Source organism: Thioalkalivibrio sp. AKL10 (genome assembly GCF_000381845.1).
Taxonomy (GTDB): Bacteria; Pseudomonadota; Gammaproteobacteria; order Ectothiorhodospirales; family Ectothiorhodospiraceae; genus Thioalkalivibrio; species Thioalkalivibrio versutus.
Genome location: NZ_KB907143.1, coordinates 1 through 461373, shown reverse-complemented (window position 1 = coordinate 461373; position 461373 = coordinate 1). Strand labels below are relative to the sequence as shown.

At 65.9% G+C, this 461373-nt stretch carries 428 protein-coding genes, 9 tRNA genes, 5 pseudogenes and 1 riboswitch (1 of these 443 only partly in view); of the genes and pseudogenes, 205 read left to right on the top strand and 237 right to left on the bottom strand.

Translation table 11 applies throughout. The features are described from left to right. The 4 genes in view from G333_RS0107995 to bluB are tightly spaced (at most 10 nt apart) and all read right to left on the bottom strand, a layout consistent with a single transcriptional unit that may run on beyond the window. Positions 1–592, bottom strand: the beginning of a protein-coding gene (locus G333_RS0107995) for a cobyric acid synthase (protein ID WP_019628149.1). The gene continues 893 nt to the left of window position 1, outside the view; 592 of the gene's 1485 nt are visible here — the first part of the coding sequence; it begins with the start codon at positions 590–592; its stop codon lies off the left edge, out of view. Beyond that, on the bottom strand, positions 592–1602 hold the full coding sequence (gene cobD / locus G333_RS0107990; protein WP_019628148.1) for a threonine-phosphate decarboxylase CobD: 1011 nt from the start codon (positions 1600–1602) through the stop codon (positions 592–594). Before cobD ends, G333_RS0107995 begins: the two co-directional genes overlap by 1 nt. A gap of 10 nt (positions 1603–1612) precedes the next feature. Beyond that, complete coding sequence (gene cbiB / locus G333_RS0107985; RefSeq protein ID WP_019628147.1) at positions 1613–2515, bottom strand: adenosylcobinamide-phosphate synthase CbiB; 903 nt, start codon at positions 2513–2515, stop codon at positions 1613–1615. After that, positions 2512–3285, bottom strand: coding sequence for a 5,6-dimethylbenzimidazole synthase (gene bluB, locus G333_RS0107980; protein ID WP_026340926.1), 774 nt, complete (start codon positions 3283–3285; stop codon positions 2512–2514). The genes cbiB and bluB overlap by 4 nt, the downstream gene beginning before the upstream one ends. A 92-nt stretch (positions 3286–3377) precedes the next feature. Further along, positions 3378–3642: riboswitch (cobalamin riboswitch) on the bottom strand. Positions 3643–3862: 220 nt separating this feature from the next. On the opposite strand from bluB, the gene G333_RS0107975 reads away from it, so the two are divergent. The 5 genes from G333_RS0107975 to G333_RS0107955 all read left to right on the top strand — a co-directional run bounded on the left by G333_RS0107975 (position 3863) and on the right by G333_RS0107955 (position 7981). Then, positions 3863–4699, top strand: coding sequence for a cobalamin-binding protein (locus G333_RS0107975; protein WP_019628145.1), 837 nt, complete (start codon positions 3863–3865; stop codon positions 4697–4699). 139 nt (positions 4700–4838) lie between these two features. Further along, the gene (locus G333_RS0107970; RefSeq protein WP_018145607.1) at positions 4839–5810 is read left to right on the top strand and encodes an iron ABC transporter permease; all 972 of its coding nucleotides are present in this window, start codon (positions 4839–4841) and stop codon (positions 5808–5810) included. Next, positions 5810–6676, top strand: a complete 867-nt coding sequence (locus tag G333_RS0107965; RefSeq protein ID WP_019568273.1) for an ABC transporter ATP-binding protein — start codon at positions 5810–5812, stop codon at positions 6674–6676. The genes G333_RS0107970 and G333_RS0107965 overlap by 1 nt, the downstream gene beginning before the upstream one ends. Before the next feature lie 5 nt (positions 6677–6681). Beyond that, the gene (locus G333_RS0107960; RefSeq protein ID WP_019628144.1) at positions 6682–7047 is read left to right on the top strand and encodes a hypothetical protein; all 366 of its coding nucleotides are present in this window, start codon (positions 6682–6684) and stop codon (positions 7045–7047) included. Positions 7048–7132: 85 nt separating this feature from the next. After that, the gene (locus G333_RS0107955) at positions 7133–7981 is read left to right on the top strand and encodes a pirin family protein (protein WP_018951951.1); all 849 of its coding nucleotides are present in this window, start codon (positions 7133–7135) and stop codon (positions 7979–7981) included. A gap of 327 nt (positions 7982–8308) precedes the next feature. On the opposite strand, the gene G333_RS0107950 is transcribed toward G333_RS0107955, so the two are convergent. The 16 genes from G333_RS0107950 to rnhB all read right to left on the bottom strand — a co-directional run bounded on the left by G333_RS0107950 (position 8309) and on the right by rnhB (position 25320). Then, on the bottom strand, positions 8309–8704 hold the full coding sequence (locus G333_RS0107950) for a VOC family protein (protein WP_019568276.1): 396 nt from the start codon (positions 8702–8704) through the stop codon (positions 8309–8311). Beyond that, positions 8701–9201, bottom strand: a complete 501-nt coding sequence (gene ispF, locus G333_RS0107945; RefSeq protein WP_018169848.1) for a 2-C-methyl-D-erythritol 2,4-cyclodiphosphate synthase — start codon at positions 9199–9201, stop codon at positions 8701–8703. Before ispF ends, G333_RS0107950 begins: the two co-directional genes overlap by 4 nt. Further along, positions 9198–9944 (bottom strand): 2-C-methyl-D-erythritol 4-phosphate cytidylyltransferase, encoded by a 747-nt coding sequence (ispD, locus tag G333_RS0107940; protein WP_019628143.1) that lies wholly within the window; start codon positions 9942–9944, stop codon positions 9198–9200. The genes ispF and ispD overlap by 4 nt, the downstream gene beginning before the upstream one ends. Beyond that, positions 9937–10344, bottom strand: coding sequence for a cell division protein FtsB (gene ftsB, locus G333_RS0107935; protein ID WP_018145600.1), 408 nt, complete (start codon positions 10342–10344; stop codon positions 9937–9939). The genes ispD and ftsB overlap by 8 nt, the downstream gene beginning before the upstream one ends. A 190-nt stretch (positions 10345–10534) precedes the next feature. Then, complete coding sequence (eno, locus tag G333_RS0107930) at positions 10535–11812, bottom strand: phosphopyruvate hydratase (protein ID WP_018145599.1); 1278 nt, start codon at positions 11810–11812, stop codon at positions 10535–10537. A gap of 66 nt (positions 11813–11878) precedes the next feature. Beyond that, positions 11879–12721: a 3-deoxy-8-phosphooctulonate synthase gene (kdsA, locus tag G333_RS0107925; RefSeq protein ID WP_018169851.1), complete on the bottom strand. Its 843-nt coding sequence runs from the start codon at positions 12719–12721 to the stop codon at positions 11879–11881. Between the two features lie 61 nt (positions 12722–12782). Further along, entirely contained in the window at positions 12783–14450 is a 1668-nt protein-coding gene (locus tag G333_RS0107920) for a CTP synthase (protein WP_019562555.1), read from the bottom strand. A 106-nt stretch (positions 14451–14556) separates the two neighbouring features. Next, on the bottom strand, positions 14557–16233 hold the full coding sequence (locus G333_RS0107915) for a SpoIIE family protein phosphatase (protein ID WP_019628142.1): 1677 nt from the start codon (positions 16231–16233) through the stop codon (positions 14557–14559). After that, complete coding sequence (locus tag G333_RS0107910; RefSeq protein WP_019562557.1) at positions 16233–17039, bottom strand: GGDEF domain-containing protein; 807 nt, start codon at positions 17037–17039, stop codon at positions 16233–16235. Before G333_RS0107910 ends, G333_RS0107915 begins: the two co-directional genes overlap by 1 nt. A gap of 59 nt (positions 17040–17098) precedes the next feature. Further along, on the bottom strand, positions 17099–17491 hold the full coding sequence (locus tag G333_RS0107905) for a DUF1987 domain-containing protein (protein ID WP_019562558.1): 393 nt from the start codon (positions 17489–17491) through the stop codon (positions 17099–17101). Beyond that, complete coding sequence (locus G333_RS0107900; protein WP_018145593.1) at positions 17491–18081, bottom strand: SiaB family protein kinase; 591 nt, start codon at positions 18079–18081, stop codon at positions 17491–17493. Before G333_RS0107900 ends, G333_RS0107905 begins: the two co-directional genes overlap by 1 nt. Further along, positions 18074–18799: an ABC transporter substrate-binding protein gene (locus G333_RS0107895; RefSeq protein ID WP_018951942.1), complete on the bottom strand. Its 726-nt coding sequence runs from the start codon at positions 18797–18799 to the stop codon at positions 18074–18076. Before G333_RS0107895 ends, G333_RS0107900 begins: the two co-directional genes overlap by 8 nt. 98 nt (positions 18800–18897) lie before the next feature. Next, positions 18898–20094, bottom strand: coding sequence for a tRNA lysidine(34) synthetase TilS (gene tilS, locus G333_RS0107890; RefSeq protein ID WP_026340925.1), 1197 nt, complete (start codon positions 20092–20094; stop codon positions 18898–18900). A 76-nt stretch (positions 20095–20170) separates the two neighbouring features. Beyond that, positions 20171–21136: an acetyl-CoA carboxylase carboxyltransferase subunit alpha gene (locus G333_RS0107885; protein WP_018145590.1), complete on the bottom strand. Its 966-nt coding sequence runs from the start codon at positions 21134–21136 to the stop codon at positions 20171–20173. 105 nt (positions 21137–21241) lie between these two features. Further along, on the bottom strand, positions 21242–24715 hold the full coding sequence (dnaE, locus tag G333_RS0107880; protein WP_019628140.1) for a DNA polymerase III subunit alpha: 3474 nt from the start codon (positions 24713–24715) through the stop codon (positions 21242–21244). Then, positions 24712–25320 carry a ribonuclease HII gene (gene rnhB, locus G333_RS0107875; protein ID WP_019611808.1) on the bottom strand — a complete coding sequence of 203 codons (609 nt, stop codon included), beginning with the start codon at positions 25318–25320 and terminating at the stop codon, positions 24712–24714. Before rnhB ends, dnaE begins: the two co-directional genes overlap by 4 nt. Positions 25321–25439: 119 nt before the next feature. Here rnhB and G333_RS0107870 point away from each other — a divergent pair, with 119 nt between their 5' ends. Genes G333_RS0107870 through lpxB form a run of 3 tightly spaced genes read left to right on the top strand, consistent with a single transcriptional unit; the run spans position 25440 to position 28751 of the window. Further along, entirely contained in the window at positions 25440–26450 is a 1011-nt protein-coding gene (locus tag G333_RS0107870; RefSeq protein WP_019628139.1) for a Gfo/Idh/MocA family protein, read from the top strand. Then, positions 26447–27544, top strand: a complete 1098-nt coding sequence (locus G333_RS0107865; protein WP_019628138.1) for a DegT/DnrJ/EryC1/StrS aminotransferase family protein — start codon at positions 26447–26449, stop codon at positions 27542–27544. The genes G333_RS0107870 and G333_RS0107865 overlap by 4 nt, the downstream gene beginning before the upstream one ends. 40 nt (positions 27545–27584) lie before the next feature. Further along, positions 27585–28751, top strand: a complete 1167-nt coding sequence (gene lpxB / locus G333_RS0107860) for a lipid-A-disaccharide synthase (protein ID WP_019628137.1) — start codon at positions 27585–27587, stop codon at positions 28749–28751. A gap of 67 nt (positions 28752–28818) precedes the next feature. On the opposite strand, the gene lpxA is transcribed toward lpxB, so the two are convergent. The 13 genes from lpxA to rpsB all read right to left on the bottom strand — a co-directional run bounded on the left by lpxA (position 28819) and on the right by rpsB (position 41409). Further along, on the bottom strand, positions 28819–29601 hold the full coding sequence (gene lpxA / locus G333_RS0107855) for an acyl-ACP--UDP-N-acetylglucosamine O-acyltransferase (RefSeq protein WP_018145584.1): 783 nt from the start codon (positions 29599–29601) through the stop codon (positions 28819–28821). After that, on the bottom strand, positions 29598–30092 hold the full coding sequence (fabZ, locus tag G333_RS0107850) for a 3-hydroxyacyl-ACP dehydratase FabZ (RefSeq protein WP_018145583.1): 495 nt from the start codon (positions 30090–30092) through the stop codon (positions 29598–29600). Before fabZ ends, lpxA begins: the two co-directional genes overlap by 4 nt. A 101-nt stretch (positions 30093–30193) precedes the next feature. Continuing rightward, positions 30194–31207: a UDP-3-O-(3-hydroxymyristoyl)glucosamine N-acyltransferase gene (lpxD, locus tag G333_RS0107845; protein WP_019628136.1), complete on the bottom strand. Its 1014-nt coding sequence runs from the start codon at positions 31205–31207 to the stop codon at positions 30194–30196. After that, positions 31185–31700, bottom strand: coding sequence for an OmpH family outer membrane protein (locus tag G333_RS0107840; RefSeq protein ID WP_019628135.1), 516 nt, complete (start codon positions 31698–31700; stop codon positions 31185–31187). The genes lpxD and G333_RS0107840 overlap by 23 nt, the downstream gene beginning before the upstream one ends. Positions 31701–31732: 32 nt before the next feature. Beyond that, positions 31733–34066 carry an outer membrane protein assembly factor BamA gene (gene bamA, locus G333_RS0107835; RefSeq protein ID WP_369791818.1) on the bottom strand — a complete coding sequence of 778 codons (2334 nt, stop codon included), beginning with the start codon at positions 34064–34066 and terminating at the stop codon, positions 31733–31735. A gap of 72 nt (positions 34067–34138) precedes the next feature. Beyond that, complete coding sequence (gene rseP, locus G333_RS0107830) at positions 34139–35500, bottom strand: RIP metalloprotease RseP (protein WP_019628133.1); 1362 nt, start codon at positions 35498–35500, stop codon at positions 34139–34141. Next, complete coding sequence (gene ispC, locus G333_RS0107825) at positions 35497–36699, bottom strand: 1-deoxy-D-xylulose-5-phosphate reductoisomerase (RefSeq protein WP_019628132.1); 1203 nt, start codon at positions 36697–36699, stop codon at positions 35497–35499. The genes rseP and ispC overlap by 4 nt, the downstream gene beginning before the upstream one ends. 21 nt (positions 36700–36720) lie before the next feature. Next, the gene (locus G333_RS0107820; protein ID WP_019628131.1) at positions 36721–37557 is read right to left on the bottom strand and encodes a phosphatidate cytidylyltransferase; all 837 of its coding nucleotides are present in this window, start codon (positions 37555–37557) and stop codon (positions 36721–36723) included. Next, the gene (gene uppS / locus G333_RS0107815) at positions 37550–38299 is read right to left on the bottom strand and encodes a polyprenyl diphosphate synthase (RefSeq protein WP_019628130.1); all 750 of its coding nucleotides are present in this window, start codon (positions 38297–38299) and stop codon (positions 37550–37552) included. Before uppS ends, G333_RS0107820 begins: the two co-directional genes overlap by 8 nt. A 12-nt stretch (positions 38300–38311) precedes the next feature. Beyond that, entirely contained in the window at positions 38312–38869 is a 558-nt protein-coding gene (frr, locus tag G333_RS0107810; RefSeq protein ID WP_018938605.1) for a ribosome recycling factor, read from the bottom strand. Continuing rightward, a complete protein-coding gene (gene pyrH / locus G333_RS0107805; RefSeq protein ID WP_018145574.1) occupies positions 38862–39599 on the bottom strand; it encodes a UMP kinase in 738 nt (245 codons plus the stop codon). Before pyrH ends, frr begins: the two co-directional genes overlap by 8 nt. Positions 39600–39702: 103 nt before the next feature. Continuing rightward, positions 39703–40572 (bottom strand): translation elongation factor Ts, encoded by an 870-nt coding sequence (gene tsf / locus G333_RS0107800; RefSeq protein WP_018938604.1) that lies wholly within the window; start codon positions 40570–40572, stop codon positions 39703–39705. A gap of 60 nt (positions 40573–40632) precedes the next feature. Then, positions 40633–41409, bottom strand: a complete 777-nt coding sequence (gene rpsB, locus G333_RS0107795; RefSeq protein ID WP_019628129.1) for a 30S ribosomal protein S2 — start codon at positions 41407–41409, stop codon at positions 40633–40635. A 244-nt stretch (positions 41410–41653) separates the two neighbouring features. On the opposite strand from rpsB, the gene map reads away from it, so the two are divergent. Both map and glnD read left to right on the top strand, forming a co-directional pair. Further along, a complete protein-coding gene (map, locus tag G333_RS0107790) occupies positions 41654–42439 on the top strand; it encodes a type I methionyl aminopeptidase (RefSeq protein WP_018145571.1) in 786 nt (261 codons plus the stop codon). 58 nt (positions 42440–42497) lie between these two features. Beyond that, positions 42498–45173: a [protein-PII] uridylyltransferase gene (gene glnD / locus G333_RS0107785; RefSeq protein WP_019628128.1), complete on the top strand. Its 2676-nt coding sequence runs from the start codon at positions 42498–42500 to the stop codon at positions 45171–45173. 11 nt (positions 45174–45184) lie between these two features. On the opposite strand, the gene G333_RS0107780 is transcribed toward glnD, so the two are convergent. Together G333_RS0107780 and G333_RS0107775 are read right to left on the bottom strand one after the other, a co-directional pair. Further along, positions 45185–45952, bottom strand: coding sequence for an OmpA family protein (locus G333_RS0107780; protein ID WP_026289504.1), 768 nt, complete (start codon positions 45950–45952; stop codon positions 45185–45187). Then, a complete protein-coding gene (locus tag G333_RS0107775; RefSeq protein WP_019628127.1) occupies positions 45952–47007 on the bottom strand; it encodes a hypothetical protein in 1056 nt (351 codons plus the stop codon). Before G333_RS0107775 ends, G333_RS0107780 begins: the two co-directional genes overlap by 1 nt. Before the next feature lie 339 nt (positions 47008–47346). Between G333_RS0107775 and G333_RS0107770 the strand changes: the two genes are divergently transcribed. The 8 genes from G333_RS0107770 (at position 47347) to hpnC (ending at position 56532) form a co-directional block, all read left to right on the top strand. Next, positions 47347–48246 (top strand): phosphate/phosphite/phosphonate ABC transporter substrate-binding protein, encoded by a 900-nt coding sequence (locus G333_RS0107770; RefSeq protein ID WP_018951930.1) that lies wholly within the window; start codon positions 47347–47349, stop codon positions 48244–48246. Positions 48247–48438: 192 nt separating this feature from the next. Continuing rightward, complete coding sequence (locus G333_RS0107765) at positions 48439–51231, top strand: EAL domain-containing protein (protein WP_018951929.1); 2793 nt, start codon at positions 48439–48441, stop codon at positions 51229–51231. A gap of 108 nt (positions 51232–51339) precedes the next feature. After that, entirely contained in the window at positions 51340–51960 is a 621-nt protein-coding gene (gene wrbA / locus G333_RS0107760) for an NAD(P)H:quinone oxidoreductase (protein WP_018951928.1), read from the top strand. 132 nt (positions 51961–52092) lie between these two features. Next, positions 52093–52485, top strand: a complete 393-nt coding sequence (locus tag G333_RS0107755) for a DoxX family protein (RefSeq protein WP_018951927.1) — start codon at positions 52093–52095, stop codon at positions 52483–52485. An 82-nt stretch (positions 52486–52567) separates the two neighbouring features. Next, positions 52568–53902: a TRZ/ATZ family hydrolase gene (locus tag G333_RS0107750; RefSeq protein WP_018951926.1), complete on the top strand. Its 1335-nt coding sequence runs from the start codon at positions 52568–52570 to the stop codon at positions 53900–53902. 284 nt (positions 53903–54186) lie between these two features. Then, positions 54187–54933 (top strand): bifunctional 2-polyprenyl-6-hydroxyphenol methylase/3-demethylubiquinol 3-O-methyltransferase UbiG, encoded by a 747-nt coding sequence (gene ubiG, locus G333_RS0107745; protein ID WP_018951925.1) that lies wholly within the window; start codon positions 54187–54189, stop codon positions 54931–54933. Continuing rightward, positions 54930–55619, top strand: a complete 690-nt coding sequence (gene gph / locus G333_RS0107740) for a phosphoglycolate phosphatase (RefSeq protein WP_018938593.1) — start codon at positions 54930–54932, stop codon at positions 55617–55619. The genes ubiG and gph overlap by 4 nt, the downstream gene beginning before the upstream one ends. 49 nt (positions 55620–55668) lie before the next feature. After that, positions 55669–56532, top strand: coding sequence for a squalene synthase HpnC (hpnC, locus tag G333_RS0107735; RefSeq protein WP_018938592.1), 864 nt, complete (start codon positions 55669–55671; stop codon positions 56530–56532). A 48-nt stretch (positions 56533–56580) separates the two neighbouring features. Here hpnC and G333_RS0107730 read toward each other — a convergent pair whose 3' ends face one another. Further along, a complete protein-coding gene (locus G333_RS0107730; protein WP_018938591.1) occupies positions 56581–56778 on the bottom strand; it encodes a DUF2283 domain-containing protein in 198 nt (65 codons plus the stop codon). A gap of 301 nt (positions 56779–57079) precedes the next feature. Further along, positions 57080–58468 carry an oxygen-independent coproporphyrinogen III oxidase gene (gene hemN, locus G333_RS0107725; protein ID WP_018938590.1) on the bottom strand — a complete coding sequence of 463 codons (1389 nt, stop codon included), beginning with the start codon at positions 58466–58468 and terminating at the stop codon, positions 57080–57082. 178 nt (positions 58469–58646) lie between these two features. On the opposite strand from hemN, the gene hpnD reads away from it, so the two are divergent. The 3 genes from hpnD to G333_RS0107710 are packed head-to-tail and all read left to right on the top strand — an operon-like array spanning position 58647 to position 61643. Further along, the gene (gene hpnD, locus G333_RS0107720; protein ID WP_018176714.1) at positions 58647–59507 is read left to right on the top strand and encodes a presqualene diphosphate synthase HpnD; all 861 of its coding nucleotides are present in this window, start codon (positions 58647–58649) and stop codon (positions 59505–59507) included. Positions 59508–59511: 4 nt separating this feature from the next. Then, on the top strand, positions 59512–60858 hold the full coding sequence (hpnE, locus tag G333_RS0107715; protein ID WP_019628126.1) for a hydroxysqualene dehydroxylase HpnE: 1347 nt from the start codon (positions 59512–59514) through the stop codon (positions 60856–60858). Continuing rightward, positions 60855–61643, top strand: coding sequence for an SDR family NAD(P)-dependent oxidoreductase (locus G333_RS0107710; RefSeq protein WP_018938588.1), 789 nt, complete (start codon positions 60855–60857; stop codon positions 61641–61643). The genes hpnE and G333_RS0107710 overlap by 4 nt, the downstream gene beginning before the upstream one ends. 12 nt (positions 61644–61655) lie before the next feature. On the opposite strand, the gene G333_RS0107705 is transcribed toward G333_RS0107710, so the two are convergent. From G333_RS0107705 to G333_RS0107695, 3 genes are all read right to left on the bottom strand, one after another. Then, positions 61656–63965 carry a YgiQ family radical SAM protein gene (locus G333_RS0107705; RefSeq protein WP_019628125.1) on the bottom strand — a complete coding sequence of 770 codons (2310 nt, stop codon included), beginning with the start codon at positions 63963–63965 and terminating at the stop codon, positions 61656–61658. 139 nt (positions 63966–64104) lie between these two features. Beyond that, positions 64105–64503, bottom strand: coding sequence for a globin (locus G333_RS0107700; RefSeq protein WP_018938586.1), 399 nt, complete (start codon positions 64501–64503; stop codon positions 64105–64107). Between the two features lie 117 nt (positions 64504–64620). Further along, positions 64621–66183 (bottom strand): glutamate synthase-related protein, encoded by a 1563-nt coding sequence (locus G333_RS0107695; RefSeq protein WP_019628124.1) that lies wholly within the window; start codon positions 66181–66183, stop codon positions 64621–64623. A gap of 120 nt (positions 66184–66303) precedes the next feature. Between G333_RS0107695 and pdxH the strand changes: the two genes are divergently transcribed. The 9 genes from pdxH (at position 66304) to G333_RS0107650 (ending at position 72097) form a co-directional block, all read left to right on the top strand. Beyond that, on the top strand, positions 66304–66948 hold the full coding sequence (gene pdxH, locus G333_RS0107690; protein WP_019562584.1) for a pyridoxamine 5'-phosphate oxidase: 645 nt from the start codon (positions 66304–66306) through the stop codon (positions 66946–66948). 105 nt (positions 66949–67053) lie between these two features. After that, positions 67054–67143: transfer RNA gene (locus G333_RS0107685), tRNA-Ser, on the top strand. A gap of 427 nt (positions 67144–67570) precedes the next feature. Further along, positions 67571–67954, top strand: coding sequence for a VOC family protein (locus G333_RS0107680; protein ID WP_019628123.1), 384 nt, complete (start codon positions 67571–67573; stop codon positions 67952–67954). Positions 67955–67972: 18 nt separating this feature from the next. Next, entirely contained in the window at positions 67973–68329 is a 357-nt protein-coding gene (locus G333_RS0107675) for a YciI family protein (protein WP_019628122.1), read from the top strand. 40 nt (positions 68330–68369) lie between these two features. Beyond that, the gene (locus G333_RS0107670; protein ID WP_019628121.1) at positions 68370–68825 is read left to right on the top strand and encodes an SRPBCC family protein; all 456 of its coding nucleotides are present in this window, start codon (positions 68370–68372) and stop codon (positions 68823–68825) included. Then, positions 68818–69414 (top strand): AAC(3)-I family aminoglycoside N-acetyltransferase, encoded by a 597-nt coding sequence (locus G333_RS14295; protein ID WP_081624514.1) that lies wholly within the window; start codon positions 68818–68820, stop codon positions 69412–69414. Before G333_RS0107670 ends, G333_RS14295 begins: the two co-directional genes overlap by 8 nt. Continuing rightward, on the top strand, positions 69411–70328 hold the full coding sequence (locus tag G333_RS0107660) for a VOC family protein (protein WP_019628119.1): 918 nt from the start codon (positions 69411–69413) through the stop codon (positions 70326–70328). The genes G333_RS14295 and G333_RS0107660 overlap by 4 nt, the downstream gene beginning before the upstream one ends. A gap of 90 nt (positions 70329–70418) precedes the next feature. Next, positions 70419–70784: a DUF1428 domain-containing protein gene (locus G333_RS0107655; RefSeq protein WP_019628118.1), complete on the top strand. Its 366-nt coding sequence runs from the start codon at positions 70419–70421 to the stop codon at positions 70782–70784. 38 nt (positions 70785–70822) lie between these two features. After that, positions 70823–72097: an RNA polymerase sigma factor gene (locus G333_RS0107650; RefSeq protein ID WP_019628117.1), complete on the top strand. Its 1275-nt coding sequence runs from the start codon at positions 70823–70825 to the stop codon at positions 72095–72097. Positions 72098–72127: 30 nt separating this feature from the next. On the opposite strand, the gene G333_RS0107645 is transcribed toward G333_RS0107650, so the two are convergent. Beyond that, positions 72128–72202, bottom strand: a tRNA-Val gene (locus tag G333_RS0107645). 623 nt (positions 72203–72825) lie between these two features. Here G333_RS0107645 and G333_RS0107640 point away from each other — a divergent pair. The 6 genes from G333_RS0107640 to G333_RS0107615 all read left to right on the top strand — a co-directional run bounded on the left by G333_RS0107640 (position 72826) and on the right by G333_RS0107615 (position 78180). Beyond that, a tRNA-Ser gene (locus G333_RS0107640) sits at positions 72826–72915 on the top strand. 305 nt (positions 72916–73220) lie between these two features. Next, complete coding sequence (locus G333_RS0107635; protein WP_018938583.1) at positions 73221–75293, top strand: SulP family inorganic anion transporter; 2073 nt, start codon at positions 73221–73223, stop codon at positions 75291–75293. 122 nt (positions 75294–75415) lie between these two features. Beyond that, entirely contained in the window at positions 75416–76105 is a 690-nt protein-coding gene (locus tag G333_RS0107630; RefSeq protein ID WP_018145549.1) for a Bax inhibitor-1/YccA family protein, read from the top strand. Positions 76106–76208: 103 nt separating this feature from the next. After that, a complete protein-coding gene (locus tag G333_RS0107625; RefSeq protein ID WP_019628116.1) occupies positions 76209–77180 on the top strand; it encodes a D-2-hydroxyacid dehydrogenase in 972 nt (323 codons plus the stop codon). A 5-nt stretch (positions 77181–77185) separates the two neighbouring features. After that, positions 77186–77404 carry a SlyX family protein gene (locus G333_RS0107620; RefSeq protein WP_018145547.1) on the top strand — a complete coding sequence of 73 codons (219 nt, stop codon included), beginning with the start codon at positions 77186–77188 and terminating at the stop codon, positions 77402–77404. A 5-nt stretch (positions 77405–77409) separates the two neighbouring features. Beyond that, complete coding sequence (locus G333_RS0107615; protein WP_019628115.1) at positions 77410–78180, top strand: class I SAM-dependent methyltransferase; 771 nt, start codon at positions 77410–77412, stop codon at positions 78178–78180. Between the two features lie 129 nt (positions 78181–78309). Here G333_RS0107615 and G333_RS0107610 read toward each other — a convergent pair whose 3' ends face one another. After that, positions 78310–78870: a hypothetical protein gene (locus G333_RS0107610; protein WP_018169891.1), complete on the bottom strand. Its 561-nt coding sequence runs from the start codon at positions 78868–78870 to the stop codon at positions 78310–78312. 386 nt (positions 78871–79256) lie between these two features. Between G333_RS0107610 and G333_RS0107605 the strand changes: the two genes are divergently transcribed. From G333_RS0107605 to cyaY, 3 genes are read left to right on the top strand one after another with little or no spacing between them, the layout of a single operon-like run. Then, the gene (locus tag G333_RS0107605; protein WP_018145544.1) at positions 79257–79592 is read left to right on the top strand and encodes a hypothetical protein; all 336 of its coding nucleotides are present in this window, start codon (positions 79257–79259) and stop codon (positions 79590–79592) included. Next, positions 79592–79978: a DUF423 domain-containing protein gene (locus tag G333_RS0107600; RefSeq protein ID WP_018938580.1), complete on the top strand. Its 387-nt coding sequence runs from the start codon at positions 79592–79594 to the stop codon at positions 79976–79978. The genes G333_RS0107605 and G333_RS0107600 overlap by 1 nt, the downstream gene beginning before the upstream one ends. A gap of 52 nt (positions 79979–80030) precedes the next feature. Beyond that, positions 80031–80354, top strand: a complete 324-nt coding sequence (gene cyaY / locus G333_RS0107595; protein WP_018951914.1) for an iron donor protein CyaY — start codon at positions 80031–80033, stop codon at positions 80352–80354. Positions 80355–80375: 21 nt separating this feature from the next. Here cyaY and G333_RS0107590 read toward each other — a convergent pair whose 3' ends face one another. From G333_RS0107590 to crcB, 4 genes are all read right to left on the bottom strand, one after another. Next, the gene (locus tag G333_RS0107590) at positions 80376–80798 is read right to left on the bottom strand and encodes a hypothetical protein (protein WP_019628114.1); all 423 of its coding nucleotides are present in this window, start codon (positions 80796–80798) and stop codon (positions 80376–80378) included. A 29-nt stretch (positions 80799–80827) separates the two neighbouring features. Beyond that, positions 80828–81832, bottom strand: coding sequence for a thioredoxin fold domain-containing protein (locus G333_RS0107585; protein WP_231373033.1), 1005 nt, complete (start codon positions 81830–81832; stop codon positions 80828–80830). A gap of 91 nt (positions 81833–81923) precedes the next feature. Beyond that, positions 81924–83210 carry a serine--tRNA ligase gene (serS, locus tag G333_RS0107580; protein WP_019628112.1) on the bottom strand — a complete coding sequence of 429 codons (1287 nt, stop codon included), beginning with the start codon at positions 83208–83210 and terminating at the stop codon, positions 81924–81926. A gap of 85 nt (positions 83211–83295) precedes the next feature. Next, positions 83296–83706: a fluoride efflux transporter CrcB gene (gene crcB, locus G333_RS0107575; protein WP_018145538.1), complete on the bottom strand. Its 411-nt coding sequence runs from the start codon at positions 83704–83706 to the stop codon at positions 83296–83298. Between the two features lie 81 nt (positions 83707–83787). On the opposite strand from crcB, the gene G333_RS0107570 reads away from it, so the two are divergent. The 8 genes from G333_RS0107570 to G333_RS0107535 all read left to right on the top strand — a co-directional run bounded on the left by G333_RS0107570 (position 83788) and on the right by G333_RS0107535 (position 90997). Further along, on the top strand, positions 83788–85284 hold the full coding sequence (locus G333_RS0107570; RefSeq protein WP_018951911.1) for an FAD-linked oxidase C-terminal domain-containing protein: 1497 nt from the start codon (positions 83788–83790) through the stop codon (positions 85282–85284). Between the two features lie 35 nt (positions 85285–85319). Then, positions 85320–86270, top strand: a complete 951-nt coding sequence (locus tag G333_RS0107565; RefSeq protein ID WP_019628111.1) for a GGDEF domain-containing protein — start codon at positions 85320–85322, stop codon at positions 86268–86270. A 55-nt stretch (positions 86271–86325) separates the two neighbouring features. Next, the gene (locus tag G333_RS0107560; protein WP_019628110.1) at positions 86326–87297 is read left to right on the top strand and encodes a sensor domain-containing diguanylate cyclase; all 972 of its coding nucleotides are present in this window, start codon (positions 86326–86328) and stop codon (positions 87295–87297) included. A 138-nt stretch (positions 87298–87435) separates the two neighbouring features. Then, complete coding sequence (locus G333_RS0107555; RefSeq protein ID WP_018169899.1) at positions 87436–88740, top strand: citrate synthase; 1305 nt, start codon at positions 87436–87438, stop codon at positions 88738–88740. 316 nt (positions 88741–89056) lie between these two features. Next, positions 89057–89260: a DUF2892 domain-containing protein gene (locus tag G333_RS0107550; protein WP_018145533.1), complete on the top strand. Its 204-nt coding sequence runs from the start codon at positions 89057–89059 to the stop codon at positions 89258–89260. A 114-nt stretch (positions 89261–89374) separates the two neighbouring features. Continuing rightward, positions 89375–89578, top strand: coding sequence for a DUF2892 domain-containing protein (locus G333_RS0107545; protein WP_018145532.1), 204 nt, complete (start codon positions 89375–89377; stop codon positions 89576–89578). Between the two features lie 131 nt (positions 89579–89709). Beyond that, on the top strand, positions 89710–90366 hold the full coding sequence (locus G333_RS0107540) for a phosphoribosyltransferase (protein ID WP_019628109.1): 657 nt from the start codon (positions 89710–89712) through the stop codon (positions 90364–90366). After that, the gene (locus tag G333_RS0107535) at positions 90350–90997 is read left to right on the top strand and encodes a dienelactone hydrolase family protein (protein ID WP_018145530.1); all 648 of its coding nucleotides are present in this window, start codon (positions 90350–90352) and stop codon (positions 90995–90997) included. Before G333_RS0107540 ends, G333_RS0107535 begins: the two co-directional genes overlap by 17 nt. Here G333_RS0107535 and G333_RS0107530 read toward each other — a convergent pair. Next, a complete protein-coding gene (locus G333_RS0107530) occupies positions 90987–92042 on the bottom strand; it encodes an NAD(P)-dependent alcohol dehydrogenase (RefSeq protein WP_018145529.1) in 1056 nt (351 codons plus the stop codon). The genes G333_RS0107535 and G333_RS0107530 overlap by 11 nt on opposite strands. Positions 92043–92343: 301 nt before the next feature. Between G333_RS0107530 and G333_RS0107525 the strand changes: the two genes are divergently transcribed. Beyond that, complete coding sequence (locus G333_RS0107525; protein WP_019628108.1) at positions 92344–93114, top strand: hypothetical protein; 771 nt, start codon at positions 92344–92346, stop codon at positions 93112–93114. Between the two features lie 213 nt (positions 93115–93327). Beyond that, positions 93328–93828, top strand: a complete 501-nt coding sequence (locus tag G333_RS0107520; protein WP_018145527.1) for a heme-binding protein — start codon at positions 93328–93330, stop codon at positions 93826–93828. Between the two features lie 70 nt (positions 93829–93898). On the opposite strand, the gene G333_RS0107515 is transcribed toward G333_RS0107520, so the two are convergent. Then, positions 93899–94531, bottom strand: coding sequence for a MarC family protein (locus G333_RS0107515; RefSeq protein ID WP_019628107.1), 633 nt, complete (start codon positions 94529–94531; stop codon positions 93899–93901). Between the two features lie 144 nt (positions 94532–94675). Between G333_RS0107515 and G333_RS0107510 the strand changes: the two genes are divergently transcribed. Next, positions 94676–96793, top strand: coding sequence for a TonB-dependent siderophore receptor (locus G333_RS0107510; protein ID WP_019628106.1), 2118 nt, complete (start codon positions 94676–94678; stop codon positions 96791–96793). Positions 96794–96837: 44 nt separating this feature from the next. Further along, entirely contained in the window at positions 96838–97917 is a 1080-nt protein-coding gene (locus tag G333_RS0107505; RefSeq protein ID WP_018951904.1) for a lipoate--protein ligase, read from the top strand. 103 nt (positions 97918–98020) lie between these two features. Here the strand turns inward: G333_RS0107505 and G333_RS0107500 are convergent, their stop codons facing one another. Next, positions 98021–98374: a metalloregulator ArsR/SmtB family transcription factor gene (locus G333_RS0107500; protein WP_018951903.1), complete on the bottom strand. Its 354-nt coding sequence runs from the start codon at positions 98372–98374 to the stop codon at positions 98021–98023. A 255-nt stretch (positions 98375–98629) separates the two neighbouring features. On the opposite strand from G333_RS0107500, the gene G333_RS0107495 reads away from it, so the two are divergent. After that, positions 98630–100585: a DEAD/DEAH box helicase gene (locus G333_RS0107495; protein ID WP_019628105.1), complete on the top strand. Its 1956-nt coding sequence runs from the start codon at positions 98630–98632 to the stop codon at positions 100583–100585. Positions 100586–100661: 76 nt separating this feature from the next. Here G333_RS0107495 and G333_RS0107490 read toward each other — a convergent pair whose 3' ends face one another. Both G333_RS0107490 and G333_RS0107485 read right to left on the bottom strand, forming a co-directional pair. Then, positions 100662–101183 carry a DUF302 domain-containing protein gene (locus tag G333_RS0107490; protein ID WP_019628104.1) on the bottom strand — a complete coding sequence of 174 codons (522 nt, stop codon included), beginning with the start codon at positions 101181–101183 and terminating at the stop codon, positions 100662–100664. A gap of 182 nt (positions 101184–101365) precedes the next feature. After that, positions 101366–101986, bottom strand: a complete 621-nt coding sequence (locus G333_RS0107485; RefSeq protein WP_019628103.1) for a methyltransferase domain-containing protein — start codon at positions 101984–101986, stop codon at positions 101366–101368. Between the two features lie 72 nt (positions 101987–102058). On the opposite strand from G333_RS0107485, the gene G333_RS0107480 reads away from it, so the two are divergent. Both G333_RS0107480 and G333_RS0107475 read left to right on the top strand, forming a co-directional pair. Next, positions 102059–102766, top strand: a complete 708-nt coding sequence (locus G333_RS0107480; protein WP_018951899.1) for an MBL fold metallo-hydrolase — start codon at positions 102059–102061, stop codon at positions 102764–102766. Positions 102767–103037: 271 nt separating this feature from the next. After that, positions 103038–103538: a PRC-barrel domain-containing protein gene (locus tag G333_RS0107475; RefSeq protein WP_018951898.1), complete on the top strand. Its 501-nt coding sequence runs from the start codon at positions 103038–103040 to the stop codon at positions 103536–103538. A gap of 226 nt (positions 103539–103764) precedes the next feature. On the opposite strand, the gene G333_RS15260 is transcribed toward G333_RS0107475, so the two are convergent. Next, the gene (locus tag G333_RS15260) at positions 103765–103977 is read right to left on the bottom strand and encodes a CsbD family protein (protein ID WP_026304820.1); all 213 of its coding nucleotides are present in this window, start codon (positions 103975–103977) and stop codon (positions 103765–103767) included. Between the two features lie 386 nt (positions 103978–104363). Here G333_RS15260 and G333_RS0107465 point away from each other — a divergent pair, with 386 nt between their 5' ends. The 3 genes from G333_RS0107465 to G333_RS0107455 all read left to right on the top strand — a co-directional run bounded on the left by G333_RS0107465 (position 104364) and on the right by G333_RS0107455 (position 106342). Continuing rightward, on the top strand, positions 104364–104918 hold the full coding sequence (locus G333_RS0107465; protein WP_026340923.1) for an outer membrane beta-barrel protein: 555 nt from the start codon (positions 104364–104366) through the stop codon (positions 104916–104918). Between the two features lie 522 nt (positions 104919–105440). Next, the gene (locus G333_RS0107460; RefSeq protein WP_019628100.1) at positions 105441–105992 is read left to right on the top strand and encodes a hypothetical protein; all 552 of its coding nucleotides are present in this window, start codon (positions 105441–105443) and stop codon (positions 105990–105992) included. Positions 105993–106265: 273 nt separating this feature from the next. Continuing rightward, positions 106266–106342 (top strand) — tRNA-Arg (locus G333_RS0107455). Between the two features lie 528 nt (positions 106343–106870). Here G333_RS0107455 and G333_RS15080 read toward each other — a convergent pair. Continuing rightward, on the bottom strand, positions 106871–107020 hold the full coding sequence (locus tag G333_RS15080; RefSeq protein WP_231373029.1) for a helix-turn-helix transcriptional regulator: 150 nt from the start codon (positions 107018–107020) through the stop codon (positions 106871–106873). A 137-nt stretch (positions 107021–107157) separates the two neighbouring features. Here G333_RS15080 and G333_RS0107450 point away from each other — a divergent pair, with 137 nt between their 5' ends. The 4 genes from G333_RS0107450 to lnt all read left to right on the top strand — a co-directional run bounded on the left by G333_RS0107450 (position 107158) and on the right by lnt (position 111358). Beyond that, on the top strand, positions 107158–108729 hold the full coding sequence (locus G333_RS0107450) for a TolC family protein (RefSeq protein ID WP_019628099.1): 1572 nt from the start codon (positions 107158–107160) through the stop codon (positions 108727–108729). A 161-nt stretch (positions 108730–108890) separates the two neighbouring features. Beyond that, the gene (locus G333_RS0107445) at positions 108891–109292 is read left to right on the top strand and encodes a hypothetical protein (protein ID WP_019628098.1); all 402 of its coding nucleotides are present in this window, start codon (positions 108891–108893) and stop codon (positions 109290–109292) included. 49 nt (positions 109293–109341) lie between these two features. Continuing rightward, a complete protein-coding gene (locus G333_RS0107440) occupies positions 109342–109740 on the top strand; it encodes a hypothetical protein (protein WP_024325725.1) in 399 nt (132 codons plus the stop codon). Between the two features lie 82 nt (positions 109741–109822). After that, on the top strand, positions 109823–111358 hold the full coding sequence (gene lnt / locus G333_RS0107435) for an apolipoprotein N-acyltransferase (RefSeq protein ID WP_026340922.1): 1536 nt from the start codon (positions 109823–109825) through the stop codon (positions 111356–111358). Here the strand turns inward: lnt and G333_RS0107430 are convergent. The 6 genes from G333_RS0107430 to G333_RS0107410 form a co-directional block, all read right to left on the bottom strand. Then, positions 111336–112520 carry an ABC transporter permease gene (locus G333_RS0107430; protein ID WP_019628096.1) on the bottom strand — a complete coding sequence of 395 codons (1185 nt, stop codon included), beginning with the start codon at positions 112518–112520 and terminating at the stop codon, positions 111336–111338. The genes lnt and G333_RS0107430 overlap by 23 nt on opposite strands. 8 nt (positions 112521–112528) lie before the next feature. Further along, complete coding sequence (locus tag G333_RS0107425; protein WP_019628095.1) at positions 112529–113227, bottom strand: ABC transporter ATP-binding protein; 699 nt, start codon at positions 113225–113227, stop codon at positions 112529–112531. Further along, entirely contained in the window at positions 113227–114993 is a 1767-nt protein-coding gene (locus G333_RS0107420) for a PAS domain S-box protein (protein WP_019628094.1), read from the bottom strand. The genes G333_RS0107425 and G333_RS0107420 overlap by 1 nt, the downstream gene beginning before the upstream one ends. Continuing rightward, the gene (locus G333_RS0107415; protein WP_231373028.1) at positions 114990–116483 is read right to left on the bottom strand and encodes a TolC family protein; all 1494 of its coding nucleotides are present in this window, start codon (positions 116481–116483) and stop codon (positions 114990–114992) included. Before G333_RS0107415 ends, G333_RS0107420 begins: the two co-directional genes overlap by 4 nt. Positions 116484–116576: 93 nt before the next feature. Continuing rightward, the gene (locus G333_RS15075) at positions 116577–116858 is read right to left on the bottom strand and encodes a hypothetical protein (protein ID WP_155985608.1); all 282 of its coding nucleotides are present in this window, start codon (positions 116856–116858) and stop codon (positions 116577–116579) included. Between the two features lie 144 nt (positions 116859–117002). After that, the gene (locus tag G333_RS0107410; RefSeq protein WP_019628093.1) at positions 117003–117329 is read right to left on the bottom strand and encodes a hypothetical protein; all 327 of its coding nucleotides are present in this window, start codon (positions 117327–117329) and stop codon (positions 117003–117005) included. A gap of 775 nt (positions 117330–118104) precedes the next feature. Between G333_RS0107410 and G333_RS0107405 the strand changes: the two genes are divergently transcribed. After that, entirely contained in the window at positions 118105–118512 is a 408-nt protein-coding gene (locus G333_RS0107405; protein ID WP_019568756.1) for an ATP-binding protein, read from the top strand. 32 nt (positions 118513–118544) lie between these two features. Next, the gene (locus G333_RS0107400) at positions 118545–118886 is read left to right on the top strand and encodes an STAS domain-containing protein (protein ID WP_019568755.1); all 342 of its coding nucleotides are present in this window, start codon (positions 118545–118547) and stop codon (positions 118884–118886) included. 29 nt (positions 118887–118915) lie between these two features. Here the strand turns inward: G333_RS0107400 and G333_RS0107395 are convergent, their stop codons facing one another. Together G333_RS0107395 and G333_RS0107390 are read right to left on the bottom strand one after the other, a co-directional pair. After that, a complete protein-coding gene (locus tag G333_RS0107395) occupies positions 118916–120877 on the bottom strand; it encodes a SpoIIE family protein phosphatase (protein WP_018951883.1) in 1962 nt (653 codons plus the stop codon). Then, complete coding sequence (locus tag G333_RS0107390; protein WP_018951882.1) at positions 120861–121814, bottom strand: ABC transporter substrate-binding protein; 954 nt, start codon at positions 121812–121814, stop codon at positions 120861–120863. Before G333_RS0107390 ends, G333_RS0107395 begins: the two co-directional genes overlap by 17 nt. A gap of 178 nt (positions 121815–121992) precedes the next feature. Here G333_RS0107390 and G333_RS0107385 point away from each other — a divergent pair, with 178 nt between their 5' ends. Beyond that, complete coding sequence (locus tag G333_RS0107385) at positions 121993–124194, top strand: TRIC cation channel family protein (RefSeq protein ID WP_019628091.1); 2202 nt, start codon at positions 121993–121995, stop codon at positions 124192–124194. 295 nt (positions 124195–124489) lie between these two features. Here the strand turns inward: G333_RS0107385 and G333_RS0107380 are convergent, their stop codons facing one another. Beyond that, positions 124490–124756 carry a hypothetical protein gene (locus G333_RS0107380; protein WP_018951972.1) on the bottom strand — a complete coding sequence of 89 codons (267 nt, stop codon included), beginning with the start codon at positions 124754–124756 and terminating at the stop codon, positions 124490–124492. 646 nt (positions 124757–125402) lie between these two features. On the opposite strand from G333_RS0107380, the gene G333_RS0107375 reads away from it, so the two are divergent. The 4 genes from G333_RS0107375 to G333_RS0107360 all read left to right on the top strand — a co-directional run bounded on the left by G333_RS0107375 (position 125403) and on the right by G333_RS0107360 (position 137446). Then, entirely contained in the window at positions 125403–134045 is an 8643-nt protein-coding gene (locus tag G333_RS0107375; protein ID WP_019628090.1) for a GH36-type glycosyl hydrolase domain-containing protein, read from the top strand. Between the two features lie 408 nt (positions 134046–134453). Further along, entirely contained in the window at positions 134454–136223 is a 1770-nt protein-coding gene (locus G333_RS0107370) for an EAL domain-containing protein (protein ID WP_019628089.1), read from the top strand. 638 nt (positions 136224–136861) lie between these two features. Then, positions 136862–137020, top strand: coding sequence for a DUF3309 family protein (locus tag G333_RS14710; protein WP_018145506.1), 159 nt, complete (start codon positions 136862–136864; stop codon positions 137018–137020). Between the two features lie 111 nt (positions 137021–137131). Beyond that, positions 137132–137446 (top strand): BON domain-containing protein, encoded by a 315-nt coding sequence (locus tag G333_RS0107360; protein ID WP_018951975.1) that lies wholly within the window; start codon positions 137132–137134, stop codon positions 137444–137446. Between the two features lie 120 nt (positions 137447–137566). Here G333_RS0107360 and G333_RS0107355 read toward each other — a convergent pair whose 3' ends face one another. The 4 genes from G333_RS0107355 to G333_RS0107340 form a co-directional block, all read right to left on the bottom strand. Next, a complete protein-coding gene (locus tag G333_RS0107355) occupies positions 137567–140113 on the bottom strand; it encodes a chemotaxis protein CheB (protein WP_026340921.1) in 2547 nt (848 codons plus the stop codon). Positions 140114–140135: 22 nt separating this feature from the next. Beyond that, positions 140136–140744, bottom strand: a complete 609-nt coding sequence (locus tag G333_RS0107350; protein ID WP_018951977.1) for a PAS domain S-box protein — start codon at positions 140742–140744, stop codon at positions 140136–140138. A 136-nt stretch (positions 140745–140880) separates the two neighbouring features. Further along, positions 140881–141057: a CsbD family protein gene (locus G333_RS0107345; protein WP_018951978.1), complete on the bottom strand. Its 177-nt coding sequence runs from the start codon at positions 141055–141057 to the stop codon at positions 140881–140883. A 730-nt stretch (positions 141058–141787) separates the two neighbouring features. Then, positions 141788–142828 carry a fatty acid desaturase gene (locus G333_RS0107340; RefSeq protein ID WP_019628087.1) on the bottom strand — a complete coding sequence of 347 codons (1041 nt, stop codon included), beginning with the start codon at positions 142826–142828 and terminating at the stop codon, positions 141788–141790. 685 nt (positions 142829–143513) lie between these two features. Between G333_RS0107340 and G333_RS0107335 the strand changes: the two genes are divergently transcribed. The 3 genes from G333_RS0107335 to G333_RS0107325 all read left to right on the top strand — a co-directional run bounded on the left by G333_RS0107335 (position 143514) and on the right by G333_RS0107325 (position 145549). Next, positions 143514–144167 carry a Crp/Fnr family transcriptional regulator gene (locus G333_RS0107335; RefSeq protein WP_019628086.1) on the top strand — a complete coding sequence of 218 codons (654 nt, stop codon included), beginning with the start codon at positions 143514–143516 and terminating at the stop codon, positions 144165–144167. 324 nt (positions 144168–144491) lie between these two features. After that, the gene (locus tag G333_RS0107330; RefSeq protein ID WP_018176668.1) at positions 144492–144812 is read left to right on the top strand and encodes a rhodanese-like domain-containing protein; all 321 of its coding nucleotides are present in this window, start codon (positions 144492–144494) and stop codon (positions 144810–144812) included. Positions 144813–144817: 5 nt separating this feature from the next. Beyond that, positions 144818–145549: a glycosyltransferase gene (locus G333_RS0107325; RefSeq protein ID WP_019628085.1), complete on the top strand. Its 732-nt coding sequence runs from the start codon at positions 144818–144820 to the stop codon at positions 145547–145549. 121 nt (positions 145550–145670) lie between these two features. Here the strand turns inward: G333_RS0107325 and G333_RS0107320 are convergent, their stop codons facing one another. The 4 genes from G333_RS0107320 to G333_RS0107305 all read right to left on the bottom strand — a co-directional run bounded on the left by G333_RS0107320 (position 145671) and on the right by G333_RS0107305 (position 148037). After that, positions 145671–145958: a CC/Se motif family (seleno)protein gene (locus G333_RS0107320; protein ID WP_019628084.1), complete on the bottom strand. Its 288-nt coding sequence runs from the start codon at positions 145956–145958 to the stop codon at positions 145671–145673. Continuing rightward, positions 145955–147046: an ACR3 family arsenite efflux transporter gene (gene arsB / locus G333_RS0107315; protein ID WP_019628083.1), complete on the bottom strand. Its 1092-nt coding sequence runs from the start codon at positions 147044–147046 to the stop codon at positions 145955–145957. Before arsB ends, G333_RS0107320 begins: the two co-directional genes overlap by 4 nt. 30 nt (positions 147047–147076) lie before the next feature. Then, positions 147077–147547 (bottom strand): ArsI/CadI family heavy metal resistance metalloenzyme, encoded by a 471-nt coding sequence (locus G333_RS0107310; RefSeq protein WP_018951985.1) that lies wholly within the window; start codon positions 147545–147547, stop codon positions 147077–147079. A gap of 112 nt (positions 147548–147659) precedes the next feature. Next, positions 147660–148037 (bottom strand): helix-turn-helix transcriptional regulator, encoded by a 378-nt coding sequence (locus G333_RS0107305; RefSeq protein ID WP_018951986.1) that lies wholly within the window; start codon positions 148035–148037, stop codon positions 147660–147662. A 233-nt stretch (positions 148038–148270) separates the two neighbouring features. Between G333_RS0107305 and dapC the strand changes: the two genes are divergently transcribed. From dapC to G333_RS0107285, 4 genes are read left to right on the top strand one after another with little or no spacing between them, the layout of a single operon-like run. Beyond that, complete coding sequence (gene dapC / locus G333_RS0107300; protein ID WP_019628082.1) at positions 148271–149464, top strand: succinyldiaminopimelate transaminase; 1194 nt, start codon at positions 148271–148273, stop codon at positions 149462–149464. Between the two features lie 45 nt (positions 149465–149509). Next, positions 149510–150331 carry a 2,3,4,5-tetrahydropyridine-2,6-dicarboxylate N-succinyltransferase gene (dapD, locus tag G333_RS0107295; protein ID WP_018145491.1) on the top strand — a complete coding sequence of 274 codons (822 nt, stop codon included), beginning with the start codon at positions 149510–149512 and terminating at the stop codon, positions 150329–150331. After that, the gene (locus tag G333_RS0107290) at positions 150324–150677 is read left to right on the top strand and encodes an ArsC family reductase (protein WP_018169941.1); all 354 of its coding nucleotides are present in this window, start codon (positions 150324–150326) and stop codon (positions 150675–150677) included. The genes dapD and G333_RS0107290 overlap by 8 nt, the downstream gene beginning before the upstream one ends. 13 nt (positions 150678–150690) lie before the next feature. Beyond that, positions 150691–151218, top strand: coding sequence for a DUF2062 domain-containing protein (locus G333_RS0107285; protein WP_019628081.1), 528 nt, complete (start codon positions 150691–150693; stop codon positions 151216–151218). 7 nt (positions 151219–151225) lie between these two features. On the opposite strand, the gene G333_RS0107280 is transcribed toward G333_RS0107285, so the two are convergent. From G333_RS0107280 to G333_RS0107270, 3 genes are read right to left on the bottom strand one after another with little or no spacing between them, the layout of a single operon-like run. Further along, complete coding sequence (locus G333_RS0107280) at positions 151226–151447, bottom strand: hypothetical protein (RefSeq protein WP_019628080.1); 222 nt, start codon at positions 151445–151447, stop codon at positions 151226–151228. Next, complete coding sequence (locus tag G333_RS0107275) at positions 151435–152217, bottom strand: type III pantothenate kinase (RefSeq protein ID WP_019628079.1); 783 nt, start codon at positions 152215–152217, stop codon at positions 151435–151437. Before G333_RS0107275 ends, G333_RS0107280 begins: the two co-directional genes overlap by 13 nt. Continuing rightward, positions 152210–153016, bottom strand: coding sequence for a biotin--[acetyl-CoA-carboxylase] ligase (locus G333_RS0107270; RefSeq protein WP_026340920.1), 807 nt, complete (start codon positions 153014–153016; stop codon positions 152210–152212). The genes G333_RS0107275 and G333_RS0107270 overlap by 8 nt, the downstream gene beginning before the upstream one ends. A gap of 113 nt (positions 153017–153129) precedes the next feature. On the opposite strand from G333_RS0107270, the gene G333_RS0107265 reads away from it, so the two are divergent. Continuing rightward, positions 153130–153873, top strand: coding sequence for a lytic transglycosylase domain-containing protein (locus tag G333_RS0107265; protein ID WP_018951991.1), 744 nt, complete (start codon positions 153130–153132; stop codon positions 153871–153873). A gap of 6 nt (positions 153874–153879) precedes the next feature. On the opposite strand, the gene G333_RS0107260 is transcribed toward G333_RS0107265, so the two are convergent. Together G333_RS0107260 and G333_RS0107255 are read right to left on the bottom strand one after the other, a co-directional pair. Beyond that, on the bottom strand, positions 153880–154200 hold the full coding sequence (locus G333_RS0107260) for a DUF2007 domain-containing protein (protein ID WP_077276935.1): 321 nt from the start codon (positions 154198–154200) through the stop codon (positions 153880–153882). Positions 154201–154249: 49 nt separating this feature from the next. Next, on the bottom strand, positions 154250–154867 hold the full coding sequence (locus tag G333_RS0107255) for a hypothetical protein (RefSeq protein ID WP_018145483.1): 618 nt from the start codon (positions 154865–154867) through the stop codon (positions 154250–154252). A gap of 200 nt (positions 154868–155067) precedes the next feature. Between G333_RS0107255 and ppk1 the strand changes: the two genes are divergently transcribed. Next, positions 155068–157152, top strand: coding sequence for a polyphosphate kinase 1 (gene ppk1 / locus G333_RS0107250; RefSeq protein WP_019628077.1), 2085 nt, complete (start codon positions 155068–155070; stop codon positions 157150–157152). 506 nt (positions 157153–157658) lie between these two features. Here ppk1 and G333_RS0107245 read toward each other — a convergent pair. The 4 genes from G333_RS0107245 to egtD all read right to left on the bottom strand — a co-directional run bounded on the left by G333_RS0107245 (position 157659) and on the right by egtD (position 161035). After that, positions 157659–157931: a hypothetical protein gene (locus G333_RS0107245; RefSeq protein ID WP_019628076.1), complete on the bottom strand. Its 273-nt coding sequence runs from the start codon at positions 157929–157931 to the stop codon at positions 157659–157661. 61 nt (positions 157932–157992) lie between these two features. Beyond that, entirely contained in the window at positions 157993–159492 is a 1500-nt protein-coding gene (gene ppx, locus G333_RS0107240; protein WP_019628075.1) for an exopolyphosphatase, read from the bottom strand. A 2-nt stretch (positions 159493–159494) separates the two neighbouring features. Then, positions 159495–160007, bottom strand: a complete 513-nt coding sequence (locus G333_RS0107235) for a histidine phosphatase family protein (protein ID WP_018145479.1) — start codon at positions 160005–160007, stop codon at positions 159495–159497. 5 nt (positions 160008–160012) lie between these two features. Then, positions 160013–161035, bottom strand: coding sequence for an L-histidine N(alpha)-methyltransferase (gene egtD / locus G333_RS0107230; protein WP_019628074.1), 1023 nt, complete (start codon positions 161033–161035; stop codon positions 160013–160015). A 71-nt stretch (positions 161036–161106) separates the two neighbouring features. Here egtD and egtC point away from each other — a divergent pair, with 71 nt between their 5' ends. From egtC to G333_RS0107215, 3 genes are read left to right on the top strand one after another with little or no spacing between them, the layout of a single operon-like run. Beyond that, on the top strand, positions 161107–161889 hold the full coding sequence (gene egtC, locus G333_RS0107225; RefSeq protein ID WP_018938513.1) for an ergothioneine biosynthesis protein EgtC: 783 nt from the start codon (positions 161107–161109) through the stop codon (positions 161887–161889). 15 nt (positions 161890–161904) lie between these two features. Then, positions 161905–163095 carry an SUMF1/EgtB/PvdO family nonheme iron enzyme gene (locus G333_RS0107220; RefSeq protein ID WP_019628073.1) on the top strand — a complete coding sequence of 397 codons (1191 nt, stop codon included), beginning with the start codon at positions 161905–161907 and terminating at the stop codon, positions 163093–163095. 12 nt (positions 163096–163107) lie between these two features. Further along, positions 163108–163857 carry an SIMPL domain-containing protein gene (locus tag G333_RS0107215; protein ID WP_026340919.1) on the top strand — a complete coding sequence of 250 codons (750 nt, stop codon included), beginning with the start codon at positions 163108–163110 and terminating at the stop codon, positions 163855–163857. Between the two features lie 452 nt (positions 163858–164309). Here the strand turns inward: G333_RS0107215 and G333_RS0107210 are convergent, their stop codons facing one another. The 14 genes from G333_RS0107210 to G333_RS0107145 form a co-directional block, all read right to left on the bottom strand. Then, complete coding sequence (locus G333_RS0107210; RefSeq protein ID WP_019628071.1) at positions 164310–164999, bottom strand: hypothetical protein; 690 nt, start codon at positions 164997–164999, stop codon at positions 164310–164312. 77 nt (positions 165000–165076) lie between these two features. Continuing rightward, entirely contained in the window at positions 165077–166297 is a 1221-nt protein-coding gene (gene flgL / locus G333_RS0107205; RefSeq protein ID WP_019628070.1) for a flagellar hook-associated protein FlgL, read from the bottom strand. A 21-nt stretch (positions 166298–166318) separates the two neighbouring features. After that, complete coding sequence (gene flgK, locus G333_RS0107200) at positions 166319–168196, bottom strand: flagellar hook-associated protein FlgK (RefSeq protein WP_019628069.1); 1878 nt, start codon at positions 168194–168196, stop codon at positions 166319–166321. 62 nt (positions 168197–168258) lie between these two features. Beyond that, positions 168259–169299: a flagellar assembly peptidoglycan hydrolase FlgJ gene (gene flgJ, locus G333_RS0107195; RefSeq protein ID WP_019628068.1), complete on the bottom strand. Its 1041-nt coding sequence runs from the start codon at positions 169297–169299 to the stop codon at positions 168259–168261. Beyond that, positions 169299–170516, bottom strand: coding sequence for a flagellar basal body P-ring protein FlgI (locus G333_RS0107190; RefSeq protein WP_018938519.1), 1218 nt, complete (start codon positions 170514–170516; stop codon positions 169299–169301). Before G333_RS0107190 ends, flgJ begins: the two co-directional genes overlap by 1 nt. 27 nt (positions 170517–170543) lie before the next feature. Next, positions 170544–171242 (bottom strand): flagellar basal body L-ring protein FlgH, encoded by a 699-nt coding sequence (gene flgH / locus G333_RS0107185; protein WP_018145469.1) that lies wholly within the window; start codon positions 171240–171242, stop codon positions 170544–170546. Positions 171243–171246: 4 nt separating this feature from the next. Beyond that, complete coding sequence (flgG, locus tag G333_RS0107180) at positions 171247–172035, bottom strand: flagellar basal-body rod protein FlgG (RefSeq protein ID WP_018145468.1); 789 nt, start codon at positions 172033–172035, stop codon at positions 171247–171249. A 34-nt stretch (positions 172036–172069) separates the two neighbouring features. Next, entirely contained in the window at positions 172070–172810 is a 741-nt protein-coding gene (flgF, locus tag G333_RS0107175; protein ID WP_019628067.1) for a flagellar basal-body rod protein FlgF, read from the bottom strand. Positions 172811–172842: 32 nt separating this feature from the next. Then, a complete protein-coding gene (flgE, locus tag G333_RS0107170; protein WP_019563560.1) occupies positions 172843–174078 on the bottom strand; it encodes a flagellar hook protein FlgE in 1236 nt (411 codons plus the stop codon). A 43-nt stretch (positions 174079–174121) separates the two neighbouring features. Further along, entirely contained in the window at positions 174122–174796 is a 675-nt protein-coding gene (locus G333_RS0107165; protein ID WP_018938521.1) for a flagellar hook assembly protein FlgD, read from the bottom strand. Positions 174797–174806: 10 nt separating this feature from the next. Continuing rightward, positions 174807–175226 (bottom strand): flagellar basal body rod protein FlgC, encoded by a 420-nt coding sequence (flgC, locus tag G333_RS0107160; RefSeq protein WP_018145464.1) that lies wholly within the window; start codon positions 175224–175226, stop codon positions 174807–174809. Between the two features lie 32 nt (positions 175227–175258). Next, a complete protein-coding gene (flgB, locus tag G333_RS0107155) occupies positions 175259–175666 on the bottom strand; it encodes a flagellar basal body rod protein FlgB (protein WP_019628066.1) in 408 nt (135 codons plus the stop codon). 216 nt (positions 175667–175882) lie between these two features. Then, positions 175883–176698, bottom strand: a complete 816-nt coding sequence (locus G333_RS0107150) for a protein-glutamate O-methyltransferase CheR (protein ID WP_019628065.1) — start codon at positions 176696–176698, stop codon at positions 175883–175885. Between the two features lie 204 nt (positions 176699–176902). Beyond that, positions 176903–177841, bottom strand: coding sequence for a chemotaxis protein CheV (locus tag G333_RS0107145; RefSeq protein ID WP_019628064.1), 939 nt, complete (start codon positions 177839–177841; stop codon positions 176903–176905). Between the two features lie 522 nt (positions 177842–178363). On the opposite strand from G333_RS0107145, the gene flgA reads away from it, so the two are divergent. The 4 genes from flgA (at position 178364) to G333_RS0107125 (ending at position 180795) form a co-directional block, all read left to right on the top strand. Further along, positions 178364–179041: a flagellar basal body P-ring formation chaperone FlgA gene (gene flgA / locus G333_RS0107140; RefSeq protein WP_018952005.1), complete on the top strand. Its 678-nt coding sequence runs from the start codon at positions 178364–178366 to the stop codon at positions 179039–179041. A gap of 139 nt (positions 179042–179180) precedes the next feature. After that, on the top strand, positions 179181–179495 hold the full coding sequence (gene flgM, locus G333_RS0107135) for a flagellar biosynthesis anti-sigma factor FlgM (RefSeq protein ID WP_018938525.1): 315 nt from the start codon (positions 179181–179183) through the stop codon (positions 179493–179495). A gap of 15 nt (positions 179496–179510) precedes the next feature. Next, on the top strand, positions 179511–179996 hold the full coding sequence (locus G333_RS0107130; RefSeq protein ID WP_018938526.1) for a flagella synthesis protein FlgN: 486 nt from the start codon (positions 179511–179513) through the stop codon (positions 179994–179996). An 82-nt stretch (positions 179997–180078) separates the two neighbouring features. After that, a complete protein-coding gene (locus tag G333_RS0107125) occupies positions 180079–180795 on the top strand; it encodes a flagellar brake protein (protein ID WP_019628063.1) in 717 nt (238 codons plus the stop codon). A gap of 83 nt (positions 180796–180878) precedes the next feature. On the opposite strand, the gene G333_RS0107120 is transcribed toward G333_RS0107125, so the two are convergent. The 11 genes from G333_RS0107120 to G333_RS0107070 all read right to left on the bottom strand — a co-directional run bounded on the left by G333_RS0107120 (position 180879) and on the right by G333_RS0107070 (position 190571). Continuing rightward, positions 180879–180955: transfer RNA gene (locus tag G333_RS0107120), tRNA-Pro, on the bottom strand. A 253-nt stretch (positions 180956–181208) separates the two neighbouring features. Then, complete coding sequence (locus tag G333_RS0107115; RefSeq protein ID WP_018140933.1) at positions 181209–181565, bottom strand: MerR family transcriptional regulator; 357 nt, start codon at positions 181563–181565, stop codon at positions 181209–181211. After that, positions 181549–181848 carry an integration host factor subunit alpha gene (locus G333_RS0107110; RefSeq protein WP_018140932.1) on the bottom strand — a complete coding sequence of 100 codons (300 nt, stop codon included), beginning with the start codon at positions 181846–181848 and terminating at the stop codon, positions 181549–181551. Before G333_RS0107110 ends, G333_RS0107115 begins: the two co-directional genes overlap by 17 nt. A 3-nt stretch (positions 181849–181851) precedes the next feature. After that, on the bottom strand, positions 181852–184212 hold the full coding sequence (gene pheT / locus G333_RS0107105; protein ID WP_019628062.1) for a phenylalanine--tRNA ligase subunit beta: 2361 nt from the start codon (positions 184210–184212) through the stop codon (positions 181852–181854). After that, entirely contained in the window at positions 184212–185240 is a 1029-nt protein-coding gene (pheS, locus tag G333_RS0107100; RefSeq protein WP_018169970.1) for a phenylalanine--tRNA ligase subunit alpha, read from the bottom strand. The genes pheT and pheS overlap by 1 nt, the downstream gene beginning before the upstream one ends. Positions 185241–185429: 189 nt before the next feature. Then, entirely contained in the window at positions 185430–185789 is a 360-nt protein-coding gene (gene rplT, locus G333_RS0107095) for a 50S ribosomal protein L20 (protein WP_018145454.1), read from the bottom strand. Positions 185790–185809: 20 nt separating this feature from the next. Continuing rightward, positions 185810–186007 carry a 50S ribosomal protein L35 gene (gene rpmI, locus G333_RS0107090; RefSeq protein ID WP_017942014.1) on the bottom strand — a complete coding sequence of 66 codons (198 nt, stop codon included), beginning with the start codon at positions 186005–186007 and terminating at the stop codon, positions 185810–185812. Between the two features lie 102 nt (positions 186008–186109). Continuing rightward, positions 186110–186628, bottom strand: coding sequence for a translation initiation factor IF-3 (infC, locus tag G333_RS0107085; protein WP_077276933.1), 519 nt, complete (start codon positions 186626–186628; stop codon positions 186110–186112). A 22-nt stretch (positions 186629–186650) separates the two neighbouring features. Continuing rightward, positions 186651–188567: a threonine--tRNA ligase gene (gene thrS / locus G333_RS0107080; RefSeq protein ID WP_018952008.1), complete on the bottom strand. Its 1917-nt coding sequence runs from the start codon at positions 188565–188567 to the stop codon at positions 186651–186653. A 150-nt stretch (positions 188568–188717) separates the two neighbouring features. Next, positions 188718–189704 carry an MBL fold metallo-hydrolase gene (locus G333_RS0107075; RefSeq protein ID WP_018938530.1) on the bottom strand — a complete coding sequence of 329 codons (987 nt, stop codon included), beginning with the start codon at positions 189702–189704 and terminating at the stop codon, positions 188718–188720. A 162-nt stretch (positions 189705–189866) separates the two neighbouring features. After that, positions 189867–190571 (bottom strand): TVP38/TMEM64 family protein, encoded by a 705-nt coding sequence (locus tag G333_RS0107070; protein ID WP_019563553.1) that lies wholly within the window; start codon positions 190569–190571, stop codon positions 189867–189869. Between the two features lie 60 nt (positions 190572–190631). Between G333_RS0107070 and G333_RS0107065 the strand changes: the two genes are divergently transcribed. Next, positions 190632–191618, top strand: coding sequence for a serine/threonine protein kinase (locus tag G333_RS0107065; RefSeq protein WP_018176638.1), 987 nt, complete (start codon positions 190632–190634; stop codon positions 191616–191618). A 231-nt stretch (positions 191619–191849) separates the two neighbouring features. Here G333_RS0107065 and G333_RS0107055 read toward each other — a convergent pair whose 3' ends face one another. The 4 genes from G333_RS0107055 to G333_RS0107040 all read right to left on the bottom strand — a co-directional run bounded on the left by G333_RS0107055 (position 191850) and on the right by G333_RS0107040 (position 194478). Next, positions 191850–192620, bottom strand: a complete 771-nt coding sequence (locus G333_RS0107055) for a DUF2063 domain-containing protein (RefSeq protein WP_019628060.1) — start codon at positions 192618–192620, stop codon at positions 191850–191852. Further along, the gene (locus G333_RS0107050) at positions 192613–193497 is read right to left on the bottom strand and encodes a DUF692 domain-containing protein (RefSeq protein ID WP_019628059.1); all 885 of its coding nucleotides are present in this window, start codon (positions 193495–193497) and stop codon (positions 192613–192615) included. The genes G333_RS0107055 and G333_RS0107050 overlap by 8 nt, the downstream gene beginning before the upstream one ends. Then, entirely contained in the window at positions 193487–193783 is a 297-nt protein-coding gene (locus tag G333_RS0107045) for a hypothetical protein (protein ID WP_018169979.1), read from the bottom strand. Before G333_RS0107045 ends, G333_RS0107050 begins: the two co-directional genes overlap by 11 nt. A 74-nt stretch (positions 193784–193857) precedes the next feature. Continuing rightward, positions 193858–194478 carry a DoxX family protein gene (locus G333_RS0107040; protein ID WP_038038102.1) on the bottom strand — a complete coding sequence of 207 codons (621 nt, stop codon included), beginning with the start codon at positions 194476–194478 and terminating at the stop codon, positions 193858–193860. A 191-nt stretch (positions 194479–194669) separates the two neighbouring features. Here G333_RS0107040 and G333_RS0107035 point away from each other — a divergent pair, with 191 nt between their 5' ends. Then, positions 194670–195602 (top strand): AraC family transcriptional regulator, encoded by a 933-nt coding sequence (locus G333_RS0107035; RefSeq protein WP_019628057.1) that lies wholly within the window; start codon positions 194670–194672, stop codon positions 195600–195602. A 16-nt stretch (positions 195603–195618) separates the two neighbouring features. Here G333_RS0107035 and G333_RS0107030 read toward each other — a convergent pair whose 3' ends face one another. The 7 genes from G333_RS0107030 to sdhC all read right to left on the bottom strand — a co-directional run bounded on the left by G333_RS0107030 (position 195619) and on the right by sdhC (position 200649). Then, a complete protein-coding gene (locus tag G333_RS0107030; protein ID WP_019628056.1) occupies positions 195619–196476 on the bottom strand; it encodes a NifU family protein in 858 nt (285 codons plus the stop codon). A gap of 52 nt (positions 196477–196528) precedes the next feature. Further along, complete coding sequence (locus G333_RS0107025) at positions 196529–196783, bottom strand: succinate dehydrogenase assembly factor 2 (protein WP_018938539.1); 255 nt, start codon at positions 196781–196783, stop codon at positions 196529–196531. A gap of 136 nt (positions 196784–196919) precedes the next feature. Beyond that, on the bottom strand, positions 196920–197621 hold the full coding sequence (locus tag G333_RS0107020) for a succinate dehydrogenase iron-sulfur subunit (RefSeq protein ID WP_018169984.1): 702 nt from the start codon (positions 197619–197621) through the stop codon (positions 196920–196922). A gap of 57 nt (positions 197622–197678) precedes the next feature. Continuing rightward, on the bottom strand, positions 197679–198041 hold the full coding sequence (locus tag G333_RS0107015) for a TraR/DksA C4-type zinc finger protein (RefSeq protein ID WP_018145439.1): 363 nt from the start codon (positions 198039–198041) through the stop codon (positions 197679–197681). Positions 198042–198147: 106 nt separating this feature from the next. Further along, positions 198148–199923, bottom strand: a complete 1776-nt coding sequence (sdhA, locus tag G333_RS0107010) for a succinate dehydrogenase flavoprotein subunit (protein WP_018952016.1) — start codon at positions 199921–199923, stop codon at positions 198148–198150. A gap of 10 nt (positions 199924–199933) precedes the next feature. Further along, positions 199934–200272 (bottom strand): succinate dehydrogenase, hydrophobic membrane anchor protein, encoded by a 339-nt coding sequence (sdhD, locus tag G333_RS0107005; RefSeq protein ID WP_019628055.1) that lies wholly within the window; start codon positions 200270–200272, stop codon positions 199934–199936. Further along, a complete protein-coding gene (gene sdhC, locus G333_RS0107000; protein WP_019628054.1) occupies positions 200269–200649 on the bottom strand; it encodes a succinate dehydrogenase, cytochrome b556 subunit in 381 nt (126 codons plus the stop codon). The genes sdhD and sdhC overlap by 4 nt, the downstream gene beginning before the upstream one ends. Before the next feature lie 177 nt (positions 200650–200826). On the opposite strand from sdhC, the gene G333_RS0106995 reads away from it, so the two are divergent. Together G333_RS0106995 and G333_RS15175 are read left to right on the top strand one after the other, a co-directional pair. Beyond that, positions 200827–201873, top strand: a complete 1047-nt coding sequence (locus G333_RS0106995) for a folate-binding protein YgfZ (RefSeq protein WP_019628053.1) — start codon at positions 200827–200829, stop codon at positions 201871–201873. Positions 201874–201876: 3 nt separating this feature from the next. Further along, on the top strand, positions 201877–202041 hold the full coding sequence (locus tag G333_RS15175) for a hypothetical protein (protein WP_018140916.1): 165 nt from the start codon (positions 201877–201879) through the stop codon (positions 202039–202041). A gap of 63 nt (positions 202042–202104) precedes the next feature. On the opposite strand, the gene G333_RS0106985 is transcribed toward G333_RS15175, so the two are convergent. From G333_RS0106985 to G333_RS0106970, 4 genes are read right to left on the bottom strand one after another with little or no spacing between them, the layout of a single operon-like run. Then, complete coding sequence (locus G333_RS0106985) at positions 202105–203538, bottom strand: FAD-dependent oxidoreductase (protein ID WP_019628052.1); 1434 nt, start codon at positions 203536–203538, stop codon at positions 202105–202107. Then, positions 203538–203918 (bottom strand): DUF302 domain-containing protein, encoded by a 381-nt coding sequence (locus G333_RS0106980; protein WP_019563543.1) that lies wholly within the window; start codon positions 203916–203918, stop codon positions 203538–203540. The genes G333_RS0106985 and G333_RS0106980 overlap by 1 nt, the downstream gene beginning before the upstream one ends. Positions 203919–203973: 55 nt before the next feature. After that, positions 203974–205113 carry an acyl-CoA dehydrogenase family protein gene (locus G333_RS0106975; protein ID WP_019628051.1) on the bottom strand — a complete coding sequence of 380 codons (1140 nt, stop codon included), beginning with the start codon at positions 205111–205113 and terminating at the stop codon, positions 203974–203976. 34 nt (positions 205114–205147) lie between these two features. Then, complete coding sequence (locus tag G333_RS0106970) at positions 205148–205696, bottom strand: OsmC family protein (protein ID WP_018145431.1); 549 nt, start codon at positions 205694–205696, stop codon at positions 205148–205150. 416 nt (positions 205697–206112) lie between these two features. Here G333_RS0106970 and G333_RS0106965 point away from each other — a divergent pair, with 416 nt between their 5' ends. From G333_RS0106965 to G333_RS0106925, 9 genes are all read left to right on the top strand, one after another. Beyond that, positions 206113–206967, top strand: coding sequence for an ABC transporter ATP-binding protein (locus G333_RS0106965; protein WP_026289509.1), 855 nt, complete (start codon positions 206113–206115; stop codon positions 206965–206967). A 44-nt stretch (positions 206968–207011) separates the two neighbouring features. After that, complete coding sequence (locus G333_RS0106960) at positions 207012–208295, top strand: ABC transporter substrate-binding protein (RefSeq protein ID WP_018952023.1); 1284 nt, start codon at positions 207012–207014, stop codon at positions 208293–208295. Next, the gene (locus tag G333_RS0106955) at positions 208292–209131 is read left to right on the top strand and encodes an ABC transporter permease (protein ID WP_018145428.1); all 840 of its coding nucleotides are present in this window, start codon (positions 208292–208294) and stop codon (positions 209129–209131) included. Before G333_RS0106960 ends, G333_RS0106955 begins: the two co-directional genes overlap by 4 nt. Before the next feature lie 197 nt (positions 209132–209328). After that, entirely contained in the window at positions 209329–210978 is a 1650-nt protein-coding gene (locus G333_RS0106950; RefSeq protein WP_019628050.1) for a sigma-54-dependent Fis family transcriptional regulator, read from the top strand. Between the two features lie 188 nt (positions 210979–211166). Next, positions 211167–212621 (top strand): CmpA/NrtA family ABC transporter substrate-binding protein, encoded by a 1455-nt coding sequence (locus G333_RS0106945; protein ID WP_019628049.1) that lies wholly within the window; start codon positions 211167–211169, stop codon positions 212619–212621. A 3-nt stretch (positions 212622–212624) separates the two neighbouring features. After that, positions 212625–213473 (top strand): nitrate ABC transporter permease, encoded by an 849-nt coding sequence (gene ntrB / locus G333_RS0106940; RefSeq protein WP_018176619.1) that lies wholly within the window; start codon positions 212625–212627, stop codon positions 213471–213473. A gap of 29 nt (positions 213474–213502) precedes the next feature. Continuing rightward, positions 213503–214414, top strand: a complete 912-nt coding sequence (locus G333_RS0106935) for an ABC transporter ATP-binding protein (RefSeq protein ID WP_018952026.1) — start codon at positions 213503–213505, stop codon at positions 214412–214414. A gap of 36 nt (positions 214415–214450) precedes the next feature. Continuing rightward, positions 214451–214897, top strand: coding sequence for a cyanase (gene cynS / locus G333_RS0106930; protein WP_018145423.1), 447 nt, complete (start codon positions 214451–214453; stop codon positions 214895–214897). 126 nt (positions 214898–215023) lie between these two features. Continuing rightward, positions 215024–217489: a bifunctional diguanylate cyclase/phosphodiesterase gene (locus tag G333_RS0106925; RefSeq protein ID WP_019628048.1), complete on the top strand. Its 2466-nt coding sequence runs from the start codon at positions 215024–215026 to the stop codon at positions 217487–217489. 47 nt (positions 217490–217536) lie between these two features. Here the strand turns inward: G333_RS0106925 and G333_RS0106920 are convergent. Continuing rightward, a tRNA-Ala gene (locus G333_RS0106920) sits at positions 217537–217612 on the bottom strand. Between the two features lie 251 nt (positions 217613–217863). Between G333_RS0106920 and G333_RS0106915 the strand changes: the two genes are divergently transcribed. From G333_RS0106915 to G333_RS0106865, 11 genes are all read left to right on the top strand, one after another. Beyond that, on the top strand, positions 217864–218649 hold the full coding sequence (locus G333_RS0106915; RefSeq protein ID WP_018176571.1) for a 3',5'-cyclic-nucleotide phosphodiesterase: 786 nt from the start codon (positions 217864–217866) through the stop codon (positions 218647–218649). A 162-nt stretch (positions 218650–218811) separates the two neighbouring features. Then, positions 218812–219501, top strand: a complete 690-nt coding sequence (gene phoB, locus G333_RS0106910) for a phosphate regulon transcriptional regulator PhoB (RefSeq protein ID WP_018145420.1) — start codon at positions 218812–218814, stop codon at positions 219499–219501. Between the two features lie 15 nt (positions 219502–219516). Then, positions 219517–220839 carry a phosphate regulon sensor histidine kinase PhoR gene (phoR, locus tag G333_RS0106905; protein ID WP_019628047.1) on the top strand — a complete coding sequence of 441 codons (1323 nt, stop codon included), beginning with the start codon at positions 219517–219519 and terminating at the stop codon, positions 220837–220839. A 299-nt stretch (positions 220840–221138) separates the two neighbouring features. Then, entirely contained in the window at positions 221139–222113 is a 975-nt protein-coding gene (locus G333_RS0106900; RefSeq protein WP_018145418.1) for a PstS family phosphate ABC transporter substrate-binding protein, read from the top strand. 212 nt (positions 222114–222325) lie between these two features. Next, complete coding sequence (locus G333_RS0106895; RefSeq protein ID WP_019628046.1) at positions 222326–224596, top strand: ABC transporter permease subunit; 2271 nt, start codon at positions 222326–222328, stop codon at positions 224594–224596. 27 nt (positions 224597–224623) lie between these two features. Beyond that, positions 224624–226291: a phosphate ABC transporter permease PstA gene (gene pstA / locus G333_RS0106890; RefSeq protein WP_018170006.1), complete on the top strand. Its 1668-nt coding sequence runs from the start codon at positions 224624–224626 to the stop codon at positions 226289–226291. A gap of 201 nt (positions 226292–226492) precedes the next feature. Further along, on the top strand, positions 226493–227323 hold the full coding sequence (gene pstB / locus G333_RS0106885; RefSeq protein ID WP_018170007.1) for a phosphate ABC transporter ATP-binding protein PstB: 831 nt from the start codon (positions 226493–226495) through the stop codon (positions 227321–227323). Between the two features lie 286 nt (positions 227324–227609). After that, positions 227610–228332: a phosphate signaling complex protein PhoU gene (gene phoU / locus G333_RS0106880; protein WP_018145414.1), complete on the top strand. Its 723-nt coding sequence runs from the start codon at positions 227610–227612 to the stop codon at positions 228330–228332. A gap of 99 nt (positions 228333–228431) precedes the next feature. After that, positions 228432–229037: a hypothetical protein gene (locus G333_RS0106875; RefSeq protein WP_019628045.1), complete on the top strand. Its 606-nt coding sequence runs from the start codon at positions 228432–228434 to the stop codon at positions 229035–229037. A 721-nt stretch (positions 229038–229758) separates the two neighbouring features. Continuing rightward, positions 229759–230196, top strand: a complete 438-nt coding sequence (locus tag G333_RS0106870; protein ID WP_018145412.1) for a glutathione S-transferase N-terminal domain-containing protein — start codon at positions 229759–229761, stop codon at positions 230194–230196. Between the two features lie 29 nt (positions 230197–230225). Next, positions 230226–231059: an amidohydrolase family protein gene (locus tag G333_RS0106865; RefSeq protein ID WP_018938041.1), complete on the top strand. Its 834-nt coding sequence runs from the start codon at positions 230226–230228 to the stop codon at positions 231057–231059. A 670-nt stretch (positions 231060–231729) separates the two neighbouring features. Here the strand turns inward: G333_RS0106865 and G333_RS0106860 are convergent. Both G333_RS0106860 and G333_RS0106855 read right to left on the bottom strand, forming a co-directional pair. Next, entirely contained in the window at positions 231730–233640 is a 1911-nt protein-coding gene (locus G333_RS0106860; RefSeq protein ID WP_019628044.1) for a methyl-accepting chemotaxis protein, read from the bottom strand. 161 nt (positions 233641–233801) lie between these two features. Further along, positions 233802–235310 (bottom strand): DASS family sodium-coupled anion symporter, encoded by a 1509-nt coding sequence (locus tag G333_RS0106855; protein ID WP_019568780.1) that lies wholly within the window; start codon positions 235308–235310, stop codon positions 233802–233804. Positions 235311–235471: 161 nt separating this feature from the next. Here G333_RS0106855 and G333_RS0106850 point away from each other — a divergent pair, with 161 nt between their 5' ends. From G333_RS0106850 to argF, 3 genes are all read left to right on the top strand, one after another. Then, positions 235472–236053: a superoxide dismutase gene (locus G333_RS0106850; protein ID WP_019628043.1), complete on the top strand. Its 582-nt coding sequence runs from the start codon at positions 235472–235474 to the stop codon at positions 236051–236053. 103 nt (positions 236054–236156) lie between these two features. Beyond that, complete coding sequence (locus G333_RS0106845) at positions 236157–237353, top strand: acetylornithine transaminase (protein WP_019568781.1); 1197 nt, start codon at positions 236157–236159, stop codon at positions 237351–237353. Continuing rightward, on the top strand, positions 237350–238267 hold the full coding sequence (gene argF, locus G333_RS0106840) for an ornithine carbamoyltransferase (protein ID WP_018145406.1): 918 nt from the start codon (positions 237350–237352) through the stop codon (positions 238265–238267). Before G333_RS0106845 ends, argF begins: the two co-directional genes overlap by 4 nt. Positions 238268–238531: 264 nt before the next feature. Here the strand turns inward: argF and G333_RS0106835 are convergent, their stop codons facing one another. After that, positions 238532–239176, bottom strand: a complete 645-nt coding sequence (locus G333_RS0106835) for a sulfite oxidase heme-binding subunit YedZ (RefSeq protein WP_026340917.1) — start codon at positions 239174–239176, stop codon at positions 238532–238534. Between the two features lie 12 nt (positions 239177–239188). Beyond that, positions 239189–240163, bottom strand: coding sequence for a protein-methionine-sulfoxide reductase catalytic subunit MsrP (gene msrP / locus G333_RS0106830; RefSeq protein WP_019628041.1), 975 nt, complete (start codon positions 240161–240163; stop codon positions 239189–239191). A gap of 216 nt (positions 240164–240379) precedes the next feature. Here msrP and G333_RS0106825 point away from each other — a divergent pair, with 216 nt between their 5' ends. Next, positions 240380–240580 (top strand): PA3496 family putative envelope integrity protein, encoded by a 201-nt coding sequence (locus G333_RS0106825; RefSeq protein WP_018145403.1) that lies wholly within the window; start codon positions 240380–240382, stop codon positions 240578–240580. 143 nt (positions 240581–240723) lie between these two features. On the opposite strand, the gene G333_RS14700 is transcribed toward G333_RS0106825, so the two are convergent. The 4 genes from G333_RS14700 to G333_RS0106805 all read right to left on the bottom strand — a co-directional run bounded on the left by G333_RS14700 (position 240724) and on the right by G333_RS0106805 (position 245959). Further along, complete coding sequence (locus tag G333_RS14700; protein ID WP_081624512.1) at positions 240724–241269, bottom strand: transposase; 546 nt, start codon at positions 241267–241269, stop codon at positions 240724–240726. A gap of 171 nt (positions 241270–241440) precedes the next feature. Continuing rightward, positions 241441–242577, bottom strand: coding sequence for a lipocalin-like domain-containing protein (locus G333_RS0106815; protein ID WP_019628040.1), 1137 nt, complete (start codon positions 242575–242577; stop codon positions 241441–241443). Positions 242578–242687: 110 nt separating this feature from the next. Then, positions 242688–245246, bottom strand: coding sequence for an ABC transporter permease (locus G333_RS0106810; protein WP_019628039.1), 2559 nt, complete (start codon positions 245244–245246; stop codon positions 242688–242690). Further along, a complete protein-coding gene (locus tag G333_RS0106805; RefSeq protein ID WP_019628038.1) occupies positions 245243–245959 on the bottom strand; it encodes an ABC transporter ATP-binding protein in 717 nt (238 codons plus the stop codon). The genes G333_RS0106810 and G333_RS0106805 overlap by 4 nt, the downstream gene beginning before the upstream one ends. 464 nt (positions 245960–246423) lie before the next feature. Between G333_RS0106805 and mgtE (G333_RS0106800) the strand changes: the two genes are divergently transcribed. The 8 genes from mgtE (G333_RS0106800) to G333_RS0106765 all read left to right on the top strand — a co-directional run bounded on the left by mgtE (G333_RS0106800) (position 246424) and on the right by G333_RS0106765 (position 253226). After that, positions 246424–247782: a magnesium transporter gene (gene mgtE / locus G333_RS0106800; protein ID WP_019628037.1), complete on the top strand. Its 1359-nt coding sequence runs from the start codon at positions 246424–246426 to the stop codon at positions 247780–247782. Positions 247783–247792: 10 nt separating this feature from the next. Beyond that, the gene (gene mgtE / locus G333_RS0106795) at positions 247793–249151 is read left to right on the top strand and encodes a magnesium transporter (RefSeq protein WP_019628036.1); all 1359 of its coding nucleotides are present in this window, start codon (positions 247793–247795) and stop codon (positions 249149–249151) included. Positions 249152–249504: 353 nt separating this feature from the next. Beyond that, positions 249505–249984: a pilin gene (locus tag G333_RS0106790; protein ID WP_019628035.1), complete on the top strand. Its 480-nt coding sequence runs from the start codon at positions 249505–249507 to the stop codon at positions 249982–249984. 213 nt (positions 249985–250197) lie between these two features. Further along, positions 250198–250707: a pilin gene (locus tag G333_RS0106785; RefSeq protein ID WP_038038095.1), complete on the top strand. Its 510-nt coding sequence runs from the start codon at positions 250198–250200 to the stop codon at positions 250705–250707. A gap of 337 nt (positions 250708–251044) precedes the next feature. Beyond that, positions 251045–251287, top strand: coding sequence for a type II toxin-antitoxin system Phd/YefM family antitoxin (locus G333_RS0106780; RefSeq protein WP_026340914.1), 243 nt, complete (start codon positions 251045–251047; stop codon positions 251285–251287). A 164-nt stretch (positions 251288–251451) separates the two neighbouring features. Then, positions 251452–252606: a transposase gene (locus tag G333_RS0106775; RefSeq protein WP_019628032.1), complete on the top strand. Its 1155-nt coding sequence runs from the start codon at positions 251452–251454 to the stop codon at positions 252604–252606. A gap of 64 nt (positions 252607–252670) precedes the next feature. Beyond that, positions 252671–252949, top strand: a complete 279-nt coding sequence (locus G333_RS0106770; protein ID WP_019562923.1) for a BrnT family toxin — start codon at positions 252671–252673, stop codon at positions 252947–252949. A gap of 13 nt (positions 252950–252962) precedes the next feature. Further along, the gene (locus tag G333_RS0106765; protein ID WP_019562924.1) at positions 252963–253226 is read left to right on the top strand and encodes a BrnA antitoxin family protein; all 264 of its coding nucleotides are present in this window, start codon (positions 252963–252965) and stop codon (positions 253224–253226) included. Between the two features lie 114 nt (positions 253227–253340). Here the strand turns inward: G333_RS0106765 and G333_RS15170 are convergent, their stop codons facing one another. From G333_RS15170 to G333_RS0106695, 14 genes are all read right to left on the bottom strand, one after another. Then, positions 253341–253493 (bottom strand): hypothetical protein, encoded by a 153-nt coding sequence (locus G333_RS15170; RefSeq protein ID WP_019628031.1) that lies wholly within the window; start codon positions 253491–253493, stop codon positions 253341–253343. A 309-nt stretch (positions 253494–253802) separates the two neighbouring features. Beyond that, the gene (locus G333_RS0106755) at positions 253803–256247 is read right to left on the bottom strand and encodes an EAL domain-containing protein (protein ID WP_019628030.1); all 2445 of its coding nucleotides are present in this window, start codon (positions 256245–256247) and stop codon (positions 253803–253805) included. Positions 256248–256516: 269 nt separating this feature from the next. Further along, entirely contained in the window at positions 256517–257611 is a 1095-nt protein-coding gene (locus G333_RS0106750; RefSeq protein ID WP_019628029.1) for a diguanylate cyclase, read from the bottom strand. Positions 257612–258129: 518 nt separating this feature from the next. Continuing rightward, a tRNA-Cys gene (locus G333_RS0106745) sits at positions 258130–258203 on the bottom strand. A gap of 91 nt (positions 258204–258294) precedes the next feature. Further along, positions 258295–258370 (bottom strand) — tRNA-Gly (locus G333_RS0106740). A 42-nt stretch (positions 258371–258412) separates the two neighbouring features. Further along, on the bottom strand, positions 258413–259762 hold the full coding sequence (locus G333_RS0106735) for a sensor domain-containing diguanylate cyclase (RefSeq protein ID WP_019628028.1): 1350 nt from the start codon (positions 259760–259762) through the stop codon (positions 258413–258415). A gap of 75 nt (positions 259763–259837) precedes the next feature. Then, positions 259838–260389: a CDP-diacylglycerol--glycerol-3-phosphate 3-phosphatidyltransferase gene (gene pgsA, locus G333_RS0106730; protein ID WP_019628027.1), complete on the bottom strand. Its 552-nt coding sequence runs from the start codon at positions 260387–260389 to the stop codon at positions 259838–259840. A 9-nt stretch (positions 260390–260398) separates the two neighbouring features. Continuing rightward, complete coding sequence (uvrC, locus tag G333_RS0106725; protein ID WP_019628026.1) at positions 260399–262225, bottom strand: excinuclease ABC subunit UvrC; 1827 nt, start codon at positions 262223–262225, stop codon at positions 260399–260401. Positions 262226–262434: 209 nt separating this feature from the next. After that, positions 262435–263070: a uracil-DNA glycosylase gene (locus G333_RS0106720; protein ID WP_018950840.1), complete on the bottom strand. Its 636-nt coding sequence runs from the start codon at positions 263068–263070 to the stop codon at positions 262435–262437. Next, complete coding sequence (locus G333_RS0106715) at positions 263060–263536, bottom strand: CYTH domain-containing protein (protein ID WP_019628025.1); 477 nt, start codon at positions 263534–263536, stop codon at positions 263060–263062. Before G333_RS0106715 ends, G333_RS0106720 begins: the two co-directional genes overlap by 11 nt. Positions 263537–263633: 97 nt before the next feature. Further along, the gene (locus tag G333_RS0106710; protein ID WP_018144161.1) at positions 263634–264596 is read right to left on the bottom strand and encodes a beta-ketoacyl-ACP synthase III; all 963 of its coding nucleotides are present in this window, start codon (positions 264594–264596) and stop codon (positions 263634–263636) included. After that, positions 264593–265621 (bottom strand): phosphate acyltransferase PlsX, encoded by a 1029-nt coding sequence (gene plsX, locus G333_RS0106705; protein ID WP_018144162.1) that lies wholly within the window; start codon positions 265619–265621, stop codon positions 264593–264595. The genes G333_RS0106710 and plsX overlap by 4 nt, the downstream gene beginning before the upstream one ends. A gap of 99 nt (positions 265622–265720) precedes the next feature. After that, the gene (gene rpmF / locus G333_RS0106700; RefSeq protein WP_018144163.1) at positions 265721–265918 is read right to left on the bottom strand and encodes a 50S ribosomal protein L32; all 198 of its coding nucleotides are present in this window, start codon (positions 265916–265918) and stop codon (positions 265721–265723) included. 110 nt (positions 265919–266028) lie between these two features. Then, positions 266029–266550 carry a DUF177 domain-containing protein gene (locus G333_RS0106695; RefSeq protein ID WP_018175778.1) on the bottom strand — a complete coding sequence of 174 codons (522 nt, stop codon included), beginning with the start codon at positions 266548–266550 and terminating at the stop codon, positions 266029–266031. 130 nt (positions 266551–266680) lie between these two features. On the opposite strand from G333_RS0106695, the gene G333_RS0106690 reads away from it, so the two are divergent. The 3 genes from G333_RS0106690 to G333_RS0106680 are packed head-to-tail and all read left to right on the top strand — an operon-like array spanning position 266681 to position 270550. Further along, the gene (locus G333_RS0106690) at positions 266681–268099 is read left to right on the top strand and encodes an acetyl-CoA carboxylase biotin carboxylase subunit (RefSeq protein WP_019628024.1); all 1419 of its coding nucleotides are present in this window, start codon (positions 266681–266683) and stop codon (positions 268097–268099) included. Positions 268100–268119: 20 nt separating this feature from the next. Next, positions 268120–269955, top strand: coding sequence for a sodium-extruding oxaloacetate decarboxylase subunit alpha (gene oadA, locus G333_RS0106685; RefSeq protein WP_018950838.1), 1836 nt, complete (start codon positions 268120–268122; stop codon positions 269953–269955). Then, a complete protein-coding gene (locus G333_RS0106680) occupies positions 269948–270550 on the top strand; it encodes a nucleoside triphosphate pyrophosphatase (protein WP_018175776.1) in 603 nt (200 codons plus the stop codon). Before oadA ends, G333_RS0106680 begins: the two co-directional genes overlap by 8 nt. 40 nt (positions 270551–270590) lie before the next feature. On the opposite strand, the gene G333_RS0106675 is transcribed toward G333_RS0106680, so the two are convergent. Next, positions 270591–271193: a bifunctional 2-polyprenyl-6-hydroxyphenol methylase/3-demethylubiquinol 3-O-methyltransferase UbiG gene (locus G333_RS0106675; RefSeq protein ID WP_018950837.1), complete on the bottom strand. Its 603-nt coding sequence runs from the start codon at positions 271191–271193 to the stop codon at positions 270591–270593. A gap of 152 nt (positions 271194–271345) precedes the next feature. Between G333_RS0106675 and G333_RS0106670 the strand changes: the two genes are divergently transcribed. From G333_RS0106670 to G333_RS0106660, 3 genes are all read left to right on the top strand, one after another. Then, positions 271346–272188, top strand: a complete 843-nt coding sequence (locus G333_RS0106670; RefSeq protein WP_018649964.1) for an ion transporter — start codon at positions 271346–271348, stop codon at positions 272186–272188. Between the two features lie 90 nt (positions 272189–272278). Continuing rightward, the gene (locus G333_RS14695; protein ID WP_081624511.1) at positions 272279–272506 is read left to right on the top strand and encodes a type II toxin-antitoxin system Phd/YefM family antitoxin; all 228 of its coding nucleotides are present in this window, start codon (positions 272279–272281) and stop codon (positions 272504–272506) included. Continuing rightward, positions 272490–272933 carry a type II toxin-antitoxin system VapC family toxin gene (locus G333_RS0106660; protein WP_019628022.1) on the top strand — a complete coding sequence of 148 codons (444 nt, stop codon included), beginning with the start codon at positions 272490–272492 and terminating at the stop codon, positions 272931–272933. The genes G333_RS14695 and G333_RS0106660 overlap by 17 nt, the downstream gene beginning before the upstream one ends. 151 nt (positions 272934–273084) lie before the next feature. Here the strand turns inward: G333_RS0106660 and G333_RS0106655 are convergent, their stop codons facing one another. Beyond that, positions 273085–274770: a 2-isopropylmalate synthase gene (locus G333_RS0106655; RefSeq protein ID WP_018950835.1), complete on the bottom strand. Its 1686-nt coding sequence runs from the start codon at positions 274768–274770 to the stop codon at positions 273085–273087. A 179-nt stretch (positions 274771–274949) separates the two neighbouring features. Here G333_RS0106655 and G333_RS0106650 point away from each other — a divergent pair, with 179 nt between their 5' ends. From G333_RS0106650 to G333_RS0106635, 4 genes are all read left to right on the top strand, one after another. Continuing rightward, complete coding sequence (locus G333_RS0106650; RefSeq protein WP_018144171.1) at positions 274950–275441, top strand: Lrp/AsnC family transcriptional regulator; 492 nt, start codon at positions 274950–274952, stop codon at positions 275439–275441. A 354-nt stretch (positions 275442–275795) separates the two neighbouring features. Continuing rightward, the gene (lexA, locus tag G333_RS0106645; protein ID WP_019628021.1) at positions 275796–276413 is read left to right on the top strand and encodes a transcriptional repressor LexA; all 618 of its coding nucleotides are present in this window, start codon (positions 275796–275798) and stop codon (positions 276411–276413) included. A 3-nt stretch (positions 276414–276416) separates the two neighbouring features. Then, on the top strand, positions 276417–277049 hold the full coding sequence (gene imuA / locus G333_RS0106640; protein ID WP_019628020.1) for a translesion DNA synthesis-associated protein ImuA: 633 nt from the start codon (positions 276417–276419) through the stop codon (positions 277047–277049). 160 nt (positions 277050–277209) lie between these two features. Next, the gene (locus tag G333_RS0106635; RefSeq protein ID WP_019628019.1) at positions 277210–278643 is read left to right on the top strand and encodes a DNA polymerase Y family protein; all 1434 of its coding nucleotides are present in this window, start codon (positions 277210–277212) and stop codon (positions 278641–278643) included. Between the two features lie 14 nt (positions 278644–278657). Here the strand turns inward: G333_RS0106635 and rnk are convergent, their stop codons facing one another. From rnk to G333_RS0106610, 5 genes are all read right to left on the bottom strand, one after another. Then, on the bottom strand, positions 278658–279068 hold the full coding sequence (gene rnk, locus G333_RS0106630; protein WP_018144175.1) for a nucleoside diphosphate kinase regulator: 411 nt from the start codon (positions 279066–279068) through the stop codon (positions 278658–278660). A gap of 179 nt (positions 279069–279247) precedes the next feature. Continuing rightward, positions 279248–279595 (bottom strand): rhodanese-like domain-containing protein, encoded by a 348-nt coding sequence (locus G333_RS0106625; RefSeq protein ID WP_018170048.1) that lies wholly within the window; start codon positions 279593–279595, stop codon positions 279248–279250. Between the two features lie 49 nt (positions 279596–279644). Continuing rightward, positions 279645–280313 (bottom strand): thioredoxin family protein, encoded by a 669-nt coding sequence (locus G333_RS0106620; protein ID WP_018175769.1) that lies wholly within the window; start codon positions 280311–280313, stop codon positions 279645–279647. Between the two features lie 10 nt (positions 280314–280323). Continuing rightward, positions 280324–280776, bottom strand: coding sequence for a glycine cleavage system protein H (locus G333_RS0106615; RefSeq protein ID WP_018144178.1), 453 nt, complete (start codon positions 280774–280776; stop codon positions 280324–280326). Beyond that, a complete protein-coding gene (locus G333_RS0106610) occupies positions 280776–281174 on the bottom strand; it encodes a hypothetical protein (protein WP_026182008.1) in 399 nt (132 codons plus the stop codon). Before G333_RS0106610 ends, G333_RS0106615 begins: the two co-directional genes overlap by 1 nt. Positions 281175–281229: 55 nt before the next feature. Here G333_RS0106610 and G333_RS0106605 point away from each other — a divergent pair, with 55 nt between their 5' ends. Both G333_RS0106605 and G333_RS0106600 read left to right on the top strand, forming a co-directional pair. Then, positions 281230–281856, top strand: coding sequence for a hemerythrin domain-containing protein (locus G333_RS0106605; RefSeq protein ID WP_018938076.1), 627 nt, complete (start codon positions 281230–281232; stop codon positions 281854–281856). Next, positions 281849–282568, top strand: a complete 720-nt coding sequence (locus G333_RS0106600) for a hemerythrin domain-containing protein (RefSeq protein ID WP_018144181.1) — start codon at positions 281849–281851, stop codon at positions 282566–282568. Before G333_RS0106605 ends, G333_RS0106600 begins: the two co-directional genes overlap by 8 nt. Positions 282569–282613: 45 nt before the next feature. On the opposite strand, the gene G333_RS0106595 is transcribed toward G333_RS0106600, so the two are convergent. From G333_RS0106595 to rluB, 4 genes are all read right to left on the bottom strand, one after another. Then, positions 282614–283597: an MFS transporter gene (locus G333_RS0106595; RefSeq protein WP_019628018.1), complete on the bottom strand. Its 984-nt coding sequence runs from the start codon at positions 283595–283597 to the stop codon at positions 282614–282616. A gap of 33 nt (positions 283598–283630) precedes the next feature. Then, entirely contained in the window at positions 283631–283846 is a 216-nt protein-coding gene (locus G333_RS0106590; protein WP_018144183.1) for a lipopolysaccharide assembly protein LapA domain-containing protein, read from the bottom strand. 79 nt (positions 283847–283925) lie between these two features. After that, complete coding sequence (locus tag G333_RS0106585; protein ID WP_019628017.1) at positions 283926–284567, bottom strand: endonuclease III domain-containing protein; 642 nt, start codon at positions 284565–284567, stop codon at positions 283926–283928. A gap of 5 nt (positions 284568–284572) precedes the next feature. Then, a complete protein-coding gene (gene rluB / locus G333_RS0106580; protein WP_018144185.1) occupies positions 284573–285577 on the bottom strand; it encodes a 23S rRNA pseudouridine(2605) synthase RluB in 1005 nt (334 codons plus the stop codon). 59 nt (positions 285578–285636) lie between these two features. On the opposite strand from rluB, the gene moaB reads away from it, so the two are divergent. Then, on the top strand, positions 285637–286173 hold the full coding sequence (moaB, locus tag G333_RS0106575; RefSeq protein ID WP_018170056.1) for a molybdenum cofactor biosynthesis protein B: 537 nt from the start codon (positions 285637–285639) through the stop codon (positions 286171–286173). A gap of 10 nt (positions 286174–286183) precedes the next feature. Here moaB and G333_RS0106570 read toward each other — a convergent pair whose 3' ends face one another. The 4 genes from G333_RS0106570 to G333_RS0106555 all read right to left on the bottom strand — a co-directional run bounded on the left by G333_RS0106570 (position 286184) and on the right by G333_RS0106555 (position 290083). Continuing rightward, complete coding sequence (locus G333_RS0106570) at positions 286184–286612, bottom strand: DUF488 domain-containing protein (RefSeq protein ID WP_019571723.1); 429 nt, start codon at positions 286610–286612, stop codon at positions 286184–286186. 7 nt (positions 286613–286619) lie between these two features. Beyond that, a complete protein-coding gene (locus tag G333_RS0106565; RefSeq protein WP_019628016.1) occupies positions 286620–288404 on the bottom strand; it encodes an N-acetylglutaminylglutamine amidotransferase in 1785 nt (594 codons plus the stop codon). A gap of 100 nt (positions 288405–288504) precedes the next feature. Next, a complete protein-coding gene (locus G333_RS0106560; RefSeq protein ID WP_255346818.1) occupies positions 288505–289398 on the bottom strand; it encodes a LysR family transcriptional regulator in 894 nt (297 codons plus the stop codon). Between the two features lie 295 nt (positions 289399–289693). After that, entirely contained in the window at positions 289694–290083 is a 390-nt protein-coding gene (locus G333_RS0106555; RefSeq protein WP_018950824.1) for a hypothetical protein, read from the bottom strand. A 47-nt stretch (positions 290084–290130) separates the two neighbouring features. Between G333_RS0106555 and sohB the strand changes: the two genes are divergently transcribed. From sohB to G333_RS0106525, 6 genes are all read left to right on the top strand, one after another. Next, positions 290131–291216 (top strand): protease SohB, encoded by a 1086-nt coding sequence (gene sohB / locus G333_RS0106550; protein ID WP_019612164.1) that lies wholly within the window; start codon positions 290131–290133, stop codon positions 291214–291216. 77 nt (positions 291217–291293) lie between these two features. Then, positions 291294–291797, top strand: coding sequence for a DsrE family protein (locus G333_RS0106545; RefSeq protein ID WP_019628014.1), 504 nt, complete (start codon positions 291294–291296; stop codon positions 291795–291797). 194 nt (positions 291798–291991) lie between these two features. Continuing rightward, positions 291992–292456: a DUF302 domain-containing protein gene (locus G333_RS0106540; RefSeq protein WP_018649946.1), complete on the top strand. Its 465-nt coding sequence runs from the start codon at positions 291992–291994 to the stop codon at positions 292454–292456. A 104-nt stretch (positions 292457–292560) separates the two neighbouring features. Continuing rightward, positions 292561–293064, top strand: coding sequence for an ATP-dependent zinc protease (locus tag G333_RS0106535; protein ID WP_018175756.1), 504 nt, complete (start codon positions 292561–292563; stop codon positions 293062–293064). Beyond that, positions 293061–293966, top strand: coding sequence for a 30S ribosomal protein S6--L-glutamate ligase (gene rimK, locus G333_RS0106530; protein WP_018144195.1), 906 nt, complete (start codon positions 293061–293063; stop codon positions 293964–293966). Before G333_RS0106535 ends, rimK begins: the two co-directional genes overlap by 4 nt. A gap of 97 nt (positions 293967–294063) precedes the next feature. Continuing rightward, a complete protein-coding gene (locus G333_RS0106525) occupies positions 294064–295137 on the top strand; it encodes a succinylglutamate desuccinylase/aspartoacylase family protein (protein ID WP_038038162.1) in 1074 nt (357 codons plus the stop codon). A gap of 55 nt (positions 295138–295192) precedes the next feature. Here the strand turns inward: G333_RS0106525 and G333_RS0106520 are convergent, their stop codons facing one another. Both G333_RS0106520 and G333_RS0106515 read right to left on the bottom strand, forming a co-directional pair. Continuing rightward, entirely contained in the window at positions 295193–295630 is a 438-nt protein-coding gene (locus G333_RS0106520) for a nucleoside deaminase (RefSeq protein WP_018950818.1), read from the bottom strand. Between the two features lie 101 nt (positions 295631–295731). Next, on the bottom strand, positions 295732–296205 hold the full coding sequence (locus G333_RS0106515) for an aminoacyl-tRNA deacylase (RefSeq protein ID WP_019628013.1): 474 nt from the start codon (positions 296203–296205) through the stop codon (positions 295732–295734). Positions 296206–296297: 92 nt separating this feature from the next. On the opposite strand from G333_RS0106515, the gene G333_RS0106510 reads away from it, so the two are divergent. From G333_RS0106510 to G333_RS0106490, 5 genes are all read left to right on the top strand, one after another. Next, complete coding sequence (locus tag G333_RS0106510) at positions 296298–297293, top strand: LLM class flavin-dependent oxidoreductase (RefSeq protein ID WP_019568634.1); 996 nt, start codon at positions 296298–296300, stop codon at positions 297291–297293. Positions 297294–297385: 92 nt separating this feature from the next. Then, on the top strand, positions 297386–297919 hold the full coding sequence (locus G333_RS0106505; RefSeq protein ID WP_018950815.1) for a macro domain-containing protein: 534 nt from the start codon (positions 297386–297388) through the stop codon (positions 297917–297919). A gap of 43 nt (positions 297920–297962) precedes the next feature. Continuing rightward, a complete protein-coding gene (locus G333_RS0106500) occupies positions 297963–298586 on the top strand; it encodes a phosphoribosyltransferase (protein ID WP_019628012.1) in 624 nt (207 codons plus the stop codon). A gap of 148 nt (positions 298587–298734) precedes the next feature. After that, complete coding sequence (gene trpB / locus G333_RS0106495) at positions 298735–299931, top strand: tryptophan synthase subunit beta (protein WP_018950813.1); 1197 nt, start codon at positions 298735–298737, stop codon at positions 299929–299931. A gap of 96 nt (positions 299932–300027) precedes the next feature. Next, on the top strand, positions 300028–300294 hold the full coding sequence (locus G333_RS0106490; protein WP_018938096.1) for a DksA/TraR family C4-type zinc finger protein: 267 nt from the start codon (positions 300028–300030) through the stop codon (positions 300292–300294). Between the two features lie 321 nt (positions 300295–300615). Here G333_RS0106490 and G333_RS0106485 read toward each other — a convergent pair whose 3' ends face one another. Further along, complete coding sequence (locus tag G333_RS0106485) at positions 300616–300921, bottom strand: hypothetical protein (RefSeq protein WP_018950811.1); 306 nt, start codon at positions 300919–300921, stop codon at positions 300616–300618. Positions 300922–301173: 252 nt separating this feature from the next. Here G333_RS0106485 and G333_RS0106480 point away from each other — a divergent pair, with 252 nt between their 5' ends. Together G333_RS0106480 and G333_RS0106475 are read left to right on the top strand one after the other, a co-directional pair. Then, the gene (locus G333_RS0106480; RefSeq protein WP_019628011.1) at positions 301174–302793 is read left to right on the top strand and encodes a BCCT family transporter; all 1620 of its coding nucleotides are present in this window, start codon (positions 301174–301176) and stop codon (positions 302791–302793) included. Between the two features lie 162 nt (positions 302794–302955). Further along, positions 302956–303546 carry a CPBP family intramembrane glutamic endopeptidase gene (locus tag G333_RS0106475; protein ID WP_018950809.1) on the top strand — a complete coding sequence of 197 codons (591 nt, stop codon included), beginning with the start codon at positions 302956–302958 and terminating at the stop codon, positions 303544–303546. Positions 303547–303724: 178 nt separating this feature from the next. Here G333_RS0106475 and G333_RS0106470 read toward each other — a convergent pair whose 3' ends face one another. From G333_RS0106470 to amrS, 7 genes are all read right to left on the bottom strand, one after another. Further along, complete coding sequence (locus G333_RS0106470) at positions 303725–305002, bottom strand: EAL domain-containing protein (RefSeq protein ID WP_019628010.1); 1278 nt, start codon at positions 305000–305002, stop codon at positions 303725–303727. Between the two features lie 75 nt (positions 305003–305077). Continuing rightward, entirely contained in the window at positions 305078–306325 is a 1248-nt protein-coding gene (locus G333_RS0106465; protein WP_019628009.1) for an HD domain-containing phosphohydrolase, read from the bottom strand. A 224-nt stretch (positions 306326–306549) separates the two neighbouring features. After that, positions 306550–308874, bottom strand: a complete 2325-nt coding sequence (locus G333_RS0106460; RefSeq protein ID WP_018938101.1) for an HDOD domain-containing protein — start codon at positions 308872–308874, stop codon at positions 306550–306552. A gap of 156 nt (positions 308875–309030) precedes the next feature. After that, the gene (locus G333_RS0106450; protein ID WP_018144213.1) at positions 309031–309411 is read right to left on the bottom strand and encodes a DUF2237 family protein; all 381 of its coding nucleotides are present in this window, start codon (positions 309409–309411) and stop codon (positions 309031–309033) included. Between the two features lie 82 nt (positions 309412–309493). Beyond that, positions 309494–310525 carry a DUF2235 domain-containing protein gene (locus G333_RS0106445; protein ID WP_019628008.1) on the bottom strand — a complete coding sequence of 344 codons (1032 nt, stop codon included), beginning with the start codon at positions 310523–310525 and terminating at the stop codon, positions 309494–309496. A 79-nt stretch (positions 310526–310604) separates the two neighbouring features. Further along, positions 310605–311129, bottom strand: coding sequence for an Hsp20/alpha crystallin family protein (locus tag G333_RS0106440; protein ID WP_038038160.1), 525 nt, complete (start codon positions 311127–311129; stop codon positions 310605–310607). 35 nt (positions 311130–311164) lie between these two features. Further along, a complete protein-coding gene (amrS, locus tag G333_RS0106435) occupies positions 311165–312310 on the bottom strand; it encodes an AmmeMemoRadiSam system radical SAM enzyme (RefSeq protein ID WP_018950803.1) in 1146 nt (381 codons plus the stop codon). Positions 312311–312397: 87 nt separating this feature from the next. On the opposite strand from amrS, the gene amrB reads away from it, so the two are divergent. From amrB to G333_RS0106415, 4 genes are all read left to right on the top strand, one after another. Then, positions 312398–313198 (top strand): AmmeMemoRadiSam system protein B, encoded by an 801-nt coding sequence (gene amrB / locus G333_RS0106430; RefSeq protein ID WP_018170082.1) that lies wholly within the window; start codon positions 312398–312400, stop codon positions 313196–313198. Then, on the top strand, positions 313195–313773 hold the full coding sequence (amrA, locus tag G333_RS0106425) for an AmmeMemoRadiSam system protein A (RefSeq protein WP_018950801.1): 579 nt from the start codon (positions 313195–313197) through the stop codon (positions 313771–313773). Before amrB ends, amrA begins: the two co-directional genes overlap by 4 nt. Then, positions 313763–314377, top strand: coding sequence for a rhomboid family intramembrane serine protease (locus G333_RS0106420; RefSeq protein ID WP_018175744.1), 615 nt, complete (start codon positions 313763–313765; stop codon positions 314375–314377). The genes amrA and G333_RS0106420 overlap by 11 nt, the downstream gene beginning before the upstream one ends. A 76-nt stretch (positions 314378–314453) precedes the next feature. Next, a complete protein-coding gene (locus G333_RS0106415) occupies positions 314454–315464 on the top strand; it encodes an adenosine deaminase (protein ID WP_018950800.1) in 1011 nt (336 codons plus the stop codon). A gap of 24 nt (positions 315465–315488) precedes the next feature. Here the strand turns inward: G333_RS0106415 and G333_RS0106410 are convergent, their stop codons facing one another. Next, positions 315489–315977 carry a PleD family two-component system response regulator gene (locus G333_RS0106410; protein WP_018144221.1) on the bottom strand — a complete coding sequence of 163 codons (489 nt, stop codon included), beginning with the start codon at positions 315975–315977 and terminating at the stop codon, positions 315489–315491. A 242-nt stretch (positions 315978–316219) separates the two neighbouring features. Between G333_RS0106410 and G333_RS0106405 the strand changes: the two genes are divergently transcribed. After that, complete coding sequence (locus G333_RS0106405; RefSeq protein ID WP_018950799.1) at positions 316220–317584, top strand: diguanylate cyclase; 1365 nt, start codon at positions 316220–316222, stop codon at positions 317582–317584. A 21-nt stretch (positions 317585–317605) separates the two neighbouring features. On the opposite strand, the gene G333_RS0106400 is transcribed toward G333_RS0106405, so the two are convergent. After that, positions 317606–318067 carry a glycine zipper 2TM domain-containing protein gene (locus G333_RS0106400; protein WP_018950798.1) on the bottom strand — a complete coding sequence of 154 codons (462 nt, stop codon included), beginning with the start codon at positions 318065–318067 and terminating at the stop codon, positions 317606–317608. Between the two features lie 134 nt (positions 318068–318201). After that, complete coding sequence (locus tag G333_RS0106395) at positions 318202–319734, bottom strand: AAA family ATPase (protein ID WP_019628006.1); 1533 nt, start codon at positions 319732–319734, stop codon at positions 318202–318204. A 135-nt stretch (positions 319735–319869) separates the two neighbouring features. Here G333_RS0106395 and G333_RS0106390 point away from each other — a divergent pair, with 135 nt between their 5' ends. From G333_RS0106390 to G333_RS0106380, 3 genes are all read left to right on the top strand, one after another. Next, the gene (locus tag G333_RS0106390; RefSeq protein WP_018170088.1) at positions 319870–320574 is read left to right on the top strand and encodes a TVP38/TMEM64 family protein; all 705 of its coding nucleotides are present in this window, start codon (positions 319870–319872) and stop codon (positions 320572–320574) included. Positions 320575–320697: 123 nt separating this feature from the next. Continuing rightward, positions 320698–321441, top strand: a complete 744-nt coding sequence (locus tag G333_RS0106385) for a class I SAM-dependent methyltransferase (RefSeq protein ID WP_018950795.1) — start codon at positions 320698–320700, stop codon at positions 321439–321441. Positions 321442–321579: 138 nt separating this feature from the next. After that, positions 321580–321903 carry a hypothetical protein gene (locus G333_RS0106380; RefSeq protein ID WP_018170090.1) on the top strand — a complete coding sequence of 108 codons (324 nt, stop codon included), beginning with the start codon at positions 321580–321582 and terminating at the stop codon, positions 321901–321903. Positions 321904–321918: 15 nt separating this feature from the next. On the opposite strand, the gene G333_RS0106375 is transcribed toward G333_RS0106380, so the two are convergent. Next, positions 321919–323355 carry a diguanylate cyclase gene (locus G333_RS0106375; RefSeq protein WP_019562964.1) on the bottom strand — a complete coding sequence of 479 codons (1437 nt, stop codon included), beginning with the start codon at positions 323353–323355 and terminating at the stop codon, positions 321919–321921. Positions 323356–323527: 172 nt separating this feature from the next. On the opposite strand from G333_RS0106375, the gene G333_RS0106370 reads away from it, so the two are divergent. Then, positions 323528–324520, top strand: a complete 993-nt coding sequence (locus G333_RS0106370; RefSeq protein ID WP_019562965.1) for an MDR family oxidoreductase — start codon at positions 323528–323530, stop codon at positions 324518–324520. 52 nt (positions 324521–324572) lie between these two features. Then, on the top strand, positions 324573–324929 hold the full coding sequence (locus tag G333_RS0106365; RefSeq protein WP_019628005.1) for a hypothetical protein: 357 nt from the start codon (positions 324573–324575) through the stop codon (positions 324927–324929). A 58-nt stretch (positions 324930–324987) separates the two neighbouring features. Here the strand turns inward: G333_RS0106365 and trxC are convergent, their stop codons facing one another. The 3 genes from trxC to G333_RS0106350 all read right to left on the bottom strand — a co-directional run bounded on the left by trxC (position 324988) and on the right by G333_RS0106350 (position 327288). Beyond that, positions 324988–325422: a thioredoxin TrxC gene (gene trxC, locus G333_RS0106360; RefSeq protein WP_026182010.1), complete on the bottom strand. Its 435-nt coding sequence runs from the start codon at positions 325420–325422 to the stop codon at positions 324988–324990. Positions 325423–325795: 373 nt separating this feature from the next. Continuing rightward, complete coding sequence (locus G333_RS0106355) at positions 325796–326674, bottom strand: cupin-like domain-containing protein (RefSeq protein ID WP_019628004.1); 879 nt, start codon at positions 326672–326674, stop codon at positions 325796–325798. A gap of 38 nt (positions 326675–326712) precedes the next feature. Beyond that, entirely contained in the window at positions 326713–327288 is a 576-nt protein-coding gene (locus G333_RS0106350; protein ID WP_018938120.1) for a hypothetical protein, read from the bottom strand. A 149-nt stretch (positions 327289–327437) separates the two neighbouring features. Here G333_RS0106350 and G333_RS0106345 point away from each other — a divergent pair, with 149 nt between their 5' ends. Continuing rightward, complete coding sequence (locus tag G333_RS0106345) at positions 327438–328364, top strand: patatin-like phospholipase family protein (protein ID WP_019628002.1); 927 nt, start codon at positions 327438–327440, stop codon at positions 328362–328364. 85 nt (positions 328365–328449) lie between these two features. After that, positions 328450–329406: a pentapeptide repeat-containing protein gene (locus tag G333_RS0106340; protein ID WP_019628001.1), complete on the top strand. Its 957-nt coding sequence runs from the start codon at positions 328450–328452 to the stop codon at positions 329404–329406. Here the strand turns inward: G333_RS0106340 and G333_RS0106335 are convergent. Then, on the bottom strand, positions 329386–329565 hold the full coding sequence (locus G333_RS0106335; protein ID WP_019628000.1) for a hypothetical protein: 180 nt from the start codon (positions 329563–329565) through the stop codon (positions 329386–329388). The genes G333_RS0106340 and G333_RS0106335 overlap by 21 nt on opposite strands. A gap of 199 nt (positions 329566–329764) precedes the next feature. Here G333_RS0106335 and G333_RS0106330 point away from each other — a divergent pair, with 199 nt between their 5' ends. The 7 genes from G333_RS0106330 to G333_RS0106300 all read left to right on the top strand — a co-directional run bounded on the left by G333_RS0106330 (position 329765) and on the right by G333_RS0106300 (position 337884). After that, on the top strand, positions 329765–331321 hold the full coding sequence (locus tag G333_RS0106330; RefSeq protein WP_019627999.1) for an EAL domain-containing protein: 1557 nt from the start codon (positions 329765–329767) through the stop codon (positions 331319–331321). 7 nt (positions 331322–331328) lie between these two features. Beyond that, a complete protein-coding gene (locus G333_RS0106325) occupies positions 331329–332108 on the top strand; it encodes a hypothetical protein (RefSeq protein ID WP_019627998.1) in 780 nt (259 codons plus the stop codon). 55 nt (positions 332109–332163) lie between these two features. Beyond that, a complete protein-coding gene (locus G333_RS0106320) occupies positions 332164–333189 on the top strand; it encodes a sensor domain-containing diguanylate cyclase (protein ID WP_019627997.1) in 1026 nt (341 codons plus the stop codon). Between the two features lie 206 nt (positions 333190–333395). Continuing rightward, positions 333396–333779 (top strand): hypothetical protein, encoded by a 384-nt coding sequence (locus G333_RS0106315; protein ID WP_019627996.1) that lies wholly within the window; start codon positions 333396–333398, stop codon positions 333777–333779. 171 nt (positions 333780–333950) lie between these two features. Beyond that, the gene (locus tag G333_RS0106310; protein WP_019627995.1) at positions 333951–336431 is read left to right on the top strand and encodes an EAL domain-containing protein; all 2481 of its coding nucleotides are present in this window, start codon (positions 333951–333953) and stop codon (positions 336429–336431) included. 134 nt (positions 336432–336565) lie between these two features. After that, positions 336566–336850 (top strand): MliC family protein, encoded by a 285-nt coding sequence (locus tag G333_RS0106305; protein WP_018144242.1) that lies wholly within the window; start codon positions 336566–336568, stop codon positions 336848–336850. Continuing rightward, positions 336847–337884, top strand: coding sequence for a phosphotransferase (locus tag G333_RS0106300; RefSeq protein WP_019627994.1), 1038 nt, complete (start codon positions 336847–336849; stop codon positions 337882–337884). Before G333_RS0106305 ends, G333_RS0106300 begins: the two co-directional genes overlap by 4 nt. Positions 337885–338027: 143 nt before the next feature. On the opposite strand, the gene G333_RS0106295 is transcribed toward G333_RS0106300, so the two are convergent. After that, on the bottom strand, positions 338028–338921 hold the full coding sequence (locus tag G333_RS0106295) for a hypothetical protein (RefSeq protein WP_047251398.1): 894 nt from the start codon (positions 338919–338921) through the stop codon (positions 338028–338030). 96 nt (positions 338922–339017) lie between these two features. On the opposite strand from G333_RS0106295, the gene G333_RS0106290 reads away from it, so the two are divergent. The 3 genes from G333_RS0106290 to G333_RS0106280 all read left to right on the top strand — a co-directional run bounded on the left by G333_RS0106290 (position 339018) and on the right by G333_RS0106280 (position 342291). Further along, complete coding sequence (locus G333_RS0106290; RefSeq protein WP_019627992.1) at positions 339018–340322, top strand: PAS domain S-box protein; 1305 nt, start codon at positions 339018–339020, stop codon at positions 340320–340322. A gap of 91 nt (positions 340323–340413) precedes the next feature. Next, positions 340414–341034 carry a peptide-methionine (S)-S-oxide reductase MsrA gene (gene msrA / locus G333_RS0106285; RefSeq protein ID WP_019627991.1) on the top strand — a complete coding sequence of 207 codons (621 nt, stop codon included), beginning with the start codon at positions 340414–340416 and terminating at the stop codon, positions 341032–341034. A gap of 135 nt (positions 341035–341169) precedes the next feature. Beyond that, positions 341170–342291 carry a flagellin gene (locus G333_RS0106280; RefSeq protein ID WP_019627990.1) on the top strand — a complete coding sequence of 374 codons (1122 nt, stop codon included), beginning with the start codon at positions 341170–341172 and terminating at the stop codon, positions 342289–342291. A 25-nt stretch (positions 342292–342316) separates the two neighbouring features. Here G333_RS0106280 and G333_RS0106275 read toward each other — a convergent pair whose 3' ends face one another. Further along, positions 342317–343558 carry an HD-GYP domain-containing protein gene (locus G333_RS0106275; RefSeq protein WP_019627989.1) on the bottom strand — a complete coding sequence of 414 codons (1242 nt, stop codon included), beginning with the start codon at positions 343556–343558 and terminating at the stop codon, positions 342317–342319. A gap of 397 nt (positions 343559–343955) precedes the next feature. On the opposite strand from G333_RS0106275, the gene G333_RS0106265 reads away from it, so the two are divergent. Continuing rightward, positions 343956–345185 carry a bifunctional diguanylate cyclase/phosphodiesterase gene (locus G333_RS0106265; protein ID WP_019627987.1) on the top strand — a complete coding sequence of 410 codons (1230 nt, stop codon included), beginning with the start codon at positions 343956–343958 and terminating at the stop codon, positions 345183–345185. Here G333_RS0106265 and G333_RS0106260 read toward each other — a convergent pair. Beyond that, entirely contained in the window at positions 345179–345871 is a 693-nt protein-coding gene (locus tag G333_RS0106260; RefSeq protein ID WP_018175716.1) for a DUF4197 domain-containing protein, read from the bottom strand. The two genes, G333_RS0106265 and G333_RS0106260, sit on opposite strands and share 7 nt — an antisense overlap. A 107-nt stretch (positions 345872–345978) precedes the next feature. Between G333_RS0106260 and G333_RS0106255 the strand changes: the two genes are divergently transcribed. After that, the gene (locus G333_RS0106255; RefSeq protein ID WP_018950774.1) at positions 345979–347043 is read left to right on the top strand and encodes an alpha/beta fold hydrolase; all 1065 of its coding nucleotides are present in this window, start codon (positions 345979–345981) and stop codon (positions 347041–347043) included. Positions 347044–347071: 28 nt separating this feature from the next. Here the strand turns inward: G333_RS0106255 and G333_RS0106250 are convergent, their stop codons facing one another. Continuing rightward, positions 347072–348049: an OmpA family protein gene (locus tag G333_RS0106250; protein WP_018950773.1), complete on the bottom strand. Its 978-nt coding sequence runs from the start codon at positions 348047–348049 to the stop codon at positions 347072–347074. Positions 348050–348179: 130 nt separating this feature from the next. Between G333_RS0106250 and G333_RS15165 the strand changes: the two genes are divergently transcribed. After that, entirely contained in the window at positions 348180–348323 is a 144-nt protein-coding gene (locus G333_RS15165; RefSeq protein ID WP_018175713.1) for a hypothetical protein, read from the top strand. A gap of 73 nt (positions 348324–348396) precedes the next feature. After that, positions 348397–349092: an MOSC domain-containing protein gene (locus G333_RS0106240; RefSeq protein ID WP_019627986.1), complete on the top strand. Its 696-nt coding sequence runs from the start codon at positions 348397–348399 to the stop codon at positions 349090–349092. A gap of 146 nt (positions 349093–349238) precedes the next feature. On the opposite strand, the gene G333_RS0106235 is transcribed toward G333_RS0106240, so the two are convergent. Beyond that, a complete protein-coding gene (locus G333_RS0106235) occupies positions 349239–349598 on the bottom strand; it encodes a hypothetical protein (RefSeq protein WP_018175711.1) in 360 nt (119 codons plus the stop codon). Between the two features lie 153 nt (positions 349599–349751). On the opposite strand from G333_RS0106235, the gene G333_RS14290 reads away from it, so the two are divergent. Beyond that, positions 349752–350177, top strand: coding sequence for a hypothetical protein (locus tag G333_RS14290; RefSeq protein ID WP_019627985.1), 426 nt, complete (start codon positions 349752–349754; stop codon positions 350175–350177). On the opposite strand, the gene G333_RS0106225 is transcribed toward G333_RS14290, so the two are convergent. Together G333_RS0106225 and G333_RS0106220 are read right to left on the bottom strand one after the other, a co-directional pair. Beyond that, positions 350178–350450, bottom strand: a complete 273-nt coding sequence (locus tag G333_RS0106225; RefSeq protein WP_231291096.1) for a hypothetical protein — start codon at positions 350448–350450, stop codon at positions 350178–350180. Positions 350451–350754: 304 nt separating this feature from the next. Next, a complete protein-coding gene (locus tag G333_RS0106220) occupies positions 350755–353139 on the bottom strand; it encodes an EAL domain-containing protein (protein ID WP_019627984.1) in 2385 nt (794 codons plus the stop codon). Between the two features lie 222 nt (positions 353140–353361). Here G333_RS0106220 and G333_RS15255 point away from each other — a divergent pair. Continuing rightward, positions 353362–353460, top strand: a pseudogene (locus G333_RS15255) (MOSC domain-containing protein); the annotation flags it as partial. 36 nt (positions 353461–353496) lie between these two features. Here the strand turns inward: G333_RS15255 and G333_RS0106215 are convergent. The 3 genes and pseudogenes from G333_RS0106215 to G333_RS15325 form a co-directional block, all read right to left on the bottom strand. Beyond that, positions 353497–355020: an NAD(P)H-dependent oxidoreductase gene (locus G333_RS0106215; protein WP_019627983.1), complete on the bottom strand. Its 1524-nt coding sequence runs from the start codon at positions 355018–355020 to the stop codon at positions 353497–353499. Between the two features lie 411 nt (positions 355021–355431). Continuing rightward, on the bottom strand, positions 355432–356073 hold the full coding sequence (locus tag G333_RS0106210; protein ID WP_019627982.1) for a hypothetical protein: 642 nt from the start codon (positions 356071–356073) through the stop codon (positions 355432–355434). A 167-nt stretch (positions 356074–356240) separates the two neighbouring features. Beyond that, positions 356241–356726 (bottom strand): annotated as a pseudogene (locus G333_RS15325) (EAL domain-containing protein); the annotation flags it as partial. 145 nt (positions 356727–356871) lie between these two features. Here G333_RS15325 and G333_RS0106200 point away from each other — a divergent pair. Beyond that, positions 356872–358404 (top strand): L-lactate permease, encoded by a 1533-nt coding sequence (locus G333_RS0106200; protein ID WP_019627980.1) that lies wholly within the window; start codon positions 356872–356874, stop codon positions 358402–358404. A gap of 70 nt (positions 358405–358474) precedes the next feature. Here G333_RS0106200 and G333_RS0106195 read toward each other — a convergent pair whose 3' ends face one another. Further along, entirely contained in the window at positions 358475–359269 is a 795-nt protein-coding gene (locus tag G333_RS0106195; RefSeq protein WP_019627979.1) for a class III extradiol ring-cleavage dioxygenase, read from the bottom strand. 282 nt (positions 359270–359551) lie between these two features. Between G333_RS0106195 and G333_RS0106190 the strand changes: the two genes are divergently transcribed. From G333_RS0106190 to G333_RS0106180, 3 genes are all read left to right on the top strand, one after another. Then, on the top strand, positions 359552–360025 hold the full coding sequence (locus G333_RS0106190) for an SgcJ/EcaC family oxidoreductase (RefSeq protein ID WP_026304744.1): 474 nt from the start codon (positions 359552–359554) through the stop codon (positions 360023–360025). Positions 360026–360613: 588 nt separating this feature from the next. After that, positions 360614–361009: a sulfur globule family protein gene (locus G333_RS0106185; protein WP_018950763.1), complete on the top strand. Its 396-nt coding sequence runs from the start codon at positions 360614–360616 to the stop codon at positions 361007–361009. 255 nt (positions 361010–361264) lie between these two features. Further along, entirely contained in the window at positions 361265–362503 is a 1239-nt protein-coding gene (locus tag G333_RS0106180) for an MFS transporter (protein WP_019562993.1), read from the top strand. Between the two features lie 4 nt (positions 362504–362507). Here G333_RS0106180 and G333_RS0106175 read toward each other — a convergent pair whose 3' ends face one another. Beyond that, the gene (locus tag G333_RS0106175) at positions 362508–363242 is read right to left on the bottom strand and encodes a DUF72 domain-containing protein (RefSeq protein WP_019627978.1); all 735 of its coding nucleotides are present in this window, start codon (positions 363240–363242) and stop codon (positions 362508–362510) included. A gap of 157 nt (positions 363243–363399) precedes the next feature. Then, positions 363400–363966, bottom strand: a complete 567-nt coding sequence (locus G333_RS0106170) for a DUF99 family protein (RefSeq protein ID WP_018144260.1) — start codon at positions 363964–363966, stop codon at positions 363400–363402. A 222-nt stretch (positions 363967–364188) separates the two neighbouring features. Here G333_RS0106170 and G333_RS0106165 point away from each other — a divergent pair, with 222 nt between their 5' ends. From G333_RS0106165 to G333_RS0106145, 5 genes are all read left to right on the top strand, one after another. Further along, complete coding sequence (locus G333_RS0106165) at positions 364189–364668, top strand: hypothetical protein (protein ID WP_018144261.1); 480 nt, start codon at positions 364189–364191, stop codon at positions 364666–364668. Positions 364669–364826: 158 nt separating this feature from the next. Beyond that, positions 364827–365729: a complex I NDUFA9 subunit family protein gene (locus G333_RS0106160; RefSeq protein WP_019627977.1), complete on the top strand. Its 903-nt coding sequence runs from the start codon at positions 364827–364829 to the stop codon at positions 365727–365729. Positions 365730–366203: 474 nt separating this feature from the next. Beyond that, entirely contained in the window at positions 366204–367055 is an 852-nt protein-coding gene (locus G333_RS0106155) for a hypothetical protein (protein WP_019627976.1), read from the top strand. Beyond that, the gene (locus tag G333_RS0106150) at positions 367052–367246 is read left to right on the top strand and encodes a hypothetical protein (RefSeq protein WP_019627975.1); all 195 of its coding nucleotides are present in this window, start codon (positions 367052–367054) and stop codon (positions 367244–367246) included. The genes G333_RS0106155 and G333_RS0106150 overlap by 4 nt, the downstream gene beginning before the upstream one ends. 138 nt (positions 367247–367384) lie before the next feature. Next, positions 367385–367966: a hypothetical protein gene (locus G333_RS0106145; RefSeq protein ID WP_019627974.1), complete on the top strand. Its 582-nt coding sequence runs from the start codon at positions 367385–367387 to the stop codon at positions 367964–367966. Between the two features lie 177 nt (positions 367967–368143). On the opposite strand, the gene G333_RS0106140 is transcribed toward G333_RS0106145, so the two are convergent. After that, positions 368144–369280: a serine hydrolase gene (locus G333_RS0106140; protein WP_026340909.1), complete on the bottom strand. Its 1137-nt coding sequence runs from the start codon at positions 369278–369280 to the stop codon at positions 368144–368146. 245 nt (positions 369281–369525) lie between these two features. Between G333_RS0106140 and G333_RS14285 the strand changes: the two are divergent. Both G333_RS14285 and G333_RS0106130 read left to right on the top strand, forming a co-directional pair. Then, a pseudogene (locus G333_RS14285) lies at positions 369526–370395 on the top strand (hypothetical protein); the annotation flags it as partial. A 43-nt stretch (positions 370396–370438) separates the two neighbouring features. Next, a complete protein-coding gene (locus G333_RS0106130) occupies positions 370439–370771 on the top strand; it encodes a cupin domain-containing protein (protein WP_019627971.1) in 333 nt (110 codons plus the stop codon). Positions 370772–371072: 301 nt separating this feature from the next. Here the strand turns inward: G333_RS0106130 and G333_RS0106125 are convergent, their stop codons facing one another. The 4 genes from G333_RS0106125 to G333_RS0106110 all read right to left on the bottom strand — a co-directional run bounded on the left by G333_RS0106125 (position 371073) and on the right by G333_RS0106110 (position 374844). Then, positions 371073–372542, bottom strand: coding sequence for an amidohydrolase family protein (locus tag G333_RS0106125; RefSeq protein ID WP_019627970.1), 1470 nt, complete (start codon positions 372540–372542; stop codon positions 371073–371075). Between the two features lie 204 nt (positions 372543–372746). Next, the gene (locus tag G333_RS0106120; protein WP_051074756.1) at positions 372747–373700 is read right to left on the bottom strand and encodes a DMT family transporter; all 954 of its coding nucleotides are present in this window, start codon (positions 373698–373700) and stop codon (positions 372747–372749) included. A 243-nt stretch (positions 373701–373943) separates the two neighbouring features. Next, positions 373944–374264 carry a hypothetical protein gene (locus tag G333_RS0106115; protein ID WP_018950754.1) on the bottom strand — a complete coding sequence of 107 codons (321 nt, stop codon included), beginning with the start codon at positions 374262–374264 and terminating at the stop codon, positions 373944–373946. Between the two features lie 241 nt (positions 374265–374505). Next, on the bottom strand, positions 374506–374844 hold the full coding sequence (locus G333_RS0106110; protein WP_018144270.1) for a hypothetical protein: 339 nt from the start codon (positions 374842–374844) through the stop codon (positions 374506–374508). 527 nt (positions 374845–375371) lie between these two features. On the opposite strand from G333_RS0106110, the gene G333_RS0106105 reads away from it, so the two are divergent. Next, a complete protein-coding gene (locus G333_RS0106105; RefSeq protein ID WP_018938162.1) occupies positions 375372–375845 on the top strand; it encodes an SgcJ/EcaC family oxidoreductase in 474 nt (157 codons plus the stop codon). A gap of 275 nt (positions 375846–376120) precedes the next feature. Here the strand turns inward: G333_RS0106105 and G333_RS0106100 are convergent, their stop codons facing one another. From G333_RS0106100 to G333_RS0106080, 5 genes are all read right to left on the bottom strand, one after another. Then, positions 376121–376507, bottom strand: coding sequence for a hypothetical protein (locus tag G333_RS0106100; protein WP_018947863.1), 387 nt, complete (start codon positions 376505–376507; stop codon positions 376121–376123). Between the two features lie 221 nt (positions 376508–376728). Beyond that, entirely contained in the window at positions 376729–377025 is a 297-nt protein-coding gene (locus tag G333_RS0106095) for a DUF2149 domain-containing protein (RefSeq protein WP_018947862.1), read from the bottom strand. Then, complete coding sequence (locus G333_RS0106090; protein ID WP_018947861.1) at positions 377022–377501, bottom strand: MotA/TolQ/ExbB proton channel family protein; 480 nt, start codon at positions 377499–377501, stop codon at positions 377022–377024. Before G333_RS0106090 ends, G333_RS0106095 begins: the two co-directional genes overlap by 4 nt. Continuing rightward, positions 377498–381469: a cobaltochelatase subunit CobN gene (cobN, locus tag G333_RS0106085; protein ID WP_255346810.1), complete on the bottom strand. Its 3972-nt coding sequence runs from the start codon at positions 381467–381469 to the stop codon at positions 377498–377500. Before cobN ends, G333_RS0106090 begins: the two co-directional genes overlap by 4 nt. Before the next feature lie 2 nt (positions 381470–381471). Beyond that, positions 381472–383406 (bottom strand): TonB-dependent siderophore receptor, encoded by a 1935-nt coding sequence (locus G333_RS0106080; protein ID WP_019627968.1) that lies wholly within the window; start codon positions 383404–383406, stop codon positions 381472–381474. Positions 383407–383757: 351 nt separating this feature from the next. On the opposite strand from G333_RS0106080, the gene G333_RS0106075 reads away from it, so the two are divergent. Further along, a complete protein-coding gene (locus tag G333_RS0106075) occupies positions 383758–384879 on the top strand; it encodes an alpha/beta hydrolase (protein WP_019627967.1) in 1122 nt (373 codons plus the stop codon). Between the two features lie 46 nt (positions 384880–384925). On the opposite strand, the gene G333_RS0106070 is transcribed toward G333_RS0106075, so the two are convergent. Beyond that, the gene (locus G333_RS0106070; protein WP_019627966.1) at positions 384926–386356 is read right to left on the bottom strand and encodes a PLP-dependent aminotransferase family protein; all 1431 of its coding nucleotides are present in this window, start codon (positions 386354–386356) and stop codon (positions 384926–384928) included. 153 nt (positions 386357–386509) lie between these two features. Between G333_RS0106070 and G333_RS0106065 the strand changes: the two genes are divergently transcribed. Then, positions 386510–387280, top strand: a complete 771-nt coding sequence (locus tag G333_RS0106065) for a bifunctional 2-polyprenyl-6-hydroxyphenol methylase/3-demethylubiquinol 3-O-methyltransferase UbiG (RefSeq protein WP_017941043.1) — start codon at positions 386510–386512, stop codon at positions 387278–387280. Between the two features lie 362 nt (positions 387281–387642). Here G333_RS0106065 and G333_RS0106060 read toward each other — a convergent pair whose 3' ends face one another. From G333_RS0106060 to G333_RS0105985, 16 genes and pseudogenes are all read right to left on the bottom strand, one after another. Further along, on the bottom strand, positions 387643–388062 hold the full coding sequence (locus G333_RS0106060) for a CBS domain-containing protein (protein ID WP_017941040.1): 420 nt from the start codon (positions 388060–388062) through the stop codon (positions 387643–387645). 132 nt (positions 388063–388194) lie between these two features. Further along, a complete protein-coding gene (locus tag G333_RS0106055) occupies positions 388195–389319 on the bottom strand; it encodes a site-2 protease family protein (RefSeq protein ID WP_018950749.1) in 1125 nt (374 codons plus the stop codon). Between the two features lie 247 nt (positions 389320–389566). Continuing rightward, on the bottom strand, positions 389567–392254 hold the full coding sequence (locus G333_RS0106050) for an AMP-binding protein (protein ID WP_019627965.1): 2688 nt from the start codon (positions 392252–392254) through the stop codon (positions 389567–389569). Between the two features lie 335 nt (positions 392255–392589). Further along, a pseudogene (locus G333_RS15370) lies at positions 392590–392673 on the bottom strand (antibiotic biosynthesis monooxygenase); the annotation flags it as partial. Between the two features lie 585 nt (positions 392674–393258). Beyond that, positions 393259–395256 carry a S9 family peptidase gene (locus G333_RS0106040; protein WP_019627963.1) on the bottom strand — a complete coding sequence of 666 codons (1998 nt, stop codon included), beginning with the start codon at positions 395254–395256 and terminating at the stop codon, positions 393259–393261. A gap of 482 nt (positions 395257–395738) precedes the next feature. After that, positions 395739–396644 carry a sensor domain-containing diguanylate cyclase gene (locus tag G333_RS0106030; protein ID WP_019627961.1) on the bottom strand — a complete coding sequence of 302 codons (906 nt, stop codon included), beginning with the start codon at positions 396642–396644 and terminating at the stop codon, positions 395739–395741. 240 nt (positions 396645–396884) lie between these two features. Beyond that, entirely contained in the window at positions 396885–397076 is a 192-nt protein-coding gene (locus G333_RS14675; RefSeq protein ID WP_081624509.1) for a DUF2442 domain-containing protein, read from the bottom strand. Between the two features lie 72 nt (positions 397077–397148). Continuing rightward, positions 397149–397424: a BrnA antitoxin family protein gene (locus G333_RS0106025; protein WP_019627960.1), complete on the bottom strand. Its 276-nt coding sequence runs from the start codon at positions 397422–397424 to the stop codon at positions 397149–397151. 60 nt (positions 397425–397484) lie between these two features. Beyond that, positions 397485–397742, bottom strand: coding sequence for a DUF2442 domain-containing protein (locus G333_RS0106020; protein WP_026340908.1), 258 nt, complete (start codon positions 397740–397742; stop codon positions 397485–397487). Beyond that, positions 397714–397959: a DUF4160 domain-containing protein gene (locus G333_RS0106015; RefSeq protein WP_018880060.1), complete on the bottom strand. Its 246-nt coding sequence runs from the start codon at positions 397957–397959 to the stop codon at positions 397714–397716. The genes G333_RS0106020 and G333_RS0106015 overlap by 29 nt, the downstream gene beginning before the upstream one ends. 25 nt (positions 397960–397984) lie before the next feature. After that, positions 397985–399010 (bottom strand): transposase, encoded by a 1026-nt coding sequence (locus G333_RS0106010; RefSeq protein ID WP_019627958.1) that lies wholly within the window; start codon positions 399008–399010, stop codon positions 397985–397987. A gap of 192 nt (positions 399011–399202) precedes the next feature. Further along, positions 399203–399490 (bottom strand): annotated as a pseudogene (locus G333_RS14275) (transposase); the annotation flags it as partial. A gap of 136 nt (positions 399491–399626) precedes the next feature. Next, complete coding sequence (locus G333_RS0106000) at positions 399627–401924, bottom strand: UvrD-helicase domain-containing protein (RefSeq protein ID WP_081624508.1); 2298 nt, start codon at positions 401922–401924, stop codon at positions 399627–399629. Between the two features lies 1 nt (position 401925). Continuing rightward, positions 401926–402780 (bottom strand): hypothetical protein, encoded by an 855-nt coding sequence (locus G333_RS0105995; protein WP_155986113.1) that lies wholly within the window; start codon positions 402778–402780, stop codon positions 401926–401928. A gap of 162 nt (positions 402781–402942) precedes the next feature. Beyond that, complete coding sequence (locus tag G333_RS0105990; RefSeq protein ID WP_019627954.1) at positions 402943–404181, bottom strand: ribonucleotide-diphosphate reductase subunit beta; 1239 nt, start codon at positions 404179–404181, stop codon at positions 402943–402945. A gap of 97 nt (positions 404182–404278) precedes the next feature. After that, a complete protein-coding gene (locus G333_RS0105985) occupies positions 404279–407173 on the bottom strand; it encodes a ribonucleoside-diphosphate reductase subunit alpha (RefSeq protein WP_019627953.1) in 2895 nt (964 codons plus the stop codon). 436 nt (positions 407174–407609) lie between these two features. Between G333_RS0105985 and trxB the strand changes: the two genes are divergently transcribed. The 5 genes from trxB to gloA all read left to right on the top strand — a co-directional run bounded on the left by trxB (position 407610) and on the right by gloA (position 413574). Next, positions 407610–408725: a thioredoxin-disulfide reductase gene (gene trxB / locus G333_RS0105980; RefSeq protein WP_019627952.1), complete on the top strand. Its 1116-nt coding sequence runs from the start codon at positions 407610–407612 to the stop codon at positions 408723–408725. Positions 408726–408729: 4 nt separating this feature from the next. Beyond that, entirely contained in the window at positions 408730–410007 is a 1278-nt protein-coding gene (locus G333_RS0105975; RefSeq protein ID WP_019627951.1) for a GNAT family N-acetyltransferase, read from the top strand. Positions 410008–410454: 447 nt separating this feature from the next. After that, positions 410455–411210 carry a leucyl/phenylalanyl-tRNA--protein transferase gene (aat, locus tag G333_RS0105970; protein ID WP_019627950.1) on the top strand — a complete coding sequence of 252 codons (756 nt, stop codon included), beginning with the start codon at positions 410455–410457 and terminating at the stop codon, positions 411208–411210. Positions 411211–411783: 573 nt separating this feature from the next. After that, positions 411784–412359, top strand: coding sequence for a lysozyme-like domain containing protein (locus G333_RS0105965; RefSeq protein ID WP_231362682.1), 576 nt, complete (start codon positions 411784–411786; stop codon positions 412357–412359). Between the two features lie 714 nt (positions 412360–413073). Further along, the gene (gene gloA, locus G333_RS0105960; RefSeq protein WP_018168649.1) at positions 413074–413574 is read left to right on the top strand and encodes a lactoylglutathione lyase; all 501 of its coding nucleotides are present in this window, start codon (positions 413074–413076) and stop codon (positions 413572–413574) included. Positions 413575–413701: 127 nt separating this feature from the next. On the opposite strand, the gene G333_RS0105955 is transcribed toward gloA, so the two are convergent. From G333_RS0105955 to G333_RS0105935, 5 genes are all read right to left on the bottom strand, one after another. Next, on the bottom strand, positions 413702–414328 hold the full coding sequence (locus G333_RS0105955) for a peroxiredoxin (protein ID WP_017941735.1): 627 nt from the start codon (positions 414326–414328) through the stop codon (positions 413702–413704). Positions 414329–414509: 181 nt separating this feature from the next. Continuing rightward, positions 414510–415166: a hypothetical protein gene (locus G333_RS0105950; protein ID WP_026340907.1), complete on the bottom strand. Its 657-nt coding sequence runs from the start codon at positions 415164–415166 to the stop codon at positions 414510–414512. Between the two features lie 173 nt (positions 415167–415339). Continuing rightward, positions 415340–416821 carry a sigma-54-dependent Fis family transcriptional regulator gene (locus G333_RS0105945; protein ID WP_026340906.1) on the bottom strand — a complete coding sequence of 494 codons (1482 nt, stop codon included), beginning with the start codon at positions 416819–416821 and terminating at the stop codon, positions 415340–415342. 103 nt (positions 416822–416924) lie between these two features. Then, complete coding sequence (gene cydB / locus G333_RS0105940) at positions 416925–417929, bottom strand: cytochrome d ubiquinol oxidase subunit II (protein ID WP_018950732.1); 1005 nt, start codon at positions 417927–417929, stop codon at positions 416925–416927. Between the two features lie 3 nt (positions 417930–417932). Next, positions 417933–419339: a cytochrome ubiquinol oxidase subunit I gene (locus tag G333_RS0105935; protein WP_019627947.1), complete on the bottom strand. Its 1407-nt coding sequence runs from the start codon at positions 419337–419339 to the stop codon at positions 417933–417935. 368 nt (positions 419340–419707) lie between these two features. Between G333_RS0105935 and G333_RS0105930 the strand changes: the two genes are divergently transcribed. The 3 genes from G333_RS0105930 to cydC are packed head-to-tail and all read left to right on the top strand — an operon-like array spanning position 419708 to position 424493. After that, positions 419708–421093 carry an NAD(P)/FAD-dependent oxidoreductase gene (locus G333_RS0105930; RefSeq protein WP_018177056.1) on the top strand — a complete coding sequence of 462 codons (1386 nt, stop codon included), beginning with the start codon at positions 419708–419710 and terminating at the stop codon, positions 421091–421093. A 3-nt stretch (positions 421094–421096) separates the two neighbouring features. Further along, positions 421097–422815, top strand: coding sequence for a thiol reductant ABC exporter subunit CydD (gene cydD / locus G333_RS0105925; RefSeq protein ID WP_026340905.1), 1719 nt, complete (start codon positions 421097–421099; stop codon positions 422813–422815). Continuing rightward, the gene (cydC, locus tag G333_RS0105920) at positions 422808–424493 is read left to right on the top strand and encodes a thiol reductant ABC exporter subunit CydC (protein ID WP_026304851.1); all 1686 of its coding nucleotides are present in this window, start codon (positions 422808–422810) and stop codon (positions 424491–424493) included. Before cydD ends, cydC begins: the two co-directional genes overlap by 8 nt. A 354-nt stretch (positions 424494–424847) precedes the next feature. Here the strand turns inward: cydC and G333_RS0105915 are convergent. From G333_RS0105915 to G333_RS0105870, 10 genes are all read right to left on the bottom strand, one after another. Beyond that, positions 424848–424938: transfer RNA gene (locus G333_RS0105915), tRNA-Ser, on the bottom strand. A 95-nt stretch (positions 424939–425033) separates the two neighbouring features. Then, positions 425034–425288: a carbon storage regulator CsrA gene (gene csrA / locus G333_RS0105910; RefSeq protein ID WP_018144301.1), complete on the bottom strand. Its 255-nt coding sequence runs from the start codon at positions 425286–425288 to the stop codon at positions 425034–425036. Between the two features lie 68 nt (positions 425289–425356). After that, positions 425357–426601 carry an aspartate kinase gene (locus tag G333_RS0105905; RefSeq protein ID WP_018144302.1) on the bottom strand — a complete coding sequence of 415 codons (1245 nt, stop codon included), beginning with the start codon at positions 426599–426601 and terminating at the stop codon, positions 425357–425359. Positions 426602–426882: 281 nt separating this feature from the next. Continuing rightward, positions 426883–429492 (bottom strand): alanine--tRNA ligase, encoded by a 2610-nt coding sequence (gene alaS / locus G333_RS0105900; RefSeq protein ID WP_019627945.1) that lies wholly within the window; start codon positions 429490–429492, stop codon positions 426883–426885. 469 nt (positions 429493–429961) lie between these two features. Beyond that, positions 429962–430252 carry a GIY-YIG nuclease family protein gene (locus G333_RS0105895; RefSeq protein WP_018950725.1) on the bottom strand — a complete coding sequence of 97 codons (291 nt, stop codon included), beginning with the start codon at positions 430250–430252 and terminating at the stop codon, positions 429962–429964. Positions 430253–430591: 339 nt separating this feature from the next. Beyond that, complete coding sequence (locus tag G333_RS0105890; RefSeq protein ID WP_026313031.1) at positions 430592–431071, bottom strand: regulatory protein RecX; 480 nt, start codon at positions 431069–431071, stop codon at positions 430592–430594. Beyond that, complete coding sequence (gene recA / locus G333_RS0105885) at positions 431046–432092, bottom strand: recombinase RecA (protein ID WP_018144305.1); 1047 nt, start codon at positions 432090–432092, stop codon at positions 431046–431048. The genes G333_RS0105890 and recA overlap by 26 nt, the downstream gene beginning before the upstream one ends. 228 nt (positions 432093–432320) lie before the next feature. Next, entirely contained in the window at positions 432321–435641 is a 3321-nt protein-coding gene (locus G333_RS0105880; protein ID WP_026340904.1) for a mechanosensitive ion channel domain-containing protein, read from the bottom strand. A 719-nt stretch (positions 435642–436360) separates the two neighbouring features. Beyond that, entirely contained in the window at positions 436361–436885 is a 525-nt protein-coding gene (locus G333_RS0105875; RefSeq protein ID WP_019627943.1) for a CinA family protein, read from the bottom strand. Between the two features lie 7 nt (positions 436886–436892). Further along, complete coding sequence (locus tag G333_RS0105870) at positions 436893–437195, bottom strand: PilZ domain-containing protein (protein ID WP_018649858.1); 303 nt, start codon at positions 437193–437195, stop codon at positions 436893–436895. Positions 437196–437757: 562 nt separating this feature from the next. Between G333_RS0105870 and mutS the strand changes: the two genes are divergently transcribed. Continuing rightward, complete coding sequence (gene mutS / locus G333_RS0105865) at positions 437758–440355, top strand: DNA mismatch repair protein MutS (protein ID WP_019627942.1); 2598 nt, start codon at positions 437758–437760, stop codon at positions 440353–440355. Positions 440356–440370: 15 nt separating this feature from the next. Here mutS and G333_RS0105860 read toward each other — a convergent pair whose 3' ends face one another. From G333_RS0105860 to G333_RS0105850, 3 genes are read right to left on the bottom strand one after another with little or no spacing between them, the layout of a single operon-like run. Further along, positions 440371–441858, bottom strand: a complete 1488-nt coding sequence (locus G333_RS0105860) for an efflux transporter outer membrane subunit (RefSeq protein ID WP_019627941.1) — start codon at positions 441856–441858, stop codon at positions 440371–440373. Then, positions 441851–444997: an efflux RND transporter permease subunit gene (locus G333_RS0105855; protein ID WP_019627940.1), complete on the bottom strand. Its 3147-nt coding sequence runs from the start codon at positions 444995–444997 to the stop codon at positions 441851–441853. The genes G333_RS0105860 and G333_RS0105855 overlap by 8 nt, the downstream gene beginning before the upstream one ends. Beyond that, positions 444997–446271, bottom strand: coding sequence for an efflux RND transporter periplasmic adaptor subunit (locus G333_RS0105850; protein WP_019627939.1), 1275 nt, complete (start codon positions 446269–446271; stop codon positions 444997–444999). Before G333_RS0105850 ends, G333_RS0105855 begins: the two co-directional genes overlap by 1 nt. A gap of 741 nt (positions 446272–447012) precedes the next feature. Between G333_RS0105850 and fdxA the strand changes: the two genes are divergently transcribed. Beyond that, positions 447013–447336: a ferredoxin FdxA gene (gene fdxA / locus G333_RS0105845; RefSeq protein ID WP_018168634.1), complete on the top strand. Its 324-nt coding sequence runs from the start codon at positions 447013–447015 to the stop codon at positions 447334–447336. Positions 447337–447595: 259 nt separating this feature from the next. Here the strand turns inward: fdxA and G333_RS0105840 are convergent, their stop codons facing one another. Genes G333_RS0105840 through G333_RS0105825 form a run of 4 tightly spaced genes read right to left on the bottom strand, consistent with a single transcriptional unit; the run spans position 447596 to position 450483 of the window. Beyond that, a complete protein-coding gene (locus G333_RS0105840; protein ID WP_019627938.1) occupies positions 447596–448561 on the bottom strand; it encodes an arsenic resistance protein in 966 nt (321 codons plus the stop codon). A gap of 33 nt (positions 448562–448594) precedes the next feature. Next, positions 448595–448984, bottom strand: a complete 390-nt coding sequence (locus G333_RS0105835) for a hypothetical protein (protein WP_018168632.1) — start codon at positions 448982–448984, stop codon at positions 448595–448597. Between the two features lie 56 nt (positions 448985–449040). Beyond that, positions 449041–449931: an EamA family transporter gene (locus G333_RS0105830; RefSeq protein WP_018950717.1), complete on the bottom strand. Its 891-nt coding sequence runs from the start codon at positions 449929–449931 to the stop codon at positions 449041–449043. A 39-nt stretch (positions 449932–449970) separates the two neighbouring features. Then, a complete protein-coding gene (locus G333_RS0105825; protein WP_018950716.1) occupies positions 449971–450483 on the bottom strand; it encodes a hypothetical protein in 513 nt (170 codons plus the stop codon). A 123-nt stretch (positions 450484–450606) separates the two neighbouring features. Between G333_RS0105825 and G333_RS0105820 the strand changes: the two genes are divergently transcribed. From G333_RS0105820 to G333_RS14660, 7 genes are all read left to right on the top strand, one after another. Then, complete coding sequence (locus G333_RS0105820) at positions 450607–451485, top strand: decaprenyl-phosphate phosphoribosyltransferase (RefSeq protein ID WP_018168629.1); 879 nt, start codon at positions 450607–450609, stop codon at positions 451483–451485. Further along, the gene (locus tag G333_RS0105815; RefSeq protein ID WP_019627937.1) at positions 451482–452456 is read left to right on the top strand and encodes a lysylphosphatidylglycerol synthase transmembrane domain-containing protein; all 975 of its coding nucleotides are present in this window, start codon (positions 451482–451484) and stop codon (positions 452454–452456) included. The genes G333_RS0105820 and G333_RS0105815 overlap by 4 nt, the downstream gene beginning before the upstream one ends. Positions 452457–452831: 375 nt before the next feature. Then, the gene (locus G333_RS0105810; RefSeq protein ID WP_019627936.1) at positions 452832–454130 is read left to right on the top strand and encodes an FAD-binding oxidoreductase; all 1299 of its coding nucleotides are present in this window, start codon (positions 452832–452834) and stop codon (positions 454128–454130) included. 5 nt (positions 454131–454135) lie between these two features. After that, positions 454136–454888 (top strand): SDR family oxidoreductase, encoded by a 753-nt coding sequence (locus tag G333_RS0105805; RefSeq protein WP_019627935.1) that lies wholly within the window; start codon positions 454136–454138, stop codon positions 454886–454888. Positions 454889–455174: 286 nt separating this feature from the next. Further along, positions 455175–455855, top strand: coding sequence for an HAD-IB family hydrolase (locus G333_RS0105800; protein ID WP_019627934.1), 681 nt, complete (start codon positions 455175–455177; stop codon positions 455853–455855). Beyond that, the gene (locus G333_RS0105795) at positions 455852–457363 is read left to right on the top strand and encodes a glycosyltransferase family 39 protein (protein WP_019627933.1); all 1512 of its coding nucleotides are present in this window, start codon (positions 455852–455854) and stop codon (positions 457361–457363) included. Before G333_RS0105800 ends, G333_RS0105795 begins: the two co-directional genes overlap by 4 nt. A gap of 149 nt (positions 457364–457512) precedes the next feature. After that, on the top strand, positions 457513–461274 hold the full coding sequence (locus tag G333_RS14660) for an autotransporter domain-containing protein (RefSeq protein WP_019627932.1): 3762 nt from the start codon (positions 457513–457515) through the stop codon (positions 461272–461274). The last annotated feature ends 99 nt before the right edge of the window (positions 461275–461373 follow it).

Below are 461373 nucleotides of genomic sequence, written 5' to 3'. Positions count from 1 at the left end.
AGCGGTTGATCACGAAGCCCTGCACCCGCGCGCGCTCCGTCTCGCTTAAAAGCGCCAGCGTGCCCACCAAGTGCGCGAACACCCCGCCCCGGTCGATATCCGCGACCAGGATCACCGGGCAGTCCACGGCCTCGGCAAAGCCCATGTTGGCAATGTCGCCGGCACGCAGGTTGATCTCGGCTGGCGATCCCGCGCCCTCGACGAGGACGTGGTCGTACTGTGCGGTCAGGCGGCCATGCGATGCCAGCACCGCCTCGCGCGCCACTGGCTTGTAGTCGTGGTAGGCCCGGGCATCCAGATCCGCCGCCGGCCGGCCGTGGATGATGACCTGCGCCCCCTGGTCCGAGCTGGGCTTCAGCAGCACGGGGTTCATGTCGGTGTGCGGGTCCAGGCCGCAGGCCGCCGCCTGCAGGGCCTGGGCGCGCCCGATCTCGCCACCGTCGGCCGTGACCGCGCTGTTCAGCGCCATGTTCTGCGGCTTGAACGGCACCACCGACAGCCCGCGCCGGTGCAGCACGCGCGCCAGCCCCGCCACCAGCACGCTCTTGCCGGCATCCGAGGTCGTGCCCTGCACCATCAGCGACGTGCCCATCAGGATGATGCCCCCAGCGCCTGCTCCAGGCGCTTCCATTCGTGTTCCTGCCCCGGCAGGCCAAAACGAAGGCTGCCCGGCTCATCAAACCGCCGCACGAGGATGCCCTGCGCGCCCAGGTGATCCTGCCAGCCCGCGGGATCGTCCACGCGGCACCACTGAAACAGCGCGGTGCCGCCGGCGGGTTCCAGCCCCTGGTCGCGCAGCAAGTCCGCCAGGCGCTGGCCACGCGCCTGGAGCATGCCGCGTGTCTCGGCCTGCCAGGTCCGATCCGACAGCGCCTGGGTGGCGATCCAGCGGGACGGTCCGGCAAGACCCCACGGGCCCATCCGGGCGGCCAGTCGCGTGCGCAGCGCGTCCTCCGCAATGACAAACCCCACGCGCGCCCCGGCCAGCCCGAAGAACTTGCCCAGCGAGCGCAGCACCACCAGCCCTTCGCGCGGCGCGTCCTTCGCCAGGCTCTCCTCCGGTGTCACGTCCATGAACGCCTCGTCCACGATCAGCCAGCCGCCGCGCGCGGCCAGGGCCGCATGCCACGCCAGCAGGTCCGCGCGGTCGAACCGTTGCCCGGTCGGGTTATTGGGGTTGACCAGCACCAGCACGTCCAGGCCGGGCAATGCGGCCTCGATCGAATCCCCGTTCAGCGGGACGACGTCATGCCCGGCCCCGTGCCAGGCCCGGGCGTGCTCGTTGTAGCTGGGCTCGAGTATGCCCACGCGCGAAGGGCCTTCCCGTAGCGCGGGCAGCAGCTGGATCGCGGCCTGGGAACCGGGCACCGGCAACAGCGCCCCGGTCCCGTAATAGGCGGCGGCTGCGGCCTCCAGGCCGTCGTCCGGTTCCGGCAGGCGCGCCCAGGTCCCTGGCGGCAGCTCACCCGCGTGGTAGCCATGCGGGTTGATGCCCGTGGAGAGATCCAGCCAGTCGGCCTCGGGGATCCCGTAGCGCGCAGCCGCCTGACGGATACCGCCCCCGTGTACCTGGATCAGTGCCTTCGGCTCCGGCGTCTGCATCGATTGGGCCTCAGAACAGGACAACGACAATCACCCCGGCCACAATGAAGGCCATCCAGATGGCCAGCGCACGATCCAGCAGCTCAACCGCCTGGCGAATGCCCGCCGCGTCCGGCATGCGGCCCATCCCCAGACGGGGTCGCCACTCGCGCTGCCCGCCATAGGGCGCCGCTCCGCCCAGGACCACGCCCAGCGCACCCGCCCCTGCGGCCATCACCGGCCCCGCATTCGGGCTCTTCCAGCCGGCGGCCTGCTCGCGCCAGCACTGCAGCGCGTCCCGGCCACGACCGGCCAGGGCATAGCCCAGTGCCGTCAGGCGGGCGGGGATCAGGTTCATGGCATCGTCCAGGCGCGCGGCGGCCCAGCCAAACGAGCGAAACCGGTCATTGCGATAGCCCCACATCGCATCCAGCGTGTTCACCAGGCGATAAGCCACCACGCCCGGCGCGCCAGCCACCAGGAACCAGAAGATCGTGGCGAACAGTGCGTCGTTGCCGTTTTCCAGCACCGACTCGATGGTCGCGCCACTCACCCCACGCTCGTCCAGGGCCGCCGTGTCGCGACTGACCAGCATGCCGACGCCGGTGCGCGCGCCACACAGGTCATCCTTATCCAGGGCCTCGGCCACCACCTCCGCATGCTCGTCCAGGCTGCGCCAGCCAATCGCCAGCGTCAGGATCGCCAGCGTCAGAAGCCAGCCCCAGGCCAACGAGGTGCCCAGTGCGGCCAGCACCACCCAGGGCAGGACCAGCGCCGCGAGAAGGAGCGCTCCGCGTACACGACTCGGCGCATGCCAGCGGGATTCGGCCCAGGCCGCGAGCTGGCCGAATCCGGCCAGCGGATGGAACCGCCGTGGGTCGCCCAACAGTCGGTCCAGGATCAGGGCGCCGATCAGGATCAGAAAGGTACTCATGTGTTGCCACCCCCGGATGGCCCATCCGGACGCGCGGCGGATTCCCGCACAACCGTGGGCAAGCCCAGCTCGCACGGCGCACCCCAGCGATCCTGGAACACCAGGTCTTCCAGCGGTCGCCGGCTGTCCCAGCCTGCGGTCTCCAGCATCGGCCGGTCATAGAAGCGCTCCACATGCCCCAGGCACAGCACCGCGATCGGGTACCCGCCTTCGGGCATGTCCAGCCGATTGGCCAGCCAGTCCGGATCGAACAGGGAGACCCAGCCCATGCCCAGGCCCTCGGCGCGGGCGGCCAGCCACAGGTTCTGGATCGCACAGGCGGCGGAACAGAGGTCCATCTCGGGGAGCGTCCGCCGGCCGAGCACGTAGCGCTCGCGGCCATCGGTCAGGGCCACGACCAGTAACTCGCCCGCCTCGCGGATGCCCTCCAGCTTCAAGCGATGCACCTCCGCCGCGCGCTCGCCACAGGCCTCGGCGGTGCGCGCCTGTTCATCCGCCGCGTGGGCGTGGAGCGCTTCGCGCACCGCCGGGTCGGTAATGCGCAGGAAGCGCCAGGGCTGCATATAGCCCACGCTCGGCGCGCGATGCGCCGCCTCGAGCAGCCGCCGCAACACCGCTGGATCGACCGGGTCCGGCCGAAAATGGCGCATATCCCGGCGTTCCGCGATCACGCGATAGACGGCCGCAAGCTCATCTTGGGAAAATCCCGAACCCCCGGCATCAGCGCCCGGGCAGGAAGGGTTCTCATTGGCGGGTAACTCGGACTGCATCGGCTTACCGTCAGGGGGACACGACGCGGATGCAGAAGGATCGGGGTGTGGCCACAGGGGCCCGCACGTACCGACCCTCGCCCACCGCGCGGTCGCAGAAACATCGTCCAGGCCGGTCTCCGGGCTCGCGAGGCCCCGGCAACCCGGGGCGGCAAGTCGCCTTCCCGGGCCGCGTTCGGCCCAGTGGCTTTCGACTTGTCGAGGTCCGAGCGGCCTGCGGAAGCACCCCTCGAACCCACTCGCTTACCGTTGCGGGGGCAGCGTCGGAATGGGGCTGCGGAGGATCTCGCGCCTGCACCGACTTCCCGTTTAACCCGCGCGATCAGTCGCCCGGGCACCTGGTAGCAAGCCGCCAATCATACGCGGCAAGCCCACTGCCGACCAATTGACGCTCCGAGGCGTCCCAGGCTTGCTGCTATGATGCCCCGCTAGTCCAGCGCCAGGTGGCGGCTCCCCAGCCGGCTCGAAGGCGCTTGAACAACCAATCCAATGCGACTGTAAAATCATGCAATTTTGGACTTCCCGAACTCCACTGCTCGCTTGCCTCCTGGGCCTGCTCTCAACCCCGCTGATCGCAATGGCGGACTCAATCACGGTCACCGACGACGATGACCGCGAGGTCCATCTGGAGCAGCCTGCCGAGCGCATCGTCAGCCTGGCGCCGCACATCACCGAGGTGCTGTTTGCCGTGGGTGCGGGGGACCGCATCGTGGGCGCAACGCAGTACAGCGATTATCCACCCGAGGCGGAGGCCATCCCGCGGATTGGCGGCTACAGCCGGATTGACCTGGAACGGGTACTGGAAAGAGACCCCGATCTGGTGATCGCGTGGAAGAGCGGCAACTCCGCCTCCCAGGTCGAACGCCTGCGCGAACTGGGACTGCCGGTGTACGTATCGGAACCACGCAGCTTCGAGGGTGTGGCCTCGAGCATGCGGCGCATGGCCACGCTCGCCGGCACGCATGACCAGGGCGAGGCCGCGGCAGAGGACTTCCTGGGCCGAATGGACGCGCTCCGCGCCACGTACGGCGACCGGGACCCGATTCGCGTGTTCTATCAGGTGTGGGAGCAACCGTTGATGACGGTCAATGACGACCACCTGATCGCCGAGGCCATCGCCGTCTGTGGCGGCGTGAACGTGTTCGGCAATCTCGACCGCCTGGTGCCACGCATTGGCCGCGAAGCCGTACTGGATGCCGACCCCGAGGTCATCATCGGCGGCGGCATGGGCGAGGACCGCCCCGACTGGGTGGTCGCCTGGGGCCAATGGGAGGATATGACCGCGGTCCAGCGCGACAATCTGTTCTTCATTCCCCCTTCGCTCCTGCAACGCCATACCGGACGCATCGCGGAAGGCACCGCCCTGATGTGCGAAGAACTCGAACGCGCACGCGCACGCCGTCCCGCCCCATGACCATGACGGTCCGCCTCACAGTCTCTCGGAAAGGATATCGCGGGACACCAATGAAGGAGCGTTGTACGTGCGCTGAAGGCAGCGCTCCCGCCGTTCCGGCAACCTACCGCTTCGCCCGCCTGGAGCGGAGGGCTACCGCTTGACCCGTTCGTTCCTCCTGGCCCTGGGCGTGCTGTTGCCCGCGTCTGTGCTCTCCGTTCTGGTGGCACTGGCCTACGGCAGCGTGCAGATTCCGTTCCCTGACCTGCTGAGTGTCTTCTTCGGCGAGGCCTCGCGACTGCACAGCACCCTGGTGCTGGATCTGCGCCTGCCGCGCGCGCTGGCCGCGTTCGCCGCCGGCGGGCTGCTGGGCCTGGCCGGAGCGCTGATGCAGGTCCTGCTACGCAATCCACTGGCCGATCCCTACGTGCTGGGGCTCTCCGGCGGCGCCTCGGTGGGCGCCTTGCTGGCGATGCTAGCGGGGCTGTCCATGTTCTCGGTCTCGGCCGCGGCCTTCGTGGGCGCCCTGCTGTCCACCATTCTGGTGTTCGGCCTGGCCCACGGCACGGGCAGCTGGACCCCGACCCGCCTGCTGCTGACCGGTGTCGTGGTGGCCGCCGGCTGGGGCGCGATGATCAGTTTCATCCTCGCGGTCAGCCCCACCGCGGAGCTCCCGGGCATGCTGTACTGGCTGATGGGCGACGTCTCCCATGCCCGCAACCCCTACCCGGCCTGGGGCGTACTCGTGGTCGTCGCCCTGCTCGCCCTGCCCTTTGGCCGCACCCTGAACGTGCTCGCGCGCGGGCCAATGCAGGCCGCGGCCCTCGGAGTGGCCGTACGCCCGGTGGAATGGACAATCTACGTCGTGGCGGCTCTGATCACCGCGACTGCCGTCACCCAGGTTGGCGCGGTCGGCTTTGTCGGGCTGATCGTGCCGCACATGCTGCGTCTGATCTTTGGCAACGACCAGCGCGTGATCCTGCCGGCCTCGGCCCTGGGCGGGGGCATCCTCCTCACCCTGGCCGACACCCTGGCCCGCACGATCATCGCCCCGGAACAATTGCCGGTGGGCGTCATCACCGCGATGCTGGGTGTCCCGGTGTTCCTGTTCCTGCTCTACCGGAGCCGCTGATGCCGCGTACACATCTCCCAGCCCCCGCGGCGACCCAGCCACACGACACGCCGGGCCTGGGCGCGCGCAGCGTCCACCAGGAACCGGGGCCCAAGACCCTGCTCGCCACGCATGAGCTCGTCATCGACGTGCCCGAGCGGCCGCCCGGTTCGCCGCTGGACCTGACGGTGGATCCGGGCCAGTGCTGGGGCATCCTGGGCCCGAATGGGGCCGGCAAGAGCACCCTCCTGCAGACCCTCGCCGGCCTGCGGGCCGCGCGTGCCGGAACCATCAAGGTCAAGGGACAATCCATTGCGACCCTCGCCCGCGCGGAACTGGCCCGTCGCCTGGGCCTGGTCTTCCAGACCCACCACGACGGCTTTCCCGCCACGGTGCTGGAGACGGCCCTGATCGGACGCCACCCGTATCTGCGGCCCTGGGATATCGAGTCCTCCGAGGACTACGCCCGCGCCCGTGCGGCACTCGCGGCGATGGATCTCGCCGACCTCGAGGACCGCATGGTGGACACCTTGTCCGGCGGGGAACGCCAGCGCCTGGCGATCGCGACCGTGCTGACGCAGGACCCCAGCCTGCTCCTGCTGGACGAGCCCACCAGCCAGCTGGACCTGCATCATCAGGTGGCCGTGCTCAACCGCGTGCAGGCCATCGTCGGTCAGGAAGACCGAGGCGCGGTGTTGGTCCTGCACGACGTCAACCTCGCGGCGCGCTACTGCGATCACTTGCTACTGCTATTCCCTGACGGACAGGCGTGCTGGGGCCCCACGGCCACCATGCTGGTGCCCAGCGCACTGGAGCGCCTGTACAACCAACGCCTGAGCGTGGGCGAGGTGGACGGCCTGCCCGTCTTCCTGCCCCGCAACGAGTAGTGCCCATGGAATTCTTCCGCACCCTGCATTCCGGCCTGGATGCCGAAAACCTGCAGCGAAGCCTCACCGTGTCCGCATTACCCGACGCCAGTGCCGCGATCGATACGCTGATCGCCGACGAGGGCCCTGATGCCGGCGTCGTGTACTGCCTGTGGGGCGAGTTTCGCGTCCATCGGGAAATCATCAACGGTGGCGTTCGCTTTTCCCTGCCGGAATGCCCGAATGGCCTCGCCTGGACGTTGACCACGGGTCATCCGCCCGCCGCGCACGCCGTCATCCTGCACCTGACCATCAATCGCCAGGAGCACGACCCGGACTTCGTCGAGAGCCTCGAGGCGTTTGCCGATTCCTGGGAGCTCCCCGTGCCCTGACAGAACGCTCCATGAAGGGAAACGATGCAATTTTCTTTTCGTTTCATGGTCGGTATGGTGCAGATCTGTTGCGAAGGAGAACGCCATGAACCCGACACCGCCGGACAGCGTGAAGACCTCTCATCCCACCCAGGACGGGGCCGGGGTGAAGATTCGGCGCATCCATGATTTCCGCGGCGGCCTGGATCCCTTCCTGATGCTGGACGAACTGAAGGCCAGCGCGCGCGAGGACTACATCGGCGGCTTCCCCTCGCACCCGCACCGCGGTTTCGAGACGCTGACCTACCTGGTCCACGGCGGCCTGACTCACGAGGACTCCATGGGCAACCAGGGCCGAGTGGAGGCCGGCGAGGCCCAGTGGATGAGCGCCGGCCGCGGTGTGATCCACTCCGAGATGCCGCTGCTGGATGCCGACGGCCTGCACGGCTTCCAGCTTTGGGTAAATCTGCCCGCCGCGCGCAAAATGGACCCGCCGCGCTACCGCGACGTGCGCGCCGACGCGATGCGCCACCTGCCGGAAGACGACGATTCGCTGCGCTTCAAGGCCATTGCCGGCTCCTGGCAGACCAGCGCCGGGGACACCGAAGGCGCGCTTCCGCAGATCGGCGAAGGCGCCGCCATGGCCGATCTCACGCTACCGGCCGGCTACCGCCTGTCGCTTGCGGTGCAACTGGAAGATCGCGTGCTGGCCTACGTGTTCGACGGCGAGCTGACCGGCCTCGGCACGGGCCAACTGGGCGTCTGGCACGGCCACACCCAGGTCCACCTGATCGCGCAGCAGGATGCCCGGGTACTGCTGTTCAAGGGGCGGCCGCTGGGAGAACCGATCGCCCACTACGGCCCGTTCGTGATGAACACCTCCGACGAGATCGAACAGGCCATCAGCGACTACCAGTCCGGCCAGCTCGCCGCCGAACCGGCCAGCATGGACTGAGCTCGAGCCGTCCAACCATCCCGCAAGTTCCTCGCGCGAGCCCCCCTCTCCGTCATTCCGGAAACCGCGCAGCGGTTATCCGGGATCTCACTGCGTGGAACGAGCCCCGACCCGCTGTCTCGCACCCATGCAGAAAACCACGGCTCTTCGGTTCGTTACGGCTGCGGTGAAGGGGCTTTGGGAGCCAAGGTCGCCATGGATGGCGTCGCGGGCCACCCAGCTAGGCTTGGGGCTGGATCCGGTGATCCCACGATCCGTTCCGTGGAGAAGGATGGCCCCGCAACGGGTGCAAGGTCGCTTGTTCGTGGCCGGCCCCCGCGTCCGGGATCAGACGCCTTCCTCGATCAGCTCGATGGTGTTGCCATCGGGATCGCGAACGAATGCGGCCGGGCGTCCGGAACGACTGCGCTCCACGGCAATCCCCGCCCCTTCCAGACGCGCTGCCAGCGCCTCCAGGCCACGGACGCGCAACGCCAGATGACGGTCCTGACCGCAGCGCACCCCGCGCTCGGTCGGATCGGGGTTCGGCACCTGCAACAGATGCAGAGCCTGTCCGCTCCCCAGGTCATACCACAGACCGGGAAAGTCGAGATCCGGGCGTTCCAGTGGCACCAGGCCGAGCTGCTCCCCGTAAAAGGCCGCCGCCACCCGCGTGTCCGCAATCACCAGGCTTGCGTGATGCAAACGCAGGATGCCGGGTTCTACCCCCTTCGCCGAAGTCATACCCGCATCACCCCCGAGGCCGGTTCGAGCAACACAATAGCCTGGGCCGCCACCCCTTCCTTGCGCCCGGTGAAGCCGAGGTGCTCGGTGGTGGTCGCCTTCACGCTGACATCGGCGATATTCAGGGCGGTATCGGCTGCCAGGTTCTCACGCATCGCGCGCACATGCGGTGCAAGCTTGGGCGCCTGCGCGATCACCGTGGTATCGATGTTGACCGGGCGCCAGCCGGCCCCGGCCACTCGTTCGAGCGTCTCCCGCAGCAGGACGCGGCTGTCCGCCCCTCGAAACGCCGGATCGGTATCCGGAAAGTGCAGGCCAATATCCCCCAGCGCCGCGGCGCCCAGCAGGGCGTCACACACCGCGTGGATCAGCACGTCCCCATCCGAGTGGGCCACGAATCCACGCTCGAACGGGATGCGAACGCCACCGAGTACCAAGTGGTCGCCTTCGCCGAAGGCGTGTACGTCGAAGCCCTGGCCAATCCGCAAGCCACTCATGCGCGAAACCCGCCTTCCAGGCGGCCCTGCTGCATCAGATACAGCCGAGCAAGCTCAAGGTCTTCGCTGCGGGTGATCTTGATGTTCATCGGGGAGCCCTCGATCAGCCGGGGTGCCTGGCCCAGGAACTCGATGGCGCTAGCCTCGTCCGTCACCGGATGCCCCTCGGCACGCGCCTGCGCGTTGGCCGTGCGAAGCATGCCCAGCCGGAACATCTGCGGGGTCAGGGCCCGCCAGACCCGTTCGCGATCCAGCGTCCGTTCGACCTTCCCGGCACCATCGCTCCACTTGATGGTATCGGTGCTGGAACTGGCGAGCAGCCCACCCACCGGATCGTCACGCAACTCGTGCAGCAGCCGGTCCACATCCGCTAGCGGCAGACAGGGTCGTGCCGCGTCATGCACCAGTACCCAGTCGTCCTCGTGCGCCCGTTCGGCAAGGAAGTCGAGCCCGTTCTGGACCGAATCCGCGCGTTCCGCCCCTCCGGCCGCACGGAACAGCCGGCCGCCGGCCAGCGGCAGGTCCAGGGCATCAGGGTCGACGTCCGGACCGAGTACCAGAACCACCCCCCGAATCCGCGGGTGTTCGAGAAAGATCGACAGGGTGTGGGAGAGGATCGTGTGCGATCCGAGTGTCAGGTACTGCTTCGGACGGTTGGATCCCATGCGTCGACCGATGCCAGCCGCCGGGATCAACGCCCAGAACGCTGGCTCCCGAGTCGGCACGTGTTCCGCGTCAGCCATCAAAGGGGTCCTCGGGTGGCAGGGTGTCGGTGGCGGGCTCCGCATCCTCCGGGACTTGGGCGTCCGGGCCCGGATCGGTCTCTCCAGCCGGGCCCGGTAGCGGCTCGACCTGCAGCCTCGTGGGCTCGTCCTCGCCCACCACGAAGAAGAAGATCTCGTCCTCGCGGATCATCCCCAGATCGCGGCGCGCTCGCTCCTCGACCGCCGCGGTACCGCCGCGCAAGTCGCGCACCTCGGCCTCCAGGGCCTGGTTGCGTTGTTCCAGCTCGGCATTTGCGGCTTGCTGTTGCGCGACCTGCTCGCGCAGATCGCGCACATCGCGCCAACTCCCCTCGCCCAGCCACAGGGGCCATTGCAGGGCCAGCAGCACGAGGGCCAGACCGATCAACAGGCCGCGCATCACCCGCACTCCGTATGGTTGAACAGAGAAAGCCCTCGCCCGCGCACCGCGACAGACGCGACAACGTGGAGACGAGGGCTTTCGCAAGTGGCCGGCATGCCCGGCATTCTACGAGCCCCGGACGACCGGGGACAGGAACCGCGCCGCAGGCTGAGGACTGCGTGGTGACCAAGGCCGTCCCGGGTCTCGATCAGCGCCCGAAGGTGAACGCCGACATGCCCGGATAGGTCGCCCGCGAACCCAGGTGTTCCTCGATCCGGATCAGCTGGTTGTACTTGGCGACCCGATCGGAACGCGACAGCGAACCGGTCTTGATCTGGCCGGCGCGCGTGGCCACGGCCAGGTCCGCGATGGTCACGTCTTCGGTCTCGCCCGAGCGATGCGAGATCACTGCAGTGTAATTGGCCTTGCGCGCCATCTCGATGGCTTCCAGCGTCTCGGTCACGGTGCCGATCTGGTTGAGCTTGATCAGGATGGAATTCGCAACGCCCTTGTCGATGCCTTCCTGCAGGATCTGGGTATTGGTCACGAACAGGTCGTCACCCACCAGCTGCACGCGATTGCCCAGGCGCTCGGTCAGCGTCTTCCAGCCGTCCCAGTCATCTTCGGCCATCCCGTCCTCGATGGTCAGGATCGGGTACTGGTCCACCCAGTGGGCGAGATACTCGGAGAACTCGTCGGCAGAGAAGGCCTTGCCTTCGGAATCGAGGTGATAGCGCCCGTCACGGTAGAACTCGGAGCTGGCGCAGTCGAGGCCGATCCAGATGTCCTCGCCCGCCTTGAAGCCGGCGTTGTGAACCGCTTCCAGGATCACCTCGATCGCGGCGGAGTTGGACGGCAGGTCGGGCGCAAAACCGCCCTCGTCGCCCACCGCCGTCGCCAGCCCGCGCTTGGACAGCACCTTTTTCAGCGCGTGGAAGACCTCGGCGCCGTAGCGCACGGCCTCGCGTACCGAGTCCGCCCCCACTGGCAGGATCATGAACTCCTGCATGTCCACACTGTTATCGGCGTGGGCACCACCGTTGATGATGTTCATCATCGGTACCGGCAGCAGCGTGGCGTCGTCGCCGCCCAGGGTCTCGAACAGTGGCTGTTCGCGATCCGCGGCCAGGGCATGCGAAGTGGCCATGGAGACGGCCAGTAGGGCATTGGCGCCCAGGCGTGCCTTGTTGTCGGTCCCGTCCAGTTCCAGCATGCGGCGATCGACTGCGGTCTGATCCAGCTCCATCCCACGCAGTGCGTCGCGGATCTCGCCGTTCACGTGGCTGACGGCCTTCAGCACGCCCTTGCCGCCGTAACGCTTTTCGTCGTCGCGCAGTTCCAGGGCCTCGCGGGCCCCTGTGGAAGCACCGGAGGGCACCGCCGCTCGCCCCATGGCGCCGGAATCCAGGACAACATCGGCCTCGACCGTCGGGTTGCCCCGAGAATCGATGATCTCGCGGGCGTGAATCTCCGCAATCTTGGACATGCTCTCTCCTTGAAAATACCCGCCCGGACGGGCCCGTCCGGGACGTTTTATCGATTCTTTCGGTCGTTAACCGAGACCGTACTCCGCCTCTGCAAACGGCTGCGCCTTGGCGGCGGCGTCCAGCGCCTTGAGCGTCTGCAACAGCTCGGCCATCTTCGGCAGCGGCCAGGCGTTGGGACCATCGGACAGGGCCTTCTCGGGATCCGGATGGGTCTCCATGAACAGGCCGGATACGCCAGCGGCCACCGCCGCCCGTGCCAGCACCGGCACGAACTCGCGCTGCCCACCGGAGCAGGCGCCCTGCCCGCCCGGTTGCTGCACCGAGTGCGTCGCATCGAAGACCACGGGGCAGCCGGTCTGACGCATCTGGGCCAGGCCGCGCATATCGGAGATCAGCGTGTTGTAGCCAAACGAGACCCCGCGCTCGCAAACCATGATCTGATCGTTACCGACCTCGCGGGCCTTGTCCACGACATTGCCCATGTCCCAGGGTGCGAGGAACTGGCCCTTCTTGATATTCACCGGCCGGCCCTGGCGCGCAACGTTCTGGATGAAGTTGGTCTGCCGACAAAGGAAGGCCGGGGTCTGCAGCACATCAACAACACTGGCGACTTCGTCCAGCGCGGTGTCCTCGTGGACATCCGTCAGGATCGGCACGCCGATCTCCGACTTCACTTTGTCCAGGATGCGCAGGCCCTCTTCCATGCCCAGCCCGCGGAAGCTCTTCGTCGACGACCGGTTGGCCTTGTCGAACGAGGACTTGTAGATGAACGGAATGCCGAGATCGTCCGCCATCGTTTTCAGCGCGCCGGCCGTCTCCAGGGCCATGGCCTCGGATTCGATGACGCAGGGGCCGGCAATCAGAAAAAAGGGCCGATCAAGGCCGACTTCAAAACCGCAAAGCTGCATGCTCTGTCCTGTCTGGAGGCCATCACCCTCCGGGTGCGGCCACAAAAAAGTGAACGGGCGCCTATTCCGTCAGCGCCGTGGTGGTTTCCGGTTCGCGGGCATCCTGGTAATCCCGGGCGGCACACACAAACGCGGTGAACAGCGGGTGGCCATCCCTTGGGGTCGAGGTAAATTCCGGGTGGAACTGGCAGCCCACAAACCACGGATGGTCGGCCAGCTCCACGGCCTCTACCAGTTCGCCGGATTCCGAGACCCCGGAGAGTCGAAGACCTGCGGCCTCCAGGCGTTCACGATAGGCGTTGTTGAATTCGAAGCGATGACGATGGCGTTCTCCCACCTCTTCGCGACCATAGGCCTCGGCAATGCGTGACCCCGGGGTCAGGCGCGCGCTCTGGGCGCCGAGACGCATAGTGCCACCGAGGTCACTGTCGGCATCGCGCTGTTCGATGCGGCCTTCCTTGTCCTGCCACTCGGTAATCAGCGCGATGACGGGATGCGGCGTGTCGGGGGCGAACTCGGTGCTGTGCGCACCTTCCAGCCCGACCACATCGCGCGCAAACTCGATGACCGCCACTTGCATGCCCAGGCAGATTCCAAGATAGGGCACATCGTTCTCGCGGGCGTAGCGCACCGCGGCAATCTTGCCCTCCACGCCGCGTTCGCCGAAGCCACCCGGAACGAGGATGGCGTCCAGGCCCTCGAGTTCGCGCGCGGCCTCGTTCTCGGCCCCTTCCAGCTTTTCCGAATCGAGATAACGAATCCGGACCCGGGTACCCGCCTGGATGCCCGCGTGGGTCAGGGCTTCGTTCACCGACTTGTACGACTCAGTCAGATCGACGTACTTGCCGATCATGCCGACCGTCACCTCGGACTCCGGGAACTCCATGGCATTGACCACGTGCTTCCAGTCCGAAAGATCGGCCTGCGGGACCTCGATATGGAGTTTGCGCAGCACGATCTCGTCGAGCTTCTGCGAATGCAGCCACAGCGGGATCTTGTAGATGTTGTCTACGTCCACTGCAGAGATGACCGCCTTCTCCTCGACGTTGGTGAACAGCGCGATCTTGCGCCGTTCACCCTCGGGGATCGCCTGCGTGGAGCGGCACAGCAGGATATCCGGCTGGATACCGATGGAGCGCAGTTCCTTGACCGAGTGCTGGGTCGGTTTGGTCTTGATCTCGCCGGCGGCCTCGATATACGGCACCAGCGTCAGATGCATGAACAGGGCGTTGTCATGCCCCAGCTCCACGCCCATCTGACGGATCGCCTCGAGAAACGGCAGGGATTCGATGTCACCGACCGTACCGCCGATCTCGATCAGGGCGATGTCGGCATCGCCGGCCCCCTCGTGGATCGAGCGCTTGATCTCGTCGGTGATGTGCGGGATGACCTGCACCGTGCCGCCGAGATAATCCCCGCGACGCTCCTTGCGGATCACGTTCTCGTAGATCTGCCCGGCGGTGAAATTGTTGCGCCGCGAGGTGCGAATGCGCACGAAGCGCTCGTAGTGCCCGAGATCCAGGTCCGTTTCGGCGCCGTCATCGGTGACGAACACCTCGCCATGCTGAAACGGGCTCATGGTGCCCGGATCCACGTTGATGTACGGATCCAGCTTGAGCAGCGTCACCTTGAGGCCACGCGCCTCCAGGATCGCCCCCAGCGAGGCGGATGCAATACCTTTGCCCAGAGACGAGACCACGCCTCCGGTAATGAAAACAAAACGCGTCATGCGGGAAACCTGGCTGGGAGCTGACAAGCACCCTGCCCCGGTTCGCACACGACAATCCGGGGCAGGCGGAAAACCCCTGAGAGAGTACCAGAGCACCCGCCCCCGCTCAATCGGAAGGTGGGGGCAGTGCCTCGTTTCCAGCCCGGGATGACAACGGCCGGAAGGCCACCAGGGTCATATCGTCACGCCGCGGCTCGCCGTCGCGATAATCTTCCAGCACCCGCACCACGGCATCGATCTTGGCGGCCAGGTCGCGACCACTCTTGTCCGAGAGCACCTGGCGCAACCGCCGCCGACCAAACAATCGCGGCGGCTCTCCACCGACGTGATCGTGCACGCCATCGGTGATCAGGAAGAATTCCGTGCCCGGCTCCACGTCGACCTCGTGGTCCACGGGCTGGGCCGGCTCCAGGCTGCGGTAGCCAAGGCCGCCGCGTACGCCCCGGATCTCCTCGACCTCGCCGCCACGGTCGATCATCAACGGCAGCCCGACCCCGGCAAAGGCCAGCTTGCGGTCCTCCGGTCGATACACGCAGACCGCGGCCTCCAGCCCGTCGTCCGAGTCGGAGTCATAGCCATCCTGACGCAGCCGCGAGCGTACCAGTCGGTCCATCTCGCGCAGGATGGCCGAGGGCTCCAGCAAACGGTGTTCGTGCAGGATGCGATCCAGCGCCGAGGCCACCACCAGGGTAATGAAGGCACCCGGTACACCGTGGCCGGTGCAGTCCGCCACCACCAGGATGCTGTGTCCGTCGATGGCCTCGACCCAGAAGTAGTCGCCACCCACCAGGTGCAGGGGCTCCCAGTAGATCTGCACCTCGTCCATGTGACCATCGAGGGCATGCTTGTCCGGCAGCATGGCAGTCTGGATGCGGCGGGCATAACGGATGCTCTCCACCACCAAGCGATTACTGCGCTCAAGCTCACGGTTGGCCTCGTCCACCTTGGCCAGCGCCCGTTCCGTCTCGGATTTCTCGGCTTCCAACTGCCGGGTGCGTTCCTCGACGCGCCGCTCGAGGTCTGCATTCAGCGCCTTCAGCTCGCCGCGGGCCCCGTCGCGCGCGTCCAGCCCCGCCTGAAAGGCCCGCAGCAAACGATCCAGCGAACGCCCCAGCGCCCCCAGCTCATCGTTCTCGTGATGGCCCAGGCGTGGCATCGGCCAGTGCGCAGGCTGCTCAGGGTCGGTGTCCGCCACCGCACGTGAAATCTTCAACATCGGACGGAGCATCAGCAGATAGAACAGTACAACCACCACCAGAGAGACGATCACCGCCTGGGTCACACTGGTCACGACCCCGGTCTGCAGCCGGTTGACGAAGGCTCGCCCCAATACGCCAGGGTCCAGTTCCACGCGCAGGACGCCCACGCCCTGGATATTTCCGCGGGTATCAGGGTGGCGCAGCTCGCGCTCATGGGTTTGCAGATCGCCGAAGAGCCAGTGTGCCCACTCGCCACCGGTCTGGGTGCGCTCCTGGGCATCTTCCGCAAGGGTGTTGCCAAAGTCGTCGAGGATCTCGACCCGCCGGATCTCGTCGAAAACCAGCAGCCCCTGGACCAGGGAATCGGCCTGGGCAGCGCTCAACTGGAAGGCCGCCTCGGCGGCGGGTGGTTCGACCAGGCGTTGCAGACGGTCGATCTGTTCGCCGGTCTCGGCACGGAAGGCATGCCAGTCCGAGGCAATGACATAGGCGCTGCTGAGAAGGCTCAGCGCCAGCGCCGCCAGCAGCGTGACAACGGCCAGCTTGGCGACAAGGCTACGATTCCGGCGGGTGCCGCCCGCCATCACCCGCGTTCGCCGTGCATTTGCACGATGACACGGTTGCGTCCCTCGTTCTTGGCCCGGTAGAGCAGGTCATCGGCCAGAGCCACCAGCTCGCCGGCATCCGGCCACGGGTTCGTGGTGATGACCAGGCCAATGGAAACTGCCAGCGCGAGCGGTTCGTTCTTCCAGTGCAGCGACGCATTCTCCACTGACGAACGAATGCGCTCGGCCAGTGCGACTGCCTCTTCGGCATCCAGATCCGCCGCCACTACCAGGAACTCTTCCCCACCCATGCGCCCAGCGTACTGTTCCGCCCCAAGCTCGCCCCGCAGGATGTCGGCAAAGCTCTCGAGGGCGAAATCGCCAGCAGCATGGCCGTGGGTGTCGTTCAGCGCCTTGAAGTCGTCGAGATCCAGCATCATCACGGTGAGCGAACGCGATTCCTCGCCAACGCGATCCGCCATGCCCTCCACACAGTCGATCACGCGGCGGCGCGAGAACAGCCCAGTAAGGGCGTCTTCCAGCGCCAGGCGCTCCAGCTCGGCCGTCAGGCGCTCGCGCTCACGCACCTCGTCGGACAATGCATTGTTGAGTTGTGCCAGGTGTTCCGCCTGCTCGCGCAACTGGCGGTTGGCCTCCTGCAGATCCGCCTGCATGCGGTCGCTCATGCGCATCATGCGACGCTGCGCCCGATAGCTCTCGGAATAGGCCTTGGCGAGCACCTTCACGCCATCGCCTACCGCATCCAGCGCCTCGAGCATCTGTTCGGAGCGCTGCATGACGGACTTTTCCTGCTCGAACAGGGAGAAGTCCGCGAGCCTCTCCATTTCCTGGCCCTCCCGTGGCCGGGTAGCAGGATTCATCGGGTCATCTCGGGAGGGGGCCTTCATGTCAGCGGACACATTCGGAAGTCAGCGTGTTCGAAATCTTCGGAGAAGTCTTCGCCGAACTCCTCCATGGTCTCGTCGTCATCGTGGTAACACCAGTTGATCCGTACCTTCAGACCCGACTCGGCGCCGTCTTCCAGGATCTGGAACATGTTCATCAAGGCCTTCGCAGTCGAACTGTTGAAGTAGATCATCTCCACGGTGAACTCCACCTCGTCGCTGGCCCGGTCCTCGACCGCCTGCCGCAACCCCTGAGTCAGCGGACCGTAGAAGTTCGCGGCATCTTCCGGATACGACTCGCCAGACAGCCGGTACTGCCCCGCTGCGAAATCGAAAACGACAGCCGGGGTCCTGTCGGTTGCCTCGTGTTCAATGGTCTCGACGACTGCCATCAGATATAGGCCTTCAGGACAAAATAGGATTGCGCATCGGAGAGATGCTGAAAGTCGAACTGGATGGGCTCGCTTGCGCGGCGTGCGATCTCGATCAGGCCGATGCTGCCGCCCTTGCTGCCTTCGTCCGGTGGTTCCCGCAGCTTTTCCTTGTAAAAGCGGCGCAACTCATCGCTGTCCATGCCCGCGAGCTCACGCAGGCGCACGGCCAGGGTGTCGGCATCCTTGCGCCCGATCACATTGCCGCAAATAACGAAGAAGCGGCCGTTTTCCGACCCGACGGTAATCATCCCGGAGCTCAGCTCGACGGGGGGCTCCGCATCGTGCTCGATACGCTCGGCTGAATAGCGAATCACGTTCTGCACCTGTTCCACGAACACGGAGAAGACGCGGTTCACGGTCTTCGTATCGGTGGACTCCAGTCGGATTTTCTGCCGCAGCGCATCCCCCAGGGCCTTCAGGATGCCCTCGGAAATGTAGCCAGTGAACGAAAAGATGATGCCGCGCCGCGTCATGTTGCGCTGAAAGCCCAGCACCTCCTCGGCGATCAGGGCCGACGATTCCGTCCGGGCCTCGGCTGCGTCAGTCATTGCGCTCTCCATTACTGTCCAGGACATCCTGCACGATGGCCGCATAGCGCCCGTCCGCGCGCATCGCATCCAGTTCCTCCTGCATGCGATCCAGCGGGGCTCGCGCGGTTTCCGGGTGGCAGGCCAGGGACATCACGGTATCGTTGAACGCGAACAGGGACCGGAGTTCCCCGATCCCCTCCTGGCGGGCATACCAGGGGGCCAGATGCTCGCCGCTGACCCATACGTCGATCCGGTTGGCCGCGAGCTTGCGCGCATTCAGCCGGTCATTCGGTGCGGTATCCACGGGGATGCCCCGGCCCTCCACGAAGAGCGCGACGGCATCGTCTCGATAGCCCCCGACGCGGTACCGTTCCAGATCCTCCAGCGACTGCGCATCCACCTTGGCATCTTCAAGCACGAACGCATGCCACTGGTTTTCCACGAGAGGACCGACCCAGGTGAACAGGTCTTCACGTTCGGAGGTGCGCGTGGTGGAAAAGACGCAGGTACCGGGTTCCGACTGAGCCTCGGCATAGGCCCGACTCCACGGCAGCAGGCGGATCTCGGCGTCCACCTGTGCGACATCCAGCAGGGCATCCATCACCCGGATCGAGATCCCGTCCAGCTCGCCGGTTTCCGTCTCGAAATTGAACGGGGGGTAGCTCTCGGTCGTGAGCATCAGCGAATCCGCGGCCAGAGGCGCGGCCAGCAGCATCCCGGCCGCCAGCACCCCCATGCCCGTACGTCGTCCGCACTGTGCCGCGAAACCTGTCACGTACCGCTCACCCGCACCCCTGAATACGACCCAAGAATTGTCCGATTTGGACGGGCGCGTCAACTCCCAGCGTGAACCATCCCGGCCCAGAGCACCGCCACAATCGCTCCATCCAGCTGACGCAAAAGCGGAATCCGGCTGCGTTCCCAGGGGGCGATCCCGCGCTCTTGCATCAGCTTTTTCAGGGACCGGCGCCCGGCGGGGGTCGCGACCACCTCGCCCCCGCTTCGATAGCTAACGGTGAGCGCGGCCTCGCGGTCAACGCCGAGCCGCGGCAGCATCTCCCGGGTCAGGCGGCGTCCGTCTGCCAGAATCAGTTCCGACTGATCGGCTGGCCAGGGCTGTTCGGGCGGCGGACCCGCAGCCTCCTCCTTCGGCCCGGCGTGCAGCTGATCGCGATAACGCCGCATCCATCCGCCATCCCATTCCACGGCGGGGGAGGCCTCGGGGTTGTCCACGAGGACCTGGCGCAGGAATTCGCCCAGGCGGTCGTGGCCGGGCGGACGAAGGCCCTGCTCGCGCAGCCAGTGCCGTAGCAGCCCGCGCTGGGTACTCGAGTCGAGCGCGCGCAGGCCGCGGAGGTCCAGGCTACCGTCCAGCGGGTCTCGCAGCCCTTTCAGTAGCCCGGAAAAGTGCTGACGGCATTGCCCGACCGCCTCCTGCTGCCAGGCGGCAGCGCGCGCCAGCCCGGCCGCGCCATCAAATCGCTCCTGCAACAAGGGCAGCACCGACTGGCGCAGGAAATTGCGGTCGAATCGGGGATCTTGATTGCTGGGATCGTCATACCAGTCGAGGCCCTCCTGCTCCGCCAAGGCGGCCAGTGCCTCGCGGGGCAGGCCCAGCAAGGGTCGCCCCAGCCAGGTCTCGCCCTCGCGGCGCAGCGGCCGCATCGCCTGCAGCCCTTCGGGCCCGCTGCCGCGCAGGGCGGCCAGCAGGAACGTTTCTGCCTGATCGTCCGCATGCTGCGCGGCCAGGATGATGCCCGTAGCGTCCAGCCCTTCGCGCAGCATCGCGTAGCGTGCCTCGCGCGCCGCGGCCTCCACGCCGAGGGCACGGGTGTCGAGTGAGCCGAGGGTACGGAGCCGGAACGGGCAGTTCAGTGCCTGTGCAAAGGCGCGGCAGTGCTCGACCTGCTCGCCGGAGTCCCGACGCAGGCGATGATCCACGTGCATGGCCTCGAGGTTGGGGATACCCAGGCGCACCGCGGCGTGGAGCAGCACGGTCGAATCGAGACCGCCGCTGAAGGCGATGCGCACCTGACGATAGCCGGGATGCGCCTGGAGGAAGTCCCGCAACGCCGCGGCTACAGGATCGAGCGCCCCGGCACCGGGATCAGGAAGCGGCTTCCTGGAAGGCACCGTAATCCATCAGCCGGCGATAGCGCCGCTCCAGGCGCTTGCCCGGGTCCAGCCCTTCCAGGCCGTCCAGGGTTTCCAGAAGCGCGGCGCGCAGACTGGAGGACATGGTGTCGGGGTCGCGGTGGGCACCGCCCAGGGGTTCCGGCACGATGCGGTCCACCAGCCCCAGCTCGCGCAGGCGTTCCGACGTGATGCCCAGGGCCTCAGCGGCCTCCGAGGCCTTTTCCGCGCTCTTCCAGAGGATGGAGGCACAGCCCTCCGGCGAAATCACCGAGTAGGTCGAGTACTGCAGCATCAGGGTGGCGTCGCCCACCCCAATCGCGAGGGCCCCACCGGAGCCGCCTTCGCCGATCACCGTGGCAATGATCGGCGTGTCCAGGCGCGCCATCACTCGCAGGTTGCGCGCGATGGCCTCGCTCTGGCCACGTTCTTCCGCCCCCACGCCCGGGTAGGCACCCGGCGTGTCGATGAAGGTGAGCACGGGCATGCGAAAGCGCTCGGCCATCTCCATCAAGCGCAGGGCCTTGCGGTAGCCCTCCGGGCGCGGCATGCCGAAGTTGCGGTAGACCTTGTCGCGGGTCTGGCGCCCCTTCTGGTGCCCGATCAGCATCACCGGCCGCCCGTCCAGGCGCGCCACGCCGCCCACGATCGCCGGGTCGTCCCCAAAGGCACGGTCGCCGTGCAGTTCCTCGAACTCGTCGAACAAGTCGGGAATGTAGTCAAGAGTGTAGGGTCGCCGCGGATGCCGCGACATCTGCGAGACCTGCCACGGGGTCAGCTTGGCGAAGATGCTCTCGGTCAAAGACCGGCACTTGCCTTCCAGGCGCTGGATCTCTTCCTGGATGTTGACCTCGGCATCGTCGCCGACGTAGCGCAGATCGCGGATCTTCGCTTCCAGTTCGGCAATGGGCTGTTCGAAGTCGAGAAAGTCCGGATTCATGCAGGGTCCCGAAGACTTGGTTGTGGATACCGACGAAGGATGCGAATTGTAACCAATTGCGGCGATCCCCGCTCCAATGCAGGTGCGGCGACGCCTTGTTTCCAGCTATCGGCCGTAGAGCACCTCGGCCTCGCAACCCGGACCCAGGGACTGCTGAATGCCACGCAACAGCCGCTCGTCCGGGCGGATGGTCCACCCCTCCGGCAGGCTGATATCCGCCTCCAGCCCGTCACGGCGATAGCACAGGTGCACACGGCAAGGCCCCTCACGATGCGGCTCCATCAGCCCGCGCAGATGGGCCACCTGCTCGGGAACCACCCCTTCCAGGCACAGGTGCAGCGCGCGGGCCCACTGGACCCGCGCTTCATCCAGGCTGTACACGGTACGGGCCCGCATACGGATCCCGCCAGCATAGTCGTCGAGCGTGACCGTGCCCTCCGCGACCAGCAGGGCATCCGGCTCCAGACGGTCCTTGTAGGTGGTGAAGTCGTCGTTGAACAACACCACCTCGGCCCGCCCGCTGCGGTCGTCCAGGGTGACGATGCCCATGCGCCCGCTCTGCGTGTTGCGCACCCGCACCCCGACGATCAGACCGGCGATGCGCACGGTCTCCTGCTTGCCCCGCCATTTCTGGCCCTGGGGCTCGTCCGGGCGATCCTCCAGCTTGGCCTCCAGCGCCTGCAGCGTGGTGCCGGTCAGACGCAGCAACTCGGCGCGGTAGCGCTCCACCGGGTGGCCGGTCAGATAAAGTCCCAGGGTGTCCTTCTCGCCGCGCAGACGATCGTCGTCCTCCATCTCGGCGAGGGTCGCGCTATCCGGGATCACGGCCGCAGCCGGATCCCCGAACAGGTCCACCACACCCAGATTGGCATTGCGCTCGCTCTGTTCGGCTGCCGCGACCGCCATCGGGATGTCGTTCAGCAGCGTCGCACGGTTGGCGCCGATCCGATCCATCGCGCCGGCGCGCACCAGCGTCTCCAGCACACGCTTGTTCAGCTTGCCGAGATCCACCCGCTGGCACAGGTCCACCAGCCCGTGGAATTCGCCGCCCTCGCCGCGCGCCTTGAGCAGGGTGTCGATGGCCGACTCCCCGACGCCCTTGATCGCGCCCAGGCCGTACACCACGGTCTGTGCGTCGTGGCAGGTAAAGCGGTAGTCCGACTGATTGACGTCCGGCGGCAGGACCTCCAGGCCCATGTTGCGGCATTCCTCGATCAGCCCCACCACCTTGTCGGTGTTGTCCATGTCCGCGGACAGCACCGCCGCCATGAACGGCGCCGGATAATGCGCCTTGAGCCAGGCGGTCTGGTAGGCAACCAGGGCATAGGCCGCGGAGTGCGACTTGTTGAAGCCGTAGCCGGCGAATTTCTCCATCAGGTCGAAAATGTAGGTCGCAACCCCTTCGTCCACCCCGCGCCCCAATGCCCCCTCGAGGAAGATCTCGCGTTGCTTGGCCATCTCCTCGGGCTTCTTCTTGCCCATCGCGCGGCGCAACAGATCCGCACCACCCAGGGTGTAGTTGCCCAGCACCTGGGCGATCTGCATCACCTGCTCCTGGTACAGGATCACGCCGTAGGTGGGCTGGAGAATCGGCTCCAGATCCGGATGCGGGTATTCCACCTGGGCACGACCATGCTTGCGGTCGATGAAGTCGTCCACCATGCCCGACTGCAGCGGGCCCGGGCGGTAGAGGGCCACCAGCGCGATGATCTCTTCGAAGCTGTCCGGCTGCAGGCGGCGGATCAGGTCCTTCATGCCACCGGATTCCAGCTGGAACACGGCGGTGGTCTGGTAGTCCTTCAACAGGCGGAAGGTCTCGGCGTCATCCAGCGGGATGGCGTCGAGATCGACCTGTACCGCGGCATCCATCTTGCGGACGTTGTCCACCGCCCAGTCGATGATGGTGAGCGTGCGCAGGCCGAGGAAGTCGAACTTCACCAGACCGACCGCCTCGACGTCATCCTTGTCGAAGTGGGTCACCAGCGAGCCGCCGTCGTCTTCGCAGTAAAGCGGGGAGAAATCCGTCAGTGCGGACGGCGCAATCACCACCCCGCCGGCATGCTTGCCCGCGTTCCGGGTGAGGCCCTCGAGTTTCTGCGCGAGATCGATGATCGCGCGCACCTCCTCGTCTTCGTCGTACTGCGTCTTGAGGTCCGCGCTCTCGGTCAGGGCCTTTTGCAGGGTCATGCCCAGCTCGAACGGGATCAGCTTGGCAATGCGGTCGACAAAGCCGTAGCCATGACCCAGCACGCGCCCAACGTCGCGCACCACCGCCTTGGCGGCCATGGTGCCGTGGGTGATGATCTGCGAGACCTTGTCGCGCCCGTAGCGCTCGGCGACGTAGTCGATGACGTCGTCGCGGCGCTCCATGCAGAAGTCGACATCGAAGTCGGGCATGGAGACACGTTCAGGGTTGAGAAATCGCTCGAAAAGAAGATCGTAACGCAATGGATCCAGGTCGGTAATACCCAGCGCATAGGCCACCAGAGAGCCCGCACCGGAACCACGCCCCGGGCCCACGGGGATGCCATTGTCCTTGGCCCACTGGATGAAGTCCGCCACGATCAGGAAGTAGCCGGGGAAGCCCATCTGGCAGATCACATCCAGCTCGCGCTGCAAGCGCGCCTCGTAATCCGCCGCCGGCGCGAAGCAGAAGCGCTCCAGGCGCCCTGCCAACCCCTGCGCCGAGGTCTCGCGCAGGTGGTCTTCGACCGTATAGCCCTCGGGAACCGGGAAGTCCGGCAGGACCGACTCGCCCAGGGTCAGGCTCACCGAACAGCGTCGCGCGATCGCCACGCTGTTGGCCAGGGCCTCGGGGATATCCGCGAACCGCTCCGCCATCTCCTCCGGGGTACGCAGGTACTGCGCCTCCGAGTAACGGCGCGGGCGCCGTGGGTCGTCCAGAGTCACGCCGTCATGGATGCAGACGCGCGCCTCGTGGGCCTCGAAGTCCTCGGGCCGCAGGAAGCGAACATCATTGGTGGCCACCACCGGCAGATCGAACGCCTCGGCCGCGGCCAGCGCCTGTTCGATCCAGGCCTCTTCGCCCGGGCGGTCGCTGCGCACCAGTTCCAGATAGAAGCGACCCGGGAAGCGCTGCATCCACGGCTCGAGATCCTCGGCCAATAGCGCGCGCGCGGCCCCCGAACCGTTCACGAATAACCCGTCGATCCCGCCAGACAATGCGATCAGGCCCTCGGCGGCCGCATCCAGCCAGGCGCAGTCCACTCGCGGAATGCCCTTCTCCTGACCCTCCTGCCAGGCGCGCGAGATCAGCCGGGTCAGATTGCGGTAACCCGGGTCGTTCTGCGCCAGCAGGGTCATGCGTGCCAGGCTGCCGTCGGCGCGGGCATCGCGAACCAGAACGTCCGCACCGATGATGGGCTGCACACCCTCTGCGATCGCGGCACGGTAGAACTTCACCAGCCCGAACAGGTTGCAGTGATCGGTTACCGCGACGGCCGGCATCCCGCCCTCGGCCACCGCGTTCACCAGTGGCTTCAGGCGGACCAGCCCGTCGATCAGGGAATACTCCGAGTGCACCCGCAGGTGCACGAAACCGGTATGGCCTTCGCTCATGCCCCCATCTCCTGTTCACGCGCCGCCAGCGCACGCGCGACCGGGCCGAAACTACGGCGGTGTTGCGGGCACGGCCCCAACCGTTCCAGGGCCTCACGATGCGCCACCGTGGGGTAGCCGGAATGGCGATCGAAGCCGTAATCGGGGTAATCGTGATGCAGATCGCGCAACCAGCCGTCGCGCGCCACCTTTGCGACGATGGAGGCGGCGCTGATCGCAGCCACCGACCCATCCCCGCCGACGATCGCCTCGGCAGTCCAGGGGCCCTGCGGTGTGAAGCGCCCGTCCACCAGCAGATGTGCCGGCGCGATGGCGAGCCCGGCCGCCGCCCGCTGCATGGCGAGCAGCGTCGCATGATGGATGTTCAGTTCATCGATCTCCGCCGCCTCGGCCCGGCCCAGCGACCATGCCAGCGCGTCGGCACGGATCTGCACGTCCAGCGACTCGCGGCGTTTCGCGCTGAGCTTCTTGGAGTCGGTCAAGCCGGGGCAGGTGTAGCCTTCCGGCAGGATGACGGCGGCCGCCACCACCGGCCCGGCCAGCGGCCCGCGCCCCACTTCGTCCACGCCGGCGACATAGCGCTGCGCTGCCTCTAAATCGGACATGGAGTCTCCACCACGGTGAACTGCGGGCAATCGCCCGAACGCGAACATGCGCCGCGCCGGGGATCCGTTACAATAGCGCCGAAAATCCTAGCACACCCCCTCCGGATCCGAGCCTACTCATGTCCCAATCTCCGTTACGCTGCGCCGCCATCGGCGTGGGCCATCTTGGCAAATGGCATGCCGCCAAATACGCCGCGCTGCCGGACACCGAACTGGTTGCCGTAGTCGATGCCGATTCCGAAACCGCCAGCCGCGTCGCGGCGGAACATGGCTGCCGCGCGGAGACCGACCATCGCGCCCTGATCGGTCAGGTCGATGCGGTCTCCATCGCCGCGCCGACCACCCTGCACTTCGACATCGCCCGCGACTTCCTCGAGGCCGGTTGTCATGTTCTGGTCGAGAAGCCGATTACCGCCACCCTGGAGCAGGCCGAGACGCTGAACCAGATCGCCGAGCAACAGGGCGTGGTCCTCCAGGTCGGGCACCTGGAACGCTTCAATGCCGCACTACGCCGACTGACCGAGACCCCGCTGCACCCGCGGTTCATCGAGTCGCACCGCCTGGCGCCCTACAAGCCGCGCGCCACCGACGTGTCGGTCGTGCTCGATCTGATGATCCACGACATCGACATCATCCTGTCGCTGGTGGATGCCCCGCTGACCGAGATTCGCGCCTCCGGCGCACGCGTGCTGACCGGCGACATCGACATCGCCAATGCCCGGCTGGAATTCGCGGACGGCTGTGTAGCCAACGTGACCTCCAGTCGCATCAGCACCAAGTCCGAGCGACGCATGCGCATCTTCCAGTCGCATGCCTACGCTTCGGTGGACTTCCAGAACCGCATCCTGTCGCTGAACCACATTGGCGAACCCGATCCGGAGACGGGAGCCCCTGCGATTCACCGCACGGAGAGTGTCTTCGACGAGGCGGATGCTCTGCTGGCCGAGATCCAGGCCTTTGTCGCCGCCGTGCGCGGTCAGGGACCGGTCGTGGTCAGCGGCCGTGACGGCCAGCGGGCCCTGGAGACGGCCAGCCGCATCACCGACCTGGTCTACGAGAACCTGAACATCATGAGCCGGGCCGACGGCCCACACAGCCACCTCGACGCGAACACAGGAGTCAAGCCGTGATCCCGATGGTCGACCTGCAGCGCCAGTACCAGACCCTGCGCCCCGAAATCGATGCCGCGCTACAGGACGTGCTGGCCGGCGCGCGCTTTATCCTCGGCCCCAACGTCCAGGCCCTGGAGCAGGAGCTCGCCGAGTACCTGGGCGTGGAACACGCGATCACCTGTGCCTCCGGCACGGATGCCCTGCATCTGGCGCTGGCCGCGGCCGGCATCGGCCCGGGCGACGAGGTCATCACCACCCCGTTTACCTTCATTGCCACGGCCGAGGCGATCCGCTATGTCGGGGCCGACCCGGTATTCTTGGACATCGACCCACGCACCTTCAACATCGACCCGGACCAGGTCGAGGCGGCCATCACCGAGCGCACCCGCGCGATCCTGCCGGTCCACCTGTTCGGGCAGCCGGCCGACATGCCGCGGCTGCAGGCCATCGCCGAGAAACACAAGGTCATGATCGTCGAAGATTGCGCACAGTCCTTCGGCGCGACGGTCGATGGCGTACAGACCGGCGCGGCCACCGCCTTCGGCTGCTTTTCGTTCTTCCCCAGCAAGAACCTCGGGGCCTTCGGCGACGGCGGTCTGGTGACCACCAACTGCCCGTCTGCCGCCGATACCCTGCGCCGATTGCGCAACCACGGTTCCAGCGTGCGCTACTACCACGACGAGATCGGCTACAACAGCCGGCTGGACGAGATGCAGGCGGCGATCCTGCGGGTGAAGCTGCCGCATATCGACACCTACAACGCCGAACGCCGCCGGGTGGCGGCACGTTATCGCGACGGCCTGGCCGGGCTGCCGGTCGAAGTGCCGTTCGAGGACGGCATCGGGGTCCACGTCTACCACCAGTACACGCTGCTGACCGATCATCGCGACGCGATCATGGAGGCCCTCAAGGCCGCGGACGTGGCCTGCGCGATCTACTACCCGGTACCCCTGCATCAGCAAAAGGCCTTCGCCGATCTCCCGAACCGGCCGGAATCGCTGCCCGTCACCGAAGACGTCGCCGCGCGCTGTCTGTCCCTGCCGGTGTTCCCGGAACTCGAGGATGCGACCATCGACATGATCTGCGGGAAGATCCGCGCCGCCCTCGCGTGACGCCACGCGACATCGCTTCCACAGGGGGCCTCAATCGGTCATGACGCAGCATGTCGTGATCTGCGCCGGCGAAAGCTCCGGTGACGCACTCGGGGCGGGGCTGGTCCACGAACTCTCGGGGCTGGAGCCCGGTCTCCGCTACACGGGCATGGGCGGGACGCAGATGCGCGCCGCAGGGGTCGACACCCTGATCGACGTCTCCGAACTGGCCGTGGTGGGCCTGGTTGATGTGCTGGTCAACTACCCGCGCCTGCGCCGCCTGTTCCGGCGCATGTGCCAGCACCTGGAGACCCAACGCCCGGACCTGCTGGTCCTGGTGGACTACGTGGAGTTCAACCTGCGCCTGGCCGCCCACGCCCGCCGCCTCGGTATCCGCGTGCTGTTCTATGTCAGCCCGCAACTGTGGGCGTGGCGTTCGGGCCGGATCAAGCGCATCCAGCGCAGCGTGGACGCGATGGCGGTACTTTTTCCCTTCGAGACCGACGTCTACGAGAAGGCCGGGGTGCCAGTACGCTATGTCGGAAACCCGCTTGTGGATCGGGTGCAGCCGCCCCAACAGCCGATTCGCGAACAGCTTGGCCTCGCGGCCAACACGCGCCTGGTCGGGCTTCTCCCCGGCAGCCGCAACGGCGAACTGAAGCGCCACTGGCCCATGCTCGTGGACACCGCCCGCCGCCTCCACGTATCGCACCCGGACATCCAGTTCGTGGCCTCCATGGCGCCGGGGGTCACCACGGAACACTTGGGGGCCCTCGCCACCTGTGACGATCTCCCCGTCCATTTCGTGGGCGGCGACACCGCCACCCACTCCCTGATGGCGGGGGCCAATCTATTGCTGATCGCCTCGGGCACGGCAACCCTGGAGGCCGGTCTGCTCCAGGCCCCGATGCTGGTGTTCTACCGCATGGGCACCCTGAGCCACGCCGTCTTCTCGCGTCTCGTGCGGGTCGAGAACATCGCCCTGGTCAACATCGTGGGCGGCGAACGCCTGGTGCCCGAGTACCTGCAACAGCAGGCCACCGCCGAGCGCCTGGCCCGCGACGCCGCGGATCTGCTCGACCGCCCCGCGGCCCTGGAAGCGATGCGCGATCGCCTGGCGCAGGTGCGCGATCGCCTGGGCAATGGTGGAGCCGACCGCCGCGTGGCCGAAATGGCGCAGGAACTCCTGCACCACGGCCAACTAAGCGACAGCGAGAAGCCGATCTAAGGGCGACGGTTCGTTTGGGAAGCAACCCCTTGGGCAGCACGCAGGGTTCTGTCCCGCGGCGACCGCGTCAGTGCGGACGACCGCCGCGCAGAATGCCGCGACGACTGCCGCGCACGAAACCGATCAGATTGCGCACTTCGGGCACCTCGGTCTCCTCGAACATGGCGTCCAGATGACTCTCGCGCCCGGCGCGTCCACGCATCCCCTGGATGAATACCCGGTGCAGCGCCTGAATGGCGTCATTGGAGAAACCGTTGCGCTTGAGGCCAACCTTGTTGATCCCGATCAGCCGCGCATAGTTGCCGCTCGCCAGGCAATACGGCGGGAGGTCACGGTTCAGCGCCGCACCCATGCTGGTGAAGGCGTAGGTGCCCACGCGACAGAACTGATGCACCAGGGTGAACCCACCCAGCGTTGCGTGATCCTGGATCTCCACGTGCCCGGCAAGCGAAGTGGCATTGGAGAAGATGATGCCGTTCCCGATGGTGCAGTCGTGCGCGATGTGGACATACGCCATGATCAGGTTGTCGTGCCCGATGACCGTCTCACCCAGGCCCTTCTCGGTTCCGCGGTGCAGCGTCACCGACTCCCGAATCACATTGCGATCGCCGATGATCAGCCGCGTGGGTTCACCCCGATAGCTGGTGTCCTGTGGCTCCTCCCCGATCGAGGAGAACTGAAAGATTCGGTTTTCCCGCCCAATCTCGGTCGGTCCATTGATCACCACATGCGGGCCCACCCAGGTATCCGCGCCGATCTTCACATTGGCACCGATGACCGAGAACGGCCCGATCGTCACCGAGCTGTCGATCTCAGCACTCGGGTGGACGTCCGCTCGCGGATCGATCACGCCGGGATTTCCTGACCGGAACACATGAGCTGCGCCGTCGCGCACACGTCGTCGCCCACCTTCGCGACCGCGTCGAAGCGCCAGATACCCCGCACCGTACGCTTCAGATCCACCCGCAGGTGGAGTTGATCCCCGGGTACCACCTGGCGCCGGAAGCGTGCCTCGTCGATCCCGACAAACAGGTATAGCTGCTGCTTGTCCTGGTTCTCGTTACGCGCCTCTTCGGTCTTGAACGCAAGCAGGCCGGTGGCCTGTGCCAGGGCCTCGAGGATCAGAACCCCGGGCATCACCGGCTTGATCGGGAAGTGCCCCTGGAAATACGGTTCGTTGATGCTGACGTTCTTGATCCCCGTCAGATAGCTGCCCGCCTCCCACTCCAGCACCCGATCCACCATCAGGAACGGGTAACGATGCGGCAGGTAGCGCATGATCTCCTGGACATTAAAGTCATCCACGCCGGTGTCCTTTCTCTTGATCTTGTTGTGCCGCATCCGGACCGCTGCGCGGGACGTGCAATACGACGCTCGACTCGGCCTCCCCACACGCGGCAAGGCCAGTTACTACCAGGGCCGATTGATCGCCCCTCGCTTGCCTAACGCGCCAGACGGCGCAGTCGGGCCAGCATGCGATTCCACAACCGGGCCTCTTGATGCGGGACTCCAGAGGCGTAGTGACCCGGACGCGTAATGGAGCGCGTGACCAGGGTCATCGCGTGAATGGTGACGTGATCCACGATCGACAGGTGGCCAAGGATCCCGGCACCGCCCCCGATTGCGCAATGCGCGCCGATCCGGGCACTGCCCGCAATCCCCACACAGCCGGCGATGGCTGTATGGTCGCCAATCTCGACGTTATGGGCAACATGAACCAGGTTGTCGATCTTCACACCCCTCCCGATCCGCGTCGCGCGCAACGCCCCGCGATCGATGGTCGTGTTCGCTCCAATTTCCACATCGGAACCGATCACGACATGGCCCAGCTGTTCGATCTTCTCCCAACCGTGGTCGCCCGCGGGGGCGAAGCCAAAGCCATCGGCCCCGATCACGCAACCACTGTGCAGGATGCAGCGATCCCCCACCGCAACGCCTTCAAGCAGGGTCACACGGGGGTGCAGGAAGGTATCGGCCCCCACCATCACCCCCTCGCCCACCACGCAGTGCGCCCCCACGACACTCTGGGGTCCCACCGTAGCCCCCGCGCCGATCACCGACCCAGGCCCCACGAATGCGTCGGGAGCAACCGAGGACTCGGGATCCACAAACGCACCCGGATGGACACCCGCAGCTCGGGCGCGACGTGACCTGCCCAGCCACTGACTCGCTCGGGCATAGCCCAGGTAGACATCATCCAGGTGGATCAGGGTTCGGGAAGCCGTCGATTTCAGCCCCGCGGCCACCGGTACCAGGATGACACCCGCGGCACTCGCTGCCAGGGCCTCGGCATGACGCCCGGCGTCCGTCACAAAACTCAGATCGCAGGGGCCTGCGGTGGCCAGCGGGCTCAACCCGGTGAAGCGGCGTTGATCATCGCCCGTGAGCTGCCCGCCCAGCGCCTCCGCCAGCTCGCGGGCTGAATACCCGCCGTCAGTCTCGCTGCATTGTGGCAAGGATGTCGTCCGTGATGTCGATCCGGTCGCTGGCATACAGCACGTTGCGCTCGGTCAGGATCAGATCAATGTCGCGTTCCCGGGCGAGATCGACGATGGCATCGTTGATCCGTCGCTGCAGTTTGGCCAGCTCCTCGTTGCGGCGTACGTTCAGGTCTTCGCTGAAGCTCTCCTGCGCCCGCCGGAATTCGCGCGAACGTTGCGAGAACTCCCGCTCCAGATCCGCCCGTTCCGATGGGTTCATCAGGTCCCCGTCACGTTCCAGCCGGTCACGCAGCCGCTGCAGCTCCTCGCGCTCCGCCACCAGCTCCGAATCGCGCGGCGAGAACTCGCGCTCCAGTTCGCGCATGGCATCTTCGGCCTGCGGCGAATCCTCGAGAATCCGGTTCATCGTCACGAATGCCACGTTCTGCGCCCCGGCGACCGCGGGTACCACCAGCCATCCGCTGGCGACGAGAACCACCACCGCGAACCAGGCCACCCCGGATCTCATGACGCCTCCCGATGCGCTTGCATCGATCATCCTCAGAAACTGGCACCCAGCAGGAACTGGAAGCGCTGCAGCTCGTCACCCGGCTGATTGTTGAACGGCTCGGCCACGCTGAAGCTCAGCGGCCCCACCGGCGAGAACCAGGTCACCGCCACACCCGCCGATGCCCGCAACTCGCTGGTATCAAAGTCCGACACATCATGGAACACATTCCCCGCGTCCACAAAGGTACTCATGCGGACTCCATCGTTGTCGGCCGCAAACGGCATCGGGAAGAACAATTCCGCGGACAGCGTAGTCCGGAAACGCCCACCGTAGGGATCATCATTGGAATCGCGCGTCGCCACCTGACCATCGCGGATCGGTCGCAGATCGCCCAGCTGATTGTCCTCGTAGCCGCGGACCGAGCGAATGCCCCCGGCAAACAGCCGTTCGTAGAACGGGACGTCATCCCCTCCGTAACCATCCGCGTACGCGAGCCCGGCGGAGAGGCTGAAGGAGTACCGATCGGACAGCCGGAAGATCTCCTGACCCGAATAGGTGAGCTTGTAGAACTCGCGGTCACTGCCCGGAACCGTGACCTCCAGGCCGACCCGATGACGACGGCCTTGCGAAGCGAAGGTCGTGCTGTCCCGAGTGTCGTGAATATAGCTTGTCTCCAGCTTGTAGAGGTTCGCGGAATCGCCAAATTCGTCCAGCTCGTCGATGATCTCGTCCGGGGTTCCGATACGCGTGCCGGAGCGTTCGACTGTCTCGATTTCGATGTTCTCGAAACCCGGGCGCACCTGAATCCGGTCGAACTCCGACAGCGGAATCCCGTAGGTCACGTCGAAACCAAAGCGGTTGGATGAATACCGCGAGATGTTGGCCTCCTCGGCATCGATCTTGCGATAGAACACGGAGAACCCGCGACTCGCGCCGGAGGGGGTGAAGTGCGGATTGGTGACGCTCATCCGGAACAGCTGGTTGACCTTGCTGGTACTCACCTCGGTGGAGAAGCGATTGCCGGTCCCAAGGAAGTTGTCCTGTGTCAGGCTCGCGGTCAGCAGCAGCCCCTGGTTCTGCGAGAACCCGGCGCCCAGCGACAAGGCCCCGGACTGCTGCTCGGTCACGGTGATATTCAGGTCCACTTCGTCATCGGTGCCGGCGACCCGCTCGGTCTCCACGTTCACGCTCTGAACGAACGGCAGCCGCTGGACACGCACCCGGGAACGTTCGACCAATGCCCCGTTGTACCAGGCACTCTCCATCTGCCGCATCTCGCGGCGATATACCCGTTCCTCGGTGTTCTGATTGCCGGTGATCCGGATGTTCCGAACGTAGACGCGCGGACCCGGGTCGACGAAGAACGTGATCGCGACTTCGCGGTTGTCCTCGTCCACGTCGGGCACCGGGTTCACGTTGGCGAACGCGAAACCCTCCCGGGTCAGGCGTTCGCTGATCCGTTCGGCGGACTCGGTCACCTGACTGCGCGAAAACGGCGCATCGATGTCCACGTCAATCAGGCTTTCCAGCTCCTCTCGCGGGATCACGAAATCCCCGGCGAGATCCACACCCGTCACCGTATAGCGATCGCCCTCGTCGACGTTGATGGTGATAAACAAATCCCGCCGGTCCGGCGTCAGCGTCACCTGAGTGGAGTCGATATCGAACTCCAGGAAACCCTGATCCAGATAATGCGAACGGAGCTGTTCCAGATCCCCGGAGAGCTTCTCGCGCGAGTAATTGTCCCGCCGACTGAAAAAGGCCCACCAGCGTGGCACGCCGGACTCGAAACGCCGGGTCAGTTCACGATCCGAGTAGCTCTCGTTGCCCACCACATTGACCTGGCGGATTTTGGCCACCGGCCCTTCGGTAATGTCGATCTCGATGTCCACGCGGTTACGCGGCAGTTCCACGATCTCCACATCGACCTGCACGTTGTAGCGCCCGCGCGCGAAATACTGCTGGCGCAGCTCGCTCTCGATGCGGTCCAGCATCGTGCGGTTGAATACCCGCCCGGAACGCAGGCCGGCCGAATCCAGCGCCTCGCGCAAGCCCTCGTCGGGGATATCCCGGTTACCGGAAAAATTGATCTCGTTGATCGCGGGGCGTTCCGAGACAATCACAACGAGGACGTCCCCGCGCCGGGCGATCTCCACATCGTCGAAGAAGCCGGTCTGGAACAGCTCGCGGATCACCTCCGGACTGCGATTATCGTCGAAGGTATCCCCAACCTGCACGGGCAGATAACTGAGCGCGGTACCGGCGGTGATCCGTTCCAGCCCCTCGATCTCGATATCCTCGATCTCGTAGGCCTGGCCCCAGGCCGTCCCCGCCAGGCCCAGCAAACCGACCAGGGCCATTCCTCTCAAGCTGTTTCGCGCCATGCTCTCCGCCAAAAAATAGGCCGTTCGGTGGGCTGATTGAGGCACCCGGGATGCGCTCCAGCGTGCCTTCGCCTAACCGAACAGTCGTGTCAAATCATTGTACAGGGCCAGCACCATCAGCCCCGCGATCGCCAGCAGACCCACCTGCTGACCGATTATCTGGGTGCGCTCCGACACCGGGCTGCCCTTCACCGCCTCGGCGGCGTAGTACAGCAAATGGCCGCCATCCAGCATCGGGATCGGCAGCAGATTGATGATGCCGAGCGACACGCTCACCAGCCCGAGAAATCCCAGGAACGCCGAAATCCCGATCAATGCCGAGACCCCCGCAAACTCGGCTATGGTAACCGGTCCGCTGATATTTTTAACCGACGCATCCCCGGTGATCATTCGCCACAGGATGCCCAGTGTCAGGACGGTCACATCCCACGTCCGCTCCGCCCCCGAGACAAATGCCGATCCCGGACCCTGGCGCACCAGTACGGCCATGTCCCGTGCCGCCGATTGATCCGTATCCACGCCCGCGCCGATACGGCCAATGGCCACCCCCTCGTGATCCGTCGCCTCCGGCGTCATACGTAGTTCCAGGGTGCGCCCGTCGCGCTCCACGGTGACCCGCAGATCGGCTTCTGGATGCGCACGCACCACCTCGACCCAGCGATTCCAGTCCGCGACCGGCTCGCCGTCCACTGCCAGCACACGATCCCCGACCTCCAGTCCGGCCGCCGCCGCCGGGCTCCCACCCTCGACGGCACCGATCCGCGGTTCCAGCATCGGCCGATAGGGCTGCAACCCCAGCTTGTCGAGGAACTGCCCCTCTGCCAGCAACGCCTGGCGATCCCGCAGATCCACCTCCCGCTCGATCTCTCGACCGTCCGTGCCGCGCAGCAGCAGGGTGACCGCCTCGCCGCGAACCGCATGGTCCAGCAGGCGCAGGTTGGCCTGCTCCCAGTCCGCCACTTCACGATCGCCCACCCGCAGGATCTCCTGCCCCCGCTCGAGGCCCGCCTCGGCGGCCGGCGTATCCGGCGCTACCTCGCCGAGAATGGGCTTGATCCCGCCCACGCCCACCATGAACATCACGGCGTATACCAGGATCGCCAGCAGGAAATTCGCCGCCGGACCGGCCGACACCACGAATGTACGGGCCCCAAGACCTTTCTGGTTGAAGGCGCGCGTGACCTCCTCCTCCGCCACCGGACCCTCGCGCTCGTCGAGCATCTTCACGTAGCCACCCAGCGGCAATGCGGCAATCACGAATTCCGTCCGGTCCCGCCCGAAGTAGCGCTTGAAAATCGGCCGGCCGAAACCCACCGAGAAGCGCAGCACCTTCACCCCCACCAGACGGGCGGCGAGGTAGTGCCCATATTCGTGCACGGTCACCAGTACGCCAATGGCCACCGCAAACGCCAGCAGGCTCGTCAGGAACGTCATGACAGGACGGGTCGTGCGTTCGCGACATACTCGCTCGCGACCTCGCGAGCCCGCCGGTCCGCCCCCAGGACGCGCTCCAGCGAATCGGCCGCCTCGGCCTCGATCGCCTCCAGGGTCGTGGCGATCACCGCCGGGATCTCGCTGAAGGCCAGGCGCTCTCCCAGGAAGGCATCCACCGCCACTTCATTGGCGGCGTTGAGAACCGCGGTGGCCGTCCCTCCACGCTCCAGTGCCGCGTAGGCGAGACCGAGCGCCGGGAAACGCGCGGCTTCCGGCTCGGAGAACTCCAGCTTGCCCATCGTGAGCAGATCCAGCGGTTCAACGCCCGACTCCATACGCTCGGGCCAGGCCAGCGCATGGGCGATCGGTGTGCGCATGTCGGGGTTGCCGAGTTGCGCGAGCACCGACCCGTCATCGTAGGCCACCATCGAATGCACGATGCTCTGCGGGTGAAGTACCACCTGAATCGTCGCGGGCGCCACGGCAAACAGCCAGCAGGCCTCGATCACCTCGAGCCCCTTGTTCATCATCGTCGCCGAGTCCACCGAGATCTTGCGCCCCATATCCCAATTGGGGTGGGCGCAGGCCTCGTCCGGCGTAATCCCGGCAAAGCTGTCCAGCGGACGGTCGCGAAACGGCCCCCCCGATGCGGTGAGCCAGATACGGCGTGCCCCGTGCGGTGTCACCGACTCGGCACAGACGTAGCCATTGGGAAGGCACTGAAAGATCGCGTTGTGCTCGGAATCGATCGGCAACAGACAGGCACCGGAGCGGCGCACGGCATCCATCAGCAAGGCCCCGGACATGACCAGCGCCTCCTTGTTGGCGAGCAGCACCCGTTTGCCCGCCTCGGCCGCGGCCAGCGTCGGCAACAGCCCGGCTGCGCCCACGATCGCCGCCATCACCGCGTCGACCCGGGGCTCCCGGGCGACCTCCGCCAGGGCCTCCGCACCCGCCCGCACCTCGGTACGCGAACCGACCGCCGCCAAAGCCGTGCGCAGGGCCTCGGCGGCGTCGGGATCGACCATCACGGCCACTTCCGGGTGGTGGGCGAGGCACTGCGCGCGCATGCGCTCCACATTGCAATGCGCCGTCAGGGCATACACGCGGAAGCGTTCCGGCTGACGCGCCACGACATCGAGCGTACTCAACCCGATGCTGCCGGTTGATCCGAGAATGGTGATCTGCGTCGTCTTCATGGGTACCTGCGTCCGTTCGCGCTATGCCGCCACCGGCGGGGCCGGAATCAGCGCCAGCCACAACAACCCGGCCAGGAAAACCGGAGCCGCCGCGACCATGCTGTCGAACCGGTCCAGAATACCCCCGTGGCCCGGCAGCAAGGAACCACTATCCTTCTCGCCAGCCTGTCGCTTCAGGATGCTCTCGAACAGGTCCCCCACGACCGAGACCAGCCCGATCAGCACCGACAGTAGCAGGAATACCATCGCGTCCATCGGCTCGAGGCCCCAAACGGCCGCCACCACGATCGCGAAGGCCAGCACCGTCAGTAGCCCGCCAAGCAAGCCCTCGCGGGTCTTCCCCGGACTGATATGCGGCGCCAGCGGGTTGCGCCCGAACGCCTTCCCGGCGAAATACGCCCCGGTGTCAGCCAGGCCAACCAGCACCACCAGATAGACCACCAGCAACGGCGCCAAGGCATGCAGCCAAACCAGGCCCATTCCCGCCGGCACCAACGTCATGATCGCGGCCACCGCAAAGAGGGTCCGACGGGATGCCGGTGCGGCCGTCTCGCGCTCGCGATAAAACGGCAACAGCAACAGGATCACCAGCCACCACAGCAACACCAGACCCAGGATCAGGTAGTGCAACCCCGCAACCGGCGCCAGACCGAGCGCAACCACGGGAACCACCACGGCCGCCACCAGCGCACCGCGTGCCAACGGGTTTTCGAGCCCGACCAGTCCACCCCACTCCCAGGTCGCCAACCCGAGGACCAGCGCGACCAGCGCCAGCACCGCCCAGTTCGGGCCCCAGGCCACCAGGGCCAGCGCCGGCAAACCCAGCGCCGCGGCGGTCAGAATCCGTTGTTTAAGCACTCGGCACCTCCCGCGCACTTGCCTCGGCGGCTCCGGTCACGCAGCCGAAACGCCGCTGGCGACTCGCATACCACGCCAGCCCCTGTCGCAGATCATCGGCTGTGATGTCCGGCCAGAACGTCTCGATGAAGAGCAACTCGGCATACGCCGCCTGCCACAGGAGGAAATTGCTGATGCGGCGTTCGCCGCCGGTGCGGATCAACAGATCGACGTCCGGCATCCCGGCCGTGCTCAAATAGCCGGCGAAAGAAGTCTCGGGATTCGCCCCTTCATCGCCGGCGGCCACCCAGCGGCGGGCCGCCTGCAGGATGTCCCAGCGGCCACCGTATCCCAGCGCCACGACAACCCGCATCGCTTCGTTGGCGGCAGAGGCCTGCTCGGCTTCCGCCATCCGCGTCTGCAGATCCGACGGGAAGCTTGCGCGATCGCCAATAAAGGTGAGCGCGATGCCGCGCTCGATCAGTTCCGGGAGTTCCGCCTCGATGGCGGACACAAACAGATCGAACAGTGCCTCGACCTCTTCGCGCGGGCGGCCCCAGTTCTCGCTGCTAAAGGCGAACAGCGTCAGGGTGCCCACGCCTTGTTCGGCGAAAAACCGCACGGCATGCCGCGTCGCCTCCAGCCCCGCCCGGTGGCCTTCGGAACGACTCAGACCTCGGGCCTCGGCCCACCGCCCGTTGCCGTCCATCACGATGGCCACGTGCGCCGGGAGCGCCTCGCTGGGTGAAGTAGTAACCGGCATCGCCTGCGCCGGTCAGACTTCCATCAACTCGGCTTCCTTGTCCGCAAGCATCGCGTCGACCTTGGTGATGTGGTCGTCGGTCAGCTTCTGGATCTGATCCTGCGCCTTGTGCTCGTCGTCTTCGGACATCTCCTTGTCCTTGACCAGCTGCTTGAAGGCGTTGTTGGCATCCCGCCGGATATTGCGCACGGCCACCCGCGCATGCTCGGCCTCAGCCCGGACGACCTTGACCAGGTCACGGCGGCGTTCCTCGGTCAGCGCCGGCAGCGGAACACGGATCGTCGTCCCCATGCTCGCCGGATTGAGTCCCAGATCCGAAGTCATGATGGCCTTCTCGATCTTGCCTACCATATCCTTCTCGTACGGGACCACGGAGAGCGTGCGTGCGTCCTCGGCATTGATGTTCGCGACCTGGTTGATCGGCACATCCATGCCGTAGTACTCCACATGCACATGTTCGAGCAATGTGGGGTGCGCACGGCCGGTTCGAATCTTCGATAGCTCGTTGCGCAGCGCTTCCAGGCTCTTGTCCATGCGTTCGCGCGCATCTTTCAGGGTGGCGTCACTCATTACGGGCTCCCTCGACCAAGGTGCCGACCGCCTCGCCCATCACGAGCCGTTGCAGGTCGCCCTTGGCAAACATGTTCATTACACGGATCGGCAGGCCATTGTCTCGGCACATCACCAGGGCCGTGGTATCCATTACGCCCAGACGCTGTTCCAGCGCATCGTCGAACGTCAGCCGCTCGTAGCGTCGGGCATCCTTGGTGGTCATCGGATCGGCATCGTAGACCCCGTCGACCTTGGTCGCCTTGATCATGATGTCCGCGTTGATCTCGATCGCTCGGAGGCTCGCCGCGGAATCCGTGGTGAAGAATGGATTGCCAGTACCGGCTGCAAACACCACGATGCGCCCCTTTTCCAGGTGGCGTACCGCACGCCGGCGGATGTAGTCCTCGCACACCTGGTTGATGCGGATCGCCGACATCACCCGGGAAAAACGCCCGGCGCGCTCGATCGCATCCTGCAGCGCCAACGCATTGATCACCGTTGCCAGCATGCCCATGTGGTCGCCGGTCACCCGGTCCATGCCGCCTTGTGCCAGACCCGCACCGCGGAAGATGTTGCCGCCACCGATCACGATGCCGACCTCGACCCCCATGCGGGAGAGCTCCGAGACCTCTTCGGCCACCTGCGCCAGGACATCCGGGTCAACCCCGTAGGATTGCTGACCCATCAGGGCCTCCCCACTCAACTTCAGAAGGATGCGCCGGAACGCGGGCTGGCTGTCCTGACTCATGGGGTTCCTTATCTCGGGCTCGGTTGTTCTCGCTTGCCAGTTTTTTCTGGCCCTTTTATCCGGAAGCGGCCGCATCAAGCGGCCGCCCCGGAGTCCTTCTGGATCAGGCGCCGCGCGCCTGAGCCATTACCTCTTCGGCAAAGTTCTCGGTCTTCTTCTCGATCCCCTCGCCCACCTCGAAACGGATGAAGCCGGAGACCGAAGCACCCTTGCTTTCCAGCAGCTGTGCGACCGTCTGATCGGGATCCTTCACGAACGGCTGGCCCACCAGGGTGATCTCGCCCAGATACTTGCGGATACGCCCCTCGATCATCTTCTCGATGATGTTCTCCGGCTTGCCCGATTCCTCGGCCTGGGCCTTGAAGATCGCACGTTCCTTGTCGAGCATCTCGGTCGGCACCTGACTCTCGTCGATGCACACCGGATGGCTCGCCGCGATATGCATCGCGATATCCTTGGCCAGCTGCTCGTCACCACCGTTGAGGCCAACCAGCACGCCAATCCGGGCACCATGCTGATAGAAACCCAGCGCACCTTCCGCGGTCATGCGTTCGAAACGGCGGACCTGGACGTTCTCGCCGACCTTGGCGATCAGCTGAGTACGCTGCTCTTCCAGGGTCTGACCCTCGACGGTCTCGGTCATCAGGCCTTCCACCGAATCGGCGGCGGTGTTCAGCGCCACATTGGCGCAGGCGCTGGTGAAGGCACGGAAGTTGTCGTCATTGCCGACGAAGTCCGTCTCGCAGTTGATCTCGACGATCACCGCGCGCGAACCGTCGCTGGCAATCTCGACGCGACCTTCGGCCGCGACACGATCCGCCTTCTTGTCGGCCTTGGCCATGCCGGACTTGCGCATTGCCTCGACCGCCGCTTCCAGATCGCCGCCGGTTTCGGTCAGGGCCTTCTTGCATTCCATCATGCCGGCGCCGGTGCGCTCGCGCAGTTCTTTTACTTGTGCAGCAGTAATCTGCATCGTTGCTTGCTCCTGAATCATGCTCGAGCCGGCCGCCAGCGTGGCGACCGGCTCCTGTTATCAAGCGGGGTTGGCGGGCGACGCGGTGTCGGGGGCGTCAGTCGTTGCAGCGGCCGGCTCGGCGGCTTCTGCTTCGCCCATGCCACCCGTGGTCACCGCACCCTTGGCCTCCATGATGGTATCGGCGATCGCAGCCACATAGAGCTGAATCGCACGCATCGCGTCATCGTTGCCCGGGATCACGTAATCCACGCCTACCGGGGAATGGTTGGAATCCACCACGGCGACGACCGGAATGCCGCGCTTCTTCGCCTCGGCCACCGCAATCTTCTCGTAGCCGACGTCGATCACGAACATCGCATCGGGCATGCGGTTCATGTCCTTGATACCGCCCAGGCTGCGATCCAGCTTGTCCTTTTCGCGGCGACGGCTCAGGGCCTCGCGCTTGTTCAGGACCTGGAAGCTGCCATCGGCGTCCATCGTCTCGAGGTCCTTCAGGCGCTTGATCGACTGCTTGACGGTGTTGAAGTTGGTCAGCATGCCGCCCAGCCAGCGGTGGCTCACGTGCGGCATGCCGCAACGGTTTGCCTCTTCGGCCACCACGTCGCGCGCAGAGCGCTTGGTGCCGACGAACATGATCTGGCCACCGTCGGCAGCGATCTTGCCGAGGAAGTTCAACGCATCGTTGAACATCGGCAGGGACTTCTCGAGGTTGATGATATGAATCTTGTTGCGTTCCCCGAAGATGTACGGGGCCATCTTGGGATGCCAGTAACGCGTCTGGTGGCCGAAGTGCACACCGGCCTCCAGCATCTGTCGCATAGTCACGAGGGACATGAGTTTTCTCCTGTAACGGGTTGAGCCTCCACGCATCCCGATCTGAAACCCGAACCGAATCTTCTTCGAGGGCGGGCACCCGACAGATCGTGCCGATGCGTGTGTGGATTAAGGTTTCGGGAGTCGCCCCGCAAAAGGCGGCTTCCGGCCCCGCCGAATTGCCAGCGAGGCGCGCGCTTTATAGCATAGGACACTTACCCGAACCAAACGCCGAGCCCCTCCGGGCGCCGCGGCGGGAGCCCCCATGTCCGTTTCCATCAAGACCCCCGAAGAGATCGAACACATGCGCGTCGCCGGCCGCCTGGCCGCCGAAGTCCTCGAGATGATCGAGCCCCACGTGCAAGCCGGCGTGACCACCGGGGAACTGGACCGGATCTGTCACGACTACATTGTGAACACCCAGGACGCGATCCCGGCCCCACTCAACTATCGCGGCTTCCCAAGGTCGATCTGTACCTCGGTGAACCATCAGGTCTGCCACGGCATCCCTGGGGATCGCAAGCTGAAGAACGGCGATATCCTCAATATCGATATCACCGTAATCAAGGACGGCTTCCACGGCGACACCAGCCGCATGTTCGTGATCGGCAAGGCCGGTATCCAGGCCCAGCGGGTGATCGACGTGGCACGTACCAGCATGTACCTCGGCATCCAGCAGGTTCGCCCGGGCGCAACGCTGGGCGATATCGGCCACGCGATTCAGGTGTACGCCGAGGCACAACGCTGCTCCGTGGTGCGCGAGTTCTGCGGCCACGGGATCGGGCGCGGCTTCCACGAGGATCCGCAGGTCCTGCACTATGGCAAGCCTGGCACCGGCATGACCCTGAGAGAAGGCATGTGCTTTACCATCGAGCCGATGATCAATGCCGGCCGCCGCCACACCCGCATCCTGGCGGATGGCTGGACCGCCGTGACCAAGGATCACAGTCCGTCGGCGCAGTGGGAACACACACTGCTGGTCACCGCCGACGGATACGAGATCCTGACCCTGCGCAAGGACGAAACCCCACCGCAGGAGATCGCGGCCTGATCGAAGGCCATCACGCCTTTTCCCCGCCGATTCGAACCGCCCAACCTACGGAGCTCCAATGAATCCTGCGGGCAGCACCCCCGGCGAACTCGATACTCCGGCCTTCACCCCCGGCTGGGGCGAGGACTACCAGCGGCTGAGCCGCAACCCGGGGAACATCGCCCTGTTCCGGGACCGGCGCCGCGCCATCCTGGAACAGCAATACCAGGGCTTTCGCGACGGCATGCCGATCGCCGAGCTGATCCATGGCCACGCCCGGCGCATCGACGAGCTTCTCAAGCTGATCTGGGCCCAGAAGGGCCTTGCGGATGACGACCAGCTATGCCTGATCGCGGTCGGTGGCTATGGCCGCGGCGAACTGCACCCGGCCTCCGATATCGACATCCAGATCATCCTCGAGGGCGAACATGATCCCGCCCTCTTCGACCGGATCAGCGACTTCGTCACGTTCCTCTGGGACATCGGCATCGAGGTCGGGCACAGCGTGCGCAGTATCGACGACTGCACCCGCGAGGCGCGCGACGACATCACCGTCGCGACCAACCTGATCGAGGCCCGCTACCTGGCCGGCCATCTCAGCCTGTTCAACGACTTCCGCGGCGCCATCGAGCCCGACCGCATCTGGGACTCGCGCAGTTTCTATGCCGCCAAGCTGGCCGAACAACAAGCCCGCCATCGGCGTTTTGGCGAGACCGCCTACCGCCTCGAGCCGAACGTCAAGGAAGGCCCCGGCGGCCTGCGCGACATCCAGATGATCGGCTGGGTCACCAAGCGTCATTACGGCGCCGAGCGCATCGAAGAGCTGGTGTCACTGGGCTTCCTGCGCGAGGGTGAGTTCCGCGAGATGATGGAGGGCCAGAACTTCCTCTGGCGGGTACGCTTTGCCCTGCACATGCTCGCTGGCCGCCGCGAGGACCGCCTGCTTTTCGATCTGCAGCGCCAACTTGCCAACACCTTCGGCTTTGTCGACCAGAACCACAACCGGGCGGTCGAGCAGTTCATGCAGCGCTACTTCCGCACCATCAACGATCTCGAGCGGCTGAACGAACTGCTGCTGCAGCACTTCAACGAGGCCATCCTCGACGATCCGGAAGCCCTGCAGGACCCCATACGCATCCACCAGCGTTTCCAGGTCCGGGGCGGCTACCTCGAGGCGGCGCACGATCAGGTCTTCATGATCTATCCGCCGGCGCTGCTGGAGGTCTTCCGCCTGCTCCAGGAACACCCGGAGATCCAGGGCATCCGCGCCTCCACCATCCGCCTGATCCGGGCCCACCGCCACCTGATCGATGGGCACTTCCGCCGCAATCCGGTGTGCCGCGAGCTCTTCATGGACATCCTGCGCGCCCCGCGCGGGATCACCAGCCAGCTGCGCCGCATGAACCGCTACGGCGTGCTGGGCAATTACCTGCCGGCCTTCGGGCGCATCATCGGACGCATGCAGTACGACCTGTTCCACGCCTACACCGTGGACGAGCACACCCTGAACGTGGTGCGCAACGCGCGGCGCCTGGCGCTGCCCGAGTTCGCGCACGAACAGCCCCTGGCGCACCAGATCTACTCCGGACTGGTGCGCCCCGAACGTCTGGTGCTGGCCGCCCTGTTTCACGACATCGCCAAGGGCCGCGGGGGTGATCATTCCGAGCTGGGGGCCCACGATGCCCTGCATTTCTGCCAGCATCACGGCCTGTCGGACGCGGATGCCGGCCTGGTTGCCTGGCTGGTGCGTTCCCACCTGCTGATGTCGCTGACGGCCCAGCGCAAGGACATCTCCGACCCCGAGGTCGTCATGGGTTTCGCCCGCGAGGTGGTCACCCGCGAACGCCTGGACTTTCTCTATCTGCTGACCATTGCCGATATCCGCGGAACCAATCCAGAGCTGTGGAACAGCTGGAAGGATTCCCTGCTCCAAACCCTTTATCACGCCACCCGCAATGTCCTGGACCGGGGTCTGGATACCCCGCCGGACATGGACGAACAGATCCGGCAAACCCGCACCGAGGCACTCGCGTTAATCGAACAACAAGGCTTCGATACCGATCAGGCTCAGAAGTTGTGGGACGAACTGGACGACGAATACTTCCTGCGCCATTCCGCCGACGAGATCGCCTGGCACGCCCGGGCCCTGCTGCCACTCCCCCCGGACGCCCTCCCCCTGATCCTGGTGCGCCCGAAGACCTCGCGCGGGAGCACGGAGATCTTCGTCTACGCCAGCGACCATCCCCGGATCTTCGCGCGCATCACCAGCGCCCTGACCCAGTTGGGACTGGACATCGTGGACGCACGGATCATCACGACCGCAGCCGGCCGCACGCTGGATACCTTTCTGGTTCTCGAAAGCGGCGGGGGCCAGACGGTGGATGCCGGTTATCGCTCCGAAGAGATCCGCCAGAGCCTCGAACGTGAACTCGAACGCGAAGGGACCATCCCCAACCCGGCCTCACGCCAGCTTCCACGCCGCCTCAAGCACTTCGACGTGGATACGCAGATCGAATTCGAACCCGCTGCGGGCGGCCAGGCAACGCGCATGCGGCTGCGCGCTTTGGACCGACCCGGCCTGCTGTCGACCATCGGGCATGTCCTTGCCGAGCAGGGAATCGACGTGCGCACTGCACGCATCGCCACGGCCGGGGAACAGGTCGAGGACAGTTTCCTCCTCAGCCGCCCCGGCCACGCGGCGCTCGATGACGAGGATCAGGCCCACCTGCGCAAGGCCCTGCTCGGCGCCATCTGACGGCAACCGGGTCAGCGGGCGCGAGCCTCCAGAGGTCGGGGCCCTGCCTCGTCGGACGCCGCCCCCGCGCCCAGCAGGCGCGCCTCGAAATCGGTCAGGACACTGAACTCGACTCGGCGGGATGCCCGACGATCCTCCTCGCCGCGCTCGTCCAGCACCCGGCGTGAAGAGGACAACCCCACGGCCGCGACCCGCGAGCGGAACCAGTCCGCGTCCTGCAAGGGCTCCAGCTGATAAGCATATTCCAGCACCGCGCGCGTGCGGCGCTGGCTAAGATCCATGTTTCCGAAATAGGCCTCCAGCGCATCGTCGCTGCCGGCCCACTCGCTGGAGGTGTGGCCCTCGATCCGCACCTCCCGAATGACCTCGGCGAACGGACGCAACTGTTCCGCGTAGCGCGGCATGAAGTCCTCGAGAATCGCCTCGAAGCGCGGCCGGATGCGTGCCGAACTGCGCTCGAACAGGACCTCCGGCTCGCGAAAGCGCAAGGTCAGGCTGTCGCGGTCCAGTTCCGCGTTCCAGCGCGGCAAATCCTCGCGAAACTCCTCCTCCAGAACCGAATAAATGGCCGCGCGCAAGGCGGCCGCCTCGTTGCGAACCTCGGTATGCACCGCGCTCTCGCGCTCCACCTGAACCATGTGCAGCAGCGCGAGGAACAGGAAGATCATCATCAGCGCGGCCATCAGGTCCGCCACCGCCAGCCAGTGCGAACCCTGGTCGGCCTCGTTTCCCGCGGCCATACCTTGTCGCCGACGGCGGCGCGCCAACCAGGAAAACATCAGTTACGCCCGCCCGCGGAGGCGATGGCGGCGGAACGTTCCCCACCCCAGCGCGTCTCCGCCGCGAGCCCTGCCTGGACGGCATTCTCGATACTCTCGAGCATCGCCTCCAGCCGTGCGTCCATCGCCGGGAAGGCCTCGGTGGCACGATCCCGCAGGGCCGCAATGCTCCCCAGCAGGGCCTCCAGTTCCACCGTCTCGCGCCGCAGACTGGAGAGCGTCGACTCCTGATCCTCCACGTGCCGGGTGATCTGCAAGGCCTGCCCGGTCATGCGCTCCAGGGTCTGCTCGGTCTGTTCGACCCCGGCACGGGCCTGGTCGAAGGCCCGATGCAGGGTGTCCATCTGCTCGCGATACTGATCCTGCCACTCCACCAGGCGAGCGACCGAGTCATCCAGACACCGGAAGTTCTCGCCAAACTGTTCACCCAGGCGATCGTTGAAATCGTGGATCACCCGCTCCAGGGCCTCTACCAGGTGTCCGCTGCTCATCTCGGTGATGCGCTCGGCCATGCCATCGAGCGCACCGGTCAGTTCGCGGTGTTGTTGCTCCAGCCGGGCATCCAGGCGCTGATCGAGGGCCCGCACCGCCTCCACTACGGCGAGCGAGGCATCCCGTTGTTGTGCCGCCAGGTGCGCATTATCCAATGGTGCATCCGACGCACCCTCCGCGGACGGTTCGGGGGATGCCGCCGGTGCGGGTACCATCACCTGAACCATCCGCAACACCGCAGCCAGCAAGATGCCCACGATACTGGTCACAAAGGCCAGCTTGAGCCCCTCCAGCAGGGCCGGGATACTGGCCTCCACCTGTCCAGCGTCAAAATCCAGCAGCCCAATGGCGACCCCGAGGAAGGTGCCGAGAATCCCCACGGTGGTCAGCAGCGCCGGCGCCGCTCCCTGCAGCGCCTCCGCTCGACGCAGGGCCGTCGCCATCAGGGCCACCAGGAACAGCCCGAACAGCAACAACGCGAACAAGCCAATCACGCTTAATGGACTGAGCCCCTGCAACGTGGCCAACAGCGCCTCGGCAATCCTTTCGAATATTCCGGTCATCTCTTCTCCTGTCGTACCATGAGTACGCTCTTGCATCGCCGTCTTCATTCCAAGCAAGAAAGAAGCCAGTGCAGGCAAGGCTGGCACCAGGCCGCACCCGGCGCCCGGCCGACCAATTATTGACGCCCATGGAGCGGAAGCGCGCTGCCCCCCCAGAGAGGCGTCACTTTATTGGCTACCCTGATAACCGGTTTCTGGTTCTGGGAAACATCCGTGCAGTCAGCCAAGCACGGATGCACCCCAACCTCACACCGCGCAATCCACAACCTGTACATAGGCCGGCACACAGACATGTTCAGAGTCCGACTAGGTCGACGACCCTCCCCGGAATTACCCCTCTTGTCCAAGGGCTCCCGGGCCGCAGTGTCCTGCCTGATTCTGATGCTCGTCGCTCTGGCGCCTGCACACGGAACGGAAACACGCCTGCTGGGCATCCAGCCGTTTCTTAGTGCTCCAGCTCTCTTCGAGCGCTACGCGCCGCTGCGCGACTGGCTTGCCGAGCAACTCGGGGTGCCCGTCCGAATCGAGTCGGCACGCACACGCGACGTTTTCCACGGCAGAATTTGGACCGAACGCTACGATCTCGTGTTCACGTCACCGCACGTTGTGCCTTTCTTGATCGAGGAGACGAATTATCGAGCTGTAGCGGCAACCCGGGACCGTTTGGCGATCCTGGTCGCCGTAATACCGGAGGCACGGTTCAACCGCATCGAAGACTTGGCGAACAGCAAAATCGCCGCACCGTTCGAGGAAAGCCTTGCAGCCGCGTTCCTGAACCACATGCTCTCGAACCTTGTTTGGCCGGACGGATCATCACCCCCGACCGTCCGGCACCACCATCACCACAGTGGTGCCATCACCACATTTCTGCGCGGAGAAGCAGAAGCCCTGGTCCTGGTCACGGACGGCGATCTGATCGATGATCAACGTCGTGACGAGAGTGCGCAGACGCTGATGTCGCTGCACGATGGAACGCTCGTTCGAATCATTTCGCAATCACCTAGTTTTCCGGGCATGACCCTCCTGGCCCGCGAAGAAGTGCTTGCAGGTTTACCGGACCTGGAGGACCAGCTGATCCGCATGCAGGACACACCCCATGGCCTGGAAGTACTCCGAGCCATCCGCCACCGAGGATTCGTCGCGATCGAGGAGACCGACTATCGCCCTTTTCGTCAAAGCGCCTTTGGAAGGGAATTACCTTCCCTTGGAGACGCAAAGAACGACCAAGGGAAGCACTAATTTGCGTGACCTTGATGGGCATCCGCCGGCCAGCCCCGGTAGAATGGCAAGTTTTGCATCAATTCCCGTCCCACCATCGAAGACTGGCGCGTACGCGCCCCGGATGCCCTTCATGACTCGCCGCGGCCCGGCTCCAACCTGCTCTGGCCCAATCTCGGCCTGCATCGTCCCACAGGCGCCGGCGCCCCCCGCATGCGTCTGAATTTCGCCTGGCAGATCATCATCGGCACCGTCGCGATCCAGGTCGCGATGGTCGCAGCGCTGATGTTCAGCGGCATCTCCCAGGTGCAGCAGAACCAGTCGCAGATGCTGGAACGCTTTGCCGAGCAACAGGGCCGTCTGCTCTCCAGCGCGTTGACCCCCGGGCTCGCCTATGCGGATCCGGCGATGCTGCAGGACCTGCTCGAACTCGTCGCGGACGACTCCAATGTCCTCTATGCCGTGGTACTCGATGCCCAGGACCAGCCGATGGCGTCGGTGGGCATCTCGCCCGACACCATCCCGGAACGCGCAGACGGCACGCGAACCACGCCCGGGCAGATCGAGATCCTGCGCGACATTGAGCTGGCCGGGCAGCCACTCGGGACTCTGGCGGTGGGCTATTCCACCGATGCGATCGACGCCCTGTCCGCCACCCTCCTGCAGCGCAACGTCCTGCTGGCGCTGGGCGTGCTCGTGTTGTCCATGCTGGCCGCGGTGGTCTTCAGCCTGGTTATTACTCGCCGCCTGCGCCTGCTGAACCAGGGCGGCAAGGCGTTGCAGGGCGGTCGTCTGGACCACCGCATCCCGGTGCGCTCGCACGACGAATTCGGCGACCTCGCGCGCACCTTCAACGATGTCGCCGCCCATCTGGGGTCCACCCAGACCACCCTGGAACAACAGAACCAGCAACTGAACCGCTCGGTCGCACGCCTGGAGTCCATGCTCGGCGGTGCCAACGCGATCTTGTGGGAGGCTGATCCGCGCACCCACGAATGGGAGTTCGTGTCCGGCGACACCCGTCGTCTGCTGGGCTTCCCGGCCCACAACCTGGGCCGGGGCGAGCTGCGCGCCCGGCATATCCACCCGGCCGACCTGCCGCGCGTGCAGAATGCCGCCCGCGAGAGCCGGACCAGCCCGCGCACGGTGGACTACCGCTTCGCCCATCGCGACGGCCAGTGGCTGTGGCTGCGAGACATCCTCTCCTGGGCCCGTGACGCGGACGGCCGGGAGAGCCTGCGCGGCCTGACCCTGGATATCACCACCCACCGACGCACCACCGATGCACTGGCGGAAAGCGAGAACCGCTACCGCGACGTGGTGGACCACATCTCCGAGGTCATCTTCCGTACCGATGCCGAAGGCCACTGGACCCTGCTGAATCCAGCCTGGGAGGCCCTGACGGGGTTCAGCGTGGAAGAGACTCTGGGCCGCCCGCTGTGCGACTTTGTAGCCCCCGAGGACCACGACGACGCCCATAGCTTCTGTGCCACCCTCCTCGAAGGCGGCTCCCATTCCCAATCCGAGGAGATCCGTCTGCGCACCCGCGACGGTGACATCCGCTGGGTCAGCATCTACGCCAGTGCCCGCTTCGATGACCACGACCAGGTGATGGCGACCTTCGGCACGATGACCGACATCTCCGATCGCAAGGAGGCCGAAGACGAGATCCGGCGTCTCGCCTTCTTCGACGGGCTGACCCAACTGCCCAATCGCACCCTGCTGCACGACCGGCTGGGTCAGAGTCTCGCCAATACCGAACGCACCCGCCTGCATGGCGCATTGCTCTTCATCGATCTCGACAACTTCAAGGACATCAACGACACCCTCGGCCATGCAGTCGGCGATGACCTGCTACGCCAGGTCGCCGAACGCATGCTGAACTCCGTGCGCGAGGCGGACACCCTCGCCCGCCTGGGGGGCGACGAGTTCGTCATCATCCTCAACGATCTGCACCCGGACCAGGCACGCGCGGCGACCCAGGCCGAGGCCGTGGGTCGCAAGCTCATCGAGATTCTGCGCGATCCTTTCAAGCTGGCGGGACAGAGGCGGCACGTAACGCCCAGTATCGGTGCCACGCTGTTCAGCGGCCGCAATCTGAGCGTGGAGGAGATCCTCAAGCAGGCGGACCTCGCCATGTACCGGGCCAAGAACGCCGGGCGCAACACCGTGCGCTTCTACGACCCCGAGCTGCACCGCGCCGTCGAGGCCCGATTCGAGCTGGAGAGCGAGCTTCGCCACGCCCTGGATCAGGATGCCTTCAGCGTGCACTACCAGCCACAGGTGAACACGTCGGGCGCGGTCATCGGGGCCGAGATCCTGCTGCGCTGGAAGCACGCCAGCCGCGGGATGATTTCGCCCGCCGAGTTCATCCCCGTGGCCGAACAGACCGGTCTGATCGTCCCGATTGGCCGCAAGGTGCTGCGCGCGGCCTGTGAGCAGCTGGCTGCCTGGAAACACCAGCCCGCCTTTCGGGACCTCACCCTGTCGGTCAACGTCAGCGCGCGCCAATTCCGGCACAAGTACTTCGTGCGCGATCTCGCCCAGACGCTGGAGGCTACCGGCGCCCCGGGGCACCGCCTGAAGCTGGAGCTGACCGAGAGCATGCTGCTCGAAAACGTGGAGACCGTCATTGCCCACATCGAGGAACTTCGGAGCTTCGGCATCGAGTTCTCTCTGGACGACTTCGGGACCGGCTACTCCTCTCTCGCCTACCTCAAGCGACTGCCCCTCGCTCAGCTGAAGATCGATCAATCCTTCGTCCGCGACGTCCTGGACGATCCCAACGATGCCGCGATCGCCCAGATGGTGGTCAACCTGGCTCACACCCTCGACCTGGACGTCATCGCCGAAGGTGTGGAGAACGACCAGCAGCGGGCCTTCCTGTTCGGCCTTGGCTGTCGCCACTTTCAGGGCTACCTGTACGGCCACCCCGACACGCTGGCAGAACTTGAGGCCCTGGTACTGCGCCAGAACGACAACGGAAATCCCGCAGCCCACCCCTAACCGTTCGTATTCTTCGAATGGTTTGAGGCGTTTTTCGCCATTTTCATTCGTATAAATCGGATCTAAGGTGACGGGTATTGCAACCTAGTCAACCGGAGGCGAATCGCCATGAGCACCAAGGTCCTGATCCTGTACTACTCCACCTGGGGCCACATCGAGCAGATGGCCGAAGCTGTGGCCCGCGGCGCCCGCGAGGTACCGGATACCGAAGTCACGATCAAGCGCGTCCCCGAACTGATGCCGGATGACGTGGCCCGCAATGCCGGGGCCAAGCTCGACCAGGCCGCCCCCATCGCCAAGCCCGAAGAACTGGCGGACTACGACGCGATCATCATCGGCACCCCTACCCGCTTCGGCCGGATGGCCGCGCAGATGGCCAACTTCCTCGATCAGACCGGTGCCCTGTGGTTCGGCGACAAGCTGGTCGGAAAGGTCGGGAGCGTGTTCAGCTCCACCGCCTCGCAGCACGGCGGCCAGGAGACCACCCTGATCTCGACCATCGTAAACCTGCTGCACTACGGCATGACCGTGGTTGGTCTACCCTACACGGAGAAGCGCCTGCTCGATGTCAGCGAGGTCTGCGGCGGCACACCCTACGGGGCGACCACACTGGCCGACGGCGACGGCTCGCGCCAGCCGAGCGAAAACGAACTGGGCATGGCCGCCTCGCAGGGGCGTCACGTCGCAGAGGTCGCGCGGGCCCAGCGTCTGGGGCGCGACGCCGGCTGACCTGCCACAGGCACATCCGACAGGGGCCGCACGCCCTGACCGGATGTTGCCTGGGCGCAAACCCGGTCGGGCACAGGCCCGGCCGCACCGACTGGGGACATCGATCCGCAGCATTACAAGGAGAGGATGGAAATGGACAACACGCTAGACGACAGTGGCAAGCTCGTACTCCGCCTGGCCCTCGGGATCATGATCCTGCTGCACGGCATCGCCAAACTGACCGGCGGGATCAGCGGCATCGAAGGCATGGTTACCAACGCGGGACTCCCGGCGATCCTCGCCTATGGCGTCTACATCGGCGAGATCCTCGCCCCGATCCTCGTCATCATCGGGCTGTATTCGCGCATCGGCGCGGTGATTATCGCCATCAACATGGTCTTCGCCATCGCGCTCGCCCATGCTCACGAGGTCTTCCTGCTCACCAGCACCGGCGGCTGGGCCCTCGAGCTGCAGGGGATGTTCCTGTTCGCGGCGATCGCCCTGGCCCTGACCGGTCCGGGCCGGTTCGCGATCAACCGCCTGTAGTCCTCACGGCAACTTGGGGCGGCGCAATGCCGCCCCTTTCAGGTACCATGCGCGACCCTGATCCCCGCGCAGACCGTCCGCCATGAGCAATGCCCAGACGCTGATCCTCGCTGCCCCACAGATCCTCCCGGTAGCCCCCCGCGACACCCTTCTGCAAGACCACGCCCTGATCATCCGCGACGGAACGATCCACGCGATCGAACCGCAAGCCACCGCGCGCGCCAACCATCCTCAAGCGGAATACCGCGATCACCCCGGCCAGATCCTGATCCCCGGCCTGGTGAACGCCCACACCCACTCTGGCATGAGCCTGCTGCGTGGCATCGGCAGCGACCGCCCGCTGATGGAATGGCTCAAGGGATACATCTGGCCCGCCGAGGGCAAGCTGCTCTCCCCCGAATTCGTACGCGCAGGCAGCCGCCTCTCCATAGCCGAAATGCTGCGCGGGGGCACGACATGCTTCAGTGACATGTACCTGTTCGTGGACGATGCGGCCCGGGTGGTCGACGAGACCGGGATCCGCGCCTCGCTGGGCCTCACCGTGTTCGACTTCCCAACGCCCTGGGCAAGCACGGCAGACGAGTACTTCCAGCGCGGTGCGGACGTCGTCGCGAACTGGGGGCACCATGACCGGATCGCCTTCAATGTCGCCCCGCACGCGCCATACACCGTGGGGGATACAAGCCTGGAGCGCGTGGCGGCCCGTGCCCGCGAACTGAACGTGCCCATCCACATGCATGTTCACGAGACGGCCAGCGAGGTCGCCGACGCCCTGCGCGACCAGGGCGAACGGCCATTGGCCCGCCTCGCACGCCTTGGCATGCTGGACCAGCCCTTCATCGCGGTGCACATGACCCAGGTAGACGATACCGATCTGGATCTACTGCGCGAACGCCCGGTCTCCATCGCCCACTGCCCGGAATCCAATCTGAAACTCGCCTCCGGCTTCTGCCCGGTCACGCGGTTACAGGCCGCCGGCATCAACATCGCCCTCGGGACCGACGGGACCGCCTCCAACAACGATCTCGACATGATCGGCGAGATGCGCACCGCCGCACTGCTGGCCAAGGGCGTCAGTGGCGATGCCGCCGCCCTGCCCGCCACCGCCGCGCTGGAAATGGCGACGCTGGGGAGTGCCAAAGCCCTGGGACTCGCGGACCGAATCGGCTCCCTGGAGCCCGGCAAGCAGGCCGATGTGGTCGCAGTAGACCTGCAGACGCTGGAACTGCAACCGGCGCACGACCCCAGTGCACAGATCGTTTACGCCGCCACCCGCGATGCCGTGCGCGATGTCTACGTGGCCGGACGGCCGTTGCTACGCGACCGCGAACTGCTTACGCTGAACTCGCAGGATCTCCACGCCGAAGCCGAGTACTGGCGCATCCGGGTGCTGGAAACCCAGCAGCCCACTGCCTGAGGGAAACACTGATCAATGTACACGCTCGCGTTGGTACCCCAGGTTTTCCAAGACAAGGCGCGGTGCGCAGCCGATAGTTGTTCTACCGGCAAGGGCCGCAACGCAGGATCGGGGAACCTGGGGTGCCAACCCCGAGGGGCTCGGCCGCTCTTGCGCCCGCACGGCGTTGCGGCTCCCTTGTGCAGAATGACTGCACGGCAGTCACCGCGCCTTGTTCGCACGCAACAGCGACTCGAGCGCGAACGTGTACATCAATCAGTGTTTCCCTGAGCGAGACAGACGCCATGAGCCCCGAACCCCTCTCCCAAACTTCTGCGCACGCAAACGTCGATAGCGCCGAGATCCACAAATTCACCCATCGGGCCCACGAATGGTGGGACCCGAAGGGCCCCTTCGCCACGTTGCACGCGATCAACCCGTTGCGCCTCGAATGGATCGACGGCAAGGCCGATCTCGCCGGCAAGAAGGTGCTGGATGTAGGCTGCGGCGCCGGTATCCTCTCCGAGGCAATGGCGGTTCGCGGCGCTCAGGTCACCGCGCTGGACGCCGGCGCCGAACACCTGGAGGTCGCGCGCGAACACGCGGTGGAGGCAGGGCTGGAAATCCACTACCTGCACACTACCGCCGAGGCGCACGCCGAACGTCACGCCGGCGACTACGACGTGGTGACCTGCCTGGAGATGCTGGAACACGTGCCCGATCCGGATGCCGTGATCGATGCCCTTGCAACGCTCGTGCGCCCCGGCGGCTGGCTGTTCCTGTCCACCATCAACCGAACTCCGCGCGCCTTTGCCGAGGCCATCGTGGGGGCCGAATACGTATTGCACATGCTGCCCACCGGCACCCATGAGTACGGACGCTTCCTTCGCCCCTCCGAACTGGGCACCGCCCTGCGCCGCCACGGGTTCGAGGTCACCGCGATGACCGGCCTGACCTATTCGCCCCTGAGCGGGCGGTATCGTCTGGTCGCCCGTACCGACGTGAACTACCTGATGGCCGCCCGCCGCGACGAAGCCGGCACCGACGAATGACCCGCGAACTGGGATCGGTCCTGTTCGACCTCGACGGGACCCTGCTGGACACCGCTCCCGACATGCATGCGGCCCTGGTCACCCTGATGGCCGAACACGACCGTGCGCCGCTGGCGTTCGAGGTCGTGCGTAACTTTGTCTCCCACGGGTCCCGGGCCCTGGTGGATCTCGCCTTCCCGGACGCCGATCCCGCCTTCGCCGAGCATCTCAAGAAGCGCTACCTGGAGATCTACGCCCGCGACCTGTGCCGGACCACCGCCCTGTTTCCCGGACTCGCGGACCTGCTGGACACCTGCGAGGCCCGCGGCTGGCCCGTCGGCGTGGTGACCAACAAGCCGGGCTGGCTGACCGATCCGCTGCTGGAGGCCCTCGGGCTGCATGCGCGCATGGCAGCCGTCGTCAGCGGCGATACCCTGCCCCAGCGCAAACCCGCCCCGGAACCCATGTGGCTGGCCGCACGCCAGACCGGCCTGCCGCCGGAACGCCACTGCTACTGGGGCGATGCAGAACGCGACATCGCGGCCGGACGGGCCGCCGGCATGCCCACCCTGATCGCCAACTGGGGCTACATCGACGCCAACCAGCGTCCGGATCAATGGGGCGCCGATGCCGCCCTGGAACAGCCGAACGACTTCTGGGCCTGGTACGCCGACGGAGCCGCCACGGAGCCCGGGCTTGCGAGCTGAATCCGCCCACCTCGGCGCCCCGCACGCCGGAAACAGGGTCTGAGCACCCATGTCGCCCCGTATCCGTTCGGCCTACCGCCACTGTCGCCAGCGTGCCAAGGCGCATTACGAGAACTTCCCCGTGGCCTCCTGGCTGCTGCCCAGCCGCCTGCGCGGCCCCGTGGCGGCGATCTACTGCTTCGCCCGCGACGCCGACGACCTGGCCGACGAGGACCCGCGCCCGGTCGCCGAGCGGCGCCAGGCACTGCTGGCGATGCAGGAACGCGTGCAGGTCCTGGAAGACCCCGCCGCCGAGCACGAACCCGAATGGATTGCCCTGGCGGACGCCCGCGCCCGCTTCGACCTGCCGGCCGCGCCGTTCGCCGACCTGATCGACGCCTTCCTGCAGGATCTGGAACAACCCCGCTATGCGACCTTCGGCGAGGTCATGGACTACTGCCGCCGCTCGGCCAACCCGGTTGGCCGGCTGATGCTGCACCTGAACGGCAACCCGACCGACGAGATGCTCGGGTACTCGGACGCCATCTGCTCGGCGCTGCAGCTGATCAACTTCTACCAGGACCTGCAGCAGGACCTGCGGGAGAACAACCGCATCTACCTGCCGCAGGAAGAGATGGAACAGTACGGCGTGACCGAGGCGATGCTGGCCACCGGGCAGACCACCTTCCAGCTACGCAACCTGATGCAGTTTCAGTACGCCCGCGCCGACCGCCTGCTGCGCGCCGGGGCGCCGCTGGGCGGGCTGCTGCGCGGACGCATGGGGCTGGAGATCCGGGCGATCATCAACGGCGGGGCACGCATCCTCTGGCGGCTGCGCCAGCAGGATGACGTCTTCGCCCGCCCGCGCCTGCGCACCCGCGACGGCTGGATCATCCTGAGCCACAGCCTCCGACCGCGCCGCCGAAGACCGTAGGGATCGAGCCGCCGAGAACCCCTGGTTAAGCTGAGGGCTTAAAAGGCATCAAGCGGCAATGCCCTCGACCGTAAGGTGCTGGAGGTCAGTTCGTTCGCTTGCGTGCTCAAAGGTAATGGCGCAAACACCACCACTGGCATCGACATCCAGGGTAGTGTGCTCGTCAAGCGAGCGGGTTTCGGCCACGCTATCGCCTCGGAATTCGATATAAAGCGTATCCGTATCCCCGAAGTACTGGAGTTTCATGGCTGGAACCCTCGATCGAAAAAGGCGTTGTGAACGGTTTCTCCATCCGGCAGCAGAACAACGCGAAGGTAGCGTCCTTCAGCCTCCTCGACACGAGCCCATCTGCGGATACGCCCATCGCCTTGGACTTCTTCGCACAACGGTTGGTCGATTGCACTACTGATCCAGTGATCCCGGATCATTCGCCGATCCGGCCTCTCGCGTACAGTCTCGAAGTAACGTGTCGTCTTCACCGGAACGTCCCTGTTACCGGTTGCTATTGTTCAAAGCTTCCGCCGAGAACGGATCGCCGTCAAGCCGCTCACACTACCTTGCTGTAGCGCGGCGCGCCCTCCGTCTTCAGATAGGCGTCGAAGGCCATGGCGACGTTGCGCAGCAGCAACCGCCCGCGCGGCAGGATCTCCAGCCGCTCCGCGCCGATCCGCACCAGTCCATCGGCCTCCATGCCCTGAAGCCGCTCCAGTGCATCCCCAAAGACCTCGCCGAACGCGATCCCGTGGCGCACCTCGATCGCGGCGAAATCGATGCGCGAATGGCACATGAGCTCGGTAATCACGTCCCGGCGCAGCCGATCGTCGGCACTCAGTTCGAGTCCGCGAAACACCGGAAGGCGCCCGGCATCCAGCCGCGCGTAATAGGCATCCAGCTCGCGCAGGTTCTGGCTGTAGGTGGCGCCCACCTTGCCGATGGCCGTCGGACCCAGTGCCACCAGGTCGTACTCCGCCCGTGTGGAATAGCCCTGGAAATTGCGCTGCAGCGTCCCGGCGCGCTGGGCCGTGGCCAGTTCGTCGTCCGGCAGGGCAAAGTGGTCCATGCCGATGTAGACATAGCCGGCATCGGTCAGGCGAGCGATGGTGGTCTCGAGGATCGCCAGCTTCTCCGCGGCGTCCGGCAGATCGGCCTCGCGGATCTGGCGCTGAGTCTTGAACATCTGCGGCAGGTGCGCGTAGTTGTAGATCGCCAGGCGCTCCGGACGCAGCTCCAGCGCGCGTTCCAGCGTGGCGGTATAGGTCTCCACCGTCTGCAGGGGAAGGCCGTAGATCAGGTCCAGGTTGGTGGATTCGAAGCCGTTGGCCCGCGCCTGCTCCACCGCCCGCGCGGTCACCTCGAACGGCTGGATGCGGTTCACCGCCCGCTGCACGTTCGGGTCGAAATCCTGCACCCCGAGGCTGATCCGGTTAAAACCCAGCTCGCCCAGCAGCGGGATGGTGCCGGGCCGCACCGCGCGCGGATCAATCTCGATGGAGAACTCGCGGGCATCGCTTTCGTCCAGGCGGAAGTGCCTCGCCAGCGTCGCCATCACCCGGCGCAGATCGTCATCGCCAAGATAAGTCGGCGTGCCCCCCCCAAAGTGCAGCTGGCCGACAGTGCGTTCCCGGTCGAACAGCTCGCCCTGCAGTTCGGCCTCGCGCTCCAGATACTGCAGGTAGCGCTGAGCGCGCTGGTAATTTCCAGTGATGACCTTGTTGCAGGCGCAGTAGAAGCACACCGTGTCGCAGAACGGCACATGAACATACAGGGACAGCGGCCGCGCCGGGTCCGCCCCGTTGGTGGCCTGCGCCGCCTCGGCATAGGCGCGGTCGTCGAAGCCCTCGTGAAACTGTGGCGCGGTGGGATACGACGTGTACCTCGGCCCGCTCACGTCGTAGCGGCGCAGGATTTCGGGGTCAAACACCAGGCGTTGTTCCATTCGGGGCTCCACAGCCGTGCGCCGCGCACTCGCGACCTTGGTTCTGCAGACTACGGCCGCACGCCAGGCCCGAGCTTGATACAGGTCAACAATCCGCCTTCATGGCGCCCTCTCCCGCCCCCTGTGCTGCCTGTGCTAGCCTTCTCCTCCCTGTTCGACACCCGCCACGCGAGAGCGCATGTCCCCCGACGAGTATTGCGAGGAGAAGGCCGCGCAAAGCGGCTCCAGCTTCTACTACGCGTTCCGCTTTCTGGAGCCGGATCGCCGTCGCGCCATCACGGCGCTGTACGCCTTCTGCCGGGAAGTCGACGACATCGTCGACGAGGTGAGCGAGGAGAGCATTGCGCGCACCAAGCTCGACTGGTGGCGCCAGGAGATCGAACGCCTGTTCGCCGGCGAACCCCGCCACCCCATCACCCAGGCACTGCAGCCGCACATCGCCGCCTTCGACCTTGGTCGCGAGTACTTCGACGAGATCATCGACGGCATGCAGATGGATCTGGACTACGACAGCTATCCGGACTTCACCACTTTGTCGCTGTACTGCTACCGCGCGGCCAGCGTCGTGGGCATCCTGTCCGCCCACATCTTCGGCTACACCGATCGGCGCACTCTGAAGTACGCCCACGACCTCGGCATGGCGTTGCAGCTCACCAACATCCTGCGCGACGTGCACGAGGACGCCATGCGCGGCCGGGTGTACATCCCCATGGACGAGCTCAGCAAGCACGGGGTCAAGCCGGAGGAATTCCAGATCAACATTACCGACGACCGCCACCGCGCCCTGTTCGCGGAGCAGGCGGAACGGGCGCGACGCTACTACGAACGCGCCGAGGAACACCTCCCGGACGCCGACCGCTACGCCCAGCGCCCGGGCCTGATCATGGCGGCCATCTACCGCACCCTGCTCGACGAGATCGCCGACGACGGCTACCGCGTGCTGGAACACCGCGTGCGCCTGACCCCGATCCGCAAGTTGTGGATCGCGTGGCGCACCGCACGCCGCCTGAAGCGCGAACAACGCCGCCGCGCGACCTGATGCCATGATCTCCGGCTCACCCCACGCGCCCGTCGTCGTGGTCGGCGCGGGCTGGGCCGGCCTGACCGCCACGCTGGCGCTTGCACGCGCCGGGCACCCCGTGCACCTGATCGACGCGGGCAAGGCCCCCGGTGGCCGTGCCCGCAGCCTCGACCTGGACGGCACCCCGCTCGACAACGGCCAGCACATCCTGGTCGGGGCCTGCCAGCAGACCCTGCAGCAGATCCGTTCGGTCGGCATCAACCCCGAGCAGGCGTTTCAGGCCCTGCCCTTCGGCCTGCGCATGTTCGAGCCCACCGGCCGGCCGCAGGACCCGGCGTTCCAGCTGGAACCACGTTCGCCCCGGTTGCCCGCCCTGGCCGCCGCGCTTTACCGGGCGCTTGCGAAGCACTCTCTTGGTACACGCCTGCGTGCACTGTCCGGCGCCGCCGCCATGTTGCACCGGCCCCTGCTCGACGATCTCCCCGTCCTCGACTGGCTGCGCCAGCGTCGTCAGCCCGACGCCCTCATTCGGAGCCTGTGGGACCCGTTGTGCCTGGCGGTGATGAACACCCCGACCCGAACCGCCTCGGCCCGCATCTTCCAGAACGTCCTGCGCCTGGCACTCAATCATGGCCCGGAGGCCGCGCGCCTTCTCCTCCCCGCGCGGCCACTCGGCGAGCTGTTCCCGGAACCGGCTGTACAGGAACTCCGGGAGCGTGGCGCTAGAGTGGATCTTGGCCGCCGCATCACCGCCATTGAGCGCAGCACGACTCACGACGCCGCCCCCTACCGCCTGCGCGATCGCCAGGGCGTGGCGAGCCCGGCGCGCGGCGTGATCCTGGCCGCCCCTCCAGCCGCCGCCGCTGCCCTGCTTCCGCACGAAACCGGCTGGGAGGCGACGCACCAGGGCCTGAATGGCATGGGCGCCCGCAGCATCTGCACGGTCTACCTGCGCTATGCGCGGCGCCTTGATGATCTTCCGCCACTACAGGGGCTGCTGGACCAGCATGGCCAATGGCTGATCGCGCGGCATGTCGCCGGGGCACCACACTGGCTGGCGGTCGTGATCTCGGCGGCCGACGACCTCGAACCGTTGACGGCGGATGCGCGATGGCGCACCGTCGCCCGCTCCCTGGCCCAAACCTTCCCCGAACTGGGCGAATCCGAGACCGGCCACAGCATTTGCGAACGCCGCGCGACGCTGGACGCGCAAGCCGGTCTGGATGCACGTCGCCCGCCGGCCCGCACGCCCTGGCCGGGGTGTTATCTGGCCGGGGATTACCTGACGCCTGCACTGCCGTCCACGCTCGAAGCGGCCGTACAATCTGGACTAGAATCGGCGCACCTGTACCTGGAGGACCATCCTTGACCGATCTCGATATTCCCCGCCTGCTCGCCTACCGCCCCGAACCCGGCGCCTTCGATGAACGCGTGATCCTGGTCACCGGGGCCGCCGACGGCATCGGCCGCGCGGTTGCCGAGGCCTGTGCCGCGGCCGGCGCGATCGTGGTCCTGCTGGACAAGGACCTGAAGGGCCTGGAGGCGGTCTATGACCGGATTGAACAGGCCGGTCACCCGCAGCCCGCGATCTACCCACTGAATCTCGAAGGCGCGACGGTCAAGGACTATGGTGACCTGGCGGAGAACATCCGCGACTCGCTGGGCCGCCTGGACGGGCTGGTACTGAACGCGGGCTGGGCCGGCGCCCTGATGCCGATGAAGAACTACGACCCGGAGCTGTGGTTCAAGGTCATCAACAGTAACCTGCACGGCCCGTTCTTCCTCACGCAGGCCGTCCTGCCGCTGCTGGAGGCCAGTCCCACCGGGAGCCTGGTCGTGTCCACCCAGAACGCGCGCAAGGCCTTCTGGGGCGCCTTCGGCATGGCCAAGGCGGCCCAGGACGGCCTGATCGACATCCTGTCGCACGAGCATCGCAACGAACCGCGCTTCCTGCACGTGAACGGTATCGACACCGGCCCCGTGCGCACCCGCTTCCGCGCCGGGCATTATCCCGGGGAAAACCCCGACCTACTGCCCGAGCCCGAGGCCGTGGTTGGCCCCTATCTGTACTTCCTGGACCCCGGCGACCGCACCACCACCGGTCTGAACATCAGCCTGGAAGGCCAGGTCCCGGTCCCCCACGCGGCGTCCTGAACCGCAGGGGCGTCAGGCGCGCGGTCGTTTTCCGGCCGGGCGCCCTTTGCGCACCTTCCCACTACCCGCGCGCGGCTTGCCGCCCTTGGGCGCGGCAGAGCGTGCCCCGGCCTTGCCCGCTGGCGCTGGCTTGCCACCGGGACGCGCCGCAGCCTCGACGCCGTTGTGCTGCGTCTGGAAGGTCTGGCCGCGCTTTTTCAGCGCCTTGCCGCCACGGGTGATGCGCCCGCCGGTGGACGGACGTGCCGCACCCTGACCGGTCCCAGCCGGCTGCCAGGTCGGCACCAGGTGATGCTTGCCATTGCCGATCAGATCCGCACGCCCCATCCGTTGCAGGGCATCACGCAGTAGCGGCCAGTTGTTCGGATCGTGATAGCGCAGGAACGCCTTGTGCAGACGCCTCGCGCGCACCCCGCGAGGCACCGGGACGCGTTCGCTGGTGGTGCGCCGAATGCCGCGCAACGGGTCACGCCCCGAGTGCCACATGGCGGTGGCCAGGGCCATGGGACTGGGCAGGAACGCCTGCACCTGGTCGGCGCGGAAGTCGTTGCGCTTCAGCCAGAGCGCGAGCTGCAGCATGTCCTGGTCGGTGGTCCCGGGATGCGCGGCGATGAAATACGGGATCAGGTACTGCTCCTTCCCGGCCGCCTTCGAGTACTTCTCGAACATGGCCTTGAACCGGTCATAGGTCCCCATGCCCGGCTTCATCATGCGGGAAAGTGGTCCGGTTTCCGTATGTTCCGGGGCAATCTTCAGGTAACCCCCCACATGGTGGGTCACCAGTTCTTTCACATACTCCGGTGACTCGATCGCCAGGTCGTAGCGCAGCCCGGAGGCAATCAGGATCTTCTTGATGCCCGGCAACGCCCGTGCCTTGCGGTACAGGCGAATGAGCGGCGCGTGGTCGGTGTCCAGGTTGCTGCAGATGCCCGGGTACACGCAGGACAGTCGCCGGCAGCTCTGCTCGATATTCGGGTCCTTGCAGGCCAGGCGATACATGTTGGCGGTCGGGCCGCCCAGATCCGAGATCACGCCGGTGAACCCGTCCACCTTGTCGCGGATCTCCTCGATCTCGCGCAGCACGCTGTCCTCGGAGCGGCTCTGGATGATCCGCCCTTCGTGTTCGGTGATGGAACAGAACGTACAGCCGCCGAAACAGCCGCGCATGATGTTCACCGAGAAGCGGATCATCTCCCACGCCGGGATGCGCGCAGCCCCGTAGGAAGGATGCGGGGCCCGGGCATAGGGCAGATCGAACACCGCGTCCATCTCGGGCGTCGACAGCGGGATCGGTGGCGGGTTGAGCCAGACCTCCTTGTCCCCGTGGCGCTGCACGATCGCGCGGGCATTCCCCGGGTTGGTCTCCAGGTGCAGCACCCGCGAGGCATGCGCGTAGAGCACCGCGTCGCCCTTCACCTGCTCGAAGGCCGGAATACGGATGACCGTTTGGTCGCGCGGGGTGCCGCGCGGGATATCCCGGTGAAAACGCACGACCTTCGCGCCCGCCTCCGCTCCTGCCGCCTGCGCATCCTGTGCCTCGGCATCAGCGCAGGTCTCGGGCGAGACCATGGCGTAGGGATCGGGGTTGGCATCCACCGGTCCAGGGGTATCGACCTCGCTGGAATCCAGCTCGACGTAGCCGGCGGGCACGGCATCCCGCAGCAGGGCCGTCCCGCGCAGGTCCGTGATCTCGCGCGGATGCTCGCCCGCCGCGACGCGATGGGCGAGTTCCACCAAGGCGCGCTCGGCGTTGCCGAACAGCAGGATGTCGGCCCGCGAATCCAGCAATACGGAACGGCGCACCTTGTCCTGCCAGTAGTCGTAGTGCGCGATACGCCGCAGGCTGGCTTCGATTCCGCCGGCCACGACCGGCACGTCCTTGTACGCCTCGCGGGCGCGCTGGGCGTAGACGATCACCGCGCGGTCCGGGCGTTTGCCGTGCACGTCCCCCGGGGTATAGGCATCGTTGGAGCGGATCTTCCGCTCCGCGGTGTAGTGGTTGACCATCGAGTCCATGTTCCCGGCGGTCACGCCGAAGAACAGGTTCGGCCGCCCCAGGGCCCGGAACGGCTCGGCCGAGGTCCAGTCCGGCTGCGCAAGGATCCCCACGCGGAACCCCTGCGCCTCCAGCAACCGGCCGATGATCGCCATGCCGAAGCTCGGGTGGTCCACGTAGGCATCGCCGGTCACCAGCACGATGTCGCAGCTGTCCCAGCCGAGATCGTCCATTTCCTCGCGCGTGGTTGGCAGAAACGGCGCCGTGCCAAAGCGCTTGGCCCAGTAGGGCTTGCGGGCGAACAGGGAATCGGGTGCTGCGGACATGACCAGGCTTCTTCCGGCGGACGCCGGCAACAGGAAATGCGCGCATTACACGCCGGGGGCGCCCCAAGATCAACAGGGCACGCCCGCGGGCGGGACTTCGCAGTGGTTGACCGGGCCGCCGGAAACGGCCCGGCTCGCGTCAGTAGCGCTCGATGAACAGATCGATCGCAGGACTCAGCGCGCCGCGCCAGCGCTGCGCCAGGGACTCCTCCCAGCGCGGATCCACCTCGCGGGCCGTCTCCACCATGCAGTTCAGCCACACCCCGTAGAGTTCCGGTGCCACCGGTACGCGGCCATGACGGCTATGCACCTCGGCCATCTTTTCCATGGTCGGGGCCACGAAGCTCTCGCCCTCGGCGTAGCTGATCGCGGTGGAAACCGCCTGGCCCAGGGCCCGTTTCTGCTGCGACCAGTTGGTGGTCGTGAACGCCTGCGCCACCCGCTCGTCGGCGGCGAGAAAACGTTCGTAGAAGCGATCCACGAAGTTGCCGGCCCGCCGACAACGCCCGTAGCTCTGGTGAACATCGGAGTAGCTCATCAAAACCCCCATTCCCGAAAAAGCGCGATTCTACCGGGATTGCTCCGAGGGGGGCTAATCCAGATCACCCCCGGGAGCAGGAACACATCAGGGTTTCCCAGCTACAGAGGACGGCCATCAACGTCCCTCGAGAACCCCTGCGTACTGGATACCGGCGAGACGTGCGAGATCGCGATCGAACGTGGTCAGATCATTCGGCCCGAAGTCCTCCAGACTGGAATGCCCACAGGCCCGCGCCAGTACTTTCATCAACTCGGTAGAACCGTTCAGGAAGCGCTCCAGCCGCTCGCTCCCCTCCTGCGGGTCCAGCCGGCTGCGCAGTTTCGGATCCTGGGTCGCGACACCACTGGGGCACTGATTGGTATGGCACATCCGCGCACTCACGCAGCCCACGGCCTGGATCGCCGAATTGGCGAGGGCAATCCCGTCCGCACCGAGGGCCAGGGCCTTCACGAAGTCCGCGGGCGTACGCAGCCCACCGGTGACCAGCAGCGTCACCCGTCCAGTGGCCCCATTGGCATCGAGAAAGCGCCGCGCCCGTGCCAGCGCCGGGATGGTAGGCACGCTGATGTGATCGCGCAGCAGGGCCGGCGCGGCGCCCGTACCGCCACCTCGGCCATCCAGGATCAGGTAGTCGGCGCCAGCCTCCAGGGCAAAGGCCAGGTCCGCCTCGATGTGGTTGGCCGACAGCTTGAATCCGATCGGCACACCCCCGGTCTTCTCGCGTACCGCGTCCGCAAACCGGCGAAAATCGTCCGGGCTTTGCAAATCGGCATGGGCAGCGGGTGAATGGGCATCCTGCCCCGCCTCGATCCCACGCACCCGCGCAATCTCGTCACTTACCTTGCTGCCCGGAAGAACCCCGCCCAGCCCGGTCTTCGCCGCCTGGCCGGCCTTGAAGTGAAACGCCTGAATCTGGTCCAGCACCTCGTCCGAATAGCCAAACTGCGCCGGCCCCAACTCGAACAGGTAGCGCGAATTTTCTGCCTGCTCGGCGTCCAGCATGCCCCCCTCGCCGGAGCAGATACCGGTCCCGGCCCGCTCTGCCCCGCGCGCCAGGGCGATCTTTGCCTCGCGCGAAAGCGCACCAAAGCTCATGTCCGACACCAGCAGCGGAATCGCCAGCTCCAGCGGGCGCTTCGCCTCGGGGCCGATCACCAGCGAGGTGCCCACGTCGGCATCTTCGTCGAGCGGGCGTGTGGCCAGTTGCGCCGCCAGGAGCTGCAGCCCGTCCCACGCGGGCAACCGATCGCGCGGGACACCCATGGCCACCGTTGTGCCATGGCGTCCCACCCCCTCCAGCCCGTCGCGGGCCAGGGCGTGAATCCACTCGACATGCGGTTCAACCGCGCTGTTACGGGGACTCGGGGCCTGATCGCGCTGATCCGATGCCTCGGAATCCCCTTCCGCCGCGCTCGCGGGCTGACCCACCGCGTCCTGATCGAATTGCGCATGCGTCCCGTCGCAGTACGGCAGATTGCCGGACTGCTTGCACTGACACAGGTACGCCTCGCCGTCCTCTTCCGCCGTGAAAATCAACGGCTCGATGCCGGAGCCCTCGTGCGACCCATCGCAGAAAGGCTGATCCTTCGAGCGCCCGCAGCGACAGAACGCATACTCCTCGCCCTTTGTCAGTTCCACTCCCCGGGGTTCCACTGCGGCGATAATCGGTTCAGCCATCGGATGCTCCTTGCGCTCGGTTTGAATCGTCCTCATCTGTGACAGTGAAAGTCGCACAAATTTCCGAATCCTCGCCGGCGCCGTATGATGACGTCGTCGCATCCAGCCCCGGGGAACATCATGAGCACCGCCGACCACCGCCATACCCGCCGCGATTACACCCGCGCCGAACTTCGCCGCGGCGACCTCCACCAAAACCCGCTCAGCCTGCTGAATGAGTGGCTGGAGGCCGCCCGCGAAGCCGGCAACCCGGACCCCACCGCCATGATCCTGGCCACCGCCGACGCCGACGGCCAGCCCTCCGCTCGCACCGTTCTGCTCAAGCACGTTGATCCCGAGGGCCTGGCCTGGTACACCGACTCGCGCAGCCGCAAGGGCCAGGACCTGAACGAAAACCCGCGGGCCGCCCTGTTGTTCTACTGGCCCGAGACCGAGCGCCAGATCCGGGTCGAAGGCCCGGTCACCGCCCTCCCGGGCGACCTGGCCGATACCTACTTCCACCAGCGCCCGCGCGGCAGCCAGATTGCCGCGGCGGCCTCGACCCAAAGCCACCCGGTCGCCGGCCGCGACGAACTCGAGCAGCGTGTACGTTCGCTGGAGCAGCAATACCCGGAGGGCGACATTCCGCGCGACCCCGCCTGGATCGGCTACCGCCTGCAGCCCGAACTGTTCGAATTCTGGCAGGGCCGCCCCAATCGGCTGCACGACCGGTTCCAATACCACCGTGCGGGAAGCGACTGGGAAATCACCCGCCTGATGCCTTAGAGAGACGCTGATCCGTGCTTCCCCGGCCCGGCTACCGCTCCGCCAACCGAATCTGCTAGGATTCGCTCCGTCGTGGCGGTTCGACCCCGCATGACAAGAAGATTCGGAGAGGTGCCGGAGTGGTCGAACGGGGCGGTCTCGAAAACCGTTGTACTCTCGCGAGTACCGAGGGTTCGAATCCCTCCCTCTCCGCCAAACACTAGCAAGGGGGCCCAAGTGGCCCCTTTCGCATGTATAGCCCAAGCGTTCCGGGATTCGAACCCGAGGAATAAACAAATTCAGGTTCGACCGGTGACGCATAGCGACGCCGGAACGCCGAAGCAAAGCGGAGGCGACCCGAAGGGCGGCCAGCCATGCTGGCCGTAATCCCTCCCTCTCCGCCAGATCAAAGCAAAGGGGCCCAAGCGGTCCCTTTTGCATGTCTGGCCCTGCGCAATTCGTCCGATGCACAGTGGCCCGCAATGACACGCCAGTCCGGAGCGATTGCGTTACACCCGCCTTCCAGATTCTTTCGGCCGGTTTAACTAAGACGTGTCGATTTTCGCGATTCTCGTTCGTCTAAAGTTCAAAGGGGCGCCTATACCGCGCCCATTGGCCCTGTACCACCACAGGAGAGATCGCCATGACCGCCAACCCCGTCGTCTGGTTCGAAATTCCGACGCAGGACATTGTCCGCGGCTGCGCATTTTACGAAGCCGTGCTGGAGGTATCGCTTACGCGTGCCGACACCAGCGCGTTCGCGCCGACCACCGAGGTCTGGATGTTCCCAATGGACGAAAACCTGCCCGGGTCCGCCGGTGCTCTGGTACAGGGGCCGGAGAACCCGGTCGGTCCTGGTGGTTGCATGGTCTATTTCGCCTGCGACGACTGCGCCGTCGAAGCCGAGCGTGTCGCGGCTGCCGGCGGTTCCATCGAAACTCCAAAAGAAGCCATCGGTGAATACGGGTTCTGCGTGATCGCGCGCGACCCGGACGGCAACCGCTTCGGCCTCCATTCAATGCAGTAGACACACTGGGACAACACCATGAATTTCCTTCTGCTAATCCTCGAAGAACACGGCGACCGCGACGCGCGCAGCGACGCCGAGGGACAGGCGCTGTACGCCCAGATGCTGGCCTTCGGGGCCGAACTCGAAGCCCGTGGCCAGTTACTCGCCAGCGAATCACTGCGCCCCGACCGCCACGGCGTGCGCGTCCAGAGCCGCGAGGACAAGACACGCTTCATTGATGGTCCGTTTATCGAGTCGCGCGAGATGATCGGCGGGTTTTTTCTGATCGACTGCGGCGACCGCGACGAAGCGGTCGAGTGGGCCGCGCGCTGTCCGGCCGCAAGCTTCGCGACGGTCGAGGTGCGTGAATGCGCTCCCTGCCACGAGCGCTAACGGCCCCCAACCATCGATCGACTGCGGAGGCCACCCACCCATGTTCACTGACCGCAATGTCCAGCTGCATCGCGTCTTGCGTGCACCACCCGAGCGCGTGTACAGGGCGTTTCTCGAACCCGACGCCGTCGCCAAGTGGAATGCACCGCACGGCTTCACCGCACGTGTTCACGAGATGGACGCCCGCGTCGGCGGCAACTACCGGATGAGTTTCGTTAACTTTGCCACGGGCACCCACCACGACTTTGGCGGCCAGTACCGGCAACTCGTCCCGAGCCGTTGCATCGTGGTCTGCGACCGCTTCGACGACCCCACGCTGGGCGGCGAGATGACCCTTACCGTAACCCTCGAACCGGTCTCCTGTGGCACCCATCTGTACATCCTTCAGGAAGGGCTGCCGGAGGCCATCCCACTGGAACTCTGCACCCTCGGCTGGCAGGAATCGCTGAACCTGTTGGCCTATCTCGTCGAAACCGAGATCTCCGACGATGGCTGATGCCCCTTCCCCACAGTGCGGCGCCACCCGCTACACGATCCGGCGTCTAGGGGCCACGGATCGGACACCCATGCATGCCCTGCTCGACCTGTTCGCTGACGTGTTCGAAGAACCGGAGATCTATTCGGGCGCGCGGCCCTCGCCCGAATACCTCGAGCGCCTGCTGGCGCGAGACACCTTCATCGCCCTGGTCGCCGAAATGGATGGCCACGTTATCGGCGGCCTGGCCGCTTACGTCCTGGACAAGTTCGAGCAAGCTCGCAGCGAGATCTACCTGTACGACCTCGCTGTGGCGAGCACCTTCCGGCGGCGCGGCATTGCCACGGCCTTGATCCGCCGCACCCAAGCGATCGCCGCAGAGATGGACGCCTGGGTCGTATTCGTCCAGGCAGACCGCACCGACGATGCCGCCATCGCGCTGTACAGCCGGTTGGGCCAACGCGAGGACGTGTTGCATTTCGATCTGCCCGTGGATGGTTGCTCCAAGGCGCCATCGTCATCGCGGAACACCCACCTCCCGTGTGACGACGATGCCCGCTCGGCTTCCTCCACGATCAACCACGCCGCGACGCGAGGCACCACACCATGACCCGGATCCCGCAGAAAATCGTCCCCCACCTCTGGTTTGACCGCGAGGCCGAGCAAGCGGCGAACTTCTATTGCTCGGTCTTCCCCGACTCGAACATCACGCACCTGACCACGCTCCATCGCACACCCGGGGGCGATTGCGACGTCGTGTCGTTCAACCTGTGGGGTCAGGCGTTCATGGCAATCAGTGCCGGCCCCGTGTTCCGGTTCACTCCCTCGATCTCGTTCATGGTCAACTTCGACCCGTCGCGGGATCCCGATGCAAGAATGCGGCTCGACAACGCCTGGGCACAGCTCGCCGAAGACGGCCACGTCCTCATGCCGCTGGAGCGCTATCCCTTCAGCGAGCGCTATGGCTGGATCCAGGACCGCTTCGGGCTGTCATGGCAGCTGATTCTCACCGACCCCGCGGGCGAAGAACGCCCGCCGATCATCCCGTCGCTCTTGTTCGTCGGCGACGTCTGCGGCCAGGCGGAAAACGCCTCCAATTTCTATCTCTCGACCTTTTCCGACTCGCGTCGCGGCCAGCTCGTACGCTATCCCGGCGGCATGGAACCCGACCAGGAAGGAACGGTGATGTTCACCGACTTCATGCTCGAGGGGCAGTGGTTCGCTGCCATGGACAGCGCCCAACCGCATGATTTTGCCTTCAACGAGGCCATATCGTTCTTGGTGAACTGCGCCGACCAAAAGGAGATGGACGCGCTCTGGCAACGGCTTTCGGCTGTCCCGGAGGCCGAGCAGTGCGGCTGGCTCAAGGACCCTTTCGGTCTCTCCTGGCAGATTGTCCCCGAACAACTCGCCGCCATGATGAGTGACCCGAACGCGGCGCGCGTGGACCAGGTCACCCAGTGCCTTCTCAAGATGAAGAAGCTTGACCTCGCCGCACTGGAAGCTGCCTACCACGGCCGATAGGCCCAACCCCAAGCCGTGGCCACCGCAAGCGGCGCGTGGCACACCCCCGATACGGACTCACCCCATGACATCCGCCAAAGGAGCCAACTCATGAACTACGTCGACGGCTATGTAATCCCGGTTCCGCGGGACCGGGTTCAGGACTACCGCCAGCAGGCCGACCTGGCCGCACGGATCTGGCGCGAACACGGCGCACTTGAGGTCGTGGAATGCGTCGCAGAGGACGTGACGCCCGGCGAGGTGACATCGTTCCCCCGCAGCGTACAGGCGCGCGACGGCGAAACCGTCGTGTTCGCCTGGATCCGCTATGAATCACGCGAGCACCGGGATCGCGTCAATGCCGCGGTCATGGCGGACCCGCGCCTGCCTTGCCCGGACAAGATGCCGGACAGCACCGCACCGTTCGATCTGCAACGCATGTTCTGGGGGGGCTTCGAGGTCCTGGTGCAGCAGTGAACGACCGTGGCTGTCCTGAACTGCATCCGTCACCTCGCGTGCAGGACATACACCGCCGCATCGAAGCCATCTGGCGTCTGGATGCACGCCGTATCGTCGCGGCCCTGGCACGCTGGAGCAGTGACTACACCCTCGCCGAGGACGCGGCCCAGGACGCCCTGATCGCGGCGCTCAAACACTGGCCCGCCGAGGGCATCCCGGAGAAACCGACCGCTTGGCTGCTGCACACCGCGCGCAACCGTGCGGTCGATCACCTGCGACGCCAACACCGGGGCGATGCCCTGGTCAACGACTACGGACGTGAAATTGCGCGCAGCCACCTGGCCGCAGCGACGCCCCAGTACAGCGACGATGCCCGGCACGACAGCCTTGCCTTGCTGTTCATTGCCTGCCACCCGGTTCTCCCACCCGACACCCGCTGCGCCCTGGCACTGCGCACCCTCGCCGGGCTGGATAACGCCGCCCTCGCGCGGGCCTTTCTGGTGTCCGAGACCACCATCGCCCAGCGTATCGTGCGCGGCAAACGCAAACTCGCACAGGCGAACGTCCGCTTCGAGACCCCATCGCCGGCTGAATGCCAGGAACGCCTTGGCTCCGTGCACGAGGTCATCTACCGGCTGTTCACCGAGGGCCATGTGGCCACCCACGGCGACGCATGGACGCGCAACGAGCTTTGCCACGAGGCGCTGCGCATGGCCCGCGTACTCGCACAGGCCACCCCCGACGACATCGAAACCCAGGCACTGCTGGCCCTGATCGAACTGCATGCCGCGCGGCTGGGCGCTCGCATGGATACGCACGGCAACCCGGTGCTTCTGAAAGACCAGGACCGCAGCGCCTGGGATCGCGGCGGGATCCGCCGTGGCTTGGCCGCCCTGGCCCACTCCAACAAGCTCGCCCGCGACCAGGATGCAGCGCCCAGCCCATTTCGCCTGCAAGCCGCGATCGCCGCCTGCCATGCCACCGCGCCCAGCTTCGCCGCCACCGACTGGCCACAGATCGCGGCGCACTACGCAACGCTGTTCGCGACCACCGGATCACCAGCGGCACGCATCCATCAGGCTCAGGCGGCCGCCCAGTTCGACGACCCGGCGCAGGTGCTGAGCGCACTCGAAACCGCTATCGATATACAAGCGCTCGCCCGTTACGTGCCCTTGCACGCGGTACGCGGGGACCTTCTGGAGCGGTGTGGCGAACACGCCGCCGCGGCAGCGGCGTTCCGGCAGGGAGCCGAACGCTCCGGCAATGACGCGGAGAAGCGCCTGCTGCGCGAGCGTGCGAACACAGCCGCACCCCAACAAAAAAAGGGCTAGGCCCGAACGGACCTAACCCTTTGATAATCCTGGTGGGCGGTACTGGGTTCGAACCAGTGACCCCTGCCGTGTGAAGGCAGTGCTCTACCGCTGAGCTAACCGCCCGGAGCGCGGTAAAGATTAGGGTTCGCGGGATCGGACGTCAAGGGAGGCGCGGATTTATTCGCGCGTCCGCGCTGGTCACCCCCGGTTGCCAGCCCGCCCCCCTTGCCAGACAATGCCCAGCCTCGGAGAGGTGGCAGAGTGGTCGATTGCACCGGTCTTGAAAACCGGCAGGGGTGAAAGCCCCTCCGGGGAGGCGCTGATCCATTTGCCCGTCCGCGCTCGAGTCGATTTTGCTCGCTGACAAGGCGCGGTGACTGCCGTGCAGTCACTCTGCACAAAAGAGCCGCAACGCCGCCAGCGGGTAAAATCGGCCGAGCCCCTTCGGGGTTGGAGCCCCATTTTCCCCGATCCTGCGTTGCGCCGCTTGACCGTAGAGTGACTACGGCACTGCGCAGCGCGCCTTGTCTCGGAAAAAATGGGGCACCAACGCGGACGGGCAAATGGATCAGCGTCTCCCCAGGGTTCGACAAGGCGGCGCAGCCGCCGCAGGACGTTGCCGCCAGGCAACGCCCGAAGGGTGAGGACCGCAGGTCCGAATCTATCCCTCCCTCTCGTGGCCGCCAGGCCACGCGGGCCACCCCCGGTTGCCAGCCCGCCCCCCTTGCCAGACAATGCCCAGCCCCGGAGAGGTGGCAGAGTGGTCGATTGCACCGGTCTTGAAAACCGGCAGGGGTGAAAGCCCCTCGAGGGTTCGAATCCCTCCCTCTCCGCCATTCCCACCGTCCCGGCCACAGTCATCTCCCGACTACGCCAAGCAACCCCACCTCTCGCGACTTCCTCGCAATACATAGCCCATCTAATATGCGTCATATAGAACAAGTTAGATAGAAGAAAATGGACTGACCGCCTATAATCTGGCGCTACTTTCGCGACTGCGCCCGCGCATCCGACCGGGCCCAGCACCGGCTGCCAGTATTGTGACGACGGCCCTGGCAAGCCCCGGCCCGGACTGCCCTTGGGCCCATTGCATCGGTTCCGGCCGTCGTCAACCCCACGAACTGGCCAAGCGAGCGACCCGATGAATTCGATTCTGCTGCGAGTGTTCCCCTTCCTCAGCTGGCGCCCGACGAAGCAAACCCTCAATGCGGACCTCATCGCCGGGATCTCGGTCGCCCTGGTCCTGATCCCGCAGTCCATGGCCTATGCCCAGCTGGCCGGGCTGCCGCCGGTGTACGGGCTTTACGCCTCCCTCCTGCCCGTCATGGTCGCCGCGCTGTGGGGTTCATCGAACCAGCTCGCCACCGGCCCAGTCGCCGTGGTCTCGCTGCTTACCGCCTCGGCGCTGATACCGCTGGCCGCCGAGGGCTCGTCCGAATTTGTCATGCTGGCCATTGCCCTGGCATTCATCGTGGGCCTGATCCAGTTGATGCTGGGGTTGTTCAAGCTTGGCGCGCTGGTCAGCTTTATTTCGCATCCGGTCATCGTCGGCTTCACCAATGCCGCGGCCATCATCATCGCCCTGTCGCAGTTGAACAAGATCATCGGCGTCCCGATTGATACCAGCGGCCACTTCATGCTGGGCCTCTGGGGCGTGATGACGGAATTGGGCAGCGTCCACTGGCCCACACTGGCGTTCGGCCTCGGCGCCATTGGCCTGATGGTGCTGATGAAACGGTTCGTGCCGAAGATCCCGGGGGTACTAGTCGCCGTAGTCGTGGCGATCCTGGTGAGCTGGGCAATCGGCTACGAGCAGAAGGCCGAGACGTCCCTTCAGCAGATCGCCCCGGCCCAGGTTCTGACTCTCGCACAGTCCATCGAGAGCGATGGCAAGCGCCTCGCCGATCTCGACGAGCAGATCCGCCGGCTGGAAGCAGAGCTCCAGGAACAGGAGGGCGCCGAGGCCGTGCGCCTGCGCCACGAGGCCGACCAGCTGCGTCTGCAGCGCGATGAACTGCGCCCCGAACTTGCCGGCATGCGCGAGGAGATCCGCGACATCACGCTGCGTCGCGTCCCCGGCGAGAATGATCAGCCTGCGCGGTTCATTGCAGACGATCACCTGACCGATGCCGAACGTGCACGCGCCGATCGCGCCGCATGGCGCATCGAACGGGTCGGTGAAGATTCCGTTCATCTGAATGGCGGCGGCGCCGTAGTGGGCAATGTGCCCCAGGGCCTCCCCGGGTTCTCGATCCCGGATATCACCTTCGGCACCTTCACCACGCTGCTGACCACCGCCTTCGTCATCGCGCTGGTGGGCTTCACCGAGGCCATCGCGATCGCCAAGGCCATGGCGGCACGGACCGGGCAGCGCCTGGACCCCAGCAAGGAGTTGATGGGTCAGGGTCTGGCGAACATCGCCGGCGGCTTCACTCAGGGTTACCCGGTAAGCGGCTCGTTCTCGCGATCAGCGGTCAACCTGAATTCGGGCGCCAAGACCGGCCTGGCCTCGGTCTTTACCGCGGTGATCATCGGCCTGGCCCTGCTGTTCCTGACGCCGCTGATTTATCACCTGCCACAGGCGGTCCTCGCTGCGATCATCATGATGGCGGTTGCCGGGCTCGTGAACTTCAAGGCCATCAAGCACGCATGGGTGGCCAACAAGCACGATGGCGCTGCCGCGGTGGTGACCTTCGTTGCGACCCTCGCAATGGCTCCGAACCTGGACTACGGCATCCTCACCGGTGCCGGTCTGGCCATCGTGCTGTATCTGTACCGCACCATGAAGCCGCGCGTCTCGGAACTGGCACGCTACGAGGACGGCACCCTGCGCGAGGCCCAGCGCTACGGCCTGGAGACCAACGAGAAGGTCGGCATCATGCGCTTCGATGGGTCGTTGTACTTCGCCAACGTGCCCTACTTCGAAGATGCCGTACTGGACCTGCTGGCCCGCCACCCACAATCCAAATATCTGATCGTCGTCGGCAAGGGCATCAACGAGATCGACGCCTCCGGCGAAGAGGTCATCCATCAACTGGTGCACCGCCTCAAGGCGCGCGGCATCACGCTCGTGTTCGCCGGCGTCAAGGCCCAGATCATGGAGGTCATGCAGCGCACGGGGCTGGACGACATCATCGGCAAGGACAACATCTTCAAGTCCACCGACCATGCGGTGAAGACCATCTCGGAAAAGGTCGGCGAGCCGATCAAGTAACCCGCGCCGGGCCGATCACCGCGTGATCGGCCCGCATGCCCTGAAACCGCAAGGGAAACGCTGCAACCGGGAACGCTTGTCGCTACACTGTGCTTGTTTCGAATCCAATGAGGAGTTGACCCGTGTCCCGAGACCAGATCGTCCGCTCGAGTCGCAATCCGTCCAGCACTGGTTCCATCAGCGAGACCATCTCCACCAACAAGGTGATCCGGCAGACCTACATGCTGCTGTCGCTCACCCTGGCGTTCAGCGCGATCACCGCGTTCATCGCCATGGCGGTCAACGCGCCGCCGGTGCACTGGATCATCATGCTGGGGGTGCTGATCGGCGGCCCGTTCGCCATCCACGCCGCGCGCAACTCGGCGCTGGGCATCGTGCTGACCTTCGCCTTCACCGGCGTACTGGGCTTCTTCCTCGGCCCGATCCTGAGCATGTACCTGGGTCTGCCGAACGGGCCACAGATCGTCGGCAACGCCTTCGCCGCCACTGCGGTCGCGTTTGTCACGCTTTCCGGCTACGCCCTGGCCACCAAAAAGGACTTCAGCTTCCTCGGCGGCTTCCTGGTCGTCGGCCTGATCGTCGCCCTGCTGGCCATCGTCGCCAACCTGTTCCTGGCGATCCCGGCCCTGTCGCTGGCCATCTCGGCCGCGGTTGTCCTGCTGCTGTCGGCCGCCATCCTGTTCGACACCAGCCGGATGATTCACGACCCCGAGGCCAACTACATCGTGATGACGGTCTCGCTGTACGCGAACCTCTATGTGATGTTCCTGCACCTGCTGAACCTGTTCCACGCCTTCATGGGCGACAACTAGGGTTCCGCGCTGCACAGCACGGCAGGAATGCGTTCCAGGGCCCCGCACAGCGGGGCCCTTTTCATTGGACACCATCTTCATTGAATACGGATACACGCCGATCATGAGCCACCTTCAACGCGGCGTCTTTCTCGATCTCGCCACGGTCGACCGCGACGATCTTGACCTGACCGAACTCCGGGCCAGCCTTCCCGAGTGGTCCTTCCACGAGCACACCGAGCCGGGTCAGCGGCTGGGCCGGATCGGTGATGCCGAGGTGATCGTCACCAACAAGGTCGAGCTGAATGCGGAGGTACTGGCCGCAGCCCCTCGCCTGCGACTCGTCTGCGTCGCCGCCACCGGAACCAACAATATCGACGAGGAAGCAGCCCACCGCCTGGGTATCGTCGTCAGCAATGCGCGCGACTACGCCACCGACTCCGTGGTGCAGCACGTCTTCACCCTGCTGCTGACGCTGGTCACCCAACTGGACGCCTACCGCGCGGACATTCGCGCCGGTCGCTGGAGCGCCTCCGATCAGTTCTGTCTCCTCGACCACCCCATCGGCACGGTGGCCGGAATGCGCCTCGGCATCATCGGCTGGGGCGTACTGGGCCGGGCCACCGCGCGCGTCGCCGAGGCCTTTGGCATGGAGGTGCTGGTCGCCGAGAGCCTGAATCCGGACCGCGCAGCACAAGAGGATCGCGTGCCGCTGGAACGGTTACTGGGACAATGCGACGTCATCAGCCTGCACTGCCCCCTGACCGCGACGACCCGGCACCTCATCGATGATGCCGCCCTGCGCCAGATGCGTCCGGGGGCCCTGCTGCTGAACACCGCCCGGGGTGGCCTGGTCGATCCCGAGGCCCTGGCCAGGTACCTGCGCAGCGGGCATCTCGGCGGCGCCGGCATCGACGTACTGGAACCGGAACCCCCACCGGCGGATCACCCCCTGCTGGCCGACGATATCCCCAACCTCGTCCTCACGCCCCACACCGCCTGGGCCGCGCGAACCGCCCGACAGCGGGTGATCGACGAGGTTACGGCCAATATCCACGGCTTCGCGAGCGACCAGCCGCGCAACGTGGTGGAGTAACCCACATGGATTCGGAAGCCCTGCAAAAACGCATCGAGGATCTGGAGATCCGCCTGGCCCATCAGGAATACACCCAGGAGGAGCAGGCCCGCGTGCAACTGGAGCTGCAACAGGCCAATACCGAGCTGCGCCAGCAGGTCCAGTGGCTGCGCGATCGCATGCGCGACCTCGAGGAGCACGGCGGCGGGCCGGAGGGCGCCGAACCACCCCCGCCGCACTACTGACGCCCATGCCACTCACCGTACGCGCGGCCCCCGGCCACGAGTCCGCCGCCAACGCACTGCGCCAGGCCTTGGCGGCGCGCGGCTACGCCCATGCCGGGGAAGCCACGCTCGTGCTGGAGACGGGAGACCGCGGGCTCGAACTGGTCCGCGAGGACGTACACCCGCCGCTGCGACTGCAGCTGGACTTTGCCGCCGGGCGCCAGGGCTACCGCCTCGCCCATGCCGGTCACCAGCGCGAGGGCCTGATCCGCGCCTTCGGCAGACTCCCGCGTGACGGTCATGTGCTGGATGCCTCCGCCGGCCTGGGCCGCGACACCCTCCTGCTGGCCGCGCACGGCTTCCGGGTCACGGCCTGGGAGCGGCATCCCGTGGTGTACCACCTGCTCGCCGACGCGCTGGAACGCGCGGCGGCCAGTCCGGAACTCGCGCCCATCATCGGACGCATCACCCTGCACGAGGGGAAGGCCGATCCAGCGCATCTCGCCGTCCCGGCAATGGCCGCGGTCTTCGATCCCATGTTCCCGGAACGGGCCAAGCGGGCCGCGGTGAAAAAGGACATGCAGCTGATGCAGGCGCTGATGCCCGAGGCGGCCGACCCCGACGCGGAGCAAACCCTGGCCACCCTGCGCCAGAACGTGGAACGTCGCGTCATCGTCAAGCGCCCGCTGCATGCGCCCGCCCTCGGTCCCGAGTCGCCCCAGGCGAGCATCAAGGGCAAGAGCGTGCGCTTTGACCTCTACCCTGCCATCACCCTCGCGAAGGTGGAGGACGGCTGACTCAGACCGTCCAGGCCGGACACGGTTTTCCGCGTCCGCAGAGGCACCCGCATAGCGAGTTGGCGCCTGCCGGAACCACGTCACCCCTGGGGCCCGGTGAAAGAGCCAGGGCCGCTTGTGAGGTCACCTTCACGGTCTGCCCAGGATCAGTTGGTCATCCCCGGCGAAGCGATAGTCGGGGATGGGCAGGTTGCGCCGGGCCGATTGATCCGCATATACGCGGCCGGCGCCGTCGTAACGTCCGCCCCGGCAGCGGTCGACAAAGCCACCGCTCCAGCCGTCGGCCTCGTCCGGGTGGACCAGGTCCAGCTCGCACCCCAGATCCGCACTTTCGCCGATCACCACCAGCCACTCGGGCCGGAAGCTGCGCAATGGCCGATCCAGCCCGTCCGGTTGCTGGCCGCGGCGGGCCTCCGGGTCGACCAGCTCGTCATCACCGGCCAGGGCGGCCTGCCACGCAGCATCGCGATGGACCACAAGCACGTGGCGGCTACCGTGAATCACACGCAGGGCCTCGCCCGGGGCAATCTCGGCAAGATCCACCCGCAGCGTCTCGCCACGGGTATCGCCCGGTCCGGAAAAGGCGTACCGGAGCATCACCCCAACCAGCAGCAGGGCGGCCCCGAGAACCATCAGTTTGATCAGGGCGCGGATGCGTACCCGAGTCAGCGAGTCGTTTGTTGCGTGCACCTGGTATCCCCGTTCGCGTCCGGAAGCCCCCGGAACCCGCGTCGAAATCGCTTTGCCTGAGACGGACGCACGCCGAGGGAAATACTGATGAATGTACACCCTCGCGCTCGAGTCGCTTTTGCGTGCGAACAAGGCGCGGTGAGCGAAGTGTAGCCGAGCTACATAAGCGAGCCGCAACGCTGGGCGCACGCAAAAGCGGCCGAGCCCCTTCATTCAATGGTTTATGGGGTTGGCACCCCAGGTTCCCCGATCCTGCGTTGCGCCCCGAAGACATCAAAAACGGGCGGGTAGAACCACTACCCGCTGCACGGCGCGCCTTGTCTCGGGCAACCAGGGGTGCCAACGCGAGTGTGTACATTCATCAGTATTTCCCTAGACTATGCAGCATGAATGAACCCAAACGCTCCAGTCGCACCTACGTAGGCCTGTACAACGATATGTACGCCGGCATGACCCCCATCGGCAATTTCATCCGCGATGCCTGGGTATTCGGCATCCTCCCGGAGGACGAAACCTGCGATGGCTGGGATGTCTCGCGCATCCAGATGCTGCATGACCAGGTCAACGCCGAGTGGGACAAATACAGCCTGCGCATCAGCAACCTCCCGCCCGAGCTGCGCGAGCGCCATGAGCGCATCCATAACGAAGCCATCGAGCGCGCCCGCGAGCACGGCTGGGTCGCCGGCCAGGACATCGACAGCGAGATGGGCGACGACGCCTGATGGGGGCCAGCGAACCGCTGATTCGCCCCCTTGTTGTCATCGCTGCCCTGCTGGGAGGGACTGCCGTCGTCCTCGGCGCCTTCGGCGCCCACGCCCTGCAGGAACGCCTGACGGAACAGGCCCTCGCGACCTGGCATACCGGCGTCCAGTATCACTTCATCCATGCCCTGGCCCTGCTGCTGGTCGCGGCGTTGTGGGCCCACCTGGCCAACGGCTGGGCCGCTGCCAGTGCTGTGGCGTTCGTGATCGGCATCCTGCTGTTCTCTGGGAGCCTGTATGCCCTGGCGCTCGGCGCACCCCGTATCCTCGGCGCGATTGCACCGCTGGGCGGCACCGCGTTTATCCTCGGCTGGGCCGGGTTGGCCATTGCCGCCTGGCGCAGCTGACCTATAATCACGGCGCAGCCACCCCCCTCTTCCCGACCGTATCGAGATCCCCATGAGCCAGACCTCCTTCGCCGTATTCGCCGAAAACACCCTGGACGACATCCAGACCCGCCTCACCGAGCAAAGCGCGCTGGACGACCTGGACATTGACCTGATCGACGGCGTGATGACGATCGAATTCGACGATGGCGCCCAGTTGATCCTGAACCGCCAGGAGGCCGCACAGCAGATCTGGCTCTCCTCGCCCGAAGGACCGGCTCATTTCGGCTATTCCGAGGAGGAAGGCACCTGGATCGACGATCGCAATGGCGAAGAGCTGCACGCGACCCTGGTGCGGGTCATCGAGCAGAAACTGGGCGTACCCGTCGAGCTCTGATCCGGCGACCACAGGTCGCTGTCAGTCGCCCTTGCCGGCGCCCTTCTTCGAATCGCCCGGGCCCGCGGCCTCGCGTTCCTCCTGCGTTGCGGGCGCCTCTTCCAGCGCCCGCAGATGCGCCTCGACCTCGGCCAGTACCGGGTGGGGCTTGTCCTGTTCCAGCGCCATATCGATCGCCTTGAGCGCCTCCACCGCCTCCGCATCGCCGCGTAGCGGCATGCGCGCTACGCCCAGCGCCAGCATGCGGAACTGGCGGAACACCAGATAGCTGAGCGTCGCCACCACCAGGGCGGCCCACACGTTGTCCTGGAACCAGAGCCATACCGCCGCCCCGTAGCCCCCGAAGGTCAGCGCGAAGATTCCCAGCGCTACGCGGTGGGAACGGGCAACGATGCCTTCCAGCACTTCACGGTTGCGGATTACGAAGTCACGGTCGAAATGCAAAGGGATGATTCCTTGAGTCAGCGGCGTGGTCAGGGGCGCGGCGGCTGCTGGGCACGCCAGCGTTCGAAGGTCGGATAATCCTCGTACCCACGGGTCAGGACGAAGTCCAGCACGTTGCGCAGCCGATTCTGGTGGACGACCGAATCGATGCGGATAATCTCTTCGCCGCGCTCGTCGAAGAAAATGAGCGTGGGCGCCCAGTGCACACCCAGTTCCGCGGCCCAGTCTTTTGCGTTGGTGCGGTCGCCACCCGGCGTCAGCACCGGCGTATCGGCATCGTCGGCATCCAGCTGCACCGCATCCATCAGGCCGATGCGCTCCAGCACCTCGTCCTGCTGCAGCGGCTCGGAGTGCATGATATCGCAGGCATGGCAGGCCTCGCGCTCAAAGAACACCACCAGTGGGCGTTCGGCGGGGATTCGGCTCCGATCCAGCGCATACGGCTGGTTGATGAAGAACTCCCGCTGGTTGATGTCGTCGAGATCGAACTTTGGCGGTGGGTCGGCGCGCTCTAGATAGTCGCGAAAACTCTCCTCGCGGTCATGCCGGTCAATCACGTATTCCAGCAGCGCGCGGAACCGGTATGGTGGGTAGTAACCGCGCATCTGATGGATGCGCTCGCCGTCCTCGTCGTAAAAGGCAATCGAGGGGGTAAAGTTCAGCCGTTGTTCGGCGGCGTAGCGCCGTTCGAGCCAGGTCTCGCCGTCCAGGTCCGTGACTTCACGTGTGCCCAGCGCGTCGATGGCCACCACGTTGAAGTGTGACGCCAGGTACTCGCGGATATCGTCCTGTGCGAAGTTCTTGTCAAACAGCGCCTCGCAATAGGGGCAGTCATCCATGCCAAAGTAGACGGCCAGCCCCATCTTTCCCTGCTCCACCGCGTCTTCCAGGTCCTCGCGCAGATCGAGGAAGCTCAGCTCGAACCAGTCGGGCGTATGCAGCCCAATCGGGCGCGGGGTGTCATCGAACACGATCCCCTCGTCGGCTTCGACGGATTCGTCCGCCACAGAGGCGGTCGCGAACAACACCACCATGCCCACCAGCGAGACGACGCTCGCCAGCCAACCCAACCAATTCTTCCTGCCAAGGGCGTTATTCACGTCGAGAAGACTCCCGGTGGACCTCCTATTCGGACGGCGGCTCCATCACCGAGGTTCCCCCGAGATACGGGCGCAGTTTTTCCGGGATGTGGATCGAGCCGTCTGCCTGCTGGTGATTCTCCAGCAGCGCGACCAGGGCCCGGCCCACCGCAACCCCGGACCCGTTGATGGTGTGCACCAGCTCCGGGCGTTCGCCCGCCTTCGGTCGGAAGCGCGCCTGCATGCGGCGCGCCTGGAAGGCCTGGAAGTTGGAGCAAGAGGAGATCTCGCGGTAAGCATCCTGGGCCGGCAGCCAGACTTCCAGGTCATAGGTGCGCGCCGCGGCAAAGCCCATGTCCCCGGCGCTCAGGAGCATCACGCGGTACGGAAGTTCCAGCGCCTGCAAGACCCGCTCGGCATGGCTCAGGAGTTCCTCCAGCGCGGCATCCGAGCTCTCCGGCTGCACAATCTGCACCAGCTCCACCTTCTCGAACTGGTGCTGCCGGATCAGGCCGCGCACGTCGCGCCCATAGCTACCCGCCTCGGAACGAAAACACGGGGTGTGGGCCACCATCTTCAGCGGCAAGGCCTCGGCATCGAGGATCTGCTCGCGCACCAGGTTGGTCAGGGTGACCTCGGCGGTGGGGATCAGACGGTAGCGCTGGTCACAGTCGACCGAGAACAGGTCATCGTCGAACTTCGGCAACTGCCCGGTCCCCTCCAGCGATTCGGGATTGGCCAGATAGGGGACGTAGGTCTCCTGGTAGCCGTGTTCGCCAGTATGGAGATCGAGCATGAACTGGGTCAGTGCCCGGTGCAGGCGCGCCATCTGACCGCGCATCACCACGAAACGCGAACCGGCCACCCGCACTGCGGCCTCGAAGTCCAGCCAGCCACCGGGCAGGCCCAGGTCCACGTGATCGCGCGGCGTGAAATCAAAGGTCCGCGGGGTTCCCTCGCGGCGGACCTCGACGTTGTCTTTTTCGTCCAGTCCGTCGGGCACGTCCGCCTGCGGCAGATTCGGGATCTGCATCAGCATCGCATCCAGCTCCTGCTGGACCCCGTGCAGATCGGTCTCGCACTGCTTGAGCTCGTCGCCCAGGCGCCCGACCTCGGCCTTCAGCGGCTCGATGTCCTCGCCCCGCGCCTTCGCCTGCCCGATACCCTTGGAGCGGGTGTTGCGGTCGGCCTGCAGCTCCTGGGTGCGCACCTGCAACGCCTTGCGCCGGGCCTCCAGGGCCTTGAAGCGTTCGCGGTCCAGGGTATAGCCACGGCGTTCCAGAGCGGTGGCAGTCGCATCCAGGTCCTGGCGCAGGCTGTGGATATCAAGCATGACGGATTTCCGGCAAGGGGTGGAAAGAACGACGGGGAAGTCTACGGTTGCCGTCCCGTGGCGTCCACGGTCGCGGCCAATGCCCTCACGAGGCGACCGGCCCGACCCCCAGCAGGAATCGAGTACCGTGGAGCCCGGCTGCCGCAGCCAGCACGCAGACCAGCAGGCTCGCGAGCATGTAGCCCAGTGCACGCGCCCAGGCGCCTACATCTACCATGTGAACGACTTCCAGGGAGAAGGTGGAAAATGTCGTAAAGCCACCCAGCACCCCGACGACCAGCAACAAGCGCCAGGCCGGGTGCAGTTCCAGGCGCTCCACCAGAACCACGGCCAGCACACCGATCAGGAACGAGCCGAGGATGTTGATGCTCAACGTACCCCAGGGAAAGGCACGCCCGAAGTGCGCCACCATCCACTCCTGCATCCCCAGCCGCAGTGCCGAGCCCAGCGCACCGCCTGCCGCCACTGCCAGATACGAGCCCAGCCCAATGCCCATCATCACGTCCCGCTTGCGGAAAAGACCCACAGTTTATGCGATCACCTCGCACGGACCCAGCAGACCCCTACCATCGAGGCCATGAGCGCCCATCCCGCCACACCGCCGACCGAAGCCGCCGCACAGGCGCTGGCCGCGGTCATTGAGGGTCTGACCACCGAGCTGCCCTCGGACGCCCTGGTGGTCGAGGCCGCGGAACGCCGAGCCTACGAGTGCGACGGCCTCTCCGCCTACCGCCAGATCCCCGGGGCCGTGGCCCTGCCACGAACCCACGAGGAACTGCTGACCTGCCTGCGGCTCTGCCGCGAGCACGGGGTCCCGATCGTGCCGCGCGGGGCTGGCACCGGGCTGTCCGGCGGCGCCCTGCCCAGCGAGACTGGGCTGCTGCTGTCCCTGGCGCGCTTCAATCGCATCCTGGAGATCGATGCCGACAACCGCTGCGCGGTCGTCCAGCCCGGCGTGCGCAACCTCGCGATCTCCGAGGCGGCGGCCCCGCAAGGGCTCTACTATGCGCCCGACCCCTCCTCGCAGATCGCCTGCTCCATCGGCGGCAACGTGGCCGAGAACGCCGGGGGCGTGCATTGCCTCAAGTACGGACTCACCGTGCACAACGTGATCGGGCTGGAGCTGGTCACCCTGGATGGCGAGATCATCCGCCTCGGCGGCAAGACGCTGGATAGTGCCGGACTGGACCTGCTCGCCTTCATGGTTGGCTCGGAGGGCATGCTGGGCATCGTCACCGAAGTCACCGTGCGCCTGCTGCCCCGCCCCGAGCGCACCCAGGTCCTGCTGGCCAGCTTTGACCAGGCCGAGGCCGCCGGACGCGCAGTGGCAGGCATCATCGCGGCCGGACTGATTCCCGCCGGGCTGGAAATGATGGACAACGCTGCCATCCGCGCTGCGGAGGACTTCGTCCACGCCGGCTACCCGGTAGAGGCGGCCGCGATCCTCTTGTGCGAGCTCGACGGCACCAACGCCGAGGTCTCCGAGGACGTCATGGTGGTACGCCAGAAGCTCCTGGATCTGGGCGCCACCGAGGTGCACACCGCCCGCGACGACGCCGAACGCGCATTGTTCTGGGCCGGGCGCAAGGCCGCGTTCCCTGCCGCCGGGCGTATCTCGCCGGACTACTACTGCATGGACGGGACCATCCCGCGCCACCAGATCGGGACGGTGCTGGAACGAATCAACACCCTGTCGCGCGAGGTTGGCCTCGGCGTGTGCAACGTGTTCCACGCCGGTGACGGCAATCTGCATCCACTGATCCTCTACGACGCCAACCAGCCCGGGCAACTGGAAACCGCGGAGGCCTTCGGCCAACAGATCCTCGAACTCTGCGTCGAGGTCGGTGGCACCGTCACCGGGGAACACGGCGTAGGCGTGGAAAAGCTGGACGGCATGTGCGTGCAGTTCGCCGCGCCGGAACTGGAGCAGTTTCACCACCTGCGCCGCGCGTTCGACCCGCTGGGGCTGCTCAACCCCGGCAAGGCCATCCCCACGCTCGCCCGCTGCGCCGAGTTCGGGCGCCAGCACGTCCACGGTGGGCAGCTGTCGCACCCGGAACTCCCGCGCCTGTAGGATGACAGGCTCGACCCAACCGAGCTGAGCCTCCGATGCCCAGGGCCACCCTTGCAACCGCGCTGGCCGACGACTTCTCCGGAGCCGTCGACGCCATCCTGAGCGCCCTGCAGGCGTTGATCCCGCTGGACATGTGGATGCTCACGCGGGTCGAGTCCGACGACTGGGTGGTTTTGCACACCCACGGCCACGCACCGCGCATCCGCCCCGGGGCCGCATTCAGCTGGCAGCACTCCTACTGCGTACACATGAACGCCGGAGATGGACCGAACATCGCCGCGGACGCACGCTCGGTTCCAGCGTATGCCAGTGCCCCGATCAATGAGGTCGCAACGATTGGCTGCTACATCGGATTCCCGCTGTACGATGCCGATGGCGAACTCTTCGGCACGCTTTGCGGATTGCATCCCGAACCCATGGACTCCGCCATCGAACACCATGAGGCGGTCGTTCGTGCCCTGGCAGGATCGCTGGGCCACCTGCTGCGTCTCAGCCAGCGCGCCGAGGGGCTGGACCGGCTGCGCCAGCACGCTGCCCTGGCCGCCCACGGTGATCCCCTGACCGGCGTGCTCAACCGCCACGGCTGGGAGCTCGCGCTGGACGCCGAGGAGACCCGCTGCCAACAGAGCGGCCAACCCGCCGGCATCATCCTGTTCGATCTCTTCCCCGGGGACTCGAGCGTGGACAGCACGGGCATTCAGGATGACACCGAACTGGTTCGCGCGATCCTCGCCCTGCAGGGCCTGGCAGGCCCCACCGACCTGATCGGTCGACTCGGTGGCACCCGCTTCGGCCTGCTCGCGATCGACCTGAGGGCGCAGCCCCTGGCGGCGCGGGCGCGACACATCCGCCAGGCCCTGTCCGCAAAGGCCATCCCCGCGGCCATTGGCCACGCCATGCGCGAACCCGGTGCCGGAAGCCTGGAACACGCACTGAAGCGCGCGGAACGCGAACTGCGACCGGCAGCGCGACCCGCGATCTCCTAGACTTTTTCCATCCTGCGCGGCGAACCGCCGCCCCACCGTCTCGACGGATTGTCCCATGGCCCGAATCTTCGACCTCCCCGATCCCGCGCCCTCGCCGTTCAACCTCGGGGTCGATCATGTCCTGAAACTGCTCCACCGGATCGCCCCCCTGGACGTCTGGATGCTGACCCGCATCGAGGACAACGAGCAGATCGTTGTGCGCGCCGACGACCACGGCTACGGCATTCAGGCCGGCACGGCCTTTGACTGGAGCAATTCCTTCTGCATCCGCATGCTCGCCGAACGCGGCCCGCGAATCACACCGGACGTACAACAGGTTCCCGCCTACCGGGAAGCCCTCGCCGCACAACCCGATCCCCCCGCCATCGGCAGCTACATCGGATTTCCGGTGCAGGACCGTGAGTACGAGATGTACGGCGTGCTGTGCGCGATGAACCCGGAACCCATATCGGCCGACATCGAAGCGCAATCGGAACAGATCCAGGCCGCCGTCACCGTCATCGAGTCACTGATCCGCCAGCGCCGCCAGATCGACGAACTTGAACGCGAGCGCGAGGCCCTGCGACTGGAGGCCTACAACGACGCCCTTACCGGCACCTACAACCGGCGCGGCTGGCTACTCGCGTTGAGCGCCGAGGAACAGCGCTGCCAGGATCACAGCCTCCCGGCGGGTCTCGTCGCCATCGACCTCGACAACCTGAAGACCGTCAACGACCAGGAAGGCCATGACGCCGGCGACCGATTGATCAAGGCGGCTGGCCAGGCCCTGCGGGATGCCAGTCGCGAAATCGACATCGTTGCCCGCCTGGGTGGAGACGAGTTTGGCGTGCTGCTGCCGGAGACGCCGGCCGACCACCTCCCCGGGATCGCGAACCGGCTGCGTGCGGGGCTGCAAGAGGCCGGTGTATCGGCCTCCATCGGTTACGCCTGCCGCACCGTCAGCGGGTCCCTGCCCGAGGCCCAGACCAGCGCCGATGCCGCGATGTACGCCGACAAGCGCCAGCGCCGCGGAACCCCCGGGCCCTGAGGCCCTCGCGCTGCAAGCACGATCGCCCTTTTCCTCCGGGCCCAACACACTTCACGCACCCCTCTGCCGCGGGCCGGTCGATGGTTTACCATTCACCTAATCCGCATCCGGACGTCCCCTTCGCTACGAGGCCGTTTCATGAGCAAAACCGTCACGCTGACCGACAACACCACCGGCAAGAGCATCGAACTGCCGATCCAGGAGGGCTCGCACGGCCCGAACTGCCTGGATGTCCGCACCCTGTACAAGGAGCTCGGCTACTTCACCTATGACCCGGGGTTCATGTCCACGGCCAGCTGTCGTTCGGACGTCACCTTCATCGACGGCGACGAGGGCACCCTGCTCTACCGCGGCTACCCGATTGAACAGTTGGCGGAAGAGAGCACCTATCTCGAGGTCTGCTATCTGCTGCTGAACGGCGACCTGCCTGCCGCCGACGACCTGCACGACTTCTCGCGCATCATCAAGGAGCACTCGATGCTGCACGAGGCCGTGCGCCGCTTCTTCGACGGCTTCCGCCACGACGCGCATCCAATGGCAATCATGGTCGGTGTGGTCGGCGCGCTGTCGGCCTTCTATCACGACAACGTGGACGTGCATAACCCGGAACATCGGCGCATCGCCGCGCACCGGCTGATCTCCAAGATGCCCACCATCGCCGCCTGGTCGTACAAGTACGCCAACGGCCAGCCGTTCATGTACCCGGACAACAACCTGTCCTACACCGCCAACTTCCTGGCGATGATGTTCGGCGTGCCCAGCGAGCCCTACCAGCCGAACCCGGTGTTCGTGCGCGCGCTCGACCTGATCCTGATCCTGCACGCCGACCACGAGCAGAACGCCTCGACCTCCACCGTGCGCCTGTCCGGCTCCTCCGAGGCCAACCCGTTTGCCGCGATCTCCGCCGGTATCGCCTCGCTTTGGGGGCCACTGCATGGGGGTGCGAACGAGAAGGTCATCCGCATGCTCGAGGAGATCGTGCACTCCGACAAGAGCGTGGAGGACTTCGTGGCCCGCGCGAAGGACAAGAACGACTCCTTCCGCCTGATGGGCTTCGGCCATCGCGTGTACAAGAACTACGATCCGCGCGCCAAGATCATCCGCAAGATGTGCCACGACCTGCTGGCGGAGATGGGCGACATGGGCGCCGATAACCAGCCCCTGTTCGACGTCGCCATGGAGCTGGAACGTATCGCGATGGAGGACGACTACTTCATCGAGCGCAAGCTCTACCCCAACGTGGACTTCTACTCCGGCATCATCCTGCGCGCGATGGGCATCCCGCTGAACATGTTCACCGTGATCTTCGCCCTCGCCCGTACCGTCGGCTGGATCTCGCACTGGAACGAAATGATGCAGGATCCCGAATCCCGCATCGGCCGCCCGCGCCAGCTCTACACCGGCTACCGCTCGCGCGACTACACCTCCATCGAGGAACGCTAGAGAGACACGGATCCATGCGTACGTCCGCGTTGGCACCCCGTGTTTTCCGCAACCCGATACGGCACGCAGACGGGTAGACGCGCTACCGGCCTGTGTCCTCTCATTGGAGGTCGCAACGCAGATCGGGGAGCGTGGAGGACCCACCCCACGACCGATGGAACGCCGGGGCTTGGCCGATTCTGCCCACCGACAGCGTTGCCGCTCGAGCGCGAACGCGTGCGTTGATCAGCCTTCCCCAGGCTGGCATTCGGACGGATGCTTGCCGAACCCCTGCGCCGGTGCTATCTACTGGGTAGTAACAAGGGAGGGAGTGCTCATGTCCACCGACCGTTTCTTCATTTTGTTTGCCGGTATTGTCGTCCTGGTCAGCGTACTGCTCACCTGGCTGGCCAGCCCCTGGTGGCTGCTGCTCGCCGTCTTCATGGGCATCCACCTGATTCAGGCCTCGTTTACCGGCTTCTGCCCGCTGGTGATGATCCTGAAATCCATGGGGCTCAAGCCCGGCGAAATCTTCCCCTGAACCCGGCCCGCGCGGTGGATGGCGAGGGAACCCCATCGACTACGCGCCCCTTGTGTTCGTGAGCGTCAGACTGCATATTAGACTTCACTAATACTTAACCAGGAGACACCATCCATGAGCATTGACCGCATCGTCCTCGCCTTCGCCGGCACCGTCGTGATCATCAGCGCCATCCTCGGGTGGGTCTTCACCCCGATGTGGCTGATCCTGACCCTGTTCGTCGGCGCGAACCTGTTGCAGTCCGCCTTCACCGGCTTCTGTCCGCTGGCGATGATCCTGAAGGCGATGGGCGTGAAGCCCGGGGAAGCCTTCAACTAAAACCAAGGGGTCCCCACCCCGTCCAAGGCCCGGGCACCGCTGGTCCCGGGCCTTTTTGTGTGCGCCGCCCGCGAATGATCAACGCCTGTCTACACTCCAGGTGAGACCCACCCAGGCGGAACGCAGGCCCCATGCGATTTCGAGACCGAAAGGAAGCCGGCGAGCAACTCGCTCACGCCCTGGACCGCTATCGCGGCCAACCCGGCGTTGTGTATGCCTTGCCGCGCGGCGGAGTCCCCCTGGGGATCGCCGTCGCCCGGCATCTGGGCATGCCCCTGGATCTCCTGATCCCACGCAAGATCGGCCACCCGTTCCATCCCGAGTACGCGATCTGTGCCGTGCCCGAGCAGGGCGAACCGATCTGCAATCCACGCGAGGCGGAACGCGTCGATCCAGGCTGGCTGGACCAGGCCGAGGCACGCGAACGCGCCGAAGCCCGGCGCAGGCGCCAACTGTACTGCACGACGCCTTCCCCGGACGTTGGCGGCAAGCTGGCGATCATTGTCGACGACGGGATCGCCACCGGACTCACCATGCGCGCCGCGATCCGCGACGCACGTCAGCGCCAGCCTCGCCATCTGGTCGTGGCGATCCCGGTGGCACCAGCGGAGACCGCGGCGCTCCTGGAAAACGAGGTCGATGAACTGGTCACCCTGGACATCCCCGAGTACTACCGCGGCTCGGTGGGGGCGTACTACGAGGATTTCGAACAAGTCTCCGACGACGCGGTCATCGCGATGATGGCCTCCGTCCACCGTGCGGAAAACCCCGATGTCTCGCGCGAATGAACAGTCCGTCGACCTGGCCCTGGACGGCCAGGTCCACCAGGGGATTCTCGGCGTACCCGAGACACCCATTGGTCTCGTCGTTTTCGCGCACGGCAGCGGTAGCAGCCGCCTGAGCCCGCGCAATCATCAAGTGGCGCGGACACTGCAGGCCAGCCGCATCGCCACCCTGATGTTCGATCTGCTCACCGAAGGGGAAGATCGCACCTACGCCAACCGCTTCGATATCGAACTCCTCGGCCGGCGGCTGGTGCAGGCCTGCCAATGGGCGGCCGCCCAGCCTCGCCTGGCACCCCTGCCGCTCGGGCTGTTTGGCGCCAGCACCGGCGCCGCGGCAGCGTTGCAGGCCGCCGCCGCAGCGCCGGAGACCATCCGGGCCGTTGTCTCGCGCGGCGGGCGCCCGGATCTGGCGGGCGCCGCCCTGCCCCGAGTCGAGAGCCCCACCCTCCTCATCGTGGGCGGTGACGACACCATGGTGATTCAACTGAATCGCCAGGCGCAGGCGCTCATGCACGCGCGCTGCGAGCTCCAGATCGTACCCGGCGCCAGCCACCTGTTCGAGGAACCGGGCACGCTGGAACAGGCAGCCGAACTCGCGGCCGCCTGGTTCAGCAAGTGCTTGCCTACGGCGTAATGGCGACCTTCAGCACGCCGTCGCGTTGATGCGAGAACAGCTCGTAAGCCGTCTCGATATCCGCCAGCTTGTAACGGTGCGTCACCATCGGCGTCAGGTCCACGCGCCCCGAGGCGACGACCTCCATCAACCGCCGCATGCGTTCTTTCCCGCCGGGGCACAGGGTGGTCACGATGGTGTGATCGCCCAGCCCGGCTGCAATCGCATCCAGCGGCATGGAAAGCTTGCCCGAATACACCCCGAGACTGGAAAGGGTCCCGCCCGGTTTCAGGATGCGCAGACAGGCCTCGAAGGTCTGCTGCTGCCCCAGGGCCTCGATGGCCACATCGACCCCGCGCCCGCCAGTCAGCTCCATGATCGTCTCGACCGGGTCCTGCTCGCGGAAGTTGATCGCCACATCCGCGCCCAGCTTGCGGGCGGTCTCCAGGCGCTCCGGCACCCCGTCCACCACGATGATCCGGGTGGCCCCCATGAGCTTGGCACCCGCCGTGGCACAAAGGCCGATAGGGCCCTGGGCGAACACGGCCACCGTATCGCCGATGTGGATGTGCCCATGCTCGGCGCCGCCGAAACCGGTGCTCATGATGTCCGGACACATCAGTACCTGTTCGTCGCTCAGGCCGTCCGGCACCGGGGTCAGATTCGCCTGCGCATTGGGGATGCGCACGTACTCCGCCTGACAGCCATCGATCGTGTTTCCCAGCTGCCAGCCACCCATGGCCTTGCCACCACACTGGCTGGAGATGCCCTCCAGGCAGGAATGGCATTGCCCGCAGGGCGTGATCGCGCCCGCGATGACCCGCTGGCCGACCTCGTAGCCGGTCACTGCGTCCCCGAGGCGTTCGATCACCCCAACCGGTTCGTGCCCCACGATGCGGCCCGCCTCCACCGGGTATTCGCCCTTGAGGATATGCACATCGGTCCCGCAGATGGTCGTGGTCGTCACCCGCAGCAGGGCGTCCGTCGGCCCGATCTCCGGGATTGGACGTTCCTGCAACTCGATCCGCCCGGGTTCGACAAAAACTGCCGCCTTCATCGTGCTCATACCAACCTCCTTTGTAGCGTTCCCGGAAAAACACTGAACCACCCGCTTTCCATGATTTCGAGCGCAGCGAGCCAATCAATCGGGCCTGGCCATCCGCTGTTCATGGATTGCTTCGCCGCTGTGCTACCCGCAAGCCCGGCTCATCCAGCGTTTTCCCCAAGGGGCGGCATGCCGTCATGCACACCCTGTTCATCAAACATAGCAGGCCAGCCACGCGATCTTCCCGCCCGGGCACCGATTGATCGCGACGCCCCGCTCGCCTCCCTTACAATGAGCCTACATCTGCTGTTCAGGATCGCCTGTGATCTCGCTCATTCCCCGCCTGTTTCAACGCGCCCCGGCCCTCGATCCCGAAAGCCGGGCCTGGATCCACGCCATCTTCGATTGGGCCGGGAACGAACCACACCTGGGGTCGATGCTGCGCAAGGCTCACCTCGTTCTGCCCACGGCCGAGCACTTCCCCGGGCAAGCCGACAATCGCCAGGCCATGGCTCAACTGGTGTTCGATCGCGTGCTGGAACATGCCGGGCTCGCAGACAGCCCGTTCCGGCTTGTGCACCCTGGAAACCTGATGGACGATCCCATCCCCTGGGATGCGATGAATACTGCCCGACCGAGCCGCAACCCGGCGGACCCCCAGTCCGGGGGCGTCGGCATCCGCTACGATCCGGAGCTCGTCGCCCATTCCCAGGCGCTGATTGCCCACTTCGCGCGCGAAATCGCCTTGCGCCTGCTCGCCACGGCTGGCGAGCCCCCACCCGCCCTGGAGGGTAACGAGGCCCATATCGCGGAACTCCTCGCCACCCAGATGGGCTTCGGGGTCATGCTGGCCAATACCGCCTTCCAGGTCCGCGTGAATCAGTGCGGTGCCTGCAAGGGGCCGAGCGCCGAACGCGAAACCGCACTCTCGCGCGACGACCTTGCCTACGCCCTGGGGTTGTTCTGCCGGCGGCACGCCATCCCGCCGTCGCGAGCGAGGGCTCACCTGAATACCCCGTTGCGCCCGGCCCTGCGCCACGCATTGCGCGATCTCGCCCGTCGCGAGCGTGAAGCCGCGAGCGGCGCCGCCTGATCGGCCCGTCCTACGGGCCCCAGCTGCACACCCGCCAGGCGTGGCGTTATTCAATCCGTTTTATAAGACTTCTTCCGTACCTTACTGTCGAATAGTCAGATTTACCTGATCGAAAGTGGATACCACTTAGCGCGGGGTCTCGGCGCGTTGAAGAGCGGTGCCTGGGCATCTAGTTATCAGAGTTGCGAAACCACAGCTTTCTGGAGGCTCATCATGACCACCCTGCGTTACTGCCTTGCTGCCCCGATCTTCCTTGCGTTTGCCGCCGCGCCCCTGCACGCCAGCGAGGGTACCTTCGACACCCCAACGCTGATCCCCGAGCTTGCGGTCAAGGCCGCAGAGGCCGCGGTCGAGGCCTGCCGCGAACGCGACACCCAGGTCACTGCGGCCGTGGTCGACCGACATGGCACCCCCCAGGCCCTGAAGCGCGACCGCTTTGCCGGTCCGCACACGGTGGATACCGCCATCCGCAAGGCCTGGACTGCCGTCAGCTTCCGCACCGACACCCTGGAGCTTCGCGAGATGACCGAACCAGGAGAGGCCGGCTATGGCATCCAGCACCTGCCGGGCGTCAGCACTCTGGGCGGTGGCAAGCAGATCACCACCGGTGGTCGGATTGTCGGCGGCATCGGCATCTCCGGCGCCCCTAGCGGACAGGTCGATGACGAGTGCGCGGCAGCCGGCATCGACGCCATCACCGAAGACCTGCTCTGAACCCACCATCTGCCGGGGCCTTCCCGCGTGAGCGGGGGGCCCCGTTCATCGCATGACCACGCCAGCCGGTTCAGGCGCCGAGCAAACCGCTTCGCTGAAGCCCGTCGAAGATAAACTGCATCGCGAGCGCGCTCAGCAGCACGCCCAGGATGCGCGTGAGCACATGCGCGCCGGTCACGCCCAGCCAGTGCTGCAGACGTGACGCCACCAGCAGGCACACCAGCGCAAGCACCATAACGGCCACCAACGCCCCGAGTACCACGGCCTGGGCCACCCAGTCGCCCTCGGCCCGGCTCATCATCAGGATCGCGGCCCCCATCGCGCCGGGGCCGGCCAGCAAGGGCGTGGCCAACGGAAAGATCGACAAGTCCTTGCGGGTGCGCGCCTCCTGCGTCTCGGCCGCCGTGGCCGACACCGCGCCCGAGCTGCGGGCAAACACCATGTCGATGCCAATCAACAGCAGCAGGATCCCGCCCGCGGTGTACAGCGCCGCCAGCGAGATCCCCAGCAGCGACAGCAGCGCCTCCCCGACCAGCGCAAACAGCAACAGGATGCCGCCCGCGACCGCCGCCCCGCGGATGGCCATGGCACGGCGCTGGGCTGGCTCCACGCCCCGACTGAGGACCGCGAATACCACCGCGACATCCACCGGCCCGATGGTCACGAAAAAGGTGGCCAGCGCGACGATTCCCAGTTCCAGCATGGCGGATCCCTCCTCTGGCCCATGTTCGCCAACGGCCATGACATGCCCAGAATGGGCCTGGCCATCCGGGGTTTAAGTTGCCCTTCGTGATCGACGAACCTACTTTAGCGCGTTCTGAAACGCTTATTGGGGAGCCATCGAGTCATGAAACGTCGTGTTGTCGGTCATCTGACGCTGGCCAGTCTGCTTGCATCACCCGCCCTCGCTTATGCCCAGGAGGCCGCTCAGACACTGGGCACCGTATCGGTTACGGCCACCGGATACGAGACCCTGATCGACGAGACGCCGTCCTCCGTCACCGTGATCGAGGCCAGCGAAATCCGCAACCGCGAGGCCCGCACCCTGGGCGACCTCCTGCGCGGCCAGCCGGGTGTCGCCACGGCCGTGGACGGATCGGTGGGCTCCGATCCGATCATTCGTGGCCTGAAGCGCGACCAGGTGCTGGTTCTGGTCGATGGCGTGCGCATCAATGCGATGCAGCCGCCGGCCCGCGGCTCGCTGGCTTCCTATGTCAACGTCGACCTGATCGAACGCATCGAGATCGTGCGCGGCCCGGGCTCCGTGCTCTACGGCGCCGGTGCCATGGGCGGCGTGATCAACATCATCACCCGCGGCGGCGATTTCACCGACGAACCCGAGACCCGCGGCTTCTCCCGCCTGGGCGTCACCTCGGTCGACGAAGGCATCCGCGGCGCGGTCGGCGTCACCGTCTCCAACGACCGCAACGTGCTGGACCTCTCCACCGCCTACCTGAACACCGACGACTACAAGAACGGCGACGGCGACCGTCTGCGCGACTCCGGCACCGAACAGAACGCCTACCACCTGCGCTACCGCGGCAAGCTCGCACCAGGCCACGAGCTCCAGTTCCGCGCCCAGCGCGACGAGCGCAAGGACGTCTGGTACCTCGCCTCGCGCAACTTCAACGAGAACGACCCCAGCGGACTCCCTGCCGGCGCGCCTCCGCTCGGACTCAACACCCACTACACTCCGCGTCAGACACGCGATCTCTTCGAACTCCTGTACGAAGGGGAACTGTCCGGTGCTTGGGCGCCTCGCGTCGAAGCCTCGGTGTACCGACACGAACTCTCGCGTGGCAACTACGATTGGAACGCGGAACTCGGCCGCGATTACCGCACGTCGGATACCGACTTCACTACGGACGGGCTTCGCGTGCAGACGGAATTGGTCCCCGCCGACGACCAGATCCTGCTGGTCGGGGCCGAGGCCTGGCGCCTTCGTGCAAGTCCCGTTTCGTTCATCGGCACCGAGGCCAACGGGTTCCGACCCGAAAATGCAGCGCCTAGCCCATTGGTTGAGAATGGGCGAATTGAATCCGCAGGGGTCTTTGTCCAGCACGAGACCTACCTTGACTGGGCCACCGTCAACCTCGGCGCCCGCTATGACGAAGTGCGCGGCAGCGCCGACGCCGCAGCGAACGTGCCCGAACCTCTGGACAAGACCGACCGCAACCTCAGCTGGTCCGCGGGCCTGACCTGGCACCTGGACGAGGCCTTCAACCCCTACTTCAGCCTGTCCGAGGGCTACCGCTCCGCCAGCCTGCTGGAACGCTACCTGACCTACCCCTACAGCGACGGCTTCACCTGGCAGAGCAACCCGCAGCTGGATCCGGAACGCAACCGCACCTTCGAGGTGGGCGCCCGCGGCCAGATCGGCGCTACCTCCTACACTGTCTCGGCCTACGAAAGCCGGATCCGCGACTACATCGGCGGTCAGGTCATCGCCCAGGGCTTAAAGGAGACGATCAACCTCGACGAAGCCCGCATCCACGGCATCGAGGCCCTGGTGGAACACGCCTTCACCGACGCGATCACCGGCTACGCGAGCGGCACGTGGATTCGCGGCGAGAACCGCGACAGCCGCTTTGACGAGCCGCTGACCCAGATGCCGCCGCCGGAGGCCAGCGTCGGGCTCAGCCATTCTGTCCCGCAGGGCTGGCAGTGGGATGCCCGCATCCGGGCCGTGGCGAGCCAGAGCCGGACGGCCGACACCTTCACGGAGAACAGCGAACGCAACACCTCCGGATTCGCCACCGCCGATCTCGCGGTCGGCTACCGCTTCGGGCCCAGCGCCGGCTTTCGTTCCAACGAGATCACCTTTAGCGTGACCAACATCGCCAACAAGACCTACCGCGAGCACGTCAACGAGATGACCGAGGCACGCCTGGACCCGGCCAATGGCGTACAGGACATCTGGGCCCCCGGCCGCAGCTTCGGGCTCACCTGGAACGCCGAGTTCTAGACCGGCCGCAGACATCGCCCCCAAGACAAGACAAGGACAACACCATGCGTTTACGCGTAATCGATTTCGGCCAGCAGCCCGCCGTTCGTTCCCAGGCGGTCTACCACGGCATCGCCGAGGCCATGGGCAAGGACGACGATCCGGTGCTCACCCTGGTCAACCCCGACGACCCGTATGTCTGCGTCGGGTTGCATCAGGAGATCGCCCTGGAGGCCGACGAAGACTTCTGCAAGGAACAGAACCTGCCGATCATCCGCCGCCACGTCGGTGGCGGTGCGGTGTATCTGGACCACAACCAGATGTTCTTCCACTTCATCTATCCGTCGTCCAAGGCCCCGCGGATCGTCTCCGACATCTACAAGAAGTTCATCGACCCGGTGATCAACACCTACCAGGACCTGGGCGTGAACGCGACCTTCCGCCCGGTGAATGACATCCACGTGGACGGACGCAAGATCGGTGGTACCGGTGCCGCCAGTATCGGCAATGCCACCGTGATGGTCGGCAGCTTCATGTTCGACTTCGACACCGCCACCATGGCGCGCTGCCTCAAGGTCCCGTCGGAGAAATTCCGCGACAAGCTGCGCGCCGGCATGGAGGACTACATCACCACGTTGTCACGCGAACTCGGCGAAATGCCTGCCCGCGAGACCGTGCGTGATGCCTTCCTGAAACGCGTGGCCAGCGACCTCGCCGTCGAGGTCGAGATGAGCGAACCCACCGCCGAGGAAACCGCCGCCATCGAGGAACAGATGGCCGAGCTGACCGACCCCGAATGGACCTACCGCAAGGGCCGGAAATTCGTCGAGATGGGCGTCAAGATCGCCGCCGGAACCCACCTGACCGAAGGCGCCCACAAGGCCCCCGGCGGGCTGATCCGGGCCCAGCTGATGGAAAAGGACGACCACATCGCCGACCTTCTGCTCTCCGGCGATTTCACGGTCTTCCCGGAAGACGGCATGGATCGCATCGCCGACGCCCTGCACGGCCAGCCACTGGAAGAAGAAGCCCTGCGAAGCGCCACGGCCGCCTGCATGCAGGAGATTGGTCTCGACGCCCCGGGCATCGAAGCCAACGACATCGCGACGGCGATCCTCGCCTGCGTCCACCGCGAGCCTCACTGAGCGGGCACGCACGAGGCTTCGCATCCAAACAGAAACGGCCGGACCACCCTCTTGGTGGTCCGGCCGTTTGGACGTTATTGCAGCTTTCTGCGTACGACGAGCCTCAGGCCGAATCCAGGCACTCCGCACGACTGGGCGCGGTGTTGAGTCGCCCGCGATCCGTGGTATACGGCTCCGTTCGGGAGGCAGCACGATCCGCAGTCTTCAGGATCTCCGCGGCCCATTCAGGAAGCTCCGGCGAGAGCCGATAATAGATCCAGTTGCTCTCGCGCCGGGTCCGCACCACCTGATAATGGCGCAGAGCGGCCAGGTGACGCGATACCTTCGGCTGGGACATCTCCAGAGCGTGGGTCAGCTCGCAGACACACAGCTCCCCTTCCGCCTGCATCAGCAAGAGCGAGCGAAGCCGTGTCTCGTCGGCCAGCAAGTTAAACAGGTCCGTAGGGTTAAGCGACATACCGTATCCAGCAAAAATCCTTGGACGAACTATATCCCGACAGCTGCGGTGGGACAACGAACAGTCCTGCCCAACAATTCCTCCCCAGACCAGGACAGGCACCCCGTTGTGGCATTTCGGGCGTCAGGCCGCATCTCCCAGGAAGATATCCGACGCTTTCACTCGCTGCACCTTTGATTCGTGTATGATGCGGGGTTGGCAGTTGCCATCCGATTTTCGCCGGGCCTTCGTTTCCGGCCTGTGTGAGTACCCTCAATGTCTGATTCCCCCTCCTTCTCCCAGCTCGGGCTTTCCGAGTCGCTGGTTCATGCCCTGTCGAACATGGGCTTCACGACCCCGACCCCGGTCCAGGCCGCCTGCATCCCCGCGCTGCTGGAAGGCCGCGATGTTCTGGGCGAGGCCCAGACCGGCACCGGCAAGACCGGCGCCTTCGGCCTGCCGCTGATTGACCTGATGGACGCCGGCAAGCGCGCGCCCCAGGCACTGGTGCTGGCCCCGACGCGCGAGCTGGCCAACCAGGTCGCCGGCGCCCTGACTGAGTTCGCCCGCGAGTTCTCCGGCATCGATGTGCTGCCCGTCTACGGCGGCCAGCCGATGGGCGAACAGCTGCGCGCCCTGCGCAAGGGCCCGCAGATCGTGGTCGGCACGCCCGGCCGCGTGGTCGACCACATCAAGCGCGGCACCCTGAACCTGGACGCCCTGCGCGTCGTGGTGCTGGACGAAGCCGACGAAATGCTGCGCATGGGCTTTGTCGAAGAGATCGAGTGGATCCTGGAACAGACCCCCGAAGCGCGCCAGACCACCCTGTTCTCCGCCACCATGCCGGCGCCCATCCGTCGTATCGCGCACCGCCACATGCGCGAACCGGAAGAGATCCGCATCGGCGCCGGCAACGAGGCCGGCACCGACATCGACCAGAGCTATTGCCTGGTTGATGCCCGCCACAAGGTGGAGGCCCTGACCCGTCTGATGGAGACCGAGGAAGACCTGGACGGCGCGGTCGTCTTTGCCCGCACCAAGGCTTCTACGGTCGAGATCGCCGATTCACTCGGCCAGGCTGGCATCGCCGCGTCCGCGCTGAACGGCGACATGGAACAAGGCGAACGCGAGCGTGTGGTCAGTGACCTGCGCGACGGCCGCCTGGACGTCATCGTCGCCACCGACGTCGCCGCCCGCGGCATCGATGTGCCGCGCATCAGCCACGTCTTTAACTTCGACGCCCCCGGCGATGCCGAGGTCTACGTCCACCGCATCGGCCGTACCGGTCGCGCTGGCCGCAAGGGCCGCGCCATCCTGTTCCTGGAACCGCGCAAGCGCCGCATGCTGAAAGACATCGAACGCCTCACCGGCAAGCCGGTGCGCGAACAGCCGGTGCCCGACCGCCAGGCCGTACAGGCCCGCCGCGAGACGCGCTTCGCCGAGCGCGTTCAGGCCCTCCTGGGCAGCGAGCAGAACTCCGGACACGAAGCCCTGGTCGAGCGCCTGCTGACCGACAGTGGCGTATCCGAGCGCGAACTCGCCACAGCCCTGGTCGCACTGGCCACCGCCGGCAGCCCGCTGGACGCCAACACCAACAAGGGCGCCGATCCGCTGCTGGCGGCCGCCCGTGCCCCCTATTCCGAGCGCGGCGACAACCGCCGGGACAGCAAGCCCCGAGGCGAGCGCCCGTCGCGCGGCAAGGATCGCGAGCCGGAAGCCGACATGGTGCGCTACTACATGCCGGTCGGCCGCAACAACGGCGTGGCGCCGGGTGCCATCGTTGGCGCGCTGGCCAACGAGGGCGGCCTGAACGGCCGCGACATCGGCCGCATTGGCCTGCGTGACGACCACAGCCATGTGGATCTTCCGGCGTCGCTGGACGAAGCCGCGATTCGTCGCCTGGGCAACATCCATATTGCCAACCGCAAGCTGGAGCTGACCCTTCAGGCCCCGCGCCCGGGCCAGGCCGCGAACCAGGACGACGCACGCAAGCCTGCGCCGCGCAAAACCGCCAAGCCGCGCAGTGACAAGCCGGAGACCAGCGGCAGGTCCAAGCCGACCAGCAAGCCCACACCTGCCAAGCGCGGCCCGGCCCCGGGCAACGGCAAGCGTCCGGCCTATGCCGCCGCACCCGGCAAACGCCCCGTGCGCAAGGGTACCAGCGGGCCCAAGAACACCGGCTCGCGCGCGGACGGCACGCTGATGATCAAGCGCAAGGCCGCCAACGGCTAAGCGCGGCGACTCAAAGGCGCGTACCAGACAACGCCCGCGGCCTCCGAAAGGAGCCGCGGGCGTTTCATTTGGACGTTCAGAAATCTCCGGTGCGCCCCGCCTCGACGATGCTGTAGATCGTGTCGCGCACCTCGCGGGCCACGACCTCGAGATCCTCGGGGAGATCCGTCGCATGCAGCATCATGTCCATGTTGGTGGTGACGATCCAGCCCTGCCCCTCGTCATCCTCTACCACTGCGATACGACAGGGCAGAAAGCTCGCAAAGATGATGTCGTGCTTCACCATCTGGTTGGCGATCAGGGCATCACAGAAGGCGAGAATACGCATGTAATTGCCCTCGCCGCCCATTGCCTGCACCTGATCCGACAGCGGCAAATCGGCGACCTCCTGGAAATTGCGCAGATTGGCCCGCAATTTCATCGACTCGATGGCCTCGTCGATGCTGACACCATCTTCGATCTTGAAAACCTCGGCACTCAGCCGAACCATCTGTTGCAACGTTTCAGGATCCAGCGCCTCGTCCCCCTCCGTCGATTCGGACGCGGCCAGCGGAAGCGGAAGCAGCAATAACGACAACACGAGCATCCAGACTTTCATCGCACACTCCTGGTTCGGGTGGACGGGAGAGCCCGCCGGCCGAAAGCCCTTGCGGCCCTCCCTAGTGCGAATCTAGATCATGCGCATGCACTTCACCGCATCTACCACGCCTGGACGCGGGAGATTCCCGATCGCCGCACGGGCCCCGCACAGGCCCGCCCCACACGAGCCACAGCAGCGCCTCAACGCCGGATCAAGCGATACAGCTGTTCGTGCTTGCCATTGGTATGGTCGGTACGGCCCACCTCGTCCTGCCAATCCCAACGATCGGCAGAAAACAGCTGACGCATCGTTGGCACTGCGCAATGGTAGGGCGGCCCGCCATCGCGACCGGTCTGCATGAAACACGCAAACAGTTCACCGCCTTCACGCAGCCAGCCATGCAGCTTCGCCTCGTAGGCCGACCACTGCTCGGGCGGCAGGGCACAAAGAGACGTCTGCTCGTAGATGCCGTCCACGGGCACCTCTGGTTGCCAAGCGATCATGTCCGCCTGCACCACCTCCGCCTCCAGCCCGGCCTGCGCCAGTTCGCGGCGCAAGTGCTCTACCGGCGTTGGCGCCACATCCAGCCCGATCACACGGAAACCCCGCGAGGCCAAAGCCGGCACCTCGTGCCCAAAACCGCAACCGGGCACCACAATCCGCGAACCGGGTCCCAGCGCGGTAACCTCCAACCAACGCTCCAGCGAAGGGCTGGGCGCACCGCGATCCCAACGGGTCGAACCCGCCTGATAGCGCGCCTCCCAGTCGGTCTCGGCATCCAGAACTTCGGAATCAACTGGCGAACCTTCGGAAATTGGCATCACTCCCCTTCTCGGCACAGGATAGGAAACGGATAGACCCTACCAAACCACGAATAACTCCCGGAGACCTCGATGGACCGTACCCAACTGCCCTATCGCATCCACCGCCAGGAACTCGGCCCGATGGAGAACTTCGTCTATCTGATCGAGGATCGCGCCAGCCATCGTGGTGCGGTGGTCGATCCAGCCTGGGATCCGGAGGCGATCATCCGTCAGGCCCGCGAAAACGAAGTCGACATCTCCGACATCCTGCTGACGCACAGCCACCACGACCACATCAACGGGGTCGAGGCAATCCTCGAACAGTATCCAAATGCACGACTGCACCTGCTCAAGCCCGAGGCCGAGTTCTGGGGCAAGGAACTGGAACGTCCGGAACTGCACCACGGTGGCGACGAGATGCGTCTGGGCGACACCGAGATCCGCTTCCTGCATACCCCCGGCCACACCCCCGGCTCCGCCTGCTTCCACATGCCGGCGGGCGACGACCTGATCACCGGCGACACCCTGTTCGTCTTCGGCTGCGGCCGTTGCGACCTGGCCGGCGGCGATCCGGAACAGATGTTTCACACCCTTAACGGCCTGCGCGAGGGGCTTCCGGCCCATACCTGCATCCACCCGGGCCACAACTACGCGGAAAAGGCGGAATCCACACTGGCGGAGGAGGATGCGGGCAACCCCTTCCTGCACTTTGACGACAAGGACGCCTTCGTCGATTACCGCATGCATGAACACGACCGAGTACGCAGTACGCCCTATCACCCCGTCCCGAGGGGATAAGGACGGCGGACGGGGTCAGAGAACCACAGCACACTCACCGCGATGGCTTGCTGCCTTGGGGCTCATCACGATCCGCCGTGCATCCAGTCGATGCGAGCGCAGCTGGATAGACTTCCTGGCTACGAACCAGGTGTGTGCCGCAACGTACAGACGTGGGTGACAGCGCTCCGCAACATCGTTGGTGCGTTCGCATCGCCGGGTCGAAGTGCCTGCGCGATGCACGCGCCATCGACTTCCGGATTGAATGCCGGACCATCAAAGGAGCGACACCATGAAAACACTTGCCTCACTCAAACTCGCGGCGGCCACGGTCCCCATCTTCGTCTTTGGCCTGGGCGGCGTCATGACCGGCGCGATGGCCGGCGAACACGAGAAGGACTCGGACGACCACGAGATGATGGAAGAACGCGGCGCCGAAGGCCACGACCGCGACGCCATGGGACAATCACGTGCGGGTGCCCGCGACGATGCCCCCCATATCCAGCGCATGCCGGACCAGGGGCTGCACGTCTCGGATCTGATGGACCAGAAGATCCATAGCCGCGAAAGCCACGACGAGATCGGGGAGGTCCATGATCTGGTCGTCGATCGGGACGGCCGTATCGTCGCGGTCGTGATCGGCACGGGCAGCGGCGTTCTCGGCCTCGGCGGAAAGGACGTGGCAATCGCCTGGGACCGTATCGAGCGCACGTCGGAAGACGGAGAGGTCAAGCTTTACATCGACATGAATGAAGACACGCTGCAGGAAATGCCGGAATACGAACGCGACTAACGCGTTGGTCATCCTTGCCTCGAGGGGGTCCTCACCCCTCGGGGCCACCGACTCGCTACGGAGACAATGGTCATCTCGCGCCCGGGTGACATGACGCTCCGCGCCTACGCAAACACAGTGCGCCCCCCAACTGCATAGTCAGTTTCCGGCCAGCAAGGTCCAGACGCCAATCACCAAACCCCGAAAACGAGCCCAGGCGGGCCAGCCCCCACCCACGACTGGCGGTTCAGTGGTGTACCCGACTCACCTTCCTCTCGAACTCTACGAGCTGTCCTTCGGCCGCGGCCCGGCTCACGCCATACCGCTCCTGGATACAGCCCACCAACTCGTCGCGTTCCCCCGCCACGGTTTCCAGTTCATCGTCGGTCAGCTTGTCCCAACGCGCCTTGACCTTGCCCTTGAACTGCTTCCAGTGGTCTTTCGCGATATTCCAGTTCATCTCGCACTCCTCCGAATGGCTGGCCGGCTTGATTGCCGCCCGATCCAGAACCCTGCGGAGCCCACTCGTGCCCGTCTGTGCGGGATCGCACAAACCCGCCCGAACTTCACGCGCAGCGTCCATCTTCGTTCTTCCCATCGAGGCTTCTTCCCTTCCTGAAAAGCACTACTTGGACCCACGGTTCCGGGGAATCGAGGGGTCTGTTGATTTTCGCGAACCGGGACACAGCGCGACCGGCTGTCTGTGTGCGCCAACGTACAGATACCCCATCGCTGGAAACGTAATCTGACCCCAAGTATCGACCCGGAGCCTCCCGGGGACGCCCAGAACCCACCGAGACAACCACCCCATCCCGCCCCGGATGGGGACCAATCAGGAGAAACGTAATGACCAAGAAGCTAATCGCGCTCACGCTCTGTCTGGCCGGAACACTCCCCCTCGCCGTCCAGGCCCAGCAGGCCGGATCAACGGCAAACTTTGGACCGTCCATGGGCGACCGCGAGTTCTCGCTTTCCGGCAGCGGCAGCAGTGACCGCAAGTTCGACAGCACCAACTTTGGCGTCTCGGGCGATATGGGCTGGTATCTCCGCGATCATTTGATCCTCGGGATCCGCCAGAGCATCAACTACGCCGACATCGAGGGCGAGAACATAACCAATGACTTCTGGAATGGCGCCACGCGTGGCTACCTCAACTTCCAGACGACGGACGGCCGTCTGCGTCCCTTTGGTGGGGGCAGCCTGGGCTTCATCTACGGCGACGGCGTCAAGGACAGTGCGTTCGCCGGCCTGGAAGGCGGCCTGAAGTATTACGTCCTGGAGAACACCTACGTCCTGGGCCGCGTCGAATACCAGTGGTTCTTCAGCCGCTCCAGCGATGCAGAAGATGCCTTCCGCGATGGTGCGTTCGCCTACACCGTAGGCCTCGGCTACAACTTCTGAGCCTTCTTGCCCGGGGTAGGGGCCATTCGAAAGAACGCCTGCTGCCCTGCCCCGAGGCACACCCCGATCAGGGGGCAGCCGCCCCCCGCCACCATCCAATCGGGCCGCAAAGTCGCTTCATCACTGCTCGAAGAGCAGGTTGACAGAGACTTCTGTGCGTCCCCGATCAGGCGCCTTTCGTTCACTACCCAATGCACAGCGCGCCCTTGTCTCGGACGACATGGGCGACACCGCGAGAACACGCAAACGCGCTTCAATCAGCGTCTCGCTGAAGATCCATTTCAACACCTCATATGACGTATCGAAATCATCGTTACGCCATTGATCTCTCGTATTTTTTCTGTCTCCCGTTAACTGAAACCCAACGCGCCCGGGGGCGAATGTGCGGCAACGTACAGATGCCCTCTCGGTTGCGACCGCAATCTGCCGTTTCGGATGCAAAGCGGGCCCTCCCGGTCGCGGTCGCACTCCAAAGGCTCTGCCCCATGCCAACGCGGCGGGTAACGTTTCAGGAGGCAGGTAATGATGAAAAAGGTAGCCGCAGTCATGCTCTGCCTGGCTGGACCGTTCGCCCTTTCCGTCCAGGCTCAACAAGGATCGGCCGCCAACTTTGGGCCCTCCATAGGCGACCGCGAATTCTCGCTTTCCGGAAGTGGCATTAGTGACCGGAGGTTCGACAACACCAACCTCGGCATCACGGGTGATATAGGCTGGTATCTGCGTGGTCACTTGGTCCTCGGCGTCCGCCAGAGCATCCACTACGCCGACCTCGAGGGCGACTTCCTGACCAATGACTTCTGGAGCGGAGCCACTCGAGGCTATCTCAACCTTCAAGACACAGACGGCCGGATGCGTCCCTTCGCTGGCGGGAGCCTGGGCGCAGTCTACGGCGACGGGGTCAACAACAGCGGGTTCGCCGGACTGGATGGGGGCTTGAAGTACTACCTCCTGGAGGATACCTACGCCCTCGGTCGCATTGAATACCAATGGTTCTTCAGTGGCTCGAATGACGCAGAGAATGCGCTCCTCGATAGTGACTTTTCGTACACTGTCGGACTTGGCTACAACTTCTGATTCGCGTCCGGGCCCTGGGCTTTTCGGGCGCACGCTCGAATCGTGAAATCCATACCGGAACAACGCCGCGCCGGCCATGCCTCCGCAGGCGTCGGCGGCATGCAGGATTTCGCCCACGACCGCATTCGTGAACGCGACGGAGCGCGAAGCACGCTCTATCGCCCGATCGTGCACGGCTGGGAGAGCCAGGCAGACCAAGCCGAACGCAAAGAATCCCCCGCAACGGCTTGCATCCTTCGGGACCAATCGCGATAATGCGCGCCTTCAGTCGATGCGCCCGTAGCTCAGCTGGATAGAGTACCTGGCTACGAACCAGGTGGTCGGAGGTTCGAATCCTTCCGGGCGCGCCATATTCCAGAGAAGAGGCACCCACATCCGGGTGCCTTTTTTCGTTTCTACCAGCACAAAGGATTCGAACCTCCGTTCAACGATCGGTTCGATCCCGAGCGCAGCGAGGTACGTGTCGGCCCCAGGCCGACACCCGGAAGGGCAAGACGCGCAGCGTCGCCGCTATCCTTCCGGGCGCGCCATATTCCAAGAGAGAGGGCATCCACATCCGGGTGCCCTTTTTCGTTTCTACTGGTACAAAGGATTCGAACCTCCGTTCAACAATCCGGTTCGATCCCGAGCGCAGCGAGGTACGTGTCGGCCCCAGGCCGACACCCGGAAGGGCAAGACGCGCCGCGTCGCCGCTATCCTTCCAGGCGCGCCATATTCCAGAGAAAGGGATCAGCGACTTACAGTCGCTGGTCCCTTTTTCGTTTGTGGCTTCGGAAGTCCTGTGACCAATTCTGTAACCAACCTGTGCCGCTACGCGCCATGGGTCCCTCGGACGAGGCAACGGGATGACTTCCTGGCGCTGTGCCCAAATTGCCACCCTACTCCGGCGCCTCACCACCCTCAGGTAAATGCTCAAAGAGATCACCCACCTGGCAATTGAAGTAGGTGCAGAGGGCATCTGCTCCACTCGTGTCGCCGTTTCCTGATGAGGATCGGGATCCATTCCCGATGATGGTCAATGCCGGCACCCTGCGGCCGGCTGAGCCTCAGCTTTACTGCATAAGGGTTGGCTTGGGATACTGCCTGCATGGGATGGCGCGCAGGTTTGCGGGCGGTCGCCGGAAACTCACCCGCTGATCGAGATTGCGCTCCCCTCCCGCCAGCCATGCGTTTGTTCAAACATCCTGCCCTCTTCAGCTGCCTCCTGGTCCTGGTGACGCCCGCTGCGGCTGACCCGGGAAACCCTGGCGACCCGGACCGCGTGGTCGCGGGGGCCGACTCCGCAATTGAATCGCGCATGCGAGCCGGGAGCGCGCCCCTGCGCCTGACGTTGCGCGAGACCTTGCAGGTCGCGCTTGCCCGCAATCCGTCGCTGCGCGGCGCGTACCTGGGCCGTGTGGTCGACCGGGCCAATCTGGATCTGGCCAATCAGGCCTTTCACCCCCGGAGCGCCGTGACGCTTCAGGCTCGCGAGCAACGTACAGCGGACGCGAACGGCGTGCGGACGCGCACCGCAAGCGTCAACCCAAGTGCCAGCCTCGCGCTTCCCACCGGCGCGCAGGCGGGCCTGAACTGGCGGATCGAACGGGTACTCCAATCCGACGCGCCCGACACCGCGCCAGACAGCGCCTCCGCAGTCACGCTGGACATCACGCAACCGCTATTGCGCGGTGGGGGTCTGGAGATTGGCCGGGCGCCGGTGGAACGGGCGCACCTGAACGAGGAACAGAACGTACTGGCCCTGGAGTCACAAGTCATCAGCACCCTCGCCCAGGTAATTCAGGCTTACCGCAACCTGATCCTGGAAAACCAGCGGGTCGAACTCGCCGAGCTGGCACTGGAAAGAAGTCGCCAAGAGCTGGAAAACCGGACAGAGCTGGTGGAACGCGGGCGGCTGGCGGCAGCGGATCTGGCCCCGGCGCACGAGAGCCTTGCGCGTCAAGAGCTACAGCAGGCGCAGACCCAGGAGCGCCGGGATCAGGCCGAGCTCGATCTGATTCGACTGATTGGGCTGGAACCCGGGGTGGATATCGAGCCACGGGACGCGATTGATGTCCACGACATTGACGGACTCCTCGCCGATACACCCCCCCTCGAAAGCGCGATGGATACGGCACTGGATCGGAGTCCGGAATTTCGCCAATCGCTGGTCACGCAACGGCTGACTGCTCTCGATCGAACGCTGGCCGAGGACGCCAACCGTTGGCAACTGGATGTGTCCGCCTCGGTCGAACTGCGGGGCGATAGTCCGTCTACCACTCGTGCCATCGAGCGCGGCTTCGAAGAGTCTCCTGGCCACTCCCTGGGCCTGCGCCTCAGCATCCCCTGGGGAGATCGGCACACGCGTCAACAACGCCTTGGCGCGGCACGGGTGGACCAGCGTCAGGCGCGCCTGCGGACCCAGGAACTCCGAACATCCATCCGCATTGAGGTCGAACGCGCCCTTGGGGCGCTGGAGAGCCGGCGGGATCAACTCCATCTGGCCGAACAAGCGCTGGATCTGGCACAACAGGCTGTGGCGATCGAGCAGGAAAAGCTCGCGGTCGGGCGTTCCTCTGGGTTCGAGGTCGAAAGCGTGGAGCGCGAGCTCCGGGAGGCGGAGCAATCGTTGCTGGATGCCGCCATCAACTACCAGAACGCCCAGACCGACCTGGATCGCGCGATGGGCATCGTGCTCGAACGCTGGGATCTGACGATCCCATCCAGGACAACAGACACCTCCGCGTACATCGATTGAGATCCGCATCGTGGCCCGGTCATCCGGCGTAGACACGGATGCTTCATTCCCGCCCAAAACACCTCACCTTACGCTGGACTCACGCCATATAAAGGTGTCGGCACTGCCCATGCTAGGCTGGCCCGCATTCAACGGCGAACAAGCACGGAGGCCACGTCCCAATGATCCCTCAACCGATACGACGCGCCCTGTTGCTGAGCGTGACATCGGCCCTGGTGGCCACCTCGGGATCCAGCCTGGCCTCGAGCACCAGCAGCGCCAATGTAGGTGACGAGCTGCGCGCGGGGGACCAAACCCGCATGCAGGCCTTGATCGGCTCCACCGGCTGCATGGAACTGCGGGGCCTGAGCGACAGCGAAGTGCAGGGATATCAGATCATCGAGTCCTACCGTGGAGGCAATTCGACCGAGGAACGCGGTCGGGAGCGCTGGCGCGAAGGCGAGACGAAACGGTTCGACTTCCGTAACTCGGCAATCATGGTGCTCTCTGGCTCCGTGGAGATCACCGAGATCAATCGTAGCGGCGGGGGCTGCCCCGATCGTCTCGCACTGCGCGTCGGCTGATGGCCACGGCAGGGCAAACCAGCACCCCGACCCCAACCCGGTATCCGCAATGAATCCAGTTTCTCGCCTGCTCACCACTGCGGTCGTGCTTTCGCTCGCCTCGGTGACCCTCTCCTCTGCGGTAGCCTCAAGTGGGGGCAGCTCCGCCGATGAAGGGGACGTCCTGCGCAGCGGCGACAGCGTACAGCTCTTCGCCACGCAAATCTTCGCCACCGGGTGCATCGGATTCCGCGGGCTTGCCGACAGCACCCTGCAGGGATACGCAATGGACTTGCACACCGAAAGTCACACACTCGAAGCCCGCGACCGGGAACAGTGGCGCGAAGGCGAGAGCAAGCGGCTGGATTTCAGCCACCGTTCGGAGGTTCACGTAGTCTCCGGTCAGGTCGAGATCACCGAGATCAACTACAGCGGCGGCGGCTGTCCGAACCGCCTCGGCATCCGCTAATCCACCAAGCAGCTGCGGCACACCCACCGTTACGGCATTGGTGATCCAGCGGTCCGCTCTGTCCGTACTCGCGCGTGCGGGCCTGCTGGCAGGTTCCGCGGTTCTCTTTCACCTGAGTTTCCCGGAGGGCCCCCTGCCCGGGGCCTTCGTCCTGATATCCATTGCCCTTCTGGGGCTCGCCTTGCAGGGCCTGACCCTCGGCGCATCCGCTGCGGCCGGCCTTCTGGCGGGCCTGGGCTACTGGCTGCCATCGCTCGGATGGGTCGTATCCGGCACCGAAGCTTGGCTCGGCTTCCCATGGACCCTTGGCAGCCTGATGGTGCTGGGGCTGGCGGTCCTGCACGCAGTACCCTACGCGCTGTTCTCCGCTGCAGTCGCCGCACTTGCGCTGCGCCTGGAACGTCCCGCTGAGGCCCTGCTCGCAGCGGGACTGCTGACGGTGGCCCTGTCCTTCTCGCCGCAGGTCGTTCCCGGACATTTTGCCTACGCCCTGCTCGCCCACCCCCTGCTGGCACAAGTCGTCGATGTGGGCGGCATGCCCCTGCTGCTCTTTTTCTCGACCTCGATCGGCTTTCTCGCCGCCGGCATGCTGATCGCGGTGAGTCGCCGCACGCTCACCCCAGTAGCGCCAGTCCTCCTCGGCTTGCTGGTGGTGACCCTGCTGGCCTACGGGAGCCTGCGCCTGGATGCACTGGAACGGGCAGCTCCGGAACACAGCACCCGGTTGGGCCTGGTACAGCCCAATATCCCGGTACATGTGCGGCGCGACGACATGCCGATGGCCGATCGAAACAACGACATCGATACCGCCATTGAGCAGACTCGAGACTTGCACAAGACCGACCCGGATTTGGATCTGGTGATCTGGCCCGAGGCGGCCATGACACTTCAGGCGGCTCCGCAATCCTGGGGGCATCGCGCCCTTGCCGCCCTGGCCGACGAGATCGGGGTACCCATCCTGGTCAATGGGACCGAGCACCGGAATGTCCCGGGCCATGGCACTCATAACGTCGCCCTACTGTTCGAGCCCGGGGCCGGCCTGTCCGGGACCTACCGCAAACGCAAGCTCGTGCCATTCGGCGAATACCTGCCGTTCGAAGCGCAACTACCCTGGCTACGCGAGCGCCTGCCACATGCCTCACGCTTCACCCCGGGACAAGCGGAACAGTCCCTGACCGGGCCCGACGGGGTGCACCTGGCCCCGACGATCTGTTTCGAGAGTCTGTTCGCCAACCTCGTGCGCGAGAGCCTGTCGGGGCAAGCGGGGATCATCGTGAACATCAGCAATCACGCCTGGTTCGGTTCGCCGCGCGCCGCGGATGCGCACCGGACCATCGCGCGCGCACGCAGCCTGGAGAACCGCAGTCCGTTGGTCATGCTGCACAACACCGGAGGCGGCGCTGTCTTCGACGCGACGGGCCGAGTGGTGCCAGGTAGCGAGACGCCTCAGTGGCGGAGCACAACCCAAAGCCTCGTGGTCCACACCGTGGCGGAGCGCCCTTTCTACCAACGCCATGGCGACCGCTTCCTTCAGGGCCTGGCCGTGCTGGTCCTGCTGGCCAGCCTCTATCGTGGCTGGCGCCGGCTGGGACGCTCTACTCGCTACGCAGGGCGATGATCGGATCCAGCCGCGAGGCCTGCAGGGCGGGGTAATACCCGAAGGCAATCCCCGTTAGCGTGGAGACGGAAACGCCCAGCAGTACTGCCATGGGTGCCGCCACGAACGGGTTCCCAGTGAAATGGGCAAAGGCGATGGCCACCCCGGTTCCCAACGCGGCCCCAATGACACCGCCCAGCAGGCACAGCATGACCGCCTCGACCAGGAATTGGCGACGGATGTCGGCATTGCGGGCCCCGATGGCAAGCCGAATGCCGATCTCTTTGCGTCGCTCGGTGACCGATACCAGCATGATGTTCATGATCCCTACGCCCCCCACGATGAGCGCAATACTGCCGATCGCGCCCAGCATGATCGTGAACATGCGGCTTTGCTGCTCCATGTTGGCCAGCAACTGTTCGGCGCTATTCACCTCCACGGGCAACCCCGGGGCGCGCTCCTCCACCCAGGTCTCGATGGTTCGCGCCAGTTCCTGATGGTCGGCCTGTGGATGCACACGCGCCAGGATGCCTTCCAGCTCGTCATCGGCATCGAAACGCTGCAAGGCTTCGATCGGTAGAAAGATCGTCCGGTTCGGGGAGATCGGACTCACCCCGCCGCCTCGTGGATACGGCTCCAGGATTCCGGCCACCGTCATGGTGTAGCCGCCCAGCCCCACTCGGGCACCCACTTCCAGTGGCTGATTGGTCTGCGCGGCATAGTTGGATGCCACCTCGGAACCGACCACACCCTGGAGCTCCACCCCATCCAGCTCGGAGACCCAGCGCCCGGCGGCCAGGCGTACCCGCAGGAGCCCCTGTAACGCCTCGGTCGCCCCCGTCAGCCGGACATTCTGGGTCTCCGCGCCCGCGCGCAGTTGCGAACTCGCCCCATCAAATGGCGCGACTTGAATCAATTGCGGCAGGGCCGGCCCCAACGCCCGAGCCAGCGCAAGGTCCAGCTGGTTACGCGCGGGGTCGTCTTCATCCGTGGCGTAGCGCTGTCGGATATTGATGACATTGGTCCCCATCGCGCGAAACTGCTCCAGCACCGCGTTGTGCATGATGGACCCGACATTCAGCATCGCGATGACCGAGGCCGTGCCGATCACGATCCCCAGTAGCGCCAGCAGGGAGCGCTGCTTGGTCGCCACAATATTGCGGCTCGCCTCGCCCAGGAGCATCCGCAACCTCATGCCGGCACCTGCTCCGGGCCGGCGACCACACCGTCCCGGATGACCAGCTGCCGGGGACACTCCCGTGCAATGGACGGGTCGTGGGTGATGATCACCACGGTCACGCCTTCGCCGTTGAGCTCGTGGAACAGATCCATGATCTCGCGGCCCACACTCGAATCCAGCGCGCCGGTGGGCTCATCGGCCAACACCACGGAAGGGTTACCCACCAGTGCACGCGCAATCGCGACGCGCTGGCGCTGGCCGCCGGAGAGCTCGTTGGGTCGATGATCGACCCGATCCCCCATGCCGACTCGACCCAGGATCTCGCGCGCACGGCGACGCATCTCCCGCTTGCTCACGTCCTGATACAGCAGCGGCAGCCCCACGTTATCCAGGGCCGTCAGTCGCGGCAGCAAGTGAAAGGTCTGGAATACGAAACCGATCTGCTGATTGCGGTAATGCGCCAGGGCATCGGGCGCGAGTTGCAGCACGTCCTGACCCTCGAAAAAGAAATCACCCGAAGACGGGCGTTCGAGCATCCCGATGATGTTCATCAGCGTGGACTTGCCGGAGCCGGAAGCCCCCATCAGCGAGGCCAGTTCACCCCGGTGGATCTCGAGTTGAACTCCGCGCAGGACGTGCACATCGGTGGGTCCGACGCGATAGGAGCGATGGACGTCTTGCAGGCTAACCAGCGGTTGCGCCGCGGACATCAACCTTCACCACCGGGTGGCAACAGCCGGTCTCCGGGTTCCAGGCCGCTTCGCACCTGGACCCCATCGTATCGGGACCGGCCGAGTTCCACGGCGACCCGCTCGGAGCCGTTGGATGTCTGCCGCAGGACCCAACGCTCCGACCCGCTCCCGCCCAGATAGGCATGGGGTACGACCACCGCATCCGAATCCTGCTGCGTGATCACATCCACGGAGGCGGACATCCCCACCCGAATCCGGTCCAGGTCCTGGGCGTCGAGGTCATCTATACGCACGATCAGGCGGAACGATGGCAGGCCTCGTCCGCTCCCTTCCTGCGCCTGCGAAGACACATAGGACACCCGGGCCGGCATCGGGTCACCCCCGCCTCGCACCACGTTCACCCGGGCCGACTGACCCGCCTGGACGTCATGGATATCCAGCTCATCAACGGTACCTTCGATCTCCAGGGAAGACAGGTCGCCCACCGCCAGCAGGGCGGCACCACTGGACACACGCCCCCCAGCCTCTACCCGCTCGCCGTCATCCCGGTCCTCGCCAAGGGGCGCCAGAACGACGCCATCGACCGGGGCGTAGACGCGGGCCCCCTCACGCTGGCGTTGTACCTGCTCATACTCCGCGCGCGCGTTCTCCACCTCGACGCGAGCCCGCGCAATCGCCCGGTCACCGCCCTGACGCGAGGTCTCCGCCAGGTCTTCTCGCGCGGCCTCGACCCGCACTCGGGATTCTTCCACTCGCTCCCGGGCCGCCCGCAACTCGCGCTCGGGAACGATGCCACGTTCGAATAGATGCTCGACATCGTCCAGTTCGCGCTGATCGTTACTCAAATTGCGTTCGGCCTGCCTCAGACTGCGGCGTGAACTGGCCATCTCGCGGCCCTGCTCCCAGTCCTCCAGGTCCTCAAGCTCCGACTCGGCATCCGCCAGGTCGCTGCGTGCACGCCGATAGCGGATATCGATCTCGGTCGAATCGAGCTCCAGCAGAAGATCACCCTCATCCACCCGCTCGCCATACTCAACGTGGCGGGCCACCACGGTGGACTCGAAAGGACTGATCAGCGTAATGACATCGCCCGGACGAAACCGCCCGGAAAAGCTCGTGGTGGTTTCCACCGCGCGCGATTGCACCTCGAACGCTCCGGGCTGAGTGGCATCGACGACCTGGGCATCGCTGGCACCAAATTCGGGCAACGCGGCGTTCGGGATCGCCCAGTACCCAGCACCCGCAAATACGGCCACAACGGCGGCCGTCATCATCAGCCGCATGCGGCCGGAACGGCGGTACGCCTGCTGCAAGGCCTCGCTGTTCGCCTCGATTTCCAGGAAGGCGTCCTGCAGTTCCTTGTGTTTGCCGCGCAGCTCATCGGAAAGGCTCTGCTCGGCCTGGCGTGCCTGCTCCAGGTCGGTCACATCCGTAAACACCGCCAGCACGGCGCGTTCGCCCCCGGCTTGCCGGGGCGCCAGATAGGAGGTGGTCAACTTCAGCGAACGCACGTGCCCGCCCACGCTGATGGACACCATCTGGTCGGGCTGCATCACACCGGAATAGACCGCCTCGAACAATGCATCGACAAAGGCTGCGTAGCCCTCTTCTCCGATAAACACCTCGGCCAGGCTGCGTCCTTCTGCCTCATCGGCCCGCAAACCGAGAATCGCCGCCCCGGCGGGATTCAAGGTCGTGATCGCGCCAGAGGCGTCGACGACCAGCACCCCATCCGCCATCGAATCCAGGATCTGCTGACTCAACACAACTTGACTGTCGCTCATGGCATCACTCCCGCTTCAGGGAGCGACAGCCCCCAGCTATCCAGCGTGGTCCCCAGCGCCCGGTCCAGCGCAGTCTGCGCATTCAGATACGCAATCACGGCGTCCAACAAGCTCTGCTCGGCCTGCTGGAGGTTTTGTTCGGTTGCATTGACCTGGAACGACGTCGTCCGGCCCACCGCCAGCCGCTCACGCTCGATCTCCAGGCTTTCGCGCGCCAATTCCAGCGAGCGCTGCGCCAAGCCCAACTGTTGCCAGCGACTGTTAAGATCATTCAGGGAACGTTCCACTTCCAGCTCCAGCTCGACTTCTCGTTCGGAGAACTGGATTTCCGATTGCCGCAGGCGAATGCGGGATTCAAGCAGTCGAACCGGCCGCTCCGGATCCAGGATCGGGATCTCCAGCTCCAGCCCCAATGCATATCCCGGACGTTCGTCCAGCGTCGAACCGGTGGCCTGCCGAGCGCTTCGCCCGGTCGCCCCGGCATCCAGCGAGGCGTTCAGATCGAGTCTCCAGAGGTGTTCATTCTCGGCCAGCATCTGCCCGATCGATTCGATCTCGCGCGCGATCCGCAGGCGCAAATAATCCGGACGGTTATCACGCGCAATCGATGTTGCTGCTTCCAGCGAGGGAGATCGAACGCGAAGGCTCTCAAGCGCCTCCAGCTCGACTGTGTCTCGCAGCCGAAGACGCGTGTCACGCCCCAGGTTGAGCAGGCGCAGGAGCTCCAGCCGAGACTGATCCACGCCGTCTTCGGCCTGGCTGACACTGAAGCGCTGATTGGCCAGACGCGACTCGGTCTGCACCAGTTCGTTGGATGCCATGCGCCCTCGCTCCACCAGCGCACGATTGCGTTCCAGCTGTTCAACGGTGCGCTCCAGGGAACCCTTCGCGATCTCCAGGCGCTGCTGCCCCTGCAACAGCGCGCGATACGCCGCAATCACACTATCGATGGTCCCGACCACCGTCTCTTCCAGCCCCAGGGCACTCGCGGTTTCCTGCAAGCGGGCAATCTCGAGGGGTGCCCGACCCACCGCCAGGCCGCCGCCACGCAGCAACGGCTGATTCAGGTCCAGCGAAAGTTGGGAGCTGCGCGAGGTTTGGATGGCGGGCTCATCCAGGCCATGGTCCTGGTCAAGATTCCAGCTGAAACCGATTCGGCCACCCGTCGGAAGTTCGGTATCCAGAGACGGCGAGAGGGTGCTCGACCGCTGCGTCTCGGCATCATCCCCGGGCGCCCGGTTCTGCTGTGCACCCAACACGATCGTACCCCGGGGCCGAAACTGCGCCTCGGCCACCGCCAGATTCAACTGATCGACTACGCGATCGAGATACGCGCTTTGCAGCTGGGTATTCCGCCGCAGGGCCAGGGCAATGGCATCGGCCAGCCCCAATTCCACCTCGCTGCCCGACAGCGGGGTAGGCTCGTATTCGTGGACATTGAAACTACTTGCAGAAGCAGCGGCCGTGGGCATCACAACCCATGCGGACACTGCAAACGCCAAGCTGGCCAGCACACCTGTGACCCAGCATGCTGGCCAGCCTCGCGTGTCACCTAACACGTGCGGTTCGTTTAGATCCGAGACCTAACGTCGTTCCCGGGTGCACAGCCAACCGGTTTGGGACGAATATTCACTACTGCTGGCACCACTGCTGAGCCGGTCGGCATGCTGCTTGCGCACGTACGACTCCAGATCCGAGTTGCTCACATTGGCAAAATACTGCCCGAAGTTCGCCCCGATTGCGTTGCTTCCACAACCACCTCCGGTACTCCCTATACCCACGCACACACAAATCGTAGAAGCGCTCGCGGTCGCGCCGAACATCACCCCACCCAACAGCATCATCGTAGCCAAACGCTTTTTCATCTTTTTCTCTTAGTTGTCGAACCCAACAGACGGCCGCTCGCCTTTCTTCTTGAATCGGCGAGGATTTCACCGGCCACACACTCGTATCATTCGATCGTGCAGACGTTTGCCTGCACGCGTACTACAGCCGCGAAACGGCCTCGATCATGGCCACCGGCAAGAGTTGGAGCACTCGACCCGGTGGCTCAGCTCGCCCTGATCGTCGTACCAGGTGATCTCGACTTCACTGGAGTAGTAGGAGGCATATCCAGGCAATGACATCAGCACCGAATTGAGTCGCCCTCCGTCCAGTTCGTACGCGTAGTTCCCATACCAGCCATCCCAGACGAACTCTTCGCTTGCACCCGGGGCAAGGCGGAACTGCCGTTGTTCATAATCCGCCGATCCGTGCAGGACCGTAATGGTCCCCTGCAGTGCCTCACTGGAGCGGTTCTCGAGTCGCAGCTCGGAAACCTGGTCGGCCGTGGCCATCCCCGCCGACATCGTGGCTATCCCAACCGCAGCCACCAACGCCCATCGTGTCAACCGTCCCATCCATCACCTCTCGTGTCGATCGGAACCGCGCAACGACCGCCCCGATGTCATGATCGCCCGTGTCCAACCAGGCGCCTTTCGGGCGGTATCAGAACACAAACCGTGATTCAGTTCAGATTTCGCCCCAATGCGACTAACGGAAAACTCACGCTTCCGGCGAGCACCCGCACCGAGACGGAGGATCAGGCGCGAGCCTGACCTCCAAGGAAACACTGATCAATGGGCCCGCATCCGGCTCCATTCCCCACCGACGCATTTTGGGAAGGACATTGGGCCACAGCGGCGTGTTTTCCCCCCTGTAACCGCGGTATTTGGCGGTTACAGGGGCGATTTCCGGTCCTGCGGACTTCGGTGCTCTTAAGAGCACATCTTGGGAAGGCGGGCGCGCCATACGTTCCGCTTGAAACCTGTCAGCGCCCGGGGTGCCGAGCATCGGCGAGACGGAAGAGGCCCTCGCAACACGGAGAACTGCCAGCAGGCGGGATCAGGGGTCCGTTCGGAACAGCGAAAAGCGAAGCATATCGCCGTAGCGCGTGGGAGAGATCGGCATCATCACAGAGTTCGGATTTCACCCGACCGGCCCATGCGCATGTGTCGGCGACCCGAGTGTTATACCCTGCGCCTGTAAAGGTAAGCGCCGCGTCCGAGAAGGCTACGCGGGCTCCGGCGATCTTTTGGGTACGAATGCGAGCAAGCGGAGGCCAGTGACGGCGTGCGGTGCAGTCTCGATATTGGTAACGAACTGACGGAGATCCCTCGACTCGCTGGTGAAGTCGAGGCGTTCTGCGAGCGCGCCGGCATGGAAGCCAACACCGTGAATCTCGCGCTCGATGAATGGATTACCAATCTCGTGTCCTACGCCTTCGATGACGGCGGCGAGCACCGGATTGGTGTGGAACTCGAGGCGGACACCGAAGGCCTGACGGTCGTGGTGACCGATGATGGCCACTCCTTTCATCCGCTAGAGGACGCACCGAAGGTCTCCCTGGAGGGAGGCGTCGAGGACCGCGCGATCGGAGGCCTGGGGCTGTATTTCATCCGAACGCTGATGGACGACATTCAGTACGACAGTGCCGACGGAGTGAATCGCCTTCGACTGCGACGTCTCAAGCGCAAGTGACAACGAACTGAACAACAAGGCCCGATTACGTAATGGAATTGAATAAAGAGACGGTGGACGGCGTATGCGTGGTGAGCCCCGAGGGGCGCCTGGACAGTAATACGTCGCCGGCTTTCGAGGCGAAACTGCTCGCCCTTCTGGACGATTCGCCCACCCTGGTGATCCGGTTTGCCGACCTGGAATACATCTCCAGTGCCGGGCTGCGGGTCATGCTCATGGCGGCGAAGAAGGTTCGGCAGCTGAATGGTCAGCTGGTGCTGTGCGAGATTCATGAGCCGATCCGGGAGGTCTTCGAGATCAGCGGCTTCCTGTCGATCCTGGACGTCTGCGATGATCGGGCGGTGGCCGTGGCACGCGCCCGCGGTGAGGCCTGAAGCCCGGTACTGATTACAGTGTCCGGGCCTCAGGTGCGTCCGCCCGCCGGCCCGACAAAGTGCAGTGCCAGCACGGTGACGTCATCCGCCTGATCGGCCTCGCCGGCAAACTCCTCTACCGCCTTCATGACGGCCGCAGTCTGTTCCCCAACCGCTCGGCCCTTGAGCTCGCCGTACAGGCGGATCAGGCGGTCCTCGCCGAACAGGTCCTGCGCTGGATTCGCCGCCTCGGTCACGCCGTCGGTGTACAGCAGCAGCTCTTCGCCCGGCGCCAGATGCAGATGCTGCGTCGCGTACGGCATATCTTCCATCGCCCCAAGCACCAGTCCAGGTGCCAGCTTTAACCACTCTGCGGTGCCATCCACCCGCCGGATCAACGGCGGGTTGTGGCCCGCATTCGCCATCACCAGCTCCCCGCTGTCCAGGTCGAGAATCCCGCACAGATAGGTCACGAACATCCCGCTGTCGTTATTCAGGCACAGCTCGTTGTTGACCCGTTCGAGAATGCGCCCGGGATCGGGCTCCTGTTCCGCAATGCCCTTGACCAGGGTCTTGGTGACAGCCATGAACAGTGCGGCCGGGACGCCCTTATCGGAGACGTCACCTACGGCAAAAAACAAGCGGCGGTCGCCCTGCATCGTAAAGAAGTCATAGAGATCGCCCCCAACCTGGCGTGCCGGGAGCAGATCCGCATGCAGATCGACATCCGCCTGCATCCGAGAGAGCTCCAGCCGCCGCGGCAGAAAGCTCATCTGAATGTTGCGGGCGATCTTCAGTTCGGACTCGATCCGCTCCTTGGCCGCTGTGGTTGCGGTCAGGTCGTTGATGTAGTCCTTCAGGGACAGGCGCATATCATTGAAGGATCGAGCCAAATCACCGATCTCGTCCTGAGAGCGAATGGGGGGCATAGGCTGATCGAGATTGCCCCGGGCGATCTCGCCGGCACTGGTAACCAGCCCCTTCAGGGGGCGCGTGATACCCCGGGAGATCGCGATAATGGCCCCCAGAAGAATCAGGAACCCGACGCTTCCGATGATCAGCACCAGGTGCATCACCCGCAGCACATCGCCGAACAGTTCCCGCTCCGGGATGACCACCCCCACCACCCAGTCAGGATCCGGAAGGCGGACGTGGTAGAGCCGCGCAGGTTCGTCCAGCAGCGCCCTCGGCAACCGGCTGAACCCCTCCTCCTGACGCTGCAGCACGCGCCCGAGTTCGCGCAGTTCCGGTTCATCCAGCGTCTGGGCCAGACTGAACAGGCTCTCGCGCATAATCCAGTCGCTGTTCGGCCAGGAGATAAAGCGCGTCTGCCCGCTCAATAAAAAGCCGAAGCCACTGTCCAGCACCTCAACCGCATCGACGGTCTCGGTCAGACGTCGCAACTCGACGTCGAGGGTCACGATCCCACCGAGTTCCTCCGTGCCGTCCGCCACGCCATTGGCCATCGAAAAGGGCGTGGAGAAGGTGGTGATCAGGCGATCGGGATCGGCCGCCGATGCAAACGGATCCGCCCAGAATGCTTCGCCGGTGAGCGCGGGGATCTGATACCAGTCGCGGGTGAAATAGTCGAAGTCGTCCCCGCCGAGGTTTATGTACTCCAGTTCCCCATCGGGTCCCTCATAAACGAAGGGCCCGTGGTATCGCTGTCCGGGGATTGCCGCTTCAGGTTCCCAGGTGATGGCGGCACCCTGGGCGGCCGCCGTATTGGTCGTAATCGACTCCAATAGAGGCCGCATGGCCTCGGGGTCATGCCCGCCCTGAGTCAACGAGGCGGCCAGGGTCCGCCCCGAGCCCGCGACTTCGTTGAGTGAGGCCTCGATGCGCCCGGCCGTGGCGCGGGACAGCTCGCGGGCCTGGTGCTCCGCATGGTCCAGCATGATGTCGCGGACCATGTAGTACAGCAGCCCCGACGTCGTGAAGAAGATGGTCGCCACCGTCACCACGGTGACCAGCGCCAGACGTACCGCCAGGCTCTTACTCGGGGCGTGCATCAATCACCGGGCGGTGGAAGGTGTCGTAGTCGACAGGTTCACGCTCGAGGCTGACCAGGTTATTCATCAGGTTGTGGGCCATTAGATAGTCATTGGGGTCGAGTACCGGGGCCGGCAGGCGGCCGTCCGAGTCGAAGTAAAGCGAGCGAAGCACCTTGAGCATTAAGCTCTGGTGGGCGCGGTTCGTGGGCTCACCGTGCTGCTGGACCCGCTCCATAACCGCATCCACCGCGTGCTCCGGATGCTCGAAGGCGTGCTGCCAACCGCGTAGCGATGCAGCCACGAAGGCCTTCACGGCTTCGGGGCGCTCCTCGAGCGTGGATTCGAGAACGTAAATCCCGTCCTCGGCCAGGCCAGTGCCGTGTTCCTCCAGCCCGATCGTGGAAAGCTCCTCCGGCTCGAATCCCGAAAGATAGAGCTCCACCATTTCGTTGAACCGAGTGGCCATGGCCGCATCGACCGCACCCGAGCGAAGGGCCGTTACACCCGATCCCTGATCGATAATCTCCGGCTCCACGCCGTAGGCGCGAAACAGCGCTTCGGGTTGCATGCGAAAGCTCTGCCAGCGGGCCACACGGCGCCCATCGAGATCCTCGGGCGCGAGGATGTCGCGATCAGCAAAGGACACGATCACCAGCGACGAGTCGTGCAGCAGTTGTGCTACGTTGACGACCTCCACACCGGCGTCGCGAAGCTCCAGCGCCTGCACCAGATACAACAAGGCGATATCGGCCTCGCCGCGAGCCAGCGCCTCGGATGCCGGATAGTCCGGGCCGTGCGGAAGGATGTCCACGTCCAGGCCGGCATCGCGGTACCAGCCCTGGTCGGCGGCGACATAAAAACCGGCAAACTGCGACTGCGGGACCCAGTGCGGCTGTACACGCAAGGGTTCCGCGAATGCCGAACCCGCCGCCAGGACCAGGCTCAGGGCCAGCAACCGGCCGACCCACCGGGTCGGGTTCCAGGGAAGACCCGGCGATGGAAGTCGCATGGACGAACTCGGCATCGGCTGAAGACCACCGGGAGGATGGATGAAAACGACGGACAGCATACCGGTCAGGACGGCCTCGCGCATCCGGGGACGGCTGCAGGATCTGTTCGTAGTTTTGTTGTTGATGGGGGCCGGACTGGTAACGGTTCCCGTGGCCGCTGCCGACCCGATCGACCCCCTCGCCGCGCCGCTTCCGGTCGCAACGGAGGGCCCGCCGGAGACGCTGCGTTCCGGCTGGTTTGAGCGGCCGCCGTACCAATATGCCGATCCGGATGGCGTATCCGGAGCCGCGACGGGGCTGGATCTGCGTGTCGCCCGCGAGGCGGCCGAGGCCACGGACCACACCGTACGCTATGGCCCCATGCCTTGGTCCGACCAACTTGCGGGGCTGAAGCAAGGCACTCTCGATCTGGTCGTCGGGACGTACTATGAACCCGCGCGCCTGAGTTACGTCCACTACTCGCGGCCCTATCGCGAGGAACGCAACGCACTCTACCTGCGCGATGACGGCGACATCCGCCTGACCAACCGCGACGAGTTCCTGGAGGCGGTGGAAGCCGGCGCGTTTCGCCTGGGCATCACACGGGGTTACGCCTTCGCCGATCCCGAGGTCGCGCGCCTCGTTCGGGACCCAGACGATGCAGCCCAAATCCTGGAGACTGACAGCGATGCGGCGAACGTAGCCGCCCTGGTGGAGGGCCGTATCGACGGGTTTATCGCCGACCCGGTGATCCTCGACCTGTTCCTGGCACAAAGCGGACAGACCAACGAGGTCCGCCGCGCCCGCCTCGATCTCGGCTCGGTAGGCGTACGGGTCATGTTCAGCCGCGCGACCGTTCCAAGCGAATTCGTCGAGGCCTTCGATGCCGAGCTGCAGGCTCTGGGGGACAGCCGCCGGATCGCCAACCTCGAAGTAGAACACCTGCTACCCGCGTTTCTGGCCATGACCACCAGCGAGGGCTGGTTCAACGTACTGACACTGATGGGCATCCTCGCCTTCTCCGCCTCCGGCGTGATGCTGGCGCGCCGCGAGCGCTACAACCTGTTCGGCGCCCTGATACTGGCCACGCTTCCAGCCATCGGCGGCGGTGTGCTTCGTGACCTGCTGCTGGGACGCGATCCGATATTCATCTTCGAAACGCCCGAATTCCTGTTACTGCCACTGGCGGTGGTGCTGGGCGGCTTCGCGCTCTACCAGCTGCATGACCACTGGCTCGTGCATCTCGCCGCCGCACAGCGACTGTTGGCGCGTCAGCGCGCGGGCCTCGGCGGGCGCATGGTCGGCAATGTGCAGCACGGCCTGGATGCCTGGGCGGTGGCCGCGTTCACCGTGATCGGCGTGGGCGTGGCCGTCGAAGCCCACGCCAGCCCGCTATGGCTCTGGGGCCCGGTGATGGCCGTGGTCACGGCATCCTTCGGCGTGATCATGCGCGACGTCGTTCGCTCGGACTTCAACATCGACATGCTCAAGCGCGACTCCTTCGCCGAGATCGCGATCGTCGGCGGCATTGCTTACTCGCTCCTGCTCCTCTGGCCGCCCGTGGAACTCTCGATGTTCTACATCCTGATGGTCACCAACGGCGTCATCGTGAGCCTGTTCGTGGCGCGGCTTCTGGTGTTGTGGTCCGGCTGGGTAAACCCATTACAGATGGGCGACCCGCATACCCTGCCGGAACGTCGTCTGGATGCCCTGGAAGCGGCGGAACCTGCCCTGTGGCAGCGCCTGTCGACCTACCTGGAAGAAAGCGAGACCGGCCGTGCCCGCGGTGTCGACCCGAGACGCCTGGAATCCCTGCACAAGGACTTCGGCTATGCCCTGGAGCCCTGGCAGACAGAATTCACCGCTCTGGCCGGAGAACCGCTGTTCGAGTCCACGGTCATGCGCTATCAAAACCTACGCGCCCGGTTCGAGACACTGCGCGCGCTGGAGCAGCAACTCTATGACCACCTGCGTATGCCGATCGCCGACGCTCTACCGGATGCGGAAGAGGCCGGCGAACTGGAGACCCGAGTATCCGAGGGCCTGCGCAGCCTGCTGGACACCGTCAGCATGGCGGTGGAAAGCGGCGAACGGGAAGACTTCGAATGGTTGCAGGAACTCTCGCGCAACCAACGGGCACGCTTCGACGACCTCCGAGCCCGGTATCTCAAGGCCGATCCAGCGCCCGGCGGCGCCCTGGACCAGGTGCTACAACGCACCCACCGGGTCGAACGGATGATGTGGATGCTCGCCGACTACGTGGACCAGCGTCTGTCACCAGGCGGCGTGGCCGCCGTCAGCGACCGCCGCCAACGGCAGATGATGATGCAGACCGGGGCCCACTAGGGAGACGCTGATTTAATCGCGCGTTCGCGCTCGAGTCGCTTTTGCGTGCGAACAAGGCGCGGTGACTGCCGTGCAGTCACTCTGCACAAGGGAGCCGCAACGCTGTTCGCGCGCCCGTTTTTGATCAATAACGGGCGGCCGAGCCCGCTCTTTCAATGATTTGTCGGGTTGGTGCCCCTGTTCCCCGATCCTGCGTTGCGCCACTTGCGGGTAGAACCACTACCCGCTGCACGACGCGCCTTGGCTCGGGAAAAAGGGGGCACCAACGCGAACGCGCGATTGAATCAGCGTCTCCCTAGAACGGAAGGACGGCCTGCTGCCACTGCTCCATCGCCCCCTGCCGCGCGTCCAGGGCCCGCTTGCCTATCCGCACCCCCAGCAAGCGCATGGGGCGATCCAGCGGAGTACGGCGCAGGCAGTCGCGGGTGGCCGCCAGGATCTGCTCGGGATCGGCCGTCCAGGCCTCAAGCGTCAGATCGCGCGTGGCCGTACGGAAATCGTCATACCGGATCTTGATACCAACCGTCCGCCCCAGGTAACCCGTGGTCCACAGATGCGGCACGATCCTTGGGCCTGGCTGACTCTCGTTGCTAATCAGGTTTTCGTTTGCGCTGGCACAAAGGATTCGAACCTCCGCTCAACAACCCGGTTCGATCCCGAGCGCAGCGAGGAACGTGTCGACCGCAGGCCGCCACCCGGAAGGGCGAGACGCGCAGCGTCGCCGCTATCCTTCCGGGCACGCCACACTCCAGAGAAAGGGCACCCCATCCGGGTGCCCTTTCTCGTTATGGGCTCCAGGGCGTTGGTGACCCCCTCTTACCAGTCACGGCAGGCCCCCGTCGTACAAACCATCCAGCAGACCTCTGACGCTGCCCCCCCCTCGCGCAAACACCCTCGAACAACCCCGATCTGACAATTGAAGCGCGCCGGAACTGAGAGTCCGTTTGGCGCTTATCCGGACCGTGTTTCTCTGACCAGTCCTGAGGCCTCCCCCTTGTCGCTGCATCACATCTGCGTGAACCCCACCGTGCGCTGGCGAACATACGGCGCTGACGCAAGGTGCAAGACTGAAGTCGTTGCCTACGACGGGGTAGGCCAGCCCGGCCCTGACCCACCTGCGTCCGGACAAGGAGAAGGTCATCGACATCAAGGCGTTCGGATCTTCCTCGCGTACGCGCGAGGCGCTTCGCCACGACCGCGACACCGAGTTGCTGCGTTCGGAGCTTCTGAGCGTCGAGCAGCTCAAGCGGCATGCGGTCACGCTGGCCGAGCAGCACCGTATCGATCCCCGCCCCGGACCGGACCGGCTGCTGCCGCGCCTGGCGGACAATGAACAGGTCCTGATCGCGGCCTACGATGTCATCACCGCGACCCGTGCCGAAGTACCGGGCCAGCGAATCGTGCCGGACGAGGCGTGGCTGCTCGACAACTTCTATCTGATCGAGCAGCAGATCGCGATGGCACGACGCCATCTGCCCGACGGCTACAGCCGGCAGCTGCCGCACCTGGCCGATGGCCCCTCGGCGGGATTCCCGCGCATCTACGACCTGGCGCTGGGACTGATCTCGCACATGGATGGGCGGGTCGATCGCGACAACGCCACCGAGATGATCGCCGCCTATCAAACCGTCGAGCCCCTGAAACTGGGTGAGCTGTGGGCGTTCCCGATCATGCTCCAGCTGGCCTTGCTGGAGAACCTGCGCCGCGTCGGGGTGCGCATCGCCCAGCGTCGCGTGGAACGTGACGCGGCCATCACCTGGGCGGACCGCATGCTCGCGGCCGCCGAACGCGAACCCGCGCAGCTGATCCAGTTGCTGGCCGAGTTTGCCAGTGCCGATGTACCGCTGACGGCGCCGTTTGTGGAGGAGTTCTACGGCCGGCTCCAGGCGCAGGGGCCGGCCATGGCCTTCGTGCAGACCTGGGTCGAACAACGGTTGCAGGAACAGGGGGTCACCACGAGCGGGTTGTCCGAGGCGTATGGACGCATGGCGGCAGCCAACCAGATTTCCATCGCCAACTGCATCGGTAGCCTGCGGTTCATCTCCTCGATGGACTGGAAGCAGTATGTCGAGTCACTCAGCGTGGTGGAGCGGATTCTGAGCGAGGATCCAATGGGCAGCTACGCCGGCCAGGACTTCGCGACCCGCGACCGGTACCGCCACGTGATCGAGGAAGTGGCTCGCCACAGCGGCCGCAGCGAACCGAGCGTCGCGCACGAAGCCATCGGTCTGGCGCAAGCGGCAGCCACACACCGGAACCACCGCGACCGCAATGTGCATGTGGGCTACTACCTGGTCGACCGGGGACGTCCGGACCTGGAGCATGCGGTGGGCTACCGGCCCTCGTGGAGATCCCGCATCCGCGGGGTGTTCCGGGAACACAGCCTGCCCCTGTATCTGGGGCCCATTGGGTTGCTCACACTCCTCATCGCAGGGGGTGCGGCAGCCCTTGGTGGCTTCTTCGGCGCCGGTTCCGGGTGGAACTGGCTGCTTGCGCTTCCGCTCTTGATCGCCGCCTCGGCGCTGGCGATCGCCCTGGTGAACCTGCTGTACACGCGCGTTTTGCCACCACGGGCCTTGCCCCGCATGGATTTTTCCCACGGGATTCCCGACCGCCACCGCACCATGGTGGTCGTACCCACCCTGCTGGGAAGTCCGCAGGATGTCGATGATCTGCTCGAAGCCATGGAGATCCGCTATCTCGGGAATCGCGATCCCAACCTGTTTTTCGCCCTGCTGACGGACTTCCGCGACGCGCCCGAACAAACCATGCCCGGGGATGAGGCGCTGCTCGCCCATGCGCGCAGTGCAGTCGAACAACTCAACCAGACCTACAGCGACGACCGCCCCTGCATCTTTTACTTGTTCCACCGGCCCCGGGTGTGGAATCCGTTCGAGCAGATATGGATGGGCCATGAGCGCAAGCGCGGCAAGCTGGAGCAGTTCAATGCGCGGCTGCGAGGCGAAGCCCTGACCGCCTTCTCCGATCTTGTTGGCGATCCGTCCGTGCTTTCGTCGATCCAGTACGTCATCACCCTGGATACCGATACACAGCTACCGCGCGACGCCGCCCGCGCCCTGATCGGCAATCTGGCCCATCCGCTCAACCGCCCGGTCTACGACCCCGACAAGGGCCGCGTGGTGGAGGGCTATGCGATCCTCCAGCCCCGCGCGATGATCAGCCTGACCAGCGCCGAGCAGTCGCACTTCAGCCGATTGTTTGCCGGTGAGTCCGGCCTCGACCCGTATACCCGCGAAGTGTCGGACGTCTACCAGGACGTCTTCTGCGAAGGCTCGTTTATTGGCAAGGGCATCTACGACGTGGATGCGTTCCGCCAGGCCGTCGACGGACGCTTTCCGGAAAACCTGATCCTCAGTCACGACCTGCTCGAAAGCGGGTATGCGCGGTCGGCCCTGGTGACCGATATCGAACTGATCGAGGAACACCCGGCCAGCGTTGCCACCGAGGCCAGTCGGCGCCACCGCTGGATACGGGGCGACTGGCAACTGGCAGGCTGGCTGCGCCCGCGGGTACCCGGGCCGCCCGGCCCGGACGGATCCATGGGACCGCGCAAGCCAAACCCTCTCTCGGCCCTGTCGCGCTGGAAACTGTTCGACAACCTGCGGCGCAGCCTGGTCGCGCCCGCGCTGGTGCTCCTGCTTGCAGGGGGCTGGCTGCTGGGACCGGCGTGGCTGTGGACCCTGCTGGTCGTGGCCGTGGTGCTCCTGCCCACCCTGCTGTCCAGCATCATCGAGCTGATCGACAAGCCCACCGGACGCGACTGGGCGCCACACTTGAACCTGACCGGACGGTCGACCGGCCGGCCGCTGCTGCTCGCCCTGCTGACCCTGGCCTTCCTGCCCTACGACGCGCGGATCAGCGTGGGTGCGATCCTGCACTCGGGCGTTCGCATGCTGTACACGCGCAGCGGCCTCCTGCTGTGGCACCTGCCATCGTACGCGCGCCGCAATGCCCGCCAGACGCCGGCCGGCTTTTTCCGGGAGATGGCGATCGCACCCGGCCTTGCCGTCGTGCTGGGCGTGCTACTGGCCCTAACCAGCAGCCCGGCGGCGGTCTGGCTTGCTGCCGTCCCGATCCTGCTGCTGTGGCTGGTCTCGCCGGCGATCGGCTGGTGGATCAGCCGGCCGCTGATCGTTTCCACTGCGGACCTGAGCGCGGATCAGCGGGCCTTCCTGCGGGCCGTGGCCCGACGCACCTGGCGCTACTTCCTGGACTTCGTCGGCCCCGAAGACCACTGGCTCCCACCCGATAATTTTCAGGAATCCCCCGCCTCGGCCATCGCCACGCGGACCTCGCCGACCAACATGGGCATGGCGCTACTGGCCGATCTGGCGGCGGTCGATTTCGGCTATCTCACGACCGGGGAATGCCTGGAACGCATCGGCAATACCCTGGGCTCGATGGAGCAGCTGGAGCGCTATCGCGGGCATTTCTACAACTGGTACGACACCCGCACGCTGCAACCCCTCCAGCCGCAATACGTATCGTCGGTGGACAGCGGTAACCTGGCCGGCAGCCTGCTGACCCTGCAAGCCGGCCTGGAGGAACTGAAGCACCAACCGATACTGACCGCGAACGCGTGGCAGGGCCTACAGGACACCCTGGAGGTGCTCGCCAAACACTTGCCCCCTGCTTCCGCGCCCGAGTTGACGAAAACCGTCGGCCGGCTGCAGGAGACCCTGCGCACCCTGATGCTGAACGGCCCCCCGCAGACCCTGGATGCCGCCACCCGTGCGCTCGGCGAGCTTCACCGCCTCGGAGGCATGCTCCTCGAGGAGCCGTCGCCAGGTACCGAGATCGACCCTGAACTGGAGGCCTGGACGCAGGCATTCCAGCGCCAGGCCCAGGCGTTGCAGGATGAGTTCGCAACGCTGGTTCCCGACACGTGGCCGGACAACGGCCTCCCCACACTGGCGGAACTGGCCCGGGCAGATTCCGGAGGTGGCGCCGCCCGGGAACAGATCGACCGCATCGACGACCTGATCGGTCGTTGCGGCGCGCTGGCGACGATGGATTTCGAGTTTCTCTACGACGTGCCGCGCGACCTGCTGGCCATCGGCTACGACGTGACCGAACGGCGGCGTGACCCATCCTGCTACGACCTGCTGGCATCGGAGGCCCGCCTGGCCAGTTTCCTGCTCATCGCACAGGGGCAGGTGCCGCAGAAGCACTGGTTCACGCTCGGCCGCCTGCTGACCCGCCATGGAGGCGACATCAGCCTGATCTCGTGGAGCGGCTCGATGTTCGAATACCTGATGCCGCAACTCATCATGCCGAGCTACCCCCATACCCTGCTGGACCAGACCGGCAAGGCGGCCGTGGCGCGCCAGATCGAATACGGCCGTCAACGGGCAGTGCCCTGGGGTATATCCGAGTCCTGTTACAGCGCCACGGATCTCCATCAGGTGTACCAGTACCGCGCCTTCGGCGTTCCCGGCCTCGGGCTCAAGCGGGGGCTGGGCGATGACCTTGTGATCGCACCCTACGCCAGCGCCCTGGCCCTGACCGTGGCACCGCAGGACGCCTGCCGTAACCTCCAGAACCTGGCGGATCAGGGATTCCTCGGCGCCTACGGGTTCTACGAGGCGATCGACTATACGGCGACCCGGGTGCCGCACGGCAATCCGCATGCCGTTGTGCGCTCCTTCATGGCGCATCACCAGGGCATGAGCCTGCTCGCCTTTGCCCATGTCCTGCTCGATCAGCCAATGCAGCGCCGTTTCATGTCCGATCCGCTGGTGCGGGCGACCGAATTGCTGCTCCAGGAACGGGTGCCAAAGAAGGGCGCCACCGTGCACCCGCACGCCGCGGAGGTCAGTGCCGCCGCTCGACCCTCCGGCGCGGACACCGGTTCGATCATGCGCATGTTCACCGACCCGGACACGCCGATGCCCGAGGTTCATCTGCTGTCGAACGGTCGTTACCACGTCGTGGCGACACATGCCGGCGGCAGCGCCAGCCGCTGGCGCGACCTTGCCGTCACCCGCTGGCGCGAGGATGCCACCACCGATGGCTGGGGCACGTTTATCTACCTGCGCGACCGCGACAGCGGCACCTACTGGTCGACAGCCCACCAGCCCACCCTGCGCCCCGCCGACCACTACGAGGCAATCTTCGTCCAGGGGCGGGCGGAATACCGCCGCCGCGACCACGCGATCGAGGCCCACACCGAGATCTGTGTCTCGCCCGAGGACGATGTCGAGATCCGCCGCGTCACCCTCACCAACCAGTCGTCCAGTACCCGCCACATCGAGGTGACCAGCTACGCGGAGGTGGTGCTGGCGCCGTTGAACAACGACCTCGCGCACCGCTCGTTCAGCAATCTGTTCGTGCAGACCGAGATCCTGCCGGAGCGCCAGGCGATCCTCTGCACGCGGCGCCCACGCACGCCGGGCGAACAAGTGCCCTGGATGTTCCACCTGATGGCGGCCCCGGGTGCGACAACCGACGAACCCTCCTACGAGACCGACCGTGCCCGCTTCATCGGCCGCGGGCGCAGCGCCGCCAACCCGCTGGTGCTCGACAAGCCGGACAGCGAAGCGACCCTTTCCAATACGGATGGGCCGGTGCTCGACCCCGTGGTCGCGATCCGCCGCACCCTGACCCTGGCGCCCGACGAGTCGGCCAGCGTGCAGATCATCTCCGGGGCCGTGGACACCCGCGAGACCGCACTGGCCCTGCTGGAAAAGTATTGCGACCGCTACTTTGTCGAGCGGGCATTCGAGATGGCCTGGTTCCAGAGCCAGGAGGTGCTGCGCCACATCAATGCCACCGAAGTCGATGCCCAGCTCTTCGGTCGCCTGGCCAGTTCCGTCGTCTACGGCAACGCCCTGCGCCGCACCGAGCCCGCCACCATCGCGCGCAACCGGCTGGGCCAGTCCGGGCTGTGGCGCTTCGGCATCTCGGGGGACCTGCCCATTGTCCTGTTGCACATCCGTAACCTGGATCGCATCGGCCTGGTCAGACAGATCCTGCAGGCCCACACCTACTGGCGCCTGAAGGGCCTTGCCGCGGACCTGGTGATCGTGAACGAGGACTTCTCCGGCTACCGCGCCCTGCTCCAGGATCAAATCATGGGGCTGATCCACGCCGGACCCGAGGCGCAGGTCGTCGACCACCCCGGCGGCGTCTTCGTGCGCCGTGCCGAAGAACTGACCGAGGACGAACGGGTCCTGCTGCAGACGGTGGCGCGGATCGTCTTCAGCGACACGGCCAAGACCCTGAGCGAAGAGATGGACCGGAGGCTGTCGGCCAAGTCGCTGGATCGGCGGGTCTCGAACAAGGGACGATCGGTGGATCGGCGCCGCTCGAAGCCGGGCCGATCGGTGGACCGGCGCGTGACCGCAACGCGTGCCTCCGATCTGCTGGAACCCGCCAAGCCCGCCACCCCCGAAGCGGTTCATCCGCTGGCGTCACGCGAGCGGGTATTCAGCAACGGGCTGGGCGGCTTCACCCCCGACGGGCATGAATACGTGGTCACCCTGGAACCCGGCCAGACGACCCCGGCGCCGTGGGTCAACGTCATCGCCAGCCCCCACATTGGCACGGTCGTCAGCGAGAGCGGCAGTGCCTACACCTGGGTCGAGAACGCGCACGAGTTCCGCCTCACCACCTGGCATAACGATCCGCTCTCCGACGCCAGCGGCGAGGCCTTCTACATCCGCGACGAGGAGACCGGGATGTTCTGGTCACCCACGCCGCTGCCAGCCCGCGGCCAATCCGGCTACGTATGCCGGCACGGGTTTGGCTACAGCGTGTTCGAACACACCGAATCGGAGATCGCCTCGGAGCTGCATACCTACGTCGCCATGGACGCGCCGGTGAAGATCGTGCGGGTCAAACTGAGCAACACATCGCAGCGGCCACGCAGCCTGTCGCTGACCGGGTACTGGGAACTGGTGCTCGGCGAGTGGCGGCACGCGAACATGATGCACATCGTCACCGAAGCCGATGCGCAAACCGGGGCGCTGCTGGCCCGCAATGCCTACGGCCGCGAATGCGCCAACCGGGTGGTGTTTGCCCATGTCGGCGGACGCGAGCGCTGGATCAGCGGGAGTCGCAACGAATTCATTGGCCGCAACCGCTCGCTGGCCAGCCCGGAGGCGATGCGCCGTAAGCGGCTGTCCGGCAAGACCGGGCCCGGCCTCGACCCGTGCGCCGCTCTCCAGACCCGGATCGAACTGGCTGCAGGAGAGGAACAAGAGATCGTGTTCGTCTTCGGTGCGGCCGCCAACGCCGACGAGGCGCGCCAGTACATCCAGCGATTCGGCGGACGCGCCGGCGCGCGCCACGCCCTCGAAGCGGTCTGGGAGTACTGGAATCACACGCTGGGCGCGGTGCATGTGGACACGCCCGACCCCGCCCTGAACGTGCTGGCCAACGGCTGGCTGGTGTATCAGACGATATCGTGCCGGCTGTGGGGCCGCAGCGGCTATTACCAGTCCGGCGGTGCCTACGGGTTCCGGGATCAGTTGCAGGACACCATGGCGCTCGTCCATGCCACGCCCTGGCTGGCCCGCGAACAGCTGCTTCGTTGTGCCGGACGCCAGTTCCCGCAGGGCGACGTGCAGCACTGGTGGCACCCGCCCAACGGCCAGGGCGTGCGCACCCGGTTCTCCGACGACTACCTGTGGCTGCCCTATGCCGCCTGTCGCTACGTAGCAGCCACCGGGGACACCGGCGTGCTCGACGAGTCCATCGCGTTCCTGGAGGGCCGCGAACTCCATGCGGACGAGGAGGCCTACTACGACCAGCCGCAGACCTCGTCGGAATCGGCCAGCCTCTATGAACACTGCGTGCGCGCCCTTCGGCACGGCCTGCGTTTCGGCGAACACCACCTGCCGCTGATGGGTTGCGGCGACTGGAACGACGGCATGAATCTGGTTGGCAACGAGGGCAAGGGCGAGAGCGTGTGGCTCGCGTGGTTCCTGTTCGAGAATCTCGAGCGATTCGCCGACCTCGCGCGCAAGCACGGCGACGCGGACTTTGCCGAGTTGTGCACCGCGCAGGCCGAAGCACTTCGCGACAACATCGAAGCCGAAGCCTGGGACGGTGCCTGGTACCGGCGCGCCTGGTTCGACAATGGGACTCCGCTGGGTTCGTCCAGCAACGAGGAGTGCCAGATCGATTCGATCAGCCAGAGCTGGGCGATCCTCTCCGGGGGTGGGGACCCGCTGCGCGCCCGCCAGGCCATGGCGGCGGTGGACACGCGCCTGGTGCGACGCGACGCGCGGATCATCCAGCTGCTCGACCCGCCCTTCGACCACTCCGACCTGGAACCGGGGTACATCAAGGGCTACATCCCCGGTGTGCGCGAGAACGGCGGCCAGTACACCCATGCCGCGATCTGGACCACGATGGCATTCGCCAGGATGGGCGACACGGAACGCGCGTGGGAGTTCTTCGCCATGCTCAATCCCATCCACCAAGGCAGCACCCCGGAGGCGATCGAACGCTACCGGGTCGAGCCCTACGTGATGTGCGCGGATATCTACGGCGCCCCACCGCACACCGGCCGCGGCGGCTGGACCTGGTACACCGGGGCGGCCGGCTGGATGTACCGGCTGACGGTCGAGACCCTGCTGGGCCTGCACCTGGAAGCCGATCATCTGCGCATCGCGCCCCGCATCCCTGCGGACTGGGACGCCTACCGCATCCACTACCGCTACCGCGAGACCGTCTACCACATCACCATCCGGCCGATCGGGGAACCTGAAGGTCAGGCGACGCGCATGACGGTGGACGGTGTCGAGTGCCCGGATTCACGCATCCCATTGATGGACGACCACCAGGAGCATCATGTCGAACTCCATCTTGTTACAAAGGCGTGATCACGCCCCCACCCACCAGCGACCGATGCCGCATGGCCCACACGGCCCGGCCCATCGGCCCGGAGGGATGGCAACACCCATTGAACCGGCCGCGTGTTCGCTAGCGCACAGACCCCCTAGAGGGTCGGTGCCAGGGTTGGGCATGAGCGTTCGACCCCGCGCGGACACCGCGCCGCCCTGCCATCGTCATGCGTCCGGTCGAATCGTTTGTGATGAATCTTTACACCTGGGGGTACACGCAGGCGGCCGCGAGGCGTGCCGAGCATCGAATGCGACAGGGACGATACCATGAGGCTTGAGTACCAGATGAGGGATGAGTACCAGACCAAGAACGCATTGCGGCGCGCGGCGGAGGCCCGCCTCGCAAGGGTCGCTTCCCGGGAGCCCCCCGAATCGACCCAGGCGCTTGTGCACGAACTCCGGGTTCATCAGATCGAACTGGAGATACAGAACGAGACCCTGCGTCAGGCCCAGCATGAACTGGAGGAATCGCGTAACCGCTATGTCGATCTCTTCGAATCCGCCCCTGTGGCCTATGTGATCCTTGCGCGCGATGGCCGATTGACCGACGCCAATCAGCTCGCCACCCGGCTCCTGGGCCTCACCCAGGCACAGTTGCTTGAACATTCCTTCGACCAGTTCATCGCGTCCTGCGATCGGGAACGATGGCGGGAACGCGCCGCGGCCGTGTGGGCGGGCCGCCTCGACACACCCCAGGAGCACGAACTTCTACTCCAGAACGCGGAGGGCTCACAGTTCCCGGCCCAACTGCAATGCGGCGCGCTGGACCGCTCCCACACTGGGAACACCATGCGCATCGCGTTTTTCGACATCACTGAGCGCGCCGAGGCCGCAGCCGAGATCCACCGGCTCGCCTATTTCGATGCGCTGACCGGGCTTCCGAACCGTCGGCTCCTGCTGGACCGCCTGGCCCAGACGCTGGCGGCATCCGAGCGCAAGGGCCTCTACGGCGCGATCGTGTTTCTCGACCTCGACGATTTCAAGGTGCTCAACGATACCCGGGGTCACGACGCCGGCGATCGACTCCTCGCCGAGGTGGGTCAGCGCCTGCGTGCCGGGCTGCGCGAAGGCGATACCGTGGCGCGCATGGGCGGAGACGAATTCGTGGTCATCCTGGACGGTCTCGGCCCAACGCGGGACAGCGCCGCCCTGCTCGCCCAGAGCATTGGCGAAAAGCTGCGTCAAAGCATTGCCGAGCCCGTCGATTTCGGCGACTTCGCGTTCCACTGCACGACCAGCATCGGCGTGCGCCTGTTCGGTCCGGGCGAAACCCAAGCAGAATTGCTTCAGCATGCCGATCTGGCCCTGTACCGGGCGAAATCGGCCGGGCGCAACCGGGTAATCTTCTTTGACCCGTCGATGCAGGCGGTGCTCGATGCCCGTGGCATCCTGGAGGACGCACTGGGTCAGGCACTCAGCAAGGGGCAACTCGAACTGCACTACCAACCCCGGTTCGATGGAACACGGCGCGTTGTAGGAGCCGAGTCGCTGCTCCGCTGGCGACATCCGAAACACGGATTGATGGCGCCTGGCGCCTTCCTCGGGATGGCCGCACAGACCGGTCTGATCCTGCCCATCGGTCGCTGGGTTCTGGAGATCGCCTGCGCCCAGCTCGCGGCCTGGGCACAGGATCCCACCACCCGCGAACTTACCCTGGCGGTCAATATCAGTGCGCTGGAGTTCCGGCAGGACGATTTCGTCGATCAGGTCCGCAAGGCACTGGAGTCCACTGGCGCCAATCCGGAAAGGCTGACCCTGGAGCTGACCGAGGGCGCGACCCTCGACAGCAGTGAAGCGACCATGGCCCGGTCGCGGCAACTGAGGGAGATCGGCGTTCGCTTATCGGTGGACGACTTCGGAAGGGGTTGGTCGTCCCTGTCTCGCCTTACCCGGCTGCGGCTGCAGGAAATCAAGATCGACCCCTCGCTGGTGGCCAGCATGGGCCAACCGGGTGCCGACACCACCCTCGTTACGGCCATCCTCGCCCTGGCCAAGAGCCTGGGGCTCGCGACCGTTGCCGAAGGCGTGGAAACCGAGGCACAGCGCCGCCTCCTCGCCGACCAGGACTGCGATACCTTCCAGGGTTTCCTGTTCAGCGCGCCACTGCCACTGGACGACTTTCAGCGCCTTCTGCGCAAGGCAGGGCCGTGCCCTTAGCCGTTGCGGTGAGCAGCGCTCGTCGAGGTTCGGCTCCGCATTTTCTGCCGCAGCCGTTCCTGCCCGCTCCAGATTCTGGCAAGGGCACTCCTGGAGAAGACCGGGCCATCGCCCCCGTCTGCGCAGCTACCCGTACGGTCGAGCGCATCACCGGGGGCGTTTCCGAGCTCGTTGGCGGCCATGATCACTCCTCTCTGCGGACTGAATGCGAGTTCCACAGCGCGGACGGCCCGTCTCGTCCAGGCTCCCCCGAGTAGAAAACCGACAGCCCGCTACCCGGGCTGACCCGACTTAGGGAAACGCTACCGAACAAGAATGCCATTTTCCTGCGGACGACTCTGTTCGCCGCCGAACATAATCACCTTCCGTGCACGGCCCCTCCGATCGCCCACCGGCCCAGGCGAGGCGTACCCGCCCCTTGGTCCACACGGTTTGGGTGGGCCACGCGCCGGGTGAACTCAAGCCCGCAAGCCTGCTCGCCGGCCCCGCCTTAATGCCCGGTCTTTCTCGCCTCGGGAAAGACCCGCTATGTGTGCGGGATCGTACAGACAGCCCATCGGGTACACGCCAGACTTTCTCACAGGTGCTGGTCAAGAAGACCCGGCCACAAAACGGCCCACAACACTGAGGGAAACGCCATGACACTGGGAACCATTCTGCTCATCGTCCTCGTCCTGCTGTTGATCGGCGTGATCCCGACGTGGCCGCACAGCCGGAACTGGGGTTATGCCCCGGGCGGGGTAATCGGCGTGGTGCTGATCATCCTTCTCATCCTGCTACTCACCGGCCGGATCTAGTCCCATCGTTCCTGCCGACGGACAAGCCGCCACCGACACCCCGAAGTCAATGCAGCGCCTGACCGACACCGTCCACGGTGACCAGGTCCATACCCATCTGGAGAACAAGAAATGAGACAGTTGCGATATTTACCCCCGATCTTCCTGACCCTTTTGCTGGCCCTGCTCCTCGCGGGTTGCGCTGCATCGAATGAAAGACAGACGGTCGGCGAGTACGTCGACGACAGCGTGATCACCACCAAGGTGAAGGCGGCATTGTTCAACGAGCCATCCCTGAGCGGCTTCGAAGTCACCGTCGAGACCTACGAGGGCCGCGTGCAGTTGAGCGGCTTCGTCAGTTCCCAGGAGGACATCAACAAGGCCGTCGAGATCGCACGTGGCGTCGAGGGCGTACGGTCGGTCAAAAACGACATGCAGCTCAAATAGCGCTCGGACCCCGCTACGCACGCTCGGCCACCCTGCCGAGGCCGCGATCGCGGTGGCGCGCCGCCACTCGTCCATGCTCCATGACGGCCCGCCCATTGGGGCGGGCCGTCATCGGTTTGGCTACTCCCGCAACGCGGCTTCCAGCCTCTTGGTCTCGGTGATATCGACCATGGTAATCACCACCCCGTCGATCACGTTGTCCACCCGCCGATAGGGCATGATGCGGACCGTGAACCAGCGCCCGTCGTCGGTCGTGATCTGTTTCTCCGAGACCGCCAGGGTGCGCAGGGTATCGCGGGCATCGTCATGCAGGTCCGGGTATTCCAGGCTGGTGGTCAGATCGCTCAGCGGCCGGCCGACATCGCTCTCCCGGAGACGAAAAATCCGGGCCGCCTGATCGGTATAACGCCGGACATCCAGATTCTGATCCAGGAACAGGATGGCGATATCGATGCTGTTGAGCACGTTCTGCATGTCGCTCTGCGCGAGCGCGAGATCGTCCAGCTTGGCCTGCAGCTCGGCATTGATCGTCTGCAGTTCCTCGTTCATGGACTGCATCTCTTCCTTCGAGCTATTGAGCTCCTCGTTGGTCGATTGCAGTTCCTCGTTGGCGGATTGCAGCTCCTCGGTCGCAGCCTGCGAGTCTTCCCGGGCTGTGCGCGCCTCCTCGCGCAAGGCCTCGATCTCGGCACGGTATTGCTGCAGCTGGGCCTCATGCGCGGCCGGCATGGGCCCCTTGCCCTTGTTCCTGCGCCCACCCCGCCCGGCCGTGCTCGGGGCCAGATCACGGAAGACGATCATGGTCATGCCCCGCAAGGGGGATGCGTCATGAAAGGCATGCACGGTGACATCGACGCGCTGCACTCCGGCGTGCGTGGGCACTTCCAGGCTATGCAGATGCACGGGGCGGTCGGCCTTCGCCGCCTGCTTCAACGCCCCGACCAGAGGTCCACCCAGGCCTTCGCGCGCCATGGCGAAGATATTCCAGTTAGCCTTGCCGGCGGCCGGCTCGAGGTACTTTCCGGTATGGCCGCTGACGTAGACGATATCCCCATCGGCGTTGAGCACCACCGCGGCCGGCGCATACACCTGCAGCAGGACCTGATCGGCCTCCGCCTGCAGCGCATCGGTGGGTTGGGAGGAAACCTCGGATGGGGACACGGGACGCTCCTTGCTCGGGCCCGACAGCGGCGGGAAGGCATGCAGCAGGAAATCACGCCCACCCATGTAGGTGTGATCCTGGCGCTGATAGAACCGCAGCCGCGACTCGATCGGCGTGAACAGATGGTTGAATTGCCCGACGGTCTCGGAAGTCCCCAGAAACAGTACGCCACCCGGGCGCAGGCTGTAGTGGAACAGGGGCAGCAGCTTGCGTTGCAATTCCGGCCCAAAATAGATCAGCAGGTTGCGGCAGGCAATCAGGTCGAGCTTGGTGAATGGCGGGTCGAGGATCACGTCATGCTGCGAGAACAGCACCATGTCCCGAATGCCCGGTATCACCTGATAGTGGTATTCATGGGCGGTAAAGAAACGCTCCAGCCGTTCGGGCGACACATCGTCCGCGATCGCGAGTGGGTACCGGCCCCGGCGCGCGGTCGCAATGCCGTCCGGACTCAAGTCCGACGCGAAGATCTGCAGCGTGACGGCAGGCGGCGGCTGCGATCGCTCCATGACCTCGGTGAACACCATGGCCAGCGAATAGGCCTCCTCGCCGGTCGAACAGCCAATCACCCAGGCGCGAAGCTTCTCTGCCCCCTTCTGCCGCTCCAGAAGCCCGGGCAGCACCGTATCCGCCAGATACTCCCAGGCGGCGGGATCACGGAAGAAACGGGTCACGCCGATCAACAGTTCCTTGAACAGCAGTTCGGCTTCCTGCGCGTTGCGTTCGAGGAACGCTGCGTACTCCTCCAGCGAGGCGATGCCATGGATGGCCATGCGCCGTTCCGTCCGGCGCTGCAGCGTGCTGGGCTTGTACAGCGAAAAGTCATGGCGAATCCGCTGCTGCAACGCGGCAACGATCCGTTCCAGAGGCGTGGAGCTATCCGAGGGGAGCCCCTCTTCCGAAACGGCGCTCGCCTCGCGCACGACGGCCAGAATCCGTTCCGGCAGCTCGCTCGGCGTCGCCACGATATCGGCACACCCCGCATTGATGGCGCTTCGGGGCATCGAGTCGAACTGCGCCGATTCGGGGTCTTGCACCGCCGTCAGGCCGCCCACGGCCTTGATCGCCTCCAGGCCCGCCGTACCGTCCGAGCCCATACCGGAGAGCACCACTCCGATGGCGCGCTCGCCCTGCCCACTGGCCAGCGACGAAAACAGGACATTGACTGGCAAGCGCATGCCCCGTGGCTCCGCGGGTGCGGCCAAATGCAGTGTCGTGCCGACCACGGTGAGTTCCGTGTTCGGCGGAATCACATACACGTGACCCGGTTCGATGCGCATCCCCTGTTCGGCCGCACGCACTGGCATGGCCGTAACCCGCTGCAGCAGTTCGGGCAGCAACCCCTTCTGGGTGGGATCAAGATGCTGCACCACGACACAAGCAATGCCACGATCCGGCGGTATACGGTGCAGAAACTCCTCCAGCGCGACCAGACCGCCGGCCGATGCCCCGATTCCTATAATACGTACCGCCTCCGGAGCATCGACAGGGGAACGGTTACCCATGCTCAGCGCCTCCCGGGCAGGCTCATCGCGGCGATGATTCGCACCTCGAGACGATCAGCAATACGTCCTCGCCCCCCGGGCCCAGGCTCGCGGTGATTCGCAACGGCTCCGCGCCATTACCCCCTCGACCGCTGGATTCGACCGAGCAGCAGACACCCCCGGCGCCTTCCCGGCACGCTTCAACCACGCCCTGGATCGCCGAGTGGCTGCCCTGCGCGAACCACGACGCCAGGGGCTCGCCCTCGAGTCCATCCGGTACCGTACCGAGCAGCTCCGCGCCGGCACGATTGCCTTCGAGAATTCTTCCATCGAGCCCAACCACCAGATACCCCACCGGCGCAAACTCATAGAGACCCCGATAACGCGCCAGGGCGTGATCCAGTTCCTCCTGGTCGGTTCTCAGCTGGGAGTTCTGCAGATCCAGCTCGACCTGGTGGGTCTGCAATTCACTCAGCAGCCTGAGCGCATCCGCGGCGGTATCGGGGTCGCTTGCCAGGCGATAAAGGAGCGTCAGCGAATCCGGGCCAACCGTCCAGCCACCATTAGGCGGAGCCGAGCCCTCTTTTAGCCGGGACTCGGCCTCATGGCGCAATTGCAACTGTCTCTCGAACTCCGGGCTCAGCTTCCGCATCGGTCCTCCAGTCAAATCCATCCCGAGGTCACCGCCCCTAGTGCCCGCATGATAGCCCGGTGCCGGGTCGCTCTGCTTCCCGGCGCACGCACCGCGATCGCAGCCGGTGACCGGGGTCACCCGTCGGAAGTCCGGGTCAAGTGGAATCCTTGATATCCTTCTTCAGGTTGCCATACCCCGCCTGGAGCTTACCGCCCGCCTTCTGAGCGCGCCCTTTCACTTCCAGCTCCTTGTTGCCAACGACCTTCCCGGCCGTCTGCTTTGCCTGGCCCTTCGCCTCTTCGACGCGGCCCTTGATCTGGTCCTTGTTCATGCTTGTTCTCCCATTAACGGTTGTCGATAAAAAGGAGTCACGTCCGGGATGGCCGCCCGGCCCATCCGTCATTCACTTACGGGACCCGACCCGCGTCCCGGAGGCGGTCTCCGGCGTGCTCGAGCGACCGCCCACGTTCTCGGCGTTTCGCCAGCTTCAAGCTACGCGGGCCCCAAGCCCGGCGTCTGTCTGTTGCCGAACAAAACCCGGCAGCCGAACACAATGCGTCCTGCTTCGGCATGCGGCCCTGCGGGTGTCTGTGCGCCACAAGCCAGCCAATGCAGTGACTTCGCAGCTTGCGCGGCCCGCTTGAATGAGTCCCGAAACGCCCTGTGCGGTGCCGCACCGACGGGCAATCCGGCCACGCATACGCTTGAAGGCGAATCACGGGGTTCGGACAGCCTGTTGCCGAACCCGTCCAACCAGGAAAAAGCTCATGAACCAGATCATCTACATCGTCGGCGCCATCGTTATCGTCCTGTTCATACTGGGATTCTTCGGACTCCGATAGGACCCGCATCGTCGCCGCGGAGGATTTGCCCGCAGCTTTGCCGGGCCGCCGAACAGCCCGCCGGTCATTCGGGGAGCGACCACAGGCCCCCATCCGCCAGACAGGGTGCACGATCCGGCATGGCCGGTTGCACGCGAGGGAGACCCTGATCCATTCGCACGTCCGGCACCGGCGGCCGACACACGCGTCGAGCGCTGCCGGAGACCCCGCGCTGTACGCCTACGCTCGTACCGGAGGTGTCTGCGTGCTTGCGTGTTCGAAGGGGACCAGACGCTGCCGCTCCTCGTCCCACAGGGCGAGCCGGGCGCAATGGAGGCTTTGCTTCAGCGTGACACGGCTGATCTTGCGAAGCTGCGGATGGTCTTCCAGCACCTCGGGCAATCGATAGAACGGAATGCGGCTGGCGAGATGGTGGACGTGGTGGATCCCGATATTCGCGGTCATCCAGCGTAGCGGGGCGGGCAGATCATAATAGGAGCTGCCGTAGAGCGCCGTTTCCTGGAAGCTCCACGCCTCGTCGTGCGCCCACCGCGTATTCTCGAACTGGTGCTGGACATAGAACAGCCAGACGCCGATCGAACCCGCCAGAACCGCGATCGGCAGGTGCACCAGGAGAAAGGTGCCCGCACCCACCAGCCACATCATCGTAACGACGACCAGCGCAATGCCTGCGTTGGTACCCATGGTGCTCACCCAGGGCATCCATCCCGCGCGCAGGAAGCCGACAGGAACGCGATTGTTCAACATGAACAGGTAGACCGGACCCAGCCCGAACAGGATCAGCGGATGCCGGTACAGCCGGTAACGCAGGCGTTGCGAGGCAGACAGGGCCTGGTATTCCCGCACACTCAAGGTATCGATGCTCCCCTCGTCCGCGCGATCCAGATTGCCGGAGTGCGCGTGATGGAGGGCATGCGTGCGGCGCCAGAAGTCGTAGGGCGTGAGCGTGAAGATGCCCAGTGCCCGTCCGACCCAGTCATTCGCGCGCCGGGACGGGAAGAATGACCCGTGCCCGCAGTCATGCTGGATCATGAACAGCCGCACCAGAAATCCGGCAGCGGGAATGGCCAGTACCAGGCCACCCCAGTAGCCGGCGCTCACACTGGCCCAGGTCAGAAACCAGAAAAGTCCGAACGGGATCACAGTAACGACCAGTTCAAACACGCTGCGCGCGAGAAGCGGCGTACGATACGCGGACAGTGCGCGCTGTAACGCTCGGGGATCATCGGCGGGTTCGACAACCGCTGCTGGTGGCTCCATGCTGGGACTCCGTACTTGGCTCGACTCCAGCGGCCGGGTTCGCAACCCACCGCCGGCGAGCCGGTTTCTAACACCGGGCTTTCGGTCTCGATACTAGGAGCGGGTCCGAAAGCCGTACACTTCCAGCCTATACTGGGGCCAGGCGCGTTCACCGTATGTTCGATCCCGCACATTGCGCCTGCTGCACCATGGCAGCTTCCGCTCCGCCCCCGCGAGCCTTGTCGTCTGTTCGCCTCCGCGAGTCCGTGCAGACACCCTGGTCACGCCAATTGGACACGCACATTGAACGTGGAACGTCCAAACCTCTGTAGCACCCGGGTGTTACTCGATCTGCCCGCCATGCAGGCTCGGCGCCGCGTGGCCCGGGGCAACCCGTGTAGGAGTGGACGCCCCCCGAAAGAATCCTTTCAAATTCACGTTCACGTGAATCAAGCGTTGACGTCCAGCAGCCGTGAGGCTATTAAAACAACATGGCTTGGTAACGATCGAATCCATGAACACTTCAGCCAGCAGCGATGGAGCACCGTCGCGCTTGCGGCCACCGGGGGGGGCTTATGTACTGATTCAACCTTCGGGCAGGGGGGCCAGGATGCCGTACTCCGATAGACTTCGCGCGAACCAGTTGCTCGCAGGACTTCCGCTCGACGATTACGCGCATCTTTCCCCGCACATGGAGGCGGTACCCATGCCGCTGGGGGAGGTCCTGGCCGAACCCGGACACCCGATGCGCTACGCCTACTTCCCCACCACCGCCATCGTGTCCCTCCTCAACGTGATGCAGGATGGCGGAACGACCGAAGTTGCCGTGGTTGGATACGAGGGCATGATCGGGGTCTCCTTGTTCATGGGCGGCGAAAGCACATCCAGCCGCGCGGTCGTGCATAGCGCCGGACACGGGTTTCGGCTGAAGGCCCAGGTCCTGAAAGACGAGTTCACCCACGGCGGTCACATGCAGCAATTGCTGTTGCGCTATACCCAGGCGCTGCTGACCCAGATGGCACAAACGGCGGTATGCAACCGTCATCACACCCTGGACCAGCAACTCGCCCGCTGGCTGCTGCTGAATCTCGACCGTCTGCACGCGAACACCCTCGAAATGACCCAGGAACTGATCGCCCATATCCTGGGCGTGCGCCGGGAAGGCATCACCTGCGCCGCCGGAAAACTGCAAAAAGTGGGCCTGATCGAGTATCACCGCGGGCACATCACCGTGCTCGACCGGCCCGGTCTGGAAGCGTGTGCCTGTGAATGCTATGCGGCGGTGCGGGCGGAATACCATCGTCTGCTGTCGACGACGCCTGACCTGCAAACGGGAGGCCGATTAAGCGTGTCTCGCTGACAGCCCCCGCGATCGCCATGGATGCAGAGCCTGGTGCCGGGCCCATCCACCACGAACGTCGCGGGCCCGGGTGCCATTCGCATGCTCTCGCACGCCTCCCCATCGCCGCAGTTATACAAGAACCGCCGCAACCTCCAGCCAGCCCTCCTGCCGCAAACTACACGATGCGATCCCGGGCGACTCGACCCGCCGTACCCATGAATGGGTGTCTCCCTCCGCGACAGCATGCCGGTCGATCCCCCTCGACGCGGTAATGATCGTGTTTCTTGCGCCCCGGCCCGCCGCACCCTAGCGTGGCGGGCTTACTCAGGCACGGATCGACCCATGCGCCAGATGTCTCCCCGAGAACTACAGGACTACCTCGCCCAGGCGGAGAACCCGCCGTTGCTCCTGGATGTACGCGAGCCCTGGGAATACGAGCACTGCCACATCGGGGGCTCGCAACTGCTCCCGATGGGCCAGATCCCGACGGCCTATCAGGACCTGAACGCCGAGGACGAGATCGTGGTGATCTGCCACCACGGGGTGCGCAGCCAGCAGGTCTGCGGATTCCTGGACCGGGCCGGATTCCAGCACGTGATCAACCTGACCGGCGGCGTAGATGCCTGGGCACGCGATGTCGACCCCCACATGCCGACCTACTGACCCACGTGTCCCGCAGACCGGCCCTGTCGATCATCATCCCGGCCTGGAACGAGGCCGAATGGCTGCCGCGCACCCTGGCGGCGGTGCAGGAAGCGCTATCCGGCATTGACCGGAACAGCGAGATCATCGTGGTCGACAACGCCTCGACCGACCGCACGCCACAGATTGCCCAGGCCGCGGGATGCCGCGTCGTGTTCGAACCCGAGCGCCGCATCAGCCGCGCCCGCAATGCCGGCGCGACCGCAGCCTGCGGCGATTACCTCCTGTTCGTCGATGCCGACACCTGGCCCGACCGCGCCCTGTTGCAGGCAACACTGGACGCGCTGGACAGCGGCGAGGTCTGTGGGGGTGGCGCGCGGGTGACCTTCGACCACCTTAGCCACCGGATCTATCGCTGGGGTGCCACCGCGTGGAACACCCTCTCCGCGCGCCTGGCTCTGGCGGCTGGCTGCTACGTCTTCTGCACCCGCGAGGCCTTCGCGGCGGTGGACGGCTTCAGCGAGGCCGTGTACGCGGGGGAAGAGGTGTTCCTGTCCCGGGCGCTGAGACGCTGGGGCCGCGCGCACGGCCAGCGCGTCGAGATCCTGAAAACGCCCGTACTGACCTCCGGCCGCAAGGCGGACTGGTTTCATCCAGGTCGCCACATCCTCGTGGTGACGCAGGTGTTGCTGTTCCCCTGGAGCCTGCGCTCACGCCGCCTCAGCTGGTTCTGGTACACCCGCCCACGACGGCAGTAAGAAAGAGACCGAACGCCGAAATCGGGCCCCGATGATCACGATATCGACAACGTCGGCCACCGAACCGTCGATCCACCACGACCTGAACTCGTTCGGACATCGTGCTCCCCCGCCCCGAGTATCAACGCCGCCCCATCTCCCCTTCCACCACCAGGCGACGCCAGCGAAACAAGCCCTCGACGTCAATCCGGTAGGGGCCCGGACCCAGGTCCCCCGCCACATGGACCCGGATCCCCTCGATCTCGTGCTCCGTGTAGCCGTCGGCCCGGCGGGGCGCGCCGCGCTCGGCCACCGGCACCGCCGCCTGGCCGCCACAACAACCGTGGCGCGTGGACCATCGCAGCACCACCTCGCCACCCTGCCCGGCCAGCCACTCGCGCGCGGCGTCGGTCAGGGTGATCGTGGTCATGCCGGTTTCGCCTCGGTGTCCTCCGGGAACCAGTGGCGGGTGCGATTGGCGATGCGCACCAGCGCCAGCATCAGCGGCACCTCGACCAGCACGCCCACCACGGTCACCAACGCGGCACCCGACTGCAGGCCGAACATCGCGATCGCCGCGGCCACCGCCAGCTCGAAGAAGTTGCTCGCGCCGATCATCGCGCCGGGGGCCGCCACCGCGTGACGCACCCGCCAGGCCTTCGCCCAGTAGTAGGCGATGTAGAACACCAGGAAGGTCTGGATGATCAGCGGGATCGCGATCAGCACGATATGCCCCGGGTTCTCCAGGATGCGCTCGCCCTGGAAGGCGAACAGCAGGACCAGCGTCACCAGCAGGCCGATCGGCGTGACCGGGCCCAGACGCTTCATGAACACGTTGTCGAACCACTCGATGCCCTTTTTGCGGATCAGCCAGATGCGCGTCAGGTAGCCGGCGACGAACGGAATGACGATGTACAGCAGCACCGACAGCGCGACGGTGTCCCAGGGCACGTGGATGTTCGACACGCCCAGCAGGAGCACCACGATGGGGGCAAAGGCGAACAGCATGATGATGTCGTTCACCGCCACCTGCACCAGCGTGTAGGCGGCATCCCCGCGGGTCAGGTAGCTCCAGACAAACACCATCGCGGTACACGGCGCCGCGCCTAGCAGGATCGCCCCGGCCAGGTACTCACGCCCGAGGTCTTCAGGGATCCAGGCGGCATACACCACCATGAAGAAGAACCAGGCGATCGCGAACATGGTGAACGGCTTGATCAGCCAGTTCACCGAGGTGGTAATGGCCAGGCCCTTCGGCTCGCGGCGCACGCCCAGGATGGCGGAGAAGTCGATCTGCACCATCATCGGGTAGATCATCGCCCAGATCAGGATGGCCACCGGGATGGAGACCTGGGCGTACTCCCACTGCGACAGGGTCTCCGGCACCACCGGCAGGAACTGCCCCAGGGCGACGCCTGCCACGATGCACAGCGCCACCCACACGCTCAGGTAGCGCTCGAAGATGCCCATGCCTTCCTTCGTCGAGATCTCCTCGACGGAGGCGTTCCGGTCGGTCATTGCTTCCTCCGTATCTGCCCAGGTAACGCGTCAACAACAACCCTTGGCTTCATTGTCACTAGCTGGCCCGCACGAGAAGGTTGATGTCCCTTCCGGTACACAGCAGTCACCGGTCCCTTCATCCTGTGCGCCGAACATCGGGATGCTTCCGAGCGTTTGATAGCTCTCCCACGCGATCCCGGCCGGATCGGTGGTCCAGTACTTGTCGGATTGCGCGTAGCAGCAATGCGTGCCCATCTCCTCGCGCACGTCCGCGTCGATGGCGTCCAGACGCTGGCCCAGCTCGTCGAGCTCGCCCGCCTCTTCGGCCTGGATGCCGAGGTGGTTCAGGCCCACCGGCGCACCGCGGGCCGACACCGCGAAATTGACCCGCGGGTCCTCCAGCATCCATTTCGCGTAATCGCCCTTGACCACGCTCGGCTCGGCCGCAAACAGATGCGAATAAAAGCGGATCGCCGGTTCCAGTTCCGGCACGGAAACGTGCAGGTGCATGCGCTTCATGGATCAGACTCCTCGATTCACTCCATCTCGCGGATCGGCCCGGGGTCCCACCGGCCATCCCGGGTGGACCCGGCCTGGCTCGGTTGTTGCAGCCCCCACCCGGGCGCGTGGTCTATCGAACGTGCCGGCCCGGCACTTGCGGAGCCGCTGTGGCTTCCGTATCCCCTGCACAGTCCAGGGCCGCAGGCAACGCGCAGCCGTCGGAGTCGGCCGCGCAGCAGTTCTCGGTCAGGTAGGCGACCAGCTCCTGCATCGCGTCGAGATTCACCCGATAGCGCTGGTAGCGCCCTTCCTGCGTGACGGTCAGCAGGCCCGCCTGCGTCAGGGTCTTGAGGTGAAACGAGAGGTTCGTGCGCGGCAGTTCCAGGGTTTCGGCGATTTCGCCGGCGACCCGCCCAGCGTGGCCATAACGCACCAGCAGGCGCACGATATCCAGGCGAATACCGGAGGCCAGCGACTCGAACATGTGGGTGGCGGTGACCTTGTCCATGGACGAATATTTCAACTCTCCTTGCATCGTTGTCAAGTGACAGGACCCAGTCGCCGTGGCCGCGCGCGCGCACCTTTTTCTCAAGAACCGCCCGATGCCTCCCCGCTCATCCTGCAGGGTTCGCGCCGGACCACCCGGTCGCCGCCGGTCTGTCGGGGTTTTCCCGCGGGGCATCGAGGCCCGGTATACTGCGCGGTCTTCCGTTCAACTCCGACCACGACGCCCGAGCCGCCATGAACCCGCGCCTGGACCGGCTACAGCCCTATCCGTTCGAACGCCTGCGCCGGCTGTTCGCGGACCTGCAACCGCCTGCGGACCGGGAGCCCATCGCACTGTCGATTGGCGAGCCGCGTCACGCACTGCCCGATTTCGTCGAACCCGTCCTGCGGGCCTCCCTCCAGGGCTTCAACCACTACCCGAGCACACGCGGCGAACCGGCCCTGCGCGAGTCCATCGCGGCGTGGCTGCAACGGCGGTTTGATCTCGGCAATGTGGACGCGGCACGGCAGGTGCTTCCGGTCAGCGGAACGCGCGAGGCCCTGTTCGCGATTGCCCAGGCGATCGTGGCGGAGAAGCCCGGTGCCCGCGTGCTGATGCCGAATCCGTTCTACCAGATCTACGAGGGCGCGGCGCTGCTCGCCGGGGCCGCGCCGGCCTTCTACGACCTGGCGCCGGAGAACGGCTACCTGCCCGACTTCTCGGCGGTCGACGCGGCCACCTGGGAGGACGTGCAGCTCGTCTACATCTGCAACCCGGGCAACCCCGCCGGGGCCTGCATGTCCGAGGCCGCGATGCAGGATCTGATCCGCCTGGCCGAGCTCCATGACTTCATCATCGCGGCGGACGAATGCTACTCCGAGATCTACCACCCCGATGGCGAGCCGCCGGCCGGCCTGCTGGGGGCCGCGGCGCGCATGGGCAACGCCGCGTTCGAGCGCTGCATCGTCTTCCACAGCCTGTCCAAGCGCTCCAACCTGCCGGGGCTGCGGTCCGGTTTCGTGGCCGGCGATGCGGCCCTGCTCGACCGCTTCGCGCTGTACCGGACCTACCATGGCTGCACCCTGCCGCCGCCGACCCAGGCCGTCAGCCGCGCCGCCTGGTCAGACGAGGCCCACGTGGCCGAGAATCGTGCCCTCTATGCCGAGAAATTCGCTGCAGTGGTCCCGATCCTGGAATCGGTGATCGACGTGCGAGCACCCGCCGCCGGCTTCTACCTGTGGCCGCGCGTGCCGGATGGTGACGACGAGGGCTTTGCTCGACGCCTCTACGGCGAGGCGGGGGTCACGGTCCTGCCGGGGCGCTACCTCTCCCGGACCGACCCGGAGACGGGGCACAATCCCGGGGCCGGACACGTGCGCATGGCGCTGGTCGCCGCGCCCGCCGCCTGCATCGAGGCGGCCGAGCGGATCACCGCGCTGTATCGTTAACGCCACTCATCAATTTATTTTTCATTGCCTTAAAGGGAATACCTAATGTCCGATATCCAGAGCACCATCGAAGCCGCCTTTGAACGCCGCGCCGACATCAACCCGCGCAACGTGGAAACCAACGTCCGCGACGCCGTGAACGAGGCGCTGGATATGCTGGACACCGGCCGTGCCCGCGTCGCCGAGAAAAAGGACGGCGACTGGGTGGTGAACGAATGGCTCAAGAAGGCCGTGCTGCTGTCGTTCCGCATCTCCGAGAACGAGTTCATCAAGGGCGGCTTCACCAACTACTACGACAAGGTCCCGTCCAAGTACGCGGATACCTCCAGCCGCGACTTCCGCGAGGCCGGCGTGCGCGTCGTGCCCCCGGCCACCGCCCGTCGCGGGAGCTTCATTGCCCCCAACACCGTGCTGATGCCGTCCTACGTGAACATCGGCGCCTATGTCGATGAAGGCACGATGGTGGACACCTGGGCCACGGTCGGCTCCTGCGCCCAGATCGGCAAGAACGTGCACCTCTCCGGCGGCGTGGGTATCGGCGGCGTGCTGGAGCCGCTGCAGGCCGCCCCGACCATCATCGAGGACAACTGCTTCATCGGCGCGCGCTCCGAGGTGGTCGAGGGCGTGATCGTCGAGGAAGGCGCGGTCATCTCCATGGGCGTGTACCTGGGCCAGTCCACCCGCATCTACGACCGCGAGAACGACGAGATCCTCTACGGCCGCGTGCCGGCCGGTTCCGTGGTCGTCTCCGGCAACCTTCCGTCGAAGGACGGCAAGTACTCGCTGTACTGCGCCGTGATCGTGAAGCGCGTCGACGAGAAGACCAAGGCCAAGGTGGGCCTGAACGCCCTGCTGCGCGATGTCTGAGATCGCGCTCTACGGCATCGCCAACTGCGATACCGTCCGCAAGGCCCGTCGGTCGCTGGATGCGGCCGGCGTGGGCTATCGTTTCGTGGACGTTCGCAAGGACGGGCTGGCGGCGGATCGGCTGCGCGGCTGGGTCGATGCCGTCGGCTGGGAGACCCTGGTCAACCGGCGCGGGACGACCTGGCGCCAACTCCCGGACGATCAGCGCGAGGGACTGGATGCGGAACGCGCCATCGCGCTGATGCTCGAACACCCGGCGCTCATCAAGCGGCCCGTCATCGAACAGGACGACGCGATCACCGTCGGCTGGACACCCGAGACCGCGGCCCGGTGGGGAGCGGCCTGAGGCACTCGCGGCCATGCTGAGACGGGCCAGCATCCGTTGGCGGGCCTTGCGCTGGCGCGCCCACAACTGGCTGGCCCGTCATCCGCGCCTGCATTCCGGGCTGCATGCCGCCGGGAGCATGAAGAGCGGCCCGGAGGCGATGGCCCGCGGGGTCGCGATCGGGCTGTTTATTGGCCTGACCCCCACGGTCGGCTTCCAGACCGTGTTGATGATCATTCTGTGCATTGCACTGGCGGGCAATTTTCCCACGGCGTTCGTGGCCTCGTTCGTCAGCAACCCCTTCACCGCCGCGCCGCTGTATTGGGGCTTCCACGAACTCGGCGAGGCCGTGTTCTATCATGTCCCCCTGATCTCGCACGACCCCGACGCCTGGTATCTGCAGGGCATCGGGGACGAGATCACCTATACCCTGATGGGCAGCCTGCTGATCGCCACGCCAACCGCCATTGCCGGCTACTGGGCCTCCCGCCGCCTGTCGGCCGCCTGGCAACGCCACCGCGACCGGCGCCGTGCCGAACGCGCTGCACAGCGGGAGCGTTAGAGAGCCACTACTGGACCCCGCTCCGAAGTCGTTCACGCCACACCGAATCACCCGGGTCCGAGTCACCAGCAGGCGCCTCCAGCCACGCATCCAGCAGCTCCACCTCGCCACCATTGCGCTCCAGCGGGGGCACGTCGGCGTAGGGATCGGGGTTGAGGCGGCCGTCGTGCCAGGCCCAGGTGAAATACCCCAGGTTCACCAACGCGAGAAACAGGATCAGCCAGCGCATTCGGCGCCCTCCCAGCGCGACAGCTCCCAGAGGCCGTCCAGCACCAGGTTCGGGAAGATCGTGGACTCTGCACGCAGCACCGGCGCCAGCCAGTAGGCATCGCCCCCCGTCAGCCAGCAGGCCGCGTCCGCCCGCTCTGCGGTCCGTGAGCGCGCGATCAACCCATCCAGCGCGCCGGCCAGCCCCAGGCTCCATCCGCGCTCCAGGGCCTCGGTGCTGTTCAGGCCCGGCGCGGTCTCCAGATCATCCGGCCACTGCGTGGCCTCGCGCGGCGCAATGCGATCTGTCAGACGCGTCTGCAGCGCCTCCCAGCCGAGCTGGCGCCCCGGCAACAGATAGCCTCCCGCATGGCGACCGTCCGCCTCCAGTACATCCACGGTGACGGCGGTGCCGGCATCGACCAGAATCATCGACGCATCGCAGCGGGCCCGCGCCGCCACCAGCGCGCAGTAGCGATCCACTCCCAACTGCCCCGCCGCATAGTCGATCCGCAGGCCATGCGGGCCGTCCGCCGGCACCGTCACCGCGTGTACCGGCGCGTCGATCCCGGCAGCCGCCAGTTCGGCCGAGAACGCCGCTTCGCGCTCGCCGGGCCCGACCCGCGACAACCAGACGGCCGTGAGCGGGGCCTCGCGCGCCATCGAGGCCAGGCCACGGACACAACCGGCCGGGTCACGATTCGCCCCGGACCCCAGCACTTCGCCCTCCGCGTTGCGCACCTGCCACTTCACACGGGTACTGCCGATATCCACCAGGGCAATGTCAGCCATGTTCGCAACTCCGTACCGAGACCTCGCCCGAATGCAGGTGCCGGATCGCACCGTCGTCGAACTGCACAACCAGGCAGCCGCTCGCCGGATCGATTCCATGCGCCTGTCCGCGGACGCCGTCATCCAGGATTTCAATCGGCCGGCCGCGCAGGCAGTCCAGCCGCACCAGCTCACGCTCCAGCGGCACAAGCCCTTCGCCCATCAACAGCGGATGCAGGCGACATTGCTCCGCGATCACCCGGGCTGCAAGCTCCAGGAGATCCGGAACCGGACCGGGGAGCTGGGTCGCGAGATCGGTCACCGCACGGTCCAGCTCCAGGGCACCGGCGCCTTGCCGGTTGAGACCAATCCCCACCACCAGCCAGCCTGGCTGGCCACCACTCACCGCGCGCTGCTCCACCAGGATGCCGCCCAGCTTGGCGGCATCGACCATCAGGTCATTGGGCCACTTGAGCCGCACACCTTCCAGACCCAGCGCTTCCAGCGCACGGATGACCCCAACGCCAACCCCGACCGGATAGGCGGGCGGCACCCGCCCCTGCATGATGGGCCATGCCAGCGACAGCGCCAGGCTCGCCCCCGGAGGCGAATGCCAGACACGACCGCGCCGCCCGCGACCCGCTGTCTGGGCCTGCGCCACGCAGGCGCGTGGCAGATCGCCCGCCTCGGGGCGGGTCTCCAGCAGATAGCGGTTGGTCGAGTCCACCGACTCCAGCACCTCGACCGCCGGCGCCGTCACACCCGCCCCGTCGACCAGGCGTTCGACACGCGCTTTCAGGCGTGCGCTCTCCGGCGCCATAATGCAAACTGTGAACGCGGTCTCGGTCATCGGGATCAGTACTCGGCTCGCATCCGGGCCAGGGGGAACAGGGCTTGCATACAAGGCACCATGGTAAGCATTCCGGTCGGACGGTGCTGCGCCTGCTGATACTGGTGGCGGGGCTGGCTCTGGCCGGCACCAGCGCGGCCGAGCTCTACTCCTTTCGCGATGCCTCCGGGGCCCGGGTCCTGACCGACGAGCGCCCGCAGGGCGTTCCCTACGAGACCATCCGCTCGCCCGGCGGTGCCGGCACGGTCACCTCGACACCCGGCGGTGGAAACTGGTCACCCAGTCAGATCTTCGTGTTCCAGGGCCCGGGTGGAGAGCGCCTGATCACCAACCAGCGTCAGCAGAATAGCGGCATGGAGCTGATCGCCACCTACGGCCGACCCACCGCCCGCGCACGTTGCGGTGCCCGCGCCCGCAATGCCCTGGCCACCGGCGGTGGCGATTTCGCGGACCTCATCCACAACGCCGCCCACCGCCAGGGCGTGGACCCGGCGCTGGTGCAGTCGGTGATTCACGTGGAGTCCTGCTTCGATCCGCAGGCGGTATCCCGGGTGGGCGCGCACGGCTTGATGCAGCTGATGCCCGCTACCGCCGCCGATCTCGGGGTGACCGACCGCTTTGATCCCGCCCAGAATATCGATGGCGGCACGCGCTACCTGGCCGCCATGCTCGATCGCTTCGAGGGGGATCTGGATCTCGCCCTGGCCGCCTACAATGCCGGCCCCGGCGCGGTGGAACGGCATGGCGGCGTGCCCCCGTTTCGCGAGACACAGAACTACATCCAGCGCATCCGCGCCCAGTACGACGGCAACGGGCGGCCCGACTGACGACCCTCAGGCCTTGGGCTTGTCCCGGCCGCAGTTCCAGCACTGGGTGAACTGCGGCTCGATCACCTCGCCGCAGCGCGGGCACTTCCAGTCGCGGCCGTCGTGTTCGGGCTCGCCCTCCAGGTATTCCAGGATGATGGCGCGCGCCTCCTCGGCCTGTTCCTCGTGCACGACCATGATGCGGGCCCAGGTCTCGGTCGGCGGGACTTCCCCGACGGCACCGTAAAGCCCGGCCTGGTTCACGTAGGCCGGGATGCCGGCCTCCTGCAGCAGGGTCTCGATGAACCCGGCCATCACCGGGTCGGCGGCAGAATAGACGGTCCTCATGATCGCGACCGTAGCACGCAGCCCGGACCCGGCGCAGCGGCGGCGGTGCCTACTGCACGGTGCCCTGGTTGGCGGCCTGGAAGTACTCCATCGCCTTCTGGATGGCGAAGAACGGGGCCTCGTCGAGGGCGATCTGCGTATGCGGCAAGTTGATGTCCGCGTAGTACTTGCGCATGGCCAGCACGTGGATCGGCAGCTCGCGCGCGAACATCGGATTTTCGAAGTTGAAGTACTGCCCGAGCCCCAGCACGAGGTCCTGGCGTTCTTCGGCCGTCAGGCTCTCCGGCGACACCACGACATCCGGCAGCTGCCCGGCCTGGCCATCGACCGAGACCACCACCTGGCGATCGCCTTCGGCCGCGGCGGGGATATCGTCCCCAGTCACGAGCTGCAGGTTCTCGGACAGGTCCAGGTAGCCCTTGGACAGGATATGGCCGTGGGGCTGAAACACCTTGCTGGACATGTTCACTGCCCACAGCTCCAGGGTCTCCTTGAGGTCCTGGGCCGCCTGCACCTCGCCCAGGGCGAACAACTGCCGGGCGTAGAGGATGTCCCAGACCCAGACCTGACCGTATTCGGGCAGCTCGCCTTCGGCGACCACCGAGACCTTGTGCAGCTCCGGCTGTGCCTCGTCGCGCGCGTGCAGTGTCAGGGTAAATTCGGCCAACGGACTTCTCCTTACGGCAGCGCGTTTCGCGCTGCATGATCAAGCATTCAAGTATAGCCACCAGCGCCGAGACAGCGCAGTTCAGGTACGCCGCTCGGGGACTTCCAGGACCGTTCCGGGCCGTCCCAACCGACCCCAGTTCACGGAACTGACATAATGCCGTCATAGACTCTCGGTCCCACTTCTGCCGCGAGTCGTGCATGCCGGATGCCGACGTGACCCAAACCGACCTGTTCCTCAACCGCGAACTGTCCCTGCTGGAATTCAACCGCCGGGTACTCGCCATCGCCCAGGACCCGGCCTTCCCGCTACTGGAACGCCTGCGCTACCTCAGCATTTCCTCCACCAACCTGGACGAATTCTTCGAGGTCCGCGTGGGCTCGCTGCGCCAGCAGGTCGAACTGAACGTGCAGGCCCCGGGCCCGGATGGCCTCTCGGCCGCCGAACAGCTGCGCCAGATCGCGCCGCGCGCCCACGACCTGGTGGAACAGCAGTACAGCACCCTGAATGACGAACTGATCCCGGCACTCGCAGCGGAGGGGATCCACTTCGTTCGGCGCACCCACTGGGACGCGGCCCAGCGGGACTGGGTGCGGGAGTACTTCCGCCAACAACTCCAGCCGGTCCTCAGCCCGATCGGCCTGGACCCCGCCCATCCGTTCCCGCGCATCCTCAACAAGAGCCTGAACTTCATCGTCACCCTCAAGGGCAAGGATGCCTTCGGGCGTGAATCCGGCCGCGCCGTGGTCCAGGCCCCGCGTTCCCTGCCGCGCCTGGTACGGCTACCGCGCGAGGTCGCCAGCGGCGACAACGACTTCGTGCTGCTGTCGTCCATCCTGCATGCGCACGTGGACGAGCTGTTCCAGGGCATGAAGGTCACCGGCTGCTACCAGTTCCGGCTGACCCGCAACTCGGACCTGTTCGTGCAGGAAGAGGAGATCGACGACCTCCTGAACGCCCTGGAGGGCGAGCTGCCCCAGCGCAACTACGGTGCCGGCGTGCGCCTCGAGGTCGCGGACAACTGCCCGCAGGAGGTCGCGGAGTTCCTGCTGCAGCAATTCCACCTGGAGCCGGACGACCTCTACCAGGTCACCGGACTGGTCAACCTGAACCGTCTGATGGCCGTGCACGAACTGGTGGACCGGCCGGACCTCAAGTTTCCCCCGCTGGTCCCGGCCCTGCCCCGCAGTGACACGAGCGGCAGCGGCATCTTTGCCTGCATCCGCGACCAGGAGCTGCTGCTGCATCACCCCTACCAATCGTTCATGCCGGTGGTCGACTTCCTGCGCCAGGCGGCGGCGGATCCGCGGGTGCTGGCCATCAAGCAGACGCTCTACCGCACCGGAACCCGCTCGCCGCTGGTCGAGATCCTGATCGAGGCGGCGCAGGCCGGCAAGGAGGTCACCGTCGTGATCGAGCTGCGGGCGCGCTTCGACGAGGCCGACAACATCGAACTGGCCAACCGCATGCAGGACGCGGGGGTCCATGTGACCTACGGCGTGGTCGGCTACAAGACCCACGCCAAGCTGGCGCTGGTGGTGCGCCGCGATGGCGACCGCATCACCCGCTACGCCCACCTGGGCACCGGGAACTATCACTCCGGCACGGCCAAGGCCTATACCGACTTCGGCCTGCTGACGGCCGACCCCGTGCTTACCGAGGACGTCCACCGCGTGTTCCTCCAGCTCACCGGCCTGGGCAAGGTGACCCGGCTGCGCCAGCTGCTCCAGGCGCCGTTCCGCCTGCACGCCGCGATGCTGGAGAAGATCCAGCGCGAGATCGACAACCACCAGGCCGGGAAGCCCGCCCGCATCGTCGCGCGCATGAACTCGCTCAACGAGGCGAAGATCATCCAGGCCCTCTACAAGGCTTCGCAGGCGGGCGTCCCTATCCAGCTGGTCGTGCGCGGCATCTGCAGCCTGCGCCCCGGGGTGCCCGGCATCTCGGAAACCATCGAGGTGCGCTCGGTCCTGGGCCGGTTCCTGGAACACTCCCGCGTGTTCTATTTCGAGAACGGCGGCGACCCCGAGGTGTTCCTGTCCAGCGCCGACTGGATGCCGCGCAACTTCTTCCGCCGCGTCGAGGTGGCCTTCCCCGTACGCGACCCGGAACTGCGCGACCGCGTCGCCGAGGAATCCCTGTTCAACTACCTGCAGGACAACGCCACCGCCTGGGCACTGCAGCCCGACGGCAGCTACCAACGCATCCGGCCAACCGCGGGCGAGATCCCCTATTCCGCCCAGGAATCCCTGACCGCCCAACTGTCGGGTGCCACCACGGGCTGAGCGACCCTCTGTCTCGCCGACTTCAGAATCCCTCATTGGCCACGAGCTTCAGCCAATTGCAGGGAACGTTCTCCTAGGGAGACGCTGATTTAATCGCGCGTTCGCGCTCGAGTCGCTTTTGCGTGCGAACAAGGCGTGGTGACTGCCGTGCAGTCACTCTGCACAAGGGAACCGCAACGCTGTTCGCGCGCAAAAGCGGCCGAGCCCGCTCTTTCAATCACTTGTCGGGTTGGTGCCCCCTGTTCCCCGATCCTGCGTTGCGCCACTTGCGGGTAGAACCACTACCCGCTGCGCGACGCGCCTTGGCTCGGGAAACAGGGGGCACCAACGCGAACGCGCGATTAAATCAGCGTCTCCCTAGGCGTTGGCTCCCTTCCGCCGCGGTAGGGTGCCGGTGAGCGCAGCAAAACGCACCATTTCCCGCGTCATGCCAATCCCTTGATGGGATTCGCTGCGCTCATCCCATCCTGCGACCCGGCGGCTGGCTGAACGTCATGGCTGTCAGGTCAGGATTTGCCGTGGTCCCGGTCCGCTGAAGCGGTGCCGGAACGCGGGAAATCGTGCATCCCGCCCAGCAAGCTGACCTCGGCGTCGCCGTGCCGCAGCAGGTCCTGCAGCAGGACCACGATCCCGGCCACGCAGAGGAATAGCCCGAAATTCAGGCCGATCGACTGCACATGGCGGAGCAGGAAGGGCAGTGCCAGCAACCGGTTGTGTCGCATCAACCGAAACCCGGTCGCCGACCACCAGATGCCGATCCACAGCGGCACCGCGAGCACTTAGATCCAGACCACCAATGTCAGCATCCTGCGTTCCTTGTGTCCGGTTCGGAATAGGGGCTCACTCGAACTCCAGTTCCAGCTTGTGGCGCGCCCAGTCCTCGCGTTCCGCATCCAGATCGGCGCGCGTTAGCGGGTGGGTATCCAGCCAGTCGGGCGCGAAGGTCAGCGTCAGACCCTCCTGTGTCGCCTCGATGCGCTCCAGCGGCACCGGATCCGGCGCGCGCGAACGATGCAGCAACACGGCCAGACGCAGCAGGGCCGCCATGAACAGCAGCGGCCGCGCGCGATCCTCTCGCACCCCGGACAACAACTTGGGCTTCAGCCCGCCCCGGTGCAGGCGCACCAGCCACGCCAGCTCGGCCTGTTCGGGCTGCGAGAAACCCGGCAGGTCGGCCCAGGTGAGGATGTACTCCCCATGTTTGTGGTATTTGCTGTGGGCCAGTGCCAGGCCGATCTCGTGCAGTTCGGCCGCCCAGTCCAGGCGTTCCGCGTCGTCCTCGCCAAGCTCCCAGGCAGCGCGAACGGCGGTCACCAGGCGCGCCACCGTCGCCTGCACCCGCTCCGCCTGGGACGCATCGACCGCGAACCGCCGGCGCAGATGGTGAATGGTGCCGCCACGCACGTCCTCGTGCCGAAAACGTCCCAGAAGGTCGTGAATCACGCCCTCGCGCAGGGCCCCGTCCGAGGGGTGCAGCCGTTCGATCCCCAACGCCTCGAAGGCACCCAGAAGCACCGCAAGGCCACCGGCAATCACGGGCGCCCGGTCCTCGGCCAGACCAGGCCATTTCAGCCGCTTGATGGCCCCCTGCTCGATCAGCGCATCGCGCAGCCGCTCCAGGTTCTCGCGGCTTACACCCGGCGCCTCGTCCAATTCCCCCTCATGCACCATGCGGTCCAGCGCCAGGATCGTACCCGACGCCCCCAGCGTCTGCTCCCAGCCGGCCGCGCGGTAGGCACTCGCGATCGGTTGCAGCTCCCGCTGCGCCTGCAGTTGCGCGGCTGCGAAGGCCTTGCGCGTCAGTTTGCCATCGGCGAAGAAGCGCTGGGTGAACGTCACGCAGCCCATCTCCAGGCTCTCGGCCAGGACCGGCTCGAAGCGCTCTCCAATAATGAATTCGGTACTGCCGCCACCGATATCCATCACCAGCCGGCGGCCGCTATCGTCCGCCAGCGCATGCGCCACACCCAGGTAGATCAGCCGCGCTTCCTCGCGCCCGGCAATGATCTCAACCGGATGCCCCAGGGCCTCTTCCGCCGCGCGCAGGAAGGCGCGGCTGTCGTCCATCTGGCGCAAGGTGTTGGTGCCGACCACGCGCACGCAGCCGCGCGGCAGCTGGCGCAGTCGCTGGCCGAAGCGATCCAGACAAGCCAGGGCACGCTGCCCCACCTCCGGATCCAGTTGTCCATCGGGATCCAGACCGCTGGCAAGACGTACCGTTTCCTTGATGCGGTCGACCTTCAGGACCTCGCCGTCCTGGCGCCGTGCCACGATCATGTGAAAGCTGTTGGATCCCAGATCAACGGCCGCAACCGTCTCGGCATCGTTCTCCGTGTGCATGTTCAATCCGCCTCACCGCCGGCCAGCCGTTCGAGGATACGTCGAGGCAGGTGCCAGGCGAGCTGCATGGGGCCCGGCAGCGCGCCCGTCAATCCGCAGGCATCGCCCTTGCCCATATGAACCAGACTCCGCCCGCCCGTCGTGCCCAGCAGACAGCTTACGAGCAGCGACAGGTCCGGCTCGTGTCCCACGATCACCAGGCCACCATCCGCCGGGAGATTGCGGGCCAGGGCCTCGACCTCCAGCCCCGTGGGTTGCCCGGGCGCCAGCCATTTCTTCTGCCGCACCGGGACATCCAGCGCCTGGGACAGGGGGATCGCCGTCTGGCGGGCCCGCAGATAGGGGCTGCAAAGGAGCTCGACCGATCCCGGCAGCAGATCCCCGAGCGCCTGCGCCATGCGTACCGCACTCACCTGGCCCTTGTCGGTCAGCGGCCGGTCACGATCCGCCCCGTCCCAGTCGCCGGGGTTTCCGGCCTGGGCGTGCCGCACCAGCACCAGCCGCGGTGCGCGCATCCCGCTCAGTCCGCCCCCGGCCGCAGCAGAAACAGGGAGTACCACTCCTCGGGCGCCGACCACTGTGCCGCATGTTCGAGCCCGGCCGCCGTCAGCAGACGGTCGATGGCCTCGCGGCTGAACTTGCGCGAGATCTCGGTCCGGATCACCTCGCCTTCGGCGATCTCCAGAACCGCCTCCGGCTCCGACACGCGCACCGTCTGCTGCCGCCGCGACACCAGGTGCATCTCGATCCGCGAGAGGTCTTCGACGAACGGAGCGCGATGCACGAAACCCTCCGGATCGAAGTCCGCCCCCAACTCGGTATTCAACACCGACAGCAGGTTCAGGTTGAATGCCGCGGTTACCCCCGCCGCATCGTTGTAGGCCGCCTCCAGGACCGGGCGCGGCTTGACCCGGTCCAGCCCCAGCAGCAGCCGGTCTTCGGGGTTCATGGTGTCGCGGATTCGTCGCAGCAGTGCAGCCGCCTCGGCGTCCTCGAAATTCCCCAGACTGCTGCCGAGAAAGGCAAACAGACGCGGACCGTCGGCTTGCGCACCGGAAACATCGGCCAGATGGATCAACGCCGCCGCATAGTCCCCGCACAGGCTGTCCACGCGCATCTGATCGAAGCGCTGCAGGAGTCGCGCGCCGGCCTCGTCGAGAATCTCGCCACAGACATCGTTCGCGACGTAATGGGGCGCGGAGACGCGGGCTTCCAGCGCCGCCAGCAGGTACTCGGTCTTGCGCGACGTCCCACTGCCGAGTTCAAACAGCGTGCGCGCCCCGGATGCCTCCAGGATCGCTTCGGCATGCCGCTCCAGCAGGTCGGCCTCCAGGCGCGTGGGGTAATACTCCGGGGTATCGCAGATCGCATCGAACAGCTGCGATCCGCGCGCATCGTAGAAATACTTCGGCGGCAGGGACCGGGGCGGCTCGAGCATCCCCGCGCGGAAATCGGCCAGCAAGTCGGCGTGGGCGTCGCGTTCCTCCACCACCTGGCGGCTGTAACGAGGGGAAATAGAGACAGCACTGGGTTCGGCGGACATCCGGGCTTCCGTATCGGGGTGGTTTGCGGCACGCTAGCACGAAACCCCGGACGCCCCAACTGACCCTAGCCATGTGCCGACACCTCGCCTATCTGGGTCCTCCGATCACGCTGCGCAGCCTGATCCTGGATCCGCCACACAACCTGATCGAGCAAGCCATGGCCCCGCAGGAACTGGTGTATGCCCGCGTCAACGCCGACGGCTTCGGCTTCGGCTGGTTTGGCGAGGGGGGCATTGCGCGCCACTACCGGCGCGCCGATCCGCTCTGGCAGGATCCCAACCTGGTGGATCTGGCCAGCGACATGACCCAGCCCCTGTGGGTTGCCGCCATCCGCAGCGCAACCCCCGGCTTCGGCGGCGACACCGTCAACGCCCAGCCATTCGCCCGCGATGGCCTGCTGTACAGCCACAACGGCCTGATCAGCCGCTTCCGTCCCGACATCCGGCGCCAGATCCAGAACATCCTCAGCCAGGAGGTCGAATCGAGCATCGAGGGAACCACCGATTCCGAATACCTCTTCGCCCTGGTCCGGCAATACCTGGCCGATGACGACAACGCGACGCTGGAGGGCGCGCTCGGCGAGGCGTTCTCCACCGTGGAGACCTGGCTGGGGGCCGACACCGCCCTGCTGAACGTGATCCTGTCCGACGGCCGCCGCATCATCGCCAGCCGCCATGCGGTCAATGCGCCCTGTCCCAGCCTCTACTACACCACCGATGACGAGACGTTCCCCGACGACAGCGTGGTCGTGGCCTCCGAGCCCCTCACCGACCGCGAACGCTGGCGCCCGGTCCCGCCCGGCCATCTTTTGATCCTCGATCCCGACGAACCGCCGGAACTCCTGGCGCTCTAACACGCTCCACCGGATATGAATGCCGCCCATCCGCAGCCGAGTGCAAGCCCGCACCCATCCGACCTCCTGGACTGCCTGGCGACCCAGCACGACCGCCTGAACACGGCACTGGAGTCGACACCGGGGAACGAATGGCGCAATCAGTATCACCCGGACCTGAGTCCCATCGGGTGGCACTACGCCCATTGCCATTTCATCGAGGCGGTATGGCTACACGAACGCATCCTGGGTGAACCTCCGCCCGACCGGCGCGACTGGCACGATCTCTACTTCCCGGAACAGAGCCCGAAGTGGCGCCGCGGCGGAAGACTCCCGACGCGCCCATCCCTGCTGGAATGGGGCAAGGCCAGCCAGCAACATCACCTGGACTTGTTGCACAACCATCCGGCGGTGCGGCGGCATCCCCTGCTCGAGCGGGACTACCTGACCGGTTTTCTCGCGCAGCACCACGCCATGCACCTGGAAAGCCTGGAGCAGGTGCGCTGGTTCGCCCGCCTGCATCGCCCCGCCCCACCCCGAACGCAGGAGCCAAAACCGGCACTGGCGGCTGGCGGCGACTGGATCGAGTGCCCGGGCGGCGAACATGTCAGCGGCAGCGACGCGGCGACCGCCTTCGACAACGAGCGGGGCCTCCACCCGGTCCGGCTCGCGCCCCACACGATCCGCTCCCATCCGGTCTCCAATGCCGAGATCGCCGCGTTTATCGAGGCCGGAGGCTACCGCCCGGGCCCCCACTGGGACCCGCCGGGTCGAACCTGGCTGGAACAAACGGGCATCGCGGCCCCTCTGGGATGGTGGAAGCTACCCGACGGGACCCGGGTACAAACCCTCCCCCACGGCACCCAGACACTCGATCCGCATGCACCCGCCGTCGGACTCTCCTGGTTCGAGGCCTCGGCCTACGCCCGCTGGGTGGGTGCCCGCCTCCCCCACGAACACGAATGGGAACACGCCGCCCAGGCCGGGCGGTTGCGCGCCACGGGCCAGGTATGGGAATGGTGCGGCAACCCCTTTCAGCCCTACCCGGGCTTCCAGCCCTTTCCGTACAAGGAATACTCCCTGCCCTGGTTCGACGGCGAACACTACGTTCTGCGCGGCGGAAGCGCCTGGAGCGATCCATTGCTCACCCGCTCTACAATGCGCAACTTCTTCACCCCCGAAAAACGCCACGTGTTCGCCGGCCTCCGGCTTGCGCGCAATCTGTAGAGGTTCATGAACATGCCACCGAAGAACACCCCCCTCGCGTCCCGCCCGTCCTGGCTCGTCGCCGGACTCGCCGCCCTGGTCCTGGCGTTTCCGGCTACGGCCATCGCCAGCGACGGCGGAACCACGCTGGCCCTGACCGGCAAGGCCGAGCGCCAGGTCGCCAACGACCACATGACCGTGCTGATGACGACCGAGGCCCGCGCCCCGGAGGCCGCCACGGCCGCTGCCACCGTCAACCGCAACATGCAGGCCGCACTGGAACGCGCCGGCGAACAGGATGGGATTGACGCCCGCACCATCGGCTATTCCACCCGCGCCATTCACGACTCCGACGACCGCAGCCGCATCAATGCCTGGCTGGTCCAGCAGAACCTGGAACTGACCGGAGCCGATTTCGATCGGTTGACCGAACTGGTCGGCGCGCTCCAGCAGCGGGACCTCAACGTCAGCCAGATCCGATTCTCCCTCAGCCCCGAGGCGCGCCAGGAACATCGCGAGGCGATGATCGAAGAGGCGATGGAAGACCTGAAGGAACAAGCGCGCGTCATCGCCCGCTCGCTGGGGGCCACGCACCTGCGCACGCTGGAAGTGGAATTGCCGGACGACCACTACGATCGGCCACAGCCCATGATGGCCATGCGCGCCATGGACGAGTCAGCCAGCCAGCCGTCGCTGGAGGCCGGATATTCCACCCTGACCCTCAGCGTACGTGGACGCCTGCAGGCCCTGGGCGCCGAGACCCTGCGCGTCACCCCGCGTTAGCGTAAACGTGAAGCGCAGGGTGCCGTGAGACGCCCGCCGAACCGCACCGTTCCCATGCGGCCCCAGGTCCCCGAACGCCGGGCTTCCAGCGGTGCGCGCGGCGCTCCCATTCTCGTCACCCCAGCCTTGACGCTTCCGCTCTCGTCATCCCGGCCGTAGCGCAGCGAATCCTCACGCACGAACACCCCGACATCTGTGCCACCTCCAACGATGGAGATCCCGGATCACCGCTGCGCGGTTTCCGGGATGACAGGCTCACGGTGAGGATCTGGGCGGCCGATGGGCTTGGTATTCCATGCCATCGCCGTTTATGCGTTGCGTCTCCCTGAGGATCGAAACGCATCAGGGGCACCGCAACCGCCCCGCACTCCTCCGCGCCTAGTAGAGGCATTGACGGAAAAATGAACGCGTGCGGGAAACGGTGTGATTCGCGGACGGGCTCGGGGGCGGCTTTAGCGGGCGAGTTCCAGCACCAGCTCGCCATCACGCACCTCGATGGACTCGATGCCCGCGCGCAGTTGCTGGAAGGGCTCCAGCGCCAGCAGGTCTTCGTCCTTCAGCCCGCCCAGCCAGGCATCCGGAAGCGGGATTCCGGCGACGCTCACGCCGACCAGGCGCGCATGCACCCGCCCATCCTCGGCCTCGAAGCGCACCCCCGAGCGGACATTCAGGACACGACCTCCCAGCAGTGGGATATCCGCCGGAACATCGATGCGCACCCGAGTGCTGACCTGCCCCGGCGTAAGGCGCATGGCCACGCGTCCGGCCAGGTCCGGGTCCTGGGCGATCAGGGCATTCAGTTCGCGCTCGCTGAAGCGCACGCTGCGCGCCTCGGCCCGCTCCTCGTAGAGTTCCGGAACCAGCGGCTCGGCCTCGGCGTCGAGATCGATGATGGGGTCGCCGGGTGCCTGATCCGGGCGGGGCTCGGCATCGCGCGGCCCCAGCGCCTGCAACTTGGCCTCCAGCTCCGCCTGCTCCTCGACGTCCAGCGTCACCGCCTCGGGCTCGCCCGACTGCAGGTGGATCACACCCCAGAAGCCGGCCCACAACGCAGCCAGGATCAGCAGGACAATCAGGTAGCGCGGGGGACGCCCAGTGGAACGGTACTGGATGGGCGCGGAGGGTTCGTTGTTCTTGGCCATGCCGGACTCTCGCAGATCAGGACGGCGTCATGGTCGCACAAAGGCGCAACCATGGCCCGCCCGGCCAGGGAGACGGATCAGAGGAAATCGAACAGCGACAGGCGGTTCACCTGGGTATAGGTCTGCTGCGCGGCCTGCAGGGCCACCTGCTGCTGGTTGAAGCGGCTAATCGCCTCGGCGTAGTCCAGGTCGCGAATCTCGGAGACCGCGCTGTTCAGGTCCACCAGGCGGTCCTCGTTCAGGTCCTTTTGCTGGTCGAAGGCCTTCAGGCGTGAGCCCACCTCGGCGCGGATATCGCTGAAGTTGCCCAGTACCGCATCCAGGTCGGCCAGCGCGGTGTTGCTGGCCGTCGCCAGGTTGGCCCGGCTATTGCCGCTGGCACCACCCTCTTCCAGGGCTGCAATGATCGCGTCCAGGGTTTCGAACACACTCTTGTTCTCCGCCGGACGGGAGACCACCTCGTCGCCCACTTCGGGCGTGCCGCTCAGGGTGATCGACCGTCCGTCGAACGTAATGGCCTCGCCGGAGACGTAGGGTCCATCGGCCACCGTAGTGCCCCCTTCATCTTCGACCACGTATCCGATCTCGCCGCCACCCAGATCCTCAAGAGTGATGGTGTAGGTTTGATCCGTCAGAGCGGCCGAGTCATTGACGCCGGTCTGTTCAACCACGAGCCGGCTCCCGGCTTCGCGATTGGTCACCTCGGCCCCGACACGTCCGTCATTCTCCGGGATGTCCATGAACACGCGCGCACCGGTATCGCCCACCGGGATTTTCCGGTTGGCCGAGATGGCGACCTCGCGGACACTGCCCGTGCCCTCCGCCCCCTCGTAGCGCACCGCACCCGTGCCATCCTGCTGGAAGGGCTGCTGCAACGACTTGGTGCCGGCGAAGAGATATTCGCCGTTCGGGTCCTTTGTGTTCGCGATATCGAACATCCCTTCGCGCAGCTGGCGCAGCTCGCCGGCGAGATAGCTCCGGGTCTCGTTGGTCTGGCTGTCGTTGTTCCCGGCCACGACCAGCTCGCGCGCGCGTTGCAGCAGGTCGGTCCCGCTTTGCAGGGCCGATTCCTCCTGCTGCAGGCGCGGCTGGGTGTTGTCGATGTTGCGCTGGTACTGCTTGGTGGCCTGGATGATTCGTTCGAACTGATTGACCTGGGTTGCTCCGCTCGGATCATCGGACGGCGACAGGATGCGCTCGCCCCGCCCCATCTGCAGCGAGGTCCGGTTCAGTTCGGTCTGGCCGCGCTGGATCTGGTCGATCCCGGTCTGGAAAATCTGGGTGGTCGAAATGCGCATGTCCGTGTCTCCCGATGGCCGCTAGCGGCGGACCGCGCCGAGCAGTGAATCGAACAACGAATTGCTGACCGAGATGACCTGTGCCGCCGCCTGATAGGCCTGCTGATAGCGAATCAGGTCCGCCGCCTCTTCGTCCAGGTTAACCCCGGACACCGCCTCGCGCTGGGCGCGCGCCTGCTCCAGCTGGGCATCGGCTGATTCCTGCGCCACCTGCGCCTGGCGCGTGCGTGTGCCGACATTGGCCAACAGGCTGTTGTAGCCATCCCCGAAGGTCCGGTCACCGCCCACCAGACGCTCGTCCGACAGGTCGTTCATCGCCAGCATGTTGCGGTTATCGCCCGGATAGCCCTCGTTACTACTGACCTCGAAGGTATCGCCGGCCTCAGGAGTGCCGCGGATCTCCATTTGCCAGCCGTTGGAGGTAATGGTCGTCACCCCATCGGGCCCTAACGCGAAGGTCTCGGTTCCTACCTCAAAATCAGTTCCGTTAAACGTGACGACCGCATCGTCCAGTAGATCCGGATCAGTTGCGTCGACTGCCTGCACCGATCCGATGGTCGCGTCGCCGGTATTGTCCTCACCGAGATCCGCCCGCACCGCGGCGGCGGCGGCGATCCCCGACGGGTCCGTCATTTCCACCGACAGATCCCGCGCGCCGTTGCGGGTCGGCTGAATCAGCCATTGGTCACCTTCCTCCGCCCCAAGATCATCAACATCGATAACCAGCCCATCGACCGCCTCGGCCACTGTTCCGCCGTTGAGGTCCAGCGTAGTGGTCTCGCCATCCGACAGCCGTGTGAGCTGGTAGTCCTCCCCGTCAAAACTCAGGCGGTAATCGGACGTGGTCAGGTCGCGCACGTCGCCGAATTCGACAGAAGGAACATCATCAGACCCATTGCCGGGGAATCCGCGCACCGCCGGATCGCCGATCCCGAGGATATCCCCGCCCAGCCCGTCGTTCAGATCCAGCCCAAGGTTGTTCTGGTTGTTGAATTCCTCTCCGATGCTGGTCGCGAGGCGGCCCAGGGTGTTCTGTGCCTCGTCGATGATGCCGGTCCGGGTCTCCAGCAGCGCACCCAGCTCGCCGCCCTGGATGAAGCGGGAGATGTTGACCGGATCGCCGCTGGTGGCCAGTCCGATGTCCGGCGAACGCGGGTCCCCGGTCAGCGACTCGGCGACCAGTTCGCGGTTGTTACCGCCCAGCACCAGCGCCTGGCCGTTGCCGACGAACACATTGACCGCGCCGTCGTCCTGCTCGGTGATGCGGACGTTCACCTTCTCCGCCAGCTGGTTCAGCACGCGGTCGCGCTGGTCCAGCAGATCGTTCGGGGTGCCTTGGGTGGACTTGGACACGATCTCGCGGTTGAGCCCGGCGACCGCCTCGGTCAGCGAGTTGATCTCGTCGACGTTGGTGCGGATCTGGCCGTTGATGATGTCGCGCTGCTCCTCGATGCGCCGGTCGATCGAGGCGAAGCGCTCGGCCAGAGACTCCGCTTCGGTCAGGAAGACCGTGCGCGCGGCGCTGGAGGTGGGGTCGTTGGCGAGATCCTGGCCGGCGTCGAAGAAGTCCTGCAGCACCGGCGTCAGCCCGGAACTGGAGCTGCCCAGAAGGTCGTCGATGCGCCCGGCCAGCGACGCCTTCAGCTCGGCGTTCGACTGATCGGAGATCGAGTTGCGCAGCTGGGTATTCACAAAATCGTCGGAGATGCGGCGGATGGTGTCCACCTGCACGCCCTGGCCCTGGAAGCTGCCCCCCAGGAACTGCGGCGTCAGGTTGGACAGCTCGGTGCGCTGACGGCTGTAGCCCTCGGTCGCCGAGTTCGCGATGTTGTTGCTGGTGGTGCCGATCGCGCGCTGGAACGCCAGCAGCGCGGAGGTGCCGATGCCGGACGCGCTCATGCCCGTGCCTCCCGCGACAACGCCTGTTCAATCACCGGACTGGGCCATTTCTTCTTCATGCTCTACCCCTTGGTACGGGTAACGGCGGCATCCGCCGCGACTTGAGTCGATCCACTGTCACGATGCGCGGCCATCTGGTCGCGCACCCGCAGGACCTTGTCCGCGTAAGCCGGGTCGGTGGCATAGCCGGCGTCCTGCAGCTCGCGGATGTACTGCGCGTCATCGCCGGCCTGCAGGGCCCGGTGGTAACGCGGATTGTTGCGAATGAAATCGACGTAATCGGAGAACGACTCGGACGGATCGGCATAGGCGCGGAAGCGTGCCTGTTCTCGCTGGGCCACGCCCTCGCGGAACTCCAGCGTGCCCACGGAGACGCGATCGCCATCCCAGCGGCTGTCGGCCTTGATCCCGAACAGGTTGAAACTCGGCTGGCCATCGGCCCGCGACGGCACGTGCTGCCCCCAGCCGGTCTCCAGCGCGCTCTGCGCCAGCAGGATGCCGGGCTCGACGCCCAGCTCCGCCGCGGCATCCCGCGCCAGGGGTTCCAGGGTCTGCACAAAGTCCGCGGCATCCCGCGGCGGCCAGGCGATGGGGGCCGGTTGCGGCGCCGCCTTGCGAGCCGCCTCCGGCGACCCAGCTTCCGGGCGTTGCGGGCCCACCGGGCGCAACTCGAATTCCGCCTCGCCCTGCAACGCCCGCAGGGTATCCAGCTCCGACCGTCGACGCGGCATTTCCAGAGCCGCCTGGCGCTCCGGATCATTCAGTGTCTCGGGATCGACAGGCTGCTGGGCGGAGAGCTGACGCATCAGGGCATCACGCAGGCCGATGCCGTCGCCCTGGCTCATGGCCTTGGCGAACTCCTGATCCTGCATCTCCAGGTACATCTCGCTCTGGTCGTTGTCGAACAGGCCGTCGCCCAGAGAGGCCTCACGCATCTGCTTGAGCATCTGGCCGATCAGCATGGCCTCGAACTCGCGAGCCACGGCCTCCAGACCCTTCTGATCGCCCGAACGCGCGCCCCGGGCCAGGTCCTGCAGACCACTGGGGTCCGAGGCCATGGCCGCGCGGGCCTGCATCTGGGTATCGACGCCCGAGCCAATCATCAGATCACCACCAGCTCCGCGCGCAGGGCACCGGCCTCGCGCAGGGCCTCCAGGATCGCGACCAGATCACCCGGGGCCGCGCCGACGTTGTTGACCGCGCGGACAATCTCGTCCAGCGAGGTGCCCGGGTCGAACAGGAACATGGTGTTGTCGCCCTCCTCGATCGCGATGTCGGTATCCGGCTGGATGGCGGTCTCGCCCTCGCCAAAGGGCGCAGGCTGGACCACTTGCGGTGCCTCGCTGATGGTGACGGTCAGACTGCCGTGGGAGACGGCCGCAGGGGTCACCTGCACACTGGAGCCGATCACCACGGTCCCGGTACGCGAGTTCACGATCACGCGCGCCGGCGGCGTGCCGCGTTCGATCGGCAGATTCTCCAGCTCGGCCACGAAACCGACCCGGTGATCCGGGTTCGCCGGCGCCCGCACCCGCACGGACGAGCCGTCGAGGGCATGGGCCACGCCATGGCCGAAGGTATCGTTCACCGTCTGCACCAGGCGATTGGCGGTGGTGAAATCCGGTCGGTTGAGGTTCAGGGTGACGTGATCGCCCTGGGCGAACGCGGTCGGGACCTCGCGCTCCACGGTTGCGCCGTTGGGGATACGGCCGACGCTGGGCACGTTCACGGTGATGCGCGAGCCATCGGTGCCTTCCGCGCCAAAACCGCCCACGATCAGATTGCCCTGGGCGATGCTGTAGGTCTGGCCATCCGCCCCCTTCAGCGGTGTCATCAGTAGCGTGCCGCCGCGCAGGCTGGTCGCGTTGCCCATGGACGACACGGTGATATCGATCCGCTGACCCGCCTTGGCGAACGGTGGCAGTTCAGCCGTGACCATCACCGCGGCCACGTTGCGCAGCTGCGGGTTGCCAGCATCCGGCGTCAGCCCCAGCTGGCCCAGCATGTTGTTCAGGCTCTGCACGGTGAACGGGGTCTGGGTGGTCTGGTCCCCCGTACCATCGAGGCCGACCACCAGGCCATAACCGATCAGCTGGTTATCCCGCACGCCGGAGACACTGGCCACATCCTTGACCCGCTCCATGTAGCTGCGCTCCTGCATGGCCACCTGCTGCTGCATCGCGGTCTGCGCCGAGACCGCGGCACTCCCCAGCCCCGCCACCAGCAGCGCCGCCAGGAGCAGTAGCCCCAGCCGGCGCCAGTCGCCGAACGGCGCAGCCGGTAAGCCTGAGGCGCGTTGTGTCGTGCGTGTGGAATCCATGTCGTACCTCGCCACGGTCATGCCGGGTCAGAAGGGCCAGATCGGGCTGTTGAAGAAGCGCGTGATCCACCCGGGTGTGTTGCTGTCCGCCAGTACGCCGGAACCGCCGTAGTACACGCGGGCGTTGGCCACCTGGGTGGAGAGCACGGTGTTGTTGGTGGTTACGTCCACTGGGCGCACGATGCCGCGAAAGCGCACGTACTCCTCGCCCTGGTTGATGCCCAGCCATTTCTCGCCCTGCACGACCAGGTTGCCGTTCGCCAGTACCTCGGCCACGGTCACGGTGATCTCGCCGTCGAGCTGGTTGCTCTGCGAGGAGTCCCCGGACCCGTCGAAGTCCCGCGAACTCGAGTTGCTCGCCCCAAACAACGGGCGACCGTTGAACGTGGCATCGCGGCCGAAGGCCGAGAGATTGCCCAGCTCCAGATTGGAATCCTTGCCGGTGGAAGTCGACGCCGACTTCTGCGCGTTGGTGCTCTCCGCAAGGATGACCGTCAGGATGTCGCCGACATTTCGCGCCTTGTAGTCCTCGAACAGCCCCTGGGAGTGGGCGGCCTGGTAGATGCCGCCATTGTTCTGCGACTGCGGGACCGGCTGCGCCGGCATCACCGGCTGGTACTCCGGGTTGTCGTCCGGCTTGGTCGTCTGGGTGGCGGCGCAGGCGGACAGCAACAATGCGGCGGTCACGGCCAGGGCCAGGCGGAGAACGGTTCCGAGGCGCGTCATCAGATCACCCGATCGTCTGGTTGACGAACTGCAGCGACTGGTCGGCCGCGGAGATCGCCTTGGAGTTGACCTCGTAGGCGCGCTGGGTCTCGATCATGTTCACCAGCTCCTCGGCAATGTTCACGTTCGAGGTCTCCAGCGAACCCTGCACCACCGTGCCGGTGCCGTTCAGGCCCGGCAGGGACTGCTGCGCCACGCCCGAGGCCGCAGACTCGCGGAACAGGTTCTCGCCCACCGCCTGCAGACCGGCCGGGTTCACGAAGTCCGCCAGCTGGATATTGCCCAGCTCCACCGGGGCGGCCTGGCCCGGGATCTGCGCCGTCACCGTGCCGTCCTTGCCGATCGAGAGGGACTGGGTGTCCTCCGGCACGAACAGACCCGGCTGCAGCGGGTAGCCATTGGACATCACCACCTGGCCATCCGAATTCAACTGGAAGCTGCCGTCCCGGGTGTAACCCACATTTCCGTCCGGCAGCAGGATCTGGAAGAACCCGCGGCCCTCGATGGCCATGTCCAGCGAGTTGTCCGTCTGCTGCAGGTTGCCCTGCTGGAACATCTTCTCGGTGGAGACGGCGCGCACCCCGGTACCGATCTGCAGGCCCGAGGGCAGCTGCTGATCCTGGGTGGCCTGGGCGCCTGGCTGGCGCACGGTCTGGTAGATCAGGTCCTCGAATACCGCCCGGTCCTTCTTGAAGCCGGTGGTATTCACGTTGGCCAGGTTGTTCGAGACCGTCGACATGCGCGTGTGCTGCGCGTCGAGGCCGGTCTTGGCGATCCACAGTGCCTGGTTCATGGTGTTCTCCTGTCGTTACTCTCGAAACCGTGCATCAGCCGAGGCCGAGCAAGCGGTTGCTGCTTTGTTCCAGCGTGTTGGCGCTGTCCATCATCTTCACCTGCATCTCGAAGTGACGGGACAGCTCGATCATCCGCGTGAGCGCCTCGACGGTGTTCACGTTGCTGCCCTCCAGCATCCCGGAGACCACGCGCACCTCGGCATCCGCCGGCGCCTCGCCCCCTTCCGCCAGGCGGAACAGGCCGTCATCCCCGCGCTGGAGCTCGTCGGTGTCCGGGTTGACCAGGCGGATGCGTTCCACCGCCGCCAGGGCCTCCGGGCCCACGCCCAGCGGACGCACGCTGACCGTGCCATCGGTACCGATTTCGATCTTCTCCGCCGGCGGGATCGCAATCGGCCCGCCATCCCCCAGTACCTGGTGACCCTGCGCGGTGCGCAGCAGCCCGAAGGCGTCCACATGCAGCGAGCCGGCGCGGGTGTAGCCTTCCTCCCCGTCCGGGCCCTGGACCGCGATAAAGCCCTCGCCCTCGATGGCGATATCCATGTCGCGCCCGGTGCTCTGCATCTTGCCCTTGCTGAAATCCACCGCATCGTTGCCGATCTGGGTGTAGTCGCGCGAGGCATGGCCCGGCCCGCGCACCGGCAAGGTATCTGCCGTAGCCAGGGCCTGACGGAAGCCGTCGGTATTGGCGTTGGCCAGGTTGTGGTTGTTGATGGCCTGTGCGTGCATCGTCTCCTTCGCACCGGACATCGCGATGTACAGAAATCGATCCATGCTCAAGCCCTCTTCAGCGTCTCATCCGCGACTTAACGGATGTTGATGATCGTCTGGGTGACCTGATCGGCCGTGGAGATCGTCTGCGCGTTCGCCTGGAAGTTGCGCTGCGCAGTGATCAGATTCACCAGCTCCTGCGCGATATCCACGTTGGAGGCCTCAAGTGCACCGGCCTGAATAGTCCCCAGGTTGCTGGTCCCTGGCGCCCCCAATTGGCGATCGCCTGCAGCGAACGTTTCGGCCCAGTTGTTATTGCCCAGCTGCTCGAGCCCCTGCGGGTTGCGGAAATTGGCCATTGCTACCTGCCCAAGCACGGATGACTGACCGTTCGTAAAGCGGGCGAAAACCACGCCGCTGGAGTCGATATCGACTCCAGTCAGACGTCCGGAGGCAAAGCCGTCCTGGTTCAAGTCATTAACCGAAAAATCCCCGCCGTACTGAGTCGTGCCGTCGAAATCCATTTCAAACACCAGCGGCTCGGCCCCATTGCCGAGAGCTGCAGTCGGCACGGTTACCTGGGCCGGCTCAGGGTCCACGCTTGAAAGTGCACCGCTCCCGTCGAATTCAAGGTCGAACGAGCCATACGGATCCGTGCCATCGTCCAGGCCTACATGGGCTGTCCATTCACGATTACCATCCCCCTTCACGAAGTAGACGGTTGCGTCACGTGCAGTACCCAGCGAGTCGTACACCGTCAGGGATGAGGAGAAGTTGTAGGTATCGGGATCCGTCAGATCAAAATCATCTTCCGGCGCCTCGGCATCGGAACGCAGGTTAACGAGAGCCTCGATCTGGCTCGTCGCCTGAGGAGGTGCATCACCGGTCTGCAGACGAATATCGCCCAATTGCCCGGTATTGAAGTCCGGATCGGTGGTGTTCGGATTCTGCGGCGGGTAGCCCTGCAACTGCTGGCCCTGGTTGTTCTCCAGAAAGCCGTCACGATTGACCTGGAATTCGCCGGCCCGGGTATACACCGTGCTGCCCTGGTCGTTCAGTACGAAGAATCCCTCGCCGTCGATGGCCAGGTCCAGGCCGTTCTCGGTGAACTCGGTCCGGCCCTGCGAGAACTGCTGGGTCACCGCCTGCAGGCGGGTGCCGGAGCCGATCGCCGTCTGGCTGATACCACCGAAGCTCTGGGCGAACACGTCGCCGAATTCCGCCCGCGAGCGCTTGAAGCCGGTGGTCCCCGAGTTCGAGACGTTATTGCCGGTGGTCTGCAGGTCGGCCTGGGCCGCGTTCAGTCCGCTCAATCCGATATTGAAGGGCATGGGGTGTTTCCTCCGTTAGGGTTCGTTCGACGCGCGCCGGTCGTTAGCCGCCAATCCGCCGTACATCCGAAAAGCTGATCTCGCCCAGGCCTTGCACGGTCAGTGCCAGCCCGGAATCGTTACCCACCGCGACGCTCTCCACGCGGGCATCCAGGAAGGTATCCACGGCCTCGGACTGAGTCCCGGAGCGGGCCGTGGCCTTGAACTCGTAGACGCCCGGGGGTGCGAAGGTCCCGTCGTCGCGCATGCCGTTCCAGCTGAACTCCTGCAAGCCGCTGCCGGCGGCGCCCAGGTTCATGCGGCGGATGCGCTCGCCGTTCGGGCTGTAAACGTCGATCTGCAGCTCCTCCGTGGAGCGATCCAGGTCCACCGCACCCTTGACCATGCCGTCCGGACCCAGCTCGCCGAATTCGACGGGAACCAGTACGTCCTTGCCTACCAGGGAGGCCGCCTGCAGCGTCTGGTTCTGGCCCAGCGACTGCGCCAGCTGCTTGAAGGATTTGGACAGCTCCTCGATGCCGGTTACGGTCGAGAACTGCGCCATCTGGCCCAGGAAGTCGCCGTTGTCCATCGGCTCCATCGGGTCCTGATTCTCCAGCTGGGTCGTCATGAGCTTGAGGAAGTCGGACTGGCCCAGGCGGTCCATGTCCTTGTCCTGTTTCTGCTCGGGGCGCGAGAGGCCCAGGCGATCCAGCAATTCGGGCGATATCTGTGTCATCGATGGCTCCCTAGCCTTGACCGATCTGCAATGTGCGCTGGAGCAGCTGACGCGAGGTCTCCATCACCTCCACGTTGGCTTCGTAATTGCGCGAGGCGGACATCATGTTGGCCATCTCCTCCACCACGCTGATGGCCGGACGGAAGATGTAGCCCTCCTCGTTGGCCTGCGGGTGATGGGGTTCGTAATGCGCATGCGGCGCCGCCTGCGACTCGGTCACGCCGGCCACCCGAACGGCCGTCGACGAACCGTTCGGGTTGGCCTGGTCCATCACGCTCTGGAACAGCACCTGCTTGGCGCGATAGGCCTCGTCGGGGTTGGTCGCGGCGGTGTTCGCGTTGGCCAGGTTCGAGGCCACGGTGTTCAGGCGCACCGACTGCGCCGACAGCGCCGAGGCGGAGGTATTGAACAGACTGAAGAGGTTGCTCACGACATCGATCTCCCGATCAGGTCCGCGTCACGCTAGCGGTCTCCCCGCAGCGCCTCGCGGATGCCGGAGACCCGGCGATTAAGGAATTCCAGACTGCTCTGGTACTGCACCGCGTTCTCGGCAAAGGCGGCCCGCTCCATTTGCGGATCCACCGTGTTGCCATCCAGAGATGCCTGCGAGGGAGTGCGGTAAAGGGCCTCGACCTGCCCGTTCATCGCGCCGGCGTTGGGGTCGAGATGCGCCGCCTGGCTGCGCGCCATGGGCAAGGTGTTGCCGCCGCCGGCCGCGGATTCGAGCACCGCACGAAAATCGATATCCCGCGCCTTGTAGTTCGGGGTATCCGCGTTGGCGATGTTGGAGGCCAACAGCTCCATGCGCTGCGCCCGCACATTCACCGCCTGCGGAGAAATACCCATCGCCTTGTCGAGAGAGAGACTCATCGCTTCCGTCCTGTCCGCCCGTGGCGGACCCTCGCTTGGAGAACGGGGCGCACCGATTGCGACCCTTCGCAGGGGGACTGAAGCAATCGTTATGCCATTCTCGAGCGGCGTGCCGCAGGGGCGCAGGCACAGCGGGCAGCCAGGGGAAGGGATGGAACGACTCGCCGCCCGCATTGCACGGGCGTTCCCGGGAATCAGCCCCGAGGCTGGATTACGTCAGGACTTCAGACGAAGTACCGAGCCGTACTCGGTTCGTACGGTCTCGAAAGCCTGGGTATAGGGCCCTGCGGTCTCGGAAGCGCCAAGAAACAGATACCCGCCCGGATTCATCTGCCGGGCGATAGCGTCAAGAACCTGTCGCTTAGTGTCGCCCGAGAAATAGATCAGCACGTTGCGGCAGAACACCAGGTCGAACTTGCCCAGCGCCGCATAGCTGTCGATCAGGTTGAGCTTCTGAAAGCGACAGCGCCGCTGCACATCCGGGATCACCTTGTGGCCATCCGCGACGGTCTCGAAGAAGCGCGCGCGCCGGTTCTCGCTGAGCCCGCGCACGATGCTCAGGCCGTCGTACACGGCCCGCCGCGCATCGTCCAGGATCTTCTCTGACAGGTCCGTGCCCAGAATGGAGACCGGAACCTTCCGGGCCGGCCGCGACTCCTCCCATTCCGAGACTACCATCGAGATCGTATAGGCCTCCTGCCCACTGGAGCAGCCCGCGGACCAGACCTTGATGCTGCCTCCCTTCGCGGCCAGTTCCGGCAACAACACGTGACGCAGGATCTCGAACGGAAAGCCATCGCGGAACCAGGACGTCTCGTTGGTCGTCATCGCATCGATCACGCGGGTGCGCAGGCGCGGATTCGGGGCCTGCCGCATGGCATGCAGCAGTTCCGGGACGCTCTTGAAGTCAAACTCGTCGAGCAGGCGCGACAGACGACTGGAAACCAGGTACTGGCGGCTGTCGCCCAGCACCAGACCGCAGCAGTCCTGCAGAAAGCGGGAGAACTCCTCGTAGTCGCGGGAATCGATCACCGAGTCATCCCTGAGCGCTGTCCATCGTGATTAGGCATCCTGATGACGAATCCTTGACCGGGGCCTCTTGGCCGGAAAACCGGGGTGATCCCGAAGATCGGGTCGAGTATACGGCGTCGCGCGCATGGCACCATACAGCCCGAGTGGCGGCCACCCGTCGCCGCTCCGGGCTTGCCGAGCGGCAACGCGGTTCCGCCCGACCGGTCATTCGGCCTGTTGATCCGGGCGCCCGGTCTGGTCCAGCACCGCATTCGCCAGCTCGTCGGGATTGAACTTGGACAAAAAGGCATCGGCCCCGGCGCGCTTGACCATATCCGTGTTGAATTCCCCACTCAGTGAGGAGTGCAGCAGCACCCGCAAATTCTGCAGCGCGGGATTGTCCCGGATGCGCGCGGTCAGGGTGTAGCCATCCATGCGTGGCATCTCGATATCCGAGATCACCAGTTCGACCTGGTCGCCTACCGGCCCTTCCGCGGCCTTCTGCTCAAGGAAGTCCAGTGCTTCCTGGCCATCCTTGAAGACATCGTATTCGAAACCGAGTCCCTTGATCGCCCCCTCGATCTGCTTGCGCGCCACCACCGAGTCATCGACGATCACGACCTTGCGCCCGCTGGCCTCGCGGGCGTTCTCGCGGATGGATGGCGAGACCTCGCTGGGCAGCGGATTGACGATGGAGAGCACCCGTTCGACATCGATAATCTCGACCAGCTTGTTGTCGATCTCCGTGACGGCCACCAGGAAGGATTCGCGCCCGGTTCCGCGCGGGGGCGACTTCACGTCCTGCCAGTTCACGTTGACGATGCGGTCCACCGCCGACACCCAGAAGCCCTGCACCGAACGATTGAACTCGGTGACCACCACCTTCTGCTCCCCGTTGTCGACCGCCCCGACGGCGCCACGCAGGCCCATCGCTCGCGTCAGGTCAATGATCGGCACGGTACCGCCACGCAACGTCGCCACTCCGCGTACCACGCTCATGGAGCCGGGAATCTGACGCAGCGGCGGCGACGGAATCACCTCGCGGACCTTGAAGACATTGATCCCGAAGGTCTGCGACCCACCCAGATGGAACAGCAGCAGCTCCATGCGGTTCTGCCCCACCAACTGGGTTCGCTGATTCACATCGTCAATGAATTGACTCATCGTGCCGCTCTCCTTGCCCCGATTGCTCTTAGCACCGGACAGGCCTCAAAGGCCAAGTGTGCACCGCGCAACCCCGGCCTGTCATTTGCATTTGCGTGCATGCGCCTTCTGACGCCGCCTCATGGCCATAACGGCCGCCTCCGACGGGCCTTGAATGCGCGCGCGGCGCGGGGTGCCCATTCATTGGCACGACATCTGCATGTTTTTGCGCACTGAAACCGCACGCGACTCGCTCGACATCGACGCAAGATCCGTCAAACCCGAGCCATTCGCGCACAGTCCGACGCCCGCACCGAACTGGCTGCGCAGGACAGGACCAAACAGGACCGCAACATGAACCAGCGCCGACCCATTTCAGAATTTTCTTCCGCTGCCAGGAAGACGCTGATCCGTTCGCTCGTTCGCGTTGGGGCCTCATTCGTTCCAGGAAAAGGCGGGCCCTCCGGTGCCTCGCCAGCGAGCGTGATCGACTCGAGCGCAAACGTGCGAGCCATTCCGCGTCTCCTTGCCGGAGTCGCCCTCTTGTTCACCCTGGTACTGCTGTCTACCAGCGTCCGGGCCGAAGTCCACCCGGTTGACGACATCCGCCACGCCGCCGAGCAGTTCCTGATTCAGGAACTGGGCGTTACCGATACCGAGAAGGATGTTTCCATCGAGATTGGCCAGCTCGACAAGCGTCTGCGCCTCGTCCCCTGTACGGACGGCCTGGAAGCGCGTTTCCCACCCGGCGGGCGGCGTGACGGCAACACCGCTGTCCATATCCAGTGTGCCGGCCCGGTGACCTGGCAGTTATACGTGCCGGCGACGGTCGAACGTTACGCCGAAGTGCTGGTTGCGAACCGTACCCTGCCGCGCCAGCACACCCTCTCGGCGGGCGACCTGCGTTTCCAGCGAATCGAGACCTCGCGCCATGCCGGCAGTTATCATGAGGAAAAGAATGCCCTGATCGGCCAGCAGACCCGGCGCAGCATCCGCCCGGGTCAGATCATCGGAACCCAGCACGTGAGCCCGCGCGAGATCATCAGTCGCGGCCAACGGGTTACCATCCTGGCAGAGAACGGCTCAATCGCCATCCGCATGCAGGGCGAAGCGCTGGAGAACGGGACGCTGGGCGAACGAATCCGCGTCAAGAACGCATCCTCCGGGCGCGTCGTCGAAGGCGAAATCCAGGCCTCCGGCCACATCCGGGTAGCGCTTTGAGGCCTCGCCCCACCATGCACGCCAACGATCTTCGAGGCGGACTGTGAAGCCCGTTACACTTTTCCGCCCCCGAGGCCTACAGTTTCAGCAACGCTGGCCGTAAACAATTGCAGCACAGTTACAACGACAGGAAGGCATCATGGATATCAAGGGCCTCAATACGAACAGCCTGCGCCCCGACAGCCAGAACCCCGGGGTAAAGGGTCGCGACGAGTCCGGCAACACGGCAAGCCGTGCCCCGGCCTCCGGTAACGCATCGACGGCAAACAATGATTCGGTCACGCTCACCGGGGCCGCCCAGGCAATGAATGCCGCGGCCGGCGCGGGCGACACCGCCCCCTTCGACGCCGCCCGCGTTGCCGAACTGCGCGAGGCAATCTCCAGCGGCAACTATCCAGTGGACAACCAGCAGCTGGCCGATCGCATGATCGACCTCGAAAGCCTGCTGCGCTAACCCGGTCTATCGCCCATGAATGCCGACGCGCACCATAAACTGCAACGCTCGCTCGAGACCTCAATCCGGCTGGCTCATCAGCTGGAAGAGAGTCTGCTAAAGGAGACGCGCGCGGTCGAAGCGCGCCAACCCGATACGCTGCAGGACGTGGTGACCGGCAAGCAGACCCTGCTGCATGAACTGGAAACCGAGACCCGCAACCAGCAAGGCCTGGTCGAGGCCGCCGGCGAGGCCTTCAGCCCCGAGGGCATCGCGCGCCTGTTCTCGAAGATGGACGATGGCGTCGTACTGAACGACCTTTGGCAAGCCCTGCGCCAGTCCATCGAACGCTGCGACACTCTGAATCAGGGCAATGCGCGCCTGATCGACCGTGATCGCCAGCGCGTGGAACTCTCCATGCAGATCCTCCGCGGCGAGGAAACCGGCCCCGCGGCCACCTACGACCCGTATGGCCGCGCCCGGCCCGGAAACCGCGGCGGACGCCAGATCACCCAGGCCTGAGAGGCCGGTGCTGGTGGAGGCTGGCTTTTCGCGGCATCCACCAGTACCTTGCGTCCTCACACTTTCCTAACACTTCGGACGCATGGACGACACCGACTATACCGTCGACAAGCCGGACCGGATTGCCGGCATCCTCAAGGACCTCGACCACAAGCTCACCGTCGTGAGCGTTCGCGTGGATACCGACGGCCCCCTGTACACCTCGGCCCTGGTCCGTCTGGACCCAGCCGCCAAGGAACTCTTTCTCGACGAGCTGACCCCGCCTCGGGCGCACCAGCAGGTTCAGGCCGGCATGGACTTGCGCGTATTCGCCGCGCTGCGCGGGGTTGCAGTACGATTCGGCACGCATGTAACACGCATCGAGCAGGAGCAAAAAGGCGCGCTCTACGTCTGCACCTATCCGGAGACTTTGCACTACCTGCAACGCCGCGAAACGTTCCGCGTGCACATCCCGATGGCCCAGCGGCCTCAGATCGAACTCCATGCGAAGGCCTGGAAGGATCCCGTGATTGGCGAGGTTGCCGACCTCTCTGCCCAGGGCATGTGCATCGAGTTGTCCACCACCCTTCTGGATGCGCTTGAGGACCAGGCGAACCTGGCCTTCGAGAACCTCTTGCTCCCCGATGTCAGTGAACGCCTTTCCGGGGACCTGCGGCTAGCCAACCGTCGCCGCAGCACGCGTGATGGCTTCGAGTTTGCGGGCTTCGAGATCGTCGGAATGACCCAGTGGATGGAACGCCAGACCAACATCGCCCTGCTCCATTACCAGCGCGAGGCGCGCCGCCGCTCGATGGATTGAGCCTGAGCCCAGGCGACGCCGCCACCTGCAACTCCGAACACAAAAAAGGCCGCTTGAAGCGGCCTTTTTTGATCGTTCCCGTTTGGTCGGGACGGCAGGATTTGAACCTGCGACCCTCTGCACCCCATGCAGATGCGCTACCAGACTGCGCCACGCCCCGAAGCCGCGAACTATATCCGATTCCCCGCCTTCACGAAAGCATCGGCCACCCCATTGCTGCGAGATCCGTGCGGACCATTCGTGTCACGTACACCGAGAATGGCGCATTGATGCGATTCGCTTCGCTCGTCGCATCCTACGCGGGTTCCCGCCTGCGTTACCGTAAATCCGATTCAGCTCTGTAGGATGCGACGAGCGAAGCGAATCGCATCAACACGACGTCCCGAAAGCCACCCAACCCCTGGGTCCGGGCCTCAGGCGCGCAGAACGCGCAGAACCGACTCGAGCTCGGAGATGGTGTCCTGGATAATCTGCTGGGCCTGCTGGCGATCGCCCTTGGCCTCGTCGCCGGAGAGCTTCTGACGGGCACCATTGATGGTGTAGCCCTCTTCGTACAGCAAAGCGCGAATCTGACGGATCAGGATCACGTCCTGACGCTGGTAGTAGCGACGGTTGCCGCGCCGCTTGACCGGCTCCAGCATCGGGAATTCCTGCTCCCAGTACCGCAGCACATGCGGCTTGACCTGGCACAGCTCCGCGACTTCGCCGATGGTGAAGTAGCGCTTGCCCGGGATGGCGGGCAGTTCCTGGTGGTTACTCGCCTCCAGCATAGCTCTCTACCCGCTCGCGCAGTTTCTGTCCCGGCCGGAAGGTCACCACACGACGCGCGGAGACCGGAATCTCTTCGCCCGTCTTGGGATTGCGCCCTGGCCGCTGGTTCTTGTCGCGCAGGATGAAATTCCCGAACCCGGAAAGCTTCACGCCCTCGCCGGTCTCCAGCGACTGCCGCATCTCCTCGAAGAACATCTCGACGAATTCCTTGGCCTCGCGCTTGTTGAGACCCAGTTCCTCGTTTAGCGCGGCGGCGAGATCCGCCTTGGTTACAGCTGCCATCGGCTATTGTCTCAAGGTTGCGTTGAACCGGGCCTGGAGATGCTGCACCACCGCATCGGTGACGCCAGCCACGTCCTGTTCGCCTAGGGTGCGATCAAAAGCCCGTAAAATCAAGCCCAAAGCCAGGCTTTTTTCGTCCGGATTCAAGCCTTTGCCCTGGTACACATCGAACAGGCGAGCGTCCTGAAGGATCTCCAGGCCAAGCTCGTCGATAGCCGCCAGCACATCGCCCGCCGCCACCGACTCGGCCACCACCAGCGCCAGATCCCGACGGATGGACGGGTACGGCGACAACGGCGAGAACTGCGCCACCGGGGCGCGCACCACGGCGGTCGCGTCCAGATCGAACAGGTAGACCGGTTCCACGTCGAAGCGCTCGCACAGCGCCGGGTGCAGACGCCCGACCCAGCCGATCGGCTGCCCGTCCACCAGTACCCGTGCGGATTGCCCGTCATGCAGCGCCGGATGACGTTCCGCGCGAAAGCCGAGCGGACCGGTGACGCGTTCGCACAGGCCTTCCACGGTGCCCTTGGCGTCGAAGAAATCGACCTTCTTCGCCTCGCCTTCCCAGGCTTCCGGAGCCACCCTCCCACCAAGCAGGCCGGCCAGTCGCGGCTCCTGCCGCAGACCGGACGCATCCGGAACAAAGCGCAGGCCATGCTCGAACAGGCGCAGGTCCGATTGCTGGCGCGCCTGGTTGTAGGCCGCAGTGGTCACCAACCCGGGCCACAACCCCGGGCGCATCACCGCCAGATCGGACGAAATGGGATTCGCCAGCGCCAGGGGTTCCACGTCCGGGTAGAACGCACTGGCGGCCTCGCGAGCGATAAAGCTGAAGCTGATCACCTCATGGAACCCCTGGCGGGCAAGCCCGTTGCGCAGTGACGGCAGACCCGACTCCGGCGTCACCGGCGCAACCGGCTTCGGGAGTGTCTGCGGCAGGGCGTCATAACCGTGCACCCGGGCCAGCTCTTCGATCAGATCCTCCTCGCGTTCGAGGTCGAATCGGGCCCGCGGGGCGCGTACCGACCAGCCGCTCGCGCTCGTTTCGATGCGGCAGTCCAGTGCCTCCAGGATCCGCTCGACCTCGGAAGCCTCTAGGGTCACCCCAAGCAAGCGCTGGACACGATCCGGGCGCAGGACGATCGCCTGTTCCGCATGGGACGCCGGCGTCGCGCCCACTTGCTCGACCGGGCCACACTGCCCGCCGCAGAGTTCCAGCAGCAGCTGGGTCGCGCGTTCCATCGCCTGCGGGACCAGGGTCGGGTCGACACCCCGCTCGAAACGGTGGGAGGCATCGGTATGCAGGCCGTGGGCCCGCGCCCGACCGGCCAGGGCTCGCGGTGCGAAATGCGCACATTCGAGGATCACGCGGGTGGTGCTGGCATCGACCGCGCTGGCGGCGCCGCCCATCACTCCGGCCAGCGCCAGGGGGCCGTCATCACCCGCAATGACCAGATCCTGCGGCGACAATTTCACCGTCTGGTCGCCTCCGAGCAGCGTCAGGGTTTCCCCCTGTTTGCCCTGGCGCACCTGGATCGAGGCGCCCGTGCGATCGGCATCAAAGGCATGCAGTGGCTGGCCCAGTTCCAGCATCACGTAGTTCGTCACATCCACGATCGCGCTCAGCGGGCGCACCCCGGCACGGCGCAGGCGTTCGGTCATCCACAGCGGCGTCGCGGCCTTGGCGTCCAGACCCTCCAGGACCCGTGCGGCATACAAGGGGCAGGCCTCCGGATTCTCGATGACGACGCTCACCCGGGCATCGCTGGCGACGTCCACGGCCGGCATCGCCGGGGCATGCAGCGGCCGGTCCAGCAATGCCGAGCACTCCCGCGCAATCCCGCGCATGCCCAGGCAATCGGCCCGGTTCGGCGTCAGGTCCACTTCCAGGATGGTGTCGTCCAGCCCCAGCGCCTCACGCAGGTCCTGGCCGGCCTCCAGCGTCGCCGGCAGGGACATCAGGCCTTCGGCATCATCTGCCAGGCCAAGCTCGCGAGCGGAGCAGAGCATGCCCTCGGAAGCCACGCCGCGCAGCTTGGAGCGCTTGATACGGAAATCGCCGGGCAATACCGCACCGATCACCGCCACCGGCGCCCGCATGCCTTCATGCACGTTGGGCGCGCCACAGACGATGGTCAGCGGCTCCGTCTCTCCGGCCTCGACCCGGCACACGCGCAGGCGATCCGCGTCCGGGTGCGGATCGACTGCCACCACATGGCCCACCCGCACCCCACTGAACGCAGGCGCCGCCGCTTCCATCGCATCCAGTTCCAGACCCGCCATGGTCAGGCGATGGCCCAGTTGTTCCGGGGTCTCGTCGATCTGCAGCCATTCCTGCAGCCACTGCACACTGATACGCATTAGCCTGTCTGCCCGAATTGCCCGATGAAGCGGATATCGTTGTCGAAGAACAGCCGGAGGTCGTTCACGCCATGGCGCAGCATCGCCATGCGTTCGACGCCCAGGCCAAAGGCAAAGCCGGTGTACTGCTCGGCGTCGATCCCCACGTGACCCAGCACGTTGGGGTGCACCATCCCGCAGCCCATCACCTCCAGCCAGCCGGTATGGCTGCAAACGCGGCAGCCGTGACCGCCGCAGTGCACGCACTGGATGTCGACCTCGGCCGACGGCTCGGTGAACGGGAAGTACGACGGCCGAAAGCGCGTGGCCAGATCGTCCCGATCAAAGAAGGCCTGAAGAAATGCACTCAACACGCCGCGCAGATCCGCGAACGTGATGTCCGTATCCACGCAAAGCCCTTCCACCTGGTGGAACATCGGGCTATGCGTCAGATCCGAATCGCAGCGATACACGCGCCCTGGCGCGATCACGCGAAGCGGCGGGCGCTCCTGTTCCATGGTGCGGATCTGCACCGGCGAGGTATGCGTGCGCAGCACGCGGTGGGCATCAAAGTAGAAGGTGTCGTGCATCGCCCGCGCCGGGTGATGCTCGGGGATGTTCAGGGCCTCGAAGTTGTGGAAGTCATCTTCCACCTCGGGGCCCTCGGCCACGCGGAAGCCCAATCCGGCAAAGAAGGTCTCGATGCGTTCCAGGGTTTGTGTAATGGGGTGCAGCGCGCCATCAGCCTGACGCCGCCCCGGCAGGGTCACGTCGACCTGTTCGCCCGCCAGCTGTTCCGCCAGTGCGCTCTGCGCCAGGGCCTCCTTGCGCGACTCGATCAGGCCGGCGACCTCGGTCTTGGCCTCGTTCACTTTCTGCCCCGCCGCCGGCCGTTCCTCCGCCGGTAGCTTGCCCAGCTCCTTGAGCTGTGCCGTGAGTGCGCCCTTCTTGCCGAGATAGTGCACCCGGACCTCGTCCAGCGCCTTCAGGTCCGTGGCCCCTTCGACGCGCTCGCGCGCCTCGGCGACCAGCTGTTGCAGTTGTTCCACGACTTCCCCCGACTGGTACGGGCCTCCACGGCCCCCTATTCGCCTGCAAGGCAGCGGCCCCCGAGTGCGGGCCGCTGCCTTGCAGGCGCCTCGTTTCCTGTTCCCGAAACAAAAAAGGGAGGGCATCGACCCTCCCTTCTCGGGACCCGCCGGCACACCGCCGGCGGGCAGTCCTTCAGGCCCTGCGGCTCAGGCCGGCAGTGCAGCCTTGGCCTTCTCCGCGATCTTGCCGAACGCGGTCAGGTCGTGCACGGCCAGATCGGCCAGGGTCTTGCGGTCGATATCGATCTCGGCCTTGTTCAAACCGTTCATCAAACGGCTGTAGGAGAGATCGAACTGACGGGCCGCCGCATTGATGCGGACGATCCACAGCGACCGGAACTGACGCTTCTTCTGGCGACGGTCACGGTAGGCATACTGACCGGCCTTGATGACGGCCTGGTTGGCAACGCGGAAGACGTTCTTCCGGGCGCCGTAGTAGCCCTTGGCTTGCTTCAGGACTTTCTTGTGACGGGCGTGAGCGGTTACACCGCGCTTGACTCGTGGCATGTCTCGATTCCTCGGTCAGTTCAACGGTACGGCAGCAGCTTGCGCACGGCCGGGGCATCCGACTCGTGCACCATCGCCGGACTGCGCAGGTGACGCTTACGCTTGGTAGGCTTCTTGGTCAGGATGTGGCTGCGGTGCGACTGGAACCGCTTGAACTTCCCCGACCCGGTACGGGTGAAGCGCTTGGCCGCACCCCGATTGGTCTTGATCTTCGGCATTACTCTCTCCGGCATTTTGGGCCGTACCCACTGCGGGCCGACCGTTTATGAAAAAGCGATGCGGGTATGCGGAAACCCGATCGCCCTTGTCGTCTGACGGACTTACTTCTTCTTGCCCGTCAGCACCATGATCATCTGGCGTCCTTCCATCTTCGGCCGCTGTTCCACGATCGCGATGTCGGCCATGTCTTTCTCGACCTTGTCGAGCAGCTCGCCACCCAGTTCCTGGTGGCGCATCTCGCGCCCGCGGAAGCGGATGGTCACCTTGCCCTTGTCACCGGCCTCGATGAAGCGGCGCAGGTTGCGAAGCTTGACGTTGTAGTCGCCCTCGTCCGTACCCGGACGAAACTTCACTTCCTTGATCTGGATCTGCTTCTGCTTCTTCTTGGCTTCCTGCGCCTTCTTCGCCTGCTCGAACTTGAACTTCCCGTAATCCATGATCCGGGCCACGGGAGGCTCGGCATTCGGCGAGATCTCGACCAGGTCCAGACCACCTTCCTGGGCCATTTCCAGGGCCTCTGCAGTGCTGCAGACACCGCGATTCTCGCCTTCGGCGTCGATCAGTCGGATCTGCGGACTCGTGATCTGATCGTTCAGGCGGACCGTTTTCGCTGCGCTAATAGCCTTCTCTCCAGTTCAGGGTTCAGTGTTGGCGACTGCCGACCTCCTCCCGGAGGCGTTCGCCGAAGTCCTCGAGGCGCATCACGCCGAGGTCTTCCCCGCTCCGCGTACGCACCGCCACCTGCCCATTTTCCATCTCCTTGTCTCCAAGGACCAGCAGGTACGGCACGCGCTTGAGCGTGTGCTCGCGAATCTTAAAGCCGATCTTCTCGTTTCTCAAGTCGGCCTCGACCCGGAACCCCATCGCGCGCAGTGTCTTCGTGACCTCGCGGGCGTATTCGTCCTGCCTTTCGGTAATGGTCAGCACCTCGGCCTGCACCGGGGCCAGCCACGCCGGGAAGTGTCCGGCATAGTGTTCGATCAGCACGCCGAAGAAGCGTTCCACCGAGCCTAGCAGCGCGCGGTGGATCATGATCGGACGGCGTCGCTCGTTGTCCTCGGCGACGTATTCCATGTCGAAACGCTCGGGCAGATTGAAGTCCAGCTGTACCGTGGAGCACTGCCATTCGCGGCCGATCGCATCGTGGATCTTGATATCGATCTTCGGACCGTAGAAGGCACCGCCGCCCTCGTCCACCGAGTATTCCAGGCCCTTCTTCTCGATCGCCGAGCGCAGCGAAGCGGTCGCGTGTTCCCAGATTTCATCCGAGCCGACCGCATCCTCGGGCTTGGTCGACAGGTTCACGTCGAACTTCTCGAAGCCGAAGGTCTGCAGAACCTCGAGGGTCAGGTCGATCACGCCCATGACCTCGGCCTCGATCTGGTCCTCGCGGCAGAAGATGTGGGCATCGTCCTGGGTAAACCCGCGCACGCGCATCAGTCCGTGCAGCGCACCGGACATCTCGCGGCGGTACACCGTCCCCATCTCCGCCCAGCGTAGCGGCAAATCGCGATACGAATGCAGCCGGTCCTTGTACATCAGGACGTGGAACGGGCAGTTCATCGGCTTGAGCTGGAAGGACTGGTGCTCGTCCTCCATCGGCTCGTACATGGACTCGGCGTAGAAATCCGCGTGGCCGGAGGTCTTCCACAGCTCCAGGTTCGCGATATGCGGCGAGACCACGAAGTCGTAGCCGGCCTTCTCGTGCATGTCGTACCAGTACTTCTCGATCTCGCGGCGAATGCGCGCGCCCTTCGGGTGCCAGAACACCAGGCCACCACCGGCCTCGTCCTGGATCGAGAACAGATCCAGTTCCTGACCGATCTTGCGATGATCGCGGCGCTCGGCTTCCTTCAGCCGATCCAGATGCTCCTTCAGCTGGTCCTTGTTCGGCCAGGCGGTACCGTAGATGCGCGTCAGCATCTCGTTGTCGGAGTCGCCGCGCCAGTAGGCACCGGCCACCTTGGTCAGCTTGAAGGCCTTCAGCTTGCCGGTGGACGGGATATGCGGGCCCCGGCAGAGATCGACAAAGTCGCCCTGCTTGTACAGCGAGATGTTCTCCCCCTGCGGGATGCTCGCGATGATCTCGGCCTTGTACGCCTCGCCCATGTCGCGGAAGTACTTCACCGCCTCGTCGCGATCCATCAACGAGCGCTCGACTGGCAGATCCTGCTTGGCCAGTTCCTTCATGCGCTTCTCGATCTTCTCCAGATCCTCCGGCGTGAAGCCGCGGTCATAGGCGAAGTCGTAGTAGAAGCCGTTCTCGATGGTCGGGCCGATGGTCACCTGCGCGTCGGGAAACAGCTGCTTGACCGCCTGCGCCATCAGGTGCGCGGTCGAATGCCGGATGATCTCCACCCCTTCCGGGTCGCGGTCAGTCACGATCGCCAGCGCGGAGTCTGTGTCGATCTCGTGGCGGGCATCGACCAGTTCGCCATCGACCTTGCCGGCCAGGGTGGCCTTGGCCAGGCCGGGACCGATGTCCTTCGCCACGTCCAGCACGGTGACCGGGTGATCGAACTCGCGGCGGCTGCCGTCGGGGAGGGTTATTGCGGGCATTGCGAGGCTCCTTCGCCGACCCATACGCGGGGTCGAACGTCGCGTATCAGAAATTTGGAGTTGCCGGAAACGACAACGGCGCGAAGCATACCATGTGCCCCGCGCCGTCGGCAGATCTCCCGGGCTGTGGCCGGGATTACCTTGTGGTTGTTACATGTTGCCTTCGATGAACAGGTAGGTCCGGTTCACGTTCGGGCGGTGCCAGTCATCGTAGTGGCGCAGGTGCTTGAACTGTTCCAGATCCGCCAGGCGGTCGACCACCTCGTTAAGCGACTCCCAGTCCTCGATGCCTGCCGTCACCTCGCGCACCAGGAGTTCCAGGTAATCCCCCGTGTCCTGGCGCGCCTCGGCCATGTCGGTCGCGCGGCCGTGCCCCGGCACGACGATCTCCGGATCGATGGATTCCAGGTGCCGGAAGGCCTCGAGCTTCTCCACCGGGTTGCTGAAGGGATGGATGCCCAGCATGCGCTCGGTGTAGACGATGTCACCGGTAAAGACGACGTCCTCGCCCGGAAGGTGAACCATGATGTCGCCCGGGAAGTGGGCATCCCCGGCATAGATCAGCTCGAAGTCCACACCGCCGACGGTCAGGGTGTATTCATCGGCATCGATGGGGTTCGGTGCCGGAACCGGCTGGGTGCCCTCCATCGCCTCTTCGCCCACGGAGTTAGCCAGCGAGGCGATCTGCCCCTCCCCACGATCGGCCTGGGTGCTCGCGGTCCGCTGCAGCGCAACCAGCTCCGCCCCCTGCTCGTGGAAGTAGCCGTTGCCCAGCCAGCGGTGGTCCTGGCTGCCCACCGAGATCACGTGCGTGATCGGCTTGTCGGTGACCCCGGCAATCGCCTTCTCCATGCGCTGGGCGACCTGGTAGCTCGGCCCCGAATCGATCAACACCACGCCTTCGTCGGTCACCACGAAGCCGGTGTTATTGGTGAAACCGAGATTGGTCGGCGTGCGGTTCTCGAGCGAGCCGTAGAAGTAATGAACCCGGTCGGTCAGCTGAATCGGCTCCAGCACCTTCTCGATCGGACGATCAAGCGACGCTTCCTCCGCCTGCACGGCGGCCATGCCGAAGCCGATCAGGCCCAGCGCGAGGAAGGCCACCTGACCCTGGCGCAACAAAACATTCAATGTCATGGAAAACTCCTTGTGTCGTTCGCGCCCCGAGTCGGACAGCGCACGCAATATGTGACGGGATCGTTCGTTGAACTTCCAGATTGTGTCCGGCGGCGCGCGCTCCACGGCCACCTCCCAACGGTAAACCCTATTATATACGCGATGGCAGATACTGCGTGCGGGTTAGTCCGCGCCCGGGTTCTCCAATCGAGCCCGCCTGCGGCGCACGGCATTCACCAGCCACCGCGCCAGGAGCGGAAACAACCCCGTGGCAACCAGGGACAGGACCAGCACCGGCGAGAGAATGCCCTCGATGCCATCAAGCCGCCCCAACTGCGTCCCGGCATTCGCGAACACCGCCGTGGCCGGCAGCATCCCCACGAGTGATACCCAGAAATACGTCCAGAGCCGGATCGGCAACAGGCCCATCCCGGCGTTGATCAACAGGAACGGGAACACCGGAATCATCCGCAGCGCGAACAGGTAGAACGCGCCCTCGCGCTCAAAGCCCGCATTGATGCGCCCAAGTTGGTTCTTGTAACGACGCTGAACAGCATCGCGCGCCAGCGCCCGCGCCACCACAAAGGTCAGGGTCGCCCCCAACGTCGAAGCCAGCGACGACAGCACGGTGCCCCAGACCACGCCAAACAGGGCACCGCCGGCCAGGGTCATCACCACGATCCCCGGCACCGAAAAGGCGGCCACCACCATGTACAACAGGAAGAACACCCAGGCCGTGACGAACGGGTGCGCGACCCGCCAGTCCTCCACCTGCAGGCGCGCGACCTGCAGGGTCTCCAGATCCAGACCCGGGCCCATCGCAACCACCAGCCAGACGGCGACGAGACCCACCAGGGCAACAACCAACCCCCAGTAATAGCGATTCAATCGCGACTCCTCGCGGTCAATTTGCCGGAACCATGCGCGGCAAACCCGTACACTGCAAGCATGCATGCACATCCGTACGACGAACTGAAACCCGGTGTCATCCTCGACGCGGTGGAAACGACCGGTCTGCGCTGCGACGGGCGCCTGCTGGCCCTCAACAGCTACGAGAACCGCGTCTACCAGGTCGGCATCGAGGACACCACACCGGTCATCGCCAAGTTCTATCGTCCGCAACGCTGGACACCCGCCGCCATCCGCGAGGAACACGGCTTCAGCCAGGAACTTGCAAGCCGCGAGATCCCGGTAGTCGCCCCTCTGGCCGATCCTGAAGGCGAAACCCTGCACGATCACGCCGGGTTCATGTTCGCCGTCTACCCGCGCTGCGGCGGCCGCGCGCCGGATCTGGAGCAGCGCGAAACCCTGGTCCGCATCGGCCGCTTCATCGCCCGCATCCACGAGGTCGGACGCGCCGCCCGCTTTCACGAGCGGCCCGTGCTCGATCCCGTCCCGCGTGGCGAGGAGGCACGCCAGGCCGTGCTCGACTCCGGCTATCTGCCCCTGGAGCTGGAATCCGTGTACCGCGATCTCAGCGCCGACCTCCTGGGGCGGATCCAGCGGGACCTCGACACGATCGGCCCGGTCCCACAGCTGCGCCTGCACGGCGACACCCACCCCGGCAACATCCTGTGGACCGACGACGGCCCGCACTTTGTCGATCTGGACGACGCCTGTACCGGCCCCGCCATGCAGGACCTGTGGATGTTCCTGTCCGGCGAACCGCCCGAGATGGCCTGGCAGATGCAGGCCCTGTTGGAAGGCTACGAGACCTTCGTACCGCTGGATCGCCGCCAGCTCGGGCTGATCGCCCCGCTACGCACCCTGCGCATCCTGCGCCACGCCGCCTGGCTGGCCCGGCGCGCCGACGACCCGGCCTTTGTCGACGGCTTTCCGATCTTCTACACGCCGCGCTTCTGGGAGGATCACATCCTCACCCTGCGCGAGCAGGCCGCCGCCCTCGACGAACCCGCCCTCGACCTGGGTTACTGAGGCCCGGTCTCACCGCAGGTTCCGGATCAGCTCCAGCACCGAGTCGCGGGTATCGTCGAGGCACGAGAGCACTATCAGAAAAGAGACAATGGCGCCGCCGTACCGAGGCAACTGCGCCCGTATCCGGTGGCGCCTGGGGGACAGCGATTTCCTGCTTCCCTTGCGGCTGCCCTGGACGTTGCCCATATCCGGGCGTCCGGGTCTGCGACGTGCGCGTCCGGTCCCTCCGCCTCAGGCGGATGCGCGGTCAGTGCGGGTCCCCACAATGGCACCCAGCCCGTGGTAGTGCTGCAGCAACTGGCGTCCACTGGCCACCAGCTCGCCCGAGAGTTCCAGCCCGAAATCGCCGGCCACCCGGCGGATCTGTTCGTCGCCGGTCGCCGGTGTCTCGATCACCCGCCACAGCAGCCGGGCGCCGAGCGGGTTCAGCTCGGCAAACCGCACCCGCTCCTCCCCGGTGCGGTACGCCAGCAGGTAGGTCGGCACCTCTCCCGGTTGATCGGGCTGGAAATCGGCCCCGATCCGGTGCACCGGGTACTCGTAGGCCAGCAGCCGCGCGGCGGCCGAAAACACCGGAACCTGAACCATAAGGTCACCATCCGGCTCGAGATCCGGAGGCGGCGTGGCATCCGCATAGACCAGTTCGGTCTCCACGCGCTCGTAGTGGGCCAGCTCGGCCAGGAAAGGCAGATCGCCGGGCTGCGCCGAGCGTTCCTCCGCCAGGTAGCGCACGAACTCCGCCGCCAGCTGCGGAAAATACGGCGTCTCGCTGCCATGATCGCGATAGAAGTCGCGCACCAGCTGTTCCCAGGCGGGCGCCTCCAGCAGTCCCCGCAGGACCGGGAAACCCCTGGCCAGCAGGTTGGCCACGTTGTTGAAGAACAGACGCCGGTAGATCGCCAGGCGCCGACTCTCGATCCCCTCCGGGGCCGGATAGCGCTCCGGGTCACGCAAGTGCCGCGCGAATGCCCCCTGTACCTGCTGGAAATCCGCCTCAGGCATGCAGGAGTCGCTCTTCCTGGCCGGCGCGCGACCGCAACTGCAGATCCCGAATCCGGTCGGTCTCCGCCAGCAGTTCCTCCAGCGGCGGAAAGTTGAAGTCGCGCTCGAGCAGGGTCGGCACCGGCCCCATGCGGGCATAGGTGGCCTCCAGCAGCGCCCAGACATCGGAACAGATCGGCTGGCCATGGGTGTCGACCCGCAGGTCCGGGGCCTCCTCCTCGTGCCCGGCGATGTGCAGGTAGCGCACTCGCTCCAGCGGCATTGCATCCAGGAACTCGGTCGGCTCGTAGCCGTGATTGATGCTGTTGACGACGATGTTGTTCACGTCGAGCAGGAGGTCGCAGTCGCCCTCCTCCAGCACCGCCCGCACGAAGGTGATCTCGTCCAGTTCGGCCCCCACCGGGGTGTAATAGGAGACATTCTCCAGCGCCATCCGGCGCCCGAGGATGTCCTGCACCTGGCGCACGCGATCGGCCACGTACCGCACCGCCTCCTCGGTGAACGGGATCGGCATCAGGTCGTACAGATGCCCCTGGCCGTCGCCACAGGCCGAGAGGTGCTCGCTGTAATCCTCGATCCCGTGGGTATCCAGGAAGACACGCAGGTCCTGCAGAAAGGTCTTGTCCAGCGGGCGCGGCCCGCCAATGTCGAGAGACAGCCCGTGGCACACAAAGGGCTGGGCCTCGGTGTATTCGCGAAAGATGCGGCCCAGACGCCCGCCCAGGTGCATCCAGTTTTCCGGAGCCGCCTCGAAGAACCCCAGGCGCTCCGTCGCCTCCAGGGCCTCGGCCAGCGGACCCAGCAGGGCCCGCCGCAAGCCGAGCCCGGCGCCGCTGACGCGGGCCGGGTTGGCAGGGTGGACGACCTTAGCCGCCACAGGTCCCCTCGCCACAGGCGCCTTCGGAATCCTTCTCGTCGCCGTCCGAGCCACCGCAGGTGCCCTCGCCGCAGCTGCCTTCACTGTCCTTGGTATCGCTCGCGCCACCACAAGTGCCTTCGCCACAGGAACCCTCGGCCAGCATCAGCGGCGACTGGCCGCCCTGCTGATAGCCGTGGTTCAGGTCGGCCGAGGCAAACACCGGGCTGGTGGCCATGGCCATGCCGATTGCCGCCGTGCCGACGGCACCGGCCAGAGTCTTGGTGGAAAACAGATCGTTCTTCATGGTCGTACTCCTCGTGTTGCGATTATGGATCCGCTGGACCCGTTGTGTAATGGCTGCTGAAACAGCTCTTGGAGTTATCCCCTGCTCATCATCCTCCGACGGATGTAATAGTCGATGCTGACATAGCGTCCCGCTCCCCAGAAGAACAGGACCAGCAGCATCACGAAGAAGGTCGCGGCCATCTCGATGCCGTTGTTGACGATTGCGAAATTTCCGGTCTCGGTCAGCCAATTGTAGTTGCCATACTCCTGCAAAATGGACTTGGCGCGATCCAGGCGCATCTGCGCGTGTTCGATCCCGGAACAGTTGAACAGGCACATCATCGGGTCGGAGATCCGCTGCCACCCGTGTTCCAGATGCACGGTCACGGCCGCCACCACCATCGTGATCATCAGCGGGATCGAGAACCAGCGCGTCGCCAGTCCGAGCAGCAACGCGATCGCACCCAGCACCTCGGCATACGCCGACAACATCACCATCAAATAGGGGAAGGGCATGCCCAGCCCCCAGTCCGCGTTGCCGTACCACATCACCACGTTCTCTTTCGGCAGGATCCCGTCCAGCTTGTTGGTTCCCGCCATCCAGAACACCGGCGCGAGGTAGAGCCGCAACAGCAGGGGCGCCAGGAAGTCCGCGCCTCGCGTCCAGTCGAGCCAACCCTGCAAGCGCACTGCCAAGGTTCCAGTCGCAGCCATCGTCCTGATCTCCTTTTCCCCTTCTACTGGGTATAAAGCCTAGACCTCGGGCTCGCGCCGTACGCGGGGTGATCCGCCGGCGTTTATGTCCGATCGTCCGGGACCACGGGGAGAGGCCCGTGACGCCCGGCAACCGGGCGCCCAAAGGTCTAAGGTGAAGAACCAACAGGAACAGGCAAAAGGAAGGTTTGATGGACATCAGCCCCCACGAAGACGTGCTGTCGACGGTTCTGGCCGCCTACAACCTGCGCGCCCGCATCGACACCAACCCGCGCCTGTGCGGGGAGTGGCAGCTCAGCACGGCGGGCTCGGGGAATGCCAGCTTTCACCTGGTGGGGGAAGGCGGATGCTATCTGCACATGGAGGCGATGGCCCCCGTCTGGATGGAGGCCGGCGATCTTCTCCTGCTGCCGCATGACGACTGGCACCTGATGTCCAGCCGCGACACCGTGCCCGACCGCGACAACCATCTGACGCTGGTGGAAGGCGAGGATCCGCCGGATATCCCGGTCACCCAGCTCCTGTGCGGCCACTTCGAGTTCGATTCAGGCCGCCGCAACCCGATCCTGGCCGCACTCCCCGACCACATCATCATCCGCCGCCGCGAATCCGGCGACCGGCTGTCACACCTGGCGGACCTGATGAACATCGAACTCGCGGAGCGTTCGTCGGGCTACCGGCCGGTCCTGGACCGCCTGGCGGACACCCTGTTCGTGATGGCCGTGCGCCATCACATCTGCTCGCAACGCGAACACTCGGAGGGATCGCTGATCGCCGCCCTGGCCGACGACCGCATCCGCCGCGCACTGGATGCCCTGCACGCCCACCCGGAGGCGGCCTGGACCCTGGAGGGGCTGGCCAGCGAGGCGGCCATGTCGCGCAGCAGCTTCGCGGAGCGCTTTCATGTGCTGGTCGGACAGACGCCCATCGACTACCTGACCCAGTGGCGGATGGTCCTGGCGGAACGCCAGCTACGCGACGGGCGGGAGTCGGTCGCGGGCGTGATGGACGCGGTGGGCTATACCTCGGAGGCGGCCTTTCGCAAGGCCTTCAAGCGGGTGCACGGTTTCGGGCCGGGGCGCATCCGGCAGCTACTGCGCCGGCTCAGTGCCGGCCAGGCTTGACTGCCGAAAAGCCGATTCAGAAGGTATTGGCGACGCTGGCCACGCCCGGCGCACGCGACCGAACCAGGCGTTCGACCACATTCTTGAGGTCCAGCGTGGAGCGCGGACAGCCCACACAGGCCCCCTTGAGTCGGACCCGCACGGTGCGCCCATCGAGCTCCACGAACTCGATATCGCCACCGTCCTGCATCATGATCCGCCGCGCCTCCTCGATCGCGGCGCGCACCGCGTCCACGTCGATCGGGCCATCGGCCGGCACGTCCGCCGCCTCGCGCTCGGCGAAGGTCTGGGCCCGGTCCAGGCGCAGCGCGAGCTCCGGATCGAGTTCCTCGATCGCGTCCAGTTCATCCTCGCTGTACACGTGATCGGGCTCGTCACTCAGCAGGTGTGACACGTCCACCATCACCTGCGCATTGTCGGGTCCAGCCATGTTCGGGCCTCCGGGTACTCGGCTTTTCGCCAGTATAGCAACGCCCCGCTCCACCCCCGCGCGAAGCCGCACCCGCCAGCCGGGATCCACCACCTCGCGCGCGGGCGACCAGCGCAACCGCACGCGCAGACGGCGCAGGTCCTCCGGATGCATGCGCCCGGCGTGCAGCCACAGGCGCCATACCCGGCCGGTCGCGGGCACCCGAACGACGAGGATGACGACCCGGCGCAACACCCGTGTATCGGGAAGCACCTCGACCCAGTCCACCTGCTCCTGGCGCAGGCCCTCGGCGGTGGCCAGCCAGGTTGCACCCTCGGGCGTCTGCCCCAGCCAGTCCCAGGCCGGCGGTTGCGACCGCCCTTGCCACCACCAGCCGGCCACGGCCAGTCCGAAGACCGGAGCCAGCGTCCACAACGGGCTGTACACCAGCACATAGCCGGCCACAGCCAGGAGCAGGAGGATCTGGCCCGCGAGCGCGAGCCGGGGAAGAACCGGGTCAGGCCGGAGCCGAAGCCTGAGTGGCGGCGCGGATCGCCGGGACAAGACGGGCTATCCCCTCGTCCACCGTGGTCTGGCGACCCATGACCACGTCCAGCAGCACGTTGTCGGGGTAATCGAGCAGGCGCTCGAAGGCATCGCGACCCTCCTGGTCCAGTTGCGCATATCCCTGCGCGAGAAAGTGGCCGAGCAGCCAGTCGTTCTCCAGCATGCCGCGGCGGCAGCGCCAGCGTGTCCGGTTATCGGGTTCCATCACCCAAACACCCGTCCAGGCCCCCTGTGGGAGCCTGCTTGCAGGCGAAGCCCCTGCCCGCGTCCTGCTTTGGCAGGGGCATTCGCCTGCAAGCAGGCTCCTACCGGGGTGGAACAACCGTTGGGGGTCGCGCCGATCACAACGACTTCTTCAGCATGGTGCGGCGGATGTCGCTGATCGCGCGGCTCGGGTTCAGGCCCTTCGGGCATACCTGGGTGCAGTTCATGATGGTGTGGCAGCGGTAAAGCTTCCAGGCATCATCCAGCTGTTCGAGACGGTGCTCGGTGGCCTCGTCGCGGCTGTCGTGGATGAAGCGCGCGGCCTGCAAAAGAGCCGCCGGCCCCAGGAACTTGTCCGGGTTCCACCAGTAGGATGGGCAGGCAGCGGAGCAGCAGCCGCACAGGATGCACTCGTAGAGCCCGTCCAGTTGTTCGCGGTCCTCGGGGCTTTGCTTGCGCTCCACCTCGGGCTCCGGGCTGTCGTTGACCAGCCAGGGCTCGGCCTTGCGGTATTGCTCCCAGAAGTTGTCCATGTCCACGATCAGGTCGCGGATCACCGGCATGCCCGGGAACGGGCGCAGGGTCACGGGTGAGTCCAGCTCCGCCAGCGGCGTGATGCACGCCAGGCCATTGGTGCCGTTGATGTTCATGCCGTCGGAGCCACACACCCCGTGCTGACAGGAGCGGCGAAAGCCCAGGGAGTCGTCCTGTTCCTTCAGCAGAAGCAGGGCATCCAGCAGCATCATCCCGGGCTCGACCTGGTCATCGGGCAGGCTGAAGCGCTGCATCTTCGGCAGCGTGTCCGTCTCCGGATTGAAGCGGTAGATCGAGAACTCCATCGGTATCTCCTGTCGGTGACCGCGGCCACCGTTGTCACACGCTGCGGTAAGCCCCAATCAATCCTGTTCCTGCGCCTCGGCACAGGCAATGCATCGCTCGGCCGACGGGTCGATCTCCAGCCGCGAGCGCGCAATCGGCTCCAGGCAGTCGATGCACAGTCCACCCTCGCCCTCCTCCAGCCGCTTCAGCGCCCGGCGGGCACGAACACGCTGGGCCTCGCGCCGCTGCTGGCTCGCCTTGGCCATGGCCTGGCCCTGCAGCGCGTCCATCCGCGAGAGCCGTCCGGTGCGTTGCTGGTCCAGCTCCACGGTCGCACCGCTGTCGGCGGCGCCCGCGAGCGCGGCATCCAGCTCCGTCAGCAGCACCTCGAGCTGCTCGTGCAGCCACGCCTCGGGTACCGGTTCGGCAGGGTTGCTCATTGCTCGTCTCCCATTGGGCACAATGCCCATGGTTGAACGCGCGGGCTGCCATGCCCCCTGATGCGATTCGCTGCGCTCATCCGCATCCTACGGTCGAGTCGACCCATCAATAGACGCGTTCCTTCGGCGGGAACGAGGCGACGGTATTCGGCTGCGTCCGCACCGGCTTGTAGTCCAGGCTGTCATCCGCCAGCGAGTACAGGCTGTGCTTGAGCCAGTGCTGATCGTCGCGCTCGGGGAAATCGATCCGCGAGTGGGCGCCGCGGCTCTCCTCGCGCCCCAGTGCGGAGCGGATGGTCGCGATCGCGCAATCCATCAGATTCTCCAGCTCCATCGCCTCCACCCGCGCGGTATTGAACGTGCTGGAGTGATCCGCGATCACCGCATGGTTCAGGCGCTCGCGCAACGCACGGACCTTCTCCACCCCCTCGCGCATCACCTCGTCGGTGCGGAATACCGAGCAGTGGTCTTCCATCACCTTGCGCAGGTCGCGCTTGAGCGGCTCGACCTGCTCGGCGGAGCCATCGCCCGGGTCCTTGCGATCCCAGCGCGTGAGCCGCGCCATCGCCTGTTCCACGGCCGACTCGTCCAGCGGCCGGTGATAACGGTTCTCGGCCAGGTACTCGAGGATGTGATTGGCCGCCGCGCGGCCGAACACCAGGATGTCGAGCAGTGAATTGCCGCCCAGGCGGTTGGCCCCGTGCACCGAGACACAGGCCGTCTCGCCGGCCGCGTACAGCCCCGGGACCGGGTCCTCCGGCGTGTCCTTCTCCGGCGCCACCACCTGCCCGAAGCGATTGGTCGGGATGCCGCCCATGCTGTAGTGGCAAGTCGGGAAGATCGGGATCGGCGCCTCGATCGGATCGACCCCGAGAAAGGTCATGCTCGTCTCGCGAATCCCCGGCAGGCGCTGCATGATCGTATCGGCCCCCAGATGGCGCAGGTCGAGCAATACGTGATCCGTATTGCGCCCGCAGCCGCGTCCCTCGCGCACCTCGGTGGCAATGGAGCGGCTCACCACGTCGCGCGAGGCCAGGTCCTTCGCCCGCGGGGCGTAGCGCTCCATGAAGCGCTCGCCCTCGGAATTGATCAGGAACCCGCCCTCGCCGCGCGCGCCCTCGGTAATCAGCATCCCGCGCCCGGCGATCCCGGTCGGGTGGAACTGCACGAACTCCATGTCCTCCAGCGGCACCCCGGCGCGCAGGGCCATCGCCATGCCGTCACCGGTGTTGATCAGCGCGTTGGTCGTGGTGCGGAACAGCTGTCCCGCCCCGCCGGTCGCGATCAGGGTGGTCTTGGCCTCGATCACGATCGGCTCGCCGGTCAGGATCTCGAACGCCAGCACGCCCAGCACGTAGCCCTGCGCGTCGCGCAGCAGGTCCACCGCGAAGTACTCGTCGAAGAAGTGGGTGCGCGCGCGCAGGTTCTGCTGGTACAGCGAGTGCAGGATCGCGTGCCCGGTGCGGTCCGCCGCGGCGCAGGTGCGCGCCGCCTGGTCCTGACCGAAGTTCTGGCTCTGCCCGCCAAAGGCGCGCTGGTAGATGGTGCCGTTGTCCAGGCGCGAGAACGGCACGCCGAAGTGGTCCAGCTCGTAGACCACCTTGGGCGCGGCGCGACACATGTATTCGATCGCGTCCTGGTCGCCCAGATAGTCCGAGCCCTTCACCGTGTCGAACATGTGCCAGTGCCAGGAGTCCGGCAGGACGTTGGCCAGGGCGGCGTTCACCCCGCCCTGCGCCGCCACCGTGTGCGAGCGCGTGGGAAACACCTTGGAGACCACCGCGACCTTGGCATCGCCATTGGACAGCTGCAGCGCCGCGCGCAGGCCGGCCCCGCCGGCCCCGATGATCAGGGCGTCGAACTTGCGTCGCGCCACGTTCATGCCAGTCCCTTCATGCCAGTCCCGCCCGAATCAGAATGAAAAATGCCCACAGCCCCGTCAGGATCAACCCGCCGGCGGCCAGCACGAACACCAGGAGCCGCGGGCCGGGCGCATGCACGTAGTCCATCACCACGTCGCGCAGCCCGATCCACGCATGCAGGAGCATCAGCAGCACGAACACCGCCGTCAGCAACCCCACCACCGGGTGCCCGACCACGCCCAGCCATGCGGCATGATCCGCCGGCGCGGCCAGCACGAAGAATCCGAGGGCCAGGATCACGTACACGCCCACGTACACCGCCGTGATGCGTTGCAGCAGCCAGGCGCGCTGTCCGCTCAGGAGCCTCACAGCACCAGCCCCAGCCACACCAGAATGGTGCCGAGGATGCCTGCGTACAGGGCATCGCGCGCCGTGCGCAGCGAGCCCGCGCGATCCTCGCCAATGCCGAATTCCATCAGCAGGTAGCGAATCCCGGCAAACAGGTGATGCAGCAGCCACCAAAGCCCCAGTGCCAGCGCCACCAGGCCGATCGGATGATGAATGATCGCCACGACCTGGGCGAAGCCCTCGGGGCTGGCCAGCGAGCGGTCCAGCAGCCAAAGCAGCACGGGAATCGACAGAATCAGGAAGACACCGGTGATCCGGTGCAGAATGGAGACCACGGCATTCAGCGGCAGTCGGATCTTGCGCAAATCCAGAAAGACGGGACGTCCCTGCCGAGTCATGCCACCCCCTTGAACGGGAAGAAAGGAAACCAGGGCTGACACCCTGCAAATGGTTCGTCTACTATCGAGCCGCTTGGTTCAGCTTACCACCTCAAACCCTGGCCGTGCGCCCCGGATACCGATAGCCAATCGAGCCCGACGGCGGACGACAGCGAGCGCTTCCACGGGAGATTTCCGATGCGCGAAGACTGGAAAAACCACTTGATCGATGCCGGCGCCGAGTTCGAGGAGGACGACCTCCTGCACTACGGCAACCCGGAACGTGAACGCCGCATGGCCATCAACGGCGAGGTGATCTGCGACCTCTCCCATCGCGGCCTGCTGGAGGTTCGCGGCGACGACGCCACCGACTTCCTGCAGGGCCAGTTCGGCAACGACATCCGCGCGGTGGATGCGCAACACAGCCAGCTGTCCAGCTACTCCAGTCCCAAGGGCCGCGCCTACGCCGTGTTCCGCGTGCTGCGAACCCGCGACGGCTACCTGCTGGAGATGCCCGCAGACCGGATCGAGCCGGTGGCCAAGCGCCTGCAGATGTTCGTGCTGCGCGCGAACGTGATCATCGAACAGGCCGGCGACTCCCGCATCCACTTCGGCTGCTCCGGGCCGGATGCCGAGAAGGAGCTGCAAAGCGCGCTGGGTGTCTGTCCCGCCGAGGTCGAGGAGGTCGTCGAGAAAAACGGCGTCACCGTGGTCCGGGTACCCGGGGTGCACCCGCGCTTCGAGCTGTTCGGCGAGATCGACGCCATGCGCAAGGCGTGGGACGGCCTGAACGTCCACGCGGCCCCGGTGGGCCCGCGCGACTGGGCACTGCTGGACATCCTGGCCGGGGTCCCCACCGTGGTGGAGGAAACCAGCGAGAAGTTCGTGCCGCAGATGCTCAACCTGCATGCCCTGGGCGCGGTCAGCTTCGAAAAGGGCTGCTATCCGGGCCAGGAGGTCGTGGCACGCATGCACTACCTGGGCAAGCTCAAGCGGCGCATGTTCCGCCTGGCGATCCATACTCAGACTCCACCCCAACCCGGCTCGCCTGTGTTCAAGGCCGGCGGCAACCCGGACCAGTCGGACGGCGAGATCGTCGCAGCCGAATTGCACCCGGACGGGCTGTACTCCGCTCTGGCCGTACTGCAGGTCGCGGCCGCCAAGGGCGAACTGCGCTGGGACGCACCCGACGGCGCCAAGGCCGAGGTCGTCGAACTGCCCTACGCAGTCCCCGAAGGAGCCTGACGCATGCGCTTTTTGTTCTTCTTTTTCGTCCTGATCCTGCTGGCGCTGTGGGCGGCCTTCTTCAGCCGCCCCGACAACCCCACACTATCCAACTGGCTCTACGCCCTGGCCGGGGTATTGGCAGTGCTGTTCCTGATTGGCTATTTGCGCCTCGACGGGGTCATATGACCCGAACCCTCTGATCCGCATCGCCGCCCCCCCGCGGGCCCGGCACCGGCCGGGCCACGCGGCTCAGGACGCCAGCCGGGTCCGGGTATCCGCCAGCGGCTCGCCCAGGCGCATCTCCAGGTCCCGCGCCTGGCGTGCATGGCAACCCGACAAGGCAAACCCCTCGAGCCGTGCATCGGCGTGATACTCCAGGTGACGCCCTTCGCCGTCGCCCGAGATCTCCACCCATTCGCCCCCGTCCGTCTGCGGCGGGCAGACGTTCAACGGCAGGCTCCCGGTCTTGACCTGCACGATCCCGGCATCCGGCCGGTACACCGTCGGCTCGCCGGACAGCGTTCGCGCCAGTGCAGCTGCTTGCCCGCGCAGGGTCTCCACGTAGGGGCGTAACTGGCCGTCGAACTCGCAACCATCGCCCAGGGCGAAGACCGCCGGGTCGGTGGTGCGCAAGAGTGCGTCCACCTCGATCCCCGCGTGGCAGGCCAGACCGATCCGCTCGGCCAGCTCGCGGTTGGGCACCAGCCCGAGCGCGCTGATGACCACCTCGGCCTCTACGGATTCGCCGCTGGCAAGGACGAGACGGGTCGTTCCCTCCGCCACCGGTTCGATGCGCTCGACGGTCGCCTCGGTGTGCCACTGCACGCCGCGGTCGGCCAGCGCCTTCTCCAGATCGACGCTCAGCGGCTCGGGCAGCAGATTCGGCAGCGGCCGTGACGCACACTCGATCAAAGACACCGGATAACCACCGGCCGCCAGGTCGTCCGCCAGCTCGCAGCCCACCAGGCCGGCGCCGATGATGGCCACACGGGTATGGGCCGGTGACCCGGCTTGCGCCTCGAGGGCCGCACGCAGCGCGCGGTAGTCCTCCAGCGTGTTCACCGACAGCGGCGCCCCGGCCCCACCCGGGAACGCCATTTGCCGCGGACGCGCCCCGGTGGCCAGCACCAGCTGGCCGTACGGCACGCCGCCACGGGCGGTGATGATTTTTTGCTGCGCCCGCTGGACATCCAGCACACGGACAAACGGCATCAGGTCAATGCCGAGCCGGGCAGCCCGCGCCACGCCAGTCTCCTCCACCAGATCCGCGACCGCGACGCCCCGGGCAAAGGCATTGGAGATCCGCGGCTTGGTGTAGTAATCACCGGAATCGGCGGTCAGCAGGCGGATCGTGCGCCGCGGATCCCGCTCGCGCAGGGCCTCGGCCAGGGCCCAGCCCGCCATGCCGCCGCCGACGATCACCACCGCATCCGGATCGGCCGCGCCGGCCCCGGCACTCCAGGCCATCGCGGCGGCACCGGCGTCCGCGGTCTCGGCGCGCGGCTCCAGGGCGGTGAAATCCGCCTTGGTCACATTACAGTCGGGGCAGTACCAGTCGTCGGGGATATCCTCGAAGCGGGTCCCAGGGGCCAGACCGGAATCCGGGTCGCCCTTGGCCTCGTCGTAGATATACCCGCAGACTTTGCAGATATAGCGCTTGAACTCGTCAGTTTCGGTGCTCATCACGCGGCCTCCACGGCATCGAGAATGGCCTTCAGCTTGGGGTCCAGTTCGGACCCGATGGCGTCCAGATCGGGGTTGGCCCATGGCGCGAACACGTCCCGTGCGGAGCGCGTGCTCACACGCAGCATCTCGCCATCGCCGGAGACGTGGATGCGCAACGGGATGTCGATGCCGGCCGGCTTGCAGGCCTCCCAGACACGCACCGCATAGCTCGGGTGGAAGATCTCCAGGATCTGGTCGGTCGGGACCTCGACCCCGATCTTCGCGGCATTGGCCTGGCCGTTGATGTGCGAGACCAGCTTCAGCCCCTGGGCGTCAATCGCCTCCTTCAGGGTCGCGACCGCGGTCTCGGGGTCCAGTCGGGTAGTGGTTTCCAGCATGACGATTCCTTCGTTCGGTGCGGGGCCCCGGTAGGCCCCGACCGTGGGTGGTGGACTAGTGCGCGTGGATCCGCGCCAGCTCCTTGCGCAGGTGCTTGATCGCCGGGGTGACGATGGCCACGAAGTACGACTCGCGCAGCTTGCGCTGGGCGGCGGCGTTCGCCAGATACCCCCGGGCCCCGGCATGCAGCAATGCCGACTGCGACGCACGCAGCGACAACTCGGAACCGGTCAGGCGCATCTGCAACACATCGGCAAAGAAGCGCTCAGATTCATCAAAGGGGGTCTCCGACAAGGCATAACAGGCCGTACGACCATCCTCCAGTGCCTCTTCCAGCTCCCCCACCTGGTCATCCAGGTAGCCATTTACATGGGCCAGCGTCTCGTTGGCCTCGCGCATGGTCTGGATGCAGCCATCGATCAGCCCCAGCCCCATCCCCATCTGCAGCAGCACGAACCCCGGTCGGATCCGGCGGATGTACTCGGGCAGGGCGTCGGCAAGCACGTGCTCATCGGGCACGAACACGCGATCGAAATGGCAGCCGAAAGTGCGCGAACCCTCCAGCGCGGTGAACTCGGGGCAGGCCGTCAGGCTGAACCCGGGGTCGGAGCAGTTGATCAGCGCCATCACCGGCCGCGGGTTCGCGCCGGAGGTGCGGAAGATCGCGCCGAAGTAGTGGTCCTCGCCCAGGTTGGATACCCAGGGGAGCGCACCGGAGACCACATAGCCCCCGTCCACACGTTCGGCGGAGAGCTTGAGGTCCTCGATATTGGCAAACCACTTCATCGGGTTGGACAGCGCGGTGGCACCCAGTGCCTCGGCATTCGCCAGCCTCGGCAGGGCCTCGCGCTTCAGGGTGTCCGAGGCACTGTTCTCCACGTACCAGGCACAGGCGTTCTGGCACCAGGCAACAAAGCCGGTGGTCATGCACTCGGCCGAGATCACCTCGGTCGCGCGGATGGCACTGGCAATATCCGTGGTGCCGCTGGCGTTCTGGCTGGCCAGGTGGCGGTTGAAGGCGCCGAGGCGACCGGCCTCGCGCAGGAAGTCTTCGGGGTACAGGCCTTCGCGGTCGATACGGGCGGTCAGCGGAGCCAGATCGCGCTCCACCAGCGCCTGCAGCGCGGCATCGGCATCCGCCGGCCCTGCGGCCGGCGACACCCCCGTCACGTCGTGAGTGCGGGTTTCAAGCATTGGGGTTTACTCCCGTTGGGCAGCAGGACCGGAATCAGGCCAGCTCGACGCTGAGCTTGACCGGGTTGCGCATGGTGTTGGCCACCGGCGACCAGAAGTCGGCATGGGCGACCAGCTCCTTCAGCTGTTCCTCGCTGGCATCCCCTTCCAGGTTCGCCTTGACGCGGATATCGGAGAAGCCGAGGTGCTTGTTCACATCGGTATCCCCGACGCCCCATACGGCGGTCACGTTGATGTCGCCCTCCAGGGTCAACTCGAGCTTGGTCAGGGTGATACCGCGATCGATGGCGTTGGCGTGCATCCCCACGGACAGGCAGGCACCCAAGCTGGCCAGCGCGGCCTCGGAGGGGTTCGGCGCGGTGTCGTCGCCCAGCAGGTGCGGCGGCTCGTCGATCACGTGGGCCTCGAGGTCGCGCACGAAGGTCAGGTTGCGGAACTTGCCTTCGCAGACCGTGGTGGCCTTCAGCGTCACGATGTTCTCGGGGTTGGCCTTGCCCTTGGCGGCGAGGTTATTGAGGCCATCCTGGTCGATCGGCTCCAGGGCGTTGATGGACAGGGAGGTAGTGGCTTCGGCTGCAGACATGGTGGTGCTCCTGATAGTTGGGATTCGTGGATCCCCGGCATTCGACCGGGTCGTCCATCCCGGTGCAGAAGCCGTGCCAAAACCGTGCGGACCGCACCACAAAGCCATTTCCAGCCGGGCCACCCGAATCCAACCCATCCCCCCGTCGGACAATCCGTCCGCTTTGTCCACTCGAACTGGTCCGCATTGTCCGGATTGTCCACTTCTCGCCCCCCCACGCCGGATCCCCCCGCTTCTGCGATGCCTCGTTCGCCGCTCCCTGTATTGCGCACCAGCGCGCCGTTTCGCCCCCGGTCCGGACGAAATTCCCGGGCAACACGACGGGTTTGGCACGCCCCTTGTAAGGAACCCCCTTGAACGCGCCGCCGATCCGATCCATCCGGCGGCTCATGAACGAAGGTCAAGAGGGAAACGCCATGGGCGCCGCCATCTCCATCGACTACATCACCCACCACTATCCCGGGCAGGAAGCCCCCACGCTCAAGGACATCCAGGTCACCGTCGCACCGGGCGAGACCGTCGCCCTGATCGGCCAGAGTGGCTGCGGCAAGTCCACCCTGCTGCACATGCTCGCGGGGCTCCTGCTGCCGAGCGAAGGCTGTGTACGCATCAACGGCCACCAGGTCATCAAGCCGAGCCCGCGCTGGAACATGATGTTCCAGAAGCCCTCGCTCTACCCCTGGATGACGGTGCGCAAGAACGCCTCGCTGGGCCTGATCTTCCAGGGCCGCAAGACCGACATGCGCGAACGCATCGACCAGCTGCTGGAGACCGTGGGTCTGAGCGAGAAGGCCGAGGTCAACGTGCAGTCGCTCTCCGGCGGCCAGCAACAGCGCGTCGCCCTGGCCCGCAGCCTGGCCACCGACCCCGAGCTGCTCCTGCTCGACGAACCGTTCTCGGCCCTGGACGCCTTTACCCGCGTCGCCCTGCAGGACGAAGTCACCCGCCTGGCCCGGGAACGCGGGATCTCGGTGGTGTTCGTCACCCACGACATCGAAGAGGCCGTCGCCATGGCCGACCGCGTGCTGGTCATGGGCTCCAACCCGGGGACCATCACCGCCGAACTGCCGATCGACATTGCCCACCCGCGCGATCGCAACAGCCAGGCCTTCGTCGACCGCAAGGCCGAACTGATGGGCTACTTCGGCGCCACCCGCACCCCGGCCGCTGACAAGGGTTCAGCGGAGGCCGAAGCCCCGACGCCGGATACCGAAAGCGAACAAGACGAGTCTTCTTCATCCGAATCCCGGGCGCGCGTACGCGCCGCCTGATCCATCTCCACCACTGCCCCGAACCCGAGCGAGGAACCGCCACCATGTGCAACTGCGACAACCACCACGACATCGACAGCGAACTGGACCGGCTGCTGGATCGCAGCTTCTCCCGTCGCAACTTCCTGCGTACCGCCGCCGTCGGCGGCCTGGCCGGGAGCGGGCTTGCCCTGCCCGGTTCCCTGTTCGGGGCCGAACCCGGGAGCCTCGAAGAGCCCGAAGGCGTCGTCAGCGACTTCGACGGCGTCGTGCGCATCGGCTACATCCCGATCACCGACGCGGCCGCCCTGCTGGTCGCCCACTCCGAGGGCTATTTCGAGGACGAAGGACTGGAGGTCGCCGATCCCCAGCTGATCCGCGGCTGGTCGCCGCTGATCGAGTCCTTTGCCGCCAACCGATTCAACCTGGTGCACCTGCTGAAGCCGATCCCGCTGTGGATGCGCTACCAGAATGACTTCCCGGTGAAGATCATGTCCTGGGCCCACACCAACGGCTCGGCCGTGGTGACCGGCCGCCATGTGGATGTACAGAGCTTCGCCGATCTCGGCGGCAAGAGCGTGGCCGTGCCCTATTGGTACTCCATGCACAACGTGGTCATGCAGATGGCCCTGCGCGATGCCGGCCTGACGCCGGTGATCCGCGATCAGGGCGACGCCCTGGAGGCGCACGAGGTCAACCTGATGCTCATGCCGCCGCCGGACATGCCGCCGGCCCTGGCCGCGCGCTCCATTGATGCCTACATCGTCGCCGAGCCGTTCAACGCCGCCGGCGAACTGCTGGCGCGCGGCAACGTGCTGCGCTTCACCGGCGATATCTGGAAGAACCACCCCTGCTGCGTGGTCTGCATGAACGAGCGCCTGACCGACCGCGAGCCGGAGTGGACCCAGAAGGTGATGAACGCCGTGGTCCGCGCCCAGGGCACGATCCAGGAAGACAAGAAGAGTGTCGCCACCATGCTCTCGCGCGACGGCAAGGGGTATCTCCCGATGCCCGCCAACGTGGTGGAACGCGCGATGACGAACTATCACGACGACAGCACCTACGCCGACAGCGGCGCGATCCGTCACCCCGAATGGGAGAACGGCCGCATCGACTTCTCGCCCTGGCCCTACCCGTCCGCGACCAAGATGCTGGTCGGCGCCATGAACGAGACCCTGGTCGGCGGCGACACCACCTTCCTCGAAGGCCTGGACCCGGACTTCGTCACCGACGACCTGGTGAACTACGACTTCGTGCGCAAGGCGATGGAAAAACACACCGCCTGGCAGGGCGCCCCGGGCGTGGACATGGATTCGCCCTATGCCCGCGAGGAGGTGGTGGTCCTATGAACCGCGAAGCCACACTCTCCGTCGACACCGCGACCGTGGAGCGGCTCATGCCGGTGCTGCGGTTCGCGGACCAAGCGCGCCGGGCGCTGCAGTACCCGGCGCTGGGCATCGCCGGCCTGTTCGCCCTGTGGTACTGGGGCGGCTGGGCCATCGGCAACAACGAGGACACGATGGCCTTCGCCAGCTTCGCCCCCGGGCCCACGCTGGCGGCCTTCTGGGACATCGTCAGCTCCGGGGCCGTGTGGTCGCCGATCGAGTCCAGCCTGTACCGCGTGGGCTGGGGCCTGGCCTACGCCATTGCCATCGGCGTGCCACTGGGCGTAATGATCGGCTATTTCCTGACGCTGAAGCAGGTCACCCACGTCCCGTTCCAGTTCCTGCGGATGATCTCGCCGCTGGCCTGGATGCCGGTCGCGGTACTGGCCTTCGCCACCTGGGATGCGGCCATCATCTTCCTGATTGCCATCGCGGCCGTCTGGCCCATTACCTACGCCACCGCGCACGGGGTGCAACGGATCGATCCGATGTGGCTCAAGGTGGGCAACAACCTGGGCGCCAATCCGTACCACACCCTGCGCTACATCGTGATGCCCGCGATCGCCCAGGATGTGTTCGCCGGGATCCGCCTGGCGGTGGGTGTGGCCTGGATCGTACTGGTGCCGGCCGAGTACCTGGGCGTCACCTCGGGGCTGGGCTACGCCATCAACGATGCCCGCGACACCCTGGAGTACGACAAATTGGCCGCATTTGTCCTGGTCATCGGCATTATCGGCTACATGCTCGACGCCATCTGCGTACGCCTGATCAAGCGCAGCAGCTATCACGCGGAGGGCTGACCCTCCAGACCATGCCCGGGCCCGGCCATTCATGGCCGGGCCTTTTTGTGCGCCCGCAAAGCGGGCAAGCGCAACCCAACAGTGCAAGGCCCTGCCCCGCCTCGAGGCAACCGCGTCATCCCGACCCTGCCAGACGCCCCCGAACGCCCACCAACACGTCGTTTTCGCACTGGCAGGCTTTCTGCATAACCCACGGCATGGCACTCCACCGCATATCCGATTCGACCCCACCGGACCTGGCCACCCGGGAGCAGGAGATCACCCTGCTGCTGGAGGTTGCCAAGCTCATGGGCCGCTCCGGCGACCCGGATGCCGCGATCTACCGCATCCTCGGGATGATGTCCCAGCTACTGGGACTCAACCGCGGCCGCGTCCTGTTGCCGGATCCGAACAGCGGCCAACTGCGCATCCGCCACGCCTACGGCCTGACCGATGCCGAGCGCGACCGCGGCAGCTACAGCCTCGGCGAGGGTGTCACCGGGCGCGTCATGAAGACCGGCCAGATCGCCCTGATCCAGGACATCGACAACGAGCCCGAATACCTCGCGCGCGCCATTGACCGTTCCACCCTGCCGCAGGAGACCGTCGCCTACATCGCCGTGCCCATCGTCCAGGACGAACACGCCATCGGCGTGCTGGGCGTGCACCGGCTGCGACGCCGCTCGCGCCAGTTCCAGGACGACCTGAACCTGCTGCGGGTGATCGCGAGCATGATCGGCCAGGTCCTGCGCATCCACCAGCTGATCGCCGAGCGCACCGCCGAGCTGGTCTCGGAGAACCGCTACCTCAAGAGCGCCCTGGATACCCAGGGCGGGCAGTACGGCATCCTCGGCGAGAGTCCGGCCCTGCGCCATGTCCTCAAGCAGGTCCACCGCATTGCGGATACCCAGGCCACCGTCCTGATCACCGGGGCCTCCGGGACTGGCAAGGAGAAGATCGCGCGCATGGTCCACCGGATCAGCCAGCGCAATGCAAAGCCGTTCATCTCCATCAACTGCGCCGCCATCCCGGCCGACCTGCTGGAATCCGAACTGTTTGGCCACGAAAAGGGGGCCTTCACCGGCGCGTCCAGCGCCAAGACCGGCAAGATCGCCCTGGCCGACGGCGGCACGCTGTTTCTGGACGAGATCGGCGACATGCCGGAGGCGTTGCAGTCGAAGATCCTGCGTGTACTGCAGGAACGGGTGGTCCAGCCCATTGGCGGCAACCGCGATCTCCCGGTGGACGTACGCATCATCGCCGCAACCCACCAGAACCTGCAGGCCGCGGTGAACGCCGGGAACTTCCGGCTCGACCTGTTCTACCGCCTGAACGTGATCCCGCTGCACATGCCGGCCCTGCGCGACCGCGCCAGCGACATCCGCCTGCTCACCCGCCACTTCCTCGACCGCTACACCCACCTGCACGGCTGGAACGTGGTCGTCGACGAGGGCGTGCTGGAACGCCTGGAGGCCTTCGACTGGCCCGGCAACATCCGCCAGCTGGAGAACGTGCTGGAGCGCGCCGTGCTGCTGTCCACGGATGGCCGCATCGGCACGCCGCTGATCGACGAGATCCTGCACGAGGAATCCCGCATCAGCCCGTTCGAGGGCGAGCGGCACGGCCTCCGCGACGAGCATGCACCGGCACCATCGCGGCACAACGAGCCCCGAACCCTGCCCTCTTCCGGCGCGCCCTGCACCAGCGCGGTGCGCCCATATCAGCGCGTGCACGCCACCGAGGCGGAGCGCCTGAAGCGCGCGATCGAGCAAACCGGGGGCAACAAGACCCGCGCCGCGATGGACCTGGGCCTGACCCCGAGGCAATTGCGCTATCGCCTGAAAAAGCTCGGCATAGAAACCACTTAGGCCCACCGCTCAGACACCAGCGGACCTTTTGTCCCCTTCGTCGACAATGTCGACCAATGGTCCGATCTCCCGGCACTCGCGCGCCGCCCTGGCGGCCCATTCCCCACGCTTGGCATGGCACCTGCAATGACCCTCGACATGCGCGGCAACGATGCCCGCATCGATTCGACCCACGAGGAGAGCCGACCATGCCGACCAAGAGTCTTCACGATCCCTTCGACGCCAACGCCGACCTGCGCCACGGCTCCAGCTGCCGCCACGGGCACACCGGCCCGGGCAGCTGCAGCTGCTTCGACACCGCGTCCCCGGACCTGGAAGAGAAACTGGAACGACGCGCCACCCATGAGCCCGTACAGGCCGATGCCCACGCCACCGGCGAGGACCTGAGCGACGAGGCCATGGTCGATCGCGCAGTGGAGAGCGCGATCGTGCGCGGCATGTTCGGCCACAACGAGATCAACCGCCGCCGCTTCCTGCAGATGATCGGGGGCGGCACGGTGGCCGCGGCCCTGGGCTCCATCCTGCCGCTGGACAAGGTCAAGGCCGCGATCAAGGACGGCGGGCCGCTGGAAAAGACCAAGCTGCGCGTCGGTTTCGTCCCGATCACCTGCGCCACGCCGATCATCATGGCCCACCCCATGGGCTTCTACGAGCGCCACGGCCTGGATGTCGACGTGATCAAGACCGCCGGCTGGGCGGTGGCCCGCGACATGTCGCTGTCCGGTGAGTACGACGCCTCGCACATGCTCTCGCCAATGCCGCTGTCGATGACCCTGGGCTCCGGCTCCTCGCGCGAGCACTACATCATGCCGGCGGTGGAGAACATCAACGGCCAGGCCATCACACTGCACAACAAGCACAAGGACAAGCGCGATCCCAAGGACTGGAAGGGATTCACCTTCGCCGTGCCCTTCGAGTACTCCATGCACAACTTCCTGCTGCGCTACCTGGTGGCCGAGCACGGGCTGGATCCCGATCGCGACATCAGCATCCGCGTCGTGCCGCCGCCGGAGATGGTCGCCAACCTGCGTGCCGAGAACGTCGACGGCTACCTCGCCCCCGACCCCTTCAATCAGCGCGCAGTCTGGGACGGCATCGGCTTCATTCACATGCTGACCAAGGACATCTGGGACGGCCACCCGTGCTGCGCCTTCGCCTGCTCCGCGGCGTGGGCCGACGAGCATCCGAACACCTTCGGTGCCCTGTTCCGCTCGCTGATCGAGGCCACGCAGTACAGCTCGGACATCAACAACCGGGCCGAGATTGCCGAGGCCATCTCCCCGCGTGCCTATCTCAATCAGCCACAGTCCGTGGTGGAGCAGGTGCTCACCGGTCGCTACGCCGACGGCCTGGGCAACGTGCAGAACGATCCGCACCGGATCGACTTCGACCCTTTCCCCTGGCACTCGATGGCGACCTGGATCCTCACCCAGATGAAGCGCTGGGGCTATGTGGATCGCGACTTCGACTACAACCGCCTGGCGGAAGACGTCTTCCTCGCCAGCGAGTGCGCCGAGGTCATGACCGAGCTGGGCTACGAAGCGCCGAGCGACACCTACAAGAACTTCGAGATCATGGGGAAGGTGTTCGACTACACCGACCCGGAAGGTTATCTCGACAGCTTCGCAATCCGCAGGAGCTAAGCCATGTTGAGCAATCTCAACTTCCGGGCGACCGTTCTCTCGCTGGTGATGCTCGTGGTCTTCCTGGGCGTGTGGCAGCTGGCCACCGCCCCGGAGGTCCTCGCGCCGCAGCAGGGCGAGCTGAGCGAATACGAACAACTGATGGGGGGCGGGACCGATCGCAGTTCCAGCAGCGGCATCCCGGCCCCCACCCAGGTGTTCAGCCACGCCTTCAGCGAACTGAGCAACCCGTTCTACGACGCGGGCCCGAACGACAAGGGCATCGGGATCCAGCTGGCCTACTCGATTTACCGGGTCCTGCTGGGCTTTGCCCTGGCCGCGCTGATCGCCATCCCGCTCGGCTTCGTGATCGGCATGTCGCCGCTGCTGAACAAGGCGTTCGATCCGTACATCCAGATCCTCAAGCCGATCTCGCCCCTGGCCTGGATGCCGCTCGCCCTGTTCGTGATCCGCGACTCGAACATGTCGGCGATCTTCGTGATCTTCATCTGCTCGATCTGGCCGATGCTGGTGAACACCGCCTACGGCGTGGCCTCGGTGCGCAATGACTGGCTGAACGTAGCCAAGACCCACCAACTGTCGAACCTGCGCACCGCGTTCACCGTGATCCTGCCTGCCGCGGCCCCGACCATCCTCACCGGCATGCGCATCTCCATCGGCATCGCCTGGCTGGTCATCGTCGCCGCCGAGATGCTCGTGGGCGGCACCGGCATCGGCTACTACATCTGGAACGAGTGGAACAACCTCGATCTCGCCAGCGTGATCTTCGCGATCATCATGATCGGCATCGTCGGCTTCCTGCTGGATGCCTCCCTCGCCCAGGCCACCAAATTCGTGCGCTACGCCGACTAAGTCGGCGCAGCCCAACCAGGAGACCTATCATGAGCAAGGGATTCCTCGAAATCGAGAACCTGAGCCAGCGCTTCCCGCAGCCCGACTCCAGCGAACTGATGACCGTGTTCGAGGGCGTCGACGTGACCATCAACAAGGGCGAGTTCGTCTGCCTGATCGGTCACTCCGGCTGCGGCAAGTCCACCATCCTGAACGTGCTCGCCGGTCTGGCCACACCGACCGACGGCAACGTGATCATGGACAACAAGGAGATCAACGGCCCCAGCCTCGACCAGGGCGTGATCTTCCAGAACCACAGCCTGCTGCCGTGGCTGTCGGCGCGCGACAACGTGATGTTCGCGGTGCGCGCCCGCTGGCCGAACTGGAGCAAGGCGCAACGCCTGGAACACGCCGAGCGCTACCTGCACATGGTGGGCCTGGACCACGCCATGGACCGCAAGCCCTCGCAACTCTCCGGCGGCATGCGCCAGCGCGTCGGCATCGCCCGGGCCTTCGCCATCGAACCCAAGCTGCTGCTGATGGACGAGCCGTTCGGAGCCCTGGACGCCCTGACCCGCGGGGTCATCCAGGAGGAGCTGCTGAAGATCTGGTCGGAGACCCACCAGACCGTGTTCATGATCACCCACGACGTGGACGAGGCGATCCTGCTTGCCGACCGCGTGCTGCTGATGACCAACGGGCCGCATGCCCAGGTCGCCGAGTCGGTGAAGATCGACATCCCCCGGCCGCGGGAGCGCGCCAGTCTGCATCAGCAGGAGGCCTACTACCCGATCCGCAACCACCTGGTCGACTTCCTCGTGAACGGCGCCAAGGAGATGTCGGCCAAGGCCCAGGCGGGCGCCGCCCGCGGTGACAACCCGCGCCACAGCCCGCGCATCGTCAACCCGGCCAAGCCCGAGGCCAACCCGGAACCCGGTCCGCGCATGGTTCGCGCGGTCTGACCCCCAGTCCATCCATCGCATTCAAGGAGCACAGTAATGAGTCTCAGCAAGAGCGCCATGACCACCACCATCCTCGAGGCCAAGGAGAACCGCGGAACCACCTGGGCCGCGATCGCCGAGGCCACCGGGCTGCACGAGGTCTACGTGACCTCCGCCTGCTACGGCATGAACCACCTGGAGGGCGACCAGGCCGACAAGCTGGCGACCTTCCTCGGTCTCGGCCCCGAGGTCTCGCAGGCGCTGCAGGCCTTCCCGCACAAGACCTGGGACAAGACCATCCCCACCGACCCGGTGATCTATCGCTTCTACGAGGCGATCAACGTCTACGGCGACACCATGAAGGCGCTGATCCACGAGAAGTTCGGTGACGGCATCATGAGCGCCATCGACTTCACCATGGACATCGACAAGGTCGAGGACCCGAAGGGCGACCGCGTGAAGATCACCTGGAACGGCAAGTTCCTGCCCTACAAGAGCTGGTAGCGTCCCCATCGGTCACGCGGCGGCCGGGCTCGCCGCGTGACCGCCCTTTCCCGCGAGCCGGTACCCCAACGCCCGTTCGCGCCCGAACGTGTACGGCAAGTCCCTTCGCATAGTAGGCTCTTGCCGATGCGCCATCCATCCACCCTGCCCCGTCTGCTGATCCTGCTGATCAGCCTGTCCGTTGCTGCCCCCGCAATGGCGGCAAATAGTGACGACGCCAGCGTATACACCATCGGCGTGCTGGCCTTTCGCGATGCCGAAGAGACCACGGCCCAGTGGCAACCCACAGCCGACTACCTGAGCACGCAGGTCGACGCGGCCGAATTTCGCATTCAGGCACTTAACTATCCGGACCTGGAGCAGGCCGTCGCCACCGGAGGCGTTGATTTCGTCCTCACCAACACCGGCCATTACGTGCGCCTGGAGGCGCAACAAGGCATCACCCGCCTGGCCACCCTCATCGCCGAGGAGCAAGGCCAGCCCATTCGTCAGTTCGGCGGGACGATCCTGGTCCTTGACGAACGCAATGACCTCCAGTCACTGGACGACCTTCGTGGGCAGCGGTTGCTGGCGGTGGAAGAAGACTCTCTGGGCGGTTGGCTGGCCGGTTACGGGGCCCTGCGCAGCGCTGGCGTGGATCCGTTCGAGGACCTGGCGTCGGTCCACTACACGGGCATGCCCCACTACCGGGTGATCGAGGGCTTGTTAACCGGCGAGGCCGACGCCGGCATGGTGCGCACCGGCGTGCTGGAGGAGCGGCTGCAATCGGGCGACCTGCCCGCCGACACCCTGCGCGTACTGGCGCCCCGCAAGACAGCGGGGTTTCCATTTGCCCACTCCACCCGGCTTTATCCTGAATGGCCGTTCTCGCGTCTTGGACACACCCCTGACCAACTGGCCGAAGCCGTCACGATCGCCCTGCTGAGCCTGCCCGCGGATCACCCCGCGGCGCGTGAAGGCGGCTACCACGGCTGGTCAGCCCCGTTGTCCTACGGGGCGGTACACAAACTCCTGGAAGAACTCGGCTACCCGCCCTACGACCGCACCGTGGCAATCAGCCTGCGCGCCTACTGGGAGGCCCGGCCGGAGGTCCTGCTCGGCTTCATGGCGGGGCTATTGCTGCTGAGCGGGTTGGCTGCGCTCTACTACCGGCGTCTGACGCGGCGGCTTTCACTGGAGGTCGAGCAACGCCGCGCGGCGCAGGGCCGCCTGCGCGCACACGAAGCTCGCCTGGCGTACCAGGCCGGGCATGACCCGCTGACCGGACTGCCCAACCGCACGCTGCTGCAGGAGCACCTTGACGAGGCCATGCAACAGGCTCGCCAGCGGGAAGGCCTGGTGGCAATCCTGTTCGTGGATCTGGACCGCTTCAAGAACATCAACGACAGCCTCGGCCACCGCGTCGGCGATGACCTCCTGCAAATCCTGGGCGAGCGCCTGAAGACGCGCTTCAAGGCTCGCACCGTGGCCCGGATTGGGGGCGACGAATTCATCGCGGTAATCGACGACGCCGCAGAACATCAAGAGCTCGAGGCCCGCGCCCGCCAGCTTCTGGAGCTCATAGCCGAACCCTTTGCCGTCGGCGGCTGGACCAACTTGCAGGTAGGCGCGAGCATCGGTATTGCACTGTTCCCGGAGGACGCCACCGAAGCCGGTGAGCTTCTCACTCAGGCCGATGCGGCGATGTACGAGGCCAAGGACGCCGGGCGCAACACCTTCCGCTTTTACCGTACCGCCCTCACCGATGCCGCCAACCAGCGCCTGGAGATCGAGAACCGGCTGCGGCACGCCCTGGCCCAGAACGAACTGGAGGTGTTCTACCAGCCTCAGGTACACATGACGTCCGGGAAGATCACCGGGATCGAGGCACTGGTGCGCTGGCGTGACCCCGAACGCGGCCTGATCGCGCCGGACGTGTTCATACCGCTGGCCGAGGAAACGGGCCTGATCGCCGCCGTCGGGGATTTTGTTCTGCGCGAGGCCTGCCGCCAGGTCGTGGAATGGGATCGTCAGGGCCTGCCGCCGCTGGAAGTCTCGGTCAACCTGTCGGCGCGCCAGGTCGCCGCACCGGGCCTGCTCCATCAGCTCCGCCAGGTCCTGCACGAATCCGGACTCCCCGCACAACGCCTGACCCTGGAGCTCACCGAAAGCACCCTGATGGAACAGGCCGACACGACCCGTGGCACCCTGCAGCAGATCAAGGGCCTGGGCATCGCGCTGGCCATCGACGACTTCGGCACCGGGTATTCGTCGCTGGCCTACCTGAAGGAATTCGCGATCGACATCCTGAAGATCGACCAGACCTTCGTGCGCGACCTGCCGGAGGACCGCAACGATGCCGAGCTGGCCATGACCATCATCGACATGGCCCACAACCTGGGGCTGGATGTGCTCGCCGAGGGGGTTGAAACCGAGGATCAGCTCGGATTTCTGGCCGCAGAGGGCTGTGATGCCTGGCAGGGCTATTTGTGCAGCCGCCCCCTGCCCGCCGCATCCCTGGCCGAGCTCGTGAGCCACCACGAACCCGAACCGTTCGCGCGCCGGGCCCCGGTAAAGGCCGCCATGGCCCCACGGGGCCACCTGCGCAGCTGAACCTGAAAAAGGAAAGGCCTGCGAAAGCAGGCCTTTTCCTTGGTGTTTGGTGGAGCGGAGGAGGATCGAACTCCCGACCTTCGCATTGCGAACGCGACGCTCTCCCAGCTGAGCTACCGCCCCAAACAGGACGCGCATTCTAGCAACTCCACCCGGTGGCGGGAAGCCCCGCCCGCACAAGATTCGCGAGACGCCCCGCCATGCCTCGGGATCACCTTTTCGCGCCGCACGTCACGGAACTTGGGCCTGGACCCGGTCTAGCATTAGGGCATGTCCGTCACCCACATCCAACGACCCGGGGCGACCGACCCCAGCCTCCGGCTCGCGGGTCTGGCCACACGACGGCCCGCTGCTCGCTCGATATACTGTCCGACATGAGTCTGTCCGTTCGCATCCTTGGCGCCAGTGGCGGGATTGGCCCGGGCCGGCGTACCACATCCATCCTCATCGATAACGACATCCTTATCGACGCGGGCAGTGGCGTGGGCGATCTGACCCTGGAGGAGCTGCGGCGCATTCGCCATGTCTTCCTGACCCACTCGCACCTGGACCATATCGCCTTCCTCCCGATGCTGGCGGATATGGTCTACAGCCCGGATGCCCCGCCCGTCCACGTTCACGGCCTCCCGGCAACACTCAAGGCCCTGTGCGATCACGTCTTCAACTGGGTGATCTGGCCGGACTTCACCCGTCTGCCACGGCCCGATCAGCCCTTGATCCGCCTGGAGTCGCTGCAACCCGGTCACAGCATCGCGGTGGAACATCGCGAGATCCAGGTGCTGCCCGCCCGCCATACCGTGCCCGCGGTCGGCTACAGCGTCACCAACAGCGACGGCGCCGCCTTCGCCTTCAGCGGCGACACGACCTCCTCGCACCTGCTCTGGCCCGCGCTGAACGCCCTGCCCCACCTCGATCTGCTGATGATCGAGACCGGCCTCCCAGACGAGATGGAGGGCATGGCGGATCTGGCCAAGCACTACACCCCGCAGCACCTGGGCGAGGACCTGGCGCAACTGCAGCACCGCCCGCGCATTGCCATTACCCATCTCAAGCCCGGCCACGAACAGGCCATCCGCCAGCAGCTCGCCCGCTCGCCGCACCACGACGGCATGATCTTCCTGCACGGCGACGAACGCTTCGAACTCGGCGCCCACCCTTAGCGGCTACTCATCGCTCGTCCTCACGAGGCCCGCAGGGCTGCGCCGATCGGTCGCGAGCCGCCCGAACACGCCACAGGCTGGTTGCCACCGCACCACCTCCCGTTCACACGCCTGTAACATCCCTGTTATCTAATGCGGATCAGGTAATCACGAGACGGGGCCATGGCCACTCGAATTCTGCTGGTGGAAGATGATGCAGCGATCCGCGAGATGCTGCAGGTGCCGTTCCAGAAGGCGGGCTACGAGGTCCGCGAGGCCGGCGATGTCCGCTCGGCAAAATCCCTCCTGCTGGAAGACCCACCGGATCTGATCCTGCTGGACTGGATGCTGCCGGACATCAGCGGCATCGACTGGGCGCGTACGCTCAAGACCAGCCCCGTCACCAAGGACATCCCGCTGATCATGCTGACTGCCCGCGGCGAGGAAGAAGACCGCGTGCGCGGCCTGGATGTCGGCGCCGACGACTACGTAACCAAACCGTTCTCGCCGCGCGAGCTGGTCGCGCGCATGAAGGCCGTGCTGCGCCGCACCTCGCCCACCACCAGCGAGGAACCGATCGAGATCGAGGGCCTGCGTCTGGACCCCGTCTCCCATCGCATCACCGGCAACGGCGCGGCCATCAGCATGGGCCCTACCGAGTACAACTTGCTGCACTTCTTCATGACCCATCAGGATCGGGTGTTCAGCCGCGAACAGCTGCTGGACAAGGTCTGGGGCACCAACGTCTATGTGGAGGAACGCACGGTGGATGTACACATCCGCCGCCTGCGCAAGGCGCTGGCCGACACCGGGCATGACCACCTGGTGCAAACCGTGCGTGGTTCAGGGTACCGTTTCTCGCAGCTTCCCTGACCTTCGGCGGTCCCCGTGCAGCCCCGCAAGACCTGGCCCGACATCCTCATTACCAGCCTGCTGATCGCGCTGCCGCTCCTGGCGCTTGGCTGGGCCACCGGCCAGTTCTGGCCCACCCTGGCGTTTCTGCTTGGGGCTGCACTGGCCTGGAACATCGCCAACCTGCTGTGGCTGGAGACCTGGCTGCGCCGGGGCGGCCGTGCCGACCCACCGGACGTGCGCGGCCTGTGGGGCGTGATCTTCGACCACCTCTACCGCCGCCGCAGACGCCACGAGAACCGCGTGCATCGGTTGCGCCAGCTGCTGGAGCGCTACCGGGACTCGGCGAAGGCCATGCCCGACGCGGTAGTGGTCCTGAACGATGACCTGCGCATCGAGTGGCTGAACGACATGTCCTGCCAGCTGCTCGGGCTCCACTGGCCGCGCGACGAGGGCCAGCGCATTACCCATCTCCTGCGCCACCCGGAGTTCCTGACGTTCATGGAACGTGCCCGCGAGTCCCTCGCGCGGGTGACCGTGCCCTCCCCCCTGGACAGCGAACGCCAACTGGAGATGCGCATGCTCCCCTATGGCGACGCGCAGTACCTGCTGCTGGCCCGGGACACCACCCACCTGCACCGCCTGGAGGTCATGCGCCGCGACTTCATCGCCAACGTTTCGCACGAACTGCGCACGCCGCTGACCGTACTCTACGGCGTCACCGAGAGCCTGGAAGACGAACTGGAGGACCAGCCTCAGCTCGCGCGTTCGGTCCAGATGCTGCGCGAACAGTCCGAGCGGATGAAACTGCTAGTGGACGACCTGCTGCTGCTCTCACGCCTGGAGACCGGCGAAACCACCGGCCCGCAGGACTGGTTCAACCCGTTCCCACTGTTCCAGAAGCTGACGGACGAGGCGCGCATCCTTTCGGGCACGGAAGCGCACGCGATCGTGCTGGACGCCGACCCCAAACTGGAGTTCCAGGGCAACCCGGACGAACTGCGCTCGGCCTGCGCCAACCTGCTGTTCAATGCCGTGAAGTACACACCTGGCGGCACCACCATCACCCTGCGCTGGCGGGTCGACGACGACGGCGCACGCCTGAGCGTCGAGGACACCGGGCCCGGCATCGCCAGCCATCACCTCGGGCGCCTGACCGAACGTTTCTATCGCGTGGATGCCGGGCGCACCCAGTCGCGCGGCGGGACAGGCCTGGGCCTGGCCATCGTCAAGCACGTCCTCGCCCGCCACGAAGGCCACCTCGCGATCGAAAGCCAGGTCGGCCGCGGCAGCCGGTTCACCTGCCTGTTCCCGATGAGCCGCATCCGCCGCGCCGCACCCTCCGGCCCCTCCAACTAACGTCATTGCGAGGGCCCGCCGGGCCCGTGGCAATCGTCCGCAAACACCCCGAACCCATGGGCCTTTCGGACCGATTGCCGCGTCGCTTCGCTCCTCGCAATGACCTATACCAATACCCGTCATTGCAAGCGCAACGAAGTAATCACCCCCACGAACCCGGCCCCATCCCTACCGGGCCAGATGTCACGCGGCTGTCACATGCGCGTCACGCAACTGCAAGCACCGCTCCCGATAATTCGTCATCAAGGACCGAGCCACTCGGCCTTGAAAACCTCAAGCAAGCCCAAGGGAGTACACCCATGTTGTTGAAGCGAAGCATCCTCGCGCTGGCCACGGCCACAGCCCTCGCCATCGCCCCGCTGACCGCCGCGGCTGAAGTCGATGCCGACATCCCGGCCTACGAGACGGTCTCCGGCATCTCCGGCAACCTGTCGAGCATCGGTTCCGACACCCTGAACAACCTCATGACCCTGTGGGCGGAAGAATTCCAGGGCTTCTACCCGAACGTGAACGTCCAGATCCAGGGTGCCGGCACCTCCACCGCCCCGCCCGCCCTGACCGAAGGCACCGCCGACTTCGGCCCGATGTCGCGCATGCCGCGTGACAGCGAACATGCCGAGTTCGAACAGCGCCACGGCTACGAGATGACCGCCGTGCCGGTCGCCATCGACACCATCGCCGTGTTCGTGAACCGCGACAACCCGATCGAAGGCATGAGCATCGATCAGGTCGACGCCGTCTTCTCCTCCACCCGTCGTTGTGGCGGTGCCGAGGACATCACCCGCTGGGGTCAGCTCGGACTGGAAGGCTCCTGGGCCAACCGTGACATCACCCTGTACAGCCGTAACGCCGTCTCCGGCACCTACGGGTACTTCCGCCAGCACGCCCTGTGCGATGGCGACTTCAAAAACGCCATCAACGAACAGCCGGGTTCCGCCTCGGTGGTTCAGGGCGTCTCCGAGTCCCTGAACGGCATCGGCTACTCCGGCATCGGGTACTCCACCTCCGGCGTGCGCGCCATCCCGCTGGGCACCGAAGAAGGCAACTACTTCGAGCCGAACGGCGAGAACGCCGCCTCCGGTGACTACCCGCTGGCCCGCTTCCTCTACGTGATGGTCAACAAGCACCCGGAAGACGGCCTGACCCCGCGCGCGGCCGAGTTCCTGAAGATGGTGCTGTCGAAGGAAGGCCAGGAGGTCGTGGTGCGTGACGGCTTCATCCCACTGCCGGCCACGGTCGCCGAGCGCGAGCGCAAGAACCTCGGTCTGGAATAAACCGGGCGCAGTACCCGCGCCCAGGGAATGGGTGCAAAGGCCGGGACCCAAGGGTTCCGGCCTTTTTTGTGTGTTGCGCGCAGGCCTTCCTCGCCCACCGGTCAACCAGCCGTCACATGGATGTCACGTCCCTGTCACATAGCGGCCGTAGCATCACGCCCCGACATCCAATGGTTTTGCACGCCCTTCGCGGCGGCTCTCAGGGGAACTTCATGTCCACCGCCACCATCGCCCCGCGTCTCGCCGGTTTCCAGCGCTGGCGCCGCACCAAGGATCGCTCCGCGCGCTACATGATCGGTTTTTTCGGGATCGCCGTGGTCGGCGCCCTCACCCTCATGTTCGTCTACCTCCTGAGCGAAACCCTGCCGATGTTCCAGGGCGCCAAGCTCGACCCCCTGACCGAGTACGACGCCCCCGGCGGAGCCGATACCCGCACCGTGCACCTGGCGGTGAATCGCCACCGCGAAATGGCCGTGCGCATCACCGACGACCGGCGTGCCGTGTTCTTCCGCCCGAATACCGGCGAGATCGTGCGCGAACAGACCCTGCCGATCCCCGATGATGTCCGGGTCACCAGTTTCACCGCGGCCGAGCCGCGCACCCGCCTGGTGGCGCTTGGCCTCGACAACGGGCAGGTCCTCGCCATCGAGTACGAATACAACGAGCGCTTCACCCCCGAGGGCCGCGAATATGACCCGCGCGTGATCTACCCGCTGGGTGACGAAGACTCCGCACTGCTGGATATCGACGGCGATGGCCCCGCCATCAGCGTGGTCGGGATCCAGCGCGGTTCCAGTGGGATTCGTGTCGCCGCCACCACGGAGGACGGCCGCATCCGCCTGGTCCAGTTCGAGGAAACCACCTCGATGATGACCGGCGAGACCCAGGTGCGCCGCAGTGCCTACGACATGCCCGCCCTGCCAGAAGGCAGCACGGCCACCCGCATCCTCCTCGACATCACCGGCCGCATCATGCTCGTGGGCGACGACCAGGGGCGCCTGCACTCCTACGATATCCGTCGTCCGGCCAGCGCGACCCTGGAAGACAGCAAGCGCGTGATTCGCGGAGACGAGGCCGAAGTCACCTCGCTCGAATACCTCTTGGGCACGGTGTCGATCGTCGTGGGCGGCTCGGACGGATCGGTCACCCAGTACATGCTGGTGCGCGACGCCGACAACGTGAACCGCATCACCCGCGTGCGCGAATTCCCCGCGCACGCCGGGCCGGTCACCAACACCCAGCCCGAATACATCCGCAAGGGCTTCCTGACCGCCGACGAAACCGGCCAGATCAAGATCCACTACCCCACCTCGCAGCGCACCCTGGTGGAACGCCAGATTACCGATCAGGCGCTGCATCGAGTGTACGTGGACCCGCGCAACCGCCTGCTGATCGCGATCGACGAGGCCGAGAACTGGCACCTGCAGCGCCTGGAGAACCGTCATCCGGAGGTCTCCTTCCACGTGCTGTGGCAGAAGGTCTGGTACGAGGGCCGCTCGGGTGGCGACTATGTCTGGCAGTCCTCCTCGGCCACCGACGAGTTCGAACCCAAGTTCTCGCTGATCCCCCTGACCATCGGCACCATCAAGGCCGCCTTCTACGCCATGCTGTTCGCCACCCCGCTGGCGATCATGGGGGCGATCTACAGCGCCTACTTCATGTCGGCGCGCATGCGCACGCTCACCAAGCCCTCGATCGAGCTGATGGAGGCGCTGCCCACGGTCATCCTCGGCTTCCTCGCCGGGTTGTGGCTGGCCCCGTTCATCGAGGCGAACCTGCCCGCCGTCGCGAGCATCCTGATTCTGCTGCCGCTGTCCATGCTGCTGATGGCCTTCGTCTGGACCCGTGTGCTCCCCGAGCAGGTCCGCGCGTTCATACCGGCGGGCTGGGAGGCCGCGATCCTGATCCCGGTGATCCTGCTGGTGGGCTGGTTCGCGGTGACGCTGAGCCCCCTGATCGAGATCTGGATGTTCGGCGGCGACGCCCGCCAGTGGCTGACCGACAACGGCATCACCTACGACCAGCGCAACGCCCTCGTGATCGGCATCGCCATGGGCTTCGCGGTGATCCCGACCATCTACTCGATTTCCGAGGATGCCGTGTTCAACGTGCCCAAGCACCTGACCCAAGGTTCGCTGGCGCTGGGGGCCACACCCTGGCAGACCGTAGTGCGCGTGGTCCTGCTGACCGCCAGCCCGGGGATCTTCTCGGCGGTCATGATCGGCTTCGGCCGCGCCGTCGGCGAGACCATGATCGTGCTGATGGCGACCGGGAACTCGCCGGTGGTCAATTTCAACATCTTCGAGGGCATGCGCACGCTCTCCGCCAACATCGCGGTCGAGATGCCCGAGGCCGCGGTCGGCGGCAGCCACTTCCGCATCCTGTTCCTCGCCGCACTGGTGCTGTTCGCGCTCACGTTCTTCGTGAACACGGTCGCCGAGATCGTGCGCCAGCGCCTGCGCAACAAGTACGCCTCCCTTTAAAACGCATTCCAGACAGGTCTCGATCCGATGAATAAATGGTTCAAATCCGGCACCCCCTGGATCTGGCTGAATGCGGGCGCGGTGGCCACCTCGCTGGTGATGGTCTTCGGGCTGATCCTGATGATTGCGGTCAACGGCCTGTCGTTCTTCTGGCCGTCCAACGTGGCCCAGTTCGAATACCAGACGGCGCAGCAAAGCGAGCCTACCCAGGTCATGGGCGAGTTCCAGCGCTCCGAGACGATGACCGCCCAGGCCATGCGCGACGCCGGCTTCGACGTGCCCGAAGGCCAGGAAATCGTGGTACGGCACCTGGTCAAGCGCGGCAATCGTGACCTCGACTCGCGAGACTTCCGCTGGTATCTGGACGACTTCATGGGCGAGCGCGAGATGCCTCGCGATGCCGTGGTGCTGGAACGCCTGCAGTGGGGCAACTTCTACGGCTTCGTTCGCGAGTTCCGCGTGGACGGCGAGGCCGTGGCCACCGGCAACGAGGCGCGCGTGCGTTTCGAGGCGGTTATCCCCGAGACCCGCGGCCTGGTCCGCCAGATCGAACGCATCGAACGCGTGGACATCGGCGCGATCAATTTCCAGATCGAGCAGATCCGCATTGCCCTGCGCGGTATCGAGCGTGCCACCGAGCTGTCGATCGAGGAGCGCGCCGAGCGCGAGGCGGAACTGCAGGCCGAACGCGCGGAACTCGAGGAGCAGTACGCGGAGCTGGAAAACGAGCGTAACGAGCTGCGCCGCGAACTGCGCCGCTACGCCATCCTGATGGAGACCGCCGACGGCGCCGAATCCGTGATCGCACTGGCCGACGTCGTGAACGCCTGGTGGCCGAACGACATGAGCATCCCGCAGAAGCTCGGGCACTACGTGCACACCTTCTGGGAGTTCATGACCGGCTATCCGCGCGAGGCCAACACCGAAGGCGGCATCCTGCCGGCGATCTTCGGGACCGTGCTGATGGTCCTGATCATGTCGATCGTGGTGACCCCGTTCGGCGTGCTGGCCGCGATCTACCTGCGCGAGTACGCGAAGCAGGGCCCGCTGGTGCGCATCATCCGCATCTCGGTGAACAACCTCGCGGGCGTCCCCTCCATCGTATTTGGTGTATTCGGCCTCGGGTTCTTCGTCTACCTGGTCGGTGGCAACATCGACCAGATGTTCTTCCGCGATGCCCTGCCCTCGCCCACCTTCGGCTCGCCGGCGATCATCTGGGCCTCGCTCACGCTCGCGCTGTTGACCCTGCCGGTGGTAATCGTCTCCACCGAGGAAGGCCTGACCCGCATCGGTGCCAGCATCCGCCACGGCTCGCTGGCCCTGGGCGCGACCAAGGCCGAGACCCTGTGGCGCCTGATCGTGCCGCTTTCGGCGCCGGCGATGATGACCGGGCTGATCCTGGCCGTCGCGCGCGCGGCCGGCGAGGTGGCCCCGCTGATGCTGGTCGGGGTGGTCAAGCTGGCCCCCAGCCTGCCGGTGGACGGCAACTTCCCGTACCTGCACCTGGATCGCGCCTTCATGCACCTGGGCTTCCACATCTACGACGTCGGCTTTCAGAGCCCGAACGTCGAGGCCGGCCGGCCGCTGGTCTACGCGACCGCCCTGATCCTGGTGATGCTGATCATCGTGCTCAACCTGACCGCCATCTCGATCCGCAACTACCTGCGTGAGAAGTACCGCGCCGACAGTGACTGAGATACGACATGCACAACGTCTCTCGCATACATCGTCATTGCGAGGCCCCGCAGGGGCCATGGCAATCGGCTTCCGGTACCCCACACGCCGGAGGCACCCAAACCGATTGCCACGTCGCTGCGCGCCTCGCGATGACGGTGTTTTTCCGACCCCTCGCGGTGCCGGGATGCGTCGAACCCCATTCCCCATGGAGTACCCGAAATGAGTGACACCCAGACCCACGCCGTCAACGTGGCCCAGAATAACCAGGCCCCGCGCGGCCTCAGCCTCGACCGAGAGGACATCTGCCTGACCGCGGAGGGCCTCAAGCTTTTCTACGGCGAGGACCAGGCGCTCAAGGGCATCGACATCCGCATCCCGAAGAACCGCATCACGGCATTCATCGGGCCTTCCGGTTGCGGCAAGTCCACGTTCCTGCGCTGTTTCAACCGCATGAACGACCTGATCGATTCCGTACGCATCGAGGGCACCATCCGCCTGGACGGCGCGGACATCAACGACAAGTCCGTGGATGTCCCCGAGTTGCGCCGCCGAGTGGGCATGGTGTTCCAGAAGCCGAACCCGTTCCCCAAGTCGATCTACGAGAACGTGGCCTACGGCCTGCGCCTGCAGGGCGTGAAGAACCGCCGCAAGCTGGACGAGGTGGTGGAGAAGTCGCTTAAGCGCGCCGCGCTGTGGGATGAGGTGAAAGACCGCCTGCACGAGAATGCCTTCGGCCTGTCCGGCGGCCAGCAGCAGCGCCTGGTCATCGCCCGCGCCATCGCGATCGACCCCGAGGTCCTGCTGCTGGACGAGCCCTGCTCGGCGCTGGATCCGCTGGCCACGCTGAAGATCGAGGAGTTGATGATCGAGCTGAAGAAGGACTACACGCTGGTCATCGTCACCCACAACATGCAGCAGGCCGCGCGCGTCTCCGACTACACCGCCTTCATGTACATGGGCGAGCTGATCGAATACGCGGATACCGACACCCTGTTCACCTCGCCTGCCAAGAAGCAGACCGAGGACTACATCACCGGCCGCTTCGGCTAGGGAGACACGGATGAATCTACACCTCCGCGTTGGTGCCCCATTTTGTGCGAGAGCAAGCGCTACAAACAGGCCGACAAGGCCCATGCCGGTACCAACACTCTGGAAATGGGGCAACAACCCCGTATGTCCTCACTTAGAGGTCGGGGCTCGGCCGCTTTTGCCCGCTGCCAGCGTTGCGGCTCCCTTGTGCAGAGTCACTGCACGGCAGTCACCGCGCCTTGTCAGCGGGCAAAACCGACTCGAGCGCGGACGCGTACATTCATCAGTGTCTCCCTAGGAAAACACCATGGACAAGAGCTTCTTCAAGCAACACATCTCGCAGCAGTTCAACGCCGAGCTGGAAGACATCATCAAGCAGGTGATGGCCATGGGCGGTCTGGTCGAGCAGCAGCTCGCCGATGCCGTCCACGCGATGGTCGAGGGCGATGCCGAACTCGCCGAGAAGGTCATGACCTCCGACTACGAGGTCAACGCCAAGGAGGTCGAGATCGACGAGGAGTGCACCCACATCCTCGCCCGGCGCCAGCCGACCGCCTCCGACCTGCGGCTGGTGATCGCGGTCATCAAGACCATCACCGACCTGGAACGCATGGGCGACGAGGCCGAGCGGGTCGGCCGCATGGGCCTGCACCTGCTGGATGAAGACCGCAACAGCGCCCCGATGTCGGATATCGCCAGCATGGGCGAACATGTCCGCGAGATGACCCGCGGGGCCCTGGATGCCTTCGCCCGTATGGACGTGGAACAGGCCGTGCGCGTCGCCCAGCTCGATATCCAGATCGACAGCCTGTACGAGACCGTCACCCACAAACTGATGCGGCAGATGACCGCCGCCCCGGACTCCGTCCCGCGCCTGATGGACATCGTCTGGGCCACCCGCTCCCTGGAACGTATCGGCGACCGCGCGCGCAACATCTGCGAATACGTCGTCTATTTCGTCAAGGGCAAGGACGTGCGCCACACCAGCTACGAGCAAATGGCCGAGCAGGCCACCGGTGACCGCCACTGACCCCGGCGACTCGACTCTGCCCGCGCGCGGGAGCCCCGATTCTGCTGCCCCGGTGCGCGGGTGTTTGCGTGGTTCGGCGATCCCCGCTTGAATGGGGCCATGTGGATTACCCGCACACGCCCTCGACCATTTCCGCTTCCCGCCTGGCTGTTCGTGGGCGGCCTCATGGCCATGCTGGCCGTGCCCAGCCTGCACGCGGGCCCCGTGACCTCCTCTGACCCGCTGCCCCAGGGCGAACCCTCCGCGGCCGTCGTCGAACTCCTGGAACGTGACAAGCTCCCTGAAGGCGTGGTCTTCGAGATCATCGAGAACGACCGCGCAGCGCTATCCGCGCTTCTTCCCGAGATTCGGGCCAGTGTCGCCCGCCTGCGCGAACGCGACCCCGACTACCCGGTGGCCGTCGTCTCCCACGGTGCGGAACAATTCACCCTGACGCGTAGCGAGGCGATGCAGCACCCCAGCCTGCACGACGAGGTGGAGGCCCTGGTCCGCGAAGAAAGTGTGAACGTGGCAGTCTGCGGCACCTTTGCCGGCTGGCGCGGCCTGGACGCGGAGGCATTTGCCGACTTCGTCGACGTCGCCGACCGCGCCCCGGACCGCCTCGATGACTATCGCGAACTGGGCTTCGAAGTGATCCGCCTGCGCCCGTCGCTACTCGACGCGCCCCCGGAAGACCCTTGGGAGTTCGACTTCGGCACCCCCTGAGCATGCCGATTCACAAAGATCCCCACCACGAAGACGCGAAGACGGTCGAGAGCCTGTAACCATGGAGGTCACAGCGGACACCGAGAACGCCAGGACGGTTGACGGGATCGGAGCTTTGATGTGGGCTGAGCAGCACGGATCGGTGCGCCAATACCCTTTTCTGCGCACCCTTGGACCCCTTCACGCCGCGCCCTCTGTATACGCCGTGGAAAGACCGCCCTTGATCTTCTTCGTGCCTTCATGCGGTTTGTGGAAAAGCGCTCTCCTGATTAGCAACGAGCGTCCGCCAGGCTCAAGGCCCGTGCGGGCCCGGGTCTCCAGGCGCCTCCTACATCGTCATCCCGGAAACCGCGCAGCGGTTATCCGGGATCTCCACGGTATGAGTGACGCGTACGTTGGGGCTGGAACGGCGTGTGGAGATCCCGGCTCTCCGCTGCGCTACGGCCGGGATGACGGGGAGGGGGCACTACGACCGGGATCACAATCAGGGTGAGCTCCGCCCGGGATGACAGGGCAGGGGTAAGGGCCCCGGGAGGGTGACACTCCCAGGAAGGCCTGGATCAAAGTGGCCCGGGGTGGGCCATGCACGTCCCCAAATGGGTCCCGCCACTGGCTGACGATCGTTGCTAATCAGGAGCGCTCTTGGGTTTGAGGGCGAAACTAACGCCTCCATCGCTCGAGATGCTGTAACGGTGTCGGGCTCCTGTGGCATCCTTTCGCCATGAGATTCCTGATTCGCACCTTCTTCCGTGGCGTCCGCCTGATTCTGACCCCGTTCATGCTGATCGGTGAGCGCGTGTCGCGCCCACGCGGCATCGAACGGGACCCGGCCGACCAAGCCCGAATCGACGAACAGACGCAACGCCTTGCCCTGTATCACTTCCCGGCGTGCCCGTTCTGCATCAAGGCCCGCCGCGCGATGCAGCGCCTGTCGCTGGATATCGAACTGCGCAACGCCCAGGCCACCGGTCCCTGGCGCGAGGAACTGCAGAACGAGGGCGGCCGCCTGCAGGTGCCCTGCCTGCGAATCGAGGAAGAAGACGGCTCGGTGCGCTGGCTGTACGAATCCGATGCCATCATCCGCTACCTGCGCGAACGCTTCGATCCGGCACAGACGACCGATCCGACTCCTGCGCCCAACAGTCCGCCGCGTTCCTGATGTCGAATTGGCTTCCGAAGGGTCTGTCCATGCACCATCGCCTCCACCGTTCCCTGCTCGGCGCCACGCTCGGGCTGGCCCTGCCCTTCACCGTCGCCAGCGCCGAGCCGCCGATCTTCGATGCCCACCTGCACTATCGCCCGGCGGTGGCCGAAACCTTTGGCATCAGCGACGTGGGCCGCACCCTGGCCTCCAATGACGTGCGCAGCGCCATCGTCATGTCGACCGAAGGCGGCTTGATTCGTCGCCTGCAAGCGGGCTCGGATACCCGCATCGTGCCGTTTCTGGAAGTTTCCCACCGCCTGGGCAAGAAGATGGACTGGATGCACGTCGAGGACCTGGGCGCCCGCATTGCCGACATGCTGGACGAATCCGACGTGGCCTGGCGCGGGCTGGGCGAGTTTCACATCCTGGCAGACGACCGCTTCGGACCCGGCTTCGAACAGTTGCTGGACCTGGCCGTCGCACGCGATCTGACCATCATGATCCACGGCGACCCGGCCGTGATCGATCATGCCTACGCCACCCACCCCGAGGTGCGCATCCTCTGGGCCCACGCCGGCAGCTACGCCTACCCGCCCCTGGTGCAGGACTACCTCGAGCGCCACCCGCGCATGAACATGGACCTGTCCATGCGCAACCCGCGCATTAACCCCGGTGGTCAGATCGACGACGACTGGTTCGAGCTGTTCCTCACCCATCCGGATCGCTTCATGATCGGCGTGGACACCTTCACCACCACGCGCTGGGAACAGTACACCCACCTGAAAGACGAGACCCGCGCCTGGCTCGACCAGCTGCCCGACAACGTCGCCCGCGCCATTGCCTTCGAAAACGGCGAACGCCTCTTTCCCGCTCCGTAAGGGCCTTTATTCACCACGAAGGCCACAAGGTACGACGACGAGCAAAGGCCTGAGCCACAGAGGTCACAAAGAACGGCAAGGACAGTGACGAAAGATCACGATCGGACTGTGATCTGACGTCGCACGGCCATCATCCGACCTTTTCCTTCCCAGCCCTTCCCCCAGTCCTCTGTGTCCTCCGTGGTCCAATCGCCCTCCTGATTAGCAACGATCGTCAGCCAGTGGCGGGGCCCATTTGGGGACGTGCATGGCCCGCCCCGGGCCACTTTGATCCAGGCCTTCCTGGGAGTGTCACCCTCCCGGGGCGCTTACCCCTGCCCTGTCATCCCGGGCGGAGCTCACCCTGATTGTGATCCCAGTCGTAGTGCCCCCTCCCCGTCATCCCGGCCGTAGCGCAGCGGAGAGCCGGGATCTCCACACGCCGTTCTAGCCCCAACGTGCGGGTCACTCATACCGTGGAGATCCCGGATAACCGCTGCGCGGTTTCCGGGATGACGATGTAGGAGGCGCCTGGAGACCCGGCCCCGCACGGGCCTTGAGCCTGGCTGACGCTCGTTGCTAATCAGGATCGCCCTTGACCTGGCTTCTTCGTCTGCCCTTTTCCCCACACCCATAAAAAAGCCCGCGCTCCCCGAACAGGGAGGCGGGCTCGACATCATCGGGTCGAGTATCAGACCTTGAACTGACCCACGCGCTCCTGCTGCTGGGACGCGAGCTTGGACAGCTCCTCCGAGGCATTGCGGATCTGCTCGGAGCCCGCCGCGGTCTGGTCCAGCACCTCGGTGATGTTGGCCACGTTGCGGTTGATCTCCTCGGCCACGGTGGACTGCTCCTCGGCGGCGCTGGCGATCTGCGTGTTCATGTCGCTGATGCGGGTCACCGACTGGGTAATCGCGTTCAGCGATTCGCCGGCGAGGTTCACCTGCTCGACACTCTCGTGGGCCTTGGAACGCCCATCTTCCATCGCCTGCACCGCCTCGCGCGTACCGCTCTGGACCCGCTCGATCATCTGCTGGATCTCGTGCGTCGAGTCCTGCGTCCGGCTGGCCAGGGTGCGTACCTCGTCGGCCACCACGGCGAAGCCGCGGCCCTGCTCGCCAGCGCGGGCCGCCTCGATCGCGGCATTCAGCGCCAGCAGGTTGGTCTGGTCGGCGATGTCCCCAATGACCTCCAGGACCTTGTTGATCTGCTCGGCATCCTGCGACAGGCGGGTGACCACCTCGGCCGCATTGTCGACCTGCCTGGACAGGCCGTTGATCGCGGTGATCGTCTTCTGCACCACCTGCTGACCGGCCACGGCGTCCTGGTCCGTAGCCTGGGCGGCCGCCGCCGCATCCGCGGCATTGCGGGCGACTTCCTGCACGGTGGCGGTCATCTCGTTCATCGCGGTGGCGACCTGGTCGGTCTCCGCCTTCTGGCGGCGCACCTGCTCGTTGGTCTCCTCGCTGGTCGCGGACAGCTCGTTGGACGCGGCAGCGACCTGATCGGAACCCGCCGCCACTTGCTGGATCAACACGCGAATCTTCTCGACAAAGCGGTTGAACACCACCGCCAGATCGCCCAGCTCGTTCCGGCCGGACACCTCCAGCTGGCGCGTCAGGTCACCCTCGCCACTGGCGATGTCGTCCAGACGCTCCACCGTCTGGCACAGCGGGCGCACGATACTGCGGGTCAGGAACCAGGCCAGCAGCGCGCCCAGAACCACCGCGATCACGCCGACCATGACCACCGTGCCGGTGGCGTTGCGGGTCATGGTCACGTAGGCGCTGCGGTCCACCATCAGTTCCAGCACACCCACCGCATCGCCGGAGAAATCGCGCACCGGCCGGGCGATCACCGCCATCGGCTCGCCCTGGTAGGTCACGTTGCGCACCAGGCGCTCGCCCTCGAGCACTTCGCGCATCTCGGCCGCATTGAAGGTCGCTTCGCCTTCGATGGTCCCGCCAAAGCGGTTGAACCGACCCTCATCGCGCAGGTAGAGCGCGACCGGTGCACCCAGCTCCTCGGTGAACTGCTCGAAGAAAGGGTCGCCGAAGGACAGCCCGAACTCCACCGAACCCACGTGCTCTCCGTTGTGAGCAATGGGGACCACGCCGCGGATACCCAGGCCGGCCACGCCCTCTTCCAGGCCCGAGATCGGGGCGCGGCGGTCGTTGGTGTCGACGACCGTCTGGCGAAAACCGGACAGGTCATCGCCATAACGATCCGGGCGATGCACGCGCAGGAAGGAGGTCGCCGGCGGCGTGTGGAACTGATACTGGCGCACGCCGTAATCGGCGTTCAGGGACTCGAAACTCGGCACCGTCAGTGCGGCCAACCGATCACGATCCCCATTGGCCATGGCCTCCTGCACATCCGGGATACGCGCCACGGTCTCCGCCATCGCGGTCGCGCGCGCCGACTCCTGGTCCAGCCGATCCAGCAACTGGCCAGCCAAGTCGTTCAGCTCCCGCTGCTCCGCCCTGTCCGCCATCGTACCCAGGGCATTCATCACCACGACCAGGGTCAGCACCACGGCCAGGACCACCACGCCGATGATGCCCACCATGAGCCGTACGCCAATTCGAATATTGTTGAACATGTCGGTGCGTCCTTCGGTCTGCCGGTCAGCGCCAGCTCGCAAAATAATGGGCCGTTCGTCCTCCCTAGCGGCGGCGAATCCTAGAACTTGAGCATGGAAGGCTTTTCATCCCCACAAGAACGTCGGGGACACGGCACTCACAGAACGAATCCGCGCCGCGGCTACACCAACAGGGCCTCGGCGAAGACGTAGACCGCCAGGCTGATCAGCACCAGCGCCACCACGGAAAGCAGAGCCCCTCCCCGCACCATGTCCAGCACCTGCAGGCGGTTGCTGGCGAACACGATGGCATTCGGCGGGGTCGCCACCGGCAGCATGAAGGCCACGGAAGCGGCAAAGGCGACGGGGAGTGCCAGCATCAGGACCGGCACGTCCATGCTCAGCGCAAACGCGGTGACCAGGGGTAGCAGCGTCGCGGCCGTGGCCGTATTGCTCGTTACGTGGCTCAGCGTCATGGTCAGCAACACCACCCCGGCCATGATCAGGATCAGCGGCCAGGTCTGCGCGATCACCAGGGCATCGGCCGCCAGCTCCGCCAGACCACTGGACTCGATGGCCGCCCCCAGGCTGAGGCCGCCTCCGACCAGCAGCAGCACGCCCCAGGGCAGTTCGCGGGTGTTGTCCCAGGCCAACAACCTGCGCTGCTCCATGGAACCCGAGGGGATCAGGAACAACAAGCCGGCGCCCAGGATCGCAATGCCGGCATCGGTCAGCGAGATGGGCAACCACCCCTCCAGCAGCGGTCGTGTCAGCCAGGCGAGCGCGACCAGCACGAACACCGCCGCCACGCGCTTCTCTGCGGTCGACCAACGCCCGACCGTGGCGCGCTGCTCGTCCAGCAGGGCGCGCAGGCCGTTCAGTTCGACCCGGTGCACCGGGAACACCCAGCGCGTCAGCAGCCACCACGCGAGGGCCAGGAGGATCGCCGCCAACGGCAGGCCCAGGGTCATCCATTCCAGAAACCCGATCTCCATCCCGTGGCGATCCCCGAGATAGGCCGCGGTCAGGGCGTTCGGCGGCGAGCCGATAATGGTCGCCATGCCCCCGATGTTTGCGGCAAAGGCGATCCCCAGCAACAACGCCAGGGCCGGGCGCCGCGACTCCGCACTCGCCCCCGGCCCCTGTGGCGATGCACCACGTTCAATCAGGCCCAGTACCGACAGGGCGATCGGCAGCATCAGCGCCGCGGTCGCGGTATTGCTGACCCACATGGACAACCCGGCCGTGGCCAGCATGAAGGCCCCGACCAGGGCGTGCAGACGATTCCCGGAACGGGCCACGATCGCGAGCGCCATGCGCCGGTGCAAATCCCAGCGTTGCACCGCCAAGGCGATCGCAAAGCCACCCATGAACAGGAAGATGATCGGGTTCGCGTAGGGCGCGGTCGCGTTCTCCATCGAGGTAATGTCGAGGACCGGGAGGATCGCGATCGGCAGCAGCGCCGTGACCGGCAGCGGCAACGCCTCGCTGATCCACCAGGTCGCCATGAACAGCGTCAGCCCCAGCACCCACCAAGCCGCCGGATCGAACCCCGTCGGCGCCGGCACCAGCAGGAACAGCACAAAGATCGCCGGGCCCAGCATCAGGCCGATCCGGGCGCGCCAGTCCACCGTCGAGCCCTTCGCCACCGCCGCTTCGCCTTCCTGCCCCGTCTCGTCGGTATCCGCCATGCGCCTCGTCTTGTGGGAAATCCGCCGGGGTGAAAACCAACCGGCATCATCGGGAATTGCATCGCCCGGGCAACGTGACTATCGTTAACCCGTTATGCGTCGCTCCCGGTTCGGGTGCGCCGCCGCCTCAGTTTCTCACGACACCGTACAAGGAGTCTTTCATGGCCTACGAACTGCCCGATCTGCCCTACGCCAAGAACGCGCTGGAGCCGCACATCTCCGCCGAGACGCTGGAATACCATCACGACAAGCACCACGCGACCTACGTGACCAAGCTGAACGGCCTGCTGCCGGGTTCCGAGTTCGAAAATGCCTCGCTGGAAGACATCATCAAGAAGGCCCCGGCCGGCGGCATCTTCAACAACGGCGCCCAGGTCTGGAACCACACCTTCTACTTCAACTGCATGGCCCCGAACGCCGGCGGCGAACCTTCCGGCAAGCTCGCGGACGCGATCAACAGCGCCTTCGGTTCGTTCGATGCCTTCAAGGAGAAGTTCAACGAATCCGCCGTCGGCAACTTCGGTTCCGGCTGGACCTGGCTGGTGCAGAACAGTGATGGCTCGGTGGAGATCGTCAACACCTCCAACGCCGCCAACCCGCTGCGCGACGGCAAGACCCCGCTGCTGACCTGCGATGCCTGGGAACACGCCTACTACATCGACTATCGCAACGCGCGCCCGAAGTACCTCGAGAACTTCTGGGCCGTGGTCAACTGGGACTTTGCTGCCCAGCAGATGAAGTAAACCCCAAAGGGTTTATATACTAGGCGCCTTTGGCCGCATGATGCGGCTGCGCCTTTCATCGAGCCGGCGGTCCTCCGCCGGCTCTTTGGTTTCGGAGAACCCAATGAACGACGCCCTGCAGAACACCTACAAGCGCCTGCCCGTCGCCTTTGAACGTGGCGAAGGCGCCTGGCTGTGGGACACCGACGGCAAGCGCTATCTGGATGCCCTGTCCGGCATTGCCGTGTGCGGTCTCGGACATGCCCACCCCAAGGTGGCACAGGCCATCTGCGACCAGGCCAGCACGCTGGTGCATACCTCCAACCTGTACCGTATCCCGCTGCAGGAACAGCTGGCCCGGCGTCTGTGCAAGCTGGCCGGCATGGACCGCGCGTTCTTCTGCAACTCCGGAGCCGAGGCCAACGAAGCGGCGATCAAGCTCGCCCGCCTGCACGGCCGCGCCCGGGGCATCGCCGAGCCCAAGATCGTGGTGATGGAGGGCAGCTTCCACGGCCGCACCCTGGCCACGCTGTCCGCCACCGGAAACCCCAAGGTGCGTGCCGGGTTCGAACCGCTGGTCTCGGGCTTCGTGCATGTCCCGCATGGCGACTTCGATGCGGTAGAGGCCCTGGCCGAAGACCCCGACGTGGTCGCAATCCTGGTCGAGCCGGTCACCGGCGAAGGCGGGATCCATGTCCCGCCCCCTGGCTACCTGCGGCGCCTGCGCGAGCTGGCCGACCGCAAGGACTGGCTGCTGATGCTGGACGAGATCCAGGCGGGCATCGGACGCACCGGATACTGGTTCGCCTTCCAGCACGAGGGCATCACGCCGGACGTGGTCAGCCTGGCCAAGGGTCTCGGCAACGGCATCCCCATTGGCGCCAATCTGGTCGCCGGTGCGGCGCGCGAGCTGTTCAGTCCCGGCATGCATGGCACCACCTTCGGGGGCAACCCGCTGGTGTGCCGGGCGGCACTGGCCGTGCTCGACGTCATGCAGGACGAGGCCCTGTGCGAACAGGCCGCGCGCCAGGGCGAATTCCTGCTGGGTCGCCTGCGCGACCGTCTGAGCGACCACCCGGGCGTGGTCGCCGTGCGCGGCCGCGGCCTGATGATCGGCGTCGAGCTGGACCGCCCGGCGGGCGAGCTGGTGATGGCCGCCCTGGAACGCGGCCTGATCCTGAACGTCACGGCGGACCGCGTGATCCGCCTGCTGCCGCCGCTGATCATCGACGACGACCAGGTGGAACAGATCGCCGCCACCGTAGCCGACCTGGTGGATGCCTTCCTGTCATCCTCTGTCCCCAAGGAGGTCTCTGCATGAACCCTCGCCATTACCTCTCGTTCCTCGATCTCTCCGGGGATGAAACCCGTGCCCTGCTGCAACGGGCGATCGAGCTCAAGCAGCAGCTGAAGTCGGGCGGGCACCACGACGACCTGCTGCGCGGCAAGACCCTGGGCATGATCTTCGAGAAGTCCTCCACCCGGACCCGGGTATCGTTCGAGGTGGGCATGCAGCAGCTGGGCGGCAACGCCCTGTTCCTGTCCCCGCGCGACACCCAGCTGGGCCGCGGCGAACCGATCGAAGACACCGCCCGCGTACTCTCGCGCATGGTCGACTGCGTGATGATCCGCACCTACGAGCACGAGAAGATCGAACTGTTCGCCAAGCACTCCTCGGTCCCGGTGATCAACGGCCTGACCGATCTGGAGCACCCGGCGCAGCTGCTCGCCGACCTGCAGACCTACGTCGAGCACCGCGGCGACATCCGCGGCAAGCGCGTGGCCTGGATCGGCGACGGCAACAACATGTGCCACAGCTACATGTACGCCGCCCGCCAGCTGGATTTCCAGCTGGTCGCCGCCTGTCCGGAAGGCTACGACCCGGAGCCCAGCGTGGTCGAGACCACGCAGGAACACTTCGAGCTGACGCGCGACGCACGTGCCGCGGCCGAGGGTGCGGATCTGGTCGTCACCGATGTCTGGGCGAGCATGGGCCAGGAGCAGGAAAAGAGCGCGCGGCGCCGGGCCTTCTCCGGCTTCTTCGTCGATGCCGACCTGATGCGGCTCGCCAACGACGACGCCCTGTTCATGCACTGCCTGCCGGCCCACCGCGAAGAAGAAGTCTCCACGGATGTCCTGGAAGGCCCGCAAAGCGTCGTCTGGGACGAGGCCGAGAACCGCCTGCACGCCCAGAAGGCCCTGCTAGAATTCCTGATCACCCTCAACGCCAGCTAGCGTTCTTCGCGCCCCCTTTTATCCACCAAGAAGCACACGAAGAAGGGCAAGGGCGAATTAACCACGGAGGGCACAGAGGACACGGAGCAGGTCCAGCGAAAATAATCGACAACTATGGAATGCGACATCCGGGCGCCAAGCCTGTTGCCCGCATCCCATTAACTTTCTTGCCCTTCTCTGTGCCCTCTATGAACTCTGTGGTTCCTGGCCTTTGACCACCTTCATGCCTTCGTGGGCTTCATGGTTGGCGTAACGGCGTCGGGATCACGCGCTAACGCGGCGGGCATGGATACGGCGCCGGGTTTGCCAGCGGTAGAACACGCGCCAGCCAAGCAGAAAGGCGAGGATGGCCGCGTACAGGGCCACCTCCACGTAGTCAGCGCGGGCCAGCCACAGGAAGTGGAGCACCGCCAGCACGCCGGCCAGGTACACCCCACGGTGCAGCCAGACCCACTTCTTCTTGAGCCAGCGCTGGGCGCCGTCGGTGGAGGTCAGCGTCAACGCCAGCAGGATCAGCCAGGCGGCGAAGCCGACCATCACGAACGGGCGCTCGGTCAGGTCGTAGAGCACCAGTTCCCAGTCAAAGAACAGATCCACCCCCAGCCAGATCAGGGCGTGCGCGGTCACGTAACCGAACGCCACCAGCCCCAGCATTCGCCGTAACCGCACGATCCACGCCAGCCCCGTCATCTGCCGCAGCGGTGTGACCGCCAGCGCGATCAGCAGCGCAATCATCGCGTGGGTGCCGGAGAGTTCCAGCAGCTTCTCGATCGGATTCACGCCCAGCCCGTCGAACCAGCCCAGCGTACGCAGGCCGATCCAGGCCGCCGGGACCAGCGAGGCCAGCAGCACCGCCCACCAGACGCCACGCGGTGGCCGGGCGCGCGCCCGGCGCGTTGAGGACGTCATGCCGTCACCGCGTCAGATGTACCGCGTCAGGTCCATCCCCTCGTACAGCGAGGCGACTTCATCGGCATAGCCGTTGAACATCTCCGTGCGCCGGCGGCGGAACTCGCCGATCCGGCGCTCGGTGCGCTGTGACCAGCGCGGATGGTCCACGTCCGGATTCACGTTGCTGTAGAAACCGTACTCGTCGGACTGCGCCTGATTCCACAGGGTCGGCGGCTGGTCCTCGACAAAGCGGATGTGCTGGATCGACTTGATGCTCTTGAAGCCATACTTCCACGGCACCACCAGGCGGATCGGCGCCCCGTTCTGATTCGGCAGCACTTCGTCGTACAACCCCACGGCGAGAATCGTCAGCGGATGCATCGCCTCGTCCAGGCGCAGCCCCTCGGTATAGGGCCACTCGAGCCCGCCACTACTGCCGCGGCGGCGGCGCTGGCCGCGCAGGTTGTCCGGATCGTAGATGCTCTCGAAGGCGACATAGCGGGCACCGCCGCGCGGCTGCGCCTTCTCGATGATGCGATTCAGCTCGAAGCCGATCCACGGGATCACCATGGACCAGCCCTCGACACAGCGCATGCGATAGATCCGCTCCTCCAGTGACCAGGGGCTGATGAAATCCTCGACCAGATACTCGCCGGGGTTCTCGCACAGCCCGTCCACGGTGATGGTCCAGGGGTCGGTCTTCAGCTGGTCGGCGTAGGTCTTGGGGTCACTCTTGCCCGGCCCCATCTCGAAGAAATTGTTGTAGCTGGTGATCTCGTCATACGCGGTCTTCGACTCGTCCGTGGAGTACTCACTGCCCTCGAACTCGAGCGGGTAGCCGCGCAGCGCGGCCGAGGCCGGCAACGCCATGCCCAGCCCCCCCAGGGCAAGACCGGCGCCCAACCCGACCCCGGCACGCAGGAACTCGCGCCGCCGCGCGTAGACCTCCAGCGGGGTGATCTCGCTATGGGAACACTCGGAACGACGTCGGGTGCGGATCAGCATGGCCTGCCCTCGCGACTGGTTGGGATGACAGTGAGAAGCGCTGCCACTCGTGCACGATGGACCAGAAGCAGCGTCCCGAGTTCGGCGTGCCATGCCCATAAGACAATCCGCCGAACAATAAGAATTTTCTGCTTGCGCAGCGCCGGGAACGATATATAAGGCTTTTCTGATACCGCAGTCCGGGGTGGCCCGGCCGGCTTGTCAGGAGACCCGACAATGGATCCGACGATCGACGACGTGGCCGATGGTGCCGACGAAATCGCCAGCCTGTTCGACAACCAGCTCGTCAATGACCGCGGCCCGGCACGCCACGCCGCTCGCCGCGCCCTGGAACGCCTGATGGAAGAACGCGCCCTGCGCGCCCACCTCGAGGACGACTTCGACCTGGCCCCCGCCCACGAAGCCCTGGAGTGGTAGCCCCCGGGGTGGCGCGCCCCGCCACCCCATTTCCGAAACGCCCCACATCATCGATGCGATTCGCTCCGCTGATCACATCCTACGAACCCATTTCTCCCCTCGTAGGATGTGATGAGCCCCGCGAATCGCATCACTCGGATACATCAACCACCCCGGGCCTCCCCCACAACCAAGCCATCCGATTCCGGCACGCCACCCCAATCCACCGGATACACACCTGCCCGCACAAACCGGTGAAAACTGGAGTACGGCCACTCGGCCACACAACGTGCCCAGCAATGCTTCACCGGGTTGTAATGGATATAATCGACATGGCGGACCCAATCATCCTCATCGCGGATGCAATGCTCCCAGAACCGGCGTTGCCAGAGCCCTCGCTCACCGCGTCTTGCCCGGCTACGCGTGCGCGCTTCGCCAGCACACACCAACCGCGAGAACCGCGCCTTGATCAACCGCCATCGGCGGCTGAAATCGGCATCATCGTCCGGCAGGCGCCAGATACAATGGAGATGCTCGGGCAACACCACCATCGCGTCGATCACGAACGGATGACGATGCCGCACCTCGCGAAACGCGTCTCTCAACGCGTCAATGTGATCCGTAAATAGGGTGTTTCCTACCCGAACGGCCGCATTCACAGTGAAAAAATACGTGCCACCCGGCACGCGCACACGGCGATAATCCGTCATCCGTCGCCTCCCTTCCCTGGGATTGGTTCGAACCGATGTTTGTGCTGCTCCGACGCGATGCGATTCGCTTCGCTCATCGCATCCTACAAGGGCGGGTAGAATTTTCGTAGGATGCGATGAGCGAAGCGAATCGCATCAACCCCTCAGGCAGAGGCCCCCGACCCAAGGCCTTCACCCGTCCTCATACCCCGTCAACTCCACGAAGCCCCGGCCGACCGGCTCGCCATCCGCGTCGAGAATATCCACGGCCCCTTCCCAATAACGCACCACCGTGTCCATCTCCTGCTCGTCGCGCACCGCCACCACGGTCCACTCGCGCACAGGCCCACCATCCGGAGGCTCGATACGCATGGACCATTCCACCGGATAGCGATTGCCGGACGGCTGGGTGGCGTAGCGGGTGGGTTCGAGCTGCACCTGCTCCGGCTCCAGCAGGGCGTCCTCGGCATTCGCCGGCATCCAGCGACCTTTCGATAACTCGTGCGGCGTCCCATCGGGGCGGCGCAACTGGTAATACATCACGTCCAGCCCGTCATCCAGCTGCAGCGCAAACCAGTCCCAGCCCGCCTGATCCTCCGCCAGCGCACTGGTGCTCCATTCGCGGTCCATCCACGCCTGCCCGGTCACGTCCAGCGCCGCCCCGGCAGCACGGCGCACCTCCCCCGCCACCGCGATACGCGGCATCGAGTAGTAATACGAGGCATCGCCCGGCTCCGGCCCCTTCTGGCTCAGGCCGGCCTCGCCCTGCAACACCGGCTCGCGCGCAGGCTCCAGTTCCAGGGACAGCACGTAGTCCTCGACCGTGAAGCGCAGCGTCCAGCGCTCCCCGTCCAGCCCGGCCAGTTCCCAATCCTCGGCCCAGACACGCCCCACCGGCTCGGTGGCCCCGGCCAGCCCGCCGCCATCGCGCACGAACCGCTCCTCGGATGCGTGAAACCCCGCGTCACGGTCCAGCACCGCCGTATGCACCATCCACAGATCGGGGCTGGCCCAGGCCGACTCGTGCCAGACCGGATCCCCGGCAAGCCCTGGCGCCAGGCCCACGCGGAAGAACGTCACGTGAAATCCGAAACGCTCGCCTTCGGGCCCGTCCAGATTCCCCGTCAGGTACCACCACTCGTTGCGAAACCCCGGATGCGGCCCATGATCGCGCGGAAACTCGAACGCCCGCGGCGCATCGGCGCGGCGAAAGCCCGTGGTGTCCTCACCCCCGAGCGCCTCGCTCACCCGCAGTCCGGTCACCCCCGAATCGTCCGCCTCCGGCGGCTCCACACCCCCGCATGCGGCCAGTAACCCCACCAACAACATGACCAGAAGCCCCTGTAGGAGCGGGCTTGCCCGCGAAGCCCCCGCCCGCGCTGGATTCTGCCGCGAGCCATTCGCTGGCAAGCCCGCTCCTACAAAATCAAACCACCGCATTACGGCACCTCCCTAAGCGCCGGCACCAGCCGCATCCGCGCCATCCGCCAGGCGGGGATCACCGACGCCAGCAATGCAGCCCCCACGCCCAGCAGTACGGTCTCCCCGACCTCGACCCAGGGCAGGCGCAGGTCCATTCCCCAGCCAAAGGCCTCGCGGTTGATCACCTCGATCAGCAACCAGCCCATCCCCAGCCCGAGCGGGATCGCCGCCAGGGCGGCGAATACCCCTAGCACCCCGCCCTGCAGCACCACCAGCCCGCGCACGCCGCCGGGCAACAGGCCGAGGCTGCGCAGCGTGGCGAACTCGCGCGCCCGTTCCATCTGTAACGCAATCAATGCCCCCAGGATGGCGATGAATGCGACCACCAGCGTGATCACCCGCAGCAGATGCGTGATCGCAAAGGTCCGATCGAAGATCGCCATCGACTCCTGCTCGATATCCCCCGGCCGCGTCACCAGCGCCGCGCGCTCCTGCGCCGCCAGCCACGCCTCCAGGTGTTCCACCGCCTGCTCGGCGTCGGCACCATCCGGCAGGCGCAGCCCGAACGAGCCCACCTCGTCCGCGGCCACGCCCCCGCGCACGAACGCCGCCTGCGTCATCAGCACCGTGCCCTGCGGGTTCCCGTAGTCGCGATAAATCCCTAGGATCTCGAATGCCCGCCTCCCCCCGGCCGCGGCCAGCGAAAGCCGATCGCCCAACGCCACATCGTGATGGGCGGCAAACGGCTCGGTCACCAGCACCGCATCGTCCGCGGCCAGCCGCGTCCCCAGTGCCTCGCGGGGCACGGCCGCCTCCAGCAGCGGCAGGTAGTCCAGCCAGTCGGCATGCGGACGCACCACGTACAGATCCACCAGTCCCCGGTCACTGACGACCTCCTGGCTGGTGCCGGAACTGACCGACACGGCACCCGACCGGGCCACCAGGTCAGCGGTCCAGTCCTCGGGAAGGCGCGCCCCACCGCGCGCCGAAGCCGGGGCCGCCGGCACCACGTACAGGTCCGAGGTCAGTGCCTGCCCCAGCCACTGCTCCACGCTCCCGCGAAAGCTCCCCACCATCACCGCCACGCCGATGGCCGCCGCCAGCGCCAGCGTCAGCGCCGAGGTGGCAGGCGCGCTGCGCGACAAGCTGCGCTCCAGGCTGCGAACCGCAATGCGCGGCAGGACCGCCCCGCGCACCAGCACCGCCAGGCCGCGCAGCGTCCACGCCAGCACCCAGGGCAGCAGCAACACGAACCCCGCAATCAGCAGGAACAGTGCGACAAACCCGCCCACCAGCGCCCCGGCACCGGTCACGATCAACCCGACGCCCGCCAGCAACAGAACGATAGACGCCAGCGCCAGCCATGCGGCCCAGCCACGGGCACGCCGTTCCAGCCCTCCGCGCCCGGTGCCGGCCGGGCTGGCCACCCGCGCCGCCTCCCAGGCCGGGGCCAGTGCGGCCGCCAGCGACAGCCCCACGCCCAGCAGGAGCACCGCGGCCAGAGCCAATGGCCGCGGCGTGACCCCGGTCACCGCCACCGCGAAGAAGTGATCCGTCACCGTCTGCGCGACCTGCGCGACCAGCACCTGTGCCAGGGCCACCCCCAGCAGCGCACCCAGCAGCGTGCCGATCACGCCGACCAGCAGGGCCTCCAGCAGCACCACCCCGAAGATCGCCCGGCGCCCGACACCAACCAGGCGCAGGCTGGCAATCACCTCGCGCCGGCGCAGCACCGCAAAGGTCTGCGTGTTGTAGATCAGAAACGCCGCGATCAGCAGCGCCAGCAGGCTCATCGCGGTGAGGTTGATGCGGAACGCCTGCGCCAGCTGGCGCGCGGCCTGCCCCCGGCTCTCGACCGCCACAAGCTCCAGTTCCGCGGGCAATACGTCGGCCAGGGCCTCGACCTCGTCCTCGGCCAGCCGCACGTCGATCCGGTCCAGCCGCCCCAGCCGGTCGAGCAATACCTGCGCCGTGGCGATATCCGTCACCCAGAGCGCGGCGCCCGCATCATCAGGCGCGCCATCCCCCCCATCATCACTCGGGTCCTCGTCCCGTTCGGCGGCACGGTTGATCAACGTGACCTCGCGCTCGCCCCCGGCCGCCTCCAGTGCCAATCGAGCCCCATGCGCCTCCCCGCTCGCCCGGAACCAGCCCGCAGGCGGCAGGATCGTCCCCGGCTCGGTCACCAGGCGCTGCACCGGGGCATCGCCGATATCCGAGGCCGCCCCGCGAAACGGCCCCTCGGCCAGCGGATCGACGCCCAGCACGTAGATCGTCGTGCCATCCGGCAGTCGCGCCGGGCCCTCCACGATCGGGGCCGTATCCCGCCACCCGGCCATGCGCAGGTCGCGGTAAAAGGCCTCGTCGAAGCCGCTCGCCGGCCCCAGCACCTGATGCGTGGCGGCCCCGGCCACCTCGTCCATCGAGCGGTCGAAGGCCCGCTGGGCGGACTGGTTCGCCAGATCCACCGCCAGCACCACCGCCACGCCGATGATCACACCGACCAGCGTCAGCACCCGCTGCAGCGGCCGCCGACGCCAGTCGCGCAGCCACGCACGCAGAACGAGACCGCTCACGCCGGCGACCCCTCCACCGATTCCGGAGGCTGAAGGACCCCGTCGCGCATCGTCAGCACCCGATCCAGTCGCCCCGCCAGTTCATTGCTGTGGGTCACCAGCAACAAGGAACACCCGGTCGCCCGTACTTGCTCCAGCAGCAGCCCGAATATCGTCTCGCCAGTGCGCGAGTCGAGGTTCCCGGTCGGCTCGTCGGCGAGGATCAGCGCCGGCTCGTGCACCAGCGCCCGCGCGATCGCGACCCGCTGCTGCTCGCCACCCGACAGCGCCTCCGGATACCGCTCACCCTTGTCCCCCAGCCCTACCGCCGTCAGCTGGCGTCCGGCGCGCTCGCGGCGGGCGGCCGCATCGGCCTGCGTTGCCAGCTCCAGCGGCAGCATCACGTTCTCCAGCACCGTCAGCGTCGGAATCAGATGGAACGACTGGAACACGATCCCCACGCGGGCCCGGCGCAGCCGCGTGCGTGCCGCCTCGTCCAGCCCCGCGAGCGCCTCGCCCGCCAGATGCACCGCGCCGCGATCCGCCGCCTCCAGCCCGGCCGCCAGATGCAGCAGGGTGGACTTGCCACTCCCGCTCTCGCCCACGATCGCCACGCGCTCGCCGGGGGCCAGCTCGAAGTCCACACCGTGCAGCACCTCGCCCTCGCCGGGGTAGGCAAACGCCACATCGGTCAGAGACAGCACCACGCCTTCTACCGAGCCTTGTTGCTCCATCGCAGACACCTTTTCAATCACACGAATCTTCGCCTGCGAGCAGGCTCCTACACGGCAGGAAAAGCCCACCGTAGGAGCCTGCTCGCAGGCGAACAGCGCTCACCGAACGCCCCACACGTTCCAGCCCATCACAGACCATGAAGACTAGATGAATGTTTCAAAATGCCACACAAGCGGTTGATTGAGGCCCGGCATCCGTTAGAATAAGCGCCATCTCCACACACGGGAACGCGCCTTGACACGCCGATCAAGCAGCCGATCACGCAGCCGATCTATCTGCGCCTAGCGGCAAGCGTCCGTTCCCTAACCGGTCGCTTCCCGTCAGGCCTCTTTGATCAAAGAGCCGGGAACGGCCGGGCCCCGCCCGACCCGAACCTGCACCATTCACCGCATTCGTGCGGCGCCGCGATGGCCTGTGCCCGTGCACAGTCCGCGCGCTGCCCCGATGCCGCCGGGAGAAGGGCATGGAGCTTCACCTCGAGCAGTCCATCATCGAGCTGAAGGAGCTGTTGCGTCTGGACGACCGCGACGGGCTCCACGAACTGCTCGACTACATGCGCGTGCAGGATATCGCCCACGCGCTGATGGAGCTGGGCGAGGAAGACCTCATCGCCGTCTTCAACCTGCTGCCCCCCGGGCGCAAGGCGGACGTCTTTGCCTACCTCGACACCGGGCACCAGATCCGCCTGCTGGAGGCCTCCCCGCGCGAGGACGCCCGCTTCATCCTCTCCGAGATGGAGGCGGACGATCTCACCGCCCTGCTGCAGACCCTGGACCCGGACACCCTGCGCGGCTACCTGCGCCTGCTGCCGTTTCGCGCGATCCGCCGCGCGCTCAAGCAGCTCAACTACCCGGAGGACTCGGTCGGCCGCGTGATGTCGCCGGATGTCGTCGCGGTGGACCCGGACTGGACACTCAAGCGCGCCCTGGCCTTCATCCGCCGCAACGCGGACGAGCACTCCAACAACGTGATCTTCGTGGTCGATCAGGACCGCGTGCTGCTGGCCGCCATACCCATCCGCCACTTCCTGCGCGCCAGCGCCGACAGTCCGGTGCGCGAACTGCTGAGCGAAGCCGACCCGATCACCATCGCGGTCTCCGAACACGCGGTGGAGGCCGCCCGCCGCATCCAGCACTACGACCTGGAGAGCCTGCCGGTGGTCGGCGAGATCGGCGAACTGCTGGGCGTGGTCACAGTGGACGACGTGATGGACCTGATCGAGGCCGAGTCCACCGAGGACTTCCACAAGCTGGGCTCGGTGGGCACCCTGCCGCTGTCCCCGCAGGAGGCCAGCCCGTTCCTGCTCTATCGCAAGCGCATCGGCTGGCTGCTGGGCCTAGTCGCCTTCAACACCATCGGCGCGCTGATGATCTCCCAGTACGAGGACATCATCGAGGCGGTGGTGGTGCTGGTGTTCTTCCTGCCGCTGCTGATCGCCTCCGGCGGTAACGCCGGCGCGCAAAGCTCCACGCTGATGGTGCGCGCCATGGCCACCGGCGAGGTCACGGCCAGGGACTGGCTCCGGCTTTGGGCCAAGGAAATGGGCGTATCCCTGACCCTCGGACTCAGCATGGGTGTGGCGGTATCGCTGGTCGGGCTGTGGCGCGGCGGGCCGGAGATCGCGCTGCTGGTCGCGCTGTCGATGACCATCATCGTTACCGTGGCCAGCATCCTCGGCATGCTGCTGCCGGTGGTCCTGAACAAGTTCCGCCTCGATCCGGCGACCGCCAGCGTACCGCTGGTCACCTCGCTCGCCGACATCGGCGGTATCCTCATCTACTTCACGCTGGCCACGGCCCTGCTCGGCCTGGCAATCCCATAGGACCTCCCGGATGAGCCCCACGGAACCGGATCTCGACACCCTGCCGCAGGCCCTGCAGACCGCGCTGACCGCGCCCACCGCCGAGGCGCTGAAGAGCCTGTGCGCCGAGCACGCGGCGCCGGATCTCTCCGACGCCCTGGAGGCCCTGCCAGCCCAACAGATGGAGGCCTTCTTCCAGCGCCTGGATGTCGAGTGCACGGCGGATATCTACGCTCACCTGGAATCGGATCACCAGTCGCGCGTGTTTCAGGCGCTGGACGACGAGCACGCCAGCCGCCTGGTCGCGGCCCTGTCCTACGACGACGCGGTCTCGGTGATCGACGGGCTGGAGGACGAACAGGCCGAATCCCTGCTCGAGACCCTCCCGGACGAAGACCAGGAGGCCCTGGAGACCCTGCTCGGCTACCCGGAGGAGAGCGCCGGGCGCCTGATGACGCCCGAGTTCGCCACGGTCCAGCCGGACTGGTCGGTGGCCGAGGCCATGGATCACCTGCGCGAACAGAGCGACCTGGCCGAGACCATCAACACCATCTTCGTGGTCACGCCCACGGGCGAACTGCTCGGCTGGGTGCGCCTGAAGGGGCTGCTGCTGTCGCGTCCCACCACCAGCGTGCGCGAGCGCATGAACACCGATGTCGTCAGCATCAGTGCGGAGGAAGACCGCGAAGAGGCCGCCCACCGCATCAGCCACTACGATCTGGACGTCCTCCCGGTGGTCGACGACAACGGTCACCTGCTGGGCATCATCACCGTCGACGACGTGATGGACGTGCTGCGCGCCGAGACCACCGAGGACTTCCACCGCATGGCCGCGGTGGGCGACGTCGTGCTCTCCCTGCGCGATGCCAGCATGCAACTGCTCTACCGCAAGCGCATCGGCTGGCTGGTGATCCTGGTCGCCGTGAACATCCTCTCCGGCCTGGCCATCGCCCACTTCGAGGCCGCCATCGAGACCGTCGTCGCACTGATCTTCTTCCTGCCCATGGTCATCGCCTCCGGCGGTAACGCCGGCGCCCAGGCCTCCACCCTGGTCGTGCGCTCGCTCGCCACCAACGACATCAAGCCCCAGGACTGGTGGCGCCTGGGCGGCAAGGAGATCCTGGTCGCCTCCGCCCTCGGCGCCACCCTGGCCGGCGCCATCTGGCTTTCCGGCAACTGGCTCGGCAGCCTCGAGGTCGCCAACGCCATCGCACTCGGCATGTTCCTGGTCGTCCTGTTCGGCTCCCTGTTCGGCCTGCTGCTGCCGTTCACCCTCACCCGCTTCGGGGTGGACCCGGCCGTTGCCAGCGCTCCGCTCATCACCTCCGTCGTCGACGTCGTCGGCATCACCATCTACTTCGCCACCGCCGTCGCCATCCTCGGCCTCTGACTCCCAACGGTCTGTTACCGCAGCCCTTGTGGGAGCGGGCTTGCCCGCGAAGCCCCTGCCAACGCGTAATCCACCCCGTCGCACCAACCATCCCACAACGAAGAGCCAGCATCTCCCAGGTGACAAAACCCCAAACCCAACTGACCACCCGCGTCACTTCGGGTGACCATTTTTGTCACGTGACACAGCCGAACCCCCGGTTGCCGTGACTGAGACCGCAGACCGAATCGCCGCAGGGCGCCGTTTCTGCGGATTCCCCTGTTCCTGGCACACCCATTGCATCTACCCGGACAGCTGCCCACGGGGCGGCCGGGCCGCAGGCCCCGCTTTCATCACATCAAGGGAGTATCACCATGCATCAAGCCATGCGTACCGGAATCAACAAGCCGAAGGCCCAGCAGGGCTTTACGCTGATCGAACTGATGATCGTGGTTGCGATCATCGGCATCCTGGCCGCTATCGCGATTCCGCAGTATCAGGACTATGTGGCTCGCTCTCAGATGAGCACCGCTTACTCCGAAATCAATACGTATCGGACCGCGATTGAAGAGCGTCTAGCTCGGGGAACCGACACCGACATGACCGACACCGATCATCTCGACGAAATTGGCTACAGCCAATCTAATTTGGCCGCCGGCGCCCCAACCGGTTCAATTGCAACCGACGGCACCGGCACCATCATCATGACTCTTGACGGCGCGGCCGCTGCGGCTATTAACGAGGCCACTATTGAACTGGAACGCGATGTCAACGGCAACTGGACGTGCGAGATTGACAACCGTCCTGGTGGCTGGAAAGAATCCTATCTTCCGGGCTCCTGCACTGAAGCCTAACATTAAGGCACAAAGGCACCTACTTAGGGTGCCTTTTGAGCCCCGGCCTAAGCCGGGGCTTTTTTGTTAGAGCGATACTGGCGCGAGGCGCTCATCTGACCCTTCGGGCCACGACTATCGGACAATCACTTGGTCGGGTGCACCACCAATGAAACCCATTTTTTAGATTGACTTGGTTCGAATTTTGCAAGATTTCTGGACGATTCTAAAGCAATGCGAGATCCGGACATGCCCCCAAAACACAGCACCCATGGATTTACCCTCATCGAACTTATGATTGTCGTTGCGATCATCGGCATCCTGGCCACCATCGCAATCCCGCTGTATCAGGATTATGTCGCACGCAGCCAGATCCACTCAGCACTCTACGAAATCTCCGGTCTCAAGACTGCCGTCGAAGATACACTCGCGCGTGGCCAGGTCACAAGCGCCGACTCCCCCGACATGGCGGATCTGGGCGTACCGGGTGCGGCACCGTCCGACCAGACCGTCGACACCTCTTTCGGTCAAATATCAAAGGATAACGACGCGGCTGGCAATGGAACCGAGTTCGTCCTCACCATGACCCTTGGCGAAGGCGCGAACGCCCGCATGGGTCCAGGCGTCAATGGTGTCATGCTGTCACTGCGCCGGCAGCCCAATGGCCAATGGTTATGTGAAATCGCGGACACTCCAGCCGGATGGAAAGAAAGCTTTACTCCATCCGGGTGCAGCGAAGTCTAAGCCTTCCGGGACACCCACGTTCCTAATTGTTGGGTAATCAATCCTCTGGGACACCCACTTTGCGGGAATCCACTTCTGGGACACCCGGCCTTCTGGGACACCCACTTTCTTCACCCGGCCCCTGCGAAGGCAGGAATCCACTTCTGGGACACCCACTTTGTTGACATACGAAGGCAGGAATCCACTTCTGGGACACCCACTTTGTTGACATAAGCCGGATTCGCCGAAGCAATCGGCCGCAAGCCCCGCGTCTGCAGCCCGTCCCTCACGCCAACCGATTTCTCGGACGGTTGCGCCAAGGTACGATTGACCATCTACATGGTCAGGGGAGTGCGGAATATCCGAGACGACGGTTAGTTTGGCGAACGCCAAAGCCCACCTGAGCGAACTGGCGGAACGGGCCGCTGCAGGTGAATCCATCCTCATCACCAAGCGCGGCAAGGCCATCGCGCGCCTTTCCAGCGCCACCGCCCCCAAGAAACCCATCGATGCGAATGCGCTCCGCCAAGTAACGGGTACCCAGCACAACCGGACCGATGAGAGCTTCATGCGGCGAGTCCGTGACGATGCCCGCTGCTGATGCGCCGAACCTCGGGCAAGCCCACCTTGCTCGCCCCGCTCTAACGGAACCCTGGAACGCGGTTTCGCTACGCCCTGAAAAACTCCAAGGCATTCACTATCCTAACGACAGGAACGTAACGAACCTGCGTTGCTGCAAGACCTACTCCACGGAAGGAGCCCATCATGACCCAGCCCCGCTCGACCCTCGTCTCTCTGGATGACACGCCCTGGTACCACGTCGTTTCCCGTTGCGTCCGCCGCGCGTTTCTGTGCGGGCACGATGCCCACTCCGGACGATCCTTTGAGCATCGCCGCGGCTGGATCGCCGATCGTCTGAAACAGCTTGCGTCTGTGTTCGCCGTCGATATCGCGGCCTATGCGGTCATGAGCAACCACTTCCATATCGTTGTGCGGGTGGACGAGGCGCGCGTCGAGCCCCTGGAGCGCGCCGAGATCTTGCGTCGCTGGACGCAGCTCTTCTCGGGGCCGGTTATGGTGCAGCGGTATCTGGCCGATCCACAGGGGCTCGGTGCGGCCGAGATGAAGGTCGTGGATGCCTGGGTGGAGACGTACCGCTCCCGACTCGCTGACCTGTCGTGGTTCATGCGCGTGCTGAACGAGTCGATCGCCCGTCAGGCGAACGCCGAGGACGGCGTGACGGGACGGTTCTGGGAGGGACGCTTCAAGAGCCAGGCCCTGCTCGACGAGCAAGCGGTTCTGACGGCCATGGCGTACGTGGACCTGAACCCGATCCGGGCCGGGATGGCCCCCACGCCGGAGGCCTCCGAGTACACCTCGGTCGCGGAACGGCTTGCCGTGCTGCGCGCGACGTCCGAGGATGGAACAACGGTAGCCGAACGCGCCGCCGCCGATCCCGCGGTTCCAGGCGACAGCACGGCGCCGGGACACACCAACGCTACGAGATCCGACACACGAGGGAACCGGTCACGATCCGTTCCGCACCAAACAGAATCCTTGCAGCCGGAGACGGTCCTGGACCAACTGGTCAGCGCCCCGCTACTTCCATTCGACGCCACTGGCCGCGCGGAGTGCGCCGTGCCCTTCGGCTTCGAGGACTATCTGGAGCTCGTGGAGGCGACGGGGCGCGTCATCCGCGAGGACAAGCGCGGCTTCATCCACGATGGCACCCCGCCCCTGCTGGCACGTCTGGGCATTGATCCCGATCAGTTCATCCGTGCGGCCAGCCACATGTTGCAGCAATTCGGCAGCGCCATCGGAACACCGACCCATCTCACGGCCCGGTGCGATGCCCGCCAAACACGCTATCTGCGAGGCATGGCGACCGCCCGGCAGCTCTTCCCTCGGTTGGCAGCCTGATCCCGCCCCCCGGAACCAAGACCAGCCATTGGCCCAGCAATGATTTTGTACATACAATAATCAAATGGCGATTGAGTTCGACGCGGACAAGGATGCCGCGAATCAGGCCAAGCACGGGGTCTCACTCGCGCTGGCCGCGAGCCTGGAGTGGGAGACCCTTCTGGCCATGGAGGATCGTCGAAAGGACTACGGCGAATGTCGCATGCTGGGATACGCCCTGATGGGTGATCGCTTGTACTGCGTCATCTTCACGGACCGAGAGAATGTTCGAAGAATCATCAGCCTGCGCAAGGCGAATAACCGAGAGATCAGTCGTTATGTCCAGATCGTTGACGCTACGTAATGGCCGTCGGGTCTTGCTGAATAACCCGGAAGAGGAAACGGCGATTGAGGCCGGCATCGAAGCGGACCCGGAGACACACGCGCCCGACGAGGAAGAAGCGCGGGCACTGCGGCGCCCCGGCCGCCCCCCAATGGATGTCACCAAGGAACGGATCACGATTCGCCTGTCGCCGGAGGTTGTGGAGGCCTTCCGCGCGACCGGAAAGGGCTGGCAAACCCGCATGGATGGTGCCCTGAAAGAATGGCTCCGGGAGCATCATCCAACGACGAAGTCCTGAATTGCCGACGCATCGCAGGACGCCAGGTGTTGGACCCTTGATCACTCCCCTCGGGTCCGCCCCCTGCACAGCCTTAAAGCCCGACGCGCTATCGAGTGAAACCGACCCGCGCAGTCACACCCGCACCCCGTACTGTTCGATCTCCGAGCGCAACGTCTCGCTTGCCGCGCTGATATCCACCAGGTCAAAGCTGTACAGCGCCGGAAGCTCCTCGGTGCGCTCACGAAGTCGGCCCCAATACCGGCTTGTTGCCTTCCCCGAAGGCATCACAGCCAGGTCGATATCGGAATGCGGCCGGGCGGTTCCCTTGGCTCATGAACCGAACCAAATCACTTCAGACGTCCCCCCAAAGCTCTTCCCTCTCAATCTCCGCCGCCTCGGATGCCAAACCCGTGACGCGGTTCAGGGGCAATTTCGCATCCTGATCACGGGCTTCCGGCACACGAAAAGTCACCCACCCAGCACTCCCTGAGCCTGGTACAAATATCGCTCCGTCCGGGCTCGGCTCGCCGCCTTCTCCGGGCGCGCACCACTAGCAAGGCCAGCTCGACGCTTCGGAACTCCCTCACCACACGATTAGCGGAACAGGTCAGCGGCCGGTGCCGGGCGGTGGAGCAGGAAGCCCTGGCCGATGGCGCAGCCTTCCTGCAGCAGGAAGGCGCGCTGGGGTTCTTCTTCGACACCCTCGGCGATGAGGTCCAGCTCCAAGGCGGCGGCCAGCGCGATGATCGCGCGGATGATGGACTCGTTGTGGCGGGAATGGCCGATGTCGCGTACCAGCGACTGGTCGACCTTGAGGCGGTGCAGCGGCAGGCGGCGCAGGTGCGCGAGGTTGGAGTAGCCGGAGCCGAAGTCGTCCATGGCCAGACGCACCCCGAGGCCGTCCAGCCGACGCAGGACCGCCAGGGCGCGCTCGGGGTACTCCATGATCATGGTTTCGGTCAGCTCGACCTCCAGGCGTTCGGGCGCGATGGCGAAGCGCCCCAGGGTCTCGCGTACGGTGGTGACGAGTTGCTCGTCGTGCAGCTCGCGCGCCGACAAGTTTACGGCGATCATCGGGATGTTCCGGCCCGCCTCGTCCCAGGCTGCGAGCTGGCGGCAGGCCGCCTCCAGAACCCAGCGATCGATCGCCTGGATCAGGCCGGTCTCCTCGGCCAGCGGGATGAACTCCGCGGGGGATACCATGCCCCGGTGCGGATGGTTCCAGCGCACCAGGCTCTCGACCCCCACGCACTCGCCACTGGCCAGGTTGAACTGTTGCTGGAAGTGGAGCACGAACTCGTGGTTGACGATGGCCTGCCGCAAGTCGTTTTCCAGGAACAGCCGGTGCTCGGTCAGGGTGCCCATCTCGGCGTCGTAGGCGCACCAGCTGTCTCCTCCCCGGCGCCGCGCATCCTGCATCGCCAGCTCGGCGGCGGTCAGGAGCTCTTCGCGCGTCTGGCCGTCGCCGGGGAAACGTGCCACACCGACACTCGCCGTGAGCACCAGCGCGCGCCCCGCGATCTCGAAGGGGGCCCGCAGGGTATCGATCAGTGACTGCACGAAGGTGCCCAGGGCTTCCACGGGCGGGCTCTCGATGATCAGGCAGAACTCGTCGGCACCGATGCGGGCTACCGTGTCCTCGGGCGACAGGGCCTGGCTCAGGCGCTGTGCAATGCCCTGCAGCACGGTATCTCCCGCCGCGGTCCCCAGGGTCTCGTTCACGTTACGGAAGCGGTCCAGATCCATCAGCACAACCCAGCGCGCCTCGCCGTCCGCCATGGCGCGTTCGACCGTGTGGCCCAGACGGTCCTGCAACAGGGCGCGATTGGGCAAGCCGGTGCGCGCATCGTAGTGCGTCATCTGCCGCAGCTGTTCCTTCTGCTCCATGCTGGCGGTCAGGTCGGTCCAGCTGCCGACGATCTCTAGCTCGCCGTGCCCGTTGTTCCCTTCCACCACACGCATCTCGTCACGCACGTGGCGCAGCTTGCCCCAGCCGTCGAACAGGCGGAACTCGCGAACGAGCTCGCCATCCTCCAGCAGCCGTTCGTTCTCGCGCAGGGCGTTCGCGCGATCCTCGGGATGCAGCTGATGCTCGAGCCAACCAGGACGCATCGCAACGTCGAGGTCGACTCCATACAGCCGCTGGAGGTTGGGGCTAACCCATACCGGATAAAAGTCGTGAGCATCCAGCTGGTAAATCACCGTAGGCCCACTGTCCAGCACATGCTCCAGGCGCTGGTTGACCGCGCTCAGCTCGCGGGTTCGCAGACGCACCTGCCAGCGCAGCAGTAACCCCGTAACCGCCAACAGGACGACCAGAGCCAGCGCGATGATCAGCGCCCACACCACCCATCCCGGTAGCCCCGGTTCGCCCTCGGCGAGCAGCGTGGCCTCAAGGGCCTCCTGGTAGGGCGAGCCCGCCAGGGGCTTCCAGCGCTCCAGATAGGCGTCGATCAGTGCCAGACGCTCCGCCTGTGCGCCCGGCGCGGCCGCATAGTGCAGACCCACCTGGCCGAAGGTGATCGGCGTCTCCACCAGCCCGTAGGCGCGGGCGTGCTGGCGTCCGTAGAAGTTATTGCTGACGGCGGCATCGGCTTCGCCGGCCGGCACCGAGGCCAGCACCGCTGGGAGATCGCTGTAGGGAACCAGTTGGTACTCGAGACCCGGGTTGCCAATTTGTTGCCGGCGCAAGTGGCTTTCCTGCACCGAACCCTCCAGCACGGCGATGCGCCGAGAACCCATGGATTCCAGACTGCCGAACCCCGACTGCGGGAACGCGTATACCTGGCTCCAGCCCTGGACGACCGGAATCTGGTGAAAGTCGAAGAATGCCTCGCGCGTGCCGGTCCGGGCCACATCGGGCATCAGATCCAGCCGGCCTTCGCGCAGATCGGCAAGGCATTGCGCCCATTCGCAGGGGACGTACTCGATCTGCCAATGCTCGCGGCGGGCGATGGAGTCCAGCAGGCGGACGAACAGGCCGTCGGCCTCCCCGTGCTCGTCCACGCTGACCTTGGGCGCGTTGTCGTACACGCCCACGCGCAAATCCGGCGCGGAGGCCGCGGAGGACGGCGCCCAGCAGGCAAGCAGCAGGCCAACAAACGAGAGGCTGAGGAATACGCGCAGATCCCTCGATCGCCTCCGGAGGGGCCGCCGCGTTCGAGGCGATTGGGAGCAATCCGTTGCGCGCACGACACTCTCTTGGAAAGACCGACATCCGCATAGTGCCATGCTCGGCCCATTGATGCGCGTCGGATACCCCGCCTTCTTGGCTCCGCACCCCAATAGCTGGATCCAGGCGCGCGGCGTCATCCAAGAAGGACCCGATTGCGCCCCTCCTCCTTGGCGCGGTACATCATCTTGTCGGCACGCTTCAGGACCGCATCCAGGCTGTCCTGCGGGCCGAAGCTGGTTACACCGAACGAGGCCGTGACGCGAACCCCGGCGATCGGTTCGCGGGCAATCGCCTCCCGACAGCGCTCGGCAAGTTGCAGGGCGCCCTCGCGGCCGATCTCCGGCGCCACGATGAGGAACTCCTCCCCTCCCCAGCGAGCGACGGAATCCGGCTCGCGCACCGAAGATCGCAGGATTCGTGCAACGCCGGCGATCACGGCATCGCCGATCGCATGACCATGGGTATCGTTTACCGCCTTGAAGTGATCAATATCCATTCCGATCACAGCGACCGGCACGCCGTAGCGCCGGACCGAGGCGGCATGCCGCTGCAGCACGGACTCGGCCGCCCGCCGGTTGGCCAGACCGGTCAGGGGATCGGTCTGCGCCGCCTGTTCCAGCGCCTCGCTGCGCACCAGAGCGTCTTTGACGGTATCGCGCATGGAGGTCGCGACACTGGCCAGGGCCAACAAGACAGCCAGAAACAGATGCACCCGCACCAGGTAGACGCCCGCATCGCGCGAAAGCTCGCCACGCAGCCACTCCCCTGCGGCACCGGAGGCGGCAATCAGGGTGGCAACCACGAGGATGGCCACTCCGGCCCGAAACCCCCGGCGATGCTCAAGCATCACGAACGCGGCCAGGATCACGATTCCAACCGCCCAGTAATGCCCGCCGGCCAGCACCAGAAGGTGCTCGTCCAGGGGGCCGCCCGCGTGGAAATGCCATGCGAGACGACTGAGAATCATCATAGCCACCATCGCCAGCATCCAGGCTTCCAGCCGCGGCAAGGCCTGTGGTGCCCGCCACACCGCTACGAACAGCGCGGCCAGGACGAACGCAAACAACGGATAGAGATACGCGAGGAAGACATCCCCCGGTGCGCGAACGGCCCAGCTGAGCACGAAGATCGCGATACCGGCGGGCAATACGACGAGATATACCCCCCGCTTGCGGGCCTCCACCCGTTCCGCCTCCGCTCGTGCGCTGCCGATCGCTTCGTCCTGCATTCCACCTTTCCTCATTCAGGCGTCACGAAGATACCCATGATGGGCCTCAGCCTGGCATCCACGCGCCGCCCCGAGGACAACGCTCCCAAAACGCGACCTGATTAGCAACGATCGTCAGCCAGTGGCGGGGCCCATTTGGGGACGTGCATGGCCCGCCCCGGGCCACTTTGATCTAGGCCTTCCCGGGAACATCACCCTCCCGAGCTCCGTTACCCCTGCCCTGTCATCCCGGTCGGAGCGCACCCCGATTGTGATCCCGGCAGTGGCGCCCCCTCCCCGTCATCCCGGCCGTAGCGCAGCGGAGAGCCGGGATCTCCACACGCCGTTCTAGCCCCAACGTACGGGTCACTCATACCGTGGAGATCCCGGATAACCGCTGCACGGTTTCCGGGATGACGATGTAGGAGGCGCCTGGAGACCCGGCCCCGCACGGGCCTTGAGCCTGGCTGACGCTCGTTGCTGATCAGGAAACGCGAAAGGCCGCCTCGAGGGGCGGCCTTTCGCGGGTGCTGCAGTGATGGAGGCTGGGGTCGGAATCGAACCGGCGTACACGGATTTGCAATCCGCTGCATAACCACTCTGCCACCCAGCCTGTATCGGGTGGGTTTCGGCCCCACAGATGCTGGCGCATCTCCAGAGGCCGAAACAGAAAACCCCGGCGAACCGGGGTTTCAAAAATCTGTTGGAGCGGGAAACGAGATTCGAACTCGCGACCCCAACCTTGGCAAGGTTGTGCTCTACCAGCTGAGCTATTCCCGCTCTTCGTTATCGGCGCGTATTCTACCGCAGATTGCCCGCAGGTCAATACCCACGGTAGCCAATTGCCTCGGCGCCGTGCACTGCCCGGTCGAATACGACCACCTGGTTGCGCCCGGCGTTCTTGGCCACGTACATCGCCGCATCCGCCGCGCGTGACAAGGCGGGCCCGTCCGTCGCGTCCAGCGGAAACAAGGCGACCCCGATACTGCAGGAGATGTGCACCTCGATCCCGTCGCAGTTGAACGGGTCCGCCAGCACGGCTCGGATCTTCTCGCCGATCGCCGCGGCATGCACCCGACTCTCCTCCACCGACTGGAAGCGAGGCAGCATCACCACGAACTCGTCGCCCGCAATGCGCGCGGCCACATCACTGTCGCGCAAGGCACCCGACAGGCGCTGCGCCACCAGGCGGAGCAGCATGTCGCCCACCGCATGCCCGTGCTGGTCGTTGACCGGCTTGAATTCGTCCAGGTCCACGAACATCAGCGCAACCTGCTGACCCATTCGGCGAGCCCCCGTGAGCTCGTGATCGAGGATCTGAAAGAACAGGGTCCGATTGGGCAGGTCGGTCAACGGATCGTAATGCGCCAGGCGCTGCATATGCGCCTCGGTCTCCTTGCGCTCGGTGATGTCCCGAGCGATGCCGAGGAACGCCGTCACCCGGCCCGCATCGTCCAGCACCGGCGAGACATTGCTGGTGTGCCAGCGGTAATGCCCGTCCTGGTGGCGGATGCGGTACTCGATACCGCTTTCCTTCTTCCCGGTGTCCGCAATCCGTTGCAGGAACGCGTAACACGCGGGCAGATCCTCCGGGTCCACATATTCGTCGATCGAGTGATCGATCGCCGCGCTGACCGGATGGCCGAGGTTCTCCGTCCAGTTGGGCGAGACGTAGGTGAGCACGCCGTCCGGGCGCAGCGAATAGATCACGTCGCTGGCAGTCTCGACGAAGGCACGGAACTGCGCCTCGCTCTGGCGCAGTTCCGCCTCGAGCTCCTTGCGCGTGGTGATATCGGTGGCGAAGCCGGTCCAGATGATCGCGCCATCCGCCAGCCGCCGCGCGGTGTCATAGGCGGACAGCCAGATCACTGTGCCATCGCGGCACTGCATGCGGAATTCCTGAAGCCAGGGCTCCGAATGCTCGGCCGATTCCATTGAGCTCCGCATCACCGCTTCGCGATCCTCGGGGTGGATACAGTCCAACAATGGCGCCCCATCCTTCTTGAGGGCCGAACGATCCACACCGAACCAGCCCTCCACCACTTCACCCACATAGGGAAAGTCGAAGTGCCCATCGGGCGTCCTGCGCAATTGATAGACAAAACCCGGCAACAGACCCTGAAGGGCCTCCAGGGTCTGCGTGTTGTCAAGATCAAGATCAGAAACGGGCATGGGCAGTCCACGCGCAGCACCGGGCAGGTGTCCGCAGTGTAGCCCCAAAGCCCCGGCCGACAAACACGCCGCCCCTTACTGCGAGCGTGCGGCCGCCAGCATGTACTGGATCATGGAGACCAGAGTCAGGGCGGCGGCCAGGTACAGCAGCCACTCGCCGATCACGAACGTCGGAAGGCCGACAATGGGCTCGGCCCACAGCAGCAGGAAGATCGCCACCATCTGCGCGGTGGTCTTCACCTTGCCCACCCACGACACCGCCACCTTGGCGCTGCCGCCGACCTCGGCCATCCACTCGCGCAGCGCGGAGATCGCGATCTCGCGCCCGATGATGACGATCGCGGCCAGCGCAATGCCGAGTTCGGGGTTGTAGTCCACCACCAGCACCAGGGCCGCGGCGACAATCAGCTTGTCCGCCACTGGATCGAGGAATGCCCCGAACCGACTGGTCACCTCCCAGCGCCGGGCCAGATAGCCGTCCAGCCAGTCGGTCACGCCCGCCAGGGCGAAGATGATGGCCGCCACGATTCCGCCCTGCGGCATGGACAGGCCGTAGAACGCGAGCACCAGTAACGGGATCATCACGATCCGCGACCAGGTCAGCCAGGTGGGCAATTGGGGAAACATGGCAGTGGCTCAACTCTCGTGAAACTGGTCGTAAATCGCCTGCGCGAGCCGGCGGTGAATCCCCGGCACCTTGGTCAGCTCCTCGACCCCGGCCCGGCTGACCCCGCGCAGGCCGCCAAAGTGCTTCAGCAGTGCGCTGCGACGCTTCGGCCCCAGCCCCGGGATCGCCTCCAGGGTGGACTCCTTACGCGCCTTGGCACGGCGGGCGCGGTGCCCGGTGATCGCAAAGCGGTGGGCCTCGTCGCGGATCTGCTGGATCCAATGCAGCGCACCCGAATGCGCGGGGAGTATAGAGGGCGCCTGTACCCCGCTCAATATCAGGGTTTCCATGCCCGCCTTGCGCTCCTCGCCCTTGGCCACGCCCACGACCTTGATGTGGTCCAGCCCGAGGTCGGCCAGCACGTTCAGCGCCTGGGTCACTTGCCCCTTGCCGCCATCGATGAACAGGATATCCGGTTCCTGCCCCTCGCCCTTCTTGAGCCGTGCAAAGCGCCGGCTGAGCGCCTGATGCATGGCCGCGTAGTCATCGCCCGGTTCGATCCCCTCGATGTTGAAGCGCCGATAATCCGACTTGATCGGCCCTTCCGGCCCGAACACGACGCAGGAGGCCACCGTGCCCTCGCCGCCGGTGTGCGAGATGTCGAAGCACTCCATGCGCTTGGGCGTCTCCTCCAGGCCCAACTCGCTGGTCAGCGCATCGAGGCGCGCCGTCTGTCCCGCCTGGCTGGCAATCCGGGTCTTCAGGGCCAGTTCGGCATTGCGCCGCGCCATGTCCAGCCAGCGTGCGCGGTCACCGCGCAGCGACCAGGCCAGGGCAACCTTGCCGCCCCGCCGCTCGGCCAGGTAAGCCTCCAGGGTCTCGGCGCCCTGCGGCTCGTGCGACAGCAAGATGCGCGCCGGCGGCTCGCGTTCCGCGTAGTACTGCGCCAGCACCGCGGCCATGATCTCGTCAGTCTCGGTCGCCTCCGGCACGTTCGGGAACAGCTCGCTGTTGCCCAGATTCTGCCCGTTGCGCACGAAGAAGATCTCCACCGCGCAGGTCCCTGCCTCCTGCGCCAGGGCAAACACGTCGGCATCCCCCTCGCCGCCGGAGACGAACTGCTGTTCGGAGATCTGGCGCAGGCGTGCGATCTGGTCGCGCAGGCGTGCGGCATGCTCGAAGTCCAGGCGCGTCGAGGCCGCCTCCATGCGCTCCATCAGTTCCTCGATCACCGCCTCGCTCTTGCCTTCCAGGAACTTGACCGACGCCTCGACGTCGCGCGCGTAGTCCTCCGGCGAGATGTAGCCGACACAGGGCGCGGTGCAACGCCCGATCTGGTACTGCAGGCAGGGGCGCGAACGGTGCGCGAACACGCTGTCCTCGCACTGGCGCACCTGGAAGAGCTTCTGCAGCAGCGCCAGGCTTTCGCGCACCGCGCCGGCCGAAGGGTACGGCCCGAAGTAGCGCATGCCCTTCTTGCGCGCGCCGCGATGAAACCCCAGGCGCGGGTACTCCTGGTTCGAGACGTAGATGTAGGGGTAGCTCTTGTCGTCGCGCAGCAGCACGTTGTAGCGCGGCCGGTGACGCTTGATCAGGTTGGCCTCCAGCAGCAGCGCCTCGGCCTCGGTATGCGTCACCGCAACGCGGATATCCGCGATCTGCCGCACCATCGAGCGGATGCGCGGGCCGCGGTCGTCGCTCCCACGGAAATAGCTGGGCACCCGGCTCTTCAGGTTGCGCGCCTTGCCGACGTACAGCACGTTCCCGGCCGCATCCAGCATCTGGTAGACGCCGGGCGACTGCGTCAGCGTCTGCACAAAGCGCTTGTGATCAAATCCGGTTTCGGAGGTACTCATGATCGTTTCAGGATACCCGAACTCCCCCGCCGCCCGGCATAGCCCCCGCCCGCCCGACGCCATCCCACCTCGGGACCCTCAATCCGTCATTGCGAGGCCCCGAAGGGGCCGCGGCAATCGGGTGGGGCGTATGGGGCAGCGTTCGGAGATTGCCGCGGCGCCTTTGGCGGCTCGCAATGACGGGGAGAGTGGGCTCCCAATGGGAACATCTACGCGAGGTAAGTGCGAATGCGGGCGAACAGATCGTCGAACATGGCGGGAGTCAGGCGGCGGGTTTGGGTGTTGTAGCGCGAGCAGTGGTAGGAGTCGATCAGACGGGTGTGCGCATCCAGCTCGTGTTCGGCGCCATGGCCAAAGCGCAGACTCGACAGCGGCAGGCCCTTCGCGCGCAGGATGGCGTCGTGGGCGATCTTGCCCAACGCCAGAATCACCCGCGGCTGCATCGCCGCCATCTCGGCGGCGAGGAACCCGTTGCAGGTGCGGATCTCCTCGGTCGTCGGCTTGTTCTGCGGCGGGAGGCATTTGACCGCGTTGGTGATGCGGCAGTCGATTAGTTCCAGATCGTCGTCCGCGCGCACGCTCTCCGGTGCACTGGCGAAGCCGTGTTCGTGCAGGGTCTGGTACAGGAGCACACCGGCATAGTCGCCGGTGAACGGGCGCCCGGTGGCGTTGGCCCCGTGCATACCGGGTGCCAGGCCAACGATCAGCAGCCGCGCATCCAGCGGGCCGAAGGACGGCACGGGCGCGGCGTGATACTCGGGGTGCTTCGCCCGCACATCTTCCAGAAAGCCCGCCAGGCGCGGGCAGGCGCGGCAATCCGCGGCGAAGATCTCGCTAGGAGGCATCCGGCCACTCGCGATAGGGATTCCGGGCGAGTTCGGTGTTGTAGTAGCGCGGGTCGTGCGACACCTCCTCGCCCAGCCAGTCCGGACGCGGGAATTCGGCGTCGCTTCTCGGCAACTCCAGCTCGGCGACGATCAGACCTGCATTGGCGCCCTCGAACACGTCGACCTCGTATTCCCAGCCCTCGACGTCCACCCAGTGGCGGGTCTTTTCGACCTGCGGGCCGGCCAGCGTGTCCAGCAGGCGGTGGGCCTCGTCCACGGGGATGTCGTACTGGTATTCGTCGCGTTCCACGCCGAGGGTCGCGCTCTTGATGTTGAGGTTGGCACCGCCTTCGTCCACTCGCACGCGGATGGACGCGCGGTCGTTGCCGCACAGATAGCCCTGCCGCATGCGCTGCGCACGCACGACACGGTCACGCCAGGCATCACTGGCCAGCAGGAATTTGCGTTCGATCTCGCGGCCCATGCCGAATGCTCCTTGTGTTTCCCCAGGACGCCGAGGACCCTCCCGGTCGATCGCCACGGCGCTGCGCGCCTCGCGATGACGCGTCCGCGGACCCCGGTTACATCCGGATGAGCGCGGAGCCCCAGGTGAATCCGCCGCCAAAGGCCTCGGTCAGGATCAGGTCACCCTTCTTGATGCGACCGTCGCGCACGGCGGTATCCAGCGCCAGCGGGATGGACGCGGCCGAGGTGTTGCCGTGGCGATCCACCGTGACCACGACGTTGTCCATGGACATGTTCAGCTTCTTCGCGGTCGCCTGGATGATGCGGATGTTCGCCTGGTGCGGCACCAGCCAGTCCAGCTCGGATTTGTCGATCCCGTTGTACTCGAGGGTCTCGTCGACGATCTGGTCCAGGGTATTCACTGCCACGCGGAAGACGGCTCGGCCTTCCATGCGAATGAAGTCGAGATCCGGGTTGCTGTCCGGCTGCGACACGCCACCCGGAACCTCCAGCAGGCTCTTGTGGTGGCCGTCGGCATGCAGGTGCGTGGAGATGATGCCCGGGTCCGGCGAACGCGACAGGATCACGGCACCCGCACCGTCGCCCCACAGGATGCAGTTGCCACGGTCGGTGTAGTCGGTAATGCGCGAGAGCGTCTCCGCCCCCACGACCAGCACGTGCCGGATCTCGTCGCTCTGCATGAAGCGGTCGGCAGTGGCCAGGGCGTACACGAACCCACTGCACACCGCCTGGATATCGAAGGCCGGGCAGCCCCCCACGCCCAGCTTGGCCTGCAGGATGCACGCGGTGCTGGGGAAGATCTGATCGGGGGTGGTGGTTGCGACCAGGATCAGGTCGAGGTCGGCGGCGCGGATGCCGGCGGCGTCCATTGCACGCTCGGCGGCCTTCAGCGCGAGATCCGAGGTCACCTCGTTCTCGGCGACGATATGCCGCTCGCGGATTCCGGTGCGGTCGCGGATCCAGGCATCCGAGGTATCGACCATCGCCTCCAGCTCGGCGTTGGTCAGGATGCGCTCGGGCAGGTAGCTCCCGGTCCCGCTGATGCGTGCATGCTTCACTCGCTTGTCTCCTGGCCCAGGAGCTGGCCAAGCTGCTTGTCGATCCGACTCGAGATGTTCGCCTCGGCCTCGATGCGGGCAATGCGGATCGCGTGCTCGAAGGCCAGCTCGTCGGCGCTGCCGTGGCTCTTGATCACCACGCCCTGCAGGCCCAGCAGCGAAGCGCCGTTGTAGCGGCGGTGGTCGAACCGATGACGGATCCGGCGCAGTACCGGCAGTGCGAACAGGCCGGACAATCGAGAAAACACCGATGCATCGAACTCCGCCTTCATTTTGGAGGAGATCATCTTGGCTACGCCTTCGCTGATCTTCAGCGCGACGTTGCCGACAAAGCCGTCACAGACCACCACGTCCACATCGCCACAGTAGACATCGTTCCCCTCGACGAAGCCGATGTAGTTGAGGCTGGATTCTTCCAGCATGCGGCCGGCCTCGCGCACGCGGTCATTGCCCTTGATCGCCTCGGAGCCGATGTTCAGCAGGCCGACCCGCGGGGCCTCCAGACCGTCCACCGCATTCGCCAGCACCGATCCCATAACCGCGAACTGATACAGATGCGCGGCCTCGACATCCACATTGGCGCCCAGGTCGAGCATGTGGGTATGCCCGTTCATCGACGGCAGGGCCGTGGCGATGGCCGGGCGATCGATGCCGGGGAGGGTCTTCAGGACGTACCGCGCGGTGGCCATCAGACCACCCGTATTGCCGGCGGAGACGCAGGCCTGGGCCGCCCCGTTCTTCACCTGGTCAATGGCGACCCGCATCGAGGAGTCGCGCTTGGTACGCAGGGCCACGGCCGGCAGCTCGTCCATGCCGACCACCTGGCTGGCATGCACCATCTCGACCCGCTCGCGTTCGCTCGCGGACCAGCCGGATATCCCGGACTCGATGGTCTCCTGGTCACCGACCAGCAGCAGGCGGAAATCGTCTGCGACCTTCAGTGAACGGCGCGCAGCCGGAAGGATGACGGACGCACCGTGGTCGCCGCCCATCACGTCCAGTGCGATGGTAAAACTGGCAGTCATGCTCGGGCCCGACGGACGACCGCACAGCGGCCGTATTCAAACGCGGAAAGGCCACGGCGCAAACGCAGCCGTGGCCCCGGGACGGTCATTCCCTGGACCTTAATCTTCGTCTTCGTCGACTTCGACGGCCTGCTGGATCACCTGACGACCGCGGTAGAAACCATCCGGAGTCATGTGGTGACGACGATGGATCTCGCCGGTGGTCGGGTCGGTCGACAGAGTAGCGCCCGTCAGACTGTCGTGGGAGCGGCGCATATCGCGCTTGGAACGAGTCTTGCGGCGTTGCTGAACAGCCATGATGCATCTCCAGATTGATCAAAATCCCGTGGCGACGGGAGTGAGCCCGGTATCAAATCGGGCGCAAGTATAACGGTTCGGCCCGGACAATGCCCCGGCCGGCGCTCACGTCATGAGCCGCCCCGGTCCGGGCCGCCCTTCTTGAGTTGTTCGAGCACCGCAAACGGATTTTCGGCGCCCTCGCCTTCCTCGAATTCGGCCCCGGCGGCGGGTTCGCAATCCGCATGGCGCGGCACCAGCGGCCACGCCAGCAGGATCTCTTCCTCGACCCATGCCGCGGGGCGCAACAGGCCATCCGCCTCGAGAGCGACAAAGTCATCGCCCTCGCTCATGCCGGCCGGAGTGCCTTCCGGTGGTAGCAGCACGGCATCCGGTTCGAGGCGGAATTCCCATGCCATCGGCTGCAGGCAGCGCTGGCAGGTCTGCCACAGCTCGCCGGTAATCGTCCCGCTCAGCCGTATCTCGTCCAGCGCCCCGCGTTCCAGCTGGAATTGCGCGTGCACCCGCAACGGGTGTCCCGGCAGGGCATCGGCACGCAACCGCGGCAGCTCTTCCGCACGCAGGTCACCCTCGAATTCCAGGTGCCGCGCACGCGGTTGCCACGGGTCAAGAGAAACGGGGATGCGACTCATAAACGGCTCGGTTGCAAGGGCGCGGAATATACGCGCGCGAGGGCGATCTGTCAAAGCGAAACAGAAACTTGCAGCCGCCCCAAACGACGTCGATACTCGGGTTGTCATCGACCTGCCCGGGGCCTTCCGTTTGATTCGCAAGCTGCTCATTGCCAACCGGGGCGAAATCGCCGTGCGCCTGATCCGGGCATGCAGCGAACTGGGGATCATCTCGGTCGCGGTCTATACCGATGCCGACCGCCACGCCCTGCACGTGAAGAAGGCCGACGAGGCCTACGCCATCGGCCCGGACTCCATGGGCGGGTACCTCAGCATCCATCGCCTGATCAGCGTCGCGCGCGCCGCCGGCTGTGACGCGGTGCACCCGGGCTACGGCTTCCTTTCCGAAAACCCCGACTTTGCCGCGGCCTGCGCCGCCCGCAACCTGATCTGGGTCGGCCCGGATACGTCGGTGATCCGCCGCATGGGCGACAAGGTGTCCGCGCGCCGGGCGATGATTGAGGCCGGCGTGCCGGTCACACCCGGCTCGGAGGGCAACCTGGAGGGCGTCACCGCGGCGCTGGAGGTGGCCGAGCGCATCGGCTACCCGGTGATGCTCAAGGCCACCAATGGCGGCGGCGGACGCGGCATTCGCCTGTGCGAGGATGCCGCCGCTCTGGAGCACAACTTCGAGCGTGTGCGCTCCGAGGCCACCCGTGCCTTCGGCAGTACCGAGATCTTCCTCGAGAAGGCCGTGGTCAATCCGCGACACATCGAGGTGCAGATCCTCGGCGATGCCCACGGCCATGCGATCCACCTGTTCGAACGCGACTGCTCGGTGCAGCGCCGCCACCAGAAGCTGGTGGAGATCGCCCCTTCGCCACAACTGGACGAGGCGCAGCGCCAGTATCTGGGCGAGTTGGCGGTGCGCGCCGCGCTCGCCGTCGGCTACCAGAACGCCGGCACCGTCGAGTTCCTGATGGACGCAGATGATTCGTTCTATTTCATGGAGATGAACACAAGACTTCAGGTAGAACATCCAGTTACCGAGATGATCACCGGGGTCGACATCGTGCAGGAACAGCTGCGCATCGCCGCCGGCGAGCCGCTGCGCTACGAACAATCGCAGATCACCCGCCGCGGCTATGCGATGGAGTTCCGCATCAACGCGGAAGACCCGAAGAACGACTTCCTGCCGAGCTTCGGCCGCATCACCCGCTACTTCGCCCCGGGCGGCCCGGGCGTGCGCACCGACGGGGCCATCTACACCGGCTACACCATCCCGCCGCATTACGACTCGATGTGCGCCAAGCTGATCTGCTGGGCCCTGGAGTGGGACGATCTGCTGGCCCGCGCCAATCGTGCCCTGCGGGACATGGGCGTGTTCGGGGTCAAGACCACCATCCCGTTCCACCTGGCCATCGTTGACCACCCGACCTTCCGCAGCGGGCACTTCGATACCGGGTTCGTCGCGGCCCACCCGGAGCTGACGCACTTCCCCGGCAAGCGCTCGGACCGCCAACTGGCGGTGGCCGTTGCCGCAGCCCTCGCCGCCCACCACGGGTTATAACCCCGGCCACCGGACTGACCATGGATCGAGTTCACATCACCGATGTCACCCTGCGCGACGGCCACCAGAGCCTGATCGCCACGCGCATGCGCACCGAGGACATGCTGCCAATCTGCGAGCAGATGGACGCCATCGGCTTTCACTCGCTGGAGGCCTGGGGCGGTGCCACCTTTGATGCCTGCGTGCGGTTTCTCAAGGAGGACCCCTGGGAGCGGCTGCACCAGCTGCGGGCCGCGCTGCCGAACACCCCCCTGCAGATGCTGCTGCGCGGACAGAACCTGCTCGGCTATCGCCACTACGCCGACGACGTGGTGCGCGCCTTTGTCGAGCGCTCGGTCGCTGGTGGCATCGACATCATCCGCATCTTCGACGCGATGAACGACGCGCGAAACCTGCGCACCGCGATCGAGGCAACCCGCGAGGCCGACGCCCATGCCCAGGGCACGCTCTGCTACACCACCGGCCCGGTGCATTCGGCCGCCGAATTCGTCGCCCTGGGACGCGAGCTGGTCGCGATGGGCGCACAGAGCATCGCGATCAAGGACATGGCCGGGCTGCTCACCCCGAGCGCCACCCGCGAGCTGGTCACCGAGCTGGTGGATGCCCTGGACGTGCCGATCCACCTGCACGCCCACGCCACATCGGGGCTGTCCGAGCTGTGCCACTGGCAGGCCATCGAGGCCGGCTGCCGGCATATCGAGACCGCGATCTCGGCATTCGCCGGGGGCACCAGCCACCCGCCAACGGAGAGCCTGGTCGCCGCCCTCGCCGGCACCGAGCACGACACGGGCCTGGATCTGGTCGCGCTGCAGAAGATCGGGCTGTATTTCCACGAGGTGCGCAAGAAGTACCAGCGCTTCGAGAGTGAGTACACCGGCGTCGACACCCGCGTGCAGATCAACCAGGTGCCCGGCGGGATGATCTCCAACCTGGCGAACCAGCTGCGTGACCAGAACGCGCTGGATCACTTTGATGCGGTGCTGGAAGAGATCCCCCGGGTCCGCGAGGACCTGGGCTACCCGCCGCTGGTCACCCCCACCTCGCAGATCGTCGGCACCCAGGCGGTGATGAACGTCCTCGCCGGGGAGCGCTACAAGACCATCACCAACGAGGTGAAGCAATACCTGACCGGGCACTACGGCCGGGCGCCCGGCCCGATCAACAGCGTCGTGCGGCAACAGGCCATCGGCAATGCCGATGTCATCGATTGCCGCCCGGCCGACCTGCTGAATCCGGAGATGGCCACCCTGACTGACGAGATCGGAGACCTCGCCCGGGGCCCGGAGGATGTCCTGACCTTCGCCCTGTTCCCCGAGGTGGGTCGGCAATTCCTGGAGCAGCGCCGCGACGGCACGCTCAGCCCGGAACCGCTCAACCTGCCAGAGAACACCCAGGCCGGCTGCCCGGCCCCGGTGGAGTTCAACGTCACCTTCCACGGCGAGACCTATCACATCCAGGTCAACGGCTCCGGCCATCACCGGGAGGACACCCGCCCGATGTACGTGACGGTCGACGGGATGCCGGAAGAGGTCCAGATCGAGACCCTGGACAGCATCGAGACCGCCGGCAACGGCGGCGCCGAACGCAGCCGCGGGGCCAGCGGAGGCAAGAAGTCGCGCCGTGCGACCCGGCCGGGCGACGTCACCACCTCCATGCCCGGCACCATCATCGACGTGCTGGTGGCCGAGGGTGACAAGGTCGAAGCCGGGCAGCCAGTGCTGGTGCTGGAGGCGATGAAGATGGAATCCGAGATCGCCGCACCCGTATCCGGCACGGTCACCGCAGTGAACATCACCAAAGGGGCCGCCGCCAATCCTGACGACGCTCTGATCGAGATCGACGGCGACGATGGCTGATACCGCACGAAGACTGGTCCTCGCCTCCACCTCGCGCTATCGCGCCGAACTGCTGGAGCGGCTGCATCTGCCATTCGAGACCGCGCGCCCGGCGGTGGACGAGACCCCTCTGGCGCATGAATTGCCCGAGGCGATGGTGGCACGCCTGGCCGAGGCCAAGGCCCGGGCGGTCGCCGATGTCTATCCCGACCATCTGGTCATCGGCTCCGACCAGAACGCCAGCCACGCCGGGCAGGTCCTCGGCAAGCCCGGCGACAGCGTCCGCGCCGAGGCGCAACTCGCGGCGCTGTCCGGGGAAACGGTTACGTTCCACACCGGCCTGTGCCTGCTGGACACGGCCACCGGGAAGGTGCGGACAGGCCAGGTCCCGTTCACCGTGACCTTCCGCGAGTTGAGCCCCGAGGAGATCCGGCGCTACGTTGCACTGGACCAGCCGCTGGACTGTGCCGGCAGCTTCAAGTCCGAGGGGCTGGGCATCAGCCTGTTCGCGCGCATGAGCGGCGACGACCCGACCGCGCTGGTGGGGCTACCGCTGATCACCCTGGGAAACTGGTTGCGCGAAGCGGGTGTGGCCGTCCCGCCCGCAGCGGCCTGAACACCGGCCCGACAACGTCCAAGAACGGGCGCGCCCGCGTCTAGCCCCAGTCGTTCCGCGGCTTGTGCGCCAGGACCTGCACCACCGCGCCGCGCCCGGTATGGAAACGCCCCTCGATCACGTCGCGTTCGCGTTCCACGGCCTCTTCGAACTCCAGCCCTTCCAGTTCTTCGGTCAGCGCCTCCCGCTTCATCATCAATTCCGCAGTGGGCGGACCTCCCGTGCCCCATTCGAGTTGCGCCGGCGTATAGGCCTCGAGGATGAACACCCCGCCCGGGCGCAGGCCCGCGACCACCTCGGCGTGCAGGCGGCGCCGAACGTCCGGTGGCAAATGGCAAAAAATCGATACGATCAGATCCCAGGAGTCCGGCTCGATCGCGTAATCGGCGAGATCCGCCACCAGGGTCTCGATCTGTACCTCCCGGTCCTCGGCCAGGCGCTGGGCCTTCTGCAGGCCGACCGCGGAGCTGTCCACCGCCAGCACGTCGAAACCCTGCTGCGCAAGAAACACCGCGTTGCGGCCCTCCCCCTCGGCCAGGCACAGGGCCCGCCCGCGCGGCACGTTGGCCACTGCCGCGCGCAGAAAATCATTCGGTTCAGTGCCGTAGACGTAGTCGTCCTCGGCGTAACGTTCATCCCACATCCCTGCTCTCCTTCCGTTCCCGGGAATCTGTCCATTCGTGCCGTCTGCCAGGCACTCCTGACGTGGCGCGTGCTTGCGCTCGCGCGATTGCCGGAACCCCGGCTTTACCCTACTCTTGCGCGTCCCCAAGGACTCCAACGATCTTCGACACCATGAGCGAAACCCCCACGCTGCGCGCACGCCTGGAACACTTTATCGAGGCCCGGCTGACCCAGCGCTTCATCATTGGCCTGATCCTGCTGAACGCCCTGACCCTGGGGCTCGAGACCTCGGACACCGTAATGGGCTGGATGGGCCCGGTGATCCTGAGTGCGGACGCCATCATCCTGTCGATCTTTACCGCCGAAGTGCTGGCCAAGCTGTTCGTCTACCGCCTGCGGTTCTGGCGCAACCCGTGGAACGTGTTCGATTTCTTCGTGGTGGGGATCGCACTGATCCCGGCCTCGGGGCCATTTTCGGTGCTGCGCGTGCTGCGTCTGTTGCGCCTGGTCTCCATGGTGCCGAAGCTGCGCTTCATCGTGGAGGCGCTGCTGCGGGCGATCCCCGGCATCATCTCCATCATGGGATTGCTGGTGCTGATCTTCTACGTGTTCGCGATCATCGCTACCGGCCTGTTTGGTGAATCCTTCCCGCAGAAGTTCGGCACGCTCGGCGCCACCATGTACAGCCTGTTCCAGGTGATGACGCTGGAGGGCTGGTCCGAGGACATCGCCCGCCCGGTGATGGAAATCTACCCCTGGGCCTGGGCGTTCTTCGTGCCCTTCATCCTGATCGCCACCTTCACCGTGCTGAACCTGTTCATCGCCATCATCGTGGACGCCATGCAGCGCATGCACGACCGCTCGATGGAGATCGAGCAGCAGATGATCCACGACAGCGTGCACGAAGAGAACCAGGCCCTGCACGCGGAGATCCACGAGATACAGCAGGAAACCCTCAAGCTCCAGGAACGCCTGACCCGCATGCAAACCATGCTGGAGAAACGCGTACGTTAACCCCCTTTACTACTCACTCGGCCCCGTCATTGCCGAACACACGGCGGTGTGCTTCAATATCGAAACATGAAGCACACTTAGGGTGGCGCCATGAAAGAGCTCAACGTCCGCGAAATGCGAGCCTCCATTGGGCATCTGGACGAAATCGTCCAGGCGTCCGGGGAAATCACCATCACCCGTCACGGAAAGCCCATTGCACGGGTCCTGCCCGTTCGTCGCGGGCGCCAGCGCCCCGACCACCACGAACTTCGCCAGCGAACCGGACCACTGGTTCCTTCGGAAATCCTCCTGAGGGAAGAGCGTGACGAGCGCGGATGAACGGAGCTACCTCGACACCAGTGCCCTGGCCAAGTGGTATTTGAACGAACCGGGATCCGAGGCCTTCGTCGACTATCTGCAGCGCGTCAACGTCGCGATCATCAGCCGCCTGGTAGCGACCGAACTGCGGTCCCTGCTCGCACGACGCCGACGCATAGGGGAGCTGCCGCAGGAACTGGAAACGATCATCTTCGCCACCTTCCAGGACGACATCTCCAGCGCCTCGTTACAACTCTATCCCTTCGACGACTCACTGTTCGACGAAGCGACCAACCTGATCACCCGCTATCCCGAACATCCATTGCGGACGCTGGACGCGCTGCACATCGCAACCGCGCGCCACCATGAGATTCCGGTGATCGCCACCGCAGACAACGTCCTCGCGGATGCGGCTTCATCGATGGGGCTGACCGTTCGTCGATTCTGACGCCTCGGGCATCCAACCTATCCGTAGGCAGGATGCCGATGAGCGCAGCGAATCGCATCGCGACCCAAACGCCTGGGTGACGGTGCGTTTCGCTTTGCTCTACGCACCCTACGGTAGACCACAGACTGGCAGGGGCGGGGCCCCGCCGGAATCAGGCGTTAACGGCGGCCGGCTCGGCAGCGCGTTCGCCCAGACGGCGGCCGGTGGCGTTCAGGACGGCCTGCAGCGTGGCGGCAGTGGTGTCCTCGCCCAGGGCGACGCCCACGGAGCGTTCGCCATCGACCTGCACGTCCACGGCGGCCATGGCACGCGCCTCGGTGCCGGACTCCATCGCGTGCTCGTCGAAGTGGGTGACCTTCACCTGCACGCCACGCTCGGCCTCCATGGCGGAGGTCAGCGCCGCGACCGCGCCGTGGCCCTCGCCCCGCAGGCGGGATTCACACCCGGGCGGGCCCATGGTCGCATCCAGCCGCACCACAGGACCGTCCTTCTCGATCTCGTAACGCACCAGATCCCAGCCGGTAACGGGCGTCAGGTAATGCTTTTCGAACAGCTCGTGGATGCGTTTCGAGGAGACCTCGATCTGCGAGGTCTCGGCATCCTTCTGCACGATGCGGGCGAACTCGATCGCCAGCCAGCGCGGCAATTCGATGCCGTAGTCGCGCTCCAGCACATGCGTGACCCCACCCTTGCCGGACTGGCTGTTGATGCGCACGACCTCCTCGTAACGCCGGCCCAGATCGCTCGGGTCGATCGGCAGGTAGGGCACGTTCCAGTGGCCGCCCTTCTCCTTGTAATGCGCCAGGCCCTTGCGGATCGCGTCCTGGTGGCTGCCGGAGAAGGCGGTGTAGACCAGCTCGCCCGCCCACGGGTGGCGCGGGTTGATGGGCATGTCGGTGCACTCCTTGTACACGTCCATCAGCCGCTCCATGTCGGACAGGTCAATGGTCGGGTCAATGCCCTGCGAGTACAGGTTCATGCCGACGGTGACCAGATCCATGTTGCCGGTGCGCTCGCCATTGCCAAACAGCGTGCCCTCCAGGCGATCGGCCCCGGCCAGCAGCCCCAGCTCGGCCGCGGCCACGCCGGTGCCCCGGTCGTTGTGCGTATGCAGCGACACGCAGAAATGCTCGCGGTACTGCACGTGGTCGCAGAACCACTCGACCTGGTCGGCAAAGACGTTCGGCGTGGCGGACTCGACCGTGGCCGGCAGGTTGATCACGACCTTCTGGCCCTGGTCCGGGCGCCAGATCGCATTCACCGCATCGACCACCTCGACCGCGAAGTCCAGCTCGGTGGTGGAGAAGCTCTCCGGCGAGTACTGGAAGATCCAGTCGGTCTGCGGGTACTTCGCCGCGTAATCCCGCACCCAGCGCGCACCGTTTTCGGCAATGCCGCGCACGCCGTCGCGATCCATGCGGAAGACCTGCTCGCGCTGCGCCGGGTTGGTGGAGTTGTACACGTGCACCACCGCGCGCGGGGCGCCCTCCAGCGCCGCGAAGGTCTTCTGGATCAGGTCCTCGCGCGCCTGGGTCAGCACCTGGATGTACACGCCCTCGGGGATCCGGTCTTCATCGATCAGGCGGCGGGTAAAGTCGTAGTCGATCTGCGAGGCGGACGGGAAGCCGATCTCGATCTCGGTCAGACCGATCCCCACCAGCACCTCGAAGAAGCGCATCTTCTGCTCCACGCTCATCGGGTGCACCAGCGCCTGGTTGCCGTCGCGCAGGTCCACCGCGCAGAAACGAGGGGCGGCCGTGGTGCGCTGCGCCGGCCAGCGCCGATCGGACTTGTCGATCGGCGGGAACGGGGCGTACTTGGTGTGATCGAAGGCCATCGTGTTCGTCTCCTGTAAGGGGCGCGGCCTCGCCGTGTGGTCGGGTGCCACGCTCCGGATTTCTATCTGTGCACTATCCTAACGCATTGCCCCCGGCATAACCTTGCGTTTTTCCCTAAGAGCTCAATAGTTGCGCACTATCCTTGCGCAATAAAGCCACTTTAGAGCAATATTCAACCATGAAACCCGAACCACACCGACTCGACCGCTATGACCGCCGCATCCTCGAGATCCTGCAGGAGGATGCGAGCCTGTCCAATCAGGCCCTGGCCGATCGCGTGGGGCTCAGCCCCTCCCCCTGTCTGCGTCGGGTGCGTGCGCTGGAACAGGCCGGCGTCCTGTTGAGCCGCGTAGCCCTGCTGGATCGGCGCAGCCTGGGGTTGGAGCTGACCGCCCTGATCCATATCGGCATGGACCGCCACACCCCGGAGCGCTTCGCCCACTTCGAGGAGACCGTGGCGAGCTACCCCGAGGTCCAGCACTGCTACCTGATCACCGGCCAGTCGGCGGACTACATGCTGCAGGTGGTCGTCCCCGACATGGATGCCTACCAGGAATTCCTGCTGCGCCGGATCACCCGACTGGAGGGCGTGGACAGCGTCCATTCCAGCTTCGTGCTGCGCCGCGTGGTCGACCGCACCGCCCTGCCACTGGACTACACCCCCACCTGAATACCACCTCAAGACCCAGGGCGGATTGACCACGAAGGCACGAAGAAAGGCAACGGCCGGCAGGATTTGATGAGCGAAGCGAATCGCATCGTGTAGCCATCCCAAGGGTGGCGAGGTTCCCGGATCGATGCGTTTCGCTTCGCTCAACAGCATCCTACGCCCGGCCCGCGACACCTCCCTGGGTTTTCTCCGTAATCCTCTGTGGCGCAACCGCCCTTGACCTTCTTCGTGCGCTTCGTGGTGGAACAAACCGGCCGTCAGGAGCAAACACGCACTCCGGATGGATGCGCCGCTCTTGTCCTCGCGCCAGCGACCCCTGTACTGTATATATAGACAGCAACCGGAGGGTGCCCCGTGTCGCTCACTGCACGCCAGCAAGCCATCTTCGACTACATCGCCGAGACCATCGCCACCCAGGGCACGGCACCGACCCGCAGCGAGATCGCCCGGGCCTTCGGCTTCCGCTCGCCCTACGCGGCCGAGTGCCATCTGAAGGCCCTGGAGAAGAAAGGCGCGATCGAACTGCTGGGCGGCACCTCCCGCGGCATACGCCTGCCGGGCGCCGCCCGTGGCACACCGGCCGAACTCCCTCTGGTCGGGCGCGTCGCCGCCGGCTCGCCGATCCTCGCCACCGAGCATATCGAGCGCCACTATCGGGTCGACGACGCCCTGTTCCGTGCCCGCCCGGACTATCTCCTGCGCGTACACGGCGAGAGCATGCGCGACGCCGGCATCCTCGACGGCGACCTGCTGGCCGTGCGCCAGACCCCGGAGGCCCGGCCCGGCCAGATCGTGGTCGCCCGCATCGAGGACGAGGTCACCGTCAAGCGCTTCGCACAGGACGGCCCGAAGGTGCGCCTGCTCCCGGAGAACCCCGACTTCGCCCCCATCGAGATCGACCTCGAGCGCCAGGACCTGGCCATCGAGGGCATCGGCGTGGGCGTACTGCGCGATCTCGAACCCCAGACCTAAGCCATGGGCGCGCTGGATACCCTGCTCGACCACCCGGCGCTCTGGCGCGGGCGCAGTGCTGCCCCGGCCACGGATGCCCCGGTCTGGCCCAGTGGCCATACGGAACTGGACCGGGCCCTGGGCGGGGGCTGGCCACGCGGCCAGCTGATCGAACTGCTGGGGGCCCCGTTCGGCTGTGGCGAGACCCGGCTGCTGGTCCCCATGCTCGCCGCCTGCGGCCGCGAGGGCTACTGGATCGCGCTGATCGCACCGCCGGCCACGCCCTGGCTACCCGGCTGGCAGACCCTCGGCATCCCGCCGGAGCGGGTCCTGCTGATCCATACCGAGCATGATCGCGACACCCTGTGGGCCGGCGAGCAGTGCCTGCGCGACCCGGCGTTCGGCGTCCTGCTCGCCTGGCTGCGCGGCCCCGTGGAGACGGCCCTGCTGCGCCGGTTGCGTCTGGCTGCCAGCGAGAGCCGGGCCTGCGCGATCCTGTACCGGCCACCAAACGCCGCGGCACAGCCTTCGCCGGCCCACCAGCGCCTGCGCTGGCAGCCCGCGGCCTCCGGCCTGGAACTGCACTGCCTGAAGGGGGCCGGCCACTGGGCCCGCTCCGGCCACCCCCTGCAGGTTCCCGAACCACCGGAGGCCTGAGATGGGCCAGCCTGCCCGTCCCTCGCGTGCGACCACACACCCGGAGCCGGTCCGACAACAACTGAGCCTGCTTCCGGCCACAGCCCTGTCCGCCACCGCACCCCGGCCACCGGAGACGCATACCGCCAACCGCGCCGCCCGGCCGCGGCAGGAACACTGGATGGCAATCGACCTGCCGCACCTTGCGCTGGATGCGCTGGCCCGGACGGAGCCGGACCCCGGGCGGCTGCAGCGCCCCCTGCTGGTGGTGGAATCCGACCCTGCCCCCCGGGTGCACGCCGCCAACCGCGCCGCCCGCCAGGCGGGTGCCCGCCCCGGCATGGCGCTGGGGGATGCCCTGGCGGTGCTGGATACCCCGAAACTGGTCGAGCATGCCCCGGACACCCTGCAGGCCCAACTGGAGATGCTGGCCGGCGTACTGCTGCGGTTCTCCGATCACGTGCACCCGGAGCCGGAGGCACAGCGCATCCTGGTGGAGGTCGGGCGCAGCCGCCGCCTGTTCGGCGGCCTCGAGACCCTGCGCGACCAGGCGCGGGACACCCTGACCGAACTGGGCTTCCATCCCCGTATCGGACTGGCCCGCAGCCCCGCCGCCGCGCGCCTGCTGGCCCGCCTGCGCAACCCCGCGATCGCGGAAGACCCCGAGGCCCTGCGCCGCATCCTGTCCCCGGTTCCGCTGGAGGCCCTGCCGCTGGCCGCCGCGACCCGCGAGGGCCTGCGCGCCGTGGGCCTGCGCCAGTTGGGCGATCTGCTGCGCCTGTCGCGCCCCGAACTGGCCCGACGCCACGGACCGGAGTTGCTGGACCTGCTGGACCGACTGCTGGCGCGGCGCGCGGAGACCCTGCCCCGCTTTGCGCCACCCCCGGTGCTGGATCTGTCCCTGCGCCTGGAGCACGAGATCCACGCCACGGCGACCCTGGCCTTCCCGCTCAAGCGGCTGCTGCGCCAGGCCGAGGCGCAGTTGCGCGGCCTGAACCGCAGCCTGCAGGGGATGACACTGGAACTGGCCCACCGCGAGGCGTGTACCCGCATCTCACTGGAGCGCGGGCAGCCGGGCATTCGCACCGACGAGTGGCTGCCCCTGTGGCAGACCCGACTGGATCGCGAGACCCTGCCGGCGGCGGTGATCGGCCTGCGCCTGCAGGCACCCCGCTTGCTGGACCCACCGGCCCGGGGCGACAGTCTGCTCGCCGCAGACCCGGCGAGCAGACCACCGGCCGATCAGCTACCCGCCGTGCTGGCTCGCCTGCGCGCCCGGCTGGGCGAGCAGGCCGTCGCCCGTCTGATCAACCGCCGCACACCGAGACCGGAGGATGCCCAGCGGCCGCGACACGATCTCGCCACCACTCCGGCCCCCACCGCTCCAACCCCGGGCCAACGGGCCTGCGGAACTGCCCTCTGGCTACAGGGCCCCGAGCCCGCCGCGCCCCCCGACCAGCCCCAATGGCTGGGACGACTGGAAGACGGCTGGTGGGATCACGGCCAGGACGCGCGCCGCGACTACGCTTGCAGCCGCGACCGTCAGGGTCGCCGGCTCTGGCTGTACCGCTGCCTGCGCAGCGGCCAGTGGTATCGCCAGGGTTACTGGGGCTGAGGGGGGACGCCGCGTCAGCGATGGTATTCGCCCGCGCGCTCCGGCTGGTACTCGACCTCCTCGATGCGCACGTGCATCTGCCCCCCGCCCGGGCGCGGCCACTCGATCTCGTCGCCCTCGGACAGGCCCAGCAGCGCACTGCCCACCGGCGCCAGGATCGACAGCGTGCCGCCACTCTCGTCCACATCACGCGGGTACACCAGTGTCATCGAGAACTCGTCGCCGGACTCGATCACCCGGAACCGGACCTTCGAGTTCATCGTCACCACCGAACCCGGAACCTCGTGCGAATCCACGACATCCGCGCGATCCAGTTCGGACTCGAGATCGGCCTTGCCGGGGAAACTGCCATCCGGAAGGGACTCCAGCAGCTTGTCCAGGCGCTCCATGTCCGTGGTGGAGACAATGATCTTCGGCTTGTTCACTTTCTTACTCCAGAATGCAGAACGCGCCTCCGGGGAGACGCGCCAGGCAAATAATATTCAGGGAATTTCCGGAAACCGGGAAACTTACTCGGGAGACTAGCCAAGACCCGGCAAAAAAGCCATAGCGCCCATCACAGTGCTCGTAAGCGGGAGCCGCACCTAGCCTTTGCCTTGCGCCCTCACCGAGGCCAGGTCTCCCGCCACGCCGCGTAGCCCCCGCGCAGCACATGCGCATTGATACCCATCGTGCGCAGGCTGTCGGCCACGAGCTGGGACCGGCCGCGACCGCCACAGAACACCACGACGGGCTGGTCCGCATCCGCCATATGAGACTCGATACCGGCCTCTAGCTTGGGCCGCGGGATGTTGATCGCGCCCTCGATCGTCCCCGCGGCCGCCTCCTCGGGCTGGCGCACATCCACCAGCAGAAACGGTTTCTCTTCCTCGAGCCAGCGCGCCACCTCCCCTGGTTCCAGATGCGGCAGGCTTTGTTCCAGCTCGCGAATACGCTTCTCGAAAAGACTCACAGGAGGACTCCGTTGGCTGCGTGAACCGCAAGTTTAGCGCGCGCCCGGGTCACAACGACGGACGTACCAGCAGCGGGACCACCCGAAGGGTGAACAGGACCAGCCCGACCAGCGCCGCCACCGCACCCACCGCCGTCAACATCGCAACGCCCAGGATCCAGCCGAGCCCCATGCCCAGCACGGCCAGATGCACCAGGACCTGCGGCGTCCAGGCCCACAGCCAGCCACTGGCGATCGGGTGGCCGGTAAAGCGCGGCAGCATGTGCTCGCCAAGCCCCATGATCAGCAACAGAAGAAAACCCAGGGTAAAGCCATGCAGCGCGGCCGGACGCGCCGCACCCTCGAGGAAGAACCCGCCCAGTGGCAACGCGGCACCCGCGATCAGCAGCCAGATCATCGCGCCCAGCACCGAGGCCCGGCTGGAGGCCGACAACCCCAGCCCGACATGGCGCGCGGCCTTCTGTGTGCGTTCCGGGGCCTCCGCCACCAGTGCGGTCGCGGCGGTGCGATCCAGCAGCCCGATGTGCTTGAGCTCGCCATCCACCACCACGGCCGGGATCGACCGGATGCGCAGCCGGGTCGCCAGTTCGCGCCCTTCGGGCTGGCCCATGTCGACCACCGCGAAGTCGATCTGTTTGTTTTCCGCAACCTCGCGCCAGATGCGCTCGGCATCGTGGCAGGAGGCGCACCACTCGGACACCAGCAGTTCCACTTTCATGATCCCGCCCTTAGTCCGCGCAGCGCATGCAGTGGATGTCGTAGCGATCGACCCATTGTTTCAGACCGGCAATCGCCTCGGCCCCGGTATGTAGCCGCTCCAGCGCCGCTTCCGGATCGTCCGGGCGCATCACCACGACCCAGGCATCGGTATAGGGGGCCACGTTCACCAGCCCCGGATCGGCCTCCACGGCCGGATTGATGCGCTCAATGGTGCCGTCGAACGGCGTAGGGATGCCCCCCGCCCACTTGCCGGACTCCAGCCGCGCCACCGGCTTGCCCGCGGCGCGGTGCGAACCCGGCTTGCGAAAGCGGAAGTACTGCACCCGCCCCGCCATGGTCTGGGCGGGATCGGTAATCCCGAGGGTAAAGGTGCCGTCGTCCTCCGGACGGACCCAGACATAATCCAGGTCATAGAACAGGTCGTCCGGCAACTCGCAGCCGTTGTATTCCGTATGACTCATTACGCCCCCTTCGGACCGTAGTGACGCACGGTGAGTGCAATGTTCAGTGCGAACAGGATCATCGCCCCCCAGGCCATCGCCCCGCCGACCGCGACGGTCGGGTTATGAAAGACCAGCCAGCCCGCGATCATCACCAGGAGCCCGAGATTGGCCAGCAGGAACTGCACATGGCCCAGGCGCTCGGAGAACAGCGAACGTCCGGAAAAGCGCGGCAACACATGCAGACCCACGCCATAGATCATCATGGTCACGAACCCCAGCAGCATCAGGTGGCCATGGATGCGCGGCACATTGCCGGGGATCAGGCCGGGATGGGCCAGCCAGAGGATGCCGAGCAGCCCGCCCAGCAGGGCATAGGCGAGGGCCGCGAGGATGAACATCCGGTTCCGAGGGTGCATCAAAAGCTCCAGGCCAGGTTTCGCACAGCATACTTTAAGCTATATTCAATTTACATTGATCGAGATCAAGACGGGGCGCGAGCGCTTCGGCGAAAGTCGCCTGCTTGTTGACCACTCTGCGAAGGTCCGATACCCCATGCACGCGCAACTCCACGAAAGTGTTCCCGGATTCCAGCAGCCCATCGAGTTGCTGCGGGCGTGCCATCGCCGAATCCTCAACTCTCTGGACATCCTCGAGCGCCTGCCCGCCCATTTGGCCGACAAAGGCGCCGACGAAGAGGCCCGAGGCGCCGCGCAACGGGTCCTGAACTACTTTCACGAGGCAGCGCCCAACCACCACGCGGACGAGGACCAGGACCTGTTCCCCGTGCTGCGCCAGCACTGTGGCCACCCCGAGAGTCATCCGCAATTGTGCGAATGGCTGGACCGCCTGACCGCCGAACATGACGAGATCGAGGCCGGCTGGGATCGACTGGAGCCGGCCCTGCAACGCATCGCCGCGGGCCAGCCGGCGGACCTCGACGGGGCCGACGCCTGGATACGCCAATACCGCATCCACCTCGATCTGGAAGAGCGCGCCGTACTCCCCTTTGCCGAGCACCTGCTAGGCCCGGAAGACCGCCGCGCCATCGGTGCCGCCATGGCCGCACGCCGGGGTATCGCGAGCGCAGACCGTGGCTGATTTCGTACTCGACCTCCGCGGCCTGGCCGAGCATGCCCACACCCGCGCGTACTACACCCTGCGCGAACTGCGCAGCGGTCAGGTCTTCGAGGTCTGGCTGGATCAGGAACCGAAGATGCTGATGGACGCGGTCAGCCTGCAGCTGCGTCAGGCCATCCACTGGCGGGTGCTCGAAGACGGCCCGCCCTTGTGGAAGCTCGCGGTACAACGCCGCGAGGACGTCGCCCCGGTGGACCTGGTCGACCTGCTGGAACGCGATCACCTGCGCATCGACCGCCTGTTCGCCAGCGCCCTGCACAAGGTCAACGCCGGCGACCTCGAAGGCGCAGCGCCGGATTTCCACGCCTATGTTGACGGCCTGCGTCGCCACGTGGAGGTGGAAAACGACCTGATCGTCCCCCTGCTGGACCTGCCCCGCAGCCCGAACGGCCAGGATCCCACCTCGATCATGCTGCGCGAGCACGACGAGATCCTGGAACAGACCGCGATGCTGGAACACGAATTCAGCGAAGGCGTGGACGAGGCCTGGGCCGTGGCCCCGTTCTTCGCCCTGATCTCCGGCGCGCTGGCCAAGCACGAAGGCCGCGAGGAACAGAACCTGTTCCCGCACTGGAGCCGCGCCCTGCGCGAACAGCCCGATGCCGCCGCCGAGTTGCTTGAACGCGCCCAGACCCTGCTAACGGCACCCGACCCGGCACCCCACAGCAACTGAGCGCCCCGCATGGGTGCGCGGCCGCCGCAGCCCGGCACTCGAGAGTCAATCCACGGCTTCCCGGGCGCGACGCGGCGCCGACAGGCGCGCCAGCGCCCAAAGCCCCAGCAACGGGCCGGGCAGCAACAGCCACAGGACCCAAACCCCGCCATCCGCCCATAACCAGCCGGTCAGCCAGATGCCCGGCAGGGTCAGCGCAAAACCGATTGCATTCATCACGCTCAACGCGGAACCCACGGCATCCTCCGGCGCGCTGTCCGCGGCCAGCGCGGAGAATTGGGGCGAGTCCGCGATCACCGTGAGCCCCCACAGCGCCAGGAGGCCGAACAGCAACCAGGGCGACTGCCCCGCAAGCAGCGGGTACAGCAGACAGGCCAGGCCCGAGGTTGCCAGTGCCACCCGCGCCACACGCAGGCTTCCCAGGCCCCGACTCAGGCGCCCACCCCAGACACAGCCCGCCAGCCCCAGCGCGATCACGCCAAAGGCCAGCCACGGAATCAGGGCCGCATCGGCCTCCATTCGTGCAAGCTCACGGGCTACCAGCAGAGGCACCAGCGTCCAGAACGCATACAGTTCCCAGCAGTGCCCGAAGTAGCCCCCGGCCACGGCGCGAAAATCCCGCCGTGCCAGGGCATGGAAGCCCTTCCCGAGCCCCGGCGTGCGCCCCGGTGGCGGCAGATGCGGGCCATCGCCCAGACGCAGGATCATCAGCGCGGCCAGCAGGGCCAGCTCCCAGACGCCGGCGAGCAGGATGAAGATGGCGTTGAGTCCGGCCCCGAAAAGCGCCGAAATGGCGAACACACGACTGGCGCGAAAGCGATCCGCCAGCCCCGTGGCGGCGACCGCCAGGGTCCCGGTGATGAAACCGAGCTGGGTGGCCATCGTGAGCCAGCCGATCTCGGCGGGCGACCACCCCAGTGCCTGCTGCAGCGACAGCCCGACCCCGTTGACCGAAAACCACAGCGACGTCCCGAATAGCTGCGCCACCACGATCACCGCCAGCGGATGGCGGCGAATCAGGTCAGCCATCGAGGGATGCCACTCCGGCCGACCCCGGCCGGGTCAACGACTGGCGCCGCGTATCCAGCGCTTCAGCAACGCGACCAGGGCACCCCCGGAGACCAGGCCCAGCAGGTAGATCCCGACAATCAGCAGCGCCAGTGGCAGGGTTACGTACAGGGTGAGGAAGTTGAGCGTTACGAGACGCAGGTTCTGGATCGCAAAGATCGCAACCACCGCGACGAACACGATAATCAACAGGGTGTACAGGTAACGCATAGGACCTCCCTGGTCAGTCGGACATGCCTCTCAGGTTCCGGCGCCCCGCCGCGGGCGTCAACCGGCCGGGCGGTGGGTTTCAGGCCTCGGCGTGGGTGCAGTGCCGCCGCACCGGACAGGCATCACAGCGCGGCCGCGGCCGGCAGCGCTCCTTGCCATGTTCCACGATCAGCGCATGCAGGTCGTTCAGCGCCGCCACATCCGGCCCCAGTGCCACCTCGACGTGCGCGCGCAGCGCATCGTACGGAGCCCGTGCCTGCGGCAGGTCCAGACGCTCGAACAACCGGCGGGTATAGGCATCCACCACGAACACCGGGCGCTCGAAGGCGTACAGCACGATATCGTCGGCGGTCTCCGGCCCGACACCCTTGACCCCCAGCAGCGCCGCGCGCAGCGCGTCGGTGTCCAGCGCCGCCAGACCCTCGATCCCGCCGGACGCCTCCAGGAAGGCCAGCAGGTGGCGCAGGCGATCCGCCTTCACGTTGAAATAGCCACTGGGACGAATGTGTTCGGCCAACTCTTCCCGGCTCAGGGCCATCAAGCCCTCCGGCGACAGCGCGTCGATACCGCGCAAGTTGGCCAGCGCCTTCTCGACGTTGGTCCAGCTGGTGTTCTGCGTCAGCACCGCGCCGACCATCACCTCGAACGCAGTCTCCGCCGGCCACCACTGCAGGTCGCCGTACTCCGCGCGCAGGGCATCCAGGAGCTCGGGGATCCGCACAGGAGCTACCGCTGACGGCTACCGCCCGGTTTGCCACCGCCGCCCGAGCGGCCGCCGGGTCGACCTCCCGCAGGTTTCGCGCCCCGGGAGCCGCCGCGCCCCGCGGGGGACGAAGACTTGCCCGGCTTCTTCGGCGGCGACGAACTCCAGCCGTCCTCGCGCGCCGCCCGGCTGGTGCGGGCCTTGCCCGCCGGCGCCGCCTTGCCGGGGCGTTGATCCCGCGGTTTGCCGCGCGGATCGCGTCGCGGGCCGCCGCGACCGCGCGTGCGCACGGAGTCCGGCACGGGCAGGTCCGCCGCCTCGTACAACCCGGCCACCTCGCGGGTCTCCAGATCCCGCACCGCACCGGTCTTCAGCCCGTGCCCGAGGACCACCGGCCCGTAGCGCACCCGGATCAGGCGGCTGACCGTGACCCCGACCGCATCCCACAGGCGGCGCACCAGCCGGTTGCGGCCTTCGCTGACCACCACATGAAACCAGTGATTGGCGCCTTCCCCACCCTGCTCCTCCAGACTGTCGAAACGGGCCGCGCCATCCTCCAGCTCCACGCCTTCGCGCAGCATGTCCTGGGTCGCCGGCGGCACCTCGCCCAGCACGCGCACCGCGTACTCGCGTTCCAGGGCCATGCTCGGGTGCATCAGCCGGTTGGCCAGTTCGCCATCGGTGGTGAACAGCAACAGGCCCGAGGTATTCAGGTCCAGCCGTCCCACGGCCACCCAGCGCTGCCCCTTCAACCGCGGCAGGCTGGCAAACACCGGCCGCCGCCCCTCGGGGTCCGAGCGGCTGCAGATCTCGCCCACCGGCTTGTGATACACGATCCACCGATGCGGATGCTCCGGGCGCCGCACGATGCGCCCGCGCACGCGGATCACGTCGTGCTCGTCGACCTGGTCGCCCAGCTTCACGGTGCGGTTGTTCACCTGCACCTCGCCGCGCTCGATCCAGCCCTCGATCTCGCGCCGCGAACCCAGCCCGCGCGCCGCCAGGACCTTCTGTACCCGCTCCGACATTCCCGGAACTCCAGCAACTCATTAAGATGGACGCCACGATACACCAACAGGACGTTGCCATGACCGATTCCGCGCCGGAAACCACGCCCGTCAAGACACCGCTGAACATCGCCGTGCTCACCGTCTCCGACAGCCGCGAACTCGCGGAGGACCGTTCTGGCGACGCCCTGGTGGAACGCCTTGAAAGCGCCGGTCACCGGCTGGCCGAGCGCAAGATCGTGAAGGACGACATCTATGCCATCCGCGCCGAACTCTCGCGCTGGATCGCCGATCCCGCTATCGACGCGGTGCTGACCACCGGCGGCACCGGCATTACCGGCCGCGACGGCACCCCCGAGGCCGCATCGGTCCTGCTGGACAAGACCATCGAGGGCTTCGGCGAGCTGTTCCGCATGCTCTCCTTCGACGAGATCGGCACCTCCAGCCTGCAGTCACGGGCCCTGTCCGGCGTTGCCAACGGCACCTACCTCTTCGTCCTGCCCGGCTCCACCGGCGCCTGCCGCACCGCCTGGGACCGCATCATCCAGGCCCAGCTCGACGACCGCACCATGCCCTGCAACCTCACCATGCTGATGCCGCGCCTGAAGGAAGTTTGACGAGACACGATCAATCCGGGGCCGGCCCGGACTCGTCGGGCGCGAAGCATACCGGCGAGGCGCGCTCGCCCGTTGGTTCCTCCTCGGCGCGTTCGGCGTCGAGGAGAGCGCCAAGGGCCGCCGCATGGCTGTGCTCGACGTCCCGGGTTGCCGTCAGCAGCGTCAAGCGGCCGCGACGGGAAAACCCCAGCAAGCGGCCCCAAGCCTCGGGAGCCGCTCCCAGTTCCGCCCGGTACCGGCGACAGAACTCGCGCCAGCGCTCCACATCGTGGCCGAACCAGCGTCGCAGGTCGGTGGACGGAGCGAGTGACTTTTCCCAGGCGTCCAGCAGGAGCGCCGACTTTTTCACCCCGCGCGGCCACAGGCGGTCGACCAGCACACGCGTCCCATCCCCGGGATCGACCGGGTCGTAGACGCGCCGGATCCGCACCCGTTCCATACGGCGATTACCGGTCCACGTGGGTCTGCAACCAGTACTCCAGCAGGGCCGCGTGCCAGAGCTTGGAGCCCTGAATGCGGGTGAAGTACTGGTCGGGCGCATCCAGCAGCTTGTCGATGTAGGCCGGCTGATAGAGGCCCCGCTCGCGCGAGGCGCGCGAGGTGAGGATGTCGCGCATGAACTCGAGGAAGTCACCGCGCACGTACTTCAGCGCCGGCACCGGGAAGTAGCCCTTGGGCCGGTCCAGCACCGCGTCCGGTAGCCGGCCACGAGCGATGCGGCGCAGCACGTCCTTGCCGCCATCGCCCAGCTTCAGGTGCGGCGGCATCGCGGCGGCGGTCTCGACCAGCTCGTGGTCCAGAAACGGCACCCGCGCCTCCAGGCCGAAGGCCATGGTCATGTTGTCCACGCGCTTGACCGGGTCATCCACGATCAGCGTGGTCACGTCGAGCGCCAGCACGGCGTCGATGAAGGAATCCGCGCGGTCGGTCTCCAGTTCGGCGAACTGCTCGCGCAACCAGTCACCAGTGACGTCGTTCGCCGGCGGGTGGCGCAGCATCTCGGCCATCTCCGGATGATCGCGGTCGAAGTAGTGGCGCCGGAAGCGCTGCACCCAGTCGCCATGGCGATCCTCCGCCATCTGCGGATACCAGAAGTAGCCACCGAACACCTCGTCGGCGCCCTGCCCCGACTGCACGACCTTCACATGCTGCGAGACCTGCTCGGACAGCAGATAGAAAGCGACCGCATCCTGGCCGAACATCGGCTCGGCCATGGCACCCACGGCCTCCGGCAACCGGGCCAGCACCTGGTCGTTGGGGATCAGCGTGGCCTGGTGGTCGGTCGCATAGCGCTCCGCGACCGGGTCGGAATACTCGAACTCGGAGCCCTTCTCCTCCGGCTGGTCTTCGAAGCCGACGGTAAAGGTGCGCAGATCCTGCGCACCCTCCTCCATCGCCAGCGCGACCAGCAGAGAGGAATCCAGCCCACCGGAGAGCAGCACGCCGACGGGCACATCGGCCACCTCCAGCCGCTTGCGCACCGCCTGGCGCAGCGAATGCTCGATGCGTTCCTGCCACTCGCCGTCCGATACCGGCTCGGCCGGGCGGTGTGCGTGCAGCGTCCAGTAGCGCTGCAACCGCTCCTGGCCCCGCGCGTCGATGCTCAGATAGTGCCCCGGCTCCAGCTTGCGGATGCCGCGCAGCACGGTGCGCGGCGCGGGCACCACCGCGTGCAGCGAGAACAGCATGTGCAGGGCCTCCGCATCCAGCTCGGTGTCCACGTCGCCGGCCGCCAGCAGCGCCTGGGTGTTGGAGGCGAAGCGGATGCCCTCACCGACGCGGGCCAGGTACAGCGGCTTGATGCCCATGCGGTCGCGCGCCAGCAACAGACGCTGGGCGTTGCCATCGAACAGTGCGAACGCGAACATCCCATGCAGTCGGGCGACGATGCCCTCGCCCCACTCGGCGTAGCCGCGCAGGATGACCTCGGTGTCGCCGGTGGAGAAGAAGCGGTGGCCGCGTCCTTCCAGTTCGCTGCGCAGCGCACGGAAGTTGTAGATCGCGCCGTTGAACACCAGCGCAAGCCCGGTCTCCGGATCGAACATCGGCTGGTGCGCGCGCTGCGACAGGTCCAGGATCGACAGCCGCCGGTGGCCGAGGGCGACCCGACCAGAAGCCCACAGGCCGTCGGCATCCGGCCCGCGCCGTTCCAGACAGGGCAGCATGCGCGCGACCGCCTCGCCGCTCGCGCGCCGTTCACCCCAGACGAATTCTCCTGCGATCCCGCACATGATTGGTTCCTTGCTGGTTGGGACTTCTTGGGTTGTGCTTCGTGGCCATCGTCCGACGCGGGCGGGGCTTCGCGGGCAAACCCGCTCCCCCAAGCGGCGATCAGGACGATCGCTCGGTTCGAAACGCCTGCTCCAGTGCGTCCATCAGGGACTGGCTGGCCGCGCCGGCTCGGTCGCGATCGGCATGCGTAATGTAGAACGGCACCGCGTGCCGCGCCCCGGCCTCCAGATTCAGTTCGACCAGGCCTCCCGCGGCAAGATCCTCGGCGATCCGGTCCTCCGGCATCCAGGCGAAGCCGATCCCGGAGCGCAGGATCTCGCAGGCCGTACCCATGTGCGACACCGTCCAGCGCTGGTCCGCCTCCACCCAGCCGCCCTCACCGGAGGCCTGGGCACCCGAGTCCCGCACCACGACCTGGCGGTGCGGCTGCAGATCGCGCCGGGTCAGCGGCGCTTCATCCTGCGCCAGGGGATGCGAAGGGTGCGCCACGCACACCATCGACAACTCGCCCAGGCAGGTCCCGAGGTAGCCGGATGGCAGTTCCGGACCCAGCAGGATGTCCACCGCCGCTTCGCGCAGCAGATCCGGCCCACCGCTCAGCACTACCTCGTGCAGCTGGATGCGAGTGGCCGGGTAGGCCCGCGAGAAGACCTCCAGGGCCCCGATCACTGGCGCCCGCGGCAGGAGCTGATCCACTGCCAACCGGATTTCGGATTCCACCCCGGCGGCCAGCGCACCGGCCAGGGTCTCGATCTCCGCCGCCTCTTCCAGCAGGTGGCCGGCCCGGCGCAACAGCGCCGCCCCGGCCGCGGTGAGCACCGCCTTGCGGCCCTTGATCTCGAAGACGTCGACGCCCAGCTGTTCTTCCAGCTTCTGCACCGCGTGGTTGATGCTCGACGGACTCTTGTGCACCCGTTCCGCAGCACGCGCAAAGCCCCCGGCGTCCACCACCGCCTGCAGCATGCGCCACTGTTCGAGAGTGACGCGGATCAATCTACCCGCTCGCGCTGGTGCCCCGGGTTTCCCGAGACCTGGCGCGGCGCGCCACCAAGCGTGATGCTACCGGCCGGTTTTGGTCTGTCTCGGGTCGCAACACAGGGTCGGGAAACCTGGGGCATCAACCCCACAAACCCTTGAATGACGCGCCGCGGCCGCGTTTGCCTTCTAACGTTGGGCCCGCTGACGGCGTGGCGCCTCCCTTGTGCAGAGCAAGGGCATGGCAGTCGCTCTGCCGGGTCCGCGAGCGCAATCGACTCGAGCACGAACGGGACCATTGATGCGCGCACCCCTAGTGTTCCTCGGGGCAGCCGCAGCCCGGATTGTGGGTCCGTGCATGCCACTCCTCGCGCATGCGGGCATAGGCCGCGCCGGTCAGCAGGACCAGGTGTACGGTGGAGGGGTAGATCCGCCCGTCCAGGCGCAGGGTCTCGGTGAGCTCGGGGTCGCGGCCTTCCGGGATGTAGAAGAAGTCCACGCCCTCGCGCAGCTGATGCTTGCGCGCCTTGAACATACGGAAGGCCGTGCCCTTGGGCACGCCGTTCCATGCATCGACCTGGCGCAGACTCAGGGTCGCATACCCGGCATGGATGATCGGCTCCGGCGTCGGCCCGGCCGCGGAACCTTCCTGGCCGTGAAACCGTCCCGCGCTACGAGGGTCTTCAACTGTATCGGTATCCATGCTGGCATTATGCCTGCGCGGACATCCCGGCTCATCAAGGACACCCAATGGAATTTCTTCAGGAATACGGACTTTTCGTCGCCAAGGCCGCCACGGCCGTCATCGCCGGGCTCATTGTGTTGAGTGCGATCGCCGGCCTGGTCGGCCGGTCGCGCGAGGGCAAGCCGGACCGGTTGCACGTCAAACGCCTGAACGATCGTTTCGAGCGGATGGAGAAGACCGTGCGCCGGGCAGTGGAGCGCCGCCGCGGGCGGGTGGAACGCCTGCGCCACTGGGCCGCACGCAAGCTGCCGCGCAAGGGGATTGGGGACTCGACCACCACAACCGAAACCGAACAGACCGACAAGCTCGGTGGCACCCGTTCCGACCGCGAGGCAGATGCCGAACGCCCGCGCGTGTACGTCCTGCGCTTCGACGGTGATATCCGCGCCTCCAGCGTCGAGAGCCTGCGCGAGGAGGTCACGGCCATCCTCACCATGGCGCGACCGGAACAGGACCGCGCCATCGTCTGCCTGGAGAGCCCCGGCGGGCTGGTGCCCTCCTACGGGCTCGCGGCCGCCCAACTGGCACGCCTGCGCGAAGCCGGGCTGGACCTGACCGTGGCGGTGGACCGCGTCGCCGCCAGCGGCGGCTACATGATGGCGGCGGTCGGTCACCGCATTGTCGCCGCGCCATTCGCGGTGCTCGGCTCGATTGGCGTGGTCGCCCAGATCCCCAACTTTCACCGCTGGTTGTCGCGCAACGATATCGACATCGAACTGCTCACCGCGGGCGAGTACAAGCGCACCCTGACCATGCTGGGCGAGAACACCGACGAGGGGCGCAAGAAATTCCGCGAACAACTCGAAGAGGCCCACGAGCTGTTCAAGACCTTCCTCGCCCGCTACCGCCCGCAACTGGACCTGGAGCAGGTCGCCACCGGGGAACACTGGTACGGCGAACAGGCCCGCGAGATGGGCCTGGCCGACGAACTGCGCACCAGCGACGATCTGTTACTGGAGCTGACCCGCGAGGCGGACGTATTCGAGCTGATCTACCATCGTCCGCAAACCCTGGGCCGGCGCATCACCTTTGCGATGGAATCCATCCTCGAGCGCGTTTTGCGCAGCCAGGGGCCGGAAACCCGGATGTAAAGTCCACTTGCCGGGGAACGCTTTGGCGGGCGAGAACGTCAATCCCACACGCACTACTGCAACAATCGGAGTCCCCCATGAAACGAAACAACCGCCCACTGACCCGTCTTCTGCTGATCCTGCTGGCCGCCGCCAGCCTCCTGGCCACGCCGCTTGTGGCCGGCGCGGACGACAACCTGCCCTGGGGCTCGGCCGAAAAGATGGACCGGCAGTACGAGCCCCGCAAGGTGGTCTACGACGTGTATACCAGCAGCCCCAGCGAACTGGAGGGCGTACTGGACCGCGTGAGTATGCTGAACAACGTCTACGAGGCGGACCCGTTCGAATCGCACATCGTCCTGGTCCTGCACGGTGCCGAGGTCCCGTATTTCACTCGCGACGAGTTTGGCGAGCACGAGGAACTGATGCGCCGCGCCCGCTCGCTCACCCAGGCCGGCAATATCGAGTTCCGCATGTGCGAGGCCTCGGCGCGCCTGCGCGGCATCGACGTGGAAGACGTGCATGGCTTCGTGAACGTCGTACCGATGGCCGATGCCGAGATCATCGAACTACAGCACGAAGGCTATCTGCTGATGCAGTAATCCTCGAGCGGTGTTCGGCCACCCAGGGCCGAACACCGCACACGGGCGTCGTCCCACGACCCGATCACGCTTCCGCCGACCGGTCGCTGAAAATTCTGCATGGGTCGCCTACCTTTTCCGGACGTGATGACGAAACCACCCGGTCGATCGTCGCCACTGGCTCGACGCACCCATTACTGCACGAGGACGTTGTCATGAAGAAGACGCTACTGACCGCTCTGTTGCCCCTGGCCCTGATCGCGACCCCGGCGCTGGCCGCCGACGTACCCGGGATGATCGCCAAGGCCAGCCCGCATTCCGCCTCCGAGACCCTGGATCGGCTGGAGAATGCCCTGGAAGCCAACGATATCGGCGTCGCCCTGCGCTGGGACCACGCCGCCAAGGCGGACGGCGTGGATATCGAACTCGGCCCGACCGAACTCCTGATGTTCGGCAACCCGGCGCTCGGCAGCCACTTGTTCACCAGCCAGCAGACTGCCGGCATCGACCTGCCGATGAAGGCGCTGGCGTGGACCGACGCAGACGGCCAGACCTGGCTCGCCTACAACGATCCGGAATGGATGGCCGAACGCCACGGCATCGACGACCGCGATGACATCCTCGATACCATGAGCAACGCGCTGGACAACCTGACCAACGCGGCAATCGCCGAGGACTGAGCATCTGCTCGATCCCCGCCGCACGGGCGCAGCCCCGCTGAGGTTCACTCGCGCCGGGCGGGCGATTGGTTATAGTGAGGCTTCCATCCTTTCCGGGAGCCGACGTGGATCGCCCGTCCCCTTCCAGCCAGACCTCACCCGACATCCGCGACCGGCCCATCCTCGGCTGGCGCGAATGGGTCGGCCTGCCCGACCTCGGCATCCCCGCGATCAAGTGCAAGGTCGATACCGGTGCCCGCAGTTCCGCGCTGCATACCTTCCAGATCGAACCCTTCACGCGTGATGACCACGATTGGGTGCGCTTCGGCATCCACCCCCACCAGCACGATACCGAGACCGAAATGTGGTGCGAGGCGCCGGTGCTGGATGTCCGCAAGGTGACGGATTCCGGCGGGCACACCGGGGAGCGCTACTTCATCGCCACCCGGGTGCAACTCGGTGCCGTAGTACTGCCAGTTGAACTCTCCCTGACCAGCCGCGATACCATGCTCTTTCGCATGCTGCTCGGCCGCGAGGCCATGCGCGGTCGCTTTCTTGTCGATCCCCAGGCCTCGTTTGTCGCCAGCCACCGACCGCAAATCCCTACAGCCCAGCAGGCGCCTGAATGAAACTCGGCATCCTTTCGCGCAACAGCAAACTCTATTCCACCCGACGCCTGGTCGAGGCGGCCGAACAGCGCGGCCACGAGGTCCGTGTGGTGGATCCGTTGCGCTGCTACATGAACATCACCGCGCACAGCCCGCAGATCCACTACAAGGGCGACATCCTCGACCAGTTCAACGCGGTCATCCCGCGGATCGGGGCATCGATCACCTTCTATGGCACCGCGATCCTGCGCCAGTTCGAGATGATGAACGTCTACCCGCTGAACGAGTCGGTGGCCATCTCGCGTTCGCGCGACAAACTGCGCAGCCTGCAGCTGCTCTCGCGCCGCGGCATCGGCCTGCCGGTGACCGGGTTTGCCCACTCGCCGGATGACATCGATGACCTGCTGGCGACCGTGGGCGGCGCGCCCTGCGTGATCAAGCTGCTGGAAGGTACGCAGGGGCTGGGCGTGGTACTCGCCGAGACCAAGCAGGCGGCCGAGAGCGTGATCCAGGCCTTCATGGGCCTGAAGCAGCACATCCTGGTGCAGGAATACATCCAGGAGGCCAAGGGCTCGGATATCCGCTGCTTTGTGATCGGCGACAAGGTCGTCGCAGCAATGAAGCGCCAGGCCAAGGACGGCGAGTTCCGCTCCAACCTCCACCGTGGCGGCAGTGCCTCCCTGTGCCGGATTACTCCGGAAGAGCGCGCCACCGCGGTACGCGCGGCCAAGGTCATGGGCCTGAACGTCTGTGGCGTGGATCTGCTGCGTTCCAATCACGGTGCGGTGGTGATGGAGGTGAACTCCTCGCCCGGCCTGGAGGGCATCGAGAATGCCTCGGGCAAGGATGTGGCGGGCATGATCATCGAGTTCATCGAGAAGAACGCCAAGCCCAACCGGACGAAGACCAAAGGGAGCGGCTAGTGTCCTTGAGTCGCAGGGCTACACTTCACTCGCAGCGGGTGGACCGGACGCAAGAGCGACCCGCGCGGGCGTATGCACATTGTTCGGTGGCTCCCTGATGCCCGGCATACCCCAGTCACTGCGCAACAAGCCGATCACCATTGGTGGCACCACCGTCCGCCCCGGCGAGCGGCGCACGGTGGAGCTGGAACTGGGAGCGCTGTACACCCACACCCCAACCAACATGCCGGTACAGGTGCTGTGCGGTCGGCGCAAAGGGCCCGTGCTGTTTGTCAGCGCCGCCATCCACGGCGACGAGATCAACGGCGTCGAGATCATCCGCCGCCTGCTGAAAGTCCCCGCCCTGCGGCGCATGAAGGGAACCCTGATTGCCATCCCTGTGGTCAACATGCACGGCTTCATCAACCAGAGCCGCTACCTGCCCGACCGGCGTGACCTGAACCGCTGTTTCCCCGGCTCGCAGAAGGGCTCACTGGGGGCTCGCGTTGCGCGCCTGTTCATGCGCGAAATCGTGCAGAACAGTACCCATGGCATCGACCTGCACACCGGCGCCATCCACCGCTCCAACCTGCCGCAGATCCGCGCCAACCTCGATCACGCCGAGACCCTCGATCTGGCGCGCGCCTTCGGGGCCCCGGTGATTCTCAACTCGGCCCTGCGCGACGGCTCCCTGCGCGAGGCCGCCGCGGAACGGGAAGTCCCCATCCTGCTGTACGAGGCCGGCGAGGCCCTGCGCTTCGACGAGCTCTCCATCCGCGGCGGGGTGCACGGCATCATCGAGGTAATGCGCCATCTGGGCATGCTGCCGGCCGTACGCCGGCGCCCGCGCAAGGAACCCATCATGGCGCGCACCAGCGGCTGGGTCCGCGCGCCCCAAAGCGGCATCCTGCGCACCTTCGTGCGCCACGGGGACCGCGTGGTCCGCGACCAGACCCGCCTGGCGATCATCTCCGATCCGTTTGGCGAAACCGAGACCGAGATCCTCGCCCCGGCCTCCGGCATCATCATTGGTCAGCTCAACCTGCCCCTGATCAACGAGGGCGATGCGCTGTTCCACATCGCCCAGTTCAACCGTACGGACCTCGCCGTGGAACGCCTGGAGACCTTTCAGGAAAACCTGGAGGCCAGCGACTACCCCTACGCCGATCAGCAGCGGCTCGAGACGCCCTGAAGGAAACAGACGCCGAGGGACACGCCGGGCACGGCCCTTGCGCCGGCCATCCGGCTCAGTGGCCGATGTCCTCGTGCCACAGCTCGGGGTGCGTCTCGATAAACGCGCGCATCAGTTCGCGGCAGCCCGGGTCCTGGACCACGTCCACCTGGATGCCGTGACCGCGCAACCACGCCTCCTCCCCCAGGAACGACTCGTTCTCCCCGATCACCACTCGCGGAATACCGTAGAGGACGATCGCGCCGCTACACATCGCGCAGGGCGAGAGCGTGGTGTAGAGCGTGCATTCGCGATACACCTGCGCCGGCTGCCGGCCGGCGTTCTCCAGCGCATCCATCTCCGCATGCAGGATCGCGCTGCCCTGCTGCACCCGCCGGTTGTGCCCGCGCCCAATCACCTCGCCCCGGTGCACCAGCACCGACCCGATCGGGATCCCCGCCTCGCCCAGCCCCGTACGCGCTTCGTCGAGCGCCATCTCCAGAAACGGATCCATCGTCGTCACCCAGTTGTCGCAACGAATTCAGGCTGACGGTAGCTGATGTGGCATTGCAAGATCGAATCCGCCCCACGCGTGAGTCGCTGATGGAGCGGACGTCAGATGTGGGCGCTGAACTGGCCCCGCCGCGGCAGGCCGAGCAGATGGAGGAAATCCGTTTCGCGCAGCCGGACGAGCGACTCGTGATCGCCAGCCTCGAAATACACGTTGCGCTGTTCCAGCATACTGTCATCAAGCAGGGTTTCCAGCCCGTAAGCGGCACCCAGAGCGGGGATTGCGCCGCGTTCGCAATCCGCAAAGACGCTGGCCACCTCGTCCTCGGTAGCCAGGCCCACGTGCTCGCCCAACAACCGGTGCAACTGCCCCAGTTTTACGCGGCGCGTGGCCGGCACGACGGCCAATCGGTACTGTCCATCCTCCTCGACCAGCAACACCGCCTTGGCCACTGCGTCGCCCGGCACATGGGCCGCCTCGGCCGTGCGGCTGGCCGAATTCGAATGCGGATGGGGCACCAGCTGGTAGGCCACCGCATGTTCGGCCAGAAAGTTGTTCAGGGTCCCGGGGATACTCATGGCGCACGCTCCGCAGTGTCTTCCTTCGACTATAGACCCCGCCGGGATCGCCTACGTCTGCACGGATCCAGCAGGTCGGTACAATCAGGCATATGACGGCCTTTTCCGTACTCGACCTGGCCCCGATCACCGCTGACGGGGACGCCACCCACGCCTTGCACAACACCCTCGATCTTGCGCAACACGCCGAGGCCCTCGGCTTCCAGCGCTACTGGTTGGCGGAACACCACAACATGCCCGGCATCGCCAGCGCAGCCACGGCGGTGGTGATCGGCCAGGTGGCAGCCGCCACACAGCGCATTCGGGTGGGTGCCGGGGGCATCATGCTGCCCAACCACGCCCCGCTAGTCGTCGCCGAACAGTTCGGCACCCTGAACGCGCTGTACCCGGGCCGCATCGACCTCGGGCTGGGGCGCGCACCCGGCACCGACCCGACCACCGCGCGCGCCCTGCGCCGGGCCCCGGATATCGACCCCGACCAGTTCCCGCGTGACGTCGCCGAGGTGCTGGGCTATTTCGACGACCCCCAGCCGGACCAGGTGATCCGCGCCATCCCCGGCGCCGGCCAGCACGTGCCCGTGTGGATCCTCGGTTCCAGCCTGTTCGGTGCCCAGCTGGCCGCGCAGATGGGCCTGCCGTATGCGTTTGCCTCGCACTTCGCCCCCGGGCATTTGATGAACGCACTGGAGCTGTACCGCAGCCAGTTCCGGCCGTCCGCATGGCTGGATCGCCCCTACGCCATGCTCGGCTACAACGTGTATGCCGCCGACACCGACGCCGCGGCGCGAACCCTGGCCAGCTCCATGGAACAGGCCTTTGTCAGCCTGCGGAGGGGTCGCCCCGAACCGATCCAGCCGCCGATCGAGGGCTACCGCGAACGCCTCGACCGCGCCGAACGCGCGATCGTCGAACAGACGATGGCCTGTTCCGCGATTGGCGCGCCGGACACGGTGGAGACCGAGATCCGCCAGTTTCTCGACCAGACTGGCGCCGACGAATTGATCGTGACCACCTCCACCTTTGACCATGCGGCGCGCCGGCGCTCACTGGAACTAACGGCGGAGGTGCGCGACCGAATCACCATGTGAAAACCGGACCACCTGTTCACCCGACCGAAATGGGGCCCTATGCTTGAGGCAACGGCCGGAGTGGCCGAGCCCATTCAGAATCAGGGGGACACATGCGCGTCAAGGTCCACGGCATCACCATCGAATGCATCACCGGCAATATCGCCGCCCAGCGCGACATGGACGCGGTCGTCAATGCCGCCAACGCCTGGCTGCGGCCCGGCGGCGGCGTGGCCGGGGCCATCCACCACGCCGCGGGGCCCGGTCTGGAGCGTGAATGCCAGCCCCTGGCCCCGATTGAACCCGGCCAGGCCGTACTGACCGGTGCCCACAACCTGCCCAATCGCTTCGTAATCCACTGCCTGGGACCGGTCTACGGGCACGACGAACCGGCCAGCCGGTTGCTGGCTGCCTGTTATCGCAACGCCCTCACCCGCGCCGAAGAAGCCGGGGCCTACAGCATCGCATTTCCCGCGCTGTCCACCGGGGCCTTCGGCTATCCCGTCGAGGAAGCCGCCCGCATCGCCCTGGAAACCGTGATCGCCGCCACGCCCCGGCTGGATGCCGTCGGCCATGTCCGCTTCGTGCTGCATACCGAGGGCGATCTGGAGATCCATACCCGCATCCTTGGCGAACTGACGGCATGATCACCGCCGTTCCCACGGCTTCACACCTCCACGAGCTCCACGCATGAACCCGCCGCGCAAGATGCCCGTGCAGTTGATCCCGGTCGAGGAGGTGGTCCACCGCGCCGACGACCTGGCACGCCAGATACGGGCCAGCGACTTTCGGCCGGACACGATCGTGGCCATCACCCGCGGCGGGTTCATGCCCGCGCGATTCTTGTGCGACTTCCTCCGGGTGCACAAGCTGCTCAGCCTCAAGGTCGAGCACTACACCTCGGGCGCGCGCGAAAAGCAGCGAGCGGCCGTTACGATCCCGCTGGCCGGGGATGTGCGCGGCGAACGGGTCCTGCTGGTCGACGACGTCAACGACTCCGGCGACACCCTGGTGGCCGCCCGCCCCCATCTGGAGGGCTTCCAACCGGCCGCCGTGCGCACCGCCGTGCTGCATGAAAAGGCCAGCACCCAGTGCCCCGCCGATTTCCACAGTCAGGCCGTGCAGGAGTGGCGCTGGATCCTCTACCCCTGGGCCGTCATCGAAGATGTCGGCCAGTTCGCGCGCGAAATGGACCCGCCCCCGACCACCGCCACCGAGCTGCGCACGCGTCTGCAGCAGGACTACGGCCTCGAGCTCGACGCGACCCAGTTGGACCGCGTAATCCGCTATAACGACCTGCCCTTTTCCGCGTAGGACGACGCGGACCGGGATCCGCCCGGGTTGGCAATCGGGTTCGGGGAACGGATGATATGGACCCGGCCCGGTCACCCCGGGTCACGAAACCCGATCCGACCCAACGGGCCCTTCCACCCGGCCCACCAACCTGGCATCGAGACTGCCCATGTCGTATCTCAAGGATTTCCCCAACCCGGAAGGCTACTTCGGCGAATTCGGCGGCGCCTTCCTGCCGCCGGAACTGGAACCGCATTTCGCCGAGATCAACCACGCCTATCGGACCCTGGCGCGCTCCGGCGATTTCCTGAACGAACTGCGCTACATCCGCAAGCACTATCAGGGGCGCCCGACGCCGGTGTACTACGCCCATAACCTGAGCCGTTCGGTGGGCGCGCATATCTATCTCAAGCGCGAAGACCTGAACCACTCCGGCGCGCACAAGCTGAACCACTGCATGGGCGAGGCGTTGCTGGCCAAGCACATGGGCAAACGCAAGCTGATCGCCGAGACCGGGGCCGGCCAGCACGGCGTGGCGCTGGCCACTGCGGCGGCCTACTTCGGCATGGAATGCGAGATCCACATGGGCGAGATCGACATCGCCAAGGAAGCACCCAACGTGACCCGCATGAAGCTGATGGGGGCCCAGGTGGTACCGGTCTCCTTCGGTGGCCGCTCGCTGAAGGAGGCCGTGGATTCCGCCTTCCAGTCCTACCTGTCGCAGGCGGACGAGGCCCTGTTCGCAATCGGGTCCGTGGTCGGGCCGCACCCGTTCCCGCTGATGGTGCGCAACTTCCAGTCGGTGGTGGGCATCGAGGCGCGCGAACAGTACCTGGAGATGAGTGGTGGCGAGCTGCCGGATCACGTGGTCGCCTGCGTCGGCGGCGGGTCCAACGCCATGGGCATGTTCGCCGGCTTCATCGAGGACGCCCAGGTGCAACTCAACGGCGTGGAGCCGCTGGGGCGCGGCACCCAGCTCGGCGAGCACTCCGCCACCATGACCTACGGCAAGCCGGGCATGATCCACGGCTTCAAGTGCATGCTGCTGGCCGACGAGGAAGGCAATCCGGCCCCGGTCCACTCCATCGCCTCCGGCCTGGACTATCCCGGCGTCGGCCCGGAGCACTCCTACCTCAAGACCACCGAGCGCGTCGCCTACCACGCCATCAACGACGACGCGGCCCTGGATGCCTTCTACCAGCTCTCGCGCACCGAGGGGATCATCCCGGCCCTGGAAAGCGCCCATGCAGTGGCCTGGGCCATGAAGCACGGCCGCGAGAACCCGGGCACGACGATCCTGGCCAACCTCTCCGGTCGTGGCGACAAGGACATCGACTACGTCGCCCGCGAGTTCGGACACGGATAGCCCGCCGCGCCAATACGGCTCGAAGGCGGCGCTACGGGAACTTCAGGCCAGGTTGCGCCGGTCTCAGTCTTGTTGACCACGGGCGGAGGCCTCGCGATGGCAGGCGGATGGGCAAAAGACGGTGCGGAGCAGGAGCAGATCGACAACACGGTCGAGGACGCCCTGCAACGGGTGCGCAGCCAGATTCCCACCGGGGAAGGTCTGAAAGAATGCGAGGAATGCGGGGCGCCGATTCCCGAAGGCCGGCGCCAGGCCCTGCCGGGCGTACGCCTGTGCGTGGGCTGCCAGGAGGCGGAGGACGCGGCGCAGCAGGCCACCAGCCCCTACAACCGGCGGGCCTCCAAGGACAGCCAGCTGCGTTGATCTCGCCCCAGGGAAACACTGATCAATGTACACGCTCGCGTTGGCAGCCCAGGTTTTCCGAGACAAGGCGCGTCGTGCAGCGGGTAGTGGTTCTACCCGCTCGTTTTTGATGTCTTCGGGGCGCAACGCAGGATCGGGGAACCCGGGGTGCCAATCCCACAAGCTATTGAAAGACGGGGCTCGGCCGCCCGTTGTTGATGAAAACGGGCGCGGCAACGGCGTTGCGGCTCCCTTGTGCAGAATGACCGCACGGCAGTCACCGCGCCTTGTTCGCACGCAAAAGCGACTCGAGCGCGAGCGTGTACATCAATCAGTGTTCCCCTAGAGATACTTCATCCGGCCCCGGATGGACTCCAGGTCGGACGCGACGTCCTTAAGGTTCGCGCCAGCGTCGTCACTGCCAACCACCAGCCCCTTGCCGGAAACCGGAATCACGCTGTCGATCTGAAAGCGCCCGGTGGTTCCGCGCAGGAAGCACTCTTCGTCGAAGAACAGGCGATCACCATCCGGCCCGATCTCGTCGGACTCGAGCGTGTCGTACCCGATCAGCCGGGCGATGTCGTCACGCCCTTGGACGTCCACCGCTTCGATCGTCTGCTGCTCCGGATCAATCAACAAGGCCTTCATTCGGTTCCCCTATGCACATGGGTTCATCGTCGCTACTACGGTAACGGTGCGTGGACCGCGGGGCCACTGCGAGCAGGCCCTGTGTGCGCCTGCCGCCCCCGGGAGACGCGGATCCGTGTCCCCATAACGCCCGTGCAACCAATCGGCCAAAGGGCTTTGCAATTTGCCGATTGCCCGTCTTTACTCAACGAGGTCGCCGCGCGCCGAGGCTGACGCAGGCACCCGATAAAAACAAGAAGCGAGGAGGAGACGGTGAACGAGAATCCGCACGATCTCGAAGAGCAGAAAAAGGAACTGGAAGCCGAATACGACACCGACCACGAGATTGGCGAGCAGAACATCAACCCGCTGGGGCTGGATCTGCACAACCCGGTCTTCGTGGTCAGCGCCCTGCTGATTGTTGTATTCGTCCTCCTGTCCCTGGTCTTTCCGGAACAGGCGAACGAGCACCTCGACAACACACGTCAGTGGATCGGCCGCACCTTTGACTGGCTGTTCCTGTCGGCCGGCAACATCTTCGTGCTGTTCTGCCTGGCCCTGATCCTCCTGCCCATCGGGCGCATCCGCATCGGTGGCCAGAACGCCAAGCCGGAATTCTCGGTCATTTCCTGGTTCTCCATGCTGTTCGCCGCGGGCATGGGCATCGGCCTGATGTTCTGGAGCGTGGCCGAGCCGGTGGGCTACTTCACCGAATGGTTCGGAACGCCACTGGGCATCGAAGGCGGGACCGAGGAATCCCGACAGGCCGCGCTGGGCGCCACCATGTATCACTGGGGCCTGCATCCCTGGGCAATCTACGCGGTCGTCGGCCTGGCGCTCGCGTTCTTTGCCTACAACAAGGGCCTGCCGCTGACCATCCGTTCGGCGTTCTATCCTCTCCTCGGTGAGCGCGTCTGGGGCCCGATCGGCCACGTGATCGACACCCTCGCCGTGCTCGCCACCATGTTCGGTCTGGCCACCTCGCTGGGCCTCGGCGCGCAGCAGGCCGCCTCGGGAATGGAGTTCCTGTTCGGCATCGATTCCGGACTGAACACCCAGGTCGCCATCATCATTGGCGTGACCATCATCGCTCTGCTGTCGATCATGCGCGGCATCCACGGCGGGGTGAAGGTGCTCAGCAACATCAACCTGCTGTTCGCCGCCCTGCTGTTGCTGTTCGTGATGGTGGCCGGGGGCGTCCTCGCATTCCTCTCCAACATCGGCACCACGGTCACCGGGTACGTGCAGTACTTCATCCCGCTCAGCAACCCGGTCGGGCGCGAGGACGAGACCTTCTACCACGCCTGGACCATCTTCTTCTGGGCCTGGTGGATCTCCTGGTCGCCGTTCGTCGGCATGTTCATCGCCCGCGTGTCCCGCGGCCGCACGGTACGCCAGTTCGTCACCGCCGTACTGCTGGTGCCGACCCTGGTCACCGTGGTCTGGATGAGCGCCTTCGGGGGTTCCGGCCTGGCCCAGGCGCGGGACGGCATCGGGGCCCTGGCAGACGGCATCTCCGACTCCTCCCTGGCCCTGTTCCAGATGCTGGAGCACCTGCCGTTCACCGCCATCACCTCGTTCCTGGCGATCGCCCTGGTGCTGGTGTTCTTCATCACCTCCTCGGACTCGGGCTCCCTGGTGATCGACTCCATCACCTCGGGCGGCAAGACCGACGCCCCGCAATCCCAGCGCCTGTTCTGGGCCACCACCGAGGGCGTGGTTGCGGGGGTCCTGCTGGCGGTTGGCGGTGCGGCGGCCCTCAATGCATTGCAGGCGGGGGCGGTGAGCACCGGCCTGCCATTCGTCATCGTGCTGCTGCTGATGTGCGTCAGCCTGATGAAGGGACTGTTCCACGAACTGGCCCTGATCCGCATCGAGGAAGCCAAGACCTGACGCCGGCCCCCGTCTGGATGGCCACCACAGGCCATCCAGCCTCCCCACCCGGCCCCCGCGCCCGCCGGTCTCGGCGCCGCGGGGGTCGTTCCGTTCGGGACAACCACCCCCGGAATCGGGCATCCTCTCGCGGATGAGTCCACACGCCCCGGCCCAACACCCATGAGCCTCCGTCAAGCGGTCGCGCGACACCCGCTGCTGGCCGGGCTGGCCTTTCAGGCCGCGCTGATCCCGCTCGCCCTGATCCTGGCCCGGGTGGCCGGCATCCCGCTCGACGAGCGAATCGACTGGAGCCTGGAGGCCGCCGCGCTGGGCATCCTTGCCGTGTTGCCCATGCTGATGCTGCTCGGCACGCTCGCGATCAGCGGCTGGGAACCCTACCGCGCACTGGCCGACCAGGTGCGCGATTTCGTGCACCAACTCTTTCGCCACGCCCTGCCTGGCGCCGTGCTGCTGATCGCCATCCTCGCCGGCGTGGGCGAGGAGCTCCTGGTGCGCGGCGTGCTGCAGGGCTGGCTGACCGAACGCTGGTCACCCGAGTGGGCGATCGTCGCCGCGGCGATCGTGTTTGGACTCGCCCATTCGATCAGCCGCCTGTACTTTGTGTTCGCCACCGTCATCGGGCTCTACCTCGGGGTGCTCTATCACCTGACCGGCAATCTGCTGGTGGTGATCGTCGCCCATGCCCTGTACGACTGGATCGTCATCCACTGGTACTTGCGTTCCCGCGATGCCGGCAGGGGCGGCGCATGATCGTCCAGCAATTATCCAGGGGGAACGGGCCCGCCAAACCCCGCCTTGCCACTGCTGGATGACCATCCACGGGCGGGGGGTCGACGTCACCGACTGCCTGCCCCGGGAACACGCGTCATGCTTCCAGACTGCGGGATCGGTGCACTGGCGCGCCGCAACGAGGACAGGTTGGGCGCGATCAGCACGCGCCCGGGTCACGGCCCGCGCGCGTCTGTTCCATGAATTGCGCCAGGCGCGCCGGCCGCCCGAGATAAAAACCCTGCACCAGATCACAGCCCAGAGCGCGCAGGCGGTCGAGGGTTTCCTGATCTTCCACGCCCTCGGCCACCACGCTCAGGCCCATCTTCTGGCCGAGCCCGATCATGGATTCCACGATGCGCTGGTGCGGCCGGCTGGACACCAGTTCGTGGACAAAGGTCATGTCGATCTTGAGCTCGTCGAGCGGCATGCGCAGCAGCCGCTCCATCGACGAATAGCCAATACCGAAGTCATCCATGGACACCCGCAAGCCCAGGTCCTTCATCCCGTGCAGGGCCGCACGCGCCTCGGCGTCGTGGCTCTCCATCATCGCGGTTTCGGTCAGCTCCACCGTGACGCTCTCCGCCGGCACCTGCCAGACCTCCAGTGACTGCGCCACCAGATCCACCACCTCCCGTTCCTGCAGGTCATCGGCAGAAAAGTTCACCGAGATCCCCGCGTCCAGTCCGGCCTGGCGATACTCGGCACACTGGCGCAGGGCCGTGTTGAAGACCCAGTGCGTCAGCCGGGGCATCAGGTCCGTTCCCTCCGCCGCCCGCACCATGGTGTCCGGACGGATCGAGCCATACTGCGGGTGATCCCAGCGCAACAGGGCTTCCACCGATTGCACGCAGCCCGATGCCAGCGCGACCTGTGGCTGATACTCGAGGTGCAGGCTTCCCTCCTCGATGGCCTGCCCCAGCTGGGACCACAGATCCACGCCCTCCAGCATGGTCGCCGCCGCCTCCGGGGCATACAGGCGCAGGCGCGCCCGGGCCCGTCGCGCCTGCCGAACTGCGGCATAGGCATGAGCCAGCAAATCCTGCGGACGCACCACCTGGGGGCCCGCCAGCGCCAGCCCGGCACGCGGCCAAAGCAGCACCTGCCGCTCACCACAGGCAAACGGTTCACTCAACACCCGCAGCATCTTGTGGGCCGCCAGTTCGGCGAACCCACTCCCGGCCACGGCCGGCTGCGCACAGGTGATCTGATGGCGTCCGGTGATCCCGACCAGGCCGTCGCTCAGGGCGCTCGCCAGCGCCTGACCCGCGTTCCGGATCAGTTCGTCTCCCGCGGCGTACCCCAGGGCCGCGTCCACGTCCCTTAGCCCCTCCAGTTCGATGACGGTCACGGCTGCTTGCGCCCCGGCCTCCTGCGGGCGCGGGGAAATCCCGTCCAGGGCACGGAGAAACTCTTGATAATCCAACAGCTTCGACATCGGCAGAGTTCCGGCGGCTACGCCCATGCGGCGAAATCAGTAGATGCGGATCCCATGTACGGAATGCGCACCTACTCAAAGATAATAGCGCGCCGGATCGACCCCGTAGGCACCCGCCGGAAGGTCGCGCAGGATCTGCCGCCGCGCCCCCTCGGACTCCGGCGCGTGCGACCCCAGATCCAGCTCCCACGGGTCGGGATACGGCATATGGGACGGATCGAGGATGCGCATCACCCGGGGCATGAAGCGCTGCGTACGGCGGTGACTCAGCACGATCGCGACCTCGCCGTTATCCAGCTCCACCAGGCTGCCCACGGGAAACAGCCCCACGCAGTGGGTGAACTGATCCACGAGCGCCGAATTCAGCCCCCAGCGCGCGTTCTCCCGCAGTTCCTTCAGGGCCTCGAAGGGGGTCCCGGCCAGGCCGCCTTCCGTCAGCATCTCCTCGTAGGAATCCACGATCGCCGCCATGCGCGCATAGGCACTGATCTGGTTGGCCACCAGCCCCCGTGGGTAGCCACGCCCGTCCTCGCGTTCGTGGTGCTGGGCGACAATGTCGCGCACGCCCTCCGGGATCCCGTGGGAGCATTGCAGAATGGTCTCGCCATATTCCACGTGCCGCTGAATCTCGCGCCGCTGATCCGGGGACAGCCGCGTGCGGCGCCCCAGGAGCGTCGGCGGCATCTGCATCTTGCCGATGTCCATCAGCAGACCACCCAGCCCGAGGATCGACAACTCGGCTCGATCCAGCCCCATGTGCCGACCCAGCGCCAAAAGATGGATCGCGACATTGAGCGAGTGGGCGTACAGCACGTCGTCCGAGTGGCTCAGCCTGGCCAGCAGCAGCAGGGCGTCCGGGTTGCGTTCCACGCTCTCGCGCAACGCCTCGGACGCCTCGCGGGCCGCCGCCAGACGCACCCCGGGGTTGCGCTCCATGCCGGCACGGATCTGCTCCAGCACACGCCCGGCAATCGCCTGAGCCTCCTTGGCCGCCGGGAGCTCCTGCTCCACCGAGCAGTGATCGCGATACACCGTCATGCCGCGGAACTGGGCGGCCTCGGCCGGGCTCGAGGCCGTCACGGCAGTCCGCGTGGACGCCGCGGCCGATGGCAGCCGGCTCAGCGACGCCGGCGCGCTCTTCTCCAGATCAACGAACACATGCACACAATGGCGAGCGAGCTCGTCGATATCGTCCTGCGAGCGAATCCGCACCCCCTCGACCAGATAGGGCGTCTCCAGCCACGGACGATCGAGCCGGCTGACGTACATACCAACCTGCAGATCGGAAACCGGGATCTCCTGCTGTAACAGTCCCCAGGGCATACCACTGTTGTCCAACTGTCGCATCTGGCCGCCATAATGTTCGACCAGCTTTGCATCATCTCCACCTTAGCGCCACTTATCGAGGGGCAACAGCGATTGAGTGCAGAATCCGTTAGTCGTTCGCAAAAGCCGGCATCCGGCGGCCCCATCCGGCGGACTGAGGGGGAGCGATCGACACTGTGCAGACCGCCCCCACCCGCGCGCTTCCGCGGGTGGGGGCGGCGTCAATCGCGCGCCTGCCGAATGGCCAGAGCCATCTGATTGCGAACGGCCTTCAGGGCCCGCAAGACCGTCGGTTCCACGGCTGCGCCGGCCGGCAATTCCAGATACAGCAGCCCGATACAACGATCGCGCACCGCCAGCGGCAGCAGGAGAAAACTGCGCGCATCCAGGGCCTGGCGAAACTCGTCGGGGATATAGCGACTGATCGAGGCCTCGTGGCTGTCGGTGATGACCAAGTCCTTCTTCTGTTCCAGGGCCAGCGACAGGATGTCGCCCTTGCCCGCGAGCGCGAGTCGCAGCCGTCCGGACAGCGTCTCGGCATCCTTTCCGAAGGCGGTATGCGCCACCAGCACCCGATGCTCGCGATCGGCGAGCATCAGCATTACCCGCCGCAGACCGAGTGTCTGGTACAGGGTCTCGAGCGTTGTCTGCATCAATGTGTTCAGCTCGAATTCGCCCACCATGCTGTCCAGCATGTCGGTGAGGGTCTCCATCAGTGCCGCGGCCTGGGCGGCGGGATCGGCGGTTGCGGCTGCCGCCGCTTCGCCGCCCCCGTCCGCGGCTTCGATATCCGCCGCGTCGCTGTCATCGATCTGCACACCCAGATTCGCCTTCAGCCGGTTCAACGGCTCGCGGCCCTCCGGCGGCAGCTTGACCACCGTCAGGAAGTGATCCATATGCTCGCGCCCGGACTTGATGGCCCGCTGCATGCCGCGGGCATCCACGCCCAGGGCACGTTCGTAGCGCCTGCGCAGATCGGTCAGCAGAGCGCCCTGCTGGTCACGATCCGCCTGGGTAATGCATTGCCCCATCTCCGACGCCAGGGTGACGATGCGATGCAGGCGCTGGTCGGCATCCCGCGCTGCCGGCAGCGTGCCCGAGGGAGCCCGTTCCACCGACGTAACAATCTCGCGCGGGAAGTTCCAGTCCTCCAGCACGCTGCGCGCCAGGGCCTCGTAGGAGATCCCCAGGACCTGGCGGGCGGCACTGCCCTCACCCGTACCCTGACCCACACGAATGCGGATTTCGTCCGCCTCCTCCGGCAGGTAGTACAACACCAGCATGCGACCGATATCGTGGAACAGCGCGCAGACGAACGCCCGCTCGCTCTCCACCCCGCCGACCTGCTCCGCCAGATCACGCGCCAGCATGGCGCTGAACAGGGTGCCGACCAGCGCCTCCATCAGGCGTCCGGAATGACGCCCACCCTTGAGGTTCTCGAACAGCACAAGCCCGAGCGCCGCCGTGCGCACCTGCTCGAAGCCCAGCAGCACGATCGCGCGCGAAACGGTGCGGATATTGCCGCCAAAGTTGCTGTAAAAGGGGGAGTTCGCCAGCCGAAGCAGCTTCTGCGTGGTGGCGTAGTCCTTCAGCACGGCATTCGACAGCTCGGCCACCGAGCGCTTCATGGTGTCGTCGGAACACTGGGTGATCTCGCGGATGTGGCTGGAGATACCGGGGAAATCAGGCTTGCGCCGGATCCGCCGCAGGATGAAGTCCTGCGATCCGTCGCCCGTCTGGCCTTCGCCCTCGACGGCCACCACCAGCGCCTCGCGAAACTCGCGGGCCGATGCGAAACGTTCGGCGGGATCCGGGCGGGTGGCCCGGAGTACCAGGGCGTCGAAGCGTTCGTCGCCATTGCCGGTGCGACCGGAGGGTGGCTCCAGCGCCCCCGCCTGCATCGCCTGCCGGATCGCCGCGGGGCTATCACCGGCAAACGCGCGCTCGCCTGTCAGCATCTCGAAGAACAAGGCCCCCAGGGAGAACACGTCGGACCCTTCGGTCGCGGCCTCATTCGCCAGCCGTTCCGGCGCCAGGTAGTAGGGTGTATCCGGCAGGTGGCTCTCGCCACGCGCGGCCACGTCGGGCAGCGCCATGCCCAGCCCGGTGATGCGCGCATGTCCCTCGGGGTTCACGGTCACGTTCGCCGGCTGCAGGGCCCCGTGCAGGATGCCCTGCTCGTGCGCCGCCGCTGCCGCATCCAGCAGCTCGCGCATCAGGGCCAGGGCGCGATCGATCGGCAAGGGTCCGCGCGCCAGGATCTGCTCCAGGGTCTCGCCCTCGACGTACTCGAACACCAGGTAGACGCCGTCGGCGTAGTCCCCCGCCTCGAAGATTGGAGCGATGTTCGGGTGCCGAAAGCGGCTTAACCGGCGGGCGTCTTCAAGCAATGCCTGGCGGGTCGAAGCGTCCGCCGCGACGTTGGTCAGCGTTCGAATCGCGACCTGCCGATCCAGCAGCGGGTCGTGCGCGACATAGAGCCCGTCGCGGGCACTCGTACCCAGCGTCCGCGTGATCCGGAAGCGTTCGATCTCGGGCACGGCCATGCGGTCAACCATCGGCCACCCCCCGATTCCCCATGTCCACGTTATCGACCCGAGCGATTGTCAGCCCCACCATGTACGGATCCATCCGTCTTCTCCCTGTAATTTCAGCGGGGCCCACCCCGGCCCCCTACCGACCCTCCGAGGAGGGCCTCCATCTCAATCAGCTGGGTCGCGCGCGTGTTCCTTGAGGATGTCCAGCGGGATCACCGCCAGGGTCTCCTCGTGCGTCGCGCGCAGGAAGACCCCGGGCGCCGCCCCCGCCCGGTAGGCCTCCAGCCAGCGCGCGGCGCACAGGCACCAGCGATCCCCTGCCTCCAGGCCGGGGAAGCCGAATTCCGGAACCGGCGTGATCAGATCATTCCCGCGTGCCAGGGAGAAATCGAGAAACTCGCGGGTGAGCTCGGCGCACACGGTATGCATGCCCTGGTCGTCGTAGCCGGTGGCACAACGGCCGTCGCGATAAAAACCGGTGACCGGCCCGCGACTACAGGGCTCCAGGGCCCCGCCAAACACGTTCTTCGAGGGAAATGGCTGCATTGAGGGAATCTCCGTCTGCTATTCCTACAGGATAACGGAGACCCGGCCTCCCAACGCGAGCGTTTACTCCATCCGGGGGAATTCAGTCGGCGTCCGGCCAGCCCCATTCGTCCAGAAACGCGCGCAGGTTCCCGGGCTGGTAGGCGACATCCTTCCGATAGCGTTCCAGGGCACTCGGATGCACCTCGGTCGGGTGACCCGACTGGTACAACGGACGCCGATAGCGCCGTCGCAGGCGATAGATGTGCCGCCGCGAGCGGTGCAGCGACGCCAGCGGGTCGGGGCGCAGGTTATCCGGCAGATACCCCTCCACGTGCAGTCCGGCCATCCGGGCTTGCTCGATCATCCACGCCAACGGGGCCTCTGACGCGAGACGCCCCTCGGCATCCGGGGCGTAGCCGCCGCCCACGTCGGCATGCACGCCACTGAACCACAGCTGCTTCAGATCCAGCCCCGGGCGCGGATCCCACAGGGTGGGCTCAAAGTCGGCTCGTGTCTCGTCGATCGCCATGGCATGGCGGGCGATGCGCACGTTGGGCCCCAGCTTGGTGTCGTAGAACTCGTCCGTACGATCGAACATTCCCAGCAAAGAGAACGGGATTCCCAACGCGCCGACCGTATCCCAGACGCCAACAAAGCGGATCTCCCGCGAGGGATGTGCATGTTTCGCGCGAAAGGTACGCGAGGCTTCGCCCTCGGGCGCATGGCTGGCGCCGGTGTTCTTGTAGTGCCGAAAGGCCTGCTCGATCAACCGTGCATCCGGGCGCTTCAGGACCCCGCAGTTGTTGATCAAGCCGCACAGGCTGCGAACGGTGTACGCCCCGCGGCTGAAACCGAACAGGAATATCTCGCTGCCGGGGGCGTAGTTCTGCACGATGTAGCGATAGGCATCCTGGATGTTCTTGTGGATGCCACGTCCGGTCACACCACCCGAGATCTTTGCGTAGTACGCCCCCACGCCCCAGTCGTAGTAGACCTGCTGCGGGTCGCCCATGGCATCGACGGGCGCAATGGCCCGCGCCAGGCGCAGGACATTGGTCGGCACGTCCGACTCGATGTCCTCCTCCGGGCGATTCCAGGTTCCGTCCGCACAGATCACGATCCGTCGTGTCATTCGCTGGTCTCACATCCTTGTCGTCGGGCGGTCCCGGCGATCATTCAGCGCACGGCAGGCCGCCGTGTGATGCCCCCCCTCAGGAGCCGATCTCGATCCGGCGCACGCCCGGCCGGGCGTCATCCTTGCGCCGGGGGATATCGATCTTCAGAACACCGTTCTTGAACCGCGCCTGGATGGCATCGATATCGGCGTCCCCGGGCAGGCTGAGGATACGGCGAAACTGTCCGTAGGCCCGCTCGACGCGATGATAGCCCGCGTCGTCTTCCTCGGTCTCCTGGCACTTCTCGCCGGAGATGATCAGGTCGTCGCCATCCACCGTCAGGTCGATCGCGTCCTCGTCGATCCCCGGCACCTCCACCGTGATCCGGTAGGCCTTGCGGCTCTCCGCGATATCCACACTGGGCTTGAGCAGCAGCGAGGCGGCGGCATCACCCCCGCGCATCCCGAGGGCCGAGCCAAAGAAGTCCTCGAACATCCGGTCCATCTCGCGGTGCATGCGCATCAAGGGGTCGGCGCCCTCGCGCCGAGCCGGCACGACCTCCGGACTCGCGGTCTCCTCGCGCTTGAACCAGTTCCACGGCTTGAGCTTTTGCAGGTCCATGGTGATCACCTCCGTTGCAGATCCTGTCTACCGAGTTAACTAGGTCGCGGAGAGGGCCTTTTCAAGCCCTGCGAATCAGCCCCCCGAAAATCGGCTAGCCGCACCGGCTGACGCCGGGCGCCCCAGTTGCCGGGGCGCGCCTCGAACACCCCGGGCACCGATGCCCCGCAGGCGTTGCAACAGCCATCGGCGGTCAGGTTCCAGCCCGACAGCTCATACCCGTCGCGGCCAATCACGCGTTGCCCGCACCCCGCGCACCAGGTGCTCTGGCCCTCCGTGTCATGCACATTGCCGGTGTACACGTGATGCAGACCCTGCTCGCGAGCGATGCGCCGCGCCCGCTGTAGCGTCTCGATCGGCGTGCGCGGGTGTTCGGTCATCTTGAAATCCGGATGGAAGGCGGTGAAATGCAGCGGCACATCCGGCCCCAGATGCTCCCGGACCCATTGCGCCATGGAGGTGATCTCCACATCGCTGTCGTTCTCTCCCGGGATCAGCAGCGTGGTGATCTCGACCCAGGTATCGGTCTCGTGCACCAGCCATTCCAGGGTGTCGAGTACCGGCTGCAGATGGGCCCCGGTCAGTTTGTGATAGAAGCGCTCGGTAAATGCCTTCAGGTCCACGTTCGCCGCATCCATGGCGGCAAAGAATTCGCCGCGCGCCTGCTCGGTGATGTAACCGGCCGTCACGGCCACCGTGCGGATATCCCGCGCGCGGCAGGCCGCCGCCACGTCGATGGCGTACTCGTGGAAGATCACCGGGTCGTTGTAGGTAAAGGCCACCGCGCGACAGTCCAGCGCCTCGGCGGCACGTGCAATGGTCTCGGGATCGGCGCGATCGGCCAGCGTGTCGATCTCGCGCGACTTGCTGATGTCCCAGTTCTGGCAGAACTTGCAGGCCAGGTTGCAACCGGCCGTGCCGAACGACAGCACCGGACTGCCCGGGAGGAAGTGATTGAGCGGCTTCTTCTCGATCGGATCCACGCAGTAGCCGGAGGAACGCCCATAGCTGGTCAGCACCACGGCATCGTCGAGATTGGCGCGCACAAAGCATGCGCCGCGCTGTCCGGGCTTCAGCTTGCAGTAGCGCGGGCACAGATCGCACTGTACGCGGCCATCCTCCAGGGCATGCCAGTAGCGCGTGGCGACGGTGAATGCGTCGTGTTCGGGGATGTCGTTCATATCCAGTCCAGACCGTGATTCATGGTCTTGAATATGAGGACACAATCCCAATATTCAACAACATAATGTTTGATGGAGCCCCCCCCAATGACGGCACAGCCCCGCATCCGCGAGCCCGCCATCGCGGGCCAGTTCTACCCTGCCGATCCCGAGGAGCTGCGCGCCACGGTCACCCGCTTGCTCGATGCCGTCCCACTCGTAGCGGACGCGGCGCCGCCCAAGGCCCTGATCGCGCCGCATGCCGGCTACCCGTACTCCGGCCCGGTGGCGGCCTCGGTCTATGCGCACATCCGCCCCCTGGCGGGGAAGATCCAGCGCGTCATCCTCTTGGGTCCGTCGCATCGCGTGCCCTTCCGCGGCATCGCGACCACTACGGCAACGGCCTACCGCAGCCCGCTGGGAGACCTCCCCGTGGACCACAAAGCCCTGGAAGCCATCGCGGACCTGCCCGGCGTCCAGTTACTGGACATCGCCCACGGACCGGAACACAGCCTGGAGGCCCACCTGCCGTTCCTGCAGGTGGCACTGGGGACATTCGAACTCGTCCCGCTGGTGGTCGGGGATGCCTCGTCCGAGCAGGTCGCGAGCGTGCTCGAACGGCTGTGGGGCGGCCCGGAGACCCTGATCGTCGTGAGTTCGGATCTCTCCCACTTTCACGACTATGCCACCGCGTGCCGCCTGGACACGGCCACCACCCGTGCCATCGAACAGCTGGACGAACACGCGCTGGGGCCGGAACAGGCCTGCGGCTGCCGGCCGCTGGCGGGCTTGTTGCGGCTCGCGCGACAGCGCGGTCTCACCATCACCACACTGGACCAGCGCAACTCCGGCGACACCGCCGGCCCGCGCGACCAGGTGGTCGGCTACGGCGCCTGGATGCTGCAATGACGCACGCCATCGACCTGCCCGCGCCGGCGCGCGAGCGCCTGCTGCAACTGGCCGCGGATGCCATCCGGCGGGCCGCGCACCATGCCCCCGCCCGCCCCATTGCACTGGAACAGGAGCCCGACCCGCTACCCGATCCCGGCGCCAGCTTCGTCACCCTGAAGCAAGGGGAAACCCTGCGCGGCTGCATCGGCACGCTGGAGGCCCACCGGCCCCTGGCTGCGGACGTCCTGCACAACGCTCGCGCGGCGGCGCTCAATGACCCGCGCTTTCCGCCGCTGCGCACGTCGGAACTGGCCGGTCTCGCCTATTCGGTCACGTTGCTGACCGCTTCGCGACCCATGGAGGCCGCGCAGCGCAAGGGCCTGCTGGCTCAGCTACAACCGGGCCGGGACGGCCTGGTCCTTCAGGCCGGAGCGCGCCGCGCCACCTTCCTCCCTGCGGTCTGGGAACAACTGCCCGACCCCGAGACCTTCCTCGATGCCCTGCTGCAAAAGGCCGGGCTGGCGCCGGGCAGCTGGCCCGACGGCCTGCAGGCCTGGCGCTACGGGTCCCTGGAGGTTGCCGGTGAACTTTGAACCGAGTGTGACGCTGTACCTGATCGTCGCCACCGTCGCGGTCTCCCTGCTCGCATGGCAGAACCCGCGCTGGTTGCAGGCAATGATCCATCACCCGCCATCGGTGCAGCGCGGCGAATACTGGCGCCTGGTGACCCACGGTTTCATCCATGCCGATGGCACCCATCTCGCGTTCAACATGATCACGCTGTTTTTCTTCGGCATGGCCATGGAACGCGTGCTGGTGCCCGCGATCGGCATGGGCGGCTTCGTGCTGTTCTATCTGGCCGCCATCGTCCTCGCCAGCCTGCCCAGCCACCTGCGCCATCTGCGTGACCCGGGCTACCGCTCGCTGGGCGCTTCCGGCGCGGTCTCCGCGGTGCTGTTCGCCTACATCCTGCTGCAGCCGTGGTCGCTGTTGTTCGTGTTCTTTATCCCGGTCCCGGCCATCGTGTTTGCGGCGCTCTATGTCGGCTATTCGCTCTATGCCCAGCGCCAGAATCGCGACAACATCAACCACAGCGCCCACCTGTGGGGCGGCGCCTGGGGCATCGCCTTCATGCTGTGGCTGGAACCCGGCCTGCTGGCGCGGTTCTTCCAGGAACTGCTCTCGCCCCTCGGGTGACCCCGGTTACTTGTCGCACGCCCCGGGCAGTTCTAGCCTCTGCGCACTTTCCTCCCCGACACCGCAGGATCCCGCCATGCAAGACGCCATCGCCACGCTCCCAAAGGTCGAGCTGCACCTGCACATCGAGGGCTCCCTGGAACCCGAGCTGATGTTCGCCCTGGCCGAGCGCAACGATGTCGATCTCCCGTATGCCTCGGTCGAGGAGGTTCGGGCCGCCTACCAGTTTCACGACCTGCAATCCTTCCTCGATATCTACTACGCGGGCGCTTGCGTCCTGCTAACCGAGCAGGATTTCTACGATCTGACCTGGGCGTACCTCGAACGCTGCCGGGACGACCACGTCCGCCACACCGAGATCTTCTTCGACCCGCAGACCCACACCGAACGCGGCGTGCCCTTCGCCACGGTCATCGACGGCATCCACCGCGCGCTGGCCGACGGCGAACGGGAACTCGGCATCACCAGCCGCCTGATTCTCTGTTTCCTGCGCCACCTGAGCGCCGAGGCCGCGATGGAGACCCTGGAGACCGCCCTGCCCTGGCGCGAGCACATCCACGCAGTCGGGCTGGACTCGGCCGAATTGGGCAACCCGCCGGAGAAATTCCAGGCCGTGTTCGAGCGCGCGCGGGCCGAGGGATTCCCCGCCGTCGCGCATGCCGGCGAGGAGGGACCACCGGACTACATCTGGCAGGCACTGGACCTGCTCAAGGTCGCGCGCATCGACCACGGCGTCCAGGCCGAGCAGGACCCCGACCTGATGCAGCGCCTGGCGCGGGAGCAGATCCCGCTGACCGTCTGCCCGCTGTCCAACATCAAGCTGTGCGTGTTCGAGCGCCTGGAACAACACAACCTGAAGCGCCTGATGGACGCGGGGCTGTGCGTCACCATCAGCTCGGATGACCCGGCCTATTTCGGCGGCTACGTGGGGGAAAACTTTCGCGCCACGGCCGCGGCCCTGCAGCTGGACCTGGATGACCTGGAAAAACTGGCACGCAACGCCGTCGACGCCGCGTTCCTGGAAGCCAGCGAAAAACAGCGCCTGCACGACGAGATCGGCGACTGGCGGGCCCGGCACGCCGCCTGAAACGCGAGTGCGGGTCCGGGATTCCTATCCGGAGAAGCGCGTCGGGCGGGCCGGAAGACGCCCCTTCGCCACCAGGCGCTCGATGCGGGTGAACACCTCTCCGCGGCCGAAGGGTTTCTTCATGAAGTCGTCGGAGCCGATGCGATCGAGGAAGAACTGCTCGACCGCGTCCTCGTTGCCGCTGATCATGATCACCGGCACCTTCGCGGTGGCGGGGTCCCGGCGCAGTTGACGCAGCATGGCAAACCCGGTCATCCCGGGCAGGAGGATATCCAGGAAGATCAGGTCCGGTGGATTCTCGCGCGCCAAAGCCAGCGCCTCCTCGGCATCGCCGACGCCAATCGGCTCCAGCTCGTTCTGCTTGAGCATGCTGGTGAGCAGCGCGACCACCGTGCGCGAATCATCCACCACCAGCACCCGCAGCCCGCGAGCGGCCTCCTGGCGTGCCTTTGTACGCCGCTCGCCGGCCTTGCCGAACCGCAGCAGACTCCCCATTCGCTGCATGTAGCTCATGCCGGACTCCTTTCCCCTGGCCGTAGTGTTTTGTCGCACGCCAGATGACCGCATTGTTCCCGTGCCCGCACGCCCTGTCCAGCGCGCCTTGACGGCCCGTTTGAAGCCCGGCGCGAAGACGCGCATTATCCGGATTTGCCTGCGGATCACTGAATGGAGTCAGGACCCAGCATGACGGCAGACACGCTCCGACCGCCGGTCACGACCGCGCCCCGGCGAGACCGCCCAATGGACGGCCGGCCATGAAGATCCTGGTCGTCGACCACTCCCGTGTGTTCCGGGCGCTATGGAGCCGTCTGGTCCTGGCCGCCGGCCACAAGCCGATCATGGCCGCAAGTGGTGCGGAGGGCCTCGCCCGCATCGAGGAAAACGACCTCGAGCTGGTCTGCGCCTCCATTACCCTGCCCGACATGAGCGGGATCGAGTTCTGCCGCCAGGCACGCGCCAAACCCGCCGGCCATGATCTGCCGCTGATCCTGCTGACCACCAAGCAGGACCACGACATACGCCGCGCGGCCTTCGAGGCCGGCGCCACCGATCTCCACGACAAGACCAACATCCGTGACCTGTTCCACCAGGCCGCACGCTACGGCCGGCCGGTGGAACACGCCCACGAGGGGCATGTGCTGTATGTCGAGGACAGCCCCACCGTCGCCCGGGTGATGACTCGCATCCTCGAGGGCATGGGTCTCGAAGTAGCGCACTTTCGCAGCGCCTCCGCCGCCCTGACTGCCTTCGACGAGGGCACCTGGGATCTGGTCCTGAGCGATATCCTGGTCGAGGGCGACATCAGCGGCATGGGGTTGGTCAGCCGCCTGCGCCACCGCTTCCCCGACAAGACCAGCCTGCCGATCGTCGCGATGTCCGGCCTCGACGACCCGAACCGACGCGCCGAGCTCTTCCGCCTGGGGGTCAACGACTTCGTGACCAAGCCGGTGCTGGAAGACGAGGTCCGCGCCCGCATCGGCAACCTCCTGGCGAACAAGCGCCTGCTCGAGGAAGTCCAGAGCCAGCGCCAGAAACTCTACGACATGGCGATGATCGATCCCCTCACCGGCCTGCGCAATCGTAATGTCCTGGCCGAATGCGCCGTACGCTTCTTCACCGAAGCCAACCAGAAGGACATGGCCCTCAGCCTGATCCTGCTGGATATCGACCATTTCAAGCAGATCAACGACAGCCACGGCCACCTGGTAGGCGACGAGGTCCTGGTTGGCGTGGGCGAGTTGCTACGTACCACCGGGCGCGAGGCCGATGTCGCCCTGCGCTTCGGCGGCGAGGAATTCCTGCTGGTCCTGCCCGAGTGCGACCTGTTCGATGCCCATACCCGTGCCGAGGAGCTGCGCCAGCAACTGCGCGAACTCAAGCCCGCCGGACTGACCATTACCGCCAGCTTCGGCGTGACCAGTCGTCCCTGCGGTCGCGAGATCGACATGAACGACCTCTTCCGGGTCGCCGACCAGGCCGTCTACCAGGCGAAGAGCGAGGGGCGTGACTGCGTCGTCTCGCGCACCCTGGATGCTGGAGCCGAATCCGACTTCCAGGACGCCCACGCCGCCGACGACTCGCCCGGGCTGGGGCAACCGACCCCGGAACCGTCTGTCTGAGACGCGGACCAGGCCCGCCACTCAGCCCTGGATACGCCAGCTGCCGTCCGGCTGCCGACAGGCGGTCCCGTACACCTGCTCGGTCTGACCTCCGACCACCGCGTCGATGGTGTATTCGCGGCACGGGCCGGCGGTGGTCTCGTAGGTCCGCGTCGGCACCACGGTGTACTGGTTGCCGCTGTCGGGATTGACCCACCGCGAGGGCACACCCGTCCGCACACTCTCCAGGGTCTGGGCCGTCTTCAACCGGTCGACCTCGTCCATGGACTGGCCCACCGAGCCACCGATCGCCGCGCCCGCGAGGGTGCCGGCGATGATCGCCGCGGTCCGGCCACGCCCGGAGCCGACCTGCGAGCCAAGCACGCCCCCCAGCACGCCGCCGATCACCATCCCGGCCTGTTCCTGCGACCCCTGATAGGTCGCACAGCCGCCGAGACCCAGGACCGCCGCCAGGACAATCACGAAAGAAACATTGCGCCACATGAGCATTCCTCCACCGGCGACCCGTATCCGAACCCGTGGGGGACCGGGACCCGTACCGGCTCTGGCGTCCCCCTGACCGGAGTATAGGCCACCCGGGGCCCACGCTCCGGCGCCCGGAAAACCAGGCCGGGCGGTCAGCCGGGCGGCTTCGGCGGGCCGGACGCGGCGCCCTTCGGCTCCGGCTTCGACGCATTGATCGCGCGCTGGAAGACCCAGCTCTTGATCTCGCGGATCTGCTCCACCATGGTCCGCGACAGCGGTACCGTGTTGATCACGTTGCGGATCACGTCGCGCTGGTTGAACACCCGCCCCTCCTGGTAGGCGTCGATCCGCGCCGACTTCACCGCCTGCTCGATCTCGGCCCCGCTCCAGTCCTCGGTGCTGGCCGCCATGTAGTTCAGGTTGAAGTCCTCCAGGTTGCCGCCGTGACGCTCGACGTGGATGCGCAGGATCTCCTTGCGCTCCTCCACGTTCGGCAGGTCGAGGAAGAACAGCTGGTCAAAGCGCCCCTTGCGCATCAGCTCGGCCGGGAGCTGCTGGATGCGGTTCGCGGTCGCCGCCACGAACACCCGGGGCGACTTCTCCTGCAGCCAGGTGAGAAAGCTGGAGAAGATGTTTACATTGCCGGCGCTGCCCGCGGCGTGACTGTCGAAACCGAAGGCATTCTCCAGCTCGTCGACCCACAGCACCATCGGCGCGATCTCCTCGGCGATCCGGGTGGCCCGGGCAAAGGCGTATTCCGGGGTACCGAAACTGCCGGACAACACCAGGCTCATGTCCAGCCGCACCAGCGGCAGCCCCCAGGCGGTGGCGATGGCCTTGGCGGCCATGCTCTTGCCGCAGCCGCTCACCCCCATGAACAGCACCCCGGCCGGCAGCGGCACGTGGTCATTCCAGGCCTTCTCGGTGAACAGGTCGGCGCGTGTGCGCACCCATTCCTTGAGGTTCTCCAGACCGCCGATATCCTCCAGCGAGCGCTGTGGCGGATAGAACTCGAGACAGCTCTCCTTGCGCAGGATCTGGCCCTTCTCCTCCTGGATCTCGGCCAGCATGTCGGCCTCGGGCAGCGGCTTGCCACGGAACAGCCGCGCACTCAGGTGCCCGACCTCGTTGAGCGACAGGCCGCGCATTCCCGCCGCCACCCGGAACAACTGCTCGCGCGGGACCGCCTCGGCGCCGCGGGTGTGTTCGAGCTGCTCCAGCACCTCGGCCTCGGACGGCAGGTCCACCTCGACCAGGAAGACCTCTTTTTTCAGGATCTCCGGCAGCTTCAGCAACGGGCAGCTGAGGAACACCACGTTGCGCCCCTTCTTCAGCTGGTAGTACAGGTCGCGCACTCCGCGCACCAGCGCCGGGTTGTCATCGAACCACATGGGCAGATCCTTCAGCAGGACCATTCGCGGGGCATCCGTCTCGCCGGCCGCCACCCGCGCCACTGCCGCTACCGGGTCCGTCGTCGGTGCATTCGGGTCGTCGTGCTCGCCAAATCCGTGACTCGCCGACCAGACCTCCAGATGGCCGTCTTCGCCGTAGAACGAGCGTGCGACCGAACGCAGCAGCCGCTCCATGCGATCTTCGTCCCAGCCGAGAAGGTAGAACACCGGATAGTGCGACTTGAGCCCGCGCAGGATCTTGTGTGCCGTCTGATTCTCCAGCTTCTTGCTCAATGCGCGTCTCCTCCCCGGGTACCTGAGCCGAGTGTACCGATCCGCGGCGCCGATGCGACCTGCCACCGAACCTTGGGATTGCGCATCCGCTACTCTGACCGCATCACGCCGGACGCTCCCCGGAGGCCCCGCTCAATGACGCACCCCCGCCCCCGACCCAACGGGTTTTCCCGCGCCAACATCGGGCGCGGCCTGCTGGTGCTGCTGATCGCGCTGGGCATCGGCAGCGCGCTGTGGGTGGGCGATCCGGTCCGCCTGCTGGCCTGGGGCGATGCCGTCGCGGGCGGCCCCTGGGCCACGGCAGGGCTGGTGCTCCTGATGGCCCTGATGCTGACCTTTGCTCTGCCCGGCACGCTCATCCTCTGGTTGATCGCCCCGTTCCATCCGCCCCTGTTAGCCATCGGTCTGCTCCTCGCAGGTAGCGTCAGTGGTGCCTGGGGTGCGTACCGCGTGTCCGCCCGCCTGGCGCGCCATCCCGATCACGAACGCCGCGAAGACGCCTGGCTGGCCGATTTCCTGCACCGCCACAGTGGCCTCGCCACGCAGATTGCGCTGCGCGTGCTCCCCGGCTTTCCCCATTCGATGGTCAACTACGCCGGCGGCGCGCTGGGCCTTCCACTTGGCCGTTTCCTGCTGGCAGCCGTGCTTGGGCTCGCCGTCAAATGGAGCGTGTACGCCACCGCCATCCACGGGACCACCGACGCCCTCGCGAGCGGCGAGGCCCTGCAACCGCAAACCCTCCTGCCCCTGTTTGCGCTGGCGGTGCTGTTGTTGCTGGGCGCCGCGCTGCGCCACCGGATTCAGCGCCGCCACTCACGGCACATTGAGACCGACGAATGACACAGCGGATGGCGCTGACCCGCCCGCCAAACCGAGAACGGCTTCCCGGAGTCTACCCAGCCAGCCTGTGACCACCCGTCAGGTTGGTTACACTGTTGCGCACCATTCAAGCCCGGCCACCGCGTGACCCACGATACTGCCCCGCAGCAACATTCGGACATCGGCGACGTCAACCAGCGCTTCTACGATGGCTTGTGGGCGGACACGCGTCTGGTGCACCCCGAACGCTTCAACACCTGGGGCCTGGTATCCAGCCTGGCCGAATCGCATACCCGCCGGCTCGAGGTAGGGCCCGGCATGCGCCCGCGCCTGCCGATCGCCGGCACCCACTTTGTCGATATCAGCCCACCGGCCCTGGCAGCACTGGAAAGCGCGGGCGGCATCACCCACACCGCCCCCATCTCCGCCCTGCCCTACGCCGACGAGAGTTTCGACCTGGTGTGCGCGCTGGACATCGTCGAGCACGTGGAAGACGACGAGGCGGCCCTGGCCGAGCTCTCGCGGGTGGCAGCACCCGGGGCCCGGGTACTGCTCTCCACCCCGCTACACCCGGAATACTGGACGCCGTTCGACGACATCGTCGGCCACTACCGGCGTTATGAACCGGCCAAGCTGACGCAACTGCTGGAACGCCACCACCTGCAGATCGAGCAAAGCGCGATCTTCGGCATGAAGCCCAAATCCTCGCGCCTCAATGACCTCGGCATGTGGTTCCTGCAACGTCATCGGCCGGTCGCGATGAAGGTCTACAACCGCTTCCTGATGCCCCTGGGACTGCGCCTGCAAAAGCCCCTCGAATTGACCCCCGGCATGGTCGCCACCGACGGCGTCGAAGAGGTCTTTCTGGTCTGCCGCCGCGCATCCTGAAGCAACACGCCCCCGGCTGCCCCTGACACGACCCGGGTCGGTGGCAACTCAAAGCCCCGCTCCGAACCGGGCCTGCTTGATGGAAACCCTCGTCCGGGCGTACTGTCTATGCAGGCAAGACTCCCGAGAGACCATCCAATGCTCGACCTGCTGCGTTCACGTTCCACCTACAGCGATCAGCGCTTCCAGTTTTCCCTGCTGGTGCTGGCCACCGGCTTCGTGCTGACCCTGCAAAACCCGCAGGCGCAGGAATCCGCTGCGGAACTGTTTTCCAAGGTGGAGTTCCCGAATTTCGCCCAGGTGCAGGACATGCGTCCGCAGCTGCCGCCACCGTGGATGGAAGGCGATCAGCTGGTGAGCGAAGACAGCGAGTCGGTCCCGGTCGTCACCCTGCTTGAGCGCGAAGATGCCCGCTCCGCCGATCCGCGCGAACGCCCGACGCGCGCCGCCGGCGCAGAATAACCCCGGCGGGGGTAATCAGAGCCCCGCCGCGCAGACCCGGTTGCGTCCCTCGCGCTTGGCGCGGTAGAGCTGCCGGTCCGCCTCCCCCAGAAGATCCTCCGGCGCCACGGATCGCTCCCCGTCGACCGCGGATACCCCGAGACTGACCGTCACCGCATCCGTCACGTTATCCGGGTGGCCCAGCTGCAACGATTCGACCTTGCGGCGCACCCGTTCGGCGACCGCCCGCGCACCCTCCAGCGTGGTGTCCGGCAGGATGCAGGCAAACTCCTCGCCGCCATAACGCGCCACCAGATCGGTGGGACGGTGTGCCGCGGCGCGCAATACCTCCGCGACCTGGCGCAGGCAGTCATCCCCACGCTGGTGGCCAAAGCGGTCGTTGTACGGCTTGAAGTGGTCTATATCGATCATCAACAGCGCAAGGTTCACCTCGCGCCGCGAACCGCACTCGCGCTCCAGCACGGCATCGAATTCGCGCCGGTTGGCGAGGCCGGTCAGGCCATCTACCCGCGCCTGGCGGGCCAGCTCCGCCTCCACCTCCTTGCGCGCGAAGGTGCCGGCGATGATATCGGCTACCACCTGCAGCACGGCGATCTGTTCGGGGCTCCACTCGTAGTGCCGGGCCACCGAATCAAGGCCCAAAAACCCGAAGGCCTTCTGATCACTGATCAACGGGATGAGCAACAGGGACTCGATATCCTGGCGCCGGAACTCGGCCTGCTCCACCACCGCAGCCTCGGGGAGCGCACCCACATCGGGGACATGCACCGGGTGTCCCTGCCGAATCTGGCGGGTCACCCAGCCATGCGCCTCCATGGGTATCCCTTGCATCTCGTCGAGGAAGGGGGCAATACCGGGCGCGCACCACTCGCTCACCAGGTCCATCGTCTCATGGTCCGGGCGAAAGCAGATCACGTAGGCTCGCCCCATCCGGAAGAACTCGCCCAGACGTTGCAGGGCCTGCACAACGGCTGCGTCCACCGCGTCCGCCGACAGGTCCGCAAACTGCGCGGAGATCGCCGACACCACCTCCTGCAACCGGTACTGGTGCTGTGCCCTGAGTTCCAGTTGCTTGCGCTCGGTGATGTCCTCGCCCATCACGCTGGCCCCAAGCAGCGTGCCCTCGGCATCGAAGAACCGCTGGGCATACCAGGACAGCGTGCGCTGTTCGCCACTACGGGTGCGGATGGTGGACTCCAGGCCCGCGATCTCGCGGCCTTCGTGAATGATGGCCTTCCCCTCGGCGAAGACCGCCGCGCGATAGTCCGAGTCGGGGAAAAGCCATTCCCAGATACTCGCGTGTCCCACCACTTCCTCGCGGCTATAGCCACTGATCCGTTCCGCCGCCCGATTCCACAGCGTCACCCGCCCCTCGGGATCCAGGGTATTCACCCAGACCGGGGCGTATTCAATGATCTGTGAATGGAAACACCCGGAGGGGTCTGCCGCCATGATGATCCTCGCAACGGGAAACAATCGGCGCGTGGCGCAACGCCGCCCGGCGAACACGCGCAATCCCGTTCGCCCATCTCAATGAGGTTAGCAACATTCCCCGCCCTTCGCGCCAGAAAAGACGGCCGTTTGTTAGGCTGCCGTTGCATTCCCTGACGAGACGCTGATTCGCATGACCGAATCCTTCAAGGCCCTGCTCCTGGAACCGCAGCCCGACGGCCCGGTGGCCACGATCCGGACACTCACCCTCGACGACCTGCCCGCGGGCGAGGTCCTGCTCCAGGTTCACTATTCGGGGCTTAACTACAAGGACGGCATGATCCTGCAGGGGCGGGGCAACCTGGTGCGGGATTATCCCCACGTGCCGGGCATCGACCTGGCCGGGACCGTGCTCGAATCGGCGGACCCGCGCTACCGCCCGGGAGATCCCGTCGTGCTGACCGGCTACCGTGTCGGCGAGGCCCACTGGGGCGGTTACGCCCAGCGCGCGTGCGTCCGCGGCGACTGGCTGATCGCTCAGCCGCCCGGATACAGCGCGCGCCAGGCGATGGCCGCGGGCACTGCCGGCTTTACCGCCATGCTGGCGGTGCAGGCCCTGGAAGACCACGGATTGCAACCGAGCACCGGCGAGGTTCTGGTCACCGGTGCCTCCGGCGGCGTGGGCAGCATCGCCGTGCGGCTCCTGGCACGCCTGGGCTACACGGTCACCGCCGTGACCGGACGCCCGGAGAACGCCAACTACCTGCACCAACTGGGCGCCAGCGCCATCGTGGCTCGCGAGGCGCTGGCCGACGCGCCGGCCAAGCCGCTGCTGGGCGAGCGCTGGGCCGGCTGTGTGGACACGGTCGGCGGCGACATGCTGGCCCATGTACTCGCCGGGATGGCGTACGGACGTTCGGTGGCCGCCTGTGGCCTGGCCGGCGGCGCGCAGCTCCAGACCACGGTCCTGCCGTTTCTGCTGCGCGGGATCAACCTGCTGGGGATCGACTCGGTCCTTTGCCCCGCCGAGCGGCGGCGGGGCACCTGGGAGCGCCTGGCCGCTCTGCTCCCCGGGGATGATCTCGACGCCATCACCAGCGAGATCGGCCTGGAAGACCTGCCGGACTACGGCGAGTCGATCCTGAAGGGCCAGATCCGCGGCCGTACAGTAGTCCGGCTGGATTAACCCCCGTCGAACGCGAACCGACTATGCTGGGCATACCACCCTGGAGGCGCCCGTGACCGAACTCGAAACCCGTCTAAAGCACATCCGTGACCGCTTGGCCGAGCTGGAGGCCATGGCCCGCGAGGACACCACAGAGGCCGCCCACCGGGTCACGGCCGAGTTGACCCGGGAGCTCAATCAGGCAATGGAGGACGCCGCCGACAGGACCGAAGGCACCGACACGCCTGCGGCCAGCGAGCCACGTGCGCCCCGCGACCCGGTCGAAAAATGCCCGCGCTGCACCCTGCGCAGCTTCACCTTCCAGGACGGTACGATTCGGGAACGTACGAACCAGCCGGGGCATTTCGAGGCGCAATACCACTGCATGAGCTGCGGCCACGAGGCCTGGCGCGAACTGGGCAGCCGCTGATTGATTACCGTCGGCATCCTACGATGCTGACGACCGCGACGAAGCCACCTTTGCCCGGCTAAACCTGGCTCTGGGTCCAGCGCACGATATCCGCCGCCCCCATCGCGCCCGCCTGGCGCGCCACTTCGCGTCCGCCGCGGAACAGCGCCAGGGTCGGGATACTGCGGATCGCAAACCGCCGGCCCAGCTCCGGCTCCGCCTCGGTATTCACCTTCGCCAGCCGCACGGTCGGCTCGAGGTCCGCCGCGGCCTGGCGGAACTGCGGGGCCATCATCTTGCAGGGGCCGCACCACGGCGCCCAGAAGTCCACCAACAGCGGGATATCGTTGCGCTCGAGGTGGCGGAGGAAGTTCGTGGCGGTCAGTTCCAGCGGATCCTGACCGAACAACGACCGATGACACTGGCCACACTTCGGGCCGGCACCCAGCCGTGTCGCAGGGATTCGATTCACCGCGTCACAATGCGGACAGACCACGTGCAGGGCTTCACTCACGGCAGCACCTCGTTCCAGGCAGAAGAAGAAAAGGTCAGCACCCTGATCTTACTCCGCGGGCGCGTGCATGGATCCATCAGGCCGCTGGGGAAACACTGATCAATGTACACGCCCGCGTTGGTACCCCAGGTTTTCCGAGACCAGGCGCGGTGCGCAGCCGGTAGTGGTTCTACCGGCAAGGGCCGCAACGCAGGATCGGGGAACCTGGGGTGCCAACCCCACAAGCCATTAAAAGCAGGGGCTCGGCCGCCCGTTGTTGATCAAAAACGGGCGTGGGAACGGCGTTACGGCTCCCTTGTGCAGAATGACTGCACGGCAGTCACCGCGCCTTGTTCGCACGCAAAAGCGACTCGAGCGCGAGCGCGTACATTAATCAGTGTTTCCCTGGATGCCGGGCGAGAAAGTGTTCGGTGCGTTCCACCGCGCGGCGTTCGTTGCGGTCGTTCCAGGATTGCCCGACCAGTTTGCGCATGGTGCCCTCGATAGTCCGCGTCACCAGCAGGTTGCTCAGCATCCGCGCGACATCCGGCAGGTCACGCGGAAACGCCCGCAGTGCCATGGAAAAACCGATGTCGTCATACAGCACGTAGTGCCAGAACCCCGGCGGGATATAGAGCACGTCCCCGTGGCGCAATTCGGCCAGGTGGCCCCGCACATGCCGCAGGGCCGGATGGCGCTGGTAGTCGGGATCCTCGAAGTCCACCGCGGCCAGCGCACTGAACGAGAAAGGCACGTGATACATGTACGGCGTGTACTCGGGAGCGACCAGCAGTACGCGTTTCGGCCCGCCAAAGTGGCACAACAGGATATCCGGGCGGTCGATGTCGAAGTGCATCTGCACGCGCGCGTCCTTGCCGCCCATGAACAGCACGGGCAGCTTGCGGAACAGGTGCAACCCGATTTCGGGAAACTCGAAGTCGCACGCCAGCGCCGGCCGGGCGGCAACCAGGTTGAAGAAGAACAGGCGCAGGTCGCGCTCGCCCCCCTCCAGAAGGTCCAGGTACTCCGCCATCGGCATGTGCAGGGACGCGGCGTGCTGATGCCCGTTGTCGCGCGCAGGCCGGCTGTCATACAGCGGCACCACGGCATCCCCGGCGACCTCGCGAAAATAGTCGGGTGTCCAGCGCTCCCGTGCCGGCCACTCTCGGGTCAGCTCCTCCAGGATCACCGGTTGCGCGACCGCCTTGTACTGCCGCAGGAACGTGTCCGGTTCGACAAACCCGACCCGCTCTACCGGCGTAGTCTCGATCATTTCCGCTCCCGTTTCCTCGCTCGGGGAAGCCCGTCAGCCTACCAAGCCCGCCCGCAGCGCGCGGTGCTGCGCTGCGGCAACAGCCAGGCAGACAGCAGATGCGTGAGCCACCACACCCCGGAACATACCGCCATGACCACCGCCAGCCATGCAACAGGGTGCATCCACTCCTGCACCTGCCCACCCGGACCCAGCACCCAGTTCACGTTGTTGTCGGCATCCGCCAGCGCGAAGGTCAGCAACAGGATGGCCCAGCCCAGCCCCACCATGTAACGCCAGGCACGGGGGTCATACCCGAGACGCCAGACCATCCAGATCAGCACGAACGGAAGCGGCAGGTGGTAAAGCGACAGCAGGCGCACGAACAGCGGGATCTCGGGGTTGAACATGTAGTGCACAACCCCCAGCGGGGCCCAGCCCCAGACCGCCATGCTCAGCAGGAAATCCAGCACCCAGCCCAGCTCCAGAAGCACGACGGCTACCAGCATCATGCTCGCGATCCGGCGACTCTCCAGCCAGGCCGCCAGCAGCCCGCCCAGTAACGCCACGTTGGAAAACCAGAGAAAATTGAACCAGCCGTGCACCACGGCATACACCGGAACCAGCACCAGCACGAAGGCGAGATAGCTCCACTTGAAGGCGCGGGGGACCCTCTCGCCACTGCCTGTTGTGACCCGCATGCGCGCCCCTCTTCTTGCCCGTCCGTGCATTCGGGCTCAGGGTAGCAGCATGACACCCACACGCCCCGGAAGCGCATCGCCCCATGAGACGGCTGTCGTTCCTTTTCCTCGCCCTGTTCCTGGCCACCGCCCCGGTCGCACTGGCTGCGGACACCGCTGAACCGCCCACCCCCACCATTGGCCTGGCGCTGGGCTCGGGCGGGGCCGGGGGCCTGGCGCATATCGCCATGCTGCAGGTGTTCGACGACCGGGGGGTCCTGCCCGACCGCATCACCGGCACCAGCATCGGCGCCGTGATCGGCGGCCTGTACGCCGCGGGGCTCGATGCCGACGAGATCTTCGACCTGTTCGACGACTTTTCCGGATCCGAGCTTGATGCCCTGACCGGGCTGGCGCGCTCCGAGATCAAGCTGCTGGACCTGGTCCCCCTGCGACTGGGCCGCAATGCCCTGTTCGATTCGGGCGAGTTCCTGCGTTTCCTCGCCGAGCACACCGAGGCGCGCGACTTCGACGACCTGCGCATCCCCTTCGCCGTGGTCGCCACCGACTTTCGCACCGGCGAGAGCGTGGTGATCGACCAGGGCGACCTGTTCCTGGCGATCGAGGCAAGCATGGCAGTGCCCGGCCTGTTCGAACCGGTCCGGCACGACGACGGCCAGACCCTGATCGACGGCGGGGCCTCCAATCCACTGCCCTATGATCTGCTGCAGGGCGAATACGACTACGTGATCGCCGTGGACGTGTCCGGCAATGGCTCGCCGAACGCCACCGAGGAGATCGGCATGACCGACCTGCTGTTCAAGAGCTTCAGCATCATGCAGGGCTCCATCATCCGCCACATGACGCGCCTCGACCCGCCGGATCTCTACCTGGTACCGGATACTGGTGGCATCCGTTTGCTGCACTTCAACCGGATCGACGAAATCCTGGAGAAGGCGGAGCCCGCCGCCGGGGAACTCCGCGACCAGCTCGATACCTGGGGCATCCAGCCCCCGGCCCCCAGCCGGTAATCCGTGCCCAGAAGCCCGGTTCCATGCCCTATACTCGCGGCATCCACCGTAACGGACGCGGTGCCAAGGGAAGCCAGCAAGAACCGTGACCAGCGATAACCCCGATCCCCGGCCAGACGCAAAAGATCCGCCCCCGGGAACCGGCGACGGACGCCATGAGCTGTGGTTTACCCGACGCGATGATCAGGTCTGCGGGCCCTACCCTCAGCGCTCGATCGGCCGCTTCCTGATCCTGGGCCGGCTGCGCCCGGATGACCAGGTCAGCCTCGACCGCGAGACCTGGTGGCGCATCGACCAGCGCCCTCACCTGATCCCCGAAGAGTTGCAGAACGCCCACACCCCGGAGGGCCGCGAACGCCTGGAGCAGGCCCGCCTGCGCGAGGACGAACGCCGGCGGGAACGGCGCGACGACAACCCGCCCGCCGAGATCCGCGAGCGCCGCAAGGGGGACCGCCGTTGTCCCGAATCGCCCGCGACGATCTCCCATCGCCAACAATGGGCCGAGATACTGGAACGGCCGGCGCCGCCCTGGAGTGAGTGGGTCCGCGGGCCGCGGCCCTGGATCGCGGGTGGCCTTGCAGTCACCCTGGCCATCGGCCTGCTGCTCGCCTTCGGGATTGCCTTCGAGCGTGACTCCGGGCCCAACTGCGAACAGGCCGCGGGGCCCGGGGTCAACTGGAACTACTGTGACAAGGCCGGCGCCGACCTGCGCGGTGCCGACCTGACGGGCGCGTCACTTCACAGCACCCGCCTGGCCGGCGCGCGCCTGCATGGTGCACGGCTGACCGACGCGGATCTGCGATTCGCGGACCTCGCCCTGGCCGGACTGGAGGGCGCGAATCTGGCTGGAACCAACCTGACCGGCGCGGACCTGATCCAGGCTCGCCTGGTCGACGCCAACCTCGAGAATGCCAATCTCGCCCACGCCAACCTGACCGATGCCGACCTCTCCGGTGCCCGGCTGGACGCTGCTTACCTAAGCCGCAGCATCTGGACCGACGGCCGCATCTGCGCCCGTGACTCAGTCGGGAGCTGCGACTGACCCGCGGGCGCGCCCTCCACGTGCCACGCCCGGATCCGGATCGATTCCCAGCTCCTCCGCCACCTCCGCCCAGTACGGCTCGGCCTCGCAGGAACAGCAGTCGCACCAGACGGTGACACCGTCATGCATGCTGATCCGGCTGCGCACGGCATGCGGCATTCGCGTTCCGGATGTTTCGTGCGACATCGTCGCGCCCCCATCTCCGCCCTCTTCCCGATCCTGGTTCATGGCAACACCTCCCGACACGGACTCCTCATTCTGACCATAGACGGCGCCGAATCTCCGTGACATTACGGCTACCGGCCTGAGGTCCGCCCCGTGCTACTCTCGATCCGTTCGATTCCAGCCCCTGGTGAATATGATCACCCGACGCGACAAGGTCCTGCTCTCGGTCTCCGCCGCGACCCTGCTCGGCATCCTGCTGCCGCTCGCCGCCCTGGGCTGGTTCCTCTGGCAGGAATCCGTGGTCGCCGAGGAGAAGCGCCTGGCTGAACTCTCCCAGCGTCTGGGCGAACAGACCGAAGCCGCACTGGTAGACGCCCGCGAACTACTGGACAGCCTCAATCAGCTGGACCTGGAACCCTGCTCCCCGGAGCACCTGGAACGCCTTCAGGACGCGGCCATCGCACGGCCTCATGTGCGTGCCATCGGGTACTGGCGCGCGGCCGAACGCCAGTGCGGTGCGGGGTTTGTCCAGGGCGAGGCCCTCACACCACCGCGTGCCAGCCGCATCTACGACACCGGCGTGGTCGCCTGGTGGCCGAGCGCGGACACCGCCGTGGGCGGTGTGGAGCTGTTCCTGATGCGCTTCGGCCAGCATGATGTCGCGATCGACCCACGCCTGTTGATCAGTCCGGGCCTGCTGGACAAGCAACGGGTCGGCCTGTGGGTCGAAGGCCTTCCCATGAGCCGCTATCCCGCTGACGCCGACCTGCCATCACCCGACACCACCCCCATTGGCCTGAGCGTCGACCGCGCCCAGGGGCGCATCGTCAGCCGCTTCTCGCTGGACACGATCTTCCCGGTCGACATCATTGCCGCGCAGCCGCTGGCGGCCTTCTGGGATCGCTACCTTTCGACCCTGATCGTGGCGGGCATCTTCGGGCTGCTCTTGGTGACCCTCTGGCTACTCCTGGTCCTGCATTACCTGCGCCGCCACCTGAGCCTGGCCAGCGAGCTGCGCGAGGCCATTGCCAACGAGCGCCTGAGTGTCGAGTACCAGCCCATCGTCGACCTCGCGGACGGCCGTTGCCGGGGTGCCGAGGCCCTGGCCCGCTGGCATCGCGAGGGCGACGAGACCATCCGCCCGGATGTCTTTGTGCCGCTCGCCGAGGACACCGGGCAGGCCACCGATCTGACCCTGGCGATCCTGCGCGCGATCCTCCGCGATCTGGGCGACAACCTGCGGGCGCATCCCGAGCAGGCCATCAACCTCAACATTACCGGCCACGACCTGGCCTCCGACCGCTTCGGGGATGCGTTGCGCAAGGCCCTGCGCGAGGCAGGTGTCGCACCCTCCGCGATCAAGCTGGAGCTGACCGAACGCTCCCTGCTCAACGAAGACGCCATACGCGCCCGCCTGCGGGAACTGCGCCGGCGCGGCCACCACATCGCCATCGACGACTTTGGCACAGGATATTCGAGCCTTGCCTACCTGGAACGCTTCGAACTGGATACACTAAAAATCGACAAGACCTTTGCCGATGCCATCGCTCACGAAGCGGTGACCAGCAATGTCATCGGCCACATCATCGAGATGGCCCGCTCGCTCAATCTGCAGATCGTCGCCGAGGGCATCGAATCGGCCCACCAGGTGGAATGGTTGCGCGCGCAGGGCGTGGAAGGCGGACAGGGCTACCACTTCAGTCGGCCCTTGTCCGCCGAGGCCTTCCTCGACTGGTGCCGCCAACACTGAGGAGACCATGTTCCAATCTTCGAACACCCGTCGCTCGGGCCGAATCCTGGCGCTCCCCCTGTTACTGTCCGCGATGGCCTCGGGCTGTGCCCTGTTGCCGGTGGAGCAGGATGCAACGGCTCCCACTGGCGACCGCCCCGCCTCCGAACCCGCGGCGCCGGAAACCGATACGGCGCCACCCGAAGGCACCGATAGCCAGCCCGAAACGGATACGGACACGGACACGGCCGCAGGTACGGATACGGATACCGAGACGGAGACGGAAACCCGCTCGACGGAACCCACCGAACCGTCGCTGGGCCTGCACATCGCCCGCTCGTCCAGCGCCGAAAGCGAACGACGCGTCTTCCTGAGGGAACAGGGTCACGAAACCCTGGACCCCGGCCGCCTGGGGTACTACATGGACGTCCTGGGGGCCCGCCTGCGCCAGGAGTTGTCCGGACAACCCAGCGCGATCGATCATCAGGATTCGGGTATCCGCGTGACCCTGCCGGAAGGTGCGGACCAGGCCCGCGCACTGGATACCATCGGCCGGCTGCTTGACGAGTTTGGTGCCAGCCTGGTGACCGTCATCGCGCATGGACACGGCATGGACGCATCCGACACCTCGTCGGAGGGCACGGAGGACGATGCGATGGCGGCGGGCCGCCGCCTGGAGAACACCGGGGTCGCCCCCGAACGCCTGGTCCTGCGCGTCTTCGGCACCACCACTCCGGCCGGGAACCTCGGCAGCGAGGCGTTCTCCCCGCAGATCGAGCTGCTGATCCAGCCCCTCGCCGCCAGCTGATCAATCCAACCACCACGCAATACCGCCTGCGCCCCAAAGAAGGACTTGATTCGCCATGAACGCGACCGCAGCCGACCAGCCGGAGAACACAGGGACGGCCCCGGGACCGGGCATCGAATCGCCCACCACGCACCCCGAGATGGAACCGGACAGCACCGTCTATCGCACGCTGCTGGAATCCACCCGCGCCATCCCGTGGAGGATCGACTGGGCCACCATGCGCTTCACCTATATCGGCCCGCAGATCGAGGCGTTGCTGGGCTGGACGCCGGAGAGCTGGGTCAGCATCGACGACTGGGTGGAGCGCATGCACCCGGACGATCGCGAATCGGTCGTCAACTTCTGCGTCACCCAGTCGCAGTCCGGGGTCGACCACGAGGCCGACTATCGTGCGCTGACGCGGGACGGGCACTACATCTGGATCCGCGATGTGGTCCACGTGGTGCGCAGGGACGGCGAGGTGGAGGCCCTGGTCGGTTTCATGTTCGACATCAGCGAGCGCAAGCAACAGGAAGAAGAACTGCTGCGCCTGAAGTCCGAACTGGAGGCCCTGTCCTACCGCGATTCGCTCACCGGCATCGCCAACCGTCGGCAGTTCGACCTCGTACTCGAACGCGAGTGGGCCCACGCCCGGCGCGACCAGCGCCCGCTCTCCGCCATCATGCTCGATATCGACCATTTCAAGGAATACAACGACCGCTACGGCCACCCGGCCGGCGACGGCTGCCTGCAGCGGATCGCCACCTGCCTCGCCGGCGTCGTCGGCCGCGAACAGGACCTGCTGGCACGCCTGGGCGGGGAGGAGTTCGTACTGATCCTGCCGGACACCGATATCGACGCGGCCCACGCGCTGGCCGAGCGCTGCCTGCAGCGCATCCGCGAGGAGGCGATCCCGCACGCGAGTTCCCGCGTGGCCCCCACACTGACCGCCAGCGCCGGGGTCGGCTGCCTCACCCCCAACGAGACCCGCCACGCCACGCAGGTGGTCGAGGCCGCGGACCGCGCCCTGTACCAGGCCAAGCGCGGCGGGCGCGACCGGGTCGCCATTGCCGCGGCCGACACCGCCAAACCCAGGCCCTGAACCATCCCCATCGCCGGTGATCTGAACGGATAGCAACCGGACCGCGCCCGTGCAGGGACCGGAACGCAGTCCATCCGCGGCCGGGCCGAGCGCCAGGGCCGTGATCCACGTCCAGTCCTCGCGCAGCGGTCGCCGGGCCACGTGGAAAACATCCCGGATTCGGACCAGACTCCGGGGAAAGCGGCACCCCGGAGAGAGGGATCGACATGACCAGCCTGCATCAACCCGCGCGGGAACCTGCGCTCTACCGTTTTCTCGGCATCGTGTTGCCGCCGGTGGCGGCGTACCGCTACGGCGCCGCCGCCCACAGCTGCGCCGCGCCGATCGCCATTGCCTGGGCGGCCGCCCTCGTGTCGATCGCCTATGCCCTGCTGACCGGCCTGGCCGGCATCTCCGGCTACGGCGGCTTCCCGCTGGCAATCGGTCTGTTCCTGTGGGTGTTTGCGACGGTATGGACCTTCCTGGTCGTGCGAAACGTGCAGGCGGATCCCTCCCTTACCGACCCCCGGACACACGAACAACGCGTCCGCCAGCGCGAGGACGCCCACGACCCGCTGGATGAACTCGATTCCGGCGAACGCCCGCGCTGACATCTCCGCCCGTACCGGCGCCCCACTGAACCGCGCCGCGTTGACGCCGCTTGACCGCCCCTGAAATCTGCCTCTTGAATACGGTTTGCGCCTTCAGAACTCCCCTGACAAACTCGGGACAACGCGTTCGGATGGAAGGGGCCAGCAGGACGCGTCCGACAGGGGAAATGCATGAGCAATTCGTCCGGGGTGAAGGTCCAGTACGAGGACCTGGTGGAAAACCACCCCTTCCTCATCATCTGTTATCGACCCGACACCACCATCTTCTATGCCAACCGGGCGGCCCACGAATACTTCGCGGCGCCCGCCGGCAGCCTGCTCGGGCACCGCTGGATCCATGACCTCCCCGAAGAGCGGCAGCCCGAGAACCGCGCCGACCTGCTGCGCTATACCCCCGACGCGCCCGTGCGCACCATCGAGAACCCGGTGCGCCGCGGCGACGGGACCGACCGCTGGATCCGCTGGACCAGCCGCGCCTTTTTCAACGAGGCCGGCGAGATCACCCATTTTCAGACCCTCGGAATCGACGTCACGGACCGCAAGCAGGGCGAACTCCTGCGCGAGAACCTGCTGGGGAGCCTGGCCGAGGGCGTCTTCGGCATCGACGCCGATGGCAACTACACCTTTCTCAACCCCGCGGCCTGCGAACTGCTCGGGTTCGCCAGCGAAGACGAGGCCCTGAGCCACAATTCGCACGAACTGTCGCACCACAGCCGGCCCGACGGCCAAGCCTTCCCCGCCACGGAATGCCCGGTCTACCGAGTCTTGCGCACCGGCGAGCCGTTGCAGGCCTGCGAGGAGTATTTCTGGAGCCGCGCGGGACACGGGTTCCCGGTACTGATCAACGCCGCCCCGCTGTTCGATGCCCGCAACCGTGTTACCGGCGCCGTGGTCTCGTTCCAGGACATCACCGAGCGTCGCGCGGCGCGCGAGGCGCTGGAACGGCGCGAGGCGGAACTGCAGGAGGCGCAGCAGATCGCCCATCTGGGCAACTGGATCTCGGACTTCGACGCCGGGGGCATCCGCTGGTCCAGCGAGGTGTTCCGCATCTTCGGCCTCGAATACGACCAATGGGGTGCGACCCACGAGGCGTTCATGCAGGCCGTGCACCCGGACGACCGCGAGCGCGTGCAGCGCGCGGTCGACGACGCCCTCACCCCCGGAGGACCGGAATACGACATCGAGCACCGCATCGTCCGCCCCGATGGCTCCGTCCGCATCGTCTACCAGCGCGGGAGCGTGGACTTCGATACCCAGGGCCGGCCCCAACGCATGGCCGGCGTGGTGCACGACATCACCGAACGGCGCGAGGCGGAGCGCCACCTCCATTTCATCACCTACCACGACGCCCTCACCGGCCTGCCCAACCGCACCCGCTTTGCCGAACGCGCCGACCAGGCCGTCACCGATGCCGAGCGCCTGGGGCGTCCACTGGTGCTGGCCCACATCGGCCTGGATCGCTTCAAGAGCGTCAACGAAGGCATGGGCCAGGCCACCGGCGACGAGGTCCTGCAACATGTGGCCCGGCGCCTGGAAAACCGTCTGCCGGTCGGTGGCGTACTGGCACGCCTGGGCGGCGACGAGTTCGGCGCTCTGCTCCCGGTGGAGTCTCCCGGCTCGGTCGCCGGCGCGGTCACCCGCCTGCTGGAGCCGCTGCGCCAGATCATCAAGGCTGGCGAGCACGAGCTCTATGTGCCCGGTTCCGTCGGGGTCGCCGTGTATCCCCACGACACCCAGGATGCGTCCGACCTGATGCGCCGCGCCGAATCCGCGATGCACCAGGCCAAGCGCACCGAGGGCAATGCCATCCAGTTCTGTTCCGGCGAGCTCAACAATGACGTGCGGACACGCGTCTCGCTGGAGGGCCAACTGCGGCGCGCGGTCGATCACCAGGAAGGGTTCTTTCTCCACTACCAGCCGCGGGTGGCGGCCGGCGATGGCCGGATCGTAGGCGTCGAGGCCCTGCTGCGCTGGGAGGATGGCGCCGGCACGGTACATTCGCCGGGCGCCTTCATCCCAATCCTCGAAGAGACCGGGCTGATCGTCGAACTGGGCCAGTGGATACTGACCGAGGCCTGCCGTCAGTGTCGGGACTGGCATCAGGCCGGGCTGCCACCGGTCCGCGTGTCCGTCAATCTGGCCGCCCCCCAGTTTCGGGATCGCCAGATGGCGCACAGCATCGACCGGGTATTGGAACACACCCAGCTGAGTGCGGACGCCCTGGAGCTGGAGGTCACCGAGAGCATGCTGATGGCCGATACCGACCAGGTCATCCGCACCTTGGGGCAGTTTCGCGAGCGCGGTGTGCGCGTAGCCCTGGACGACTTCGGCACCGGGTATTCATCGCTGGCCTATCTGCGCCGTTTTCCGCTGGATGTGCTGAAGATTGATCGCTGCTTCGTCGCGGACCTGGAAACCGAGTCGAGCGCGGGCGCCATCGTGCGCACCATCCTCAGCCTCGCGGATAACCTGGGCCTCGAATCCGTCGCCGAGGGCGTGGAGACCGAGGCGCAGCAAGCCTTCCTGCAGGAGGCCGGTTGCCAGACCCTGCAGGGCTTCCTGTTTGCCCGCCCGCAGCCAGCCGCCGACTGCCAACGGATGCTCGCCGAGCCCGCTTCGTCCGCCGCAGCGCACCCGGGCCGCAGCGCCTGAGCGGTTCCCCGCGCCATGTTCGCGCGCCCAAGCGACGACGCAGCGAGCATGCACATCGATCCGTGTTTCCCTACGATGGACCATCACCAACCGGAGACCACCGCGTGCGCCTAGCAATCGTACTGGCAGGAATCATGCTGATCGCCGGCTGCAGCGCGCTGCCGCGGGGCGATGATGCCCCGCGCGAGGTGGCCTACATCTGCGCCTACGGCCCCGAACTCACCGCCACCTTCGAGGGCGAGCAGGCCGTCCTGGCCTTCAACGGGGCCCGCGCCCGACTACAAGCCACCGAGACGGCCTACGGCGGGCGCTACGCCAATCCCACCGACGACATCGTGTTCTGGACCCGCGACGACGCCGCCATGCTCGAGATGCTGGGCGTGTTCTGGAGCTGTCGCGCCCTGCCCGACCGCGGATGACCGACGCAGCGACCCGTTTCGTCCTGCAGGCCACCTGTGCCCGCACGGCGGTGCGCGGCCCGGTCATCCAGACCCTCTGGAGCGGCTACGGCGAGATCGTGCGCTACCTTCTTGAAGGCGGCGACTCCCCCACAGTCATCCTTAAGCACATCGTGTTCCCCGACGAACTGGACCATCCGCGCGGCTGGAGCAACAACCGCTCGCATCAGCGCAAGGTCCGCTCCTATCAGGTGGAAATGGCCTGGTACCGCGACTGGGCCAACCAATGCGACGCCAGCACCCGAGTGCCCCGCTGTCTGGATACCGCGACCATTGGCGACGAGCACCTGATCGTGCTGGAGGACCTCGACGCTGCCGGTTTCCCGCAGCGCAGGGACCACCTGACGCGCGCCGAGGCGCGGCTCTGCCTGCGCTGGCTCGCCCGCTTCCACGCGCGTTTCATGGGGCGGGAGCCCACCGGCCTGTGGCCCGAGGGCAGCTACTGGCACCTGGCCACCCGCCCGGACGAATGGGCCGCCATCGAGGACCCGGGGATTCGCGAGACGGCCGCGACCCTCGACAACGCCCTGACCGGCGCCCGCTATCGCAGCTTGGTCCACGGCGATGCCAAGGTCGCCAACTTCTGCTTTGCGCCAGAGGGCGACGCCATCGCCGCCGTGGATTTCCAGTATGTCGGGGGCGGCTGCGGCATGCGCGATGTGGCCTATTTCCTCGGGAGCTGCCTGGACGAACGGGAACAGGAGAACTGGGAGGCCGACCTGCTGGATGCCTATTTCGAGGCATTGCGCGAGGCCCTGAACGAACGGGGCAAGGGCACGGAAGCCGGCGCCATCGAGCACGAGTGGCGTGCGCTGTTCCCCATTGCCCAGGCCGACTTCTACCGCTTCCTGGTCGGCTGGATGCCGGATCACTGGAAGATCCACGACTACAGCCGCCGCACGGCACTGGCCGTGGTCCGGCGCCTTCAGGAAGGTGGCTGGTCCGACATCCCGTCGGGGCCGGATTCGAGCGCTTCCGCGACCTCCAGCCAGTAGGGCCCGGCCGCACAGCGACCCACAAGCAATCGGCGACCGCCGGCGCAGCCGGAACCGCGGGGGCATTCGGAGTCGGCAGATCGGCCCTGGGTCGGCTCACGTCGTTCATGGCGGGCCGATGACGGCACACCCGAACACATCCCTTACGGTGCGGCAGTGTCCGCCGCGGGGGGCGCCGCAGCCCCCGAGAAACCGGGCCCACGGACATCCGCAGGCGCCCAGTCGCGTCCGCTGTCCCGACCGGTCACCCACCACTCGTGCACGAACAGCCGCAGCGGCCCGCGCACCCGTTCCTCGAAGCGCGTAGGCAGGGTGTACCCCTCGATCTCCGCGTACTCCAGGAAGGTCGTATCCACGTGGGCACCCTGGGTGGGGCCAAAGCCGTTCAGGGTGACATGCACGCGATAAAGCAGGTCGGTTTCGGGGTGGATCCACATCACCACCCGGTCTTCGTCCGCCTCGCCGAACCCGGGCTCAATGGTGGCCAGTACCCGGCGGTAGTTCACACCGCCCTCGCGCTGGTCCGCCAGCCGCTCCATGTCGGTCGCCCGGTGTTTGACGAAGCTCGGACCGTAGTGGAACAGCTCGCCGGCGTCCGTGGTCATCGCGCTGGCGCGAATCCGGTCGCGGTCCGAACTGCGCTCGCCATCGTAGTACAAGCGGAATTCGTCACCGTGGCGGAAGACGCTCTTGGTGCCCTCGGGACCGGTGTAGTGGACCGCATACAGATCATCGGCGGGGCGATAACGCTCCTCACCCTGGCCGCGGTACTCGCCGTCCGCCACCAGCGGCTGCAAACGCTGGATCACGCGCCCCCACTCGCCATCGGTCGCCTGATTCAGATCACCCGGGTATTCGCGCAGGTCCCCGCCGTGGGCCGCAAGCGTTCGCTGAAACAGGGCCTGCGCACTCAGTCCGTCGTCGAATCCCGGATCCGGACCGGGCTGCGGGAAGGTGCCCCCACACCCGGCCAGCAGGACCGCGACTCCCAGCCAGAGGGCGGCGGCTGGCACCCTGATTCTTGTCCAATCAACCATACATCGCTCCTAACAGGAAACATCTGTACTTTTCTTGTACATTACCTGTACATTGTTTTCAACGGCCTCTACGCACCTGGTCACAAGGAGCTCGCCATGTTCTTCAACCCCGCCGTTTCGCCGACGGCCCATCCTGCTACGGGAACCACCGACGCGGCCGTGCTCGACGCAGTTCGGGAGGCCGTCGCCTACATCGAGTTCACCCCGCGCGGCCAGATCCTCGATACCAACGAGCTCTTCCTGAAGACCATAGGCCACCCCCGCGAGGACGTCATCGGCCAGCACCACCGGATGTTCTGCAGCCCCGAGTACGCACGCTCTTTGCAGTACCGCGACTTCTGGCGCCGCCTGGCGGCCGGGGAATCGCATACCGGAACCTTCCCCCGAGTGACGCGCACGGGCGAAACCATCTGGCTGGAAGCCACCTACTTCCCCGTGCGCGACACCCAGGGCCAGGTGGAGAAGATCGCGAAGATCGCCTACGACGTCACCGAAAAGCAGGAACAACTGCGCGACCAGGCGGCCGTCTTCACCGCCCTGGACCGCTCCATGGCGGTGATCGAGTTCACCCCGGAAGGCGAGATCCTCAAGGCCAACGAGAACTTCCTCCAAGCGGTCGGGTACAACCTCGACGACATACGCGGCCAGCATCATCGTATCTTCTGCGACGAGACCTTCTATCGCGATCATCCCGATTTCTGGGAGCGCCTGGCGCAGGGCCAGCTCATGAGCGGGAAGTTCCGGCGGCTGAAGGCCAACGGCCAGGAGCTGTGGCTGGAGGCCACCTACAATCCGATTCTCGACCAACAAGGCCGGGTGGAGAAGGTCATCAAGTTCGCCACCGACATCACCGCCAGCGTGCATACGGCGCAGCGCACCCGCGAGGCCTCGGCCGTCGCCCACGACATGGCCCGCAAGACTGCCGATCACGCCCGCAGCGGCGAGGACTCACTGCGGCTCAACGCACAGCACACCGTGCAGATTCGTGCCGAGGTCACCAGCACCCAGGAGGCAGTCGAACGTCTCAACGCCGAGGCACGCAACATCGAGTCCATCATAGAGACCATCCGCACCGTGGCCGAGACCACCCGGATGCTGTCCCTGAACGCCGCCATCGAGGCCGCGCGCGCCGGCGAACAGGGCCGCGGCTTTGCCGTGGTTGCCCAGGAGGTGCGCAAGCTCGCCGCCAGCACCAGCGAAGCAACCACCCGAATCGCCGAGGTCATCAACAGCAACCTGGAACGCACACGCGAAATCGCCGATCGCATCGACACGGTCCGTGAGGTCGCCGAGCAGGCCGACGCCCAGGTCCAGACCGTCCAGGGCATCGTCGACGAGATCCGCGACGGCGCCAACCTGGTCGTGGAATCCATCTCTTCCATCCCGCGCGATCACCCGTAGGGACTGCTCCGGGAGTCCGTATCTCCCGGGGCGGGCACCATCCGCGCGGGTACGGGTCTCACCAACGGCCCACGCATCTTGGGGAGGCATCATGTCCTTCACTCGCACACTCTGGCTCGGCGCCCTACTCCTGTTCTTGGCGCCGGCCCTGACCCAGGCCGAGGAGCCCGAACAGGCGGTGCTGGCCGGCGGATGCTTCTGGTCCATGCAAGCACCCTTCGACACGCTGGAAGGCGTGCTTGAAACCGAGCTTGGATATACCGGGGGGCATACCCTCGATCCCGGGTACTGGCAGGTGGTCACCGGGCGCACCGGCCACGTCGAGGCCGTGCGTATCCTCTTCGACCCCGAGCGCATCGGCTTCAGCGAGATCCTGGAGGTCTTCTGGCGCAGTATTGACCCGCTGGATCCCCACGGGCAGTTCTGTGATCGCGGGCCCCACTATCGAACCGCCATCTTTCCGCAGGACGCCGCCCAGCGCGCCATCGCCGAAGCCTCAAGGGCCGAGCTGAACCGCTCGGGCCGCTTCGACCAACCGGTGGTGACGCGCATACGGGACGCTGCACCTTTCTATCGGGCCGAGGACGAACACCAGAACTACTACCGCAACCACCCGGACCGCTACGCCGACTACGTGACCCATTGCGGCCGGGAGGAGCGCCTGCAAGCGCTATGGGGCGTACCAAGCAGGTTGGAGGCACCATGGAAATGATTGGGTTTCCCGGGCCTAAAGTTCGGTTCAAGACCGCCGTTAACGCACTGTAGCCGCGAAACTTCGGCTGCATGATCCCGGCGGCATGGCACCGGGTACCGACAGGCCCGGTGACGGGCCGTGAGACCCGACAACATGGCCCAGGTGATCAACACGAATCTCCTGTCGCTCAACGCCCAGCGCAACCTGCGGCTTTCCCAGGGCGCCCTGCAGGTGGCCCTGCAACGCCTGGCCTCCGGGCGCCGCATCAACTCGGCGCGCGACGATGCCGCCGGAATGGCCATCAGCGAACGCTTCACCACCCAGATTCGTGGCCTGAACCAGGCCATGCGCAATGCGCAGGACGGCATCGGGCTGGCCCGCACCGCCGAGGGCGGGCTGGGCTCCTTGAGCGGCAACATCCAGCGCATCCGCGAGCTGGCCCTGCAGGCGGCCAACGGCACCCTGTCCGCCTCCGAACGCCAGGCCCTGAACCGCGAGGCCCGGCAGTTGCTGGCCGAGACCGACCGGGTGGTTACCCAGACCACCTTCAATGGACGGACCCTGCTCGATGGCAGCGCCCCCACCGCGTTCTTTCAGGTTGGTGCCAACGCCGGGCAGACCCTCGCCGTGGACCTCGGCGACGGCATGGGCACGCGCCAGCTCGGCGCGATCGCGACCAGCCGATCGGGGGATCTGACGGCGCTGTTCGCCAGCGGTCCGTTCACCGTCGCGGGCGACTTCCGCATCCGCATCGGCGAGCGGCCAGCGATCGACGTCCCGGACGGAGACTATGACTCGGTCGCGGCCCTGGCCACCGCCATCAACCGCGAGCTCGGAGCCCCGAGCCGCGCCTCCGCCAGCTTCGATGGGCGCCTCGACATCACCGCACGCGAGACCATCACCATCAGCGGCGACGCCGGTCTCAATGCCCTGGACATGCCCGCCACCCGCGCGGTCGAGGGCCACCTCGCCGGGATCGATCTGGGCACCGCACAGGGCGCCAGCGACGCCCTCGCCCGACTCGACCAGGCCCTGGACCAGATCAGCGCCCGGCGCAGTCGTCTGGGCGCGGTGCAAAATCGCCTGGAGTCCACCATCGACAACCTGGGCATCGGCAGCGAGAGCCTCCAGGCCGCGCGCAGCCGCATCCTGGATGCCGACTACGCCGCCGAGGTCGCGGCACTCATCCGTGCCCAGATCCTCCAGCAGGCCGGAATCGCCATCCTCGCCCAGGCCAACCTGGCACCCCAGCTCGTCCTGCGCCTGCTCGCCTGAATCGCGTCCACCGTGCGCCCGCGATCTATCGACGGTCTGCCGGGAGCCCGGACCAAAGTTCATCAAAGTCCGCGAATGGCCAGACGGAAGGATCCTCGCGCCCGGCAATCGCTTCCTTGTTATGGACAGCGGAGAGATCCACCACCCTGGGTGGAATCCGGCAACCCGAGCTCGTCGAATAGAAGATCTTCACGACCGGCTTAAGCAGCGAACCGGCGGACTGGTCGACGACTACAGCAAGGCGTCCGGATTCCAGGCGCACCAGGGACCCCACGGGGTAAATCCCCAGGCTCTTCACGAACGCCTGGAAGACGGTCGGATCGAAATGGCCGTTCGCCCATTCGGCCATCCTGCGGATGGAGTCGCCCGGGTCCCAGCCCGCCTTGTAAGGGCGATTCGACGTAATCGCGTCATAGACATCGCAGACCGCGCCCATCTTCGCGTACAGGGTAATCTGATCCCCTGTTAGCCCCTCGGGATATCCCGAACCATCCATCTTTTCGTGGTGATGCAGGCAAACATCCAGGGTGATCGGATCGAGGTCATCTTCAGCGGCCTGAAGGATACGGCGCCCCTCCTCCGGATGGCGCTTCATCACAGCAAACTCCTCATCGGTCAGCTTGCCGGGCTTGTTGAGCACCTCCAGAGGCATGGCGGCCTTGCCAATGTCGTGCATTAACCCCGCCTCGCCAGCCGCCAGGACTGCCTCGTCCGCGAGCCCCAGCTCGCGCGCCAACGCCACCATCAGCGCGCATACCGCCACCGAATGCATGTAGGTGTAGTCGTCGGCGTTCTTCAGCCGCGCCAGGCTAACCAGGGCGCGGGAATTACGGGTCACGGAGTCCGTGATTTCCTCGACTACCTTGCGCGCCAGCTCGGTGTCCACGGTACGGCCCATGCGCGCCTCGCCGAAAATCGAAGTCATCGCCTGCCGCGACTTCCTGCAGATCGTAACGGCTCGCTGCAGTTCCTCCGCAGTAGAAACGGGTTCCTGGTGACCTTCCACAGCGCAAGCGGCCTGCAGCGAGTCCTGCATCTCGGCCTCCCGCGTTGCCTGTATTACGGCCTCCCCCGCACCCTCCAGGTCCCGTCCCTTGGCGGTGTCGATCCAGACCTCGCGGATGCTGCTTTTACGCAGTGTCGCGAGGTCCTTCGGGTCGTCCAGGAGAAAGCGTGTGCGCCAGAAGGGATGCTCCATCCACGAGCCACAAAGTTCCCGGATGTACATTCCCTCGACGACATGTTCCAACTTGATCTTCTTCAGCATTCGGGGCCCAGGCTTGCAATGGCAGGCCGGGGCTGTGCCCCGGGCGGCGGATTATCATCCCGATCTCAATTGCCCACAACTCAGACCTAACACCGCCTAACGAGAGTCCTTTCTTGCCACCCGGGCATCGCGAGGAGGGGGCATGAAAAGCCAGATCATCGAAGGCGAGGGCCCGCCTTTTATATGCATCAGGAACGACCCCGCAGCGTTCATGGGGTACCGATTTTCCAGATCCGCGCTGCCGATCTGCAGAACGGTGTTCTGACTCACATGTACTACACTCGGGATACAGGCGCGGTCGCTTGGACGACTGGATATGCCACCCTGAAGCCGTGCCGCCTTGTCGCACAGCCGAAGGTGTAATAACCGGCCCGGGATTGGCCAAAGGAAGAGCGCGATGTCCAGGTTTCCCTCGGCCCTGCCCTCCACCGGTGGCATCCGCTACACCGACTATCTCGCGCGCACCACACTCCGTGCCTGGGTGGGCATGTCATTCGTGGGCGCTAGTCTGCTGATCCTCGGCGGGCTCGCCCTGTCCTGGCTGATCGTCTACACCGCGGGTGGCGCCGACAGTATCGTCCCGCACTTTTATTACGTGCCCATCCTGTTCGCCGCGGCGCGCTTCGGCGCGGGCGCCGCCCTGGTCGTGGCCCTGGTGGCCGGCGTACTGGCCGGACCCATGACGCCAGTGGATGTCACCGCCGGCATCGCGCAGGAGACCGAACGCTGGCTAACCCGTACCGTATTCTTCGTCGGCATCGGCCAGCTGATGGCCTGGCTGGTCATCCCCGCGCTGCACCCGGTCACCGAGGAACTGCGGCGCATGCGCCAGGAATTCGATATCCGGCGCGGGCTGCGGCACAACGAGTTTTTCCTGCGCTACCAACCGATTTACTCCCTGGCGCAGGAGCGCCATGTCGGCGTCGAGGCGTTGATCCGCTGGCGACACCCCATCCGCGGAGAACTATCCCCGGCGGAGTTTCTGGACGTGGCGGAGGATTCCACGTTAATCCATGACATCTGCGATCTGGCCCTGGACGAGGGCTGCCGCCAGGCCGGTGCGTGGAACGCCCTGGCCGCCGAACACGGCCGCCCCGCATGGTACGTGGCAATCAACCTCTCGGCGCACGACATCGTCCGCCCCGAAATGGCGGCCCATGTCGCGGCCGCGCTGGATCGCCATCGGCTACCGCCGGAGTTGCTGCACATCGAACTGACTGAGACAGTGCTGGCGATGGACGCGGCCACCGATGCCCTGAAGCAGCTCAAGTCACTCGGCATCCAGCTCGCCATCGACGACTTCGGCACGGGTTATTCCTCGCTGGCCTACCTCAACCGCTTCCCCATCGACATCCTCAAGATCGACCGCCAGCTGATCTCCGGACTCGGCATTGATCCATCCGCCCACGACCTCTCGCGCGGCATGGTCCTGCTGGCCGAGTCGCTGGGCCTGCGGACCATTGCCGAGGGCGTGGAGACGAAGGAACAACTGGCAATCGGCCGCGAACTGAAATTCGATTGCATCCAGGGCTACTACTTCGCCCGTCCGTTACGGGCCGAAGAGATCCCATCCCTGCTGCTTTCCGACACGCCGCACACCGGCCATCTGCACGCGGTGCGCTACTGACCGAAATAGTCGCGCAGGAGCTGGGTCGTGCGGGCAGTCGGATCCTCGCGGATGCGCCGCTCCTCGTCCGCGAGGATGGTAAACAGGCCATCCAGGGCGTGATCGGTCACGTAGCGATCCAGATCGACGTCCAGCCCCGACAGGCCCGGAATGCGGCCCGCCGCGTCGCGCAGCGGCTGGTACACCCGATAGACGTCGGCCCGCTCCATCTGCTCCTGCACAATCGGCATGTAGCGCTCGCGCAGGGTGGATTCCGACGCGTCGCGCAGATACTGCGTGGCGGCATCATCGGCCCCGCGCAGCACCCCATACACGTCCTCCGGCCGCATCCCGCGGATGGCGCTGACAAACACCGGAACGGCCTCCCGCGCTGCCGCCTCCGCCGCGCGGTTCATGCGCCGCTCAAGGTCGTCCACCTGGCTAGCGAACCCGACGCGCCGCAGCACATCCCCAGCCTGTTCCAGCTCCTGCGGCAGCCCGATCCGGATCAGGGCGTTGCCCCAGTAACCGTCCTCGCGGCCGGTCCGCTCCACCGTGCGCTCGGTGCCCACCCGAAGGGCCTCGCGGATGGCCTCCTCGGCACGATCATCACCACCATCGAGGCCGAAGTCGCGGACATCCAGTCCGGCGCAGGCGGTCAGCAAGAGGGGGACCAGAAGCCAGGGGAGCAGGTACGCGCGTCGCATGTCGAAACTTCCGTGAGGGACTTCCCGTCATGATACACAGGGCATCGAACCCCCCGCTCCAGCCCCCCACTTGCCGTGGAGCTCGGCTTGTCCGATGGTGATCGTCCATGAATGCCAGCCGTCCCGATTCGAACCGGCGCCGCCGGCGCCTCGGCGCCTTCCTGATCCTGGTGGGCGTGCCCCTGCTCGCCCTGGCCATCTGGGTCGGCTGGGCCGAGCAGAACCCGGAACAGGAGCGCGAGCTGCGCGTCGAAGTCCAGGACCGCCTGCACGAATGGTTCCCCGAGAGCATGGAGCTGCCCGACGATCTGCAGGGCTTCCTGCCGCGTTCGGACCGGTTCGATGACGAGCGCCCGCCGGACGTCCTGCTGCTGCACGGACTGGACGAGCCCGGCGATATCTGGGACGCCCTGGCGCCCGCGCTGGACGACGCCGGAAGCAATGGCTGGGAATTCCGCTATCCCAACGACCAGGCCATCGACCACAGTGCGGACCTGCTGGCGGAACACTGGGCGCAGCTCGAAGGCGACGACCCGCTGATCCTGATTGGCCACAGCATGGGGGGTCTGGTGATCCGCGATTTCGTAACGCGCTACCGGCATCCGGAGGATGCGACCCCGCGTGTCGGGGGGCGACCCGTCGCCGGCGTAATCCTGGTGGCCACCCCCAATCATGGCTCCGAGTGGGCCCGGCTGCGGGTCTGGCTGGAGGTACGCGAGTGGCTGGCCGACATCCAGCAGCAGCGCTTCTCGCTGTTTGCCGGCCTGCGCGACGGCACCGGCGCGGCCAAGATCGACTTGCGCCCGGACAGCCGCTTCCTGGCCGAACTCAACGCACGCCCCTGGCCGGACGACATACCGGTCCGCATCATCGGCGGCAAACTGCCCGAACCCACCCCCGCCATGCGCGAGAGTCTCGCCGCGCTGGACGAACAGATCGACCTCGAGGCGGTGGCCGGGCGCATCAGCGAATGGTGGGAGCAGACCGACGACGAACTGGGCGACGGCGTGGTGCCGGTCGAATCCCTGCACCTGGACGGGCATCCGGACCCGCTGATCCTCGAGGCCTCGCATCGTGGGCTGCTGGTACCCGGCCCGCTGACGGACGATCCGCCCGCCATCGACCCTATCCTCGACATCCTCGAACACTGGAACGCCGCGCCGGGAGACTGAACACCCGGCTCGGGTCCGGCCGGCGCCGCTATCCGCCGCGCTCGACCAGCTCCACACGGCGGTTCTGGGCTCGCCCTGCCTCCGTGCGGTTGGTAGTGACCGGCGCCATCATCCCGGCCCCTGCGGCCTGGAGCCGGCTGCCTGCGATACCGTGCCGGTCGCGCAGCCAGTTCACCACGGACTGCGCGCGCTCCAGGGACAGCGACACGTTGTAGTCAAAGTCACCGGTGTTGTCGGTATGCCCGACCACCAGCAGCTCCATGGATGACTGCTCGTTCATCAGGTCCGCGATCGTCGCCAGCGCCTCGGCGGATTCCGGCAGGATCGCCGCGCTGTTCACCTCGAACAGGATGTCTTGCACCGCCACGCGGCCGTCCTCGATCAGGCCGGTCTCCATCTCGCCGGCGGTCAGCGGCTGGTGATCCATGGTCGTATCCATGTCCTCCGCGGTCACGATCGCTTTGGAGACCGCCGGCCCGTCGACCCGACGGGCGTTAAACACGGCAATCCCCGCCAGCACATCCCCGGCCTCGGAGCGCGCCGCGATGTAGCGCACCTGACGATCCCGGTTGGCTACCCGGCAGCAATCGCGCGCCCCGCGCTCGAACAGGCCGGATTCCCGGAAAAAGGTCCGTCCCGCCCCGCCCGAGAGCTCCTCCTCGGAGCCGGTGAACAGGATCTCGAAACCGCGTGCCTCCAACGCCTGCAGGTAGCTGCGCTTCACCCGCAGCGTGGTTACGCTGGGGTCCTCGAAGTTGTAGCTCAGCCGCAGGACCTCGCCCTCCAGCCGTTCGACCGACTCGAACCCATCCCCGTCCCACGGCCCGGTGGGCACCGCGAGCCGGTCAAAGTCGCTCTGGTCCTGGTACACGATGTACGAACCCGCCACCCGCGGCACATCCGGGTGATCCCCAGCCCCGTCGATGTCGGCCGCGCCCGCGCTGCCCACCCCCATCAGCCCCGCGACGACCCAGCCCGCAACCGCCGTGTTCGCACGCTTCCCCATGTAATTCCCCCTGTCCATACCCAAGATACGGCCCTACGGATACCCCAGCCGCAAGGCACCCTGCAACCCCGAAGCCATCGCCCCGACCGACCGCCGCGGAACATCGACGGGAATCCCGGCTCTCAAGGGCATGGACATCCCCCTGCTCGTCATCGGCGCCCTGCTGGTCGCCAGCCTGACCGCCTTCTTCTCCGGCGTGCTGCCCTATCCCATCGGCTGGATCATTCTGGGCATCGCCTTCATCGCGCGGCTGCTCTACCTGCGCGGGCGCTGAACGACCGGTCGTCACCGGTGTACGGACGTTGTATCGTCGAGACTCCGCGCCAGCCCGGGAGTGCCCCTGCTGCATGACCACCACCCGACTCATCGGCATCTACACCGGCCGCGTAACCGCGGACTACGCCAGGGGCCGCGCCAGCGCCATCGACAAGCAGCCTGTGGAAGGCCCAGTCGTGCTGGGCCCCCTCGGCCTGGCCGGTGACGAACAGGCGGACCCGGAAAACCACGGCGGCGCGGAGCGCGCCCTGCTCCACTACAGCCTCGATCGGTACGCCGGGTGGCAGGAGCAGTACCCCGATCGCGCCACCCGCTTCGTGCCCCCCGGCTTCGGCGAAAACCTGGCCAGCCACGGCATGGACGAACACAGCGTGCACATCGGCGACATCTATCGCATCGGTACCGCCCGGGTGCAGGTCAGCCAGCCCCGCACCCCGTGCTGGAAGCTCGACGCCCGCTTCGACATCCCGGGCCTCGCGCGCGAGGTCCAGGAGACCGGCCGCTGCGGCTGGTTCTACCGCGTACTGCAACCGGGCACCCTCACCGTGGGCGATACCATCGAACACCTCGAACGCCGGCCCGACAGCCTCAGCATCGCCGCGGCCATGGCAGCGGTCTATCGGCAACCGGACGCCCAGCACCTGCAGCAACTGGCCGATTGCGCGGCCCTGGCCTCCAACTGGCGGGAAAAGGCCCGGCGAAAGCTGCGCGGCACCCCCGATGCCCGCAGCCACCAGCGCCTCACCGGCGAACCGCCCACCCGGTAATCTCCCCCGTACCCGGCTGGCGGACGCAACGGCACAAGTCCACTCCCCATATCCGCATCACGTTCCGGAGCCCCCGGGACGACGGCGGCCCCGGGGCTTCCGTCGCCCCCCATCCAGTCCCGGCACCGCCCGTCGAGTATTGACGTCTACGGGCGGGAGAAGGCCCAGGTGCTCGTAGAGACAGGGCCTGCGGGCGCCATGGCCCCGTACTCCACCCAGCGCGCATGAAGCCGGGCGCCCGTTACCAGCAGCTCGGCACCCTCGGTCACGGCCACGAGCGCCACTTGGCCATCCGCAAAACCGCGCGCGCATCCTTGCCGATCGTCGCCACGCGTTCCGTCCGCGTGGAGCACCCGTTCAAGCTCCAGCGTGACGTACCCCTCGGCCCGCACCAGTACCGTCACTTCGAAACGGCATTCCGACCAGTGCGAGGCACGGACCAACGTGACGCTTGCCAGCAACAGGCCGGCCAGCCCCACACCCACCAGGATTCTCGAAAGAGCCATCACCGCGTGTTTCTCCGGGCGCGTTGACCGGACTGTACTGGCATCCCGCCTGGACTCGCTTTACAGGACCCATGCCCGAAACAGGGGTGTAACGGGCAAAAAAATAAAATCAACAACAAAAACCATTTCTTAAAATCACCAAAGGAGACTCCAATGAGACATTCAGAGACCCCGGCCAAGCGCCGCACGGTTACCGCGAGGCCGCGTTTCCGGCTTCTGGCCGCCCTGGCCTGCACCGCACTTGTCGGCCTCGGCTGGAACGCATCTGCCACGGCGTTCGAGCCCGAAGCCAAGGTCGTCTATCACGTGGACTATGGCGATCCCCAACGGCTATCCTCGATGCTAACCAGCATCAACAACATGATGACGCACTACCAGAACGAGTTCATGCATGTCGACGTGCGGGTGGTATTCATGTCCGACGGCATACGGTTCACCACTGACAACAACCTCGAAGGCACCCCGTTCGAGGATGCCCCGTGGCATCGGGTCTTGCCGCCATCCCTCGCCCAGATCGCACATTCCAGTGCCCGGCCCACCAGGGAAACCCGCAACAACGCCCCCTGGCAACACCGCTGATCAGGGACGGTCGAGTAGACGGTAATCCCGCGATCCATCATCCCGTTCGGTAACCACGAGTTCGACCTCGCGGCCCACTTCCATCGGGCTTCGCAGCTCCTGCCACAGAAACCGGACCGGACCGTCCGTGGGCGTGTCGACAACGACACGAATCCATGCCGTGTCCTCGGTCTCCCGTTCGACCTCGATCACCGGTGCCCGGATCACCTCCCGACTGGCTACGCCAGGCCCGAACCAGTCCGAATACAGCAACACGCCCAGGACTGCCAGCATGCCCATCGCCGCGAATGCCGCCCGTGTATTCCGAAAGGCATATGCCAGATTGTTCCAGAAACGCCCGACCATCCCGCCCCCTCTATCCAGCAAACGTCGACGACTGGGCGCCGACCGACTCCTTCCGACAAAACCCGTGGGCGCCTGCTCCACCTCGACTTCCGGGTAAGCACAGGAGTCTCGCCAGCAGGCAGTCGGATCGAAGATCCCGGAAAATCCGGCCGCATGCCCGTCGTTTTCTACCGGCTCGTGATATGCGACACCGCCCGGTACCGGTCGGCGTCACTTACCCGGAGTGCAGGGGTCAATTCGCCCGACGGATCCCTTCCGGGCCGACCAATGGTTCCGGACGATCCAGGCCGAACCCCTGCCCATGGGTGACGCCGACCTCCACGAGAAGCGCCCGTATGGCATCGTCCTCCACTTGTTCGGCAATCGTGGTCAGCCCCAGGATCTGTCCCACTTCGTGAATGGCACGCACCATTGCGAGGTCGACCGGATCGGTGTTGATGTCCCGAACAAAGCCACCGTCGATCTTCAGATAATCCACCGGCAGATGCTTGAGGTAGGAAAACGAGGACAGGCCGCTGCCGAAATCGTCCAGCGCGAAGTGACAACCCGTTCGCCGCATCTCGGTCATCAGCCGAGCGGTTCGCTGCAGGTGCCGGACCGCCGCGGTCTCGGTGATCTCGAAGCACAAGCGGTCACCGGGGAGGCCGGACTTCGCCACCGACTCCTGTAGAAACACCAGGAAGGCATCGTTATTCAGTGACGAACCCGAGAGGTTGATCCCCATTACCGGAAGGTCACCACATCCGGCAGCCTGGAGTTGCTGCATGTACGCCAGCGTCCGGGACACCACCCAGCGGTCGACCTGCCCCATCAGGTCATAGCGTTCGGCCGCCGGGATGAAGGTATCCGGCCGGACCAACTGACCATCGCGGTCACGCAGGCGCAGCAGGACTTCGAAATAGGCATCCGTGTCATCCGCCAGCGTGCGAACTGGTTGTGCCCAGAGTTCGAAACGATCCTGCTCGATCGCGTCCGGAATGCTGCTGACCCAGTGCAGTTCGCCCACCCGGTCACGCAAGTCCTCGTCCTCCGCGCGGAACACGCGCACCTGGTTGCGCCCCGTGTCCTTGACCACGTAGCAGGCCGCATCCGCCTGCTGCAGGATCAACTGGGTCGACTCGCTCGCCCTGCTGACTTCGACCAGCCCCAGACTGGCGGACACGGAGAAGGTCGACTCGTCCCAGTAGAAACGGAAGCTGGCCAGTTCGCGGCCGATCTCCTCGGCCAGGATTCGTCCGTCCTCGATGTCCCGGTCAACCATCAGGATCCCGAATTCATCCCCTCCGAGGCGCGCGACGATATCGCGTTCGTGCAACAGATGAGGCAAGAGCGCCGAAACCTGACGCAGGAGCTCGTCGCCTGCGGTGTGTCCACGGGTGTCATTGATAATCTTGAACTGGTCGAGGTCGAGATAGCACAGGGTGTGCCGGGTGTCGTGCGTGCGCGCGGAACGTAGCTGGTCCTCGAGACACGCCTCGAAGGCCGGCCGGTTCAGCAACCCTGTCAGGGCATCGTGTGTGGCCTGATAGTCGAGCCGGCGCATCACCTCGCGCAGATCGCTGATGTCACGCATCACGAGGACGCTCGCCTGGCTGTCGGCGGCACGATTCAGGATCGGGGTAAAGGAAAGCTGGACCGGGCGGGTCTGGTCGTTCGCGGTGTGCAGGCGCATATGGGCAGGGTGGCCTGCTTCCGCGAGCACCTGACCACTGGATTCGAGCCGCGCGGACATCGAGTCCCCGCCGCTCTCGGCTTCCAGACATACCACCTCGTCGAGGGGCCGTTTCGCCAGTTGTGCCGCAGGCTCGCCCAGCAACAGGCTGGCCACCGGATTGGCGTAGTCGATACGCCCATGGTCGTCGGTGGTAATCACCGCGTCGCCAATCGACTCCAGCGTGGTCTGGGCCCGCTCCTTCTCGCGCCGGTTTTGTTCCCGTTCAGTGGCGATGATCTCCCGCTGGTGCATGTGGGTCAGGGTCATGCTCAACCAGTCGGCACTGAGCTGAAGGAACCGCCGTTCCAGCGCGTCCGGTGGCTTGCGTCTCGCATCGTCGCGATAGAGCACCAACAAGCCACGCTGGTTGTCGGGAAGCGGAAGTTCGACCGTCTCGAGGCAAGCCGGAAGCGAATCCAGGCCCCGGGAGCGCAGTTCCTCGCAGGTACCGGACCGGCCTTCCTCAAGGGACAATGCCGAAACCTCCCGCAGCGCACGTTCGGACAATGGCGAGGCGCGGTGCGGCGGGTAGTGCCGGAGTCGTCTTGCCTCCATCCCGGCCGGGTCCAGTTCATAGAGGGCCACCCCGTCCATCCGCAGCTGCTCGGCAACCACCCGCAGCAAATGCCGAATGGCCTCCTCGTGATCACTGCTGGCCTGGGTCGCTTCGACAAAGGTATTCAGGAGGTCGGTCTGCGACCGAAGCAGGTGCATGCGCGCCAGCATGAACCCGAAAAGGATCCCGACAACGGAAGGGATCGCCAGCAAGCGCGGCTCGAAACGATCGGCCCCATAGACAAACAGGATCTGGACCACCGCCAGCAGAGTGACGATCGCGACCGAAATGCCGATGAACCGCGCATAGGCCGGCCAGGTGTTCCGTAACCCGAGTTGTGCCCGCATCCCCCCTCCCCTTGCGTGTCGATGCGTCGTCTGGCATCAACGGGGTCTTCCCGCAATAGCGGTGGAAATGCCCCCCGATCATTGTGACTATAACGGGTGCCTGATCGGGCCGAAAGAATGCGGCCCGCCGAAAATTAACGGCCCATCGGCTTCGGCACTCCGGGAAGGGCTTTCTGCACGTGCCGTTGCGGCCAAGATCGACCTGCCGCCGATTGCTAGATCCTGGCCCCCAACTGGCGGGAGAAGGCCCGGAGAAAGCTGCGCCGCGCCCCCGATGCCAGCAGCCAGCAGCGCCTCACCGGTGAACCACCCTCCAAATAACGCGTGCCACGCACTGGCCCACGATGGCTCCCACCATCAGCCCATGACCAGGTTCACCAGGGGGAACAGCCCGAACCAGAGCACATAACCCAGGGAGGCCGCCATTAATCCATCAATGCGCCCTCTGGGGCCTTGGCGGTGCAGCGCACGCCACAGGAGCCAGACCAACCAGGCGGCATACGGGACCACCACATACCCGATCCCGGCATAGGCCCCCTGCACCCATCCCAGCGCATCGAACGATGCGCCGCTGATGGCCGCCAGGATGGTGAACGACAACGCCACCCAAAGCGCACCGTCGTTCCCCAGGCGCACGGCCAGGGTGCCCTTGCCCACCGCGGCGTCCGCCTCGCGGTCGGGAATCCCGGATAGCGTGATCGACGGCACAATCGCCAGGAACAGCGGCAGGCTCAACAGCCAGGGCAAGGACGCGGTCCAGTCGCCCGCCAGAAACACATAGCCACACAGCAGCACGCCCAGGCTGTGCGTCAGCGCGACATCGAGCTCGCCCAGCCCCCGAGAGCTAAGCTTCAGCGGCGCCGCCGTGTAGCCGATCGCCAGGATCGCGAGGACGGCCATCACCGTCAGGATCGGCCCCGAATCTCCGGGTGCGGTCGCCAGCAATGCCACGAACGCGAGGGCGAAGCCCACCAGCGCGCCGGCAATCCCCACGCCCAGCTCGCGCGCGGACAACAGCCCCTCCACCAGCACGCGCGACCCACCGGTAAAGGGACCATAGAACCGGTTTTGCCGGTCCGAGCCAAAGTCCACGCGTTCGTTCACCAGCACCGTGGCCACTTCCAGTAGAAACAGGCACAGGTACCCGAGCCAGAACACCGGATTGCCGAACACCCCACCCGCCGGGGCGGCCACCAGCGCCCCCACCGCGTAGGCCACAAAGGTCATCGGATAGAACTGCAAGCGCAACGCCTGGAGCCAGGCACCGGCCTTGTGCGCAAGCCACTCACCCGCACTTTCGCGCCCCTTGGCCAGACGCAGCCCTTCCTGGCGTGCGCGCTGCAACCAGGCCTTGCGCTGGGCCTCGTCGCTATGGCGCACCGAACCGAACATCAACGAGCGCACCGGCCGGACCCCACAGAACCCCAGCGTGGCGCGCGCCATCGCATTGGCACCTGGCTGGCGATACACCAGCCGGTGGATCAGCGGCGGCGTATCCATGGTCGTGATCAGTTGCGCCGAGCGGCCCTGCAGCAACCCTTCGTACCCGGTACCGCCCTCGCAGGAGCGAAAGGCGAATTCCGGCGTCATGATCCGGTCCAGAAAACCCTTGAGCAGCGCCGGCATGGTGCCCCACCAGGTGGGATAGACAAACACCAGATGATCAGCCCACGCGACGAGGCCGCGTGCGGCCTCCAGATCCTTTTCGAGTGGCTGCTGATTGGGCGAAGGGGTGTGGACGTGCGGATCAAACTCCAGACTCGCCAGATTCAGGGACTGCACCTCGGTCCCGGCCGCACGCGCCCCTTCGCTGTAGGCTTCGGCCAGCGCCCCGCACAGGCTATCAATGCGCGGGTGGCCGAGGATGACGAGCACCTTCAAGCGGGGTCACTCCGTGCGGTGGTCATACCTTCGTTCTCCAGCCCGCCGCGGTGACAACCACCGACGTCATGGGTACCGCAAGCCAGGCCCTGCCCGCGAATCGGATTCCACCCTGCCGACGACGTATCCCTGCATGACGAAACCCTCCGCACCACGCTACTCATCCATACCCACGACCCCACACAAGTCCTCCGTCCGCGCCGACCGACCGTTTTAGGGCCGATCCCGCGAGTCGAGGAATTCGTCCACCACAGCGGCTCCACCCAGAACATAGCCCGCGCCGGAGAGGCTTGCTACCGATCCGTCATACCCGGAAGCACCGTTCCGTTAGAGAGCTCACAAGATCCGGTCCACCGGAACAGTCACCGGGCGTACGAGAAGCGGTCGCGGCAAACTGCGTCTGCGGGTGGCTCAGCGACGCGGGTTACGGATTCCGAGCGCATCGGTATCCCGTTGCGGTGCGGACGGCCGGCGCAGTTCCGCGACGATCATGCGGAGCGATACGGCAAACAGAACCGCCCCCAGCACCAGCATGCCGTCGACCAGCCAGCCATTCGCCAGAAACGGAAAGATCGGACCGTCATTATCCCCGAGCTTCTCGGCCAGTCCCAATCCCAACAGGAGCGACCCCGGCGTCTGCACCATCGCCGCACGGCGGAAGGGGTGCATCCGCGCAGTCGACCGCTGTGCCGCGGCCACCGCGGACTCCTGGACGGCATCCGGCGCGGCCGATCTGGCCGCCTCCGGCGGCGGTGAGCCCGGCGCGATGCCCCCCTCAGCAGGACCCTCGCGGACCCCTGCAGGGTGGCGATAGGCAAACACCCACCACATCAACAACGGGCTGCCAAGGAACGCAAACAGCACCAGCCCGAAAGCCCCCGCCCCGGATGTCTCGCCACCGTTCAGCGCATGCGCAAGCAATACCGTGGCAAAGGGCAGCACCAAGGTCGCGAAGGCATACAACACCCGCACCCCAAGCGCGGCGCGCCGCCGCGATAACAGCATCACCAATGCGGCCAGTACCGCGAAACTGTATACAACCAGAAGAATCATGAACGCCTCCCTGCGTCACGTGATTGGAACGGTCCGTCGCTGCGGGGCCTGGCGACCCCGCCTGCCGATCCTACCGTCCTGGACCATCCGTTGCTCGTGCCCCCCCTGCGCCTTGCCAGCCTGACCGCCAGCCTTTGCAGGCGTACTGTCCTGTCTGACCGAGCCGATCAGCCCGCGTCGTCCAGGCCTGGAAACTCGAGTTCGTAGCGCAGCTCTTCCTCTGGCTGCCGGATGAAGTTCCCCTGCACCAGGTCGATCTGGGCCTGCCACAACAAGGCCAGACCATCGGCATCCTCCACATAGCTGGCCATGGTGTAGGCACCGACCTCCTTGGCCTGACCCAGGAGGCCGTTGAGCCGTAACGAAGGCGTGGCGGAGTGATGCAGCCCCACGGTGAGTTCCCGCGCGATCTTGACGTAGTCGGGCCGCATTTCGGCAAGCATCCGGCGCGTATCGGCATCGGTACTGGCGCCAAAGTGTTCCAGGGCGATGCGGATCTCCAAATCCCGAAGCGCATCGCCGAAGGCCGAGAGCTGATCCACACGGCCCAGCACATCGCCCTCGCGGAGTTGCAGAACCAGGCTTCCCGGCCATACCGGGTGCACGGCAAGTTGTTTGCCCAGCCAGGGCAAAAAGCTCGAATCGCCGAGCGTCCGGCCCTGACCTCCAGGACGCTGCCCGACCCAGCGAGCTCTTCGCGGGGCATAACGCCGAGGGGCCTTGTGGCAGCCTGATTCGGTTATTCCCGAACCGAGCCCCGGGTTAGGATGACGCCTTGCGCATAACGGGAGAGGGATCGTGCTGTTCTGGCTCACGTTGGTGCCGTTCGTGTTGCTGTTCGTGTGGCTGGTGCCGTTGCGGCGGCCGGCCTTTGAAGCGGCGCCCATCGCCTATCTCGCCACCCTGGTGCTGGCCGTTCTGGTCTGGCAGATATCGGGCACGGTGCTGGTAGCGAGTCTGCTGGATGCTGCCATCGTTTTCGTCGAGGTCCTGCTGATCATCCTGATGGCACTGCTGGTGCTGAACGTGATGATCGGGACCGGGCACATGAGCGCGATCCAGTCAGTCATCGCCAGCGTCTCGCGCGACCACCGGGTGCTGGCCATGCTGCTGGGGTGGGGGCTGGTCGGTTTCGTAGAGGGCATCGCCGGCTTCGGCACCCCCGCGGTACTGGCGGCACCGCTGTTGGTGTATTTCGGCATGCGGCCCCTGAAGGCGGTCGCCATCGCTCTGATCGGCAACAGCACCGCCGTCCCCTTCGGTGCGGCCGGAACGCCCGTGATCATCGGCTTCGCCGGCCTCGGCCTGGATGCGGAGACCACCCGCTCGGCCGTGTTGCAGACGGCGGTCATCCACACCGTCCTCGCACCGTTCATTACGCTATTCATGGTCTGGGTGGCGACCCTCGGCGAGGAACGCGGGCGCTTCCGCGAGTTCGTGCCCTTCGCCGTGCTATCGGCGCTGGCGTTCGGCATCCCCTATCTGCTGGTTGCCTGGCTGGTGGGGCCGGAACTGCCCGCGATCATCGGCGGCGTGGTGGCAATGGCGGTGATTGCCCTGGCGGCCCATCGCGGCTTCCTGCTACCTGGGCACGAACGGCGCCCAGAGGTCGAGCGGGCCCCAGTCGGGCGCGTGCTCCTGGCCTTTGTTCCGTTCGCGGTCATGGCCGTGGCACTGATCGCCTCGCGCACCATCATGCCGCTGCGCGAGGCCCTGCAGTCCGTGCGCTGGTCGCCGGGCGAGTTCCACGGCATTGAGCTGGGGCAAAGCCTGGCCCCGCTGTACACACCCTATTTCTACTTTGGGTTGGCCCTGCTCACCGTGCTGATCCTGTTCCGCGTGAGCCGCGCCACGCTGGGTCAGGCGGTGGCCGCCACCTGGGGCAAACTGCGCGTGGCGGCCATCGTGCTGGCGTTCATCATCGCCCTCACCCAGCTCCTGCTGAGCTCCGGCTCCAACGCCGCCGGCCTGCCGTCGATGCCACAGGTGCTGGGGCAGGGCCTGGCGGAATCACTGGGCGGGACCTTCGTGATGTTCAGCGCCTTCCTCGGCGCGCTGGGCTCGTTCATGACCGGAAGCGCGACCGTCTCCAACCTGCTGTTTGCACAACTCCAGGCGGACACCGCCGATGCCCTGGGCATGGCGCTCCCGACCGTACTCGCCCTGCAACTGATCGGCGCCGGGGTGGGCAACATGATCTCGCTGCACAACATCGCCATGGCGGCCGGGGCCGCCGGTCTGCAGGCGCGCGAAGGTCAGGTGATCCGCGAGACCATCATCCCGGTCATCGTGGTCTGCCTCGGAGCCGGCTTGCTGGCACTCGCCTGGTAGCCAGGGGCGGCGTCGGCCCGCGCTACGGGTTACCGGAAGGCGACACTGGGGCGCCTTTCCGTGGCCTCGGCTACCACCGATAACAACTGGCCTCCTTGCCCATAATTTGCATCCCGATACGCTCCGCCGCGGGGCCACCCGCCACTCCGTAGCAGACATGCAGCGGCAACAAGTGCTCCGCCCGCGGATGGCAGAACCGGGCGCCCGGCGCGCCATCCCAGTGCACGAGCTTGGCCGCCCGTGCATCTTCCGCGTCCGCGCGCCCGCAGCAAACGGCCTCCAACCAGGCCTCGAACGACTGGTTGAGCTGCCGGGCCTCCTGCGTATCGGGCGTGAAAAAGGCGCGCAGGTTGTGGAACGAGAAGCCAGACCCCACCACCCACACACCGGATTCATGCAGCCCTGCCAGAGCCCGTCCAATCTCGATATGCTGCGCCGGGTCCAGCGTCTCCACCAGGGAAAGCTGAACGCATGGGACCTGCGCCTCGGGATACATGATCTTCAGCGGCACGAAGAGCCCGTGATCGAACCCTCGCGCCGGGTCCAGGTGCGCATCGATGCCCGCCTCCTGCAGCCGTCGATGAACCTCCGCGGCCAGTGCCGGCTCGCCCGGGCAGGGATATTCGATGGTGTACGACTCCGGGGGAAACCCGTGGTAGTCGTAGATCAGCCCCGGATTCGCCCCGGACGTGATGGTCGGCACCGACGCCTCCCAGTGCGCACTCACCACCACCAGCGCATCGGGCACCCGCACGCGCCCGGCCAGACCCTCCAGATTCTCCACCATGGCCGTGTGCCCTGGGTCCCCCAGCAGTGGCAGCGGCCCGCCGCCATGGGACAAAAACAACGCCTGCGTCTTGTCCATCCTTCGCTCCCGCCGTTGCATCCCGGTCATCCGGTCACCCACACAAGCCCGCTACCTACCTGCGCCCGTGTCCATCAACGCTGAGACCTGCACCCCTGGAGCCGACAAGCGCCCGCAGTCACTGCCAGACCAACGACCGCCCTGCACTGATCGTCCGGTTCGGGACTGGGCCCGTCACCCCAACCGTCAGTCTCGTCGTGCAATCCGCTTCCCGCAACTGGCGTGCATCCAGCTTTTCGTGTACACCGGAAACGTGTGTCACCCCCAGCATCCGGAGGCTGCATGTCCAGGAAATGGTTTCTACTAGCCGCTTTGCCATTGGCCGCATTGACGTCGACCCATGCGTGGGCAGACCCGGGCGAGATCCAGCGGATCCTCGAGGCAAAAGAGGCCGCATGGGAGGCCGGCGACGGCGAAGCCTGGGCACGCGATTATCAGGAAGATGCGGGGCTCGTGAACCTGTTCGGGACGCGTTTCAATGATCGCGCGACCAATGCCAAACGGCATACCGAAGTCCTGCAGGGCCCCTTTGCCGGAACGTCGCTCAGCGTGGACGTTCAGGACATCACCATGCTGAGCGATGACACGGCCTTCGCCGAAGCCCTGTTGCGGGTCTCGAACATCGCGTCCATGCCTGCGGGCCTCCCGGACCGGGGGGACGGCGTCCTGCACACACGCATGAGCTTCCTGCTCGAACACGACGGTCATCACGGCTGGCAGATTCGGTTCGGGCAAAACACCGCCGTGCATCGGTAGGCGCGCGGAACCGGCATACCGGCACGGCGGCGAACTAGATCATGGAGACCCTCTGGCTTCGTCTCCACCGGACATGACGCGGTAGCGTTCAGGTGGTGACGCCTGGGTCTCGCGATGTCCGCCCCGCGCCCACTCCGATGGATGCGAGATCACTCCCGCCCGCACCATGTTCCGCCCCGCATCCACCCGTCTGCGCGCCAGCGGTGCCCTCGTCTCCACCGCCATCACGTGACCATCGGTCCTCTCGGAAGATGGCCTTTGCATCCCCTGCGCTGCTGAAAACCGGACTATCCCGGGCCGCGATCCACGGCATGGCATACGCACTCTCGCCCTGAGATTCAGGGAGATGCCGGTCAGCGACCCTCGAAAACGTCGACTTTTCGACGGACCCCGCAGCCAACCCCCGCCAAAAGGTCAACATTCCGTCAAAAAATTGACCTATCTCAGATTATCTGGATTTTCTTCTTTTACGATGGAAGCCGCTAGGTACTGGCGGGCCCAAAACCCCGCCCTCCAGCAGGCGGGGCCCCGAATGCCCCGAGACATTTGGTCTTGTTTAAGTGGTTGTTAACTTGAGGAGGTATTGCCATGAACAAGCTGGCCAAAGCTCTTTCTACCGCGGCGCTGATCGGCGCCTTTGCATTCCCGATGCATGCCTCGGCCCAGTGGTGGGGTCCCGGCTATCACGCGCCGAATCATGGCCCCTACTACGGTCCCGGCTACGGGTACGGTCCCGGCTGGGGTCGCGGCGTAGGTGACTGGTTCGGCCTCGGCGACATGTTCGGCGACTTCGACTTCAGCATGCGCGGTCGCGGGCATGGATACGGCAGCGGGCATGGATACGGCGACTACTACGGCCGTCACTACGGGAACTACTACCCGCGTTATGGCTATGCCCCGTATTACCACCCCGCCCCCTACCAGGGTGCAGCCTGGGCTCCGCAACAGATGGCCGCGGATCAGCCTGAAGATCAGGACAACTGATCGCGATCGCGCCTTCCGGCCGATCACCAACCGGCCCGGTCTGCCCATGGCAGGCCGGGCCGGTCACGTTCCTGCACCCCGCATTTCACACCGGATCTCGCCTCCCGGAAAATCATGGGATTCCTCATCTAGCCTGAAATTGACGCTTTATCCTCGTTTCATCGCTGTTTTCGACGTTTCGCGTGTTCCGCCCCCCGTTTTGCGGTCAAACCTGACCTATAGTTCTTTCAAAAACCCCGCCGGGCCGCAGATCCCATGACCGAGACCTCGGACATCCGCAGGAAGAGCTTCGTCGCCCACATGTCGACGGTCTTCATCAACGCCCTCAACGACAACTTCTTCCGGCTGGTGGTCATCTTCATCGCCATCCGCGAGTTCGTCGCCGAGGGCGAAGGCACCTTCTACTACAGCCTGGTCGGTTTCGTGTTCCTGCTTCCGTTCGTGCTGTTCTCGCCATGGGCGGGCTACATCGCCGACCGCTACAGCAAGAAGATCGTGATCGTCTGCACCCGCATGGCCGAGGCCGCGGTGCTGCTGACCGCCGCGCTGATGCTGATCACCGACAACTTCCCCGGCCTGCTGGTGACCACCTTCCTGATGGGCCTGCAGAGCACGTTCTTCAGCCCGGCGAAGTTCGGCATCCTGCCGGAGCTGGTGCGCTACCCGCAGCTTTCGCGCGCCAACGGACACATCCAGCTATGGACGTTCCTGGCGATCATCCTCGGCACCGCGCTGGCCGGCTTCGTGATGGAGTTCGCCGGCGAGGCGCTGTGGGTCCCGGCGGCCCTGATCGTGGCGCTGTCCGTCACCGGTCTGGTGACCAGCTTGTTCATCGCCCCGACCCTGGCCACCGACAACCCCGCGCCGTTCCGCCTGAACCCGTTCGCGACCGTCCTGCAGTCGGTCACCGAGATCCGGCCACACCGCGTCCTATTCATGGTGATCCTCGGCATCGCATGGTTCTGGGCTCTGGGCACGCTGTACCAACTCAACGTCCCACTGTTCGCCGAGGTCCATCTGGAGCTGGGCGAGCTCGCGACCGGCATCATCCTGACCACGCTGGCGCTCGGCATCGGAACCGGCAGCATCCTTGCCGGCTACCTGTCACGTGGCGGCATCGCCATGCACCATGCCCCGGCCGGCATGATCGCGGCGGCCCTGATCAGCGCATTGCTGTACTTCGCCACCGACAGTTACCCCGCAACGCTGGTGCTGATGGCCCTGCTGGGCATTGCCTCTGGATTTTTCATCGTGCCGATCACCGCCTACCTGCAGGGCCACAGCCCCGCTGACCGGCGCGGCCGCTTCATCGCCGCCAGCAACTTCCTGGCTTTCTCCGCCATGCTGGTGGCACCGGTCCTGTTCTGGCTGCTTACCGGGCCCGCCGGTGCCACGCCCGCACATGTGTTCATGATCGGTGGACTGGCCTCGCTGCTGGTCGGGCTAACGGCCCTGCGGCTGTACCGCCGCCATCGCGCGGAGGCGGATGCCTGAGCCATCAGCCTGCATCCCGCAGCCGTTCGATCAGGCGCTGGGCGTCCCGGGGCGCGGCGCCCTCGGCATCGTTGTCGAAGTAGACATGCACCTCGCGCCCCTGCGCCAGCCACTGCCGGACGCGGGCGGCCCACTGGTCCAGCAGGCGGTCGCTGTAGGCCGAGGCATAGGTGCGGGTATGGCCGTGCAGACGGCAGTAGACCAGCGGGCCCGCTATGGCCTCCCAGCACGGCCAGTCCGGAGCATCGGAATGGCAGATCCCCACTCCGGCCGCGTCCAGCTGCCCCGCCACCGCCACGGTAAACCAGCTGGGATGGCGAAACTCGATCGCATGCCGCACCTCCGGCCAGAAGCCCAGCGCGTTGGTGAACGCCTCCAGACGCTCCTGGTTCACCGCGAAGTTCGGCGGCAATTGCCACACGACCGCCCGCAGCCGGCTCCCCATCGGTTGCATGCGGTCGCGCAGCAGCCGAAGCGAGTCCCCGGCGTCCTTCAGTCGGTGGATATGCGTGACGAACCGGCTGCCCTTGATCGCGAAGCCGAAATCCGGCGGCGTCTGCTCCGCCCATCGCTGCACAGTCGTACTCGCGGGCAGGCGGTAAAAGGTGGCATTGATCTCCAGCTCGCTGAAATGCCGCGCACAGTGGGCGAGCCACTCGCGCTGTGGAACCCCGCGGTAGAAGTCGTCCTTCCACGCCCGGTAGTTCCAGCCGGACGTCCCGACATACGCACAGGCCATCGAGACCTCCTTCAGGCTTGCCTGCAACGAGTGTAGCCACAGGCCTGACGCCCTATCCGGAGGGTGCCCCAATCTCGCCTGCACTCATGCAGTGGAGTCGCGTGCGGAAAGCGGGCGGCCCAATGTCCGCCCGTTCCCGGACGGCTCGCGCCCCCGGTCACGGACGGTGACGACTCGCCCCGGTCGTCACACCGCCTGCGATCATGTGCGCCACCCGCAGTGGTTCCGGCAACCGGCTATGGACGCGCTGGTCTTCCAGGAGCCTCTGCGCCGCCTCGGGACTCAGCCCGCAGCGCTGCACGTACAACCCCGCCAGCGGTTCCATGACGCCGGCGGCCTCGATCAGTCGCCACTTGCGCACGCCCCCTGGAACAGGCCCGAGCAGCGCGCGACGAATCGCGGGCAGATCCGGTGCGTGGCGCGCCACCGCGAGGATCGGTAACCCGGTGCGCGCGTGCAGCGCCGGCAGGTCCACCACGTTGAATCCAGCCAGGGTGATCCCCTGCAACAGGATCGCGTGCAGTTGCGGTGCAAACGGACTGTCCAGCACGCATTCGGCCAGACGCGCGGTGGCGTTGGCTCCGTCACGGCGCACCCGCGTCGAGATCACACCGTCCAGCCGCATGCCGGCGAATACCGCACCGACCACCAGCACATCACCCCGATGTGGCCGCGCGAACGGCGCATCATCGAAACCCACCACGTGTGAAAGACGCTCCTGCATCCGCTTCCCGGTCTGCCGCCTCTCGCGCCGCGGCGTTTCACAGTTCCGCTGGTGTCCGCCCAGGCCTCGCCAACCCGGAGCGCACTCGGGGCGGGCCCCACCCGCAGCGGCCCCGCCCGCTCCGGCGGCCCATAACGGACTCGCCTCGAAGGGCCACCGGTTGCAGAGGCGCACGCAATACCCTACATCATGGCAGATACAAGCCCCGTTCCAGAGCAGACCGTGACCGACGAACTGCAACGCATCCGCTTCCTGATCAAGCGTGACGGCGAGGCCGCCACGCGGGAATGGGTCGAGCGCACATTGAACATCTACCGCGAAGCGCTGGCCGGTGCGGGCAATCACCCCCCGGCAGCGCACTACCGCTCGGAGTTCGAGCACTCCATCCGCCGCTTCGAACAGTGGCTGCACGGCAACATGAGGGACGACACGATGACGTTATCCGTCGAGGAGTTCTCCCGGGCGCGGGAGATGGTCAGCGGCCTGCTGGAGGAACTGCATTTGGCGACCTATACGTTCGATGTCGAGCCGCACGACGATGGCTGGGAGATTCGGGTCGAATGCGCCGCCGAGGACGGCTGGATGACCCAAACCTTCGCCGCTAGCCGCGAGGAGCTGCGGCGCGGCGACGACGCCGGTGTGCGTCAGCGGCTGCTTGATGCCTGGGCCGGGCAGCTGGCCGGATGTCGACGCACGCGCTGACTGGACGCCTGACCGTTCCCAAAAGGCACAGACAGCCCTTGAATCCACGCCGGCCCGGGACATTTCGTACTTCTGCCCGGTCTCACCCAGTACCTGGACGACTGATCATTGACACCCCACATCTGGCGCCAACCTAGAGCGCACAAAGGGGGCTCGCCATGCGCCCGGACCTGATCACGGTATTTGGTGGCACCGGCTTTCTCGGCAGCGCGATCGTGCACGAGCTGATCGACGCCGGACACCCCGTGCGGATTGCTTCGCGCCGGGCGGCGTTACCCGCCGCGCTGGAACAACATGCCCAGGTGGAGCACTGCAGCGCCGATATCCGTGACGATGCCGCCGTCACCCGGGCCCTGGAGGGCGCCTGCGGCGTGGTGAACGCGGTCAGCCTGTATGTGGAACACCGCGACCTCCACTTCACCACCATCCACGTGGAAGGCGCTGCCCGCCTCGCCCGATCGGCGCGCGAGGCGGGCCTGGCGCGAGTCGTGCAGATCTCCGGGATCGGGGCCGACAGCCAGTCGCGCTCCGCCTACATACGCGCCAGGGCCGAAGGCGAGTCGGCCGTGATCCGCGCGTTCCCCGACGCCTTGATCGTGCGTCCCAGCGTGCTCTTCGGCCCGCATGATGCCTTCCTGCGCAACCTGGCCGGCCTTGCGCGCCTGCCGGTGATCCCCCTGTTCGGCCGCGGAGAGACCCGCCTGCAGCCGGTGCACGTGGCCGATGTCGCCCGCGCCGTGGCCAGGCTGTTCGCCGCCACCCCGCCCGCACACCCGGTGTTCGAACTCGGTGGTCCCGACATCATGACGTACCGCCAGATCCTGACTCGGGTACTGGTTCACCTGGAACGCCAGCGCCCGATGGTGCCTGTGCCCTTCGCGCTCTGGCACGCACTGGCCCGGCTCGGCTCGCTGCTACCGAACGCACCCCTGACCCGGGACCAGATCTTCCTGATGCAGCAGGACAACGTCGCCGACGAAACGGCGGGAAGCTTCGCCGACCTCGGCATCACGCCCCGCAGGCTGGAGGATTCCCTTCCGGACTGCCTCCCGGCGGAATGATTCCCGGATGCGCCGCCGCGCCGTGCGAAACCCAAGAAACTGGGTGTCCTCTTCCTGCTCTCCTCCGGGCAACCGACAGCCGCGAAGCCCGAGAGCTGGCGCAGGCCGTTTGCCGCTGCCCCGACGCGGCCAAGGCAAGGGCGCTCATGCGATAGCGGCGGAATCCGTGGCGACGTCCTGAACGAAGCCATCGAGGTTTTCTCCACATTGGCCGCCGACATCGCAACCAAACCCCGAGCCGATACACCCGCATGCGCGGCCATCACCCGCTCGCGCCCCCTCCGAACGGAGGGGGCGCGCCGGCCGGATTCGAGCAATGCTTGACAAGACCCCGCGGAAACGCCGCGTTGAGAGCGATGGTGAGGGTCACTGTGGGTCCACACCCGACGGGCACCCGGCAAACAACACAACGCTCGCGCCCGGATTCGTGAACACGCCGTTTATCGGCAATTACTCAATGAGAGAACAACAACAATGAAACGCAAACTCCAGTATCTGCCCGGCGCGCTGCTGCTCGCCCTCGGCGCCACCCCGATCGTCGCCAGCGTCAGCATCCCCCACACCTTCGAGTCCGGCGAAACTGCCGTTGCCGCGGAGGTCAACGCCAACTTCGAGGCGTTGCGGCAGCAATTTGCCGAGGCCCGGAGCCAGATCGAAGCGATGCAGAAACTCCATGAGCACGTGGAGGTTATCGCCGACCCCAACTACCCGAACGAACACACGGTGCGCTTCTCCGGCGTGAACGTGCAGATCGTCAACGGCCTGGAAGAAACGGAGTCCACCAACGGCCTCGGCAACCTGATCGTCGGCTACAACGAACCGCGCGGGGGTAGTACCGCAACCGAAGTCTGCAGCCTTGGGCAATACGACAACTCGACGAACTGCACCAGTAACGGCGGGGCCTGGGACCAAAACCACAAGTCCGGCTCCCACAACATCGTCGGCGGCACGGGCAACGCCTACTCCGCCGCGGGCGGCCTCGTTGTCGGTTTGCGGAACACCATCAACCGCGAATACGCCACCGTGACCGGCGGCTGGCAAAACACGGCCTCGGGCGCGGCCAGCAGCGTCGCCGGCGGCCTCCTCAACATCGCCTCGGAGAGCCGGTCCCACGTGAGCGGCGGCCAGAGTAACACCGCATCCGGCCTCTATAGCACCGTCAGCGGCGGCATGCTCAACACCGCATCGCGCACGTGGAGCAGCGTCAGCGGCGGGCACACCAACACCGCCGAGCACAATTACAGCAGCATCCTCGGCGGCCAGCAGCAAAGCACCTCGAGCCTAGCTGACACGATCCCGGCGATCCAGCCGGAGGACGCACCATGAACAAGCCCTTGCTGATCTCCGCCCTCCTGTCGGCCGCCCTGATCCTCGGCGCCTGCGGCGGGAGCAGCAGCTCCTCTTCCGGGGACGACAACCCGCCCGCCAACGACGCAACGCCGCCCGGAGACGACCAGGAACCCGCCGCCAGCTCCAGCTGGGACGACATGGCCTGGGACGAGGGCCAGTGGCAATAAACGCAGCCGGGGCCGGACCGCGAGGTCCGGCCCTTTTCGCACCCCCGCCGCCCCCCCCGGCGCACCATCACCGCCGCAACGCGGCGCAACTCACCCACCGCCCCTCTGCATCATTGGGCAACAACCAGGAGAAACGCCATGAAATACCGGATGCAGTACTGGGCCGCACTGCTGGCAGTGACGCTTTTCGCGGCCGCGCCGGTCCATGCCCTGGACGGCGACACCATCGACCGCTGGATCGGCGCCATGTACGAATTCAATGAATGGGCACAACACCAGCCGCACGCCTCGGGCACCGACGACCACGAGCCGGCGGGCGACCCCGCGGACATGGATGCGATGATGGCCGAGGTCCAGCGCTCCATGGCCGAGGCCGCGCGCATGGACGCCGAGGTCCAAGAGATTGCCCGCCGCCACGGCTTTGCCGACGCCCGCGAATGGAGCGAAACCAGCGGGCGCATTTTCAGCGCCTTCTATGCCGTCGAGATGGAACGGGCCATACCGGAGATGGAACGGGAAATGGAGCAATCGCTCCGCGAGATGGAGAACAACCCCGACATCCCCGAGGAACACAAGGCCAACATGCGCGCCATGATGGAACAGCAGATGGAAGTCATGCAGCAGGCTATCCCGGACGCCCCCGAGCGGGACCGCGAGGCCGTCGCAGGCCGCGCCGACGAGCTGAAGGCGGTCTTCGACGCCCCGGACCACGCCCGCTGAAGGGCGCCCCGCGGCTGTCCTGCCCGCCATCGCAAGCCACGGCCCTGCAGGAGCGTGCTTGCACGCGAGGATGGCGTCTGCCCAGGCCACCTCCGCCGTCGCGGCCAGGGCCACACCGGAAGACCCCGCGGGAGCCTGCTGGCAGGCGAAGGCACCGCTACGGAGCCCCTGGTCGGATCAGGCCTCCCGAAGGATCTTCAGGATGCGAGGCACGGTCCGGAACGGGACCGCCCCCGCGGTCACCTCGTCCACGCTGCCCGCCAGGAACATGTCCAGCTCGGGGCAGTAGAACAGCCAGCAGCCGGTCGACCCCGTATGCCCCAGCACCGATGGCGCGGGTGCCATCGGGCTGAACAGCCGTGGCAGCCGAAAGCGCATCACCCCGGTGCCGTATTCAATCGGCCAGCCGGGGGCGCGCAATGCGCCTCGATCCCTCGGGAAACCGAACCGATGCCAGCCACCCAGCATGGTGGGCAGCGTCTCCGGCCGGCGGAACAGCTCCCCGCCCATGAGCGCCCGCATGAACGCGATCATGTCGCCGGCGGAACTGTAGATCCCGCGCACCGACTCGATCAGCCGCGGAATCGCGAGCGGCTCCCCACCGGCGCGCAGAACCATCAGGTCCGGCGCCGGCCGGGCCTCCGCACCGGCAAACCCGGTCTGGCGCAACCCCAGGGGCTCGTGGAACAGACGCCGATGAACCTCGTGCAGCGGCTCCCCGGTCACCGCCTCGATGATCGCGACCACCAGCAGGTAGTTCGTATCGGAATAGCGCACCCGCGGATGGCCTCCGGCAAGATCCTGCGGCGGAAAATGCGGCCGCAGGTGATCCCGCACATGCGCGACTATCTCCTCGAGGGTGAGGCGTTTGTCACCCTCCGCGAGAATCTGCTCGATCAGGCTCGGCCCGCCCTTCGGGTAATCCTCCAGCCAGTCCGCCAGCCCGGAGGTATGCGTCAGCAGATGCCGGACCGTGATCCTGCCGGAGAGATCCTCCCCGCGATACCGGTGCAGCCCACGCGTGATCGTCGAGGGCAGAAAGGCGGTGATCGGTTCATCCAGGTCCAGGCGGCCGCCCTCGCTCAGCATCAACGCAATGGTCGCGTTGTACAGCTTGTCCATGCTGGCGATGAAGAACGGCGTCTCTGCGGTCACGTGCCGGCCCGCTGCGGTCAGGCCCTCCGCCCCGGCCCAGCGAAACGCGCGGTCCCCGCTCTCGACCGCGACCACCGCCTGCACGATCGGCCCGCGGCCGACCAGCCGCCGAAGAAGCCCCTCCAGCCGCTCCGTTGCGCCATCCATCCTGTCGGACACCCGCCCCTCCATCCCCGGCTGGAACCTATTCCCCACTACGTGCCCGGTCCGGCAACAGAACGCAACCCACACGCCCGCCCGAGCCAATCTGGCCCGGCGCCGCCCTCCACGGCAGCGCGAACCTGCCGCAGCCCCGGGGCAATACCAGGCGAACAGCGCCGGTCCCTGCGCAGTTATCGGCCAGGGCGCTGGCCTCCTGCCGCCCGAGGTGCCCGGAACCGGTAGGAGCTCGGCCCTCCGAGCGATGCGGCGCCGGACAGGCCGCCCCGCCGGATGCGCTGATGGCCGCACTCGGCTATCGCGACATCCCGCTGGACTTCGGCGCCCACTACCACCTCGAAGAGGACCGCAACAGCCTGACCGTGCACAGCACGTTCGGCATGGGCCCACTGGGCCAGGGCTCCTCCACCGGACACTTCGACATCCAGGCCACCTCGAACCGGGTTCGCGATCTCGCTCCGGCGCTAGTGACCGCCTCGCTACAATCCTTGACCGTGGGGTACGCGGACCGGGGGTACTACCCTGCACTGATGGAATTCTGCGCGAACGAGATGGAGATGGCTCTCGAGGACTATACCGAGCACCACAAAGGCGCCTGGGTCGAGGCCTGGCGACCCTTCGGCGTGCAGCCCGGGCCCGGCATGGTCGATGCCTACGGACGCTTTATCGAGGATCCCAAGGACGTTTCGCTGCGCATTGGCCCGATCGACAACCCGGCGCTCCTCTGGGCCAACGCCGACACCCCGACCCACCTGCTACGTCGGGTCGAGTCCAGCCTGACCGTGGCCGGAAAACACTACGGTCGCGTCGATCTGCGCCCCGTCACCCCGGGCCCCGCCAGACCGACGACGACCGAGAATACGAACTTGAACACGGGCCCGGCCGCCTCGGCCACGGCACCCGATTTATCGCCTGTCCCGAACATCGCACTGAATGCCCTGGGCGACCACATCGGCCGCAATATCCGCATCCAGCTCGCCGACGGCCGCGCCCGCGATGGCGAACTGCTCGGAATCGAGGAGGAGCACATCCGTGTGCGCCGACGCTTCGGCAGCGGCTACATGGTCGTGCCAATCGCGCTGTCCGACATTGCCGAGGTGCGCCCACTCCGCTGAGGCCTGCGCGGCCCGCCATTGTAGAAAGCTGCTGGAGCACAACATGGCATTGCACCACGCCACACCCGGAGAGATCGTGGACGTTCGCCCCCTGGGGAAAGAACTGCGCGGATCAAAAAGTGCAACACTGCTGCGTTCGGAACACTTGCAAGTCTTCCGCGTCGTGCTCCCCAAAGGCGAAGAGTTCAGTGAGCACGCCGTACCCGGAGAGATCACGGTCCAATGCCTGGAAGGCTCGGTCGATTTCCGTATCGGGGAAGACAAGGTCCAGCGACTCACCGCCGGTGCCCTGATCTATCTGGATGGGGGGCAGCCCCATGCCCTCAAGGCGCTGGAAGACGCGTCAGTCCTGGTGACCATCTACCACCCGCGATAGCCTGATCAACCGATATTTGGCGTGATTCCACGCCACCATCCCGTACTGCACCGGGCCGGTTCCAGGCCCAGGCGCCACTCAGCGCTTGCTTGAGACGGAACCGACTGCCTCTGCGCGCTCGAGTAGACCGCCCCCCGAGTCCCATCCTCGCGCAGGCGAGATGACCGGGGCTGACCTTGCCCTTTGCCCATCCACTGCCAGCCGAAATGCCCGGGGTCGAACCTTGCCCTTTGCCCATCCGCCGCCAACCCGCCGACTACTAAATCCGCAGGTAGAATTCTTAGCCCTGCCGGCAGCGACTTCACAGGGTGTTCCGGTACATCCGCCCGCCCTTCATGATCAACCGCAACGAGTTCTCCGGCTCCGCCAGGAAGGACAGATCCCGCTCCGGCTCCCCGTCGACCACCAGCAGGTCTGCCAGGCCGCCGGGCTGAACAACCCCCAGACCGCTGCCGTAGGGCGCGCGCGGCCCGGATAACGCCAGGCAGCGGCCGTTGTCCCCAGTAGCCATGCGCAGTACCTCGAGGGGTTCGTAGAAGCGGGTCATCTTGGCCAGCTGACGCCCCTGGGTATGGGTCTTGTCGGGGGCAAACAGGATGTCCGTGCCCCAGGCGGTCTGTACCTCATGCTCGCGTGCCCACGCGTAGGCCTGTTCCGTACCCCTGGCCACCCGCGTCTGCTTCGCCACCTGTTCCGGATCCCGGTAAACGTTGGAGTCCTCGTCCTGGAGAAATGGCTGCAGGCTCCACCAGACGCCCTCGCCCGCCATCATGCGGACCGCCTCCTCGTCTGCCAGCTGGCCGTGTTCGATGCAGCCGACACCCGCGCGGATGGCGCGCTTGATCCCTTCGGGCACGTAAACGTGCACCGTGGCGTAGGTGCCCCAGTCCCTGGCAGCCTCGACACCCGCGCGCAACTCCCGCTCGGTGTACTGCACGCTATCCAGGGGATCGTAGAGGGAGGCCACACCGCCACCAGCCATTAGCTTGATCTGGCTTGCGCCCAGCATGAGCTGTTCCCGCGCGCGACGGAGCACCTCGTCGGCGCCATCGGCGATCACCGAAACCCCGGAAAGCTCCGTCTGGGTGGGGCCAGACAGGGCCGTGCGCGGTACTTCATGGCGCATGCGGAAATCACCGTGCCCCGAGGTCTGGCTGATCATCGCGCCGGAGGGGAAGATGCGCGGCCCCGGGGTAACGCCTTCGTCAATGGCGCGCTTGAGAGCGAAGGCGGGGCCGCCCACGTCGCGCACCGTGGTGAAACCACGCATCAGCGTCGCCCGCGCCTCGCGCGCCGCCTGCAGGTGAATGTAGGCCGGATCCGCCGTCAGGGCGGTGCGCATGTCCACCCCCGCCAGGGTGGTATGCCAGTGGGCATCGATGAGTCCGGGCATCACCACCCGTCCTCCGCAATCCACACGCAGCACACCCTCGGGCGCTGCGTCCGGCGTGATCAGATCGACGATCCGCTCACCCTGGATCAAAACCGCCACGCCTTCCCTCAGATGGAGGGACTGGCCATCGAACAGCCGCAGATTCACCAGTAGCAGGGGGCGATCCGGCAGGCCCGGCCGCTCATCCGGCCCGGCCGCTACTCGGAACCCGGCGAACATGCCCACCAGCGCCGCCATGCCTCCCAGCATACGCCGGCGGCTGATGTCCGCCTCGATACGCTGCATGGCGCGCATGGTCTCCGGCCGGCCGCACAGGCACGACATGCCCCCGGGGTGTTCGATGCCGCAGCAGGGGTGGGAGTGGACAGGCTCGTGCATCACTGGGCTCCTTGGGCAAGGCCGCTGACCAGTAAACACCGGGAGACGTCTGCGCCGCCCGGTCCCTAGTTCAGATTAGCAGGGATGAGTGCATCCTTGACCCTCATCCTCCTCCCTTTGTCTCTTTCGAAACATTGTCGGAAGATGAGCCGTGACGGCGATATCGGACCCCACGAATCCAGCTCCCCGGAGCAGGTTCAAGCACTAATCAGCGCGAGGTTGGGGCGGAACCGATTGCTTCTGCGAGCTGGAATAGACGCTCAGGGCGGTCACGGTCAGCAGGATCAGTCCCATGCCAAAGACCTGGAGTGCGCCCAGGGTCTCGCTCAGGAACACCACGCCGAACAGCGACGCAGTCACCGGCTCGACCATCGCCACGATCGACGCGACGGCGGGCGCCGTGTGGTTCAGGCCAATAATGTAGAAAATGAACGACAATCCGGCGCCCAGCACGCCCAGTATCACGAACAACGGCCAGCTCGGCGTGCTCAGCACAGCCACGGTCTGGTCGGGATCGCCCAGCCCGAACAGGATGACGACCAGGACCGCGAACGCGATCACCAGAATCGCCTGGGGGCTGCCGTGGGGTGCCGCGAACTTGAAGCCGAAGATGAAGACCGCGTAGGACAGCCCGGAAGCCAGACCGGCCCCGGCGGCGATCGGCGTCACGTCACCGGCACCGATATCGTAAATACCCGTCAGCAGCACCACACCCAGCATGACCATCGCGATCGCGACCCACTTGAACAGGGTGGGTTTTTCGAGCCCGAGTGCAAAAGAGACGAGATAAACGAATACCGGCGCGCAGTACATCAGTGTCGCAGCCACCGCGACACTGCCCTCGGCGATGCTCAGGAAGTAGAAGGTGAAGTTGCCCGCGACCCCCAGGCCGGCGATCGCCGACCAGAACCACATGCGGCCACTGGCCAATCCGCTGCCATGCGGGCGAATCGCAAGCCAGGCGAGCACGAACAGCAGCCCGATCGCGCCCCGGTAGAACGACACCACCACCGGATCCCAACCCTGGCCCGTGAGAATGCCCCCAATCCCGCCGGACAGCCCCCAGGAAAACGCCGCCAGGGCGACGAACAGCGTGCTCAGACCCACCACTTTTTCGGATGAAAGCGACCTCAGCGGGTTCGGTGCGCCCTGTGCCATTCAGCCAGTCCCTATCGTGGGTCGTGAGTGAGTCCCGACCCGTCGATCTGCTGGTCGGCGACATGTTTCGCGTTGACCCCGCGATGGGTCAGCGAAACGCCGCACAATATAACAGCGCCACACGTCGTGATGTTGTGAGACATCAACGAGCCCGGGACATTAGAGAAGCCCTTGCCGCTTGGGTGGAGGCGCGGCGCGGAAGGACGGCCTGAGCCCTTGCCGCCCTCGCGGCTCCCGGGAAAATCAGTCGTGGACGATGATACGCGCGCCGGCGGGGTCGATATCGACGCGGGAACTCGAATACTCGCAGGCGTCCGCGATTTCCTTCAGCTCTGGCATATTGTTGAGCTCCGCCAGTTTCCGCAACAGGCCGCCTTCGCAGTCGCATTGCATCCCTCTGTCGGGATCGGCTGTGCACTTGAACTCACCCCCATCCACCGACCAGTCCATGCCCGATGGCATCTTCATGATCACCGGCTCCTCGCGCCTCACCTGCATCTTCACCCGATCCGCGTTCTGTCCGTCCTGCCAATCCACGGTCGGCAAATTGTCTCTGGCCATCATGTCACTCCTTCCATCCGAATATCCCGCGCAGTGTCACGAGATTTATGCCCATCGTGCGGGGCGCCTTCCGACCTTTGCTTTGATGCCGGGCCGCTTTCCACGCTCGAAAAAATAGGCCGATGTCAGGCTGGCGTCCGTACGGTTTCAAACATATCGAAGACCGTGGGTGTCCTCTTTCTCCTCTTTCTGACGGGCAAGCGCGCCCGCCAGTTCAGGCAGGACCGCCAACGCCGATCCATGCTCAACCCGCCTTGGCCTTGGGTTCACCCCACGCCTCGACCACGTGCAGATGCGACTCCAGCGAGGCCCTTGGATCCTGGGCGTATTCGCGTACCGCGCCCTCGATCGCCCGGAGTGCATCATCGGCGCCGAGTAGCTTCACCAGAAACCAGGCCTGATCCACCGGATTGGCATCCCGGCCGGGCGCATCGAGGCCGGTCAGAGTCTCGTCGCCGATGGACCCCCTGAGGGATTGGTACAGCGGCCGCAACACCTGCGCCCCGTACTGCTCCGCGAGATACTCGCACTGCTTCGCCACCCGAGAGTTCGCCTCGGGTTGCAGGATGGCTGGTTTGTTCATGTCTTCTCCTTGAGAGCCCCTGAAGGCCCTCCTGATCAACGGCCCCGTCCGCGTCGGTGCCCCATTGTTCCCGGGACCAGACGTGTCACGCAGACCAGTAGTCATTCTTCCGGCACGGGATCCAACGCAGCATTGCGGGATAGGGGCCCCAAGCCCGAAGGGGCTCGAGACACGTCGCCACGCGCGCTAAGGGTTGGTTGCCCGTATAACTCCAATCCATCCCGCAATCCTCATGAATGACTGGTCGGTGACATTGCCAACCCACCCGAAAACTCTGCGTAGCCAGCCCTCGCCCGTCTGTGCGGGGGCACACAAATACGCCTCACAACCACGCGCGGCGCGCATATCCATTGCGCCACTCAAGCCGACGCGGCGGGGCCTATTTGTGCGGGAAGGCGCCGCGGCTGCTCCTCTGGCGACGCCGGCCTGCCAAATCCGCAGTAGACCCCATAGCGCGGGCTCACTGGCACTCAGGCCGCCACTCCTGTACACAGGGGCGCCTGTCACAAACACCATCCGGAGCTTGCATGTCCAGGAAACCGTTCCTACTGATCGCCTTGCCCCTGGCCGCACTCATGGCGGCCCCTGCTTGGGCCGACGACGGCGAGATCCAGCGCATCCTGGAGGCCAAAGGGGCCGCATGGGAAGCCGGCGATGGCGAGGCCTGGGCACGCGACTATGCAGAGAACGCCGGGGTAATCAATCTCGTCGGCACGCGCCTCGAGGACCGTTCGAGCAATGCACAACGGCATACAGACTTGCTGCAGGGCCCCTTTGCCGGAACCTCGCTAAGCGTCGACGTACAGGACATCATCCTGCTCGGCGACGACACCGCCTTCGCAGAAGTCATGTTTCGGGTTGCGGGCATTGAATCCATGCCGGAAGGCCTGCCGGACCGCGGCGACGGCGAGCTGCACACGCGTATGAGCTTCCTGTTCGAGCGCCACGATCACCACGGCTGGCAGATCCAGTTCGGACAGAACACCGCCGTGCACCCATAGCAGCCGTCGGGATCCGACCTGGCCTTTCGTTCCCGCCGGAACCCTCCAGGGGCAAACGGCAAGGTCTGACCCCATAGATACGTCCCGCTCGTCGAGAAATTCCTGCAATGTAGTGCTGATCGTCATCGTTCTGCCCCTCTCGCCGCGGCCGGGTCACGCAAACGCGGATCCATGCCTTCAACCCGAGGATAGACAGGCAGAAGGCCACGAGCTCGCCACTTTCCACCACCGGGGCTCGCCCGGGTCCTTCGACGGGCTGCCCCGGTGAAGGAAGGTCAGTTTTCCAGCTGCTGCTTCAGGTGATTCAGGGTCTCGCAGTGCTCGTGCTGCGGGCTGAAGAGGATGATCTCGGCATCCTCCTCCACCCGGAGGGTGTGCCCGGGAGGCCAGTAGAAGAGATCCCCGGCGGCGGTAGCCTCCTCGCTACCATCCCGGTAGGTCATGATCAGGCGGCCCTGAATCATGTAACCCCAGTGGGGTGACTGGCAGAGATCCTCCTTCAAACCGTGGAGCAGCGGGGTGATGTCGGTGCCCGCATCCAGCGAGAAATACTCCCCCGTCATCTGCGTGTAACCGGACGCGTCGCCGAACTCCAGGGCCTGACGCGCGACGGCCCCCGGGGCACTGAACACCTCGGGCACGTCGGACTTCGCGATGCGCATGACCTGCCTCCTTCCCCTCCCGCGGGGCTTGCTTCCAGACCACAAGGCCTTGCATGGAGTCTAGAAGGGTCCGCGGCCCTGTCCACGCGGGGCTGCCCCCGGAGTGACGGGAACAGGGCATGCTTCACATCGCAGCGGGGAGTTGCAGGGGGTTGCAGGGCCCTGCCTCCGGGGGTCGGGAGTCCGCCGGTGTGGCGGAGGTCACTGATCGGGCCCGCATGTCATTCGTTATCGTCGGGCACGAACACCATGGTGCCATCCTCCAATTGGTAGGTTGTGCCGGCACGCACACCCTGTCCTTCGCCGATCTCGCCGCTGGTCTCGTAGCGCTCCAGCGTCTCCATGGTTTCCGGGACCACCTCGCCCTGCTCCGCCGTATCCACGTCCTGAAATTCACTGGCGGTGCTCTGGGCGACCATGATCAGCAACACCACGATGATCACCAGGAACACGTCGACGATATTGACGACGGAGAGGATGGGGTCGGCCTCTTCCTCGGAATCCAGGAATCGACTCATTTGGCCGTCTCCTGCCGTTCGGCCTGTTTAAGAGCGCTAAGCAGCCAGCGGCGCCGGACCGTAAGCACCCAGAAGGTGATCGAGGCGGTGATCAGCGCAAGAATCACGGCCGCGAAGGCCACCACGAGCTGTTCACCCACGGTGGCCAGATCGCCGTCACCGAGGGCCAGCAGTGCGGGCCCGAGCGGGATCATGGTGGCCACCAGCCCGAGCATGGGTGCCGTCCGCGAAACCACCCGCAAGGGCTCGAGCTGACGCAGGATCACCAGCTCCAGCTCCTCGCTGTCGGCACTCCCGAACCGGGCGCGGTAATCCTGCAGGGGACACGGCGCGGCATTCCTGCTCCGCTGCCAGGCTTCGAACGCGAAGGCACCCAGTGCGTAAAAGGCATAAGCGAACAGCACCATGATGATGAGCAACACGGGGACGAGAAAGAGTCGTCCCAGCTCGTACATGGCCATTTCCAGTGCAGTCATGATTCAGCTCCCGTTCGATGTTGGGATCCGGTGGATGATCGGCGCCCGCGCAGAGCCTGGTGGACCACACCCGCAAGGAAGAGCAAGACGAGCATTGCGATGTACACGAGGACCTGCCACGGAGGTGCGCCGGACTCTGCTTCCGGCTCCGGTTCCGCCACCGGCTCCATGACACTCCCGCTGACGGTTACGGGGTCGCTCGCTCCGCTGGCATCGGCATCCGGAACCGCCACGGTATTCATGCCAAAGCCGGCCGCCGTTTCGGCCACATAGGCGTCGCGATCCTCGCTGGCCCCCGTTTCTCCATGCTCGCCAGTCCACTCCTGATGCTGCTCCACCAGGGTTTCCAGTACGGCCTCGTCCGGCGTCCAGTGGCCGGTCCGCGCCGCGTCCAGCATGCGTTCGGTGATACGGGTCAGCGCCTCCGGATTGTGCTGTTCGAACCACTCCTCGAGCCCCAGTTCGTAGGCGTCATTTACGTAGATGTCGAAAAAACGATCCCACTGGTCGTCACGCACCATCTCCGGCGCGGTCGCCTGCCAGCCCCACAGGTTCTCCACCGTGTCCTGGAGCGTGGTCGTGCCGGAGTAGCCTTCGTCCACCATGCTCTGCAACCAGCGCGGGTGGTGATAGCGCGTGCGGATCTCCCGCGAGAGGAACTGATCCGCCCGCTCCATCCTGGCGTCCACCGGGTCGCGCAGATTGCTGATATAGAGTTCCGGCCGCTCGCCACCGGCCGTCTGCACCCCCAGGGAAAGTCCGCCCAGATACTGGAACGGGTCGTCGGACGAGAGTAGCCCGAAGACGTTGGAACTGCGGGCGAAGACCGCTGCATCCACGCTCCCGAGCTGTCGCTCGAACAGGTTGATCCCCGGTACGGTCTCGCCCCAGTGGTCGGGGTCCGGTCCGTACGCGTGTTCCAGACGGTCCAGGAAAACCCGGCCCATGTAATCCTCATCCAGGGTCTCGCCCTCGGACCAGGCGTCCACATCGGCCACGGCGCCGTCCAGACCGGTACCGTACTGACCGATGTCCGCAGAGAAGGCACGGGTACGGCTCAGGCGTTGTACCGCGTCGGCGTCCAGATCGGTGCCTTCCAGTAGCTCCGCAAGCGTACGGGTCATCGCGTGGACGGGGTTATCCGGTTCTTCACGTCCGGCCACCTCGGCGGCGGCACGGGACAGCAGCTCGAGGGTACCGGCGAAGGCATCGCGGTAGAGCCCGCTGGCCTGCAGGACCACGTCGACCCGAGGACGATCGAGTTCATCCCGGGGAATGACCTCGTAGCCCTCCAGGCGACCACGGTCGTTCCAGACCGGCTCGACGCCCAGCGCTTTCATCACCTGACCCTCGACCACACCGTGGTGGCGCATCACCTCCATCGACCAGAGCGTAAACGCCAGACGTTCCGGCGGTTCCCCGTGCTCCTCCTTGTGGTCACGGATCAGCCCCTCCATGAGCTCGGCGCCGGTCTCGTACGCTGCACGGGTCGGCACCCGCGACGGATCGAAACCGTAGAGATTGCGCCCGGTGGGCAGCGAATCGGGGTTCCGCATGGGATCCCCGCCCACCGACGGCTCGATGAAACCACCGTCCAGGGCGTGAATCAGCCCCTCCGTCTCGCCGCCAGCCCGGCGCAGGGCATCGAGATAGGTTCGCCCCTGCTCCAGATATTGCGTCACATCGGAGTCCGCATCTTCGAGCGGGCTCCCGTCCAGCAGATGCTTCTTCAGCAGACGATACGGCTCGGACTCCACCACCGCGGTCTCGAAATCCCCCGCGAAAAGCTCCTCGGGATCCGCCGCGGTGGCCTTGTGGTAGTCCTCCCCCAGCATCTGCATGACGGTGGACAGCAGATGCCCATCGTCCGCGGGACGCCCGAAGGTGTGCAGGCCAATGGGCTCGCTCTGTTGCGCCAGCTCGTGGATGTAATCGTGGGCGGCGTGCACGTAACAGTGGAAACGGCTGGCCAGCTCTTCGTCACCAAAGCCGAGATCCTTGTGCATGTCCAGCTCGCGACTGGCCTCGACGATCTGCTCTTCCACCCGCTCGCGGGTGCGCCCGTCGTCCAGTTCCTCCCAGTCGTGGATCAGATCATGAAGGTCGACCAGCTCGTGATACAGCGCCGCCGGCGCAAAGGGTGGAGTCTGATGCGACACCATGGTCGCCCGGGCCCGACGCTTGGCGATCGTGGCCTCGGCGAGGTTGTCGACGATGTAGGGGTACACATGCGGGAGTTCGCCAACCACCGCGTGAGGATCGTCCTCCAGGGCCAGACCGCGGCTCTTGCCCACCCCGTACTCCGCCGAGCCATGCGTGCCGAAGTGCACCAGGGCATCGGCCTCATGGCCCTGGTGCAGCCAGGCGTAGCTGGCCAGGTAATCGTGGCTGAAGGGAAGGTCGGTATCGTGGTACTTCCCTTCTCGTTCCGGGTCACCCGGCATGGCCCGGGGCGGCTGCGGCAGCACCGCCATGTGGCCTATCTCCAGCCGCGGGACGACAAAGTGCGGCTCACCTTCGTGCTCGACGACGGTGGGCGCAGCTTCCGGCTCGCCCCACTCCTCCTTTACCCGCGCACGCAACGCCTCGCCTCGCGTCGCCAGCCATTCGCGGTAGGCACTCACCGGGTACAGCGCGGCCAGGTCATCGTCGACCAGCGCCTCCAGATCCGCGTCCCGATAGTAGGCCCCCACCAGGCGTTTGCCGGCCTCACTGATGTGTTCGGCGTCGACGGCATCGACGGTGTAGCCGGCATCGGCCAGGTCAGCGAGCGTGGCTGCCAGACTCTCCGGGACGTTCATGTTGGAGGCGGAGAAATTGGTCTCGCCAGTCGGATAGTTGTAGATGTACGCACCCGGACGCTTGTCGGCGTTGGGCTTGCGCTGCAGATCCACCGCGTTGAAGGCCCGCTGCACCAGTGCATCCAGCTCCGGGCGGACCGCCACCACCTGCTGGTCGCCGGAGCGTTCCGCGGCGACCACGGTTGGATCGGTGGCCCCTGCCATCTCCGCCATGGAAAAGTAGAACGGCGTGCTGCCGCGGGGAAAGCCCACGTCATCGCCCCGCCAGTCGGCCTCGGAGCCATCCCGGTAAATCAGGCCCTGCAGTACTGGCACGCCCAGGGAAGCAAAGTCCTCGCGGCGGTCATCCGGGTTGAGCATGACCCGGTAGAACAGCAACGCGTCGATGGCCGGTTCGCCCTCCCGAGCCACCAACGGCTGCATGCCCTCGGCGTCGTTCACGGGGGTGAAAAACGGAACGGCCACGCCCCCCTCGGATTCGATCAATTCGACGGTGGTGTCGATCCAGTCCGTGAGGGTATGGCGCACGTGGCTGTCGTGAATCGCGATACCAATCACGGGCCGCTCACCAAAATCACCTCGCCATGCCTCGTAGTCGTCCAGACTCTCGAAAACCAGACCTTCATAGTCCGGGTGGTAAATCCCCCGGTCCGGGTATCGCACGGGATCGGGCACGGCTTCGGCGTGGCGACCGAATACCGCCGCGTCTAGGTAGGCAAAGGCGTGTTCGAAGTTGCGCGCACCGCCCTCGGTCAGGTACGCAGCGATGCGTCTGGCTGTATCGTCATCAAGGCCGTCGGCATCCGCCTGACCGCGATGGACGACAACCACTGGCGTACCGGCGTCCGCGAGGGCCTCCCGCAACGCGGCGACATGGTCCGGGTTGGCGATCGCGTGGCTCGGGGCAAAGACGATCGCCAAATCCCGGTCATGCACCTGATCGGGATCCGGCTCGGCCTCCAGGTCCTCAACCCGACCCGTATCCACATGGATGCCCTGCTCCTCGCCGATCTGTTCGAACTCCTGAAGCACCCCGGGGCGCACGGTTTCATTGCCAAGGAGCAGCATGCGGGGTGTATCTGCGGCTGCCGCCGAAGCGACACCCGTCAGGATGAGGAACGCAAGAGAGCGCGACCACCGGGCCAGGTCTCCTCGCAGGATCCTCATGGTCAAAACTCCCAACTGGCAGAGACGTAGTAGAAGCGACCGCGGATCTCACGGCTGAAGGCATCGTCGATATCCCCCAGCCGCTGATCGGTGACGTTCTCGATACCCGCCTGCACCGAAAACCCGTCGGCCAGTTCCTGACTCATGCCCAGGTGGAACAGCGTGTAGTCGCGCATGCGCTCACTCCCCCGCCGCTGGGAACCGATGTATTCAGCGCGCAGGTTTGCAGTGGCCCCGGGCCAGACAGCCGCCTCGGTGAGGAGGTTGAAACGCTGCCGTGGCCGGTTTTCCAGGGTCTTGCCCGTGTCCCGGTCCTCGGTGTCTAGATACGTGTAGTTGGCGCGGACGATGCCGGACGCGCCGAATCGGTACCCGGCCTCAAGCTCCACGCCCTGAGTCAATGCGCTGTCGACGTTCTGATACTGTCGAACCTCGGGATTAGCCGGGGTCCGGAAGTCGCAGTTTTCGATGCAGCGGGTATTGATGAGGTCCTCGATCTCGTTACGAAACAGGGTCACGCCGAACTCGCGCTGGCCGTCATCGTGCTCGAAACCCAGGCTGTAACTGTCACTGCGTTCGGGCTCCAGGTCCTCATTGCCGATGATTACGAGGGTCGGTATAGGGGGGCCACCCTCAAAGGTATCCGTCGAGCGACGCAGGTCCGGCGCACTGAAGCCGCGGCCGTAATCCGCCTTCACCCGCGTAGTGTCGGTGAAGTTGTAGACCACGCCGGCACTCGGGGTGATCTCACCGGTGTAATTGGTGTGGTCGTCGAAGCGCGTACCCAGCGTGACAATCAGTCGGTCTTCCAGCAGGTAGCTGCGGTTCTGCACAAACGCACCGCGGTGGGTTACCGTGTCGCCGAATTCGCGTTCACCCCCGCGCTCGCGCCAGAAACTCTCGCGCCGATAATCGGCGCCCGCCGTGACTTCCTGTCCTTGCCCCCAGTGACGGGAGGCGCTCACGTCGATGACATCGTCGGTGTGCTCGTCTTCCCGATCCACATGCCGCGACTCGCTCTCGCTTCGGGAGCGGTATGCGTCGAAGCGGGCATCCCATGGACCGATTTCCACGTCGTAACGGATCCCGGCGCTGTAGCGCAGGAGGTCCAGCCGACGTTCGCCGTCCTCGCCCAGATTCGCACGACGCTGGTCATCAGCGACGTTGAAGAACACCTCGATCTCGTGGCCCGCAGCCGGCCGGTGGAAAAGGCTGCCATACCCGGTAACCGCTTCCCGACCCTCGATCTCGTCCACGCCCTCCTCATCGGGATTGCGAGAAGCGTTCCGGTTCAGGAAATCCAGGCTCAGCAGCGCACCCGTGCGCTCTCCCAGCGGACCGGCGGTGTACAGCGAAAGATTGCGCTCTTCGCCGCCCGGGCGGGGATCCGTGACACCGACACGTGTCCGGACCCGCCCGGTCCATTCATCCTCCGGCGGACGAATGATCGCATTGACCACGCCACCAAGGGCATCCGCCCCGTACAGAGAGGACAGGGGCCCGCGCACCACCTCGAGGCGGTCAATGGCTGCCGTCGGGAGCTGTGTCAGGCGGAAATTACTGTGGCCCACCAGCGCATCGGTGTTGTTGATCCGGCGACCATTGACGAGCATCAGCGTCTGCGATGGTTCGAACCCGCGGATCCGAATCTGACTACGCCCGTCCCGCTCGTTATCCACGGCAACGCCCGGCAGATCGCCCAGCAGATCCGCCAGGGACGTGGCCGGCTTGCGTTCCACATCGTCACGCGTGACCTCGGTGTAACCCGAGGGAGCTTCTTCCTTGCGGATGGCGGAACGGGTTGCCGTAACCACCACCGGCTCGAGGGTGGGCGCCGATGCTTTTTCCTGGTCATCGTCCGTCTGCGCCATGGCCGGAAAAGCAAGCATCAAGGAGCCGGTCAGTAACGGCGCGAAAATCGGGTGGAATGTTTTCATTGTTGGCCTCGAACCTGAGCACAAACTGAACGTTATATCGTTTCTTTTTTGGGGCGCAGACGACGCTCGAACCCGGCGAGGGAAACCGATGCGAGGGAGATAGAGGCCCACGCCAGACGGGGAGCGGTGCGTCACGCGAGAGGCGGGAGCTGCAGGGGTCGCGCATCCCGATTAACGAAACGTTATCTTATAACATTCCGATTCCGCAAGCGGGACTGACGGCGGCAAGGACGCCCAGGGACGCATCCGGCCGGCGACGTGAACGTTTACGGACTCGTCACCCCCCGGGCGACAACGCGTTGATTGCCCCATACTCCCGAGGCAGCAAGTCCGGACTGACGGGAGAAGGGCATGCTTCGCATCGCGGCTGTGCTGTTGCTGGGCCTTGGGGTCTTCGCCGGCTGGATCGCCGCGCAGGGCTGGGAGGCCATGCGCGTACTCCAGGACATCGAGGCCGGCGCGGGGCCGAGCGCGCTGAAGGAGCGCACCCCCGAGCCCGCGCGCGAAACACTGACGTTCACGACGGACGAAGGTGACATCGCCGCCGACTTGTACCATCCCCGACAGGAGGTGGGCGCGCGCATCGTCCTGGTACCGGGCTTCACGCCGCAGGGCAAGGACGACCCGCGGCTGGTGCAGCTCGCCCATACGCTGGCGCGGGCGCGCTTCCTGGTGCTGGTGCCCGACCTGCAGGGCTCGAAAGACCTCAGTGTGCGCCCTGAGGATGCCGCTGCCATCGGTGATGCCGCGGCCCTACTGGCCCGTCTGGAGGTGGACCGCGCAACCGATGAACAAGAGGTGGGGGTCGCGGCGATCTCTTATGCCGCGGGCCTTGCAGTCCTGGCGACGCTAACGCCGGAGGGGGAGGAGGCCATCGACTTCCTAGTCGCGATCGGCGGCTACTACGACACGAAGAACGTGATCACCTTCTCCACCACAGGGGCGTTCCGGGAGCCCGGATCGGCCCACTGGCAGACGCGCACGCCTGACCCGCAGGCGAAGTGGATCTTCCTGCGCGGCAATCTGCACATGCTGAATGACCCCGAAGACCGCGCGATTCTCGAAGAAATCGCGCGGCGGCGCATGGGCGACCCCGAGGCCCCCATCGACGACGTGGCCGATGATCTCGGCGATGAGGGGCGAAGCCTATTGGCGTTAATCCTGAACGATGACCAGGAGCGCGTCCCGGCGCTCCTGGACGATCTGCCGGCCAGCGCGCAGGCGGCCATCGAGATGCTGTCCCTGACCAACCGCGACCTCTCGCATCTTTCCAATGGTGCCATCCTGATCCACGGTCGGGCCGACACGATGATCCCGCACACCGAAAGCGAGCGCCTCGCCCGTGCAATCGGCGACGTCGACCTGCACCTGATCGATGGCTTCTCCCACATCGATCCGCAAGGCGTGGGGCTTATCGGCCAATGGCAGCTCATCCGCGCGGTGGCGGACCTGATCGCGCGGCGGTCGAATTGACCCTGTGGATGGTAACGAGGTCCGCCCCGATATCTGTTGCTGAGTGTCAGGCAGCGGCTTCCCCGGCCATTGCGCCAAGACGAGCCAGAGCGCGTTCGAGCCGCGCATCCCAGGGCTGGGCACAGTTCAGGCGCACGTGGTGACGGAATTTTCCGGAAGGCGAAAAAAGTGGGCCCGGCGCGATACTGATCCCCTCGTCCAGCGCTCGGCGGTAAAGCGCCAGCGCATCCACTGCCTCCGGGAGCTCCAACCAGAGTACGAAACCACCCGTTGGCCGGGTCTGGCGTGTCCCGGGCGGGAAATACCGGGCCACCGCCCGGCTCACACGATCCACCGCGCGGGCGTAGTCTCCCCGCACTCGGCGCAGGTAGCGGTCATAGCCGCCGCGCTCCAGAAAATCAGCCACCGCGAACCCCGGCCAGGCGGGCGTGGAAGAGCTGCCGGAGTACTTGAGGTACTCCACCCGGTCACGGAAGCGCCCGGGCACCGCCCACCCGACCCGTAACCCCGGCGACAGGGTCTTGGAGAAAGAGCCGCAGTAGAGCACCCCGCCCCGGGTCTCGAACGCCCGTGCCGCCCACGGCCGGGGCGCCTCGAAGGCCAGATCTCCGTACACGTCGTCCTCGATCAGAGGCACGCCGCGGTCCTCCAGTAGCTCCACCAGAGCGCGCTTGCGCTCGTCGCTGGCGCGATGCCCCAGTGGATTGCCAAAGTTAGGCATCAGCAAGGCGGCCTTCACCGGCCACTGATCCAGCGCCAGGGCCAAGGCCTCGGGCGCAATGCCTTCGTCCGGATCGGTTGGGATCTCCAGTGCCCGCAACCCCAGGGCCTCGATCGCCTGCAGCAAGCCGTAGAAGGTAGGCGACTCGATCGCCACCACGTCGCCGGGCTCCGTCACCGCCCGCAACGAGAGCGTCAGCGCTTCCTGCGCACCATTGGTGACGACCACCTCCTCCGGCGTGATCTGGCAACCGGCATCCGCCATACGCCGCGCAATCTGCTGGCGCAGCTCGTACGGCCCGGGCGGAAACGCGTAATCCAGCTCCCGGCCGCCCCAGCGCGCCGGGACCCCGGCAAAGGCTCGCCTCAGACCGCGCGCGGGCAGGAAATCCGCGTGTGGAACCGCGGCACCCAGCTGGACCATCCCGGGCTCCCCGGCCGCCTGAACCACCCGCAGCACCAGCGCCTGACTGGTCACCGGCACCGGTTCATTAGCGGGACTGGAGGGCGCCGGACGCTCCGGTGGTTCCCAGGGGTGACGACGCACGTAATAGCCCGAACGGGGCCGGGCCTCGATCAGGCCGCGGTCCTCCAGCAGATGTTCGGCGGCCACCACCGTGGACACACTCACCCCGAACTGGGCCGCGAGCTTACGGACCCCGGGCAACCGGTCACCGGGCCCGTGAACGCCCGCCTCGATCGCCGCCTCAAGCGCCCTGGCCACGGCCTCGTAACGATGCCCCACCGGCCCTTCCATCACAGTTACCTCCCGAAGCGACCGGCACAGTTATGAAAACTGCGTATCTGTACCGGTTCATTCTCCACTCTACTACATCTGTATGGATGGGCAGGCCCCACGTAGGCTGTATCGGTATCAGCGGCGCGCTGCCGCGCAACCAAGGAGCACTGCATGAGTATTCAGAACCTCGACACCGGGAACCAGTATGGCCAGTACACCGCCGACTTTGTCGACTACTGGGACGACCTGGTCGGCTGGGAAGGCCGCACGGAATCCGAAGGCGGTTTCTACGAGCGGCTGGTGAAGAACGCCGGCGGCCGCGAAGTCGCCGACGTCGCCTGCGGCACTGGCTTCAACGCGATCAACCTGGCCCGTTCCGGTCTCGTCGTCACCGCCACCGACGGTTCCGAGAACATGCTGGCCAAGACGCGCGAAAACGCGCAGCGCCTCGGGGTCACCTTTGCCCACACCCAGGTGGCGGACTGGGTACAGCTGGACCGGCAATTGGGCGAAGAGCGCTTCGACGCGCTCGTGTGCCTGGGCAACTCGTTTACCCACCTGTTCGACCACGAGGCCCGACGCGACGCGATGCACGCCTTCTTCCGGGCGCTGCGTCCCGGCGGAATGATCATCCTGGATCACCGCAACTACGATTCGATGCTCGACAACGGCTTCAGCTCGACACACCAGCACTACTACACTGGCAAGGGCGTGGATGCCTATCCCGGCGAACTCAACCGCCAGCTCGCGCGTTTCGAGTACAAGTTCCCGGATGGGGCTCACTTCCAGCTCAACATGTATCCGCTGCGCCAGGACTACGTCTCCCACCTGCTGGAAGACGCGGGCTTCATTAACGTTTCCCGCTTCGGCGACTTCGCTAGCCCCTACGAGCGCGACAACGTCGACTTCATCCAGCAGGTTGCTTACCGCCCACGCAGCTAATCCCCGCCGGCGCCCCCACTCCCTGGACGCCCACCCGCCCCGGGCCGCACAGGCGGCTCGGGGCTTTCGGCCGTTTCGGCGTTCGGGGAAGCCGCCACGACGACGAGCGCGCATTCACCGCGCCCCGGCCGCAGGCATTCGATATCCCGCATCCCGGAAAGTGACCCCGCCGGGGTCAAACCTTGCCTTTTGCCCTCCGCCGGAAACTAGCAGAGGCAAAAGGCAAGCTCTGAGCCCATAGCTCACCAGGTGGCGTGACCCAAACCAACGAGTCTCGGGCAAACCCGGGGCGGTTCAGTGTCCGAAATCGCCTGACCACTACACCTCTTCTTTTGTTTTTCCACACGTCGTCGCGCCACGCGTCATGCGGCGGGCGCGCCTCCTCCGCGGACGAGCTCGGTCAGCGCATTCAGGGCGTCGCTGGCCGTGAAGATCCCCAGGAACCGGCCATCTTCATCGTTGACGATCACGCTGCCCACCTTGTTTTCCGACATGGCATACGCCACCTGGTCCAGAGGCGTGGTCGCCGTCACCGTCAGCGGGTCGGCCGCCATGATGTCGGAGGCCCGCACCTGATTGATCTCGGTGAGCGGCAAGCCCAGAACCACGCGGACCTCGCGGTCACTGACCAGCCCCACCACCGACTCACCGCGCACGACCGGAAGATGGCGCACGCCATGCCGCTCCATCAACGCCCGCAGCTCGTCGATCGCCATATCTTCGTTGGCAGTGACGGGGTCGGGGGTGGTGAACTCCTCCACCGGTACATTCATCGACGTCATGTCCAGCACTCCTGTGATTGCTGCAGCCCACGGTATCAGATACACGCGAGCGTATCGGGCCCGGCCCTTCCCAAGGTGATGCGTCCCTGTGCAGTTGGCCTTCCATGGCTGCCCCCCTTTGTCTCCCTGGTTCTAGCGCTTGACCTCCATGTGGATCTCGATGGTGCGCAGGAGCTTCTGGCGGTCGATCCAGCCAATGGCCCGGCCGGATGCCTCCAGCACCGGGATCTGGTTGAGGTTGTGCTCACTCATGAGCTGCAGGATCTCCTCGGCCTGCGTATCCGGCGCAACCTGTCTCAGCGAATCCGCGGGGGTCATGATGTCGGCGATCCGGGTGGTCGCCCACCGCTCCCGCGGCACCTTGCGGCTGTCGCTCAAGGTCACCAGCCCCTGCACCCGCTCTGGCTCGCCGACCAGAAAGGAGCGGCGCCCATCCGGCAGGACGCCCTGGTCGATCCACTCCTGGATGGACGCATCCGGGCTGACGAAGGGCGGCTCCGGATCGGCCAGATCCCGCGCGCGGACACCCGCCAGCCGGTCGCGCATCTCGTACATCCGCCCCTGCCCTTCGGCCATGGTCAGCAGGAACCAGGCGATCAGCATGATCCAGACGCCGCCGATCAGGTTGCCGATCACTACGAGATTCCAGAAACCGAAGCCGAACAGGAGGAACGCCACCATCCGCCCGCCCCAGACTGCGGCCGCCACCGCCTTACGCGGGTCGCCGGTGATCTTCCACACCAGCGCCCGGAACACCCGTCCCCCGTCCAGCGGAAAACCGGGGATGAGGTTGAATACCGCCACCACCAGGTTGATGAACGCCAGCCAGCCCAGCGCCACCGACACCGGCTCGTACCAACCGGAGGCGATCTGCGCGAGCCCCCCGAAGGTCAGCGCCAGGCCCACACTGACTGCTGGCCCGGCAATCGCGATCCAGAACTCGTCGTCCGCGCGCTCGGTGTCCCTTCCCATCTGGGCCAGCCCGCCGAAGATGAACAAGGTGATCGATTCCACCGGCACACCCCGTCGGATGGCCACCACGCTGTGGCCCAGCTCATGGGCCAGAATGGAGGCAAAGAACAACAGGGCCGTCACCACCGCGGTACCCACCACCATCGGCAGCGTCCACTCCGGAAACTGGTAGTGGAAGCCGGTGCTCATGGTCGCCAGCAGTAGCAGGAGGATGAACACCCAGCTCACGTGGATCTGGATGCGGATACCGCTGATGTGGCCGAGGACCAGGACCGTCTTGAACATACTTCCGCTCCTTGCAAGGGGGGAGCGGCCCCGTATCGAACAGCCAGGACCACCTGACATCCATTATGTGGCCCCGCGGCACCGCCCGCACAGGAGAGAGACCCCCGACGCCGGGTTCAGACCTTGCCTTGTGCTCACAAAAACCGGACGGGGAAAAGGCAAGGGCTGAAGGTAGACCCCATTTTCTTGCGCGGGACCCCGACGTGTGCGCGGAAACCTGGTCCGGCCCCGTCAGACCGTCAACAAATCAGGAGTGTCCTTTTCTTCGCGTGTCTTCGGCCGCGGGGTCTCCTCCCAGGTCCCCGAGTGCTGCCTGAAGGGTCTGCACGATCTCGCGCTCATCCTTGCCGTAGGCATCAACCGAAATCGGCTCGCCAATGACCACGCGCACCTTCTTGCCAGGCCGCGGGAACACCCGGCCCGGGGCCATAACCTCGCGGGTGCCCTCGATCCATACCGGCACCACGGGCACGGGCTGTGCTGCGAGCACCAGCCCAATGCCGGGCCGCAGGCGCTGGAGATCACCGTCCGGGGAACGCTGCCCTTCCGGAAACCAGACCAGGCTGTGGCCACGCTGCACCGTCGCAGCGGCCTGCAGGAGACTGCGCCGCGGTGCCGCGGCGGGATCGACCGGCAGAATACGCGCAATGCGACTGAACGCGCGGGAGAACCGGTTGGAAAACAGATAGGCCTCCAGACCCGCCCAGTACAGCGCCTCCAGCTGCCGCGTGCTGAACGCCGGCAGCAACGCCAGCGGGTCCACGAAGCTCAGATGGCGCGGCGCAATGATATGGGGGCCCGCGTCTGGCCCCGGGAGACGGCCCCGCACCTCCACGCGCATCAACAGACGGGCCAGCAACCGCGTAGACCCAAGGAGCAGACGCCCGGCCACCCGGCCGGCCGATCCCGGCGGTTCCAGCGCCCTCTGCTGGACATCTTCAAGGAAAGACTCGGGATCCTGGAGCTGCTGCTTGAGCTCCCCTCGCCCTTCCTTCGCCTCCGCGGCTCCGGCCGCCTCCTTCAGCAGGTCACGCACCGTTTCCACGCGCTCGATCGCCGAATCGTCGAGGTCGATGGCGGCGCGATCCTCCAGCGCAAGCGTCAGATCCACCCAGTTGAGCGAATCGATCCCGAGTTCGTCTGCCAGCATGCTGTCCGGCGTCAGACGCAGGTCATGAAACCGTTCGGCAAGATAGGTCCATGTCTGCTCCGCCGCGGGATCCGAAAGCAGCTGCTGGTCTTCCGGCGCCCAGGATTCCGACGAAACCGGCTCCGGCCGCGCTTCGGAAACGGTGTCCTCCCGACCCAGCTCCCCGAACAGCTCTTCCAGCTTGTGCCGACGCAACTTGCCCAGACGCGTGCGCGGCAACGGGTCGAGCGCAACGCGCACCGTGCCCGGGCGATGATGGCTTGGCAGTTCCTTCGCCGCCCGGTTCACCGCCTCCTTCAGGCGCTTCTCGAGATCGTCGCCGGTCACCTCGCGCAGCAGACCCGATTCGGGCACAACGACAGCGGCCAGGCGATCTTCGTGCGCCAGAACCCCGGCCTCGCGTACGTCGTCGATCATCTTCAACGCATCTTCCACCCGTTCCGGGTCAACGTTCTCGCCACCCGAGAGGACGATCATCGAAGATTCCCGCCCGTGCAGGTGCAGATAACCGTCATCGTCGATCTCGCCGGTATCGCCGGTGCGGTACCAGCCGTCTTCGTCCAGGGCTTCCTTGGTCTTGTCCGGCAGGTTCAGGTAGCCGGAGAACACGTTCGGCCCGCGCGCCATCACCTCGCCACGCCCGTCGCCAGACTGCGAATCGTCGATCTTGAGCTCGACCCCGGGCAACGGCAGACCGGCGGCCTCGATCTTGAGCCGATCCGGCGGGTTGTAGGTCAGGATCGGGGAGGTCTCGCTGAGGCCGTAGCCGGTCGCCACGTCCCAGCCCAGCGCCTGCAGGTTGCGCGCCAGCTCCGGATCGAGCGCCGACCCGCCAGCGACGACCAGCCGCAGGCGCGGGGCCAGGCGACTGTGCAGGCCCTTCAGCAGCCTCCGGCCGAGGTTGAGACCGAGCCGGCGGCGCGCCAGCCTGGAGACACCGATGATCCGCCGGAACACGAACGCCGCCAGCCCGCCGCGCCCCGCGACCCGATCTTCCAGGGCCTGCCACACGGCCTCGTACAACCGCGGCACCCCAAGCATCACCGTGGCCTCGCCCTCGCGAAGCGCGCGCACGATCTGCGGACCCACTAGCGAGAACGGCACGATGATCGTCGCGCCCAGGGTCAGCGGAATCAGGATGCCCACGGTAAATGGATACACGTGGTGAAACGGCAGGGGCACCAGCACCCGATCGCGATCGTCCGCGAGCTCCTGGTCGCACAACGCCTCCACGTTGCTGCTCAGGTTGGCATGCGTCAGCGGTACGCCCTTCGGCGGCCCCGTAGTACCAGAGGTATAGAAGATCGCCGCGATATCATCCGGGCGCGCCACCGGGTCTGCCGGCTCCTTCGCAAGAAGCCCCTCCCAGGAATCCGCAGCATCGGCGTCCGCATCGAACAGGTAGGTGCGTACCTCGCCGAGGGCCTCGGGGAGCCGGTCCCTGAGCTTCGTGGTGGTGAAGATGAACCGCGGTGCGGAATCCGAAATCGCGTGGTCCAGGTCCTCGCGCGGCATCTGGGTATCCAGGGGCACCAGGACCGCACCGGCATTCATCACGCCCAGAGCCGACACTACCCACTCGGCGCTGTTGGGAGCCAGGATAAGGACCCGGTCGCCCTGCTCGACTCCGGCCTGCTGCAGCCCGGCCGCCAGGCGCCCCGCCCGTTCGAGCAGTTCCCCCCGCGAGAGGGCATCGGAGCCATCGCGGCTCATGGAGACGACCGCGTCCTGGTCCTCGCGAACGGAACGGGAAGACAGCAGTTCCCCGATGGTTTGCGCGCTCATCCTGAAATCTCCCGTACCAGAGCCTGCTCGCCCCGTCAGGCCGTGAGGCGGCGGCACGGCAGCTTCGCCAGCAGCGCCTCGCGGCGTCCATCACTGTATCGAGGCATGATTCGCCGTCTCTGTCATCCCCTCGAATCTAGGAGCTTAGGACACAGAGGAGGACCTCGAGTTTCACAATCCCCGTTCTGGCCGGGCTGACGGGGGTGCCAGTTCGTCAAGGCCCCCGCGCCTTGACGAACTGGCAGAACAAGAACTCATGGGCGTCCTCTTCCCCTGCCTCGCGGCGTGGGTGTCATCTTCCCCTGTGCTCCAGATTGGGCCCCGACGTCCAAAGGTCAGGGACGACTCGTGTCATACGTTCCGGGTGGGTCCACGTACCATTCGGCGTCCTCGAACTCGCCAATAACCCGGACGTCCAAACGAGATCATGGGTGTCCTTTTCTCGCCCGCCTGCGATGGACGTTCCGGGTCGCCGCCTCGACGACGAATGCGCACTCACCGTGCCCCGGCCGCAGGGGTTCGATACCCCGCATCCCGGCAAGCGGCCGCGCAAGGGTTTGTACCCACCCATCGATCGAGAAGCCGCCCAGCAGAAGCCGCTGTTCCAACTCCATCCGCGGAAAGACGCCGGGGTCAAACCTTGCCTTTTGCCTTCCACCGGAAACTTCCAGAGGCAAAAGGAGAGCTCTGAGCCCATAGCTCACCAGGTGGCGTGACCCAAACCAACGAGTCTCCGGGAAACCCGGGGCGGTTCACCCTTCCCGGCAGGTGATGGCGATTCGCCCGCGGCATGACCTCCCTCCCTGGAAGTCCCATTTGACGGCCGAAATGACCGCTTTAAGCTCGAATCGCGGCCTTCCTAGACCGGTTTACCTCGGTTTTTCCGTAGGTTACCGAGGTCCGACCCCGTTATCCCTCCGTATCCCCATCTCTCTTCTCTCTTCTCTCTTCTCTCTTCTCCCCGACAGGCCCCCCGCCTCGCAATCAATGCCTCGCACTGCGGATCACGGTTTATGGCTCTCAAACCACTCGAGGATGAGTTCCAGGCGTTTGACCAGATTCACCGGAGTGCCGTCCCGGGACAGGTTGTGGCCTTCGCCATCGAATACCGCCAGCTCGCTCTCTACGTCGTTATTAAGCAGCGCGTAGAACCACTCCTGGCCCTGCCCGATCGGGGTCACCCGGTCATCGGTAGAGTGGATGATCAGCGTCGGCGTACTCACCTGGTCGGCGTACTTGAGCGGTGAGCGTCCCCAGTAATAGTCGTAGTTCGTCCAGATCGTGCCGCCAAACTCGGCATTCATCCTTGTCGGCACGTAGTCCTGGGTGCCGGCCTCAGAGATCCAGTTGGAGACACTGCGCTGGGTGACCGCCGCGCGGAAGCGATCGGTCTGCGTGGTGATCCAGTTGGTCAGAAAGCCGCCATGGCTGCCACCGGTCAGAAACTGGCGCTCCTCGTCGATCCAGTCGTAGCGCTCCAACGCCGCGTCCAGGGCCTGCATGTTGTCGCGGTAGTCCACCCCACCGTAGTCCTGGTACACCGAGGCCTGGAACTCGTAACCGTAGCCGGTCGAACCCCGATAGTTGGTGAACAGCATCGCGTAGCCCGCGCCCGCGATCATCTGAAACTCGTGGAACCAGCGATGGCCCCACATATGCGCCGGACCGCCACGAATGTTCAACACCAGCGGCCAGTCATCGCCGGCGTCGAACCCTTTGGGCCGTAGCAGGAACGCATCCACCGTGCGGCCATCCTCGACCTCGTAGCTGAAGCGTTCGAGCTCGGTCCGGTAACGTGATTCCAACAGAGTGTCGTTGAAGCCCGTCAGGCGTCGCGACTCGAACCCGTCACTGTCGGCGACGTGCACCTCCGGCATCCGGGTTTCGTCTTCGACCAGCAAGGCCAGGGACTCGCCGTCGGCGGCAAAGTCGATATCGCTGAGAGCGGCTTCATCACCGAGGACCACCTCGCTGTCACCATCGGGATTCAAGCGAATCAGTGGACGGCTGCCGCGGAAGTCCGCCAATACCAGGGGGCGATCGAACCCCTCGGGCCACCAGGCCTGCGTAACGGAGAAGTCCATGCCATCGTGCAGTACCTTGTGGTCGTCGTTGTCGATCCCGATGCGGTGCAGTTCCACGGGACGATAACGGTCGGACTGATAGAGAAAGGCGACCTGGCGCCCGTCGGGCGAGAACACTGGGTCGGTGACACGCCCATCGGGCGCGGACAGCTTGCGTTCCTCACGGCTTTCGAGATCGAGCAGGTAGATGTCCTGATTGAAGCTGCCGTCGTACTCGCGGCCGCTGCGGTCGACATTGAACGCCAGGAAGCGGCCATCGGGCGAAACCGTCGGGTTGTTGTGGTTCCACTCGGCGTCCCCTGCCAAACGCTCGAGTTCGCCGCTTGCCGAATCCAGCAACCACAAAGTGCGGCGGCTCTCATCCAGCCAACCCTGCGACTCACGACGGCTGAGCGGCCGCGAATAGACCTTCACATCCGCCTGCGGTGCGTCATCCCCCTGCTGCTCCTGCGCGGGATCCTCGACGGCCGGGTCGATGGTCAGGGTAACGATCAGGTGTTGACCATCAGGCAGCCAGGCAAAGTGAGAAAGATTGCCCTGTTCAATCTCGGTGATGGCATGGGCTTCACCACCGTCAATGGGTATCAGATGAATCTGGGCGTCCTCGTCGACGGTCCTCAAGAAGGCCACTTGCCGCCCATCGGGAGAAAAACGGGGATGACGATCGGACTCACCCTGGGTGAACTGGCTTGCCGATTCCGAGCCATCAGCCGGCACCATCCAGATGCTCGATTCCCGATTGCGGCGCTCATCGTCCACGCGACTGCGCACGAAGACGACATGGCCAGCATCCGGCGAAAGCCTCGGCTCGGTCGCGAACACGAAGTCGTAATAGTCGGCGGGCACCATCGGCTCCGGCGGCTCCGCCCATACCGACGGCGTGTAGAAGAAGACGATTAGCAACAGTGTTCGGGTCATGGAGTCCTCGAGGGAAAGGAAATGCCCCCGAGTTTGCCGCAACGAGATCAGGGGTGTCCTTTTCTCGCCCGCCTGCGATGGACGTTCCGGGTCGCCGCCACGACGACGAATGCGCATTCACCGTCTCCCGGCCGCAACGGTTCAATACCCCGCATCCCGGCAAGCGGCCGCGCAAGGGTTTGTACCCAACCATCGATCGAGAAGCCGCCATGCAAAAGCCGCTGTTCCACTTCGTCCGCGGAAAGACGCCGGGGTGACACCTTGCCTTTTGCCCTCCGCGGGGAACTTGCAGAGGCAAAAAGCGAGCTCTGAGCCCATAGCTCACCAGGTGGCGTGGCCCAAACCAACGAGTCTCCGGAAACCCCGGGGCGGTTCACTCGCTTCCCGGTAGATGATGGCGATTCGCCCGCGGCATGGCCTCCCTCCCTGGAAGTCCCATTTGATGGCCGAAATGACCGCTTTAAGCTCGAATCGCGGCCTTCCTAGACCGGTTTCGTTCGGTTATTCCGCACGTTACCGAGGTCCGACCCCCTTACTTCTCCCCTTTTCCGCTTCACCCGGTACATTTCGCCATCCGCACGGCTCAGCAAGGTATCGGCGTCCTCTCCGTCAGCGGGATAGCAGGCCACGCCAATGCTACAAGACGGTATGATCCCGCCGAACTCGGCGCCCAGGGGCTCGTCCATGGCCGATTGAATGTGCTCGACCTTTCTGGAAACGGCACCCTCCACCTGGATATCCGTCAGCAGGACAATAAACTCATCCCCGCCCATCCGCGCCACCGTGTCCGTCTCCCGCACGCAGCCCTCCAGCCGCCGGGCGATCGTACAAAGCACACGGTCCCCCACCGCGTGTCCATGGACATCATTGATCACCTTGAAGTCGTTGATATCCAGAAACAGCAAGGCCAGGTGGTTCTGGTAGCGATGGGCCGAATGTATCGCCAGATCCAGGCGGTCATAGAACAGCGATCGGTTGGTCAGTCCTGTCAGCGGATCATGATGGGCGAGGAAGCGCAGTTCCTCCTCGGCCTGCCGCAGGGCCGTCACGTCCCGCGCAACCCCAATCCGCACACCCTCCTCCTCGACCCAGTGTGCCGACCAAAGGATGTACACGACACCGCCATCTTTGCGGATATAGCGGTTACGGAAATCGACGTGAGGCTTGCCCTCCATGACCCGAACAATGGAGGCCAGTGAGGCCGCCAGGTCTTCAGGATGCATATAGTCGGTGATCGTGGTTCCGATCAGCTCCTCCGCGCGATAACCAAGCAGATCCTCACAGGCATCGCTCACGAAGACGATCTGATTGTCCCGATCGACCACAAAGACCGTGTCGAGGATCAGATGGATCAGCCTGGCCGAGAGCGCTTGAAGGTCAACGGGCATTGGTCAAGGATATCTGGTCCACGGACTCCGACTCTAGCCCGGTTGCAAAGGGCAATACGAAGATCATGGATGTCTTCTGCCGTCGGTGCCGTCGGCGACGGGATCGGACCACGACAACCTGATGGCGATTCGCCCGTGGCATGGCTTCCCTCCCTGGAATGTCCATTTGATGGCCGAAATGACCGCTTTAAACTCGAATCCTGCCCTTTCTAGACGGGTTTCCCTCAGTTTTTCTGTAGATTACCGAGGTCCGATCCCGTTATTTGCCGTTATTTGGACCCGCTCCAAGGTCCGGAGCTGCTCGGGTGTTACATGGGCCAGACGCGGATACCACTCGAGCGGGACCGAAATCCGTCGACCGACCACCAGGTCATGCTCGGTGAAACCCACGGATGCAACACGCTCATCCGCGTTCATGGCCAAAGAACCCATTCCAGGCTTCCAACCACTCCGGTTGCCGACGCTCGACAACCCCCGTATCTCCTCGCCCCGCTGTCGTCGCCGTTAGTCCTTTTTGCGGGCTTCGTCCACGTCGTCCGCCAGCCACGCCTTGATCAGGGATTGGTAGGGCATGTCGCGCTTGTTGGCTTCGATCTTGATGCGGTCGAGGAGCGACTCCGGCAAGCGCAGGGAGATCGTCCGGGTAGAAGGCTTGAGATTCGGGAGCTCAACCGCCGCGGCGCGGTTCCAATCGACGTACTCGCGGGACTCAGGGCTCTCCCAGAACACCCGCTCTTCTGCCTCGTCCTGGAACTCAGGAATCTTCTTGGTCTTGCTCATAGGTGGCTCGCTCGAAAGGTGACAAAAGGTCGAAAATATCGGCCCCTGGTCCAGTAAGCCTCAGCGGGCGGGTGCCGGTGCGCCTCGCAGCAATCCTTCGGTGCTGAGGTCTTCGTCGAGTTCAGGCCAGTGGATTCCGTAGCCCCCGCCACAGATCTCCCAGGTCCGGAGCTGCTCGGGTGTTGCATGAGCCAGACGCGGGTACCACTCGAGCGGGACCAAAATCCGTCGACCGTCCATCAGGCCGACCACCAGGTCATGCTCGGTGAAATCCACGGAGGCAACACGCTCATCCGCGTTCGTGGCCAAAGAACCCATTCCAAGCCTCCAACAACTCCGGTTGCCGACGCTCGACAACCTCTCGAATCCGACGCAGCTCGTGCGCCGGAAACCCCATATTCCGCGCCAGCGCCACACGGCGCAACCAGAACTTTGCCGAGCACTTGCCCCGGTCTACATGCACGTGGGGCGGCTCGTCCGGCTCATGGCTGAACCAGTAGTAGCGGTAGGGTCCATCCCTGAACACCGTCGGCATTGAGGCCTCCCGCTAACCGAGGCAATCAACGGCACCCAGGTGGTGCCAGGAACATCCGTCCCGAAACCCCGATGCCCTTGATACTTCGCCGGCCAAGCCGCCGGATCGCCGCACGCATGCGCTCGACACACCCCAGCGCCGCCACGTGGTAGGTACCCCGCCCCTTGCCGACATGCCGCATGAACTGCACCGGATCGATCTGGAGGCGCTCCAGGATTGGCGGGATATGCCCCGGGATGGCGCCGCGCTTGTCGTCGCGGATCGCGCGCCCGGCCCAGTCCACCAGCTCCAGGTAATCCTCGGTCGTAAACACCACCGCATTGGCGTGCGGGTCAGCACCCTCCCCGCCCAGGACGGTCAGGCTGGGTTGGGCCTCGTCAGAAGCCTCTCTCTCCTGCCTGTCACACTTGGAAGCCAGCATTCGGATACGTTGCTGGATCGAAGTGAAATCGGACGCCTCAGGCGTATCCGCCATCCCCGCGCGTACCGGGTTCAGATCCACGTAGCTCATGCAGGTCAGCACCGCCGCATCGTCCAGTAGCGCCTGGCTCTTGTATCGGCCTTCCCAGAAGCGGCCCTTGCAGCCATCCTCCGCATTGGCGCGCCGCGCCAGATGCTCGTTCAGGCTGCGCATGAACCACGAAAGGTCCTGCAAGCGCTCCCGCCACAGGGCGATCTGCGCCTGCGCCCTCTCGCGCTCGGCCACCGTGCCCGTCTTGCCCGCCCGGTACCGCGCCACCAGCAGCGGCAACGAAAACAAGCGCTCCCAGCGCTCCATCACCTCGTCTTCGCTCCAGCATGCCGCCCGGTCCGAGTCGAGCCGCACCACCAGGTGATAGTGGTTCGACATCACCGCGTACGCACACACATCCACAGCAAACACGCCCTGCAGCTCGCACAGCCGCTCCAGCACCCAGCCGCGCCGGTGCTCGTAGTTCTTGCCCGAATAGAAATCCTCGCCACACAGGAACGCGCGGCGAACACAGCGACAAATGCAGTGGTAATACGGCGTCGTCTCGAACGAGACGAGCTCCTTCCTGGCTCGCGTCATCTCCGGACCCTCCCTGGTCCATGCACTCCCCACAAACCTAGACAGCCCGCCTCAGACCGTCAAGAAATCATGGGTGTCCTCTTCTTCTTCTGGCTCGCGTCATCTCCGGACCCTCCCTGGTCCATGCACTCCCCACAAACCTAGACAGCCCGCCTCAGACCGTCAAGAAATCATGGGTGTCCTCTTCTTCTTGCCCTTGCGCGCCTTGCGCCGGTTGTATGACTGGCCAACCCGGCCCGCGATCAACTGCATGGAACGCGCAATCTCGCCTCCGCCCCCATCGCGCATCAGCAGGTGCACATGGTTGGAGGTCACTATGTAGTTGAGCACACAGAGTCCGTAACGCTGACGCGCCTGGTACAGCCAGTAGCGCCAGAGCCTCCGGTCGCGGGCGAACTTCAGCAGAAACGCCTGCTTGTGACAGCGATGCGTAACGTGCCAGACATGGCCCGGCAGATGATGGCGATTCGCCCATGGCATGGCTTCCCTCCCTGGAATGCCCATTTGATGGCCGAAATGACCCCTTTAAGCTCGAATTGCGCCCTTTCTAGACCGGTTTACCGCTGTTTCTCCGTAGGTTACCGAGGTCCGACCCCGTTATTCCTCCAACGAAAACTCAATCAATCACTTCAATCCAACCTTCGGAAACCGCTTGAGATAGCAACTGACTAACCCCTCGCTCCCTAACCCCAAGTACTCCTACTTGAAACTTCGCCCGGGTGATCGCAACGTACAGCCGATTGTGTGACGCATACCGTAGGAAATTCAAACTTCCCATGCCATCCCCTTCATCTAACGGCGGCACCCTACCCTTATCCACACCCACAAGAACCACCCCATCGAATTCCAACCCACCCACCAAATCCGGAGCCCCAACCACGAATCTCGCTGACTCACTCGCCTTCTTCACCAGATTCAAATCCCCACGCTTCTTCAAGATCTCGAATGGCTTATTTAAACGCCGACCCTCTTTTTCAATTTCTTGAAGAAGAGATTCACTAAACGGAACAATCGCCACGCCACTCTTACCACAGCCGATACTCTGCTCAATTTCGCTCGCGACAGAAAACACATCGGCCACCATTTCCGCGTCGCTTGGATACTGTTTAAAAAACGGCTGCGCCGCACTGGCTTCCTCACTCGCGGTAAACGCACTTTCCGCTAGCGCCAATGGATCATCAAAGTTCGTAAATAAACTCGCCCCGCCTGCTGTAACTGAGCACGCAAGGTTTATAACCTGTGGAGATGAACGGAATATCGACCGTATAACCGTAGAATTACCTGATTCCCCCGATTCGCCGAAAACCTTTTCTAAACTCCCATCATCCCAGCCCCAGTCCCCGGTCGCTTGACTTCTATCCACTGTATAGGCAATCGGTATTTCGTTCGCCTCTTTTGACATAAAATGGAGGATCGAAAGCTCATTCAAATTGAACAAGTGAGTCTCATCGATAGCTATAAAATCGTATCCCTCCCGAACCCTCCTGCGGCGCCAAATCGGAGTATTTAAATACCCAAACGCAGACAGAACGATATCATCCGTATCAAACTGCCCCGAAATTTCTATTCTTCTCTGATAACGTTCATATACACTTAAGGCGAACCCCTTGTCGGCATCACCACACACCGGCAAGCCGTATCGAAGCCTAGGTACCTTCTTATAGCGTTCAACTTCGCCGCGGGCGCGGCCTTTAATCATCACGCTAATCTCGTGCTGAAACACTTGCGCTCTATCCCACTCATCTGTCTCTTCCAAGAACGCCAAGAATTCGTCCGAAAGCAGCTTCCTGTATGACGACAGATCTTCATTCACAGCTTCGTCAACCGCTTCTAACGTATATAGAAGCTGTGCTTGCTTCGACTCGTAGGCGTCCGAATCGAGAAATTCCGCTTCCGATATCCCTGTACCAAGAGCTTCCGCGCACCACTCTTGGAGCGTGACAATCTCAATCTCATCAAACCTTTGACGATCTTTGTTGAGAAACCGCTGGGTTGATTCATTGGCAATGAATAGCTCTTCCACATTACGTTTCGCGGAATCGCTATGCACCACAAAGACGCCCCGATGGCTCTCACCAGAATTCTCCGCCTCGAGCAACGAACGGAGGCATTTTAGGACCAAGCAAAGAGTCTTTCCGGTCCCGGCTGGCCCCTCAACGCGGTGTGGATATTTGAAGCTGGAATCGACAAACTCTTGTTGTTTCGACGTGAGAATACCTGACATCCAGCGCTCGAACCCCTGGTGCCCATGGATCGGATTCGCGCACCCATCAAGCTGCGTTACCGAGAGCGCCGGGATTTCGGCAGAGCTTACCGATCCCAGCGTGTCTGCGTTTTCAACTGAGCGCGCCTCGCTCAATCCCTTAACCGCTTTTCTATAGTTCGTTACGGACGGTTCTTCTTCAGCACCGTCCCCTTGGTCTTTGGACCATTTGTAAACTAGAAGGTTATTCCCAGTCCCTTCACGTTTAATCGCCCTCTTGTGGTCAGGTTTCCGCTCGATAGCGGCCCGCAGTGGCTGATCTCTTTTGAACTGAAAAGGAAACACTACGGCTTTTGTAGAGTCAGCAACGAGCCTCTCTGAGTAGGTCAGCTTTTCATTAGCCCAGTAACGGGTTGCGAACCTGAGGATCTTTTGCAGGATCAAAATATTTTCACGATCACACTGACTATCGAAGATTCTCGTTAACTCCAAATCGAACACGAGAATATCGGGGCCAACGCCACCTCTCTTTAATAGGTAGGCGCCGGAATTCGCTTTCGCGATCACTATTTCTGGGCCCAACGTCACTTGGTCATTCGGTTTCCTAAGAAATGATGCCAGTACTTGTCCGTCTCGGAAGTCCGAAGATTGCAGGGTTCGACTTTGCACCAATTCGTTTACTGCCTCACGGTCAATCGCCAGAAATCTCATATTACTGCCCCGCAATATAGTTAATATTCCAAATTTCTTCTATATACTTATCATCATAGTCGGGCAGTCCGATCCTAGAGAACAAATTGAATAACGCCTGCATAAAATGCTCAATATGCGGAGATGTGAGCTGACCGATAGGCATAGCAAAATCGCCGGAGTTAAAGCGAAGACGGCAACCATCGATAGATCCCGCCCGGCGCATTTCGTGATACTTTTCTTCAACAAGGCCTTCGCTTATTGTTTTCGCCATCAGAGCCGGAAGATGGTGGATCTCACGCTGCAGTGCAACGTAGCCCGTTGCTTCCCTATCGCCTCCATCCACACGCGGAATAAAGTAGAATCCTGTTAGCTGGTGAGAAACCAGTTCTTTTAATATCTTAATCCGGATCTTTTCATTCTTCTCATAGTAATGTTGTATGTCTAACGGGTCTCCTTCAGATAGAATCCGATCCGCTTCCTTGATTACCTCGATGGAATTCTTGAGGCTATCAATATGCTTTTTATTTTTCTTGGTGGCCAAAGGGAGGAATTCGCTAGCGACCTGATCCAAGCCATGAAACATCAGAACTCTTGGGCTAATCTCCAAATTTGATAGCTGGGTTCTTACATTACCGCAGGCCGATTTTTTTACCCGATCAGACAAAATCCGAAGCCCGTCGCCTGTCAACCATGATGTTAATGAGACTATGGGGACATAGTTGTAGGTTGGCGCTTTGTCGTTAGCAACGTCGCAACGAGCAGTAATGATAATCCCATAGGCGTCAGAGCCCCGGTAGGCCTCGGCTACAGCACAATTAAATATCGCACCTTGGGTGAATTCACCTGGATTGGGTCTTCGGACTGGTTCGTTCATTTTGCGAGGTGCATAGAGGTTGGTGTTTGGAATTCGAGTCTGGGCAAGGTCGGCGTCGATATATGTGCGGCGTAGGCAAGAAAAAGAGCGCCGGATGGCGCCCTTTTGATCTGGGTCGTGGCCATCTCCCTGGCTCCGTTCCGTCGGGTTAGCTTTGCCAGGTCAATCCCAGCTCAACGCCCCACCCGTCTGATACTCGGTAACCCGCGTCTCAAAGAAGTTCTTCTCCTTCTTGAGATCGAGCACTTCGCTCATCCACGGGAACGGGTTGTCGGCACCCGGGTACATCTCGGCCAGGCCGATCTGCGCGCAGCGGCGGTTGGCGATGAAGTGCAGGTATTCCTCGAACATCTGCGCGTTCATGCCGAGCACGCCGCGGGGCATGGTGTCGCGGGCGTACTGCGCCTCCAGCTCGACCGCATCATGGATCAAGGTGCGCATCTCGTCCTTGAAGTCTTCGGTCCACAGGTGCGGGTTCTCGACCTTGATCTGGTTGATCACGTCGATGCCGAAGTTCATGTGCATGGACTCGTCGCGCAGGATGTACTGAAACTGCTCGGCCACGCCGGTCATCTTGTTGCGCCGGCCCATGGAGAGGATCTGCACGAAGCCGACGTAGAAGAAGATGCCCTCGAACACGACGTAGAAGGCGATCAGTTCGCGCAGCAGCTTCTGGTCCGCCTCCGGCGTGCCGGTGCGGAAGTTCGGGTCCGCCAGGTGCTTGGTGAACGGCAGGGCCCATTCGGCCTTGACGGCGACGGAGGGCACCTCGCGGTACATGTTGAAGATCTCGCCCTCGTCCAACCCTAAGGACTCCACGCAGTACTGGTAGGCGTGGGTGTGCACCGCTTCCTCGAAGGCCTGGCGCAGCAGGTACTGGCGGCACTCGGGGTTGGTGATGTGGCGGTACACGGCCAGCACCAGGTTGTTCGCCACCAGCGAGTCGGCGGTGGAGAAGAAGCCCAGGTTGCGCTTGACGATGGTGCGCTCGTCCTCGGTCAGACCATTCGGGTCCTTCCACAGGGCGATGTCCGCGTTCATGTTGATTTCCTGCGGCATCCAGTGGTTGGCGCAGCCGTCCAGGTACTTCTGCCAGGCCCACTTGTACTTGAAGGGCACGAGCTGGTTGAGGTCCGCGTGGCAGTTGATGATCTTCTTGTCATCCACGCGGATGCGCTCGGCACCCATCTCGATGTCTTCCAGACCGGTGCCGGTCAGGGCCTCCTCGTTGGGCTCGGCCAGCGGCTGGCCGGCGTTCTCCGGCTCCGGCGGGACGCTGGGCGCGGCACCGGCGGTGCTCATCAGGGCTTCGTTCTCCTGAAAGCCCATGCCCGGGCGTACGGCGGGTTGTTTCTGGCCTTCGCCTTTTACGGCGGCAATCGGATCGTCCCAGGAAAGCATAGTGTCCCTCTTCTTTCGGTGGCGGCCCGGCGCGGTGGCCGGGCCTTTGTTCAGTTTGCTTGGTCGTACGTATTCGGTGCCCGCTCGCGGGCGGGCCTTACTGGCAGGCCTCGCAGTCCGGGTCGAGGATGGAGCACGCCTTGGGCGCCTCCGGCTCGGACGCCTGCTGGCCGCCGGAGACGGCGTTCAGCTTGTTGGCGCGCGAGGAGTCGGCCACGGTGCTCTTCTCCACGTGGGTCGCACCCATGGAGCGCAGGTAGTAGGTCGTCTTCAGCCCGCGCACCCAGGCCAGCTTGTACAGGGCGTCCAGCTTGGGCCCGGAGGGCTCGGCCATGTACAGGTTCAGGCTCTGCGCCTGGTCGATCCACTTCTGCCGGCGCGAGGCGGCCTCGACCAGCCAGCGGGTGTCCAGCTCGAACGCAGTGGCGTACAGGGCCTTGAGGTCCTCCGGCACGCGGTCCAGCGGCTGCACCGAGCCGTCGTAGTACTTGAGGTCGTTGACCATCACCTCGTCCCACAGCTCGCGGTCTTTCAGGTCGCGCACCAGGTACGGGTTGATCACGGTGAACTCGCCCGACAGGTTCGATTTGACGAACAGGTTCTGGTAGGTCGGCTCGATCGACTGACTGACCCCGCAGATGTTGGAGATGGTCGCGGTCGGGGCGATCGCCATGGTGTTGGAGTTGCGCATGCCGATCTTCTTCACCCGCTTGCGCAGGGTGTCCCAGTCCAGGCGCTGGGTGGTGTCCATCTGCAGGTAGTCGCCGCGGGTCTCGGCCAGCTTTTCGACCGAGTCGATCGGCAGGATGCCCTGGCTCCACAGGCTGCCGGGGAAGCTCTCGTAGCGCCCGCGTTCCTCGGCCAGGTCGGTCGAGGCCTTGATGGTGTAGTAGGACACCGCCTCCATGGAGGCATCGGCGAACTCCACGGCGGCCTCGGAGGCATACGGCAGGCGCAGCTTGTACAGCGCATCCTGGAAACCCATGATCCCCAGGCCCACCGGGCGGTGGCGCATGTTGGAGCGACGCGCCTGCGGCACCGAGTAGTAGTTGTAGTCGATCACGTTGTCGAGCATGCGCATGGCCGTGTTCACGGTGCGCTCGAGCTTGGCCTGATCCAGCTCGCCGTTGTCGCCTATGTGCGCGGCCAGGTTGATCGAGCCCAGGTTGCACACCGCGATCTCGTCGTCCGAGGTGTTCAGGGTGATCTCGGTGCACAGGTTGGAGCTGTGAACCACGCCGGTGTGCTGCTGCGGGCTGCGCAGGTTGCACGGGTCCTTGAAGGTGACCCACGGGTGGCCGGTCTCGAACAGCATGCCGAGCATCTTCCGCCACAGGTCGACGGCCTTCATGGTCTTGTACACGCGCATCTCGCCGCGCGCGGCCTTCTCTTCGTACTCGCTGTAGCGCTTCTCGAAGTCGGCACCGATCAGGTCGTGCAGGTCCGGCGCCTCGTTCGGGGAGAACAGGGTCCAGTCGCCGTCCTCGGCCACACGCTTCATGAACAGGTCCGGGATCCAGTTGGCGCTGTTCATGTCGTGGGTGCGGCGGCGGTCGTCGCCGGTGTTCTTGCGCAGCTCGATGAACTCCTCGATATCGATGTGCCAGGTCTCGAGGTAGGCGCACACCGCACCCTTGCGCTTGCCGCCCTGGTTCACCGCCACCGCGGTGTCGTTGGCCACCTTGAGGAACGGGACCACGCCCTGGGACTTGCCGTTGGTGCCCTTGATGTGGGCGCCCATGCCGCGCACGCGGGTCCAGTCGTTGCCCAGCCCGCCGGCAAACTTGGACAGCAGCGCGTTGTCGCGGATGGCGCTGTAGATGCCGTCGAGGTCGTCCGGGACGCTGGTCAGGTAGCAGCTGGAGAGCTGCGGACGCAGGGTGCCGGAGTTGAACAGGGTCGGCGTGGAGCTCATGAAGTCGAACGAGCTCAGCAGGTTGTAGAACTCGATCGCGCGCGCCTCGCGGTCGATCTCGTTGATCGCCAGGCCCATGGCCACGCGCATGAAGAACGCCTGCGGCAGCTCGAAGCGCGTGCCATCGCTGTGGATGAAGTAGCGATCAAACAGGGTCTGCAGGCCCAGGTAGGTGAACTGCAGGTCGCGCTCGGGCTTGAGCGCGGCGCCCAGGCGCTCCAAGTCGTAGCGGGTCAGCTCGCTGTCGACCAGCTCCAGCTCGGCGGCGCGCTTGATGTAGGCACCGAAGTAATCGGCATAGCGCTCGGCCAGCTGGGCCTGGGTGGCCTCTTCCGGGCGGCCGTGCACGAAGCTCAGGGCCTCGCGGCGCAGCGCGTCCATCAGCAACCGCGCGGTGACCTCGGAGTAGTTCGGCTCCTTCTCGATCATCACCCGCGCGGCCATCACCAGCGCGGTGGAGACATCCTTCTCGGCCACGCCGTCGAACAGGTTGCGGCGGGCCTCGGTCAGGATCTTCTCGCCATCCACCTGCTCGATGCCGGCGCAGGCCTCGGCGACCACCGCCTGCAGGCGGTCCTCGTCCAGCGGGGCCAGGGTGCCGTCGGCCCGGGTCACGTTCAGCGTGGCGGCCTCGGCTTGTTCGTCCGCACCCTGCTCGGCGGCCTCGGCGGCGCGCTTCTGCGACTGCTGCTCGCGGTAGATCACGTAGGCCCGCGCGACCTTGTGGTGGCCGCTGCGCATCAGCGCCAGCTCCACGTGGTCCTGGATATCCTCGATGTGGACCGTCATGCCCTGGGTCCCGGCGCGGCGGAACAGGCTGTCCACCACCTGCCCGGCCACTTCCTTCGACACCTCGTGGATGCGACGGCTGGCCGCGGCATTGCCGCCCTCCACCGCGAGGAAGGCCTTGGTCACCGCGACCTCGATCTTGGAGGCATCGAAGCCGGTCACCTTGCCATTGCGGCGAATCACCTGGTGCTGGCCCGGGCTGGTCGCCAGGACCTCGGCCGACGGTTCGGCTTGCGGCGGGTACTGGGTGCCCTGCTGGGCTGTGGCAGTATGGGAATCGCTGTGCATGACGGGCCTCGCGCTGGTGTTGGATCGAACGTGAGATACTATAGATCGGGGATCGAGAACTGCATAGCCACTAGATATAGTAGCTCCCGAAAGAACAAACCGCGCACAAGCCGTGGGCAAGCTGTGGATAAAATCGGCCATTCCCCGTCCTGTCGCCATTCCTGGCGAGGCACCCCGGTTATCCACCAAACGCCGATGTAGTGACTCCCCGCCGGGTGCCTGCGGCCCACACGAACATGAAAATGTTTTATGGCCCGCGATTACCGAATCGGTATCGCGCGCGGGGACCGCTTTGGGGCATCCACGTCCGGCGTGGCGATGTTGGACAAAGACCCGCCGCGTCCCAATAATCCCCGCCTTATCGAACCCGCTTTTTCGCGTTGCCGGCCGGGCCGGCAACGCCAGCCGTATTCATCGTATCGACAGGGAGTACCGCATGAGCGACGCCAAGGATCCATCCGACAAGAAGAGCAAGCAGGCCGGCAAGAAGGACGCGCCCAAGGCCGCCGTCGCCACGGGTGCCATGCAGGCAGCCGCCGGCGCCGTCTCGCTCTCCTCCGGTAGCGACACCGCGACCCAGCCGAAAAAGGGCGGCAGCGAGAAGGCGCCGCGTCACTGCCCGCTGCTGATCCTGGGCTCCGGCCCGGCCGGCTGGACCGCCGCCGTCTACGCCGCGCGCGCCAACCTGAACCCGGTCGTGATCACCGGGCTGGAACAGGGTGGCCAGCTGATGACCACCACTGATGTGGACAACTGGCCCGGCGACAACGAGGGCGTGCAGGGCCCCGAGCTGATGCAGCGCATGCAGAAGCACGCCGAACGCTTCGATACCGAGGTGATCTTCGACCACATCCACACGGTGCATCTGAAGGACCAGCCCTACCGCCTGATCGGCGACTCCGGCGAGTACACCTGTGATGCGTTGATCATCTGCACCGGCGCCTCCGCCCAGTACCTGGGGCTGGAGTCCGAGACCACCTTCGCCGGCAAGGGCGTGTCCGCCTGTGCGACCTGCGATGGCTTCTTCTACCGTGGCCAGAAAGTGGCGGTGATCGGTGGCGGCAACACCGCGGTCGAGGAGGCGCTGTACCTGTCGAACATCGCCTCCGAGGTCACCCTGGTGCACCGGCGCGATTCGCTGCGCTCGGAGAAGATCCTGCAGGACAAGCTGTTCGAGAAGGAAAAGAACGGCAACGTCACCATCGAGTGGAACCACACCCTGGAAGAGATCCTCGGCGACGAGACCGGCGTGACCGGTGCGCGACTCAAGAGCACCGAGTCCGGCGAGACCAAGGATCTCGAGCTGATGGGCGTGTTCATCGCCATCGGCCACAAGCCGAACACCGACATCTTCCAGGGCCAGCTGGATATGGCGGGCGGCTACATCAAGGTGCAAAGCGGGCTGGAAGGCAATGCCACGGCCACCTCCGTGCCGGGCGTGTTCGCCGCCGGCGACGTGATGGATCACGTCTATCGCCAGGCGGTCACCTCCGCCGGCACTGGCTGCATGGCCGCACTGGACGCGGAGAAGTACCTGGACAAGCTCGGTTGATCGCGTGAACGCCGAGGGCGACACCCAGGCAGCGGACCCGTCGGGGGACGCCACGGGCAACACGGCGGAGCGCGTCGAGCTGCGTGACGGCCTGGCCGAGGTGGACCCGGCCGCCTGGGATGCCCTGACCGGCGGCACCGAGCCGTTCCTGCGCCATGCCTTCCTGGAGGGCCTGGAGCGCCACGAGTGCCTGGGCCGGCAGTTCGGCTGGTTCCCGCAGCATGTGCTGATCTTCCGCGAGGGCCAGCTGGTCGCGGCGGCCCCGGCCTACGCCAAGACCAACAACTACGGCGAGTTCGTGTTCGACTTCGCCTGGGAAGGCGCGTGGAACCGCCACGGGCTGAACTACTACCCCAAGCTGGTCGTCTCCGTGCCCTACACCCCGGCCACCGGCCCGCGCCTGCTGGTGCACCCGGAGGCGCCGGACTTCGATCACCTGCGCACCCTGCTGGTGCGCGCGCTGGTGACCCGCGGCCGCGAGCTGAACGCCTCCGGCGTGAACATCCTGTTCCCCAACCAGGACGATCTGGACGTGACCCGCGAGTTGGGCCTGGCCGAGCGCATGGGCTGCCAGTACCACTGGACCAACGCCCCGGACGGCGGTTACGCGGACTTCGACGCCTTCCTGGGCGCGCTCAGCTCGAAGAAGCGCAAGAACATCAAGCGCGAACGCCGCCGCGTGAACGAGGCCGGGATCGTGTTTCGCACCCTGACCGGCGCCACCGGCGAGGCGGAGGACTGGGCGCGCTTTCACCGCTTCTACGTGGATACCTTCGAGAAGCACATGGGCATCCCGACGCTGTCGGAGGCCTTCTTTGTCGAGACCGCGGCCGAGCTTGGCGATCAGGTGGTGCTGTTCGAGGCCCGGCGCCCCAGCGCGACGGATCCGGATGCGACGGAACCGGACGCGAAGGGAGAGGGCGAGACCATCGCCGCGGCGCTTTGCTATCGCAGCCACGACACCCTGTACGGCCGCTTCTGGGGCTGCACCGAGGAACTGGCCGACCTGCACTTCGAGACCTGCTACTACCAGGGCATCGAGTTCTGCATCCGCGAGGGGCTGGCCCGCTTCGAGCCGGGCGCCCAGGGCGAGCACAAGATCCCGCGCGGCTTCCTGCCCACACCCACCTACTCCGCGCACATGATCCTGACCGAGGGTTTCGAGCAGCCCGTGCGCGACTTCTGCGAGCGCGAGGCCCAGATGATGCGCGCCCAGTGCGAACGCCTGCACGAACACTCGCCCTATCGCCAGGCCCATTCCGATGATGTGCCCGACCGCTAACCCGAGCCCGGCTCGCTGCGGCCGTCATCGCGGCCACAGCGCCCCACCTCGTCATCCCGGCCGTAGCGCAGCGAAGAGCCGGGATCTTCCGCCCCAGCCAACCGGCTCGCCAACTGGATCTTCTCCGCACCCGGGGATCCCGGATCGCCCTGTGGGAGCGGGCTTGCCCGCGAAGCCCCTGCCCGCGCAGGACTCCGCCACACCCCATTCGCCTGCAAGCAAGCTCCTACAATGCCACCGGCACACCGAGACCCATCATCCCGGCCGCAGTGCCCCACCTCGTCATCCCGGCCGTAGCGCAGCGAAGAGCCGGGATCTCCCGACCCAGGCAACAGGCTCGCCGACTGGACCTTCTCCGCACTCCGGGACCCCGGGTCGCCCTGTGGGAGCGGGCTTGCCCGCGAAGCCCCTGCCCGCGCAGGACTCTGGCCGATGGGGGCTCGCCCCATGACCTCCGGCCCCCAGATCACCCTGCCCTGGCTCGATCCGGAGCATCCGGAAGCGCCGTTTCCGGACCCGGCGCAGGCGTTGCCCGAGCCCAACGGGCTGCTGGCCGCCGGGGGCGATCTCTCCGTGCCGCGTCTGCTAAATGCCTATCGCTCCGGCGTATTCCCCTGGTTCGAGGCCGGGCAGCCAATCCTCTGGTGGAGCCCGGACCCGCGCGCGGTCCTGGAGCCGGGCCACTTCCGCCTGCATCGCAGCCTCAAGAAGGCGATCCGCAATCGCGGTTACACGGTGAGCTTCGATCGCGCCTTCGAGGCCGTCATCGAGGCCTGCGCCGGCCCCCGTGACTACGCCGATGGCACCTGGATCACCACCAGCATGCAGCAGGCCTATATCGCACTGCACCGCTCGGGCCACGCGCATTCGGTGGAGGTGTGGGACGGCCCGCGCCTGATCGGCGGGCTTTATGGCGTCGCGGTCGGGCGGCTGTTCTGCGGCGAGTCGATGTTCTCGCGCGAGCGGGATGGCTCCAAGATGGCGCTGGCCTGGTTGTGCCGCCACCTGGTCGCCTGGGGCTGGCCGCTGGTCGACGTACAAATGGAGACCGCCCACCTGCGCAACCTCGGGGCCATCACCCTGCCCCGCCAGGCGTTCATCGACCGCATCCGCGAAATCGCCCGCGAGCCGGTCGAGCCAGGCCCATGGCGGACCGACCCGAACCTGAGCCCCCTCGACCCCGACTGGAACACCCCCCGGTAGGAGCCTGCTTGCAGGCGAACGCCCCTGCCATTGTCGGACGCGGGCAGGGGCGTTCGCCTGCAAGCAGGCTCCTACGGGGAGATCCCCTCTCGGGCAGGGCCACTCCCACACAGACGACCGGATTCGATGAACCCTGACACCGCGCACGATGGCCGATTCCGGTGGCCCCGGACGGAGATCGCCGCGGCGCTGCACGCCTCGCGATGACGGGCATGTGGGGCACCTCCCCGCTCCCGTCACAGCGAGGAGGCGCAGCCGAAGTGGCAGTCTTTTGGGGGCCACCCCGGCCCGGGGACCGCGTCGGGAGATCGCTTACAGCCGCTCGCGATGGCGAGTGACGCGACCCTGTCGTTGCGCAGCCCCGCAGGGGCCGAGGCAAGCTCCGGAAGCAGGCCCGGTGCACGGCGCGCCCATTACCCTCGTCGCGAGTGCTTTATACTCGCGGGCCATTGGGGAACCGGGCGGGAGATTCGGGTGGACAAGGCAGAATCAAGGAAGACGCGGCGGGCGGTCGTCGCTATTTTGCGGGCCGGGCTGCTGCTGGCGCTGGCAGCCATCACCGCTGGGTGCTCCATGCTGTCGCCCTCCCCGCCCGATGACCAGAGCAACATCTGCGAGATCTTCCGCGAGCAGCCGCGCTGGTACGATCATGCGCGGGATTCCGAGCGGGAATGGGGCACGCCGATCGCGACCCAGATGTCGTTCATCCAGCAGGAGTCCTCCTTCCGCAGCCACGTGCGCCCGGACCGCGAGCGTCTGCTCGGCTTCATCCCGTGGAGCCGCCCCTCCTCCGCCCGGGGCTATGCCCAGGCCCAGGACCCGGTCTGGGGCGAGTACCAGGACGATGCCGGAAGCCGCTTCGCGCGACGTTCGCACATGAAGCACGCGACCGACTTCATCGGCTGGTACAACGCCCGCACCCAGCGCATGACCGGGGTGTCGCTGTACAACTCGGAACACCTCTACCTCGCCTACCACGAGGGCCAGGGCGGCTATAACCGCGGCAGCTACCAGAGCAAGCCGCAGGTCCGGGCCGCGGCCCGCCAGGTGGCGCAGCGCGCCGACCGCTACGAGTCCCAGCTACAGAGCTGCGAGTCCGAGTTCCGCTGCCGGCGCTTCTACCAGGTCTGGCCGTTCTGCCGGCAGTAGCCGAACCGACGAACGCCATGCCTGCCCCGGGAGATCCCGGATAACCGCTGCGCGGTTTCCGGGATGACGGTGCTTTTGGACACGGGCACGCGCCCCAAGCCCAGCATCTCGTCATCGCGAGCGCCGCGAAGCGAGCACCCCACGCGTCCCCGGCGCCGGGGTAACCCCGACAGACTGCCACGTCGGCTACGCCTCCTCGCAGTGACGGGGATGTATGTTCCCGGCCGCTCCACCATCCCGTCATTGCGCGCATCGCGAAGCAATCGGCCAACGCCGCCTCCGGCGTCGGGGCATCCTCAACAGACTGCCGGCGTCGGCTGCACCTCCTCGCGGTGACACAGCCCCAACCGCCCCACCAGGGCCACGCCTCCCGTCATCGCGAGCGAAGCGAAGCGATCTCCCAACGCTGCCTCGCCGCCGGAAAGCACCCCCAACAGACAGCTACGTCGGCTGCGCCTCCTCGCAGTGACGGACAATGAACTGGCCGGGCGCGTCACAAATCCCGTCATCGCGAGGCGCGCAGCGCCGTGGCGATCTCCCGACGCAGCCACCGGCGCCGGGGCACTCCCTGAAGCCAGCGACGCCACGTGCGCGACTCGCGGTGGCGGAGCCCCTCGCTCCGAGCGCAACGCGTGACGGGCGCACTTGAGGGAACCTCGCCGCCTGTGTTCCAGTCTTCCGGGACACCCCCTTTGGCCGAGACAAGGACGCACCATGAGCGACAATCCCACCGCAGGCTTTCGCTTCAACCACACCATGCTGCGCGTGAAGGACCCGCAGAAGGCGCTGGACTTCTACCAGCGCGTGTTCGGCATGGAGCTGGTGAAGACCCTGGACTTCCCGGAGTTCGAGTTCACGCTCTACTTCCTCGCGCAGCTTGGCGAGGACGAACCGCAGCCGCCGAAGGACGCCGGCGAGGCCACCCGCTGGATGTTCAGCCAGCGCGGCATCCTTGAGCTGACCTACAACTACGGCACCGAGAACGACGCGGACTTCCACTACCACGACGGCAACGAGGAACCGCAGGGCTTCGGCCACATCTGCTTCTCGGTCCCGGACCTGGACGCCGCCGTGCGCTGGTTCGACCAGAACAACGTCGAGTTCGTGAAGCGCCCCGACGAAGGCGGCCTGAAGGACATCGCCTTCGTGAAGGACCTCGACGGCTACTGGATCGAGATCCTCGAACCCGCCCGCCTGACCGGACTCGGGCGCTAACCCGGCTATCGCGGGCACCCGCACGCCCGGGATCGGCGGGCACAAAAAAGGGGCCTTGCGGCCCCTTGCTCCCACCTGGGGAGAACGGCCCCGCCCGTAACCGGGCGAGGCTGCTGGTTGGTCCGGATCAGACCTTGGTGTAGCGCAGGTAGGAACGGATCTCCTCGAAGCCCTGCGGGAACTTCTTCTGCGCGTCCTCGTTGCTGACCGTCGGCGGGATGATCACGCGGGCGCCCGGGGTCCAGTCAGCCGGGGTTGCGATGCCATGCTTGTCACCGGTCTGCAGCGCATCGATCACGCGCAGGATTTCGTCGAAGTTGCGGCCCACCGACATCGGGTAGGTCATCATCAGACGGATCTTCTTGTTCGGGTCGATGATGTAGACCGAACGCACGGCGGCGGTCTCGCTCTCGCCCGGGTGGATCATCTCGTAGAGCTCCGAGATCTTCTTGTCGGCATCCGCGACGATCGGGAACTCCAGCGTGGTGTCCTGGGTGTCGTTGACGTCTTCAATCCACTTGTTGTGTTCCTCGACGGTATCCGTCGACAGACCCAGCGGCTTGGTGTTGCGGTCCGCGAACTGCTTGGCCAGTTGCGCGGTGCGGCCCATCTCGGTGGTGCACACCGGGGTGAAGTCGGCCGGGTGGCTGAAGAAGAAGCACCAGGAGTCGCCGATCCATTCGTGGAAATCGATCTTGCCCTTGGTGGTATCAATCTGGAAATTCGGTGCGGTATCGCCCAAACGCAGTGCCATGATGTAACTCCTTTCGGTTTAGATAGTGATTCGGAAGCTCATGGGGCCTTGCCTCCATGTACGTTCTACTTTATACGCCCTTCCGAATTTCGTGAATTACTAATTAATTAACGTCCCGATAGTTTTCCCCTAACGATGAGCCGGGCAGGGTTTGCGCCCATCCGGCCCAACGCGCGCCCACTCACATGCGGCGGAACAGCTCCACGAGGTCCTCGCGCATGTCCTGGCGACCCATCTCCTCGGTCGTGAAGCTCTCGCCGTCGAAGTTCACACCCAGCATCACCGCCTGCCCCGCATCCAGGTCGGGCTGGAGCGCCACCATGTTGATCCCCTGAAGATAGTCGGCCACGGCCGTGTCTGCCTCCGCGACGGCCTGGACCTGCTTCTGCATCCAGGAGGAGATATGCAGCACCAGCGTGCCGTCCCATTCGGAGGCCGCGAGTTCCTGCAGATAGGCGTGGGCCAGGGCCACGTTTTCGTCACGCGCGAGATTTCCCCCGAGTGCGAGATAGGCCACGTCCTTGTCCGAGGTCACGCGCACCGCGGCCGCGGCGTCGTCAGCGGAGCGCAGGGTGGCGATGCGGAAGCCGGCCTGCGGATCGGCCGACAGCATCGACGCACCCAGCCCACCGGCCAGGGCGCCGCAGACGGCGGACGGGTTGTTGATCACGGCCATCGAACCGGCCCCCATCTCGTTCACGATGGCCTGGCCGATGCCGGCACTGGCCATCGAGCGGATGGTCTGGTGCTCGCCGAACGACAGCGGCTCGGCCGAGGCCAGCATCGGAGTGGCCAGCAGGACGGCGGACAGGGAGAGGGTCATTGCAGACTTTTTCATCAGAGACTCCAGTCTTTCGGGTGCATCGGTATATCGCTTTTTCCTGATTCTTCTGGCGGTATGCATGCAGCCCCGTCCTTGGTGACGGGCCGGTGCCGGACATCCGACCGCGGCCGCGGACGCCGCTTCAAGCCGGGCGGGGCGCGTTACCAAGCCCGCCCGGACGGGCAATTTCAGTCCCGTTCGTCGGCGTCGTCCTCGAGCTGGCTCAGGCGCCGGTACAGGCTGCGCTCGCTAATCCCCAGGGTCTTCGCCAGCGCCCGGCGGTCCCCGGGATACACCGCGGCCGCGTGCCGCAGGTATTCGCGCTCGATTTCGTCCAGCGGGCGCAGTGACTGCGGATGCAGCAAGCCGTCCAGGGCACCGGCCTCCGCCCCGCTCGGGGACTGCCCTCTTTCCCGCACGCGATCCGGAAGATGTTCCGGACGGATCGCCTCGCCGTCCGCCAGCAATGCCGCGCGCTCGAGGATGTTACGCAGCTCGCGCACGTTGCCGGGGAAGGAATACTGCTTGAGGATTCGCAGGGCCTCGTCTTCGAGGCGTGGGGGTACGGCCAGATCCAGGCGCTCGCCGAGGGCTTCTACCAGCAACGGGAGATCCTCGGCCCGCGCGCGCAGCGGGGGCACCTCGATCGGGAAGGTGTTGATACGGTAGTAGAGGTCCTCGCGAAACTCGCCGGCCCGGACCATGGATTCGAGATCGCGGTGGGTCGCACAGACCAGGCGGAAATCCGCCCGCCGCGACTCGACACCCCCGACACGGCGATAGGCGTGGGTCTCCAGCAACCGCAGCAACTTGACCTGCTGGCTCAGCGGGATATCCCCCACCTCGTCGAGAAACAGGGTGCCGCCGGCCGCCGTCTCCACCAGCCCGGCCTTGGCCGAGGTCGCCCCGGTAAACGCCCCCCGCTCATGGCCGAACAGCTCGCTTTCGAACAGGGTTTCGGTCAGGCCGGAGCATTCCACGGGCACGAACGGCAACTTCTGGCGCGGGCTCGCTTCGTGAATGGCGCGCGCGATCAGTTCCTTGCCCGTACCGGACTCGCCGAGCAGAAGGGCGGAGGCATTGCTCGGCGCCACCCGACTGATCATCCCCAGCATGGCATTGAAGGCCTTCGAGCGACCGACCAGCCCGCCACTCCCCGCCTGCGGCGCCGAGACGGGCATGTGGTGCAGCCGTTCGATCAGGTAGCGGATCTCGCCGCCCTCGCCCCGGATCGGCAACAACTCGACATCCACGTGCTCGCGCCCGGTCTCGGTGTGGTGCACATGCAGGACGCGTTCGCGGTGACCACTGCCCAGGGCCGCCCGCAGGGGGCAGGATTCGCCGGCCTCGTCGCAGGGGCGGCGGAAACTATGAGAAGCCTCGAAACAGGTGCGACCCGAGCCGTCTCGGTCAGTCCCGTAGACACTCTGGTAGGCCCCATTGGCGGCCAGGATGCGGTAGTCCGGCGACAGCAGGATCGCCGGCTCCCGGAACCCCTCCAGTACCTGCCGCAGGGTCTCGACATGCATGTCCTGCGGTTCCGGCGCTTTCTTCGTGATGCTCGTCACTTCGCCTCGCACAAGGGAGTCCAGGAATGCGGTTCCGATACTCGTCACGTCACCGTCGCGCTGCCCAATAGACACGTTCAGTCGAGTGATTGTCAACGGCATGGAGTCACTCCCATAGGTTGCGACAGCATTGAAATCCGGTCTCCGGACGGCGCCGGCGGGTCGGCCGCGACCCACCGGCGTGCTCGCGCGCGCCCGGACAGACCTAGTGATAGCCGGTCTCCGGGGTCACCTTCCCGCGGAAGACCCAGTAGGTCCACGCCGTGTAGCCCAGGATGATCGGGATCACGAACAGCGCGCCCACCAGGATGAACAGCTGGGCATCCGGCGACGAGGCGGCGTCCCAGAAGGTGTAGTCCGGCGGCACCACGTACGGCCACTTGCTCACCAGCAGGCCCAGGTAGGTCGTGATGAACAGGGCAATCGTGGCGACGAACGGGATCCCCTCGTCGCGCCGGCGCACCGCGCGAATCAGAATCCAGGAAGAGAGCAGCGCCAGGGCCGGGAGCACCCAGAGGTACTGCCAGGTTCCCATCCAGCGCTCCATCACCTTCGGATCGATGAACGGGGTGATGAGACTCACCGCGCCGAACACCAGCAGCACGGCCGCCAGCATCCAGGGCGCGACGCGGTAGGCAAAGGCCTGCGTCTCGCCCTCGGTCTTGACGATCAGCCAGGTGGCCCCCAGCAGGGCATAGCCCGCCAGCAGCCCGATCCCGGTGAGCACGGTGAAGGGCGTCAGCCAGTCCAGCGGTCCGCCGGCAAAACTGAACCCGTCCATCTCGAAGCCCTGGATGTAGGCACCCACGACCGCGCCCTGGGCGAAGGCCGCCACCGCCGAGCCGATCGCGAACGCGGCATTCCACAACCACTTGGAGCGATGCGCCTTGAAGCGGAATTCGAACGCGACACCGCGGAAGATTAGCCCCGCCAGCATCAGGAAGACCCCGATATAGAGCGCCGGCAGGAACACCGAGTAGACCAGCGGGAAGGCCGCCAGCAGCCCGGCACCCCCGAGGATCAGCCAGGTCTCGTTGCCGTCCCATACCGGGGCGACCGAGTTCATCATCACGTCGCGCGAGGTCTCCCCCGGGGCGAAGGGGAAGAGGATCCCCACCCCGAGGTCGAACCCGTCCATCAGCACGTAGGCGATGACGCCCACGGCGATGATGACGACCCAGATCAGTGTGATATCAATCGTGGTTTCCATGACTTAGCTCCTTTCACCGCTTACCGCGGCGTCATCGATCCAGGTATCGGCGGCCGACAGGGGACGCTTGGCGTGCGCCGCTGCATGCGTGGCATCGGCCGGTTCCGGGCCCTGGCGCACGATGCGCACCAGGTAGTAGACGCCCCCGGTGAACACCGCCGCGTAGACCGCGACGTAGCCGATCAGGGTGAACAGGGCCATGCCGCCGGTCAGCGCCGGGGTAATGCCCTCGGCGTGGTTCATCACACCGTACACCAGCCAGGGCGCGCGCCCCGTCTCGGTCACGAACCAGCCCGCGACCACCGCAAAGAACGGCGCCGGGATCATCCAGGACAGCCCCCTGAGGAACAGCGGGGAGGCGTACATCCGGCGGCGGAAGCGCAGCCAGGCACCGGCCAGGGCGAACAGGATCATCACCATGCCGATCGCGACCATGATGCGGAACGACCAGAAGGTGATGCCCACCGGCGGGCGTTCCTCCGCGGGGACCTCCAGCAGACCCGGCACCTCGCCATCCATCTCGTGGGTCAGGATGAAGCTCGCCATCTTCGGGATGCCGATCTCGAAGTGATTGGTCTCGTTGGCCGAGTCCGGGATGGCGAACAGCAGCAGCGGTGCGCCGCGTTCGGTCTCCCACACGCCTTCCATCGCCGCCACCTTGGTCGGCTGATGCTCGAAGGTATTGAGGCCGTGGATATCCCCGACCACCAGCTGCGCCGGGGCCGCGAACAGCAGCACCCACATGGTGGTGCCCAGGGCCTTGCGATTCATCACCACGTCGCGCTGGCGCAACAGGTACCAGGCCGAGACCCCGGCGACCACAAAGCCCGCCGTCAGCAGCGAGGCCAGGCCCATGTGGAAGAAGCGCGGCCAGAAGCTCGGGTTGAAGATCGCGGTGATCCAGGAGGTGACGTGGAACACACCGTCCTGCAGTTCGAAACCGACCGGCGTCTGCATCCAGCTGTTGGCCACCAGGATCCAGAACGACGAGATGAACGTGCCCAGCGCAACCATCAGCGCCGCGAACAGATGCACGCCCTGCGGGACCCGGTCGCGCCCGAACAGCAGCACCCCGAGGAAGGCCGCCTCCAGGAAGAACGCGGTCAGCACCTCGTAGGACAACACGGGCCCGAGGAAATTGGCCGTGGCGTAGGAGAACGCGCTCCAGTTGGTGCCGAACTGGAACGACATCACCAGCCCGGAGACCACCCCCATGCCGAACACCACCGCGAAGATCTTGATCCAGAACTTCGAGATCTGGGTATAGAGCGTGTCGCCGGTCTTCCAGGCGCGGAATTCCAGAAACGCGATAAACGAAGCCAGCCCGATCGTGAAGACCGGGAAGATCGCGTGAAACGAAACAACAAACGCGAACTGGATTCGCGATAGCAGTATGGGGTCGAGCTCCATGGCCTTTCCTCCGTCGTCAGGGGCACGCCGAAATGACGTATCGATGAATCCCTAACAAGTACCGTGCCAGACTGCCTGTCCGGACCACGGCGACGGGCTGTAAGCTGTAAACCAGTGTTTCCCCCCCGGGCCGACGCCAGCCAACGCCGCCTCGGTGCTGCCAAATGTGTCAGTCGGGTCGCGCATGACTGTCATAAGTGGCAGCCTGATGGCGCCAATACCGGCACACAAGGCCCGGTGGAGGGGCCTGCCGGTGTTGGCATGTAACTTGTAAGCAATCCGTCACACGAAGCGCCTGCAAGACGGCGCGACCATCGCAACTGACCCGCCCGGTCTCCGGCGCGGCAGACGGATACGCGGAGAGAGCCATGCATCATCCCGAAGACCCGAAGCATCCCGAGATTGAAAAGGCCCTGGCCCGTCAAGCCGACGAGACGCTGCGGGGCCTGTCCCGGCGCGATTTCCTGAAGATCGCTGGCGCCGCCGGCCTGGTGTCGGCGACCGGCGTACAGGCCGCCCCGGCCCGCGCGGCGGTCTCCAGCCAGGCCCGCATCGTGGTGCTGGGCGGAGGTGCCGCGGGCATGACCATGGCCGCCCGCCTCCGCGACCTGCTGGACGGGGCCCGGATCACGATTGTCGAGCCAAGCGAGATCCATCATTACCAGCCCGGCTGGACCCTGGTGGCCGCGGGCGTCTACTCGGTGGGCGAGGTCCAGCGCCGCAACGAACGCTACATCCCGCGCGGGGTGGAATGGGTCCGCTCCGCGGTGGCAGCCATTGATCCCGAGTCGCAGCGGGTCGAGACCACCGGCGGCGACCGGCTGGACTACGACTTCCTGGTGGTCGCGACCGGGCTGCACCTGGATTACGAGGCGATCGAGGGGCTGCGGCGCGAGGATATCGGCCGTCCCGGGCTGACCAGCCTGTACGCCAGCGCCGAGGCCGCACGCGATGCCTACGAGCAGATCCATGCGTTCGGCGAGAACGGCGGGGTGGCACGTTTCACCATCCCCAATACGCCGATCAAGTGTGCCGGTGCGCCGATCAAGGCGACCTTCATCGCCGATGACCTGCTGCGCTCGGCCGGTCAGCGCAACGGGGCCGATTTCCACTATCACACGGCATCGGACACCCTGTTCAGCGTGCAGCGCTTCGACCACATGGTGCGCGACCTGTACGCCGAACGCGGCGTGAGCGTAAACGACGGCGGCGCCTTGCTGGCGGTGGATGTCGACGCCCGCCAGGCCCAGTTCCAGACCCGCGATGGCGGCCGCGAGACCGTGGACTACGACTACCTCCACGTAACGCCGCCGATGCGCGCGCACGACTTCGTCCGCGAGGCCGGGCTGGCAGTCGAGGACGGCCCCCTGGCGGCCGGCGGCTGGCTGGCGGTGGATGACCGCACGCTGCAGCACACGGACTACCCAAACATCTTCGGTGCCGGTGACGTCGTCGCAACCGCGATCGGCAAGACCGCCTCCACCGTGCGCTCGCATGGCGCAGTGATGCCCGACAACCTGGTGGACGTGATCCAGGATCGCGAGCCGTCGCGCCAGTTCGACGGCTATACCTCCTGCCCGCTGATCACCGAGGTGGGCAAGGCGGCGCTGGTCGAGTTCGACTACAGCCTGGAGGAGGTCCCGACCTTCACCTTCCTGGACCAGGGCGCCCCAAGCTGGATGTGGTGGCGCCTGAAGGTCCACATGATCAAGCCGCTGTATTTCAACATGCTGCGCGGGCGCTATCTGCGATAGTCGATGACGCAAGTGCCCGGAACAGACGCGGAGGCGACAGACGCCCGGACCTCGCCGGGCCCATGGCTGCGCGCGCGCCAGCGGCCGCACCGCCGCTGGCTTGTGCTAAGTGCCACCAGCACGCTGGTGGCGACATTGGCCACCATTGCCCTGGCGGGGCTCGTGGCCTGGGCGGTCCACGGCACCCTGTTCGCCCCCGAGGCCCCGTACCTCCCGGGCATCCTGCTCGCGGGCCTCGGGTTGCTCGCCCTGCGCTATGCCGCCCAGGCCCTGCGGGATCTGGCCGGACACCGGCTCGCCTTTGCGGTGAAGCAGGAGCTGCGCGCCGATCTCCTGCGCCAGGCCCGGCAGGCTGGACCAGCGCGGCTGGCCGGGCAGACCACCGCGGGCGCCTGGGCGGAGCAGTTCCAGACGCGGGTGGATGACCTGACCGGCTACTACGCCCGTTACCTGCCGGCGCGCCAGGCCGTCATCCTGACGCCGCTGGCCATCCTGGTCGCGGCACTCTGGCTGGACTGGCTCGCCGCCCTCCTGTTGCTGCTCGCCGCTCCGCTGATCCCGGCGTTCATGGCGATCGTCGGCATGGGCGCGGAACAGATCCACCGGCGTCAGCAGGAGGAGGAGAACCGCCTGGCGGGGCACTTTCTCGACCGTATCCGCACCTTGGACTGGCTGCGCCGGGCCCGTGCCATCGCCGCGACCGAGACGGAGGTCGTCGAGCGCAGCCACCAGCAACGGCGCCTGACCATGCGCACCCTGCGGGTCGCGTTCCTGTCCTCGGCGATCATGGAATTCTTTAGCGCGGTCGCGATCGGCATGGTCGCGATCTACATCGGCTTCGCCCTGTTCGGCGCCATCGACTACGGCCCGGCCGGCGACATCACCCTGTTCACCGGGTTGTTCGTCCTGCTGCTGGCGCCGGAGTACTTCCTGCCGCTGCGCCAGTTCGCCCAGAGCTACCATGACCGCGCCGGCGCCCTGGCGGCGGCGGAGAGCCTCGCCCCCGCGCTTGCATCACCCACCGGCCCCGAGGCGTTGGCCGAGGCCACCGAATTCAATAGCGAGGACGTGACCGGCCCCTGGCTGCAACTCGAGGGCGTCACGGTGCACTACCCGGGTCAGCGCACGCCGATCCTGAAGGCTCTCGACCTCGAGATTCAAACCGGGGCGCATCTCGCGCTGACCGGGCCCAGTGGCAGCGGCAAGTCCACCCTGCTCGCGGTGTGTGCCGGCTTTCTCACCCCCACCACGGGCACGGTACAGCGCCATCCCCAGGCCCGGCAGTTCGCCTGGATCGACCAGGACGCCCATCTGTTCCACGGCAGCCTGCGCGATAACCTGCAGCTCGCCCGCCGCGACACGATCGCCGACGCGGAGATGGCCACGGCACTGCAACAGGCCGGCCTGCCGCTCGACGCACCCGAGCTGCCCGACGGCCTGGATACCGCCATCGGCGAGGCCCGGCGCGGGCTCTCCGGCGGTCAGGCCCAGCGGGTCGCGGTGGCGCGCGCCCTGCTCTCGGGGCATCGGCTCTGGCTGCTCGACGAACCCACCAGTGCACTCGACCCGGACACCGAACAGGCCCTGCTCGACACGCTGTTTCGGCTGGCCGAGGCCCGTGGCCTGACGCTGGTGATCGCGAGTCATCATGCCGCCATCCACAAACGCTGCCCGCAACGCCTGGACCTGGCGCCCGCGACACCGGGGGCGCGCCATGCGTAACGGAACCCGCGCGGAACTGGCCTTTCTGCACCGCGTATTCCGCCAGCGCCGGGGCTGGTACTGGGGTGCCTGGGGACTGCTGGCGCTGACCTGGATCGCCGGCATCGCCCTGCTGGCATTGTCCGGCTGGTTCATTACCGCCACCGCCCTGGCCGGCGCGGGCCTGCTGGCCACACTCGACCTCTACGTGCCCTCCGGCGGCATCCGTACCGCCGCGATCAGTCGCACCCTGGCGCGTTACTTCGAACGCCTGGTCAGCCACGAGGCGGTGCTGCGCAGCCTGGCCGACCTGCGCGGACGCAGCTTTCGCGGCCTCGCCGCGCTGCCCATGGAACGCATTCGCGCCTACCGCAGCGGCGACCTGCAGACCCGCCTGACCGGCGACATCGACACCCTCGATGCGATGCCCCTGCGGGTGGTCGGCCCCATGATCGCGGCGGCACTCAGCCTGGTGGTCACGCTGGGTATCGCCGTCTGGCTGGCACCCTGGCCCGCCGCGGTCGTACTCGCCACCTCCGGTGTCGCGACGCTCGCGGTCTCCGCCGTGCTCGCCCTTGCCGGGCAGCGCCGCAGCCACGCGCTGGTGCAGGCCCGGGCCGGCGAGCGCGTTGGACTGTTTGACTTCATTGGCGGCCTGGCCGAGTTGCTGGCCTACGACCGTGCCCGCGAGCACGAGGCCCGCCTGCGCCGGGGAAACGACGCCTACGCGCTCCGGCAACGGACGCAGGAGGCGTTCGGGGTCGGCTCCGAGCAGATCGTGCAGGCCGTGGTCGGCGCCTCCGCCCTGCTGATGCTGGTGCTGGCACTGGGCTGGTATCGCGACGGGGTACTGAGCGCGCCGGTCGCGGTGCTGCTGCCGCTGATGACCCTGGGCCTGGGCGAGGTCCTGGGCAGCCTGCCCGGGGCATGGTGGCGTGCCGGAGAGAGCCTGGAGGCCGCCGGGCGGGTGCAGCATCTGGAGGCGGCCCCCACCCATACCCCCGCACCCGCCGAGTACGTGGACCCGACCCCGCCTGACGAGGCCCCGGCGCTACACGCACAGGGCCTGACCATTGGCTTTCGCCACGAGCGCCCGTTGCTCGGCCCCCTGGACCTCGAACCCGCGCGTGGCTATCCCCTGGTGATCAGCGGGGCGAGCGGGCACGGCAAGAGCACGCTGCTGGACACCCTCGCCGGCGAACTCCCGCCCCTGGCCGGTACCGTAGCGCTCGGCCACGACGATCTGGCAAGAATCCCGACCGATGCCCGCTACCGCCACATCAGCTACCTGCCCCAGGGCCTGCAACTGCCGGACACGACTCTCCGAAGCATCCTGTCCCCGGCGCACAGGTCGTTGAGTGATGCCGCACTGTGGGAGGCTCTGGAACAGGTCGATCTCGCCGAGGCCGTGCGCGGCACCGACGAAGGTCTGGACTACCGCATCGGCGAGGGCGGCGCGTCCCTCTCCGGCGGTCAGCGCCGCCGTCTCGCCCTGGCGGCGGTCGTCCTTCAGGACCGGCCGGTCGTCCTGCTCGACGAGCCGTTTTCCGGTCTGGATACCCCCACGCAACAACGAGTGGTGGAACGACTGCTGCCCTGGCTGCAGGACCGTCAGTGCATCCTCGTCACCCATGCCCCGGGACAACTGCCGGCCCGCTGGCCGCGCCTCGAGCTCGCGAAACCGCTCGGCCGGAGCTAAGGCCGGCGACGGGACCTCGCAGCGAAACGTGCCCGACACACCGGCACCCGACTTTCGGTGGCCGCACAAACAGGTTCGGATCACGAAGCAATGGGGGACGGGCTGGGGGACGAACGCCGGGGCCAGACGTGCGAAAGGGGCCACTCGGGCCCCTTCGCAGGATTTGACGGAGAGTGAGGATTACGCCCGGCTGCGCCGGTCGCCCTTCGGGCCGCCTACGCTACGCTGCGGCGTTCCGGTGTCGCTACGCGCCACCGGTCGAACCATCGTTCTTACTTGTATCTCGGGTTCGAATCCCGGAAATCTCGGGGGCCAGACATGCGAAAGGGGCCACTCGGGCCCCTTCGCAGGATTTGGCGGAGAGTGAGGGATTCGAACCCTCGATGGGCTTTTGACCCATACTCCCTTAGCAGGGGAGCGCCTTCGACCACTCGGCCAACTCTCCGGAAACGCGGCACAGGATAAGGCCTTGGGCCTTCAAATGAAAGGCCCGGAAGGCTGATCGCAGCCTCCGGGCCTTTCGCTTTCCTTACGGGAGGTTCAGTCGTCGCGTGCGCCTGCCGCGGCACCACCCGCCCCAGTACCACCGCCACTGGAGTTCTCGCCGCCGCCCTCACCACTGGCGACGTTCGCTTCACGCTGAATGCGCTGAAAGATTTCCTCGCGATGGACCGCGACGTCCTGGGGTGCGTTGATGCCGATGCGGACTTGATTGCCCTTGACCCCCAGGACGGTGACGGACACATCATCGCCGATCATGAGGGTCTCGCCCACACGCCGAGTCAAAATGAGCATGCTCTTCTCCGCAGTGCCTGTGTCGGACGGAGTCGGTCGTCCGGTAACCGTTTTACGGTCTGTCATCCTTAACCGTCCTCCTGTTGACCGACTGGGGTCTGTTCGAGTTCAAACGCATCGTGCAATGCACGCACTGCAAGTTCGAGGTACTTCTCATCTACGACCACGGAGATCTTGATCTCCGAGGTGGAGATCATCCGGATGTTGATGGTTTCGCGCGACAGGGCCTCGAACATCTTGCTGGCGATGCCCGCGTGCGAACGCATACCGACCCCGACCACCGAGATCTTCACGATGTGCGTATCCCCGGAAACCTCGCGGGCGCCCAGCGCTTTCGCGGCCGCCTGCAGGATCTCCAGGGCCTTGTCGTAGTCATTGCGATGGACGGTGAACGTGAAGTCGGTGGAATTATCCGCCCCGACGTTCTGCACGATCATGTCCACCTCGATATTGGCGTCCGCGATCGGGCCAAGGATGCGATGCGCGACCCCCGGCTGATCGGGGACGCCCTGAACCGTCAGCTGGGCCTCGTTCTGATTGAACGCGATACCCGCAACCAGCGCCTGTTCCACTTGCGCATCCTCCTCCGTGGTAATCAGGGTTCCCGGGCCTTCCTCGAACGAGGACAGCACTCGTAAAGGGACGTTGTACTTGCCGGCAAATTCCACCGCGCGGATCTGCAGCACCTTGGAGCCCAGGCTGGCCATCTCCAGCATCTCCTCGAAGGTGATGCTTTGCAGGCGGCGGGCCGTCGGCACCAACCGCGGATCGGTGGTGTAGACGCCGTCGACATCAGTATAGATGCGGCATTCGTCGGCCTTCAGCGCCGCGGCCAGCGCCACCGCGGTGGTATCCGATCCGCCGCGGCCCAGGGTGGTGATCGCACCCTCCTCGTCCACGCCCTGGAATCCGGCCACGACCACGACACGCCCGGCCTCGAGATCGCCACGCACCCGGGCATCGTCGATGCTGCGGATACGGGCCTTGTTGTGCGCACTATCCGTACGGATAGTCACCTGCGCCCCGGTGTAGGACCGCGCATCACAGCCCCGCGCCTCCAGCGCCATCGCCAGCAGCGCGATGGTGACCTGCTCCCCGGTGGACAGCAGCACATCCAGTTCGCGACCGTCCGCGCGCGGATTCAATGCATGCGCCAGGCCCAGCAGGCGGTCGGTCTCGCCGCTCATCGCGGAGACCACGATCACCAGCTGATGGCCTTCCTCGCGCAGCTTCAGCGCACGTTCCGCCACCGCCTGGATGCGTTCGGGCGAGCCCACCGAGGTGCCGCCAAATTTGAGTACCAGCAACGCCATTTCAAGATTCCGTTCCGTGCCCGGTCCTTGCGACCGTCCGGACAGGGCGCACCCCATCCATTAGCGTTTACTTAAGAAGCGGGCATTAAACACCAACTGGCCGCCGCATTAAAGCCCACCGCCCCGGCGAACCCCGCGCAGGGCCCCGTCATTGCGAGGCCCCGACGGGGCCGTGGCAGCCTCCGTCCAAAACCACCGGATCGCGCCGAACCCTCCGGCACCGGGGCTGCCCTCGGAGATCGCCACGGCGCTACGCGCCTCGCGACGACGGGAATGGACGATCAGGCGCGTTCGCGCACCCAGGCCTCCACCGAGGCCAGGGCCGCGTCCAGCTTGTCCGGGCTCTGGCCGCCGGCCATCGCCATGTCCGGACGGCCGCCGCCCTTGCCGTCGACCTGCGTAGCGACATGGCCCACCAGATCCCCAGCCTTGAACTGGCCGGTCTCGGCCTTGGTCACACCGGCCACCAGGCTGACCTTGCCCTCGCCTGTCGCGGTGCCCAGCACCACCACAGCCTTGCCGAGCTTCTGCTTGAGCTGGTCGACCATGTCGCGCAGGGCCTTGGGCTCCACGCCCTCGACCTTGGCGGCCAGCACCTGGATGCCGTCGACATCCTTGGCCTGCGAGCCGAGGTCGTCGCCGGCCTGGCTGGCCAGCTTACCCTTCAGCTGCGTGACCTGCTTCTCCAGCTCGCGGGTACGCTCCTGCAGCTGGGCAACCTTGTCGGCCGCCTCGCCGCGCCCGGCGCGCAGGCGATCGGCGATCGCGTCCAGGTGGCCGATCTGCTCGTCCACCCAGCGCAGGGCGACCTCGCCGGCAACCGCCTCGATACGCCGGATGCCCGCGGCCACCCCGCCCTCGGAGGTAATGCGGAACAACCCGATGTCGCCGGTGCGATCCACGTGCGTGCCACCGCACAGCTCCACCGAGGTGCCGATCTTCAGCACGCGTACGCGATCACCGTACTTCTCGCCGAACAGCGCGACCGCGCCGGACTCCATCGCGGAGTCGATGTCCATGACGTTGGTATCGGTGGCCTCGTTGGCCAGGATCTCGGCGTTCACCTGGGCCTCGATGGAGCGCAGCTGTTCTTCGGTCAGCGGTTCCATATGGGTGAAATCGAAGCGCAAACGATCCGGGTCCACCAGCGATCCCTTCTGTTGCACGTGGTCGCCCAGCTGATCGCGCAGCGCCTTGTGCAGGAGATGAGTGGCCGAGTGGTGGCGGCGGATGTTCTCGCGGCGGGGGCCTTCCACCGCGGCCTGCAGGGTCTGGCCGCGCTCCAGTGTGCCGGCGCGGACCTGGCCTACGTGGATGTGCGCCGCACCCTGCTTGCGGGTGTCGGAGACCTGGAAGCGCACGCCGGAACCGCTGAGCGTACCGACATCGCCCACCTGGCCGCCGGACTCGCCATAGAACGGCGTGCGGTCCAGTACCACCAGCCCCTCGGCACCGACTTCCAGGCGATCGACGGCCTCGCCATTCTGGTACAGCGCCAGCACGCGGCCCTCGTCGTCCACCGTCTCGTAGCCGGAGAATTCGGTCGCGACATCGACCTGCGGCAGGCCGCCGTCGTCCATCGAGAAGTGGCTGGCCGCACGCGCCCGTGCACGCTGGCCGGCCATGGCGGACTCGAAGCCCTCCATGTCCAGCTCCAGCTCGCGCTCGCGCGCAATGTCGCCGGTCAGGTCCACCGGGAAGCCGTAGGTGTCGTAGAGCAGGAAGATGGTCTCGCCGGGGATCACCTTGCCCTCGAGATCGCGCAGGTCCTCTTCCAGGATCTTCATGCCCTTGTCCAGGGTCTCCAGGAACTTGCGCTCTTCCTTTTCCAGGACCTTCTCGACCTGGGCCTGCGCCTCGGCCAGCTCCGGGAAGGCCTCGCCCATCGCGCGCACCAGGTCGCCCACGGTCTGGTAGAGGAAGGCGTCCTGCGCGCCGACCTTGAAGCCATGGCGCGCGGCGCGGCGGATGATGCGGCGCAGCACGTAGCCACGCCCCTCGTTCGACGGCAGCACGCCATCGGTAATCAGGAAGGCGATGGAGCGAATGTGATCCGCGATCACGCGCAGCGAGGCGGAATCCTTCTTCGTCGCACCGGTTACCCGTGCGGCGGCCGCGATCAGGTCCTGGAACAGATCGATCTCGTAGTTGGAATGCACGCCCTGCAGCACAGCCGCCAGGCGTTCCAGACCCATGCCGGTATCCACGGACGGGCGCGGCAGCGGGTTCAGCGTGCCGTCCGCATCGCGGTCGTACTGCATGAACACCAGGTTCCAGATCTCGATGTAGCGATCGCCGTCCTCGTCCGGCGAACCGGGCGGGCCACCCGCGACCTCCGGCCCGTGGTCGTAGAAGACCTCGGTGCAGGGGCCGCAGGGGCCGGTTTCGCCCATCTGCCAGAAGTTGTCGGAACCGCCGTCAGGGTCGTCGCCGATACGGATGATGCGTTCGGCCGGGACCTTGATCTCGTCGGCCCAGACCTTGTAGGCATCATCGTCGGTCTCGTAGACCGTGACCCACAGCTTTTCCGGCGGCAGGCCGATGGTGTCGGTCAGGAACTGCCAGCAGTAGTGGATCGCGTCGCGCTTGAAGTAGTCACCGAAACTGAAATTGCCCAGCATCTCGAAGAAGGTGTGGTGCCGCGCGGTGTAGCCGACATTCTCGAGATCGTTGTGCTTGCCGCCGGCGCGCACGCAGCGCTGGCTGGACACGGCCCGGGTGTACGGGCGCTTCTCGCGCCCGAGAAACACATCCTTGAACTGCACCATGCCCGCGTTGGTGAACAGCAACGTGGGGTCGTTGCCGGGCACTAGCGGGCTGGACGGCACGATCGTGTGTCCGTGCCCTTCAAAGAATTCGAGGAAACTCCGGCGAATGTCGGCGCTTTTCATGCGGTTCCGATAGCAATGGGGTCAAACCCGGAATGCTATCACGCAAGCGCCCCACCCGCGTATTGCCGGGCCCGTCTTCCGGCCATCTTCCTAGTCATTGCGAGGCCCCCAAAAGGGGCCGGAGCGATCGTTTGGGACATGCCCCGCCGCCGGATCCGGTGGCCATGGACACGGATTGCTTCGTCGCGGTGCTCCTCGCAATGACGGGGCTCGAAAAACGTCATCGCGAGGCCCTGAAGGGGCCGTGGCAATCGCTGACGGTTCGCGCAGCGGCTGGATCAGGTGGTTCCGGACGCAGATTGCTTCGTCGCTGCGCTCCTCGCAATGACGGGGCAAGAACAACGTCATTGCGAGGAGCGCAGCGACGAAGCAATCTCCATCGGGACCCAACCGATGCAAGAACCACGACTCCGGTCGCCTATCGCCGGGTCCCGTAGGACCCGGGAGCCCTACAACGCCTTACCGATACTCAACCCACAATATCGTCGAACAGGTCGCGCCACTCGGGGTTCGTCTGCTCGATCAGCGCGACCTTCCTGCGGCGCGGACCCGCTTTCAGCTGCTTCTCGCGCTCGATCGCGGAGGTCATTTCCTCACAGGATTCGAACCAGACGAGCCGATGCAGACCGTAACGGCTGGTGAACCCGGACGCCTCGCCCGAGCGATGCTGCCAGACCCGCTGCACAAGGTTGCTGGTCACCCCGACATAAAGCGCCCCGTCACGGCGGTTGCTCATGATGTAGACACAGGGCTGTTTCATCGCTCCCTCCCTGGGCGACGGGGCATGGGTACTCACCGGCCGAGAATCCTTTCGGCCGTTTACTACGGGGACGCTAGCACGCCCCCAACACCAGCACGTCATTGCGAGGCCCCGAAGGAGCCGTGGCAATCACTGGCGGTTTGTTCGACGTCTGGATCCGGTGGCTCTGGACGCAGATTGCTTCGTCGCGGTGCTCCTCGCAATGACGGGGCTCGAGAAACGTCATCGCGAGGCCCTGAAGGGGCCGTGGCAATCGCTGACGGTTCGCGCAGCGGCTGGATCAGGTGGTTCCGGACGCAGATTGCTTCGTCGCGGAGCTCCTCGCAATGACACTGGGTCTCAGGGCTCGTCTTTCCAGGCGGCGAGGGCCTGGTGGGCGACACCGCCGGGGAATCCGCGACCCGCGAGGTGGCGAAGATAGCGGGCCTCGTCCTCGCGGGTCTCGGGCGGATGACGGAAGTGGCGTTCGAGCTGGCCACGGGCCTGGTCGATCCAGTCGATCTCCAGGGCATCGATGGCGGCGTTCACGGTGTCGTTGCCGATGCCGTTGTGGGCCAGTTCGGCGCGGATGCGCTGTTCGCCGTAACCCTGTTCGGTACGGTGGCGGGCCATGAAGTCCGCGTAACGGGTATCGCTCAGATAGTCGAGCTCGCGCGCACGCTCCAGCGCGGCGTCCACGGCATCCCGTTCGAAGCCGCGCTCACCGAGCTTGCGCGCCAGCTCCAGACCGGAGTGTTCACGCCGAACCAGCAACCGCAGGCCCACCTCAAGCGCAGCCTCGGGGTCGGCCGGGTCAGCCTTGCTCCTCGACCGGGGCATCGACCGGCACGTCCTCTACCGTGGCCTTGTTGCGCTTGGGCAGCAGGCGTTCGCGCAGCGTCTTTTCGACTTCCTCGGCGATGTGCGGGTTGTCCTTCAGGTACTGGCGGGCGTTTTCCTTGCCCTGGCCGATGCGCTCGCCGTTGTAGCTGTACCAGGCGCCGGCCTTGTCGATCAGGCCTTCCTTTACGCCCATCTCGATGATCTCGCCAACGCGGGAGATGCCCTCGCCGTAGAGGATCTCGAAATAGGCCTCGCGGAACGGGGGCGCCATCTTGTTCTTCACGACCTTCACACGGGTCTCGTTGCCGATGACCTCGTCGCCCTTCTTGATCGCGCCGATGCGGCGGATGTCCATGCGCACGGAGGAGTAGAACTTGAGCGCGTTGCCGCCGGTGGTGGTCTCGGGGCTGCCGAACATCACGCCGATCTTCATGCGGATCTGGTTGATGAAGATGACCAGCGTGTTGGAACGCTTGATGTTGGCGGTCAGCTTGCGCAGGGCCTGCGACATCAGCCGCGCCTGCAGGCCGACGTGGGAGTCGCCCATCTCGCCCTCGATCTCGGCCTTGGGCGTCAACGCGGCCACCGAGTCGACGACCACGACGTCGATCGCGCCGGAACGCACCAGCATGTCGGAGATCTCCAGGGCCTGCTCGCCGGTATCCGGCTGCGAGACCAGCAGGTCGTCCACGTTCACGCCCAGCTTCTCGGCGTAGGTCGGGTCCAGTGCGTGTTCGGCATCGACAAACGCGGCCGTACCGCCGGCCTTTTGCGCCTCGGCGATCACCTGCAGGGTCAGGGTCGTCTTGCCCGAGGATTCCGGCCCGTAGATCTCGACCACGCGCCCGCGCGGCACACCGCCGATGCCGAGCGCGATATCCAGTGCCAGGGAGCCCGTGGAGATCGCGGGGACGTCCACCGCCTCCTGATCGCCCATGCGCATGACCGCGCCCTTGCCGAATTGGCGTTCGATCTGCCCGAGTGCGGCGGTCAGGGCCTTCTTGCGATTGTCGTCCACGGTATGCCTCCCGATACTTGCTGCGATGGTTTCCGACCCGTTGCCCAAGACGGGGCGGATACGGGGCCGCAGTATCCCACAGGGCGGGGAGTGACCCAACCCGTGATCGTGCAGGGACAAAGGACTTGCACAAGACACCCGCGGCGCGGGAGCCAAGCCGCCTGGCCTGCGGGCGGGACGCTTGGGTTGGCCCGGGTCACGGCCCCGGGCCAACGAACCGGGCACCCGTCACCGATCCATGGGGTTTCCGGGTTCGTCGGGACCCGCCGCGGGGGGCACGGCACGACGCCTCCGGGTTTCGTCGTCGTGCAGGTGAACATCCATCTGCGGAAAAGCGATCTCGATCCCCTGTTCGCGGAAACGCTTGATGATCGCGGTGTGGAGCCCGCTCAGCGTGACCAGCCGGTCCGCCATCTGGCAGACGAACACTCGCAGTTCGAAATTCAGCGCGTTATCGCCAAACCGGAGGAAATACACTACCGATTCGGGATCCTCCAGGACGTGCGGGTCATCGTGGGCCACCTCCAGCAGGGTCTCCCGGACAAGATCGACATCGGACGCATAGCTGACCCCCACCGGGATCACCAGCCGCGTGGTGGTGTCGCTCAGAGTCCAGTTGATCAGATGGTCGGAGATGAACGTCTTGTTGGGAACGACGATCTCCCGGTTGTCCCAGTCGACGATCGTGGTAGCACGGCCCCGGATCTTCGATACCGTCCCGCTGTATTCGCCAACGGTGATGGTATCGCCCACCCGGACCGGGCGCTCCAGCAACACGATCAGCCCGGCAACGAAGTTGGCCACGACCTCCTGCAGACCAAAACCCAGACCGACGGTCAGCGCCGCCACCAGCCACTGGATCTCGCTCCAGCGCAGGCCCAGAAGCGAAAACACCACGATAACCGCCACCACGGCCAGCAAATAGCGCAGGAGCATGGTGAACGTGTAGCGCCCGGGCGCATCCATCTGCGTGCTGCGCGACAGCAGGATCTCCACCAGCCCCGGCAAGTTGCGCGCGGACAACAGAAACAGCAGCCCCAGAAACCCAGCCAGCAACAGATCCTGGAGGGACACGCTGGTGAGGATCTCGCTCTCGCCGATCTCGATCGTGCGCGACCACAGTGTGATCCCGTCCAGCCAGGCCAGGGCCGGCAGGATGTCCGACCACACCCACAACAGTCCCACTACCGTGCCGCCCAGCGCCGCCACCCGCAGCAGCGTGCGGCTTTGCAGATTGACGTCCTCCATGCTCAGCTGCGGCTCGGGGACGTCCAGCCCAGTTTCGCCGCCGCTGCCGCCCTCGGTGACCGCCTCCTGCTCGCGCCGCTCACGGTTCCGGAGCAGCGCGAGCCGCATCTCTCCCAGGACGAGCCACCGGGCCGCCAGGCTGTAACCAAGACCGACAACAATCAGCACCAGCACCGTCCCGATCAGATGCCGCAGGAGCTCGGCCACGGTGTACAGATAACCGGCCAGGGCAAGGGCCGCCAGGCCCACCACCATCACGATCACGAGCCCCCGCAGCAATAACCGGCGGCGCTCGTCCAGCGAGCCGCCTTTCGAACCGTCCGGGACCGGCGCCAGAAGCAGCCAGGCCACCATCGCAAAATTCACGATGACCGCCAGGAGTGCCAAACGGCCATAAAGATCGAATACCTCGTCGCTCGGGTGCCCGAAGGCCAGGGCCACGAACAGGAACAGCAGGGTCTGCACCGGAAGAAACCAGTGCAGGTGACGATACAGACGCGTCAGCAATGGCTCGGGCCAGCCGAAATGCACGGTCCCGACCCCATGGCGGCTGATGAAGAGCAGCAGGAGGTGGCCCGCCATCCACCACACCGAAACCGTGATCAGTGCCAGGGACAGGACCTCCACTGCAAAACCCGGCTCCGGGACCGCATGCAACTGGAATGAGAGAGTCAGCAGCAGAAACGGCACGGGTAAAACGCGCAGCAGACTCCACCCCAGGGCCCGGACGGTGACCGCAATACTGTCCGTGTAGCGGTGACGGGTCGTTTCGGCGAGACGCTCCAGATGCCGGTGGACATTGCGCCCGGCGAGATACAGCAACCCCGCCACCAGCAGAATGAACCCGATGAACCATGGCCGGTGCAGCGTCTGGCGCAGGAATGTCTCCCGCAACTCCGCCCAGGCGGCGGGGTCCACCAGCGCCAGGGTCGCGGCCGGCGCCCGCTCGAACCACGCGACCCCGACCGGGGAATGGCTTGGCCACCAGAGCAACGCTTCTTGCAGGATCCGGTCGAGCTCCGCCACCAGATCGACGACCGCACGCAGCCGCAGGTCGGCCTGGCGCAGTTGTTCGGTCCGCGCCTCCTCGGCATGCAGCTCCGCATTCAGGGTCTGGCGGCGCAGCTCGCGCAAGGCCGCACGGGCCGCGGGTTCCCATTCCGCCACCGGGTCCGCCGGCAGCACAGCCAGACGCTCGCGCAAGCTGATGGTCCGTAACTGCGACTGCGCCAGCTCCCGCTCCAGATCACGTAGCTGGAAACGGACCTGGTCAAGATCGCGCAGGCGTCGCTGCTCCTCCAGGAAGACCCCACCCAGCGCCTCGGTCAGACCACTGATCTCCAGACGTTCGTGGACATGGGACAGGGATTGCGCCAGTTCGCGCTCGACCCGGACCAGCCGGTCACGCTCATACTGCAGGGTGCGGGTCTGTGCCTGGGCCTCTGCGATGCGGTCGAACGCCGCATGCAGTTCCTCGATTTCCTCCGCATGGTGCAGCTGCGCTTCCGGCTGACGCTCCAGCAGGGTACGCAGCTCCGCCCGCAGTTCCTGCAGTTCCTCGCTGGACAGTTCGGTCAACCGGACCTCCAGCCGACTCTGCAGGACACTCTGCCAGCGCGCCTCCAACTCCAGACCGCGGATCAGCAGGCCCCGCCCCTGCATCCGCGGCGGCAGCGAAACGGCATCCAGCTGCGCCGCAAGCAGGCGAGCATCCGCCTGTCGCGCCCGGGCCTCCTGCACGGCTGCGTGAGCCTCCGTCCATTCGACCTCCTCGGGCAGCGGCTGTGGCCCGTCCTCCAGCTCCTGACGCTCCCGGCGCAGGCGTTCCAGGGTCTCCGCCTGAACCTCCGCCTGCTCTTCCAGTTGCGCGTGCAGGATGCGCTGGTCATCGAGTTCCGCTTCCAGTCGCTCGCGGTCGCGCCCCACCCGTTCCAGCTCATCCTCGATGCGGCGGATCGAGACCTCTTCGCCCAGCCCGGCCGGGAATGCCCCGACCCCGTCCAGACCCTGTTCCAACTCGCCCAGACGCTCCGGCACCTCCCGGGCGGTGGTCGCACGGTCCAGCGCTCCCCGCACTCGCTCCACGGCCGCCTGCTCGTACTCGCGGGCCTCCTCCCACAGTGCCCGTTCCGCTTCCGCCCGGTCCTCGTCAGCGCTGCGCGCCTCGAGCTCGTCCAGCGGACTGGCCTCCAGCCACTCCTCCGCCGGCTGGGTATCCACGGCTTCCAGAAGCTCGGGGAGACGGTCGCGGAAAACGGCCAGATCGGCCTCCAGGGCCGCCTCTTCCGCCGGGCTGACCACCACCGGCGAGGATGACTCCGGATCCGCGTCCGCCCCCGCCAGTGGACCGGCCACCACCAACAACAGGGCGATCCCAAGAAACGCGAGCCGCCACGTCCGGCGGCCCTTGTTGCATCCGTCGATCCTTCTCATGATCTACCTGTCCGCGAACCCGCCCGCCGTCGACTTGCGATCCCGCCCCGCCCGGCATACTCCGCGCGTTCCGGGGCATACGACCTCCGTATGCACAACATATACCGTATACCGCGTTGCCCCGGTTCGCCTGCCCGGTTCTGTGACTGCGTTAATCCCGCAGCGGTATCCGCGACCGCGATCCCGGCGGCCATGCAACCCCGACGCCGCGGAACGGACGCCGGCACACACCCGCGCAATCGGGCCCCCCGCCCCGAACGCGGCCCACACAGGCGTGACCCCGCACACGTTCCGGCGCGGGGTTCAGGGCGAAATTCGGGGTCTGTGAGCCAGTTGGCTTGCGAGGATCAAAGGGGGCGAATAGCGTTTCCTGCGAGCACCCCCCCCCCCCCCTGTGTGCTCGACGCCCCGCGCCTCCAGAGGCCGGGGCGTTTTCATTGGCGGGGCCCGTGTGCCCAGGAGACTCCAGGTGCGGCGCGTGCAGGCGTTACGACTCCCTTGTGCCGGGTGACTGCACGGCGGTCACCGCGCCTTGTTCGCACGCAAGACCGACTCGCGCGCGAACGGGTCCCTTGATCAGGGTTTCCCTAGTGCGCCAGCAGTTCGCTCAGGGCATGCAGCATGGACTGCAGGCGGACCTCGTGGCGTTCGCCATCGAAATGGCAGGTCTCGACACGGGCATCCTGGCCTCGCTGTTGCCAACCGAAGCAGACCGTACCGACCGGCTTGGCGTCGGTCCCGCCCCCGGGTCCGGCGATTCCGGTGACCGAGAGCGCGTGATTCGCCCCGCTGCGGGCCAGCCCACCCTCGACCATTGCACGGGCCACCGCCTCGCTGACGGCGCCGTGTTGCTCGATCAACTCGGGCGGCACGCCAACCATCGCGGTCTTGGCGGCGTTCGAGTACGCCACCCAGCCGCATTCGAACCACTGCGAGCTACCCGGAATATCCGTCATCGCCTGCGCGATGCCGCCGCCGGTGCAGGATTCCACGGTGCACAGGCGTTCGCCCTTCGCCATCAGGCGCTCGCTCAGGTCATAAACCAGGGCCGACAGGCTCGGGGCGTCGGACTCGCGGAGGGTCAGGAGGGTGGTGCTCGATTCTGCCGTCATGGGGCGATCATCCCTCCAGATCGAAGGCGACCGCAACCCGCCAGCCGTTGCCGGATGCGCCCTCGACAGGGGCGCAGCGCACCACGCGGCCGTGACGCTCAAGCCCTTCCAGGCGACCGTCCGGGCTAGGCACCGAGACCGTAATGCCCACACCGGCATCGGTCTCGCGCTGCGCCACAAAGGCGCAACCCATGGCGGAGAGGTCCTCCAACTGCACGCTGATGGACTCGCCACTGGAGCGCCAGGTGACGCGCGCCGCCGTGCTGACCTGCATCCGCCGGTGATCGCGCCGATCCTCTTCCCCGATCATGCTCGCCTCCTCCCTGACATCGCGTCACTTGCGCTGTCCCGAGTGTGGCACAACTCCCGCACCTGACCCAGCTGCCATGCCGGGCACCGCATCCGTATACTGCGCATCTGCCCGAATCGAGCGCCGCCGGACCGATGAGCGCCGCCGCCCATACGCCGATGAGATGCCGCATTAGCCGGGCCAATCGCGGGCAGACCACGCCACAGGGCCATGCCAGCCGCGCGAGCGCCGGCCCCCTGCTTGAGGGCGTTACAGGCAGGGGTATGGAGCGTTAGTTGGCCTGCTTGCGGTCCGCATGGGCGCGGGATAGCGTGACTGAAGAGCACCGCCCCCCTGTGTGCTCGGCGCCCCGTGCCCCCCCCCCTGAGGCCGGGGCGTTTCTCGTTGGGGTACGGAGCCCGCACGGGAGCACGGGGGATTGCCAACCGATGCATCCGCGCGCGTGATACCGTGCGCGGCGAACCGCCGAGTATTGGACAAATGTCTGATTGCGAATCCCGATTTTCTGGACAGCCGCTAACAAGTGACTGACAAGACGCCACTTTCCGCACACACCCCGATGATGCAGCAGTACCTCGGTATCAAGGCCGAGTACCCGGATACGCTGCTGCTCTACCGCATGGGTGATTTCTACGAGCTGTTCCATGATGACGCCGAGCGCGCCGCGGGACTGCTCGATATCACCCTGACCCGGCGTGGCGAATCGGCCGGACAGCCGATCCCCATGGCCGGGATCCCGGTGCACACGCTGGAGAGCTATCTCGCGCGCCTGTTGAAGCTGGGCGAGAGCGTAGCCATCTGCGAGCAGACCGGCGCCGTCGGAGAACAGAAGGGCCCGGTGAAGCGCGAGGTCGTGCGCATCGTCACCCCCGGCACGGTCACCGAGGAGGCCCTGCTGGACGCCCGCAGCATCAACCGGATGGTCGCGGTGTGCCCCGCCGGCTCGGCCGCGATCAAGGGCCGCAAGGAGGGCTACGGGATTGCCAGCCTGGAGTTCGCCTCCGGCCAGTTCCGCCTGCTGGAGGTGCGCGACGCGACCGAACTGGCCGCCGAGCTGGCACGGCTGGACCCGGTGGAATGCCTGATCCCCGACCAGGCCGCGCCCATCCCCGGGATCGAGGGCTTCGCCCCGCAGCGCCACGCCGACTGGCATTTCGACGGTGTCTCCGCCCGCCGGGTCCTGACCACGCACTTTGGCACCCGGGATCTCTCCGGCTTTGGCTGCGATGGCCTGGATCTCGGCATCGCCGCGGCCGGCGCCCTGCTTGCCTACGTGCAGAACCGCCATCGCGGGGATCTCGCGCACATCACCGGCCTGGCGCACGAACTGCGCAGCCAGATGCTGGTGCTGGACCCGGCCACCCGCCGCAACCTGGAGCTGACCCGCACCCTGGGCGGCGAACGCCACGGATCCCTGCTGGCCCTGCTGGACACCACCCGCTCGGCGATGGGTTCGCGCCGACTACTGCAGTGGCTGCACCAGCCACTGCGCGACCGCGCCATCATCCGCGAGCGCCAGACCGCGATTACCGGACTTCTGGAGGCGGGGGCCACCGCGCCCCTGCGCGAGGCCCTGGCCGGCAGCGCGGATGTCGAACGCATCCTGTCGCGCATCGTCCTCGGCAGCGCCCGGCCGCGCGACCTGACCGCCCTGCTCGCGAGTCTCGAACGCCTGCCGCCCCTGCACCAGGCCCTGACCCCACTGGCCGCCAGCGCGGCCTCCCTGCAGGCGCTGTACGAGGCCCTGGCGCCGGAAGGCGAGCTGAGCGCGACCCTGGCCGCCGCGCTGGTCGAGGAGCCACCACTGCGCGTCACCGACGGCGGCATGATCCGCGCCGGCTTCGATGCCGAGCTGGATCGCCTGCGCGCACTGGAGAACGATGCCGACTCGTTCCTGCGCGAGATCGAGGCGCGCGAGCGCGAGGCCACCGGCATCCCCACGCTGAAGGTCGCCTACAACCGGGTGCACGGCTACTACATCGAGGTCTCGCGCACGCGCTCGGCGGAGCTGCCCGGGCGCTTCATGCGCCGCCAGACGCTGAAGAACGCCGAGCGCTACACCACCGAGGAACTCAAACGCTTCGAGGACGAGATCCTCTCCGCCCGCGAGCAGGCCATGGCCCGCGAGCGCGCCCTGTTCGACGGCCTGATCGCCGAGCTCCAGGGTCGCGCCCCGGGTCTGCGCGTGATTGCGGACGCGCTGGCCGAACTGGATGCCCTGGCCTGCCTGGCCGAGCGGGCCAGGCGCCTGGACTGGCACTGCCCGGAACTGGTCGACACGCCCGGCATCCGCATCGAACAGGGCCGCCACCCGGTAGTGGAGGCCGGCCTGGATGCGCCCTTCGTCGCCAACGACACCGAGCTGGACCCCGAAGAGCGCAGGCTGCTGGTCATCACCGGCCCCAACATGGGCGGCAAGTCCACCTACATGCGCCAGACCGCGCTGATCGTGCTGCTGGCCTGCATGGGCAGCTTCGTGCCAGCCGCGCGCGCGCAGATCGGGCCGGTGGACCGGATCTTCACCCGCATCGGGGCCTCCGACGACCTGACCTCCGGACGCTCCACCTTCATGGTGGAGATGACCGAGGCCGCCAACATCCTGCACAACGCGGGCCCCGAGAGCCTGGTGCTGATGGACGAGATCGGCCGCGGCACCAGCACCTTCGACGGCCTCGCCCTGGCGCTCGCCTGCGCCGAACGCCTGACGCGCCACAATCGCGCCCTGACCCTGTTCGCCACGCACTACTTCGAGCTGACGGCGCTGGCCGAACGCGAGCCCGCGGTCGCCAACGTGCACACGGATGCCATGGAACACGAGCACAGCATCGTGTTCCTGCACCAGGTCCGCGAGGGGCCGGCCAATCAGAGTTACGGCCTGCAGGTAGCGCAACTGGCCGGGGTACCGGCCGATGTCCTGAAGCTCGCGCGCCAGCACCTGCGCGAGCTCGAGGACCGCGCCGCCGAGAGCGACTCGCCGCAACTGGGGCTGTTCACGCCCAAGCCCGACCCGGCCAACGTGGCCGCACCCGAACCCGAGCCGTACGAAGCGGAGGCACGCGCCCTGAAGGCCCTGTTCGATACCCTGGACCCGGACGACATGTCCCCGCGCGAGGCCCTGGATGCCCTCTACCGGATGAAAGACGCCCTGCGCGAAAAGTAGCCGCTGCGTCGGGGGTCAGTCGTCCGGATCCGCGGGCGTGACCGCCTCTTCCTTGGCATCGTCCGGATCGCCATCTTCCAGCACATCCGACGGGATCGCCGCGCTGTCCCAGCCGCCACCCAGCGCACGGAATAGCGTCGCGGTGGCCGCCAGCCGATCGCGCGAGGCCTCGGTCAGGGTCAGGCTCGCATCCAGCAGGGCGCGACGCGCGTCCAGCACCTCCAGATAGCCCACGAAGCCGCCGAGATAGCGCCGCTCCGCCAGGTCAAGGACCTCGATCCGGGCACGCATCTCGCGCTGGCGTGCCTCCACCCGCTCGTGGGCCGCGTTCAGGACGCTCCAGGCATTGCCCACCTCGACCAGGGCCTCCTGGATCGCCAGGCGATACTCCAGCTCCGCGATCGCGTACTCGGCCTCCACCCCGTCAATGGTCGCCTGACGCCGCCCAAAATCGAGGAGCGGAACCGTGGACCCGACCAGCAACTCCCAGATCGCCGAATCACCGGAGGCCAACTGGCTCACCCCGCTCGCCTCCTGCCCAAACAGGGCCGCCAGATTCAGGCTCGGCAACCATTCGGCCCGCGCCACCCCGATATCCGCGTTGGCCGCGATCAGTCGGGTTTCCGCCGCGCGAATATCAGGCCGCCGGGTGATGAGATCCGATGGCACCGAGTGCGGCAGGCCGGAGAGCGTCTCCGGGAGGGCTTCCAGGCCCTCGTCGCCGAGGCCGTCGAGCCCGTCGATCACCGCCCCGATCTCTCCGACCAGCACCGCCAGGGCGCGCCGCTGTTGGTCTGCATCCGCTTGCAACCCGGGCAGGCTCGCCCGGCTGGTCTCCAGCTCGGCCTGTGCCTGACGCACCGTCAGGTCGGTAGTCGCGCCACTCTCGCGGCGTGACCGCTCGAGTTCGAGGGCCTCGGTCTGCGACTGGATGGTGGCCTCGGTGGTCTCGATTTGTTCGCGCGTCGCGCGGTAGTCGAAATACGTGCTGACCACGTCACTGACCACCGCCAGACGCAGGGCATCCCGGGTGAAGGCCGCGTTCAGCAGACGGGCTCGCGCCGCCTGGTTCGCCCTCGCGAGCCGCCCCCACAGGTCGACCTCGTAGCTCAACACCGCGGCGATCGTGATCTCGGTCTCGGGATCGTCCCCGCGCCCCGGATTCTCGCGCAAGACCTCGGCCTCGCCATCCAGACGGGGAAACTGTTCAGCGCGGCTGAGCCCCAGCACGGCCCGCGCCTGCACCACACGGGCCGCGGCGATCTCGGCATCGAGGTTGTTCTCCAGGGCGTCGCGCACCAGGCGGTCGAGCCGCGGGTCCTCGAACATCTCCCACCAGAACTCGGCATCGGCGTAGTCCTTGTCCATCTGCTCGCCAATCGCCTCCGGCCATGCCTCCGGGAGGGCGACCTCCGGGCGCTCGTAGTCCGGCCCCACCGCACAGCCCGCCAGCACCAGGGCCAGGGCTGCACCGGTCAGGGTCCTTGGCAGGGCGCTACGCATGCGTTCCGGTCTCCCCCGAAGGCTCCGTTCCGCGCGGGCGGCCGTTCAGGCGCTCCACGCCACTGCTAATGACGTAATAGAACAACGGCACGAACAGAAGCGCGAGGAAGGTCGCACTCAGCATGCCGCCGATAATGCCGATGCCAATCGCATGCTGACTGTTCGCGCCGGCACCCGAGGCCAAGGCCAGCGGCACCGCCCCCAGGATGAACGACATGGCGGTCATCATGATCGGCCGGAAGCGCAGACGCGCCGCCTCCACGGCCGCATCGAACAGCTCCAGCCCCTCGTCGCGCTTGAGCTGAGCAAATTCGACGATCAGGATCGCATTCTTGGCCGCCAGCGAAACCAGCACCAGCAAGCCAATCTGGAAGTAGATCCCGTTCTCCTGCCCAGTGAGCCAGATCGCGACCAACGCCCCGAAGATCGCGAAGGGCACGGCCAGCAACACAGCCAGCGGCAAGCTCCAGCGTTCGTATTGCGCCGCCAGGATCAACACCACGAACACCACGCCCAGCACGAACGCCAGCATCGAGGTCCCGGCCGCCTGCTGCTCCAGATATTCGGCCCCGGTCCAACTCAGGAGGTAGTCGTCCGAAAGGGTCTCGTCGACCACTTCGTTCAACGCACGGATCGCCTCGCCCGAGCTGTAGCCCGGTGCCGGCTCGCCCATGATCCGCGCGGCCGGAAACACGTTGAAGCGCTCGACCTCGTCCGGTGCCTGCACGCGCTCGACCGTGAGCAGGCTGGACAGCGGCACCAGCGTGCCGGTATCGGAACGGACGAACACCTTGTCGAGATCATCCGGCCGCTGGCGATATTCGGCCTCGGCCTGCATGTGGACCCGCATCACCCGCCCGAACAGCGAGAAGTCGTTCAGATACACGGCTCCGAACGTGCTCTGCATGGCATCGAAGACATCCCCCAGCGGCACCTCGGCGGCAAAGGCACGCTCGCGATCAATCTCAACGTCGTACCGCGGCACCTCGACATTGAGGGCCGTACGCACGTCGGCCAGTTCCGGCCGCTCGCGCGCCGCCTCGATGACCTCGTCGGCGCGTTCGCGCATGGTCTTGAAATCATCCCCAACCCGGCTTTGCAGATAGGCATCAAAGCCCCCGGTGGTGGAGATCCCGGTAATCGGCGGCGGATTGAATGCGCGGATGTTCGCCTCCGGCTGGCGTTCGCCCTGTGCGACCAGCCGGTCGATCACCGCGTCGCTGCCCTGATCGGCATCGCGGCGCTCGGACCAGTCCTTCAGGGTCACGTAGGCCACGCCCGCGTAGGTCTTCATGCCACCGGACAGGAGATCCATCCCGGAAAAGGCGACGACGTCCGCCGTATCCGGGTCCGCCAGGGCCTCCTCCGCCAGCTGGTCCATCACGGACTCGGTACGGTGCAGCGAGGCGGCGGCGGGCAGTTCGGCCGCGGCAAAGACATAGCCCTGATCCTCATCCGGCACCAGCCCGCCCGGGACGATGCGGAACAGGACCACGATGGCCACCAGCAGCAATGCGAACAGACCCATGCCCAGGACATTGCGCCGCAGCAGGAAGCGTACGCCGACCATGTAGACACCGGTAAAGCGTTCGAACGCAGCGTTGAACCAGCGAAACGGAAAGGCCGGACGGCGCGGCTTGTCGGACAGCAAGCGGGCGCACATCGCCGGGCTCAGCGTCAGTGCGACGACGCCGGAGATCCCCACCGAGACGGCGATCGTGATTGCGAACTGCTGGTACATCTGCCCGCTGAAGCCCCCGATAAAGGCCACCGGCACGAACACGGCAATGGTCACCAGGGTCATGGCGATAATCGGCGTGGCGACTTCATCGACCGTCTGGTAGGCCGCATCCACTGCCTTCATGCCTTGCTCGCGCATCAACCGCTCGGTGTTCTCCAGCACGATGATCGCGTTGTCCACGACGATCCCGATCGCCAGCACCAGGCCAAACAGCGTCAGCATGTTGGCGGAGAAGCCCAGCAGGTACATGCCGGCGAGCGTGCCAATCAACGAGACCGGCACCGCCACGATGGGAACCGCGGTGGCGCGGACCGTCTGCAGGAACAGGTACACCACGGCCACCACCAGGATCAGCGCCTGCACCAGGGTCAGCAGGACGCGCTGCACCGACTGGTCGATGAAGGTCGTGGTGTCGAACGGAATGTGGTACTCGAGACTGTCGGGGAAACGCGGCTCCAGCTCTTCCAGGATTGCGCGCACCCCGCGCGCCGTCTCCAGCGCGTTGGCCCCGGGCTGGAGGTAGATGCCGACCGGCACGGCAACCTCGCCGTTGTGTCGCGCGCCGAAGTTGTACAGATGCGCGCCCAGTTCCACCCGCGCCACATCACCCAGACGCAGCGCAGACCCGTCCGGGGTACTGCGCAGGATCACCTGCTCGAATTCCTCCACCTCGGAGAAGCGCTCGGGGGTCGTGACGGCGTAGGTGAAATCGACCGTCTCGTCCATCGGCTCGGCGCCGAACTGTCCGGCCGCGTACTGCTCGTTCTGCTCCTGCACCGCGGTCCGGATGTCACTCGCGGTCAGGTCGAACTCGGCCATCTGGTCCGGCTGCAGCCAGATCCGCATGGAATAGATCTGCGCCCCGAAGAACGTCTGGTCACCCACCCCCGGCGCCCGCCGCAGCTCTGCATACACGTTGCGCCAGACGTAGTCACTGATCGCACGGGGGTCCAGACTGCCATCGGAGGAGGTGAAGGTAATCATCTGCAGCATGGACGGGGCGCGCTTCTCCACCGCGATGCCGGAGCTGACCACGGTATCCGGCAGCCGCCCCATCGCCCCCTCGACCTCATTGCTCACATTGATCGCGGCGATGTCGGGATCCGTGCCCACCTCGAAGGTGATGATCAACTCCATATCACCTTCGTCGCTGGCCTTCGAGCGCATGTAGGCCATGTTGTCCACGCCATCGACTGTCGCCTCGATCGGCGCCGCGACGGTCTCCGCCACCGCCTCCGCACTGGCACCGGGATAGCTGGCGGTCACGACCACCTTGGGCGGCAGGATGTCCGGGTACTGGTCAACGGGCAGGAACAGTGCCGAGGACAGCCCGGCGAGGACGAACAGGATGGAGATGACCGAGGCCAGTACTGGCCGGCCAATGAAGAAACGCAACATCAGTCGCTTGCCCGGTCGCGGTCAGGGCCGTTCCCGATCCCGTCCAGGATGTCGTCCACCGCGTCCTGCTCGGTCGCCGGATCCATGACCTCATCCAGCAGGTCGGTCGATACCTCGGGCAGCAACCCCGGGGCCACCGGTTCCTCGGCCGCGCGCGGCGAATCCAGGGGACGGATGCCGGTACCCTCCTCGATCCCGGCCACGCCCCCGATCACGATCCGGTCGCCGTCACTCAACCCCCCGGTAACGAGAAAGTCCTCCCCCAGATCCATGCCGATCTGAATGGGCCGCATGTGCGGGACATCGTCATCATCAACGACAAAGACCGCCGTCCCCTCGGGGCCCTCGACCACCGCGGCATGGGGCACGCGCTTGCCATGTCCGGCGATCAGCCCACTCAACGTGACCCGCACGAACTGGCCGGGCAGCAACTGCACATCTCGGTTCGGGAACAGGGCACGCACCTCGACCATGCCGGTTGCCTCGTCCACCGACACCTCGGTTACATCGATCTGACCCTGATGGGGGTACAGGGCATCATCCGGCAGGGCGAGCAGCACCGTGAGGCCAACACCGGAACGAATCTGCGGCCCGTAGGTGGCCAAGTGGGCCTCGGGTATCGCGAAATCGGCACGGATCGGATCCAGCTGGGTCACCGTGGCGAGCAGATCACCGGCCTCCAGCAGGCTGCCCTCCGGGCGTTCCTCCAGCCCCCCGACCCCATCCAGGGGCGAGACGACCGAGGTGTAATCGAGATCAAGACGGGCCTCGGCCAATGCCGCCTCGGCGGCGGCCACCTCGGCCTCGGCCAGCTCCAGTTGCGAGCGGGCCTCGTCACGCTCGCGGCCACTGGCCGCGTTGTCCTCGTACAGTCCCAGCACGCGTTCCCACTCGCGCTCGGCCTGACGCCTCTCGGCCTCGGCCCGTTCGAGGCTCGCTTCGCCACTGCGTACACGGACGGCGTAGGGCGACGGATCGATACGGAACATTTCGGCGCCGCGCTCGATCTGCTCGCCCTCTTCATAGCGGCGGCTTTCGAGCACACCCGAAACCCGCGCACGCACTTCCACTTCGCGCGGACTGCGGGTACGCGCAGTATAGGTACGGGAGATCGAGACGAGTTCGTTTTCCAGCGAGCGCACCGGGACTTCCACGACCTCGGGAGCCGCCTCATCCTCTTCTTCGGATTCCGCCGCGCAACCCGGCAGCAGGACAAGCAACAGCCAGCCGAGGATCAGAGCGGTCACGGGGGTGGCCGAACGCAAGTGATGCATAGATCGTTCTCCCACTACTCCGGGCGCACCCGGTTCCCGCCCCGCTCGTTATCCGGGGCACAGATTGTCGGGGCCCGGCCCACCAACAGGGACACGTAGGGGCCAATGGCACCGGGCGCAGGCGGAAAACCGGCCCCGGCGGTGCAGCAAACGCTTCTGGTCTCCACCCTAGCGCGACGCCTCGGCGCCCGTAAACCAACGCCTGCGTCTTTTGCGGTCGCACCCAAGTCCCCGTAGCCGCAGGCCATTTCGCCAACGCCATTAAGGAAACACTGATCAATGAACGCGTTCGCGTTGGTACCCCAGGTTTTCCGAGACAAGGCGCGTCGTGCAACAGGTAGTGGTTCTACCTGTAAGCGGCGCAACGCAGGATCGGGGAACCTGGGGTGCCAACCCCGCAAGTTATTGAAAGCAGAAGCTCGGCCGCCCGTTGTTATCAAAAGCGGGCGCGCACAGCGTTGCGGTTCCCTTGTGCAGAATGACTGCACGGCAGTCACCGCGCCTTGTTCGCACGCAAAAGCGACTCGAGCGCGAACGCGTTCATTGATCAGTGTTTCCTGAAGGGTAGCGGCCCAACGCATGCTGAATGACGCCGACCTGTGCCCGGGATTCACGACTCCCGCGATGGAGGCGTTACAATGCCGCAATAACCCGTCGGCAAGGCCAGGGACACGTGCCGCCGCGACCATGACCGGGCCTCAAAAAACCCGGTCAACTGACTGAATTCAAAGGGAGACAAGCATGGCTTTCATCGTTCTCGATAACTGCATCAAGTGCAAGTACACCGATTGCGTCGAGGTCTGCCCGGTCGACTGCTTCCATGAAGGACCGAACTTCCTGGCCATCGACCCCGACGAATGCATCGACTGCACCCTGTGCGAGCCGGAATGCCCGGCCGAAGCCATCGTGCCGGAGGACGACGTCCCCGAAGACCAGCTCCAGTTCATCGAACTGAACGCCGAACTCGCCCGCACCTGGCCGGTCATCACCGCGCGCAAGGACCCGCCGGCCGACGCCGAGGATTGGGACGGCGTGGAAGGCAAACTCCAGTACCTGGAACGCTAACCCCGGCAAGACCGGTCCCAGCCAGCCGCCAGCCTGGGCGCAGCTCACAGTCAGGAGCTGCGCCACCACCCGGGGAGCGGCTCCTCCGCTGGCCCCGCGCAACGCCCACCCGCCCTCCTACGCACCCGCGCCAGGAAGTGCTTGCCGCGCGGCCGCCTCCGCTGACGGCCGCATCGTCCCGCGAGCGGCCCTGCACGCAATGGATGATCGACCCAGCACGAGAAGGCCGGACGACGATCCGGGGCCCGGAAGTGCCGCCTCAGGCGGCAGGGCGATCGGGGAACAGGTGGCAGGGAATCCACCACAGGTACACCATCATTCCGATCAGCTCGACCAGGGACTGGAACACCACCACGACCACGGCGAGTTCCAGCCCCTGCGGCAGGGCGAGCGCGATGGGCAGGACCACGAAGGAGTTGCGCGACCCGAGGCTGAAGGCGAGCACCCGCCCTTCGGCTATCGGCAGGCCGAACACCTGGGCCAGGGCCCGCGCCAGCAGGGCCGCGACCACCAGGAAACCGGCAAAGATCAGTAGCAGCGGCAACAGCACACCGACTCCGTCGAGCACCGTGTTGATCTGCGAGGCCGCAATGATGAACACCACCACGGCCAGCAACGGGACCGGCAGCCAGGCCAGGCCCGAGATCAGGTGTCCGCGGCCGGGGTCGTCGTAGGCCCAGCGTTCGGTCAGATAGGCAAGGATCAGCGGGACCAGGATCAACCCCGCGAAGGCCTTCAGCACGTCCTCGCCAGCCAGCGCCAGGGTGAACTCACCGCCAAAGAACAGCCACAGGTACAGCGGCAGCAGGGCCAGCTGCAGCAGGAGCGAAATGGGTGAGAAGGCGATGGCCCGGCGGGTATCGCCGCCGCCGAGATGGGTAAAGGTGATGAACCAGTCGGTGCAGGGCACCAGCAGCACGAGGGCGATCCCCAGCAGGATCGCTGGATCGCCCGGCGCCACCTGGAGGATCGCCCAGACCAGCGGCGGGATCACCACGAAGTTGCCGATCACCGCTGCCAGCAGCAAACGCGGCTCGCGGAACGCCTCGCCCAGGTGGAGCAGCGGCGTCTGCGTGAAGGTGGCGTACAGCAGCACCCCGAGTACGGGCCAGAGCACCACATCCAGCCACTCGCTGGCCCCTGGCGCGGCCACCCCCAGGAAAAGCCCCAGTGCGATCGTCACCAGGTAGATCAGTACCTGATACTGCTCCAGCCGCTCACGCATCCTCGAACGCGGCTCCGGCACGACACAAGGCGTTTACCAGAGCCAGGTTTCAGGTTGCTCGATAGCGCGGTTGTCGTTGTTGGCCAGCAGGCCCTTGATGCAGCGCACCAGCAGCCAGATCACCAGGGCGAGGAAGATCACGAAGCCGATGCCGATCGGCGTCGTGATGACCCCGAGCACGGCAAACAACAGCCCGATCCAGAACGTGCGGATCTGGTAGGTGAAGTGGGAGACGCTGACGGTATCGGCCTCGCCGCGCTTGATATAGGCGATGATCAGACCGGCGATGGCGGTCAGCGCGGTCAGGAAGCTGACCAGATAAAGCACGTATACCACGGTGACCATGGTGGCATCCTTGCGCGGGCCGAGCGTGGGCTCGCTCACGTCGCTGCGCACAACTTCCGGTTTCGGATCTTCGGACACTTCGCACCTCCTGTGGCGTGAATGACGGGGACCAACTTATCAGACTCGCCCGATGCCTATCCGGGCCCGCCCAGCACGATGAGCAGGATACCGACAAGGGCAAAGAAGAACCCGGCCAGTTGCACCCGTGACATGCGCTCGGCCTGGAACAATCGCGCCATCAGCGCCGTCGGCGCCGGGGACAGCGCCCCGGCCACCGCGATGATCGACAACAGGCCCATGCGCACCGCGACCACGAAGGCTACGGTCGCCGCCGCCTGTAACAGACCTGCCAGCGACAGCAACACCAGGGTCGAACGGCTCATCCCCAGCTGCGGACGGCGGATCAGCATCACCACCAGAAGGGCCAGGGCACCCACTGCCGAGGTCGCGACTACCGGCCACAGCGGCGAGCCGGCCTCGGCCTCGTTGAGGAACACGAATATCAGACCGAAGCAGGCCCCCGCGATCGCCGCGTCGAGCAGGCCACGAACCGGATGCTCCCCCCTCGCCAGCGCCATCAGGCCACGTACCGGTTCATCCAGGTTGCGCGGACTCGCCTTGCGCGCCCCGCCAGAAATCATCCCGATCGCGATCACGATCGCGGCGATTCCGAGCAACGCCAGCAGCCCCGGCTGTTCACCCAGCGCGAGTCCGACCAGCAGCGGCACCAGCGCCGAGATCACCCCGGTCACCGCAGCGACCAGCCCCATCGAACCCTGGGCCAGGCCGTGGTAATACGCCAGCAGGCCCAGCGCCAGGGCAAGCCCCGCGGCCCCACCCCAGATCAGGGCCTGCGCTCCAGGCACACCCGCCAGCGGAAGGGCGATCACCAACAGGGCTGCGGTCGCAAGGATCTGCGAATAGCAGGCCACCACCAGCGCCGGAATGCGTCGCGAGGCCAGCCCGCCGAAGAAATCGCCGGCGCCAAACCCCAGGGCCGTCAGCAGGCCCAGAAAGAACGCCAACTCAGACCCTGCCGCGGTTCGAACCCATCATGCGCGAGCTTACTCGTGCGCGCCGTCGAGCATGTCCTTCAGGGCCTCTTCGCTACCGGCATGGCCGACGCCGGTCACCACACCCTCGGTGTCCAGCAGGATCACGGTCACCTGCTCGCGCTGATGCGGGAGGAAACCGGCATCGGCCTCGCTGGAGGTCACCACGATGGAATAGTCCCGCGCCTGCATGCGCGGCAGCACCACGTTCTGCATCGGTTGCGCCGGCATCTCGTGGATATCGGCGATGTAGATGATGCCCAGCGCATCGCGCGCCTCGGCGCCCATGCCATCCAGCACCGCATTGGCCACACCAGCCGGCGCGGCCTCCACGGTCTTCAGGATCACGCGGGCATCGCCCGGCAGCTCCACCGGATTGCCGTGCTGGTCGTTCAGGGTGCGCTCGGGAAAGGGCTGGCCCTCGGCGAACTCGGGCTCCGGGCCACCGCCGGACATGCAACCGGCGACAAGCCCGGCCGCGGCCAGCAGGACGGCGGGCAGGAAGGATCGGGCGATACGGGACATGACAGTTCTCCTGCGAATCGAAACATGGAATCGAGCGCGCAGCACGGGCGCGCTTCAGCGCCGCCGATGGTAACGCATCGAGTGCGTCAGTAGACTGCAACGACCTTCACGACCGACGCCTGCATGCTGTATTCGCTGATCAAACTGCTGCGCCCGCACCAGTACATCAAGAACGGGTTCGTGTTTCTCGGCGTGGTGTTCGCGCACGAGTGGGGCGAACCCGGCACGGTGCTGGCGGCCAGTCTCGCCTTCCTCGCCTTCTGCGCGATCGCCAGCGCCGTGTACGTGCTGAACGACATCGTCGATGTCGAGGCCGACCGCCAGCATCCGACCAAGCGCGACCGTCCCATCGCCAGCGGTGCGATCAGCGTACCCACCGCCTGGGCGATCTTCGCCACCGCGGCGATCCTCGCGCTGGTCCTCGCGGCGATGGTCAGTACCTGGGTCATCGCGCTGATCCTGACCTACCTGGTGCTGAACGTGGCCTATTCCTGGTCGCTGAAGCACATCGTGATCCTTGATGTATTCAGCATCGCGGCCGGCTTCATGCTGCGCATCCTCGCCGGCACCCTGGGCCTGGGCATCGAGCCCTCGCAGTGGCTGCTGCTGTGCGGCCTGATGCTGACGCTGTTTCTTGGCTTCGCCAAGCGCCGCGCGGAGCTGGCCGACGACACCATCGAACGCCGCGGCAACGCCGATCGGCCGCGGCGCGTACTCGACGACTACAGCCTCAGCCTGCTCGATCAGTTCACCTCCATCAGCGCCGCCTGCACGGTACTCGCCTATGGCCTGTACACCGTCAGCGCGGAGACCATGGCCCTGCACGGCACCGACGGGCTGATCTACACCCTGCCGTTCGTGATCTACGGCATCTTCCGCTACCTGTTCCTGCTGCACGCCCGCGGCGGCGGCAACGACACCTCGCGCGACCTGGTCACCGACCCCCACCTGCTGGCCACCGTTGCGGTGTGGCTCGGGGTCACCATCGCCGTACTCGCATGAGCGCGGTACGGCTCTCCGGCTGGCGCCTGCGCGCGGTGATGTTCTCGGTCATCGTGGCCGTCGCCCTGTATCTCGGGGTCGCCCTGTGGGCCGGTGCGGACGAGGTCTGGCGCGCCCTCAAGCTGGTGGGCTTCGGCGGACTGCTGCTGGCCCTGGCGCTGTCACTGGTGAACTACAGCCTGCGTTTCACCCGCTGGCAGCTGTACCTGCGCACCCTGGGCCATGCCGTCCCGGCCCGCGCCAGCCTGCACATCTACGTGGCCGGCTTTGCCCTGACCACCACCCCCGGAAAGGCCGGAGAGGCCCTGCGCGGGGTGCTGCTGAAACGCCGCCACGTACCCTACCCCGACAGCTTCGCGGCGTTCGTCTCCGAACGCCTGTCCGACCTGATCGCGGTGGTGCTGCTGTCCATGCTGGGACTGACCCTGGTCGCCCAGGGCACCTGGCTGATCCTGATCGGTGCCGCCTGCATCCTGGCCGCGCTGGTGGTGCTCGCCTGGCGCCGGCCGCTGGCGTGGCTGCAAACCGTGAGCGACCGCCCGGGCCAGCGTCTGTGGCGCACCCTGCACCATCTGGTTACCGTCCTGCTGCAGGCGCGGCGCTGCCACCGGCCCGCCCTGCTGGCCGGCGCCACCGTGCTCAGCGTGATCGCCTGGAGCGCGGAGGCCCTGGCCTTCTGGTGGATCCTCAACGCCATGGGCTTCGAGGCCACGTTCGCCTTTGCCGCGTTCGTGTTCGCCCTGGCCATGCTGGCGGGCGCATTGAGCTTCCTGCCGGGGGGGCTCGGCGGCACCGAGGCGGTGATGGTCGCCCTGCTGCTGTGGGCCGACATGCCGCCAGCCGACGCGGTCGCGGCGACGATGCTGATCCGCTTCACCACCCTGTGGTTCGCGGTGATCCTCGGCCTGATCGCGCTCGCTACCAACCCCGAGGCCCACGGCCGCGAACACCCGGACGAGCACCATGCGTAGGCGCCTCGCTCTCACCACGTCATGGCGAAGCCCTGTAGGAGGCCAGCCCCCTGGCCGATGGGGTGCAACCAATGCCCCAATCGCCCGGAGGGCCGGGCTCCTACAGGTTCGAAGCCACAGAGCCGCAGGGTCCGCAAGATTCTCCTGGTGCCATCCCGACATCGTCGTGCGCAACCGACATTCCACAACCCCGTCATTGCGAGGCCCCGCAGGGGCCGGGGTACAAAAGCGCGTAGCGCGTCGAACGGCCGCAGGCCGGCCCGAAGGGCGAGTGCAGCGAGTTATCCCCCGATGCCGGGAACAGCTTCTGGAGATTGCCGCGGCCCCTGCGGGGCCTCGCAATGACGGGTACGGGAAAGGCGCCGGAGGCCTTGCATGACCGACAGCTGGAACCGCATCCCTCGGGTGGAACACGCGGCCGAGGTCGCGCTCGGTCGCCGCGGGCGAGCATTGCCCGACGTGCCGCGCCCGCTGCTCGCCCACGGGCTGGGGCGCAGCTATGGGGACGTCTGCCTGAATCCCCAGGCCTCGCTGCTGCACACGCCGGGGCTGGATCGCTTCGTGGCCTTCGACGCCGCCACCGGAGAGCTCACGGCCGAGGCCGGGGTATCGCTGGATGCGCTGCTGCGCTTCGCCGTGCCACGCGGCTGGTTTCCGCCGGTGGTGCCCGGCACGCGCTTCGTTACCCTGGGGGGTGCGATCGCCAATGACGTGCACGGCAAGAACCACCACCAGGCCGGCAGCTTCGGCGACCATGTACGCACCCTGACCCTGCGTCGTTCCGATGGCCAGGTGCTGGAGGTCACCCCCGAGAACACACCCGACTGGTTCGCCGCGACCGTCGGCGGCCTGGGCCTGACCGGCCTGATCGAGACCGTGACCCTGCAACTGGCCCCGATCCGCAGCGCCTGGATGCGCGCCTGGTCGCAGCGCTTCGACTCGCTGGACGCGTTCTGGGAACTGAACACCCAGTCCGAGCGCGAGTGGCCCTACACCGTGGCCTGGATCGACTGCCTGAACCCGGGAGCCGGCGGCCGGGTCGGTCGCGGCATCTACAGCGGCGGGCGCCATGCGACCACCGCGCCGCGCAAGGACGCCTGGCACGAACACCGCCGCAGCATCCCGCTGGACCCGCCGGTGTCGCTGGTCAACCGCCTGACCCTGCGCGCGTTCAACCACCTCTACTACCGCCAGCCGGTGCACGCGACCCCGCGCGCGGTCCATCACCTGCCCTGGCTGTTCCCGCTGGACGCCATCCGGCACTGGAACCGGATCTACGGTCACAACGGGTTCTACCAGTACCAGTGCGTGCTGCCGCCGGCGGCTTCAAAGGACGGCGTGCAGGCCCTGCTGGATGCCATCGCCGCCAGTGGCCAGGGCTCGTTCCTCGCGGTGCTCAAGACCTTCGGCGACCGCGCCGCCCCGGGCCTGCTGTCCTTCCCGCGCCCGGGTGCCACGCTCGCGCTGGACTTCCCGGAAAAGGGCCGCGACACCGAACGCCTGTTCGCGCGCCTGGACGCGATCGTGCAGGAGGCCGGCGGTGCCCTGTACCCTGCGAAGGACGCACGCATGCCGACCGACGTCTTCCGCCAGGGGTTCCCCCGCTGGGAGGCCTTCGCCGAGTATGTGGACCCCGAATTCTCCTCCGGCTTCTGGCGCAGGGTGACTGCATGAACCCAATGAAGAACGTTGTCCTCTTTGGTGCCACCTCGGCCATTGCAACCGCCGTAGCGCGAGAACTCGTCGACACCGGCGCACGGTTGTTCTGTGTGGCCCGCGACGGCGAGGCGCTGGAGGCCCTGCTGGCCGACCTGCGGGTGCGTGGCGACGACCCGGACGGCACCCGCATCCTCGGCGCCACGGCGGATCTCGCCGACATCGACGGCCACGCGGCCATCTGGCAACAGGCGCAGGAGGCCCTGGGCGAGGTGGACAGCGTGCTGCTGGCCTGGGGCACCCTGCCCGACCAGGCCACCTGCAACGCCTCGGTGGACGAGACCCTCGAGGCGATCCACGTCAACGGCACCAGCGCCATCGCCCTGCTCGCCCGCATCGCGCCGGACTTCGAGGCCCGCGGCCGGGGCGTGATCGCCGCCATCGGCTCGGTCGCCGGCGACCGCGGGCGCCAGAGCAACTACGCCTATGGCACGGCGAAGGGCATGCTCGCAATCTACCTGCAGGGCCTGCGCAACCGGCTGTTCTTCAGCGGTGTGGACGTGGTCACGCTCAAGCCCGGCTTCGTGCGCACCCCGATGACCGAGGGCTTCAACCGCGCCGGCGCCCTGTGGGCCGAACCGGAAACGGTCGCCCGGGGCATCATCCGCGCCATCCACCGTGGCCGCGACGTGGCCTACCTGCCCGGCAAGTGGTGGGTCATCATGACCATCATCCGCCTGATCCCCGAATACCTGTTCAAGCGCCTCAAGCTCTAGGGAAACACTGATCCATGTACACACTCGCGTTGGAACCCCAGGTTTGCCGAGACCAGGCGCGGTGCGCAGCCGGTAGTGGTTCTACCGGCAAGGGCCGCAACGCAGGATCGGGGAACCTGGGGTGCCAACCCCACAAGCGATTGAATGCAGGGGCTCGGCCGCTTTTGCGTGGGAACGGCGTTGCGGTTCCCTTGTGCAGAATGACTGCACGGCAGTCACCGCGCCTTGTTCGCACGCAAAAGCGACTCGAGCGCGAGCGTGTACATGGATCAGTGTTTCCCTAGCCATGTCCGCCCCCACCCGGCCCGGCCCCGCGCGGCAGATCGTGCTGTTCGATTTTGATGGCACCCTGACCCGGCGCGACAGCCTGTTCCCCTTCCTGCGCCACGCACTGGGGACAGTGGAATTGCTGCGACGCCTGCCGGACTGCCTCCCCGCCCTGACCGGCCTGGCGCTGAAGCGCCTCTCCAACCAGGACGCGAAGGAGGCCGTGCTAACCCGCATGCTGGCCGGCGAGACCCTCGCCCACCTGCAGGCAAAGGGCCGCGAGTTCGCCGAGGGCCGCCTGGACCGGCTGCTGCGCCCGGCGGGCATGCGCGCGCTCCAGGCCCACCAGGCCGCGGGCCATGACTGCGTGCTGGTGTCCGCCTCGCTGGATCTCTGGCTGCAGCCCTGGGCCGAGCGCCACGGCCTTGCCGGCGTAGTCAGCTCGCGCCTGGCGGTCGATGACAGCGAACGCGTGACCGGGCGCCTCGACGGTACCAACTGCCGGGGCGCGGCCAAGCCGGCCGCCATCGCCGCCTGGCTGGCGACCCTGCCCCCGGAGGAGCCGGTGGACCTGGTCGCGGCCTACGGCGACAGCGACGCCGACCAGCCAATGCTGGAGCTGGCCCGCAGCGGCTACCGGCTGCGTCGGGGCCGCTTCCGGCGCGTCCACGGACCCGCCCTGAAGGACACCCCCGAGTGAGACCGACACCCACCGCGTGGCCGTGGCTCGCGCGCCACTACGGCGCGATCCTGCTGGCCGTCCTGCTGGTCAAGATCGGCATGGCATGGGCGCTGCCGATCACCGGCGACGAGGCCTATTTCCTCATCTGGGGCCATAACCCGGATCTGGGCTATTACGACCACCCGCCGATGATCGGCTGGTGGCTCGGCGCCATCCTGCCGCTGTCGGACCACCCGCTGGCGATCCGCGCGCTGGGCATCTTCGCCTCCATGGCCCCGGCGCTTGCGGTCTTTCTCTGGTGGCGACATACCGATCCGGTCCGGGCGCGCCTGGTCTCGCTGCTGGCGCTGTTCATGCCGCTGTTCTTCATCGCGGTCATTACCGCGACGGACACCCCGCTGATCCTGTTCGCCCTGCTCGCCACCGGCCTCGCCTGGCTGGCGCTGCGCACCGGGCGCGCGGCCTATTTCCTGCTCGCCGGGCTGGCCCTGGGGCTGGCGTTCCTGTCCAAGTACTTCGCGGTGCTCCTGGGCATCGCGCTGGGGCTGCACATCCTGCTGTTCGCGCGGCAGCACTGGCGCGGCCTCTTGCTGATCCTCCTCGGCGTGGTACCGGCGGTCGCCCTCAACCTGTACTGGAACTGGGACAACTGCTGGTACAACGTGATGTTCAACGTCGTGAACCGCCATGGCGACGGCGGCTTCGATCCGGGCAACTGGCTCACCTATGCGATCCTGCTCGTCTATCTGTTCACGCCCTGGCTGCTGTGGTTCTACGCCCGCCAGTGGCGCGCCCTGGCCGCCGGCATCCGCGAGTACCAACTGGGCGTGTTCCTGTCCGCCGGGCTGATCCCGCTGATCCTGTTTGCCCTGCTCGCCCCGTTCAAGAGCATCGGGCTGCACTGGCTCGCCGCCTTCGCGCCCTTCCTGCTGCTGCCCGCGCTGTTCCTGGCCCGACGCTCGCTGACGCTCGGCGTCTGGCTCTCCGGGGCCCTCGCGATGCTGCACGCCGTCGCGATCCTGACCCTCGCGCTGATGCCGGTGGAATGGCTGAAGGGCCAGGACCGCTACGCCGACGCCGTGTTCTACCTGGCCCCGGAATCGGTGGCCGGGGTGGTGGGCGAATACGCCGCGGACTGGCACGTCTTCACCCGCAGCTACTCGCGCTCGGCGGTACTGGGCTACTACGCCGGCCGCGAGGTCGGGGTTTTCGGCCCCGGCTCGCACTATGGCCGCCAGGACGACCTGCTTACCGACTTCCGCGCCCTTGACGGCGCCAACCTGCTCTACGTCCCTACCCGCGGCGAGCTGGATCCGGCGCAGGTCGAGCCCTACTTCGACGAGGTGCGCATACGCGAAGTCACCATCCGCGGCGTCGACTGGACCCTCGCCGAGGGCCGCGGCTTCGACTACGCCGCCTACCACGAGGACGTCCTGCGCCCGACCCTCGAACGCTACTACGACATCCCCGCCTGGCTCCCCGACGGCCGCTGCGCCTTCCGCGAGCGCTACGCCGACACCCCGTGACCCCACGGGGCCTTCTGAGCGCCCCAAAAATCCCGCCCCCCCCCGTTCAGACGGGGCCCGACGCGCCATGAGGCGCCAGAATCCCTGTACCCGCCCCATTTCGCGGGTCTTCGTGTTTCGTTCACACAAGGATTCCAGGGAGACTCAGGATGCCAGTATTTCGACCCACCCCGCTCAGTCATGCCGTTTACCGTGCTCTGAGGCCGCGCGCCTCCGCCCGCCGCCACTGGACCATCCCCGGACTGGTGGCCCCCGCTATCCTCGCCATCGGGATCAACGGAGCCGGCGCCGATCAGACCGAATGGACCGACGGCGTTGCGGCCAACTTCGACTGGTTTCAGGACGGTAACTGGGATCAGGATGCCCCCGATGCTGACACCGAGGCCCTGATCCTCGACGAGGATGACCGCGTACAGATTGCTGATACGGGAGCGGAAGCCGACGGGATTCAACTCCTTGACGGAGAGCTGGAAATCACGACGGACGGTTCGCTCGAAACCCACGACGATTTCCGCCTCCAGGGAACCGCGAACCTCCGGGTGGAAGGCGCCGTCGTCACCAACGCCCGTGTCGACATCGGGAGATGGCCTTCCGCCGACGCAGAAGCCGTGATCTCCGGCGGTAATGCGGAATGGCAGCACAACAGTCTCAATTTCAATTTGGGTAGGGCAGGTGGCACCGGCACACTGGTCCTGGAGGATGGCGCCCGATTCGAGCAGGGATCGGGAACCACCTTCATGGGGAACAGTGCGGACTCGAACGGAACCATCCGGATCACCGATGCAACGCTTGTCGGGGACTCCTTGCTAGTCGGTACCTCGGGAACCGGCACGCTCGAAATGGACGACGAAGCCATTGCCGAACACTGGGACGCCGACGTGGGCTTTCACGAAGGCTCCAGCGGATCGGTTGAAGTCGATGATGCGGAGTGGGACATCACGACCTATCTGGCCGTCGGGCGCGGCGGTCACGGGGAGTTGACCATCGCCAACGGCGGTGAAGTCACCAGTGGCAATACCTATCTTGGCTTTGACGCTACCGGTCACGGGACTGCGAGCGTCACCGACGACGACTCCAGCTGGACCACCAGCAATCTGACGGCCGGATGGAGCGGTGAAGGCCACCTCGACATCCGGAACGGGGGCGAAGTCAACAGTACAAATGTCTTGCTGGGTCGATTGGCCTCGGGACGGGGCGAAGCCACCATTACCGACTCCGGTTCTCGCCTGACCGCGCAGGGAGCCCTGGCCGTCGGCGATGCCGGCAGTGGCCAGATTGAGGTCCTGGACGGTGGCGAACTGGTCACCGAAGGGATGAGCCACATTGCCCACGGTGAAGACAGCGATGGTTTCGTCCGGCTCCGCGGTCCGGGTTCCCGCTGGGAGGCGGGGGACGACATCTTCGTCGGAGAAACGGGCGAAGGAGCACTCCACATCCTTGACGGAGCTCGGGTCGAGGCCGGTGAACGCGTCCTTGTGGCCGACGAATCCGGCTCGGAGGGTTCCGTTGTCATCGACGGGTCCGATTCGATGCTGGAGATTACCGGCCAGGGCACGGAGTCCGTCCTGGGAATCGGGATCGGAGGCGAAGGCGACCTCGAGCTCAGCAACGGCGGTGAAGCGGAATCCATCGTCGGTGGGCTCGGCATCGAAGACGGCGCCCGGGGAACGGCGACGATCCGGGGCAACGGATCCGGATGGACGGTGCACGACGGGCTGTTTATCGGCTTTGATGGCTCGGCCGATCTCGCAGTCCGCGACGGAGGGCGGGTCACCGTCGGGGGCGAGAGCTGGATCGGACACGAATCCGGTTCTCATGGCGAAGTCAGCATCACCGGACCGGACTCGATTCTGCAGACCGGCGACACCCTGCGAATCGGGCGCCTCGGCCACGGCCAGCTGGAGATCCTGGATGGCGCCCAAGTCGAAAGTCAGTCCATGGCCTCACTCGCGGTGCATCCGGGCAGCAGCGCCAGCGGGCGGGTGGCGGGCCCCGATTCCACCTGGGAAGTAGGCAGTCTTCTGCGCATCGGGAATTCGGGCACCGCACGGCTCGACATCGAAGACGGAGCGACCGTCACCAGCGATAGCGGGTGGATCGGCTTCAACGACCGTGGTGATGGTTCCGTGTACGTCTCCGGATCGGACTCCGAGTGGATCGTATCCCAGAGCCTCAGGGTCGGCTACAACGGCCGGGGTCATCTGGAAATCGCCCCGGATTCCGAAGTCTCGGCCGGACGCCGGGTGATCGTGGCAGACGATCCGGATGCGCGGGGAACACTGGTGGTCAACGGGACCCTCGCCAGCCAGGACGGCCTCGAAGTCGAATCCGGAGGCCAACTGGGAGGCGACGGACAGGTTCATGGCGACGCCACCATTCGCGGGATGCTCGCACCCGGCAATTCCATCGGCAGTCTGACCATCAGCAACGGCGACCTGACACTGGACCAGGACTCGGTGTACCGGGTGGAAGTCAACGATGGTGGCAATACCGCCGGGGTCAACAACGATTACGTGACCGTCGAAGGTGACATCCATATCGACGACAGTGCCAGCGTGCACGTCACCGCCGAAAACGGCACCGATGACGGAAGCACGTGGGACCCCGAAACGACGTACACGATCCTCAACGCCGAGCAGGCGGTGTACGGCGAGTTTGGCGATGTCACCGATGATTTCGCATTTCTGGAATCCGAACTGGGCTACGGTTCGGATCAGGTCTATCTGACCCTGACTCAGGTGGCGGATTTCGTTGATGTAGCCCGTACCCGCAACCAGCGGGCCGTAGCGGGCGGCCTCGATGAACAGACGCAGAATGCCGACATGTCTCCCGTTCTGGATGCACTCATCGCCATGGACGAAGACAACGCCCGCGCGGCGCTGGACGACCTGTCCGGCGTCGACCACACCCACGTCCAGCAGATCGGCCTGCGGGGCGCCCAGCGTTTTCGTGCCGGCCTCACCGGCCGCATGCCCGGGCCCGGGGACGCGCAGGCCCCGCGCGAAACCGCCAGCCTGGAGCAGCTCGCCGGCCTTCAGCTCACCTCCGCCGGACAGCCCCGGGGGCTGCTGGACGACTCCCCGGAAACCTCGCGGGGCTGGTGGGTCAATGCCGAAGGTGGCCGCGGTGACATCGACGACACCCGCAACGCCAGCGGCGCCGACTACCGCTTCAGCGGCCTCACCGTCGGCTTTGATGCCCCGGTTTCCGAGGAACTCCATCTTGGTGCGGCCATGGGATACACCCGCAACCGCGGCGACACCGCCGGGGGCGATATCGACGTCGATTCCGTCCATCTTGCCGGCTACGGCGGATGGCAGCGCGATGCCCTGTATGCCCGCGGCAGCGTCGGCATGGCCTATCACAGCACCGATACCGAGCGCTTCGTTGACACCGTCGGCCGCACCGCGGAAGCAGACTACTCCGCGCGCGGCGTGGGCATGCGGGCCGAGGGTGGTTACACCTTCGAGATCGGCGACACGGCCCGACTGACCCCGTTTGGCGGACTGGACTATGAGTATCTGCGCCGCAGCGGGTTCTCGGAATCCGGGGCGGGTGCCGGCAATCTCGACGTGGGTAGTGAGAGCGAATACTCCCTGCGCAGTCAGGCCGGCGTGCGCTTCGATCAGGCGTTCGAAACCACCGGCGGCCAGGTCGCCCCCTACGCCGAAGCTGCCTGGGTGCACGAGCACGGCGACCGCTCCAGCCGCATGGACACCGCCTTCGCGGCCGATACGTCCACGCGCTTCACCATCGAGGGTCCCCGCCTCAGCCGGGATCGCGTGCGAGTCGCCGCCGGTCTGGACGCCCGCCTCAACGAGGATTCCTTCCTCAATGTCGGCTACCAGGGCGAAATCGCCTCCTCCGACGACCTCCACGCCATCGGCCTGACCTTCCGGCGCAACTGGTAAGGCTCCTCGCAGGCCGCGCCCCCTCCATCCGGAGGGGGTGTCCCGGATCACGTTCCGGCACACTGTTTCCAGTGCGCGAGTTCCCCCTTCTTCCATGGG

Excerpts from the sequence above, each read along its gene's own strand:
- G333_RS0105840 (WP_019627938.1), bottom strand. The coding sequence starts at position 448,561 with ATGCGTGAGCGGCTGGAGCAGTATCAGGTACTGATCTACCTGGTGACG.
- G333_RS0105945 (WP_026340906.1), bottom strand. The coding sequence starts at position 416,821 with ATGCCGTTGACAATCACTCGACTGAACGTGTCTATTGGGCAGCGCGAC.
- G333_RS0106330 (WP_019627999.1), top strand. The coding sequence starts at position 329,765 with ATGATCACCCGACGCGACAAGGTCCTGCTCTCGGTCTCCGCCGCGACC.
- G333_RS14295 (WP_081624514.1), top strand. The coding sequence starts at position 68,818 with ATGGCTGATGCCCCTTCCCCACAGTGCGGCGCCACCCGCTACACGATC.
- hpnC (WP_018938592.1), top strand. The coding sequence starts at position 55,669 with ATGTCGCCCCGTATCCGTTCGGCCTACCGCCACTGTCGCCAGCGTGCC.
- G333_RS0106440 (WP_038038160.1), bottom strand. The coding sequence starts at position 311,129 with ATGGACCTGCAAAAGCTCAAGCCGTGGAACTGGTTCAAGCGCGAGGAG.
- G333_RS0106410 (WP_018144221.1), bottom strand. The coding sequence starts at position 315,977 with ATGAGCTACATGCAGCGAATGGGGAGTCTGCTGCGGTTCGGCAAGGCC.
- G333_RS0107510 (WP_019628106.1), top strand. The coding sequence starts at position 94,676 with ATGAAACGTCGTGTTGTCGGTCATCTGACGCTGGCCAGTCTGCTTGCA.
- G333_RS0106345 (WP_019628002.1), top strand. The coding sequence starts at position 327,438 with ATGAGACGGCTGTCGTTCCTTTTCCTCGCCCTGTTCCTGGCCACCGCC.
- eno (WP_018145599.1), bottom strand. The coding sequence starts at position 11,812 with ATGTCCAAGATTGCGGAGATTCACGCCCGCGAGATCATCGATTCTCGG.
- G333_RS0107775 (WP_019628127.1), bottom strand. The coding sequence starts at position 47,007 with ATGACCGGAATATTCGAAAGGATTGCCGAGGCGCTGTTGGCCACGTTG.
- G333_RS0106595 (WP_019628018.1), bottom strand. The coding sequence starts at position 283,597 with ATGGCTGACCTGATTCGCCGCCATCCGCTGGCGGTGATCGTGGTGGCG.
- G333_RS0106070 (WP_019627966.1), bottom strand. The coding sequence starts at position 386,356 with ATGGAAGGGCCGGTGGGGCATCGTTACGAGGCCGTGGCCAGGGCGCTT.
- rpmI (WP_017942014.1), bottom strand. The coding sequence starts at position 186,007 with ATGCCGAAGATCAAGACCAATCGGGGTGCGGCCAAGCGCTTCACCCGT.
- G333_RS0105905 (WP_018144302.1), bottom strand. The coding sequence starts at position 426,601 with ATGGCGTTGCTGGTACTCAAATTTGGCGGCACCTCGGTGGGCTCGCCC.
- G333_RS14290 (WP_019627985.1), top strand. The coding sequence starts at position 349,752 with ATGAGACATTCAGAGACCCCGGCCAAGCGCCGCACGGTTACCGCGAGG.
- G333_RS0107910 (WP_019562557.1), bottom strand. The coding sequence starts at position 17,039 with ATGGAGAGGCTCGCGGACTTCTCCCTGTTCGAGCAGGAAAAGTCCGTC.
- G333_RS0106255 (WP_018950774.1), top strand. The coding sequence starts at position 345,979 with ATGAATGCCAGCCGTCCCGATTCGAACCGGCGCCGCCGGCGCCTCGGC.
- G333_RS0105825 (WP_018950716.1), bottom strand. The coding sequence starts at position 450,483 with ATGTCCCGTATCGCCCGATCCTTCCTGCCCGCCGTCCTGCTGGCCGCG.
- bluB (WP_026340926.1), bottom strand. The coding sequence starts at position 3,285 with ATGCAGTCCGAGTTACCCGCCAATGAGAACCCTTCCTGCCCGGGCGCT.
- G333_RS0107655 (WP_019628118.1), top strand. The coding sequence starts at position 70,419 with ATGAACTACGTCGACGGCTATGTAATCCCGGTTCCGCGGGACCGGGTT.
- G333_RS0106265 (WP_019627987.1), top strand. The coding sequence starts at position 343,956 with ATGTCCAGGTTTCCCTCGGCCCTGCCCTCCACCGGTGGCATCCGCTAC.
- flgF (WP_019628067.1), bottom strand. The coding sequence starts at position 172,810 with ATGGATCGATTTCTGTACATCGCGATGTCCGGTGCGAAGGAGACGATG.
- G333_RS0106185 (WP_018950763.1), top strand. The coding sequence starts at position 360,614 with ATGAACAAGCTGGCCAAAGCTCTTTCTACCGCGGCGCTGATCGGCGCC.
- G333_RS0106845 (WP_019568781.1), top strand. The coding sequence starts at position 236,157 with ATGAACGACGCCCTGCAGAACACCTACAAGCGCCTGCCCGTCGCCTTT.
- pstB (WP_018170007.1), top strand. The coding sequence starts at position 226,493 with ATGAGTGACACCCAGACCCACGCCGTCAACGTGGCCCAGAATAACCAG.
- G333_RS0107460 (WP_019628100.1), top strand. The coding sequence starts at position 105,441 with ATGATGAAAAAGGTAGCCGCAGTCATGCTCTGCCTGGCTGGACCGTTC.
- G333_RS0106610 (WP_026182008.1), bottom strand. The coding sequence starts at position 281,174 with ATGCACCCTCGGAACCGGATGTTCATCCTCGCGGCCCTCGCCTATGCC.
- G333_RS0106260 (WP_018175716.1), bottom strand. The coding sequence starts at position 345,871 with ATGCGACGCGCGTACCTGCTCCCCTGGCTTCTGGTCCCCCTCTTGCTG.
- flgL (WP_019628070.1), bottom strand. The coding sequence starts at position 166,297 with ATGCGCATTTCGACCACCCAGATTTTCCAGACCGGGATCGACCAGATC.
- argF (WP_018145406.1), top strand. The coding sequence starts at position 237,350 with ATGAACCCTCGCCATTACCTCTCGTTCCTCGATCTCTCCGGGGATGAA.
- G333_RS0107755 (WP_018951927.1), top strand. The coding sequence starts at position 52,093 with ATGGACAACACGCTAGACGACAGTGGCAAGCTCGTACTCCGCCTGGCC.
- G333_RS0106370 (WP_019562965.1), top strand. The coding sequence starts at position 323,528 with ATGACCGAATCCTTCAAGGCCCTGCTCCTGGAACCGCAGCCCGACGGC.
- G333_RS0106025 (WP_019627960.1), bottom strand. The coding sequence starts at position 397,424 with ATGAGCAAGACCAAGAAGATTCCTGAGTTCCAGGACGAGGCAGAAGAG.
- G333_RS0105935 (WP_019627947.1), bottom strand. The coding sequence starts at position 419,339 with ATGGAGCTCGACCCCATACTGCTATCGCGAATCCAGTTCGCGTTTGTT.
- G333_RS0107305 (WP_018951986.1), bottom strand. The coding sequence starts at position 148,037 with ATGGACAAGGTCACCGCCACCCACATGTTCGAGTCGCTGGCCTCCGGT.
- G333_RS0107700 (WP_018938586.1), bottom strand. The coding sequence starts at position 64,503 with ATGAGCTACTCCGATGTTCACCAGAGCTACGGGCGTTGTCGGCGGGCC.
- G333_RS0106325 (WP_019627998.1), top strand. The coding sequence starts at position 331,329 with ATGTTCCAATCTTCGAACACCCGTCGCTCGGGCCGAATCCTGGCGCTC.
- sohB (WP_019612164.1), top strand. The coding sequence starts at position 290,131 with ATGGAATTTCTTCAGGAATACGGACTTTTCGTCGCCAAGGCCGCCACG.
- G333_RS0107840 (WP_019628135.1), bottom strand. The coding sequence starts at position 31,700 with ATGAGATCCGGGGTGGCCTGGTTCGCGGTGGTGGTTCTCGTCGCCAGC.
- G333_RS0106980 (WP_019563543.1), bottom strand. The coding sequence starts at position 203,918 with ATGCTGGAAACCACTACCCGACTGGACCCCGAGACCGCGGTCGCGACC.
- G333_RS0105995 (WP_155986113.1), bottom strand. The coding sequence starts at position 402,780 with ATGAACGAACCAGTCCGAAGACCCAATCCAGGTGAATTCACCCAAGGT.
- G333_RS0106695 (WP_018175778.1), bottom strand. The coding sequence starts at position 266,550 with ATGAGTCGCATCCCCGTTTCTCTTGACCCGTGGCAACCGCGTGCGCGG.
- flgH (WP_018145469.1), bottom strand. The coding sequence starts at position 171,242 with ATGACGCGCCTCGGAACCGTTCTCCGCCTGGCCCTGGCCGTGACCGCC.
- G333_RS0107895 (WP_018951942.1), bottom strand. The coding sequence starts at position 18,799 with ATGGGGGTGCTGGCGGCCGGGATGCTGCTGGCCGCGCCTCTGGCCGCG.
- wrbA (WP_018951928.1), top strand. The coding sequence starts at position 51,340 with ATGAGCACCAAGGTCCTGATCCTGTACTACTCCACCTGGGGCCACATC.
- G333_RS0106680 (WP_018175776.1), top strand. The coding sequence starts at position 269,948 with ATGGCTGATACCGCACGAAGACTGGTCCTCGCCTCCACCTCGCGCTAT.
- G333_RS0106415 (WP_018950800.1), top strand. The coding sequence starts at position 314,454 with ATGCAAGACGCCATCGCCACGCTCCCAAAGGTCGAGCTGCACCTGCAC.
- G333_RS0105990 (WP_019627954.1), bottom strand. The coding sequence starts at position 404,181 with ATGCTTTCCTGGGACGATCCGATTGCCGCCGTAAAAGGCGAAGGCCAG.
- G333_RS0107475 (WP_018951898.1), top strand. The coding sequence starts at position 103,038 with ATGAAAACACTTGCCTCACTCAAACTCGCGGCGGCCACGGTCCCCATC.
- G333_RS0107215 (WP_026340919.1), top strand. The coding sequence starts at position 163,108 with ATGCCACCGAAGAACACCCCCCTCGCGTCCCGCCCGTCCTGGCTCGTC.
- thrS (WP_018952008.1), bottom strand. The coding sequence starts at position 188,567 with ATGCCCGCAATAACCCTCCCCGACGGCAGCCGCCGCGAGTTCGATCAC.
- G333_RS0106555 (WP_018950824.1), bottom strand. The coding sequence starts at position 290,083 with ATGGATACCGATACAGTTGAAGACCCTCGTAGCGCGGGACGGTTTCAC.
- G333_RS0107190 (WP_018938519.1), bottom strand. The coding sequence starts at position 170,516 with ATGGATTCCACACGCACGACACAACGCGCCTCAGGCTTACCGGCTGCG.
- G333_RS0106400 (WP_018950798.1), bottom strand. The coding sequence starts at position 318,067 with ATGTGGCGCAATGTTTCTTTCGTGATTGTCCTGGCGGCGGTCCTGGGT.
- G333_RS0106015 (WP_018880060.1), bottom strand. The coding sequence starts at position 397,959 with ATGCCGACGGTGTTCAGGGATGGACCCTACCGCTACTACTGGTTCAGC.
- G333_RS0107445 (WP_019628098.1), top strand. The coding sequence starts at position 108,891 with ATGATCCCTCAACCGATACGACGCGCCCTGTTGCTGAGCGTGACATCG.
- G333_RS0106110 (WP_018144270.1), bottom strand. The coding sequence starts at position 374,844 with ATGAACAAACCAGCCATCCTGCAACCCGAGGCGAACTCTCGGGTGGCG.
- flgM (WP_018938525.1), top strand. The coding sequence starts at position 179,181 with ATGGATATCAAGGGCCTCAATACGAACAGCCTGCGCCCCGACAGCCAG.
- G333_RS0107385 (WP_019628091.1), top strand. The coding sequence starts at position 121,993 with ATGGGGGCCGGACTGGTAACGGTTCCCGTGGCCGCTGCCGACCCGATC.
- G333_RS14700 (WP_081624512.1), bottom strand. The coding sequence starts at position 241,269 with ATGACGGATTATCGCCGTGTGCGCGTGCCGGGTGGCACGTATTTTTTC.
- G333_RS0106465 (WP_019628009.1), bottom strand. The coding sequence starts at position 306,325 with ATGCCCTGGGGACTGTTACAGCAGGAGATCCCGGTTTCCGATCTGCAG.
- G333_RS0106295 (WP_047251398.1), bottom strand. The coding sequence starts at position 338,921 with ATGGTTGATTGGACAAGAATCAGGGTGCCAGCCGCCGCCCTCTGGCTG.
- G333_RS0106915 (WP_018176571.1), top strand. The coding sequence starts at position 217,864 with ATGAGTCTGTCCGTTCGCATCCTTGGCGCCAGTGGCGGGATTGGCCCG.
- rpmF (WP_018144163.1), bottom strand. The coding sequence starts at position 265,918 with ATGGCTGTTCAGCAACGCCGCAAGACTCGTTCCAAGCGCGATATGCGC.
- G333_RS0107500 (WP_018951903.1), bottom strand. The coding sequence starts at position 98,374 with ATGTCGCTTAACCCTACGGACCTGTTTAACTTGCTGGCCGACGAGACA.
- G333_RS0107565 (WP_019628111.1), top strand. The coding sequence starts at position 85,320 with ATGCCCAGGGCCACCCTTGCAACCGCGCTGGCCGACGACTTCTCCGGA.
- G333_RS0106955 (WP_018145428.1), top strand. The coding sequence starts at position 208,292 with ATGAACCGCGAAGCCACACTCTCCGTCGACACCGCGACCGTGGAGCGG.
- dapD (WP_018145491.1), top strand. The coding sequence starts at position 149,510 with ATGTCCGATATCCAGAGCACCATCGAAGCCGCCTTTGAACGCCGCGCC.
- pyrH (WP_018145574.1), bottom strand. The coding sequence starts at position 39,599 with ATGAGTCAGGACAGCCAGCCCGCGTTCCGGCGCATCCTTCTGAAGTTG.
- G333_RS0106220 (WP_019627984.1), bottom strand. The coding sequence starts at position 353,139 with ATGCGGGCACAACTCGGGTTACGGAACACCTGGCCGGCCTATGCGCGG.
- G333_RS0107750 (WP_018951926.1), top strand. The coding sequence starts at position 52,568 with ATGAGCAATGCCCAGACGCTGATCCTCGCTGCCCCACAGATCCTCCCG.
- amrB (WP_018170082.1), top strand. The coding sequence starts at position 312,398 with ATGACGGCACAGCCCCGCATCCGCGAGCCCGCCATCGCGGGCCAGTTC.
- G333_RS0106355 (WP_019628004.1), bottom strand. The coding sequence starts at position 326,674 with ATGATCGAGACTACGCCGGTAGAGCGGGTCGGGTTTGTCGAACCGGAC.
- phoB (WP_018145420.1), top strand. The coding sequence starts at position 218,812 with ATGGCCACTCGAATTCTGCTGGTGGAAGATGATGCAGCGATCCGCGAG.
- G333_RS0106060 (WP_017941040.1), bottom strand. The coding sequence starts at position 388,062 with ATGACGTCGATGAATGTACCGGTGGAGGAGTTCACCACCCCCGACCCC.
- G333_RS0107115 (WP_018140933.1), bottom strand. The coding sequence starts at position 181,565 with ATGCTGGAGGCGAGTAACCACCAGGAACTGCCCGCCATCCCGGGCAAG.
- G333_RS0107915 (WP_019628142.1), bottom strand. The coding sequence starts at position 16,233 with ATGGCGGGCGGCACCCGCCGGAATCGTAGCCTTGTCGCCAAGCTGGCC.
- G333_RS0106335 (WP_019628000.1), bottom strand. The coding sequence starts at position 329,565 with ATGCCGCATGCCGTGCGCAGCCGGATCAGCATGCATGACGGTGTCACC.
- ppk1 (WP_019628077.1), top strand. The coding sequence starts at position 155,068 with ATGCCGGATGCCGACGTGACCCAAACCGACCTGTTCCTCAACCGCGAA.
- G333_RS0106975 (WP_019628051.1), bottom strand. The coding sequence starts at position 205,113 with ATGCTTGAAACCCGCACTCACGACGTGACGGGGGTGTCGCCGGCCGCA.
- G333_RS0107165 (WP_018938521.1), bottom strand. The coding sequence starts at position 174,796 with ATGACACAGATATCGCCCGAATTGCTGGATCGCCTGGGCCTCTCGCGC.
- fabZ (WP_018145583.1), bottom strand. The coding sequence starts at position 30,092 with ATGCGGCACAACAAGATCAAGAGAAAGGACACCGGCGTGGATGACTTT.
- G333_RS0106865 (WP_018938041.1), top strand. The coding sequence starts at position 230,226 with ATGCACCATCGCCTCCACCGTTCCCTGCTCGGCGCCACGCTCGGGCTG.
- dnaE (WP_019628140.1), bottom strand. The coding sequence starts at position 24,715 with ATGAGCGAAGGCCATACCGGTTTCGTGCACCTGCGGGTGCACTCGGAG.
- hemN (WP_018938590.1), bottom strand. The coding sequence starts at position 58,468 with ATGGAACAACGCCTGGTGTTTGACCCCGAAATCCTGCGCCGCTACGAC.
- G333_RS0107585 (WP_231373033.1), bottom strand. The coding sequence starts at position 81,832 with ATGGTGGTGTTGTTCGCGACCGCCTCTGTGGCGGACGAATCCGTCGAA.
- egtD (WP_019628074.1), bottom strand. The coding sequence starts at position 161,035 with ATGTCCGCCGAACCCAGTGCTGTCTCTATTTCCCCTCGTTACAGCCGC.
- G333_RS0106065 (WP_017941043.1), top strand. The coding sequence starts at position 386,510 with ATGAGTATTCAGAACCTCGACACCGGGAACCAGTATGGCCAGTACACC.
- G333_RS0107045 (WP_018169979.1), bottom strand. The coding sequence starts at position 193,783 with ATGAAGAACGATCTGTTTTCCACCAAGACTCTGGCCGGTGCCGTCGGC.
- G333_RS0107345 (WP_018951978.1), bottom strand. The coding sequence starts at position 141,057 with ATGAACAAGGACCAGATCAAGGGCCGCGTCGAAGAGGCGAAGGGCCAG.
- cbiB (WP_019628147.1), bottom strand. The coding sequence starts at position 2,515 with ATGAGTACCTTTCTGATCCTGATCGGCGCCCTGATCCTGGACCGACTG.
- G333_RS0106160 (WP_019627977.1), top strand. The coding sequence starts at position 364,827 with ATGCGCCCGGACCTGATCACGGTATTTGGTGGCACCGGCTTTCTCGGC.
- G333_RS0106460 (WP_018938101.1), bottom strand. The coding sequence starts at position 308,874 with ATGGCCGTGCCCGAGATCGAACGCTTCCGGATCACGCGGACGCTGGGT.
- G333_RS0107480 (WP_018951899.1), top strand. The coding sequence starts at position 102,059 with ATGGACCGTACCCAACTGCCCTATCGCATCCACCGCCAGGAACTCGGC.
- G333_RS0106570 (WP_019571723.1), bottom strand. The coding sequence starts at position 286,612 with ATGGAACGGGTGCGGATCCGGCGCGTCTACGACCCGGTCGATCCCGGG.
- G333_RS0106500 (WP_019628012.1), top strand. The coding sequence starts at position 297,963 with ATGAACCCGCCGCGCAAGATGCCCGTGCAGTTGATCCCGGTCGAGGAG.
- G333_RS0107330 (WP_018176668.1), top strand. The coding sequence starts at position 144,492 with ATGCGCCAGATGTCTCCCCGAGAACTACAGGACTACCTCGCCCAGGCG.
- G333_RS0107040 (WP_038038102.1), bottom strand. The coding sequence starts at position 194,478 with ATGGCTGCGACTGGAACCTTGGCAGTGCGCTTGCAGGGTTGGCTCGAC.
- G333_RS0106170 (WP_018144260.1), bottom strand. The coding sequence starts at position 363,966 with ATGCAGGAGCGTCTTTCACACGTGGTGGGTTTCGATGATGCGCCGTTC.
- G333_RS0107260 (WP_077276935.1), bottom strand. The coding sequence starts at position 154,200 with ATGAGGACCGTCTATTCTGCCGCCGACCCGGTGATGGCCGGGTTCATC.
- G333_RS0106080 (WP_019627968.1), bottom strand. The coding sequence starts at position 383,406 with ATGAAAACATTCCACCCGATTTTCGCGCCGTTACTGACCGGCTCCTTG.
- G333_RS0105800 (WP_019627934.1), top strand. The coding sequence starts at position 455,175 with ATGTCCGCCCCCACCCGGCCCGGCCCCGCGCGGCAGATCGTGCTGTTC.
- G333_RS14695 (WP_081624511.1), top strand. The coding sequence starts at position 272,279 with ATGAAAGAGCTCAACGTCCGCGAAATGCGAGCCTCCATTGGGCATCTG.
- G333_RS0105875 (WP_019627943.1), bottom strand. The coding sequence starts at position 436,885 with ATGACGGCAGAATCGAGCACCACCCTCCTGACCCTCCGCGAGTCCGAC.
- cobD (WP_019628148.1), bottom strand. The coding sequence starts at position 1,602 with ATGCAGACGCCGGAGCCGAAGGCACTGATCCAGGTACACGGGGGCGGT.
- arsB (WP_019628083.1), bottom strand. The coding sequence starts at position 147,046 with ATGACCGACCGGAACGCCTCCGTCGAGGAGATCTCGACGAAGGAAGGC.
- G333_RS0106565 (WP_019628016.1), bottom strand. The coding sequence starts at position 288,404 with ATGTGCGGGATCGCAGGAGAATTCGTCTGGGGTGAACGGCGCGCGAGC.
- alaS (WP_019627945.1), bottom strand. The coding sequence starts at position 429,492 with ATGAAAAGCGCCGACATTCGCCGGAGTTTCCTCGAATTCTTTGAAGGG.
- mgtE (WP_019628036.1), top strand. The coding sequence starts at position 247,793 with ATGAGCCCCACGGAACCGGATCTCGACACCCTGCCGCAGGCCCTGCAG.
- G333_RS0107885 (WP_018145590.1), bottom strand. The coding sequence starts at position 21,136 with ATGAATCCGGACTTTCTCGACTTCGAACAGCCCATTGCCGAACTGGAA.
- G333_RS14710 (WP_018145506.1), top strand. The coding sequence starts at position 136,862 with ATGACACTGGGAACCATTCTGCTCATCGTCCTCGTCCTGCTGTTGATC.
- G333_RS0106715 (WP_019628025.1), bottom strand. The coding sequence starts at position 263,536 with ATGGGCCGCGAGATCGAACGCAAATTCCTGCTGGCCAGTGATGCCTGG.
- G333_RS0107125 (WP_019628063.1), top strand. The coding sequence starts at position 180,079 with ATGGACGACACCGACTATACCGTCGACAAGCCGGACCGGATTGCCGGC.
- G333_RS0106155 (WP_019627976.1), top strand. The coding sequence starts at position 366,204 with ATGAAACGCAAACTCCAGTATCTGCCCGGCGCGCTGCTGCTCGCCCTC.
- G333_RS0106030 (WP_019627961.1), bottom strand. The coding sequence starts at position 396,644 with ATGCCCGTTGACCTTCAAGCGCTCTCGGCCAGGCTGATCCATCTGATC.
- G333_RS0107425 (WP_019628095.1), bottom strand. The coding sequence starts at position 113,227 with ATGTCCGCGGCGCAACCGCTGGTTAGCCTGCAAGACGTCCATCGCTCC.
- pheT (WP_019628062.1), bottom strand. The coding sequence starts at position 184,212 with ATGCGTATCAGTGTGCAGTGGCTGCAGGAATGGCTGCAGATCGACGAG.
- tsf (WP_018938604.1), bottom strand. The coding sequence starts at position 40,572 with ATGCAGATTACTGCTGCACAAGTAAAAGAACTGCGCGAGCGCACCGGC.
- G333_RS0105955 (WP_017941735.1), bottom strand. The coding sequence starts at position 414,328 with ATGGCACTGCGTTTGGGCGATACCGCACCGAATTTCCAGATTGATACC.
- flgB (WP_019628066.1), bottom strand. The coding sequence starts at position 175,666 with ATGAGTCTCTCTCTCGACAAGGCGATGGGTATTTCTCCGCAGGCGGTG.
- G333_RS0106490 (WP_018938096.1), top strand. The coding sequence starts at position 300,028 with ATGGCAGGCGGATGGGCAAAAGACGGTGCGGAGCAGGAGCAGATCGAC.
- ppx (WP_019628075.1), bottom strand. The coding sequence starts at position 159,492 with ATGCACACGGAGAACGATGCCGAGACGGTTGCGGCCGTTGATCTGGGA.
- G333_RS0107485 (WP_019628103.1), bottom strand. The coding sequence starts at position 101,986 with ATGCCAATTTCCGAAGGTTCGCCAGTTGATTCCGAAGTTCTGGATGCC.
- cydD (WP_026340905.1), top strand. The coding sequence starts at position 421,097 with ATGACGCAAGTGCCCGGAACAGACGCGGAGGCGACAGACGCCCGGACC.
- G333_RS0106100 (WP_018947863.1), bottom strand. The coding sequence starts at position 376,507 with ATGCGCATCGCGAAGTCCGACGTGCCCGAGGTGTTCAGTGCCCCGGGG.
- frr (WP_018938605.1), bottom strand. The coding sequence starts at position 38,869 with ATGAGTGACGCCACCCTGAAAGATGCGCGCGAACGCATGGACAAGAGC.
- G333_RS0106855 (WP_019568780.1), bottom strand. The coding sequence starts at position 235,310 with ATGGCGGATACCGACGAGACGGGGCAGGAAGGCGAAGCGGCGGTGGCG.
- uppS (WP_019628130.1), bottom strand. The coding sequence starts at position 38,299 with ATGCCGGTTACTACTTCACCCAGCGAGGCGCTCCCGGCGCACGTGGCC.
- G333_RS0107905 (WP_019562558.1), bottom strand. The coding sequence starts at position 17,491 with ATGGCAGTCGTCGAGACCATTGAACACGAGGCAACCGACAGGACCCCG.
- flgE (WP_019563560.1), bottom strand. The coding sequence starts at position 174,078 with ATGCCCTTCAATATCGGATTGAGCGGACTGAACGCGGCCCAGGCCGAC.
- pstA (WP_018170006.1), top strand. The coding sequence starts at position 224,624 with ATGAATAAATGGTTCAAATCCGGCACCCCCTGGATCTGGCTGAATGCG.
- G333_RS0107465 (WP_026340923.1), top strand. The coding sequence starts at position 104,364 with ATGACCAAGAAGCTAATCGCGCTCACGCTCTGTCTGGCCGGAACACTC.
- ubiG (WP_018951925.1), top strand. The coding sequence starts at position 54,187 with ATGAGCCCCGAACCCCTCTCCCAAACTTCTGCGCACGCAAACGTCGAT.
- G333_RS0107320 (WP_019628084.1), bottom strand. The coding sequence starts at position 145,958 with ATGACCACGATCACCCTGACCGACGCCGCGCGCGAGTGGCTGGCCGGG.
- G333_RS0105965 (WP_231362682.1), top strand. The coding sequence starts at position 411,784 with ATGCTGTCGCCCTCCCCGCCCGATGACCAGAGCAACATCTGCGAGATC.
- G333_RS0105815 (WP_019627937.1), top strand. The coding sequence starts at position 451,482 with ATGAGCGCGGTACGGCTCTCCGGCTGGCGCCTGCGCGCGGTGATGTTC.
- G333_RS0107670 (WP_019628121.1), top strand. The coding sequence starts at position 68,370 with ATGTTCACTGACCGCAATGTCCAGCTGCATCGCGTCTTGCGTGCACCA.
- G333_RS0107220 (WP_019628073.1), top strand. The coding sequence starts at position 161,905 with ATGAATGCCGCCCATCCGCAGCCGAGTGCAAGCCCGCACCCATCCGAC.
- G333_RS0106405 (WP_018950799.1), top strand. The coding sequence starts at position 316,220 with ATGAAGATCCTGGTCGTCGACCACTCCCGTGTGTTCCGGGCGCTATGG.
- G333_RS0106120 (WP_051074756.1), bottom strand. The coding sequence starts at position 373,700 with ATGGCACAGGGCGCACCGAACCCGCTGAGGTCGCTTTCATCCGAAAAA.
- cobN (WP_255346810.1), bottom strand. The coding sequence starts at position 381,469 with ATGAGGATCCTGCGAGGAGACCTGGCCCGGTGGTCGCGCTCTCTTGCG.
- msrA (WP_019627991.1), top strand. The coding sequence starts at position 340,414 with ATGTCCTTCACTCGCACACTCTGGCTCGGCGCCCTACTCCTGTTCTTG.
- G333_RS0106805 (WP_019628038.1), bottom strand. The coding sequence starts at position 245,959 with ATGGAGCAACAAGGCTCGGTAGAAGGCGTGGTGCTGTCTCTGACCGAT.
- msrP (WP_019628041.1), bottom strand. The coding sequence starts at position 240,163 with ATGCTGATCCGCACCCGACGTCGTTCCGAGTGTTCCCATAGCGAGATC.
- G333_RS0107660 (WP_019628119.1), top strand. The coding sequence starts at position 69,411 with ATGACCCGGATCCCGCAGAAAATCGTCCCCCACCTCTGGTTTGACCGC.
- G333_RS0106515 (WP_019628013.1), bottom strand. The coding sequence starts at position 296,205 with ATGAGTATCCCCGGGACCCTGAACAACTTTCTGGCCGAACATGCGGTG.
- G333_RS0107430 (WP_019628096.1), bottom strand. The coding sequence starts at position 112,520 with ATGCTCCTGGGCGAGGCGAGCCGCAATATTGTGGCGACCAAGCAGCGC.
- G333_RS0107950 (WP_019568276.1), bottom strand. The coding sequence starts at position 8,704 with ATGACTTCGGCGAAGGGGGTAGAACCCGGCATCCTGCGTTTGCATCAC.
- G333_RS0106375 (WP_019562964.1), bottom strand. The coding sequence starts at position 323,355 with ATGGCGGCAGACCCCTCCGGGTGTTTCCATTCACAGATCATTGAATAC.
- G333_RS0107020 (WP_018169984.1), bottom strand. The coding sequence starts at position 197,621 with ATGGAGTTCTCGATCTACCGCTTCAATCCGGAGACGGACACGCTGCCG.
- G333_RS0107615 (WP_019628115.1), top strand. The coding sequence starts at position 77,410 with ATGCCACTCACCGTACGCGCGGCCCCCGGCCACGAGTCCGCCGCCAAC.
- dapC (WP_019628082.1), top strand. The coding sequence starts at position 148,271 with ATGAACCCGCGCCTGGACCGGCTACAGCCCTATCCGTTCGAACGCCTG.
- G333_RS0107680 (WP_019628123.1), top strand. The coding sequence starts at position 67,571 with ATGACCGCCAACCCCGTCGTCTGGTTCGAAATTCCGACGCAGGACATT.
- mutS (WP_019627942.1), top strand. The coding sequence starts at position 437,758 with ATGCAGCAGTACCTCGGTATCAAGGCCGAGTACCCGGATACGCTGCTG.
- G333_RS0107920 (WP_019562555.1), bottom strand. The coding sequence starts at position 14,450 with ATGACGCGTTTTGTTTTCATTACCGGAGGCGTGGTCTCGTCTCTGGGC.
- amrA (WP_018950801.1), top strand. The coding sequence starts at position 313,195 with ATGACGCACGCCATCGACCTGCCCGCGCCGGCGCGCGAGCGCCTGCTG.
- cydB (WP_018950732.1), bottom strand. The coding sequence starts at position 417,929 with ATGGAAACCACGATTGATATCACACTGATCTGGGTCGTCATCATCGCC.
- ispF (WP_018169848.1), bottom strand. The coding sequence starts at position 9,201 with ATGAGTGGCTTGCGGATTGGCCAGGGCTTCGACGTACACGCCTTCGGC.
- rseP (WP_019628133.1), bottom strand. The coding sequence starts at position 35,500 with ATGACGTTCCTGACGAGCCTGCTGGCGTTTGCGGTGGCCATTGGCGTA.
- G333_RS0106895 (WP_019628046.1), top strand. The coding sequence starts at position 222,326 with ATGTCCACCGCCACCATCGCCCCGCGTCTCGCCGGTTTCCAGCGCTGG.
- G333_RS0106240 (WP_019627986.1), top strand. The coding sequence starts at position 348,397 with ATGACCACCACCCGACTCATCGGCATCTACACCGGCCGCGTAACCGCG.
- csrA (WP_018144301.1), bottom strand. The coding sequence starts at position 425,288 with ATGCTCATTTTGACTCGGCGTGTGGGCGAGACCCTCATGATCGGCGAT.
- G333_RS0107360 (WP_018951975.1), top strand. The coding sequence starts at position 137,132 with ATGAGACAGTTGCGATATTTACCCCCGATCTTCCTGACCCTTTTGCTG.
- G333_RS0106970 (WP_018145431.1), bottom strand. The coding sequence starts at position 205,696 with ATGTCTGCAGCCGAAGCCACTACCTCCCTGTCCATCAACGCCCTGGAG.
- lpxB (WP_019628137.1), top strand. The coding sequence starts at position 27,585 with ATGACGCAGCATGTCGTGATCTGCGCCGGCGAAAGCTCCGGTGACGCA.
- G333_RS15075 (WP_155985608.1), bottom strand. The coding sequence starts at position 116,858 with ATGAAAAAGCGTTTGGCTACGATGATGCTGTTGGGTGGGGTGATGTTC.
- G333_RS0106860 (WP_019628044.1), bottom strand. The coding sequence starts at position 233,640 with ATGTTCAACAATATTCGAATTGGCGTACGGCTCATGGTGGGCATCATC.
- G333_RS0107055 (WP_019628060.1), bottom strand. The coding sequence starts at position 192,620 with ATGCCTGAGGCGGATTTCCAGCAGGTACAGGGGGCATTCGCGCGGCAC.
- G333_RS0106150 (WP_019627975.1), top strand. The coding sequence starts at position 367,052 with ATGAACAAGCCCTTGCTGATCTCCGCCCTCCTGTCGGCCGCCCTGATC.
- G333_RS0106020 (WP_026340908.1), bottom strand. The coding sequence starts at position 397,742 with ATGGGTTCTTTGGCCACGAACGCGGATGAGCGTGTTGCCTCCGTGGAT.
- G333_RS0107550 (WP_018145533.1), top strand. The coding sequence starts at position 89,057 with ATGTCCACCGACCGTTTCTTCATTTTGTTTGCCGGTATTGTCGTCCTG.
- serS (WP_019628112.1), bottom strand. The coding sequence starts at position 83,210 with ATGCTTGATATCCACAGCCTGCGCCAGGACCTGGATGCGACTGCCACC.
- G333_RS0106945 (WP_019628049.1), top strand. The coding sequence starts at position 211,167 with ATGCCGACCAAGAGTCTTCACGATCCCTTCGACGCCAACGCCGACCTG.
- G333_RS0106650 (WP_018144171.1), top strand. The coding sequence starts at position 274,950 with ATGAAACCCGAACCACACCGACTCGACCGCTATGACCGCCGCATCCTC.
- flgJ (WP_019628068.1), bottom strand. The coding sequence starts at position 169,299 with ATGATTGGCTCGGGCGTCGATACCCAGATGCAGGCCCGCGCGGCCATG.
- G333_RS0106770 (WP_019562923.1), top strand. The coding sequence starts at position 252,671 with ATGGCGATTGAGTTCGACGCGGACAAGGATGCCGCGAATCAGGCCAAG.
- G333_RS0107780 (WP_026289504.1), bottom strand. The coding sequence starts at position 45,952 with ATGTTTTCCTGGTTGGCGCGCCGCCGTCGGCGACAAGGTATGGCCGCG.
- G333_RS0105890 (WP_026313031.1), bottom strand. The coding sequence starts at position 431,071 with ATGCCCCGGTCGAGGAGCAAGGCTGACCCGGCCGACCCCGAGGCTGCG.
- G333_RS0105820 (WP_018168629.1), top strand. The coding sequence starts at position 450,607 with ATGCTGTATTCGCTGATCAAACTGCTGCGCCCGCACCAGTACATCAAG.
- G333_RS0107025 (WP_018938539.1), bottom strand. The coding sequence starts at position 196,783 with ATGGAACCCGATAACCGGACACGCTGGCGCTGCCGCCGCGGCATGCTG.
- imuA (WP_019628020.1), top strand. The coding sequence starts at position 276,417 with ATGGGCGCGCTGGATACCCTGCTCGACCACCCGGCGCTCTGGCGCGGG.
- G333_RS0107495 (WP_019628105.1), top strand. The coding sequence starts at position 98,630 with ATGTCTGATTCCCCCTCCTTCTCCCAGCTCGGGCTTTCCGAGTCGCTG.
- G333_RS0106950 (WP_019628050.1), top strand. The coding sequence starts at position 209,329 with ATGGCACTCCACCGCATATCCGATTCGACCCCACCGGACCTGGCCACC.
- G333_RS0106525 (WP_038038162.1), top strand. The coding sequence starts at position 294,064 with ATGCCCGGCATACCCCAGTCACTGCGCAACAAGCCGATCACCATTGGT.
- trxB (WP_019627952.1), top strand. The coding sequence starts at position 407,610 with ATGAGCGACGCCAAGGATCCATCCGACAAGAAGAGCAAGCAGGCCGGC.
- G333_RS0107235 (WP_018145479.1), bottom strand. The coding sequence starts at position 160,007 with ATGCGCGCACCGCGGCTGGTGCTGGTGCGGCACGCCCAGGCCGGAAAC.
- G333_RS0107280 (WP_019628080.1), bottom strand. The coding sequence starts at position 151,447 with ATGCGCTGGCTGATCCTGTTTCTCGCGTTGGTGAACCTGGGGTATTTC.
- G333_RS0106520 (WP_018950818.1), bottom strand. The coding sequence starts at position 295,630 with ATGGATCCGTTTCTGGAGATGGCGCTCGACGAAGCGCGTACGGGGCTG.
- G333_RS0107075 (WP_018938530.1), bottom strand. The coding sequence starts at position 189,704 with ATGACATTGAATGTTTTGTTGCGCCAGGGTCAGGTGGCCTTCCTCGCG.
- ntrB (WP_018176619.1), top strand. The coding sequence starts at position 212,625 with ATGTTGAGCAATCTCAACTTCCGGGCGACCGTTCTCTCGCTGGTGATG.
- G333_RS0106445 (WP_019628008.1), bottom strand. The coding sequence starts at position 310,525 with ATGACACGACGGATCGTGATCTGTGCGGACGGAACCTGGAATCGCCCG.
- G333_RS0107335 (WP_019628086.1), top strand. The coding sequence starts at position 143,514 with ATGCCGCTGGGGGAGGTCCTGGCCGAACCCGGACACCCGATGCGCTAC.
- G333_RS0107555 (WP_018169899.1), top strand. The coding sequence starts at position 87,436 with ATGAGCAAAACCGTCACGCTGACCGACAACACCACCGGCAAGAGCATC.
- ispC (WP_019628132.1), bottom strand. The coding sequence starts at position 36,699 with ATGAAGACGACGCAGATCACCATTCTCGGATCAACCGGCAGCATCGGG.
- G333_RS0106320 (WP_019627997.1), top strand. The coding sequence starts at position 332,164 with ATGAACGCGACCGCAGCCGACCAGCCGGAGAACACAGGGACGGCCCCG.
- G333_RS0107870 (WP_019628139.1), top strand. The coding sequence starts at position 25,440 with ATGTCCCAATCTCCGTTACGCTGCGCCGCCATCGGCGTGGGCCATCTT.
- G333_RS0106250 (WP_018950773.1), bottom strand. The coding sequence starts at position 348,049 with ATGGGGAAGCGTGCGAACACGGCGGTTGCGGGCTGGGTCGTCGCGGGG.
- glnD (WP_019628128.1), top strand. The coding sequence starts at position 42,498 with ATGAATCCTGCGGGCAGCACCCCCGGCGAACTCGATACTCCGGCCTTC.
- G333_RS0107625 (WP_019628116.1), top strand. The coding sequence starts at position 76,209 with ATGAGCCACCTTCAACGCGGCGTCTTTCTCGATCTCGCCACGGTCGAC.
- pgsA (WP_019628027.1), bottom strand. The coding sequence starts at position 260,389 with ATGTTTCCCCAATTGCCCACCTGGCTGACCTGGTCGCGGATCGTGATG.
- G333_RS15165 (WP_018175713.1), top strand. The coding sequence starts at position 348,180 with ATGGACATCCCCCTGCTCGTCATCGGCGCCCTGCTGGTCGCCAGCCTG.
- G333_RS0106960 (WP_018952023.1), top strand. The coding sequence starts at position 207,012 with ATGTGCAACTGCGACAACCACCACGACATCGACAGCGAACTGGACCGG.
- bamA (WP_369791818.1), bottom strand. The coding sequence starts at position 34,066 with ATGGCGCGAAACAGCTTGAGAGGAATGGCCCTGGTCGGTTTGCTGGGC.
- phoU (WP_018145414.1), top strand. The coding sequence starts at position 227,610 with ATGGACAAGAGCTTCTTCAAGCAACACATCTCGCAGCAGTTCAACGCC.
- G333_RS0107440 (WP_024325725.1), top strand. The coding sequence starts at position 109,342 with ATGAATCCAGTTTCTCGCCTGCTCACCACTGCGGTCGTGCTTTCGCTC.
- kdsA (WP_018169851.1), bottom strand. The coding sequence starts at position 12,721 with ATGCAGCTTTGCGGTTTTGAAGTCGGCCTTGATCGGCCCTTTTTTCTG.
- G333_RS0106090 (WP_018947861.1), bottom strand. The coding sequence starts at position 377,501 with ATGACTGCACTGGAAATGGCCATGTACGAGCTGGGACGACTCTTTCTC.
- G333_RS0107310 (WP_018951985.1), bottom strand. The coding sequence starts at position 147,547 with ATGAAGCGCATGCACCTGCACGTTTCCGTGCCGGAACTGGAACCGGCG.
- G333_RS0106545 (WP_019628014.1), top strand. The coding sequence starts at position 291,294 with ATGAAACGAAACAACCGCCCACTGACCCGTCTTCTGCTGATCCTGCTG.
- G333_RS0106315 (WP_019627996.1), top strand. The coding sequence starts at position 333,396 with ATGACCAGCCTGCATCAACCCGCGCGGGAACCTGCGCTCTACCGTTTT.
- G333_RS0107675 (WP_019628122.1), top strand. The coding sequence starts at position 67,973 with ATGAATTTCCTTCTGCTAATCCTCGAAGAACACGGCGACCGCGACGCG.
- G333_RS0107730 (WP_018938591.1), bottom strand. The coding sequence starts at position 56,778 with ATGAAACTCCAGTACTTCGGGGATACGGATACGCTTTATATCGAATTC.
- G333_RS0107210 (WP_019628071.1), bottom strand. The coding sequence starts at position 164,999 with ATGGCCAAGAACAACGAACCCTCCGCGCCCATCCAGTACCGTTCCACT.
- rpsB (WP_019628129.1), bottom strand. The coding sequence starts at position 41,409 with ATGTCCCTCGTGACTATGCGACAGATGCTGGAGGCCGGTGTGCACTTC.
- G333_RS0107505 (WP_018951904.1), top strand. The coding sequence starts at position 96,838 with ATGCGTTTACGCGTAATCGATTTCGGCCAGCAGCCCGCCGTTCGTTCC.
- G333_RS0107540 (WP_019628109.1), top strand. The coding sequence starts at position 89,710 with ATGCGATTTCGAGACCGAAAGGAAGCCGGCGAGCAACTCGCTCACGCC.
- crcB (WP_018145538.1), bottom strand. The coding sequence starts at position 83,706 with ATGGGCATTGGGCTGGGCTCGTATCTGGCAGTGGCGGCAGGCGGTGCG.
- G333_RS0106825 (WP_018145403.1), top strand. The coding sequence starts at position 240,380 with ATGGATCCGACGATCGACGACGTGGCCGATGGTGCCGACGAAATCGCC.
- G333_RS0106485 (WP_018950811.1), bottom strand. The coding sequence starts at position 300,921 with ATGAAGGCCTTGTTGATTGATCCGGAGCAGCAGACGATCGAAGCGGTG.
- G333_RS0106125 (WP_019627970.1), bottom strand. The coding sequence starts at position 372,542 with ATGCACGAGCCTGTCCACTCCCACCCCTGCTGCGGCATCGAACACCCC.
- G333_RS0107605 (WP_018145544.1), top strand. The coding sequence starts at position 79,257 with ATGAATGAACCCAAACGCTCCAGTCGCACCTACGTAGGCCTGTACAAC.
- G333_RS0106050 (WP_019627965.1), bottom strand. The coding sequence starts at position 392,254 with ATGAGCGCGCAAACCATCGGGGAACTGCTGTCTTCCCGTTCCGTTCGC.
- G333_RS0106835 (WP_026340917.1), bottom strand. The coding sequence starts at position 239,176 with ATGACGTCCTCAACGCGCCGGGCGCGCGCCCGGCCACCGCGTGGCGTC.
- G333_RS0106590 (WP_018144183.1), bottom strand. The coding sequence starts at position 283,846 with ATGCGTTACCTGTACACCCTGTTGATTATCGTGTTCGTCGCGGTGGTT.
- moaB (WP_018170056.1), top strand. The coding sequence starts at position 285,637 with ATGACCGATTCCGCGCCGGAAACCACGCCCGTCAAGACACCGCTGAAC.
- G333_RS0106040 (WP_019627963.1), bottom strand. The coding sequence starts at position 395,256 with ATGACCCGAACACTGTTGCTAATCGTCTTCTTCTACACGCCGTCGGTA.
- sdhA (WP_018952016.1), bottom strand. The coding sequence starts at position 199,923 with ATGAACGTGGCGCGACGCAAGTTCGACGCCCTGATCATCGGGGCCGGC.
- rplT (WP_018145454.1), bottom strand. The coding sequence starts at position 185,789 with ATGCCACGAGTCAAGCGCGGTGTAACCGCTCACGCCCGTCACAAGAAA.
- G333_RS0106195 (WP_019627979.1), bottom strand. The coding sequence starts at position 359,269 with ATGGACAAGACGCAGGCGTTGTTTTTGTCCCATGGCGGCGGGCCGCTG.
- cyaY (WP_018951914.1), top strand. The coding sequence starts at position 80,031 with ATGAGCCAGACCTCCTTCGCCGTATTCGCCGAAAACACCCTGGACGAC.
- G333_RS0107695 (WP_019628124.1), bottom strand. The coding sequence starts at position 66,183 with ATGGCTGAACCGATTATCGCCGCAGTGGAACCCCGGGGAGTGGAACTG.
- G333_RS0106635 (WP_019628019.1), top strand. The coding sequence starts at position 277,210 with ATGGCAATCGACCTGCCGCACCTTGCGCTGGATGCGCTGGCCCGGACG.
- cydC (WP_026304851.1), top strand. The coding sequence starts at position 422,808 with ATGCGTAACGGAACCCGCGCGGAACTGGCCTTTCTGCACCGCGTATTC.
- G333_RS0106280 (WP_019627990.1), top strand. The coding sequence starts at position 341,170 with ATGGCCCAGGTGATCAACACGAATCTCCTGTCGCTCAACGCCCAGCGC.
- G333_RS0106175 (WP_019627978.1), bottom strand. The coding sequence starts at position 363,242 with ATGGCCTGTGCGTATGTCGGGACGTCCGGCTGGAACTACCGGGCGTGG.
- gph (WP_018938593.1), top strand. The coding sequence starts at position 54,930 with ATGACCCGCGAACTGGGATCGGTCCTGTTCGACCTCGACGGGACCCTG.
- G333_RS0107420 (WP_019628094.1), bottom strand. The coding sequence starts at position 114,993 with ATGAGCGACAGTCAAGTTGTGTTGAGTCAGCAGATCCTGGATTCGATG.
- G333_RS0107900 (WP_018145593.1), bottom strand. The coding sequence starts at position 18,081 with ATGACTGACGCAGCCGAGGCCCGGACGGAATCGTCGGCCCTGATCGCC.
- G333_RS0107960 (WP_019628144.1), top strand. The coding sequence starts at position 6,682 with ATGGAATTCTTCCGCACCCTGCATTCCGGCCTGGATGCCGAAAACCTG.
- G333_RS0106790 (WP_019628035.1), top strand. The coding sequence starts at position 249,505 with ATGCATCAAGCCATGCGTACCGGAATCAACAAGCCGAAGGCCCAGCAG.
- G333_RS0106870 (WP_018145412.1), top strand. The coding sequence starts at position 229,759 with ATGAGATTCCTGATTCGCACCTTCTTCCGTGGCGTCCGCCTGATTCTG.
- G333_RS14675 (WP_081624509.1), bottom strand. The coding sequence starts at position 397,076 with ATGGGTTCTTTGGCCATGAACGCGGATGAGCGTGTTGCATCCGTGGGT.
- G333_RS0105805 (WP_019627935.1), top strand. The coding sequence starts at position 454,136 with ATGAAGAACGTTGTCCTCTTTGGTGCCACCTCGGCCATTGCAACCGCC.
- gloA (WP_018168649.1), top strand. The coding sequence starts at position 413,074 with ATGAGCGACAATCCCACCGCAGGCTTTCGCTTCAACCACACCATGCTG.
- G333_RS0107275 (WP_019628079.1), bottom strand. The coding sequence starts at position 152,217 with ATGGCTGACATTGCCCTGGTGGATATCGGCAGTACCCGTGTGAAGTGG.
- G333_RS0106105 (WP_018938162.1), top strand. The coding sequence starts at position 375,372 with ATGTCCAGGAAACCGTTCCTACTGATCGCCTTGCCCCTGGCCGCACTC.
- G333_RS0106850 (WP_019628043.1), top strand. The coding sequence starts at position 235,472 with ATGGCCTACGAACTGCCCGATCTGCCCTACGCCAAGAACGCGCTGGAG.
- G333_RS0106305 (WP_018144242.1), top strand. The coding sequence starts at position 336,566 with ATGCTGATCGCCGGCTGCAGCGCGCTGCCGCGGGGCGATGATGCCCCG.
- G333_RS0105985 (WP_019627953.1), bottom strand. The coding sequence starts at position 407,173 with ATGCACAGCGATTCCCATACTGCCACAGCCCAGCAGGGCACCCAGTAC.
- G333_RS0106720 (WP_018950840.1), bottom strand. The coding sequence starts at position 263,070 with ATGCCTCCTAGCGAGATCTTCGCCGCGGATTGCCGCGCCTGCCCGCGC.
- G333_RS0106615 (WP_018144178.1), bottom strand. The coding sequence starts at position 280,776 with ATGAGTCATACGGAATACAACGGCTGCGAGTTGCCGGACGACCTGTTC.
- G333_RS0106450 (WP_018144213.1), bottom strand. The coding sequence starts at position 309,411 with ATGCAGCCATTTCCCTCGAAGAACGTGTTTGGCGGGGCCCTGGAGCCC.
- G333_RS0106900 (WP_018145418.1), top strand. The coding sequence starts at position 221,139 with ATGTTGTTGAAGCGAAGCATCCTCGCGCTGGCCACGGCCACAGCCCTC.
- uvrC (WP_019628026.1), bottom strand. The coding sequence starts at position 262,225 with ATGAGTACCTCCGAAACCGGATTTGATCACAAGCGCTTTGTGCAGACG.
- G333_RS0107975 (WP_019628145.1), top strand. The coding sequence starts at position 3,863 with ATGGCGGACTCAATCACGGTCACCGACGACGATGACCGCGAGGTCCAT.
- G333_RS0105855 (WP_019627940.1), bottom strand. The coding sequence starts at position 444,997 with ATGTTGCGTTTCTTCATTGGCCGGCCAGTACTGGCCTCGGTCATCTCC.
- G333_RS0106390 (WP_018170088.1), top strand. The coding sequence starts at position 319,870 with ATGACGCACCCCCGCCCCCGACCCAACGGGTTTTCCCGCGCCAACATC.
- G333_RS0106875 (WP_019628045.1), top strand. The coding sequence starts at position 228,432 with ATGTGGATTACCCGCACACGCCCTCGACCATTTCCGCTTCCCGCCTGG.
- G333_RS0106735 (WP_019628028.1), bottom strand. The coding sequence starts at position 259,762 with ATGCCCGTTTCTGATCTTGATCTTGACAACACGCAGACCCTGGAGGCC.
- fdxA (WP_018168634.1), top strand. The coding sequence starts at position 447,013 with ATGGCTTTCATCGTTCTCGATAACTGCATCAAGTGCAAGTACACCGAT.
- G333_RS0107620 (WP_018145547.1), top strand. The coding sequence starts at position 77,186 with ATGGATTCGGAAGCCCTGCAAAAACGCATCGAGGATCTGGAGATCCGC.
- G333_RS0105850 (WP_019627939.1), bottom strand. The coding sequence starts at position 446,271 with ATGCATCACTTGCGTTCGGCCACCCCCGTGACCGCTCTGATCCTCGGC.
- G333_RS0107015 (WP_018145439.1), bottom strand. The coding sequence starts at position 198,041 with ATGAGCAACCCTGCCGAACCGGTACCCGAGGCGTGGCTGCACGAGCAG.
- G333_RS0107965 (WP_019568273.1), top strand. The coding sequence starts at position 5,810 with ATGCCGCGTACACATCTCCCAGCCCCCGCGGCGACCCAGCCACACGAC.
- G333_RS0105930 (WP_018177056.1), top strand. The coding sequence starts at position 419,708 with ATGCATCATCCCGAAGACCCGAAGCATCCCGAGATTGAAAAGGCCCTG.
- G333_RS0107535 (WP_018145530.1), top strand. The coding sequence starts at position 90,350 with ATGTCTCGCGCGAATGAACAGTCCGTCGACCTGGCCCTGGACGGCCAG.
- G333_RS0106075 (WP_019627967.1), top strand. The coding sequence starts at position 383,758 with ATGCTTCGCATCGCGGCTGTGCTGTTGCTGGGCCTTGGGGTCTTCGCC.
- G333_RS0107410 (WP_019628093.1), bottom strand. The coding sequence starts at position 117,329 with ATGGCCACGGCCGACCAGGTTTCCGAGCTGCGACTCGAGAACCGCTCC.
- G333_RS15170 (WP_019628031.1), bottom strand. The coding sequence starts at position 253,493 with ATGCCTTCGGGGAAGGCAACAAGCCGGTATTGGGGCCGACTTCGTGAG.
- G333_RS0106380 (WP_018170090.1), top strand. The coding sequence starts at position 321,580 with ATGCTCGACCTGCTGCGTTCACGTTCCACCTACAGCGATCAGCGCTTC.
- G333_RS0107395 (WP_018951883.1), bottom strand. The coding sequence starts at position 120,877 with ATGCACGCCCCGAGTAAGAGCCTGGCGGTACGTCTGGCGCTGGTCACC.
- G333_RS0106935 (WP_018952026.1), top strand. The coding sequence starts at position 213,503 with ATGAGCAAGGGATTCCTCGAAATCGAGAACCTGAGCCAGCGCTTCCCG.
- G333_RS0106620 (WP_018175769.1), bottom strand. The coding sequence starts at position 280,313 with ATGAAAGTGGAACTGCTGGTGTCCGAGTGGTGCGCCTCCTGCCACGAT.
- G333_RS0106130 (WP_019627971.1), top strand. The coding sequence starts at position 370,439 with ATGGCATTGCACCACGCCACACCCGGAGAGATCGTGGACGTTCGCCCC.
- G333_RS0106300 (WP_019627994.1), top strand. The coding sequence starts at position 336,847 with ATGACCGACGCAGCGACCCGTTTCGTCCTGCAGGCCACCTGTGCCCGC.
- flgG (WP_018145468.1), bottom strand. The coding sequence starts at position 172,035 with ATGAACCAGGCACTGTGGATCGCCAAGACCGGCCTCGACGCGCAGCAC.
- egtC (WP_018938513.1), top strand. The coding sequence starts at position 161,107 with ATGTGCCGACACCTCGCCTATCTGGGTCCTCCGATCACGCTGCGCAGC.
- G333_RS0105810 (WP_019627936.1), top strand. The coding sequence starts at position 452,832 with ATGACCGACAGCTGGAACCGCATCCCTCGGGTGGAACACGCGGCCGAG.
- G333_RS0106965 (WP_026289509.1), top strand. The coding sequence starts at position 206,113 with ATGGGCGCCGCCATCTCCATCGACTACATCACCCACCACTATCCCGGG.
- G333_RS0107635 (WP_018938583.1), top strand. The coding sequence starts at position 73,221 with ATGAATTCGATTCTGCTGCGAGTGTTCCCCTTCCTCAGCTGGCGCCCG.
- G333_RS0106180 (WP_019562993.1), top strand. The coding sequence starts at position 361,265 with ATGACCGAGACCTCGGACATCCGCAGGAAGAGCTTCGTCGCCCACATG.
- G333_RS0106190 (WP_026304744.1), top strand. The coding sequence starts at position 359,552 with ATGTCCAGGAAATGGTTTCTACTAGCCGCTTTGCCATTGGCCGCATTG.
- G333_RS0107290 (WP_018169941.1), top strand. The coding sequence starts at position 150,324 with ATGTCTGAGATCGCGCTCTACGGCATCGCCAACTGCGATACCGTCCGC.
- plsX (WP_018144162.1), bottom strand. The coding sequence starts at position 265,621 with ATGACTGCCAGTTTTACCATCGCACTGGACGTGATGGGCGGCGACCAC.
- G333_RS0106010 (WP_019627958.1), bottom strand. The coding sequence starts at position 399,010 with ATGACGCGAGCCAGGAAGGAGCTCGTCTCGTTCGAGACGACGCCGTAT.
- G333_RS0107350 (WP_018951977.1), bottom strand. The coding sequence starts at position 140,744 with ATGCGGAAGCTGAGCCCGGAGTTCGAGAGACAGTTGCAATTGCGCCAT.
- G333_RS0105895 (WP_018950725.1), bottom strand. The coding sequence starts at position 430,252 with ATGAAACAGCCCTGTGTCTACATCATGAGCAACCGCCGTGACGGGGCG.
- aat (WP_019627950.1), top strand. The coding sequence starts at position 410,455 with ATGACCTCCGGCCCCCAGATCACCCTGCCCTGGCTCGATCCGGAGCAT.
- G333_RS0107400 (WP_019568755.1), top strand. The coding sequence starts at position 118,545 with ATGGAATTGAATAAAGAGACGGTGGACGGCGTATGCGTGGTGAGCCCC.
- G333_RS0107110 (WP_018140932.1), bottom strand. The coding sequence starts at position 181,848 with ATGGCAGCTGTAACCAAGGCGGATCTCGCCGCCGCGCTAAACGAGGAA.
- G333_RS0106510 (WP_019568634.1), top strand. The coding sequence starts at position 296,298 with ATGACGGCCTTTTCCGTACTCGACCTGGCCCCGATCACCGCTGACGGG.
- sdhC (WP_019628054.1), bottom strand. The coding sequence starts at position 200,649 with ATGACTCGGCAGGGACGTCCCGTCTTTCTGGATTTGCGCAAGATCCGA.
- G333_RS0107705 (WP_019628125.1), bottom strand. The coding sequence starts at position 63,965 with ATGTCCGCAGCACCCGATTCCCTGTTCGCCCGCAAGCCCTACTGGGCC.
- G333_RS0107530 (WP_018145529.1), bottom strand. The coding sequence starts at position 92,042 with ATGAGCACGATGAAGGCGGCAGTTTTTGTCGAACCCGGGCGGATCGAG.
- G333_RS0106505 (WP_018950815.1), top strand. The coding sequence starts at position 297,386 with ATGCGCGTCAAGGTCCACGGCATCACCATCGAATGCATCACCGGCAAT.
- G333_RS0106310 (WP_019627995.1), top strand. The coding sequence starts at position 333,951 with ATGAGCAATTCGTCCGGGGTGAAGGTCCAGTACGAGGACCTGGTGGAA.
- G333_RS0106095 (WP_018947862.1), bottom strand. The coding sequence starts at position 377,025 with ATGAGTCGATTCCTGGATTCCGAGGAAGAGGCCGACCCCATCCTCTCC.
- G333_RS0106235 (WP_018175711.1), bottom strand. The coding sequence starts at position 349,598 with ATGGCTCTTTCGAGAATCCTGGTGGGTGTGGGGCTGGCCGGCCTGTTG.
- G333_RS0106540 (WP_018649946.1), top strand. The coding sequence starts at position 291,992 with ATGAAGAAGACGCTACTGACCGCTCTGTTGCCCCTGGCCCTGATCGCG.
- G333_RS0106145 (WP_019627974.1), top strand. The coding sequence starts at position 367,385 with ATGAAATACCGGATGCAGTACTGGGCCGCACTGCTGGCAGTGACGCTT.
- G333_RS0105870 (WP_018649858.1), bottom strand. The coding sequence starts at position 437,195 with ATGATCGGGGAAGAGGATCGGCGCGATCACCGGCGGATGCAGGTCAGC.
- G333_RS0107035 (WP_019628057.1), top strand. The coding sequence starts at position 194,670 with ATGGACATCAGCCCCCACGAAGACGTGCTGTCGACGGTTCTGGCCGCC.
- trpB (WP_018950813.1), top strand. The coding sequence starts at position 298,735 with ATGTCGTATCTCAAGGATTTCCCCAACCCGGAAGGCTACTTCGGCGAA.
- G333_RS0106925 (WP_019628048.1), top strand. The coding sequence starts at position 215,024 with ATGCGCCATCCATCCACCCTGCCCCGTCTGCTGATCCTGCTGATCAGC.
- G333_RS0106000 (WP_081624508.1), bottom strand. The coding sequence starts at position 401,924 with ATGAGATTTCTGGCGATTGACCGTGAGGCAGTAAACGAATTGGTGCAA.
- G333_RS0105860 (WP_019627941.1), bottom strand. The coding sequence starts at position 441,858 with ATGCGTAGCGCCCTGCCAAGGACCCTGACCGGTGCAGCCCTGGCCCTG.
- G333_RS0107355 (WP_026340921.1), bottom strand. The coding sequence starts at position 140,113 with ATGGGTAACCGTTCCCCTGTCGATGCTCCGGAGGCGGTACGTATTATA.
- G333_RS0106055 (WP_018950749.1), bottom strand. The coding sequence starts at position 389,319 with ATGTTCAAGACGGTCCTGGTCCTCGGCCACATCAGCGGTATCCGCATC.
- rluB (WP_018144185.1), bottom strand. The coding sequence starts at position 285,577 with ATGTCGGAGCGGGTACAGAAGGTCCTGGCGGCGCGCGGGCTGGGTTCG.
- pdxH (WP_019562584.1), top strand. The coding sequence starts at position 66,304 with ATGAGCACCGCCGACCACCGCCATACCCGCCGCGATTACACCCGCGCC.
- G333_RS0107765 (WP_018951929.1), top strand. The coding sequence starts at position 48,439 with ATGCGTCTGAATTTCGCCTGGCAGATCATCATCGGCACCGTCGCGATC.
- G333_RS0107520 (WP_018145527.1), top strand. The coding sequence starts at position 93,328 with ATGACCACCCTGCGTTACTGCCTTGCTGCCCCGATCTTCCTTGCGTTT.
- G333_RS0106655 (WP_018950835.1), bottom strand. The coding sequence starts at position 274,770 with ATGGCCTTCGATCACACCAAGTACGCCCCGTTCCCGCCGATCGACAAG.
- cynS (WP_018145423.1), top strand. The coding sequence starts at position 214,451 with ATGAGTCTCAGCAAGAGCGCCATGACCACCACCATCCTCGAGGCCAAG.
- G333_RS0105950 (WP_026340907.1), bottom strand. The coding sequence starts at position 415,166 with ATGAAAAAGTCTGCAATGACCCTCTCCCTGTCCGCCGTCCTGCTGGCC.
- G333_RS0107600 (WP_018938580.1), top strand. The coding sequence starts at position 79,592 with ATGGGGGCCAGCGAACCGCTGATTCGCCCCCTTGTTGTCATCGCTGCC.
- G333_RS0106275 (WP_019627989.1), bottom strand. The coding sequence starts at position 343,558 with ATGCTGAAGAAGATCAAGTTGGAACATGTCGTCGAGGGAATGTACATC.
- G333_RS0107145 (WP_019628064.1), bottom strand. The coding sequence starts at position 177,841 with ATGAGTCAATTCATTGACGATGTGAATCAGCGAACCCAGTTGGTGGGG.
- ftsB (WP_018145600.1), bottom strand. The coding sequence starts at position 10,344 with ATGCGCGGCCTGTTGATCGGTCTGGCCCTCGTGCTGCTGGCCCTGCAA.
- G333_RS0107270 (WP_026340920.1), bottom strand. The coding sequence starts at position 153,016 with ATGGCGCCGGAGAGCGCACGCCTGAAAGCGCGTGTCGAACGCCTGGTC.
- G333_RS0107285 (WP_019628081.1), top strand. The coding sequence starts at position 150,691 with ATGCTGAGACGGGCCAGCATCCGTTGGCGGGCCTTGCGCTGGCGCGCC.
- G333_RS0107340 (WP_019628087.1), bottom strand. The coding sequence starts at position 142,828 with ATGGAGCCACCAGCAGCGGTTGTCGAACCCGCCGATGATCCCCGAGCG.
- G333_RS0107545 (WP_018145532.1), top strand. The coding sequence starts at position 89,375 with ATGAGCATTGACCGCATCGTCCTCGCCTTCGCCGGCACCGTCGTGATC.
- G333_RS0106675 (WP_018950837.1), bottom strand. The coding sequence starts at position 271,193 with ATGTGGGATGAACGTTACGCCGAGGACGACTACGTCTACGGCACTGAA.
- hpnD (WP_018176714.1), top strand. The coding sequence starts at position 58,647 with ATGTCCCCCGACGAGTATTGCGAGGAGAAGGCCGCGCAAAGCGGCTCC.
- G333_RS0107560 (WP_019628110.1), top strand. The coding sequence starts at position 86,326 with ATGGCCCGAATCTTCGACCTCCCCGATCCCGCGCCCTCGCCGTTCAAC.
- G333_RS0106995 (WP_019628053.1), top strand. The coding sequence starts at position 200,827 with ATGCGCGAAGACTGGAAAAACCACTTGATCGATGCCGGCGCCGAGTTC.
- G333_RS0106985 (WP_019628052.1), bottom strand. The coding sequence starts at position 203,538 with ATGAGCACCGAAACTGACGAGTTCAAGCGCTATATCTGCAAAGTCTGC.
- map (WP_018145571.1), top strand. The coding sequence starts at position 41,654 with ATGTCCGTTTCCATCAAGACCCCCGAAGAGATCGAACACATGCGCGTC.
- mgtE (WP_019628037.1), top strand. The coding sequence starts at position 246,424 with ATGGAGCTTCACCTCGAGCAGTCCATCATCGAGCTGAAGGAGCTGTTG.
- G333_RS0106815 (WP_019628040.1), bottom strand. The coding sequence starts at position 242,577 with ATGTTGTTGGTGGGGTTACTGGCCGCATGCGGGGGTGTGGAGCCGCCG.
- rimK (WP_018144195.1), top strand. The coding sequence starts at position 293,061 with ATGAAACTCGGCATCCTTTCGCGCAACAGCAAACTCTATTCCACCCGA.
- G333_RS0106475 (WP_018950809.1), top strand. The coding sequence starts at position 302,956 with ATGAGCCTCCGTCAAGCGGTCGCGCGACACCCGCTGCTGGCCGGGCTG.
- amrS (WP_018950803.1), bottom strand. The coding sequence starts at position 312,310 with ATGAACGACATCCCCGAACACGACGCATTCACCGTCGCCACGCGCTAC.
- G333_RS0106210 (WP_019627982.1), bottom strand. The coding sequence starts at position 356,073 with ATGATTCTTCTGGTTGTATACAGTTTCGCGGTACTGGCCGCATTGGTG.
- G333_RS15175 (WP_018140916.1), top strand. The coding sequence starts at position 201,877 with ATGCGCTTTTTGTTCTTCTTTTTCGTCCTGATCCTGCTGGCGCTGTGG.
- oadA (WP_018950838.1), top strand. The coding sequence starts at position 268,120 with ATGGATCGAGTTCACATCACCGATGTCACCCTGCGCGACGGCCACCAG.
- G333_RS15260 (WP_026304820.1), bottom strand. The coding sequence starts at position 103,977 with ATGAACTGGAATATCGCGAAAGACCACTGGAAGCAGTTCAAGGGCAAG.
- G333_RS0107065 (WP_018176638.1), top strand. The coding sequence starts at position 190,632 with ATGCATGCACATCCGTACGACGAACTGAAACCCGGTGTCATCCTCGAC.
- G333_RS0106785 (WP_038038095.1), top strand. The coding sequence starts at position 250,198 with ATGCGAGATCCGGACATGCCCCCAAAACACAGCACCCATGGATTTACC.
- G333_RS0106670 (WP_018649964.1), top strand. The coding sequence starts at position 271,346 with ATGAGCGAAACCCCCACGCTGCGCGCACGCCTGGAACACTTTATCGAG.
- rnhB (WP_019611808.1), bottom strand. The coding sequence starts at position 25,320 with ATGTCCGATTTAGAGGCAGCGCAGCGCTATGTCGCCGGCGTGGACGAA.
- G333_RS0107490 (WP_019628104.1), bottom strand. The coding sequence starts at position 101,183 with ATGAAAGTCTGGATGCTCGTGTTGTCGTTATTGCTGCTTCCGCTTCCG.
- G333_RS0106775 (WP_019628032.1), top strand. The coding sequence starts at position 251,452 with ATGACCCAGCCCCGCTCGACCCTCGTCTCTCTGGATGACACGCCCTGG.
- G333_RS0107515 (WP_019628107.1), bottom strand. The coding sequence starts at position 94,531 with ATGCTGGAACTGGGAATCGTCGCGCTGGCCACCTTTTTCGTGACCATC.
- G333_RS0107130 (WP_018938526.1), top strand. The coding sequence starts at position 179,511 with ATGAATGCCGACGCGCACCATAAACTGCAACGCTCGCTCGAGACCTCA.
- G333_RS0107955 (WP_018951951.1), top strand. The coding sequence starts at position 7,133 with ATGAACCCGACACCGCCGGACAGCGTGAAGACCTCTCATCCCACCCAG.
- G333_RS0106750 (WP_019628029.1), bottom strand. The coding sequence starts at position 257,611 with ATGCAGGACGAAGCGATCGGCAGCGCACGAGCGGAGGCGGAACGGGTG.
- G333_RS0106470 (WP_019628010.1), bottom strand. The coding sequence starts at position 305,002 with ATGTCGAAGCTGTTGGATTATCAAGAGTTTCTCCGTGCCCTGGACGGG.
- G333_RS0107570 (WP_018951911.1), top strand. The coding sequence starts at position 83,788 with ATGAGCGCCCATCCCGCCACACCGCCGACCGAAGCCGCCGCACAGGCG.
- flgK (WP_019628069.1), bottom strand. The coding sequence starts at position 168,196 with ATGAGCGCGTCCGGCATCGGCACCTCCGCGCTGCTGGCGTTCCAGCGC.
- G333_RS0107450 (WP_019628099.1), top strand. The coding sequence starts at position 107,158 with ATGCGTTTGTTCAAACATCCTGCCCTCTTCAGCTGCCTCCTGGTCCTG.
- G333_RS0106290 (WP_019627992.1), top strand. The coding sequence starts at position 339,018 with ATGTTCTTCAACCCCGCCGTTTCGCCGACGGCCCATCCTGCTACGGGA.
- G333_RS14660 (WP_019627932.1), top strand. The coding sequence starts at position 457,513 with ATGCCAGTATTTCGACCCACCCCGCTCAGTCATGCCGTTTACCGTGCT.
- hpnE (WP_019628126.1), top strand. The coding sequence starts at position 59,512 with ATGATCTCCGGCTCACCCCACGCGCCCGTCGTCGTGGTCGGCGCGGGC.
- ispD (WP_019628143.1), bottom strand. The coding sequence starts at position 9,944 with ATGGCTGACGCGGAACACGTGCCGACTCGGGAGCCAGCGTTCTGGGCG.
- G333_RS0106225 (WP_231291096.1), bottom strand. The coding sequence starts at position 350,450 with ATGCTGGCAGTCCTGGGCGTGTTGCTGTATTCGGACTGGTTCGGGCCT.
- G333_RS0106115 (WP_018950754.1), bottom strand. The coding sequence starts at position 374,264 with ATGATGGCCAGAGACAATTTGCCGACCGTGGATTGGCAGGACGGACAG.